The sequence below is a fragment of the Sphingomonas faeni genome (assembly GCF_040407505.1).
GTDB classification, from domain to species: domain Bacteria; phylum Pseudomonadota; class Alphaproteobacteria; order Sphingomonadales; family Sphingomonadaceae; genus Sphingomonas; species Sphingomonas faeni_E.
Genome location: NZ_JAPZPQ010000002.1, coordinates 398,372 through 859,744, shown reverse-complemented (window position 1 = coordinate 859,744; position 461,373 = coordinate 398,372). Strand labels below are relative to the sequence as shown.

The 461,373-nt window shown below is 65.9% G+C and carries 400 protein-coding genes, 2 tRNA genes and 2 riboswitches (1 of these 404 running past the window's edge); of the genes, 203 read left to right on the top strand and 199 right to left on the bottom strand.

Annotation, left to right across the window (positions count from 1 at the left end; all coding sequences use genetic code 11):
* From O6X71_RS10430 to O6X71_RS10380, 11 genes are all read left to right on the top strand, one after another.
* Positions 1–1,323: the 3' portion of a TonB-dependent receptor gene (locus O6X71_RS10430; protein WP_353465787.1), read on the top strand. The gene continues 1,713 nt to the left of window position 1, outside the view; only the last 1,323 of its 3,036 coding nucleotides appear in the window; its start codon lies off the left edge, out of view; the stop codon is at positions 1,321–1,323.
* A gap of 332 nt (positions 1,324–1,655) precedes the next feature.
* Complete coding sequence (gene uxuA / locus O6X71_RS10425) at positions 1,656–2,837, top strand: mannonate dehydratase (protein WP_353465892.1); 1,182 nt, start codon at positions 1,656–1,658, stop codon at positions 2,835–2,837.
* On the top strand, positions 2,834–4,246 hold the full coding sequence (gene uxaC / locus O6X71_RS10420; protein WP_353465786.1) for a glucuronate isomerase: 1,413 nt from the start codon (positions 2,834–2,836) through the stop codon (positions 4,244–4,246). The genes uxuA (O6X71_RS10425) and uxaC (O6X71_RS10420) overlap by 4 nt, the downstream gene beginning before the upstream one ends.
* On the top strand, positions 4,243–5,634 hold the full coding sequence (locus O6X71_RS10415) for a mannitol dehydrogenase family protein (RefSeq protein WP_353465785.1): 1,392 nt from the start codon (positions 4,243–4,245) through the stop codon (positions 5,632–5,634). The genes uxaC (O6X71_RS10420) and O6X71_RS10415 overlap by 4 nt, the downstream gene beginning before the upstream one ends.
* A gap of 31 nt (positions 5,635–5,665) precedes the next feature.
* On the top strand, positions 5,666–6,958 hold the full coding sequence (locus tag O6X71_RS10410) for an MFS transporter (RefSeq protein WP_353465784.1): 1,293 nt from the start codon (positions 5,666–5,668) through the stop codon (positions 6,956–6,958).
* 75 nt (positions 6,959–7,033) lie between these two features.
* On the top strand, positions 7,034–7,477 hold the full coding sequence (locus O6X71_RS10405) for a VOC family protein (protein WP_353465783.1): 444 nt from the start codon (positions 7,034–7,036) through the stop codon (positions 7,475–7,477).
* A gap of 35 nt (positions 7,478–7,512) precedes the next feature.
* The gene (locus O6X71_RS10400) at positions 7,513–7,941 is read left to right on the top strand and encodes a barstar family protein (protein ID WP_353465782.1); all 429 of its coding nucleotides are present in this window, start codon (positions 7,513–7,515) and stop codon (positions 7,939–7,941) included.
* A gap of 618 nt (positions 7,942–8,559) precedes the next feature.
* Entirely contained in the window at positions 8,560–9,543 is a 984-nt protein-coding gene (locus O6X71_RS10395; RefSeq protein WP_353465781.1) for a LacI family DNA-binding transcriptional regulator, read from the top strand.
* 99 nt (positions 9,544–9,642) lie between these two features.
* Positions 9,643–12,153 (top strand): TonB-dependent receptor domain-containing protein, encoded by a 2,511-nt coding sequence (locus tag O6X71_RS10390; RefSeq protein WP_353465780.1) that lies wholly within the window; start codon positions 9,643–9,645, stop codon positions 12,151–12,153.
* Positions 12,154–12,167: 14 nt separating this feature from the next.
* Complete coding sequence (locus O6X71_RS10385) at positions 12,168–13,970, top strand: alpha-amylase family glycosyl hydrolase (protein ID WP_353465779.1); 1,803 nt, start codon at positions 12,168–12,170, stop codon at positions 13,968–13,970.
* Between the two features lie 184 nt (positions 13,971–14,154).
* Positions 14,155–15,480, top strand: a complete 1,326-nt coding sequence (locus O6X71_RS10380; RefSeq protein WP_353465778.1) for an MFS transporter — start codon at positions 14,155–14,157, stop codon at positions 15,478–15,480.
* 346 nt (positions 15,481–15,826) lie between these two features.
* On the opposite strand, the gene O6X71_RS10375 is transcribed toward O6X71_RS10380, so the two are convergent.
* Positions 15,827–18,838 carry a TonB-dependent receptor domain-containing protein gene (locus tag O6X71_RS10375; RefSeq protein ID WP_353465777.1) on the bottom strand — a complete coding sequence of 1,004 codons (3,012 nt, stop codon included), beginning with the start codon at positions 18,836–18,838 and terminating at the stop codon, positions 15,827–15,829.
* A gap of 305 nt (positions 18,839–19,143) precedes the next feature.
* On the opposite strand from O6X71_RS10375, the gene O6X71_RS10370 reads away from it, so the two are divergent.
* On the top strand, positions 19,144–20,907 hold the full coding sequence (locus O6X71_RS10370; RefSeq protein WP_353465776.1) for an aspartyl protease family protein: 1,764 nt from the start codon (positions 19,144–19,146) through the stop codon (positions 20,905–20,907).
* A gap of 49 nt (positions 20,908–20,956) precedes the next feature.
* On the opposite strand, the gene O6X71_RS10365 is transcribed toward O6X71_RS10370, so the two are convergent.
* The 9 genes from O6X71_RS10365 to O6X71_RS10325 are packed head-to-tail and all read right to left on the bottom strand — an operon-like array spanning position 20,957 to position 29,677.
* Positions 20,957–22,633 (bottom strand): GMC family oxidoreductase, encoded by a 1,677-nt coding sequence (locus O6X71_RS10365; RefSeq protein WP_353465775.1) that lies wholly within the window; start codon positions 22,631–22,633, stop codon positions 20,957–20,959.
* 47 nt (positions 22,634–22,680) lie between these two features.
* Positions 22,681–23,514: a sugar phosphate isomerase/epimerase family protein gene (locus tag O6X71_RS10360; protein ID WP_353465774.1), complete on the bottom strand. Its 834-nt coding sequence runs from the start codon at positions 23,512–23,514 to the stop codon at positions 22,681–22,683.
* Entirely contained in the window at positions 23,511–24,092 is a 582-nt protein-coding gene (locus O6X71_RS10355; protein ID WP_353465773.1) for a gluconate 2-dehydrogenase subunit 3 family protein, read from the bottom strand. Before O6X71_RS10355 ends, O6X71_RS10360 begins: the two co-directional genes overlap by 4 nt.
* Positions 24,089–24,919 carry a 3-keto-disaccharide hydrolase gene (locus O6X71_RS10350; protein ID WP_353465772.1) on the bottom strand — a complete coding sequence of 277 codons (831 nt, stop codon included), beginning with the start codon at positions 24,917–24,919 and terminating at the stop codon, positions 24,089–24,091. Before O6X71_RS10350 ends, O6X71_RS10355 begins: the two co-directional genes overlap by 4 nt.
* Positions 24,916–25,839 (bottom strand): hydroxypyruvate isomerase family protein, encoded by a 924-nt coding sequence (locus tag O6X71_RS10345; RefSeq protein ID WP_353465771.1) that lies wholly within the window; start codon positions 25,837–25,839, stop codon positions 24,916–24,918. The genes O6X71_RS10350 and O6X71_RS10345 overlap by 4 nt, the downstream gene beginning before the upstream one ends.
* A gap of 13 nt (positions 25,840–25,852) precedes the next feature.
* The gene (locus tag O6X71_RS10340) at positions 25,853–26,239 is read right to left on the bottom strand and encodes a c-type cytochrome (protein ID WP_353465770.1); all 387 of its coding nucleotides are present in this window, start codon (positions 26,237–26,239) and stop codon (positions 25,853–25,855) included.
* Positions 26,236–27,360 carry a Gfo/Idh/MocA family protein gene (locus tag O6X71_RS10335; protein ID WP_353465891.1) on the bottom strand — a complete coding sequence of 375 codons (1,125 nt, stop codon included), beginning with the start codon at positions 27,358–27,360 and terminating at the stop codon, positions 26,236–26,238. The genes O6X71_RS10340 and O6X71_RS10335 overlap by 4 nt, the downstream gene beginning before the upstream one ends.
* 17 nt (positions 27,361–27,377) lie before the next feature.
* A complete protein-coding gene (locus O6X71_RS10330; protein WP_353465769.1) occupies positions 27,378–28,442 on the bottom strand; it encodes a sugar phosphate isomerase/epimerase family protein in 1,065 nt (354 codons plus the stop codon).
* Positions 28,439–29,677 (bottom strand): MFS transporter, encoded by a 1,239-nt coding sequence (locus tag O6X71_RS10325; protein ID WP_353465768.1) that lies wholly within the window; start codon positions 29,675–29,677, stop codon positions 28,439–28,441. Before O6X71_RS10325 ends, O6X71_RS10330 begins: the two co-directional genes overlap by 4 nt.
* A gap of 114 nt (positions 29,678–29,791) precedes the next feature.
* On the opposite strand from O6X71_RS10325, the gene O6X71_RS10320 reads away from it, so the two are divergent.
* Together O6X71_RS10320 and O6X71_RS10315 are read left to right on the top strand one after the other, a co-directional pair.
* Positions 29,792–30,826 carry a LacI family DNA-binding transcriptional regulator gene (locus O6X71_RS10320; RefSeq protein WP_353465767.1) on the top strand — a complete coding sequence of 345 codons (1,035 nt, stop codon included), beginning with the start codon at positions 29,792–29,794 and terminating at the stop codon, positions 30,824–30,826.
* Between the two features lie 175 nt (positions 30,827–31,001).
* Positions 31,002–33,401, top strand: a complete 2,400-nt coding sequence (locus O6X71_RS10315; RefSeq protein WP_353465766.1) for a GH92 family glycosyl hydrolase — start codon at positions 31,002–31,004, stop codon at positions 33,399–33,401.
* 83 nt (positions 33,402–33,484) lie between these two features.
* Here the strand turns inward: O6X71_RS10315 and O6X71_RS10310 are convergent, their stop codons facing one another.
* From O6X71_RS10310 to O6X71_RS10285, 6 genes are all read right to left on the bottom strand, one after another.
* Positions 33,485–35,827 (bottom strand): GH92 family glycosyl hydrolase, encoded by a 2,343-nt coding sequence (locus O6X71_RS10310; RefSeq protein WP_353465765.1) that lies wholly within the window; start codon positions 35,825–35,827, stop codon positions 33,485–33,487.
* A 21-nt stretch (positions 35,828–35,848) separates the two neighbouring features.
* Complete coding sequence (locus tag O6X71_RS10305; RefSeq protein ID WP_353465764.1) at positions 35,849–37,291, bottom strand: glycoside hydrolase family 125 protein; 1,443 nt, start codon at positions 37,289–37,291, stop codon at positions 35,849–35,851.
* 14 nt (positions 37,292–37,305) lie between these two features.
* A complete protein-coding gene (locus O6X71_RS10300; RefSeq protein ID WP_435368474.1) occupies positions 37,306–39,567 on the bottom strand; it encodes a GH92 family glycosyl hydrolase in 2,262 nt (753 codons plus the stop codon).
* A 122-nt stretch (positions 39,568–39,689) separates the two neighbouring features.
* Positions 39,690–40,784: a glycoside hydrolase family 43 protein gene (locus O6X71_RS10295; protein ID WP_353465762.1), complete on the bottom strand. Its 1,095-nt coding sequence runs from the start codon at positions 40,782–40,784 to the stop codon at positions 39,690–39,692.
* Between the two features lie 83 nt (positions 40,785–40,867).
* The gene (locus O6X71_RS10290) at positions 40,868–43,939 is read right to left on the bottom strand and encodes a TonB-dependent receptor (RefSeq protein ID WP_353465761.1); all 3,072 of its coding nucleotides are present in this window, start codon (positions 43,937–43,939) and stop codon (positions 40,868–40,870) included.
* 370 nt (positions 43,940–44,309) lie between these two features.
* Positions 44,310–45,509, bottom strand: a complete 1,200-nt coding sequence (locus O6X71_RS10285) for an ROK family transcriptional regulator (protein ID WP_353465760.1) — start codon at positions 45,507–45,509, stop codon at positions 44,310–44,312.
* A 361-nt stretch (positions 45,510–45,870) separates the two neighbouring features.
* Here O6X71_RS10285 and O6X71_RS10280 point away from each other — a divergent pair, with 361 nt between their 5' ends.
* The 10 genes from O6X71_RS10280 to O6X71_RS10235 all read left to right on the top strand — a co-directional run bounded on the left by O6X71_RS10280 (position 45,871) and on the right by O6X71_RS10235 (position 56,164).
* A complete protein-coding gene (locus tag O6X71_RS10280) occupies positions 45,871–48,216 on the top strand; it encodes a GH92 family glycosyl hydrolase (RefSeq protein WP_353465759.1) in 2,346 nt (781 codons plus the stop codon).
* 73 nt (positions 48,217–48,289) lie between these two features.
* A complete protein-coding gene (locus O6X71_RS10275) occupies positions 48,290–50,215 on the top strand; it encodes a CocE/NonD family hydrolase (RefSeq protein WP_353465758.1) in 1,926 nt (641 codons plus the stop codon).
* A gap of 175 nt (positions 50,216–50,390) precedes the next feature.
* Positions 50,391–50,564, top strand: a complete 174-nt coding sequence (locus tag O6X71_RS10270) for a hypothetical protein (protein ID WP_165895503.1) — start codon at positions 50,391–50,393, stop codon at positions 50,562–50,564.
* A 95-nt stretch (positions 50,565–50,659) separates the two neighbouring features.
* On the top strand, positions 50,660–51,016 hold the full coding sequence (locus O6X71_RS10265; RefSeq protein WP_353465757.1) for a hypothetical protein: 357 nt from the start codon (positions 50,660–50,662) through the stop codon (positions 51,014–51,016).
* Positions 51,017–51,058: 42 nt separating this feature from the next.
* Positions 51,059–51,424 (top strand): CsbD family protein, encoded by a 366-nt coding sequence (locus tag O6X71_RS10260; protein ID WP_353465756.1) that lies wholly within the window; start codon positions 51,059–51,061, stop codon positions 51,422–51,424.
* Between the two features lie 4 nt (positions 51,425–51,428).
* A complete protein-coding gene (locus tag O6X71_RS10255; protein ID WP_353465755.1) occupies positions 51,429–52,961 on the top strand; it encodes a PAS domain S-box protein in 1,533 nt (510 codons plus the stop codon).
* Positions 52,958–53,209 carry a hypothetical protein gene (locus O6X71_RS10250; protein WP_353465754.1) on the top strand — a complete coding sequence of 84 codons (252 nt, stop codon included), beginning with the start codon at positions 52,958–52,960 and terminating at the stop codon, positions 53,207–53,209. The genes O6X71_RS10255 and O6X71_RS10250 overlap by 4 nt, the downstream gene beginning before the upstream one ends.
* A gap of 38 nt (positions 53,210–53,247) precedes the next feature.
* Entirely contained in the window at positions 53,248–54,141 is an 894-nt protein-coding gene (locus O6X71_RS10245; protein WP_353465753.1) for a hypothetical protein, read from the top strand.
* 171 nt (positions 54,142–54,312) lie between these two features.
* On the top strand, positions 54,313–54,456 hold the full coding sequence (locus O6X71_RS10240; protein WP_156362369.1) for a hypothetical protein: 144 nt from the start codon (positions 54,313–54,315) through the stop codon (positions 54,454–54,456).
* Between the two features lie 124 nt (positions 54,457–54,580).
* Positions 54,581–56,164, top strand: coding sequence for a phospholipase D-like domain-containing protein (locus O6X71_RS10235; RefSeq protein ID WP_353465752.1), 1,584 nt, complete (start codon positions 54,581–54,583; stop codon positions 56,162–56,164).
* Positions 56,165–56,195: 31 nt separating this feature from the next.
* Here the strand turns inward: O6X71_RS10235 and O6X71_RS10230 are convergent, their stop codons facing one another.
* The gene (locus tag O6X71_RS10230; protein WP_353465751.1) at positions 56,196–56,798 is read right to left on the bottom strand and encodes a TMEM175 family protein; all 603 of its coding nucleotides are present in this window, start codon (positions 56,796–56,798) and stop codon (positions 56,196–56,198) included.
* A 308-nt stretch (positions 56,799–57,106) separates the two neighbouring features.
* On the opposite strand from O6X71_RS10230, the gene O6X71_RS10225 reads away from it, so the two are divergent.
* Entirely contained in the window at positions 57,107–57,949 is an 843-nt protein-coding gene (locus O6X71_RS10225; RefSeq protein ID WP_353465750.1) for an alpha/beta fold hydrolase, read from the top strand.
* Positions 57,950–58,017: 68 nt separating this feature from the next.
* Here the strand turns inward: O6X71_RS10225 and O6X71_RS10220 are convergent, their stop codons facing one another.
* Complete coding sequence (locus O6X71_RS10220; protein WP_353465749.1) at positions 58,018–59,367, bottom strand: DUF3999 family protein; 1,350 nt, start codon at positions 59,365–59,367, stop codon at positions 58,018–58,020.
* Positions 59,364–62,285 carry a DUF2339 domain-containing protein gene (locus tag O6X71_RS10215; protein ID WP_353465748.1) on the bottom strand — a complete coding sequence of 974 codons (2,922 nt, stop codon included), beginning with the start codon at positions 62,283–62,285 and terminating at the stop codon, positions 59,364–59,366. The genes O6X71_RS10220 and O6X71_RS10215 overlap by 4 nt, the downstream gene beginning before the upstream one ends.
* A gap of 229 nt (positions 62,286–62,514) precedes the next feature.
* Here O6X71_RS10215 and O6X71_RS10210 point away from each other — a divergent pair, with 229 nt between their 5' ends.
* The 6 genes from O6X71_RS10210 (at position 62,515) to O6X71_RS10185 (ending at position 71,976) form a co-directional block, all read left to right on the top strand.
* Positions 62,515–63,705 carry a glycosyltransferase family 4 protein gene (locus O6X71_RS10210; protein ID WP_353465747.1) on the top strand — a complete coding sequence of 397 codons (1,191 nt, stop codon included), beginning with the start codon at positions 62,515–62,517 and terminating at the stop codon, positions 63,703–63,705.
* Positions 63,706–63,885: 180 nt separating this feature from the next.
* Positions 63,886–66,087 carry a UDP-galactopyranose mutase gene (gene glf, locus O6X71_RS10205; protein ID WP_435368473.1) on the top strand — a complete coding sequence of 734 codons (2,202 nt, stop codon included), beginning with the start codon at positions 63,886–63,888 and terminating at the stop codon, positions 66,085–66,087.
* Positions 66,084–68,147 carry a glycosyltransferase gene (locus tag O6X71_RS10200; RefSeq protein ID WP_353465745.1) on the top strand — a complete coding sequence of 688 codons (2,064 nt, stop codon included), beginning with the start codon at positions 66,084–66,086 and terminating at the stop codon, positions 68,145–68,147. The genes glf and O6X71_RS10200 overlap by 4 nt, the downstream gene beginning before the upstream one ends.
* Positions 68,140–69,240, top strand: coding sequence for a zinc-dependent alcohol dehydrogenase (locus O6X71_RS10195; protein WP_353465744.1), 1,101 nt, complete (start codon positions 68,140–68,142; stop codon positions 69,238–69,240). Before O6X71_RS10200 ends, O6X71_RS10195 begins: the two co-directional genes overlap by 8 nt.
* The gene (locus O6X71_RS10190; RefSeq protein WP_353465743.1) at positions 69,237–71,495 is read left to right on the top strand and encodes a glycosyltransferase family 4 protein; all 2,259 of its coding nucleotides are present in this window, start codon (positions 69,237–69,239) and stop codon (positions 71,493–71,495) included. Before O6X71_RS10195 ends, O6X71_RS10190 begins: the two co-directional genes overlap by 4 nt.
* A gap of 100 nt (positions 71,496–71,595) precedes the next feature.
* Positions 71,596–71,976, top strand: a complete 381-nt coding sequence (locus O6X71_RS10185) for a hypothetical protein (protein WP_235524733.1) — start codon at positions 71,596–71,598, stop codon at positions 71,974–71,976.
* Positions 71,977–72,038: 62 nt separating this feature from the next.
* Here O6X71_RS10185 and O6X71_RS10180 read toward each other — a convergent pair whose 3' ends face one another.
* From O6X71_RS10180 to O6X71_RS10170, 3 genes are all read right to left on the bottom strand, one after another.
* A complete protein-coding gene (locus O6X71_RS10180) occupies positions 72,039–72,554 on the bottom strand; it encodes a ferritin-like domain-containing protein (protein ID WP_056489424.1) in 516 nt (171 codons plus the stop codon).
* Between the two features lie 110 nt (positions 72,555–72,664).
* Positions 72,665–73,267 carry an NAD(P)H:quinone oxidoreductase gene (wrbA, locus tag O6X71_RS10175; RefSeq protein ID WP_056064956.1) on the bottom strand — a complete coding sequence of 201 codons (603 nt, stop codon included), beginning with the start codon at positions 73,265–73,267 and terminating at the stop codon, positions 72,665–72,667.
* 117 nt (positions 73,268–73,384) lie between these two features.
* Positions 73,385–74,104 carry a pirin family protein gene (locus O6X71_RS10170; RefSeq protein ID WP_353465742.1) on the bottom strand — a complete coding sequence of 240 codons (720 nt, stop codon included), beginning with the start codon at positions 74,102–74,104 and terminating at the stop codon, positions 73,385–73,387.
* A gap of 243 nt (positions 74,105–74,347) precedes the next feature.
* Here O6X71_RS10170 and O6X71_RS10165 point away from each other — a divergent pair, with 243 nt between their 5' ends.
* From O6X71_RS10165 to ctrA, 4 genes are all read left to right on the top strand, one after another.
* Positions 74,348–75,253 (top strand): LysR family transcriptional regulator, encoded by a 906-nt coding sequence (locus O6X71_RS10165; protein ID WP_093398906.1) that lies wholly within the window; start codon positions 74,348–74,350, stop codon positions 75,251–75,253.
* A 250-nt stretch (positions 75,254–75,503) separates the two neighbouring features.
* Entirely contained in the window at positions 75,504–77,222 is a 1,719-nt protein-coding gene (gene mqo / locus O6X71_RS10160) for a malate dehydrogenase (quinone) (RefSeq protein WP_353465741.1), read from the top strand.
* A gap of 365 nt (positions 77,223–77,587) precedes the next feature.
* Positions 77,588–78,679, top strand: a complete 1,092-nt coding sequence (locus O6X71_RS10155; protein WP_353465740.1) for an AI-2E family transporter — start codon at positions 77,588–77,590, stop codon at positions 78,677–78,679.
* Positions 78,680–78,831: 152 nt separating this feature from the next.
* A complete protein-coding gene (gene ctrA / locus O6X71_RS10150; RefSeq protein WP_056064964.1) occupies positions 78,832–79,533 on the top strand; it encodes a response regulator transcription factor CtrA in 702 nt (233 codons plus the stop codon).
* Positions 79,534–79,725: 192 nt separating this feature from the next.
* Here ctrA and O6X71_RS10145 read toward each other — a convergent pair whose 3' ends face one another.
* Positions 79,726–81,165, bottom strand: a complete 1,440-nt coding sequence (locus O6X71_RS10145; protein WP_353465739.1) for a phospholipase D-like domain-containing protein — start codon at positions 81,163–81,165, stop codon at positions 79,726–79,728.
* A 100-nt stretch (positions 81,166–81,265) separates the two neighbouring features.
* On the opposite strand from O6X71_RS10145, the gene dinB reads away from it, so the two are divergent.
* The gene (gene dinB / locus O6X71_RS10140; RefSeq protein WP_353465738.1) at positions 81,266–82,351 is read left to right on the top strand and encodes a DNA polymerase IV; all 1,086 of its coding nucleotides are present in this window, start codon (positions 81,266–81,268) and stop codon (positions 82,349–82,351) included.
* Between the two features lie 2 nt (positions 82,352–82,353).
* Here the strand turns inward: dinB and O6X71_RS10135 are convergent, their stop codons facing one another.
* The 3 genes from O6X71_RS10135 to O6X71_RS10125 all read right to left on the bottom strand — a co-directional run bounded on the left by O6X71_RS10135 (position 82,354) and on the right by O6X71_RS10125 (position 87,116).
* Complete coding sequence (locus O6X71_RS10135) at positions 82,354–84,204, bottom strand: sensor histidine kinase (protein WP_353465737.1); 1,851 nt, start codon at positions 84,202–84,204, stop codon at positions 82,354–82,356.
* Complete coding sequence (locus tag O6X71_RS10130) at positions 84,204–86,114, bottom strand: putative bifunctional diguanylate cyclase/phosphodiesterase (protein ID WP_353465736.1); 1,911 nt, start codon at positions 86,112–86,114, stop codon at positions 84,204–84,206. The genes O6X71_RS10135 and O6X71_RS10130 overlap by 1 nt, the downstream gene beginning before the upstream one ends.
* A gap of 87 nt (positions 86,115–86,201) precedes the next feature.
* The gene (locus tag O6X71_RS10125) at positions 86,202–87,116 is read right to left on the bottom strand and encodes an ROK family protein (protein WP_353465735.1); all 915 of its coding nucleotides are present in this window, start codon (positions 87,114–87,116) and stop codon (positions 86,202–86,204) included.
* Between the two features lie 165 nt (positions 87,117–87,281).
* On the opposite strand from O6X71_RS10125, the gene O6X71_RS10120 reads away from it, so the two are divergent.
* A complete protein-coding gene (locus O6X71_RS10120) occupies positions 87,282–87,890 on the top strand; it encodes a Dps family protein (protein ID WP_353465734.1) in 609 nt (202 codons plus the stop codon).
* An 81-nt stretch (positions 87,891–87,971) separates the two neighbouring features.
* On the opposite strand, the gene O6X71_RS10115 is transcribed toward O6X71_RS10120, so the two are convergent.
* Positions 87,972–88,574 (bottom strand): hypothetical protein, encoded by a 603-nt coding sequence (locus O6X71_RS10115; protein WP_435368472.1) that lies wholly within the window; start codon positions 88,572–88,574, stop codon positions 87,972–87,974.
* Positions 88,575–88,731: 157 nt separating this feature from the next.
* On the opposite strand from O6X71_RS10115, the gene ispH reads away from it, so the two are divergent.
* Genes ispH through rnhA form a run of 3 tightly spaced genes read left to right on the top strand, consistent with a single transcriptional unit; the run spans position 88,732 to position 91,101 of the window.
* Positions 88,732–89,688 (top strand): 4-hydroxy-3-methylbut-2-enyl diphosphate reductase, encoded by a 957-nt coding sequence (gene ispH, locus O6X71_RS10110; RefSeq protein ID WP_056064973.1) that lies wholly within the window; start codon positions 88,732–88,734, stop codon positions 89,686–89,688.
* Position 89,689: 1 nt separating this feature from the next.
* Positions 89,690–90,640, top strand: coding sequence for a homoserine kinase (gene thrB / locus O6X71_RS10105; RefSeq protein ID WP_353465732.1), 951 nt, complete (start codon positions 89,690–89,692; stop codon positions 90,638–90,640).
* On the top strand, positions 90,637–91,101 hold the full coding sequence (gene rnhA / locus O6X71_RS10100) for a ribonuclease HI (RefSeq protein ID WP_056064977.1): 465 nt from the start codon (positions 90,637–90,639) through the stop codon (positions 91,099–91,101). The genes thrB and rnhA overlap by 4 nt, the downstream gene beginning before the upstream one ends.
* 2 nt (positions 91,102–91,103) lie before the next feature.
* Here rnhA and O6X71_RS10095 read toward each other — a convergent pair whose 3' ends face one another.
* Together O6X71_RS10095 and O6X71_RS10090 are read right to left on the bottom strand one after the other, a co-directional pair.
* Positions 91,104–92,189 carry an NAD(P)/FAD-dependent oxidoreductase gene (locus tag O6X71_RS10095; RefSeq protein WP_353465731.1) on the bottom strand — a complete coding sequence of 362 codons (1,086 nt, stop codon included), beginning with the start codon at positions 92,187–92,189 and terminating at the stop codon, positions 91,104–91,106.
* Positions 92,186–93,139 (bottom strand): alpha/beta hydrolase, encoded by a 954-nt coding sequence (locus O6X71_RS10090; RefSeq protein WP_353465730.1) that lies wholly within the window; start codon positions 93,137–93,139, stop codon positions 92,186–92,188. The genes O6X71_RS10095 and O6X71_RS10090 overlap by 4 nt, the downstream gene beginning before the upstream one ends.
* 78 nt (positions 93,140–93,217) lie before the next feature.
* Between O6X71_RS10090 and O6X71_RS10085 the strand changes: the two genes are divergently transcribed.
* The 8 genes from O6X71_RS10085 (at position 93,218) to O6X71_RS10050 (ending at position 100,839) form a co-directional block, all read left to right on the top strand.
* Positions 93,218–93,691: an A24 family peptidase gene (locus tag O6X71_RS10085; protein ID WP_353465729.1), complete on the top strand. Its 474-nt coding sequence runs from the start codon at positions 93,218–93,220 to the stop codon at positions 93,689–93,691.
* A gap of 49 nt (positions 93,692–93,740) precedes the next feature.
* Positions 93,741–94,781: a Flp pilus assembly protein CpaB gene (cpaB, locus tag O6X71_RS10080; protein WP_353465728.1), complete on the top strand. Its 1,041-nt coding sequence runs from the start codon at positions 93,741–93,743 to the stop codon at positions 94,779–94,781.
* Between the two features lies 1 nt (position 94,782).
* Positions 94,783–96,381 carry a type II and III secretion system protein family protein gene (locus O6X71_RS10075; protein ID WP_353465727.1) on the top strand — a complete coding sequence of 533 codons (1,599 nt, stop codon included), beginning with the start codon at positions 94,783–94,785 and terminating at the stop codon, positions 96,379–96,381.
* Positions 96,382–96,428: 47 nt separating this feature from the next.
* The gene (locus O6X71_RS10070) at positions 96,429–97,064 is read left to right on the top strand and encodes a CpaD family pilus assembly protein (protein ID WP_353465726.1); all 636 of its coding nucleotides are present in this window, start codon (positions 96,429–96,431) and stop codon (positions 97,062–97,064) included.
* Positions 97,061–98,350, top strand: a complete 1,290-nt coding sequence (locus O6X71_RS10065; RefSeq protein ID WP_353465725.1) for an AAA family ATPase — start codon at positions 97,061–97,063, stop codon at positions 98,348–98,350. The genes O6X71_RS10070 and O6X71_RS10065 overlap by 4 nt, the downstream gene beginning before the upstream one ends.
* Positions 98,351–98,414: 64 nt before the next feature.
* Complete coding sequence (locus tag O6X71_RS10060; protein WP_435368465.1) at positions 98,415–99,389, top strand: type II secretion system F family protein; 975 nt, start codon at positions 98,415–98,417, stop codon at positions 99,387–99,389.
* Between the two features lie 10 nt (positions 99,390–99,399).
* On the top strand, positions 99,400–100,392 hold the full coding sequence (locus O6X71_RS10055; RefSeq protein ID WP_353465724.1) for a type II secretion system F family protein: 993 nt from the start codon (positions 99,400–99,402) through the stop codon (positions 100,390–100,392).
* Between the two features lie 54 nt (positions 100,393–100,446).
* Complete coding sequence (locus O6X71_RS10050) at positions 100,447–100,839, top strand: hypothetical protein (protein WP_353465723.1); 393 nt, start codon at positions 100,447–100,449, stop codon at positions 100,837–100,839.
* Positions 100,840–100,886: 47 nt separating this feature from the next.
* Here O6X71_RS10050 and O6X71_RS10045 read toward each other — a convergent pair whose 3' ends face one another.
* The 5 genes from O6X71_RS10045 to O6X71_RS10025 all read right to left on the bottom strand — a co-directional run bounded on the left by O6X71_RS10045 (position 100,887) and on the right by O6X71_RS10025 (position 106,062).
* Positions 100,887–101,243, bottom strand: coding sequence for a hypothetical protein (locus O6X71_RS10045; RefSeq protein WP_353465722.1), 357 nt, complete (start codon positions 101,241–101,243; stop codon positions 100,887–100,889).
* Between the two features lie 22 nt (positions 101,244–101,265).
* Positions 101,266–101,823, bottom strand: coding sequence for a nicotinamide riboside transporter PnuC (gene pnuC / locus O6X71_RS10040; RefSeq protein ID WP_353465721.1), 558 nt, complete (start codon positions 101,821–101,823; stop codon positions 101,266–101,268).
* Complete coding sequence (locus O6X71_RS10035; RefSeq protein ID WP_353465720.1) at positions 101,820–102,953, bottom strand: phosphotransferase enzyme family protein; 1,134 nt, start codon at positions 102,951–102,953, stop codon at positions 101,820–101,822. Before O6X71_RS10035 ends, pnuC begins: the two co-directional genes overlap by 4 nt.
* A gap of 1 nt (position 102,954) precedes the next feature.
* Positions 102,955–105,264, bottom strand: a complete 2,310-nt coding sequence (locus O6X71_RS10030; RefSeq protein ID WP_353465719.1) for a TonB-dependent receptor — start codon at positions 105,262–105,264, stop codon at positions 102,955–102,957.
* A gap of 53 nt (positions 105,265–105,317) precedes the next feature.
* A riboswitch (TPP riboswitch) is annotated at positions 105,318–105,427 on the bottom strand.
* Positions 105,428–105,726: 299 nt separating this feature from the next.
* Positions 105,727–106,062 (bottom strand): hypothetical protein, encoded by a 336-nt coding sequence (locus O6X71_RS10025; RefSeq protein WP_353465718.1) that lies wholly within the window; start codon positions 106,060–106,062, stop codon positions 105,727–105,729.
* A gap of 185 nt (positions 106,063–106,247) precedes the next feature.
* Here O6X71_RS10025 and O6X71_RS10020 point away from each other — a divergent pair, with 185 nt between their 5' ends.
* The 4 genes from O6X71_RS10020 (at position 106,248) to O6X71_RS10005 (ending at position 109,760) form a co-directional block, all read left to right on the top strand.
* Positions 106,248–106,649, top strand: coding sequence for a GNAT family N-acetyltransferase (locus O6X71_RS10020; RefSeq protein WP_353465717.1), 402 nt, complete (start codon positions 106,248–106,250; stop codon positions 106,647–106,649).
* A 138-nt stretch (positions 106,650–106,787) separates the two neighbouring features.
* Positions 106,788–106,919 carry a hypothetical protein gene (locus O6X71_RS10015; protein WP_353465716.1) on the top strand — a complete coding sequence of 44 codons (132 nt, stop codon included), beginning with the start codon at positions 106,788–106,790 and terminating at the stop codon, positions 106,917–106,919.
* A 110-nt stretch (positions 106,920–107,029) separates the two neighbouring features.
* Complete coding sequence (locus tag O6X71_RS10010; protein WP_353465715.1) at positions 107,030–108,457, top strand: deoxyribodipyrimidine photo-lyase; 1,428 nt, start codon at positions 107,030–107,032, stop codon at positions 108,455–108,457.
* 97 nt (positions 108,458–108,554) lie between these two features.
* Positions 108,555–109,760 (top strand): MFS transporter, encoded by a 1,206-nt coding sequence (locus O6X71_RS10005; protein ID WP_353465714.1) that lies wholly within the window; start codon positions 108,555–108,557, stop codon positions 109,758–109,760.
* Positions 109,761–109,777: 17 nt separating this feature from the next.
* Here O6X71_RS10005 and O6X71_RS10000 read toward each other — a convergent pair whose 3' ends face one another.
* On the bottom strand, positions 109,778–112,792 hold the full coding sequence (locus O6X71_RS10000; protein WP_353465713.1) for a glycosyl hydrolase family 28-related protein: 3,015 nt from the start codon (positions 112,790–112,792) through the stop codon (positions 109,778–109,780).
* 224 nt (positions 112,793–113,016) lie between these two features.
* On the bottom strand, positions 113,017–113,274 hold the full coding sequence (locus O6X71_RS09995) for a helix-turn-helix domain-containing protein (RefSeq protein WP_353465712.1): 258 nt from the start codon (positions 113,272–113,274) through the stop codon (positions 113,017–113,019).
* A gap of 285 nt (positions 113,275–113,559) precedes the next feature.
* Here O6X71_RS09995 and O6X71_RS09990 point away from each other — a divergent pair, with 285 nt between their 5' ends.
* From O6X71_RS09990 to O6X71_RS09980, 3 genes are all read left to right on the top strand, one after another.
* Positions 113,560–114,906: a GntP family permease gene (locus O6X71_RS09990; RefSeq protein WP_435368471.1), complete on the top strand. Its 1,347-nt coding sequence runs from the start codon at positions 113,560–113,562 to the stop codon at positions 114,904–114,906.
* Entirely contained in the window at positions 114,896–115,609 is a 714-nt protein-coding gene (locus O6X71_RS09985; protein WP_353465710.1) for a FadR/GntR family transcriptional regulator, read from the top strand. Before O6X71_RS09990 ends, O6X71_RS09985 begins: the two co-directional genes overlap by 11 nt.
* A gap of 132 nt (positions 115,610–115,741) precedes the next feature.
* The gene (locus O6X71_RS09980; protein ID WP_353465709.1) at positions 115,742–118,771 is read left to right on the top strand and encodes a TonB-dependent receptor plug domain-containing protein; all 3,030 of its coding nucleotides are present in this window, start codon (positions 115,742–115,744) and stop codon (positions 118,769–118,771) included.
* Positions 118,772–118,910: 139 nt separating this feature from the next.
* On the opposite strand, the gene O6X71_RS09975 is transcribed toward O6X71_RS09980, so the two are convergent.
* The 9 genes from O6X71_RS09975 to O6X71_RS09935 all read right to left on the bottom strand — a co-directional run bounded on the left by O6X71_RS09975 (position 118,911) and on the right by O6X71_RS09935 (position 133,364).
* Complete coding sequence (locus O6X71_RS09975; protein WP_353465708.1) at positions 118,911–119,954, bottom strand: SMP-30/gluconolactonase/LRE family protein; 1,044 nt, start codon at positions 119,952–119,954, stop codon at positions 118,911–118,913.
* A complete protein-coding gene (locus tag O6X71_RS09970; protein WP_353465707.1) occupies positions 119,947–121,437 on the bottom strand; it encodes a tryptophan halogenase family protein in 1,491 nt (496 codons plus the stop codon). The genes O6X71_RS09975 and O6X71_RS09970 overlap by 8 nt, the downstream gene beginning before the upstream one ends.
* 7 nt (positions 121,438–121,444) lie before the next feature.
* Positions 121,445–122,482 (bottom strand): cupin-like domain-containing protein, encoded by a 1,038-nt coding sequence (locus O6X71_RS09965; protein ID WP_435368463.1) that lies wholly within the window; start codon positions 122,480–122,482, stop codon positions 121,445–121,447.
* The gene (locus tag O6X71_RS09960) at positions 122,479–123,213 is read right to left on the bottom strand and encodes a SapC family protein (protein ID WP_353465706.1); all 735 of its coding nucleotides are present in this window, start codon (positions 123,211–123,213) and stop codon (positions 122,479–122,481) included. The genes O6X71_RS09965 and O6X71_RS09960 overlap by 4 nt, the downstream gene beginning before the upstream one ends.
* Before the next feature lie 313 nt (positions 123,214–123,526).
* Positions 123,527–126,721 (bottom strand): TonB-dependent receptor, encoded by a 3,195-nt coding sequence (locus O6X71_RS09955; protein WP_353465705.1) that lies wholly within the window; start codon positions 126,719–126,721, stop codon positions 123,527–123,529.
* Between the two features lie 359 nt (positions 126,722–127,080).
* A complete protein-coding gene (gene uxaC / locus O6X71_RS09950) occupies positions 127,081–128,493 on the bottom strand; it encodes a glucuronate isomerase (protein ID WP_353465704.1) in 1,413 nt (470 codons plus the stop codon).
* Entirely contained in the window at positions 128,490–129,779 is a 1,290-nt protein-coding gene (locus tag O6X71_RS09945) for an MFS transporter (RefSeq protein WP_353465888.1), read from the bottom strand. The genes uxaC (O6X71_RS09950) and O6X71_RS09945 overlap by 4 nt, the downstream gene beginning before the upstream one ends.
* On the bottom strand, positions 129,773–130,984 hold the full coding sequence (manD, locus tag O6X71_RS09940) for a D-mannonate dehydratase ManD (protein ID WP_353465703.1): 1,212 nt from the start codon (positions 130,982–130,984) through the stop codon (positions 129,773–129,775). The genes O6X71_RS09945 and manD overlap by 7 nt, the downstream gene beginning before the upstream one ends.
* 10 nt (positions 130,985–130,994) lie before the next feature.
* Positions 130,995–133,364: a glycoside hydrolase family 3 N-terminal domain-containing protein gene (locus tag O6X71_RS09935; RefSeq protein WP_353465887.1), complete on the bottom strand. Its 2,370-nt coding sequence runs from the start codon at positions 133,362–133,364 to the stop codon at positions 130,995–130,997.
* A 154-nt stretch (positions 133,365–133,518) separates the two neighbouring features.
* On the opposite strand from O6X71_RS09935, the gene O6X71_RS09930 reads away from it, so the two are divergent.
* Together O6X71_RS09930 and O6X71_RS09925 are read left to right on the top strand one after the other, a co-directional pair.
* On the top strand, positions 133,519–135,642 hold the full coding sequence (locus O6X71_RS09930) for an alpha-glucuronidase family glycosyl hydrolase (RefSeq protein WP_353465702.1): 2,124 nt from the start codon (positions 133,519–133,521) through the stop codon (positions 135,640–135,642).
* 39 nt (positions 135,643–135,681) lie between these two features.
* Positions 135,682–137,823 (top strand): GDSL-type esterase/lipase family protein, encoded by a 2,142-nt coding sequence (locus O6X71_RS09925; protein WP_353465701.1) that lies wholly within the window; start codon positions 135,682–135,684, stop codon positions 137,821–137,823.
* Positions 137,824–137,865: 42 nt separating this feature from the next.
* On the opposite strand, the gene ppdK is transcribed toward O6X71_RS09925, so the two are convergent.
* The 3 genes from ppdK to O6X71_RS09910 form a co-directional block, all read right to left on the bottom strand.
* Positions 137,866–140,529, bottom strand: a complete 2,664-nt coding sequence (ppdK, locus tag O6X71_RS09920) for a pyruvate, phosphate dikinase (protein ID WP_353465700.1) — start codon at positions 140,527–140,529, stop codon at positions 137,866–137,868.
* 92 nt (positions 140,530–140,621) lie between these two features.
* Positions 140,622–143,066 (bottom strand): glycine--tRNA ligase subunit beta, encoded by a 2,445-nt coding sequence (glyS, locus tag O6X71_RS09915; RefSeq protein ID WP_353465699.1) that lies wholly within the window; start codon positions 143,064–143,066, stop codon positions 140,622–140,624.
* 226 nt (positions 143,067–143,292) lie between these two features.
* Positions 143,293–144,132 carry a glycine--tRNA ligase subunit alpha gene (locus tag O6X71_RS09910; protein ID WP_093398883.1) on the bottom strand — a complete coding sequence of 280 codons (840 nt, stop codon included), beginning with the start codon at positions 144,130–144,132 and terminating at the stop codon, positions 143,293–143,295.
* Positions 144,133–144,320: 188 nt separating this feature from the next.
* Here O6X71_RS09910 and O6X71_RS09905 point away from each other — a divergent pair, with 188 nt between their 5' ends.
* The 4 genes from O6X71_RS09905 (at position 144,321) to O6X71_RS09890 (ending at position 147,546) form a co-directional block, all read left to right on the top strand.
* Positions 144,321–145,187: a TraB/GumN family protein gene (locus O6X71_RS09905; RefSeq protein WP_353465886.1), complete on the top strand. Its 867-nt coding sequence runs from the start codon at positions 144,321–144,323 to the stop codon at positions 145,185–145,187.
* 271 nt (positions 145,188–145,458) lie between these two features.
* Positions 145,459–146,157: a 50S ribosomal protein L25/general stress protein Ctc gene (locus O6X71_RS09900; RefSeq protein WP_277983200.1), complete on the top strand. Its 699-nt coding sequence runs from the start codon at positions 145,459–145,461 to the stop codon at positions 146,155–146,157.
* A gap of 205 nt (positions 146,158–146,362) precedes the next feature.
* Positions 146,363–146,932: an aminoacyl-tRNA hydrolase gene (gene pth / locus O6X71_RS09895; protein WP_277983201.1), complete on the top strand. Its 570-nt coding sequence runs from the start codon at positions 146,363–146,365 to the stop codon at positions 146,930–146,932.
* The gene (locus O6X71_RS09890) at positions 146,929–147,546 is read left to right on the top strand and encodes a TIGR02466 family protein (RefSeq protein WP_353465698.1); all 618 of its coding nucleotides are present in this window, start codon (positions 146,929–146,931) and stop codon (positions 147,544–147,546) included. The genes pth and O6X71_RS09890 overlap by 4 nt, the downstream gene beginning before the upstream one ends.
* 30 nt (positions 147,547–147,576) lie before the next feature.
* Here O6X71_RS09890 and O6X71_RS09885 read toward each other — a convergent pair whose 3' ends face one another.
* The gene (locus tag O6X71_RS09885; protein WP_353465697.1) at positions 147,577–148,572 is read right to left on the bottom strand and encodes a hypothetical protein; all 996 of its coding nucleotides are present in this window, start codon (positions 148,570–148,572) and stop codon (positions 147,577–147,579) included.
* A 200-nt stretch (positions 148,573–148,772) separates the two neighbouring features.
* Entirely contained in the window at positions 148,773–149,837 is a 1,065-nt protein-coding gene (locus O6X71_RS09880; protein WP_353465696.1) for an NAD(P)-dependent alcohol dehydrogenase, read from the bottom strand.
* Between the two features lie 339 nt (positions 149,838–150,176).
* On the opposite strand from O6X71_RS09880, the gene ychF reads away from it, so the two are divergent.
* A complete protein-coding gene (gene ychF, locus O6X71_RS09875) occupies positions 150,177–151,274 on the top strand; it encodes a redox-regulated ATPase YchF (protein ID WP_056047251.1) in 1,098 nt (365 codons plus the stop codon).
* Positions 151,275–151,295: 21 nt separating this feature from the next.
* Here the strand turns inward: ychF and O6X71_RS09870 are convergent, their stop codons facing one another.
* From O6X71_RS09870 to O6X71_RS09860, 3 genes are all read right to left on the bottom strand, one after another.
* Positions 151,296–151,697, bottom strand: a complete 402-nt coding sequence (locus tag O6X71_RS09870; RefSeq protein WP_353465695.1) for an excalibur calcium-binding domain-containing protein — start codon at positions 151,695–151,697, stop codon at positions 151,296–151,298.
* Between the two features lie 148 nt (positions 151,698–151,845).
* Entirely contained in the window at positions 151,846–152,244 is a 399-nt protein-coding gene (locus O6X71_RS09865) for a hypothetical protein (RefSeq protein WP_353465694.1), read from the bottom strand.
* A 73-nt stretch (positions 152,245–152,317) separates the two neighbouring features.
* Positions 152,318–152,557: a hypothetical protein gene (locus O6X71_RS09860; protein ID WP_353465693.1), complete on the bottom strand. Its 240-nt coding sequence runs from the start codon at positions 152,555–152,557 to the stop codon at positions 152,318–152,320.
* 124 nt (positions 152,558–152,681) lie between these two features.
* Here O6X71_RS09860 and O6X71_RS09855 point away from each other — a divergent pair, with 124 nt between their 5' ends.
* The 4 genes from O6X71_RS09855 (at position 152,682) to O6X71_RS09840 (ending at position 156,700) form a co-directional block, all read left to right on the top strand.
* Positions 152,682–153,035, top strand: coding sequence for a hypothetical protein (locus O6X71_RS09855; protein WP_353465692.1), 354 nt, complete (start codon positions 152,682–152,684; stop codon positions 153,033–153,035).
* 51 nt (positions 153,036–153,086) lie between these two features.
* Positions 153,087–154,736 (top strand): hypothetical protein, encoded by a 1,650-nt coding sequence (locus O6X71_RS09850; protein ID WP_353465691.1) that lies wholly within the window; start codon positions 153,087–153,089, stop codon positions 154,734–154,736.
* Positions 154,737–154,916: 180 nt separating this feature from the next.
* Complete coding sequence (locus tag O6X71_RS09845; protein ID WP_435368462.1) at positions 154,917–156,227, top strand: ectonucleotide pyrophosphatase/phosphodiesterase; 1,311 nt, start codon at positions 154,917–154,919, stop codon at positions 156,225–156,227.
* A gap of 11 nt (positions 156,228–156,238) precedes the next feature.
* A complete protein-coding gene (locus tag O6X71_RS09840) occupies positions 156,239–156,700 on the top strand; it encodes a MaoC family dehydratase (RefSeq protein WP_056488626.1) in 462 nt (153 codons plus the stop codon).
* A gap of 274 nt (positions 156,701–156,974) precedes the next feature.
* Here the strand turns inward: O6X71_RS09840 and O6X71_RS09835 are convergent, their stop codons facing one another.
* From O6X71_RS09835 to petA, 5 genes are all read right to left on the bottom strand, one after another.
* On the bottom strand, positions 156,975–157,694 hold the full coding sequence (locus O6X71_RS09835) for a hypothetical protein (protein ID WP_353465690.1): 720 nt from the start codon (positions 157,692–157,694) through the stop codon (positions 156,975–156,977).
* A 345-nt stretch (positions 157,695–158,039) separates the two neighbouring features.
* Positions 158,040–158,588 carry an adenine phosphoribosyltransferase gene (locus O6X71_RS09830; protein ID WP_353465689.1) on the bottom strand — a complete coding sequence of 183 codons (549 nt, stop codon included), beginning with the start codon at positions 158,586–158,588 and terminating at the stop codon, positions 158,040–158,042.
* Between the two features lie 139 nt (positions 158,589–158,727).
* Positions 158,728–159,570: a cytochrome c1 gene (locus tag O6X71_RS09825; protein WP_107954459.1), complete on the bottom strand. Its 843-nt coding sequence runs from the start codon at positions 159,568–159,570 to the stop codon at positions 158,728–158,730.
* 21 nt (positions 159,571–159,591) lie between these two features.
* Complete coding sequence (locus O6X71_RS09820) at positions 159,592–160,923, bottom strand: cytochrome b (protein WP_353465688.1); 1,332 nt, start codon at positions 160,921–160,923, stop codon at positions 159,592–159,594.
* 10 nt (positions 160,924–160,933) lie between these two features.
* Complete coding sequence (gene petA, locus O6X71_RS09815; RefSeq protein ID WP_056489394.1) at positions 160,934–161,500, bottom strand: ubiquinol-cytochrome c reductase iron-sulfur subunit; 567 nt, start codon at positions 161,498–161,500, stop codon at positions 160,934–160,936.
* 193 nt (positions 161,501–161,693) lie between these two features.
* Here petA and O6X71_RS09810 point away from each other — a divergent pair, with 193 nt between their 5' ends.
* From O6X71_RS09810 to O6X71_RS09800, 3 genes are all read left to right on the top strand, one after another.
* Entirely contained in the window at positions 161,694–162,143 is a 450-nt protein-coding gene (locus tag O6X71_RS09810; protein WP_353465687.1) for a tRNA (cytidine(34)-2'-O)-methyltransferase, read from the top strand.
* Between the two features lie 188 nt (positions 162,144–162,331).
* Positions 162,332–163,174: an oxygen-dependent coproporphyrinogen oxidase gene (gene hemF, locus O6X71_RS09805; RefSeq protein WP_353465686.1), complete on the top strand. Its 843-nt coding sequence runs from the start codon at positions 162,332–162,334 to the stop codon at positions 163,172–163,174.
* 4 nt (positions 163,175–163,178) lie between these two features.
* The gene (locus tag O6X71_RS09800; protein WP_353465685.1) at positions 163,179–163,772 is read left to right on the top strand and encodes a GNAT family N-acetyltransferase; all 594 of its coding nucleotides are present in this window, start codon (positions 163,179–163,181) and stop codon (positions 163,770–163,772) included.
* A 126-nt stretch (positions 163,773–163,898) separates the two neighbouring features.
* Here O6X71_RS09800 and O6X71_RS09795 read toward each other — a convergent pair whose 3' ends face one another.
* Both O6X71_RS09795 and O6X71_RS09790 read right to left on the bottom strand, forming a co-directional pair.
* The gene (locus O6X71_RS09795; protein WP_353465684.1) at positions 163,899–164,639 is read right to left on the bottom strand and encodes a hypothetical protein; all 741 of its coding nucleotides are present in this window, start codon (positions 164,637–164,639) and stop codon (positions 163,899–163,901) included.
* 8 nt (positions 164,640–164,647) lie between these two features.
* Positions 164,648–165,469 carry a glycerophosphoryl diester phosphodiesterase membrane domain-containing protein gene (locus O6X71_RS09790; RefSeq protein WP_353465683.1) on the bottom strand — a complete coding sequence of 274 codons (822 nt, stop codon included), beginning with the start codon at positions 165,467–165,469 and terminating at the stop codon, positions 164,648–164,650.
* A 118-nt stretch (positions 165,470–165,587) separates the two neighbouring features.
* On the opposite strand from O6X71_RS09790, the gene lipB reads away from it, so the two are divergent.
* The 3 genes from lipB (at position 165,588) to O6X71_RS09775 (ending at position 167,611) form a co-directional block, all read left to right on the top strand.
* A complete protein-coding gene (gene lipB, locus O6X71_RS09785; RefSeq protein WP_353465682.1) occupies positions 165,588–166,241 on the top strand; it encodes a lipoyl(octanoyl) transferase LipB in 654 nt (217 codons plus the stop codon).
* Positions 166,242–166,344: 103 nt separating this feature from the next.
* A complete protein-coding gene (locus tag O6X71_RS09780) occupies positions 166,345–166,626 on the top strand; it encodes a hypothetical protein (RefSeq protein WP_353465681.1) in 282 nt (93 codons plus the stop codon).
* 274 nt (positions 166,627–166,900) lie between these two features.
* Positions 166,901–167,611, top strand: coding sequence for a hypothetical protein (locus O6X71_RS09775; RefSeq protein WP_353465680.1), 711 nt, complete (start codon positions 166,901–166,903; stop codon positions 167,609–167,611).
* 156 nt (positions 167,612–167,767) lie between these two features.
* Here O6X71_RS09775 and queE read toward each other — a convergent pair whose 3' ends face one another.
* The 5 genes from queE to O6X71_RS09750 form a co-directional block, all read right to left on the bottom strand.
* Entirely contained in the window at positions 167,768–168,400 is a 633-nt protein-coding gene (gene queE, locus O6X71_RS09770) for a 7-carboxy-7-deazaguanine synthase (RefSeq protein WP_353465679.1), read from the bottom strand.
* Between the two features lies 1 nt (position 168,401).
* Positions 168,402–169,106, bottom strand: a complete 705-nt coding sequence (gene queC, locus O6X71_RS09765; protein ID WP_353465678.1) for a 7-cyano-7-deazaguanine synthase QueC — start codon at positions 169,104–169,106, stop codon at positions 168,402–168,404.
* 305 nt (positions 169,107–169,411) lie between these two features.
* Positions 169,412–170,329 carry an Hsp33 family molecular chaperone HslO gene (locus tag O6X71_RS09760; protein ID WP_353465677.1) on the bottom strand — a complete coding sequence of 306 codons (918 nt, stop codon included), beginning with the start codon at positions 170,327–170,329 and terminating at the stop codon, positions 169,412–169,414.
* A gap of 32 nt (positions 170,330–170,361) precedes the next feature.
* The gene (gene argF, locus O6X71_RS09755) at positions 170,362–171,282 is read right to left on the bottom strand and encodes an ornithine carbamoyltransferase (protein ID WP_353465676.1); all 921 of its coding nucleotides are present in this window, start codon (positions 171,280–171,282) and stop codon (positions 170,362–170,364) included.
* A 140-nt stretch (positions 171,283–171,422) separates the two neighbouring features.
* Positions 171,423–172,613, bottom strand: a complete 1,191-nt coding sequence (locus O6X71_RS09750; protein ID WP_192145613.1) for an acetylornithine transaminase — start codon at positions 172,611–172,613, stop codon at positions 171,423–171,425.
* A gap of 265 nt (positions 172,614–172,878) precedes the next feature.
* Here O6X71_RS09750 and O6X71_RS09745 point away from each other — a divergent pair, with 265 nt between their 5' ends.
* Positions 172,879–173,667 carry a hypothetical protein gene (locus tag O6X71_RS09745; protein ID WP_353465675.1) on the top strand — a complete coding sequence of 263 codons (789 nt, stop codon included), beginning with the start codon at positions 172,879–172,881 and terminating at the stop codon, positions 173,665–173,667.
* Positions 173,668–173,851: 184 nt separating this feature from the next.
* Here O6X71_RS09745 and parE read toward each other — a convergent pair whose 3' ends face one another.
* Positions 173,852–175,861 carry a DNA topoisomerase IV subunit B gene (gene parE, locus O6X71_RS09740; RefSeq protein ID WP_353465674.1) on the bottom strand — a complete coding sequence of 670 codons (2,010 nt, stop codon included), beginning with the start codon at positions 175,859–175,861 and terminating at the stop codon, positions 173,852–173,854.
* Between the two features lie 159 nt (positions 175,862–176,020).
* On the opposite strand from parE, the gene O6X71_RS09735 reads away from it, so the two are divergent.
* Complete coding sequence (locus O6X71_RS09735; protein WP_353465673.1) at positions 176,021–176,878, top strand: outer membrane protein; 858 nt, start codon at positions 176,021–176,023, stop codon at positions 176,876–176,878.
* A gap of 541 nt (positions 176,879–177,419) precedes the next feature.
* On the opposite strand, the gene O6X71_RS09730 is transcribed toward O6X71_RS09735, so the two are convergent.
* A complete protein-coding gene (locus O6X71_RS09730) occupies positions 177,420–178,178 on the bottom strand; it encodes a GcrA family cell cycle regulator (RefSeq protein ID WP_353465672.1) in 759 nt (252 codons plus the stop codon).
* Between the two features lie 65 nt (positions 178,179–178,243).
* On the opposite strand from O6X71_RS09730, the gene O6X71_RS09725 reads away from it, so the two are divergent.
* Together O6X71_RS09725 and O6X71_RS09720 are read left to right on the top strand one after the other, a co-directional pair.
* The gene (locus tag O6X71_RS09725) at positions 178,244–179,098 is read left to right on the top strand and encodes an ABC transporter permease (RefSeq protein ID WP_353465671.1); all 855 of its coding nucleotides are present in this window, start codon (positions 178,244–178,246) and stop codon (positions 179,096–179,098) included.
* Positions 179,098–180,369, top strand: a complete 1,272-nt coding sequence (locus tag O6X71_RS09720; RefSeq protein WP_353465670.1) for a serine hydrolase — start codon at positions 179,098–179,100, stop codon at positions 180,367–180,369. Before O6X71_RS09725 ends, O6X71_RS09720 begins: the two co-directional genes overlap by 1 nt.
* 155 nt (positions 180,370–180,524) lie before the next feature.
* On the opposite strand, the gene O6X71_RS09715 is transcribed toward O6X71_RS09720, so the two are convergent.
* From O6X71_RS09715 to O6X71_RS09625, 19 genes are all read right to left on the bottom strand, one after another.
* Positions 180,525–181,052 carry a GNAT family N-acetyltransferase gene (locus O6X71_RS09715; protein ID WP_353465669.1) on the bottom strand — a complete coding sequence of 176 codons (528 nt, stop codon included), beginning with the start codon at positions 181,050–181,052 and terminating at the stop codon, positions 180,525–180,527.
* A gap of 41 nt (positions 181,053–181,093) precedes the next feature.
* A complete protein-coding gene (locus O6X71_RS09710; protein WP_056055436.1) occupies positions 181,094–181,876 on the bottom strand; it encodes a LysR family transcriptional regulator in 783 nt (260 codons plus the stop codon).
* The gene (gene apaG / locus O6X71_RS09705; RefSeq protein ID WP_056488567.1) at positions 181,873–182,271 is read right to left on the bottom strand and encodes a Co2+/Mg2+ efflux protein ApaG; all 399 of its coding nucleotides are present in this window, start codon (positions 182,269–182,271) and stop codon (positions 181,873–181,875) included. Before apaG ends, O6X71_RS09710 begins: the two co-directional genes overlap by 4 nt.
* Positions 182,268–183,473 (bottom strand): trans-sulfuration enzyme family protein, encoded by a 1,206-nt coding sequence (locus O6X71_RS09700; protein ID WP_060527159.1) that lies wholly within the window; start codon positions 183,471–183,473, stop codon positions 182,268–182,270. Before O6X71_RS09700 ends, apaG begins: the two co-directional genes overlap by 4 nt.
* A 75-nt stretch (positions 183,474–183,548) precedes the next feature.
* A complete protein-coding gene (locus O6X71_RS09695) occupies positions 183,549–184,682 on the bottom strand; it encodes a glycosyltransferase family 2 protein (RefSeq protein ID WP_353465668.1) in 1,134 nt (377 codons plus the stop codon).
* Positions 184,657–185,703 carry a 3-isopropylmalate dehydrogenase gene (gene leuB, locus O6X71_RS09690; RefSeq protein ID WP_353465667.1) on the bottom strand — a complete coding sequence of 349 codons (1,047 nt, stop codon included), beginning with the start codon at positions 185,701–185,703 and terminating at the stop codon, positions 184,657–184,659. The genes O6X71_RS09695 and leuB overlap by 26 nt, the downstream gene beginning before the upstream one ends.
* A gap of 40 nt (positions 185,704–185,743) precedes the next feature.
* The gene (gene recO / locus O6X71_RS09685) at positions 185,744–186,475 is read right to left on the bottom strand and encodes a DNA repair protein RecO (RefSeq protein WP_136190996.1); all 732 of its coding nucleotides are present in this window, start codon (positions 186,473–186,475) and stop codon (positions 185,744–185,746) included.
* A gap of 111 nt (positions 186,476–186,586) precedes the next feature.
* A complete protein-coding gene (locus O6X71_RS09680; RefSeq protein WP_353465666.1) occupies positions 186,587–187,564 on the bottom strand; it encodes a polysaccharide deacetylase in 978 nt (325 codons plus the stop codon).
* Between the two features lie 115 nt (positions 187,565–187,679).
* On the bottom strand, positions 187,680–189,605 hold the full coding sequence (gene uvrC / locus O6X71_RS09675; RefSeq protein ID WP_353465665.1) for an excinuclease ABC subunit UvrC: 1,926 nt from the start codon (positions 189,603–189,605) through the stop codon (positions 187,680–187,682).
* 313 nt (positions 189,606–189,918) lie between these two features.
* The gene (locus O6X71_RS09670; protein WP_056488555.1) at positions 189,919–190,239 is read right to left on the bottom strand and encodes a DMT family transporter; all 321 of its coding nucleotides are present in this window, start codon (positions 190,237–190,239) and stop codon (positions 189,919–189,921) included.
* A gap of 203 nt (positions 190,240–190,442) precedes the next feature.
* On the bottom strand, positions 190,443–191,015 hold the full coding sequence (locus O6X71_RS09665) for a F0F1 ATP synthase subunit B family protein (protein ID WP_353465884.1): 573 nt from the start codon (positions 191,013–191,015) through the stop codon (positions 190,443–190,445).
* A gap of 37 nt (positions 191,016–191,052) precedes the next feature.
* Positions 191,053–191,547, bottom strand: coding sequence for a F0F1 ATP synthase subunit B family protein (locus tag O6X71_RS09660; RefSeq protein WP_353465664.1), 495 nt, complete (start codon positions 191,545–191,547; stop codon positions 191,053–191,055).
* A gap of 54 nt (positions 191,548–191,601) precedes the next feature.
* A complete protein-coding gene (locus tag O6X71_RS09655; RefSeq protein WP_055873230.1) occupies positions 191,602–191,829 on the bottom strand; it encodes a F0F1 ATP synthase subunit C in 228 nt (75 codons plus the stop codon).
* A gap of 39 nt (positions 191,830–191,868) precedes the next feature.
* Positions 191,869–192,627, bottom strand: a complete 759-nt coding sequence (locus tag O6X71_RS09650) for a F0F1 ATP synthase subunit A (RefSeq protein ID WP_056056028.1) — start codon at positions 192,625–192,627, stop codon at positions 191,869–191,871.
* Positions 192,628–192,697: 70 nt separating this feature from the next.
* On the bottom strand, positions 192,698–193,018 hold the full coding sequence (locus O6X71_RS09645; protein ID WP_056488546.1) for an AtpZ/AtpI family protein: 321 nt from the start codon (positions 193,016–193,018) through the stop codon (positions 192,698–192,700).
* Positions 193,019–193,470: 452 nt separating this feature from the next.
* Positions 193,471–193,848 carry a YdbL family protein gene (locus O6X71_RS09640; RefSeq protein ID WP_353465663.1) on the bottom strand — a complete coding sequence of 126 codons (378 nt, stop codon included), beginning with the start codon at positions 193,846–193,848 and terminating at the stop codon, positions 193,471–193,473.
* A gap of 1 nt (position 193,849) precedes the next feature.
* On the bottom strand, positions 193,850–194,026 hold the full coding sequence (locus tag O6X71_RS09635; protein WP_132738250.1) for a YnbE family lipoprotein: 177 nt from the start codon (positions 194,024–194,026) through the stop codon (positions 193,850–193,852).
* A 47-nt stretch (positions 194,027–194,073) separates the two neighbouring features.
* Positions 194,074–197,253, bottom strand: coding sequence for a YdbH domain-containing protein (locus O6X71_RS09630; protein ID WP_353465661.1), 3,180 nt, complete (start codon positions 197,251–197,253; stop codon positions 194,074–194,076).
* Between the two features lie 50 nt (positions 197,254–197,303).
* Positions 197,304–197,450: a hypothetical protein gene (locus tag O6X71_RS09625; protein ID WP_353465660.1), complete on the bottom strand. Its 147-nt coding sequence runs from the start codon at positions 197,448–197,450 to the stop codon at positions 197,304–197,306.
* On the opposite strand from O6X71_RS09625, the gene radC reads away from it, so the two are divergent.
* The 3 genes from radC to O6X71_RS09610 all read left to right on the top strand — a co-directional run bounded on the left by radC (position 197,382) and on the right by O6X71_RS09610 (position 198,791).
* Positions 197,382–198,044: a RadC family protein gene (gene radC, locus O6X71_RS09620; protein ID WP_353465883.1), complete on the top strand. Its 663-nt coding sequence runs from the start codon at positions 197,382–197,384 to the stop codon at positions 198,042–198,044. The genes O6X71_RS09625 and radC overlap by 69 nt on opposite strands.
* Positions 198,045–198,126: 82 nt before the next feature.
* Complete coding sequence (locus tag O6X71_RS09615) at positions 198,127–198,336, top strand: hypothetical protein (protein WP_244186988.1); 210 nt, start codon at positions 198,127–198,129, stop codon at positions 198,334–198,336.
* A gap of 65 nt (positions 198,337–198,401) precedes the next feature.
* On the top strand, positions 198,402–198,791 hold the full coding sequence (locus O6X71_RS09610; protein ID WP_353465659.1) for a BLUF domain-containing protein: 390 nt from the start codon (positions 198,402–198,404) through the stop codon (positions 198,789–198,791).
* An 87-nt stretch (positions 198,792–198,878) separates the two neighbouring features.
* Here the strand turns inward: O6X71_RS09610 and O6X71_RS09605 are convergent, their stop codons facing one another.
* Positions 198,879–199,307, bottom strand: coding sequence for an EF-hand domain-containing protein (locus tag O6X71_RS09605; RefSeq protein ID WP_353465658.1), 429 nt, complete (start codon positions 199,305–199,307; stop codon positions 198,879–198,881).
* Between the two features lie 231 nt (positions 199,308–199,538).
* Between O6X71_RS09605 and purB the strand changes: the two genes are divergently transcribed.
* The gene (gene purB / locus O6X71_RS09600) at positions 199,539–200,837 is read left to right on the top strand and encodes an adenylosuccinate lyase (RefSeq protein WP_353465657.1); all 1,299 of its coding nucleotides are present in this window, start codon (positions 199,539–199,541) and stop codon (positions 200,835–200,837) included.
* A 460-nt stretch (positions 200,838–201,297) separates the two neighbouring features.
* Complete coding sequence (locus tag O6X71_RS09595; protein WP_353465656.1) at positions 201,298–201,561, top strand: PepSY domain-containing protein; 264 nt, start codon at positions 201,298–201,300, stop codon at positions 201,559–201,561.
* Between the two features lie 182 nt (positions 201,562–201,743).
* Here the strand turns inward: O6X71_RS09595 and O6X71_RS09590 are convergent, their stop codons facing one another.
* The 4 genes from O6X71_RS09590 to dnaK form a co-directional block, all read right to left on the bottom strand.
* The gene (locus O6X71_RS09590; RefSeq protein ID WP_353465655.1) at positions 201,744–202,196 is read right to left on the bottom strand and encodes a TM2 domain-containing protein; all 453 of its coding nucleotides are present in this window, start codon (positions 202,194–202,196) and stop codon (positions 201,744–201,746) included.
* Between the two features lie 72 nt (positions 202,197–202,268).
* Entirely contained in the window at positions 202,269–202,697 is a 429-nt protein-coding gene (locus tag O6X71_RS09585) for a hypothetical protein (RefSeq protein ID WP_353465654.1), read from the bottom strand.
* A 75-nt stretch (positions 202,698–202,772) separates the two neighbouring features.
* Positions 202,773–203,906: a molecular chaperone DnaJ gene (gene dnaJ / locus O6X71_RS09580; RefSeq protein WP_056055383.1), complete on the bottom strand. Its 1,134-nt coding sequence runs from the start codon at positions 203,904–203,906 to the stop codon at positions 202,773–202,775.
* A 121-nt stretch (positions 203,907–204,027) separates the two neighbouring features.
* Entirely contained in the window at positions 204,028–205,935 is a 1,908-nt protein-coding gene (dnaK, locus tag O6X71_RS09575) for a molecular chaperone DnaK (RefSeq protein WP_056055380.1), read from the bottom strand.
* A gap of 168 nt (positions 205,936–206,103) precedes the next feature.
* Between dnaK and O6X71_RS09570 the strand changes: the two genes are divergently transcribed.
* Together O6X71_RS09570 and O6X71_RS09565 are read left to right on the top strand one after the other, a co-directional pair.
* On the top strand, positions 206,104–206,541 hold the full coding sequence (locus tag O6X71_RS09570; RefSeq protein WP_353465653.1) for a copper chaperone PCu(A)C: 438 nt from the start codon (positions 206,104–206,106) through the stop codon (positions 206,539–206,541).
* Positions 206,538–207,041 carry a vgr related protein gene (locus O6X71_RS09565; protein WP_353465652.1) on the top strand — a complete coding sequence of 168 codons (504 nt, stop codon included), beginning with the start codon at positions 206,538–206,540 and terminating at the stop codon, positions 207,039–207,041. Before O6X71_RS09570 ends, O6X71_RS09565 begins: the two co-directional genes overlap by 4 nt.
* An 83-nt stretch (positions 207,042–207,124) precedes the next feature.
* On the opposite strand, the gene O6X71_RS09560 is transcribed toward O6X71_RS09565, so the two are convergent.
* From O6X71_RS09560 to hrcA, 4 genes are all read right to left on the bottom strand, one after another.
* Positions 207,125–207,364: a hypothetical protein gene (locus tag O6X71_RS09560; RefSeq protein WP_353465651.1), complete on the bottom strand. Its 240-nt coding sequence runs from the start codon at positions 207,362–207,364 to the stop codon at positions 207,125–207,127.
* 137 nt (positions 207,365–207,501) lie between these two features.
* Positions 207,502–208,695 carry a threonine synthase gene (locus O6X71_RS09555; RefSeq protein ID WP_353465650.1) on the bottom strand — a complete coding sequence of 398 codons (1,194 nt, stop codon included), beginning with the start codon at positions 208,693–208,695 and terminating at the stop codon, positions 207,502–207,504.
* Positions 208,696–208,872: 177 nt separating this feature from the next.
* A complete protein-coding gene (gene grpE, locus O6X71_RS09550) occupies positions 208,873–209,412 on the bottom strand; it encodes a nucleotide exchange factor GrpE (protein WP_353465649.1) in 540 nt (179 codons plus the stop codon).
* 25 nt (positions 209,413–209,437) lie between these two features.
* Entirely contained in the window at positions 209,438–210,481 is a 1,044-nt protein-coding gene (hrcA, locus tag O6X71_RS09545; protein ID WP_093399755.1) for a heat-inducible transcriptional repressor HrcA, read from the bottom strand.
* 246 nt (positions 210,482–210,727) lie between these two features.
* Here hrcA and rph point away from each other — a divergent pair, with 246 nt between their 5' ends.
* On the top strand, positions 210,728–211,444 hold the full coding sequence (gene rph / locus O6X71_RS09540; protein WP_056055360.1) for a ribonuclease PH: 717 nt from the start codon (positions 210,728–210,730) through the stop codon (positions 211,442–211,444).
* Positions 211,441–212,076: an RdgB/HAM1 family non-canonical purine NTP pyrophosphatase gene (rdgB, locus tag O6X71_RS09535; protein ID WP_353465648.1), complete on the top strand. Its 636-nt coding sequence runs from the start codon at positions 211,441–211,443 to the stop codon at positions 212,074–212,076. The genes rph and rdgB overlap by 4 nt, the downstream gene beginning before the upstream one ends.
* 165 nt (positions 212,077–212,241) lie before the next feature.
* Here rdgB and O6X71_RS09530 read toward each other — a convergent pair whose 3' ends face one another.
* Both O6X71_RS09530 and O6X71_RS09525 read right to left on the bottom strand, forming a co-directional pair.
* Positions 212,242–212,952: an EAL domain-containing protein gene (locus tag O6X71_RS09530; RefSeq protein WP_353465882.1), complete on the bottom strand. Its 711-nt coding sequence runs from the start codon at positions 212,950–212,952 to the stop codon at positions 212,242–212,244.
* Between the two features lie 154 nt (positions 212,953–213,106).
* Positions 213,107–213,664, bottom strand: coding sequence for a CAP domain-containing protein (locus tag O6X71_RS09525; RefSeq protein WP_353465647.1), 558 nt, complete (start codon positions 213,662–213,664; stop codon positions 213,107–213,109).
* 43 nt (positions 213,665–213,707) lie between these two features.
* On the opposite strand from O6X71_RS09525, the gene hemW reads away from it, so the two are divergent.
* Positions 213,708–214,868, top strand: coding sequence for a radical SAM family heme chaperone HemW (gene hemW / locus O6X71_RS09520; RefSeq protein WP_353465646.1), 1,161 nt, complete (start codon positions 213,708–213,710; stop codon positions 214,866–214,868).
* 35 nt (positions 214,869–214,903) lie between these two features.
* On the opposite strand, the gene O6X71_RS09515 is transcribed toward hemW, so the two are convergent.
* Positions 214,904–216,103, bottom strand: a complete 1,200-nt coding sequence (locus O6X71_RS09515) for a penicillin-binding protein activator (protein WP_353465645.1) — start codon at positions 216,101–216,103, stop codon at positions 214,904–214,906.
* A gap of 10 nt (positions 216,104–216,113) precedes the next feature.
* Here O6X71_RS09515 and rsmI point away from each other — a divergent pair, with 10 nt between their 5' ends.
* The 5 genes from rsmI to O6X71_RS09490 all read left to right on the top strand — a co-directional run bounded on the left by rsmI (position 216,114) and on the right by O6X71_RS09490 (position 219,358).
* Positions 216,114–216,959, top strand: a complete 846-nt coding sequence (rsmI, locus tag O6X71_RS09510; RefSeq protein WP_353465644.1) for a 16S rRNA (cytidine(1402)-2'-O)-methyltransferase — start codon at positions 216,114–216,116, stop codon at positions 216,957–216,959.
* Between the two features lie 99 nt (positions 216,960–217,058).
* Positions 217,059–217,400: a YraN family protein gene (locus tag O6X71_RS09505; protein ID WP_353465881.1), complete on the top strand. Its 342-nt coding sequence runs from the start codon at positions 217,059–217,061 to the stop codon at positions 217,398–217,400.
* Positions 217,401–217,416: 16 nt separating this feature from the next.
* The gene (locus tag O6X71_RS09500; RefSeq protein ID WP_353465643.1) at positions 217,417–217,611 is read left to right on the top strand and encodes a hypothetical protein; all 195 of its coding nucleotides are present in this window, start codon (positions 217,417–217,419) and stop codon (positions 217,609–217,611) included.
* Positions 217,608–218,561, top strand: a complete 954-nt coding sequence (gene gshB / locus O6X71_RS09495; RefSeq protein ID WP_353465642.1) for a glutathione synthase — start codon at positions 217,608–217,610, stop codon at positions 218,559–218,561. The genes O6X71_RS09500 and gshB overlap by 4 nt, the downstream gene beginning before the upstream one ends.
* A 197-nt stretch (positions 218,562–218,758) precedes the next feature.
* Positions 218,759–219,358: a DedA family protein gene (locus O6X71_RS09490; RefSeq protein WP_093399762.1), complete on the top strand. Its 600-nt coding sequence runs from the start codon at positions 218,759–218,761 to the stop codon at positions 219,356–219,358.
* Here the strand turns inward: O6X71_RS09490 and O6X71_RS09485 are convergent.
* Positions 219,355–220,230, bottom strand: a complete 876-nt coding sequence (locus O6X71_RS09485; protein WP_435368470.1) for a tyrosine recombinase XerC — start codon at positions 220,228–220,230, stop codon at positions 219,355–219,357. The genes O6X71_RS09490 and O6X71_RS09485 overlap by 4 nt on opposite strands.
* A gap of 158 nt (positions 220,231–220,388) precedes the next feature.
* Here O6X71_RS09485 and O6X71_RS09480 point away from each other — a divergent pair, with 158 nt between their 5' ends.
* The 3 genes from O6X71_RS09480 (at position 220,389) to O6X71_RS09470 (ending at position 225,660) form a co-directional block, all read left to right on the top strand.
* On the top strand, positions 220,389–221,795 hold the full coding sequence (locus tag O6X71_RS09480; protein ID WP_353465640.1) for a sensor domain-containing diguanylate cyclase: 1,407 nt from the start codon (positions 220,389–220,391) through the stop codon (positions 221,793–221,795).
* A gap of 66 nt (positions 221,796–221,861) precedes the next feature.
* Positions 221,862–224,033 carry a primosomal protein N' gene (locus tag O6X71_RS09475; protein ID WP_353465639.1) on the top strand — a complete coding sequence of 724 codons (2,172 nt, stop codon included), beginning with the start codon at positions 221,862–221,864 and terminating at the stop codon, positions 224,031–224,033.
* Between the two features lie 61 nt (positions 224,034–224,094).
* Positions 224,095–225,660 carry a hypothetical protein gene (locus O6X71_RS09470; protein ID WP_353465638.1) on the top strand — a complete coding sequence of 522 codons (1,566 nt, stop codon included), beginning with the start codon at positions 224,095–224,097 and terminating at the stop codon, positions 225,658–225,660.
* Positions 225,661–225,701: 41 nt separating this feature from the next.
* Here O6X71_RS09470 and O6X71_RS09465 read toward each other — a convergent pair whose 3' ends face one another.
* The 5 genes from O6X71_RS09465 to O6X71_RS09445 form a co-directional block, all read right to left on the bottom strand.
* The gene (locus O6X71_RS09465) at positions 225,702–225,956 is read right to left on the bottom strand and encodes an ATP synthase F1 subunit epsilon (protein ID WP_353465637.1); all 255 of its coding nucleotides are present in this window, start codon (positions 225,954–225,956) and stop codon (positions 225,702–225,704) included.
* 126 nt (positions 225,957–226,082) lie between these two features.
* Positions 226,083–227,564 carry a F0F1 ATP synthase subunit beta gene (atpD, locus tag O6X71_RS09460; RefSeq protein ID WP_056065176.1) on the bottom strand — a complete coding sequence of 494 codons (1,482 nt, stop codon included), beginning with the start codon at positions 227,562–227,564 and terminating at the stop codon, positions 226,083–226,085.
* Positions 227,565–227,581: 17 nt separating this feature from the next.
* Positions 227,582–228,475, bottom strand: a complete 894-nt coding sequence (locus tag O6X71_RS09455) for a F0F1 ATP synthase subunit gamma (RefSeq protein WP_353465636.1) — start codon at positions 228,473–228,475, stop codon at positions 227,582–227,584.
* Positions 228,476–228,599: 124 nt separating this feature from the next.
* Positions 228,600–230,129, bottom strand: a complete 1,530-nt coding sequence (atpA, locus tag O6X71_RS09450) for a F0F1 ATP synthase subunit alpha (RefSeq protein WP_055873607.1) — start codon at positions 230,127–230,129, stop codon at positions 228,600–228,602.
* A 4-nt stretch (positions 230,130–230,133) separates the two neighbouring features.
* Positions 230,134–230,703, bottom strand: a complete 570-nt coding sequence (locus O6X71_RS09445) for a F0F1 ATP synthase subunit delta (RefSeq protein WP_353465635.1) — start codon at positions 230,701–230,703, stop codon at positions 230,134–230,136.
* Between the two features lie 334 nt (positions 230,704–231,037).
* Here O6X71_RS09445 and O6X71_RS09440 point away from each other — a divergent pair, with 334 nt between their 5' ends.
* Complete coding sequence (locus tag O6X71_RS09440) at positions 231,038–231,715, top strand: dienelactone hydrolase family protein (RefSeq protein ID WP_353465634.1); 678 nt, start codon at positions 231,038–231,040, stop codon at positions 231,713–231,715.
* 265 nt (positions 231,716–231,980) lie between these two features.
* On the opposite strand, the gene O6X71_RS09435 is transcribed toward O6X71_RS09440, so the two are convergent.
* On the bottom strand, positions 231,981–232,826 hold the full coding sequence (locus O6X71_RS09435) for an oxidoreductase (RefSeq protein ID WP_353465633.1): 846 nt from the start codon (positions 232,824–232,826) through the stop codon (positions 231,981–231,983).
* A gap of 114 nt (positions 232,827–232,940) precedes the next feature.
* On the opposite strand from O6X71_RS09435, the gene ada reads away from it, so the two are divergent.
* Positions 232,941–233,987 (top strand): bifunctional DNA-binding transcriptional regulator/O6-methylguanine-DNA methyltransferase Ada, encoded by a 1,047-nt coding sequence (gene ada, locus O6X71_RS09430; RefSeq protein WP_353465632.1) that lies wholly within the window; start codon positions 232,941–232,943, stop codon positions 233,985–233,987.
* On the opposite strand, the gene O6X71_RS09425 is transcribed toward ada, so the two are convergent.
* Positions 233,963–235,465: a S1C family serine protease gene (locus O6X71_RS09425; RefSeq protein WP_353465880.1), complete on the bottom strand. Its 1,503-nt coding sequence runs from the start codon at positions 235,463–235,465 to the stop codon at positions 233,963–233,965. The two genes, ada and O6X71_RS09425, sit on opposite strands and share 25 nt — an antisense overlap.
* Before the next feature lie 144 nt (positions 235,466–235,609).
* Between O6X71_RS09425 and O6X71_RS09420 the strand changes: the two genes are divergently transcribed.
* The gene (locus tag O6X71_RS09420; protein WP_353465631.1) at positions 235,610–237,145 is read left to right on the top strand and encodes a CpaF family protein; all 1,536 of its coding nucleotides are present in this window, start codon (positions 235,610–235,612) and stop codon (positions 237,143–237,145) included.
* 537 nt (positions 237,146–237,682) lie between these two features.
* Positions 237,683–238,903, top strand: coding sequence for a hypothetical protein (locus O6X71_RS09415; RefSeq protein WP_353465630.1), 1,221 nt, complete (start codon positions 237,683–237,685; stop codon positions 238,901–238,903).
* A 72-nt stretch (positions 238,904–238,975) separates the two neighbouring features.
* Here O6X71_RS09415 and O6X71_RS09410 read toward each other — a convergent pair whose 3' ends face one another.
* Positions 238,976–239,152: a hypothetical protein gene (locus O6X71_RS09410; protein WP_353465629.1), complete on the bottom strand. Its 177-nt coding sequence runs from the start codon at positions 239,150–239,152 to the stop codon at positions 238,976–238,978.
* A 24-nt stretch (positions 239,153–239,176) separates the two neighbouring features.
* Positions 239,177–239,719 carry a polyhydroxyalkanoate synthesis repressor PhaR gene (gene phaR, locus O6X71_RS09405; protein WP_353465628.1) on the bottom strand — a complete coding sequence of 181 codons (543 nt, stop codon included), beginning with the start codon at positions 239,717–239,719 and terminating at the stop codon, positions 239,177–239,179.
* A gap of 125 nt (positions 239,720–239,844) precedes the next feature.
* On the opposite strand from phaR, the gene O6X71_RS09400 reads away from it, so the two are divergent.
* Positions 239,845–240,792, top strand: coding sequence for an alpha/beta fold hydrolase (locus O6X71_RS09400; protein WP_353465627.1), 948 nt, complete (start codon positions 239,845–239,847; stop codon positions 240,790–240,792).
* Between the two features lie 33 nt (positions 240,793–240,825).
* Positions 240,826–242,013, top strand: a complete 1,188-nt coding sequence (locus tag O6X71_RS09395; protein ID WP_353465626.1) for an acetyl-CoA C-acetyltransferase — start codon at positions 240,826–240,828, stop codon at positions 242,011–242,013.
* A gap of 60 nt (positions 242,014–242,073) precedes the next feature.
* Here the strand turns inward: O6X71_RS09395 and O6X71_RS09390 are convergent, their stop codons facing one another.
* The 8 genes from O6X71_RS09390 to O6X71_RS09355 all read right to left on the bottom strand — a co-directional run bounded on the left by O6X71_RS09390 (position 242,074) and on the right by O6X71_RS09355 (position 254,346).
* Complete coding sequence (locus O6X71_RS09390; protein WP_353465625.1) at positions 242,074–245,238, bottom strand: TonB-dependent receptor domain-containing protein; 3,165 nt, start codon at positions 245,236–245,238, stop codon at positions 242,074–242,076.
* Between the two features lie 185 nt (positions 245,239–245,423).
* A complete protein-coding gene (gene alr, locus O6X71_RS09385; protein WP_353465879.1) occupies positions 245,424–246,449 on the bottom strand; it encodes an alanine racemase in 1,026 nt (341 codons plus the stop codon).
* A gap of 49 nt (positions 246,450–246,498) precedes the next feature.
* Entirely contained in the window at positions 246,499–247,278 is a 780-nt protein-coding gene (locus tag O6X71_RS09380) for an ABC transporter ATP-binding protein (protein WP_353465624.1), read from the bottom strand.
* Complete coding sequence (locus O6X71_RS09375) at positions 247,269–248,237, bottom strand: FecCD family ABC transporter permease (protein WP_353465623.1); 969 nt, start codon at positions 248,235–248,237, stop codon at positions 247,269–247,271. Before O6X71_RS09375 ends, O6X71_RS09380 begins: the two co-directional genes overlap by 10 nt.
* Before the next feature lie 157 nt (positions 248,238–248,394).
* Entirely contained in the window at positions 248,395–249,207 is an 813-nt protein-coding gene (locus O6X71_RS09370; protein ID WP_353465622.1) for an ABC transporter substrate-binding protein, read from the bottom strand.
* A complete protein-coding gene (locus O6X71_RS09365; RefSeq protein ID WP_353465621.1) occupies positions 249,204–251,102 on the bottom strand; it encodes a TonB-dependent receptor plug domain-containing protein in 1,899 nt (632 codons plus the stop codon). Before O6X71_RS09365 ends, O6X71_RS09370 begins: the two co-directional genes overlap by 4 nt.
* Before the next feature lie 116 nt (positions 251,103–251,218).
* Positions 251,219–251,435, bottom strand: a riboswitch (cobalamin riboswitch).
* A gap of 322 nt (positions 251,436–251,757) precedes the next feature.
* Positions 251,758–253,833, bottom strand: a complete 2,076-nt coding sequence (locus tag O6X71_RS09360) for a TonB-dependent receptor (RefSeq protein ID WP_353465620.1) — start codon at positions 253,831–253,833, stop codon at positions 251,758–251,760.
* A 48-nt stretch (positions 253,834–253,881) separates the two neighbouring features.
* Positions 253,882–254,346 (bottom strand): DUF4126 family protein, encoded by a 465-nt coding sequence (locus tag O6X71_RS09355; RefSeq protein ID WP_353465619.1) that lies wholly within the window; start codon positions 254,344–254,346, stop codon positions 253,882–253,884.
* A gap of 160 nt (positions 254,347–254,506) precedes the next feature.
* Between O6X71_RS09355 and O6X71_RS09350 the strand changes: the two genes are divergently transcribed.
* Positions 254,507–255,268, top strand: a complete 762-nt coding sequence (locus tag O6X71_RS09350; protein WP_353465618.1) for an SDR family NAD(P)-dependent oxidoreductase — start codon at positions 254,507–254,509, stop codon at positions 255,266–255,268.
* Positions 255,269–255,284: 16 nt separating this feature from the next.
* Complete coding sequence (gene msrB / locus O6X71_RS09345; RefSeq protein WP_056065219.1) at positions 255,285–255,734, top strand: peptide-methionine (R)-S-oxide reductase MsrB; 450 nt, start codon at positions 255,285–255,287, stop codon at positions 255,732–255,734.
* A 57-nt stretch (positions 255,735–255,791) separates the two neighbouring features.
* Here msrB (O6X71_RS09345) and O6X71_RS09340 read toward each other — a convergent pair whose 3' ends face one another.
* Complete coding sequence (locus O6X71_RS09340; RefSeq protein WP_353465617.1) at positions 255,792–256,253, bottom strand: hypothetical protein; 462 nt, start codon at positions 256,251–256,253, stop codon at positions 255,792–255,794.
* Positions 256,254–256,463: 210 nt separating this feature from the next.
* On the opposite strand from O6X71_RS09340, the gene O6X71_RS09335 reads away from it, so the two are divergent.
* Both O6X71_RS09335 and O6X71_RS09330 read left to right on the top strand, forming a co-directional pair.
* Complete coding sequence (locus O6X71_RS09335) at positions 256,464–258,503, top strand: L-dopachrome tautomerase-related protein (protein ID WP_353465616.1); 2,040 nt, start codon at positions 256,464–256,466, stop codon at positions 258,501–258,503.
* An 8-nt stretch (positions 258,504–258,511) separates the two neighbouring features.
* Positions 258,512–259,594: a catalase family protein gene (locus tag O6X71_RS09330; protein ID WP_353465615.1), complete on the top strand. Its 1,083-nt coding sequence runs from the start codon at positions 258,512–258,514 to the stop codon at positions 259,592–259,594.
* An 81-nt stretch (positions 259,595–259,675) separates the two neighbouring features.
* Here the strand turns inward: O6X71_RS09330 and O6X71_RS09325 are convergent.
* A tRNA-Val gene (locus tag O6X71_RS09325) sits at positions 259,676–259,750 on the bottom strand.
* 44 nt (positions 259,751–259,794) lie between these two features.
* A complete protein-coding gene (cpdR, locus tag O6X71_RS09320) occupies positions 259,795–260,172 on the bottom strand; it encodes a cell cycle two-component system response regulator CpdR (protein ID WP_056065257.1) in 378 nt (125 codons plus the stop codon).
* A 110-nt stretch (positions 260,173–260,282) separates the two neighbouring features.
* On the opposite strand from cpdR, the gene O6X71_RS09315 reads away from it, so the two are divergent.
* On the top strand, positions 260,283–261,128 hold the full coding sequence (locus tag O6X71_RS09315; protein ID WP_353465614.1) for an N-formylglutamate amidohydrolase: 846 nt from the start codon (positions 260,283–260,285) through the stop codon (positions 261,126–261,128).
* A gap of 10 nt (positions 261,129–261,138) precedes the next feature.
* On the opposite strand, the gene O6X71_RS09310 is transcribed toward O6X71_RS09315, so the two are convergent.
* Complete coding sequence (locus O6X71_RS09310) at positions 261,139–264,324, bottom strand: TRCF domain-containing protein (protein WP_353465613.1); 3,186 nt, start codon at positions 264,322–264,324, stop codon at positions 261,139–261,141.
* Positions 264,325–264,502: 178 nt separating this feature from the next.
* Positions 264,503–265,228: a FadR/GntR family transcriptional regulator gene (locus O6X71_RS09305; RefSeq protein ID WP_353465612.1), complete on the bottom strand. Its 726-nt coding sequence runs from the start codon at positions 265,226–265,228 to the stop codon at positions 264,503–264,505.
* A gap of 157 nt (positions 265,229–265,385) precedes the next feature.
* Between O6X71_RS09305 and O6X71_RS09300 the strand changes: the two genes are divergently transcribed.
* The 9 genes from O6X71_RS09300 (at position 265,386) to O6X71_RS09260 (ending at position 273,600) form a co-directional block, all read left to right on the top strand.
* Positions 265,386–266,249 carry a 2-dehydro-3-deoxygalactonokinase gene (locus tag O6X71_RS09300; RefSeq protein ID WP_353465611.1) on the top strand — a complete coding sequence of 288 codons (864 nt, stop codon included), beginning with the start codon at positions 265,386–265,388 and terminating at the stop codon, positions 266,247–266,249.
* Complete coding sequence (locus tag O6X71_RS09295) at positions 266,246–266,878, top strand: 2-dehydro-3-deoxy-6-phosphogalactonate aldolase (RefSeq protein WP_353465610.1); 633 nt, start codon at positions 266,246–266,248, stop codon at positions 266,876–266,878. The genes O6X71_RS09300 and O6X71_RS09295 overlap by 4 nt, the downstream gene beginning before the upstream one ends.
* Positions 266,879–266,934: 56 nt before the next feature.
* Positions 266,935–268,056, top strand: a complete 1,122-nt coding sequence (locus tag O6X71_RS09290) for an 8-amino-7-oxononanoate synthase (RefSeq protein ID WP_353465609.1) — start codon at positions 266,935–266,937, stop codon at positions 268,054–268,056.
* Positions 268,053–268,670, top strand: coding sequence for a dethiobiotin synthase (gene bioD, locus O6X71_RS09285; RefSeq protein WP_353465608.1), 618 nt, complete (start codon positions 268,053–268,055; stop codon positions 268,668–268,670). The genes O6X71_RS09290 and bioD overlap by 4 nt, the downstream gene beginning before the upstream one ends.
* On the top strand, positions 268,667–269,920 hold the full coding sequence (locus O6X71_RS09280) for an adenosylmethionine--8-amino-7-oxononanoate transaminase (RefSeq protein ID WP_353465607.1): 1,254 nt from the start codon (positions 268,667–268,669) through the stop codon (positions 269,918–269,920). Before bioD ends, O6X71_RS09280 begins: the two co-directional genes overlap by 4 nt.
* Positions 269,921–270,018: 98 nt before the next feature.
* Positions 270,019–271,137 (top strand): extracellular catalytic domain type 1 short-chain-length polyhydroxyalkanoate depolymerase, encoded by a 1,119-nt coding sequence (locus O6X71_RS09275; protein WP_353465606.1) that lies wholly within the window; start codon positions 270,019–270,021, stop codon positions 271,135–271,137.
* A 353-nt stretch (positions 271,138–271,490) separates the two neighbouring features.
* Positions 271,491–272,864, top strand: coding sequence for an MATE family efflux transporter (locus O6X71_RS09270; RefSeq protein WP_353465605.1), 1,374 nt, complete (start codon positions 271,491–271,493; stop codon positions 272,862–272,864).
* Positions 272,865–272,949: 85 nt separating this feature from the next.
* The gene (locus O6X71_RS09265) at positions 272,950–273,168 is read left to right on the top strand and encodes a hypothetical protein (protein ID WP_353465604.1); all 219 of its coding nucleotides are present in this window, start codon (positions 272,950–272,952) and stop codon (positions 273,166–273,168) included.
* A 36-nt stretch (positions 273,169–273,204) separates the two neighbouring features.
* Positions 273,205–273,600: an MAPEG family protein gene (locus O6X71_RS09260; RefSeq protein WP_353465603.1), complete on the top strand. Its 396-nt coding sequence runs from the start codon at positions 273,205–273,207 to the stop codon at positions 273,598–273,600.
* Positions 273,601–273,603: 3 nt separating this feature from the next.
* On the opposite strand, the gene mmsB is transcribed toward O6X71_RS09260, so the two are convergent.
* The 4 genes from mmsB to O6X71_RS09240 form a co-directional block, all read right to left on the bottom strand.
* The gene (gene mmsB, locus O6X71_RS09255) at positions 273,604–274,479 is read right to left on the bottom strand and encodes a 3-hydroxyisobutyrate dehydrogenase (protein WP_353465602.1); all 876 of its coding nucleotides are present in this window, start codon (positions 274,477–274,479) and stop codon (positions 273,604–273,606) included.
* A 130-nt stretch (positions 274,480–274,609) separates the two neighbouring features.
* Entirely contained in the window at positions 274,610–275,383 is a 774-nt protein-coding gene (locus O6X71_RS09250) for an enoyl-CoA hydratase (RefSeq protein ID WP_353465601.1), read from the bottom strand.
* A 77-nt stretch (positions 275,384–275,460) separates the two neighbouring features.
* Complete coding sequence (locus tag O6X71_RS09245; protein WP_353465600.1) at positions 275,461–276,504, bottom strand: enoyl-CoA hydratase/isomerase family protein; 1,044 nt, start codon at positions 276,502–276,504, stop codon at positions 275,461–275,463.
* Between the two features lie 68 nt (positions 276,505–276,572).
* Positions 276,573–277,718: an acyl-CoA dehydrogenase family protein gene (locus tag O6X71_RS09240; RefSeq protein WP_353465599.1), complete on the bottom strand. Its 1,146-nt coding sequence runs from the start codon at positions 277,716–277,718 to the stop codon at positions 276,573–276,575.
* 110 nt (positions 277,719–277,828) lie between these two features.
* Here O6X71_RS09240 and O6X71_RS09235 point away from each other — a divergent pair, with 110 nt between their 5' ends.
* Positions 277,829–278,152, top strand: a complete 324-nt coding sequence (locus tag O6X71_RS09235; RefSeq protein WP_353465598.1) for a GIY-YIG nuclease family protein — start codon at positions 277,829–277,831, stop codon at positions 278,150–278,152.
* A 92-nt stretch (positions 278,153–278,244) separates the two neighbouring features.
* On the opposite strand, the gene O6X71_RS09230 is transcribed toward O6X71_RS09235, so the two are convergent.
* Complete coding sequence (locus O6X71_RS09230; RefSeq protein ID WP_353465597.1) at positions 278,245–279,771, bottom strand: CoA-acylating methylmalonate-semialdehyde dehydrogenase; 1,527 nt, start codon at positions 279,769–279,771, stop codon at positions 278,245–278,247.
* Positions 279,772–279,878: 107 nt separating this feature from the next.
* Between O6X71_RS09230 and O6X71_RS09225 the strand changes: the two genes are divergently transcribed.
* Complete coding sequence (locus O6X71_RS09225; RefSeq protein WP_353465878.1) at positions 279,879–280,796, top strand: LysR family transcriptional regulator; 918 nt, start codon at positions 279,879–279,881, stop codon at positions 280,794–280,796.
* A 53-nt stretch (positions 280,797–280,849) separates the two neighbouring features.
* On the top strand, positions 280,850–281,218 hold the full coding sequence (locus tag O6X71_RS09220; RefSeq protein WP_353465596.1) for a hypothetical protein: 369 nt from the start codon (positions 280,850–280,852) through the stop codon (positions 281,216–281,218).
* A gap of 291 nt (positions 281,219–281,509) precedes the next feature.
* Here O6X71_RS09220 and O6X71_RS09215 read toward each other — a convergent pair whose 3' ends face one another.
* The 4 genes from O6X71_RS09215 to O6X71_RS09200 all read right to left on the bottom strand — a co-directional run bounded on the left by O6X71_RS09215 (position 281,510) and on the right by O6X71_RS09200 (position 286,948).
* Positions 281,510–282,592 carry an acyl-CoA dehydrogenase family protein gene (locus O6X71_RS09215; protein ID WP_353465595.1) on the bottom strand — a complete coding sequence of 361 codons (1,083 nt, stop codon included), beginning with the start codon at positions 282,590–282,592 and terminating at the stop codon, positions 281,510–281,512.
* Between the two features lie 4 nt (positions 282,593–282,596).
* Complete coding sequence (locus O6X71_RS09210) at positions 282,597–283,793, bottom strand: acyl-CoA dehydrogenase family protein (RefSeq protein WP_353465877.1); 1,197 nt, start codon at positions 283,791–283,793, stop codon at positions 282,597–282,599.
* Between the two features lie 221 nt (positions 283,794–284,014).
* Complete coding sequence (locus tag O6X71_RS09205; RefSeq protein WP_353465594.1) at positions 284,015–285,553, bottom strand: alginate export family protein; 1,539 nt, start codon at positions 285,551–285,553, stop codon at positions 284,015–284,017.
* A 51-nt stretch (positions 285,554–285,604) separates the two neighbouring features.
* Positions 285,605–286,948: a dicarboxylate/amino acid:cation symporter gene (locus O6X71_RS09200; protein ID WP_435368461.1), complete on the bottom strand. Its 1,344-nt coding sequence runs from the start codon at positions 286,946–286,948 to the stop codon at positions 285,605–285,607.
* 203 nt (positions 286,949–287,151) lie between these two features.
* On the opposite strand from O6X71_RS09200, the gene O6X71_RS09195 reads away from it, so the two are divergent.
* Together O6X71_RS09195 and O6X71_RS09190 are read left to right on the top strand one after the other, a co-directional pair.
* On the top strand, positions 287,152–288,936 hold the full coding sequence (locus tag O6X71_RS09195; RefSeq protein ID WP_353465592.1) for a sensor histidine kinase: 1,785 nt from the start codon (positions 287,152–287,154) through the stop codon (positions 288,934–288,936).
* Positions 288,933–290,258, top strand: coding sequence for a sigma-54-dependent transcriptional regulator (locus tag O6X71_RS09190; protein WP_107954365.1), 1,326 nt, complete (start codon positions 288,933–288,935; stop codon positions 290,256–290,258). The genes O6X71_RS09195 and O6X71_RS09190 overlap by 4 nt, the downstream gene beginning before the upstream one ends.
* A gap of 170 nt (positions 290,259–290,428) precedes the next feature.
* Here O6X71_RS09190 and O6X71_RS09185 read toward each other — a convergent pair whose 3' ends face one another.
* From O6X71_RS09185 to rpiA, 14 genes are all read right to left on the bottom strand, one after another.
* Complete coding sequence (locus tag O6X71_RS09185; protein WP_353465591.1) at positions 290,429–291,487, bottom strand: AbrB family transcriptional regulator; 1,059 nt, start codon at positions 291,485–291,487, stop codon at positions 290,429–290,431.
* The gene (locus tag O6X71_RS09180) at positions 291,484–292,146 is read right to left on the bottom strand and encodes a spermidine synthase (RefSeq protein WP_353465590.1); all 663 of its coding nucleotides are present in this window, start codon (positions 292,144–292,146) and stop codon (positions 291,484–291,486) included. Before O6X71_RS09180 ends, O6X71_RS09185 begins: the two co-directional genes overlap by 4 nt.
* The gene (locus tag O6X71_RS09175; RefSeq protein ID WP_353465589.1) at positions 292,143–293,441 is read right to left on the bottom strand and encodes an Hsp70 family protein; all 1,299 of its coding nucleotides are present in this window, start codon (positions 293,439–293,441) and stop codon (positions 292,143–292,145) included. Before O6X71_RS09175 ends, O6X71_RS09180 begins: the two co-directional genes overlap by 4 nt.
* A gap of 90 nt (positions 293,442–293,531) precedes the next feature.
* Complete coding sequence (locus O6X71_RS09170) at positions 293,532–294,002, bottom strand: YaiI/YqxD family protein (protein ID WP_353465588.1); 471 nt, start codon at positions 294,000–294,002, stop codon at positions 293,532–293,534.
* Between the two features lie 221 nt (positions 294,003–294,223).
* Positions 294,224–295,996 (bottom strand): DEAD/DEAH box helicase, encoded by a 1,773-nt coding sequence (locus tag O6X71_RS09165; RefSeq protein ID WP_353465587.1) that lies wholly within the window; start codon positions 295,994–295,996, stop codon positions 294,224–294,226.
* Positions 295,997–296,052: 56 nt separating this feature from the next.
* Positions 296,053–297,225, bottom strand: a complete 1,173-nt coding sequence (locus tag O6X71_RS09160) for an NAD(P)/FAD-dependent oxidoreductase (protein ID WP_353465876.1) — start codon at positions 297,223–297,225, stop codon at positions 296,053–296,055.
* Positions 297,226–297,682: 457 nt separating this feature from the next.
* Positions 297,683–297,865, bottom strand: coding sequence for a hypothetical protein (locus O6X71_RS09155; RefSeq protein WP_055881387.1), 183 nt, complete (start codon positions 297,863–297,865; stop codon positions 297,683–297,685).
* The gene (locus O6X71_RS09150) at positions 297,865–298,332 is read right to left on the bottom strand and encodes a GreA/GreB family elongation factor (RefSeq protein WP_353465586.1); all 468 of its coding nucleotides are present in this window, start codon (positions 298,330–298,332) and stop codon (positions 297,865–297,867) included. Before O6X71_RS09150 ends, O6X71_RS09155 begins: the two co-directional genes overlap by 1 nt.
* Positions 298,333–298,336: 4 nt before the next feature.
* Positions 298,337–299,080, bottom strand: a complete 744-nt coding sequence (locus tag O6X71_RS09145; RefSeq protein ID WP_353465585.1) for an HAD-IIB family hydrolase — start codon at positions 299,078–299,080, stop codon at positions 298,337–298,339.
* A complete protein-coding gene (locus O6X71_RS09140; RefSeq protein WP_353465584.1) occupies positions 299,077–299,889 on the bottom strand; it encodes an HAD family hydrolase in 813 nt (270 codons plus the stop codon). The genes O6X71_RS09145 and O6X71_RS09140 overlap by 4 nt, the downstream gene beginning before the upstream one ends.
* A gap of 8 nt (positions 299,890–299,897) precedes the next feature.
* On the bottom strand, positions 299,898–300,881 hold the full coding sequence (gene gnd, locus O6X71_RS09135) for a phosphogluconate dehydrogenase (NAD(+)-dependent, decarboxylating) (protein ID WP_056060803.1): 984 nt from the start codon (positions 300,879–300,881) through the stop codon (positions 299,898–299,900).
* A 51-nt stretch (positions 300,882–300,932) separates the two neighbouring features.
* On the bottom strand, positions 300,933–302,057 hold the full coding sequence (tal, locus tag O6X71_RS09130; protein WP_353465583.1) for a transaldolase: 1,125 nt from the start codon (positions 302,055–302,057) through the stop codon (positions 300,933–300,935).
* On the bottom strand, positions 302,057–304,147 hold the full coding sequence (gene tkt, locus O6X71_RS09125) for a transketolase (RefSeq protein WP_353465582.1): 2,091 nt from the start codon (positions 304,145–304,147) through the stop codon (positions 302,057–302,059). The genes tal and tkt overlap by 1 nt, the downstream gene beginning before the upstream one ends.
* A gap of 69 nt (positions 304,148–304,216) precedes the next feature.
* Entirely contained in the window at positions 304,217–304,897 is a 681-nt protein-coding gene (gene rpiA, locus O6X71_RS09120) for a ribose-5-phosphate isomerase RpiA (protein WP_353465581.1), read from the bottom strand.
* 494 nt (positions 304,898–305,391) lie between these two features.
* Here rpiA and O6X71_RS09115 point away from each other — a divergent pair, with 494 nt between their 5' ends.
* The 7 genes from O6X71_RS09115 to O6X71_RS09085 all read left to right on the top strand — a co-directional run bounded on the left by O6X71_RS09115 (position 305,392) and on the right by O6X71_RS09085 (position 320,158).
* A complete protein-coding gene (locus O6X71_RS09115) occupies positions 305,392–306,618 on the top strand; it encodes an efflux RND transporter periplasmic adaptor subunit (protein WP_353465580.1) in 1,227 nt (408 codons plus the stop codon).
* Between the two features lie 6 nt (positions 306,619–306,624).
* Positions 306,625–309,909, top strand: a complete 3,285-nt coding sequence (locus O6X71_RS09110) for a multidrug efflux RND transporter permease subunit (RefSeq protein WP_353465579.1) — start codon at positions 306,625–306,627, stop codon at positions 309,907–309,909.
* Complete coding sequence (locus O6X71_RS09105) at positions 309,906–311,504, top strand: efflux transporter outer membrane subunit (protein WP_353465578.1); 1,599 nt, start codon at positions 309,906–309,908, stop codon at positions 311,502–311,504. Before O6X71_RS09110 ends, O6X71_RS09105 begins: the two co-directional genes overlap by 4 nt.
* Positions 311,505–311,635: 131 nt before the next feature.
* Positions 311,636–314,290 carry a putative bifunctional diguanylate cyclase/phosphodiesterase gene (locus tag O6X71_RS09100; RefSeq protein WP_353465577.1) on the top strand — a complete coding sequence of 885 codons (2,655 nt, stop codon included), beginning with the start codon at positions 311,636–311,638 and terminating at the stop codon, positions 314,288–314,290.
* Between the two features lie 283 nt (positions 314,291–314,573).
* A complete protein-coding gene (locus tag O6X71_RS09095; RefSeq protein WP_353465576.1) occupies positions 314,574–315,299 on the top strand; it encodes a haloacid dehalogenase type II in 726 nt (241 codons plus the stop codon).
* A 118-nt stretch (positions 315,300–315,417) separates the two neighbouring features.
* Positions 315,418–317,520, top strand: coding sequence for a hybrid sensor histidine kinase/response regulator (locus O6X71_RS09090; protein ID WP_353465575.1), 2,103 nt, complete (start codon positions 315,418–315,420; stop codon positions 317,518–317,520).
* Positions 317,521–318,238: 718 nt separating this feature from the next.
* Positions 318,239–320,158, top strand: coding sequence for a ribonucleoside-diphosphate reductase subunit alpha (locus O6X71_RS09085; RefSeq protein ID WP_353465574.1), 1,920 nt, complete (start codon positions 318,239–318,241; stop codon positions 320,156–320,158).
* Between the two features lie 139 nt (positions 320,159–320,297).
* Here the strand turns inward: O6X71_RS09085 and O6X71_RS09080 are convergent, their stop codons facing one another.
* The gene (locus tag O6X71_RS09080; protein WP_056055125.1) at positions 320,298–320,558 is read right to left on the bottom strand and encodes a DUF2171 domain-containing protein; all 261 of its coding nucleotides are present in this window, start codon (positions 320,556–320,558) and stop codon (positions 320,298–320,300) included.
* Positions 320,559–320,635: 77 nt separating this feature from the next.
* On the opposite strand from O6X71_RS09080, the gene O6X71_RS09075 reads away from it, so the two are divergent.
* The 6 genes from O6X71_RS09075 (at position 320,636) to O6X71_RS09050 (ending at position 323,509) form a co-directional block, all read left to right on the top strand.
* Entirely contained in the window at positions 320,636–320,818 is a 183-nt protein-coding gene (locus tag O6X71_RS09075; protein WP_353465573.1) for a hypothetical protein, read from the top strand.
* Positions 320,819–320,906: 88 nt separating this feature from the next.
* Complete coding sequence (locus tag O6X71_RS09070) at positions 320,907–321,101, top strand: hypothetical protein (protein ID WP_353441031.1); 195 nt, start codon at positions 320,907–320,909, stop codon at positions 321,099–321,101.
* Positions 321,102–321,118: 17 nt separating this feature from the next.
* Positions 321,119–322,171 (top strand): ribonucleotide-diphosphate reductase subunit beta, encoded by a 1,053-nt coding sequence (locus O6X71_RS09065; RefSeq protein ID WP_056060836.1) that lies wholly within the window; start codon positions 321,119–321,121, stop codon positions 322,169–322,171.
* 224 nt (positions 322,172–322,395) lie between these two features.
* Positions 322,396–322,566 carry a hypothetical protein gene (locus O6X71_RS09060; protein ID WP_353465572.1) on the top strand — a complete coding sequence of 57 codons (171 nt, stop codon included), beginning with the start codon at positions 322,396–322,398 and terminating at the stop codon, positions 322,564–322,566.
* 24 nt (positions 322,567–322,590) lie between these two features.
* Entirely contained in the window at positions 322,591–323,244 is a 654-nt protein-coding gene (locus O6X71_RS09055) for a hypothetical protein (RefSeq protein WP_353465571.1), read from the top strand.
* Positions 323,245–323,275: 31 nt separating this feature from the next.
* On the top strand, positions 323,276–323,509 hold the full coding sequence (locus O6X71_RS09050; RefSeq protein WP_353465570.1) for a DUF2442 domain-containing protein: 234 nt from the start codon (positions 323,276–323,278) through the stop codon (positions 323,507–323,509).
* An 18-nt stretch (positions 323,510–323,527) separates the two neighbouring features.
* Here the strand turns inward: O6X71_RS09050 and O6X71_RS09045 are convergent, their stop codons facing one another.
* The 4 genes from O6X71_RS09045 to O6X71_RS09030 form a co-directional block, all read right to left on the bottom strand.
* Positions 323,528–323,674: a hypothetical protein gene (locus O6X71_RS09045; protein WP_353465569.1), complete on the bottom strand. Its 147-nt coding sequence runs from the start codon at positions 323,672–323,674 to the stop codon at positions 323,528–323,530.
* On the bottom strand, positions 323,658–323,948 hold the full coding sequence (locus tag O6X71_RS09040) for a type II toxin-antitoxin system RelE/ParE family toxin (RefSeq protein ID WP_353465568.1): 291 nt from the start codon (positions 323,946–323,948) through the stop codon (positions 323,658–323,660). Before O6X71_RS09040 ends, O6X71_RS09045 begins: the two co-directional genes overlap by 17 nt.
* Before the next feature lie 220 nt (positions 323,949–324,168).
* Positions 324,169–324,960: a thermonuclease family protein gene (locus tag O6X71_RS09035; RefSeq protein WP_353465567.1), complete on the bottom strand. Its 792-nt coding sequence runs from the start codon at positions 324,958–324,960 to the stop codon at positions 324,169–324,171.
* A 670-nt stretch (positions 324,961–325,630) separates the two neighbouring features.
* Positions 325,631–326,296 (bottom strand): outer membrane protein, encoded by a 666-nt coding sequence (locus O6X71_RS09030; RefSeq protein ID WP_353465566.1) that lies wholly within the window; start codon positions 326,294–326,296, stop codon positions 325,631–325,633.
* A 308-nt stretch (positions 326,297–326,604) separates the two neighbouring features.
* Here O6X71_RS09030 and O6X71_RS09025 point away from each other — a divergent pair, with 308 nt between their 5' ends.
* Entirely contained in the window at positions 326,605–326,811 is a 207-nt protein-coding gene (locus tag O6X71_RS09025) for a hypothetical protein (protein ID WP_353465565.1), read from the top strand.
* 36 nt (positions 326,812–326,847) lie between these two features.
* Here the strand turns inward: O6X71_RS09025 and O6X71_RS09020 are convergent, their stop codons facing one another.
* Complete coding sequence (locus tag O6X71_RS09020) at positions 326,848–327,192, bottom strand: hypothetical protein (RefSeq protein ID WP_056065779.1); 345 nt, start codon at positions 327,190–327,192, stop codon at positions 326,848–326,850.
* Between the two features lie 79 nt (positions 327,193–327,271).
* On the bottom strand, positions 327,272–328,531 hold the full coding sequence (locus O6X71_RS09015) for a multidrug effflux MFS transporter (RefSeq protein ID WP_353465564.1): 1,260 nt from the start codon (positions 328,529–328,531) through the stop codon (positions 327,272–327,274).
* Positions 328,532–328,659: 128 nt separating this feature from the next.
* Here O6X71_RS09015 and O6X71_RS09010 point away from each other — a divergent pair, with 128 nt between their 5' ends.
* The 4 genes from O6X71_RS09010 (at position 328,660) to O6X71_RS08995 (ending at position 334,950) form a co-directional block, all read left to right on the top strand.
* Entirely contained in the window at positions 328,660–329,157 is a 498-nt protein-coding gene (locus tag O6X71_RS09010) for a hypothetical protein (protein WP_353465562.1), read from the top strand.
* 115 nt (positions 329,158–329,272) lie between these two features.
* A complete protein-coding gene (locus O6X71_RS09005; RefSeq protein WP_353465560.1) occupies positions 329,273–330,229 on the top strand; it encodes an isopenicillin N synthase family dioxygenase in 957 nt (318 codons plus the stop codon).
* 310 nt (positions 330,230–330,539) lie between these two features.
* Positions 330,540–333,314, top strand: a complete 2,775-nt coding sequence (gene polA, locus O6X71_RS09000) for a DNA polymerase I (protein WP_353465558.1) — start codon at positions 330,540–330,542, stop codon at positions 333,312–333,314.
* Between the two features lie 118 nt (positions 333,315–333,432).
* The gene (locus O6X71_RS08995) at positions 333,433–334,950 is read left to right on the top strand and encodes a lipopolysaccharide biosynthesis protein (RefSeq protein WP_353465556.1); all 1,518 of its coding nucleotides are present in this window, start codon (positions 333,433–333,435) and stop codon (positions 334,948–334,950) included.
* A 5-nt stretch (positions 334,951–334,955) separates the two neighbouring features.
* On the opposite strand, the gene O6X71_RS08990 is transcribed toward O6X71_RS08995, so the two are convergent.
* Positions 334,956–335,984, bottom strand: a complete 1,029-nt coding sequence (locus O6X71_RS08990) for a polyprenyl synthetase family protein (RefSeq protein WP_353465555.1) — start codon at positions 335,982–335,984, stop codon at positions 334,956–334,958.
* A gap of 149 nt (positions 335,985–336,133) precedes the next feature.
* Here O6X71_RS08990 and O6X71_RS08985 point away from each other — a divergent pair, with 149 nt between their 5' ends.
* The 13 genes from O6X71_RS08985 (at position 336,134) to O6X71_RS08925 (ending at position 351,166) form a co-directional block, all read left to right on the top strand.
* A complete protein-coding gene (locus O6X71_RS08985) occupies positions 336,134–336,421 on the top strand; it encodes a chorismate mutase (RefSeq protein WP_107954710.1) in 288 nt (95 codons plus the stop codon).
* Positions 336,422–336,538: 117 nt separating this feature from the next.
* A complete protein-coding gene (locus tag O6X71_RS08980) occupies positions 336,539–337,240 on the top strand; it encodes an AcvB/VirJ family lysyl-phosphatidylglycerol hydrolase (protein ID WP_353465553.1) in 702 nt (233 codons plus the stop codon).
* A gap of 10 nt (positions 337,241–337,250) precedes the next feature.
* On the top strand, positions 337,251–337,637 hold the full coding sequence (locus O6X71_RS08975) for a DUF2147 domain-containing protein (RefSeq protein WP_120301320.1): 387 nt from the start codon (positions 337,251–337,253) through the stop codon (positions 337,635–337,637).
* Between the two features lie 4 nt (positions 337,638–337,641).
* Entirely contained in the window at positions 337,642–340,188 is a 2,547-nt protein-coding gene (gene mprF, locus O6X71_RS08970; RefSeq protein WP_353465551.1) for a bifunctional lysylphosphatidylglycerol flippase/synthetase MprF, read from the top strand.
* 19 nt (positions 340,189–340,207) lie between these two features.
* The gene (locus tag O6X71_RS08965) at positions 340,208–340,867 is read left to right on the top strand and encodes a dTMP kinase (RefSeq protein ID WP_353465549.1); all 660 of its coding nucleotides are present in this window, start codon (positions 340,208–340,210) and stop codon (positions 340,865–340,867) included.
* A gap of 211 nt (positions 340,868–341,078) precedes the next feature.
* Entirely contained in the window at positions 341,079–343,523 is a 2,445-nt protein-coding gene (locus O6X71_RS08960) for a TonB-dependent receptor (RefSeq protein WP_353465548.1), read from the top strand.
* Positions 343,524–343,536: 13 nt separating this feature from the next.
* Complete coding sequence (locus O6X71_RS08955) at positions 343,537–344,334, top strand: TOBE domain-containing protein (RefSeq protein WP_353465546.1); 798 nt, start codon at positions 343,537–343,539, stop codon at positions 344,332–344,334.
* A gap of 178 nt (positions 344,335–344,512) precedes the next feature.
* Positions 344,513–344,965, top strand: a complete 453-nt coding sequence (locus O6X71_RS08950) for a MarR family winged helix-turn-helix transcriptional regulator (protein ID WP_353465544.1) — start codon at positions 344,513–344,515, stop codon at positions 344,963–344,965.
* Entirely contained in the window at positions 344,934–347,033 is a 2,100-nt protein-coding gene (locus O6X71_RS08945; protein ID WP_435368460.1) for an FUSC family protein, read from the top strand. Before O6X71_RS08950 ends, O6X71_RS08945 begins: the two co-directional genes overlap by 32 nt.
* A complete protein-coding gene (locus tag O6X71_RS08940; protein ID WP_353465542.1) occupies positions 347,030–347,236 on the top strand; it encodes a DUF1656 domain-containing protein in 207 nt (68 codons plus the stop codon). Before O6X71_RS08945 ends, O6X71_RS08940 begins: the two co-directional genes overlap by 4 nt.
* On the top strand, positions 347,233–348,132 hold the full coding sequence (locus O6X71_RS08935; protein ID WP_353465540.1) for an efflux RND transporter periplasmic adaptor subunit: 900 nt from the start codon (positions 347,233–347,235) through the stop codon (positions 348,130–348,132). The genes O6X71_RS08940 and O6X71_RS08935 overlap by 4 nt, the downstream gene beginning before the upstream one ends.
* 146 nt (positions 348,133–348,278) lie before the next feature.
* Positions 348,279–349,670 carry an efflux transporter outer membrane subunit gene (locus O6X71_RS08930; protein ID WP_353465874.1) on the top strand — a complete coding sequence of 464 codons (1,392 nt, stop codon included), beginning with the start codon at positions 348,279–348,281 and terminating at the stop codon, positions 349,668–349,670.
* Positions 349,667–351,166 carry a DHA2 family efflux MFS transporter permease subunit gene (locus O6X71_RS08925; RefSeq protein ID WP_353465538.1) on the top strand — a complete coding sequence of 500 codons (1,500 nt, stop codon included), beginning with the start codon at positions 349,667–349,669 and terminating at the stop codon, positions 351,164–351,166. The genes O6X71_RS08930 and O6X71_RS08925 overlap by 4 nt, the downstream gene beginning before the upstream one ends.
* A 77-nt stretch (positions 351,167–351,243) precedes the next feature.
* Here O6X71_RS08925 and mdoH read toward each other — a convergent pair whose 3' ends face one another.
* From mdoH to O6X71_RS08850, 15 genes are all read right to left on the bottom strand, one after another.
* On the bottom strand, positions 351,244–353,067 hold the full coding sequence (mdoH, locus tag O6X71_RS08920) for a glucans biosynthesis glucosyltransferase MdoH (RefSeq protein WP_353465537.1): 1,824 nt from the start codon (positions 353,065–353,067) through the stop codon (positions 351,244–351,246).
* Positions 353,067–354,560, bottom strand: coding sequence for a glucan biosynthesis protein (locus O6X71_RS08915; RefSeq protein ID WP_353465535.1), 1,494 nt, complete (start codon positions 354,558–354,560; stop codon positions 353,067–353,069). The genes mdoH and O6X71_RS08915 overlap by 1 nt, the downstream gene beginning before the upstream one ends.
* 90 nt (positions 354,561–354,650) lie before the next feature.
* Entirely contained in the window at positions 354,651–354,896 is a 246-nt protein-coding gene (locus O6X71_RS08910; RefSeq protein WP_353465533.1) for a hypothetical protein, read from the bottom strand.
* 271 nt (positions 354,897–355,167) lie between these two features.
* Entirely contained in the window at positions 355,168–355,857 is a 690-nt protein-coding gene (locus tag O6X71_RS08905; protein ID WP_093399865.1) for a response regulator transcription factor, read from the bottom strand.
* A complete protein-coding gene (locus O6X71_RS08900; RefSeq protein WP_353465532.1) occupies positions 355,854–358,514 on the bottom strand; it encodes a sensor histidine kinase KdpD in 2,661 nt (886 codons plus the stop codon). The genes O6X71_RS08905 and O6X71_RS08900 overlap by 4 nt, the downstream gene beginning before the upstream one ends.
* On the bottom strand, positions 358,511–359,101 hold the full coding sequence (gene kdpC / locus O6X71_RS08895) for a potassium-transporting ATPase subunit KdpC (RefSeq protein ID WP_353465531.1): 591 nt from the start codon (positions 359,099–359,101) through the stop codon (positions 358,511–358,513). The genes O6X71_RS08900 and kdpC overlap by 4 nt, the downstream gene beginning before the upstream one ends.
* A 325-nt stretch (positions 359,102–359,426) precedes the next feature.
* Positions 359,427–361,457 (bottom strand): potassium-transporting ATPase subunit KdpB, encoded by a 2,031-nt coding sequence (kdpB, locus tag O6X71_RS08890; protein WP_353465530.1) that lies wholly within the window; start codon positions 361,455–361,457, stop codon positions 359,427–359,429.
* A 14-nt stretch (positions 361,458–361,471) separates the two neighbouring features.
* Complete coding sequence (gene kdpA / locus O6X71_RS08885; RefSeq protein WP_353465528.1) at positions 361,472–363,175, bottom strand: potassium-transporting ATPase subunit KdpA; 1,704 nt, start codon at positions 363,173–363,175, stop codon at positions 361,472–361,474.
* 12 nt (positions 363,176–363,187) lie between these two features.
* Positions 363,188–363,277 (bottom strand): K(+)-transporting ATPase subunit F, encoded by a 90-nt coding sequence (kdpF, locus tag O6X71_RS08880; RefSeq protein ID WP_055875324.1) that lies wholly within the window; start codon positions 363,275–363,277, stop codon positions 363,188–363,190.
* Between the two features lie 115 nt (positions 363,278–363,392).
* The gene (locus tag O6X71_RS08875) at positions 363,393–364,241 is read right to left on the bottom strand and encodes a TorF family putative porin (protein ID WP_353465526.1); all 849 of its coding nucleotides are present in this window, start codon (positions 364,239–364,241) and stop codon (positions 363,393–363,395) included.
* Positions 364,242–364,506: 265 nt separating this feature from the next.
* Entirely contained in the window at positions 364,507–365,658 is a 1,152-nt protein-coding gene (gene nhaA / locus O6X71_RS08870) for a Na+/H+ antiporter NhaA (protein ID WP_353465525.1), read from the bottom strand.
* Entirely contained in the window at positions 365,655–367,049 is a 1,395-nt protein-coding gene (locus O6X71_RS08865; protein WP_353465523.1) for an FAD/NAD(P)-binding protein, read from the bottom strand. Before O6X71_RS08865 ends, nhaA begins: the two co-directional genes overlap by 4 nt.
* Positions 367,050–367,620: 571 nt before the next feature.
* Positions 367,621–368,022 (bottom strand): transcriptional regulator, encoded by a 402-nt coding sequence (locus O6X71_RS08860; protein WP_353465522.1) that lies wholly within the window; start codon positions 368,020–368,022, stop codon positions 367,621–367,623.
* 19 nt (positions 368,023–368,041) lie between these two features.
* Entirely contained in the window at positions 368,042–368,485 is a 444-nt protein-coding gene (locus tag O6X71_RS08855; RefSeq protein WP_353465520.1) for a hypothetical protein, read from the bottom strand.
* 46 nt (positions 368,486–368,531) lie between these two features.
* Positions 368,532–369,524: a sigma factor-like helix-turn-helix DNA-binding protein gene (locus tag O6X71_RS08850; RefSeq protein WP_353465518.1), complete on the bottom strand. Its 993-nt coding sequence runs from the start codon at positions 369,522–369,524 to the stop codon at positions 368,532–368,534.
* Positions 369,525–369,669: 145 nt separating this feature from the next.
* Between O6X71_RS08850 and O6X71_RS08845 the strand changes: the two genes are divergently transcribed.
* Positions 369,670–370,542 carry an alpha/beta hydrolase gene (locus O6X71_RS08845; protein WP_353465517.1) on the top strand — a complete coding sequence of 291 codons (873 nt, stop codon included), beginning with the start codon at positions 369,670–369,672 and terminating at the stop codon, positions 370,540–370,542.
* Between the two features lie 4 nt (positions 370,543–370,546).
* Here the strand turns inward: O6X71_RS08845 and O6X71_RS08840 are convergent, their stop codons facing one another.
* The 3 genes from O6X71_RS08840 to groES form a co-directional block, all read right to left on the bottom strand.
* Positions 370,547–371,110 carry a Uma2 family endonuclease gene (locus O6X71_RS08840; protein ID WP_353465516.1) on the bottom strand — a complete coding sequence of 188 codons (564 nt, stop codon included), beginning with the start codon at positions 371,108–371,110 and terminating at the stop codon, positions 370,547–370,549.
* A gap of 200 nt (positions 371,111–371,310) precedes the next feature.
* Positions 371,311–372,954: a chaperonin GroEL gene (groL, locus tag O6X71_RS08835; protein WP_056065680.1), complete on the bottom strand. Its 1,644-nt coding sequence runs from the start codon at positions 372,952–372,954 to the stop codon at positions 371,311–371,313.
* Between the two features lie 66 nt (positions 372,955–373,020).
* Positions 373,021–373,308: a co-chaperone GroES gene (groES, locus tag O6X71_RS08830; protein ID WP_056052039.1), complete on the bottom strand. Its 288-nt coding sequence runs from the start codon at positions 373,306–373,308 to the stop codon at positions 373,021–373,023.
* 468 nt (positions 373,309–373,776) lie between these two features.
* Here groES and sppA point away from each other — a divergent pair, with 468 nt between their 5' ends.
* Complete coding sequence (gene sppA / locus O6X71_RS08825; protein ID WP_353465514.1) at positions 373,777–375,720, top strand: signal peptide peptidase SppA; 1,944 nt, start codon at positions 373,777–373,779, stop codon at positions 375,718–375,720.
* Positions 375,720–376,307, top strand: a complete 588-nt coding sequence (locus O6X71_RS08820) for a GNAT family N-acetyltransferase (RefSeq protein ID WP_353465513.1) — start codon at positions 375,720–375,722, stop codon at positions 376,305–376,307. Before sppA ends, O6X71_RS08820 begins: the two co-directional genes overlap by 1 nt.
* 315 nt (positions 376,308–376,622) lie before the next feature.
* Here O6X71_RS08820 and O6X71_RS08815 read toward each other — a convergent pair whose 3' ends face one another.
* Positions 376,623–377,261: a trimeric intracellular cation channel family protein gene (locus O6X71_RS08815; RefSeq protein ID WP_353465873.1), complete on the bottom strand. Its 639-nt coding sequence runs from the start codon at positions 377,259–377,261 to the stop codon at positions 376,623–376,625.
* Between the two features lie 196 nt (positions 377,262–377,457).
* On the opposite strand from O6X71_RS08815, the gene O6X71_RS08810 reads away from it, so the two are divergent.
* Positions 377,458–377,763 carry a glycine zipper 2TM domain-containing protein gene (locus tag O6X71_RS08810; protein ID WP_056489725.1) on the top strand — a complete coding sequence of 102 codons (306 nt, stop codon included), beginning with the start codon at positions 377,458–377,460 and terminating at the stop codon, positions 377,761–377,763.
* Positions 377,764–377,869: 106 nt separating this feature from the next.
* Positions 377,870–378,298: an OsmC family protein gene (locus tag O6X71_RS08805; RefSeq protein WP_353465511.1), complete on the top strand. Its 429-nt coding sequence runs from the start codon at positions 377,870–377,872 to the stop codon at positions 378,296–378,298.
* 56 nt (positions 378,299–378,354) lie between these two features.
* Here O6X71_RS08805 and O6X71_RS08800 read toward each other — a convergent pair whose 3' ends face one another.
* Positions 378,355–378,576: a hypothetical protein gene (locus O6X71_RS08800; protein ID WP_056052052.1), complete on the bottom strand. Its 222-nt coding sequence runs from the start codon at positions 378,574–378,576 to the stop codon at positions 378,355–378,357.
* A gap of 111 nt (positions 378,577–378,687) precedes the next feature.
* On the opposite strand from O6X71_RS08800, the gene O6X71_RS08795 reads away from it, so the two are divergent.
* The 3 genes from O6X71_RS08795 to O6X71_RS08785 all read left to right on the top strand — a co-directional run bounded on the left by O6X71_RS08795 (position 378,688) and on the right by O6X71_RS08785 (position 381,432).
* Complete coding sequence (locus O6X71_RS08795) at positions 378,688–379,419, top strand: hypothetical protein (protein WP_353465510.1); 732 nt, start codon at positions 378,688–378,690, stop codon at positions 379,417–379,419.
* 346 nt (positions 379,420–379,765) lie between these two features.
* On the top strand, positions 379,766–380,140 hold the full coding sequence (gene crcB, locus O6X71_RS08790) for a fluoride efflux transporter CrcB (RefSeq protein ID WP_056489728.1): 375 nt from the start codon (positions 379,766–379,768) through the stop codon (positions 380,138–380,140).
* Positions 380,137–381,432, top strand: a complete 1,296-nt coding sequence (locus O6X71_RS08785) for an RluA family pseudouridine synthase (RefSeq protein ID WP_192145881.1) — start codon at positions 380,137–380,139, stop codon at positions 381,430–381,432. Before crcB ends, O6X71_RS08785 begins: the two co-directional genes overlap by 4 nt.
* Before the next feature lie 343 nt (positions 381,433–381,775).
* Here O6X71_RS08785 and O6X71_RS08780 read toward each other — a convergent pair whose 3' ends face one another.
* Complete coding sequence (locus tag O6X71_RS08780; protein ID WP_353465507.1) at positions 381,776–382,270, bottom strand: DUF1440 domain-containing protein; 495 nt, start codon at positions 382,268–382,270, stop codon at positions 381,776–381,778.
* A 114-nt stretch (positions 382,271–382,384) separates the two neighbouring features.
* On the opposite strand from O6X71_RS08780, the gene O6X71_RS08775 reads away from it, so the two are divergent.
* The 3 genes from O6X71_RS08775 to O6X71_RS08765 are packed head-to-tail and all read left to right on the top strand — an operon-like array spanning position 382,385 to position 383,936.
* Positions 382,385–383,044, top strand: coding sequence for an HAD-IA family hydrolase (locus tag O6X71_RS08775; RefSeq protein ID WP_353465505.1), 660 nt, complete (start codon positions 382,385–382,387; stop codon positions 383,042–383,044).
* A complete protein-coding gene (locus tag O6X71_RS08770; RefSeq protein ID WP_353465503.1) occupies positions 383,041–383,259 on the top strand; it encodes a hypothetical protein in 219 nt (72 codons plus the stop codon). Before O6X71_RS08775 ends, O6X71_RS08770 begins: the two co-directional genes overlap by 4 nt.
* Positions 383,256–383,936: an ATP12 family chaperone protein gene (locus O6X71_RS08765; protein ID WP_353465502.1), complete on the top strand. Its 681-nt coding sequence runs from the start codon at positions 383,256–383,258 to the stop codon at positions 383,934–383,936. Before O6X71_RS08770 ends, O6X71_RS08765 begins: the two co-directional genes overlap by 4 nt.
* A 139-nt stretch (positions 383,937–384,075) precedes the next feature.
* Here O6X71_RS08765 and gmk read toward each other — a convergent pair whose 3' ends face one another.
* The 5 genes from gmk to O6X71_RS08740 form a co-directional block, all read right to left on the bottom strand.
* Positions 384,076–384,726, bottom strand: a complete 651-nt coding sequence (gene gmk, locus O6X71_RS08760) for a guanylate kinase (RefSeq protein WP_056489738.1) — start codon at positions 384,724–384,726, stop codon at positions 384,076–384,078.
* A 72-nt stretch (positions 384,727–384,798) separates the two neighbouring features.
* Positions 384,799–384,999 carry a hypothetical protein gene (locus O6X71_RS08755; RefSeq protein ID WP_056052077.1) on the bottom strand — a complete coding sequence of 67 codons (201 nt, stop codon included), beginning with the start codon at positions 384,997–384,999 and terminating at the stop codon, positions 384,799–384,801.
* Positions 384,996–385,208, bottom strand: coding sequence for a hypothetical protein (locus O6X71_RS08750; protein WP_056489740.1), 213 nt, complete (start codon positions 385,206–385,208; stop codon positions 384,996–384,998). Before O6X71_RS08750 ends, O6X71_RS08755 begins: the two co-directional genes overlap by 4 nt.
* 168 nt (positions 385,209–385,376) lie before the next feature.
* Complete coding sequence (fumC, locus tag O6X71_RS08745; protein ID WP_353465500.1) at positions 385,377–386,765, bottom strand: class II fumarate hydratase; 1,389 nt, start codon at positions 386,763–386,765, stop codon at positions 385,377–385,379.
* A gap of 190 nt (positions 386,766–386,955) precedes the next feature.
* On the bottom strand, positions 386,956–387,441 hold the full coding sequence (locus tag O6X71_RS08740) for an SspB family protein (protein WP_353465499.1): 486 nt from the start codon (positions 387,439–387,441) through the stop codon (positions 386,956–386,958).
* A gap of 71 nt (positions 387,442–387,512) precedes the next feature.
* Between O6X71_RS08740 and hisB the strand changes: the two genes are divergently transcribed.
* From hisB to O6X71_RS08700, 8 genes are all read left to right on the top strand, one after another.
* Positions 387,513–388,100: an imidazoleglycerol-phosphate dehydratase HisB gene (gene hisB / locus O6X71_RS08735; RefSeq protein ID WP_056052090.1), complete on the top strand. Its 588-nt coding sequence runs from the start codon at positions 387,513–387,515 to the stop codon at positions 388,098–388,100.
* Positions 388,101–388,209: 109 nt separating this feature from the next.
* Positions 388,210–388,815 carry an imidazole glycerol phosphate synthase subunit HisH gene (gene hisH / locus O6X71_RS08730; protein WP_353465497.1) on the top strand — a complete coding sequence of 202 codons (606 nt, stop codon included), beginning with the start codon at positions 388,210–388,212 and terminating at the stop codon, positions 388,813–388,815.
* Positions 388,812–389,546, top strand: a complete 735-nt coding sequence (gene hisA / locus O6X71_RS08725) for a 1-(5-phosphoribosyl)-5-[(5-phosphoribosylamino)methylideneamino]imidazole-4-carboxamide isomerase (RefSeq protein ID WP_353465496.1) — start codon at positions 388,812–388,814, stop codon at positions 389,544–389,546. Before hisH ends, hisA begins: the two co-directional genes overlap by 4 nt.
* Before the next feature lie 256 nt (positions 389,547–389,802).
* Positions 389,803–390,576 carry an imidazole glycerol phosphate synthase subunit HisF gene (gene hisF / locus O6X71_RS08720; protein ID WP_353465495.1) on the top strand — a complete coding sequence of 258 codons (774 nt, stop codon included), beginning with the start codon at positions 389,803–389,805 and terminating at the stop codon, positions 390,574–390,576.
* Between the two features lie 4 nt (positions 390,577–390,580).
* Positions 390,581–390,757, top strand: coding sequence for a hypothetical protein (locus O6X71_RS08715; protein WP_353465494.1), 177 nt, complete (start codon positions 390,581–390,583; stop codon positions 390,755–390,757).
* 32 nt (positions 390,758–390,789) lie between these two features.
* On the top strand, positions 390,790–391,107 hold the full coding sequence (locus O6X71_RS08710; RefSeq protein ID WP_353465493.1) for a phosphoribosyl-ATP diphosphatase: 318 nt from the start codon (positions 390,790–390,792) through the stop codon (positions 391,105–391,107).
* A 115-nt stretch (positions 391,108–391,222) separates the two neighbouring features.
* A complete protein-coding gene (locus O6X71_RS08705) occupies positions 391,223–391,600 on the top strand; it encodes a histidine triad nucleotide-binding protein (protein ID WP_353465491.1) in 378 nt (125 codons plus the stop codon).
* Positions 391,601–391,712: 112 nt separating this feature from the next.
* Complete coding sequence (locus O6X71_RS08700) at positions 391,713–393,323, top strand: amino acid permease (protein WP_353465490.1); 1,611 nt, start codon at positions 391,713–391,715, stop codon at positions 393,321–393,323.
* Between the two features lie 128 nt (positions 393,324–393,451).
* Here the strand turns inward: O6X71_RS08700 and O6X71_RS08695 are convergent, their stop codons facing one another.
* Complete coding sequence (locus O6X71_RS08695; RefSeq protein ID WP_353465488.1) at positions 393,452–394,450, bottom strand: adenosine kinase; 999 nt, start codon at positions 394,448–394,450, stop codon at positions 393,452–393,454.
* 483 nt (positions 394,451–394,933) lie between these two features.
* Here O6X71_RS08695 and O6X71_RS08690 point away from each other — a divergent pair, with 483 nt between their 5' ends.
* The 3 genes from O6X71_RS08690 to O6X71_RS08680 all read left to right on the top strand — a co-directional run bounded on the left by O6X71_RS08690 (position 394,934) and on the right by O6X71_RS08680 (position 396,663).
* Entirely contained in the window at positions 394,934–395,623 is a 690-nt protein-coding gene (locus O6X71_RS08690) for an EI24 domain-containing protein (RefSeq protein ID WP_353465486.1), read from the top strand.
* A complete protein-coding gene (locus O6X71_RS08685; protein WP_353465485.1) occupies positions 395,620–395,991 on the top strand; it encodes a hypothetical protein in 372 nt (123 codons plus the stop codon). Before O6X71_RS08690 ends, O6X71_RS08685 begins: the two co-directional genes overlap by 4 nt.
* Before the next feature lie 198 nt (positions 395,992–396,189).
* A complete protein-coding gene (locus O6X71_RS08680; RefSeq protein WP_353465484.1) occupies positions 396,190–396,663 on the top strand; it encodes an Hsp20 family protein in 474 nt (157 codons plus the stop codon).
* On the opposite strand, the gene queG is transcribed toward O6X71_RS08680, so the two are convergent.
* A complete protein-coding gene (gene queG / locus O6X71_RS08675; RefSeq protein ID WP_353465483.1) occupies positions 396,660–397,880 on the bottom strand; it encodes a tRNA epoxyqueuosine(34) reductase QueG in 1,221 nt (406 codons plus the stop codon). The two genes, O6X71_RS08680 and queG, sit on opposite strands and share 4 nt — an antisense overlap.
* 44 nt (positions 397,881–397,924) lie before the next feature.
* Between queG and O6X71_RS08670 the strand changes: the two genes are divergently transcribed.
* From O6X71_RS08670 to msrB (O6X71_RS08655), 4 genes are all read left to right on the top strand, one after another.
* Complete coding sequence (locus O6X71_RS08670) at positions 397,925–398,851, top strand: ABC transporter ATP-binding protein (protein ID WP_353465482.1); 927 nt, start codon at positions 397,925–397,927, stop codon at positions 398,849–398,851.
* Positions 398,848–400,083: an ABC transporter permease gene (locus O6X71_RS08665; RefSeq protein WP_353465481.1), complete on the top strand. Its 1,236-nt coding sequence runs from the start codon at positions 398,848–398,850 to the stop codon at positions 400,081–400,083. The genes O6X71_RS08670 and O6X71_RS08665 overlap by 4 nt, the downstream gene beginning before the upstream one ends.
* Before the next feature lie 141 nt (positions 400,084–400,224).
* A complete protein-coding gene (locus O6X71_RS08660) occupies positions 400,225–401,463 on the top strand; it encodes a cytochrome P450 (RefSeq protein ID WP_353465480.1) in 1,239 nt (412 codons plus the stop codon).
* A gap of 49 nt (positions 401,464–401,512) precedes the next feature.
* Entirely contained in the window at positions 401,513–402,013 is a 501-nt protein-coding gene (gene msrB, locus O6X71_RS08655; RefSeq protein ID WP_247599598.1) for a peptide-methionine (R)-S-oxide reductase MsrB, read from the top strand.
* 358 nt (positions 402,014–402,371) lie between these two features.
* Here the strand turns inward: msrB (O6X71_RS08655) and O6X71_RS08650 are convergent, their stop codons facing one another.
* From O6X71_RS08650 to O6X71_RS08635, 4 genes are all read right to left on the bottom strand, one after another.
* Positions 402,372–402,995 carry a CHAP domain-containing protein gene (locus O6X71_RS08650; protein WP_353465478.1) on the bottom strand — a complete coding sequence of 208 codons (624 nt, stop codon included), beginning with the start codon at positions 402,993–402,995 and terminating at the stop codon, positions 402,372–402,374.
* Positions 402,996–403,132: 137 nt separating this feature from the next.
* Positions 403,133–405,010, bottom strand: a complete 1,878-nt coding sequence (locus O6X71_RS08645; protein ID WP_353465477.1) for a M1 family metallopeptidase — start codon at positions 405,008–405,010, stop codon at positions 403,133–403,135.
* 237 nt (positions 405,011–405,247) lie between these two features.
* The gene (locus O6X71_RS08640; protein WP_353465476.1) at positions 405,248–406,681 is read right to left on the bottom strand and encodes an MFS transporter; all 1,434 of its coding nucleotides are present in this window, start codon (positions 406,679–406,681) and stop codon (positions 405,248–405,250) included.
* A complete protein-coding gene (locus O6X71_RS08635) occupies positions 406,678–407,505 on the bottom strand; it encodes an SDR family NAD(P)-dependent oxidoreductase (protein ID WP_353465474.1) in 828 nt (275 codons plus the stop codon). The genes O6X71_RS08640 and O6X71_RS08635 overlap by 4 nt, the downstream gene beginning before the upstream one ends.
* Before the next feature lie 131 nt (positions 407,506–407,636).
* Here O6X71_RS08635 and O6X71_RS08630 point away from each other — a divergent pair, with 131 nt between their 5' ends.
* Positions 407,637–408,425, top strand: a complete 789-nt coding sequence (locus O6X71_RS08630) for an SDR family oxidoreductase (protein WP_107963835.1) — start codon at positions 407,637–407,639, stop codon at positions 408,423–408,425.
* Positions 408,426–408,584: 159 nt separating this feature from the next.
* Here the strand turns inward: O6X71_RS08630 and O6X71_RS08625 are convergent, their stop codons facing one another.
* The gene (locus O6X71_RS08625) at positions 408,585–410,840 is read right to left on the bottom strand and encodes an NADP-dependent malic enzyme (protein WP_353465473.1); all 2,256 of its coding nucleotides are present in this window, start codon (positions 410,838–410,840) and stop codon (positions 408,585–408,587) included.
* Between the two features lie 427 nt (positions 410,841–411,267).
* On the opposite strand from O6X71_RS08625, the gene mutS reads away from it, so the two are divergent.
* From mutS to O6X71_RS08610, 3 genes are all read left to right on the top strand, one after another.
* Positions 411,268–413,847: a DNA mismatch repair protein MutS gene (gene mutS / locus O6X71_RS08620; protein ID WP_353465872.1), complete on the top strand. Its 2,580-nt coding sequence runs from the start codon at positions 411,268–411,270 to the stop codon at positions 413,845–413,847.
* 343 nt (positions 413,848–414,190) lie between these two features.
* Positions 414,191–415,162, top strand: a complete 972-nt coding sequence (locus tag O6X71_RS08615; RefSeq protein ID WP_353465471.1) for a cation diffusion facilitator family transporter — start codon at positions 414,191–414,193, stop codon at positions 415,160–415,162.
* A 77-nt stretch (positions 415,163–415,239) separates the two neighbouring features.
* A complete protein-coding gene (locus O6X71_RS08610; protein WP_056061027.1) occupies positions 415,240–415,686 on the top strand; it encodes a hypothetical protein in 447 nt (148 codons plus the stop codon).
* A gap of 62 nt (positions 415,687–415,748) precedes the next feature.
* On the opposite strand, the gene O6X71_RS08605 is transcribed toward O6X71_RS08610, so the two are convergent.
* The gene (locus O6X71_RS08605; protein ID WP_353465470.1) at positions 415,749–417,065 is read right to left on the bottom strand and encodes an Nramp family divalent metal transporter; all 1,317 of its coding nucleotides are present in this window, start codon (positions 417,063–417,065) and stop codon (positions 415,749–415,751) included.
* 317 nt (positions 417,066–417,382) lie between these two features.
* Positions 417,383–418,006: a DNA-3-methyladenine glycosylase family protein gene (locus O6X71_RS08600; RefSeq protein WP_056055074.1), complete on the bottom strand. Its 624-nt coding sequence runs from the start codon at positions 418,004–418,006 to the stop codon at positions 417,383–417,385.
* Positions 418,007–418,066: 60 nt separating this feature from the next.
* Here O6X71_RS08600 and O6X71_RS08595 point away from each other — a divergent pair, with 60 nt between their 5' ends.
* Positions 418,067–418,384 carry a 2Fe-2S iron-sulfur cluster-binding protein gene (locus O6X71_RS08595; protein ID WP_136189259.1) on the top strand — a complete coding sequence of 106 codons (318 nt, stop codon included), beginning with the start codon at positions 418,067–418,069 and terminating at the stop codon, positions 418,382–418,384.
* 156 nt (positions 418,385–418,540) lie between these two features.
* Here the strand turns inward: O6X71_RS08595 and rlmB are convergent, their stop codons facing one another.
* Complete coding sequence (gene rlmB / locus O6X71_RS08590) at positions 418,541–419,284, bottom strand: 23S rRNA (guanosine(2251)-2'-O)-methyltransferase RlmB (protein WP_056055070.1); 744 nt, start codon at positions 419,282–419,284, stop codon at positions 418,541–418,543.
* Positions 419,285–419,445: 161 nt separating this feature from the next.
* On the opposite strand from rlmB, the gene O6X71_RS08585 reads away from it, so the two are divergent.
* From O6X71_RS08585 to O6X71_RS08550, 8 genes are all read left to right on the top strand, one after another.
* Positions 419,446–419,532: transfer RNA gene (locus tag O6X71_RS08585), tRNA-Tyr, on the top strand.
* Between the two features lie 185 nt (positions 419,533–419,717).
* Positions 419,718–422,114 (top strand): glycogen/starch/alpha-glucan phosphorylase, encoded by a 2,397-nt coding sequence (locus tag O6X71_RS08580; protein ID WP_353465871.1) that lies wholly within the window; start codon positions 419,718–419,720, stop codon positions 422,112–422,114.
* Positions 422,111–424,273, top strand: a complete 2,163-nt coding sequence (glgB, locus tag O6X71_RS08575) for a 1,4-alpha-glucan branching protein GlgB (protein WP_353465469.1) — start codon at positions 422,111–422,113, stop codon at positions 424,271–424,273. Before O6X71_RS08580 ends, glgB begins: the two co-directional genes overlap by 4 nt.
* A 90-nt stretch (positions 424,274–424,363) precedes the next feature.
* Positions 424,364–425,623, top strand: a complete 1,260-nt coding sequence (gene glgC, locus O6X71_RS08570; RefSeq protein ID WP_435368469.1) for a glucose-1-phosphate adenylyltransferase — start codon at positions 424,364–424,366, stop codon at positions 425,621–425,623.
* A gap of 169 nt (positions 425,624–425,792) precedes the next feature.
* The gene (glgA, locus tag O6X71_RS08565; protein WP_353465468.1) at positions 425,793–427,238 is read left to right on the top strand and encodes a glycogen synthase GlgA; all 1,446 of its coding nucleotides are present in this window, start codon (positions 425,793–425,795) and stop codon (positions 427,236–427,238) included.
* Entirely contained in the window at positions 427,235–428,854 is a 1,620-nt protein-coding gene (locus O6X71_RS08560; protein WP_353465467.1) for an alpha-D-glucose phosphate-specific phosphoglucomutase, read from the top strand. Before glgA ends, O6X71_RS08560 begins: the two co-directional genes overlap by 4 nt.
* An 18-nt stretch (positions 428,855–428,872) precedes the next feature.
* A complete protein-coding gene (locus O6X71_RS08555; protein ID WP_353465466.1) occupies positions 428,873–429,709 on the top strand; it encodes an HpcH/HpaI aldolase/citrate lyase family protein in 837 nt (278 codons plus the stop codon).
* A 208-nt stretch (positions 429,710–429,917) separates the two neighbouring features.
* Positions 429,918–430,724, top strand: coding sequence for a FadR/GntR family transcriptional regulator (locus O6X71_RS08550; RefSeq protein WP_353465465.1), 807 nt, complete (start codon positions 429,918–429,920; stop codon positions 430,722–430,724).
* 9 nt (positions 430,725–430,733) lie between these two features.
* Here O6X71_RS08550 and uxuA (O6X71_RS08545) read toward each other — a convergent pair whose 3' ends face one another.
* From uxuA (O6X71_RS08545) to O6X71_RS08530, 4 genes are all read right to left on the bottom strand, one after another.
* Complete coding sequence (uxuA, locus tag O6X71_RS08545; RefSeq protein WP_353465463.1) at positions 430,734–431,906, bottom strand: mannonate dehydratase; 1,173 nt, start codon at positions 431,904–431,906, stop codon at positions 430,734–430,736.
* Between the two features lie 103 nt (positions 431,907–432,009).
* Positions 432,010–432,807 (bottom strand): FadR/GntR family transcriptional regulator, encoded by a 798-nt coding sequence (locus tag O6X71_RS08540; protein ID WP_353465462.1) that lies wholly within the window; start codon positions 432,805–432,807, stop codon positions 432,010–432,012.
* Between the two features lie 105 nt (positions 432,808–432,912).
* Complete coding sequence (locus O6X71_RS08535) at positions 432,913–435,531, bottom strand: glycosyl hydrolase 115 family protein (protein WP_353465461.1); 2,619 nt, start codon at positions 435,529–435,531, stop codon at positions 432,913–432,915.
* A 260-nt stretch (positions 435,532–435,791) separates the two neighbouring features.
* Positions 435,792–438,959 (bottom strand): TonB-dependent receptor, encoded by a 3,168-nt coding sequence (locus O6X71_RS08530; protein ID WP_353465460.1) that lies wholly within the window; start codon positions 438,957–438,959, stop codon positions 435,792–435,794.
* A 706-nt stretch (positions 438,960–439,665) separates the two neighbouring features.
* On the opposite strand from O6X71_RS08530, the gene O6X71_RS08525 reads away from it, so the two are divergent.
* The 10 genes from O6X71_RS08525 to O6X71_RS08480 all read left to right on the top strand — a co-directional run bounded on the left by O6X71_RS08525 (position 439,666) and on the right by O6X71_RS08480 (position 450,018).
* Positions 439,666–439,965 (top strand): hypothetical protein, encoded by a 300-nt coding sequence (locus O6X71_RS08525; protein WP_353465457.1) that lies wholly within the window; start codon positions 439,666–439,668, stop codon positions 439,963–439,965.
* Between the two features lie 21 nt (positions 439,966–439,986).
* Entirely contained in the window at positions 439,987–440,790 is an 804-nt protein-coding gene (locus O6X71_RS08520; protein WP_353465456.1) for a hypothetical protein, read from the top strand.
* A 24-nt stretch (positions 440,791–440,814) separates the two neighbouring features.
* On the top strand, positions 440,815–441,141 hold the full coding sequence (locus tag O6X71_RS08515) for a Rap1a/Tai family immunity protein (protein WP_353465455.1): 327 nt from the start codon (positions 440,815–440,817) through the stop codon (positions 441,139–441,141).
* Between the two features lie 99 nt (positions 441,142–441,240).
* Complete coding sequence (locus tag O6X71_RS08510; protein WP_353465454.1) at positions 441,241–442,734, top strand: carboxylesterase/lipase family protein; 1,494 nt, start codon at positions 441,241–441,243, stop codon at positions 442,732–442,734.
* 13 nt (positions 442,735–442,747) lie between these two features.
* Positions 442,748–443,509 (top strand): SDR family NAD(P)-dependent oxidoreductase, encoded by a 762-nt coding sequence (locus tag O6X71_RS08505; protein ID WP_353465452.1) that lies wholly within the window; start codon positions 442,748–442,750, stop codon positions 443,507–443,509.
* Between the two features lie 128 nt (positions 443,510–443,637).
* On the top strand, positions 443,638–445,818 hold the full coding sequence (locus O6X71_RS08500) for a TonB-dependent receptor (RefSeq protein ID WP_353465451.1): 2,181 nt from the start codon (positions 443,638–443,640) through the stop codon (positions 445,816–445,818).
* Between the two features lie 4 nt (positions 445,819–445,822).
* Positions 445,823–447,223, top strand: coding sequence for an FAD-binding oxidoreductase (locus O6X71_RS08495; protein ID WP_353465450.1), 1,401 nt, complete (start codon positions 445,823–445,825; stop codon positions 447,221–447,223).
* Positions 447,220–448,512: an MFS transporter gene (locus tag O6X71_RS08490; RefSeq protein WP_353465449.1), complete on the top strand. Its 1,293-nt coding sequence runs from the start codon at positions 447,220–447,222 to the stop codon at positions 448,510–448,512. The genes O6X71_RS08495 and O6X71_RS08490 overlap by 4 nt, the downstream gene beginning before the upstream one ends.
* A gap of 67 nt (positions 448,513–448,579) precedes the next feature.
* Positions 448,580–449,329: a helix-turn-helix domain-containing protein gene (locus tag O6X71_RS08485; protein ID WP_353465448.1), complete on the top strand. Its 750-nt coding sequence runs from the start codon at positions 448,580–448,582 to the stop codon at positions 449,327–449,329.
* Positions 449,326–450,018: a FadR/GntR family transcriptional regulator gene (locus O6X71_RS08480; protein WP_353465447.1), complete on the top strand. Its 693-nt coding sequence runs from the start codon at positions 449,326–449,328 to the stop codon at positions 450,016–450,018. The genes O6X71_RS08485 and O6X71_RS08480 overlap by 4 nt, the downstream gene beginning before the upstream one ends.
* A gap of 20 nt (positions 450,019–450,038) precedes the next feature.
* Here O6X71_RS08480 and egtD read toward each other — a convergent pair whose 3' ends face one another.
* The 4 genes from egtD to O6X71_RS08460 form a co-directional block, all read right to left on the bottom strand.
* On the bottom strand, positions 450,039–451,016 hold the full coding sequence (gene egtD, locus O6X71_RS08475; RefSeq protein ID WP_353465446.1) for an L-histidine N(alpha)-methyltransferase: 978 nt from the start codon (positions 451,014–451,016) through the stop codon (positions 450,039–450,041).
* Positions 451,016–452,284, bottom strand: coding sequence for an ergothioneine biosynthesis protein EgtB (gene egtB, locus O6X71_RS08470; RefSeq protein ID WP_353465444.1), 1,269 nt, complete (start codon positions 452,282–452,284; stop codon positions 451,016–451,018). Before egtB ends, egtD begins: the two co-directional genes overlap by 1 nt.
* Before the next feature lie 48 nt (positions 452,285–452,332).
* Positions 452,333–452,917: a cob(I)yrinic acid a,c-diamide adenosyltransferase gene (locus O6X71_RS08465; protein ID WP_353465443.1), complete on the bottom strand. Its 585-nt coding sequence runs from the start codon at positions 452,915–452,917 to the stop codon at positions 452,333–452,335.
* Positions 452,918–453,065: 148 nt separating this feature from the next.
* Entirely contained in the window at positions 453,066–453,296 is a 231-nt protein-coding gene (locus tag O6X71_RS08460) for a twin transmembrane helix small protein (RefSeq protein WP_056052241.1), read from the bottom strand.
* A gap of 83 nt (positions 453,297–453,379) precedes the next feature.
* Here O6X71_RS08460 and O6X71_RS08455 point away from each other — a divergent pair, with 83 nt between their 5' ends.
* Positions 453,380–453,730, top strand: coding sequence for a DUF3147 family protein (locus tag O6X71_RS08455; protein ID WP_353465442.1), 351 nt, complete (start codon positions 453,380–453,382; stop codon positions 453,728–453,730).
* A 310-nt stretch (positions 453,731–454,040) separates the two neighbouring features.
* Here the strand turns inward: O6X71_RS08455 and gluQRS are convergent, their stop codons facing one another.
* Positions 454,041–454,874: a tRNA glutamyl-Q(34) synthetase GluQRS gene (gene gluQRS, locus O6X71_RS08450; RefSeq protein WP_353465441.1), complete on the bottom strand. Its 834-nt coding sequence runs from the start codon at positions 454,872–454,874 to the stop codon at positions 454,041–454,043.
* A gap of 89 nt (positions 454,875–454,963) precedes the next feature.
* On the opposite strand from gluQRS, the gene O6X71_RS08445 reads away from it, so the two are divergent.
* The 3 genes from O6X71_RS08445 (at position 454,964) to ppc (ending at position 458,710) form a co-directional block, all read left to right on the top strand.
* Positions 454,964–455,530: an HNH endonuclease gene (locus tag O6X71_RS08445; RefSeq protein ID WP_056052248.1), complete on the top strand. Its 567-nt coding sequence runs from the start codon at positions 454,964–454,966 to the stop codon at positions 455,528–455,530.
* A 25-nt stretch (positions 455,531–455,555) separates the two neighbouring features.
* Positions 455,556–455,930 carry an EF-hand domain-containing protein gene (locus O6X71_RS08440; protein ID WP_333929088.1) on the top strand — a complete coding sequence of 125 codons (375 nt, stop codon included), beginning with the start codon at positions 455,556–455,558 and terminating at the stop codon, positions 455,928–455,930.
* Between the two features lie 104 nt (positions 455,931–456,034).
* Positions 456,035–458,710: a phosphoenolpyruvate carboxylase gene (ppc, locus tag O6X71_RS08435; protein ID WP_353465439.1), complete on the top strand. Its 2,676-nt coding sequence runs from the start codon at positions 456,035–456,037 to the stop codon at positions 458,708–458,710.
* Between the two features lie 148 nt (positions 458,711–458,858).
* Here ppc and O6X71_RS08430 read toward each other — a convergent pair whose 3' ends face one another.
* Entirely contained in the window at positions 458,859–459,251 is a 393-nt protein-coding gene (locus tag O6X71_RS08430; protein ID WP_093398525.1) for an acyl-CoA thioesterase, read from the bottom strand.
* Positions 459,248–461,302: a S9 family peptidase gene (locus tag O6X71_RS08425; RefSeq protein ID WP_353465438.1), complete on the bottom strand. Its 2,055-nt coding sequence runs from the start codon at positions 461,300–461,302 to the stop codon at positions 459,248–459,250. The genes O6X71_RS08430 and O6X71_RS08425 overlap by 4 nt, the downstream gene beginning before the upstream one ends.
* Positions 461,303–461,373: the final 71 nt, after the last annotated feature.

The window sequence follows — 461,373 nt, the reverse complement described above, 5'->3', positions numbered from 1 at the left end:
CTTCAGGTCGGCGGCCAGTACCGCACCAATAAATACACGGCGCGTGAGCGGCAGCTTGCCACCAACACACCGCTCGCCTTGCCAACGGGCGTGACGCTCGCGAGCCTGACCACCGTGACGAAGGGTGTGGGCAACAACCTGGACAGCTTGTTGCAGGATTTCGTCTCGATCGATCCGGATAAGTTCCGCGATGCGGTGGGCCTCGACAGCTACGTCTATTGCAGCATCGAGTGCGCGAAGGGCACGTTTGGCGGTGTCTCCGAGAAATACGGCTCGGGCTACGCAATGGTGAAATTCAACACCGCCGACACCCTGCCCTTCGCACTGCGCGGCGATGCCGGCGTACGCTACGTCCATACCCGCCTCGATACCTATGGTCCGATCACGTCGGCGGCCCCCGCCGGGTCACTCTATCCCTCGCGTTTCGTGATATCGGAGGTCGGCCGCAGCTATGAAGACTGGCTGCCATCCGCGAACCTCGCGCTGGATATCACGCCGGATCTGATCGCCCGCGCTTCGGTGGCGCGCGTCATGTCACGACCGGCGTACGGCCAGTTGATCCCCGCAGGCTCGGCGAACCTCGTCATCCAGACCGCTTCGTTCAGCAATCCGTTCCTAGAACCGATCCGCGCCAACACGTTCGACGCGGCGCTCGAATGGTATTTCGCCAAGGGTTCGCTGATTTCGGTCGCCTATTTCTACAAGAATATCGAGAGCTACATCCAGACGACGAGCCAGGCGGTCGCGTTCCAGGACATCGGCCTGCCGCTGACTCTGCTCAACGGTACGCAGCTTCGCCCGACCGACGTGTTCACGGTCCAGCGGAGCAACAATACCGAGGGCGGACCGCTGCGCGGGTTCGAGGTGAACGTCCAGTTGCCCTTCACCTTCCTGCCCGGCGTGTTGCGCAATTTCGGCGCACTGGGCAATTTCACGCGCGTCCGTTCGAACATCAACTACGTCATATCGCCGACGCTCTCACGCACGGCGCCGCTGGTCGGCCTGTCGCCGGAAACGGCAAGCGGAACGCTGTATTACGAAGACGACAAGTTCAGCATTCGCTCGACGGTGAACTACCGTGCGGCGTTCCTGACGGCGGTTCCCAGCGGCTCGGTCGACGCGGATTCGACATCGAACGCGAGTTCGATTTTCGTCGACGCATCGGCCTCGTACAACCTCAACGAGCATATCAAGTTGATCGCCGAAGTATCGAACGTCACCAACGAGACCAATCGCCTGACCGTCGACACCGTGCGCAAGGATCCGCTCTACACCTCGTATTTCGGTCGCACCTACGCGCTGGCAGTCAATTTCCAGTTCTGAATTTCTGCTTCCCCCCATCGACATCGGCGCCCCCCTGCCGATGTCGACCAACTAAGGGTGCGCCGCACGGTGTCGCGGCGCACCCGATTTTCTATTCGAGCGTGACCCAGCGGCGATATCGCGGGTGCCGAAGCAGCAGTTTTGCCGCCATTGCGACCCTCCGAACGACCTGCATCGGCGATCGCCACCCTTTCACAACCACCAACTATCACCCGACAAAATGGCCTGACCACTTTATTGCTTCTGGCCTAATAGGTACGTGATCGCTAAACTGGGATGAAACGCAGCGAGCCCATAAGGGCCGCGCAATCGAGAGAGGATGCTAGGTGCCGATGATCGAAACGCCGATGATCGAGACGATGCGCTGGTTCGGCCCCTCCGATCCGGTAACGTTGCGCGATATTCGCCAAGCCGGCGCAACCGGCATCGTGACGGCGCTGCACGAGATCGCGAATGGCGACGTCTGGCCGCAGGCTGCGATCGCCGCACGGCAAGCCGAGATCGAGGCGGCCGGGCTCGTCTGGTCGGTGGTCGAGAGCCTGCCGGTGCACGAGGCGATCAAGACGCGCGGCGCCGACCGGGACATGCTGATCGAGAATTATCGACAGAGCCTGACCAACCTGGCCGCATGCGGCATCCGCACGATCACCTACAACTTCATGCCGGTCATCGACTGGACCCGCACTGACCTGGCCTGGACGATGCCAGACGGCGCGCGGGCGCTTCGCTTCGAACTCGAGGCGGCTGCGGTCTTCGACATCCACATTTTGCGACGCTCGGGCGCCGAACAGGATTATTCCCCCGCGCTGGTCGAAAGCGCCGGACGCCGGTTCGCGGCCATGGATACGGACGCGCGTCGTCTGCTCGAGAAGACCATCATCGCAGGGCTCCCCGGCAGCGAAGAGACCTTTACCGCCGATCGGTTCCGCGACGCGCTGGCGCAGTATGACGCGATCGATGCTGAGGGACTTCGTGCCAATCACATCGCGTTCCTGGAGGCGGTCTGTCCACTGGCCGACGCACTCGACATGCGACTGGTGGTGCATCCCGACGACCCGCCCTTCGCGTTGTTCGGCCTGCCCCGCGTGGTCAGTACCGAGGCCGACGTGACGACGCTGTTCGCGCGGGTGCCCAACCCCTCCAACGGGTTGTGTTTCTGCGCCGGTTCGTTCGGCGCCCGTGCCGACAACGACCTGCCCGGGATGATCGAGCGGCTGGGCGACCGGATCGGCTTCCTTCACCTGCGATCGGTCCAGCGCGAGCCGAACGGCGCCTTCCACGAGGCCGCGCATCTCGCGGGTGACGCCGACATGGTCGCGCTGGTCGCCGCCATTCACGCCTTGCAGACGCGAGAGGGACGATCGATCCCGATGCGCCCCGATCATGGCCACCAGATGCTGGATGACCTCTCGAAACAGACGCTGCCCGGCTATTCGCTGCTCGGGCGGATGCGCGGCCTCGCCGAACTGCGCGGTCTCGAGCGCGGGATCGCTTATATGGCGGCAAGAGCGTGAGCCGCCCGCTTCGCCTTTCGCCCGATCGGCTATTCTCCAGCGACCCGGACCAGCGGTCGATCGCGCGCGCGCTGTACGCCGAGATCGCCACGCTGCCGATCGTCTCGCCACATGGCCATACCGATCCGCGCTGGTTCGCGACCAACGAACCGTGGCGCGATGCGACCAGCCTGTTGCTGGCGCCCGATCATTATCTGTTCCGGATGCTCTACAGCCAAGGCATCGCGCTCGATCGGCTCGGGGTACCGTCACGGGAAGGCGTGCCAGATACCGACCCGCGCGAAGCCTGGCGCACGCTCGCCGGCCATTACCATCTGTTTCGCGGGACACCGTCACAGGCGTGGCTCGATCACGTCTTTGCCGAGGTGCTCGGGTTCGACGTGGCGCTGGATGCCTCGACAAGCGACCTGTATTTCGACGGCATCGCCGAGCGGCTTGCGACCGAGGCGTTTCGCCCGCGGGCGCTGTTCGAGCGGTTCGGGATCGAATTCCTCGCGACCACCGAGGGCGCCGACGACCCACTCGACGCGCACCGTGCGATCCGCGACTCCGGCTGGGCGGGCCGCGTCGTGACGACCTATCGTCCCGACGGCGTCATCGACGTCGAGCACGAGGCGTTCCGGCCGACGATGGAGCGGTTCGCCGCGTTGACCGGGGAGGATGTCTGGACGTGGCCCGGCTATCTCGCCGCGCACCGCAAGCGCCGTGCCGACTTCCGCGCCGCGGGGGCGACCGCGACCGATCACGGCCATCCGACCGCGCAGACCGCGAACCTCGATCCGGGCGCCGCAGCAGCCTTGTTCACCCGCGTCATCGGCCCGTACCCGAGCCCTGCCGATGCCGAACTGTTTCGCGCGCAGATGCTGACCGAGATGGCGCGCATGTCGATCGAGGACGGCATGGTCATGCAGATCCATCCCGGCAGCGTGCGCAATCACAACGCCCGCCTGTTCGCCAGCCACGGACGCGACCGCGGCGCCGATATCCCCGCTCGCGCCGATTTCGTGAACGGCCTGCGCCCGATGCTCGACGAGGTCGGCAACGATCCGATCCTCACCATCATCCTCTTCACGCTCGACGAGTCGACCTATGCCCGCGAACTGGCGCCACTCGCCGGCCATTATCCGTGCCTGCGCCTCGGCCCCGCCTGGTGGTTCCATGATTCCCCCGAAGGCATGCGTCGTTTCCGCGAGATGACGACAGAGACGGCGGGCTTCTACAATACTGTCGGGTTCAACGACGACACCCGGGCGTTCCTGTCGATCCCCGCGCGCCACGACGTCGCGCGTCGCGTCGATTGCGCATTTCTAGCGCGCCTCGTCGCCGAACACCGGCTGGCGGATTGGGAGGCGGCCGACCTCGCGCACGAGCTGACCGTCGGGCTCGCGCGCAGGGCATACCGCCTGTGAGACTGTCCGCCGCCACGGTCGACCGGCTGCCGGCGAAGGTCGCGCGGCCCGGCTACGACCACTTGAGCCAGCGTATCGGCATCGTCCATCTCGGCATCGGCGCCTTCATGCGCGCGCATCAGGCGGTCTTCACGGATCGCGCAATGGCGGCGGGCGACCGGGACTGGGGTATCGTCGGCGCATCGCTGCGTTCGCCTGCCGTCCGCGACACGCTGGCCCCGCAGGACGGGCTGTTCACGGTGACCGAGAACGGCGCGGATGGCGCGAACATGCGGCTGATCGGTTCGGTCCGCGACGTGGTCGTCGCATCTGCCCCGAACGACGATCTCCACCATGCGCTCGTGTCGCCCGACACGGCGATCGTGACCCTGACGGTAACCGAGAAAGGCTATCATCGTCGCGCCGACGGATCGCTCGACTTTGCGGCCGTGGAGCAGGCTGGCGGCACGATCTACCACCACCTCGCGCGGGCATTCGCCGGTCGCCGCGATGCCGGGATCAGCGGACTGAGCCTGGTGTCGTGCGACAACCTGGCCGACAATGGCGGCGTACTCGCGGCCTCGCTCGGCGCGTGGCTCGATCATGTCGATCCCACGCTCGGAAGCTGGTTTGCACGCGAATGTACCTGCCCGTCGACGATGGTCGACCGCATCGTGCCCGCCGTCACGCCCGCCGATATCGATGCGGTCGAGGCCGTGCTCGGCGTCCGCGACGAAGCCGCCGTCCTGACCGAGCCCTTTGCCCAATGGGTGATCGAAGACGATTTCGCGGGCCGCCGTCCGCGCTGGGACGCGGTCGGCGCACAGATCGTCACCGACGTCGCGCCCTACGAGACGGCCAAGCTGCGGATGCTCAACGGTGCGCATTCCGCGCTCGCGTATCTTGGGCTGCAAGCTGGCCTTAGCTACGTCCACGAAGCGATCGCCGATCCGGTAATCGGCCCGAGCGTGAAGCGGCTCATGCGCGATGAGGCGGCGGCAAGCCTCGATCCTGCGCCGGGGCAGGACCTCACCGCTTATGCCGACGCGTTGCTTATCCGCTTCGCCAATCCGACTCTGCGCCATGCCTTGCGGCAGATCGCCAGCGACGGATCGCAGAAGATCCCCCAGCGCTGGCTCGCGTCGCTGGAGGCCAATCGCGCGCGTGGGCGGACCTGTCCGGAAACGCTGTCGGCGCTGGCCGCCTGGATGCTGCACGTTCGTGGCGATGACGGCCCCATCGACGACCCGCGCGCGACGGAACTGGCAGCAGCGTGGGCATCGGCGGGGCGCGACGGCATCGTCGATGCGGTGGTCGGCGAACGCGGTCTTCTGGCCGGCATCTGGCGTCCGCGCGTGCAGGACCGCGCGATCCTGGCCGACACACTGACGATATTCGACGGACGATAACAGGCGGGCAAACCGCGAGGGGAGAGCGAGCGTGGACGGTTCAACACAGGCGACGGATCCCGGCCCACAAAAGGCCGGCGGCAATGTCCGCTGGGTCATCTGCGCGTTGCTGTTCTTCGCGACGACGATCAATTATATAGACCGCCAGGTCATCGGCATCCTCAAGCCCACGCTGCAGGGCGAACTGGGCTGGACCGAGGTCGACTACGGCATGATCGTGTTCTGGTTCCAGGCGGCCTATGCGGTCGGCCTGCTCGCCTGCGGGCCGATCATCGACAAGATCGGCTCAAAGATGGGCTATGCCGCGGCGATCACGGTATGGAGCCTGGCTGCGCTGTTCCATGCCTTCGTTCGCAGCCCCGGCGGTTTCTCGGTCGCCCGCTTCGCGCTGGGGCTCGGCGAGTCCGCGAACTTCCCAGCCGCAATCAAGTCGGTCGCGGAATGGTTTCCGAAGAAGGAACGCGCGCTCGCGGCCGGCATCCTGAACGCCGGCGCGAATGTCGGCGCGATCGCCACCCCGATCGTCGTACCGATCATCACGCTCGCCTATGGCTGGCGCGCGGCGTTCATCGTGACGGGCATGCTCGGGTTCGTCTGGCTCGCGGCGTGGCTGATGTTCTACCGCGCGCCCGAACATCACCCGCGGGTCTCGGCGCAGGAGCTGGCCTATATCCGCGCCGAACAGGACAATGACGCGGGCACCGCGCCGATCCCGTGGCGTCGCCTGTTCCGCTATCGTGGTACCTGGGCCTTCGTCGTCGCGAAGTTCCTGACCGATCCGGTCTGGTACCTCTTCCTGTTCTGGCTGCCAGATTTCTTCGCCAAGCGCCACGGCCTGGACCTCAAGACCTTTGGTCCGCCGCTGATCGCGGTCTATTTGCTCGCCGACGTCGGCAGCATCGGCGGCGGCTGGTTGTCGTCGGCGCTGATCAAGCGCGGGTACAGCGTCAATGCCGGCCGCAAGCTGGCGCTGCTCGCCTCTGCCATACTGGTACTGCCGATCATGCTCGCCAGTACCGTCTCGAGCCTGTTCGCCGCAGTCGCGATCATCGGCGTCGCTGCCGCCGCGCACCAGGGCTGGTCGTCGAACCTGTACACGATGGTCTCCGACACCTTTCCCAAGAGTTCGGTCGCGTCCGTCATGGGGATCGGCGGCGCCGCGGGGGCCGTGGGCGGGATGATCATGGCGCGCTATGTCGGGCACGTGCTCGAAACGGTCGGCAGCTACGTCCCGGTGTTCATCTGGGCCGGCATCGCCTATTTCGTCGCACTCGCCATCGTCCATCTTCTGCTGCCAAACCTGGAGGATGCGAAACCGAACTGACGTCTTGCAATAGCCGATGACGATCATTCGGAGATCGGCCCTTACCACTCCTACTTGTTTCGAGGATCACCGCTCATGATCGTGCAGTCCGTTCTGCTCATACTGGCAGCACCGCAGGCGGCGGTCGCGCCTCCGGCGAAAGCCGAGCATGTCGCGATCCAGGCGGCGGACATCGACCGCAGCGCGACCTTCTACCATGAGGCGTTCGGTTTGCGGATCATCCCCACCCCGCTCAAGAACCGCCGCTGGCTCGACCTGGGCAACGGGCTGGCGCTGCATATCCTCGACGGACGCACTGCGCCAAAACCGTCGAACCGAAACGAGCATCTTGCGCTGCACGTCGACGATCTCGCCACCGTCACCGCTTGGTTGGACAGACACGGCCTCGTCTGGACCGACCTCGCGGGCAAGCCGCGCACGATGCAGGTCCGGTTCGACGGCGTCCGCCAGATCTATGCGCAGGATCCCGATGGCTATTGGCTGGAAATCGGGGATGCGCGCGGTACGCCGGCGCGATGACCTGGATGGTCCCGTAGCTCGTTTTTCAACGGGCCTTGTTGCAGGCTGTCACAGGCATGAGTTTATGGGCGATGACGAAAACGCTCAGCATTATCGGCCAAAACATCCAAGACATCCTGAGCTTCTATGCCGAGATCAACCGGGTCTTCATGGCCGGAGCAGAGTTTCGCCTCGGCGACAGCCTCGATGCGTTGAACGACATGCTGTACGGCGGCTACGGTACGATCAACGGACGAGAGCCGGTGCGGATCGTCTGGCATGACATTGACGCAAGCAGGTCGGCACTCGGTATGGAGACAACGCGTGCGTTTCTAGCCGAGAAACTCCAACGCCCGGACCTGTTCAACGTGGCGCTGATCGGCGAGCAACTGGACGCGCTCGAACGCGGCACCGGACAAACCTATTTCGAGATCATTCTCGAGATCATTGCCGATCACCCGAACATCGAGCTTGTGGCGGCGTGACGCGACGGGACCACACCCGCCGCGTCGCCGCCGGCCGATGCGCTCGTCTGCACCGAACGCGTCATGTCCGCGGCAGGGCATAGGCCAGCGTATAGTTGCCATACCGTGTCCCAAGCGCGCCATGCCCACCGGCGGTAATCACGACATACTGGCGTCCATCGGCACCGCGGTATGTCATCGGCGTGGCCTGCGCGCCGCAGGTAGATGCGCTTTCCAGACAACCTGCCGGTCCTCAGGTCGAACGCGCGCAGATACGGGTCGGTTGTCGCGGCAATGGAGGCGAGTCCGCCTGCCGTGACGATCGGCCTGCCCAGGTTCGCCATTCGCGATCATCGCGATCCGGTGACGAGATAATAGGGCGACCCGTGGAGCCCGTACGAGTTACAGCACATCGTCTGCTCCCGCCGCCAAAGGGGTGTTAATCCATGATAATAGAACCCGCTGCTTCATGACGACGTTTTCATGATACTCCTGCCGTAGTCAGGGCATGTCGTGTCGGCATCGGGTTGGTGATGATCCAGACCTCCGATGCGACGTTCCCAACGCCATCACAATTGCAGCCACGCAATGCTGCTCGTACGCCCTGCCCATCACCGTCCCGACGAGGATCCCCCAGCCATGAAACTTGCCGATCTGGCCGAGCTTGCAGGCGTTTCGACCGCAACGGTATCGCGTGCGCTGGCAGGGCATCCGTCCGTCAACGCGCAGACACGGGAGCGGATTCGCGTGCTGGCGCGCGAGCACGATGTCCGCCCGAACCAGCTGGCCCGTAATCTCCGCCTGAAGAGCACGGGGGCGATCGGCCTTGTGCTGCCGCTGGGCCATGCACGGACGCAGCACCTGACGGACCCGTTCTTCCTGTCGCTGCTCGGGTTCCTGGCCGACCTGCTGGTCGAGCGCGGCTACGACATCCTGTTGTCGCGGGTCATTCCCGATGCCGACGACTGGCTCGAGCGGGTTGTCGACAGCGGACGGATCGACGGGCTGTTGCTGGTCGGGCAATCGGACCAGTTCGGCGTGATCGAGCGCGTCGCCCAACGCTATCGCCCGCTGGTGGTGTGGGGCGCGCACCGGGACGGGCAGCATCACCTGACGATCGGATCCGACAATCTTGCGGGCGGCGGGATGGCGGCGCGGCACATGATCGCGCGGGGACGCAAACGGCTGCTGTTCGTCGGCGATCCTGCCCCGCCCGAGTTCGCGGACCGGCTAGCTGGGTTCGCGGCCGCGGCCGACGAAGCGGGCCTTCCGTGCGAGGTATTGGCGACGCCGATGACGCCCGAAGTGGTGCATGCCGCGGTCGCCGCGCGACTCAACGCCGGCGCAATCCCCGACGCAATCTTCGCGGCGTCCGACGTCGCGGCGATGAGCGTGCTGCGCGCGCTGACCGAGGCCGGGATCGATATTCCCGGCACGACTGCGGTGATCGGCTACGACGACGTGACGCTCGCCGCGCATACCTCGCCTTCGCTGACGACGATCCGCCAGGACCTTGAGATCGGGACCGAATTGATGGTCGACAGGCTGCTCAAGCGTATCGCCGGCAAGCCTGCAGAGTCCGCGATCGTACCGCCTGTGCTGATTACGAGACAGTCAGCCTGATTTTCGCAATCGATTGCAAAAACTCCGTTGCAATCGATTGTGAAGTGCGTAGGAGGCGGCCTTGGGCTTCTCAGAAAGCCGTCGCGCAGGGAGAGTCGCATGAAAATTCGTCACGCATTGCTGGCTGGCATCGCCGCCGCATCGTTCGCCACCGCAGGTGCCGCACAGACCACACCGCAGGCTGATCAGGCTGCAACGCCGGCCGATACCGCCGCCACTCCCGCTGCCGACGTCCCGCAGGACGACATCGTCGTGACGGCGGTCGCGCGCGGCACGAACAAGCTCAACACCTCTATCACGACCAGCTCGATCAGCTCGGATGCGCTCATCCAGCTCGCGCCGCGCACCTCGGGCGAACTGCTCCGCAACCTCCCCGGCATCCGGGTCGAGGCATCGGGCGGCGACGGCAACGCGAACATCTCGGTCCGCGGCCTGCCGGTCGCATCGGGCGGCTCGAAGTTCCTTCAGCTGCAGGAAGACGGCCTGCCGATCCTCGAATTCGGCGACATCACGTTCGGCAATGCCGACATCTTCCTGCGCGCCGATTTCAACGTCCGGACGGTCGAGTCGGTCCGTGGTGGCTCGGCGTCGACCTTCGCGTCGAATTCGCCCGGCGGCGTGATCAACTTCATCTCGAAGACCGGCGAGCAGGAAGGTGGCGCATTCCAGCTCAGCAGCGGGCTCGACTACCGCGAGTTCCGCGTCGATTTCGACCAGGGCGGCAAGCTGTCCGACACGCTGACCTATCATTTCGGCGGCTTCTACCGGATCGGTGACGGCCAGCGCGAAGTAGGCTTCGACGGCGTCAAGGGCGGCCAGTTCAAGGCGAACATCACCAAGTCGTTCGGCAATGGCGGCTATGTCCGCCTGTACGGCAAGTATCTCGACGACCGCGCGATCGGCTACCTCCCGAACCCGGTGCAGGTGACCGGCACGAACAGCGACCCGACCTACAGCAACATCACCAATTTCTCGATCAACAACGGCACGCTGCACAGCGCCGATATCCGCACCGTGCAGACGCTCGACGGCAACAACCAGCTCGTCACGCGCTCGATCCGCGACGGCCAGCACCCCGTCGTCTATTCGGCGGGTCTCGAGACGCAGATCCCGGTCGCGGACGGCTGGAACATCGTCGAGCGGTTCCGCTACTCGGATATCTCGGGCGGCTTCACCTCGCCGTTCCCGTCCGCCGTCGGTTCGGCGCAGTCGATCGCCAACGGCATCGGTGGCGCCGGCGCGCAGCTGTTCTACGCGAGCGGACCGCAGAACGGTCAGCGGATCGCCAACCCCGCGTCGCTCAACGGCAATGGCCTGCTGGCGAACGTCGTACTGTTCGACGTCGACCTGAAGAGCCTCAACAACATCACCAACGACATCCGCCTCAACGGCTCGGCGCCGGTGGGTTCGGGAACGCTGGCGATCACCGGCGGCTTCTACGCCTCGCGCCAGGACATCAAGAGCGACTGGCTGTGGAACTCGTTCGTCCAGACCGTCGCCGATGACGGCCGCTCGCAGCTGGTCGACGTCCGCACCGCGGCGGGCGTTCCGGTCACGCAGAACGGCACGCCGGGGTATTCGGCATTCGGCTTCGGCAATTGCTGCCGCCGGTCGTACGATCTCGACTACACGACCTACGCGCCGTTCGCGCAGCTCGGTCTGGAGATCGGCCGCTTCAACATCGACGGCTCGTTGCGCTACGATTTCGGTCGGGCCCGCGGCAGCGTCGCCGGCGCCGATCTTGGGGCAGGCTTCGGCAGCGGCATCACGACTTTCGACATCAACGGCAATGGCGTGATCTCGGCGCCCGAGCGTCAGGTCGCGATCATCCCGACGCGCCGCTCGCCGCTCAACTACAACTATGATTACCTGTCGTATTCGGGCGGCGCGAACTATCGCCTGACCGACAGCACCGCGGTGTTCGCCCGCTACAGCCGCGGCGGTCGCGCCAATGCTGATCGCCTGTTGTTCGGCCCCTCGATCAACACGACCACGGGCGGGCTGACCGACGAAGGCGCAGCGGTCGATTTCGTTCGCCAGCTCGAAGGTGGTTTCAAGTTCCGCCAGAACGGTCTCTCGCTCTACGCCACGGGCTTCTGGGCGCGCACCGAGGAGCAGAATTTCGAGGCGACGACGCAGCGCTTCTTCAACCGCGAATATGAAGCGAAGGGCGTCGAGCTCGAGGGTCGGATCGCACGCGGACCGTTCTCGCTGTCGGCGGGCGGCACCTACACCGATGCGGAGATCACCAAGGACGTGCTCAACCCGGCGGTCGAGGGCAACCGCCCGCGTCGCCAGGCCAAGTTCATCTTCCAGGCGACCCCACAGGTCGATGTCGGCCGTCTGACCGTCGGCGCAAACGTGATCGGCACCACCGACAGCTACGCGCAGGACAATAACGGGCTGAAGATGCCAGGCTATACTCAGGTCAATGCGTTCGTGTCGGTACGTCCGGCGGAGAACGTGACGCTGTCGGTCAACGGCAACAATCTGTTCGACGTGAAGGGCATCACCGAAGCCGAGGAAGGCGCGATCCCGACCAACGGCATCGTCCGCGCGCGATCGATCACTGGCCGGACGATCTCCGCCGCGGTCCGCGTCGGCTTCTGATCGGGCGGGTGAGCGTGACTTTCTCCTCCACCGAGCGCCGTCTCGACGCGCTTACCCCCCTGCTCAAACGCCAGCTCGAACGGCTGTACGGCACCGATCGTTTGGCGACACTCTGGCCGCGGATGGAGACGATCCTCCGCGACCGGGCGGCCGAACGGCCACCGGCGATGGTCGCGCTCGACGAAGCGCGGCTGAGCGATCCCGACTGGTTCGTTTCGCCCGACATGCTGGGCTATTCGACCTATGTCGACCGGTTCGCGGGCACGGTCGAGGGATTGATCGACCGTGTCGACCACCTCGAATCGCTCGGCGTCCGCTACCTCCATTTGCTCGCGCTGTTGAAGGCACGCGAGGGCGACAGCGATGGCGGCTTCGCGGTCGCGGACTATCTCGCGATCGAACCCCGGCTGGGGACGATGGCCGATGTCGAACGCCTCGCCGCACGGCTGCGCGACGGGCGGATCAGCTTGTGCGTCGACCTTGCACTCAACCACACTGCGGACGATCACGCCTGGGCGAAGGCTGCGCTCGCGGGCGATCCGCGCTATCGTGCCTTTTATCATGTTCTGGGCGAGGACGAGGCTCAGACTTACGAAGCCGACCTTCCCCAGGTGTTCCCGACTACCGCGCCGGGCAACTTCACCAATGTGCCGGCGATGGGCGGACAAGTCTGGACGACCTTCTATCCGTTCCAGTGGGATTTGAACTGGTCCAATCCTGAGGTCATGCTCGCGATCGTCGACACGATGCTGCGGCTGGCGAACCACGGCTTCGAAGCGTTCCGGCTCGACTCGATCGCGTTCCTCTGGAAGCAGATCGGCACCGACTGCCGCAACCGTCCGGAAGCGCACTTCATCGTCCGGGCCTTGCGTGCAGCGCTAGACATCGTCGCCCCCGCGACGCTGCTGAAGGCCGAAGCAATCGTCCCGACCGCGCTCGTACCGCCCTATTTCGGCGCGGACGAAGGTTCTGACTGGGACGGCGGGTTTGAGCCCGAATGCCATCTCGTCTACAACAATTCTTTGATGGTAGCCGGCTGGGTCGCTTTGGCAGAGCAATCCGCCACCCTCCCCCACGCGATCGTCGAGGCGAGCGGTGGCCTGCCGCGTGGTGCCAACTGGCTGAGTTATGCGCGTTGTCACGATGATATCGGCTGGGGCGCGGTGATCGGCGACCTCGCCGGGATCGATCCGGACCCGGTCGCGCGGCTGAAGACGGCGGCGCGGTTCCTCGAAGGCGGCGATGGCAGCTGGGCACGCGGCGCGCCGTTCCAGTCGGACGGTTCGGTGCTGCATGGCTCGAACGGCACGATGGCGTCGCTCGCCGGGCTCGAAGCGGCAACGGACGAAGATGCGCGCGAAATGGCGTTTCGGCGGATCGCGCTGCTCAATGCGCTGTCGATCGCGAGTGGTGGTCTGGCGACGACGTACATGGGCGACGAGGCTGGGCTGCTGAACGACACGAGCTATCTGAGCGATCCTGAGCGGGCGCATGAAGGGCGCTGGTTGCACCGGCCGGAGATGGATTGGACGGCGCTCGACGGCCCCGCCGCACGACGGATCAGCGGCGACCTGGAAGCACTGCGCGCGGCACGGATTGCGAGCGGCGGGGCTGGTTCGCCCTTGGCGATCGCGACGGGCTCCCCCGCACTGCTCGGGATCGGTTGCAGCAGCGACCGCGTCTTCCTCAACTTCTCCGACAAGCCCGTCTCGATCGAAGGGTTGGCGGGCTGGCAGGATCGGTTGTCCGAACAGCCGTGCGGTGCCACCCTCGCCGTCGAACCCTGGGGCGTCATTTGGGCGGGCCCGGCGGCATGAACATCCGGCGGATTTACAATCCTCCCCCGCAAGGGGGAGGTGGCTGGCTCTTGCCAGACGGAGGGGGAGGCATGCGAAACGCAGGTTCCGTGTCCTCCCCCTCCGTCACCTTCGGCGCCACCTCCCCCTGGCGGGGGAGGATCGATAGATCCTCGCCTGGCCAGCTCGCACAAGAGGCATGACAATGAACCTCGGCCTCATGATCAAGCCCCGCCTCTCGCTGATGCGTCTCATCGAGATGAACCTCGGGTTCCTCGGGCTGCAATTCTCGTTCGGTCTGCAACAGGCCAACATGGCGCCGATCTATGGCTATCTCGGCGCGGACGAGGCGAGCCTGCCGCTGCTGTGGCTCGCCGGACCGATGACCGGGCTGCTGATCCAGCCGCTGATCGGCGCGATGAGCGACCGGACCTCGACCCGGATCGGCCGCCGCACCCCCTATTTCCTGGTCGGCGCAATTCTTTGCAGCCTGTGCCTGCTCGCGATGCCGTACAGCCCGACGCTGTGGGTCGCGGCCAGCCTGTTATGGGTGCTCGACGCGGCCAACAACGTGACGATGGAACCCTACCGCGCCTATGTCGGCGATCGCCTGCCCGACGATCAGCGCGCCGCGGGCTTCCTGACGCAGTCGGCGTTCACCGGCCTCGCGCAGACGCTATCGTATCTGGCGCCGTCTCTCCTGGTGTGGATCGGCTTCAACAAGGACGCCGTGGATGGCAACGGCATTCCCGACATCACCCGCATCGCGTTCCTGATCGGCGCGGTGCTGTCGCTGGCGACGATCGTCTGGTCGGTCGTCCGCGTGCCCGAACTGCCGCTACCGGCCGAGGAGAAGGCGCGCCTGGCGAAGGAGCCGCTGACGCTCGGCGGCACGCTCCGCGATCTCAGGACTGCGCTCGTGGAGATGCCCAAGCCGATGCGACAACTGGCGTTGGCGATGCTGTGCCAATGGTATGCGATGTTCGCGTATTGGCAATTCATCACCTTCGCGGTCGCGCGGTCGCTGCACGGCACGTCAGATGCCAAGAGCGAAGCCTTCCGCGACACCGTGCTGACCGTCGGCCAGCTCGGCGCGTTCTACAACGCCGTTGCGTTCGTCGCGGCGATCGCGCTGGTCCCGCTCGCCCGCCGCTGGGGCGCCAAGAGCGCGCATGCCGCGTGCCTGCTCGCGTCGGGCGTGGCGATGCTGGCGATCCCTGGCCTGCGCACCGAACCTGCGCTGTTCGTGGCGATGCTCGGCATCGGCATCGGTTGGGCAAGCATGATGGGCAATCCGTACATCATGCTGATCGACATGATCCCGCCCGAGCGCAATGGCGTCTACATGGGCATCTTCAACATGTTCATCGTCATCCCGATGATCATCGAGAGCCTGACCGTGCCGCTGTTTTACCACTCGCTGATGGGGGGCGAACCGCGCAACATCCTGTATCTCGGCGGCGCACTGATGGTGCTGGGCGCGATCGCTACGACCCGCGTCACCATGCGCGAGCCGTCGCCCGCCGCCTGAAACTCCGGCTTGGAAGAGCCAGGCTGACCTGTGCCGAAACCCGGCGCTACGGTCCATCCGTGACTGACAGGTATCGATCGGACGCATCGGCTGGTGGTGGCGCTCCGGGTCGGTCAGCGTAAAGTCGCGCGATCCGCATCTCCACATCACCTTGGCGGACGAACATTACCCGGGAATGCGAGCACGGCATCGCGCCGTCCCGCACGGGTCGGTTTGGACGCCCTCGGTGTAACGCCTTCGAGTGCAGACGGGCTCGGTTGTCGCGGGCTCTCATGCGACCCGACACGATACGAAAAAGGGGCAGCTTCTCGCGAAGCCGCCCCCTTTCAGTCGCGATGGTTAGCTATCAGAACTTAAAGTTCGCACCTGCGCGGAACGTCCGACCGATCAGACCGGCATAATGCCACGTGGTCAGATAGTTCGGCGAGCTGGCGTAGGACGCCGGTGCGATCGGTGCGCGTGCACCGAGGATGTTGCCGACGTTACCGAAGAACGAGAAGTCATCATTCACCGCGACCGTCGCATTCAGGTCGACGTTGATGAAGCTGTTGACGTAGCAGAACCGATCGACGGGCACGCCGGCCTGCGACGACTTGTAAAGGCTGTTGGCACACGACGTGTCGAGGCTGCCCTGATCGGTTGCGACCGCCTTGATCTTGCCGACATAATAGGCGGTTGCGGTCAGCGAGAACTTGCCGGCTGCGATCGTGTTCTGCCAGTTGCCACGCCAGTTCGGCGTGCCGTTGCCCGACGACAGATCATACGGGCCCATCGTGCCAGCGAACTTCTGGACGCCCTGCGCCGTGTGACGATCATACTGGATGATATAGGTCGCCTCGACCCGGCTGGTGAAGCGGATGCCCTCACCAAGCGGGATCCGCGCGGTCCCCGAGAAGTCGAGGCCCGACGTCTTGTCGAAGTTCACGTTCACGAACGGCGCGTTGATGATCAGCAGGCGGGGCAGCGCGTTCGGGAAGGCCGGATCGACGCCGTCGACCGTGTTGACCGAATAGCCCTGCCCAACCGCTGCCACCGCGGCGGTTGCTGCAGCCAGGTTCGACTGCCGGTAGTAGGCGACGATCGCATCGCCCGCGAGCGGACCGTTGGCGATCAGGTTCGACTTCTTGACGTTGTAATAGTCGACCGTCGCGCTGAACCACGATGTCGGCTCGACGATGATACCGCCGGTGAAGCTGCGCGACGTTTCTGGCTTCAGATCTGGATTGCCGACGAAACCGCGACCAACCGAATAGTTGAGGTTGTACGGGTTTCCGCCCGTGACGCAGGTGTTGGTCGCCGTCGCCGAGCCGCCATGTGCCGCACAGAAATTGCCCGGAGGCTGCGTGTTGACGAAGCCGGCATATTGCGACCGCGGACCGGACTCGGCGAACGTCGGTGCACGGAAGCCCTGCGAATAGGTCCCGCGAACCGCGAACTGGCGGATCGGCGTGAACTTGAAGCCGACCTTGGGCGAGAAGCGGCCAAAGCCTTCCGAATAGTGATCGTAGCGACCCGAGCCGTTGATCTCGAGGATGTCGAGCACGGGCGCCTGGATTTCGAAATAGCCCGCCGAGACGGTGTGCTTTCCGAAGGCCGACGAGGTCGTGAGACCGTAGGTGTCGAGCAAGGCATTCTGGTTGTTGTTGACCAGCGATTCACGCCGCACCTGGCCGCCGACCGCGACCATCAGCGGGCCGCCGGGAAGGTCGAACAGCTTCTTGGTGATCGCCGCATCGAGCGAGTACATCTCGGAATTCGACGGCGTGATCTTGTCTGGCGAAACGAAGTCGCGGACCGCCTGCGAGTTCAGCGTTGGATTGACGAAGTTATACGCACCGGTGTTGATCGCGTTGAGCGTGTTGGCGATGTTCAGATAGCCACGCTGGACGATCTCCAGATTGTCGCGGGCGTAAACGCCGTCGACCTTCCAGGTCCAGTCGTCGCCGACCGTGCCATGCAGACCACCGGCGAAGCGGTACACTTCGTTGGTACGGTCGCTGCCGGCGTCGATGTCGCCGAACGAGTAATAGATGCGTGCTGCGCCTGCTGCAGGCGTGTTGGCGAATGCCGTGGCGTACGGGTTGTTGGGGTTGAGCTGGCGGCCCGGCGCGCCGGGAACCGCGCAATTGATGCCCGCCGTACAGATATAGACCGGCAGAACGATGCCGGGATTGCTCGATGCGAGCGACGGCGCGCCGCCGTAAGGCTGGGTGTTGCGCAGCGCGCGGGGCGCGTTGTTGATGCTGACATAGCTGTTCGAATAGCTGCCGGTCAGGTAGCCCTCGACGTTGTCAGCCAGACGCACGCTGATGCGCCCGTTGATCGAATATTTGCGCTGGAATGGCGCGAGCTGAAAATATTCGTCTTCGATATTATGCTTGCAGCCGACGCCGTTGGCGACACCGGTCTGGGTGAAAGTACCGCGTGCACAGTTACCGAGATTGAGCGTCGTGTAGTTGGCGTTGGCGATCGCCGTACCGCCGCTCAGCGGATTGTTGAGATCGGTTTGTGTCGTACGCACCACGACCGCATTCGGCGTCGCGGTGGTCAGCGAGTTGTCGGCACCGTTATTGTCGTTGCCGCCGATCGAGGTCAGATCGCGGTTGTTGTACGGGAAGCCACGGCTGTGGTTGCTGACGCGACCATCCTGCTGGAATTCGCCGTTCAGATAAACGTTGAAGCCCTTGTCCGCGTAATCGCCGTAGCCGATCGTCAGGTTGGCGCGCTGGCGCTCCGCGTCGCCGCGGCTGCTGGCACCGGCTTCGACCGTGCCGGCGATGCCGGTGAACTGCTTCTTAAGGATCAAATTGACCACGCCGCCGATCGCGTCGGCACCATAGGTCGACGAAGCGCCGTCCTTCAGGACTTCGACGCGCTCGATCAGGCTGAACGGGATCGAGTTGAGATCGACGTAGGAATTATGGCCATCGTCGTTGATCGGGAAGTTGGCCGAGCGGAGGCCGTCGACCAGCACCAGCGTCGACGAGACACCGAGGCCGCGGAGCGATACCGCGACACCGCCAGCCGAAAAGCCGCTCTGGAAGCCGACGCCGATCGAACCGCCGCTATCGGCCGAAACCGAGCGGATCGCTTCGGCGGCCGTCGTGATACCAGCCTTGGCCAGGCTGTCCGCGGTCAGCACCGTGACGGGCGACGGCGTCTCGGTATTGGTCCGGCGGAACAGCGAACCGGTGACGACGATGTCCTGCGCAGGCTCCTCCGCCTGGTCGGTCGTTGCCGCGACGGTACCGGCCGGCGTGGTCTGTGCGAACGCCGGATTGCTCAAGCTCAGCAGAATGGCGAGCGGCGCGGCGCCGGAGCACAGACGGGTCGCGGCGGTGCGATTGAACGAACGCATGAAGTATATCCCCCAGGTAACAAGATCGTGGCTAACTGCAGCGGCACGCATCGGGCACCCCCCGGTGCCTTTGTGCCGCCTACGTGTCGAATGCCGAAAGCATTGTAAATTACCCTGCAACTTGGTAGTAATTTTATTACGTTATGTTGCCTTTTCGCAACAATCTACGCCCCCAGAATTCGCAGCCCCCCCTTCTGCACAAGGAGTGGGCCGTTTCGGTTATCCCCGCCCGTCGCCCCTTGCATGCCGCTCAGGTTTGGATAGCCTCCAACGAAGGGACCTAGATTCGAAGACCGGAGACTTGCATGCGCGGATGGGCACGGGTTCGATTGAGTGCTTTCGCCGTGCTAAGTCTGGCGACGGCAGGTCCGGCGATTGCCGCGTGCAAGGTCGCCAGGATCGCCGAACTTCCCGTAACCCTGATCGGTCGACGCGCGATGGTCGACGCCAAGTTCGGCACGCATGATACGCGGTTCATCGTCGATAGCGGCGCGTTCTACAGCACGGTGTCGCGCGCGTCGGCGGCAGAGTTTGGGCTGAAGAGCGACCCCGCCCCCGCCTGGTTCCGGTTGCGCGGCGTCAACGGCGACACATCCGCGTCGGTCGCGAGTGCGAAGGATTTCTCGCTCGCCGGCCTGCCGATCCCGCGGGTCAGCTTCATCGTCGGCGGCAGCGATACGGGCACCGCCGGGCTGCTTGGCCAGAACATCCTCGGCCTCGCCGATGTCGAATACGACCTGCCGCATAGTGCGGTGCGGCTGATGCGCGTCGAAGGATGCAGCAATGTCGGCCTCGCCTATTGGGCCGCGGGAAAACCGTTTTCGACAATTCCGCTCGAACGCGGCACCAGCGGACCGTTCAAGCCGCACACGGTCGGCACGGTGCTGGTCAACGGCGTCAAGATGCGCGCGGTGTTCGATTCAGGCGCGCAGACCACCGTCATGACGCTCGCCGCAGCCAAGCGCGCGGGCATCACGCCAACCAGCCCCGGCGTGACCGCGGTCGGATTGAATTCCGGCATCGGCTCGAAACAGCTCGCGACCTGGCGGGCATCGTTCGACACGATCGATCTGGGCGGAGAGACCGTGCCGCACCCGAAATTCCAGATCGCCGACATCGGGATCGACGGCGACATGCTGATCGGGTTCGATTTCTTCCTGACGCACCGCATCTTCGTGTCGAACGCGAACCACCTGCTCTACATGACCTATGAAGGCGGACCCGTCTTCGGGCTGACGCCGAGCGGCGCGCGCACCACTGCGGGTGAGAAGCTCGACCTGACCGATACCGCCGCCGTGCCGACCGATGCCGAGGGGTTCAGCCGGCGCGCCGCGGTGTTCCTGTCGAAGCGCCGGACCGTCGAGGGCCTTGCCGATCTCGACAAAGCGGTGGCGATGGCGCCTACGGAAGGCCGCTATGTCTATCTGCGCGCGCAGGCGCGGCTTGCACACGGCCAGCTCCTGCTCGCCGCGGCAGATCTCGACAAGGCTTTGTCGCTGATGCCACAAGACAGCGACGCCCGCATGCTGCGCGCGCGCCTCCGCCTGATGAGTCGCGATCCCGACGGCGCCAGCGAGGACGCGAAGGCCGCCGATAGCGCACTGCCCGCCGGGTCGGATCGACGGCTGCAACTCGCCGGACTGTACGACGCGCTCGATCGCCCGGATGCGGCGATCGTCAATTACGATGCCTGGTTGAAGATGCACGCCGAGGATGCGGATCGAGCGACCGCGTATAACGGCCGATGCTGGGCTCGCGCCTTGCTCAACCGCGAGCTCGATCGCGCCATGGCCGATTGCAACACCGCCCTGAAGCTACGCCCCGGCTATGCGGCCTTTCTGGACAGCCGCGCGCTCGTGAACCTGCGCCTCGGCAAGCTCGATGCCGCACTCGTCGACTATGACGCCGCCGTCAAAGCCAACCCGCACAACGCCTGGTCACTTTATACCCGCGCGATCGCCGAGCGGCGCGCGGGCAAGATCGATGCGGCGGATGCCGATCGCAAGGCCGCGCTCGCGATCAACCCGAACGTCGCAAAACGGGCGGCGCGCTACGGACTGGACGGCTGATCGCACGTCAAGCGTGGGCGGGTCCTTGCAGCACCCGCCCCGCCTAGTGTTACGCCTTCCTCAGCGACTTCACCGCGTGATCCGCAGCGCGCGCAGTCAGCGCCATGAATGTCAGCGACGGGTTCACGCACGAGATCGACGCCATCTGCGCACCGTCGGTGACGTAGAGGTTCGAGGCGGCGTGCGCCTGGCTCCACTCGTTGAGCACCGACGTGCGCGGGTCGCGGCCCATGCGCGCGCCACCCATCTCGTGGATGGCGTCGCCGGGGACGTGCTCCTTCTCGCTGCTCGTCACGTTGGTCAGGCCCGCACCCTTCAGCATCGCCTCGCCCTGCGCCCTAGCGTCGGTCATCATCTTCAACTCGTTGTCGCGGAAGCGGACGTCGAAGCGAACCAGCGGCACCCCGAACCGGTCGACCTTGCTCGTGTGCAGCGACACGCGGTTGTCGGCATAGGGCAGGCACTCGCCGAACGCGCCCATGCTGAATTTCCACGGCGCGTATTTGCGCATGCCCTGCTTCATCGACGCTCCGAAACCGACCGGCGCGGCAGGGTTGCGATAGGCGCTGCCCTGATAGCCATAACCACGCTTGAAGCCGACGCCCTCGTCGCCGCCGATATTGCGGAAGCGCGGGATGTAGACACCACCCGGACGGCGACCGAATTCGATGAACTCCTCCATGCCGGGGATGTCGCCTTCGATCCCGACGCGGAAGATGTGGTCCATCACATAGCGGCCGAGCGTGCCGCTCTCGTCAAAATAGCTGCGGTCGCTGCCCGGTGCGCGCGAGTTCAGCATGATCTGCGTCGAGGCGATCGCCGACGCGCAGAGAAAGACGAGATCGGCGTTAACGGTTTCCGCCTTGCCGGTCTTCGCATCGATATAGTGGACGCCGGTGACCTTCTTCTGCGCTGCGTCGTAGACCAGATTGGTGACGACCGAGTCCGATTTCAGCGTCAACCGTCCCGTTGCGCGCGCGGCCGGCAAGGTGACGGCCTGGGTCGAGAAATACGCGCCGAACGAGCAGCCATTCCCGCACTGGTTGCGGAACTGGCATTTGGTGCGGTTCTGGTCGGGCTTGTCTTCGGTCATGTTCGACAGCCGCGTATTGATCAGCTTCCGGCCCGGGAACTTGGTTTCAAGACCCTGCTTCAACCACTTCTCGGCGACATTCATTGGCATCGGCGGCTGGAATTCGCTGTCGGGCAAATAGTCGAGGTTCTCGCGCGAGCCTGACACGCCGATGTATTTCTCGACATAGCTGTACCACGGCGCAACGTCGGCATAGCGGATCGGCCAGTCGCCATCGATGCCGTCGCGCTTGTTCGCCTCGAAATCGGCGGGGCTCCAGCGGAAGCACCAGCGGCCCCAGATCAGCGACTTGCCACCGACCGCGCCGGGCCGGATCCAGTAGAATTTGCTGCCCTCGTCATAGGCGTACGGGTTCAGCCGGTCATCATTGTGGAACTCGCGGTTGCTGGGCTGGACATAGCCGTGCTTGCCGATGAAATAATCGCTCTCCATCAGCGCCTTGGGCATGATATTGCGCGCGGGAACCTCGTAGGCGGGCTTGCCGTCATAGGTGTAGCCCTCGCCGTGCTCGACCATCTTGCCGCGGTCGAGCATCAGGACGCGCAGGCCCTTCTCGGTCAACTCCTTCGCAGCGAAACCGCCGCTGACGCCCGAACCAATTACGATCGCGTCGAACCTGTTGGTCTCAGCCATGATCTTCCTCTCCTAATACTCGTATTACCTGGTCAGAAACGCACCCGTTAGAATCGAAGCGCGCGCAGTGTCCGGAAACTTGTGGTGATGTCAGGCAGATAGGGCGTAGGGGCCTGATCGTTCTCGACGTAGAAATGCCGCACGCCGGCGCTGCCCTTCAGCTTGAACAGCGCACCGAAATCGACCGTGCCCGCGCCGACCGCCGCCATGCTGCGATCGGGCCGCATGTCCTTGACGTGGAAGGCGTAGAGGCGCTGCGACAGCCGCTCGATCAGCGTCGTCAGATTCTCGCCGGCATGCAACGCCCAGTAGAGATCGAGTTCGAGCTTCACGAGCGCCGGGTCGGTCTCCTTCAGCAGCCGTTCGTACAGGCTGACGCCGCCCGGCTTGGTGGTGAACTCGAAATCGTGATTGTGGTACGCAAAGCCCAGCCCGGCCTTTTTCAGATCGGTGGCAAACCGGTTGAAGTTCGGCAGTGCCGCGGTCCAGCCCGCTTCGCTGCGATGCTCGTCGGTCATGTACGGCAGCACGACCGTGGTGGCACCGAGCGTCTTGGCCATCGTCACCGACTGGTCAAACCGCTGGAGCAACGCATCGTAGCCGATGTGCACGGACGGCGCGGTCAGACCGAGCTTGTCCATCGTCTTGCGCAGCTGCGCGTGGTCCATGCCTTCATAGCCGCCACCGCCGAATTCGACTTCGCGGTAGCCGATCTTGGCAACCTGCCCGAGCGTACCGAACGGATCCTTCGAGAAGATGTCGCGGATCGTGTAGAGTTGCAGGCCGATCGCCTTCAACTGCGCGGCGGAGGCTGTCGGGACAAACGCGAGGGCTGCGACCGCGCCGGAGCCAGCGAGCAGGGTTCTACGGCTGAGGATCATGCGGAATACACCTTGTTGACCTGAGAATAGGGAAACTGGCCGTTATATTCGCCCGGCACCGGCAGATATTCGCGCTCCTGAGTCATGCCGATTTCCGACGTGTAATAGCCGGTGACGACGAGCTGGCGGAACGCCTCGAAGAAGACGCCGCCGGACGGGATCTGGTCGTTCATCGCCAGCGTGAGCAATGCATCCTGCTGTGCCGCGGTCGCCTTTGCGCCAGCGACCTTGTAGTCCTTCAGACTGCGCGCTTCGATCGCGTCGAGCCCGGCGAGGATCGGCACGCGGTCGGCCGGTGCAGCCCAGTCGGCGAGCAGCTTTTCGATATAGGCGGGCACGCCCGCGGCGATCGCGCCGGGCGTATCGGTGGTCGGCAGCACGCGTTCGCTAAGCGCGGTCATCAGCGCGCGCTGGGAAGCGGTGAAGACCGCGACGCTTGGCGGGCCTTCGCTGATGACAGGGATCCCCGCCGCCGCGCCGGGTGCCTGTCCAACACCGGCAGCGCGCGCGATCGGCGCGAAGAGTGCCGTCCCGAACATGCCGACGACACCGGCTAATGCTGTTCTGCGGTCGATCATTTACCGTCCTTTCCAAGGTCCTGCGCGATCGCCGCTTCGGTCAGCGGACGGATCCAGATGTTGCGAAACGATACCGGCGAATCGTGATCCTGAAGCTGGATCGGCGCGGCATCGGCATGTGCCGTATAGCTGGCGACCTTGCGCCAGATGGTCGTGCCCAGCATCGCCTGATGGTTCTGAACGAGCACGCCATTCAGTAACGCGGTGACGTAGGCCGGCCGGAGCAGGCTGCCATCAGCGGCAAAACGGGGCCGCTCGAACACGATGTCGTAGGTCTGCCACTCGCCGGGACGACGCGCGGCGTTCACCAGCGGCGGCTTCCAGCCATAAACCGCTCCAACCGTGCCATCGGCATAGGTCGGGTTCTGCGAGCCATCGAGGATCTGCAGTTCATAGCGCTGCATGAACCAGATACCGCTGTTACCGCGATCCTGCGAACTCTTGGTTGGCGGATTGGGCGAGCGGAATTCGAGATGCATCTGCACGTCGCCGAAGCTCTGTTTCGAGACTAGGTTGTTCTCTCCGCCACTCTTCGCGCGCGACGGGATCGTCAGGACACCGTCCGCAATCGGCCACGCGATACGATCCGGTTTCCAGGCATCGAGCGAGCGCCCACCGAACAGCACGACCGCATCGGCGGGGGCGCCGCCGGGATTGCTCGCCGGCGCGACGACGATCGGTGCAGGTCGATCGGCATCATGCACACGCCACTGTCCGCCGGGCAGTTTTGGCGTGTCCTTGAACCCGGGCTTCTCTTCAGCCGATACCGCCCCCGATGCGACGGTCATGGCGATGAAGCTCGCCAGCAAACGCGCCCCCACCCTCATGCCGCGTCAATCTCGCGATAGGCGGCGATCAAGCGATCCTCGCCCGCACGCCCGGCGATCGAATTCCCGTGCTCCATGCCGATCACACCGGTGTAGCGTTTCGTCTTCAGCCACTTCACGATCGACGCGAAGTTGATCTCGCCGGTCGACGGCTCGTTACGGCCGGGATTGTCGCCGAACTGGATATAGCCGATCTCGTCCCAGCAGGTGTCGAGCGTCGGGATCAGGTTCCCCGACTGGATCTGCTCGTGATACAGGTCGGCGAGGATTTTCACTGCCGGGCTGTTGGCACCGCGCGCAACCGCATAGCCCTGCGAAATCGTCTGCATATAGACGCCGGGATGGTTGGTCCGCGTGTTAAGCGGCTCCATCACCATCGCCGTGCCCGAGGACGCAACGATATCGCCCGCGCGGCGCATCACGTCGATCACGCGGGCGGTCTGGATATCGACGGGCACCTTCGGATCCATGAACCCCGTGACGACGGTCATCCGCTTTGCATTCAGCCGCTTGGCGACGTCGAGCGACGCGCGGATATCGGCGAGGAACGCCTCGCGCTCGGCGCCATCGATCGCGCCGAGCAACGGCCTGGACTTCGCCCATTTCGGCATGCTGGCGACGAACACGCCCATCGTCATACCGCGTTGCGCGAGCGCCTTGGCCATCTGCTCCTGCTCGGCGACCGAGCGCGTTGCCGCCTCGTTATCCTCCCAGGCGGTGAAGCCCTGGTCGGCGGCGTAGGCGATCTGCTCGATCCGCCCGCCGCGGCTGGCGAAACTACCCTCGTGCGGCGCATAGCCGAGCGAGAAGCGCGCAGCATTGCTGCTGCGGCGTTGCCCCCCGGCCATGCCCGGCACCAGCGACGCGGCGGCGCTGGCCGCGAGCCCCCCCGCGAGCAGGTTTCTGCGGGAAAACGTCATGCGGCCAGTGCCATCATTTCGAGCCCTCGGCCTTGAGATACGCGATGATCGCCGCGCGCTTGGCGGCATCGGGGGTCGCGATCGGCATGCGCGTGCCCGGGACCTTCTTCTGGGGTGCGGCCAGATATTCGTTGAGCGTCTTCTCGTCCCAGCGCAGCTTCGACGCCTTCATCGCAGGGGAGTAGTTGAAGCCCGGCGCCGCCGCTGCAGCACGACCAACCACGCCGTACAGGTTCGGGCCGATACCGTTGCGGCCGCCCTTCACGACGGTGTGGCAGGCGCGGCAGGCGGCGAACGCCGGCGGCGAGGCCGCAGTCGACTGTGCGGTGGTCGGTGCGGACACCGTGACTGCCGCAACCGCGGCGATACTTCCCGCGACCAGAGCCATGAGCAACTTCATTTCGTGTCTCCCGAATCCATTGATGTCCACTTCCGGTCCGAGCCCGCGTTGTCGATCACCGCCTCGATGAAGCGCATCGTCCGCAGTCCGTCGACCACGCCCGGAAACCAGCGGTCGTCGCCATTCCCGCGGATCGCGGAGGCGAACGCGCGGTAAAGGTTGGCGAATGCCTCGATATACCCCTCGGGATGACCCGCCGGTGTACGCACCAGCATGGCGGTCGCGTCGAGCATCCCCGGGCCGCCGGTTCGCACGATCTCGGCCGGGTGGTCGAGCCAGCGGAGCGTCAGCGTGTTGGGCTCCATCTGTGACCAGTCGATGCCGCCGCGTTCGCCGTGGATACGCAGTCGCAACCCGTTCTCTTCGCCCGCCGCGACCTGACTCGCCTTAAGCACGCCGCGCGCGCCGCCCTCGAACCGGAGCAGCGCGCTGACGTCGTCGTCGAGTCGACGGCCCTCGACATGCGTTGTGAGATCTGCCGAGACCGATTGCACGGACAGGCCGGAGACATGCTCGGCAAGCTGGAACGCGTGCGTGCCGATGTCGCCGAGACAGCCGCCGAGTCCCGCGCGGGCGGGATCGGTGCGCCATTCGGCCTGCTTGTTGCCGTCGGTGTCGATTGGTTGGCTGAGCCAGCCTTGTAGATATTCCACCTGCACCAACCGGATCGCGCCGAAATCGCGGCGTTCGACACGTGCGCGCGCCTCTTCAATCATCGGGTAGCCGCTATAGGTGAACGCCAGCGCAAAGTGGCGGCCGCTGGCCTTGGCGGCTGCGGCGATCGCCTCGGCCTCGACGACGCTCATCGCCATCGGCTTTTCGCAGAAGACGTGGAAGCCGGCGTTCAGCGCGGCGATCGCCATCGGCGCGTGGAGGTGGTTCGGCGTAACGATCGCTAGCGCTTCGATGCGCTGGTCCGCGGGCAATGTGCATTCGTGCGCGATAAGTGCTTCAAGCGACGGGTAGACGCGCTGCTGATCGAGACCGAGCAGCTCGCCGGTGCGCGTATTGCGCCCGCCATCGGTACTGAACGCACCCGCCACCAGGTCCCAATCGCCGTCGAGCGCCGCCGCCCTCCGGTGGACGGCGCCGATAAAGGCCCCCTCCCCGCCGCCGGCCATGCCGAGACGAAGCCGGCTCACGGCCGCTCCTCCGATAGCCCAAGCAGCTTGCGGATCGCAGAGCGATCGATCCCGCTGGCGGCGAAATCGTCGAAAGAGCGCTCGGTCTTGCGAATGATGTGATCGCGGATGAACGGCGCACCTTCGCGGGCGCCGTCATCGGACCGTTTCAGCGCGCACTCCCATTCGAGCACTGCCCAGCCGTCATAGCCGTACTGCGCCATCTTGCTAAAGATGGACGAGAAATCGACCTGCCCGTCGCCGAGCGAACGGAACCGGCCGGCGCGGTCGACCCAGTTCTCGTAGCCGCCATAGACGCCGGTCCGCCCGTTCGGGTTGAACTCGGCATCCTTGACGTGGAAGCACGAAATCCGGTCGTGATAGCGGTCGATGAAGTCGAGATAATCGAGCTGCTGCAACACGAAGTGCGACGGATCGAACAGGAGGCGCGCACGGGGGTGGTTGTCGACTGCCGCCAGGAACCGCTCCCAGGTCGCGCCGTCATGGACGTCCTCGCCGGGATGCACCTCAAATGCGCAGTCGACGCCGGCCTCCTCGAACACGTCGAGGATCGGAGTCCAGCGACGCGCGAGTTCGGCAAAAGCTTCCTCGATCAGCCCGTCGGGACGTTGCGGCCAGGGATAGACGTACGGCCAAGCCAGTGCGCCAGAGAAGGTGGCATGCGCGGATAGGCCCAGATTGGCGCTTGCGCGCGCGGCGAGCTTGACCTGTTCGACCGCCCAAAGCTGGCGCTCGGCAGGTTTGCCGTGAACCTCGGGGGGCGCGAAGCCGTCGAACAGCGTGTCGTACGCCGGATGCACCGCGACGAGCTGGCCTTGCAGATGCGTTGACAGTTCGGTGACTTCGATGCCGTGCTTTGCCAAACCACCGCGAAGATCGTCGCAATAGGTCTTGCTCTCGGCGGCGAGCTTCAGGTCGATCAACTGCGCGTTGCAGGGGATCTGGACGCCGACATAGCCGAGCCCCGCCGCCCATTCCGCCAGACCGTCGAGCGTGTCGAACGGCGCTTCGTCGCCAAGGAACTGGGCGAGGAATATCCCGGGGCCCTTCATACCGGTCATGCTGCGATCTTCCTGATGTCGTCGCGGAACGTGAACTGGAACAGCAGCGCGATCACTGCGGCGGCGATGGCGGGATACCACCACATATGCTGCCAGTCGGCGATGGTCGGCGATGCGGGCAGCTGCGCGTACAGCAGCGCGCCGATCTGCGAGCCGAGCAGCATGCCGACGCCGTAGGTGAACAGCGTCAGCATGCCCTGCGCCTGCGCGTTCACACCCTTTGGCGTGGCAATCGTGCCGGTGTAGATCGCGCCGGCGACGAAGAAGAAATCATAGCACACGCCGTGCAGCGCGACGCCGAGATACACTGCCCAGATCGACGATCCACCATCGCCGATCGCGAACAAAGCATAACGCAACGCCCATGCGGCCATGCCGACCAGCAGCAGCGGCTTCACGCCGAACCGGCGGTACAGCCACGGCATCGAGAACATGAAGACGAGCTCGGACATCTGCCCGATCGCGAGCGTGCCGCCCACGTTGCTGATGCCCGTCGCACCGACATAGGGCGAGGCATAGGCATAATACATCGCGAGCGGGATCGAGATCAGCGTCGCGCAGGTCATGAAGATCAGGAACGAGCGCTGCTTGAGCAACCCGAACGCCTCGACGCAGAACACCTGCCGGAGCACGCTCTCGTCACGCGGCGCATCCGCCGTGACGTTCGGCAGCGTGAAGCTGTAGAGGCCGAGCACGATCGACACCACGCCTGCGACGCGGAAAATCTCCGGGCTAGCGGACAGGCCCGCCCAGCCGATGAGGAGGCCAGCGGTGATCCAGCCGAGTGTGCCGAACGCACGGACGAACGGGAATTTGTCGGTCCGCTCGCCAAAGCTCTTCAGCGCGATCGTGTTCGCAAGGCCCACCGTCGGCATGTAAAGGATCATGTAGCAGAGCAGCAGCCAGACGAAGGTCCGGCCATTCTCGGGTGTGACCAGCGCCGGGAGCAGGAACAGCAGCACGCCGCCGATCAGGTGCAGGATCACCATCAGCATCCGCGGGGCGACGTAGCGCGCCGCCGCCATGCCGAGCAGGAACGAGCCGACGATCGACGCGATCGGGCCGACCGAAAAGGCGTTGCCGATGAGGTTGCCGATGCCGACGGTCTGCATGACGAGGCCGAGGGTTACGGTCCAGGCGCCCCAGACGAAGAACTGCATGAACATCATGGCGCTGAGGCGGCCCGTCAGAACGCCGCCGGTCGTGGCCTGAGACCCTGTATCTGCAACCGCCATTCGCCACCTCTCCGATCGCAGTTTGCCTGCTTGTCGACCGCAAAGCTACGGAGCCGCGATCCGAATGTAAAGGATTACATCGGATATATATCGACAGTGCCGACGACGGCATCCATGACGGTCCTCATGCCGACGATCATCGAAGTGGCCGCGCTCGCGGGTGTCTCTACCGCAACCGTGTCACGCGTGTTGAGCCGGCCCGAACAGGTGTCCGAGGATACCCGCCTGCGGGTGCTCGCGGTCGTCCGCGAAACGGGGTACGCGCCCAACGTCGCCGCGCGGAGTCTGCGGACCTTGCGCGCCGCCAAGATCCTTCTGACCGTCCCCGATATCTCGAACGCGTTCTTCGCCAGCGTCATCCGCGGCGCCGAGGAGGCCGCGCGGGATGCCGGGTATTCGGTCGTGGTCGGCGACACCCGGCATGATCCCGAGGTCGAGGATCAATATGCCGACATGCTCTCGCGCCGCGAGGTCGACGGGCTGATCTTCCTCGGCCATCGCCTGCCTGCCAGCCTCGCCCCGCTGATGGCACGCAGGGGAATCGCCGCGCCGATCGTCAACGGCTGCGAATACAGCCCCGACCTCGGTGTCCCCAGCGTCCATATCGACAACGCCGCGGCGAGCGCCGACGCGATCGGGCATCTGATCGGCCTCGGCCACCGCAGGATCGGCGTCGTCACCGGCCCCGAGATCAGCCCGATCAGCCGCGACCGCCTTGCCGGGGCGATCGATGCCGCGACCCGCGCCGGCCTGCGCGATGGCCTGCACATCCGCGTCGGCGACTATTCCGCCGGCCCCGCGGTCGTTCACACCCGCGACCTGCTCGCGCAGGACGTGACCGCGATCTTCTGCTTCAGCGACGAGATGGCGATGGGCGCACTCAGCGCGATCGGCGACGCGGGGCTGTCCTGCCCGAACGACGTTTCGGTGATCGGCTTCGACGACCTTCCGCTCGCGCGCTATTTCCAGCCGCCGCTGACGACGATCGCCCAGCCCAAGGCCATGATCGGCCGCCGCACCGTCGAGCTGCTGGTCGATATTTTGCGCGGCGTCGACAGCCCGTCGCGACAGGTCACGCTGGATCACGAACTGATCGTCCGCAGCAGCACCGCCGCTCCAGCGCGCGCCCCTGCTAGGCGCCGCCGCTAGCGCGACCTGAGCCCGCAGCCGCGATCGAGCCGCCGAGCCCCTCGCCACCCCCCTCGCCGAATTGGCAACTTGCAGCAGGCTTGCTGTCCTTATTGACAATCAAATTAGTTTAATAAAGTATCGGGGTGCAGCACGCGGTTCGTACAGAGACCCGGCGGCGGAGGAGGATTGCCCCGTGACGGATACAAGACGCCCTGCCCCGCTCTCGCGTGTCGCGCGCAGCCTGTCGGTTGCACGGCGGACCACGGCGATCGCCACGATCCTGGTGCTGACGCCCCTGGGCGGGGTGAACGGCCAGCATTCCAGCGGATCGGACAAATCGCCGGTCGAGGAAGCCAACCCCCTGGTCGGTACCGCGCCGCTCGACCGTCCCGAACTGATCGGCAACGCGCCGCCGCCCGGCGAACCGGTCTATTCGGGGATCACCTCGCCCGGCGCGCGACTGCCCAACAGCTCGGTCGAGGCAGCGCCGGTCAACGTCAACGTCGAGGCGACCTATCCGACCGGGGTCGCCACGCCCTATCATTATCCAAGCCCGACGATGATCGGCTTCACCGGTGGCGGCGGGCCATCCTATGGCGCGCGCGCGCAACCGATCATCATGCCGGTCGTCGGCGACTGGACGGTGCCGCCCGCCTATACCCAGGCCTATTACGACAAGGCGAAGGAAGTCGCGCGGCCGGGCTATTATTCGGTCTATCTCGACACCTTCCGGACGCGCGCCGAACTGACCGCGACGCAGTGGACCAGCCTGATGCGGTTCACCTTTCCGGCCAGCGAGCGATCGCACCTGATCCTTAACCTGCCCGGCCGCGGCGGCGAGGTCGAGGTCGTCGGCAACACCCAGGTGCGGGGTATCGCCGCCGAGCGCGGCGACGACGATGCGCGCGACGGCCGCTATTTCGTCGCGCAATTCTCCAAGCCGTTCAGCGGCTATGGCACGTTCCGCAAGTCGCCGGGCACCAGCCGCGGCTACGGCATCGGCGACAAGGACGTCGTCCCCGCATCGCGCACGATCACCGGCAGCTTCGCCGGCACCTATCTGAACTTCACCACCAAGCAGGACGAAACGGTGCTGGTGAAGATCGCACACGGCCAGAGCTTTGCCGACGCCGAACGACGCCTGCGACAGGAACAACCGGGGTGGAATTTCGAGGGCGTCCACCAGGCCGCGGCGAACACATGGGCCGCGTTGCTGAACCGCGTACAGGTGAAGGGCGGTACGCCGAAACAGCGAATGCTGTTCTACTCGACGCTGTTCCAGTCCTTCGCCAGCCCGCGCCTGCTGGCGCACAAGGGCGAGCGCTTTACCGACACCAACGGCAAGATCCAGACCGCGACCTATGACCGGTACGGGCCGGTGCCGTTCTGGGATACCGGGCGCAACCAGATCGTGCTGCTGGAGCTGATGGAGCCCGAGCTGGTCCAGAACGTGATGCGCTCCGAACTCGATATGGCGCGCGAGCGGGGGTATATGAACACCTCGTTCCACGGCGACAACGCGGTATTCCTGTATCTCGGCGCGTGGAAGCGCGGCATCGCGTTCGATTATGCTGCGGCGTATGCGTTCCTCCGCCGCAACGCGGTCGATCCGAAGGGCCCGCGCGGGTATCTGGCGGAATATCAGCGCAACGGCTGGATCGCGGACGAGATTCCGCCGGGCAATCCGAGCCCGCCCTATGCCGGTGGCAAGGCCGGCGCGGCGACGACGCTGGAATATGCGTGGGACGACCATGCGATGGCGGACTTCGCCGAGCGGCTTGGCAAGACCGACGACGCCAAGCTGTTCCGCGCGCGCGCGTCCAACTGGCGCAACGTCTTCGATCCGTCGATCGGCTTCGTCCGGGGCCGCACTGCGGATGGCAAGTGGATCGCGCCGTTCGATCCGCAGGAGCCGTATTACAACTACATGATGAAGGAGGCGTCGGGCTGGTCGACCCTGTGGCTGGTTCCGCACGACGTGCAGGGGCTGGCCGCTGCGTTGGGCGGACGCGCAAAGTTCAACGCGAAGCTCGATCGGTTCTTCGCGACGCCCTACACGCCGACCGGTATCTGCCGCGATTGCACCGGGATGATTGGCCAGTACGTGCAGGGCAACCAGCCCGACCAGCACGCAGCGTATCTCTACGCCTGGAGCGGCCAGCCGTGGAAGACGCAGGCGCTGATGCGGCGTATCCTCGACACGCTCTATGGCAGCGACGCTTCCGGCTATGGCTATCCCGGGATGGACGATCAGGGCGCGACGTCGTCCTGGTATGCGTTGAGCGCGATGGGCTTCTATCCGGTCGATCCGTCGAGCGACGTCTATGTGCTGGGCAGTCCGGTGTTCGACGAGGTCGCGCTCCGTCTCGGCAACGGCCGGACGTTGGAGATCGTCGCCCGCGGCAACTCGCCGACCAACATCTACATCCAGTCGGCGACGCTGAACGGCAAGCCGTGGACGAAGCCCTGGTTCAGCCACGCCGACGTCAAGGATGGCGCCCGGCTGGAGCTGATCATGGGAGCCAGACCCAATCCGAATTGGGGGAGCGCCGTTGCGGATGCACCCCCGTCCTTGTCCCCACCCGCGTCTTAGCGAGGGGGTGTTCGTCGGCTCCCCCCCCTTGTCGGCGAACGGTTCAGCGCCTCGGGAACGTCGTTCCCGAGGCGTCTTTTTATCTATCGCGGCCTAGGTTGAAATGACGGCGGTTGGAACGACGGAGGACGGTCCGCCTTGGCAGTACCGAACGACGACGGCTTCGGTCCCATCGTGAACTCCAGTTCGCCACCGCGCGCGATGTCGGCGTGGGCGATCCAGTTCCGTGACCAGGGCTTGCCGTTCCAGCGGACCGACTGGACATAGGGGCTGGCCGGCGCATTGCCCTTCGCGACGACGCGCAACGTGCGTGCCTGGCCGAGATCGACCTGCGCCGCGTCGAACAGCGGCGAGCCGAAGACATACACGCCGCTGACCGGGTCGACCGGATAGAAGCCGAGCGCCGACAGGATGAACCACGCGCTCATCTGGCCGCAATCGTCGTTGCCGATGACGCCGTCGGGCTCGGCCTTGTACATTTCGGTCAGCAGGCGACGCACCATCGCCTGCGTCTTCCACGGCGCGCCCGCATAGGCGTAGAGATAGGCGGCGTGCTGGTCCGGCTCGTTGCCGTGCGCATATTGGCCGACCAGCCCGGTGATGTCGGGCGGCGCATTCTTCGGCAGCGTCGACGGCGCGGTGAACAGCGCGTCGAGCTTCGTCACGAACCCCGCATCGCTGCCGAACAGCGCGATCAGGCCGTAAACGTCGTGCTGGTTGAGGAACGTCGCCTGCCATCCGTTCGCCTCGGTATAATCGCGCTGTTTCTCCGGATTGTGGCCAAGCTGGATCGGATCGTAATCGGCCCACCAACTGCCATCGGCGAAGCGCGGCCGGGCGAAGCCGATCCTGGGATCGATGACGTTGCGGTAGTTGAGGCTGCGCTTGCGCAGTGCGGCGGCGTCGGCCTTCGCGCCCGCCGCGTCGGCGAGCACCGCCATCGCCCAGTCGTCATAGGCGTATTCCTGCGTGCGGCTGACCGACTCCCAGGTCTTGTCCGCGGGCACGAAACCGAGGTCGTAATAGAAGCCGCGGCCGAGCGTGCTGTCGATGTCGGGGAAATTGCGATCGAAGGCGCGGCTGCGGATCTGCGGCCACGCGGCGGCGTAATCCGCCTTGATTCCTTTGGCGCAGGCTTCGGCGAGCACCGACACCGAATGCCAGCCGATCATGCACGCGGTCTCGACGCCCTGCAGCGGCCAGACCGGCGATCCGGTCGGGCTCTGCACCGTCTGGCGGACGAGATCGCGGGTGAACTGCGCCGCCTTGTCGGGCTGGACGAGGGTCAGCAGCGGATGCAGCGCGCGGTAGGTGTCCCACATCGAATAGGTGCTGAAGGCGGGCTCGGCGGCGGTCGTCTGGTGCACCTTGCGGTCGAGCCCGACATAGCGGCCGTCGCGGTCGGTGAAGAGCGTCGGCGACAGGAACGCGTGGTACAGCGCGCTCGCCATGATCGTGCGCTGTTCGGGCGTACCGCCATCGACGCGGACGCGGTCGAGTTCGGCCTGCCACGTGCGCGCCGCCGAGCGCCGCACCGCGTCGAACTGCCAGCCTGTAGCTTCGCCGTGCAGCGCGGCCTTGGCACCGGCGACGTCGACGGCGGAGATGCCGGTCTTGATGAGGATCGGCGCGCCGCCCGCCTGGTCGAAGAACAACGCGACCTTCAGGCGGTTGCCGGTGACGCCCTTCGCGCCCGCCGGTGCAGGCGTGTCGTCGTCACCGAAGAACTGGACGCGGTCGGGTTTGCGCGACAGCTGCATCGCGAAGTGGATGCGCCTACCTTTCGCCCAGCGGTGAACGCGGCGGCTGCCCGTCAGCATCCCGTCAGCGGACAGCGCCAGCGAGGCCTCGTCGATCAGCGTGCCCTTGTCCCAGACGTCGAGGATCATGTGCGCGAAGTCGACCAGGATGTGGCCGGGCCCCTGCGGGAAGCTGTAGCGGTGGTGGCCGGTCCGCTCGGTCACGGTAAGTTCGGCGAGCACGCCCGATTCGAGCTTCACGCGGTAATAGCCGGGCTCGGCGAGTTCGTCGGTGAAACGCTGGCGATACCCCTGTTCGGGTTTGCCGAGCGCGCCGGGTTTCAGCTGCAATGGCCCGCGCGTCGGCACGACCAGCACGTCGAGCATGTCGCCGATCCCGGTGCCCGACAAATGCGTGTGACTGAAGCCCATGATCGAGCCATCGTCCTGGTGATAGCCCGAGCACGCGTCCCAGCGACTATTGTCGGTGTCGGGGCCGAGCTGGACCATCCCGAACGGCAGCGATGGGCCGGGATAGGTATGGCCGTGCCCGCCGGTGCCGACGAACAGATCGGGCTTGCCCGCGACAGGCGCCTGCGCGGCCGCGGCGTTGGTGATGGGCAACGCGGCGGCTAGGCTTGCGAGACCGGTGCCGGCGAGCACCTCGCGGCGGTTGGCGGTGGTCATGCGTATCTCCCGGAATTCATATCAGTAGCGGGCGGCCAGCAAGGCGGGCTTGCGGCGCTCGAGGTCGAGGATCAGCTCGCCGAACAATCCATTGGCCCAGGCGAACCAACTGCGCGTGAACTTGGCCGGATCGTCCTTGTTGAAGGATTCGTGCATGAAGCCGGTGCCGCCGTGCGTGGTCTTGAGCCAGGCGAGACACTGGCGGATCACGGCGTCGTCGTCGCTGTTCATCGCGTGCGTGATGATCGACATCGGCCAGATCATGTCGAGCCCGATATGCGGGCCGCCGATCCCGCGCGCGGCGCTGCCGGTGAAGAAATACGGGTTGCGATCGCTCCACGCGAGCGCGGCGGTGCGGCGGAACAGCGGGTCGGTGCGATCCGCCGCGCCGAGCAGCGTCAGGCCCGACAGGCTCGGCACGTTGGCGTCGTCCATGAAGATCGCGTTGCCGAAGCCGTCGACCTCGTACGCCCAGACCTCGCCGCCCTGCCCGTCCGGCATCCGGCCATGCTTGCGCAACGCCGCCTCGACCTCGGTCGCCAGCGCTTCGCTGTCGGTCGCGCCCGCCATATCGCCGCGCGCTTCGCGCTGGACCGTGGCCAGCATGCGCAGCGCCGACACCGCGAACAGGTTCGACGGGATCAGGAACGGATAGAGGCACGCATCGTCCGACGGGCGGAACATCGAATGGATCAGCCCGACCTTCCGCGTCGGGGCGCCGTAACCCTCGAACATCAGCGTCTCGGTCGGCGAGACGTTCAAGCGCTGGAAATGATACGGGCCCTTGCCGTCCTTGCGCTGCTGTTCGCGGAAGGTCGCGACCGCGCGGCGCATCGCCTTCGCCCAGAGATCGTCGAACGGCGTCTTGTCGCGCGTCGCGGTCCAATAGCCGTGCGCGAGACGCATCGGATAGCAGAGCGAGTCGATCTCCCACTTCCGCTCGGCGACGCCCGGCTTCATGTCGGTCTGGTCGGTCCGCGCGCCGAGGTTCGATTTGGCGGTCGGATCCTCCATGAACGCATTGGCATAAGGGTCGATCAGGATGCAACGCGCCTGCCGCGCGATCAGCCCGGTGAAGACACGGCGCAGGCCGGCATCTTTGAGCGCGAGGTGCACATAGGTCTGCATCTGCGCCGAACTGTCGCGCAGCCACAGCGCCTCGATATCGCCGGTGATGACGAACGCATCGGGCTTGCCGTCCACAGTGCCGACCTTGACCGTGGTGTCGAGCGTGTTGGGATAGCAATTCTCGAACAGCCAGGCGAGTTCGGGGTCGGCGATCTTCGCCTTCACGCGCGCGATCTCGGCCTCGACCGCGGGGCTGACGAAGCGGCGCTGGCCGCGTGGCGGTCGCTTGCTCACGCGTGGCGCGGCGGCAGCGGCGGCGGAGGCAGCGCGCGGGAGGCTGGCGGTGACGGCCAGCGCGGCGGCGCCCGTCATGACGTCGCGTCGACGAAGGCGCATTCCGGTCTCCATGGTCAACGTCCCGCCACCGGTGCGCTCATCGAGAACGGCGCATCGGCCTTTGCCGCGCCCCAGGCGGTGTTCGGCGTCGGCCCCATCACGAACCGCAGCGTGCCCCCCTGCTGCAACGCCGCGCGCGTCAGCCAGGGCTTGTCGTGCGGAGTGCCGTTGAAGCTCGCCGACTGGATGTAGACATTGCCGGGGCCGTTGTTCGCCGCCTCGATCGTCAGCGTCTTGCCGCCCGGCATCGTCAGCTTCACGGTCTGGAACAGCGGGCTGCCGATCGCATATTGCCCGACCGCAGGCGTGACCGGGTAGAAGCCGAGCGCGGAGAACACGTACCATGCCGAGGTCTGGCCGTTGTCCTCGTCACCCGGATAGCCGTCGGGCGCGGGCGAGTAGAGCTTCTTCATCACGTCGCGGACGTGATATTGCGTCTTCCACGGTGCGCCGGCCCAGTCGTAGAGATAGGTCATGTGCTGGATCGGCTGGTTGCCGTGCGCATATTGCCCCATGTCGACGATCTGCATCTCGCGGATCTCGTGGATGGTCTGCCCGTAATAGCTGTCGTCGAAGATCGGCGGCGTGGTGAAGATCGAGTCGAGCCGCTTCACGAACGCCTCGCGCCCACCCATCAGGTCGGCCAGCCCCTGCACGTCCTGCATCACCGACCAGCTGTAATGCAGCGCATTGCCCTCGGTGAACGCGTCGCCCCATTTGTACGGGCTGAACGGCGTCGACCAGCTGCCGTCCTTGTTGCGACCGCGCATCCAGCCACTCTGCGCATCGTAGAGCTTGCGGTAATTCTGCGCGCGCGTGGCGTAGAGCTTCGCATCCTCGGTCTTGCCCAGTGCCGTCGCGAGCCGCGAGATCGAGAAGTCCGCGGTGGCGTATTCGAGCGTGCGCGCGGCATTCTCGTTGATGCCGACGTCATAGGGCACATAGCCGAGCCGGTTATAATATTCGACGCCCTCGCGCCCGACCGCGCCGACGACCTTGCCCTTCTTGTCGACCGGGCGGCCTTGCGACGTCGTCGCGTTCTTGACCATCGCCTCATACAAGGTCGCGACGTCGAACCCACGCACGCCGTTCAGATACGCGTCGGCGATCAGGTTCGCCGAGTTCGATCCGATCATCACGTCGCGGTGGCCGGGACTGGCCCATTCGGGCAGCCAGCCGGACTCCTTGTAGGTGTTGACCAGCCCCTGCATGATCTCGCTGTCGCGCTCGGGATACATCAGCGCGAAGAACGGGAAGACCGCGCGCCACGTGTCCCAGAAACCGTTGTCGGTATAGAGGAAGCCCGGGTGCACCTTGCCGTCATACGGGCTGTAGTGGACGGTCTGGCCCTTGGCATCGACCTCGTGGAACATCCGCGGGAACTGCAGCATGCGGTACAGTGCCGAGTAGAAGATGCGGCGGTTGTCTAAATTGGGATCGGTGACCTGGACGCGGTCGAACTCGCGCTGCCAGATCGCCTTCGCCTTCGTCTTGGTTTGCTCGAACCCGTCGCCGCCGATCTCGCCGCGCAGGTTTCGCTCGGCCTGTTCCAGGCTGATGAACGACGAGGCGACCTTGACGCCGACCTGCTCGCCCTTGCGCGTCTTGAAGCTGACGATCGCGCCGACATGATCGCCCTCGCGCGTCGGCGTCGCGGTGACCTGGCCCTTGCCGTCCCAAGTCTGGCTGACGGTGAAGTCGTGGTCGAATTCGGCGACGAAGTAGTTGTGGAAATTGTCGGGCACGCCGCCGTGATTGTTGCGGACATAGCCGGTGATGCGGCGCTTGGCCTTGTCGATCGAGACCATCGAGCCGCCGGCATAGCCGTCGAGGATGATGTGCGCGTCGTTGCTCTGCGGGAAGGTGAAGCGGAACTGTGCGGCGCGGTTGGTCGGCGCGACCTCCGCGGTCACGTCGTAATCGGCGAGATAGACCTTGTAGCTGTACGGCCGGCTGTCCTCCGCCTTGTGGCTGTACCAGGACGCGCGTTCGTCCTCCTTCACCTTCAGCGCGCCGGTCGTCGCCATCAGCGAGAACGCGGCGTAGTCGTTCATCCACGGACTGGGCTGGTGCGTCTGCTTGATGCCGTTGATCTTGTTCGCGTCGTAGGTGTAGCCCCAGCCGCTGTTGGTCTTGCCGGTGACCGGCGTCCAGAAGTTCATCCCCCACGGCACCGCCACCGCGGGATAGGTATTGCCGTAGGACAAGGTGTAGTCGGAATCGGTCCCCATCAGCGGGTTGACCAGATCGACCGAGGGCTGATCCTGCGGCTGCATCGCGCCGTTGCCCGACGCGGCGGCCGCAGCCTTGGTCTGGGCCAGTATCGGCGCCGGCGCGACGAGGGCAAGCGACGCGACCGCCGCTACCGTGCCGCGCAAATTGGCGATCGCCCTGTTTCTCACATCGCTCTCCCTGAATTTCGTGTCGGCTTCTGCACGCCGATCGGTCGCGGCTTAACGCCCGCATCGGTCATCACCACCGGCTCGATCCGACCATCGGCGGCAAAGACCATCCTGTCGATCGCGATCTGCCGGTGTTCGCCGCGATCGGTGTCGAGCGGGCGGCGGTGATACGCGATGTACCAGTCGTCGGTGCCGGGCACGTTGACGACCGAGTGATGCCCCGCCCCGCGCGCGATGCGCAGGTCCTGCGACAGGATCTTGCCGCGCGGCGTGAACGGACCGGTCGGTCCCGGCCCGGTCGCATAGGCGACGCTATAGTCCGGACCGGTCCAGCCGCCCTCCGACCACATCAGGTAATAGACGCCCTTGCGCTCGATCATGAACGAGCCCTCGACATAGCCGGGCGGCGTCACTTCCTTATAGGTCGAGCCATCGGCGAACGGCAGGATGCGCTTGAGGTCGGGGCTGAGCCGGACGACGTTGCAATGCTTCCAGCCGCCGTAGAACAGATAGACCTGGCCATCGTGATCGCGAAACGCGAACGGGTCGATTGGTTGCGCGCCGTTGTGGAACGCGCCTACCAGTGGCTTGCCGATCGCGTCCTTGAACGGTCCACCGGGCCGGTCGCTGACCGCGAGGCCGATCCCGCCAAGCTCCGCATCGCTCTGGATGTCGTTCGCGCTGAAGAACATGTAATAGCGACCGTTCGCCTGGATCACCGACGGCGCCCAGATCGCATAGGCCGCCCAGGCGGCGTTCCGCACGTCGAACACGTGCTCGTGCTTGGTCCAGTGCACCAGGTCGGGTGACGAGAACGCGTTGAAAAAGGTCTGCATGCCGTAGGACGGACGCACCGTCTTGCGTTGCCGCGCGAGCGTCTGCGCGGCCGAGAAGCGGCTGGTGACGTCGGGCTTGCCATAGTGATCCGAATAGGTCGGATAGATCCAGTAACGACCGGCGAACACGCGGATCTCGGGGTCGGCATACCAGCCGGGAACGATCGGGTTCGACGCACTCGCCAGCCCGCACATCATCAGCGCCGACGCGGTCAGCGCGAACCGAACCCCGCGCCGCCCGCGCGATTCGCCCACATGCTGTGACGCGACGCTGCGAGAAAAGGGAGGGTAGCGCCGCGAAGGCGCCACCCGAGAGACAAGCCGATCAAACCAGGTCATCAGAAATTGAACGACACGCCCACATAGGCCCGCCGCCCGAAGTAATTCCGATAGGTGAAGCGGTCCTTCGTGTCGTTGCCGAGATGGCGGCTTTCCTCGGCCTTGGTGAGGTTGATCACCGAGGCTGTGAGGTTCAGCCGGTCGGTCAGCGCATAGGCCGCATTGAGATCGACCTGTGCATACGGATCGGTGTATTCGTTCAGGCCCGACTGCAACCCGCCGACGACTTCGCCGCGCCGGTTGTACGATGCGCGCAGCAACACCTTGCCGTGTTCGTAGAAGACCGACGCATTGACCTGCGTCTTGGCGCTGCCGACCAAGGCGGACGAACCGACCTTCTGCCCGTCGAGCGTGACGTCAGCCACCGAGGTGTCGTTATAGGTGAAGTTGACCTGCGCGCCGAGACCGAACGACAGCGTGTGCTGCGCGTACAGTTCGACACCCTGCGACCGCGCATTCGAACCGTTCGCGACGGTCGAGTAAGGCTGGATCAGCTGCTGCGTTCCGTTGACGTCGCGGGTGACGTTGAGCACCAACGGCACCACGAAGTCCGACACGTCCTTGCGGAAGAAGGTCGCGCCGAGCACCGAACCGCGGTGGAAATACCATTCGATGCCAAGGTCGTATTGCCATGCCGAGAATGGGTTCAGGTCCGAATTGCCGCCGCTGCCCGACCAGCCGGCGAACTCGCCGAACTGGCCGCGATCGAACGCATAGGCATTCGAGCGGAAGGTGAGCGACCGCTGCGACCCCAGATTCTCGAACGACGGCCGCGCGATCACCTTCGCGACGGCGCCGCGGACGAGGAGATCAGGCGTGACCTCGTACGACACGTTGAAGCTCGGCAGCCAGTCCGTGTAGGTCTTCGATTGGTCGGCACGCGTGTTGACGATCGTCTCGCGCACGCTGAGCGGCAGCACCTGGCAGTTGCCATCGGGGCCGAGCGGACGGTTGGGATCGGCCGCCCCGCCGGGGCCGTTGACGCAATAGTCGTTGAGATATTGCAGGCGGTCGGAGGTATTGCCCGACTGTTTCGTGTTCGCCATGCGGAGGCCGACGTTACCGCGAAGACCACCGGTCCCGAAGTTCACCTGCGCATAGCCAGCGAAGACCCGCTCCCCCAGCGCGTAGACGAAGTCGGGTTCGTACACCCGCACCGCCTGGCCGTAGGTCGCATTCAGATACTTCAGATATTCATCGAAATTGATGCCCGGCACGACGTTGGCGTTGAAGCCGCCGTTGATGTTGCCGATCTGGTTCGCGTAGAAGAATTCAGGCCGCGCGACGGCACCGGCGGCGGTATCCTGGTAGCGAAGCAACGTCGCCGGATCGGCATACCAGTCGTTGCGACCGGTCTCGCGGCCGATCTTCAGGTCGCGCCATTTGCCGCCGACCTGCACCGATTTCAGGAACCCGTCGAACCGCCTTGTCAGGTCGAGCTGCGCATAGCGCTGGCCAAGGTCGCTGTTGACGAAGCTCGAGTTGGTCGAGCCCACGTCGATCTGCGCGATCCCGTTGCGGATGTTGTTCTGCAGCTCGGGCGAGAACTCGAAATTGGCGATGCCGTCCGAGATATCCCAGTTGCTGACCAGATTGCCGTTCTGCTCCCGGCCGGGCGTCGTCAGGCGGGGCTTGGCGGCAACGCTGAAGCGCACCGACGGGCCACCGCTCGACTTGGTCTTGCCCAGTTTCAGGACGGCGTCGAAACGGTCCTGGCTATATTTGACCTCGGTCTCGAAGGTGTTCGAAACCTGCTTCTCGCGGCTGTACGTGCCGGCGATCTGCGGCGTCTCCATCGTGCACGGGGTCGGGCGCGCGAGGCAGCCCGTCCCCGCCGCCGGCACCGCGAAGTTCGCCGACTGGAAGATCGTCCCGCTCTTGTCGAACGTCGCACCGGTGAAGAAATTGTCGTAGCCCCATTCCGGGATCTTCAGCACGTTCGAGGTAAAGTTGCTGCTATAGCCGAACCGGAAATAGTTCGCGGTGACCGTGACCGACTCGAACGGCTTGAACTGTGCGGTCGCCTGGATCCCGTACCGCTCGCGCTCCTGGTCGAAGACTTCGGCGTTGACCGACTGCGGCGCCCAATAGCCCGAATAATGCGTGCCATCGCGCGCAGTCGTGCCCTGCCCCGGCCAGTAGGAGATCGCGTCGTTGTTCGCGAAGGTCTTGCCGTCGACGTCGGTCGCGGGCTTCAGGACGTTGCCCTGTGCGTCGCGATCGCTCCACCACAGCCAGCTCTCGGACGAGCTGCGCAACTCGCGGTTGGTGCGCTTCTGCCAGACGCCGCCGACCAGCAGGCCGAACGTCTCCTCCTTGTTCTTCCACGACACCTGCCCGCCAAGCTGCGGTTCGTATTTCTCGGTCGTGTCCGAATACGTCCCCTCGGCGGAGACGAAGCCCGACCACGCCGGCACGTCGAACGGCCGCCGCGTGTTGAGGATGATCGTGCCACCGACGCCGCCTTCTTCGAGCCGCGCTTCGGGCGACTTATAGACCTCGGTGCTGGCGATGAAGGTCGACGGCAGCAGGACGTAGTTGAACGATCGCTGCGGCTCGCCGCTGTCGGCGCCGGCAAGGAAATTGCCGTTGAGCAAGGTGAGCGTCAGGCCCGACTGAAGGCCGCGGATACTGACCCGGCTACCTTCGCCGCCGTCGCGGGTGATGACCACGCCCGGCACGCGCTGCAACGCATCGGCGACGTTCTTGTCGGGGAACTTGCCGACGTCTTCGGCGGTGATAACGTCGACGAACGCGTTCGCCTCGCGCTTCTGAGTGAGGCTCTTCTCGATCGAACGCCGATACCCGGTAACGACGATGTCGCCGGTGTCCTGCGCCGACCCATCCGGCTGTGTCGTGCCGGCGGCTTGACCGGACTCCGCCGTAGCGGTCGAGGCGGGCTGCGCCTGGTTGGACGGCGTCGCGCTCTGGGGAGGCGCAGGGGAAGGCGCGGCCTGTTGAGCCTGCGCCGCACCGGCCAACGCAGCAGTAAGACTGACCGTGGCCAACAGGAACGACAACGGACGATGGCGACGCGCCACGATCGAGCACGATTCTATGCTTGCGGTCATCAGACTTTCCTCTTCCTCGTGAGGATGCCTGCGCCCCCTCACTTACCCCTGCGAATAGCGCGCCTGCCCACCGTTTTCGGTTGGGCTGTCCGATTGAATCGGATCCTGTCGGCGTGCAGTCTCGACCCGTCTATTTGCCAATTGTAAAAGCAAATTGTCAAATAGATTGTTGCGCTAGTTTTGGACCGTTGCGGACGTAACTCGGCGAATACCCTTTGATGCGCCGATAGTCTGGAGGAAGACACCGCGAGGATTCACGCCTGCCGTCCCGTATTCGTACGTAAACGAAGACAACAGCCCGCACTCCGGAACGCCAAGCGCACAGAGGCCTCACATGCCAAGGTAGCGGTACCGAAACCGATTACCGGCGTCAGTCGGCTGCCGCGCCGGAATCCTTCCAGAGCGCAGCGGCCTTGGGCAGCAGGAAATGACTGAACGGCAGGATCGCCGCACCGACCGCCGGCGCATCCTCCGACAACGCGGCACGGCGGACCGGCGCGATCGCGGGCGCATCGGTCGCGTCCCGGATCAACGCGTTGACGCGCTCCGCGACCCGTTCAACCAACCGGCTCGGCAGGCGCCCGCCGATCAGGATTACCGCCGGATCGATCAGGCAGTTGATCGCGTCGAGGGGCGTGCAGAGCGTGTGCGCCGCCCTCTCGACCCATTCCTCCAGACAAAGCTCGACGTCCGGCGCCCAATCGGCCTGATGCAGAACCTGCCCGATGTCGAAACCTGAATTCGCCAGATGCTCGGCGAGTCCGGATAGCGATACCAGTTTCTGCACGGTCTCGCGTCCCCGCTTGCCGCCGCCGGCCGCCATGAACCCTAGCTCGCCGCTGCGCCCGTGCGTGCCGCGAACATACGCGCCATCCGCAACGAAGCCGCCGCCCAGCCCCGACGACACGAGGATGTAGAAGAAACTGCTGTAATTCTGTCCGAAGCCTAGCTGCATCTCGCCCATCGCGGCGGCGGCGGCATCGTTCTCGACGAACACGGGCAGCGACAGCGGTTTGTCGAACAGCGTCGCCATGTCGATCCCGTCCCACGCCGCATAGGCGGCCGGACGGCCCGGCATCGCGACCAGCGCGAGGTCGTCGGGTCGCGCCACGCCGATGCCGACCAGCTTGGCGGGATCGACCTTCGCGCTTTTCAGCATCTGGCGTACCGAGCGCCGATAGAGATCGCGGACGTCGTCGGGCAGCGCGAAGCTGATCTCGATCGACTTGCGCGCGAGGATCTGGGCGAGGAAATCGACCAGCACGATCGTGATATGGTCGCGGTCGATATTGACGCCGATCGAATAGCACGCGTCGGCCCGGACGACGAGTTTGGTCGGCGGCTGGCCGCGCCCGCCGCGGCGCTGCCCCGCCTCCTCGATCATCCCTTCCTGCAACAGCCTCCGCGTGATGTTGGCGATCGCCGGCCCGGTCAGCCCGGTGATCCGTGCGAGGTCGATCCGTGTCAGCGATCCGCCGAGGCGAATGGCATGCAGCGTCACGCGCTGGTTGTGGTCGGCGGCGCGCTCGAGGTTGGTCCCCGACAGACGCGGCGGCGTTTGAAGAGTCATGCGGACCGATCATCCAGGCTGGAGAACAGAAGACGAAGCCGCTCTGCACTGCAATGCAGCGGTTTCAGCGTTGGCGACGAAGTGATCCCGCGATTGCGAAGGCTTGGCAAGCGCACACTACTGGCGTTCAGTGAACGCGCGGCATATCGACCCGGCCTGAAGACCATCTTCTGCATCCCCCCGCTTTCAAACTGTTCGTTTGAATTATCCAATTTGATGTTCTAATCCACTTCTGCGGTTGCGCAAGAGCTGGCGATGAAGCCAGTCTGGCGACCGAACGAATAGAGGGGATGTGCGCGACATGGTTCACCTGGCACCCGGCAAGCTCCCCCGCCTATTTCCCTCCGAACGGGTGACCTCGATGTCCATCTTCACGCGATCGTGCCTCGTGGGTGCGCTGTTCACAACGATCCTCGCCGGCCCCGCCTTCGCGCAGGATGCCGCCAAACCGAGCGATGCGGTCGATCCGTTTATTGGCACCGGCGGCGAAGGCCATACCTTCCCCGGCGCGGTCGCTCCGTTCGGCATGGTCCAGTTGTCGCCGGACACCGATACCTCGTGCGTCATCCGCACCTGCTACGGCCATGCCGCCGGCTATCGCTACGACGATCCGACGATCGAGGGGTTCAGCCACACGCATTTCTCGGGCGCGGGGCATTCCGATCTCGGCGATATCCTCGTCACGCCGGTGTCGGGCGACACGGTGCCGATGGACCCCGGCACGCCCGCCGCACCCGGCTATCGCTCAAGCTTTTCGCACGCCAGTGAAGTCGCCAAGCCCGGCTATTACGCCGTCACGCTCGACGGGCCTGGCGTACGCGCGGAAATGACGGCGGGGACGCGGATCGGCGTGCACCGCTACAGCTTCCCCAAGGGCAAGGCCGCGCACCTCGTCGTCGATCTCCGCTCCTCGCTCTATAATTACCCCGGCAAGATCCTGTGGTCGGGGCTGCACCTGCGCGACGACGGCGTGCTCACCGGCTTCCGCGAGACGCGCGGCTGGGCGCCCGGGCGCAAGCTCTACTTCGCGATGCGGTTCTCCGCGCCGCTGGTCGGCCACGCGCTGGTCAACCGCGAGAAGGACATCCCGTACAAAGGGTTCCAGGGCCCAGGTCGCGGTAGCGATGCGCTGGCGGAGAAGCTCGGTCAGGCACTGGAAGCACGGCTCGACTTCGGCCCGCTCGACGCTCCGCTGGAGGTGAAGGTCGGGATATCGGGGGTCGACGAGGCCGGAGCGCTCGCCAATCTGGACAGCGAGCCCGGCGGCTTCGACGCGGTCCGCACCAAGACGCAGGGTGACTGGGATACGGCTCTGGGCGCGGTCAAGTTCGAGGCGGCCCCGCCGATGCGCCGCATCTTCGCGACCGCGCTCTACCACAGCCTGCTCGCCCCCAGCGTGTGGAGCGACAGCGACGGGCGCTACCGCGGCCCCGACGACCAAGTCCATCGGGCCGATGGCTTCACCGTCCGCTCGACCTTTTCCCTCTGGGATACGTTCCGCGCCGAACACCCGCTGCTGACGCTGATCCAGCCGGAGAAGACCAATTCCGACATCGTCCGCTCGCTGATCGCCGGCCAGCAGCAAAGCCCCGACGGCATCCTCCCGGTCTGGCAATTCGCCGGACGGGAGACGTGGACTATGATTGGTTATCATGCGGTCCCCGTTATCGCCGACGCGTATCTGAAGGGCATCGGCGGCTTCGACGCGGACGCTGCGTTGCAGGCGATGGTCGCGAGCGCCGACCACGCATCGTACGGCGGGCTCGGCGAGTATATCCAGCGCGGCTACGTCCCGATCGACAAGGAGCCGGAGGCCGCGTCGAAGACCGTCGAATATGCCTATGACGACTGGACCATCGCGCGAATGGCGCGGCGGATGGGCAAGACCGACATCGCCGAGCGGTTCGAGAAGCGCGCGGGCAATTGGCGCAACAGCTTCGACGCGAAGTCCGGCTGGCTGCGCGCGAGGCTCGCGAACGGGGCGTTCCGCACGCCTTTCGATCCGACCGCGATCAATTACGGCTCCGATTATACCGAGGGCAATGCGTGGCAATATAGCTGGTTCGTGCCGCAGGATCAGGCGGGACTGTTCCGACTGCTCGGCGGCGATGCGAAGACCGTCAGGAAGCTCGACGCGATGTTCGACTTCGACAATTCGAAGGTCGATTATAGCCATGCGGAGGATATCGCCGGGCTGATCGGCCAGTATATCCACGGCAACGAGCCGAGCCATCACGTCGCCTATCTCTACAGTTACGCCGGCGCGCCGTGGCGGACACAAGAGCGGCTCGGCCAGATCGTACGGAGCCAATATGGCGCCAAGCCCGAGGGGCTCAGCGGCAACGACGATCTTGGCCAGATGTCCGCATGGCTCGTCTTCACCGCACTCGGCTTCTACCCGGTCGCGCCCGGATCGAACGAATACGTCATCGGCCGCCCGTTCCTGTCGCAGGCGACGCTCGCGCTGCCCGGCGGCAAGCAGTTCGCGATCCGCACGGACAATCTGTCGGATTCCAACCCGTATATCCGGTCGGTCACGCTCAACGGCAAACCCCTCGCCCGCAGCTATCTGCGCGACGACGAGATTCGCCAGGGCGGCGAACTCCGCTTCGTGATGGGCGCGAAACCGAACAAGCTCTGGGGCAAGGGCGCGAAGGCCCGCCCGTTCTCGTCCTCGACCACGCCATCAACGATGCCGGGCAACTAAAGACTGTCAGACCGATTGCCCCCGCGCCCCGGTTGCGCCTAGCTTCGCCCCAACGCTTCCGGAGCCCTTCGCCATGTCCGTCAAATTCGTCCTGCTCGCCTCGATCGCCCTCGCAACCACCGCAATCGCGCAGGACAAGACCGCGCCCGTCGGCGGCGACATCCCCGCCAAGTTCGTCCCACCGACCGCCGCGCAGGATTACGTGAAGCGCGAGGTGATGATCCCGATGCGCGACGGGACCAAGCTCTACACGGTCATCGTCTATCCCAAGGGCGTCGCGAACGCGCCGATCGTCCTCACCCGCACGCCCTACAACGCCAAGGGTCGCGCGAACCGCTCCGACAGTGCGAGCATCCTCGCCACGCTGCCGCTCGCCGACGAGATGTTCGTCAAGGCAGGCTATATCCGCGTCTACCAGGACATCCGCGGCAAATACGGGTCCGAAGGCGAATACGTCGTCACACGCCCCGTCATCGGCCCGCTCAACCCGACCAAGGTCGATCACGTCACCGACGCGTACGACACCATCGACTGGCTGGTGAACAAGGCGAACCTCCCCGAGAGCAACGGCCGCGTCGGCATGATCGGCTCGTCATACGAAGGCTTCACGGTCGCGATGGCGCTGCTCGCCCCGCATCCCGCGCTGAAGGTCGCCGCGCCCGAGAGCCCGATGATCGACGGCTGGATGGGCGACGACTGGTTCCATTACGGCGCCTTCCGCCTCGCCAACATCGCGTGGCTCGGCAGCCAGACCGGCTACAAGGGCGCGGGCAAGGCACCCCCCACCGGCGGCTATGACGATTACGAGAACTTCCGCGAGGTCGGCTCGGCCGGCGAGTGGGCGAAGAAGTCCGGCTACGACCAGCTTCCCTATTGGCAGCGGATGGTGTCGCACCCCGCCTATGACGGCTTCTGGCAGGGTCAGGCGCTCGACAAGCTGCTCGCCGCCAACCCGTCGAACGTGCCGACGATCTGGGAACAGGGGCTGTGGGACCAGGAGGACATGTACGGCGCGATCACCGCGTGGGAAGCGCTCAAGGCCAAGGGCAAGCTCGGCAACAACCACCTCGTGATGGGTCCGTGGCGCCATAGCCAGATCAACCGCGAAGGCCGCAGCCTCGGGCCGTTCCAGTGGAATGGCGACACCGCGCAGCAATTCCGCGAGGACATGCTGCTCCCCTATTTCAACCAGTATCTGAAGGATGGCGCGCCCGTCACGCTGCCCGCCGCCGCGATCTACAACACCGGTGAGAACCACTGGGACAAGTTCGCGACATGGCCACTCGCGTGCGAGACGGGATGCGCCGCGCCGCTCAAGCCGATCTACCTGCAGGAGGGCGGCGCGCTCGGCTTCGGCAAGGCGACGACCGGTGGTGACAGCTATGTCTCCGATCCGTCGAAGCCCGTGCCGCATTTGCCGCGCCCGGTGAACTTCGGCGACGGCCGCTGGGGCGACTGGCTGGTCAGCGACCAGCGCGGCGTTGACGGGCGCCCCGACGTGATGACCTACACCACCGAAGCGCTGACCGCGCCGGTGCGCGTATCGGGTGCGCCGATCGCCGACATCTTCGCTAAGACGACCGGCACCGACGGCGATTTCGTCGTCAAGGTGATCGACGTCTACCCGGCGGAGAACGCGACCGATCCGAAGATGGGCGGATACGAACTGCCGATCAGCCTCGACATCTTCCGCGGCCGCTATCGCCAGAGCTTCGCCAAGCCGACCGCGATTCCCGCGGGCAAGGTGCAGGAATACAAGTTCCGCCTGCCGACCGTGAACCACGTGTTCCAACCGGGCCACAAGATCATGATCCAGGTCCAGTCGAGCCTGTTCCCGCTCTACGATCGCAACCCGCAGACGTTCGTCCCCAACATCTTCCTCGCAAAGAAAGCGGACTATAAGCCGGCGACGGTCACCATCGTCCGCGGCGGCGCATCGGCGAGCGCGGTCTGGTTGCCGGTCGTCCCGCTCGACCAGTCCGCGGCAATGGCCAAGTAATCGATCGAACCAAGCCGACATAAAGACGGCATCGTCGCCCGGCCAACTCGGCCGCGGCGGCGTCCCCACAGCCTCACGCCAGACTGATCATACTACCGCATTGCCTAGTCGTTTCCGATCACGCGCGGGCGCCTGCAATTTCGTACTGAAGGCGCAGGTTACCAAGGGCAATGCGATGACGAAGGTTCAAGACGACAGCCACTTTCCCGCCGACGACAACGACGATTCGACCTATTTTCAGCGTCGAGCCGAGTGGCATGAAGGCCGCGCCGAGGTCGCCGAGGATTCGAGCACACGGTCGCTGCATCTGCGGTTCGCGCGGCTCTATGCGGCGCGCGCGACGTCCTGATATGGTACATTACAGCTAGTAGTTCTACACAAAACTACCAGGAACCAAGAGGTTACCGGTAGGTTTATGCGTCCAGTCCCGTCGCGATACCCCGCGTGCGGCAAGATACTGGAGCTGCTCACATGAAGCGCATGACGTCCGCCACCGGGGCCCTGGCCCTGCTGGCGTCCATTGCCGGTTGCGCCGCGCCCGCGACGCGTATCTCGTCTGGGCTCCAGCGCTACGGGCTCGATCAGTCGCGCTCCGATTGCGTCGGCGGTCGGCTCCAGGCGAACCTCTCGCTCGGCCAGCTGCAGCGCCTGGGCAAGGCCGCCGCGGCGTACCGCCAGGGCGACACCACGCCCGGCGTGCTGACCCCGTCCGATCTCATCCGCGTCGCCTCCGAACTCCGCGATCCGAAGATCGCGCTCGAAGTCGGCAAGGCCGCCGCCGGCTGCGGCGTGCTGCCGTAACGCGGGGCCTTTCCCACCCAATTCCAAACGTAAGGATCTGACATGAACAAGGACGAATTCCAGGGCGGCGCCCGCTATGTCGGCGGCAAGGTCGAGAAGGCCGTTGGCGACACCGTAAACAGCCGCAACTGGCAGGTCGACGGCGTCGTCGACCAGGTCGCTGGCGGCGCACAGAACCTGTACGGTCGCGCCAAGTCGGCGATCGAGGACGCTGTCGACGGTGCCCCCGAACTCGCCGACAAGATCGGCAGCGAAGCGCGCGAAGCCGGCGATCGTGCCGCCGACGCCGCTCGTCGTGCGGCCTCGACCGCGCAGGCATCGGCCAAGGACGCCCCTGTCCTCTGGGCGCTCGGGGCCGCCGCCATCGGCTACGGCGTCGCCTGGCTCGTCCACGGCCAGCGCGACTGATCGCATGACCGTGGCGCCGCCCCTCAAGTCGCTTCGTGACTCCCCCGATCTGCGTCATCTGCGCCAGATCATCGCGGGGCTGGACGAAGGCGTCATCCTCGTCGATCCCGATCAGGACATCCTGTGGGCCAATACGGCCGCACTCGGGATGCACGGGGTCGACTCGGTCGAGGATCTCGGTGCCACGGTCGACGATTATCGCCAGCGTTTCCAGCTGCGCTATCGCAACAACCACAAGCTCAACGACGCCGATTACCCGATCGAGCGCGTCGTGTCGGGGGAGGCCTTCTCGGAGGTCGTGGTCGAGGTCGCGGTCGCCGGCGAGGACGAACCCCGCTGGGTGCATCAGGTGCGCAGCCTCGTCCTGACCAACGACGACGACGAGCCCGAATGCCTCGTCATGATCATTCAGGACGTGTCTGCGCAATTCGAGGCCGAGGATCGCTTCGAACAATCGTTCAACGCGAACCCCGCGCCCGCGGTCATCTGTCGCCTGTGCGATCTTCGCTTCGTGAAGGTCAACCAGGGCTTCATCGACATGACCGGGCACGACCGCGACGCCGTCCTGTCGCGCACGGTCTACGATATCGACGTCCTCGAACGCGGCGAGAAGCGCGATCTCGGCAAGCAGCGCCTCGCCGAGGGTCGCACCATCCCGCAGATGGAGGCGGAGCTCAGCCTTCCCGACGGCGAGACCAAGCTTGTGATCGTCGCCGGCCAGCCGATCGACATGGGCGAGCAGCCGTGCATGCTATTCACCTTCGCCGACCTCGAACCGCGCCGCAAAGCCGAGACGCAGCTGCGCCATAGCGAGGAGCGCTTCATGCGGACTTTCTCGCTCGCCCCCATCGCGCTCGCGATCGGCGCGCGCGACGGCCACCGGCTGTGCGACGTCAACGAAGCCTTCACCAGCCTCACCGGCTATTCCTCGGCGGAGATCATCGGTCGTCCGCTCGGCGACGTCGACCTGTGGGAAACGCCCGCGCTACGCCACGCGATCGAGGCGGACATCGACGCGGGCCTCCCGATCCGCGACCGCGAAGTCCGCATCCGCGGCAAGGACGGTGACATCATCGACTGCATCGTGTCGACCGAGCCGATCCAGCTCGACGACGAAGCCTGCGTGCTGTGGGCAATGCGCGACATCAGCACCCGCAAAGCGTCCGAGCGCGAACTCGTCAACGCGATCGAGGCGGTGATGAAGGACACGAGCTGGCTCAGCCGGTCGATCATGGAAAAGCTTGCGCGGATCCGCACGCCGAACGCCGAGCCGGTCGGCGTCGGGCTCGACGAACTGACGCAGCGTGAGCGCGAGGTGCTGGCGCTGATCTGTCGCGGGCTCGACGACAAGTCGATCGCGCGCACGCTCGACGTCTCCAGCAACACCGTGCGCAACCACGTCGCGCGGATCTATTCGAAGATCGGCGTCAACCGCCGCAATGCCGCCGCCGCCTGGGCGCGCGCGCGCGGCTTCGACGGCGATTCCATCCCGCACGCGCTCCACCTCAAGGCGCCCTCGAAGGAGATCGCCGCATGACGCGCGACAAGGACAAGCCGGACCAGGACGACGCCCGCACCCGCCAGGCGAAGGGCTCGATCCAGGAGGCGATCGGCAAGATCATTGGCGACCCAGCGATCGAACAGCGCGGCTCGCAGGAAAGCGAAGCCGGCGCCCGCGAAGCCAAGGCCGACGAAGCCTCGAAGGCTGACAAAGGCTCGAAGGCTGGAACCGCGAAGGCCGACAAACAGATCGACACACCCATCGATAGGCACGGCAAAAACTGACGCCGTCCCTCGAATTTCGTGAATAACAGGAGTGAATTATGGCTAACCATGTAAATCCCGGCGTCCTGCCGACGGACGATTTCCGTCGCGTGAAGACCCCGACCCGCATCTCGTGGGGCGCAATCTTCGCCGGGGTCGTGATCGCGATCGCGATCCAGCTCGTACTCGGCATCCTCGGCACGGGCATCGGTCTGAGCCTGGTCGATCCGGTCGAGGGCACGACTCCCGGCGCGACCGGCTTTGGCATCGGCGCAGGGATCTACTGGATTATCACGACGGTCATCGCGCTGGGCGCAGGCGGTTATGCCGCGGCACGCGGTGCCGGCGTGCATGACCGGTTCGACGGCCTGATCCACGGCCTGGTCGTCTGGGGCGTCACCCTGATCCTCACCATGTACCTGCTCACCTCGGCCGTCGGCGGCATCATCGGCGGCGCATTCCGCACCGTCGGTTCGGTCGCATCGGCAGCAGGCACCGGCATCGGCGCAGCAGCCCCGAAGGTTGCCGACGTCGCCAATGTCGACGTCACCGACGTTCGCGCCGAAGCTGCTCAGTATCTGTCGGACGCACCGTCGAATCCCGCGCAGATGACGCCGGAGCAGGCGCAGAAGGAAATCGCGAAGGAGCTGCCAGCACTCGCAAAGGGTGGCCAGGACGGCGCACAGGCTGAAAGCCGCATCGTCGACATCGTCGCCGCCCAGCGCAAGATCAGCCGTCCGGAGGCTCAGGCCCAGGTGACGCGCGCCAAGGCCCAGTTCGTCCAGACCAAGAACAAGACGATCGAGACCGCCAAGTCGGCGACCGACACCGCCGCCGGTGCAGCCGCAGGCACGTCGTTCATGATCGTGATCGCGCTGCTCATCGGCGCTGCCGCAGCAGGCTTCGGTGCGACCACCGCCGCCCGCCGCCGCGTCTACACCGACGCCGTCTGATACGGCCGATCGGTTCGTGTAACGGGCGCCGTCCGCGTAACTGGACGGCATTCCATTCGGCGAACGGCCGCGCAATCGCGCGGCCGTTCGTTCGTCAAACAGGTTACATCGTCGCTGCCGACCGGGTAAGGAGCCGCGGCGAGGACCTGATAGAAATCCAAGGGTACCGGGATGACCACGTCGCAACAGGATCGCCGTTCGCTTCGCATTGCCATCGTCCGTGCGTTGCAACTTGCCGACGCCCAGGACGACCATCTCGTGGCGGCCTTGCTGGCGCAGGCGCTCGACGCAGCAGAGAACGAGCAGTCCGAATAAAGTACCGATGGTACGTGCGCGCCACGAACATTTTATAATGAATGCGGCCGATCGTTCGGCCATTGACGGTCAAAACCCGCCTCCGTGGGTTGGCTGATCGCGCCAAGCCTGCGATGGCAGCATCATGAATTCTCACGGAACACTGCTCGAGCCCGGTCGCAACTGCTGGCGAATCGAACCTGCCAAGCAGGCGACCGTCATCGTCGACGCCGACGATTATTTCAAAGCCGCCCGCGCGGTGATGATGAAGGCCAAGAAGCAGATCCTGCTCGTCGGCTGGGATTTCGATGCGCGCATCCGGTTCGGTGGCGGTGACAGCGGCGGGGACGACGACGATGGCGGCCCCGAGCGCGTCGGCGAATTCGTCACTTGGCTCGCGCGCCGCACGCCGGGGCTCAACATCCACATCCTCCGCTGGGATACCGGCGCGATCAAGACGCTGTTCCACGGCCAGACGCTGTTGCGCATCGCCAAGTGGATCCGCGACCCGCAGGTTCATCTGCGGCTCGACGGCCATCATCCCCCCGCCGGTTCGCATCACCAGAAGGTTGTCGTGATCGACGACGACGTCGCGTTCTGCGGCGGGATCGACATGACCGTCGACCGATGGGACACGCGTGCGCACGCCGACGACGAACCGCGCCGGCTGGAGCCAGACGGCTCGCCCTATGGTCCGTGGCACGACGCTACCACAATCCTGCAGGGCCCGGTCGCGCGCGCGCTGGGCGACATGTGCCGTGGCCGCTGGGAAGTGTCCGGCGGCGGCGCGCTGGAGCCGGTGACCGACGGCGCCGACTGCTGGCCCGATCACGTGAAGGCTGATTTCATCGACGTCGAAGTCGGCATCGCGCTCACGATTCCCGAAATGGCCGAGCAGGAGCCCCGCCATGACATCGAGGCGCTGTACGTCGACCTGATCGCGCGGACGAAGCGCTTCTTCTACGCCGAGAGCCAGTATTTCGCGTCGCGCAAGGTCGCCGAGGCGATCGGCAAGCGGTTGCGCGAACCCGATGGTCCCGAATTCGTCATCGTCCACCCGACCACGGCGGAGGGCTGGCTCGAACCGATCGCGATGGACTCTGCGCGCGCCCGGCTGGTCGAGGCCTTGCACGAACAGGATCCGCATAGCCGGCTGCGGCTCTATCACCCCTTCACCGCGGGCGGGCAGCCGATCTACGTCCACGCCAAGGTGACGGTGGTCGACGACGAAGTGCTCCGCGTCGGCTCGTCCAACTTCAACAACCGCTCGCTGCGGCTCGACAGCGAATGCGACGTCGTCATCGATGCCGCGCGCGATCGCAACGCCGGTGAGCGCGACACGATCGCCAGCATCCGCAACGGCCTGCTCGCCGAACATCTCGACACCGACGTGGCGACGATCGAGACGTCGATCGCCGAAACCGGCTCGCTGATCGAAACGATCGAACGGCTGCGCGGCGACGGCCGCTCGCTCCGCCCCTATGAGGTACCGGAACTCGATTCCGTGCGCGAGTGGCTGGCCGACAACAAGATCCTCGATCCCGAGGGTCCGGGCGAGATGTTCGAGGGACTGTCGGGCCGCAAGCCACTGCTCAAGAACCTGCGCCCGCACCTCCACCGTGCCGACGGCAGCATCTCGCCAGTCATGGCCGCAGTCGCGGTCGGCGGCACTGCGGCCGGACTCGCGCTAGTCGGGACGATGCTGTGGGGCCTCCGCACCAAAAAATGATGCTGGAATCCTCCCCCTCGAAGGGGAGGACTCAGCCTCGCAGCTCATCCTCGAACGCGCGCACGATCCGCCGGTCGGGGATCAGCCACAGCGCAACCACCGCCACGTACAGCGCGATCGCGAACCAGCGGCTGACGAACGCGAGCGGCACGCCGGTGAAATAGAGCGCGATACTGCCCCACCCCTTCCAGTCCGAACCGATCGCGCGCGCGACCGCCGACTCCTTGCCGTTGCAAGCGATGATCGCGCGTTCGGTCAGCGAATAGCCGATCGCCGCAAGCCCCAGGACGATACCATAGGCTGCCGTCGCCCCCGCCGCGAACGCGCTCTCGTCGAGCCAGCGGATCACGAACGGCACCAGGCTCAGCCAGAACAGCAGGAACAGGTTCGCCCACATCACGCGCCCGTCGACGCGCTCGACCGCGGAAAACATGTGATGGTGATTGTTCCAGAACAGCCCGACGTTCACGAAGCTCAACACATACGCCAGCAGCACCGGCGCGCTGCCGATCAACGCGTGCAGGTCGCCCGTTTCCGGTACCTTCAGTTCCAGCACCATGATCGTGATGATGATCGCGACCACGCCGTCGGTGAAGGCCTCGACTCTCCCCGGTCCCAGTCGTCGTCCGCTCATAGTCGCCCCCCGCCAAATATCACCGCGAATACGGCCTCAATTGAATCAAGAATTCAGTATCTTGCAAGAAACCGGCCCGGTTTCCGCCCTGCCGATGCTTTTCCTATATCCGATCGGCCGATCTATCCCAGTCCGATCCAGGCTTTTACATCACACGACGGCATGGCAATCATGCGCGAACGCGGTTTCTGTTTGCCATTCTCCAGACGCGATCGACGCGCGGCAGATCAGGAAAACCTGTGTTCGGAGAGGCTTGACCCTGGATCGCACGCTTCCTTGCACTTCCATGACAAGACGGAGTTACCGAAATGAGCAGCGGCTTCATCAAGACCGAAGACGGCGTCGACATCTTCTACAAGGATTGGGGACCGAAGGACGCGCAGCCGATCGTGTTCCACCACGGCTGGCCCTTGTCGTCGGACGACTGGGACACGCAGATGCTGTTCTTCCTCGCCGAGGGCTACCGCGTCGTCGCGCATGATCGTCGCGGGCATGGCCGCTCGTCGCAGGCCGAAACCGGCAACGACATGGATCATTATGCCGCCGACGCCTCCGCCGTCGCCGAGCATCTCGACCTGACCAATGCGGTGCATATCGGCCACTCGACCGGCGGTGGCGAAGTCGCGCGCTATGTCGCGCAGTTCGGCCAGCCCCAGGGTCGCGTCGCCAAGGCCGTCCTCGTCAGCGCGGTCCCGCCGCTGATGCTCAAGACCGACGCCAATCCCGGCGGCACGCCGATCGCGGTGTTCGACGGGTTCCGCAAGGCGCTCGCCCAGAACCGCGCGCAGTTCTTCCTCGATGTCGCATCAGGGCCGTTCTACGGCTTCAACCGCCCGAACGCCGTCGTCTCGGACGGCGTCGTCCGGAATTGGTGGCGGCAGGGCATGATGGGCAGCGCGCTCGCGCACTACGACGGCATCAAGGCGTTTTCGGAGACCGACCAGACCGCGGATCTGGAGGCGATCACCGTGCCGATGCTGGTGCTGCAAGGCGATGACGACCAGATCGTCCCCTATGAAGACGCCTCGCTCGTACAGGCTAAATTGCTTAAGAACGCCACGCTGAAGATCTACAACGGCTTTCCGCACGGCATGCTGACGACGCACGCCGAGGTCATCAACCCCGATCTGCTGGCGTTCGTGAAGAGCTGATCACCCGCCACGACCGGCCCGCAGCGTGATCTGAATCCCGCTGCGGGCCGATACCTTGGACCACGACCTCAGCTCGGATCGCGCGGCGCTTGCGTCGCTTGTTGCCGCCACAGCATCCACGCCACCCCGGCCAGCACTGCCGTCGCCGCAAGCAGCACCGCCCACAGCACGATATTCCGCGTCGGCGCCCCCGCATCGCCGAGCGCCGACAGTGTCACCGTCGCGGCCGGCACCGACACCAGGCGCGCTTCGCCCGGCCTGCCCTGCCCATCGGCAAGATCGGCAAGCGACAGGAACACGTCCTTCGCCGCAACGCGCCCGGCCGCCAGCGTGAACGGCGCGGTGCCGCTGGCGAGGAAGATCACGCCGCGGTCTGCAAAGCCGATCCGCAAGCGCGGCGCGACGGTGAACCCCGCACTGCGGGCATCGGCCTCGATCCGGATCGCTCGCGGCGCGTCGCCGGACAGCGTGATGTCGCGCCCGCCATCGCTGCGCGCGACGCCTTGCTCCAGCAGAGCCCAAGGCTGCTCACGATCATCCCGCCCCAATATGCGAACCGGAACGACGCCATCGCCCTCGACCGGTATCACCCGCAAGCTCGCCATCGGCGTCGCGAACGGCACCGAGAAATCGACGACGCGCGCATTCCCGGACGTCGGCGCGGGCGCCCGAGCCTCGACCGTTTCCGACGCCGCCGCACCGTCGGGCCGCACGTCGAGCACGGCACCACGGATCGCGACCGGTGCCAGCAACCGAGACCCCGCGCTCCACGTGATCCGCAGATACTCCCGCGCCACGGCGGCATCGTCCAGCGTGACGATCAACGACCGCACCGCCTCGCCCGCACGCCGATACACCGTCGCCTCGCCCAACCGCCGCCACTCGCGCAGGTCCGCACTGGCTTCGACCGTCAACGTCACCGGCTGGCCGACCGGCAAGTCCGCGGCAACCGCAACCCGCGCGACCGCGCCCGACACCTGCCGCGCATCGAGCAACACGCCCAGCCGCACGGGCGCGCCGCCAGCCGCGACCGGCTCGCCGCGCACTTCGGCGACCTGCGCCGCACCGCGCCCATCGAGCCTCAGCGACACGCCCGACACCTTCAGCGCATCGGGCGCACCCAGGATCGGCATCGGATCGAGCGACACATGACCGACCACCGCGGACGCCCCCGCACGAGCGATGGGCATCGCCCGCCCCTTCGCATCGAACACGCGCACGTCATGCCCGTCGCGAGTCTGCAATCCTGCCAACACCGCGGCCGGCAACGCCAGTCGCTGGACTTTCGCACCCGCCTCCACCGACAGCGGCAGGCGAAGTGCGTAGCCTTCCGGCTCGCCATCCGACCCCGCCGGGGCCGCAGCGACCAACAGCGCGGCACCGACTAGTGCGCCCAACCGCCATCGAACCCCGCTCATGCCTCTACTCCGCGTTCCGCATCGTCCGACACTACCTTAGGGGGCAGCGGCGCCAGATACCCAACCAGCAGCATCAGCATCCCGACCGCGATAAAGGCGATGATCCGCGCGCCGCCGCCGGTCGCGTACAGGTCGACCACCAGCAGCTTGACGACCGTCGCCCCCAACAGGCTCGCCCCCGCCAGCCACAGGCTGCGCGTCGCACGCCGATGCGCGACGACCATCAGCGTCAGCGCGATCACCGTCCACAGAATCGCCATCCCGGTCTCAACCAGCGCATTGCCGAGCAGCGTATCCGCCTCCCATGCGACGCCCGCCAGATGATGCGCCGTCCGCAACCACGCGCCGTTCGCCGCAACGAAACCAAGCACGGCGATCGGCAGCCAGATGCGCTTGCTCGCCAACAGCGCCGCGCCCGCCGGCACCGCATCCGCGGCCAGCACCGCCCGCCGCCACAGCAGCAGCACACCCGCCGCCAGCGCGACCATCACGTCGACCGGGTTGAGCACCGGCACGAACGGCAACGGCGCGGTATCGCCCGATGAAAACAGCGCGATCGCCGCCGCGCCACTGAAGATACCCAGCGCGATCGGCACCGCCGCCGTCCACGCATAGTCCACCGCATGGCGGTCGAGCGGCCACCGCGTTCCCGCCCGGTCGCCGCGCAACGCGGGTCCCGCCCACAAGGTGAGGCCCGCAAGCACCGCCACTGCGCCGGCCAGGAACGTCACCTCGTTCCACGCGGTCGACCACAGGGCCGCACGATCGATCCCGAACCACAGCATGTCGGCGAGCAGGACCACCGCCAGCCAGACGCCCGCGACATGGCTAGCCGACGCCACCGCTCGCGTGCCTGGCGTCGCGACGTCGTCACGGTCGCTGCGGAACAGCATCCAGCCATACACCGCGAGCGCGACGATCCACAGGAAACAGCCGGGCGACGACAGCACGGTCCCGCCCCGATCGGCCTGCCCCACGAAGCCGATCCACAACGCGCCCACACTCACGCGCGCCGGCCAAGCCGCGACCGGCCAGTCGCGACGCCGAGCGATCGTCTGGAACGCCGCTGCACTGACCAGATACGCCAGCATCGCCAACAGGATCTGCACGTTCGCCGAGAACACCGGCACAGGCGACAGCGATCGCTCGACCGCCGGATAAAGCCGCGTCGCCTCCATCAGCCAGCCGATCCACCACGCCGCAAACCCGGTCAAGAACGCCGGCGTCGCGATCACCGCCTCGCCCCGCGCATAGGTCCGCGCAAGTCGCGTCTCGCCGGGCGCGATCGGCTCCCATGCGAACCATGCCGTCGCGAACCACCCGAGCGCCACCAGGATCGCACCGACGAACGCCGGATTGGCGAACGGCAGCGCCGCGATATTGTCGTCGAGCGTGCCGAGATACAGCAAGGTCGCGAAGACCTGCAGCGCCAGCCCGAACAGCCGCGGCATCCAGCGTGCCTGCCGCATCCCGACCCAGAACGCGCCCGCGCCTTCCAGCGCCCACGCCGCCGAGGTCCAGCGCGCGCCCAGCGCAAGCGGGATCGCCATCGTGACGAAGCCGATGCCGATCGCCAGCATCGCCTCGTTCATCACGCGCAGCCCCTCTTGCTGTCCCCCACGCTGTCGACGCCGCGCCACCAGCGAGACACCCAGATACAATGCCGCAAAGCCCAATGCCGCAAACGCGCTGCCGAACGGCCGGTCGCCGATCAGCGCTACCTCGAGCCCGAACCCCGCCAGCGCCGGCCCGAACAACAGCGTCGTATCGACCGCGTTGCCGAACTTGCCCGGCGTCGCCCGCGTGTAAAGCACGGCGGTCACGACGTAGATCAGCACCGAGACGATCAGGAATATCTGCGCGATCAGGAAATGCTCGGGCCGATACGCGGTCGCGCCCCACAGGCTCGCGATCCCGAAGGTCGCGAAGAACCCGACCAGGTTCAGCACGCGCCATGTCCGCGCCCGTGCGATGAACAGGATCGCGAGGTTGAGGATCGTCCCGTACCCGAACAGGCCGAGCGCATTGCCGCCCTCCCCGCCCAGCAGCAACGGCACCGCGAACCCGCCTGCGAACGCCGTCACCGCCAGCGCTTGCGAACGCTGCAACAGCGCCAGCGCACAGCCGAGCGCGCAGACCGCGATCATCAGCACGAACGCCGCGGACAGCGGTACGAGATCGTAGAAGCGCGCCGCCCCGAACAGCGTCAGATAGATGATTGCGACACCGCCACCCTGCAACGCCAGCGCGAAATCCGGACGCTTGGTTCGCGTCCGGAAGCCGATGCCGAGCAGCGCGATGCCGAACAGGCCGACCACCGCGAGGCGGAACTCGATCGGGAACAGCCCCGCCGCCGCCGCATAGCTGGCGAGGAACGACAGCCCGACGAACAGGATGACGAGCCCGAGCCGGACGATCGTGTTGCCGCCGAACAGCCAGCCGCGCGCGGCCGCAACGCCGCTCGCCAACCAGCCCGGCTCGCGCGGTTCGGCGGGTGCGGTCACAGACGCAGCCGCACGATCACCCGAAGGCGGTGAGCGCCAGCGCCTGTCCGCTGCCGCCAGGCTGTCCGCCGGCGTATCGAAATCGGTCGGTGCTTCACGTTGCGATACGACCTCCGGCGCAACCGTCGCGGTTAGCGGCTCGGCCACCAACGGCTCGATCGCGCTCGGCGTAGTGCGGACCTCCACATCGGCGACACCGTCCGTGCGATAACGCGGCGCGTCCATGAGTTCGTTGACGTGGGCCCGCAACAAGGCGACCTCGGCGCTCAGTACCGCGGTCTCGCGCACGATCTCGATCCGCATCGCCCGCCGCAACGCCCAGCCGATGCACAAGCCAACCGCCCCGCCCAAGAATAAAGCGGTTTCTGAAAAGCTTCCGAGCACCCAGCCGAGCAAAGCGCCGACTATCGCCATCCAGATTAGCATCGTTCGCGCTGCCCTCGCCTAGTCATCGCCCACCTATTCATCGACGTCTTTGCACTAACATGGCGCAAGCCCCGCCGCCGGTCGAGCGCGATTACGAATAGGCGCGCCGACTAAATTTAAGCTGCATGATCCCGTTTCTCGATTTCGCCCGTTAAGTGCCTGCCCTGCAACGAAAGGGTGCAAGACCAGGGGAGATACCGATGCAGGGGATGCGTGCATGGTGGCGTTGAGCGAACGCCGATCGGTCGTCGTCATCAGCGACTGGGTCGACGGCTGGCCTCCCGCGGATCCCTCCACCGCATCGGCGCCTCGCGACGGATCGGCATGGCGCGCGCTCGATCCCGCGAGCCGACCCTGGACCGGTGCCGCCGGCCACCGCGAGCCCGTCGCCGGCGGGTATCTCGAACGCCTTCCGCTCGCGCTCGTCGCGGCCGGCATCGTCGAGCAGGCCGAGATCTGGCATCACTGGCGCGGCGAAGGCGACCCGCCATTCCGCCGCGACAGCCCGGTGCTCGCCCGCCGCGCCTTCCGCCTCGACCACGACCACGCACCGTTCGCCTCCTCCGAGATGATCGACTTCGTGCAGACCTTCGGCGCACCGCACATCCTGGTGGTGCTGGGTCTCGGCGTCGCGCCCGAACTCCTCGCGCTCTGTGCGAACAGCATCATCCTCTACAATTCGATCGACGCGCCCTCGTTGCGCGTGCCACCAGAGGTCAGCGAGCATTTCGATCTCGTCATCACCGGCGCGCAGTGGCAGTCGGACGAGGTCGAGGCGCGCCACCCCGGCATGCGCACCGCGATCCTGCCGGTCGGCCCCGAGTTCGCCGCGATCGACCAGTTTCGCCCGCTCGGTACGCCCAAGGACATCGACCTGATCTACGTCGCCGCCGCGCAGCCGTATAAACGCCACGACATCCTGTTCGACGCGCTCGCGCAACTGCCGCGCGACGTGCGCGCACTTTGCGTATTCGGATACGGCGAGGATGCCGACGCGCTCCGCCAACGCGCCCGCGACCAGAACCTCTCGATCGAGTTCGTCGGACCGCCGGGGGTGCCCATCGACGAGGTCAACCGCCTGATGAACCGCGCCAGGTTCGGCGTCGTCTGCGGCATCGACGATGGCGCCCCTGCGATCCTCACCGAATACATGCTCGCTGGCCTCCCCGTACTCGCCAACGCGGAATTACGCTGCGGATTGCAGTTCATCCTGCCCGAGACCGGTATGACCGCTTCGACGGCCGGGTTTGCCGATGCGATCCTTACAATGCGTGAAACCTACGCCCAATTCCGGCCCCGCGACGCCGTATTGGAGCGTTGGACTTGGCAGCATAGCGTTGTGCGTTTCGGTGCGATTATCCAGCAAATACATGATGCAAAGCAATTACATTTGCATAGTCAGGTCTGAGGCGTGGGCTTAGGTTCGATCAACAACGCGGATGACCGCGGATTCGCGGATTGGAAGAGCGTGCACGGTATCGGACCTACTCCCACCCTCGCCACGACAGACGATACGAGCCCCCCGCCGCCGCTGATCTGCTTCTCGCATCTCCGCTGGGATTTCGTCACGCAGCGCCCGCAGCATCTGATGAAACGGTTCGCGCAAGCCCAGAGCGTGTTCGTCTGGGAAGAACACATCCCCTGCGACCACCCGCTGCCCTTTCTCGAACACCATCCCTTCCCCGCCGACAACGTGATCGCGCTGCGCCCGCGCCTGCCGCATTGGTGGAATGCCGAACAGGTCGAGGCAGGCTTGCGGCAAATCCTCGACATGCTTGTTACGACGAGCATCCGCGCAAAGCCCGTCCTCTGGTTCTACACGCCGATGATGCTCCCGTTCGCCGAGCATCTCGACGCCGCCGCGGTTGTCTACGACTGCATGGACGAACTGTCCGCGTTCCGCTTCGCCGACCCCGCCCTGCTCGATCGCGAAGCCCGCTTACTCGCGCGCGCCGACCTCGTCTTCACCGGTGGCTACAGCCTCTACGAAGCCAAGCGCGGTCGTCACCGCGACGTCCACGCCTTCCCCTCGGCAGTCGACGTCGCTCACTTCGCTCAAGCCCGCACCGGCAACACCGAACCCGAGGACCAGCGCCAGATCCCCGGCCCGAAGCTCGGTTTCTTCGGCGTCATCGACGAGCGCATCGACCTCGCATTGCTCGACGCGGTCGCCGCTGAGCGGCCCGACTGGTCGTTCGTGATGATCGGCCCGGTCGTGAAGATCGACCCCGCGCACCTGCCACGCCGCGCCAACATCCACTGGCTCGGCGGACGCGGCTACAACGAACTCCCGGCCTATCTCTCCGGCTGGGACGTCGCGCTCATGCCCTTCGCGATCAACGCCGCGACACGCTTCATCAGCCCGACCAAGACGCCCGAATATCTCGCCGGTGGCCTGCCCGTCGTCTCGACGCCGATCGTCGACGTGATCCGCCATTACGGCGACGCAGCGGCCGTAGCGATTGCCGCCGACGCGCCGGCGTTCGTCGCTGCCTGCGAGGCCGCCTTAGCCCTCCCCCGCGAAGGCGCATGGCGCGACGAAGCCGACCGCCTGCTCGCCACGCAATCCTGGGACCGCACGCAAACCGCCATGGCCACCGAGATCGATCGCGTCCTCCACGCGAAACGCACCTTCCGCCCCGCCCCGAAGCGCGAACGCTACGACACGCTGATCGTCGGCGCAGGCTTTGCCGGCGCGGTCCTCGCCGAACGCCTGGCCAACGACAGTGGCCAGCGAGTCCTCGTCGTCGATCGCCGCCCGCACATCGGCGGCAACGCGTATGACGAGCATGACGCGGCGGGCGTGCTGATCCACCGCTACGGCCCGCACATCTTCCACACCAATTCCGCCGACGTGTTCGACTATTTGTCGCGCTTCACCGCATGGCGCCCGTACGAACACCGCGTGCTCGCCAGCGTCGACGACAAGCTCGTGCCGATGCCGATCAACCGCACCACGCTCAACGACCTCTACGGCCTGACGCTCAAGGACGACGCGGAAGCCGCAGCCTTCCTCGCCAGCCGCGCGGAATCGGTCGAGGACATCCGTACCTCCGAGGACGTCGTCGTCGCCGCGGTCGGCCGCGATCTCTACGAGACGTTCTTCCGCGGCTACACGCGGAAACAATGGGGCCTCGACCCGTCCGAACTCGACCGCGCCGTCACCGCGCGCGTCCCGACCCGCACCTCGACCGACGACCGCTATTTCACCGACACATTCCAGGCGATGCCGGCGAACGGCTACACCCGGATGTTCGAGGCGATGCTCGACCACCCCGGCATCACGCTCGACCTCGGCGTCGAATACCGCGACGTGATCGACCGGGTCGACGTCGACCACATCGTCTTCACCGGCCCGATCGACGAGTATTTCGACTTCCGCTTCGGCAAGCTGCCCTATCGCAGCCTCCAGTTCCGCCACGAAACGCACGACGTCGCGCAGTTCCAGCCGGTCGCGGTCGTCAACTACCCGGACGAAACCGTGCCGCAGACGCGCATCACCGAGTACAAGCACCTAACCGGCCAGCTTCACGCGAAGACCAGCATCAGCTACGAATTCCCGAGCGCGGAGGGCGATCCTTATTACCCGATCCCCCGCCCTGAGAACCAAGCCCTGTTCAAACGCTACGAGGCACTCGCCGATGCTGAGGAAGGCGTAACCTTCGTCGGCCGCCTCGCGACCTATCGATACTACAATATGGATCAGGTCGTCGGCCAAGCGCTCGCCACCTATCGCCGCATGGTCGCGAAATCCGCCGTCCTCGAAACCCCCGTGATGGCCGCCGAATGACCCGCATCTGCCTGCTGACCGACAGCCTCGCCCCGTCCGGCGTCGGCGCACACATGATGACGCTCGCCGAGGGATTGGGCGGAGACGAGATCGTCGTCGCCGCGCGTCCCGGCACCGGCCTGCTCGAACACGCCGCCGCCAGGGGTTATGCAGTCAAGGCGCTCGACGATGATGCCAACCTCGCCCGCTGGCTCGACCGCGCGGCGCCCGACATCGTCCACGTCCATGCCGGTATCGGCTGGGAAGGTCACGCCGCCGTCCGCGCTGCGCACGCGGCTGGCGTCCCTGTGATCCGAACCGAGCACCTCCCCTATCTCCTCACCGACCCCGCCCAACGCGACGAACACCGCAACACCTCCGCAACACTCGCGCGCCTGATCTGCGTGTCGGACGCAGTCGGCGGCAGCCACCGCGCAGCCGGCGTCGATCCGGCTCTTGTCGCAACGATCCACAACGGCGTCGGCGCGCACAAACCCTCGCGCTCGCGCGAAGCCCTTCGCGGCGAATGGGGCGTCGGCAATGCCCCCGTCCTCCTGATGGTCGCACGCTTTGCAGAGCAAAAAGGCCACGCGCTCCTGCTCGACTCGCTGCCAGCAATCCGCGCCGCGCACCCGGACCTGATCGTGCTGCTCGCCGGCGAAGGCCCCCTCCTGACGCAAACCGCACGCGCCATCGCCGCGAAGGGTCTCGCCGGCACAGTCCGCATGCTCGGCACCCGCAGCGACGTTGCCGACCTGATGACGCTTGCCGACCTGCTCGTATTGCCGTCGGCGTTCGAAGGCCTGCCGCTGGTCGCGCTCGAAGCGATGGCCGCCGGCCTCCCCGTCGTCGCCACCGTCGCACCCGGCAATGCCGAAGCGATCGAGGACGGCGTCACCGGTCGCCTGACCGCCGCGGACCCGGCAAGTTTCGCCGATGCGATCGTCACGTTGCTAGCCGACCGCGACGGCCTCAAGACAATGGCCGGTGCCGCGATCGAACGCCAGCAGGATCTCTTCTCGGCCGATCGCATGATCGCGGACACGCGCGCGGTCTACGCCGCCGTGCAAGACCAACATACAAAGGGAGACGGCGTGGAGCGGACACGGATCGGGTTCATCGGCGCAGGCGGCATCGCCAATCGCCATTTCGGCGTGCTGGAGCAGTTCGACGACGTCGCGATCGTCGCGGTCGCCGACGTCGACATGGCCCGCGCGACCGAAGCCGCCGCCCGCTTCGGCGCCCGCGCGTTCGACGATGCCGCCGCGATGCTGGGGGCCGTCGAGCTCGACGCGCTCTACATCTGCGTGCCGCCGTTCGCGCACGGCGAACCCGAACGCCTCGCGATCGAACATAAGCTCCCGTTCTTCGTCGAGAAGCCCGTCGCGCTAGACCTCGGCACCGCGGAGGACGTCGCTGCCGCAGTCGACCGGCTCGGCCTCGTCACCGCGGTCGGCTATCACTGGCGCTATCTCGACACCGTGGACGAGGTGAAGGCGCTGCTTTCGGCGACCCCCGCACGCCTCCTCTCCGGCTATTGGCTCGACTCCACGCCGCCGCCGCGCTGGTGGTGGAAGAAGGACGCGTCGGGCGGCCAGATGCTCGAACAGACGACGCATCTCGTCGATCTCGCGCGCTACCTCGTCGGCGACGTCGTCCGCGTCTACGGCCAGTCGGGCCATATCGACCGCGCCGCCTTCCCCGGTCTCGACGTCGCCACCACCAGCACCGCGATGCTCACCTTCGCCAGCGGCGCGATCGCCAATTTCGCGTCCACCTGCCTGCTCAACTGGAACCACCGCGTCGGCCTGCACCTCTTCGGCGAAGGCCTCGCGATCGAACTGACCGATCGCGACGTGATGATCGACATCGGCCGCGGCCGCCCGGTCCGCGGCACCGGCAGCGATCCGGTCGTGCTCGAGGATCGCGACTTTATCGACGCCGTGCGCGGCGGCGAGAACCGCATCCGCTGCCCCTACCCCGCCGCGCTCGAAACGCTCCGCCTCGCACTGGCGATCGAACGCTCCGCCGTCGAAGGCCGCGCGATCGACATCCGCGAGCGGGAGGTGGCGCATGTCTGAGTGGCGCCACGTCCGTTCGCTCGGCGTCGAACGCCCCGGCCAGGCCTATTTCTTCGGCTATGACGAGGCGCCTCCGGGTGACGGCCAGGTCCGGCTCGACCTGCTCTACACCGGATTTTCCGCCGGCACCGAGCTCACCTTCGTCAAGAACAGCAACCCGTATCTCCACTCGCGCTGGGATGCAGGTCGCGGCGTGTTCGTCCCCGGCGAACCGAGCGCGCACTATCCGGTGCCGTTTCTCGGCTACATGGAATGCGCACGCGTCAGCGACAGCCGGGTCGACGATTTCGCGAACGGCGACGTCGTCGGCACGGTGTTCGGCCACAAGACCGGCCACACCGCGGACCCGTTCAACGACTTGCTGACCAAGCTCCCGCCCGAGCTCGATCCGATCCTTGGCATCTATATCGGCCAGATGGGTCCGATCGCCGCCAACGGCATTCTCCACGCGGACGTCGAATTGCTGGGACCCAACGTGGTCAACCTCGGCGACGGCATCCGCGGCCGCCCCGCGCTGGTGATCGGCGCAGGCATCGTCGGCATGCTGACGGCCCTGTTCGCACAGGCCGCCGGCGCGAGCGAAGTCGTGATCGCAGACCCGTCCCCCTTCCGCCGCCTGCGCGCCGAATGCCTCGGTATCACCGCGATGACTGAGGACCAGGCCTGGGCGTATGCCAAGGCACGCTGGCTTCACGGCGGCGACGATCGGGGCGCGGACGTCGTGTTCCAGACCCGCGCCGACGCCGCCAGCCTCCACGCCGCGATGCGCGCGCTGAGACCGCAGGGCACGGTGATCGACCTCGCCTTTTATCAGGGCGGCGCGGATCGGCTCCGGCTCGGCGAGGAGTTCCACCACAACGGCCTCAACCTCCGCTGCGCCCAGATCAACCGCGTCCCGCGCGGGCTTGGCTTCCAATGGGACCGCCGCCGCCTCGCCAACGAGACGGTCAAGCTGCTGCTCGCCCGCGGCCCCGAGATCCGCGCGCAACTCATCACGCATGTCGTGCCGTACGACGAAGCCCCAGGGTTCATCGCGCGGCTGGTCGGCGAGCGGCCCGAATTCCTCCAGATCGTGTTCAAGGTCGGCGATTGACTACCGCACTCACTGCCGACGCCCGACCGATCCGCATCCTGTTCGTCTTCGCCTGGCTCGTCGTCGGCGGCGAGGAGACGGAGGTGCGCCTGCTCGCCCAGACGCTCGACCCGACGCGCTACCGGATCGAGGTCGTCGCCTGCTTCCGAAAAGACGGAATGCCCGAGCAGACGCACGCGCAGCTGGAAGCGATCGGCGTCCCCGTCGACCGCACGCCCTATACGCTCGGCTTCGACGAGACCGTCGCCTACCTCGCGAGCAAGCTGCCCGCATACGACGTCGTCGTCTCGTGCCAGAACGTCGCGGACATCTATCCCGCGCTCGAACGCATGCACCTCCGCCCGCCATTGATCGAACATGGCGGCCTCGTCTCCGAAGCGCTTGCCGGCCCCAAGCATTTCACCGCCCGCTATGTCGGCGTGTGCGCCTCGATCCGCGACGCCGCCGCCGGCCGCATGCCCGGCCGCGAACACCACGCGATCGAGATCCCATCGATGGTCGACACGCGCGCCTTCGATCCCACCCGGCGAGTCCCCGTCCGCGCGACGCTAGGGATCGCCGAAGACGTACCGCTGATCGGCTGGCTAGGCAGGCTCGACCCCAAGAAGCGCGTCGAAGACTTCATCGAAGCCGCCGCGCTTGTCCATGCCCGCCATCCCCGCGCACGCTTCGTCGTGATCGGTGGACCGGACGCCTTCATCCCCGAATATGCCGCGGCACTCCGAAGCCGCGCGCATGCGCTCGGCCTCGACACCGCCCTGACCTTCCTCGGCGACCGCGACGACGTGCCCGACCTGCTCGCCGCGCTCGACATCTTCGTCTGGCTCTCGCGCGGCGAAGGCATGCCGCACGTTATCGCTGAAGCCGGCGCCGCACGCCTCCCCGTCATAGCAACGCGCGACAACGGCTCCGAACAACAGGTCGTCGACGGGATCAGCGGCCTGTTCGTGCCCCACGAAGCCCCGCCCGCGGTCGCTACTGCGATCACGAAACTCATCGAAAACCCGGCACTGCGGACCCGCCTCGGCACTGCCCTCCGCGCCAAGGTCGACAGCGAGTACGTCGTCGCCGCCGTCGTCCCTCGCTGGGAAGACCTGTTTGCCGAAGTCCTGTCGGACCGGCCACCCCTACCCCGCCCGACCGGCCTGTTCCGCAGCTTCCTGCAAGGCGGCTTCGAATCCTCCACCCACCGCCGCGCACACGACCGCAAGCGCGTCGACGTCATCGCTGCCAGCCACCACGACGCCCTCGCCGCGCATGACTACAATGAACTCGCCAAGCTAGGCATCCTGACCGTCCGCGATGGCCTGCGCTGGCATCTGATCGAACGCGAACCCGGCCGCTACGACTGGTCCAGCCTCAACCGCCAGCTGGACGCCGCCAAGGCGATAGGCACCGAAGTTATCTGGGACCTGCTCCATTACGGCTGGCCCGACGACATCGACATCTGGACGCCCGCCTTCGTCACGCGCTTTGCCGCCTTCGCCGCCGCCGCCGCGCGCCATATCGGCCCGGCCCCAGCTGGAGAGACCCGCTTCTACGCCCCCGTCAACGAGATCTCGTTCTTCGCCTGGGGCGGCGGCGACGCAGCCTATCTCAACCCGTTCGCCCGTGGCCGCGGCTACGAACTCAAGGTCCAGCTCGCCCGCGCATCGATCGCCGCGATGGAAGCGATCCTCGCGGTCGACCCCGCCGCGCGCTTCGTCCACGCCGACCCGGTCATCAACGTCATCACCGACCCCGCCCGCCCCAACGACGCCCCCGCCGCCGAAGGCCACCGCCTTGCGCAATACCAGGCCTGGGACATGATCGCGGGGAAAGCGTGGCCGCAGATCGGCGGCCGCGCGCCATTGCTCGATATCGTCGGCGTCAATTTCTACCACAACAACCAGTGGATCCACGGCGGCCCCCCGCTAGCCTACGACCATCCCCTCAGCCGCCCGCTCCACGCGATCCTCGCCGACGCCTACGCGCGCTACGGCCGCCCGATCTTCATCGCCGAAACCGGCATCGAAGGCAGCGCGCGTCCCGCCTGGCTCCGCATGATCCTGCGCGAGGTGAAGATCGCCCAGTCGCTCGGCGTACCCGTCGAGGGCGTGTGCCTTTACCCGATCCTAGACCACCCCGGCTGGGACGACGATCGCTACTGCCCCAACGGTTTGCTCGCCTGCTCGCCGGTCCTCGCCGACCGCGTACCGAACGCCGCGCTCGCCGACGTCATCCGGCAGGCGGAGGGACCCGATATCCTGCGTTAACTTGGGCCCGGATACTGATCGAAGTCGATACGATCGAGGGGACATTTCCGCCGCCACGTCGCGTTGACAATTGCCACAAAGGCATGCGGAGAGAGATCACATGGCCATTAAATTTGCAGGAACGATGAACGCGATCAATCGCGGGCTCGACGCGACCAAGCCCACCAAGGGCGCCGACATGGTCGAGGATTGGGAAGCCGCATTGGCCGATACCGACGTCTCCGGCGCCAAGGGCATCCTTCGCGATCTCGGCTCGCTGCGCAAGCAGTTGGAGAAGGACACGCCCGACGCCGACCGCGTCCACGCGCTCCTCCACCGCCTCGGCACCGCGACGACCAAGATCGCCGACAAAGCCGACAAGTCGCAGGACAAGCTGAAGGCACTCGGCGAAGCACTGACCGAAGCCGGTGAGGACGCACCGGACGAGGAAGAGGACGTCGCCGCCGCCGCAGCACCCAAGCGCGCGCGCAAGAAGGCCTGAACGAAAATGGGCCGGCGATCGCATGATCGTCGGCCCGTTTTCTTAGTTACGATACGAAAGGCTCAGGCGGTAACCGCCTCGGCCTTCGGATTGACCTTCGACGTGGCCATGGCGGTCAGCTTGTCGTCGGTCGCATATTCCTCGTCGAGCGTTTCCTTAAGGATCGCCGCGATCTCGCTGCGACCAAGCTGGTTCGCCCACGCGATCAGCGTGCCGTAGCGCGTGATCTCGTAATGTTCGACCGCCTGCGCCGACGCGATCAGCGCCGCGTCGAGGACCGCCTTGTCGGCGATCTCGCCCGCGACTTCGTTCGCTTCCTTGATGATCCCGTCGATCGCCGGGCAGGTCACCGCCTTGGCCTTCTCGCCCAACAGCTCGAAAATCCGCTCCAAGCGAACGATCTGTCCCTCGGTCTCGCGCAGATGCGTTTCGAACCCGGCCTTCAGACCCGGCGCGGTCGCCTTGTCGGTCATCTTCGGCAGCGCCTTGGTGATCTGGTGCTCGGCATAATATACGTCCTGCAACTGGTGCAGGAACAGGTCTTCGAACGTCGCGATGTCCTTGGAAAACAAGCCCATGATCATATCCTCGCATAGCTGGTGCACGCGAAGCGAAATGCTCCGGTGGTGGGGAAACGCCCTTACCGCGGGGTAAGTTTCGTCTCCCCAACCACCGGAGCGTCGGGGGATCAGCCCTTCAGCTTGGCCGCCGTCTCGGCGATCCGCTTGCCCTGGTAGCGCGCGCCGTCGAGCTCGTCCTTGCTCGGCATGCGGCTGCCGTCGCCGTCCGAGATCGTCGTCGCGCCGTAGGGCGAGCCGCCCTTGACCGTGTCGACGCCCATCTGCGCCTGGAAGCCATAGTCGAGCCCGACGATCGTCATGCCGTGATGGATCAGGTTGGTGATGATCGAGAACAACGTCGTTTCCTGGCCGCCATGCTGGCTCGCGGTCGAGGTAAACGCACCGCCGACCTTGCCGATCAGCGCGCCCGAGAACCACTGGCCACCGGTCGTATCCCAGAACTGCGCCATCTGCGCCGGCATCCGGCCGAACCGGGTCGGCGCACCGACGATGATCGCGTCATACTGCTCGAGCGCGGCGGGGCCTTCGATCTCGGCATGCGCGGTGTCGGTCTTGAAGTGCGCGGCTTCGATCACCGCCTGCGGTGCGGTTTCGGCGACGCGGCGGATGTCCACCTCGGCTCCACCGGCACGCGCGCCCTCGGCAACGGCATCCGCCATCTGCTCGATATGGCCGTAGGACGAGTAATAGAGCACGAGAACCTTGGTCATGGGCGTTTCCTTTGAGTTCCCCTCCCGCGTGCGGGAGGGGTTAGGGGAGGGCAGTTCCGGGCGGGATCGCGGGAGGAAGCCCCTCCCCCGACCCCTCCCGCAAGCGGGAGGGGAGTCTTACTCCGAGTCTACCAGAACGATCTCGGCGTCCTCTTGAGCCGTGATCGTCACCGTCTGGCCGCCCAGCAGCGCCGCTCCGTCGCGCGCACCAAAGGCGTCGTCGCCGATCGTGATCGCACCGGTCGCCGGCACCAGGTACACATGGCGTCCCTCGGCGACCGCATAGTCGACGCTGTCGCCAGCCTTCAAAGTCGCCGCCAACACCCGCGCATTCGCCCGGATCGGCAACGCGTCGCCGTCACCCTCGAACCCGCTCGCCAGCGTCACGAACTGACCCGAGCGCTCGCCCTTCGGAAACGGCTTGGCACCCCAGCTCGGCGCGCCACCTTTGCGCGAAGGTTCGATCCAGATCTGGAAGATCGTCGTCGTCTCGGGCTCGAGATTATACTCGGCATGCCGCACGCCGGTACCCGCGCTCATCACCTGCACGTCGCCCGCCTCGGTGCGGCCTTTATTACCGAGCGAATCCTGGTGCGTGATCGCCCCGCTGCGGACATAGGTGATGATCTCCATGTCCTGATGCGGATGCGGTGGAAAGCCCGAGTTCGCAGCGATCTGGTCGTCGTTCCACACGCGGATCGCGCCCCAGCCCATCCGGGCCGGATCGTAATAGCTCGCGAACGAGAAATGATGCCGCGCATTCAGCCAGCCGTGATCGGCATGGCCGAGGCTCTCGAAGGGGCGGCGTTCGATTTTGGAAAGGGTCGTGGTCGTCATGATATGTCTCCACTGGTTGAACCCAAGATAGGCGCTGCGATTACGCCGTAAATAGAAACGCTGGAAACCGATCGTTTCGGTGGCTATCCCGTATCGGCCAATCGACCACCCCGGCGAAGGCCGGGGCCCAATTGGGGGACATCAATGACGACGCGCCGTCCGTCGTTACATTGGCCTTTCCAATTGGGCCCCGGCCTCCGCCGGGGTGATAAATCCAGTACGGCTCTAATATCGGAGACCCCCATGCGCCTGCCCGATCTCGAAGCCTGGGCGATCTTCGCCAGCGTCGTCGAGCACCGCTCGTTCAGCGCCGCCGCCGACGCGGTAGGGCTCAGCAAGGCCACCGTGTCGAAGGCGATCACCCGTCTCGAAGCGCATCTCGGCCAGTCGCTCTTCCACCGCACCTCGCGCCGCCTCGCGCTCACCGAAGCCGGCAAGCCGCTCGCCGAGCACGCCGCGCGTATCCTCGCCGAAGCCCGCGCCGCCGAGGAATCCGCGCACGACGCCGCCAGCGCGCATACCGGCCGCGTCCGCCTCGCCGCCCCGATGAGCTTCGGCGTCACCAACGTAGCCCCGATCCTCGCCGAGTTCCTCGTCGCGCACCCGGGTATCGAGGTTGATTTCCACTTGTCCGATGCGCGCGTCGACATCGTCGCCGAAGGCTTCGACGTCGCGCTGCGGATCGCCGAGCTGCCCGACAGTTCGCTCCGCGCCCGCCGCCTGTGCAGCATCCAGGCGCACACCGTCGCCGCACCCAGCTACCTCGCCAAGCACGGCACCCCGACGCACCCGGCCCAGCTCGGCGAGCACCAGCTGGTCGGCTATTCGAACGTCGTCGGCCCGTGGCGCTTCCACGGCCCCGGCGGCGCCGACGTCTCGGTCCGCCTGCAAGGCCAGCTCACCGCCAACAGCGGCGAGGCGATCGTCCCCGCGCTCATCGCCGGCCTTGGCATCGCGCGCCTGCCCGACTTCATCGTCGACCGGCATATCGCGTCCGGCGCACTCGTCATCATCCTCGAAGACTGGGCGCCCGCAAAGATCGGTCTCCACCTCCTGACCCCGCCAAGTCCCCTCCGCCCGGCCCGCGTCGAAGCACTCATAGACTTCCTCGCCGCACGCCTCCGGGATCCGAACGCAGGGCAAGCGTAAAGCGGCGACCTTGCGCAAAACCGGGCCGGATGCCATGTAAGAGGCTGGATAGACGCTCGAGTTTGCACCCCAGCGCGATCCCAACGAAACCCGATACCGGGATGAGGACTTTGAGCAGCGGCCGCGCTCAGTCGGTAGTTCATGTATCGATTTTACGTAATTTTCGCGTGGCTGACCCGATAATCCGGTCATGGATTTTCGTCGTCTTCGGCCTGTGTCGGGACAGCGGACCATGCCGAAACGTAAAGGCATGACCATGCGGCCAGACGCTAACGACACGATGTCCCCAGAAACCAAGACCGGCGTGACCCGCCGCAATCTGCTCGGCTCGGCGATCGTCGCCGGCGGTGCAGCGGCGTTGCCGATCGCGCACGCCGATGCCGCGACCACCGAGCGGACGGTCGACGTCCTGCTGATCGGCGGCGGCATCATGAGCGCGACGCTCGCCGTCCTTCTCCGCGAGCTCGAGCCGACCTGGACGATCGAGATGGTCGAACGTCTCGACAAGGTCGCCGACGAGAGCTCGAACGGCTGGAACAACGCCGGCACCGGCCACTCCGCGCTGTGCGAACTCAACTACACGCCGGTCAACGCGGCCGACGGCAAGGTCGAGATCGCCAAGGCAGTCGAGATCAACGAGCAGTTCCAGGTCACGCGCCAGTTCCTCAGCCACCAGGTCGATACCGGCATCCTCGCCAACCCGCGCTCATTCATCAATTCGACGCCGCACATGAATTTGGTGTGGGGCGATGCCAACGTCGCCTTCCTGCAAAAGCGCCATGCCGCGCTCCAGGCGAGCCCGCTCTTCTCGGGCATGGAATTCACCACCGACCCTAAGCAGATCTCGCAGTGGGTGCCGGTGATGATGGAGGGCCGCGCGCCCGGCACGAAGCTCGCCGCGACGCGCTCGCCGCTCGGCACCGATTGCGACTGGGGCGAGGTCACGCGCCAGTATATCGCCTCGCTCGCCAAGCAGGACAATTTCACGCTGACCACCGGCCATGAGGTCCGCTCGCTCGAACGCGAGACGATCGGCGGCAAGAAGGCGCGCTGGCGCGTCACCGCGCGCGACATGAAGACCGACGAGAAGCAGGTGATCAAGGCACGCTTCGTGTTCGCCGGCGCCGGCGGCGGCGCGCTGCCGATCCTCCAGAAGTCCGGCATCCCCGAGGCCGACGATTATGCCGGCTTCCCGGTCGGCGGCTCGTTCCTGGTCGCGGACAAGCCCGCAATCACCCACCGCCATCTCGCCAAGGTCTATGGCAAGGCGGCGGTCGGCTCGCCGCCGATGTCCGTGCCGCATCTCGACACGCGCTTCCTCGATGGCAAGCAGGCGCTGTTGTTCGGCCCGTTCGCGACCTTCTCGACCAAGTTCCTCAAGGAAGGCTCGTATTTCGATCTTCCGGCGTCGGTCACGCTCGACAATTTCCGGCCGATGCTCGCGGTCGGCTGGGACGATTTCGACCTCGTCGAATATCTCGCGGGCCAGCTCATCATGTCGGACAGCGACCGGATGGACGCACTGCGCGAGTATTTCCCGGGTGCGAAGGACGGCGACTGGCGCCTGTGGCAGGCGGGCCAGCGCGTCCAGATCATCAAGCGCGATCCGGAGAAGGGCGGCGTACTGCGGCTCGGCACCGAGATCGTCGCGTCGAAGGACGGCTCGATCGCTGCGCTGCTCGGCGCCTCGCCCGGTGCCTCGACCGCCCCGTCGATCATGCTCAACCTGCTGAAGAAGGTGTTCCCGAACCACCTCGCCACCGCCGGCTGGCAGGCGAAGATCCGCGAGATCGTGCCGACCTACGGCGTGATGCTCAACGAGACCCCGGACGTCCTCGCCGAGCATTGGGCCTCGACCGCCGACACGCTGCAACTCGCGATCCCCTCGCCCACGGTCGGCGTCGCAGCCGGCCCACGCCCCGCGGCCATGCGCGTAAAGCCAGACCGCAGCCCCGACCTCGCGCTGTAATCTATACCAAACGCCACCTCACGATCCTCCCCCGCCAGGGGGAGGTGTCGCCGAAGGTGACGGAGGGGGAGGACACGGAACGGCGGTCGTCGCCTGCCGCCCCCTCCGTCTGGCAAACGCCAGCCACCTCCCCCTGGCGGGGGAGGATCAGCGAGCGCTGTTTCCGGAACGTACCTTAAGTCCTTGGAACGGCTGTCCTACGCTGCGACGATCTGCCACGGTCGCAAGATGATCGCCCCGCCACCCTCGCAAAACCACCACCAATCCGGCCAAGGATCGGCTCCAAAAGCCGGAAGTGCACACTCCGCGCAAACCGCGCCAGCGTGTGCACTTTGTGAACTTCCAGCTTTTCGGCGGGCCGCAGCGTGAACCGCCTGGCCCCCGATGCAGACGATTCGCGCTTCATCCGCCGCGTCATCCTGACCATCGTGATCGTCGCGGTCGTCGCCGCACTCTACAAAGCCGGCGACCTGCTCATCCTCGCCTTCGGATCGATGCTCGGCGCGATCGTCATCCACGCGATCGCCGATCTCTACCGCGACCATCTCCGGATCCCGCGCAAGCCCGCGCTCGGCCTCGGCATCGCCACCGTGCTCGGCGTCATCGCGTTCCTGGTCTGGTTGTTCGGCGTGCAGTTCCGCAGCCAGGTCAACGTCCTGATCGCCCAGACGCCGGCGCTGCTCGACCAGCTCGCCGCGTATCTCTCGCAAAGCGCAGTCGGCGCGAAGCTCGTCGATGCCGTGCAGCAGGCCTATGCCGGGTCGAAGGTCGCGCAGGATGTCGGCGGACTCGTGACGGGCGCGGGCGAACTCGTGCTCAACTGCCTGTTGCTGTTGGTCGGCGCGCTGTTCTTCGCTGCCGACCCCAAGGTGTACGAACGTGGCTTCCTGCTGCTCATCCCGCGCTCGAAGCGGGCCGCGGTCGAGGATGCGCTGTTCGACGTCGGCTCGACGCTCCGGCTTTGGCTCGGCTCGTCGCTGATCCTGATGACGACGATGGGAATCCTGGTCGGCATCGGGCTCTGGTTGTCGGGCGTCCCCAGCGCCGCCGCGCTCGGCCTGCTCGCCGGATTGTCCGAGTTCATTCCCTATATCGGCCCGACCGCGGCGATGATCCCGGCGCTCGGGCTTGCCGCGACGCAGGGGACCTCGGCGATCGTCGGCACGCTCGTCACCTATGCGGTCGTACGGCTCGTCCAGACCAATTTCATCACGCCGTACGTGCAGAACCGCGTGATTTCGATCCCGCCCGCGATCACGGTTTTCGCCATCATCGGCATCGGTACGATCTTCGGCCTGTTCGGATTGTTCTTCTCCGCAGCCCTGTTGGTGGTCATCTTCACGCTCGTCCGCAGCCTGTATCTGCGCGAGGTTCTCGGCGAGGATATCCCGAAGACGGTCCACCGGACGTTGCTCGGCCCCGACCTGACGCCGAGCCCTCCGAGCGAAGATTTGTAAAGAATTCAACTGCTCGCTGGCGAACGGGCCGATTCGTCCCGTCAACCTTAGTTCGAAATTAACCTTTTGCCTTCAGATGTTGTGTGGTTAATGAATGGAAGTCGAGCTGCTGACATGGGGTGTCGGGCGGTCTCGCGAACAGGGGACGACGCATGCGAGTGCTGCTGATCGAGGACGAGCCGACGACGGCCAAGGCTATCGAGCTGATGCTGACGACCGAAGGGTTCAACGTCTACATCACCGATCTCGGGGAAGAAGGCCTCGATCTGGGCAAGCTGTATGATTACGACATCATCCTGCTCGACCTGAACCTGCCCGACATGCACGGTTATGACGTGCTCAAGCGCCTGCGCGTCGCCCGTGTCGCGACGCCGGTGCTGATCCTGTCGGGCGTCAACGAGATGGACTCGAAGGTACGGAGCTTCGGCTTCGGCGCCGACGACTATGTCACCAAGCCGTTCCACCGCGAGGAGCTGATCGCGCGCATCCACGCCGTCGTCCGCCGCTCGAAGGGGCACAGCCAGTCGGTCATCCGCACCGGCAAGCTGGCCGTCAATCTCGACGCGAAGACCGTCGAGGTTAACGGCAGCCGCGTTCACCTGACCGGCAAGGAATATGCGATGCTGGAGCTGCTTTCGCTCCGCAAGGGCACGACCTTGACCAAGGAGATGTTCCTCAACCACCTTTACGGCGGGATGGACGAACCCGAGCTGAAGATCATCGACGTCTTCATCTGCAAGCTCCGCAAGAAGCTCAGCCTCGCCTGCGACGGCGAGAATTACATCGAGACCGTCTGGGGTCGCGGCTACGTGCTGCGCGAACCCGACGAAGTGCTCGAATCCCAGGTTGCGTAACTCCCCAGTTTTCGGGAGCACGAAGGCCGCGGCATCGGGGGGTGCCGCGGCCTTTCCTATTTCTCGGGGTAGCCGCCCAATTTCGTCATCCTGACGAAAGTCAGGATCCAGGGTACAGAAGGCCGTCCTTGATTGCTCTGGATCCTGACTTTCGTGAGGATGACGGACTATTTTTTCGAAGGCAGCGCCCCGCTAGGCCTTCCGCCGCCACCGCCGGAACAGCCCTCGCTTGCTGAGCGACTCGAACATCTCCTGAGGGCCTTCCGGATCGAGCACCTCGTTATCCGCCAACCAAGCCTCGACCGCAGTCAGATCGGGCACCTCGTAACACCGCAACGTCTTGCTCACGCCGACCGAATCCTGCCGCAACCGCTCGATCGTCTCGATCAGCGACCCCGTCTCGGCGATCATCGCACTGACCACCTCCACCGCGACGCCGAGATGCTCCGCCATCAACCCGTCCCGGATCGCCGCAATCCCCTCCGCAGTCGCCGCATCGACGGCCCGAATCGCCAAATCACACTCCGTATCGAGCCGCAGCGACCGGTTGTTGACGTTCGACGATCCCAACCGGAACACGTCGTCGTCCGCGATCAGGATCTTCGCGTGGCAATAGATCGGCGCGCCGTCCCTCGTGTACGGATGATACATCCGCAGCCGCCGATGCGTGTCGCGCCGGTGCAGCGCCTCCATCAACCGCGCCCGCGCCGTGTCCATCGCCAGCGGCTCCAGCCACCCCTGCGCCACGGTCGGGTTGATGATGACGATCTCCGGCCCGTCCGCCTCGTCGAGCCGCCTCGCCACCGCCTCCGCCACTTTGCGCGACGCGAAATACTGGCTCTCGATATACAGATGCTTCTTCGTGCGAGCGATCTGCCCGAGGAACAGCGCCTCGCTCTCGTACACCGGCGCCTGGTCCGACATCTCCGGCTCCGTCCGCGCGATGCCGACGTCGACGTCGCGAAAATCCACCGCAAGGCCCTCAGGCCAGAACGTCCCGCCCGGCACGCCTGCCGCCATCGGCTTGCCCCCCGCCAGTCGCCAGCGACGACGGAACAGCTCGCCCAGCGCATGCGCAACGGGGCCCTGCACCGCGCTGATCGCGTCGTGCCACGGCTTGTACGGCTTGCCCGATGGCTGGACGCGGTGCGGATCGCCGTCGCGGTGCTCGCGCGTGTCCCACCGGTCGCCGGTCATGTCGATCCCGCCGCAGAACGCCAGCGCATCGTCGATGATGACGATCTTCTGGTGATGCGACGCCGCGGTCGGGTGATGCCCGTCGAGCTTGGTATGGATCCGCTTGTGCCGCATCCACTTGAGCATCGTGAACAGCGTCGATCCGCGGAACAGCGACTTGATCGCCCCGGTATCCCAGCGCAGCACGAAGATCTCGAGTTCGGGTTCGCGCTCGACTAGCCAGTGCATGAACGCGCCCAGCGTCTTGGGTTCGCCCGGCCGATCGACGCCAGGCTCGAGCGAAATACGCGCATCGAAATCCCAGCCGATCAGCAGGATGCGGCGTTTGGCCCCCAGCATCGCGACGCGCGCCGTCCGGAAATAGTCTGCCGCATCGACGATCACCGCCATCCGCTCGGCACGTTCGATCCGCCAGCACTCCGTCCCAACCTGCATCGGTATCCCTTCGTCCGTTGCCGGAAGATATGCGCGGCGCGCGGTTTGGTTGCGTAAACGCCCTGTATCGGCGCGTCCCGCCGCCCTATCTGGGATGACGATGGCCGCTCCTCCTACCCAGCCGCCGGCGCAGCGCAAGGTGATCCATGTCGACATGGATGCCTTCTATGCGTCGGTCGAACAGCGCGACGATCCCTCGCTGAAGGGCCGTCCGGTGGCGGTCGGCGGGTCGCGTGCGCGTGGCGTGGTGGCGGCTGCGAGCTACGAGGCGCGAGCGTTCGGTGTCCGCAGCGCGATGCCATCGGTCACCGCGATCCGGAAATGTCCCGACCTCGTATTCGTGCCCCCCCGGTTCGACGTATACCGCGAAGTCTCGAACCGGATCCGTGCGATATTCGCCGACTATACCGACCTGATCGAGCCGCTGTCGCTCGACGAGGCGTATCTCGACGTTACCGAGGACATCCGCGGGTTAGGCACGGCCGCCGCGATCGCGGAGGAAATCCGTGCACGCATCAAGGCCGATACCGGTCTCACCGCATCTGCCGGGGTCAGCTACAACAAGTTCATCGCCAAGCTCGCCTCGGACCAGAACAAGCCCGACGGGATCTGCATCATCACGCCGAAGCGCGGCGCGGCGTTCGTCCAGTCGCTGCCGGTCAAGCGCTTCCACGGTGTCGGCCCAGTGACCGCGCAGAAGATGGAGCGGCTCGGCATCCTCACCGGCGCGGACCTTTACGGTATGACGCTCGCGTTCCTCCAGGCGCATTTCGGCAGCTATGCGGACTATCTCTACGGTGCGGCACGCGGCATCGATCACCGCCCCGTACGCGTCAACCGGGCGGCAAAGTCGGTCGGCGCGGAACGGACGTTCGAGACGAACCTGACGACTGCTGAAGATCTCCGCGCGGCGCTGCACCGGGTGGCGGATGCGGCGTGGGTGAGGATCGAACGGCATGGTACCCGCGGTCGCACGGTCACGCTCAAGCTGCGCCACGCCGACTTCCGCACGATCACGCGTGCACGATCGTCACAGGCGCCGGTCACGGACAAGGCCGCATTCCTGGCTGCTGGCCTCGACCTGCTGATGGCACAACTACCCGTGCCGGACGGCGTGCGCCTGCTCGGGCTCACGTTGTCGGGCATTATGGGCGAGGACGACGAAGTGCAGCCAAGCCTGTTGTAGGTTCAACTGGCGTCGGCGCCCCCTGCATCGGGCGCCAGCAGCGTCAGGATCGCAACCGCGCCTTGTCCCGGCCCTTCGCTTTCCAGACGCAGCGAACCCTGCATCGTGTTCATCGAATTGGCGCACCAGTGCAGCCCCAGCCCGCCAGACTTATGCGCACGCGTCGAGAAGCCGCGGTGGAACAGCGTCGCCGCGACCTCGGGCGTGATCCCCTCGCCATCGTCACGAATCTCGATCGTCACACGGCCGTCGACCTGCTCGATAGCGGTAACGATCGATCCGCTACCGGTTCCCCGGGCGACGATAGACTCGGCTGCATTGGCGAACAGATTGCCGATCACTTGGCTCAGGATCAGTCGGTTCGCCATGACGAGATTGGGTCCCGCCGGAAATCCGAACGCGATCGAAGCGCCGTCCAGATAGCGGACGATCGTCGCGTTGCGCGCGATGATCGCGGTGACGTCGCATATCTCCAGCGCCGGACGTTCGTGCGCGCCCTGCTGCTGCTGGCCGATGATCTCCAGAACATGCCCCATCGCCTCCCGGCCGATGCTGAGTTCGTGGCGGGTGGATTCGCGGTTGGCGGCGTCCGCGTCGATTGCTGCGGTGACGAACGCGGCAAGTTTCTGGCGGCGTTCGTCGGAAACATCGCCTCGCGCGAGTTCTTCGATCGCCCGATCGAGCGTGGCGCGATCGATTGGCGGCACCTGCGCGATCTCGCGGCTGAGGATCGTGCTGATCGGGTTCAACGCGTTGCGGACGTTGTGCATCACCGCCACCGCACTTTCGCTCCGCCCGAGATCGAATGACTGCACGCCGATCTGTTCACGCAGATCCTTCAATTGCTGCAACATCGCGTTGAAGTTGCGTCCGAGCGAACCGATCTCGTCGCGCCGCTCATCCTCTTCGAGCAGGGTGAGAGATCCCGACGCGCGAACTCGGCGCATATGATTTTCGATGCGCAGCAACGGACGCAGCACGAGTTGCGCAATGAGACGACGCAGCACGATGAGCACGAACAGCAACAGCACGATCGATCCTGCGATCGCAAACACCAGCACGCGCCGGCCGAGCCGCGTTGCATCACTTGGCACGGCAAACCGAACCGTGGCCACGGCGCGTCCGTCGGCTCCGATCAGTGGCACGGCAATTGGCGCTCTCGACCCTCGATAGGTCGCCACCCCCGAACTGCTGGAACCGACGTCTAACGTCGCGTCGACACCCAAAGCTTCGGAAATCTGCTTGGCGGTTATCAGACGTGCGACCGCGATATAGCCCTGCCCGGTATCCGCGCCGCTCGCCGCCGCCATTCGCGCGACACCTACCGCTGCGACACTGTTCCCCAGCCGCGTATAGAACCGCGCCGACCGACGCCGGCCAAGCACGTGCGCAAAGTCCGTACGATCGAGCAAATCAATCCATTGTTGCGACGAGGTCGAACCCGGTGGTCCGTTCCAACTCGCGCGAGCAATGCGCCCGTTTGCTGCGATATCGGCAACGCCATCGGCAGGGAGTAACCGCGTCGATGGCTTGGCGCTCCTATCAGGCGCAAGTCGCGCCCCGGATAGCTTTGTTTCATCACGGCGGTCTCGCGCCTCCGCCTGGACCCCAGCAGCGTATTTCGACAGCACCGCACGCGTCCGTTCGACTTGCCCCGCAATCGCCGCGTCTTCCAGCTTGGTAAAGCTCGGCGTGATGATCGACGCCAGCAACACCGTGATCGCGACTGTTCCGCACAGCGCGACGCCCGTCATGATCAGCAGGAGTTTCGCACCGAGCGATGCAGGCCGCCGCATCTTGCCGAATTGCCGCCCCAGCGTCGCCGGAACGCGACCCATCCCGACCGTCGGCACTAGTTGAGCATTCCATTGCCCAATTGCCGCGGTGTCGTCGGTCCGTCGCCCGCAACATCGTCTTCGCCGCCGAGATAGCGCGCTTTAGCCATGTCGAGCGCAACATCCGCGGCAACCGGGCGCGAGTAGAAATACCCCTGGAAATGGCTCGCCCCAGCCAGCTTGAGCGCCTGGACCTGCGCGTCGGTCTCGACGCCTTCCGCAATCACGCCCAGCCCCAGCGCGCGACCGAGATGGATGATCGAATGCACGATCGCCGCGCTTTCGCGCTCCCGACCCATCCCATCGATGAACGAGCGGTCGATCTTCAGGCAATCGAGCGCGAACTTGCGGATGTTATAGAGGCTTGAATAGCCCGTCCCGAAATCGTCGAGCGCGATCCGGAACCCCATCTGGCGCAGCTTGTAGAGCGTCTCAGCCGCGCGTTCCGCATCGTCGAAGATCGCGGTTTCGGTAATCTCGATCTGCAATCGCGCAGGCTCGATCCCGGCGCGCTCGACGCTCTCCATGATATGCCCGACGAAATTATGCCGGCGGAACTGGCGCGGCGAGAAATTGACCGAGACATACTGGCCAGGCCATTGCTTCAGGACGTCGAGCGCTTCGCCCAGCACCCAGTCGCCCAGTTCGTGGATCAGGTTCGATTCCTCGGCGATCGGAATGAACGTGCTTGGGCTCATCGCGCCATATTCGTCGGTGTTCCAGCGGATGAGCGCCTCGAAACCGATCACCTCGACCGCGTCGCGCGACACGATCGGTTGATAGACCAAACTCAGTTCGCCCTTCGCAATCGCCTGGCTCAGCCCACCCTCGACCCGCCGGCGAAAGCGGATGCCTTCGTCCATGCTTTCGTCGAACAGACGGACGATCCCTCGCCCACCGCGCTTGGCGTCGTTGAGCGCGAGATCGGACCGCCGCATCACGTCGACCGGATCGCGGCCCTGCCCGCCCTCGCTGACGACCACGCCCGCCGACGCGCCGCCCTGCACCGAATTGCCGAACACCTGCAGGCTGACCGAACACGCCGCGACGACTCGCTCGCATGCCATGACACCCGCCGCCTCGCCGGACGTCTCGAACAAGATGCCGAACTCATCCCCGCCGAGCCGGGCCACCAATGCTCCCTCCGGCGCCGATCGCTGCAGGATCGCACAGATCTCACGGATCAGCGCGTCGCCTGCCAGATGGCCAAGCGTGTCGTTGACCAGCTTGAACCGATCCAGATCGACCATGACCGTCGCGAAAAGCCCCGCCGCGCGCGTTCGTTCGGCCAGCGCGCGCAGGAACGCGAGCCGGTTCGGCGCGTCGGTCAGCGAGTCATGCGTCGCCATATGCACCGCGCGACTCTCGTTCGCGGCAAGCTCGGCGCTCTGCTCTTCGAGTTGAACAACCTGCGCGGCCAGCGTGACACGGGCCGCCTTCAACTCGCGATCGATTTCCCACCGTTTCGCAAGCGCCGTCGCGGTCTGGGTGACCTCGGCGACCTCGAACGGCTTTGCGATGTAGAAGATCTTGTCGGCAGGTCCTGCAACCTTGCTGATCTCGATCGGCGAGAAATCGGAAAATCCGGTGACGATGACGAGGTTGATCTCCGGGTCGAGCGCCCGGATACGCTGCGCCGTCTCGCGCCCGTCGATACCGGGTGGCATGCGGATATCGATGAACGCGACCGCGAACGGTTCGCCGTCCGCCAACGCCCGCGCGACGTCCGCGACCGCGTCCAGCCCTTGATGCACATGCGTCAGCACGAAGCCGGCGATGTCCCCGCGGCGGAGCTCACTGGCGTTCCCGCCAAACAGGTCGGCCGCCATCGCGCCAAGCGCCTCGCCGCTCTCCGATCGCTGACCGGCGAAGCTGCGCCGGTAGCTGTCATGCATCGCTGGCTCGTCGTCCACGATCAGAATGCGCATCGATACAGTTCCTCACTGGCCACCGCATCCGTGCCTTGCGGTACGCCAAGTGCCTTCATCGTTACGAAGGATAGTAACCTAAAGCAGTTAAGGCGCTGTGAACGATGTTTGTAACTTATGTCCAAGTGCTTGAGCGCCCAGCACGATTGCGCCAAGCGGCCCGGCGTTGTTGCCTAACGCAGGCGGCACGATGAACGTATCGACGAGCGCGACCTCGGGTAGCGTGATGTATCCGCCGAGGCTCCGCGTCATCGCCGCGCGGACCCGCGGGAACAGATGCGATGCCCCCATCACGCCGCCGCCCATCACGATGCGGCGCGGGATGCCGGTGAGCACGAGCGTGTGGCAAAGCTGCCCCAGCGCGTCCGCGACGTTGTCCCAGACCGGATGCTCGGCGGGCGCTTCGTCCGCCGGAAAGCCGATCCGTGCCGCGATGGCGGGTCCCGCTACCAGTCCCTCGATGCACGCGCCGTGGAACGGGCAATTGCCGATCCAGTCGTCACCCTGGAACCGAGCGGGGCGGATATGGCCGAGTTCGGAGTGCGTGAGGCCATCGACCGGACGGTTGCCCGCGATCATGCCAGCGCCCACGCCCGTGCCGACCGTGACATAGGCGATGTCCGGCAGGCCCTTCGCCGCCCCCCAGAATGCCTCGGCCAACGCTGCGCCGACCACGTCGCTATGGAAGCCCGTGGGCACGCCGTAACGTCGGCTCAGCCGTCCCGCGATGTCGGTCCCGGCCCAGCCCGGCTTGGGCGTCGAGGTGATATGGCCGTAATCGCCCGAATGGCGATCGATCGAGACCGGGCCGAAGCTCGCGATACCGATCGCCACGAAGCCACTCCACCGGTCGAGCACCGCCTCGATCGCGGCCAGCGTTTCTTCGGGGCGGGTCGTCGGGATCCGCACGGTTTCCTCGATCTGGTCGGGTCCGCGCGCAAGAATGCAGATGCATTTGGTGCCGCCAAGTTCGATACCTGCGACCAGCGGTGCTTCCGTCATCCTCAACTCCCAACACGTTTGCCGCGCCCGCTTCCTTCGCCGACGCCGTCCAGTCAAGAGCAGGTCGGTTCTGACGATCACGCTGAACGAGGATTTGATCTGCTGTCGATCCGTCCGTTCGTGCGTTATGCCGGTCGAGTTCACCCGAACAGACAGGAATTCCGAATGGCAAAGAAACCCGCGAAGCTGATCAAGGCGGACACCGATGTATCGGTCGAGGCACAGCCACAGTACAAGGTCGAGTATCGCGAAATTCAGCCTTATGGGACGCTGAAGAAACTCCCGATCGCACTTGAGGACAATGCCCGCGCCCAGAGCGTCGCGACGCTGAACCAGGTGCTCGCGGACACGATGACGATCCGCGACATGTACAAGAAGCATCATTGGCAGATGTCGGGCGCAACGTTTTACCAACTGCATCTGCTGCTCGACAAGCATTACGAGGAGCAGGCAGCACTCGTTGATCTCGTCGCCGAACGCATCATGGCACTTGGCGGTATCTCGATCGCGATGTCGCACGACGTCGCGGAGATGACGACGATTCCCCGCCCGCCCAGGGGTCGCGAGGATGTCCCGACCCAGCTTGCGCGCCTGCTCGAAGCGCACGAGATCATCCTGCGTCAGGCCCATGAAGGCGCCGAAGCCGCCGACGAATCGGGCGACGACGGCACCAACGATCTGCTGGTGAGCAACATCATTCGCACGCATGAACCGCAAGTGTGGTTCCTGGCGGAACACCTCGCCGCGACCGAACTGGTCCGTAGCGACAAGTAAGATTACGGCCCCCCTCTTCATACGAAGAGGGGGGCCGTACTTCGTTCCGACAGTACCGTGGGCCACAGCCGCACGGTGTGTTTAGCGCGTGGCGTTATACTTCAACTGATCGTCGGTGAGCTGGAATCCGACCAGCGCCTCGAAGCTCGCGCGCAGCACGGCCTGGCGAACTTCCGGCGTGCTCAGCGGATCGACCGCGGCGTCCTGATCGCCCGCCTTGCGCCGGCGGGTCAGTTTCTCCCGAACGTCTTCCGGCAGGGTGGCCGCAGCGCGTGACACGGTTGCAGTCGTCGTGCCCGACGCCGAAGCCAGCGCTTGTCCGGCGGCGAAGTGCAACGCCACCCGGCCGATGCGCTTGGCGACGACCGCGCTGCCGCCCCGCACGACCGTGATGAAATACGGCAACGTCACGTCGCGCGCCGCATCAGTACGCGTGCGGCGGGCCCGGATGTCGAACGTCACGTTGGTCACGACCTGGTCGGTCGCATCGGCGCAGGTCGAGCGGACGTTGGTCATGAAGGCGACGACGTCGATCGCTGACTGGTCGCGGCTGGTGACCGGGTCGAACAGCGTGATGTCACCGGTCGCCGCTGGGATCGCCACGGGCGGGCAGACCGAGCGGACTGCGGAAATGCCGCCGGTCGCGTCGACTTCGCCCTTGCCGGCGCACCCGCTCAACAAGATCGCACACGCAGAAACGGCTAGGATAGGGGCTTTCACGGCGACGCTTACCTTCTCGAACGAGCGAAAGGGCCACCGCATGTCGCAAGCGGCCCCTGTCGCGGCGCACCATAGGAACCGGCTATCGTCCAGGCAAGCAATCGCGTAGAGGCGTGGCATCATGAGCCCAATCGACAAGCCGCCGCTCGAACTGTTGATCGCAGCACCCCGAGGCTTTTGCGCAGGCGTCGACCGCGCGATCCGGATCGTCGAACTGGCGATCGAGAAACACGGGGCGCCGGTCTATGTTCGCCACGAGATCGTCCACAACAAGTTCGTCGTCGACACGCTGAAGGCGCAGGGCGCGATCTTCGTCGAGGAACTGGACGAGGTGCCCGATGGCGCCCCGGTCGTGTTCTCCGCGCACGGCGTGCCCAAGTCGGTGCCGCTCGACGCGCAGAATCGCGGGCTCGAATATCTCGACGCGACCTGTCCTCTGGTGTCGAAGGTGCACCGTCAGGCCGAGCGTCTGGTCGCGCAGGGGCGGCATATCGTGTTCATCGGCCATGCCGGGCACCCCGAGGTGATCGGTACGTTCGGGCAAGTGCCGGCGGGCGCGATGTCGCTGATCGAGACGGTCGAGGACGCCGAGGTGTTCATGCCGATCGATCATACCAACCTCGCCTTCCTGACGCAGACGACGCTGTCGGTCGACGACACCGCCGCCGTCGTGGCGACGTTGCAGCGCCGCTTCCCGCAGATGCTGCCGCCGCGCGGTGAGGACATCTGCTACGCCACCTCGAACCGCCAGACTGCGGTCAAGGCGATCGCGCACAGCGTCGACGCGGTGCTGGTGATCGGTGCGCCGAACTCGTCCAACTCGGTGCGGCTGGTCGAGGTTGCCGAGCGCGAGGGGACGCCGGCGATGCTGATCCAGCGCGCGAGCGAACTGGACTGGGACTTCCTCGCCGGCGTCGGCACGCTGGGGATTACGGCGGGAGCGTCGGCGCCCGAACTGCTGGTCCGCGAACTGGTCGACCGGCTGTCGGAGCGTTTCACGGTGTCGGAGCGCGAGGTCGAGACGAACCGCGAGACGATCGCGTTCAAGCTGCCACGCGGACTGGAGGCGGCCGCCTAGCATGGCGGTCTACACGCAGGTGTCCGCGGAGGCGCTGAGCGCGTTCCTTGCGCGGTACGATCGGGGCGAACTCCTGTCCGCCAAGGGCATTGCGGAGGGCGTGCAGAACAGCAACTACCTCGTCGAGACGACGGCGGATCGCTTCATCCTGACGCTGTACGAGGAACGGACGTCGACCGACGATCTGCCGTTCTTCCTCGACATGCTCGACCACCTCGCCGACGACGGCAACCCGGTCCCGCGCGCGCTGCCCGACCGCAACGGCACGGCGATCCAGCAGCTCGCGGGACGATCGGCATGCCTGATCGAGTTCCTGACCGGCGTATCAGTATCGCATCCAACCGCGGCGCAGGCGTTTGCGGCGGGTGCGGCGATGGGGCAGATGCACACGAGCCTCGCCGGGTTCGACCAGGTCCGCCCCAACCCGCTCGGTGCGGATACGTGGCGACCGTTCCTGGAGCGCTGCGGTCGCGACATTGACACGATCGAGCCGGGGCTGTTCGACCGGACGGAGGCGGCGTTGACGGCGGTCCTGGCGGAATGGCCGCGCGACCTGCCGATGGCGGCGATCCATTCGGACCTGTTCCCCGACAACGTGCTGATGCTCGGCGACCGCGTGACCGGGGTGATCGACTTCTATTTCGCCTGCACCGACATCCGCGCCTATGATATGGCGGTGATGCACACGTCCTGGGCGTTCGACGCCAATGGCGAGAATTACGACCCGGCGATCGGCAAGGCGCTGATCGACGGCTATGCCAGCCGCTTCCCGCTGTCCGATGCGGAGCGCGCTGCGTTGCCGATTCTGGCGCGGGGGGCATGCCTGCGGTTCCTGCTGACGCGCGCGTGGGACTGGCTGAACACGCCGGCGGATGCGCTGGTGACGCGCAAGGATCCGCTGGCGTACTGGCGGCGGTTCGAGGCGTATCGCAAGGACGATCTTTTCGCATGACTGACGAAGCTCCCGTTTCCATCACCAAGGTCGAGATCTTCACCGACGGCGCGTGCAAGGGCAATCCCGGGCCCGGCGGCTGGGGCGCGGTGATCCGCATGGGCGCGCACGAAAAGGAATTGTCGGGCGGCGAGACGCCGACGACCAACAACCGGATGGAGATGACCGCGGCGATCGAAGCGCTCAACGCGCTGACCCGGCCGTGCGCGGTGACGCTGTACACCGACAGCAAATACGTGATGGACGGCCTCACAAAATGGGTGAAGGGCTGGCAGCGCAACGGCTGGAAGACCGCCGACAAGAAGCCGGTGAAGAACGCCGAACTGTGGCACGCGCTGCTGGCCGCGGTCGCCCGGCACAAGATCGAGTGGCAGTGGGTCAAGGGCCATGCGGGCCACCCGGAGAACGAGCGCGCGGACAAGCTGGCGAGCGATGCCGCCGTCGCGGCCGGACGCAAGTAGACCTAGAACCGCCCGGGCGAATAGCGTGCGGCGTCGATCGCTGCGACCGCAGGGTCGGGACTGACGCCGAGCAACAGGCTGGCGGCGAGCAACGCAGCCGCGGGGGCGGTCTGGATACCGAAGCCCCCCTGCCCCGCGCACCAGAAGAAGCAGGGCACGTCGCGGTCAAAACCATAGATCGGCAGGCGATCGGGTGCGAACGTGCGCAGGCCCGCCCAGCGGCGCTCGACACCTGCGACTCGCCAGTCGACGACCTGCTCGAACCGGTCGATCGCGATCGCGACGTCGATCTCCTCGGGCGCGGCGTCGCACGGGTCCGTCGGCGTTTCGTCATGCGGGCTCAGCCACAGCCGACCGCCGGGCTCGGGCTTGAAATAGAAACGGCCGCCGAGATCGGCGACGTGCGGCATCCCGTCAGGCGCGCCGGGATCGGTGCGGAGTTGCACCATCGTCCGACGATAGGCCTGCAGGCCTAACGGGCGCACGCCGGCACGCGTTGCGACTGTATCCGCCCAGGCCCCGGCAGCGTTGACGATCGTCCGCGCCCGGAACGCGCCGGCCTTCGTCTCGATCGTCCATATCCCGTCGGCACGGGCCGCCCCCGCAAACGCCGCATCGGTGACGAAGACCGCACCCGCGCGCCGGGCGGTGGCAATGCTTTCGACGTGGAGCGCGGCGACGTCGATATAGGCACAGGTCGCTTCCTGTACGCCGAGCGTCCATTCGGAACGCAGTCCGGGCACGAAAGCAGCAGGATCGACTTGGTCCAGACGCACCTCGCTATCGGCAAACTCGGCGAGGAACGTGTCCATCGCCGCTTCGTCCTCCGCGCGGCCTATGTGCAGCGAACCAAGCGGCGCGAGATGGCCGGCCGCACGCAGCAACGGGCCGGATGCCGTGGTCAGCGGCTGGATAGCTGGCCCTCCGTAAGTTTCCGACCAAAAGGCCGCCGAGCGACCCGTCGCGTGATAGCCTGGCGCATCCTCCGCTTCGAGAACGAGCACACGTGCCTGCGACCCGATAGCCGCGGCAAGGCTTGCACCCGCCATCCCCGCGCCGACGATCGCGATGTCGTACACACGCGTCATCGTCCGCCTCCGCACGCCGCCAGAAACGAATCGATCGCCGACAGCGCGCGGTTTCGTACCTCGTCGGCTTCACGCAGGATCTCATGCGCGGACTCGGGACCGAAGCGCACGACCTGCGCATTAGGCAGCCGCGCCGCGAGCCGGAGCGCAGCGCGCGGATCGACCAGCTTGTCGGCCTCCGCGATCAGCATCAGCACGGGTGTATCGATGGACTCGACTCGTGGATCGGCGACGAGCGCCGCTGCGCCCGCAAACCCCTCTGCAAGCCATGCCCAGCTCGGTGGCCCCAGCACGAGTTCGGGATGCTCCGTCTGCCACCATCCCTCGTCGCTGTAGCGATCGGCGTCATGCGTCAGCAGCGACTGGCGCGAGGCGACCGATCCCGGCCGCTCGTTGCTGCGCCATGCCGCGCGCGCGGGGTCACCGCGACCGGCAATCCACCGCGCAATCGTTGCGCTGAACGCCGCCCCGAACGGCGCTTTCAAACCGATCATCGGCGCGACCAGGATCGCCGCATCGGGCTGGATCGTGCGATCGGCAAGCGCACGCATCACCATCATCCCGCCCATCGAATGGCCGAGTATCACGCGCGGCAGGTCCCCGATTGCCTCCTCCCCGATCCAATCCGACCAGAACGCCGTGAGGTCGGCATCGAAGACGCGATAGTCGCTCGCGTGGCCGACATGCGGATCGCTCGACAAGCGCCCGGAACCGCCCTGCCCGCGCCAGTCGAATGCGGTCACCGACCAGCCCTGCGCATGCAGGTGCGCGAACGTCTCGAGATACTTCTCGACGATATCGCCACGCCCGGTCTGGAACAGAATCCGCCCTCGTGGCGCCTGCGCAGGCCAATCGAATCGGCGCAACTTCCAGCCGTCGGGCGCAGTCCAATAGCCGATGCGCGCCTCGTCCGGAATCGTCCGACGCACCGCCGCCGGATCGCTCGTCATGCGCAAACCCGTGCCACCATTCGAAATTCTCCAGGGACGGTTACTTTTTCGAAAGCCATGTCCGTTAGGACCTAGCCGATGGGGTGGAACATTGCTCTTCCAATTTTGATCTTCCTGCTCGGGGTACTCCTGGTCTCCGCGGGTATCGAGGACGCACGAACGCGTGAAATCGCAAACTGGAAGACCGCGACTGTCGCCCTGCTTGCGCCGGTCTGGTGGTATGCGAACGCCCTCGATCCGTGGCCCGGCATGGCGCTTCAGATCGGCGTGGCGCTCGTCGTCTTCGCGTTGTTCCTACTGGCCTTCCATTTCGGGATGATGGGTGGCGGCGATGTGAAGCTGATCGTCGCGCTCGCGTTGTGGCTGCCGTTTGCCGCGTTCCTGTCGATGCTGATGGTGATGTCGATCGCAGGCGGCCTCGTTACGCTCGTCATGATGATCGAGCATCACGCTAAGAAAAACTTGGGCCAGATCGAGGTCCCCTACGGCGTAGCAATAGCAATCGCCGGCCTTCTCGCGCTGCGCGAACCACTCCTTAACCAGTTTCAGTGATGATTAACGGCGAAATACATTCGCGGCGCCTGAAAGGCACGATCTAGTCATGGATACACGCAAGGTCATTTTGCTGGCGGGCGCGCTTATAGTCGCGGCTATTACAGCGTTCTTTGCCAGAACACTGATCGCCGGCAGTTCGGCGCCACAGGCTGGCGCCGTTGTTATTGCAGCGCCGGTTGTCGATGGTCCCGAAGTGCTGGTCGCGACTCGCTCGCTGCCGGTCGGCACGATCCTCGACGCGACCGCGCTGAAGTTCCAGCCCTGGCCGAAGGAGCTGGTCGACAACGCCTATTACCTCCGCGACAAGACCGACTTGAAATCGCTTCAGGGCACGGTGGTGCGCAGCATCATCACCGCCGGACAGCCGGTGACTCAGGGCGCGCTGGTGAAGCCCGGCGATCGCGGGTTCCTGGCTGCCGCGCTCGGCCCCGGCATGCGCGCGGTCACCGTTCCCGTTTCGGCGCAGGCCGCAGTCGCGGGCTTCGTGTTTCCCGGCGACCGGATTGACCTGGTCCTGACGCAGGAGGTCAAGGGCGGTGGCGACGGCGAACCGCTCAAGGTTTCGGAAACGATCTTGCGCAATATGCGCGTGCTCGCGACCGATCAGCGAACCGACAATCTGGTCGGTGCTGACGGCAAGACCGAGGTCAAGACGTTCTCGAACGTGACGATCGAGGCGACGCCGAAGATGGCCGAACAGGTTGCCCTCGCACAGACGGTCGGCTCGCTGTCGCTGTCGCTGCGCTCGATCGCGGACAATTCCGCCGAACTCGAGGAGGCGATCGCGTCGGGCGCGGTCAAGGTACCCGACGGCACCGATCCGAAGGCGGAGAAGGCGATGCTGATCCGCGTCGCCAGCCAGCCGATCTCCGGCGGATCCAGCTATCAGACCGGCGCCGACATTTCGCGGTATCAGCGCAGCACGGTGCCCGGCAGACCACCGGAAAGCGGCGGCGACAATCGTTCGGTGCAGGCCATGAACAGCCCGCAGTCCGGCGGCGGCGGTGCCGTCGTGATGCAGGGCCCGGCTGTCCGGATCGCCCGCGGCAACGCAGTGACCGTCGTTCCGGTCGGGGGGAAGAATTAAGATGCGTATCTCGATGACGCGCCGCACGCCCCGTCTCGGCTGGCCGCTCGCGGTGGCACTGGTGGCTGCCACGGCTGCGCCTTCCGTCCCTGCACTCGCCCAGCGTGGACAAGCCAAGGTGCAAGTCGCCCAATCTGGACTGCCCGTAGTGCAGGTCAACACGGGTCGCGGACGTCTCGTGACGCTGGCGCGACCGATGAGCGACCTGTTCGTCGCCGACGACACCATCGCCGACGTTCAGGTCCGTTCGCCGACCCAGCTCTACATCTTCGGCAAAAAGACCGGCGAGACGACGATTTCGGCAACCGCGCAGGGTGGCGCGGTCGTCTATGCGTCGACGATCCGGGTCGGCAACAACCTCGATTCGGTACAGCAGATGCTCGGGCTGGCGATGCCCGAAGCGCAGGTCGTCGCGACGCCGATGAACGGGTTGATCCTGCTCACCGGCACGGTTGCCGCACCCGAGGATGCGGCCGAAGCCGAGCGGCTGGTGCAGGCGTTCGTCGGCGACACGACGAAGGTCCTGTCGCGGCTGAAGACGGCGACTCCCCTGCAGGTGAACCTGCAGGTGCGTATTGCAGAAGTCAGCCGTTCGTTCGTGAAGAACATCGGGGTGAACATTCAGTCGTTCGATGGGACTGGCGGCTTCAAGTTCGGTTTGGGGCAAGGACGCGATGCCTCGCTGTATTCGCCTCGCGGTGGAATGTTCGTCGGGGGTGCGACACCGTCGGAAGGCAGCACTGGCGTAACCAAGGCCGCGATCGGTTCCACGTTCGGGCTCGCCGGCAAGTTGCTCGGCGTCGACCTGCTCGGCGCTATCGATCTTGGCGAAACGCTCGGCCAGGTGACGACGCTTGCCAACCCGAACCTGACCGCGCTCTCGGGCGAAACCGGCACGTTCCTAGCGGGCGGCGAAGTTCCCATTCCGCTGGCGCAGGCGCTCGGCACGATCTCGGTCGAGTACAAGCAATACGGCATCAGCCTCGCCTATACGCCGACGGTGTTGTCCGACGGTCGCATCTCGCTCCGGGTACGGCCGGAAGTCTCGCAGCTCGACTACAACAACGGCGTCACGCTCAGCGGCACGCGCGTACCCGGCATCACGACCCGTCGCACCGAAACGACGGTCGAACTCGGTTCAGGCCAGAGCATGATGATCAGCGGCCTGCTCTCGAACAGCCACAACAACAGCTACGACAAGACGCCGGGTCTCTCGAACCTGCCGATCATCGGCGCGCTGTTCCGCTCGAACGCGTTCCAGCGTAACGAGACCGAACTGGTGATCGTAATCACGCCGTATCTCGTCAAACCGGTCAACAACGCCAGCGACATCGCGCTACCGACCGACGGTGCGCGCGCGCCAAGCGATATCGACCGGGTGCTGCTGGGAACGCTGAGCGCCAGTGGCGGCGGCAAGCGACCGGTTCCGACCGTGGCGCGACCGTCCTATGTTCCGCCCTCGATCGGTGCTGCTGCCCCGGCGATGCCCGTGCCACGCAGCGACGCGCGCCGCAGCGAAGAGTCCACGGCCCCGGTATCCGCCGCCGGAAAAGCCAAGGGGAAGACGGCTGCCGTGCCCGCGCCGGGGTTCTCGAATTGAGCCGGCATTCCCTTCGCCGCTCGCGATCCACGCACCAAGGATATCCGATGATCACCAAATCGATCCTGCTCGCGTCCTTGGTCCCCGCGCTGTTGCTCGGCGGCTGTATGGGAACCGAGAACCGCGGTCTTGAATCAGTCCATCAGCCGGTCGTCAGCCGATCCGACTATGCGCTCGATCTGGGCGTATCCGGCGGTGCGCTGGCGCCGGGCGAGCGGCAGCGTCTCTCCGGCTGGATGAACGCGATGCGGCTAAGCTACGGCGACCGGGTCTCGATCGATGATCCGGCCGGGGACGGACCCACCGCGCGCGACGACATCGCGGCGGTGATCGGAGGATATGGCCTGCTGCTGAGCGACGATGCGCCGGTCACGCCTGCCGCAATCACGCCGGGCTCGATCCGCGTCATCGTCAGTCGGATGCGCGCGAGCGTGCCCCGCTGCCCGGACTGGTCGCGCGACGCCACCAACGAGTTCGAATCGAACACATCTTCCGACTATGGGTGCGCGATCAACAGCAACCTCGCGGCGATGATCGCCAATCCGGCGGATCTGGTTCGCGGCGCGGCGCGCACCGAAACCACCGATGCCGCCGTGTCGTACAAGGCGATCGACACCTATCGCAAGAAACCGCCGACCGGGACGGCCGAACTTGTCGCAGCCCCGACGGGAGCAAAACAGTGAACGCACCCTGGAAGCCCGCTGGTACCGCGCATCGCGATCCCTTCATGGCGTATGTCTGCGACGAGGCCACCGCGGAGGCGTTGCGCCCGATCGCGACCGAACTCGGCTGGTCGGTCGACAAGATCCACAAGGGTGGGCTGCGCAACGCGATCCAGTCGCTGTCGGTCTCTGCATCGCCGCAGATCCTGTTCGTCGATCTCGCCGAGTCGGGCGATCCGCTGAACGACATCCACGCACTCGCCGAAGTCTGCGAGCCCGGCACCGTCGTGATCGCGGCGGGCCAGGTCAACGACGTCCGCCTGTACCGCGACCTGGTCGCCAGCGGGATTCAGGATTACCTGCTCAAGCCGCTTCATCCCGACATGGTGCGCGAGGCGTTCGTCCATGCGCAGATGATGCTCAATGCGCCGAAGCCCGTCGACCTGTCGCCCGAGCGCCCGCATTGCTCGGTCGGAGTCGTCGGCACGCGCGGCGGGGTCGGCGCCTCGACGATCGCGACTTCGATCGCGTGGCTGCTCGCCGACAAGGAAAAGCGTTCTACCGCCCTGCTCGATCTCGACGTGCATTTCGGCACGGGCGCGCTCAGCCTCGATCTCGAGCCCGGCCGCGGCCTGACCGACGCGATCGAGAACCCGAGCCGAATCGATGGACTGTTCATCGAACGCGCGATGGTCAAGGCTACGGAGAACTTGTCGGTGCTCAGCGCCGAAGCCCCGATCAGCACGCCCGTGATCACCGATGGCTCCGCTTTTCACCAGTTGCAGGAAGAGATGCGCACGGCATTCGAATGCACCGTCGTCGATCTGCCGCGGGCGATGATGATCCAGCATCCGCATCTGATCAGCGACGTGAAGCTTGCGGTGATCGTCACCGACCTGACGCTGGCGGCGGCGCGTGATACGATCCGTATCCTGTCGTGGCTAAAGACGAACGCGCCGCAAATCGAGCTGTTCGTGGTCGCTAACCGCGTGCACACCGGCGGCAATCTCGAAATCAGCCGCAAGGATTTCGAAGGCTCGATCGAGCGCAAGATCGATTACCTCGTATCGTTCGACCAGAAGCTCGCTGCGCAGGCGGCAAAGCTCGGCAAGCCGATTGTTGAAGTCGGCAAGACCAGCAAGACGATCCAGCCGATCGTCGCGCTCGCCAGCGCGCTGTCCGCTGCGGTGGCGGACTGCGGTACCGACGGCGCAAAGGCATCGCGGGGCGGATCGCTGATGGGCAAGTTCGGTGAACTCCGGGGACTGATGACGAAGCGCGCGTCGAAGCCGGGAAAGGCGAAATGACGGTACGCGTTCGAACGCATGCACGAGCGAATGCCGCCTCGCTGTGCGCGGAATGCGGTCGCCGATGACCGACATGGCATCGCTCCTGATCGTTGTGATCGGCGCCAGCGTCGTGCTCGGCATGATCGTGTTCGCCTTTGCCGGGCCCTCGGCGAACCGCTCACAATCCCGTCGGCTCGGATCCGTACGCGACCGTCACGCCGACGCTATCTCGGCGGCCGACGCGCATATGCGCGGCATTTCGAACGTGCGCGATACCAAGATGGATCTGGCGTTCGGTCGCATCCTGCCAAACCCGGTACAGCTCGCCAAGCGACTCGCGATGACGGGGAAGGACTGGACGGTCGGCCAATACGGCATGGCGACCGCGGGGATCGCGTTGGTCGTCGCGGTGCTTATGCTGTTCAAGGGGATGCCGATCCTGCTGGCGTTGCTGTTCGGCCTGTTTGTCGGGATCGGCTTGCCGCATCTGGTTGTGGGCAAGACGATCAACCGGCGCATCGGCAAGTTCACCGCGAAGTTTCCCGACGCGATCGAACTGCTCGTCCGGGGCTTGCGCTCCGGCCTGCCGATCAGCGAGACGATCGGCGTCGTCGGCCACGAGCTCGACGGCCCGGTTGGCGAGGAATTCCGCTCGGTCAGTGACAAGATGAAGATCGGCCGGACGATGGACGCCGCGCTCCAGGAGACTGCGGACCGGCTCGGCACGCCCGAATTCCAGTTCTTTGTCATCACCATCGCGATCCAGCGCGAGACCGGTGGCAACCTTGCGGAGACCTTGGCCAATCTCGCCAACGTACTCCGCATGCGCGGCCAGATGAAACTCAAGATCAAGGCGATGTCGTCGGAATCGAAGGCGTCGGCGTACATCATCGGCGCTCTGCCGTTCATCGTGTTCGCGCTGATCTGGTTCATCAATGGCACCTACATGCAGCGGTTCTTCGTCGACGAGCGGCTGATGGCGATCGGCATGGGCGGCATGGTGTGGATGGCGATCGGCGCCTTCATCATGGCCAAGATGATCAACTTCGAGATCTGAGGGACTGACGATGGGCGAGACCGCCGGACCTACCCTGCTCGGGGTTGACGTACTCTGGGTCGCGACGATCCTGTCGGGGGTCGCCGCGTTTGCCGTAATGATCGCGATCTATGCGGTGACCACGGTGCGCGATCCGATGGCGAAGCGCGTCAAGGCGCTCAACGACCGGCGCGAACAGTTGAAGGCCGGCATCACCGCGTCGACCAAGCGCCGCGCGAAACTGGTCCAGCGCAACGACACCGCAGATCAGATGCGCGGCATCCTATCGTCGATGAAAATGCTGCAGGACAGCCAGGTCAAGGCGGTCCAAGTCAAGCTGATGCAGGCCGGTATCCGCTCGAAGGAATGGGCGCCCGCAGTGATCTTCGGCCGGCTGGTCCTGCCAATCGTGATCGGCGGGGCGATGCTCTACTGGGTCTATGGCACCGACGGTTTCGCGACCTGGGGTCCGCTCAAGAAATACGGGCTCGTCGCGATGAGCTTCATCCTGAGCTACAAGGCGCCGGACCTGTATCTCGACAACAAGATCAAGAAGCGCTCGGATGCGATCCGCAAGGGCCTTCCCGATGCGCTCGACCTGCTCGTGATCTGCGCCGAGGCTGGCCTGACCGTCGATGCCGCGTTCCACCGCGTCGCGCGCGAACTCGGCCGCGCCTATCCCGAACTGGGCGAGGAATTCACCCTGACCGCGATCGAGCTGGGCTTCCTGACCGACCGCCGCAGCGCCTTCGAGAACTTCGCGTTGCGCGTGAAGCTCGACGCGGTGAAGGGCGTCGTCACGACGATGATCCAGACCGAGAAATACGGCACGCCGCTCGCCTCCGCGCTTCGCGTCCTGTCGGGCGAGTTCCGCAACGAACGCATGATGCGCGCCGAGGAAAAGGCGGCCCGGCTGCCCGCGATCATGACCGTGCCGCTGATCATGTTCATCCTGCCGGTATTGTTCGTCGTCATTCTCGGCCCGGCCGCCTGCTCGATCTCCGATGCGCTGCTCAAGGGGTAAGGCAACCGCAACGCAACCGGATCGTTGAGCCCCCGTAACAGGAGGGTTTTTGAGATGCCGTTGTTTTCCACGCCTACGCAATTCGCCGCGCTTGCGCTGATCTTCGTCGCCGGCTGGCTGTTCGGATTGGCGAGCCACCCCGGCGGCAAGAAGTGGAAGGCGCGCTATCACGCCGAACGTGACGCGCACGCGGTCGCTAAGAAGGACGCCGACATCCGCGCCGCCGCCGCCGAAAAGCGTGCGGTCGAGGCCGAGCATGAGAATGCGCGCCTCGTAAAGGCTACGCCGGTGGCGCCGGTCGCCCCCGTGACGACGACCCGTGCGCCGGTCGAGGACCGCTCGATCTTCGTGTCGCCCGACACGCGTCCAGTAGCCGCGTCGTCGGCACGCCCGGCCTACAATACTGACGGTACCAAGCGCGGCTGGTTCGACTTCGACCGTCGCTAACCGCCAAGGGCGGCCCGCTCCCATCGAGCGGGCCGCCTCATCGATGCCTATTGATAATGTGCGACGTTCTCGAACCCGGTATTCGTCTTCGCCATCTTGACCAGCTTTCTGGCGTAGGACCGCACGTGTCGGTCGAAGCGCGTATCGTTGTAGACGCCGCGCCAGATATATTCGTCGCGGTCGAGTAATGCGGCAAGTGCTGCGCCGAAAGCGGCCTGGCTATCCGCCACGCCCTTCCGGCTCATCAGCGCACAGACCATCTCCTCGGCCGATGCCTTGTCGCAGTCGTCCTGCAGTTCACGGCCACCGCGCTCGGCGACGACCTGCTCGGAGCGTGCGGCAATCCCCCGTGCGTCCAGCCATTTGCGGACCGCGTCGCCGTCCCAGTCCTTTTTGTCCGCCAACGCTCGATCTCCGTTTCGCGCGCTAGCCGGTGGAGCGCGCCTGCCAGCGCCGATATCCGATCACGGCCAGCACGACCATCGCCGCGTACAGGCCGGCAGTGAGCATGAGCCCCTTATATGCGAACATCCCGACATACAGGACGTCGACCGCGATCCACAGCAGCCAGTTCGCTGCATGACGTCGCGCGACCCAATATTGCGCGACCAGACTGAAGCTGCTGAGCGTCGCGTCGGCCCATGGCAATGCCGCGTCGGTGTAACGGCTCATGAACCAGCCGATCACGAACGCCCCGACCGCGCCCGCGCCGAGACCGGCGAGCGCACGCGATGGCCGCAACGGTTCGACGACGACATCGCCGCTATCGTCCTTGCCGCGCACCCAGGCAAGCCAGCCATAGACGATCGCAATCGCGAACAACGCCTGGAGCACCATGTCCGCGTACAACCGCACGTCGAGGAACAGCTTGAAGTAGAGCGCACAGGCGACGAAATTGACCGGCCAGCACAGCATGTTGCGCTTCGCGGTCAGCCATATCCCAGCAAAACCGACGACGACCGCGATGATCTCGAGCGGCGTCATGACTGAGCGATCCGACGCAGGAAGTCCTGGCCCGGAGGCGAGAAGAACCACGCCGCATGGTCGATCAGATAATCATCCCAAGCCATGGCGGCGGACGCGGTGTCCGCCACGACGGCGGTGAAATAATCGGCCTCCGACAGCGCGAATTCGACATGGACCAGCGGCAACAGCGACACGATCGCGGCGATCTCCTCATGGCTCAGCGGTAAGACTTCGGCATAGCCCGCCATCAGCGCCAGCGCCGTCTCGGGATCGGCGATCGCATCGTCAGCCCCCTGCCCCAGATCCAGCCACCGCACCGCCGTCCGCTCGATCGCCGTCGCGATGTCGTGAACGGCGTTCGTGCGATCCGCCAACCCGAAGTCGAACACGGTCCGCACCGCGCCCGCTCGCGTCCAGAGAAGGTTAGAAGGATGCCAGTCGTTGTGCGTCCACAACGGCGTCTGTTTAGCGAGAAGCGACGACAGGTCGCTATTGGCCTGCTCGAACAATCGCGCGAGTTGCGCCTGCCACGGCCGGTCCGCGAGGAACGCGGCCAGCGCAGGGCGGGAGGCGACATACGCGCGCGCCGCGATCAGCGGATCGGCGGCAGGGAGTATCGTGAAACTCGAAACCAAGGGTTGTCGTCGTCGCGCTGGCGCATCGAACCCGCGCGCCGCGACGTGCAGTTCCGCCAGCGCCATGCCGGCGGCATGGGCATGGTCGAGCGATAGGAACGGCGTCCACGACAGCCGGTCGCGATACAGATCCTCCCCCGGCGCCTGGCGGTGCAGTTCGTACGACCACGGACCGATCGCGACGGCGCTCGCCCCTTGTGCGGTCGCCATCACTTCGGGCACCGACACGCCCGCACCCGCGAGATGCACGATGAACGCGTGTTCCTCGGCAAGCCCTTCGACCGTGCGGACTCGTTGATGGTGGCGCTTCAACAGGAACGCGCCGTTCGTCGTGTGCACCAGCGTCGCGGCGGAGAAGGGGCGCGGGGAATGCCAGTGTAGCCCGGTCATCCGCCCCGCCGCCGGAACATGCGCCAGCACCGCATCGGCCTCGTCCGCAGCGATGGCGGGCCAAGTCGGCGCCTCCAGTGTCGTGCCCATGCCGTGGACGAGATGCTTCAGCTGCGACGCCACGTCAGAACGCCCGCGAGATCGTCGCCATGACCGCCGCGCCGCTGCCGATATAATAAGCGGGCGGCGCGCCGGCGATGACCGTGCCGTTACGGCCGAGCGTGTCTCGCGCGTTGGTGCTGACCGACTGCACGCCGGCGAGGACATGCGGATCGGTGACATTGATCGCGTTGACGCGCAGGTCGGTTCGCTTGCCGTCGAGCCAGTCGGCGAGGTGCATGCCGACCGACAGGTCGAGCGTCGCATAGCCCTTGATGCGCTCGTCGTTCATGAAGCTCGCATATTGCCGGCCGATATATTTCGACGCGACGCTGCCGAAGAAACGCCCGTCGTCGTAGATCCCGCCTGCGCCGAACTGGACGGTGGGGCTGGATACCGCGTCCTTGCCCCTGGTCGGCAGGAAGTCCGCGCCGACCGGCAAGTCGTCGTCGATCCGCGCGTGCAGGTATTCGCCCGAGAGGTACAGGCTGACACCCGCGACCGGGCGGTAGTCGATCTCCGCATCGACACCGTACGAGGTCTGCCCGCCGGCGTTGAGCGTCGCGTTGACCTGCGCGCCGCCCTGGTCGAGCACGGTCGCGAGCTGGCGGTTGCGGAACTTGTAGTGGAAGCCGGTCACCGACGCGGAGAGCTGTTCACCGATGAAGCGGTAGCCGATCTCCTGCGACACCGAATATTCGTTCTTGAGCGCGTTCGTCCCCTGCACGACCACTTCGCCGCCGTAATAGCTGTTGTAGAGCGTGAACTCGTTCGGCGTGCGGAAGTTGGTGGTGATGTTGGCGAACAGCTGCTGGCGATCGTCGATCCGGTAGTGGATCGCGGCACGCGGCAAGGCGGCAAAGCTGTCGTTGCGCACCTTGTCCTGCGGTCCGGGCAGGTAATTGTGGCCATTGCGCAGGACGTTGACGCCCTTGAACCCGGCATCGATCGTCAGCCGCGGCGTCAGCGCGATGCTGTCGGCGACGAAGAAGCCCTTTGTCACGGTGACGGTGCGCTGGTTCTCATAGGCGAGCAGGCGGCCATCGGCGGTGCGGATCGCCTTCGAACGATAGCCCCAGCGGTCGAACGACTGCCCATCGGCGTCTATCGAGGTGTAGGACTGCGTGACGCGGTCGGTGCCGTAGTCGAACCAGAGCCCCGCCGTGAGCGTGTGGACGCCAGTCTTGAAGGTGAGCTTGCTGACGTTGCCGGTCCGCATCTGGTCGCCGGTGTAATTGCCAAGCACGGTCGCGACGCCGTCGACCGCACCGGGCAGCGCAATCGGCTGTGCCAGTTCCTCAGTGCCGAGGAAATTCCCTTCCGTGGTCAGCTGCGTCCCGTAGGGCGAGTTGCCGTAGCCGAACTGGAGATAGGTGGTGGTGTCGAGCGCCAGCCGATCGGTCAGCACTAGGTGCACCGGCGCGGAGGCGTAGAGATTGCGGAACGGCGCGCGGTACAGGCGCCAATAGTTAGTGTTCCCCGCCATGTAGCGCTTGTCGTAGTTGAAGTCGCGGCCCTGCGCGTTCCATTCGGCGAGCGTCGGACTCGGATAGCTCGACGAGTTCGCATCGTTGTACGACAACGCAAGGCTGGCGCGGTTGCCGGCGCCCCATTCGTTGAGCAGCTTGGCGTCGATATGCTGGCGCGTGTCGAAACCGGCACCTCGCCAATTGTCGGCGCGAGTGTTCGAATAGGACAGGAACGCCTTCAGCCCGGTGTTGCCGATCGTCCCGCTATCGACGCGGAAGAACCCACGCCGCGCCGCGTAGCTACCAAGCGACAGGTCGACGAGTGCACCGGGGCGAGCCTTGGGATCGTCGAGCGCCAGCGACAACAGCCCGCCCGCGCCGCCGAGCGTGGGTGAGTCGATATCAACCGAGCCCTGCGCGAGCGAGATACGCTTCAAATTCTCCGGGTCGGCGAACTGCGACGGATAGGCGTAGTAATAGCCGATGTCGTTCTGCGGCGCGCCTTCCATCAGCACGCCGATCTCGTCCTGGCCGAGACCGCGCAACGTGAGGCTCGAACTCGTCGACAGGCCGTACGGGTCGCTCGACGCGACGTTCGCGCCGGGCAGCAGCGTCACCAACTGAAACGCGTTGAGCGTGGGCGCCTGCTTGACGATGAAGTCGGCGGAGATCGCACTCTGCGCGCGCGGTACCTTCTGGTCCGGGAGCAAACCTGCCGGGTCCTGCTTGCCGACCACACGAATTTCCGTGGGTTCGACCGGCTCGGACACGACCTGCGCGCTTGCAGAGGATGCAGCAAGGCTCGCCGAAAGGGTCAGCGCTACCCGGAAAGCAGGGCGACCACGCGCTATAAACGGGCGCGTCACAACGAAAAACCAGCATTAAAAAACGTCACGTCCACTCCAATCGGAGGGACGACGGGCCAGCCGCAGACCCTCCCTACGCCGGTATAAGCCGGATCAGGTTCAGCGGGTCATGGGCTGTTGCCCACCTCTCAGCCGCACATCAGCGGCCCCCCGGGGATACTTGCCGCTTAGGCGGTTGGGCGGGCGGTGGAAAGCGCTATCGCGTTGATCTGGCTGGAGTGCCGCACGCCGCGCGCTGGCGAACGTCAGGCCCCTCCCCAAGAACGGCGCGCAGCGGCCGGCATACCCAGAAAACATGCTGTGAAAACAAGGTAGGCCGACCGCCTCGACAGCTCGATCAACGAGCACCGTCCGGGTCGACAAGGGAGCGCCAACGCCACAACGGTATGACAAATACGTTGCAGCGCGGCATTTAGACTCAACGCGCCGTGAAATGTCTCGGCGAACGGCGTCGTCGGACGGTCAGGCGCGCCCCTCGCGACGCTTGATCTCGCCCAGCAGCGCCTCAGCCACCGGGTTGCCGACCTCGCCACCCGACTGGTCGTACGCGCCGGCAAGCTCCGCGTCCGTCGCGCCCTGCAACAGCGCGTTCACCTCGGCGTTGAAGTCGTCGACCTCGCCCGCGGCGGCATCGGCGGCGTCCTCGCTCGTCACGGCCGGCTCCGCTCCAGCGGCCGGAGCGTGTGCCATTACGGCATCCTGCTTGAAGACGTCGAAGGCTTCGGCGGCCTCGTTGCGTTCCTCGATCGCGATTTCGAGGCGGGTGAACAGGTCGAGCTGCGGTGCGATGTTTTCCATAATGCCAGCTTATCCGCGCGAACACGGTCCAGGCAACTCGTTCGCGCACGGCCGACGCTCGGAGCAGGAACGTACCAGGAATCTCTATGATCTAGAGCAACTCGTGAGACTTCCTGCCGGAATGTCCGTTCTGCCCTTCAGGCCGCCGACCTGGACCCAGCGATCGGTTGCAGCAGGGAGAGAGCATGACCGCGATCCGAGCCGCCGAACCCTATGACCTGTCCCGGTTGATGGCGTTCGATTCCTTTCCCGGAGACCGGATCGCGGAGATCGTCGAGCGCCGCATGCTGGTCGCCGAAGTGGAGGGCGTCATCGCAGGCTATATCGCCTGGCAGACCGGCGGGTGCATCGGCAACGACTATGTCAACAAACTGGTCGTCGATCCCGACTATCGCCGCCACGGCATCGCCCAATCGTTGATAGCCGAACTGAATTCGATCTTGAACGGCCGGGTTTTTATTTCGACCGGTGCCGACAACAGCGCAGCGGTCGGGCTTCTGAGGCTTACCAACTGGCAACCGGCAGGGCAGATCGTCGGCTTACGCCCGGCAGACGAACCAGAGATCTTTTACTACCGCGATTTATGAGTCGAGAGACCGGCAGCAGCGTAGGGTAGCGATACTGCTTTAGGATTAGGGCCGAAACGTTACTTTTGCGGGACTAGTTGAAGAGACGACTTCTGTAGTCAAACGTTGCGGTCGGTATATTCGGATATGCCCCAACGGATGCTAAATCCCGATCAACGGCTTCGCGAGCACCTTGAAGATGCCTTGGTGGAGGCGGCCGCACTTGGCCAGACCGTCGTCGCCGCGCTGATCTCCGAAGCGCTCGATGCGATGGCATACTCACGACCTTAAGGGATCGTAGAGCGAAGCCTGCGTGTTGGGCGACAATGGTAACGCAGTTCCCGCAAGCTTCGAACGTCCCGTCGCTACAATCCTGGCCGGAGGCGCCTCGCGTTCGTCGGATGAACGCAGCCGAAGTCCGACCACGCGGGCGATACGTCCTCTGCTGGCTGCAACAGGCGTTGCGGGCGCGGGACAATCCGGTGATCGACGCGGCGATCCGTCTCGGCAACGATCTCGGCCTGCCGGTCCTCGTCTATCACGGGCTGCGCGAAGACTACCCCTACGCGTCCGATCGCCTGCACCGGTTCATTCTCGGCGCAAGCCGCGATCTGGCGCGAGACTGTCGCCAGCGCGGTCTTGCCTGCGTCCAGCATGTCGACCGCGACGACGCGCGCGAGAAGGGCCTCGTCTATCGTCTGGCCGCCGACAGCGCCGCGGTGTTCGTTGAGGACCAGCCGACCTTCGTCGCGCGCTGGCAGTCGGACCGTGTCGCCGCCCGCACCGAAGTCGCGATGTTCGCGGTCAACGCCGCATGCCTGGTACCCCCCGCGCTGCTCGGCGACGGCATCGGCTCGACCACCGCGTTTCGACGCAAGCACGAGGCGGTGCGTGCGGATTGGCTGGCGACCGACGACCCTCAGGCGGGCGTTGCCGCGTATGACGGCCCCCTGCCCTTCACATCGGATCGACTTGAGTCATGCAGCGATGCGGACCTTGACCGTCTGGTCGCTGGCGCAGCGATCGATCATTCGCTTGCGCTCAGTCCGGACTTCCCGTCCGGTCGCGACGGTGCGCTAAGCAAGCTCGAACGGCTGATGGACATTGTGCTGCCGACCTATGCGACGACCCGCAACGATGCGACCAAGCCGGTCGGTGCCAGCATGCTCTCGCCCTATCTGCATTTCGGCGTGATCGGCCCGCGCGAAGTCATGGCCACCGTCGAAGCCGCCGACGCACCCGCCGCCGCCAAGACCAAATTCGCCGACGAACTGCTGACATGGCGCGAGTGGTTCCACTACCAGGCTCGCGCGCTTCCCTCGCCCGAGCATTACGACCGCGTCTCGGAATGGGCCCGCGAAACGCTCGCAGCGCACGCTTCCGACCCGCGTCCGGAAGTGGAAACGCTTGCCGACCTGCTCAACGGAACCACCCGCGACGAGACCTGGAACGCGTGCCAGCGCCAGTTCCTGATCGACGGCTGGATGCACAACAACCTGCGCATGTACTGGGCCAAGCGGATCATCGCCCTGACGCCCGATCCCGAGACCGCGTGGGCGACCGCCTGTTACCTGAACGACCGGCTCAGTCTCGACGGGCGCGATCCGTCGACCTACGGCAACATGGCGGCGTCGTTCGGCGCAGGATCGCCCGGCCGGGACGGTCCGCCGATCTATGGCAAGGTGCCGACGCGGTCGGATGGCTCTACCCGGCACCGCGACGGTGGCCCCGAGTGGCTTCACGCCGCTGCGACGCGTACCGCGCCCGAACCTACGCTACCATCGAGCCTGCCGTCCGCACTTTACCTTACGGGCGAACTGCCCATCTAACCCGAGCGCGCGTCGCCGCCCGCTACCGACAGCCCGACCCTTTCACCTGCAAGCAAGGCGCGCCCGTCAGGCGCAGCGCCGTACACCGGAATTGACCATGACATCGACCGCGCAAGACCGCCCGGAACCTCGTACGACGGGCTATGTCCTGACCAGCAGCGTGACGTTCGCGATGGCCGCCGCTGCCGGCGTCGCGGTCGCCAACATCTATTACAACCAGCCGATGCTCGGCGTGATCGAGAGGGATCTGCCGGGCAAGGTGTCCACCCTGATCCCCACCGCGACGCAGTTGGGGTATGCCGCCGGGCTGTTCTTCCTCGTGCCGCTCGGCGACCTGATCGAGCGCAAGCGCCTGATCGTGATCCAGTTCGCGGTTCTCGCCGCCGCGCTGGTCGCCGCCGCGATCGCGCCCACCGCTGGACTCGTCGTGGCTGCCTCGCTTCTGGTCGGCATCGCCTCCACGGTCGCGCAGCAGATCGTCCCGCTAGCCGCCAACCTCGCCGCCCCGGACCGCCGCGGGGCGACCGTCGGCACGGTCATGTCGGGCCTGTTGTGCGGCATATTGCTGAGCCGGACACTCGCCGGCTTCGTCGCCACGCATGCCGGCTGGCGCGAGATGTTCTGGCTCGGCGTGCCGATGGCGCTCGCGGTCGGCCTCTGGATGGCGATCAAGCTGCCCCGCAGCCAGCCAGCCGCCACACTGTCCTATGGCGGCCTCCTCCGCTCGCTCGTCGGGCTATGGCGCGAGTTCGGCGCATTGCGGCTGGCGACCGTCACCCAGTCGCTGATCTTCGCCGCATTCACCGCGTTCTGGACGATCCTCGCGCTCCGACTTCAGGAGCCGCGCTATGCGCTGGGCGCCGACGTCGCGGGCCTGTTCGGCATCGTCGGCGCAGTCGGCATCTTCGCCGCACCGATCGCCGGGCGCTACGCGGATCGCAAGGGCCCGCACACGGTGATCGCGCTCGGCGCCGCGCTGACACTGGTATCGTGGATCCTGTTCGGCGTGTGGACGTCGATCACAGGCATGGTCGTCGGTGTCATCGTACTCGATTTCGCCGTCCAGAGCGCGCTCGTCTCCAACCAGCACATTGTCTACGCGTTGCGCCCCGAGGCACGGGCGCGGCTCAACACCATTTTCATGGGCGGCATGTTCCTGGGCGGCGCGGTCGGGTCCGCCGCGGCGACGCAGGCCTGGGCCGCGGCCGGCTGGTTCGGCGTGGCCATGCTCGGCATCGTGCTGACCGCGCTGGCGACGCTGATCCAGACGGTCAGCATGGTTCGGCGCAAGCGGGCGATCTGACCGATCGCCCGACGCGCTTACAGTCCGATAGAGTAGAGTGCGTGGTGCGCCAGGATGAACAGCGTACGATGATCGGCGCCACCGATGACGAGTTGCAGCGGACGTTCCGGGACGTCGATACGGCGTAACAGCGAGCCGTCCGGCCGATAGACGAACACCTGTCCATTGGCGACGTACAGGTTGCCGGCCGCATCACGCGTCGCGCTCTCGCCGCCGCGTGGTGCGACGACCTTGAGGTCCGTCACCCGGCCATTGTCGCCGACCAGACCGCTATACGTGCGGTTCTCCGACCCGTTGGTCAGCACTACTCGTTCGCCGGGGGGCGCCGTGACGAACCCATAGGAGTCGAGCGTATCGGACCAGCGCCAACCCTGATGATCGTCCGGCCCCTGGTTCCACACGCGGAACGCCGGCAGCACCAGCGAACCGTCGGGCGAGACATATTCCTGCGCCTTCGCCTCACCCATCTTGTTGGCGAAGAAATCGGCGAGCGGTGGATATTGGTACGTCGCGGGATCGATCCGATCCGCAAACTCGCCATTCGCCCAGACGTTGACGGGCAGCACCGTCGCCGCACCGCGCCGCGCCTTGGCTGGGGTCGGTGCGATGACCTTGACGTCAGCCGGCTTGGTCGGATCGATGCTGTAGACGGTCCCGTCTCGCCCGGCCGACGACAGCACCAGCAGATCGCCCGACTTGTCGACCACGAGGTTCACCGCGTCGAGCGGCGCTTCCGCGACGATCGACAGGCCTTCGGTCTTCGACCAGCCATGGATCCGCTGGAAGCGGCGATCGATGAAGTACAGCTTGCCGTGCGCATCGACCGCACCGCCGGCGATCGAATAGAAACCGTCGGCCAGCTTCTCGACGGCGGGCGTGAGCGGTATCGGGGTTCGGATTGCCGTCGCCGATGCGGCCGGCACGTCGAGCTTGGCGAATTCGAGTTCGCGCACTTCCTGCCCGCGCGTCATGTCCTTGATCGTGTTCTCGAACGGAAATTTGCTCGCGCGCAGATAGGTGCCGCAGCCCTTTGCGTCGCAGCTCGCGAACCCGCTTTCGGCGTTCACGTGGACGTTGCGGAAACGGATCTCGCCGGAATTGTAGAGCTTTACCGCCGCGTCCATCGGCTTGATCGACCGCGTCACGCGGTAGCTGTGGTAATTGGCGAACAGGATATTGCGCGAATTGCGAATCTCGGTGGAAATCGCGTCGACGCCGTCGCGCACTTCCTGCTCGGTCTGCGGCGCGAGGAATTCCCAGTTCTCGACGTTATCGAGGACGATCTCGGCGCGATAATGGTGCTCGGCCGACAGTTCGTAGACGTGGCCGGGGGTCTTGGTGTTCGAGACGTGGAAGCCCGCCGAGGCCAGCGTGTTCGGCGACCAGATCGCCGCAAACGTACCGCCGCCGCCATCGGTCACCCAGATGCTGGGATGCTGCCCATCGAAGCGCGCGCGCGGATCGCCGAATCCGATCGGGCTGCCCTTGGTCAACACGGTGCCGCCGCCGCCCTGGATCTTGACGTCGTTGACCATCGACCCCTCGCCGGCCTTCCAGAGAAGCGCGGTCGCGCGAGGGTTCACGCCGCCGGTCCACAGCCCGAGGCCGGAGACGATCGCGCTGCCGCCCTTCGCGCTCTCCACCAGCGCCTTTGGTCCGCCGACGCCCATGTACGCGGGCGTCTCGTCGGGGAGATAGAGATGCGTCAAGCTCGGGTGCAGCGAGATCAGCACGCTGTCGGGCCGCAGCTTCAGCGTGTCGGTGACGCGGTAGCGACCGACCGGGAGATACAGCACACGGTGCGTATCAATCGCGCGCTGCAATGCCACAGTATCGTCGGTGGTATCGTCACCTTTGACACCCAAATCATGCACGTTCGCCCATTCGCGCACGGCCGGCATGGCCCGGATCGCCGGCGCGCGTCGAGCGGGAAGGCGTGTCAGCGGCGCTATCGAGACGTCGGTCGCATATTCGCCGATCGTACCGAGTCCCGCCAGCTTCAGACCGTAGGAAAAGTCGGCGACCCGGTAAGTCGGCCCCGCCGCCGCGACGGTCTTACCGCTGTCGCGGAAGCGCGCAAAGGTCGGCGTGTTGCTCGCGACCGCATTGTCGAAACCGATCTGCGTGAAAACGCTGTTCTCCGCCGAGACGACGATGCCCGCCTGCGACACGTTCTCGAACCGGACGTCCTTGCCCCAGAATGAATCCGAATAACCGCGGTCGATCTCGATGCCGACCGGCGTATCGCGGATCGCGACGTTGACCAGGGTCAGGTCGACCTCATGCTCGCGGATCGCCGCGTCGCGCTGACCCTGGAACTCCGAATCGAGCAATGTGAACTGCCACGCGGGCGAGGTCTTCTCCGACATGATGCCGTAGCGACCGCCAAAGAAGCGCAGATTCTCGAACTCGTTGCCCGCCTGATAGACGCCGGCAAGACCCGAGCCGATGTGGAAGTCGATGTGCCGCAGATAGCCATGCTGCGCGACGCGGAAACGTACCGCGACCGCGCCGGCATTGCCGTCGCCGATCCGGAAATCGACGTTGGACAGCGTGGAATAGAAGGTGCTCGAGGTTGCGTCGAAGATCGCTGGGTCGAAGGGCACACTGGTACGCGGCGGTACGGGAGCCTTGCCGACGCGGTACTGATCCTCGCCGGTGAAGCTGACCATCGCCGCCACGCCGGACCCGAAGCCCGCGCTGTTGTCGGCGAGGACGATCTCGGGGCGAGTCGCGCCGACGCCGAAGACACGGACGGCGGACCGGATGAAGATCGTGCGGGTGATCCGGTAGCGTCCCGACGGCAGGAACACGACGCCGCCATGGCCACCAGCCGCCGCCGCGTCGATCGCCTGCTGGATCGCCGCGCTGTCGTCCGCGCGGCCGTCGCCGACGCCTTTGACGGTGATCGCGCGCGGATCATTGGGCTGGCTGAGATAGACCGAGATCGACCCGGCCGGCGCCACGGTCTTTGCGAAAGCCGGGCTAGCGACAAGAAGCGCCGTTCCGCAGAGCAGCCATTTCGCAACCATCGTCCGTCTCCCGTTATCAGGACAGCAGTCCTACCGTTCGTGGAGGCCCGCTTCATCTGCGACGAAGGTCGTATTCGGAGCCCTTGATCCTCCCCCGCAAGGGGGAGGTGGCTGGCTTTTGCCAGACGGAAGGGGAGGAAAGGGAAACCGATGTTCCGTGTCCTCCCCCTCCGTCGCCTTCGGCGCCACCTCCCCCTGGCGGGGGAGGATCGAAAGGGGGGGACTCAGATCGCCAGCGTCTGCGCGACGATCGCGGCCTGCGTCCGGTTTCGAACGTTCAGCTTGCGCATCAGGGCGGTCATGTGAACCTTCACGGTAGCCTCGGCGATGCCCAGATCGAAGGCGATCTGCTTGTTGAGCAGACCCGAATGGACCCCGCGAAGGACCCTGATCTGCGTCGGCGTCAGGCGCGGCGACGCGGCGCACGTCACGGCCGTGGTCGCGACCGAAGGTTGGTGCGTATCGTATCCGGGCCGTTCCATGGTCATCCCTCCCTGTGCGCCGGCCGAAGTCGTAGCGGCCGATGGGCGGCCGAGACGCGGTGGCTGTCGCTGTTGATCCAGTGATCCGTTACGCGGATTCGGTTGGACAGGTTTTGACTATGGGCCGTGCGATCGGACGCAATCAAGCCTTTTTTGTTGTCAGATCGAAAAGACCTGTCGTACAGATATACAATCAATTCGGCAGGCGAACGCGCCGCTGACTATCGGGAGGGGCGTGATGTCACCAGCACTGGACGAGCGCACGCGACTGTGGCCCGCGTGTCAATGATCAGCCCAGACATGCGGTTGGTGATCGCCGCACTCGCGGGGATATTCCTTGCCGTCCTGATGATCGTTCGCGGTCGACTCCACCCCTTTATCGGTCTGTTGTGCGGCGCGTTCACAGTCGGCCTGCTCGCCGGACTTCCCCTCCCCGACGTCGCCAAGGCGGTGCAGAAGGGGGTAGGCGACATCATCGGCGGCACGGGGCTGGTCGTTGCGCTCGGCCTGTCGTTGGGCGCGATGCTGCATCTGTCGGGCGCGGCTGCGTCGCTTGCCAAAGGCGCGTTGCAGTTGACCGGCAAGCAGGCCGCTCCATGGGCGACGCTCGGTATCGCGATCATCGTCGGGCTTCCGCTGTTCTTCGAGACCGGCCTCGTCCTGCTCCTGCCGATCGTCGTCGCGGCCGCCGAGGAAATGACCGGCAAGGACGGCGCAGAACGCGATGCGGCAAAGCTCCGGCTGATTATGCCGGCGCTGGCAGGGCTCGGCGTGGTCCATGCGCTGGTCCCCCCCCATCCCGGCCCCCTGCTCGCGGTTGAGGCATTGGGCGCCAACCTCGGCAAGACGATGCTGTACGGCATCGCGATCGCCATTCCGACGGCGATCATCTCCGGTCCGCTGCTCGCGAAGTTCACCACGCGCGGCGTGCGGTTGGAAGCGCCGGTGTTGCATGATCCAGGGCTCGGCATCGCCCCGCCGCCGCGGCTGTGGTCGCTGTTGATCGTGCTCCTGCCGGTGCTGATGATTGCGACCGGAGAGCTGGGACAGATGATCCCGGGCATGAAAGGAACCGCATGGCTCGTCGCCGCGAGCAACCCTGTGGTCGCGCTGTTGCTGACCAACCTGATCGCGCTCCCGCTGCTGTTCGGCCGGCGGCTTCGTGAGGCTGCGATCCAGAACGCGTTGTGGCACGAGACGATGGGGGCCGCGGGTGCGATCCTGCTCGCGATCGGCGCGGGCGGCGCGTTGAAGCAGGTGCTGGTGACCGCAGGCCTGTCCGATCTGCTCGCGCGCACGGTGCTGATGTATTCGATCTCGCCGCTGGTGCTCGGCTGGCTGGTCGCGGTCGGCATACGCCTTGCCGCCGGCTCCGCGACGGTCGCGACGATCACCGCGGTCGGCATCATGCCGGGCGTCGTCGCAAGTTCCGGCGTGTCCCCCGAACTCGTCGTGCTGGCGATCGGCGCGGGCTCCGTGTTCTTCAGCCACGTCAACGATCCCGGCTTCTGGCTCGTTAAAAGCTATGTCGGCACCAGCACCGCGGATACGTTCCGCACCTGGTCGATGCTGGAGACGTCGATCTCGGTGGTCGGCCTCGCGTTCGTCCTGGCGCTCAGCCATGTCGTCTGACGCCGCCGAACCCTTGAAACCGCTCCCGAACGGAATCCGCCTGGCGGACCGCGCCTATACCGCGATCGTCCAGATCATCCTCGACGAGAAGCTCGCGGTCGGCGACCGGCTTCCCGCCGAGGACAAGCTCGCCACGATGTTCGGCATGTCGCGCACGATCGTCCGCGAGGCGCTGGCGAGGCTCGCGTCCGACGGCATCACGCAGGCCAGGCGCGGCGCGGGATCCTACGTCAAGCGGCGCCCGTCGGAGCGGCTCGGGTCGCACATGCCGATGGCCGACATCGCGGCGACGCTAGGCACCTACGAAGTCCGCTTCGTACTGGAGGCGGAGGCGGCACGGCTCGCGGCACAACGCCGATCGCGCCACCAGATGGACGCGATAGAACACGCGCTGGAGGCCTTGCGGACCGCGTTGCTGTCGAACGCGCCGGCGCATGACGAGGACTGGGTGCTGCACCGCGCGATCGCCGAGGCGACCGCCAATGCCGCGTTCCTGCCGGTCTTCGATCATCTTCAGGATGCGGTGATGCGGATCTTGCGCGCGGGCGTGGACATATCGCGGTCGCGCGCACCCGAGGTGATTAAGGCGATGATGGACGAGCACGACGCGATCGTCGAGGCGATCCGCGCGCAGGATGCCGACGGCGCCGCGCTGGCGATGCGCTGGCACCTGTCGCAGGGGCGCAAGCGCCTTATGCCGTGACGGTGCTCGGGGCACCGCTTGCGACCATAGTCGTAGATGTTAACGCACCCAGACTATTGTAGAGTGTGCCCACAACGACACGTCGCCAAGCCGGACCACGGTATGCGCAACGTGCAAAATGGGGACGGACGGATGCACAAGGTCACGCGCGGTCGGCGATTAAGCAAGATCTCAAATGTTAACGTCACCAGCATGGTCGTGCTGGCGACTGCGTTGCTGTGTTCCCCCGTTACAGCTCAGACTGCGCGCACCCCGTCCGACATCCCCTCCTCGACCCAATCGGCCGATCCGGCAGCGCCGCCTCAGACGCTGACCCCGCAGACCGCCGCCGAAGATCAGGCCGCGCCGGACAGGGACATCGTCGTCACGGGGTCGCGCATCGTCTCGAGTGGCTACAACGCGCCGACGCCGACGACCGTGATCGGCGAGGACCAGATTCTCAAGAACGCGCAGCCCAACATCTTCAACGCGGTCGCGCAGTTGCCGTCGCTCCAGGGCTCGACCGGCGCCTCGACCGGCACGTTCAGCACGTCCAGCGGCACGCAGGGGCTGAGCTCCTTCTCGCTGCGTGGCCTCGGCCCGATCCGTACGCTGACACTGCTCGATGGCCAGCGCGTCGTCGGCGCCAACGTGTCAGGCGTGCCCGACATCAGCATGTTCCCGCAGTTGCTGGTCAAGCGCGTCGACGTCGTCACGGGTGGCGCATCGGCCTCCTACGGCTCGGACGCGGTCGGCGGCGTGGTCAACTTCATCACCGACACGCGCTTCAAGGGCTTCAAGGCGAACGTTCAGGGCGGCATCACCAATTATGGCGACGACAAGCAGGGCCTGGTCCAGGCGGCGTTCGGCACGTCGCTGTTCGGCGACAAGCTGCACCTGATCGTCAGCGGCGAATATGACGACGAGGACGGCGTCGGCCCGGGCGATTTCGGCACCGACCTCGCCAAGGGTCGCGACTGGTACCGTGCGACCACGCTCGTCAATACCGGACAGACCAACAACGGCCTGCCGCAGTTCAACTACCGCGACTATGCCCAGCCCTATCAATATGCGCGCTACGGCCTGATCAACAACGGCCCGTTGCAGGGCATCGCGTTCGACCAGAACGGCGCGCCGTATAATTTCAACTATGGCTCGAACGGTCGTCCGACCGGCACCGGCGGGGTCACCAACTGCTTCCCCGCCAACAGCTTCTGCGTCGGCGGCGACCTGTCTGGTGCGCCGGGTTCGGGCGCATCGCTCAAATCCTCGCTGGAACGGCTCAACGGCTTCGGGCGGATCGGCTTCGACTTTGCCGAGAACAACGAGGCCTATGTCACCGTCAACGTCGCGCAGGTAAAGACCAGCAACCAGCCGAGCCCGGGGTATAACCGCCCGAACCTGACCGTGCAGTGCGCCAACCCCTTCCTGCCGCAGTTGGTCCGCGATCGCTGCGCCACCGCCAACATCACGCAGTTCAACTTCGGTACCAGCAACGGCAACTTCCCCGATCCGCTGGTCCAGACGGATCGTCGCCAATACCGCTTCGTCGGCGGGCTGAAGGGCAAGTTCGACATCGGCGGCACGCCGTGGACCTACGATGCCTATTACGAGCACGGCATCACAAAGGCGGCGATCGATGTCGACAACACCGTGTTGCAGCCCCGCTATGTCGCTGCGACCAACGCGATCACGCTGAACGGCGCGATCGTCTGCGCCGATCCGGTCGCGCGGGCCGCCGGGTGCCAGCCTATCAACATCTTCGGCGGTGCGGTGCCATCGGCATCGGCGCTCGCCTATGTCACGCCTGCCAACGGCCCGCTCCAGCGCACCAAGCTGACGCAGGACGTGGCCAGCCTCAACTTCTCGGGCGAGCCGCTCAATCTGTGGGCCGGCCCGTTGTCGGTTGCCTTCGGTGGCGAGTATCGTCGCGAATTCTACCGCGTCCACGGCGACCCCTATGGTGCGGGCGTCACCGCACTCAGCCCGAACAGCACGGCCTATCCCGCCGATCCGCTGTTGAATTCCGCGCTGGGCAGCAACTGGGCGGCCGGCAACTACAAGAACGGCCGCGGCAAGTACGAGGTGTATGAGGGATTCCTCGAACTCAACCTGCCCTTGTTCAACAGCGAAGCCATCGGTCGCGCCAACCTCAACGGCGCGGGTCGCGTGACGCATTACAGCACGTCGGGTACGGTCTGGGCGTGGAAGGCCGGCGGCACCTGGGATACGCCGCTCGACGGCATCCGGTTGCGCGCCGTCACGTCACGCGACGTCCGTGCGCCGAACCTGTCCGAACTGTTCGCCGCACCGACCGTCACTACGTTGCCGAACTTTACCAATCCCTTTTCCGGCAGCGGTGTGCAGGCGTTCCAGAACACCGTCGGCAACCCCGATCTGAAGCCGGAAATCGCGCGCAATACCGAGGTTGGTATCGTCCTGTCGCACCCATCATGGGCACCGGGTCTCGGCCTGTCGTTCGACTATTACAAGATCAAGCTCGACGGCGTCGTCTCGACATTGTCGCCCGACCAGATCGTCCGCTTCTGCTTCGAGGGCAATCAGGCATTCTGCGGCGGCTTCGTACTGAACAGCCCGACCCAAGGCGGCAATTTCATCAACGTCCAGCCGTTCAATCTGGCATCGTGGAAGACCAGCGGGTTCGACATCGAGGCGAGCTATCAGTGGAAGAAGCCACTCGGCATCCCCGGCAACTTCACGCTCCGCGTGCTCGGGACGCACGTGAAGGAGTTCCTCGTCGACGCCGGGATCGCCGGCGTTGACGTGGTCGACCAGGCCGGGGCCAACAATGGCAACACGCCGGACTGGAAGTGGCTGGCGACGCAGAGCTACGACAACGACGTCTTCAGCATCAACCTGCAGGAACGCTGGTTCTCGGACGGGGTGTTCGGCAACCAATATGTCGTCTGCACCAGCGCTTGTCCGGTCTCGACCGCCAACCACCCGACCATCGACTATAATAAGATGAAGGGTGCCTTTTACATCGACCTCGGCGGATCGGTGAACGTGACCAAGCAGGCCAGCATGTTCTTCAAGGTCGACAATCTGTTCGATCACGATCCGGCGCCCGCCCCGCAGACCAATACCGGGCTCGACGTGAACCCGGCGCTGTACGACACGCTGGGCCGCATCTACCGCGTAGGCGTTCGCGCCCGGTTCTGATCGCTTATCCCCCGGCAGCGGCCGCTGCCGGGGGAGCGCACCGTTCCAAGACCATTTAAAATCGCGAATATTTAACTCGTGCCGGTCGTAAAACCCCGCACGGCGAAGGGCTGAACGGTCCGTGTCGAACGAAGATCGATCAGCCCTCGCCTTGCCAACCCGGACGTAGCGGCAGGCGCAGAACGCGGTCGTTGGCGGTCATGTACAGCGCCCGCCCCCGCTCGCCGAATGCGCAGTTGGCGATCGGCGCACCGGTCGTCACCAACGCGAGAGGCTCCGCACCGGGCGTCATGAACATCATCCCGCCGGGCACCGAGCAAACGAGCGTCCCGTCATGCGCAACCTTCATGCCGTCGGGCAGCCCTGCCCCGCCCCGCGCCTTCATCGCCGTGGCATCCAGCAGCACCCGCGCGTTGCGCACACCTTTCGCATCGAGGTCGTAGACCATGATCCGCGGCGCGGTTTCATCCGACACCGACACGTAAAGTCGCGTTTCGTCAGGCGATAGCGCGATGCCGTTCGGTCGGGTCAGGCCTCCCTCCAGCAGTTCGACCGTACCGCCGGGCCGCAGCCGATAGACGCCGTTCACCGCCAGTTCCTTCAGCGGCGACGTATCGCCTTCGGTCAGCCCGTACGGCGGATCGGTGAAGTAGAGCGTCCCATCACGCGCAACGTGCATGTCGTTCGGGCTGTTGAACCGCTTTCCCTGGTAGCGATCGACGACCGTCTCGCGCCGCCGCGTGACCAGGTTTACCCGGTCGATCGACCGACCGCCGCTGTTCGCGATCAACAACCGGCCCTCGCGGTCGAGCGTCAGTCCGTTCGCACCCGGCTCGCGGATAAGCTTCGGATCGGTGCCCCCTGCCCCCGACGGATCGAGGAACGCCACGGCGGGGCCACCCTTGCGCCAGCGACGAACGATGTTGGCGGGTGGGTCGGAGAACAGCAGATACTTTCCGGCCTCGACCCACACCGGGCCCTCCGCCCAGCGGATGCCAGTCGCGATCGTCTCGACCCGCGTGCCGGGCGCGACCATCCGGTCGAACGCGGGTGACATCCGCTGGATGCGCGGCTCGGCAGCGGGGCTCGCACCAAAAGCAGGCGCGGCGACCATAGCCGCCGCACCAAGCAGGATGTCGCGACGTCCCGGCCGGAACGCATCGTTGGCGATCCGCTCAAACATCGGCGGGGCAATAGCTATGCAGGAAGTCCTGATGCGTCGGCAGGACCGCGACTTGCTTGGCGATAGTCGTCTTCATGTCCCCCAGGACCTGTCGCAGGCGCGGCTCACCCATGATCCGGCCCATCCGGTGATGCTGGCGGGCAGACAGCCGCTGGCCGGTCATGACCTGCGCCCAGGAGGCGACGCGGAATATCTCCTCGCCGTCCTGATACGCCATACCGCTTTCGCGAAACAACGCGATCCGGTCGCTCAGCGTCTCGGGGATATCCATCGTCCGGCATGCATTCCAGAACGCGGTGTCGTCACGCTCGGTCAGTACGTAGTGGAGCACGATGAAGTCGCGGATCCGTTCGATATCGGCCGCTGCCTGTTCGTTGAAGCGTTTGGCCGTCGCCGCGTGATGGCCGCCGAACGGGAACACCTGGAGCAAGCGCGTTATGCCGATCATCGCGAGGTGGATCGCGGTGGATTCGAGCGGTTCGACGAACCCACCCGCTAGCCCCAATGCCACGCAATTGCCGCGCCATACGTCCTGGCGGCGGCCGGGCTGGAAGCGGATCAGGCGTGGATCGAACAGGACTTCGCCTTCGACTTCGGCGAGCAATTGCGCATGCGCCTCGTCCGCGGAGAGATGGCGGCTGTCATAGACGAGTCCGTTGCCGACGCGGTGCTGGAGCGGGATCTGCCAGCGCCACCCCGCACCGTGCGCGATCGCGCGCGTGTACGGCACCGCCGGGCCGACCGAGCGCGTCTGCGTGACGACCGCGCTGTCGGTCGGCAACCAGTGCCGCCAATTCTCGAACGGCGACCCGAGCGTCTGGCCGATCAGCATCGCGCGGAACCCGGTGCAGTCGATGAACAGGTCGCCCTCGATCCGCTCCCCCGAGCGCAGCACAAGCGCGGTTATGTCACCGCTCTCGCCATCCTGTTCGACGCGGTCGATGAACCCTTCGATGCGGCGCGCGCCTGCCCCCTCGGCGACGGTCCGCAGGTGTCGCGCATAGCGGCCCGCGTCGAGGTGATAGGCGTAGCTCAGCTCGGGCACGTTGCCGCCGATCGCGAACCGCTCCGCCTGCGCGGCCTGGAGTTCGAGGCAATAGTCGCCCAGGTCGCCGCCAAAACCGTCTTCGCGCGCCTGGAGCCAGAAATGGTGGAACGCGCCCATCCAGGTCGACTGGCCGGTCTCGCCGAACGCGTGGATGTAGCGATCGCCGATCCGCGCCCAGTTCTCGAACGATATGCCGAGTTTGAAGGTGGCGCCGGTCTCGGCCATGAAGTGCTGCTCGTCGATCCCGATCAGGCGGTGGAACGCGCGGGCCGTCGGGATGGTCGATTCGCCGACGCCGATCGTGCCGATCTCTTCGGATTCGACCAGCGTGACGTCGACTAGCGCGCAGAGTTGCTGCGCGATTGCGGCAGCGGCGAGCCAGCCGGTGGTGCCACCGCCCGCGATCACGACGCGGCTCCGCTGTGTGTCCGTCATGACCATCCTATCTGTTGAGGCGTTGCAGGACCTGCGCCCGCAATCGCCGTGCGGCGGTGTCGTCGAGCGGCGCGAGCGCACCGCGGGCATGCGGCGGCAGGTGTTCGCTCGCGCGCTCGGCGGGGCCGAAGACGTAATAGTCGAACAGTTCGCGCCACGCCTGCTTCTCGCCCTCGGAACGATCGCGCAGGCTAAGGATCGCGTGGAGCAGTGTCGTCATCGGCGTATCGACGAACGCCGGCACGTCGTTCCACCAATAATTGACCATGACGTTGAAGTCGTCGAGCGCCTCGACCCGGTGCCACCACAAGGCCGGGTAGACGAGGATATCGCCCGGATCGAGGTCGGCGACGCGAGCGGTACTCAGCGCGTCGCGAAAGCCCGGATGGCGGTCGAATTCGGGCGCGACGAAATCGACCATGCTGACGACCTGCCCGCCCGGCGTCGGTTCGAGTGGCCCCGGATACAGGTTCGCGACCTGATCGGGCGGGAACAGCGTGAAGCGACGCCGGCCGACCAGCGGGCACGCGATGTTGTTCGACATGTCCCAGTGCGCCGCCGCGGTCGTGCGGTTGCCGATCCAGAGGCTGGCAAGCGGCGTGCCTGAGCCGGGCAGGTCGCCCTCGGCCACGACGGGGTTCTCGGCGCGCAAACCGGGGAAGAACGTGTCGACGTCGGTCGAGCCGAGATACACCGATGGCGCCTCGTCTCCGGCGACACCCGCGCGGATCCAGTCGAGATAATCGGCCAGCGGCGCGCGGCTCGCCGCGTAGTTCATGCCGGTGACGTCGTCATTGTAGAAGAAGCGGCCGCCGATCTTCGGTTCGCCGACGAAGCCGACCACCGAACGTCCTGCATCGAACCGCAACAGATACGCCATCGCCGCGTCCGCGCCCTGTCGCCCGACCTCGACCAGCGGCAAATCGGTCGCCACCGCCTTCAGCACGACCGGTTCGCCAGCTTCGATCAGCGCGGCGAAGTCGATCTCGCCCCGTTTCGCCCCCTCGATCGTGCGAACGGCCGGCAAGGTATCGCGGTCGGTCACCGCGCCGCGAGCCGGCTGGTCTTGAGTTCGATCAGGCGCGAGACGGTCCCGAGCGACGCGATCGCGAAGAAGGCGAGTTGGAGAAATCCGGGGGCGTGGAGGCGCGCCAGGGCTTCGCCATCGAGCGCGGCAAGCCGTTCGGCCGAGATCGTGTAGAGATCGTCGAGCGTGTATTTGTTCGTCTCGTCGAGGAATATCTCGAGCGCGACCGGCTCTATCAGGCCTTCGACCTGGAAGGCGTCGAACATCGGGTCGTTCGCGATCACTCCGTCATGGATGCGGCCAAGCACGTCCGACACGGCATCGAGATACGGACTGTTGCCACCATGCGGCAGGAAGACGATCTGCCCGGGAACGCCCTCGCCCCCTGCGGTGATACGCGGTGAATCAAGGTCGACGTGGACCATTGGCTCGGCTTCGCTGCCGTCCTCGGCGCGGGTCAGGCCGATCGAGAAGGGCCCCCGCTGATGCAGCGCCGGGACATAGCGCGCGTGCCAGACGCCATCGCCGAGAAACAGATTCTCGTCCCGATCGAGCCCGACGAGTGCGACCGACTGGAACCGCCCCTCCTCCGAGCGTCGGAACAGGATCGGGTATTCACGTTGCAGATCCTGCCATTCGGTCGGGAAGACCAGCACCTGGTTCACCGCGTCGCCGAACTCGGGACCATGGCCCGTCGCGACCGTCAGATCCTGGTGATCGACGTTATTCAGAAGGACAATACGCGTCACGATGCGCCTTTCGATATCCATGTGCCCAACGCTAACCACGCCATCATGCAGAGCGTCGCAGCGGCATGCAATCCAATGCAGACAGTTGGACCTACGACACGCGAACGTTCTCGAGCGCGTTGCTCGGCCCAGACCAGACCTGCGTAGGGGTGGCGCGGACCTCGCAGCAAACTCGCAAGCCCTCCCATGGTGCCCCCATCAGGCAGGAACGACGGCGACGATCACGAAAGCGGCATCGGCGGCACCAACGGGGGAACGCCCTCCCCCCGAAGGGAGGGAGGGTCATATTGCCGCCCCCGGTTCGCACCATCCTTTAGAAGCGGAAGCGACCGCCAAGTAGGAAGCGACGCCGCAGTTCCTGGCCGAACCAGAGTTCGCTCTCGTCGCGGCCATAGGTGCGGAGCTTGGTCTCGGTCAGGTTGATGCCTTCGATCGACACCGCGAACATAGGCGTGATGTCGTAGCTTATGTTCGCATCCAGCTGACCGAACGGCTTGGTGAACTCCGGATTTTTCGAATTGCCGCGATTGATCCCAGACAGGAATTTGTCGCGCCAATTATATGCGATCCGCGCCGAAAGGCCGTATTTGTCAAATATCAGCGTCGCGTTGAACGTATCCGACAAGCCGAGCAGCGCGAACTGGTTTTCCGTCGTCGGCGCCCCGATGTTGAACCCGACATCGCCGCGCACCAGCGTGTAGGCCGCGCTGACGCCAAACCCGGTCGATCCGAAGAAATGCTGCCCCGCCGCTTCGAAGCCGTAGATCTCGGCATCCTTGTTGTTGATCGGCTGGGTCAGCTGGAACTGGTAGAGGACGTCCGTTCCGTTGGCAATGACATCGCGGCTGCTGTTGATCTGCTTGACGAAATCGTCGTTCAGCGAACGAGTAGCGGCGTTGTAATTGGCCTGGAAGACCGTGGTCGCCGCACCGATCGAGCCGGTCTGGTCGAGCAATGCCGTCAGCGCAAACAGGTTCACGTCGCTCTGGTCGGCACCGAGAGCCTGCAACGCGGCCTTGGCCTGGCCCGAGCGTGTTCCCGCAGCACCCGAGCTCGGATCCCTCAGCCCGAACAACGTGGTCGAGGTCTGGCCGTTACCGATGAAGTTGCGGACACGCTTGTCGAAGACACCGAACGATAGATAGCTGTCCGGCTTATAGTACCATTCGAGCGACGCATCGAGATTGTCCGACTCCAGCGGGATCAATTTCGCGTTGCCCGACGATCCGGTGGCGAGACCGCCATTGGCGACCGGCCGCGATGGTGCACCGACGCTCGTCGACGTGAACAGGTTGCTATATTCTGGCCGGGCAATCGTCTTGCTGAACGACAGGCGACCGATCAGGTTGTTCTTCAGCTCGACCTGAAAATCCATTGAGGGCAGGAAGTTATTGTACGTCCCGCTGTCCGTCAGGAAGCTGTTCTGGTTCGAAATCACGATGGTATAATCGTTATCCGAAACCCAGTTGATCGCGGCGGGTACGGCCACCAGTGATGTCGAAGTGGACTTGGTGTGCTCGTAGCGCACGCCGGCGACGAGTACCGCAGGCAACGGCCCCAGATCGCCCTTCCACGTGACTTGGCCGTACGCCGACCAGATCTTCTCACGGACACGGTTGTCTTCGGTCGCCGTGGTGCCGACCGGATTACCGGCCTTGGCGTAGAACGGCGACAGTATCGAGTAGATGGCGGCCGCATCACCGCGGAACGCAGTCTGCGATTCCGGATCGTTGCCTGGATCGTAATGCTTGAACTTGCACACCAAGCAGAACGCCTGCAGCGCGCCGGGTGCCTGTTTCTCGACATCGCCAGGGTTGGTGATGCCCCAGTCGCCCAGAACCTGCTGCGTGGAAGTCCGCGTCTGGTGCATGTTCGTATCGCGCAGATTGCCGCCGAAGTCGAAGCGGCTGCCGCCGCCGAGATCCCAGCCGAAATCACCGCGCAATTCCTTCACGCGCTGATCCTGCGCGGACGCATAGGTACGGCCGATCTGCGAGCCCACCTGATTCACCGTCAGTGGACCGTTGAGCGTAACGTCCTGCACCGGGATGGCGCCGGTGTAATCGACCGAATGCGCGGTGACGACATTGGCGGCCATGCCGACCAGCGTCGAGCTGTTGCCGTTGGGATTGTCCGGACGGCTGGATGCCTTGCTGTAATGGCCATCCAAGTTGAACGTGAAGTTGTCGGTAATCTCCCATTTGCCGTTCAGGCCGAAATCCTGGATCCGGCTCTTCTGACCGCGGTTCTGCGCCTCGAACCCTTCGTCCTTGGCGCCGTTGATCGTCTCGTGCAGATAGTTTGCGGTGGCGACCACGGGGTTCGCGTCGAACCGCACTTCGTCGAACGGCCGGCTGAACCAGTTCGAGAGATCCGAGCGGATTTCCTTCTGCTTGTTTTGGGCGAACAGCGCGTCCGCGGTCAGCGTCAGTGTCTCGATCGGCTTGAACTGGACGACAGCCTGGCCGTTGATGCGTTCCCGACTGCCTTCCGCATAGTGATAGCGACTGTCGTTGGGGAACGCGACGAGCTGGTTCGGGTTGGTCGGCGCGCCCGTGATTTTTGTGCTGCCATCGCCTTTGACGAAACCACCCGCCAAGAAATCGGTGTACGACTGAACGTTCCAGTCGTTGGACGTCGCCGCGATCGAAGTGAAATTGCGCTTCTGGTAGCTGCCGAACAGCGAGACGCCGAACCGGTCGGTCGGATCGGCCCAGCTCAGCACGCCCGACAACTCGGGAGTTACCTTCGAGCCGCAATCCAGGCAGCCATTGGTGCTCGTGTCGTACACGCCCTTCACACCGATGCTGCCCGTCAGGCCGCCCTTGCCGTCGAGCGGGCGACGGGTGACGACGTTGATCGTCGCACCGATGCCGCCGGTCGGGACGGACGCGCGACCGGTCTTGTAGACCTCCAGCGTACGGACGCCTTCAGAGGCGAGGTTCGAGAAGTCGAACGAACGGCTTGCACCCTGCGCGCTGTCGGAATTCTGATCGCCGCCGACGACCTGCACGTTCGCGGTCGCGAGCTGACGGCCGTTCAAGGTGACGAGGTTGTAGCTCGGGCCGAACCCGCGAACGGTGACGAGCGCGCCCTCGCCATTGGTACGGTTGATCGAGACGCCGGTGATCCGCTGCAGCGACTCGGCGAGGTTCGTGTCGGGGAACTTGCCGATGTCCTCCGCGGAAATCGCATCGACGATACCGGTCGAATTGCGCTTTATCGCGATCGACCGCTCAAGGCTGGCGCGGACACCGGTGACGACGATCTCGTTATCGACCGCCGGCAGTGCGGATTCGGACGATGGTGCGGTCTGTGGCTGGGTCAACTGACCCGCCGCTGCCGCAGGATCGGCGGTCGTGCCCGGTGCCGTCGTCGGCTGCGCATTCGTGGCTTCGGCGCCCGTCTGGGTTTGCGCAAATGCCGTCCCCGACACTGCGAGGCAGCTAGCCACTGCTAAAACGGATACCGAGCGCGCGAGCGCCGACGAAAGACTATCAGCCTTCATGTTCATCCCCCCTTGATCGCGGACCCTGATGTCCGCGGAAAACGCACGTCGGTCGTCGCCGACTGTGCGAGCGCTAACATATTCTCTTAAGGGACGTTGGCAAGTATCTTGGGGTAGTAGAGGCGCGGTATCGCGGTCGCATTGAAACCCGCCAAAACGACCGCTGGCGTTAGTCGGAATGACACCAATGCCTTGGAGCGGCGATCAAAAATAGCGCGAACGGAACTCCCAGGGCGTTGTGCTATTTCTGCTACACCGCCGCAAAATCGAAATCATAACGGGTTTAGGTATCGGCCGCCCGTTCGGTATCGGATCGTCGACGAATCACTAGTAACGCCAAGGCCCGGCGCTCAGATGCTTCACAGTCGATAGGCGTGCTTGACCAAGTCATACGAAAGCGCACGGGCGACCTCATGCGCCTCGTCCTCTTCGAGCCGGTGTTCGGCGACGAGCTTGGCGAGGAACGCGCAGTCCATCCGGCGCGCGACGTCGTGGCGCGCGGGGATCGAGAGGAAGGCGCGGGTGTCGTCGTTGAAGCCGACCGTGTTGTAGAAACCGGCGGTCTCGGTCGCGCGTTCGCGGAAGCGGCGCATGCCCTCCGGACTGTCATGGAACCACCAAGGCGGTCCGAGTCGCAGCGACGGATAATGGCCGGCGAGCGGGGCGAGTTCGCGCGAATACGTATCCTCATCCAGCGTGAACAGGATCAGCGTCAGGCGGGGATCGTTGCCGAACCGGTCGAGCAGCGGTTTCAGCGCACGGACGAACTCGCCGGGCAGCGGGATGTCCCCGCCCTTGTCGTGACCGAAGCGTGCCAGCACCGATGCGTTGTGGCTACGCGACACAGCGGGATGAAGCTGCATCACCATGCCGTCCTCGACGCTCATCGCCGCCATCTCTGTCAGCATCTGCGCGCGAAAGAGTTCGGCGTCCGCGGCGGTCGGCTGGGCCATGACGCGGGCGTAGAGCGCTTCCGCTTCGGCAGGCGTCAGGTCCGCGGTCGCCGCCGACGGGTGGCCGTGATCAGTCGAGGTCGCGCCAGCATCGCGGAAGCGCGCGCGGTGGAAGCGGTGCGCCGCGAGATAGCCCGCGTAGCTGCCGACATCTTCGTTCGCGGTCTCGCCGAAGTGGCGAACGTTGGCGGCGAAGCCCGGCGTCTCGGGATCGACGACCGGGTCGGGACGATAGGCGGTGACGACGCGGCCGTTCCAGTCGCTCGCACGGATCGCGGCGTGGTGGTCGAGCGGGTCGAGCGGGCTTTCGGTGGTCGCGATCAGTTCGATGCCGAACCGGTCGAATAGCGCGCGCGGGCGGAACTCGGGGGTCTTCAGCACGGCATCGATCGTGTCGAAATACAGGTCCGCGGTCGCGGGTTCGAGGCGGACGTCGATGCCGAACGCCTCGGCGAACACCCAGTCGAGCCACATCCGCGACGGCGTGCCGCGGAACAGATGGTAGTTCGCCGCGAAGATTTTCCAGATCGCGCGCGGATCGGTTGCGGTCGCGCTGCCATCGACAGTTAGCACACCGAGCGCATCGAGCGGCACGCCTTGGCTGTAGAGCATCCGGAACACGTAGTGATCGGGCACGATCAGCAGCGAGGCGGGATCGCTGAACGCCTCGTTCCTTGCGAACCAAGCCGGATCGGTATGGCCGTGCGGACTGACGATCGGCAGGTCCTTCACGTCCGCATGGAGCGCGCGCGCGATGTCGCGAGTACGGCCGTCGCTGGGAAACAGGCGGTCGGGGTGCAGGCGTAGCGGATGGGTCATGCGAGGTGTTCCGGATCGACGGGTGTGTAGTGCGGTACGAGCAGATGGATAACCAGCAACGCGACGAAATAGGCGCATCCGGCGACCACGAAGATCGGACCATAGCTGCCGACGCCGGCGAGGATCGTGCCCGCGAACTTGGCCATCAGCATGCCGCCGAACGCTCCCGCCAGTCCGCCGAGACCGATCACCGATCCGCCCATGCCGCGCGGAAACAGGTCGCCGGGGATCGCGTAGACATTGGCGGAGAAGCCCTGGTGACACGCGCACGCAAGGCCGATCGCCGCGACCGCCCACCAGAGGCCGGGTGCCTGCGCGGCAAAGATGATCGGCAGGGCGAACAGCGCGCAGGCGAACAATGCGGTCTTCCGTGCGCGGTTCGGCGTCTGGCCGCGTGCCAGCAGCCGCGACGAGAACCAGCCGCCCGCGACCGATCCGACATCGGCCAGCACGTACACAGCGACCAGCGGCGGACCGAAATCGAGCATCTTCACGCCGTATTGCCGGTTGAAGAAGTCGGGTAGCCAGAACAGGAACGTCCACCACACCGGATCGATCAGGAAACGACCGAGCATATACGCCCACGTCTGGCGCAACCGCAGCAGCGTGCGCCAGCGGACCGGCTTGGCAGCGGGCACGGGATCGGCCTCGATCCAGGCCAGTTCCTCGGGCGTGACGCGTCGGTGCTTGCGCGGCGATCGGTAGAAAGCGAGCCAAGCCACCAGCCAGATCACGGTCAGCGCGCCGGTCGCGATGAACGCCATCCGCCAGCCGAACGTCACCGCGATCACCGGCACGATCAACGGCGTGAGGATCGCCCCGACGTTCGAGCCGGCGTTGAAGATGCCGATCGCCAGCGCACGCTCGCGTTGCGGAAACCATTCGTTCGCAGCCGCTAGCGCGGCGGGAAACGCACCAGCCTCGCCGATCGCGAGCGGGATTCGCGCGAAGATCATCATCCCCGCGCTGGTGAACAGCGCGTGCGCGACATGACCGATCGTCCACAAACTCACCGCGACCGCATAGCCGATCTTCGCGCCGACCCGGTCGACGAACCGCCCGAACAGCACATAGGCGATGCCGTACGCCGCCTGGAACGCGATCGCGAGATCGGCATAGCCCTGCTCGCTCCAGTTATAGCGCGCCTGCAATTCGGGCTTGAGCACCGGCAGCACGAGCCGGTCGATATAGCTGAGCGCGACGGCGGCGAAGAGCAGCGCGCAGACGATCCACCGCACTTTACCGCGCGGCTTCTCGCTGACGGGAGCGGCGGGCTCGTTCACCAGTTGCACAGCGTGCCATCCTCGAGACGCGCGACCGGGAGATACGCGCGCTTATAGTCGTAGGTCGCAGCAAGCTCCTCGTCGATGTCGACGCCCAACCCCGGCGCCTCGCCCGGATGCATCATGCCGTCGTCGAAGCTGTATGCATGCGGGAAGACCGCATCGGTCTCGTCGGTGTGTGGCATATGCTCCTGCACGCCAAAATTGGGCACCGACAGCCCGAAATGCAGCGCCGCCGCCATCGCCACCGGCGACAGGTCGGTCGCGCCGTGACAGCCGGTCCGCACTTGGTACAGGTCGGCGAGCGACGCGATCCGGCGCAGGTGCGTGATGCCGCCGGCATGCACGACGGTCGCGCGGATATAGTCGATCAGCTGGTTCTGGATCAGGTCCTTCGCGTCCCAGATCGAATTGAACACCTCACCCACCGCGATCGGCGTCGTCGTATGGTGGCGGATCAGCTTGAACGCCTCCTGGTTCTCGGCCGGCGTCGGGTCCTCGATCCAGAAGAGGTTATACGGCTCGAGCGCCTTGCCGAGCCGCCCCGCCTCGATCGGCGTCAGCCGGTGGTGGATATCGTGCAACAGATGCACGTCCCAGCCCATCGCCTCACGCGCCGCCTTGAACAATTCGGGGACGACGCGCAGGTATTTCTCGGTCGACCACACGCTCTCGCTCGGCAGGTCGGCATCGGCGGGTTCGTAGCGCGCGCCGTGCTTGGCCACGCCGTAGGTAGAGGCCAGCCCCGGTACGCCGCATTGCAGCCGGATCGCCTTGTATCCCTTGGCCTGCTCGGCCTTGGCGACCTCGATCGTGTCCTCGATCGTCGTGCCGTTGGCGTGCGCGTAGACCATGCACGCATCGCGCGCCGCGCCGCCGAGCAACTGGTACACCGGCAACCCCGCGAGCTTGCCCTTGATGTCCCAGAGCGCGGTGTCGACCGCAGCGATCGCCGCCATCGTCACCGGGCCGCGGCGCCAATATGCGCCCTTGTAGAGATACTGCCAGACGTCCTCGATCCGGTGCGCGTCGCGGCCGATCAGGCACGGCACGACGTGGTCGGTCAGGTAGCTCGCGACGCTCAACTCGCGGCCGTTGAGCGTGGCGTCGCCCAGCCCGGTAGTGCCGTCGTCGCACTCGATCTTCAGCGTGACGAAATTGCGTCCCGGACAGGTGACGATGACTCGGGCGGAAACGATCTTGGGCATCGAAGGTCCTTCAGGCGATTTCGAGGATGGCGGTTTTCAGCTGTGCCGAACTCGGCCCAGCCATGATCGTGAACAGGCCAGGCTCGACGACCTCGCGCATGTCGACGTCCCACAGAGCGAAGGCGTCGGGGCCGAGCGTGAAGTGCAGCGTCCGCCGCTCGCCGGGCGCAAGCGTCACGCGTTCGAACCCCTTCAGCTCCATCACCGGTCGCGCGACCGACGAAACCTGGTCGCGCACATACAGCTGCACGACCTCGTCGCCGGCGCGTTGCCCGATATTGGCGACGTCGACCTCCACACCGACGCTGCCGGCGATCCCGATCTTCGCCGCCGACAGCCGCGGCGCGCCGACGTCGAAGCGCGTGTAGCTGAGCCCGTGCCCGAACGGGAACAGCGGCGCGGTCTCCGCGAACAGATAACCGCGCTGGGTCGAGGGCTTGCGGTTGTAATAGAGCGGTACCTGCCCGACTTCGCGCACCACCGTCACGGGCAGCTTGGCGCCCGGGTTGATCCGCCCGAACAGCGCCTCGGCCATCGCGGTGCCGCCCTCCTGCCCCGGATACCAGCATTCGAGCACCGCGTTCGCGTTTGCGATCACGCCCGGCCAGCTCGGCGGACGACCGTTGATCGCGGCGATGACGATCGGCTTGCCCAGCGCATGGAGCGCGTCGAACAGCGCGTTCTGCTCGCCCAGCAAGTCGAGCGTGGTGCGGTCGCCGAGATGGTTCTTCGAAAACCCCTCGCGGCTGGTCTGCTCGGTATCGCCGATCGCGAGGATGATCGTGTCCGCGCCCCGCGCGACCTCGACCGCCTCGGCGATCAGCGCGCGGTTCTTGGCGGGATCGGCGAGCAGCACCGCGTCCTGCGACCGGTCCTCGCTCTGCGTGATGAACACGCCTTGCGCATGGACGATCGTCGCTGCGTTCCCCACGAGCGCACGCACGCCGTCGAGCAGCGACACTGTCTGGCGCGGCGGCGCGGAATAGCCGCCGAGCCGTGCGATCGCTGCATTGGGCCCGATCACCGCGATCTTGCCCTTGGGCGCGAGCGGCAGCGTACCGTCGTTGGTCAGCAGGCACATCGATTTGCGGGCGGCCTCGAGCGCGACGCCGCGCGCTTCCGCGTTACCGGTCAGGCGAGCGGCGGCGCGGGGATCGACCAGCGGCTCCTCGAACAAGCCGGCGCGGAACTTCAATGCCAGCATCCGCGCGCAGGCGGCGTCGACCTGCGCGATCGGTACCGTCCCCGCGCGCACCTGGGCGGGGAGCGTGCGGTAGGCCAGTCCGTCGGGCAGCGCGCTGTCGACGCCGGCCGCCAGCGCGAGTTTCGCCGCCCCGTTCAGGTCACGCGCGACGTGGTGGATCGTGTCGAGTTCCTCGATCGCGCCATAATCGCTGACGATCCCGCCCGAAAATCCCCATTCGCCGCGCAGCACGTCGCCGAGCAGCCAGTGGTTCGCATGACTCGGGACGCCATCGATCTCGTTATACGATGGCATCACCGCGCCGATCCCGGTCCGCGTCACGACCGCGCGAAACGGCGGGAAGAAGCTCTCGCGCAGTTCGCGCTCGCCGATCGGTGCGGGGCCGATATTGTTGCCCGCCTGGGGCTGGCCGTGGCCGGTCATATGCTTCAGCGTCGCGAAAACCTTGCCCGGCGCCAGCGTCGTGCTGTCGCCCTGCAGGCCCTCGACCGCGGCGACCCCCATCTCGCCGCACAGATACGGGTCCTCGCCGAACGTCTCCTCGATCCGGCCCCAGCGCGGGTCGCGCGCGATATCGACGACCGGCGACAGCGAGAGGTGGCTGCCGTGCGCGCGTACTTCGCGACCAATGATCGTCTGCGCGCGCCGCACTAGGTCGCGATCGAAGCTGCCGGCCATGCCGATCGCCTGCGGGAACATCGTCGCGTCGGGCGCCATGTAGCCGTGCAGCGATTCCTCGTGGAAGATCACCGGGATGCCGAGCCGCGTGCCGCGCGCCCAACGCTGGACCGCGTTGACGAACGCGATCGTCGAAGCTGTCCCCCGCCACGCGGCCCCGGTGCCGCCGGCCGTTACCGCGACCGAAGGGCCGCCGCGCTTGTCGGACGGTCGCGTGACCTGACCGAACCCCGCCGGATACGCCGCGGTCGCGCGCGCCGGATCGAAATCAAGCCCACCCGGCACCATCACGTCGGCCTTGGTCGCCCACAGGGAAATGGTCTGGCCAACTTTCTCCTCCAGCGTCATCCGTGCCATCAGGTCGCGGACCCGAAGATCGACCGGCGCGCGGGGATCGCGGTAGGTTGGTGACGCGGTCGCGGCGTACGCAACGCCGGGAATGAGCCCTGTAATGGAGACCGAGCCGAGCAGGCCGAAAAGGTCACGCCGGGTCGGCATCATGGTCGGCGCGTTCCCTGCTGTCTTCGTACCGGCCAAGATTATCTCCTAATATGAAACGCGGCATTGCTGTCGAAGCCGTCGTCGTGATAGCGATAACATGGCTGATCATCCGCGATCCTGTCAATGTGGTGCGGAACGGCGGGAGAGGATTATGACGATATTCGGCCGATGGATCGGTAAGTTCGCGCTTCTGTTCGGAGCGATAATTGGTTTGACCGGACCGGCGCAAGCTGAGGATGGCTATGATCTCTGGCTCCGATATCCGGCTTCGGCGACGACAGGCGCGCGCGGCGCACCCACGATCGAAGCGCGCGGCGATACGCCTACGCTCAAGGCAGCAGCAGCAGAACTGCGTCGCGGCGTGAGTCTGTTCGGCACGAGCACGCCCACAATCCTGCTGGCCACCACCAACGATCCCGACGTCGCCGCACTCCGCCTTCCCCTGGCAGCGCTCGGCGATGAGGGGTACCGCGTTGGACAAGTCACGCTCGGGTCCCGCCGTGTCCTGCTCGTCACCGCCAACACCGATCGCGGCGTACTCTATGGTAGCTTCGCGTTGCTGCGACATATCCAGACTGGGGGCAGCCTCGACCGGATCGACCTGACATCCACACCTCGCGTGAAGCTGCGCGTGCTCAACCATTGGGACAATCTGGATGGCGTGGTCGAGCGTGGTTATGCCGGCGCGTCGCTGTGGGACTGGTGGACACTCCCCGATTTCCGCGACCCGCGCTACACCGATTACGCGCGCGCCAACGCGTCGATCGGGATCAACGGTACCGTCCTCAACAACGTCAACGCGAAGGCGGAAAGCCTGACCGCGCCGTATATCGCCAAGGCTGCTGCGCTTGCCGAAGTATTCCGGCCGTACGGCATAAAGGTATATCTGTCGGCACGGTTCTCAGCGCCGATCGAACTCGGCGGTTTGAAGACCGCCGATCCGCTCGATCCGCAGGTCGCTGCGTGGTGGAAGGCAAAGACCGACGAGATCTATCGCAGCATTCCCGATTTCGGCGGCTTTCTGGTCAAGGCGAACAGCGAGGGTCAGCCTGGCCCGCGCGATTACCACCGCAGCCACGCGGACGGCGCCAACATGCTCGCCGTTGCGGTCGCGCCGCATGGCGGGATCGTGATGTGGCGCGCGTTCGTCTACGCCGAGACCGACCCCGACGACCGCGCGAAACAGGCGTATACCGAGTTTAAGCCGCTCGACGGCAAGTTCGCCAAGAACGTCATCGTCCAGGTCAAGAACGGCGCGATCGACTTCCAGCCGCGCGAGCCGTTCCACCCGCTGTTCGGGGCGATGCCCAAGACGCCGCTGATGATCGAATTCCAGATCACCAAGGAGTATCTCGGCTTCGCGACGCACCTCGCCTATCTTGGGCCGCTGTTCGCCGAAACGCTGGCGAGCGAAACGATGCGGACGCCCGGCGAAACCGTGGCGAAGGTCGTCGATGGCTCGGTCGAAGGCCATAGACTTACCGGGATGGCGGGCGTGGCGAATATCGGCCGCGACCGCGACTGGGCGGGCTCCACCTTCAACCAGGCGAACTGGTACGCGTTCGGTCGGATGGCGTGGGATCCGACGCTAGGCGCCGCACCCGTGGCGCGCGAATGGGCGGCAATGACCTTCGCCCCCTCCCCCGCCGTCGTCGATCCGGTGGTCGCGATGATGATGGGATCGCGCGAGGCGGTAGTCGACTACATGACACCGCTCGGCCTCGCGCACGTCATGGCGACGGGTCACCATTACGGCCCCGGCCCGTGGGTGGCCGACCTCAAGCGCCCCGAATGGAACCCGGTCTATTACCACCGCGCCGACAAGGGCGGGATCGGCTTCGACCGGACCAAGACCGGGAGCAACGCGGTTGCGCAATACGCGCCCGAGCTTGCCCGCAAGCTGGCCGATCCTGCGACTACCCCCGAGCGCGACCTGTTGTGGTTCCACCATGTGCCGTGGACGTATCGGACGACATCCGGGCGCTCGGTCTGGGCGGAGATGGTCCATGATTACGATGCGGGCGTGGGCTACGTGGCCGGCATGCGTCGGCAGTGGGACGGTGTGAAGACCAAGGTCGATGCCGAGCGCTGGGCAAAGACCGCGACGTATCTCGCGGTCCAGGAGCGCGAGGCACGCTGGTGGCGCGATGCGAGCCTTGCCTATTGGATGTCGGTCAACGGCCTGCCGCTACCGGCGGGCGCCGCGGCACCCGCACATGACTTGGCATGGTACAAGGCACAGCGCTTTCCGTACGCGCCCGGCAACCCGCAATAGCTGCACGCTGACACTGGATAAGAAGATGAGGACGCGATGATGAGACGGTGGCCGGTAGCGCTGATGTTGGGCGCGCTGATCGTGACGGGCGCAGGCGCGCGGGACACTACGCCCGCTCGGGGCGCGCATTGGATTGCAACCTGGGGGTCGGCGCAGATGATCGCCGAGGGGGACAATGCGCTCCCGGCCGATCGGGCCGGCGCGATCACGCTGCGCCAAGTGGTGCGGGTGTCGGCCGGCGGTGAACGCGTACGCATTCGGCTTTCCAACGCGTTCGGCACGCGCCCGCTCGCGATCGGCGGTGCGCACCTCGCCCGGTCAGCCTTCCCCGGCACGCCGCGAATCGAAGGCGGTGCTCGGCTCACCTTCTCGGGGCGGAGCGACGCAATGATCCCGGCCGGCGCGGAGGTCTACAGCGACCCTGTTGCGTTCCCCGTCGCGGCCGGTGCCGATCTCGCCATCAGCCTGTATCTGCCGGACGCCGCCAGCCCGCAGACCGGCCACCCCGGCTCCCGCTCGACGAGTTTCACGGTGGCCGGCAACGTGGTGGCGGACGGGACGCTGGCGGGCGCGATGCCGACCACGCATTGGTATGCACTCGCGGATGTCGAGGTCGGGGGTGGCCCGGTTGCGGGTACGGTCGTGGCGATCGGCGATTCGATCACCGACGGCTATGGCGTGAAGCCCGAGCACAACACGCGCTGGCCCGATGTGTTGGCGCAAAGACTTCGCGGAACGACGGCAACGCGAGCGATCGGCGTCGTCAACGCGGGGATCGGCGGCAATCGCGTGTTGCTGGACGGGCTCGGCCCCAATCTGCTCGCGCGCTTCGATCGCGACGTCATCGCGCGCAGCGGCGTGCGCTGGACGATCGTGCTGGAGGGCATCAACGACCTTGGCGTCCTGACGCGCGAAGCACCCGCCACGCCTGCGCAACATGCCGCGATCGTCGCGCAGATCACTGCCGGCTTCTCGCAGGTCGTAGCGCGGGCGCATGCTCACGGGATCAAGGTGATCGGGGGGACGGTGATGCCGTTCGGCGGCAACACCTATTATCATCCGACCGCGGAGAACGAGGCAGATCGGCAGGCCGTCAACAGCTTCATCCGCACGTCCGGAGTGTTCGACGCCGTCATCGATTTCGACCGGTTGATGCGCGACCCGGCACATCCCGATCGGCTGTCTCCCGCGTATGATTCGGGGGATCACCTGCACCCGTCGGAGGCTGGCTATAAGACGATGGGTGAAGCCGTACCGCTGAGTCTGTTTGGCGGCGCACGCGCGTCGACCCGGTCGCGATCGGTGATTGGCGCTACGGCTCCGGTGCCGGTCGGTCCTTCCGAGCGCGGCGTGGCCAAGAGGCCTGCCATCGCGATCACCTTCGACGATATTCCTGCTCATGGTCCGCTCGTGCCGGGGCAGACTCGGGTGGATGTGATCCGGGCGATTACCGGGGCGCTTGCCGCTGCGAGGGCGCCGGCGTTCGGGTTTCTGAACGCGGGTTTCGGGCTGGATGCGCCGGACGATGCTGCTGGGGCGATCGCGACTTGGCGTGCTGCCGGACTACCACTTGGCAACCACACTTATTCGCATGCCAATCTCGACAAGGTGGGCGCAGCTGCGTTTTCCGCCGATGTGGTGCGGAACGAAGCGCCGCTTGCTGCTACCGCCAAGGGAACCGATTGGCACTGGTTTCGGTATCCGTTCCTTTCTGAGGGTAGCACATCGGCAGTTCGCGACGCGGCTCGTGCTGACCTTAGGGCTCGCGGGTATCGGGTTGCGGCGGTGACTATGAGCTTCAACGATTTCAGCTGGAACCCGGTTTATGCTGCTTGCTCGGTCAAGCGGGATGTGGGTGCGATCGCCGCGCTGGAGGCCAGCTTTCTGGGCGAAGCGCGCGCTGCCGCATTGGCGGCACGGGCGCGGGCCAAGGCTCAGGTTGGGCGGGATATTCCCTATGTCCTGCTGATGCATGTCGGCGCGTTCGATGCGCGGATGCTGCCTAAGCTACTCGCGCTGTACCGCGAGATGGGGTTCCGTTTCGTGACACTGCCCGAGGCGGAAGCCGATCCGTATTATGCTCGGGCCATCGACCTTTCGCTGCCGGGACCGACACCGTCGCTCGCCGGCCCGCCTGCCCTGCCTGCACTGGTGGGTCCGCCGGCGGGCCTTTGTAGCTGATTACCGCCCCTCTCCCGAGGCTCGGGAGAGAGGGGTTTCACGTCACTTCTTGTTGAGCGCCGCCTGTGCTGCCGCCAGACGCGCGATCGGGACGCGGTAGGGGCTGGCCGAGACGTAATCGAGGCCGACCTTTTCGCAGAACGCGATGCTTGCCGGGTCCCCGCCGTGTTCGCCGCAGATGCCGAGCTTGATGCCGGCGCGCGTCTTGCGCCCACGTTCCGCTGCGATTTCGATCAGTTCGCCGACGCCTTCTACGTCGATGCTGACGAACGGGTCCTTCGCGTAGATGCCCTGCTCGACATAGGCGCCGAGAAAGCGCGAGGCGTCGTCTCGGCTGACGCCCAGCGTGGTCTGCGTCAGGTCGTTGGTGCCGAACGAGAAGAACTCGCCGACTTCCGCGATCTCGCCGGCGCGGAGGGCTGCGCGGGGGAGCTCGATCATCGTGCCGACGAGATACTCGATCGTGCGGCCCTTTTCGGCGAACACGGCCTGCGCGGCCTTGTCGACGACGGCCTTCATCAGCTCCAGCTCGCGGCGGGTGGCGACGAGCGGGATCATGACTTCGGGGATCGGGGCCGCGCCGGACTTCTCGGCGACGTCGACCGCCGCCTCGAAGATCGCACGCGCCTGCATCTCGTAGATTTCGGGATAGGTCACGCCGAGACGGCAGCCACGGTGGCCGAGCATCGGGTTGAACTCGTGCAACTCGGCCGCGCGGCGCTTGAGGGTGTCGACGTCGACGCCCGCCGCGGTGGCGACTTCGGCGAACTCGGATTCCTCGTGGGGGAGGAATTCGTGGAGCGGCGGATCGAGCAGGCGGATCGTCACCGGGAGCCCCGCCATCACCTCGAGGATTTCGGTGAAGTCCCTGCGCTGTTCGGGGAGCAGCTTCTCGAGTGCGACGCGGCGGCCCTTCTCGTCGCTCGCCAGGATCATCTGGCGGACGTTGGTGATGCGGCTGCTCTCGAAGAACATATGCTCGGTGCGGCACAGGCCGACGCCCTCGGCGCCGAACTCGCGCGCGACGCGGCAATCTTCCGGCGTCTCGGCGTTGGCGCGGACTTTCAGGCGACGGACCTCGTCGGCCCACACCATCAGCGTCGCGAAATCGCCCGACAGCTCGGGCTGAACCGTGGCCACCGCGCCGATCATCACTTCGCCGGTAGTGCCGTCGATGGTGAGCAGGTCGCCCTCCTTCACCTCGCGGCCGCCGCAACGCATGATCTTCGCCTTGGCGTCGATGGAGAGCGTGCCGGCGCCCGAGACGCAGGGGCGCCCCATGCCGCGTGCGACGACGGCGGCGTGCGACGTCATCCCGCCGCGCGCAGTGAGGATGCCCTTGGCCGCGTGCATGCCGTGGATGTCGTCGGGCGAGGTCTCGGTGCGGACCAGGATGACCGCCACGCCATCGGCGGCCTTCTTCTCGGCGGCATCGGCGTCGAACACGACCGCACCCGAGGCCGCACCCGGCGATGCGGGGAGGCCCTTGGTGAGCACGTCGCGCGTCGCCTTGGGATCGAGCGTCGGGTGGAGCAGCTGGTCGAGCGCCATCGGCTCGATGCGCAGGATTGCCTCCTCGCGGGTGATGAGGCCTTCGTTCGCCATGTCGACGGCGATCTTCAGCGCGGCCTTGGCGGTGCGCTTGCCGGCGCGCGTCTGCAGCATCCAGAGCTTGGTCTTCTCGACCGTGAACTCGATGTCCTGCATGTCGCGGTAGTGGTTCTCGAGCGTGTCGAACACGTCGGCGAGTTGGGTGTAGACCTCGGGCATCGCCTCTTCCATCGAGGCGGGCTTGGCGCCGGCGTCTTCGCGCGCGGTCTTGGTCAGGTATTGCGGGGTGCGGATGCCGGCGACGACGTCCTCGCCCTGCGCATTGATCAGGAATTCGCCGTAATAGGCGCGGTCGCCCTTCGATGGGTCGCGCGTGAACGCGACGCCGGTGGCCGAGGTGTCGCCCATGTTGCCGAACACCATCGCCTGGATGTTGACCGCGGTCCCCCAGCCGCCGGGGATGTCGTTGAGGCGGCGATAGACTTTCGCCCGCTCGGACTGCCACGAACCGAACACCGCGCCGACCGCACCCCAGAGCTGGTCGTGGACGTCCTGCGGGAAGGGCTTGCCCCAGAGCTTCTCGACGAGGGCCTTATATTCGGCGACGAGCTTGCGCAGGTCGTCGGCGGAGAGTTCGGTGTCGAGCGTGAAGCCCTGGTCTTCCTTGGCGATCTCCAGCGCTTCCTCGAACGCGCCGTGATCCAGTTCGAGGACGACGTCGGCGTACATCTGGATGAAGCGGCGATAGCTGTCCCACGCGAAGCGCGCGTCCTCGGACTTCGCCGCGAGGCCTTCGACGGTCTCGTCGTTGAGGCCGAGATTGAGGACGGTGTCCATCATCCCCGGCATCGAGGCGCGGGCGCCGGAGCGGACGGAAACGAGCAGCGGGTCGGCGGGGTCGCCGAACGTCTTGCCGGTGACGCCCTCGATGTGCGCGAGGCCGGTGGCGACTTCATCGCGCAGGCCTTGCGGGAACTGGCCGCCTTCGTCGTAATAGACCGCGCAGAAATCGGTCGAGATCGTGAAGCCCGGCGGGACCGGCAGGCCGATCGACGCCATCTCGGCGAGGTTCGCGCCCTTGCCGCCGAGCAGGTTCTTGTCGCCCTTGCCGCCATCCGAAACACCGCCGCCGAAGCGATACACATATTGGGTCATGGTCGGTCCTCTAAGTGCTTGTTTTCATTAGCAGGGCAAAAGTGAAGTATAGGAAGTGCAGACGCTGGGAGCCATCTGCACTTCGCCTCCAATCAGCCCTCGATCTTCGAAAAATCTGCGACATTGTGCACTGCGGCACGGACTCGCTCAAGTAGCGCGAGACGGGCGGAGCGCTTGGCGGGGTCGGAATCGTTGACGATAACGCTATCAAAAAACGCGTCGATCGGCGCGCGGAGCGAGGCGAGCGCGGCCATCGCGGCGGCGAAATCCTCGCGCGCGATCGCAGCGGTGGCGCGGGGTTCGGCGGAGTCGAGCGCGGTCATCAGCGCCGTCTCTGCGGGTTCGGGGGTGTAGGACAGCATTTCCTGCTCCTGCTCCCTCTCCCCTGCGGGGAGAGGGTCGGGGTGAGGGGCAGTACCGGGCGCTGCACTGCTTGGCAGCCCCTCACCCCTACCCTCTCCCCGAGGGGGAGAGGGAGCAGAAGGTGCTTCCTTCTTCAGGATGTTAGCGGCGCGCTTATAGCCGGCGAGCAGGTTCGCACCGTCCTCGGTGGTCACGAACGCCTGGAGCGCGTGGACGCGCGCGAGCAGGCGGACGAGATCGTCCTCGCCACCGAGCGCGAATACCGCGTCGATCAGGTCGTGCCGGACGCCGGCTTCGCGTTGTTGGACTTTTAGGCGGTCGGCGAAGAAGTCGAGCAAAGCCGGATAAGTCCGCTCATAAAGCGCGACCACAATCTCTTCGGCCTCGTAACCCGTTTCTTTGCTCTCAATTGAAGAGCGCAGTGAAGCCATTAGCGCAGTTTTTTCGGCGCCCGTTACTTCGGGTTGTAGGCGATCAATCCCCTCTGCGACATTGGCAACCTGAATGCCGAAAGCATCAACTTTCGTCGTGCGATCAATTTCGAGAATGGAATGACTGACGGCTTCGCTAATCGGCAGTCGCAATTTGTTACTTACGATCAAAGCAATAACGCCCAGCGCTGACCGACGTAGGGCAAACGGGTCCTTCGAACCCGACGGTTTTAAGTCCGCGCTGAAGAAGCTGACAATCGTATCAAGCTTGTCCGCCAAGCTCACCGCGACCGTTACCGGGTCGGTGGGGACGTCGTCGCCTTGGCCGACCGGCTTGTAGTGGTCGCGGATGGCGGTGGCGACGGACGGGTGCTCGCCCTGCGCGGCGGCGTAGTAGCCGCCCATCAGGCCTTGCAGCTCGGGGAACTCGCCGACCATGCCGGTGACGAGGTCTGCCTTTGCGAGGCGGGCTGCGCGTTCTGCTAGGTCTGCCAATTCCTCCCCTGCAAGGGGAGGGGGACCGTCAGCCGCAGGCTGAGGGTGGAGGGGGTTCTCCGCGGGCGCTGCGCTTCGTGGCGCCCCCCCTCCACCAGCTTCGCTGGTCCCCCTCCCCGTTCCGGGGAGGATTATTCCCTCTTCTACCAGCCAGCGGGCGAGCTTCGCGAGGCGGTCGACCTTGTCGGCTACGGTGCCGAGCTTTTCGTGGAAGACGATCTTCGACAGCTTCTCGGCCTGCTCTTCGAGCGGGACCTTCAGGTCGGTGTCGTAGAAGAACTTGGCGTCCGACAAGCGCGCGGCGAGGACCTTGCGGTTGCCCTCAACGATCTTCGCGCCGCCGTCTTTCGCGTCGATGTTAGCGGTACAGACGAACGCGTTCGCCAATTTTCCGTCAGCGTCGCGGCAGACGAAATATTTCTGGTTCACGCGTGCCGTGAGCTGGATCACCTCGGGCGGGACGTCGAGAAACGCGGGGTCGAACTGGCCTAGCAGGGGAATCGGCCATTCGGTGAGGCCGGCATTCTCTGCGACGAGACCCTCGTCCTCGATCAGTTCGAGACCGGCTTGCATCGCGGCTTCGCGGGCGTGGTCGCGGATCAGCGTGGCGCGTTCGTCGTGGTCGACGATGACGTGGCAGGCGCGCAGTTTCTCGACATAGTCGTGCGCGCCGCCGATCGTGATCTGGTACGGGTGGTGAAAGCGGTGGCCGAGCGTTGCGGCGCCGCTTGCGATGCCGGCGATCTCGAACGGCACGATCTCTTCGCCGAGCAACGCGACGATGCCTTGCAGCGGGCGGACCCACCGGAGCGATTCAGTGCTGGCCGACGCATCCCCCCAGCGCATAGACTTCGGCCACGGGAACGCGCGGACGATCGCGGGGATCGCCTCGGCCAAAACGGCGGCGGTGGCGCGGCCGGGTTTCTCGGTGACCGCGAAGAGCGTGCCGTTGCGGTCTATGAGTTGCTCGCGCGTAAGGCCGGTTTTGCGGAGGAACCCTTCGAGCGCCTGGGGTGGCGCCGAGGTCTTGGGACCCTTGGTTTCCTCGGAGACGGCGGCGGTCTCGAGCGGCAGGTCGCGCGCGATCAGCGTCAGGCGGCGGGGCGTCGCGTAGGTGACGATAGCGCTGGTGGCGATGCCGGCCTTGGCGAGCTCGGCGGTGAACAGCCTGGCGAGATCTTCACGCGCCTTGGACTGCATCCGGGCGGGGATTTCTTCGGAGCGGAGTTCTAGGAGGAAGTCGGTCATTTGGGTTCGCACGCGAAGAAGAAGGAGTTGGGTTCACGCGGAGACGCGGAGACGCGGAGTAGAAGGGGAGAAGATAGGTTCGGGGCGCTGCGCGCGGCTGCTCGACGCCGCAGGCGTCTCGCATCATGCTGGACGCCGGGACCAAGAACGCGGAAATGCGACACCTTGCATACCTTCTGCTCCGCGTCTCCGCGTCTCCGCGTGAACACACCTTCTAACGAGCGCATCATGCTGCCCATCCGTGCTTGTCCATCCAGGCGGCGCAGGCGCCTTTGGCGAGGTCGCGGACGCGGCCCATATAGGCTTGGCGTTCGGCTACGGAGATTACGCCGCGGGCCTGGAGCAGGTTGAAGATGTGGCTGGCTTTGATCGCTTGCTCGTAGGCGGGGATCGGAAGCTTCGCGGCCAGTGAGTTCTCGCATTCCGCTACGTGCTTGCGGAACTGGTCGAAGAGCGAGTCCGTGTCGGCGATCTCGAAGTTCCACTTCGACATCTCCTGCTCGTTCTCCAGGAACACGTCGCCGTAGGTCACCCCGGCATCGTTAAACGCGAGATCGTAAACCGAGTCCTTGTCCTGGATGTACATCGCGAGGCGCTCCAACCCGTAGGTGAGTTCGCCGGCGACGGGCTTCATGTCGAAGCCGCCCATCTGCTGGAAATAGGTGAACTGCGTCACCTCCATGCCGTCGCACCAGACTTCCCAGCCGAGCCCCCAGGCGCCGAGCGTGGGGCTTTCCCAATCGTCTTCGACGAAGCGGATGTCGTGCTTCAGCATGTCGATGCCGATCGCGGCCAGGCTGCCGAGGTAGAGTTCCTGGAGGTTGGCGGGGCTCGGCTTCAGGATGACCTGATACTGGTAGTAATGCTGGAGCCGGTTGGGGTTCTCGCCGTAGCGGCCGTCGGTCGGGCGGCGGCAGGGCTGGACGAACGCGGCGTTCCACGGTTTCGGTCCGAGCGCGCGGAGCGTCGTGGCGGTGTGGAAGGTGCCCGCGCCCATTTCCATGTCGTAGGGCTGCAGGATCAGGCATCCGTGTTCGCTCCAGTAATCGTGGAGCGTGAGGATCATGCGCTGGAAGCTAAGAGGCTTTATCACGGGCTGGGTCACGCGCGGGCTTTGGCGGATGGGGGTGCGGGAGGCAAGTGGTGCGTTGCGGTCGGGCGTCCTACATGGGCTGCACCAACGATAAGGATGTCGTCACCTTGAAGCTGTTTTCGAAGATCGTTTCGTTCCGATCCGCGCTCTCTGCCATCGCCATGGCGTTCGCCCTGCCCGCCTGTGCGCAGGTCGCGCAGAAGCCTGTGCAAGCCGCGAACGATGCCGATCCGGCGCTTTGGGTGGTGAAGGACAAAGACACGACGATCTACCTGTTCGGGACGATCCATGTGTTGAAGCCCGGCATGACGTGGTTCGACGAGGCGGTGAAGACCGCGTTCGATCGGTCGAACCAGGTGGTGCTGGAGCTGGTGATGCCCGATCCGGCGAAGATGCAGTCGCTGGTGATGGCGACGGGGGTGTCGAAGGACGGTCCGACGCTGACCGAGCAGCTGCCCGCGGACAAGCGTGCGGCGTATGCGAAGGCGGTGACCGATCTGGGACTGCCGGCGAATGCGTTCGATCGGTTCAAGCCGTGGCTGGCGGCGACCAACCTGTCGATCGCGCCGCTGTCCAAGATGGGGTACGACTCGGCGAACGGGCCTGAGCAGGTGATCACGGCGGCGGCGAAGGCTGCGGGCAAACCGGTGATCGGGCTCGAGACGGCGGAGCAGCAGCTCGGGTATTTCGGCGGGTTGTCTCAGACGGCGCAGATCCAGTTTCTGGGGAGCACGATCGACGAGTTGCCTAAGCTGGAGAGCACGATGGCGACGATGGTCGACGAGTGGGCGAAGGGGGATCCCGAGGCGCTCGCCAAAGAGATGAACGAAAGTTTGAAGGACTCGCCGGAGGTGGCGAAGGTGCTGCTGGTGGACCGTAATGCGCGGTGGGCGGAGTGGGTCGCGAACCGGATGAAGTCGCCGGGGACGGTGTTTATCGCGGTCGGTGCCGGGCATCTGGCGGGTAAGGACAGCGTTCAGGCGCAATTGGCCAAGCTTGGCGTGAAGGCGGAACGCGTCAGGTATTGAGCTACCCGAGTCCCTCTCCCCTCGGGGAGAGGGAGGGAGGAGCACTTGCGACGGAAGGGTGAGGGGGAGTTGGCGCGAACGTCTCGAGCCTCACTGCCCCTCACCCTCCCACGTGCAAGCGCACGCGGGCCCCTCCCTCTCCCCGGAGGGGCGAGGGTACAGGTTTAGTTGATTCTAACGCTGCTTTCCGCTATGCGCCCGCGCTTCCGGTCCATGGTCATCCCTGGAGGCGTGGGCGGGAAGGACAACAAACGAGTTTCGGAGAATACAGATGAGCGACCAGTTGACGCTCGCAGCCGAGACGCGTGACCGGGTTGGCAAGGGAGCCTCCCGGGCGCTGCGTCGTGATGGCCGCGTGCCTGCCGTGATCTACGGCCTGAACCAGGAACCAACCTCGGTTCACCTCGAGGAAAAGGCGCTGATGAAGGCGCTGATGACCGGCCACTTCATGAATTCCGTCGTGATGGTCAACGGCGTGCGCACGCTGCCGAAGGACGTCTCGTTCCACCCGGTTTCGGATCGTCCGATCCATGTCGACTTCCTGCGCATCGGCGAGCATTCGACCGTCACCGTCGCGGTGCCGATCGCGTTCACCGACGAGGACGACGCGCCGGGCATCAAGAAGGGCAAGGGCGTCCTCAACATCACGCGTCACGAGATCGAGCTGGTCGTCGACGCTTCGGACATCCCGAGCGAGATCACGATTTCGCTCGCCGGTCTGGAGATCGGTGATTCGATTCACATCAGCGACGTGAAGCTGCCCAAGGGCGCGACGCCCGCGATCGACGACCGCGACTTCGCGATCGCCACGATCGTGCCGCCGACCGTGCCGACCGTCGAGGACGAAGAGCTTGAGGCCGAAGTCGCCGAAGCACAGGCTGCCGAGGCTGCTGCCGAGGAAGAACCGGTCGTTGAGCCTAACGACGATGACAACGACGACGACAAGATCACGCCGCAGAAAAAGGACTGAGGGTTCAGCCCTTCGTCTTAGGATGATCTGGCGGGCGGGAAAGCTAGGGCTTTCCCGCCCGTTTCGTTTTATGGGGCTTGCGCTTCTGTTCCCTCGCGAACGCGGGGGGCCAGGATCACGCAGCGCCGCCGCCCGTTACCCTGGGCTCCTGCGTTCGCAGGAGAACACGGTTACGTGGCCGACGCGGTCTTTTGGAGAATCACACGTGCAGATCTGGGCGGGACTCGGCAATCCGGGGGCGCAATATGCGATGCACCGGCACAATGTCGGGTTCATGGTCGCCGACGCGATCGCCGAGGTGCACGGCTTCGGCGCGGTCAAGAAGCAGTTCCAGGGCTGGACGCAGGAGGGGCGGATCGGCTCCGAGAAGATCCTGCTGCTGAAGCCAGCCACCTTCATGAACGAAAGCGGCCGCGCGATCGGCGAGGCGCTGCGGTTCTACAAGCTCGGCGTCGAGGCGCTGACGGTGTTCCACGACGAACTCGACATCGCGCCCTTCCGCGTGAAGGTGAAGACCGGCGGCGGGACCGCGGGGCATAACGGGCTGCGCTCGACAGACCAGCATCTGGGACCGGAGTTTCGCCGCGTGCGGCTGGGGATCGGGCATCCGGGGCACAAGGATCGCGTCACCGGCTATGTGCTCGGCAATTATGCGAAGGCCGAGATCGAGCCGCTGTCCGACATGCTCGGCGCGGTCGCGGCGGAGGCCAAGTGGCTGGCGGAAGGCGACGACGTCCGCTTCATGAACGATGTCGCGTTGAGGATGCAGCCATGACCACCCGTTCCCTGTTTGCCACGCGGTTCTACGAGGCCGATCTCGGCGACGACGATCTGGTCGAGGAACTCGAGGACGCCGCGCTCGAACTGGCGAAGGCCGATCGCGCGGGCGTCGCGTGGTCGAAGGCGCATGGGTATCGCGGGTATACGTCGTACGCGTCGCTGAACGACCTGCCGCTGCGCGATCCACGGTTCGGGGATCTGGTTCGGCTGCTGAACAAGCATGTCGCGCAGTTCGCGAAGGACTGTGCGTTTGATCTCGGCGGGCGGAAGTTGAAGCTCGACAGTCTTTGGGTGAACGTCCTGAAGCCGGGCGGCGCGCATTCGGGGCATATCCATCCGCATAGCGTCGTTTCCGGGACGATGTACGTGGCGATTCCGGAGGGGGCTGGGGCGCTGAAGCTGGAGGATCCGCGGTTGCCGATGATGATGGCGGCGCCGACGCGGCTGGAGGATGCTGCGGAGGATCTGCGGACGTTCGTCTATGCGGAGCCTAAGCCGGGCAGTGTGTTTCTGTGGGAGAGCTGGTTGCGGCATGAGGTCGTGACGAATGCGGGCCCCAAAAAGATGGACGGCGAACGGATCAGTATCAGTTTCAATTATCGGTGGTGATCAATGCTCGAACACCGGTGCCCGCGTTTCTCAGTGAAGCTCGCTGCCCGGTCGAGCTTGGGGTCTGAATACAATATGGCGACACTGGTCGTCTCGAACTGTAACTCGTCCTGCAATTTCAGATGCAGTCAGTTTCGGGTCCATAGGTTCCATATCGGTGTTGATCTGCAGCCGCTTGCAGGCCGTGCGAGCAATATGCATGATCGCGTCGAAACTGCTGACGCTGACGGTTTTCCCTAGCTCCGTTCCCTTCGCCTCGTCTGGGCTGGAGAAGAGGTCATCGTGCGACAACCCCATACACTCCACGGCATCCCAAACGGTCGAATGTTCCTGCGCCTCGATCGCGTCTTTAGACGCAAGCGCTGTGTTGGCACCCAATGTGTTAATTGGCTGACCCGATTTCGGCTTGCACGTCGTCATGTTCGCCGCCACCACTTCCATGCCGGTGCGATAGACACCTGTGGCACGGTGCAATCCGCCGGCGGCTTCCGAGACAGCCCTGATCGCGTTCAATCCAGCCGACAAGACATTGCCCTTCGCCGAATCCTGCAAAAACGATCGAACGCGCTCCTCAGGTAGAGCGGCCAGCATCAACCTTGATATCCGCGCCTCCATCATAGGCACGTCGCTTTCGAACAAGCTGTAATACCCGCCAGTGCACGCGACATAGTTCGCAGGCGGTAGCGTCGGAAGCCCATCGACCGGAGAGATATATGGGTTCGCGCCCTTGACCTTGCAGGGCAATTGCCCACCGACCGGATAGAGACTTGCGCCTGCATAGTTAATCTCGTCCGCCGCAGCGGCGAGATAATCGACGAAGGCGTCCGCATCCTTCCCGTCACGAATGGTGGCGGTGCCCATGCGGGCCGCCATCGCCATGATCAGCGCCGCCCTGAACAGCTGCAACTGCTTCGATCTCGACGCGTCGAATGTTCGCTTGTCGAGCAGGTATCCGGGATACCCTCCTGGGTGACGGACATCTCGCAATATCGGCCCGCATCCCGTTGTCATTGCGATGATAAGCAAGCTTGCACTTATTCTTTTACGCATTGCAACGCCCCCCGAACATCCGAGGTAATACACTACACTAATCTATGACTTGTGCTGAAAAGCTGATCGATTACCGATCATTATTATAGCTATACTTGAAAACCAGACCGATAATAACCGGGTTCCGGTACATGATGGTGGTGCCGGCCCCTCCGCTTGGACGGGCCGGCCTCCGATCAGGCCGTCTTCATCGACGCCATGTCGATGACGAAGCGGTACTTCACGTCGCTCTTCACCATGCGCTGATACGAGGGTTCGATCTCGTCCATGCGGATCATCTCGATGTCCGACACCAGGCCGTGTCGCCCACAGAAATCGAGCATCTCCTGCGTCTCGGCGATGCCGCCGATCAGCGAGCCGGCGATCGCGCGGCGCTTGAAGATGAGGTTGCCGACCGAAGGCGACGGATGCGCGTGCTCGGGGACGCCGACCAGCGTCATCGTGCCGTCGCGCTTGAGCAACACTGTGAACGTGTCGAGGTTGTGGCTCGCCGCGACGGTGTTCAGGATGAAGTCGAAGCTGTTGGCGTGCTCTGCCATCGCGGCTTCGTCCTTCGACACGATCAGGTCCTTCGCGCCGAGACGCTTGGCGTCGTCGCGCTTGTTCGGCGAGGTCGAGAAGACATAGACTTCGGCGCCCATCGCGTTGGCGATCTTGACGCCCATGTGGCCGAGACCGCCGAGGCCGACGATGCCGACCTTCTGGCCGGGGCCGACCTTCCAGTGCTTGAGCGGCGAATAGGTGGTGATGCCGGCGCAGAGCAGCGGCGCGACCGCGGCGAGGTCGGCTTCGGGATGCGAGACCTTCAGCACGAAGCCTTGGTCGACGACGATCTTGTCCGAATAGCCGCCGAAGGTGTGGCCGCCGAGCACGGGATCGGGGCCGTTATACGTGCCGACGAAGCCGGTGGTCTCGCAATATTGCTCCTCGCCGTCCTTGCACGACGGGCATTCGCCGCAGCTGTCGACCATGCAGCCGACACCGACGACGTCGCCGACCTTGAACTTGGTGACGTCGCTGCCGACGGCGGTGACGTGGCCGACGATCTCGTGGCCGGGGACGCAGGGGTAGAGCGTGCCTTCCCACTCGCCCTTGGCGGTGTGGAGGTCGGAATGGCAGACGCCGCAGAACGCGATGTCGATTGCGACGTCGGTCTTGCCGGGCTCGCGGCGCTCGAAGCTAAAGGGGGCGAGCGGCGTTTCGGGGGATTGCGCGGCGTAGCCGTTGGCGGTCGTGGTCATGGAATTCCTGATCTATCTCAAGCTGAGATCGGGATATAAGTGTCGACCATATGATAACTACCGACCGGTATGATTATTTTGCTGCACTGCGGCAATCGAGGGGGTCGATCACGCCCGGCATCGAGCGTGCCCACCACCCCGGCGGAGGCCGGGGCCCAATTGGAAAGATGGCAATAACGGGGTGCCGACCATCGTTAGCAACGTCCCCCAATTGGGCCCCGGCCTTCGCCGGGGTGGTCGAGAAGGGTGTGGCGCCAACGATGCGCGCCTGCGTCCTTGCTGGCCTTCCGGACCGCCCTGCCCTAAAGCGCCCTCACATTCTTATACCAAGGGCATATCATGGGTTTTCGCTGCGGCATCGTGGGGCTGCCGAACGTCGGCAAGTCCACTCTCTTCAACGCGCTGACCGAGACGGCCGCGGCGCAGGCGGCGAACTATCCGTTCTGCACGATCGAGCCGAACGTCGGTAACGTCGGCGTGCCCGACAAGCGGCTCGACGCGCTGGCCAAGATCGCCGGATCGCAGAAGATCATCGAGACTCAGCTCGGCTTCGTCGACATCGCCGGGCTCGTGCGCGGCGCGTCGAAGGGCGAAGGGCTCGGCAACCAGTTCCTCGGCAACATCCGCGAGGTCGACGCGATCGTCCACGTGCTGCGCTGCTTCGAAGACGGCGACGTGACGCATGTCGACAACAAGGTCGACCCGATCGCCGATGCCGAGACGGTCGACACCGAGCTGATGCTGAGCGACCTCGAAAGCCTCGAGAAGCGCGTGCCGAACCTCGCAAAGAAGGGCATGCAGGGCGACAAGGAGGCCAAGATCGGTGCCGCCGTGCTCGGCCAGGCGCTCGAACTGCTCCGCGAAGGCAAGCCTGCGCGACTGACCGTGCCGAAGGACGAGGACGAGGCGCGCGTGTTCGCGCAGGCGCAGCTGCTGACCGCGAAGCCCGTGCTGTACGTGTGCAACGTCGACGAGGGCGATGCGGCAAACGGCAATGCGCTGTCGGCGCGGGTGTTCGAGAAGGCGAAGGCCGAGGGCGCCGAGGCGGTCGTCGTCTCTGCGGCGATCGAGGCGGAAATCGCGACGATGCCCGCCGAGGATCGGGGCGAGTTTCTCGGCGAACTCGGGCTGGAGGAGACCGGCCTCGCTCGCGTCATCACCGCCGGGTACAAACTGCTGCACCTGCTGACGTTCTTCACGGTCGGCCCGAAGGAAGCGCGTGCCTGGACCGTCCACGAGGGCGCGACCGCACCGCAGGCGGCGGGCGAGATTCACGGCGATTTCGAAAAGGGCTTCATCCGCGCCGAGACAATCGCGTTCGACGACTTCATCGCGCTCGGTGGCGAATCGAAGGCGCGCGAGGCAGGCAAGCTGCGCGCGGAAGGCAAGGCGTACGTCGTCCACGACGGCGACGTGATGCACTTCCTGCATAGCTGAGGACTTGGCGGCGGCGGCGGGTTAGCGATAGTTTTCGCAGGCTATCCCGTCGCCATCGCCGTCCATGCCGGCACGATAACCCGGCTGACCGCGGTAGAGCGGCGAGGCCCCTGCCGCCCGCACTTCGCGACATCCGCTGTAGAAGACCGAGCTTTCCGATCCGGAGTTGGTTGAGCGACGGGCCGGGGTCGATGATCCGTATGCCGGCCGAACGACGTTGTAGGGCTCGGCATCTGCTACGCGTCGTGCAGGCGCGACGGCGTGTCGCCGCACCATCGGCGGCGCGGCAATCGCCATATCGGGGACCGCCTTGGTATCGACGATAGCCGGGGCAGGAATCGGCTGCGGCTCAGTGGCTTTCCAGACACCAGCAAACATCAATGTCGAGGCGATCGCCGTGACCGCGATAAAGGAACGCTCCATGACGCCACCATACGGGCGTACTGGTTGACGAATATTTATCGGTAGCTGCTGCCTCAGGGCGAGACAGCAAAGACGCGATGTCTGCTATGGAGAGGAAAGCAGCCATACAGCAATACCTTCCTGCTTAAATGTTAACCTTCCTTTTGTACTAAGTTTTGCTAGTAGCTAGATTTGGTACATAGCTACATAGAGGACGCGGGCTTAGATATGCATTTTGGAATGCAACACGATCACCAACTTCAATCATCATATCATAGGGTATAAGAATGGTTTTTGACGTTCCATCTTCTGCTCTAACGATTGCTCTAACGTTATTGACATAAGCCGCGTCGATCGGACGACCAACAATATTCTGCGTTTTTGAGAGCAACGCCATCGCTTCGCTTTGGGATAGAATTTTTATAACGATGCCTTTTCCGGCGGGGTGCGGTCTATCCGCCAAGTGTATTGTAGGGCAACTAACAAGCGCAGCGGTCGATGGGCGTTCATTTGAACATGCGGTTATAAGCGTGAACGCAGAAATGACGCAGACCGTTGCTAATTTCATAGTTGAGCGCTCCTCTTGGGCTTGGACAGGCTTACGATCATTGTGATTGCTCGCCAATGATCGCAACTGGGCGTTAGCCGCCGGTCTTGGTATGATCAGGCAATGCCAGCGGCTGTTTTGCGGACTTGCGGCCTGCCGCGGCGACTATGACTGCGCTGGACAGGAGGATGCTAGACACGAGGGCGCCGACCGACAGCAGGCCGGCGGTGGTCATTGACGCGTCGAGGGTCGTGCGCTTGCCGATCCGGATCGAGACTTTGGCGGCGGGGGCTTGGCGGGTTTCGGTTCGGTCGAGGTGCGTTGGGGTCTTCATGGGCCGAGGCTGAACCTTTCGCGGCTTTCGGGCAAGTCGGCGATTTGATGCGGCTGTGGCTCTGCCGGGTTTGAGGAAAGACTGCGAGGTTGTCGCGGGTCGTGCGGGGGGGTAGACCGGCGGCATGCTCGCGCGCCTGATCCTGGCTTTGCTCCTTGCAGCGTTTGCGTTTCCTGCGGTGGCGCCGGCGGCGTGTCATGACGCGTCTGCTTCGCGCGGGCATGGCGTCGTCACGGAAATGGCGGCGATGGGCGGGACGCATGAGGCGATATCGGGCCATCGGCCGGATCACGAGGCGCCCGACCGGAAGGCTACGCCGCTGCATGGGTGCATCGGGTGCGTGCCGCCGTCGAACTGGAATGCCGCCCGGGTGCTCGGCGTGGCGTTGCGGGAGCCGGCTATGGTGACCGAGCGGGTGGCGGTGCTGGATCTTGGGGCTGGCGTAGCGCCGGCTTTGCGGCCTCCGCGAGAGGCTTGATCGTCGGGGGCTGAGGCACCGCGATTTTCAGGCTTTTCCAAGGATATATTCATGACTCGATCGAGGTTGCTCGCGGCTAGTGCCGTGAGGGCGATGGCGCTTGCTGGCGGTGTCGTGACGGCGGTGCTGCCAGTTGGCGCGGTGGCACAACATGCCATGTCCATGCCGGGCATGACGATGCCGGATGCGGCTCCCAAGAAGACGGCAAAGAGGGTCCAGTCGCGGCCGGCGGCTAAGCGTTCGGGTGTGCGTTCGGCTGCTCCGTCGGCTCACACGACGCAGCCTGGGCGTACCGTCGATCATTCGACGATGGACCATTCGGCGATGGGCCATCCTGCGCCGGTCGCTCCTCCGATCCCAGCTCCGCCGTCTGCTATGCCTGACGCTATGCCCGGCATAAATCATGCGCAGATGGACCACTCGGCGATGCCTGGGATGGCGATGGATCATGGTGCGATGGGGCATGCGATGATCGCCGACCCGGCGTACCGCGCAGCGTCGGATACCGCACTGGCGAAGATGCCGGCGGGGTCCGCGATGGCGGGAATGGCGATGGGGACGTCGGCCGGGTTCTACAGCCAGGGTAGCGGGACGTCGCGGCTGCCGGCGGCCGAGGGGCCGATGCGCGGATACATGGCGCAGGTCGGCGAGTGGATGCTGATGGCGCATGGCTATGCGTGGGGCGTCGCGACCGACCAGGGGGGGCCGCGCGGGAAGAGCGAGGCGTTCGTGCAGTCGATGGCGATGCTGATGGCGGATCGCGACCTGGGCGACCGCTTCCATATCCAGCTGCGGACGATGAACAGCTTGGAGCCGCTGATGGGCGCGCGCGGCTACACCAATCTGTTCGCAACCGGGGAGCTAGCGAACGACCGGCCGCTGGTCGATCGGCAGCATCCGCACGACCTGTTCATGGAGCTTGCCGCGAAGGTCGATTATCGGCTTGGGAATGGCGCGAGCGTGTTCCTGTATGGCGGACCGGTCGGGGAGCCGGCGCTGGGGCCGAGCGCGTTCATGCACCGCGGGTCGGCGCGGTATCAGCCGATGTCGCCGATCACGCATCACTGGTTCGATTCGACGCATATCACCTACGGCGTGGTGACGGTTGGGTATGCGACGCCTGCGTTCCAGCTGGAGGCGTCCGCGTTCAAGGGGCGCGAGCCGGACGAGCATCGCTGGAATATCGAAACGCCGCGGCTCGATTCGTGGAGCGTGCGGGGGACGTGGACGCCGTCGCCGTTCTGGGCGGTGCAGGTGAGCCACGGGCGGCTGAAGGAGCCCGAGGCGCAGCATCCGGGCGAGGACGAGAACCGCTCGACGGCCAGCGTGCAATATGCGCGGGGCGGGCTGGCGACGACGTTCGCGTATAGCCTCAAGGACCGGGTGCCGGGGGAGAAGCTGAGCGCGTTCCTGGCGGAGGCTACGTATGAGCTTTCGGCGCGGCATGCGGTGTTTGGTCGGGTCGAGAATGTGGCGAACGACGAGCTTTTTCCGGACGAGGGCGATCCGCTGCATGATCGAAAGTTCCGGGTGACGAAGGCGGAGGTCGGGTATGCGTACCGGGTGCCGATCGTGGGGCCGCTTGGGTTGGCGCTTGGCGGGACCGTCGCTGCGTACGCGAAGCCGGCGGCGCTGGAGACGGCGTATGGGAAGACGCCGGTGAGTTGGACTGTGTTCAGCAAGCTGGCGGTGGGGTTGTAGGCTGCATAACATCGGACAGCACCTCTTGTTCTCCCGCGAAGGCGGGAGCCCAGTCTGGGTCCCCGCCTTCGCGGGGAAACAAGTGGGGATAAGTTCGCCCCGCACGGATCGCTTTCTCTCATCGGTCGTGCCGAGTAAGGACCGCGCGAAGTCGCCACTTGGTCGGGACGAACGGTTATGATGAAGAACGCGCTGGCTCTCCTCGGTTCTGCACTCGGGCTGACGCTCGCCGGGTGCGCCTATCCGTATACGCCCCCTGCCCTTGCGCCGATTAGTGCACCTGCTCGGACCACGATCGCGGCCGCGGCGATGCCGGGCGAGACTCGGGCGCCGGTTACGATCCTCGTGTCGATCGATGGCTTCCGGCCGGATTATCTTGATCGTGGCGTCACGCCCAACCTCAACCGGCTGCGCGCTGGCGGCGTGTTCGCGAGCATGCGGCCGTCGTTTCCGAGCATTACCTTTCCCAATCACTGGACGCTCGTGACCGGGCTGCGGCCCGATCGCAGCGGGATCGTCGGGAACAAGATGGAGGATCCCGCGCGGCCGGGCGAGACGTTCACGATGGCGACCGACGATCCGTTCTGGTGGAGCGAGAGTTCGCCGATCTGGGTCGATGCGGAGGAGGCCGGGATACGGACGGCGACGATGTTCTGGCCGGGCGCGAACGTCGCCGTCGGGGGCAAGGTCAAGCCCGACAGCCACGGGGCGATCGAGGGCGGGACGCGGCCGGAGGACTGGCAGCAGTTCAACCAGCAGGTGTCGGGTACGCAGCGGGTCAACGCGGTGCTCGACTGGATGCGGCGGCCGGCCGCGATCCGGCCTAAGCTGGTGACGCTGTATTTCGATACGGTCGACAGCGCGGGTCATGCGGGTGGGCCGGACAGCGCTGGCGTGACGCAGGCGGTGGCGGATGTCGATGCGAGCATTGGCGCGCTGGTCGATGGGCTTACCGCGCTGGGGCAGCGGGCGAACCTGGTGATCGTCGCCGATCACGGCATGGCGGCGACGAGCAGCACGCGCGTCGTGGCGCTCGACGCGATCGCGGACAAGGCGGACTATCGTACCGTCGAAACCGGGCCGTACGCGACTCTGTTCGCGGTGCCGGGGCATGAGGCCGCGCTGGAGGCGCGGTTGCTGAAGCCTCACGATCATCTGCAATGCTGGCGCAAGGGGGAGATCCCGGCGCGGTTCCATTATGGGCGCAATCCGCGCGTCCCGAGCTATCTGTGCCTTGCCGATGTCGGCTGGCGGGTCGATCCGAGCGCGCCGACCAGGGCTTCGGTCGGCGGGATGCACGGCTATGACAACATGGCGCCGGAAATGCGCGCGCTGTTCATCGCCAACGGGCCGGCGTTCGTGGCGGGCAAGACGATTGCGAGCTTCGACAACGTGGCGATCGAGCCTCTGTTGCGCGACCTGATCGGGTTGCCGGCCGAAGCGGGGCTGGACGGCACCGACGCACCCTTCCAGAAGGTGCTGCAACGATAAGAGGAGAGGTTGTGCAGTATTTCGAGGATATCGAGGTCGGTCGGACCGCGTCGTTCGGTTCCTACGCGGTCACGCGCGAGGAGGTGATGGACTTCGCCGCGAAATACGATCCGCAGCCGTTTCATCTGTCCGACGAGGCCGCCGCGCAGACGCATTTCGGGCGGTTGTCGGCGAGCGGCTGGCATACGTGCGCGATGGTGATGTCGATGGTGGTCGCGAATTTGAAGGAGAACCAGCAGGCCGGGCTCGGGTCGCCTGGGATCGACGAGTTGAAGTGGGTGAAGCCGGTGTATCCGGGGGACACGCTGCGCTGCGAGACCGAGATCCTGGAGAAGCGAGTGTCGGCGAGCCGGCCGGAGATGGGGATCTTCAAGAGCCGGATGCGGGTGTTCAATCAGGACGACGTGATGGTGATGACGTTCGTGTCTAATGGGTTAGTAGCTACCCGCCCTGCTGGCACGCCGACCGGTTGATTGGCGGTCGATCGCCCCTCACGTAATCCGGCTCTTCGTCTGACGTTGGTGTTTTTCACGCGAAGGCGCGAAGGCGCTAAGAGAAGATTTGTTCACGCGGAGACGCGAAGGCGCGGAGAGATTTAGGATGGCAGAGCTTCGTCGTGGGGTTCCCTGTCGCGAAGAGTGGACCGTGCCGTTCCTGAGCTACTCTCCGCGTCTCCGCGTCTCCGCGTGAAAAACTAATCCTTCTCTTCGCGCCTTCGTGCCTTCGCGTGAACCAAACCTGCTCTACTTATTGCGCCGGACGACCACCGCCGCGGTTGCCACCGCCCTGACGTCCGCCACCGAAGCGCTGTCCACCGCCGAAACGCTGGCCACCGCCGCCGCGATTGCCTCGGAATGCGCCGTCGCCACGATTGCCGCGGAAGCCGCCTTGAGCTTGGGGCTGCTGTGGGTTGGCTACCTGGCCGGGCTGCGCGGGCTGGCCTGGTTGACCGAATTGGCCGCGACCGGGACCACGGCCGCGATCGTCGCCGCGGCCGGGACGGCCGTTGCCGAACTGGCCTTGACCGGGCGTGCCGGGATTATTCTGATAGCCCGGACGGTTGCCGCGCCAGCCGCCGTCCCGGCCACCATTGCCTCGGTTGCCGAAACCGCCCCAGTTGCCGCGGCCGCCATCGTTGCGGTTGCCGCGATATTGCTGGCGGCCCTGCCAGTAGCGTTGCTGGTTGCCGTTCCAGCGGTGCGGGCGGCGATAGCGATCGTAGACGTAGACGCCCGAGCCGGGATAATAATAATCGCCGCTCCAGCCGTAATAGGAGTTCAGGCCGCCATAGGCTGCGAAGCCATCATAGCCCGCGCCGTAATAGCCGTCGCCATAGCCACCGCCGTAATAGGGGTCGCTGGCATAGCCGACACCCGCGCCGCCATAGCCGTACCCGTCGGTGCAGCCCGCCACGCCTAGTCCGAGACCCAGGGCTAGGCCGATAATGCCGAAGCGCTTCATAAACATCGAGGTTCTCCCGTACGTGGAGAGCGGACACAACGCGCCGCCATTCATCGCACAACGGAGTCCTTATGTCGCAAGTTCCATGAATGGGGTCTGACGAGGTTTCGTCTAGTGGTGGAGCGCGATCTGCTAAACCTAACTCGGCATCGCATTCGCCGCGATCAGGCCATGAAGCAAACCGCTACCTTACTACCTCCCCGGCGAAGGCCGGGGTCCAATAGCGATAAAAGAGGTAACCGCGTGCAGTCATCCGTTGGCAACGTTTCCCAATTGGGCCCCGGCCTACGCCGGGGTGGTGCCGTATTGGGGTACGCGTGCCCTATACTAGGCAGTGAGTATCGGCGGCGGTCAGTGTCCGGGGAAGTGAATCAGCGCGGTCGCGTCGATGCCATCCGAGCGGAGCGCGTCTGCTCCGCCGAGGTCGGGGAGGTCGACCAGAAACTGCGCTTGCGTGACCACCGCGCCCGCCTTGTGGAGCAGGCGGACGGCGGCGCGGGCGGTGCCGCCGGTGGCGATCAGGTCGTCGATCAGCAGGACGCGGGCGCCGGGGGCGAAGGCGTCGGCGTGGATCGCGATGCGGTCCGTGCCGTATTCGAGCGCGTAGTCCTCGGCGATGGTGGCGTCGGGGAGCTTGCCGTCCTTGCGGATCAGCAGGACGCCCGCCCTGAGCGGTGCGGCAAGCGCGGCGGCGAACAGGAAGCCACGGGCTTCGATGCCGGCGACCAGATCGACGGGGCCGGAGACTGCCGGGACCATCCGCTCGATCGCGGTCGCCCAGCCGTTCGGGTCGAGCAGCAAGGTGGTGATGTCGCGGAACTGGATGCCGGGCTTGGGAAAATCCGGGATGGTGCGGATCAGCGCCTTCAGGTCGGCGTTGCGCTCGTTGGTATCGGCCATTGACGTTCCCTTCTTCGCACGAAGCGGCGGCCGTATCGCGGCGCCGCGCGACGGCCAAAACGAAAGCGGCGGATCAGGCTGTTCGCCCGTCCGCCGCTCCCTCTATCCGTGCGCCCTTACCGCGGGAGCCGGGCCGTCATCAATGCTTAACGTCGCGCCAGACGTTCTGGTACGCGCCCCAGGCGAGGCCGCAGAAGATCAGGATGAAGATGATCGACGCGAACCCGGCGGCATGGCGTGCCTCGAGGTTCGGCTCGGCGGTCCAGGTCAGGAACGCGGCGACGTCGGTCGACATCTGCTCCTTGGTGGCCTTCGTCCCGTCCGCATAGCCGACCTGGCCATCGGAGGTCAGCGGTGGCGGCATCGCGATGTTGAGGTTCGCGAAATACGGATTGTAGTGCAGACCCTCGGGCGTCTTGATGTCCGGGAATTCCTTCAACATCTTCGCCGACTGCGACTGGTAGCCGGTCAGCAGCGAATGGATGTACGCCCCGCCATCGTGACGCGCCTTGGTCATCAGCGACAGGTCGGGCGGCAACGCGTTGTTGTTGGCGGCGCGGGCGGCGACGTCGTTGGCGAACGGCAGCGGAAAATGATCCGATGGGATGTTCTTCCGCGTGGCCGCTTCGCCCGTCTCCGGGTTGATCGACGGCTGCTCGATCACCCACTGGTTGGCGATCGCCTTAACCTCGGGCTCCGAATAGCCGATCTTCTGCAGGTCGCGGAATGCCACCAGGCGCAGCGAGTGACAGGCCGCGCAGACTTCCTTGTACACCTGGAAACCGCGCTGGAGCTGGCGACGGTCGAACTTGCCGAACACGCCGTTCGAGGCGAGGTCCAGCTCCTTCGGATGGAGATGATACTCGCTCTCGGCGGTCGGTGCGACGGGGTCGGTGATGGCCCCGTAGACGCTGCCGAACAGCGCGATGCCGAGCACCAGCACGAAGGCGGCGCCGACCAGGGATGCGATGAGACGAACCATGTGTGTGTCCTCTAGTTCGTATCAGTGCGCGGTGCGCGGCGCAGAGGGCACTGCGTGCGGCGCAGAGGCTGTGGACAGCGCGGTCTGGGCCGGGCTCGTGCCACCGTGATTGGCCAGGACGGCCTCGGTGATCGAGTTGGGCAGCGGCCGCGGACGCTCGGAGCGCGAGATCAGCGGCAGGATGATCAGGAAATGCGCGAAGTAATAGGCCGCGCAGATCTGGCTCAGGATCACGTAGGTCGCCGTTGCCGGTGCACCGCCGCAATAGCCGAGGATCAGGATGTCGGCGACCAGCACCCAGAACGCGATCCGCGCCTTGGGACGATAGTTCATCGAACGAACCGGCGAGCTGTCCAGCCAGGGCAGGAAGAACAGCAGCAGGATCGAGCCGAACATCGCCAGCACGCCCCAGAGCTTGGCCGGCAGGATGAAGTCCGCGGTGAAGGCGCGCAGGATCGCGTAGAACGGCCAGAAATACCATTCGGGGACGATGTGCGCGGGCGTCGAAAGCGGGTTCGCCGGGATGTAGTTGTCCGGGTGGCCGAGATAGTTCGGAAAGAAGAACAGCAGGCCGGCGAAGATCAGCATGAAGATGCCGAGCCCGAAGCCGTCCTTCGCCGTGTAATACGGGTGGAACGGGACGGTGTCCTGCTCACCCTTCACGTCGACGCCGGTCGGGTTGTTCGAGCCGGGGATGTGCAGCGCCCAGATGTGCAGGATGATGACGCCCGCGATGACGAACGGCAGCAGGTAATGCAGCGAGAAGAAGCGGTTGAGCGCGGCATTGTCCGGCGCGAATCCGCCGAGCAGCCAGATGCGGATGGTGTCGCCGACCAGCGGGATCGCCGAGAAGAACCCGGTGATGACCTGTGCGCCCCAGAAGCTCATCTGCCCCCAGGGAAGCACGTAGCCCATGAACGCGGTCGCCATCATCAGCAGGAAGATGACCACGCCGAGCAGCCACACCATCTCGCGCGGCGCCTTGTACGAGCCGTAATAGAGCCCGCGGAAGATGTGCGTGTAGACGACGATGAAGAACATCGAGGCGCCGTTCGCGTGCGCATACCGCAGGAACCAGCCGGCGTTGACGTCGCGCATGATGCTCTCGACCGAGTCGAACGCGACCAGACCGTTAGCTGCGTAGTGCATCGCGAGGACGATGCCGGTGACGATCTGGATCGCCAGTGCGGCGCCGGCGAGGACGCCGAAGTTCCAGAAGTAATTGAGGTTGCGCGGGACGGGATAGCCGCCGCCGAGTGAATTGTAGACGAGCCGGGGAACGGGAAGCCGCTCATCCAGCCACCGCGTCAGCGGCAGCTTCGGTTCGTATTGCTTGGCCCAGGGAAAGCTCATGTCGTTTTCCTCAGCCTACCGTGACGACGGTGTCGGAGTTGAAGGCATAGTCCGGAACGTGGAGGTTCGACGGAGCGGGGCCTTTGCGGATGCGCGCGGCGGTGTCGTAGGCCGAGCCGTGGCACGGGCAGAAATAGCCACCGAACGGGCCTTTGTTCTCGCCCTCGCCCGCGCCGAGCGGGACGCAGCCGAGATGCGTGCAGACGCCCAGCGTGATCAGCCAGTTCTTCTTGCCGGCCTTGGTGCGCTGTTCCAGCGTCTGCGGATCACGCAGCGTCGAGATATCGACCGCGTCGGCTTCCGAGATTTCCTTCGGCGTCAGGTTGCGCACGAAGAGCGGCTGCTTGCGGAACGAGGTCTTGATCGCCTGGCCGGGGAGGATCTTCGACAAGTCGATCTCGGTGGTCGACTGTGCGAGCACGTCGGCGCTCGGGTTCATCTGGTTGATGAGCGGCAGGACGATCGCGACCGCGCCTACCCCTGCGAAGGAGACCGCGGCGATATTGATGAAATCACGGCGGCGAGGATCATGGGCCTCTTCGTGAAACGGCTCTGGCGATTCGCCGGGGGGAACCATGTCGTCGACTGTCGCCATTCATCTCGCCCTTGCACGTTATTTTTTTCGTGACGGGCTGGGCTTTCGGTTTCGCGAAACCATATCCCCAATCCGTCCGACCGTCCCCCACGGAGGCTGCGCTTTGATAGACGGCGGGGCGCGGGTTTGCCAACTGCAATTTGCTTTGGGTTACCGCCTTGCTAGGGGATCGGGCATGAGAATTGCCCTTTATCAGCCCGATATCGCCGGAAATGTCGGCGCGATCTTGCGCACCGCCGCATGCATGGGGATCGGCGTAGACCTGATCGAACCGATGGGATTCACCTGGAGCGAGAAGGCCGTGGCGCGCTCGGGGATGGATTATGTCGGCGCAGTCGACGTGGTGCGGCATGTCGATTGGGACGCGTTCCTGGCGCAGGTGCAGGGGCGGATCGTGTTGCTGACGACGAAGGGCGCGGTGCGGCTGGATGTGGCCGAGTTTCGTAGCGACGACGTGTTGTTGATGGGGAGCGAGGGGACTGGGGTTCCTGAGGACGTGCACGGGCGCGCCGATGTTCGGGTGCTGATCCCGATGCGGCCTGGGCTGCGGTCGATGAATATCTCCGTGGCGACCGGGATCGTCGCGGCGGAGGCGTTGCGGCAGACGGGTGGCTGGCCGGGTTAACGATAGCGCGTGGTGCTTCCTCACATACGCCGTCATCCTGACGAAAGTCAGGATCCAGAGCCGCACAGAGCGACGCTTGGTACTCTGGATCCTGACTTTCGTCAGGATGACTGAAATTCGGGAACGGTCGCGCTTCCTGGCGGACTGCCCCCTCCCCGTTCCGGGGAGGATTTGGTAGAGACCCGTGCATGATCGAACTCGACCCCCAGCAAGCCGCCGCCCGAACCTGGTTCGAATCCCTGCGCGACCGCATCTGCGCGGAGTTCGAGGCGATCGAGCGGGAGGCGGGCTCCGACGCGTCGTTCGAGTACACGCCGTGGGACCGGATCGATCCGTCGGGCGACCCGGGCGGCGGCGGTGTCCGCGGCGTGATGAAGGGCAAGGTGTTCGAGAAGGTCGGCGTCAACGTCTCGACCGTCGGCGGCACGTTCGAGGGCGACTTCGCCAAGTCGATCCACGGTGCGGGCGACGACCCGCGGTTCTTCGCGACGGGGATCAGCCTGGTCGCGCACATGACCAACCCGCACGTGCCGGCGGTGCACATGAACTGCCGCTTCCTCAACACCACCAAGCGCTGGTTCGGCGGCGGCGGCGATCTCAACCCGCCGTTGCCGATCGAGGAGGACACGGCCGACTTTCATGCGACGATGAAGGCGGCGTGCGACGCGCATGATCCGGCGCACTACGAGCGGTTCAGGGAGTGGGCGGAGACCTATTTCTACATCCCGCACCGGAAGGTCAGTCGCGGCGTCGGCGGGATTTTCTTCGACCATCTCGACGGCGATTTCGACGCGAACTTCGCGTTCACGCGCGATGTCGGCGAGGCGTTTCTGGATGCCTATCCGCGGATCGTGCGGCGGCGGATGGATACGCCGTTCGATGCGGCCGACGAAGCGCGGATGCTCGAATGGCGCGGGCGGTATGCCGAGTTCAACCTCGTCTATGACCGGGGGACGCTGTTCGGGCTCAAGACCGGCGGCAATATCGACGCGATCCTGATGAGCCTGCCGCCTCGCGCGACGTGGTCCTAACCGGGTGGCGCTGATCCCGGTTGCCGACGACGTCCTCGCGACGATCGTCACGACGCTGGAGATGCGCAAGCGGCCACCGCTGCGGCCGAGCCCAGGATCGCGGTTGCGGCTGGTGAAGTGGGATCGGCCGGCGCTCGAGAAATACCGTGCGCTGTTCCGGCGGGTGGGGAGCCCGTGGCTGTGGTTCTCGCGGCTGGTGATGGCGGACGATGCGCTGGCGGCGATCGTCCACGATCCGGGGATCGCGGTGTATGCGGTGCTCGATCCGGCGGGGATCGAGGTGGGGATGCTCGAACTCGACTTCCGCGAGGCGGGCGCGTGCGAGATCTCGTATTTCGGGTTGATCCCGGAACTGGCCGGGCAAGGTCATGGCCGGTGGCTGATGGCCGAGGCGTGCGCGCGGGCCTGGGCGAAGGGGGTGGAGCGGGTGTGGCTGCACACCTGCACACTCGATCATCCTAGCGCGCTGGGGTTTTACCAGGCGCAGGGTTTCGTGGCGGTGAAGCGGACCATCGAGACGTTTCCCGACCCGCGGGCTTCCGGGTTGCTGCCACCGGAGACGGCGCCCCAGATTCCGTATTTGGCTAAGCGGGGCTAGGTAGAAAAACACGTTTCCCCGCGAAGGCGGGGATCCAGACTGGGCTCCCGCCTTCGCGGGAGAACAAGGAGGCGGTAGGAGCAGGTGTGATGCTTCTTGCCTCGGACTAGCTTTGAGGCTCGCCCCTTACCGCGCCAGCCGCCGATAAGCCGAGATCGCGATCAGGGCCATCGCGATGCCCGCCGCCATCGCCGCCACCGCGGCGCCGGCATCGACGATCGCCAGCGCGACCGGGTTGGCCTGCCCGCCTTCGCGGAGGGCTCGGTCGAGCATCATGAACGGCGCACCGACAAGCCAGCCGCTGATGTAGCTGAACGCCGCCAGACCCATCAACGGCAACCCCGAACCACGGCTGAGCGTGAAGCTGCGGCGGATCGCGCCCAATGCGCCAAGCGGGGCTTCGGCGAACATCGCCGGGCCGGTCAACATCGTCCGCCCGAGGATATACAGACCCGGGATCGCATACAGCAACAGCCCTGCCCCGGCCGGCAGCGACACGATCACCATCGCCAGCAGGAAACGCGGGAAGATCCGCAGGCAGCGCGTCAACGCCTGCCGCAGGTCGAGATGCTCGCGATCGAGATACAGCGCGTAGAACAAGGACGTGCCGAAGAAGCTCATCACATAGGCGAGCAGGTACCAGCCGCCATGCGCCGCCGCCCAGGTCTGCACTGCATCGGCCCAGACCAGCGCCTGCGCCTCGTTGTTGCCTGCCGCGGCATCGGGCATCGGCGGATCGGGGACGACCAGCGCGAGCGCGAACGCGGGGAGGAACAGGAACGGCGCGGCGATCCGCAGCAACAGGTCGCGGTCGCGCTTGAACAGCGTCCAGGCGTCGGTGAGGACGGTCGCGAAATCGAGCTTCATCGGGGATTTCATTCCTGGGGAAGTTTCTCTCTGACCGCGACGTAGAGCTGCGCGGTGAAGACCGCGGCGAGCGCGGTGAAGACGGTGGTGACGATCGTGGCGACGACGCCCGACAGGAACGTCGCGGTCGCAATGCCCTTTGCGCCGAGCGCGAGGCGGAAGATGATCCCGGTCACCGACTGCGCGGCCCAGGTGGACACGAGCATGACGATCGCGAACAGGATCAGCACGCCGATGATCCGCCACGTCAGCCCCTTGGTCAGCTGGAAGGAGCGGCGGATCGCACCGACCCCGCGGCGTTCGTTGAGGATGACCGGGTTCAGCAGCACAAGCCGCGCGCCGATCCAGATCGCGACCAGCAGATAGGCCAGACCGTAAAGCGCGGTGAACCCGGCCGCGCTGGCGCTGGGCGGCGTCATCTGCACGCTCGATCCACTCGCGGCCGCGGCGAAATTGAAGCCCGACTGCATCAGCACGATGACCGGCGGTATGACGAGGAGCACCGCAACGAGCGTGATCAGCACCGTGATGCCGAACGCCGGCAACACGCGCGCGCCAGCCTGGCGGCGTGCGGATGCGGCGTCGGTGGCGGGATCGGTCGCGATCGCGACGATCGCGAGCTGCGACCAGAGCATCGCGACCAGCGTCCCGATCGCCAGCACGCTGCCGACCAGGGCAAAGCTGATCGTCCCCGGCGTCGAGAACGCGACATAGCCGTCGCGGATCACGCTGGGCACGACCATGCCGAGCAGCGCGATCGGCGCGATCATGCCGGTGCGCCCGTTGAGCACTTCGACCGTGCGATCCCAGACCGTACCCATCTTCACCATGCGTCTTGCTCCCCCGCTGATCTCGGCTCGCGGGTTAGCCCAAGCCCCTGCACTTGACCACATGGTTGCGACACGTGCCGGAGTTGCAACTTGGCGCGCGGGTGCGCAATTGGGATCGGTGACCACCCCCCTCCCCTCCGATATCGAATGGCGGACCAGCGCCGGCCTGACGCCCTATGCCGACGCGCTAGCCGAGATGGAGGCGCGCGCGGAGGCGGTCGGCACCGGCAAGGCGCGCGAACTGCTGTGGATGCTCGAACATCCGCCGGTCTACACCGCGGGCACCAGCGCCGAGCCGGGCGACCTGATCGACGCACGCTTTCCGGTGATCCCGACCGGGCGAGGCGGGAAATACACCTATCATGGGCCGGGCCAACGGATCGGCTATGTCGTGCTCGACCTGACCAAGCGCGGGCGCGACGTGCGCTGTTACGTCCACGCGCTCGAATCCTGGGTGATCGCGGCGCTCGGCGAGCTCGGCGTCGAGGCGTTCGCGGTCGATGGCCGGGTCGGCATCTGGACGCTTGATCGGGGTCGCGAGGCCAAGATCGGGGCGATCGGCGTCCGAGTGAAGCGCTGGGTGACGCTGCACGGCTTCTCGGTCAACGTCGACTCGGACCTGTCGCACTTCGGTGGTATCGTGCCCTGCGGCCTGCCCGAGTACGGCGTTACCAGCCTGCAATCGCTCGGCATTCCGGCCGACCTTGCAACTTTCGACGCAGCCCTGGCGTTGACGGCCGATGCTTTCCTTGAAACAGTTTCTTGTCCTTGAGAAAACGAGGCTTGAGGGCAAAGCGTTATCGGATTAATGTCCACTACGATTTGGGTATTAAGGGCGAGCAGCCAGCCAAATCCTCTATCTAGGGAGCTTCCACATGCGTGCACTCATTTCCAAGGTCCTGACCGGTTCGCTGATCGCCAGCGCAGCACTCGCCGTTTCGGCTTGCGGTCCGAAGACCGAGACGACGACCGACAACACGATGGTCACCGACATGAACGCCACTGAAGGCATGGACACCATGACCGACAACATGACCGCAGTCGACGGCGCGTCGAACGGTGGCATGATGGCCAATGACACCATGATGGCGAACGACACGATGATGTCGAACGACACCATGATGACGAACAACGCGATGACCACCAACGCAATGTAATTTCCGCAAGGAAACTACGACGTTGTGGAGGGCCGCGCGGGCAACCGGGCGGCCCTTTTCGTTATTGGTGGTGCGCGATGGGTTTCGGCGATCGAAGCGCGTGCGGCGGCAATCCTGCAGCTCCTCTGTCGAGTGATCGTTTCGATGCCGACGGATTTCTGACGTTCGCACCCGACAATGGCGTCGGACGACCGGTCGGAAAGGTTAAAATCGCTTGGGGGTTTCATGGAAACGCTTTAGATTCGATCACTTGGAATGCCCTGGGGAGGTTGGAATGAAGGTGTTGCGTACCGCGCTCGCGCTTTGCGTGGCGTCGAGCGGGCTCGCTGTGGCGCAGTCGGCGTCGGCGCAGTTCTTTTTACAGTCGCGCGATTTCTCGGGCGCAGCCGTCACCGGCGAAGAATCCGACCTTGGTCAGCCCCTGCCCGGCGCGACGTCGGCGGAAATGCGCGCGGCGTTGGTCTGGCACATGCGGGCGGCACTCAACGTCGCGGCGTTGCAGTGCCAGTTCGAACCGACCCTGCTGACCGTGCCGAACTATAATTCGATCCTGGCCGATCACGGCGAGGAGCTGAAGGGGGCGTTCGACACGCTCACCAAATACTTCCTGCGCGTGAACAAGGCGGCGGGGCCCAGGGCAGGTCAGGGCGCGCTCGACCAGTTCGGGACGCGGACCTATTCGAGCTTCGCCACCGTGGCGGCGCAGTACGGTTTTTGCCAGACCGCAGGGTCGATCGGGCGCGATGCGGTGTTCGCACCGCGCGGGCATTTCGCCGACGTCGCGCTGGCGCGCTCGCGTGAGTTGCGCAACAGCCTGATCCCGTGGGGCGAGCAGCGCTTTCCGCGGTACATCGGTCGCGAGCGCTCGGCGCCGATGATGATCCGGCTCGATCCGATCTGCTGGAACAAGAAGGGCGAATGGGTCGTGAAGAAGTGCGGCGCGCAGAACTGGCCGCCGGCCGGCATGGGTATGGCGACCCGCTGAGTCAGCTGGCCGAGGGTTGAGTGATCTGGAAAGCACTTCCCAGTCCTCACCCCTCGCACCTGGCAACCGGCCGCCGGGCCTTCCCTTTGTTCAACATCCTGATCACCTAGTGTTACGCAATACCCAGCCGAGCTAGAGTGGTGCGTTAGGCTAGGGTTAGCGCAGACCGAGCAACTTGTGCGTCTGGAGCGACAGCCGCCACTGCGGGCGTTCCATGACTAGGTCCACGCACGCCTCTCGGTTCTCATCCGCCCGGGGATCGTCGAGCGGTTGAAGCAGGAAGTTTGCGAAGTCCCAAGTCTCGACCTCGTCGATGTCGCTGCCCGGTTGCGGCCAGACCAGCTTCAGTTCGTGACCCGCACGCTGGACGACGATGCTGCCGGCCTTGGGGCTGATGCAGATCCAGTCGATACCGGGATGCGCCGGGATCGTGCCGTTGCTCTCCATCGCGATGCGGAAGCCGTACGTATGCAGCGCATCGACGATAGCGTCGTCGATCTGCAGCATCGGCTCGCCGCCGGTCAGGACGACGAATCGATCGTGCACCCCTTCTCCCCAGAAGCCCGCTACCGCTGACGCCAAGGCTTGCGCATCGGCGAATTTACCGCCGCCCAGCCCGTCGGTGCCGACGAATTCGGTATCGCAGAACTTGCAGACCGCGGTCGCACGATCCTGTTCGCGGCCCGACCACAGGTTGCACCCGGCAAACCGGACGAACACCGCGCGGCGACCGGCGTTCACGCCCTCACCCTGCAACGTGAGGAACATTTCCTTGACGGCGTAGCTCATGTCAGGCCGGCTTTACTGCGTAGACGGTAGGATCAGCGATCCCGGCTTCGTCGAAGCCACGCGAACGCAGGCGGCAGCTGTCGCACTCGCCGCAATGCTCACCGGCGGGCGTTGGATCGTAGCACGACCAGCTCAAACCGAGGTCGAGGCCGAGACGCGTACCTTCGCGAACGATGTCCGCCTTGGTCATCATCTGGAGCGGCGCCTGGATGCGGAATGGTTCGCCTTCGACGCCGGCCTTGGTGGCGAGTTCGGCAAGGCCTTCGAACGCGGCGATGAACTCGGGGCGGCAATCGGGATAGCCGGAGTAATCGAGCGCGTTGACGCCGATATAGATGTCGCGCGCGCCCGCCGCCTCCGCCCAGCCGAGCGCGAGACTGAGGAAGATCGTGTTGCGCGCGGGGACGTAGGTGACGGGAATGCCGCCGCCGTCTTCGGTGCCCGCGCCGTCCTTCGGCACGTCGATATCGGCGGTCAGCGCGGAGCCGCCGAACGCGGACAGGTCCATCGGCAAGACGATGTGGCGCTCGGCACCGAGTGCGCTGGCGACGCGGCGCGCGGCGTCGAGTTCGATCCGGTGGCGCTGGTTATAATCGAACGACAGCGCGAGCACGCGCTGGCCGGCTTCGCGCGCGAGGGCGGCGGATACCATCGAGTCGAGCCCGCCCGACACGAGGGCGACCGCAAAGGGAGCAGGGGATGTCATGATGCGTGCTCGCTAGGCCAGCGAGCGCAAAAAAGAAAGGGGCCGCCCGGCGGAGCGGCCCCGAGTTTGGCGCGGACACGCGCCACAAGGGAGAAACGTGCTGAATAAGAGCACGTGACCAGTGGTAAGGGTGAGGCGTAAAATTGCGGTTAATGCTCGCCCCCTCTCCCCTCCGGGGAGAGGGAAGGAGGAGCCGTAGGCGACGGAAGGGTGAGGGGTGGTTGGGACTGGTGTACCAAGCCTCACGCCCCTCACCCTCCCACGCTTCGCGCGGGCCCCTCCCTCTCCCCTGCAGGGAGAGGGCTTTATCCCTCCACCGGCACCGGGAATTTCTTCGCGCAGAACGCGCAGTCGACGATGATGAAGCCAGACTCGTCCGCCATCGACTGGCGTTCCTCCAACGGAAATTTCGAGATCACGCCCCGGATATAATCCGGATCACAGCGGCACCCGCGCATGATGGGGATGTCCGCGAGGATGCGTACGTCTTCTTCCTCGTTGAACAGGCGCCAGACTAGCGTCTCCAACGGCAACGTCGCATCGGTGAGTTCATCGACGCCCATCGTGTTGCCGAGCGTGGCGACGTGCTCCCATTCCGGATGATCGAGCTTGGTATGCAACCGTTCGCGCCCGTCCTCGCCTTCCGGGAGGTGCTGGAGGAACAGCCCGCCGGAGATACAGCGGCCGTCGTGGCCCTTCGCCATGCCGGTGCGGATCATCGTCGGGATCTGCTCGGACTGCGTAAAATAGCTCTGCGCGGCCTGCGACAGCGTATCGCCGTCGAGTGGCACGATGCCCTGATAGCGTTCGTTGCTGGTCGCCATGTCGAACGTGATCGCGAGATAGCCGGCGCCGAACAGCGCGAACAGCGACGGCTCCGCGGGGGCCTCGCCGAGCTTGTCCGCGTCGAATTCGATATAGCCGCGCACTTCGCCGCCACGGTAATCGCAGACGAGCAATTGGACGACGCCGTTGTCGGTGCGCGTCTGCATGGTCAGCTGGCCGCTCGAGTCCTTGAGCGTCGAACCGATCAGCGCGGCGAGCGTGAGCGCCTCGGCGAGCAGCTTCTCGATCGCGGGCGGATAGGCATGCGCGGCAAGCACTTCGTCAAGCGCGGTGCCGAGCCGCACGATCCGGCCGCGGGCACTGCGCGTCGGGATCGCGAAAGCCAGCGCGCGGTCGAGGTCGGTCGTGTTGGGGTCGAATTTTGGCGTATCGTTCATCGTCCGCCAGATGGTGACCCTGCCCGTTCAGGTCAACCGATCTGACCGAAGCACCAGCGCAGGACCGACTTCTGCGCGTGGAGACGGTTCTCGGCCTCCTGCCAGATCAGCGACTGCGGACCGTCGATCACCCCTGGCGTGACCTCTTCGCCGCGGTGTGCGGGGAGGCAGTGGAGGAACTTCGCGTCGGGCTTGGCGAGCGACATCAACGCGGCGTCGACCTGGTACGGGGTCAGCGCCTTCAGCTTGGCCTCGGCGTGCGACTGCCCCATCGAGATCCAGGTATCGGTGACGACGATGTCAGCGCCCTCGACCGCCTCGCGCGGATCGGCCACGACGCGGGCGCGGCCCGATGCGCGGACGATCGCCTCTTCTTCCGGCTGGAATCCCTGCGGGCAGGCCGCGACGACGTCGAACTGCATCAGCCCCGCCGCCTCGACGATCGACGCGAGCACGTTGTTGCCGTCCCCAAGCCACGCGACTTTGAGGCCGGGCAGCGTCTTGCCACTCTCCATGATCGTCAGCAGGTCGGCCATGATCTGGCAGGGATGCGACGCGTCGGTCAGGCCATTGATGACCGGGACGGAGGCGTAGTGGGCCATCTCCTCGATCTTGGCGTGATCGTCGGTGCGGATCATGATCGCGTCGACATAACCCGACAGGATGCGCGCGGTGTCGGCGATCGACTCGCCGCGGCCGAGTTGCATCGAGCCGCCGTCGGACACGATCGAGGTGCCGCCGAGCTGGCGGATCGCCATGTCGAACGAGAACCGCGTGCGGGTGGAGCTCTTCTCGAAGACCATCGCGAGCGTGTGGCCGGCGAGCGGTGCATCGGTGTCGACGCGGCCCTTGGGGAAGCCGGCGCGCGCCGCCTTGCGGTCGAGTGCGTCGGACAGCATCGCGGCGATGCCGTCGGCTCCGGCGTCGGTGAGATTCAGGAAATGGCGGGTCATAATATCCTCCCCGGCACGGGGAGGGGGACCGTTCGCATGGCGAATGGTGGAGGGGGGCCTCCACGAACGCAACACTTTCGGGGCGATCCCCCTCCACCATGCTTCGCATGGTCCCCCTCCCCGTACCGGGGAGGATCAGTTCAATCGTCGGCGGCGGGCACGTAGACGCGGGCGGCGGTCGACAGCTTGTCGATGCACTCGGCGATATGGCTCTCGTCGATCACCAGCGGCGGCAGAATGCGGACGACGTTCTCACCCGCCGACACCAGCAGCAGATTGTGATTGTCGCGCGCGAACGCGACGAACGCACGGCTGTCGCTCTTGAGCTTCAGCCCGAGCATGAGCCCGGTGCCGCGGACGCTGTCGAACAAATGATCGTGGTTGGGGATCATCTGCTCGAGCCCCTGCCGCAACCGGTCGCCCATCGCGGTGACGTTGTCGAGGAAGCCGTCCTCCAGCATCACGTCGAGGATCGCCTCGCCGGCCGCCATCGCCAGCGGATTACCGCCATAGGTCGAGCCGTGCGTGCCGGCGACCATGCCCTTGGCTGCTTCCTCGGTCGCGAGGCAGGCGCCCAGCGGGAAGCCGCCGCCGATACCCTTGGCGACCGCCATGATGTCCGGCGTGATGCCGTACAGCTCGTGCGCGAAGAACTTGCCGGTCCGGCCGTAGCCGCACTGAACCTCGTCGAGCACCAGCAGCAGGCCGTGCTCGTCGCAGGCCTTGCGCAGACCGGTGAGGAACTCGTGGCTCGCCTGGCGGATACCGCCCTCGCCCTGGATCGGCTCGACTAGGAAGCCCGCGGTGTTGTCGTCGATCAGCGCCAGCGCGCCTTCGAGATCGTTGAACTTCGCATAGGCGAACCCGGGAAGCAGCGGCTCGAACCCGTCCCGCATCTTCGCCTGGTTGGTCGCCGAGATCGCGCCGAGCGTGCGTCCGTGGAACGCAGTGTCGAACGTGATCAGCGTGTGGCGCTGCGGGTTGCCGTTGGCGAAATGATAGCGCCGCGCGGTCTTGATCGCGCACTCGACCGCTTCCGCACCCGAATTGGTGAAGAACACGGTGTCGGCAAATGTGTTGTCGACGAGACGCTGCGCGAGATGCTCGCCCTGCGGCGATCCGTACAGGTTCGACACATGCATCAGCGTCGCGGCCTGCTCGGCGATCGCCTTGGTCAGATGCGGGTGGCCGTGGCCGAGCGCGTTGACCGCGATGCCGCTCGCAAAATCGAGATACTGCTGGCCGTCCTCGCCGAAGAGGTACGCGCCCTCGCCTCGGACCGGACGCACGCCACACCGCGGGTAGACGGGCATGAGCGGGGTGATGGTCACGACGGCAAGCTCCTTCAAACAGCGAGGGCGACCCTTAGCGGCCGCCCGAACCGCCTGATACGAGCGCGCGCCGCCGGGAGCAACAACCGCGTAGCATTGCGCAGTGAACGGCGCGGCGAACGGCGACCCGCCTGCGGCGTATGATTTCACCATAGCTCTTGCCGCACTTGGCAGAAGAGGCGCATGATCATCCGGACGTGGTGCCAGGATCCTGTGCGCTTTGATTCGATTCGAATCACCCCGCCGCACAATAGGGGAGATCACCATGTCTAGAACATTACAGTGTATCGCACTTCTGCTCGCCACGACGTCGCCCGCCTACGCCAAAGACGCCTTCACCGGAACTTGGAAGGGCGACATCAAGGAAAGCGCGCTCTCGACCAAACCTTCGGCTGCGCTGATCAACCAGGGGGTCTATACCTGCTCGAGCTGCATCCCCGTGGTCAAGATCGCCGCCGACGGTGCGCCGCATCCCGTCGCCGGCCACGCCTATTACGACGCGATGTCGGTGACCGTCGTCGATCCGGCCACCGTCAAATATACGACGAGCAAGGGCGGCAAGCCGATGAGCGACGCCACCGCAACGCTGTCCGCCGACAATGGTTCGATGACCACCGTGTTCAACGATACCAGCGCCGCCAACGGTACTGCCGTCACGGGCACGACGGTCAGCGAGCGTGTCACGGCAGGCCCGGTGGGATCGCATGCTGCGTCAGGATCGTGGCGCCAGACGAACCAGACCCAGGTTTCCGACAGCGGCCTCGTGTTCACCTTCGCCAAGACTGGCAAGGGCGTGACGTATTCGACGCCAACCGGCACATCGTACGTGGCGACGACGGGTGGACCTTCAGTCGCCGTCCTCGGCGATCCCGGCTGGACGACGGTGTCGCTCAAGCAGTCGGATCTCAACACGCTGCACGAGACCGACTATCTCGACGGCAAGGTGATCGGCAAATACGTCATGACGATCTCGCCCGATGGGAAGAAGATGACGATCGACGTCAACGACATCAAATACGGTCGGACATCGACGCTGGTGGCATACAAGCAGTAGGTGACCGCTTGAGAGCGATGCCAGTGCCCAGCTAGTTCGAACTCGCGCCAAGACGATAGTTCAGGCTGGGCACCCGCCTTCGATGGTGAACAATTGTCGGTAGCAGGCCGAACAAACTCCGGGCGCGATCATGTCGTCTCAGACGGGCGCGACATCGCCGTTCCCGGCACGCTGCACCGTTGCTTCACGCGTCGATCGCTTCCTCGTCCATGCGGCCGGCATTCTCCTGGATGAACGCGAAGCGGTGCGCCGGGTTATTGCCCATCAGGCGGTCGACCAAGTCCTTCACCTGCGCGCGCTCCTCGTACTCCTGCGGAAGCGTGATGCGAAGCATGCCGCGGGTGGCGGGGTCCATCGTGGTTTCGCGGAGCTGGCTCGGGTTCATCTCGCCGAGACCCTTGAAGCGGCCGACATCGACCTTCTTGCCCTTGAACACAGTGCGTTCGAGTTCGGCACGGTGCGCGTCGTCGCGTGCGTAGACGCTCTTGGTGCCGACGGTAAGGCGATAGAGCGGCGGCTGCGCGAGGTATAGGTGCCCGCGGCGGACGAGTTCGGGCATCTCCTGGAAGAAGAACGTCATCAGCAGCGTCGCGATGTGCGCGCCGTCGACGTCTGCGTCGGTCATGATGACGATGCGTTCGTAGCGGAGCGTATCCGGCGTGCAGTCTTTCCGCGTACCGCAGCCCAGCGCGAGCGTCAGGTCGGCGATTTCCTGGTTGGCGAAGATCTTGGCGCTGGTGGCCGACGCGACGTTGAGGATCTTCCCACGGATCGGGAGGATCGCCTGCGTCTTCCGATCACGCGCCTGTTTCGCCGAGCCACCTGCCGAGTCGCCCTCGACGATGAACAGCTCGGTGCCTTCGGGCGAGTTGGCCGAGCAATCGGTGAGCTTGCCGGGCAGGCGGAGCTTCCGCGCGGACGTCGCGGTCTTGCGCTTGACGTCGCGTTCCTGCTTGCGGCGCAGGCGTTCGTCCATCCGCTCGAGCACATAATTCAGCAGCGCCTTGCCGCGCTCCATGTTGTGGCTGAGGAAATGGTCGAAATGATCGCGTACCGCCTTCTCGACGAGACCGGCGGCCTCGGGGCTGGTGAGGCGATCCTTGGTCTGGCTCTGGAATTGCGGCTCGCGGATGAACACCGACAACATCAGTTCGCTGCCGATCATGACGTCGTCCGCGCTGATATCCTTCGTTTTCTTGTTCCCGACGAGATCGCCGAATGCACGCAAGCCCCGGACGAGCGCCTGGCGGAGACCCTGTTCGTGCGTGCCGCCGTCGGGGGTCGGGATGGTGTTGCAATACCAGCTGTACGAGCCGTCGCTCCACAGCGGCCATGCGACCGCCCATTCGACGCGGCCCTGCGTTTCGCCGTTCGCGCTCGGGAAATCCTGCGAGCCCGAGAAGAAGTCCGAGGTCGCGCATTCGCGGCCGGCGATCTGGTCGCGCAGGTGATCCGCGAGTCCGCCGGGGAACTGGAACACGGCCTGTGCGGGGGTATCGTCGCCGATCAGGTCGGGCGCACAGTGCCAGCGGATCTCGACGCCCGCGAACAGATACGCCTTCGAGCGGACGAGCTTGTAGAGGCGTTGCGGCTTGAAGTTCAGTTCGGTGCCGAAGATCTCGGTGTCGGGCGTGAACGCGACGCTGGTGCCGCGACGGTTGGGCGTTGGTCCGAGGTGCTCGATCGGACCGAGCGTCAGGCCCTTGGCGAAGCGCTGACGATACAACTGCCGATCGCGCGCGACTTCCACGACCGTGTCGGACGAGAGCGCGTTGACGACGCTGATGCCGACGCCGTGCAGGCCGCCCGATGTCGCATAGGCCTTGCCAGCGAACTTGCCGCCCGAGTGCAGCGTCGAGAGGATCACCTCCAGCGCGGACTTGTCAGGAAACTTCGGATGCGGGTCGACCGGGATGCCGCGACCGTTGTCGACGATCGTCAGGCGGTTGTTCGCCTCCAGCGTGACTTCGATCCGCGTCGCGTGGCCGGCGACCGCCTCGTCCATCGCGTTGTCGAGCACTTCGGCGGCGAGGTGATGCAGCGCGCGCTCGTCGGTGCCGCCGACGTACATACCGGGGCGGCGGCGTACGGGTTCGAGGCCTTCGAGCACCTCGATCGAGGACGCGTCATAGGTGTTGGCGGCGGTTTTGCCGGCGCCGGGCGTCGAGGGGGACGCGAACAGATCTTCAGCCATGGCGGGAACGTAGCCGCAGGCGTCGGACAAAGCCACAGGCTCTGTTTGTTCTCCCTGTGATGCAAAAGTCACATTGATATAGATTGTTGCTTTGGGGGGATAACTTTCGCGGAACGGGCCGTTTATGAAAAACCTGTCATGAAGTTTCCGGGAGTGAATATGACTAAGACGATGATGGTGGCGCTTGCCGGCGCCGCTACGCTGGGTTTTGCCGCAATGCCTGTCGCGGCGCAGGAGATCACCGAAGACGCACCGTTCAGCGGCATCTATTTCGGTGCAGCCGGTGGCTATGACGTGCAGCCGAACGACGAGGGTTCGTCGATCCTGTTCGATCGCAACCTCGATGGCCGCTTCGGTGATGCCGTCACGACCGCCGCTGGCGCCAACGCGTTCTCGCCCGGCTTCTGCAACGGCGCAGCGCGGAGCAGCACGGCTCCTGCCGTCGGTGGCCGTGGCTGCCGCAATGACAAGGACAACACCGCCTATTACGCCCGCGTCGGTATCGACCAGCAGCGTGGCAACATCGTCGTCGGCGTCGTCGGCGAGTTCGGCAAGTCGAACATCCGCGACAGCGTCACCGCCTTCTCGACCACGCCTGCCTTCTACACGATGACGCGCGACCTCGACTGGGAAGCCTCGATCCGTGGCCGTGTGGGCTATGCGGTCAACACGACGCTGTTCTACGGCACGTTCGGTGCGGGCTATGCGCGCATCAACCGCGATTTCTACTCGAGCAACACCGCGAATGCCTATGCGCAGAGCGGCAAGAAGAACCAGTTCGGCATCACCGGCGGCGGTGGCATCGAGCAGAAGCTCGGCAAGAACATCTCGGTCGGCATGGAATACATGTTCCATCAGTATCAGGACGACGACGCACGCATTCTCGTGACGCGCGGCACGCAGCCTGCGAACAACCCGTTCGTGCTGGCGCCGAACACGGCTGGCACCGCGTTCAAGCGTTCGGATGACAATTTCCGCTGGCACAGCCTGCGCGGAACGGTGGCGTTTAGGTTCTAAGGCGCAGGGCGGCCGCTGCCACACTGGCAGCGGACTCGCCCAAGCCCGGCCGGCGCGGCTCGCCGCGACCGACGACATGGGCTTTGCCCATGGCTAGCTGATGTAGAAAGGGCCGCTTCCACGCATGGGGAAGCGGCCCTTTTCCATTTCGCCGGTTGTGCAAGCGCGTCAGCTTTAGCTTTGCGCGCAAGTTTGTTTCCCCGCGAAGGCGGGGACCCAGTCTGGGCTCCCGCCTTCGCGGGAGAACAAGGAAGGGGCGGAAGACGCTGAGCTTATAGAGCACCACCCCGGCGGAGGCCGGGACCCAGTTGGGAAACGTTGCTAAACGCGCGCGGCGCTCAGTTGCCGAGACCTTTCCAACTGGGCCCCGGCCTTCGCCGGGGTGGTAGCGTTTGGAAAAAAAGCCGCTTCCTCACCCGAGGAAACGGCCTTTTCTACATCACGCTGGCCATGGGCAAAGCCCATGTCGTCGGCCGCAGCTAGCCGCGCCGGCCGGGCTTGGGCGAGTCCTGCGCCAAGTTGGCGCAGGCCGCCCTGCGCCTCACCTGGGCCGCGGACCACCGAACGGCAGCGGCGGGGTCGGACGACGATCGCGGCGCGGCAACTGCGCCTGGTAGGCATGGCCGCAATGGTCGACGCAATACGGGAAGCCGGGGTTCACCGCCTTGCCACAGAAATGGAAGTCGGGCTCGCCGGGATGGCCGAGCGGCCATTTGCAGATGCGGTCGTTGAGTTCGAGCAGGCTCGTCTTGTTCGCCATCTCGGCAGACGGCTTGGCAGGCACGAGCCGACGCGGCGGCGCGGGTGTGCTCGGAGGCTGCTGTTCGCCGGGCGCCTGACGGAGGAACCCGCCTGGGCCGACCGAGCGCAGGATCGGCTGCGGCGCGCGGACGGGCGCGGCGACGGCCGGAGCAGCCTCGTCCTCATCCTCGTCTTCGTCGTCCTCGGGCTCTTCGGCGACCGGCTCTGGTTCGACCGGTGCCGCAGGCTTGGCCGCTGCCACGACAGGCGGCGCGACCGGCGCGGGCTTGGGAGCCTCGACCTCGACCGGCTCCGGTGCCGCGACCGGCTCAGGGGCTGCCGCAGCAGCCGACGCTGTTGCCTCGGCCGCGGCAGCCGCCTTCGCCTCGGGATCGTTCGGCTTCACCGGCGACGGGCGCGCCTGTAGCTCGAGGCGGTGCGCCTTGCCGATGACGGCGTTGCGGCTGACGCCACCCAGGGCTTCGGCGATCTGGCTGGCGGTCTGGCCGGCCTCCCACATCGTCTTGAGCGTCGCGATGCGCTCGTCGGTCCAGGACATGTTCGTTCCTTAGTCTTGCTCAGCCGGGTTGCGGGCGGCAGCGGCAGCGATTACCCGCAACGCCTATGAGCAGCCAGCCCCCAATCGGTGAAATCCATTCGGCGGTGCACTCCGCCCCCGGCGTTCCCGTCATTAAGAGCGTGAACTGGGAGGGATTGCGAACCCTCTATATCAAGGAGGTGCGCCGGTTCTTCAAGGTGCAGCTTCAGACGGTGTGGGCGCCGGCGATCACGACGCTACTGTTTCTCATCGTATTCACCATCGCGACCGGCGCGAAAAGCCCGGTTCCGGTCGACGGCCAGATCGTCGCATTCGCCGATTTCATCGCGCCGGGACTGATCATCGCGCAGGGGATGATGGGGCCGGCGTTCGCCAATGCGAGCTTCTCGCTGCTCGTCGGCAAGATGCAGGGCACGATCGTCGATTACCTCCAGCCGCCCTTGTCGACGGGTGAGTTGCTGGCCGCGCTAGTCGGCGGTGCCGTGACACGCGCGGTGATCGTCGGGATCGTCGTGTGGGCGGCAATGGCGCTGTATCCGGGCGTGCACGTGACGCCGCACGCTCCGCTGGCGATCGTCTGGTTCGGGTTGCTGGGCGCGGTGTTCCTGGCACTGCTCGGCGTGCTGACGTCGATCTGGGCGGACAAGTTCGACCATGCCGCCGCGGTCACCAACTTCGTGATCGCGCCATTGTCGCTGCTGTCGGGGACGTTCTACTCGGTCGACAAGCTGGCGCCGGCGTTCCGCGCGTTCAGCCATGCGAACCCGTTCTTCTATATCATCTCGGGGTTCCGATATGGGTTCCTCGGGATCGCCGACTCGCCGGTGATGATCGGCGGGATCGTGATCCTGGTGATCGATCTGGTGCTGGCGACACTCTGCTATCGGTTGCTCAAGAGCGGTTGGAAGCTGAAGAACTGATGCACAGGCTCGCGCTCTGGCTGGTGGCGTTGGCGGTGGCTTTGCTGCCGGTCGGGGCGGTGGCGCAGGGTGCGGTGGCCGACCCGGCTTTGCGGGCGAAGGCGGATGCGCTGGTCGCGATCCTCGACGGGCGCGGAGCCTACGACACGTATTTTGCGGCGAGCTTCCGCGAGAAGGTGCCCAAGGCGCAGTTTTCGGTGATCGCCGAGAAGCTGAAGGCGACGCTGGGCGCGCCGCAGAAGATCGAGTCGCTGGCGGCGACGTCGGCGTGGTCCGCGGATCTGGTCGTTGGGTATGCGCGGGGGACGGCGAGCATTCGGCTGGTGATAGACCCCGCGGTGCCGCATGCTTCGACCGGGTTGCTGATCACGGGTACGGGGGCGCGGGACGATACTTTGGCGAAGGTCGGGGCGGAGTTTCGTGCGCTGCCGGGGGCTAGCGGGTTCGGGTTGTATGCGCTGGGTCAGGCCACACCTGAGCCGATCCTCGAATACCGTGCGGACGTTGCGGCGCCGCTCGGGTCGGCGTTCAAGCTCTGGGTGCTGGCGGAACTGGCGCGGCAGGTGGCGAGCGGCGAGCGGCATTGGAATGACGTCGTGAAGGTCGGGGCGCCGTCCCTGCCGTCAGGCGTGTTGCAGACCTGGCCCGCCGGGTCGCCGGTGACCGTGCAGACGCTGGCGACGATGATGATCTCGATCAGCGACAACACCGCGACGGATACGCTGCTGACAACGCTCGGACGCGCGAAGGTCGATGCGATGGCGGAGGCTGCTGGCGGCGGCGTGCCGGTAATGACCACGCGCGAGATGTTCGCGCTGAAGGGCGATCCGGCGCTGACGAAGGCCTGGGCGGCGGGATCGGTGGACGAGCGACGGGCGCTGCTGGTGGACAACGCGGTGAAGATTTCAACGGCCAAGCTGGATCCGACCGTGTTCGCGGGGAAGCCGGTGGCGATCGACAGCGTCGAATGGTTTGCGAGTCCTTCGGCGATGGCGGGGCTGCTGGATCGGTTGCGGGGGGCGGATGCTACAACTCGGGCGGTGCTGGCGGTGAATGCGGGGGTGGACCCGGCGATCGCCAAGCGGTTCGCGTATGTCGGTTTCAAGGGTGGTGGCGAGCCGGGGGTGCTGACGCTGAACTATCTGGTGCAGGCGAAGGACGGGCGTTGGTATGCGGCGACTGGGAACTGGCACCGGGCTGACGATGGCGTGAACGAGCTGCGGTTCGCGGGTCTGATGGGGCGGGCGCTGGCGTTATTGGCGGCGCGGTAGGTTTAAAGTCGCCATCCTCACTACCACCCCGGCGAAGGCCGGGGCCCAATTGGGGGACGTTGCTAACGGCGGGTAGCGCTTCGTTATTTCCACCTTCCCATTTGGGCCCCGGCCTTCGCCGGGGTGGTGCTATTGGTGGAAAAAGCGGCGGTGGCTCAGGCCCGCCCAGCCGCCTGCCAGCTATCCGCGCAGAGCCCGTAGATCAGGCTATCGCGCAACCCTAGATGCGTTTCCCATTCGTCGCGCAACAAGCGCTCGCGCCGGAACCCTAGGCGTTCCAACAACGTAATCGACGCAGTATTCTCGGTATCGGCATCCGCAAACACCCGGCTCCGCCCCTCAGCAAACAACCGGTCGATCACAGCCGACACAGCCTCCCGCGCGATCCCTAGCCCCCAAGCCTCCCGCGCGAGGATGAAACCAATCTCCGTCACCCCTGCCCCATCAGCCTCGCTCCCCGAGACCCAGCCGATCGCGCGGTCGTCGCCGGTGCGGGTGATCGCCCAGGTACGCTGGTTGCCCGGCGCGGCTTCCTCGGCGAGGTAGGTGCGGACGTCGTCGACCGAGCCCAAGGGGCCGTCCGCCGAATAGGCCATCAGTTCGGCATCGGCGAGCATCGGGTGCAACGCGGTCGCGTCGCCCTCGACGAGCGGCCGCAGGCGCAGCCGACGCGTCTTCAGCACCGGCGATACGCCAGCGCGCCGTGGTCTGCGTCCGGGTTGCCTCACGCGGTCAGGGCATCCACGAGCGCGCGGACTTTCTTCTGGCGCCACTGCGGGAGCGGGGCGACGAGCCAATAGCCCCCCTTCGAAGGCTGCGACTCGCCGATAAGCCGTACGCGGGCCTGCGCGAGATCGCGGCGAGCGAGCAGTTCGGGAACGGTCGCGCGGCCAAGACCCGCCGCCGCCGCATCGATCGCGAGCCCGGCGTCGGTGACGCGGACCAGCGCGACGCCGTCCTCACCGGACCATGCGATCGCGGCTTCGCTATCGGTGCCGGGCTTGGCGATCGTCACCATGCCCTCCGATTCCAGCGCCTCGCCCTCATGCTCGCCCGGACCATCGCCCCAACGGATCGCGAGGTCGAGATTGGCTTCGGTGAAGTCGACATTCTCGTCGGCGGTGATCAGCACGAAGCGGAGTTCTGGGTCCGCCTCGGCGATCTGCGCGAGCCGCGGCATGAGCCACTTCTCGGTCAGGTCGCGCGGCGCGGCGATCGTCAGCGATTTCGACGACTGCCCGGCCTGCATCGCGCGGACAGCTTCCTCGAACTGGAGGAACCCGCCGCGGAGCGCGCCGAGACCGGCTTCCGCCTCAGGCGTCAGTTCGAGCCCGCGCGTGGTACGGCGGAACAGAACGACGCCGAGCGTATCCTCCAGCGCGCGGATCTGCTGGCCGACCGCCGCCGGTGTCACCGCCAACTCGTCCGCAGCACGCGTGAACGACAGATGCCGCGCCGCCGCATCGAGCACGCGCAAGCCGTTGAGCGGGAGATGCGTACGCTTCAATTCAGCACCGCGGGGGCGAACAGCGAGAAGCGGGGAATCTCGACCGCGAACACCGCGCCGTCTTCACGGACCATCTGGTAGCTCCCCTGCATCGCGCCCGAGGGCGTCGCGAGCGGGCAGCCCGAGACATAATCGAAGCTAGCACCCGGTTCGATCACCGGCTGTTCGCCGACCACGCCTTCGCCCTCGACCGAATGCCGCGCGCCGCGACCGTCGGTGATCACCCAGTGGCGGGTGAGCAACTGGACGGTCTCGGTGCCCTCGTTCTCGAGGCGGATGTGATAGGCCCAGAACCAGCGGCCCCGCTCGGGCTCGGACTGTTCGGGCAGATAGCTGACCGACACGCGCACCGTCACCCCATCGGTCGTCGCTGCGTTGGGGAACAGCGCCTTCACAAGCCCGCCTGACGCAGCGCCTGATCGAGATCGTCGATAACGTCCTGCGCATCCTCGAGCCCGACGTTGATCCGCAACAGACCCTCGGTCACGCCCATCTCGATCTGCTTGTCGGGCGAGACGCTCGCGTGCGTGGTCGAGGCGGGATGCGTCATCAGCGAGCGCGAGTCGCCGATGTTGTTCGAGATATCGACCAGCTCCAGCGCGTCGAGCAACGCGTGTGCCTGTTCGCGCCCCTCGACCTCGAACGCGAAGATCGGCCCGCATGCGTCCATCTGGCGCTTTGCCAGTTCGTGCTGCGGATGGCTCGGCAGGAAGGGATGCAGCACGCGAGGCACGCGGCCTTCGAGGAATTCGCCGACCTTCATCGCGTTTTCGGACTGGCGGTGGATGCGCAGGTCGAGCGTTTCGAGGCCCTTGAGCACCACCCATGCGTTGAACGGCGACAGCGTCGGGCCGGTGTTGCGCGTGAACGGCAGCAGCGTGTTGGTGATGAAATCCTCGGTCCCGCAGACTGCACCGGCGAGCACGCGGCCCTGCCCGTCCATCATCTTGGTCGCGCTGTACGCGGTAACGTCCGCGCCGAACTCCATCGGCCGCTGCAAGGCAGGCGTCGCGAACGCGTTGTCGACCACGGTCGTGATGCCGCGTTCGCGCGCGATGTCGCAGATCGCCTTCAGGTCGGCGATGTCCATCGTCGGGTTGGCGGGCGTCTCGAAGAAGAACACCTTCGTCTCGGGACGCACCGCGTCGAGGAACGCCTGTGGATCGCGCGCGTCGACGATCGTGGTGGCGATCCCGAACTTCGGCAGCAGCGTATCCGTGAGCCAGCGGCACGAGCCGAACGCCGCGCGGCCGCCGACGAGATGGTCGCCGGTCTGGAGCTGGCACAGCAGCGACGCGGTCATCGCCGCCATGCCCGTGGCCATCGTCCGGCACGCCTCGGCGCCCTCCAGCAGCGCGATCCGTTCCTCGAGCATCTGCACGGTCGGGTTCTGGAGGCGGGAATAGGTCATCCCCTCCTGCTCGCCGGCAAAGCGCGCCGCGGCGTCGCCTGCCTTGTCGTAGCAATAGCCCGAGGTGAGGAACAACGCCTCCGACGTCTCGCCATATTCGCTGCGGGCGGTGCCGCCGCGGATGGCGCGCGTCGCGGGACGCCAATTCTGAGTGATCGAACGATCCTGGCCGGTCTTGCGCTTCATGCGCGCCGCTTTGCCGGGGGGGAGCCGTTATGACAACCCCGGGGACAAGCCTTGCGGGTGTGTGAGCGGCGGCCTCTAGTATCGTCCCCAGGTGAATTTTGACGACAGCGCGTAGTTCCACACCGCGCCGACCAGCACGCCGATCAGCGCGGAGGCAGCCCAGGCACCGTCCCGCATCTCGTATAGGAACGCGGCGATGCCGACGTTGGCGACCGCGCCGACCGAGCAGATCACCGCGAACGACACCCAGCCGTCGACCAGTTGCCGCCAGCCCTTCAGACGCCGATCGCGATAGGTCAGTGCGTTGTTGAGGAAGAAGTTGAAGGTCAGCGCCACGAAGGTCGCCAGTATCTCGCTCGCCAGGAACCGGGCGCCCAGGCCCATGAACAGCGCGGTCAACACCGCCATGTGGATGCCGACGCCGAGCAGTCCGATGACCGAGAACATCGCGAACCGCACGGGCACGATCCGCCCGAACATCCGGTCGTAGATCGCGATCAGATATTCCAGCGCGACGACATTATCGAGCTTGCTCTCGCCTTCCTCGCGAACACGGAAAACATAGGGCAGCTCGGCGATGCGCAGGGGGGTCGGCGAGGCGGTAAGCAGGTCGAGCAGGATCTTGAACCCGATCGCCGACAGCGACGGCGCGAGGCGGCGGACGATGTCGGTGCGGATCATGAAGAAGCCGCTCATCGGGTCGCTGAGATCAGCCTTCAACACGACGCGCGACAGCCTGGTGGCCAACGCCGACTTGGCGACCCGGTCGCTGTCCCACTCCCCGGTGCCGCCGCCATCGACGAAACGCGAGCCGATCACCACGTCAGTCTCGCCGCCCTGCAGACGATCGAGCATCGCCGGCAACAGCGTCTCGTCATGCTGGAGATCGCCGTCGATGACCGCGACGAACGGCGCAGCGGTCGCGCACATGCCCTCGATGCACGCCGAGGACAGCCCGCGGCGACCGATCCGCTGGATCACGCGGACCCGCGGATCGTGCCGTGCGATCGCGCGCGCGGCGCCTGCCGTATCGTCGGGACTGTCGTCGTCGACGAAGATCGCCTCCCAGTTACGCCCCGCCAGCGCGCGGTCGAGCCTGGCGATCAACGTCGCGACATTCGCCGACTCGTTGAACGTCGGGATGACGATCCCGAGTTCGAGCAGGCCGCCGATCACCGCGTGCTCAACCGAGCTTGGCCAGTACCGCATCACCCATCTCGCGGGTCGACAGCGTTCCGCCAAGATCGGGCGTCCGCGCGCCGTCGAGGATCGCCCCCGCGACCGCCGCCTCGATGCGGTCCGCCGCTTCGGGCAGGTCGAGCGAGTGGCGCAGCATCATCGCCGCGGACAGGATCGCCGCACACGGGTTGGCCTTGCCCTGTCCCGCGATGTCGGGCGCGCTGCCGTGGATCGGCTCGTACATGCCCTTGTTCGAGTCGTTGAGCGCAGCGGAGGGGAGCATGCCGATCGAGCCTGCGCACATCGACGCTTCGTCGGAGAGGATATCGCCGAACAAATTGCCGGTGACGATCACGTCGAACTGGCCGGGATTGCGCACCAGCTGCATCGCCGCGTTGTCGACGTACATGTGGCTGAGTGCGACGTCGGGATAGTCCGCCGACACCTCGATCACGACGTCGCGCCACAGCTGTGAGGTTTCGAGCACGTTGGCCTTGTCGACCGAGAGCAGCTTGCTCTTGCGGGTGCGCGCGGTCTCGAAGCCGACGCGGGCGATGCGCGCGATTTCGGTCTCGTCGTAGCGCATCTCGTCATGGCCTTCGCGCAGGCCCTCGGCGGTGGTGCGGATGCCCTTCGCGCCGAAATACACGTCGCCGGTGAGTTCGCGGACGATGACCATGTCGATCGACCGCGCGATTTCGGGACGGAGTGCCGACGCATCCTCGAGGCCGGCGAACAGCTTGGCCGGGCGCAGGTTCGCGAACAGGCCGAGCTCCTTGCGCAGGCCCAGAATGGCCTGCTCAGGGCGGAACTGGCGTTCGAGCGCATCGCAATCGGGATCGCCGACCGCACCGAACAGGATCGCATCCGCGCGGCGGGCAAGGTCTAGCGTCTCGGGCGGCAGCGGATGACCGACCGCCTTGTACGCGGCACCGCCGACGAGGCCCTCTTCGTAGGTGAGGTCGAGGCCGAGCGTATCGAGCACGCGACGCGCCTCCGCCGTGACTTCGGGTCCGATGCCGTCGCCGGCCAGTATCGCGATCAAGGGCATGTGCGTTCCTCCTGCGCGGCCCTTGCCGGGCGGTGCGCGCTCACGCAACCGCCCTTTTCAGGCGATCGACCAGCCGGTCGCGCGCTGCCAACGGATCGGCGCGACGGTCGACGAGGATGTCTCGGGCGAGGAAGTGGCCGGTCAACCGCAGGCCATCGAAGATGTCCGGCCATGCCGCTTCACCGCCTGCCAGCAGGAAGTCGGGTAATCGCAGGAGCTTGCCTTCATACCCGAACGCCGCCCCACGCGAGACGGCTGCGCCGCTTTTTGGCGACACGAAGCCGAGATCATCCTCCGCTCCGGTCGCGACGCAGCGGTCGAGATCGAGTCCGAACCCCAGTTCCGCCAGCACCAGTAATTCGTACCGCACCAGCGCCGCCGCCCAGCCGCGGGCGGACGGCGCGCTCTCGATTGCACCCAGCACGCCGTCGAGCGCGTCGTGAATCTGCGGATAGGGCTGCGCCTCGGGAAGAGCGGCGGCGGCCAGCGCAGTCGCCCATTCAAGCGCACCCGCGGCGAGCGGTTCGCCGTGCAGCGTCGCGCGGCTGTGGATCAACTCTGCAGTCAACGACGCGAGCTGCTCGCCGGTCCGCGCGCGCCACTCGCCCTGGATGACGTTCGCCTGCAGCAGCACCGGCCGCATCGCGCGTGACCGCCCACCACGGACGTAGCCAGGCTGGACGCCGTCATTCCGGGTCAGCGCGCGTACGATCGCGCCATGCTCGCCATGCTGGCGAACGGCGACGACGATGGCAGAGGCGCGAAGGTGCATGAGTATTCATCGAGCCTCGTTCGACCGGAAGCAACTCCTCAACGCATTCGCGACCCGAGCCAAGAGCGATCGGCGGTGTCATACCGAGTTCGCACTTGAGGCGCGCGCACGTCAGGTACGCCGCGACCGGGGGCGTTCCGAGATCCAGTTCGACCAGAGCTGCTCGGCCTGTCGCCACCGCGTCCGCACCGGGTCGGGGCCAAGCGGGACGTCGCCGCGGTCCAGTTCGAGCACGGGGCGATCTGTGAAATGCGTGGTCGGCAGCACGTCGCGCATCTCCGCGAGCATGGTGCACAATGCCTGGAAGCGGCGGACATGAACCGCGTTCGCGCGCGTGCCGCGGCGGTTGGCGAGTTCGAAACCGTGACTGACGATCGTCACCGCGGCATGATGCGACACCGCCGCGTGTTCGAGCGCATCGTAACTTTCGCCCGCCGACAAGGCGCAGAGCTGGAAGGTGCGTATCCGACCGCGGAGGTCCTCGATCACCGTCACTGGGACTTCGACGATGCCAGTGTCATCCCCACGCCGGACCGGGGCGATCTGGCGTGCGGGGAGCGAGATGCGGCTGGTGTGCGGCGCCTCCGATCCGTTGTGGCTGCTGTCATAGGCGAAGCCCAGGCCTTCGAGTGCGGTAAGCGTGTCATCGTTTGCGGCATAGCTGCCCGCGCGAAACGCGATCGGGTGCGGCGCGCCGGCCTCCACCAGCAGTTCGGTGGCGCGAACGAGGAGGTCGATCTGTTCATCGAGGCTGTAGGTGTAGAGCTGGAACCGGCCGTGCGCGACTCCGCGATCACCCGCCTGCGCGCTGGTCCAGTTGGGGTGGAGGTGGAGCTGGACCTCCTGCCCGGCGTCAAGGATCGTCTCGACCATGCGGCGGATGGGCGCGGGCCCAAACGTGATCGCCGGCATAGGGTCGACGAAGAAACACGCCTTCAAATCATTCCGCGCAAGTTCAGCGAGTTGATACCCTAGTCCGACTCCAGCCGGCTCCAGCGAACGCGCGTAGATCGCGTCGCAATCGAGACCGGCGGCATGGTGGCGCCAGGCGAACTCGGTATCGACGGTCAGAAAGACAGGGGTAGTCACGGGCTTGTTTGTAACAATCAGTGATGAAAATGGTGTTTCGTTTTTATCCAATTCAACCTGATTTGGATTAGTTTTTTACCTGGAGCGCTCGTGATTTATGCTGCGCCCCCACGCATTACCGCGAATGGTAGAAGTCATAGACCTGTTGCGCGACGCCCGCCGATACGCCGGGCGCCTGCTGGAGATCCTGCAAACTCGCGTTGCGCACCGCGCGGCCAGTGCCGAAGTGCATCAGCAACGCCTTCTTTCGCGCGGGGCCGATGCCGGGGACCTCGTCGAGTGGGCTGGCGCCGATCGCCTTGCTGCGCTTGTCGCGGTGGACGCCGATCGCGAACCGGTGGACCTCGTCGCGGAGCCGCTGGAGGTAGAAAAGGACCGGCGCGTTGATGGGGAGCTGGAACTCGCGACCGTCGAGCATGTGAAACACCTCACGGCCATCGCGACCGTGTTCGGGGCCCTTGGCGATCCCGACCAGGCACACGTCCTCGACGCCGATCTCCTCGAGCGCGGCTTTCACCGTGTTGAGCTGGCCCTTGCCGCCGTCGATCAAGACGAGATCCGGCCAGTCGCCCGAATCGCGATCGGGGTCCTCGGCCTGCGCACGCGAGAACCGGCGGGTGAAGACCTCACGCATCATCGCGAAATCGTCGCCCGGCGCGGTATCCTTGTTCTTGATGTTGAACTTTCGATACTGGCCTTTGCGGAAGCCCTCGGGCCCCGCGACGACCATCGCGCCGGTCGCGGCGGTGCCCTGGATGTGGCTGTTGTCGTAGATCTCGATGCGCTCGGGCGGCTCGGCGAGGTCGAACAGGTCGGCGACCTCGCGCAGCAGCTTGGCCTGCGTGGTCGATTCGGCCTGGCGCCGCTCGATCGCCTCGATCGCGTTGCGTTTTGCCTGATCCATCAGGCGACGACGATCGCCGCGCTGCGGGACCTGCAGCGTGATCTTGTAGCCGGCGCGTTCGCCTAGTGCCTCGGCCAGCAGTGCACCTTCCGTCAGTTCGCGGTCGAGCAGGATCTGCTTGGGCGGCGGGACTTCCTCGTAGAACTGGCCGAGGAAGCTGGTCAGCACCTCGTCCTCGGGGACGTCGTTGGTGTGCTGCGGGAAGAAGCTGCGATGGCCCCAGTTCTGGCCGCCGCGGATGAAGAACGCTTGGATGCCGATCAGCCCGTCCTTGCACGCCATCGCGAAGATGTCCGCGTCGCCCACGCCCTCCGCGTTGATCGCCTGCGTACCCTGGATGAAGGTGAGCGCGCGAAGACGATCGCGGAGCAGTGCCGCGAGTTCGAAGTCCATGTTCTCGGCAGCCGCCTGCATCTGCGCGCCGAGCTTGGCCTGCACGCCGGTCGATTTGCCGCCGAGGAACGCCTTCGCATCTTCGGTCAGTTCCCGGTACGCAGCCTTGTCGATCCGGCCCACGCACGGCGCGGAGCAGCGCTTGATCTGGTACAACAGGCAGGGCCGGTCGCGCGTCTTGAAGAAGCTGTCGGTGCAACTACGCAGGAGGAACAGCTTCTGGAGCGCGTTGAGCGTGTTGTTGACCGAGCCGGCGCTGGCGAACGGCCCGTAGTAATTGCCCTTCGCCCGGCGCGCGCCGCGGTGTTTCTGGACGCGCGGGAAGGCGTGGTCGTCGCGCAGCAGGATGAACGGGAAGCTCTTATCGTCGCGCAACAGCACGTTGTAGGCGGGGCGATAGCGCTTGATCAGCTGCGACTCGAGCAGCAGCGCCTCGGCTTCGTTGTTGGTCGTGACGATCGTCATCGACCGCGTCTGCGACACCATCCGCTGGAGGCGCTTGGTCAGCCGCTCGACCTGGACGTAGTTCGCAACGCGGTTCCGTAGCGCGCGCGCCTTGCCGACGTAGAGCACGTCACCGCGCGCGTCTTGCATGCGGTAGACGCCGGGGCGGATCGGCAGCGTGTCTAGCACGTTGCGGATCGCGGCTACGCCCGCCGCGAGGTCTGGCGCTTCACCACCACCGCGGACGGCGAACGTGGACTTGTCTTCGTTGAACCGGTCGGGGGAATTGGGAGATGACATCGCTTAGGAATCTAGGGAGTGCGAGGGGGTTATGCCAGCTTAAGGCAGTGATGTTCACGCGAAGGCGCTAAGGCGCGAAGAGAAGGGAGGAGTTGGTTCACGCGGAGACGCGGAGCCGCGGAGAGAAGATTCGAGCAGTGCAGCGGTCGCCCTCAAACTGCCGAAGGCTTGTATCGGCTTGAAGCTAGCCGGTCCGTCACCCCCGTGTCCAACACCTCCGCGTCTCCGCGTCTCCGCGTGAACCCACCCTCTCTTCGCGCCTTTGCGCCTTCGCGTGAATCAACCTTCTTCATGCCCTACGGGGCAACGAAAGTCAGGTTTGCGCGAAGACCTTGGTACCGACGATGCCGACAACGGTCAGGGCCATGAAGCAGGCCTGGATGCCGCTGACCTTGTCGCCGAACAGGATGACGCCGCCGATGATAACGCCGATCGCGCCGGCGCCGGTCCAGATCGCATAGGCTGTGCCCGCTGGGAGGCCGCGCATGGCGAGCGCGAGCAGGCCCATGTTGACGAAGCTGAGGATGATCGGGACGCTGGAGGCCTGCCACGTGGCGACGGTGGCCGCCCATTTCAGGCTGAGCGCCCAGCAAATTTCGGTGACGACGGCGACGGCGAGGATGAGCCAGGACATGAATGTTCTCCAACGGGCTCAGATTGGAGACTCGGCCGCCGGAAACCCGGGAAGAGACGGCCGTCTGTGCAAAACAGGAAAAGCGCCAAGCGAACGACCGTTCCCCCGCGGAGGCGGGAGTCCAGGGTTGCGGGCGCTGTCCTATGAGATCCTGGGCCCCCGCCTTTGCGGGGGAACGGCAGCGCTTCCAACGCTGCCCCCGGTTAGTTGAGGCGGGCTAGACCCGAAATCGAGCGGTCAACCATCATGCGGTCGGCGGCTGCGTCGTGGTGCTCGGCGATCAGGATACCAGCGGCCTTGCCCGCGGCATCGGCAGCCCGCGCACGGACTTCGGCAATCGCGGCGCGTTCGGCGGCGGCGATCTTATCCTCGGCCATCTTCGCGCGGCGGGTCATCAGGTCTTCGGCGCCAGCCTTGGCCTTGGCGATGATCGCCGCGGCTTCGTGGTGTGCGTGGGCCTTCATCGCTTCGGCTTCAACGTGCGCGGTCTTCGCCTTTGCCTCGTACTCAGTGCGGATCGCTTCGGCTTCGGCACGGAGCGCCTTGGCTTCGTCGAGCTGCGTGCGAATGCCGGCGATGCGCATGTCGAGCATCTTGCCGATCATCCCTGGAACCTTCTTCCAGATCATCAGCAGGATGACGACGATCATCGCCACCGCGACCCAGCCGGTCGAGGTCAGGCCGAGCGCGGTCGGATCGGCGACATGCTCGACGCCGCCGGGCGCGGCCGTGTGCCCCTGGAGGCCCTGGTTGTCGATCGCACCTTCGGGCGCCATGCCCTCTTCGTGGATGACCTTTGCGGCCGAATCTGGATTAGCCATGCGCCGTCGTCCTGCGTACCGCGTCGGTCGCCGCGTCCAGGCTGACCTGGAGACCAGCGACCTTGGCGGCCAATTGCTGTGCTGCTTCGGCGGCGACACCCTGCAAGTTCGACAGCGCCTCGGCCCTCGCGTTGGCTACCGCCAGATCGTGATGACCCAGACGCTCGGCGAGTTCGGCATCGGCCGCGTGGACCTGCTGCTCGAACGCGGTCGCCGCACGCTTGGCTGCTGCCGCGGTCTCGGCCTGCGCCGCAACGCGGGCCGCATCCATTTCGGCCTGCCAGTTCGCCTGGACCGTATCGGCCTGCGTACGGGCAGCGACCGCTGCCGCCAGATCGCTCGCGATTCGGCCTTCGCGCGAGTCCACGTTGGACACGATCTTTGGCACCATTCCCTTGCCGATCCCGAAATACAGGATGCCGAAGGTGAGGAGCAGCCAGAAGATCTGCGAGGCGTAGGTAGCGGCTATCTGGGAAATCTGGGGCATGTCGGTCCTTCGTGAAACGGCCGGGCGCGGTCGCCCGGCCAATTCAGCGAGTTGTTAGGCGACGAACACGAGGATGATCATCGTGACGAAGGCGAGCAGACCGAGAAGCTCGGCTGCTGCGAAACCGATGAACAGACGGCCCTGCTGGCTGTCGGCTGCGCCCGGATTACGGAGAGCGCCGGCGAGGAACTGTGCGAACACGTTGCCCACGCCGAGTGCCGCGAGGCCCATGCCGATCGCTGCGAGGCCGGCACCGATCATCTTTGCTGCTTGTGCGTCCATGGTAAATTCCCTTTGAAAATCAGTTAGGTAATGGAAAACTTAGTGGAGATTGACCGCGTCGTTCAGATAGACCGACGTCAGCAAAGCGAACACGTATGCCTGGATCGCGGCGACCAGCAGCTCGAGCAGCGTGATGCCGATCATCAGCAGCATGCTCGGCGCGCTCACCAGACCGATATACATCCCGCCGAGGTTCAGACCGTTGATCACGAAGGCGGCCAGCACCTTGAGCAGTATATGCCCAGCGGTCATCGCCACGAACAGTCGCAGACCGAGCGAGAACGGACGCACCAGAAACGACATCAGCTCGACCACGAAGATCAGCGGGATCATCAGTGCGGGCGTGCCGCTCGGCACGAACAGCGAGAAGAAGTGGAAGCCATGCTTGCCGAAGCCGACGAGCAGCACGATCGCGAAGCTGATCAGCGCCAACACGCCGGTGACGGTCATGTGGCTGGTCACGGTGAACGGGTGCACGCCGGGGACGATGCCGAATGGCAGGAGCCCGATGATGTTCGCGAACAGGATGAACATGAACAGCGAGAAGACGTAAGGCACGAAGCGCTTGCCGCCGGGGCCGACATTCTGCTCGAGCATGCCGGAGATGAAGCCGGTGAAGCCCTCGACCGCCATCTGCCAGCGACCGGGCACGAGCTCGCGCTTCATACCACCGATCATGAACGCCCAAAGCGCGACCAGCGTCACCACCATCCACAATGCGGAATTGGTGAACGACAGGTCATAGCCACCAACGATCCAGTGCGAGCCGAACGCCGGCTCGATCAGGAACTGGTGCATCGGATCGATCTTGCCGCCCTGTTCTGCCGCCACGTGGAATCCCTGCCGTCTTGATACGACAAACGCCCGGTTACTCCGGGCGTTCGCCTGAAATTCGAATGATCTGCCTGAACGCGACCGCTATCCCGAGGAACAGCAGCACGATCAGTCCCCAAGGGCCAGTGCCGAACCAATGGTCTATCAACCACCCGATCAGCGCACTGCCGACGAGACTCCCGATGAGAGCGGAAATGACGCGATTGCCTTGCGAGTAACCCCGCTCGGCATCCGCCCCCTTCTGCCCCTTTGCGAGCGTTTCCCGATGCTGCGCCTCTCGCAATCGCTCATCGAGCGCGGAAAGTCGCGGATCTTCAACACCCTGGGGGTCCTGTCCGGGTTCGATCTCCGCCACGCACGTTCCTCCACCTGATTTCGCATCGGGGAGGAAGCAAGCAGCGACGAGCGATCCCGCCAAGGCGCGGTCCGTTTAGAAAAGGGGGGGGTGCAAGTCAACCGGTGTGACAGGGGTGTCATCAATGGGGCCGCTCGATCCTCCCCCGCCAGGGGGAGAGGTCGCCGAAGGTGACGGAGGGGGGAGGACACGGAACCTACGTTTCGCATGCCTCCCCCTCCGTCTGGCAAGGGCCAGCCACCTCCCCCTGGCGGGCGAGGATTTTAGTGATGGGCGTCGGAACGGCCGCGCTCTTCGTCATCCCGGCAAAAGCCGGGACCTCGCGCCACGGGGGGAACGCCCCCTCCTTCTCCGTCACCCCGGACCTGTTCCGGGGTCCACCGTTCCGCACATTCACGGGTATCGAATTTGCGGAACCGTAGATGCCGGAACGAGCCCGGCATGATGGAAGGTCAAACGCAGCGCGAATCACGCTCGGGCGCGCCAGCGGTACGGGTCTTCCAGACACCGTTGGGAGTCTTGTACTTCTCGCCAGGGTTGGTCTGCATGATCAGGTTGCAGCCGCTGGTAAACGCGAGCTGCTCGACCGTCGCGCCGCTCGCCTGCGCCTTCTGCGTATACGCCGACTTGCGCTGGATATTGATGTTGTTGACCAGCGCACGCAAATCGCCACTCGCCGCACCGACCAGCCCTAGATACCCATCAGGCTGCTCGCCGACCTCGCCCCCGGCACGCGCCGCGGCATAGGCCGGATCGCGCTGCGCCGACGCCGCCACCGAAAGGCCGCCGAGAACCGCGGCTGCGGCAATCATGGCAATGACCTTCTTCATATCAAAATATCCCCGGATTCTGCTGGATCAACGATTTCGCCTCGCCATCGAGACGATAGACCACTTCCTGCGTGACGTTGATGTTGAGATTGATCTCGATCGGCTTGTCGGGCGCCGACACGTTGATGCAGCCCGGCAGGGCGGCCAACAGCCCGATAATCGCGATCGTCCTCGTCATCTTCTGCAAGATCGGCCTTTGCTCCAGCTTCTTCAATCCTGTTTCGGTCATGGCACGATCCTGCTTGCGGGAGGCTGAATGGTTGGGGGTTTCGGAGGAGGCGGCGCGGCCTGCTGCTGCAGCAACGCGGGGAGGTTGCGCTGGATCAGCCGCTTCGGATCGTAGAAGCTCTGCGCCGAATCGAGCAGACCGCGGAACGGCGCCTTGATCCGAATATTGAAGATGAACGGCAGCTTTTGCAGGCGACGGACGATGAAGTTCGCCTTTGCCCCCTCGCCTTGGCTGATCCCGGCGAACCGCACGTCGGTGACCATCTCGCCCGCGAGCGGCCCGTTCATGCCGACTCGCAACGACTGGTAGCGGAGCGACTTCAGCGCCTGGAACGCGATGTTCGCCCAGACGCCGAGATCCTTCTGGCTGAGATCGCCGACATAGGCGAGCGTCCCGCCGCCCGGCCGGACGCGCAGGTCGCCGCCCTCGATCCGGCCGCCGGTCTCGTCGAAGATCATCGGCAGCACGCCGTCGAAGATCCCGGTCGCATCGAGATTCTTGAAATCGAACTGTTGCAAGAACTGGTCGGCCGCCATGTTGGCGACGTGGAACGTCATCCGCCGCTCCGACTGCGCGGAGAAATCGAGCAGCGTCGGATCGAGCGTCAGCGATCCGCCCGCGAACGGCCACCGCCCGCCCTCGACGCGCACGCGCGCGCCCGGCAGCGTCTGGTAGCGGATGGTGCCATCGGTGACCGGGATGCCGGGGTTGAGCGTACGAATCGTCGCGACCTGCCCCGGCGCGCTCTGGAGGTTGAGCAGGTCGGTGAAGCGAATCTCGGTCGCGATTCCGGTGACCGGGCCGAACGCGGCGGCGAGGTCGGTGCTGGCGGTGCGGAACACGCCGGTGCTAGTCACGCCCTCGGGGCTCCAGGCGATATGCCCCTCGCCGCTGACCGATCCGTTGACGTCGGCGATCACGCCGAAGGTCAGCGGGGTCAGCGCGTCAGGTTGTAGCCTGTCCTTGGCGAAGGCGATCGCGGGCACGTTCAGGTCGGCCTTGCCTGCGCCGGCGCCGAGTGCGTGGGTCAGCGTGACGTCGGCGACCTTGGTGTTGGTGGTCGGCTCGAACAACGTGCCCGCCGCGGTGATCGCGCCGTTGACCAGCGCGAGCGTCACGGTGCGCGCGACGAGCGGCTTGAAACGCGGCGTCGGTGAGGCATCAGATACCCCCATCGCGCCGGTGAGGTTGAGCGCGCCTTTGACGAGCGTCCAGTCGCCGGCGGCTTCGCCGAGCAGCAGCGGCACGTTGGCGATCTGTCCCGAGCCACCCGTGAACGCGCCTGCCACGCCCTGCCCGGTCATGCGACCGGTGACGGTGCCGAAATCGAGTTTCGTGATGCGTTCGGGCGCGCCGATCCGGGTCTGCACGCCGTCGATCGCAAAGCCGCGATCCGCCAGCCGCACGGTCGCTCCCGCCGTCGCCAGCGTGATCGGGGTCGTGCCGAGTCGCCCACCCAGCTTGGCCGCGGCGATCTTCGCGCCGCCGCTGACCTGCGCGCCGTTGATCTGCACCAGCGCACCGTCGAGCGGGCACAAGGTCAGCCGCGACGGATCGAGCACGAGGCCGGAGATCGCAAAGCGCTGGACTGCCAAAGGCACGCAACCGGTGTTGACGACCAATCGCCCACGACCGTCCCAAAGCGCCGCAACCGGCATCGACAGACCATCGACCCGGTTGGCGGGACCGCCCGCACCGATCGGTCCCCCGAGCGTAACGCGCGTCGCGATCGAGGTTGCCCCGCCCGGCGTCGCGCTGAAGGTGACGGGGGTCAGCGCCAGGCTCGCGCCACCCGCCGCATAAGGAGCGATGGTGGCAACACCGCGAATCGCTGCGCCTGATTTCGCATGCACCAGCGACACGCGCGCCTCTGGCAAGCCGCCGCCGCGCATCGCAAGGACCGTGTCGAGCCGCACGCCACCGTTCGGCCAGCCGAACGCGACGCCGCTCCCGCCACCGAGCGCCACGCGCGCACCGCTGGCAGAGGCGAGCGCCAGACGCGACAGCACGGCCTTGCCGCGCCCGCCGTCGATCCGCACGCGAACGTCGGCGTCCGCGGCAAATCCGCGGCCGGTCTTCTGGACCGCCTGGGTCACCGCTTTAGCCAACGGCGCGACGGGCGTCCCGGCGCCCGCATCACCGATTCCCGCCAACCCGGCGAGTCGCTTCTGCGCCACTGCCGCCCCGCTCGCCTGGACGCGCCCGTCGAACGCGCTCTGCTGGCCGATCCGGTAGGTGCCCGCGAACGCAACCCGCCGCGCGCCGCCCTCGGTGGTGCGAAGCGTGTCGGCGGCGATGTCCGCCTCGCCGCCGGTCGCCGCCGCGGCGCCGGTAAAGTCGATCGTGCCCCCGACACTCGCCAAAGTCGCACCCGGCGTCCGTGCCGCGCCCGTCTTGAGCGTCGCCTTGCCCTGCCAGCGATCGAGCGCCGCGGAGAGTCCGACGTCCAGATCGGCCACGATCCGCTCCGCCTGCGTCGTCCCGCAGGCGAGCCGCGACACACGGACCGGCCCAGTGATCGTCGGTTTCGCCGCGTCGATCCGCAGCTTCACCGTCGCCGCGAGCCGATCAATCCCGCACCCGCCGACATCGAGCCGCTCGCTGATCGCCGCCAGCGATCCACGAAACCCGTCGTCGAGCTTGCCGGAGCCCGCCAGCTTCAATCCGACGATCCCCTGCGGGGTCTCCAGCCGCATCCGCCCATCGGCGACCGATACGTCGAGCGCCGGCAACGCGAACGGCTTCCCCGACGGCGCTGGCAGCAACCTGTCGATCGCGCCAAGCGAGACCTTGCCGTCGACCAGCCGCCCGCGCAGCCGGACCTTCCCGGCGCGTACGCCCTCCAGATACGGCCCGGACAAGCCGACGCCAGTCCGCGTCTCGACCCAGTCGGCGACCAGATCGGGATGCGCCGGATCGCCGATCACGACGTTGGTCAGTCGCTGGCCACCCAGGGCAAGGTCCGCGATGTCATAGCGCGCAGGCACGCCGGCCTTGGCAAGCTCGCGGTCGATAAACCCCTCGGCGATCGGCTTCCGCACCAGCCACAGCACGACCAGCGCGGCGATCAGGAGCAGCGCGATCCCCAGCGCAACGCGGCGAGCAGTCGCAGGACGGCGAGGGTCGGCCCCGGGGTCGGCCCCGGGGTCGGCCCCCGTCTCGCTCGTCTCGGTCACCCACTCACTCCGCTACGCTTTCGCGGCCTGCATAGGCGGGAGCGAGGGCGTCATGCAATTGCCCAGGGATGTGCTAGCATCGCAAAATAGCCGATCCGGACGAAGACGCTGACGTCCGGGGGGACGATCTGAAGGGCCATCGCGGTCGCCTTCGCAAACGCCTGTTCGAGGGCGGCAGCGACGCGCTGCTCGATCACGAACTCATCGAATATCTGCTCGCGATCGCTATCCCCCGCGGCGACACCAAGGCGCTCGCCAAGGCTCTGATGCGCGAGTTCGGCGGGATCGGCGGCGTGCTGACCGCGGATGCCGAGGCGCTCGGCCGGGTGAAGGGCATGGGCGAAATCTCGACCGCCGCGATCAAGATCGCGCACGCCGCCGCGATCCGCCTGCTGCAATCGCACGTCAGCGACCGCCCGGTGCTCGCCAATTGGCAGGCGCTGCTCGATTATCTCCGCGCCGACATGGCGCACCACGCGATCGAGCGCTTTCGCGTGCTGCATCTCAACACCAAGAACATGCTGATTCGCGACGAGGTGATGAGCAAGGGCTCGATCGACCAGGCCGCGGTGTATGTCCGCGAAGTCATCCGCCGCGCGATCGACCTCGGCTCCGCGTCGATCATCCTCGTCCACAACCATCCGAGCGGCGACCCCTCCCCCAGCCGCGCCGACATCGACATCACGCGGACGATTGCGGAGGCAGGCAAGCGGCTCGGCATCACCGTCCACGACCATATCGTGATGGGTACCGGCGGCCATGTCAGCCTGCGCGCGCAGGGGTTGATCTGACGCAATCAGATAAAGGAGAAACATCCGAAACTCCTCGTGCCTTTTCAGTCGTATCTTCGTTGTCAGGGCGAAGGAATTACATGTGGATAACAAGTTGCACGACGAAGCCTCGGAGGTAACCGCCGAGCATGGTCAGGTCATGGTCGACGGGCCAGACGGGGTCGCGGTATCATTGACGCCCGACGCCGCGGCCGAAACCTCGGATCGGCTGCTCAATGCCGCCGTCGAGGCGCAGGGGCAGATCCTGGCGGAGACCCGCATTGCGAAAGATCGGGTGCGCAAGGCCGACTGATCTATCGCAAGTCGCCCCTCTCCAATCTATAGTAGCGATATGCGCGACTATCGACCGGAGACGCGATGCGCCAAATTCTATACATGAGTTCGAGCACCATAGCCCGCGACAAGGCCGATCTCGTGGGGATATTGCAGCAATCCAGGCACAATAACGCCCTGCATGACATCACCGGGCTGTTGTGGTCGGACGGCACGCATTTCCTGCAGGTGATCGAAGGGCCGACCGCTTTCGTCGACGCGACGTTCGGCCGCATTACTAAGGACGATCGTCATTACGATCTGTCGCTCCAGCACAATATCTCGATCCATGAACGGCAGTTCGGTACCTGGACGATGGCACACAGGCGTGCGGACGATCCTGTCGATGCGTATGATGCGCGCATGCGGCGCCTGCTCAACGGCGCGTCGCAGCGGGTGCGCGATCCTTTCCTCGCGCTGATGGCGACGGGTTAGCTGGACGGCTGACGTAACGAAGACCGCCGGGCGCGAACCCGACGGCCTGGATCCGTGCGATGGCGCTTTACGTGCGTGCCGTGACCGTCAGCCCTGCGACAGGAAGCTGGTGACCTCGGTCTTGGTCAGCGACTTGCTCTTGTCGGTATCTGCTTGAGCAAAGGCGGCGGAGACCCATTTCTTGGTCTCGGGCGCGTCGGGCTTGGTCGACGGATCGGTCTTGCTCTTCAGCGCGACCATCCAGCCGCCGAATTCGGTCGCGCTGAGTTTGCCATCGCCGTTCTTGTCGTAGGTCGGGAACTCGGTGTCGACGACTTGTGCGACCTGACTGCCGGTCGCGGGCTGCTCGCGCGCGGCGGGTTGCATCGGCACCGCATCAGTTGGCGTACCAGATGGGGCGGCCTGCCCGACAGCAGCACCGCCCGGCGCCGAAGTCTGCGGGGATGTCGTGGTGGTCTGCGCCAATACGGGGGCAGCAACCAGTGCCGCGCCGGCCAGCATAGCATATTTCAACATTGCGTCTCTCCGGTAGTGTTCTACGCATTTACTAAGCGATTTTGTTACCATGCCCGATATATACTCGGCATAGAGAACCGCTTACCCACTCTATACGCGCTACATCGCCGGATTTATACCGCACGACTGGTGTTTGAACCTTCCCCTGCGTCCTGCTACCGCGTTTCGCATGCAACCGCGGGCCGAACGGCACGCGACGCGCCCTACCCTTCACGCTCCCGAGGAAACCCGATGGTCCCCCGCTATTCCCGCCCCGACATGGTCGCGATCTGGACGCCCGAAGCGCGCTTCAAGATCTGGTTCGAGATCGAGGCGCACGCCACCGACGCGCTCGCCGAACTGGGCGTGGTCCCCAAGGAAGCCGCCGCCGCGATCTGGGAAAAGGGCGCGTTCGAGGTCGACCGGATCGACGAGATCGAGCGCGAGACCAAGCACGACGTCATCGCCTTCCTGACCAACGTCGCCGAGCATGTCGGGCCGGAAGCGCGCTTCATGCACCAGGGCATGACCTCGTCCGACGTGCTCGACACCTGCCTCGCGGTGCAGCTGGCGAAGGCGAGCGACATCCTGATCGCCGATCTCGACGCGCTGCTGGTGGTGCTCGAACGCCGCGCGCGCGAGCACAGGATGACGCCGACGATCGGCCGCAGCCACGGCATCCACGCAGAACCGGTGACGTTCGGGCTGAAGCTCGCGCAGGCGCATGCCGAGTTCGCGCGCAACCGGGCGCGGCTGGTGGCGGCGCGCCAGGACGTCGCTACGTGTGCGATTTCGGGCGCAGTGGGGACGTTCGCGAACATCGATCCGTTCGTGGAAGAGTATGTCGCGGGCAAGCTCGGGCTGTCGGTCGAGCCGGTCTCGACGCAGGTGATTCCGCGTGATCGTCATGCGATGTTCTTTGCGACACTGGGCGTGATCGCCAGCTCGATCGAGCGGCTCGCAACCGAAGTGCGTCATCTGCAGCGCACTGAAGTGCTCGAGGCGGAAGAGTTCTTCTCGCCCGGCCAGAAGGGTTCGTCGGCGATGCCGCACAAGCGCAATCCTGTGCTGACCGAGAACCTGACTGGCCTCGCGCGGATGGTCCGCGGGTATGTGACGCCGGCGATGGAGAACGTCGCGCTGTGGCATGAGCGCGACATCTCGCACTCGTCGGTCGAGCGCTATATCGGGCCGGATGCGACGATCACGCTCGACTTCGCGCTCGCGCGGCTGACCGGGGTGATGGACAAGCTGGTCGTGTACCCCGAGCGGATGTTGAAGAACCTCAACAAGATGGGCGGTTTGGTCCATTCGCAGCGCGTGCTGCTGGCGTTGACGCAGGCCGGCGTGAGCCGCGAGGACGCGTATCGTCTCGTCCAGCGCAATGCGATGAAGGTGTGGGACTCGGACGGCGCGCTGTCGCTGCTTGAACTGCTGAAGGCGGATCCGGAAGTGACGCTGTCGGATGCGGAACTCGAGCACAAGTTCGACCTCGGCTATCATCTGAAGCACGTCGACACGATCTTCGCACGGGTATTCGGCGCGGCCTGATTCCCCTCGGCCTCCTGACGAAGGTCAGGATCCAGAGTAACCAAACGCTTTCCTGCTTGGCTCTGGATCCTGACTTTCGTCAGGATGACGGATGAAGCTGGACGGTGACCGATGACGAGATCGCGCCAAAGTGCACGCAACGCAATTGCGATTACGTGTTACAAAATTGCGACAACGCGCAACTAAGCCCATATCCCCCTTGCCGGATATTGTTCCGGCATCGGAGACCTACCCATGCGCATGTTCGAAACCGTGACCAGCACCATGCTGGCGATCGCGGCTCAAGCGCTGGTGGTTGGAGTGGTCATCACCGCCTTCTGATCATCGGCCCGCCCGCCCCCTTCCAAGGGGGCGCGGCTAGGGCCCGAGTTTTAGCGCGGTCTATCGGGCTGTGTAAGTATCTGACTTAGAACCAAATCGATCTCTCCGCGTTCAAAAAGCGCAACAAGGAGATCGCATCATGTCGAAACAAATTCTCATCGCGGCCGCGTTTGCCGTGACCGCAATGGCCAGCGCGCCCGCCTTTGCCGACGAACCGGGTCGTGGCTGGATCAGCAGCGCACGCGTCACGACGATGCTCGCCAGGCGCGGTTACAATGTCACCAAGATCGAGGCCGACGATGGCCATTGGGAAGGCGAAGCCGCGCGACGTGGCGCGAAGTACGAATTCCACGTCGACCCGCATAACGGCAAGGTCACGAAGCTGGAACGCGATCGCGACTGATCCGTCGTAAGTGAGCCTCCTGTTGTTTTTCCCCCGCCAGGGGAGGTGTCGCCGAAGGTGACGGAGGGGGAGGACACGGAGTCGGGGTTTGCGCGCGCCTCCCCCTCCGTCTGGCAAGAGCCAGCCACCTCCCCCTGGCGGGGGAGGATTGCACGAAGTTCAATTTACCAATTCGCCGGTCGTTATCGCTTGCGCGGGTAGCGCGCGGCGAACTCCTCGTCGGACATCATCAGATAGCGGATCATGTCGATCAGCGCCCAAGGTGCGCTGATGATCAAGCCGATCACGGTGATGCTCAGCACCAGCATGACGATCCCGGAGCCGGTCCGGCCGAGGTAGAAGCGGTGGATGCCGAGCGTGCCGATCACGAACGCCATGACCGCCGCGACGTATTTGTTGCGATCGTTGATTGGGAGAGCCTCGGGCGGCACGGCGCGACGGGGGCCCGGTGCGGTCGGCATCGGGAAGACGCTGAGCGCACGGTCGTTGGCGGCCTCGAAATCGACTTCCAGGCCGATCGCAGGTTCGCCGCGATGCGCCCAGTCCTCGCGGGCGAACCGGTAGCGCTGTCCGTCCTGCCCTGCGACGAGCCCTTCGCCCGTGCGGGGATCGACGCCTAAAACCTGTCCGCGCATATCATTCCTCGGTGTTCGAGCTTCATTCTGGCGGATGATGCGGGTGAGGCAAGCCCGAACTCATTCCCCACGTCAGGCTGCGAGCGCGGTTTGACGCCAATGTCTGTCGTCATCGTTGTCTGCATTCGTCGACCGCGTTTTCCGCGAGCGGATCGCACGCTTGTGCGCTTTTGCAGCCGGGCGGCGAGTGAAAACGCCGAGCCAGCGCGTCATGAAGCCCCGAACGCGCAGACTGGATGCCGCAGCGGCCAGCTCCATGAGAATGTCGACATAGGCTGAGACCTCGAACGTCGTGATCCAGATCGCGACATCGGGGGCGGCCAGAGTGAGTAGTCGAATGCCGTCGCCTTCTCCGACGAGCGTGACCATCGCCGCCGTCAGCATCAGCAGGAACATGACCGCGGCATCGCCTCGCGTGAACCGTGCCAATCGCGCGGCAGGCTTGTCGATCAGCGCTCGGCGCATCGCCTTGCCGATCGGCGTCCGGGGGGCGGTCGCCATGACCAGCCAACACGCTATCGCGGTGAAAAGACATGCCAGCATTTCGCCCCCCTTTGGTTCAGTATGTAGCCGGGTTTATTCCCCCGCGAACACGCCCTTCAGCTTGGCGAAGAAGCCCTGGCTCGCCGGACATTCGTCACCGGTCTCCGTCTCGCGGAACATCTCGAGCAGTTCCTTCTGGCGGTTGCTGAGACGCGTGGGGGTTTCGACGTCGATCTGGACGACGAGGTCGCCGTGGCCGCGGCCTTGCAGGACGGGCATGCCGGCGCCGCGCTGGCGTAGCTGCTTGCCCGACTGGATGCCGGCAGGGATCTTTACCTCGTGCGTGCGACCATCGAGGCCGGGGATCGAGAGCGAACCGCCGAGCGACGCGACCGTGAAGCTGATCGGTGCGCGCGCGAAGAGCGTGGTGCCTTCGCGCTCGAACAGATTGTGCTTGGTCACGTGGAGGAAGATGTAGAGGTCGCCGGACGGCGCGCCGCGGGCGCCCGCCTCGCCTTCGCCCGACATGCGGATGCGCGTGCCTTCGTCGACGCCGGGGGGGACGTTGATCGACAGCGTCTTGGTCTTCTCGACGCGACCTTCGCCGCGGCAATCGGGGCATGGATCGGCGATGACTTCGCCCGCGCCGTTGCAGACCGGGCAGGCGCGCTCGACCACGAAGAAGCCTTGCTGCGCGCGCACCTTGCCGTGGCCACCGCAATGTTGGCAGGTTTTCGCGCGCGTCCCGGCCTTCGCGCCCGAGCCGTCGCAGGTATCGCAGAGCGCGGAGACGTCGATCGTGATCTCGGTCGTCTTGCCGTGGAAGGCTTCCTCCAGGCTGACTTCCATGTCGTAGCGAAGGTCCGCGCCGCGCCGGGCCGCAGACCGGCCGCCGCCACGCTGTGCGCCGCCCATGAACTCGCCGAAGACGCTTTCGAAGATATCGCTGAAGCCGCCGAAATCCTGCGCGCCGCCACCGTGACCACCGCCACCGCCGTTCTGGAACGCGGCGTGGCCGAAGCGATCATAGGCCGCACGCTTCTGCGGGTCCTTGAGGCACTCGTACGCCTCGCTGACCGCCTTGAACTGCGCTTCGGAATCCTTGCAGCCGGCGTTCTTGTCCGGGTGATATTTCATCGCGAGCTTGCGGTAGGACGACTTTATCGTCCCCGCATCCGCGGTCCGCTCGCATTCGAGCAGTTCGTAATAATCTGTCTGGGTACTCATAGCGGCCCTCTTAGCCCTCTCCCCTCCGGGGAGAGGGTTGGGTGAGGGGCCATTCCACACGGCAGCGCGCGGAACTGCCCCTCACCCCGGCCCTCTCCCCGAGGGGGAGAGGGAGTTTCGGTTACGCCTTCGGGTTGTCGTCGACTTCCGAGAACTCGGCGTCGACGACGTCGTCGTCCTTCTTCGCCGCGTCGCCATCAGCCGACGGCGAAGCGTCCGCCTGGGCCTGCTTCTCGTAGATCGCCTGGCCGAGCTTCATCGCGACCTGGGCGAGCGCAGTGCTCTTCTCGGTCATCGCGTCCGCATCGCCGCTCTCGACCGCAGCCTTGGTCGCGTCGATCGCAGCCTGGATCTCGGTCTTCAGCGACTCGTCGACCTTGTCGCCATTGTCGGCAAGCTGACGCTCGGTGGTGTGGACCAGCGACTCGGCGTTGTTCTTCGCCTCGGCGCCCGCACGACGCTTCTTGTCCTCCTCGGCGAAGGTCTCGGCATCGCGGACCATCTGGTCGATGTCGTTGTCCGAAAGACCACCCGACGCCTGGATGCGGATCTGCTGCTCCTTGCCGGTGCCCTTGTCCTTGGCCGAAACGCTGACCAGACCGTTGGCATCGATGTCGAACGTGACTTCGATCTGCGGCACGCCGCGCGGTGCGGGCGGGATGCCGACGAGATCGAAATTGCCGAGCATCTTGTTGTCGGCCGCCATCTCGCGCTCGCCCTGGAACACGCGGATCGTCACCGCGCCCTGGTTGTCGTCGGCGGTCGAATAGGTCTGCGACTTCTTGGTCGGGATCGTCGTGTTGCGATCGATCATCCGGGTGAACACGCCACCCAGAGTTTCGATGCCGAGCGACAGCGGTGTCACGTCGAGCAGCAGCACGTCCTTGACGTCGCCCTGCAGCACGCCGGCCTGGATCGCGGCACCCATCGCGACGACCTCGTCCGGGTTGACGCCGGTGTGCGGCTCCTTGCCGAAGAACTGCTTCACGACTTCACGCACGCGCGGCATGCGCGTCATGCCGCCGACCAGCACGACTTCCGAGATGTCCTCGGGCTTCAGGCCGCCGTCGGCGAGCGCCTTGCGGCAAGGCTCGAGCGTGCGCTTGACCAGGTCCTCGACCATCCGCTCCAGGTCGGCGCGGGTGATCGACTTCACCAGATGCTTCGGGCCATTCTGGTCCGCGGTGATGAAGGGCAGGTTGACCTCGGTCGACTGCGCCGAGCTGAGCTCGATCTTCGCCTTCTCTGCCGCTTCCTTCAGACGCTGCAGCGCAAGCTTGTCCTTGGCGAGGTCGATGCCCTCGGCCTTCTTGAACTCGTCGGCGAGATACTGGACGATCTTGTTGTCGAAATCCTCACCGCCCAGGAACGTGTCGCCATTGGTGGCCTTCACCTCGAACACGCCGTCGCCGATTTCCAGCACCGAGATGTCGAACGTGCCGCCGCCGAGATCGTAGACCGCGATCGTCTTGCCGTCCTGCTTGTCGAGGCCGTAGGCCAGCGCCGCCGCGGTCGGCTCGTTGATGATGCGCAGCACTTCGAGGCCGGCGATCTGGCCGGCGTCCTTGGTCGCCTGGCGCTGTGCGTCGTTGAAGTACGCGGGAACGGTGATGACCGCCTGCGTGACCGTCTCGCCAAGATACGACTCAGCGGTTTCCTTCATCTTCTGCAGCGTGAACGCCGAGATCTGCGACGGCGAGTAATCCTTGCCACCCGCCGAGACCCATGCATCGCCGTTCGGCCCGCGTGAGATCTTGTACGGGACCAGCTCGGTGTCCTTCTTGGTGATCGGATCGTCGAAGCGACGGCCGATCAGGCGCTTCACCGCAAAGATGGTGTTGTCGCCGTTCGTCACTGCCTGGCGCTTGGCCGGCTGGCCGACCAGTCGCTCGCCGTCCTTGGCGAACGCGACGATCGACGGCGTGGTGCGCGCGCCCTCGGAATTCTCGATGACCTTGGGCTTGCCGCCTTCCATCACGGAAACGCAGCTGTTGGTCGTGCCGAGATCGATACCGATTACTTTAGCCATGAGTTCTGATTAGCCCCTCACTTGAAACGAAAATACGAAACCGGTTCCACCCCGTTACGGCAGTGGAACCTTTCTGATGATGGGCGCGATATAGGTGGCCTCGCGCTTGCCGCAAGATTGTACCGGTCATAGGATGCGCAAGTGGTCGGGCCCGGAGAAAAGTAACCTATGCGTATCGTTTTCGGACTGGGTGTTGCCGCGATGGCACTGGCGTCGTGCTCGCCGCCCAAGGAACTGTCCGTCGACGGCGCCTGGGTGCGGCTCGGCGCGGTGACCGGACGGCCTGCGGCGGCGTACTTCATTGTGCATGGCGGGCCTACGCCGACGACGCTGATCTCGGCCACTACCGACGTCGCGATCAGGTCTGAGATGCACGAGACGATGGACAAGGGCGGCATGTCGACGATGACGCCGCTCGCGAAGGTCGAGATCCCGGCGAATACGGACGTGGCGTTCGCACCGGGTGGGCGGCACGTGATGCTGTTCGACATGAATTCGGGGATCAAGCCCGCCGATCGCGTGACGCTCACGTTCGCGTTTGCCGATGGGACGCGGATTATAAACAACGCGACCGTGGTCGCGGCGGGGACCCCGGTAGGGAAGTGAAGCGCGGGCTTACCGAGGGGGAGACGGCGCTGGCGGCATCGGTGTTCGGGAGCGCGATCGAATACTTTCGAGTGAGCCTGGCACGCAGCAAATGGGCGTTCTTCCAGCCTCGCGATACGGTGATGGCGCCGCGCGGGTGCATTCACTTCCACCCCAAAGGCGACCTCTGGTGCGACGACTTCGCGCACGCCAATCTGACGTTGCAGGGGCTCTTCATCCACGAGATGACGCACATCTGGCAACACCAGCGCGGCGTGTTCCTGCCCTTGGCGCGGCATCCCTGGTGTCGGTACGACTATGCTTTTCGGCCGGGCGTGGCGCTGCACCGCTACGGGATCGAGCAACAGGGCGAAATCGTGCGGCACGCCTTCCTGCTGCGTGCGGGCGCGAAAGTGGCGGGCGCACCCCCGCTCGCACAATACGAAACGGTACTGCCGTTTACGCCTGCGCGTAACCTCAAACCCGCCCGTCATCCTGACGAAAGTCAGGATCCAGAGTAACTCAGCGCGACGGCTATGGCTCTGGATCCTGACTTACGTCAGGATGACGGAGTATTTGATGACGGGCCTGACGTTGCCTGACGTTACAGCCAGCTGCGACCATCCGGCCCGCTACACCCATACGGCGGCAACTGGCCCGGGAACCGCGCCTGCATCTTGTGGCAGCCCCAGGCGCGCATCGGCCCCGGTGCATAGCCGTTCAGCGCGATGCCGACCTCGTCATACGGGCTCGAACCGCGCGCGACGTACATGTACCAACGGCCGCCGAACATCACCGCCGCCGCGATGAGCACGACGCAAACGACCTGGACGATTTTCTGCATTGGGGACCCTTTTTGTGAAGAAGGGCGCCCCGTTGCAGCCAACATGGATCAATTTCAACCACCGATCTGGTAGATCGAGACCCACCCGATCGGCAGAAATCCGCGGTTTAGAGCGCGTCGAAATCGATAGGTCGTGTTCAATCAAGCGCTTGCGGTGCCTCGGGCATCGGATATTTCAACCCGGTCGCGCAGTTGAAAAGTACGACCCTGTCGTCCTCGTCGACCAGCCCGGTGTTCAGCGCCTGATGATAGGCGGCCAACGTCGCGCCACCCTCGGGGCACAGCAACAGCCCATCCTGCTTTGCCGCCGCGTCGACCGCCTTCAGGATCGCGGGATCGCCAACCGCGAGCGCCTGCCCGCCGCTCTCGCGTACCGCGCGAAGAATCAGGAAGTCACCGACCGCCTTCGGCACGCGAATGCCCGCCGCGACGGTGCTCGCATCTTCCCAACGTTCGGCATGCTCCTCGCCCGCCTCGAACGCGCGGACGATCGGCGCGCAGCCGCTCGCCTGCACCGCGAACATCTTCGGGCGCTCGGAGCCGATCCAGCCGAGCTTCTCGAGTTCGTCGAACGCCTTCCACATGCCGATCAGCCCGGTGCCGCCGCCAGTCGGGTAGAAGATCGCGTCGGGCAGTTTCCAGCCGAACTGCGCGGCGAGTTCGAGCCCCATCGTCTTCTTGCCCTCGATCCGATAGGGCTCCTTGAGCGTAGAGAAATCGAACCAGCGGCCCTCGGCGGCGCCCTTCCCCACGATCGCGCCGCAATCGTCGATCAGGCCGTTGACCCGCCAGACTCGCGCGCCCTGCATCGCGATCTCGCGGACGTTGATCTCGGGGGTGTCGTCCGGGCAGAACACGATCGTCTCGATCCCGCAGCGCGTCGCGTAGGCGGCCAAAGCCGCGCCCGCATTGCCGTTGGTAGGCATCGCGATCTTCTTGACGCCAAGCTCCTTCGCCATCGCGACAGCCATGACCAACCCGCGTGCCTTGAACGACCCGGTAGGAAGACGGCCTTCGTCCTTCACGAGAACGTTGGGGCCGCCGGACTTGGTGAGCGGCACCAGCGGCGTTTCGATTTCGCCAAGGCTGACGATGTTCGACGTATGGCGGACCGGGAGTAACTCGCGCCACCGCCACAGATCGGTCGGCCGCGCCTCGATCGTGTCGCGCGAGACCGCGGACCGCACCGCGTCGAGGTCGTAGCGGACGAGCAACGGCCGCCCGGCGCGCGAAAGCCCATGAAGCTGGTCCGCCTCATACCGCTCGCCGGTGATCGAGCATTCGAGATGCGTGACGAAGGTCTGGCGATCGGTCGTGAGGTTCTGATTCATGGACTGACTTTCAAATCCTCCCCTGCAAGGGGAGGGGGACCAGCGCAGCTGGTGGAGGGGGCGTGCCGCGGACGTCACGCTCGACGCAGCCCCCCGGCCGCAGATGGTACGCGGGAGGTGAGCCCCCTCCACCACCGACCAAGCGGTCGGCGGTTCCCCTCCCCGTTCCGGGGAGGATTAGCCGGCCTTGGCGACGCCGACCATGGCGGGACGCAGCAGGCGGTCCTTGATCATGTAACCCGCCTGCATCTCCTGGACGATCGTCCCGGCCGGCTGGTCGCTCGGCACTTCGAGCATCGCCTGGTGCTTGTTCGGATCGAGCATCTGGCCCTCCGCGACGATCTTGGTGATGCCGTGGCGCTGGAACACGCTCTCCAGCTCGCGACCGGTTGCCTCGAGCCCTGTGACGAGCCCCTTCATCTTGTCGTCCGCACGCAAGTCGGCCGGAATCGCCGACAGCCCCCGCGAGAGATTGTCCGCAACCGACAACACGTCGCGCGCGAACGCCGTCGCGGCATAGGCGCGCGCGTCCTGCGCTTCCTTCTCCGCGCGGCGTCGGACGTTCTGGATCTCGGCCTGTGCGTACAGGACGTTCTGCTTGGCTTCCGCCAGCTGGTTCTCGAGCTCGGCGACGCGGTCGTTCGAGGCCACCTCAGGCGCGGCTTCGGCGGTCTCTTCGCGCAGGTCTGCAGGCGTGTTCTGGTCGATGTCGGACATGGTTTTCCCTATAAATTGGGCCGGCTCAACCCATCAACCGGGCGAGCGTTGCAGCCGTGAAATCCACCATGGGCACGACGCGCGCATAGTTCAACCGCGTCGGGCCTATGACACCGACCACGCCAACCACCCGCCCGTCCAATCCGCGGAACGGTCGGGCGATCACCGAAGACCCTGACAACGCGAACAATTTGGTCTCCGCGCCGATGAAAATTCGCGTCGAATCACCGGCCCGCGCACTGTCCAGAAGCGATGCCACTTCCTGCTTTCCCTCGAGATCATCGAGCAGGTCGCGGACCCGGTCGAGATCGGCGGCGGCGGCGGCATCGATCAACCGCCCCTGCCCGCGCACGATCAACACCGGGCGACGATCCGCATCCTCGCTCCATACTGCGATCCCGCGCTCGACCAAGGTCCGCGCCGCGCCGTCGAGTGCCGCCTGCCCATCCGCCAGTTCGCGCTCGATCCGGGTCCGTGCATCTGCCAGCGTCAGGCCGCCGAGCGTCGCCGACATGTAGTTGCCCGCCTCGATCAGCGCGGACGGCGACATGCCCTTCGGCAGCGCGATCACGCGGTTCTCGACCGAGCCATCCTCACTGACCAGCACCGCCAGCGCCTGTTCCGGCGACAGCGCGACGAACGCGATCTGGCGCAGCTTCAGCTCGCGCTTCGGCACCATCACCAGCCCTGCGCACGCCGAGAGCCCGGACAGCGCGAGCGTGGTGGCGGCGAGCGCCTCCTCGACCGGACCACCGACGCCGGCGCGGGCCTCGATCGTCTGGCGCTCCTCGAACGACGGTTCCATCGCCTGCATCATGCCGTCGACGAACAGCCGCAGGCCGCGGTCAGTCGGCATGCGACCGGCGCTGGTATGCGGGCTGGCGAGCAGGCCGAGACCTTCCAGCTCGCCCATGACGCCGCGAATCGAGGCGGGCGAGAGGCTGAGGCCGGTAAGCTGCGCGATCGTCTTCGACCCGACCGGCGTGCCGCTGGCGAGATAGCTGTCGACCACCGCACGAAAAATGTCGCGCGCGCGATCGGTCAGTTCGGTGACGGGGGGCGTGGCCATCGCTTTGATCTAGGGCGGATCGCGCGTCCTACAAAGGGGCAATGCGCGCCGCCACCAGCCGTCCCACACGCCGTCATCCTGACGAAAGTCAGGATCCAGAGCCATGGAGGACAGCGCTCGGTTACTCTGGATCCTGACTTTCGTCAGGATGACGGGCTCTTTCGTCAGGATGACGGGGAAGGCTGGCGAGCGACCAAACGAAAGGCTAGGCAGCGGGCAACCACTCACTCCCGTTAGGATAAGACTATGCGCCCATCCGGCCGCGCCCCAGACCAGATGCGTGCGATCACGATCGAGCCGCGCTTCACCAAGCATGCCGAGGGCTCCGTCCTGATCGGCTTCGGCGACACCAAGGTGCTCGTCACCGCCAGCGTCGAGGAGAAGGTGCCGCCGTTCATGCGCGGCAAGGGCGAAGGCTGGGTGACCGCCGAATACGGCATGCTCCCGCGCGCCACCAACACGCGCAACAACCGCGAGGCCGCCAAGGGCAAGCAGTCGGGCCGCACGCAGGAAATCCAGCGGCTGATCGGGCGTTCGCTCCGCGCGGTCGTCGACCTGAAGCTGCTCGGCGAGCGCCAGATCGTGATCGACTGCGACGTGATCCAGGCCGATGGCGGCACGCGCACCGCGTCGATCTCTGGCGGCTGGGTCGCACTGCGGCTTGCGATCGACGGGTTGCTGGCGAGCGGCAAGCTGACCGCCGACCCGCTGACGCAGAAGGTCGCGGCGATCAGCTGCGGCATCTACCAGGGCAATCCGGTGCTCGACCTCGACTATATCGAGGATTCGGGTGCGGATGCGGATGCGAACTTCGTGCTGCTCGAAAACGGCAACATCGCCGAGGCACAGGCAACCGCCGAGGGCGCAACGTACGACGAGGAGGCGCTGCTCCGCCTGCTCCGCCTCGCGCGGATCGGCTGCACCGACATCTTCGCGGCGCAGGCGAAAGCCGTCGCCAAGTGAGCGGCGAGGGCAAGGAACCGCAGGCGATCCGCAAGCTTGCTCCCGGCAAGCTGGTCATCGCCAGCCACAACAAGGGCAAGGTTCGCGAGATCGCGGCGTTGTTGGAAGGCCGGGGGCTCGAAGTCGTCTCCGCCGCTGAACTCGACCTGCCGGAACCCGTCGAGACCGGCACAACCTTCTTCGCCAATGCCGAATTGAAGGCGCGTTCGGCCGCCGATCTGTCGGGCTACCCCGCGCTCGCCGACGATAGCGGGCTGTGCGTCGATGCGCTGAATGGCGATCCGGGCGTCTACACGGCGGATTGGGCTGAAACGCCGAACGGTCGCGACTGGATGATGGCGATGCAGAAGGTCGAGGACGCGGTCGTCGCCAAGGGGCCGGATGCGACGCGCGGCGCGCATTTCGTCAGCGTGTTGGCGCTGGCTTGGCCAGACGGTCATGTCGAATGGTTCGAGGGGCGTGCCGAGGGGACGCTCGTCTGGCCGCCGCGCGGCGATGTCGGGTTCGGGTACGATCCGGTGTTCGTGCCGCTGGGCTACGACCAGACCTATGCCGAACTCCCGCACGAGACGAAGAACGCGATCAGTCATCGGAACGAGGCGTTCAAGCTGCTCGAAGCCGCGGTGTTCTGATTTGCCCTAAGGGCGGAACGATTGACCCTCCCCCGCCAGGGGGAGGTGGCACCGTAGGTGACGGAGGGGGAGGACACGAAGCAGGCGTTTCCCTGTCCCCCCCTCCGTCTGGCAAGGGCCAGCCACCTCCCCCTGGCGGGGGAGGATCACAAATTTCTGGCCACTTCAGACGGCGATCAGTTGCCTCTCCGGCCACGTCACCACAGGCAGCGCCTCGAACGCCGGTTTCGCCAGCAGATACCCCTGGATGTACCGCACGCCGAGCCCCCGCAGTGCCTCGAACTCGCCAAGCGTTTCGACCCCCTCGGCAATCACCGAGATCCCCAATCCCGTGCACATCCGCAGCATTCCTTCGACGATCATCCGCCGCGGCAGGCTCGTATCGATGTCGCGGATCAGCTCCATGTCGAGCTTGATGATATCCGGCTGGAACCGCGCGAGCAGGTTCAATCCCGCATGCCCCGCGCCGAAATCGTCGAGCGCTGTGCCAAAACCCATCTTCTGATACGTCGCGATGATGTTCGCGACGTGCGCCGGATCCTGCATTTCCTCGTTCTCGGTGAACTCGAAGATCAGGCGATCGGTCGGCATGCCCACTGCCGCCGCGGTCTTCAGCGTCAACTGGATGCACGCAGCTGGCGAATAGACCGCGTTCGGGAGGAAGTTGATCGACAGCCGAGCGGGCGTATCGAGCAGCCCGGCCTTCACCGAAGCCTCGATCGCGCGCACCCGGCATTGCTGGTCGAACGCGTAGAGGTTCTCGCCGTCGACCTGAGAAAGGACGCTGGCCGCCGACTGGCCTTCGGGACCGCGAACCAGTGCTTCGTAGGCGAAGACCGTCTCGGTCTCGACGTCGACGATCGGCTGGAACGCCATCGAGAAGGCAAACGACAGGCCGGCGCCGTCTCGGCATCCGACGCAGCCACCGGGCCGCACGCCATCGGGTTTGGATACTGGTATCATTAAAGCAGGTTAGCCGACGATCGCTTAAGAAAGTACCACCGAGGTAGCAATACCTGCTTATCCCAGATCAATAAGCGCGCTCGCCGAAGACGTTGCCGGGGGGCGAGTAGCGGCACACCAGATAGTCGTCGGTCTTGTTGCTCGCCATCGCGCAGCCGACCTGCGTCGAGCCGCGCCAGACGATCTGCGTGTAGTGCGCGACGTCCTCGAACTTGCCGGTGCGGCTGAACCCGGGGGTCGGCTGGTTGATGAAATCGCTCTTCTCGGCGACCCAGTGCCCCATCATTTCGGTGTATGCATAGGCATAGCGCGTGCCGGTCCAGAGGTTCTCGCCTTCGCGCGACATGCCCTGGGGTTGCGGGGCGTGTGCAAATTTGCCGGTCCGCGCCAGTTCCTCGGCATAGGCGCGCGCGGTCGTTGCCAGCGTATCGCTCCAGGTGAGAGGCGCCACGCCGACGGCGGCGCGCGCGGCGTTGTGGCCGTCCATCATCGCGGTCTTGAGCAGGCTCGCGCCGCGCGGTGCCGGCGCCATGGTATCGCGCGGCTCGACGACACGCTCGGGCCCCTGTGCGCAGCCTGCCAGCAAAAGCGCCCCGGCGATCGCCAAACCCATCCGTGCCGTCATTGCGCTTCCTTCAGCCGCCCCGTGCGACCATATGCGCGAGATAATGCCCGTCTTCGAAACACCAAGCCCTTCGTCTGATCTCGCGCTTTACGTCCACTGGCCGTTCTGCGTGTCGAAATGTCCGTATTGCGACTTCAACAGCCACGTTCGCGAGGAGGTGGACCAGGCGGCTTGGCGGGATGCGCTGCTGACCGACCTCGCGCATGAGGCGGGCGTGTTGCCGGGACGGAAGTTGCAGTCGATCTTCTTCGGAGGGGGCACGCCGTCGCTGATGCCGCCCTCGACCGTGGCCGCCGTGCTGGATGCGGCGGAGAAGGCCTGGGGTTTCGCCGAGGGAATCGAGATCACGCTGGAGGCAAATCCGTCCTCGGTCGAGGCGGCGCGATTTGCGGATTTGGCGCGTGCTGGCGTGAACCGGGTGTCGCTCGGACTGCAATCGCTCGACGATACGGCGTTGAAGTTTCTGGGGCGCGCGCATGACGTGAACGAGGGACAGGCCGCGCTCGCCACCGCGCAGAGCGTCTTTCCCCGCGTGAGTTTCGACCTGATCTATGCGCTGCCCGGCCAGCGGCTCGACGATTGGCGCGCAGAACTGGCGCGCGCGTTGAGCCTTGGGACGGAACATCTCTCGCTGTACCAGTTGACGATCGAGGCCGGCACGCGGTTCGCGACCGAAGCGCTGGCGGGGCGGATCGTGATCCCCGACGGCGATTCGGCCGCCGACCTGTTCGAGGCAACGCGTTCCGATACCGCCGCGGCCGGGTTGCCAGCGTACGAAACGTCGAACCATGCCCGGCCGGGATCGGAGAGCCGCCACAATCTCGCATACTGGCGGTACCAGGATTACGCCGGGATCGGGCCGGGCGCGCATGGGCGTCGCGGCGGACTGGCGACGGTGCGGCGGAAAAAGCCGGAGAACTGGCTGGCGGCGATCGAGCGCAATGGCCACGGCATGGAGGTGGAGGATCCGCTTTCGCCGTCGACGCGGGCGACCGAGGCTTTGCTGATGGGGTTGCGGTTGGCGGAAGGCGTCGATCTGGACCGGATCACCGCACTGAACGCGGGCGTGGTGCCGGTCGATCTGGCGGCGGTGGCGCGGTTGGAGGCGCTCGGGCTGATCGTGCACTCGCCGGGTCGATTGCGCGTCACCGAAGCGGGTGCGCTCCTGCTCGACGCGATCCTGCCCGAGATCGTCACCGCCTAGAGGTGTTCACCCGCGAAGGCGGGTGAACATAGAGCTTACTTCCCGAACCCGCTCGGCGCGGGCGAGACCACCGTGGTCGTGCCGCCGCGGATCTCCTTAACCTCGAGAGCGCGCTCGGCGACGCTGTCCTTGCCGAAGCGGAACGCACCGTCGATGCCGGCGAAGCCATCGCCGTCGCGCAGGCGATTCACCGGGAACGGCGTGCCGGGCTTCCAGTCGCGCGCGATGCGGACCGTCAACAGGACCGAGTCGTAGCCGAGGCTCGACAAGCGGTATGGCCCTGCCCCGAACCGCGCGCGATATTTGGCGGCATATTGGCGGTACAGCGTGTCCGAAACGCTCGCATACCAGGCGCCGTTGAGTGCAGCCTTCGCGGCGATCGCGGTGTCCGAATTCCACAGTTCGGTGCCGAGGATACGCGTCGAAGCGCCGCTGCCGCGCTTAACCATCGCGGCCGCGGAGGCGGCGGTGGCGCCACCGTCGGCGATCAGGACCGCATCATAAGGCGCTTTCGCCGCAAGCCGCGTGACGGCGCCGGAAATGCCCCCGGGGCCGCGCGCGTAGGTCTGGAGCGAAACGACTTGGCCGCCCGCGCCTTCCACTGCGCGGAGGAACGCGGTGGACGCGCGCTCGCCGTACAGTCCGTTGGGGACGAGGCCGGCGAAGTTGCTGACGCCACGCTCCTTCGCGAAATCGACGACGCGCGCGATCGACTGGGTCGGTACATAGCCCATCAGGTACGCGCCGTTGCCCGCCACGCCGAGATCGTTGGAGAAGCTCAGCACCGGAATGTTCGCGGCGCGCGCGATCGGGGCGACCGCGCGAACGTCGTCGGCGAGCAGCGGCCCCAGGATCAACTGCGCGCCCTCGGCGATCGCGCGCTGCGCGGCGGCGGCGGCGCCGGTCGCGGTGTCGTAGTTGGTGATGCGAACGCGCTGGTTCTGCGTATCGAGCAGCGCCAGCATCGTCGCGTTGGCGATCGAGGTTCCGACGCCCGCGTTGCTACCCGACAGCGGCACGAGCAGCGCGACGCGATTGCGCTCGGCATCGCGCGGGATGCCGGTCTCGACGCCGATGTCGGGGCGATCGACGGGGCGCGTGGTCGGACGCTGCTGCGACGGCTCGACGGGACCACGCGGGACGATCGTCTGGCACGCGCCGAGCAGACATGCCGCCGTGAGCGCGGCCCACCGTAGGAATGCGCGTGGTTGCCGTATCGTCGTCGCGTCTGCCATGACCGTCCCCATGAACCCTGAAACTCTTCTCGATCCCGGCCTCTACATCGTCGCGACCCCGATCGGCAATCTTGGCGATCTGTCGCCGCGCGCCGCCGACATCCTCTGCCGCGCCGATGTGATCGCGGTCGAGGACAGCCGCGTCACCGCAGGTCTGCTCCGCCACATCGGCACGAAGACACCGATGGTGCCGTATCACGATCACAGCGCGGAGGGCGTGCGCCCGGCGCTGATCGCGCGGATGGCGACGCAGGCGGTGGCGCTGGTGTCGGACGCGGGGACGCCGCTGATCTCCGACCCCGGTTTCAAGCTGGTGCGCGACGCGCGCGCGGCCGGGCATCTGGTGGTGACGATTCCAGGGCCGTGTGCGGCGGTGGCAGCGCTGACGCTGGCGGGGTTGCCGACCGACCGGTTCCTGTTCGTCGGGTTCCTGCCGTCCAAGATGCATGCGCGGGCCGAAGCGATCGCGGAGGTGGCGACGATCCGCGCGACTCTCGTCATGTATGAATCGGGGCCGCGGCTGGGGGCGTGTCTGGCGGCGCTGTTCGAAGGTCTCGGCGACCGCGAGGCGGCGGTGACGCGCGAGATCAGCAAGAAGTTCGAGGAGGCGGTGACGGGGACGCTGTCGACCCTAGCGGCGCGCTACGCGGACGCGCCGCCACGAGGGGAGATCGTGATCGTCGTCGCACCGCCGGGTGAGGCGCCGCCGGCGAGTGCCGAGGATGGTGACGCGGCGCTGGTCGAGGCGTTAACGCGCCTGTCTACCGGGCAGGCCGCGAGCGAGGTGGCGAAGAAGCTCGGGCTCGACCGCAAGGCGCTGTATACTCGGGCGCTGGAACTGAAGCCGAAGGCCTGATCTCCCCTCCCGCTTGCGGGAGGGGTCGGGGGAGGGCATGCTATAGACGTGCCGCTCCCGCCCTCCCCTAGCCCCTCCCGCAAGCGGAAGGGGAACACGATTGACCGACAGGTTGCGGAAGCAACAGGGCGTCGCGGCGAGCGCCTGGCAGGGTGGTGGCTGCGGCTGAAGGGCTGGAGCATTCTCGATCGCCGCGTTCGTACCCCCGCTGGCGAAGTTGATCTCGTCGCGCGCAAAGGCAACCTGATCGCGTTCGTCGAGGTCAAGACGCGCGCCACCGCGGCCGAACTCGACTTCGCGATCGACGAGCGCCGCCTCGCCCGCGTCGCCGCAGCGGCCGAATACCTGATGCCACGCTATGCCGGACCGGGCGACGATATCCGCGTCGACGTCATCCTGCTCGCCCCCGGCACCCGCCCGCGCCATATCGAGAATGCCTAGATCGGGTGACGCCGCCATGCGGGGTTACGAGAGCCACAAGCTCTCCGTCATCCTGACGAAAGTCAGGATCCAGAGCCATGAAGCGATGCCCTTGATTATCCTGGATCCTGACTTTCGTCAGGATGACGGGGTTACGCGTGCCACGCCGCCCGGTGACTTCGCGCCCGCCCGCGCCTACATGCGCTCGACCGAACAGAAGGAAGACGCATGAGCCTCACCGTCGCCGTCCAGATGGACCCGCTCGACAGCATCAACATCGCCGGCGATTCGACCTTCGCGCTGATGTTGTCCGCGCAGGACCGCGGGCACACGCTCTTCCATTACTCGGCCGAGGACCTGAACTACCGTGACGGCCGCGTCTGGGCGAAGGCGCACCCGGTCACCGTGCAGCGCGTCGTCGGCGATCACTTCAGCGTCGGCGAGCCGGTGAACCTCGACCTCGGCGACGAGGCCGACGTCGTGCTGATGCGCCAGGATCCCCCGTTCGATCTCGGCTATATCACCGCGACGCATCTGCTCGAGCGGATCGCCGACAAGACGCTGGTAGTGAACGACCCTGCACAAGTGCGGAATGCGCCTGAGAAGGTGTTCGTGCTCGACTATCCGCAGTTCATGCCGCCGACGCTCGTCACCCGCTCGCTCGACGAGGCGCGGAAGTTTCTCGCGGAGCACGGTGCGATCGTGATCAAGCCGCTGCACGGCAATGGCGGCAAGGCGATCTTCAAGGTCGAGTCGGATGGCGCGAACCTGTCGGCGCTGATGGAAGTCTTCAACATGACCTGGCGCGAGCCACACATGGTGCAGGCGTTCCTCCCCGACGTGGCGAAGGGCGACAAGCGGATCGTGCTGATCGACGGCGAAGTCGCGGGCGCGATCAACCGGTTGCCGGGCGAAGGCGAGATCCGTTCGAACCTCGCCGTCGGTGGATCGGCGGAGAAGTCGGTGCTGACCGACAAGGAGCGCGAGATCTGCGCGGTGCTCGGGCCGGAACTGAAGAAGCGCGGGCTGTTGTTCGTCGGGATCGACGTGATCGGCGGGACGTGGCTGACGGAGATCAACGTGACGTCGCCGACGGGTATCGTCGCGATCGAGAAGTTCGATGGGACCGATGTCGCGGGGATGATCTGGGATGCGATCGAGGCGAAGGTGACGGCGCGATAACCGTCCAAATCTGTTTGGCACTTACCCCCTGAAACAGGGGAAGCTTGTTTCCCCGCGAAGGCGGGGACCCAGACTGGGCTCCCGCCTTCGCGGGAGAACAAGGAAGTGCAAACGGTCATTCGAATATTGTCGATGATCGATCATGCGGAACGATGGATGCCGGAACACATCCGGCATCCCGGCAGTATGTGATACCCATGACCGAATTCATCCTCGATCTCATCGCCTGGGGCGGATATTTCGGTATCTTCCTGTTGATGGCGCTCGAGAATATCGTGCCGCCGGTACCGTCCGAAGTCATCATGGGCCTCGGCGGCATGGCCGTCGCGCGCGGCGACATGAGCGTCGTGCCGCTGATCGCCTGGGGCACCGCGGGCTCGGTCGTCGGCAACTACTTCTGGTATTATATCGGCCGCAACATCGGCTACGAACGCTTCCGCCCGTTCATCGAGCGCAACGGGCGCTGGCTGACGATGGAATGGTCCGACGTCGAGAAGATCCACCGCTTCTTTATGAAGCGCGGCGGCTGGGTGATCTTCGTGTTCCGGTTCATGCCGACTTTCCGCACCGTCATCTCGCTACCCGCGGGAATGACGCGCATGCCGATCTGGCAGTTCGTGATCTGGACTGCGGCGGGCAGCGCGATCTGGAACACCGTGCTCACCTATGCCGGCATCCTGCTCGGCTCGCATTTCGAGGAACTCGATCGCTATGTCGGCCCGGTCGCGGTGGCGACGTTCGTGGTCATCATCATCGGCTATGGATGGCGTGTGCTGACCTGGAAGCCGAAGGGCTAGACGCCGCCATGCGGGTGGGCGTTGCGATAGACGTCCATCAAATGCGCGGCATCGACCTGCGTATAGACCTGCGTCGAACTCAGGCTCGCATGGCCGAGCAACTCCTGTAGCGCGCGCAGGTCCGCCCCCCGCCCCAGCAGATGAGTCGCGAAACTATGGCGCAGAGCATGCGGCGTCGTCCGATCGCCCAGTCCCAGCCGCGCCCTCGCTGACTGCACCGCCCGGCGGATCATCACCGGCGACAACGCCCCGCCCTTCGCCCCGCGGAACAGCGGTTCGCCGCGCGTAACCGGCCACGGCGTCTGCGCGACATACGCCTCGATCGCCGTACGCACCTGCGGCAACAACGGCACCACACGCGTTTTCGCACGCTTGCCCGTCACCCGGATCGTCTCGCCGAGCGGCAGGATATCGCCCCGCAACGTCAACGCCTCGCCGATCCGCAACCCTGCGCCATACAGCAGTATCAACACCGCCCAGTCGCGCGCGCCGATCCACGGCTCGGCCGCATCGTCCGCCACCTCCTCCGCCAAAGCGACTGCCTCGGCCGGCGAGATCGGTCGCGGCACGCCCGCCTTCACGCGCGGCCCCCGCATCCGCGGTTGCTCGGCGCCTTCGTTGGCCCAGGCCAGGAACCCGCGCACCGCCGACAATTCGCGCGCCGCGGATGCATTGCCCAACCCCGCCTCGCGACGCTGCGCCAGATACGCCCGCAGGTCACTCGCCGTCACCCGCCCCAGCGTTCCGCGGGTGATCCGCTCGCCCCAATGCCCGACCAGGAACGCCGTCAGCCGTTCGGCCGACGCCCGATAAGCCCGGATCGTGTGGACCGAGCGTCGCCGATCACGCCCGAGATGCTCCGCCCAGAGCATCGACGGCGGCAGGATTTCGAGCGTCTGATCTTTATCGGTAGGCATATGTGGACAGTAACGCCCCGAACAGGCAAAGAAAATTAACCCGGCCGCTATATTCGAGTCTCATGTCGCCTGTCGATCTTATCACAGACAACTTTTCAGACGAAGCACGGCGCGTGGCGGCGCTTCAGGCCCTGGCGTTGCTCGATAGCGAACCCGAGCGCGAATTCGACGCATTGGTGGCGCTGGCCGCAGAAATGCTGGGCTGCCCTAACGCCCTGTTAACTCTGGTCGACAGCAATCGGCTCTGGATCAAGGCTGCAAGTGATGGCGAACGCGGTGAAATCTCTCGTGACGTCGGCATGTGCAACTATACGATCCGCGGCAAGGAACCGATGGTCATAGAAGACGTCGCGAACGATTTACGATTCGCGGCCAATCCCCTCACGCAATCGCCCGACGGCATTAGATTTTACGCCGGTGCGCCGGTCAATGCGAGAGACGCGAGCGGCGAACATTATGCGATCGGCTCGATCTGCGTCGTCGATACTGTACCGCGATCTCTGAACGACGCCGGGCGTCGGGCGCTGACCCATCTCGCAACGCTGGCCGAGGCGATGATCGCCGCGCGGTCCGCTGCACGCCAGGCCATCGCGATCGCCACGACTGCGGATCGCCAGGCGGCCGCGCTAGCCCGTCAGGACCGCGTTTTCCGGCAGGCGGAGCGGATGGCGGCGATCGGATCGTGGCGCGTGTCGCTGGCCGACGACAAGCTGCAATGGTCGGATGGCGTCTATCACATCCACGGCCTGCCGATCGGCGACCTGCCCGACATGCCGGTGGCGATGGAATTCTATCCGCCGCATGCCCGCGACGAGATGAACGCATCGCTCCGGCGAACGATCGAAACCGGCGCGCCGTTCGATATCGAAGTAGATTTCAAGAACGCGCAGGGCGAAATGCGCCGCGTCCGCGTCCTTGGAGAGTGCGAGACCGCGGACGGTCAGACCGTCGCGCTGGTCGGCGTCTTCCAGGACGTGACCGAACGCCATGCGCTCGAGGTCAATCTCCGACGCTCGGCAAATACCGACTCGCTGACCGGGATTGCCAATCGTGCGGCGTTCGATCGGGCGCTGGATACGGCGATGACGCGGTCGCATGCGGACGGCACGCCACTCTTGCTCGCGCTGGTCGATCTCGATGGCTTCAAGGCGATCAACGACACGCTGGGCCATACCGCAGGCGACGACGTGTTGCGCGGCGTCGGTCGGATCTTGAAATCTCCCTGGCTCAAGAACAGCTTTGCCGCGCGCGTCGGTGGCGACGAATTCGCGGTCCTGATCGAGGACCCCGGCATGGCCGCAAACCCTGGCCATATCTCAGCCCGGCTCGAAGAAGCGTTGCGTTTTCCGATCGCGCTGAACGGCCTCGCGATGGTCAGCGCAGGGACGGTTGGCATCACGGCCTTGGACCGTGATTGCCATTCGGTCCGCGATTTCATTCACCGCGCCGATACGATCCTGTACCAGGCGAAGCGCGCGCGTGTCGGCGAGCGACGCCGCCCGAACCGCGACGCCGCGTAAGGCTGCATCGACCGACCCGACGTAAGCGGTTCACGCGGAGTCGATCTGTCCCCATATACCGACACGATGTCGTCCCGCGCCCGTGTCCTGATCCTCAACGCCGCCCTCGGGCCGCTCGACTACCGCGTGCCCGCCGGCATGGAGGTCGGACCGGGCTCGATCGTGGTCGCCCCCCTCGGACCGCGGCAGTTGCTTGGCGTGGTGTGGGAAGCCGAACGGATGCCGTCCGACGCGGAGGTCGGCGACAACCGGTTGCGCAACCTGCTCGCGGTCGCCGACGTGCCGCCGCTAGGGGCGCCGTTGCGGCGGCTGGTCGAGTGGACCGCGGACTATTACCTCGCGCCGGCGGCGTCGGTGTTGCGGATGACGCTGGCGTCGACCTCGGCGCTGGAGGGGGCACGAACCGCTGTAGAATACCGTTCTACCGGGGTCGTGCCACCGCGGCTCACCCCCCAGCGCGAGCAGGCGCTGGAGCGGATCGGTGACCGCCAAGGCCTCATCCGCGAACTGGCAACGCTGGCGGAGGTCAGCGACGCGGTGATCCGCGGGTTGGTGAAGGTCGGCGCGATCGAGGCGGTCGAGGTCAGCATCGACGTCCCCTACCCCGTGCCCGATCCGCAGCATCATGAGCCGACCTTGTCAGAGGACCAGCGGGCAGCAGCCGATGTCCTGGTCGCTGGCGTGGCCGAGCACGAGTTCCATCCTACGTTGCTCGACGGCGTTACGGGCTCGGGGAAGACCGAGGTGTATTTCGAGGCGGTGGCCCAGGCGATCCGCGACGGCCGCCAGACGCTCGTCCTGCTCCCCGAAATCGCGCTGACCGAGCCGTTCCTGAAGCGCTTCCACGACCGCTTCGGCTGCGAGCCTATCGCGTGGCATTCGGGGCTTCGTTCGACCCAACGCCGACGCGCTTGGCGCGCGATCGCCAGCGGCGAGGCGCTAGTGACGGTCGGCGCGCGCTCGGCACTTTTCCTGCCCTACCGCGACCTCGGGCTGATCGTCGTCGACGAGGCGCACGAGACCAGCTTCAAGCAGGAAGAGGGCGTGCATTATCATGCGCGCGACGTCGCGGTGATGCGCGGCAAGTTCGAGGGGTGCCCGGTCATCCTCGCCTCCGCGACGCCGGCGATCGAGACTCGGCAACAGGTCGCGACCGGGCGCTACGCGGAGCTGAAGCTGCCCGGCCGGTTCGGGGCGGCGGAGATGCCGACGATCGAACCGATCGACCTGATCAAGGAACCGCCCGAACGGGGTCGCTGGCTCGCGCCAAGGCTCGTGAAGGCGATTCAAGCGACGTTGGAGCGGCGCGAGCAATCCTTGCTGTTCCTTAACCGCCGTGGCTACGCGCCACTGACATTGTGCCGGACATGCGGGCATCGGTTCCAGTGCCCGAACTGCACCGCATGGATGGTCGAGCACCGCCTGACGCGCCGGCTGGCGTGTCACCATTGCGGCCATGCCGAACCGACGCCGCGCGTGTGTCCCGAGTGCAAGGGCGAGGACACGCTGGTCGCCTGCGGGCCCGGCGTGGAACGCATCGCCGACGAGGTGATCGCCCTGTTCCCCGAGGCAAAGACCGCCGTCGTGACCTCCGACACGATCTGGTCCCCCGCCAAAGCCGCGGAATTTGTAGGCCGAATGGAGGCCAACGAAATAGACATCGTCATAGGCACGCAGTTAGTGACCAAGGGCTATCACTTTCCGAACCTTACCCTAGTCGGCGTGGTCGATGCGGATCTAGGCCTCGACGGCGGCGATCTGCGGGCTGCGGAGCGCACGTTCCAGCAGATCCGGCAGGTGTCGGGCCGCGCCGGGCGTGGCGAGAAGCCGGGCCACGTGTTCATCCAGACGCATAGCCCCGGCGCACAGGTGATGCAGGCGCTCATCACCGGCGATGCCGACGCGTTCTACGCTGCGGAGACGGACGCGCGGAAGGACGCGGGCGCGCCGCCGTTCGGGCGCTATGCCGCGATCGTGGTGTCGTCGGAGGACCAGTCCTGCGCGCACGAGACCGCCAAGCTCGTCGGCCGTAGTGCGCCCGAAGTCGACGGCATGCACGTCTACGGCCCCGCCCCCGCCCCGCTGGCAATGCTGCGCGGCCGGCATCGCTACCGACTGCTCGTCCACGCGCGGCGCGCGCTGGACGTGCAGGACGTCATACGGGACTGGCTGGGGAAGCTGGAATGGCCATCCAAGGCGCGGGTGACGGTGGACGTCGACCCGTATAATTTTCTTTAGATAGCCCGATTGACCAGGTCGGCGGCGTTGCTAGCATCGGCTCAAGTTAGGGGTCAGCATAGTGCGCAAAATACTAGGTGCCATCGTCGGAATATTGTGCTCATCAGCGGCGCAGGCTGAATGGTATGAAGCGACCTCGAAGCATTTCGTCGTGTACCTGGACGGCGACCCCGCCAAGATCAAAGCGTACACCACGCGGCTTGAACGTTATGATGCTGCCGTCAAGGCGTTGTGGAACGTGCCTGATAACAATCGCGGTCCATCGGCCCGAGTAACAGTCTTTCAGGTCAACGATATCGAAACCGTTCAACGCCTTTCCAACCAACCGGGCGGCAATGTCGCCGGATTCTACAGTCCGCGCGCATCGGGCCCGGTAGCCTTTGTACCTCGCCAGTCCAGCGGGCACGACGAATCGTGGCAAATCAAGTCGGAGCGCGTGCTGCTTCATGAATATGGCCATCATTTTATGTATGCCGACTGGCCTGGCGCTATTTTCCCGCAATGGTTCTCCGAAGGGTTTGCCGAATATCTTTCAACCGCGATCTTCAATGCCGATGGCAGTGTGACGTTCGGCGCGCCGCCGACCGATCGTGCGTGGGGCGTTGCCATGATCAATCAGATGCCGCTGTCGAAGATGCTTCAGCCGGAACTCGGCAATCTGACCGACAATGAAACCTACGCCTTATACAGCCGCGGTTGGCTGTTCACGCATTTCCTGCTCAACGATCCGCAACGCCGTCAGCAGCTTGCGAGCTATCTCGGCGCTGTCAACGACGGTAAATCTGTCGAGGAGGCGACGAAGGTCTTCGGCCCCTTGAAAGCGCTCGACTTCAAGCTGTTGTCCTACGCACAGCGGCCGAACTTTGCTTCACTGGTCATACCGTCGTCGGCGTTGAAGATCGGTCCGGTGGATATCCGGAAATTGACACCGGGCGAAGTCGCTACGATGCCCGTACGACTCCGCACGACAGCGGGTGTGCCTGAAAAGTTGGCTCCCCAGATCGCTGCCCAGGCGCGGCAGGCCGCCGCGAGTTATCCTGATGACGCAAGCGTCCAAAACGAACTCGCCGAAGCTGAGTATGATGCCAAAGCGTATCCCTCGGCGATTACCGCGGCAGACCGGGCGATTGCTGCCGACCCGAAATCGGTCCACGCGATCCTCTACAAGGGAATGGCACTTCAGGCCGTCGCGGAAGCGGCCAAATCCACCGATCCCAAGCAGTGGCAGGAGGTTCGCCGCTGGTATGTCGCAGGCAACAAGCTTGCGCTCGAAGATCCTGAACCGCTCGTACTCTTTTACCGGAGCTTCAAACCCGCCGGTCAGAAGCCGTCCAAGGCTGCAGACTCCGGATTGCTGTATGCGTCCGCACTCGCGCCGTTCGATTTAGGACTGCGGACGGAGGCTGCACGGGTGTACATGCAACAGGGCGACGCATCCAAAGCCCGTACCGCGTTGCAGCCGGTGGCCTATAGTCCCCACGGCGGTAAAGATGCGGTCAAGCTGAGGCCGATCCTGACGACACTCGAAACTGCGGGTACGCAAGCTGCGCTCCAGCAGCTCGATGCTGTGATGGCAGAGACCGAGGCTAAAGCGAAAAAGGACGGCAAGGCGGACAGCAGCGACTGATATCGCTTCAGGCCGCCACAGCCGCTACTGGAATTGGTGCTTTACTCGCCGGCGTGTTCGGCGAGGATGGTCAGGCCCTTGGCGTTGACCTCGGCGAAACCGCCCTTGATCGCGATGACCTCGGGGGTGCCGTTCTGCGTGCGGAAGATCTGCACGCCGCCGTCGCGGACCGTCGACATGAACGGCGCGTGGCCTTCGAGGACGCCGAAATCGCCTTCGGTGCCGGGGACGACGACCATGTAGACCTCCTCCGAGCGGACGAGCTTTTCTGGCGTGACGAGTTCGAAATGCAGCATCTTGTTCGCCTTCTCCCTCTCCCCTGCGGGGAGAGGGTCGGGGTGAGGGGCAGTACCGGGCGAAGGCGCTTGTGGCGGCCCCTCACCCCAACCCCCTCCCCGGAGGGGAGAGGGAGCTAGAAAGGCTTAAGCTTCCGCAGCCATCTTCTCGGCCTTGGCGACGGCTTCGTCGATGCCGCCGACCATGTAGAACGCCGCCTCGGGTAAGTGATCATACTCGCCCTCGACCACGGCCTTGAACGACCGGACCGTGTCCTCGAGCTGGACGAACTTGCCGCTGATGCCGGTGAAGACCTCGGCGACGTGGAACGGCTGGCTCAGGAACTTCTGGATCTTCCGCGCACGCTGGACGGTCAGCTTATCCTCTTCCGACAGCTCGTCCATGCCGAGGATCGCGATGATGTCCTGCAGCGACTTGTACTTCTGCAGCGTCGACTGCACCGCACGCGCCGTATCGTAATGCTCCTGGCCGACGACACGTGGCTCGAGCAGACGCGAAGTCGAGTCGAGCGGATCGACCGCCGGGTAGATGCCCAGCTCCGAGATCGCACGGTTGAGGTTGGTCGTCGCATCGAGATGCGCGAACGACGTTGCCGGTGCCGGATCGGTAAGATCGTCTGCGGGAACGTACACGGCCTGCACCGAGGTGATCGAGCCCTTGTTGGTCGACGTGATGCGCTCCTGCAGCGCGCCCATGTCGGTCGACAGCGTCGGCTGATAGCCCACTGCCGACGGGATACGACCGAGCAGGGCCGAAACCTCGGCTCCCGCCTGCGTAAAGCGGAAGATGTTGTCGACGAAGAACAGCACGTCCTGGCCTTCGACGTCGCGGAAGTATTCAGCGATCGTCAGGCCCGACAGCGCGACGCGGGCACGCGCGCCTGGCGGCTCGTTCATCTGGCCGAATACGAGCGCGACCTTCGAGCCCTCCGACTGCGGATTGCCGTCGGCATCCTTGGCAATGACGCCCGCGTCGAGGAACTCGTGGTACAGATCGTTACCCTCGCGGGTACGCTCGCCGACGCCGGCGAAGACCGAGGTGCCACCATGGCCCTTGGCAATGTTGTTGATCAGCTCCTGGATCAGCACGGTCTTGCCGACGCCGGCGCCGCCGAACAGGCCGATCTTGCCGCCCTTCGCATACGGTGCGAGCAGATCGATGACCTTGATGCCGGTGACCAGGATCGCGCTCTCGGTCGACTGGTCGACGAACAGCGGCGCCGAGGCGTGGATCGGAGCGGTCGTCTCTGCGCCGACCGGACCGCGCTCGTCGATCGGCTCGCCGATGACGTTGAGGATTCGGCCGAGCGTCTTCGGGCCGACCGGAACGCGGATCTGCGAGCCGGTATCGGTGACGGTCTGGCCGCGGGTCAGACCCTCGGTGGCGTCCATCGCGATCGTGCGAACGGTGTTCTCGCCGAGATGCTGCGCGACCTCGAGGACGAGCCGGTTGCCATTATTGTCGGTTTCGAGCGCCGACAGAATGGCGGGCAAATTGTCGGGGAAATGCACGTCGACGACCGCACCGATGACCTGCGAGATGCGGCCGGTGTTGTTGGTGGCCTTGGGGGCGAGCGTGGTTCCGAGGGTCTCTGGGGCGGTTGCCATTGTCTGCTTCCTTGGACTTACTTGAGCGCTTCGGCGCCCGAGATGATTTCGACCAGCTCGGTCGTGATCGCGGCTTGGCGGGTACGGTTATACTGGATCGAGAGACGCGTGATCATATCGCCGGCATTGCGCGTGGCGTTGTCCATCGCGTTCATGCGCGAGCCCTGCTCCGACGCTGCGTTTTCGAGCAGCGCACGGAAAATCTGGATCGCGACGTTGCGCGGCAGGAGATCGGCGAGGATCGCTTCCTCGTCGGGCTCGTACTCGACCACGGCTTCGGCGGGTGCACCCGGCTTGGCTTCCGCACCGGGGATCGTCGACAGCGGGATCGGGATGATCTGGATGCCGGTCGGGACCTGCACCAGTGCCGAGACAAACTTCGCGTAGAACAGGTGTGCGACGTCGAACTGGCCTTCACCGAAGCGCTTGATCAGGTCTTCGGAGATTTCCTGCGCATCGCTGAACGCGAGCCGCTTGATCTGGCCCATCTCGTGATCGGCGAGGATGTCGTTCGGGAAGAAGCGCTTGATCACGCGCCCCTTCTTGCCGGCGACGTAGAACTTGACGGTCTTGCCGGCTGCGACCAGTTCCTCGGCCTTGCGACGAGCCGCCCGGACGATGTTGGTGTTGAACGCACCCGCGAGGCCACGCTCCGACGTCGCGATGACGATCAGGTGAACCTGATCCTTGCCGGTGCCCGCGAGTAGCGGCGAGGCGCCCGGCGCGATGCCGACACGCCCCGCGAGGCTCGCCATCACCGCTTCGAGGCGCTCGGCATACGGACGCCCGGCGACCGCCGCGTCCTGCGCACGGCGCAGCTTCGCGGCGGCGACCATCTTCATCGCCTTGGTGATCTTCTGCGTCGACTTCACCGAGCCGATGCGGATCTTAAGGGCCTTAAGTGATGCCATCTTCTCTTCCTGCTCCCTCGCCCCTCCGGGGAGAGGGTTGGGGTGAGGGGCTGCCACGGGAGCGGCACCTCGCGGTACTACCCCTCACCCCGACCCTCTCCCCAGCGGGGAGAGGGAGTTTTACTTAAGCGAAAGTCTTCGCGAACGCTTCGAGCGCTGCCTTGAGCTTGTCCTTCGCCTCGTTACCCAAATCGCGGGTATCGCGGATCAGCTTCAGCACGTCGGCGTGGTTCGCGCGCATGTCGGCTAGCAGCGCCTGCTCGTAGCGGGTCACGTCGGCGACCGGCACCTTGTCGAGATAGCCGCTGGTGCCGGCGAAGATCGACACGGTCTGCTCTTCGAACGGCAGCGGCGAGAACTGCGCCTGCTTCAGCAGCTCGGTCAGACGCGCGCCGCGGTTCAGCAGCTTCTGCGTCGATGCATCGAGATCCGACCCGAACTGCGCGAACGCCGCCATCTCGCGGTACTGCGCCAGCTCGAGCTTGATCGAGCCCGACACCTTCTTCATCGCCTTGGTCTGTGCGGCCGAACCGACGCGGCTCACCGACAGGCCGACGTTGATCGCGGGACGGACGCCCGAGAAGAACAGGTCGGTTTCGAGGAAGATCTGGCCGTCGGTGATCGAGATCACGTTGGTCGGGATGTACGCCGAAACGTCGCCCGCCTGCGTCTCGATGATCGGCAGCGCGGTCAGCGAGCCGCCGCCATTCGCGTCCGACATCTTCGCCGCACGCTCGAGCAGGCGGCTATGCAGATAGAACACGTCGCCCGGATAGGCTTCACGGCCCGGAGGACGACGCAGCAGCAGCGACATCTGGCGATACGCGACCGCCTGCTTGGACAGATCGTCGTAGCAGATCAGTGCGTGCATGCCGCGATCGCGGAAATACTCGCCCATCGCGACGCCGGTGTAGGGCGCGAGATACTGGAGAGGTGCGGGGTCCGACGCGGTCGCGGCGATGACGATGGTGTATTCCATCGCGCCGTTCTCTTCGAGCGTCTTGACCAGCTGAGCGACGGTCGAGCGCTTCTGGCCGATCGCGACATAGACGCAATACAGCTTCTTCGACTCGTCGTCGCCGGCGTTGGCGATCTTCTGGTTGATGAACGCGTCGATCGCGACGGCGGACTTGCCGGTCTGGCGATCGCCGATGATCAGCTCGCGCTGGCCACGGCCGACGGGGACGAGTGCGTCGATCGCCTTGAGCCCGGTCTGGACCGGCTCGCTGACCGACTGGCGCGGGATGATGCCCGGTGCCTTCACTTCGACGCGGCTGCGCTCGGTGGTGTGGATCGGGCCCTTGCCGTCGATCGGGTTGCCGAGGCCATCGACCACGCGGCCGAGCAGCTCCTTGCCGATCGGCACGTCGACGATCGTGCCGGTGCGCTTGACGATGTCGCCTTCCTTGATCTCGGAATCGCTCCCGAAGATCACGACGCCGACGTTATCGGCCTCGAGGTTGAGCGCCATGCCCTGCACGCCGTTCGAGAATTCGACCATCTCGCCGGCCTGGACGTTGTCGAGGCCGAAGATGCGCGCGATGCCGTCGCCGACGCTCAGCACCTGGCCGGTCTCGCTGACCTGGGCCTCGGTGCCGAAATTGGCGATCTGATCCTTGATGATCTTCGAGATTTCTGCGGCGCGGATATCCATTAGCTTAGCCCTTCATCGCGTGCGCGAGAGTGTTGAGACGCGTCTTGATCGACGAATCGATCATCTGGCTGCCGACGCGGACGACAAGTCCACCCAGCAACGATGGGTCGACGCTGAGGTCGACGGAAACTTCACGGCCGACCCGCTGGCGGAGCTGATGCTTCAGCTCGATCACCTGCTCGTCGGTCAGCGGATGCGCGGACGTCACCTCGGCCGCGATCTCGCCGCGATACTGCGCGGCAAGTGTCCGGAATGCCTTGATGATCTTCGGCAGAGCGCCGAGCCGGTGGTTCTCGGCGAGGACGCCGAGGAAGCTCTTGGTGGTCGCGTCGACACCGAGCTCGTCGGCGACCGCGGAGACCGCCTTCACGGCGGCACCACGCGACACCATCGGGCTGGACGTCAGCGTGCGGAAGTCCTCCGACTGCGCGAGCGCGTCGCGCACGTTCGCCAGGCTCGACTCGACCGCGTCGATCGTCTTGGCGTCACGGGCGAGTTCGAACAGAGCCAGCGCATAACGCCCGCCCAAGCTCGCCTGAATAGCGCCGCCGACATTACCGGGGGATGTCTCCACGGACCTTTGAATCCTCGCCTGAAACCGAAAATAGTGCCGCCCCATGGGGGAAGAGGGCGCGAAAGCACCTCTCATGGGACGCGGCGCGGGTAGCATCGGGTTCGCGGATTGGCAACCCGGCCGGAGGGCCGTGGCGGCGGGTTTGTGACTGTTTTGTCATTGATCGGGGGTTGGAAGGTCCCGATTTCGCCCCTCCCCGTCATCTCCGCGCAGGCGGGGATCGATATCCTCCGGACCCGGCGCTTTCACCGCACGGCCTACCACTATGGAGTCCCGCCTCCGCGGGAATGTCGGTATTGGACAGACGTTACGACCAATCGACGAGGACGAGAGAATGACCGGCACGATGGAAACGATGACGATGTCCGACGGCGCGACCGTCGCGGTCTATCACGCGCAGCCAACCGGCGAGCGTCGCGGCGGCCTCGTACTGGTGCAGGAGATCTTCGGCGTGACCGACCACATCCGCGACCTGTGCGACGAGTACGCCGCCGACGGCTACGAAGTCCTGGCCCCCGCGCTGTTCGACCGCGAACACCCAGGCTTCGAGGCGGACTATTCGGGCGAAGGCCTCGCGCGCGGCGTCGAACTCGCACGGCAACTCCACCCGTTCGAGCTATCGCTGAAGGACGTCCAGACCTGCATCGACACGCTCGCCCCCGCCGGCCCGGTGTTCGTGGTCGGCTATTGCTATGGCGGCTCGGTCGCGTGGTTCGCTTCGACTAAGCTCACCGGCGTCGCGGCGGCGAGCGGCTATTACGGCAGCATGATCCCGGCGGCGGCGGACGAGGAACCGAAGGTGCCGGTGATCCTGCACTTCGGTCGCCACGACCACGGTATCCCAATAGAGGGGGTCGAACAGGTCATCGCCAAGGATTGGCCGAATGCGACGGTGTATGTCTACGAGGCCGGCCACGGGTTTAATTCGGACCGGCGGAAGGATTACCACGAGACTAGTGCGGATTTGGCGAAGCAGCGCACGCTGGAGTTGTTCCGCGCCAACGGGGGCTGAGCCCACCTTATCCTTTAGCACCACCCCGGCGAAGGCCGGGGCCCAATTGGAAAGGTGGCAATAATTGGAGGACGCGCTCAGTTAGCAACGTCCCCCAATTGGACCCCGGCCGTCGCCGGGGTGGTGGCTCGGGCAGAACGTCTCGGCGCAGGCTGGCGCTACAGATGTGAAGGCAGCCCCTACGTCCTTGTTCTCCCGCGAAGGCGGGAGCCCAGACTGGGTCCCCGCCTTCGCGGGGAAACAACCTACCATAACTGCTCCTACATCACTCCCCCGGGAAATCAGCCCCAAGGCTATCCGCCTTATGCGCCTCGATCTCCTTCAACCGCTCGACCAGTTTCTTCGTCACAGCATCATACCCCCAGGCCCCCAGCACCAAGTGCCGCGGCGGGTGCGCAGCCTCGGTCAGCGCGATCATAGCCTGGCCAGCCCGCACCGGATCGCCCGCCTGAGCCCCGCTCCCCTCGCGCGTACCATCCAGCCGCTTCCCCGCCGTATCCGCATAGTCCGCGATCTTCACTGGCGTCTGCTTCAACGACCGTCCGGCCCAATCCGTCCGGAACGGCCCCGGCTCGACGCACGTCACGTCGATCCCAAGCGGCTTCACCTCGGCGAGCAGCGCATCGGACCAACCCTCGACCGCATGCTTCGATGCAGCATAATAGCCCGACCCCGGAAACCCAACCTGACCAGCGACCGACGTAATGTTGATGATATGGCCGCTCTTCTGCCCCCGCATGATCGGCAGCACCGCGCGAGTCAGCGCAAACAACCCGAACACGTTCGCATCGAACTGCGCGCGGATCTCGGACTCGACGCCCTCCTCGACCGACGCCTGATAGCCGTAGCCCGCGTTGTTCACGAGCACGTCGATCCGCCCGAACTTGGCCTTGGCCTGCGCCACGGCATCGTCGATCTGCGCCTGCTCCGTCACGTCGAGCGACAGCGCGAGCGCACGATCCTCGGCGCCTTCCGCCAGATCGGCGACGCGATCCGCATCGCGCGCGGTCACCACCGCACGCCAACCGCGCGCGAGCACGAGCTTGGCGAGTTCGCGACCGAAACCGGTCGAGCAGCCGGAAATGAACCAGACGGGCGTGTCGGAGGCCATGAGACATCTTTCGTTATGGGGTATGCCCCGAGAGAACGGCCGGACCACCGATTGGCTCCGCTTTGACCGCAAGCCACGGGATGCGCGCGCCGCGCGACCGGCTATACCGATCCAATGAGCATCGCCCCCGACACCGAAACCGCCTGGACCGCGTTCGAAGCGCGCGATCGCGCTTGGGACGGCCGGTTCGTCGTCGGCGTGAAGTCCACCGGCATCTACTGCAAGCCAAGCTGCCCCGCGCGCCACCCCAAGCGCGAGAACGTCACCTTCCACCCCGACGCAACCAGCGCCCGCGCCGCCGGCTTCCGCGCATGCCTACGCTGCACCCCCGATGAAGTCGGCCGCGACCGCATCGCCGCCGCCGCCGCGGTCGCGCTGCTCGAAACGGCCGAAGACCGCCTCTCGCTAGACGAGGTCGCCGCCAGGGTCGGCTACGCCCCGCACCATTTCCACCGCCTGTTCAAGCGCGCCACAGGCGTCACTCCCGCCGCCTATGCCCGCGCGCTACGCACCGGCCGCGCCGCCAACGCTTTATCGGAGGACTCGACCGTGACCGAAGCAATCTACGAAGCCGGCTATTCCGCCCCCAGCCGCTTCTATGAGGCCGACGCCAAGCGGCTAGGCATGGCCCCCAGCGCCTGGGCACGCGGCGGCGAAGGCGTCACGATCCGCTGGACCGCCGCCGACACGAGCCTCGGCTCGCTGTTCGTTGCCGCCACCGATCAGGGCCTGTGCCGCGTGTCGTTTGACGAGGACGCCGACGAACTCCGCCGCCGCTTCCCCAACGCCAGGATCGAACCAGGCGACGCAGCGCTCGCCAACCTAGCAGCGCAGGTGGTTGCCGCCGTCGAATCCCCCGAGCGCGACCAGAACCTCCCGCTCGACGTCCGAGGCACCGCCTTTCAGGAAGCGATCTGGCAAGCCCTACGCACCATCCCGATCGGCGAAACCCGCACCTACAGCGAACTCGCCGCGCTAGCTGGCCGCCCCGCCGCAGTCCGCGCCGCCGGCACCGCATGCGGACAGAACCCGGTCTCGATCGTCATCCCCTGCCACCGTGCGCAACGCATCGGCGGCGCGCTCGGCGGCTATGCGTACGGGCTGGACCGCAAGCGCGCTCTTCTAGCCGCGGAAGCTCAGCGCGCCGACTTACAGGAGTAGACGAGCTTTTCGTTCGGCAACGGCGGCAACACAGCGCGCACCGCCGCCTGCTGGCCCGCGAGACGACCCAACGCCGCCTCATCCATGTTGCACACGTTCGGCACGACGCCGCGCGCGGTCCGCGCCGCCTCCATGCCCGCCGCCGACATAAGATAGCGCGTGTTCGAATAGACGCGCGTCGCCGGATCGAACGACAGCACGGACACGGTCTGCTCGGCATCGGGCACCAGCACGCGGTCCCATCGACCATTCGCGCCGACATATTGCGTCTTGCCGTTCACACACCCCTTCGCACCCCAGTCGATCGGCACGTCCTCGCTCGACGAAATCGTGATCCGGCTGCGCTCAGGGATCAGCGTGCACATCAGCTTGCCGAGAGCGGCATCGGGCGTCGAAATCCGCGTCTTGGGCAGCGCCGACAACGGCACGTCGCCCTCACCGGAAGGCCGCAGCACGAACACCACGATCGCGACCAGCACGCTCAGCCCGCCGATCCCCAGCGCCCACACCGACTGCCGCCGCTGGCCACGCGATTCGAGCAGCCCCGCACTCCCGATCACCAGCGCCCCCGCCACCAGCAACAGCCCGGCAAGCGCCATGACGTTCTCGCGAGCCCGACCGGCCTCGGTCCGCGCCTTCTCCAGCGCGACCTCGCGAGTCATCGCATCCTGCGTCGCGGCGTCGCGCTTGGCGGACGCCGCATCGGCGGTCGCCTTCGCATCCGCGTCGGCGTCCTGCCGCAGGCGATCCTCGATCGACGTACATCCCGTCCCGATCGACGCATAAGGCTGTTTCGCATCGCGCAGGAAGCCCGCCAGCTCGGTATCCGCAATCGCGAACCCGAACGTCGAATCGCCCTCCTCGCCGCGCGTGATCGCCGAGTTCACCCCGATCACCCGCCCGCAGCGATCGAGCAAAGGCCCACCCGAATTTCCGCGCGCAATACTCGCGGTGTGCAACAGCACCTCGACACTGCTCAGCACGCGGCGCCCGGAGAGCACGCCCTCCGACCGCACCGGCGTCATCGGCCGGATATAATCCGCCGCCGACCGAGCCGTCGCCAGATCGACGTTCCCCGGGAAGCCGAGCGACACCACCGGATCGCCCTCGGTCATCGGCCCGGTATACAGCGCGCTCGGCGGCAGGCGTGCGCCGGTGAACTCGATCAGCGCCAGATCGCGCTGCGAATCATACGCGATCACCTTGCCCTGGTAGGATTTGCTGCCCTCGGTCGGGACGATGCCGACGACGACGTTGTCGGGATAGCGCTCGGCGAGATCGACGACGTGCGCGTTGGTGACGATCCGATTGGGCGCGATCGCGAAGCCGCTGCCGTGGCCGAAGCCGACCACCTGGTCGTCGACCACCGCGATCGTCACGACGCGCACGACGCCGCGCCCGGTGGCGGCGATGTCGTCCGCAGATGCGGAGCTCGCCAACCCGAAGGTGAGCGCGAGAAGAAGCAACAGGCGGATCATGTGCCTGCCTTCGGGGAGTTCGCGGCGGCGATCAACCCTGACCATCGCACCGCGCGACAGCGGCGCTTTCACGCGCCTGTTTTGGTTAGCAAATTATCAAGCCTTCACGCCTAACCCGGTCGACATTCATCCAGGGACACAGGCATGAGCGCATTCGGGCGTCGTAACGGCATCAGCGGGGGGCAAGCGGCCCGGCCCGCATTCGGCGTCGCGCGCCCGATGCAGGGCGGTGGCCCTGCGCCGCGGTCGGAACCCGAGGGCGGTTCGCAGTTTCCGCCCATCGATTCGCTGCCAATGCCCGGCGAGACCGATGGCTTTGGCCCCGGCATGATGCCCGCCGGACAGCTGGACGCGATGCAGCGCCTCTCCGATCGCCAGAACGCGAGCGGCGAGGCCGGTAACAGCAAGGTCGAGGGCTTCGAGCAGTCGATCCACAAGATCAAGGAACAGGTCCTTCCCCGCCTGCTCGAGCGCGTCGATCCGGAGGCGGCGGCGACGCTCGGCAAGGACGAACTCGCGGAAGAATTCCGCCCGATCATCGGCGAAGTACTCGCCGAGCTGAAGCTGACGCTCAACCGCCGCGAACAGTTCGCGCTGGAGAAGGTGCTGGTCGACGAGCTGCTCGGGCTCGGGCCGCTCGAGGAATTACTGGCTGATCCGAACATCACCGACATCATGGTGAACGGCCCCGACCAGACCTATGTCGAGCGCAAGGGCAAGCTCGAGCTCGCGCCGATCCAGTTCCGTGACGAGGAGCATCTGTTCCAGATCGCGCAACGCATCGTCAATTCGGTGGGCCGTCGCGTCGACCAGACCTCGCCGCTCGCCGATGCGCGTTTGAAGGACGGCTCCCGCGTCAACGTGATCGTCCCGCCGCTGTCGCTTCGTGGCACTGCGATCTCGATTCGTAAATTCTCCGCGAAACCGATCACGCTCGACATGATGGCCGGGTTCGGCTCGATGTCGCCGAAGATGGCCACCGCGCTGAAGATTGCAGGGGCCTCGCGGTTCAACGTCGTCATCTCGGGCGGTACCGGTTCGGGCAAGACGACGATGCTCAACGCACTGTCGAAGATGATCGACCCCGGCGAGCGCGTGCTGACGATCGAGGATGCCGCCGAGCTTCGCCTGCAACAGCCGCACTGGCTCCCGCTCGAAACGCGCCCTGCCAATCTCGAGGGCCAGGGCGAGATCTCGATCCGCGACCTCGTCAAGAACGCGCTGCGTATGCGTCCCGACCGGATCATCCTCGGCGAAATTCGTGGCTCGGAGTGTTTCGACATGCTCGCGGCGATGAACACCGGTCACGACGGCTCGATGTGCACGCTCCACGCCAACTCCCCGCGCGAGGCGCTCGCGCGTATGGAGAACATGGTGATGATGTCGGACATCAAGGTGCCGAAGGAAGCCATCTCGCGCCAGATCGCGGACTCGGTCGAGCTGATTATCCAGGTGAAGCGCCTGCGAGACGGCTCTCGCCGCGTGACCAACATCACCGAGGTGATCGGCATGGAAGGCCCGGTGATCGTCACGCAGGAGCTGTTCAAGTTCGAATACATGGACGAGTCGGCGGACGGGAAGATCCTGGGCGAGTACCGCTCGATGGGGTTGCGGCCCTATACGCTGGAAAAGGCCAAGCAGTTCGGGTTCGACCAGGCGTATCTAGAGGCGTGCCTGTAGGAACGTCGCTGATCGCGCCAACCTCCCGGCTGTTACCGTCCCGGTAAAGCCGATCACCCGGGCGTCGGCCACCACCTCGGCGGAGGCCGGGGACCAGTTGGAAAGGTGGCAATGACAGAGCGCGGTCCGCCGTCATCACCGTCCCCCAGCTGGGCCCCGGCCTCCGCCGGGGTGGCGGCCGTTGCGAGCGTTGCGCCCATCCCACACTGTTCGCTAGGCTGGTCTCGGCGCGCTAGTTCGCCGGGCTGATTGCAAGACTGGCTCAAGCAACGAACGCCCCTTCTACCGTCCCCTCGCAAACGCGGGGGCCCAGGAGCTACGAACGCCCGCGCCTGTCACTCTCAATGCCCACGTTCGCGACAGAACAAATATCGTTGCGCCGAAACAGTCTTACCTGGATTAAGATAAAGAGCGCCCTGCCAAGCGGATACGACCCGGCAGGCCTGTGTTCCGCATTGATCCCCACCCCGCCTCCACCCCGCCCCGGCAAAGCCCCCGCTTGTACCCGTCCCCCGACCCGGTAGGGGACAGCGCCAAATGCGTCGCGCCCTGCTCACCCTCGTCCCGCTAATCGCGGTCCTCTTCGTCTCGGCGCGCGAGCCCTCGAAATCCGCTCCGGCAACCGCGACCTCCCCCGCCGCACGCGACCGCGGCGTGTACCATCTCGCGGCGGACGCCGAAGCCCGCTGGATCCCGTTCGACCTCACCCCCGGCAACCAGATCCGCTTCAAGATGCAGCTCGACGGCCGCGACGTGACCGCGATCCTCGACACCGGCGTCAGCTACACGCTGCTCGCCAAGGCCTCCCCCGCGGTCGATGTCGCGAAACTCGTCGCCGGTGGCAGCGCGCAGGCGATCGGCGGATCGGTCGAGCTCGCCTGGATGCCGACCCGCACCCTTGCGATCGGCGGCCTCGCAAGAACCGGCGGCGGCGTCACCGTAACCGACCTCCCCGCGCTCGCGACCGGCAGCGTATCGGCGGTCGATCTGCTCGTCGGCGCTGACTTGCTGGCGGGGCATGCGCTCGACATCGATTACGCCGCGCATCGCTTTCGCCTGATCCGCTCGGGCCGCCTGCCGTTCAAGGGTGCGACGGCCCCCTTGCGCCTCTCGTCCGAGCGCAGCGTGTACGAAAGCGCCGCCACGCTCGGCGACCGGCGACTGGCGCCGATGATCGTCGACACCGGCGATGGCTCCTCGATCACCGTCACCAAGGCTGGCTGGAAGGCCGCCGCGATGGGAGTGCCATCGACCTCGGCGATCGCGTTCGGGCTCGCAGGCGCAGCAGTCAGTGGCCTCGCGATCGTCCCGGATCTCCACGTCGGCGCGATGACCGCACGCTCGGTCGAGGTTCGGATCGAGCCCGCCGGCGGTTTCTCGCAGTCGATCGGTGCCGCCGGCCGGATCGGCTCGGGCTTCCTGCAGAACTACCGCGTCCTGCTCGATCCCGGTGCGCGCCGGATGGTGCTCGACCCGGGCCCCAAAGCCGATCGGCCGCCTCTCCGGTCGACCAGCGGATTGCTCCTCGGCATCGAGAAGGATCGGCTGAAGATCCTCCACGTCATGCGCGGCGGCCCAGCGGCCGCAGCGGGCTGGAAGGACGGCGACCTGATCTGCACGATCGACGGCACGCCCGTCACCAGCGAATATGCGTCGAACCCGATCGCGTCATGGTCTGCAGGCACGCCCGGCCGCGTCGTTTCGCTCGGCCTGTGCGACGGCACGACACGGACACTTACCCTGCGACGCTTCTACTGAACCCATCCGCCGGTTTAACACTGGTCGCATCATGGTATCGGGTGGCCGACTAGCAAGGCGTCCGGGCAAGCCTCAACTCTTGATTGCCAGCCCGACCGTGACCGCGAGTCCGATCAGCGCCAGCATCTGGACGGTCGGCCAGTCGACCCAGCCCACCGAATCCGGATCGCGCCGCCGTCGCCTGCGGCGCTCACCGAGCCCGGCAATGACCGCCAACACGGCAAACCCGCCGCTCGCACTCCACAACACTCGCGCCATCCCCGCCCCAATCACTCAGCCGAGCTTCTCGACCTTTTCCTGCAACTTGGCGAGTTCGTCACGCAGCGCCGCGATCTCGTCGTCCTTGCTCGCCGCCGGCGCGGGTGCGGTCGCGGCGGGCGTCATCGCCTGCGCGGCGACGTCGAACATCGCCAGGTTGCGCTTGGCAATGTCAGCAAAGGGCGAATTCGCGAACGCGCCCTCGACCGCAGACTTGAACTGGTCGTGGTTGCGACGGAAGCTGTCCATTGACGCCTCCAGATAGCCGGGCACCATCGTCTGCATCGAATCGCCGTACATCGAGATCAGCTGGCGCAGGAAGTTCACCGGCATCATCGTCTCGCCGCGGCTCTCCTCCTCCATGATGATCTGCGTCAGGACGTTGTGCGTGATGTCCTCGTCGGTCTTCGCATCGACCACCTTAAAGTCGCGCCCCTCGCGAGTCATCGTCGCGAGATGATCGAGCGTGATGTAGGATGACGACTCGGTGTTATAGAGCCGCCGGTTGGCGTACTTCTTGATGATGACGATTCCGTCGGCAGCCTTTTGCTTCTTCATGGATCCCCCGTCTTATGTTTGAAACGGAGGCTACAGTCTTTGATGACGCACCGCAACAAGGTCCGAGGCCCTTACCCTTGTTCCTTTCCGTGCTGCGCAACGAGACTGCAGCATCGCCGGAACGCATGGCCCGCGCGCTAGCGGGATTGCGCGCATATCAGGGCGCACCGCGAGAGGAACGCCCCGTTCCGCGGCCTGCGATCCACCGCACTGGCCGGGTCGCGTTGCGCGATTATGGCGGCGAAGGGCGTCCCGTCGTGTTCATCCCATCGTTGATAAACCCACCCGACATCCTCGATCATTCGCCCGAGTCTTCGCTGGTGCAATGGATCGCCAAGCAAGGATTCCACGTTTGGCTGGTCGACTGGGGATCACCCGGCGACGCCGACCGCGACCTCGATCTGGCGGCGCATGTCGAGCGGTTGCTCGTCCCGCTGCTCCAGGCACTCCCCGAGCCGCCGGTGCTGGTCGGCTATTGCCTCGGCGGCACGCTCGCGCTGGGCGCCGCTGCGATCACGCCCACCGCCGGTGTCGCGACGATCGCTGCCCCCTGGCACTTCGCGGGTTATGGCGAGGGCCGCCCCGCGCTCGCCGCGACCTGGGCTGCGGTCCAGCCCGCCGCGGCGATGCTCGGCCTGCTTCCGATGGAAGTGCTCCAAGCTGGCTTCTGGCAACTCGACCCGACACGCACGATCGCCAAATACGAAGCCTTCGCGGACCTCGCTCCCGACAGCGACGCGGCCCGCGCATTCGTCCGGCTCGAGGACTGGGCCAACGCAGGCGCCCCCCTACCCTACGCCGCCGCCGCCTCTCTGTTCGAGGATTGCATCGCCAACGACCTGCCCGGCAAAGGCCGCTGGGACATCGCCGGCACCCCGGTAAATCCGGCCGCGCTCGCCTGCCCCACGGTCGAGTTCGTCTCGCTCAGCGACCGCATCGTCCCCGCCGCTACCGCGATCGGCCTCGCCGACCGCCGCGATCTCGGCGCGGGGCATGTCGGCATGATCGTCGGCCGCTCCGCACGCTCGCGCCTGTGGGAACCGCTCGCCAACTGGATCGCCGCGCTCGACTGACCTACATGAGGTCCAAGCATAGAGGATCCCGCCATGACCGACCTGAACCCCCACGACGTCGTCATCACCGCCGCCAAGCGCACCCCCGTCGGCAGCTTCCTCGGCGCGTTTGCGAGCGTACCCGCGCACGAACTCGGCCGCATCGCGATCGAAGCCGCGCTCGAACAGGCCGGCGTGGCCGGCGAAGACGTCTCCGAAGTGATCCTCGGCCAAGTCCTCACCGCAGCCCAAGGCCAAAACCCCGCCCGCCAGGCCTCGATGGCGGCCGGCGTACCGAAGGAAATCCCCGCCTGGGGCGTCAACCAGGTCTGCGGCTCCGGCCTCCGCGCGGTCGCACTTGCCGCCCAGGCGATCCAGACCGGCGACGCGAGCATTGTTGTTGCGGGGGGGCAGGAATCCATGTCGATGTCCGCTCATGCGCAGTCAATCCGGGGCGGCCAGAAGATGGGCAATCTTAGTCTTGTCGACACGATGGTCAGCGACGGCCTGACCGACGCCTTCAACGGTTATCACATGGGTAACACAGCCGAGAACCTCGCCGAGCAATACCAGGTCACGCGCGGCGAGCAGGACGCGTTCTCGGTCGCCTCGCAGAACAAGGCCGAGGCCGCGCGTGGCTCAGGCCGCTTCAAGGACGAGATCGCGCCGGTCACGATCAAGGGCCGCAAGGGCGACACGATCGTCGCCGACGACGAATATATCAGAGCCGGCGCGACTATCGAGAGCGTCTCGGGCGTGAAGCCCGCGTTCAAGAAGGACGGCACGGTAACGGCGGCGAACGCCAGCGGCCTCAACGACGGCGCCGCAGCCCTCGTGATGATGCGTCGCGACGAAGCCGAACGCCGCGGCTCGACGATCCTCGCGACGATCAAGAGCTGGGCCTCGGCGGGCGTCGACCCCTCGATCATGGGAATCGGCCCCGTCCCCGCCACCCGGCGCGCCTTGGAAAAGGCCGGCTGGACGCTTGCCGACCTCGATCTGATCGAAGCCAACGAAGCCTTCGCCGCTCAGGCGCTGTCGGTCGGCAAGGAACTCGGCTGGGACGCGAGCAAGGTCAACGTCAACGGTGGCGCGATCGCGATCGGCCACCCGATCGGCGCGAGCGGCGCGCGCGTCCTGACCACGCTGATCTACGAGATGCAGAAGCGCGACGCGAAGAAAGGCTTGGCAACGCTGTGCATCGGTGGCGGCATGGGAATTGCCATGTGCCTGGAAAGGTAGGGCTTCAAACCCTAACGGGACCGCTCCGGAATTGGAGCGGTCCCTCCGAACCGCCGCGAGTTAGAAGGTCGCGCGGGCAGCGATCGTGAAGCGGCGACCGGTCAGCAGCGTCGTCGTATCGAAGTTCAGGTAGCTGGCCGGAATGTAATAGCCGTAATATTTCTGGCCGTGCCGGTTGAACAGGTTCGACACCGACATGGTCAGGCGGAACTGCTTGTCGACGTTAAAATACATGCTCGGATTGACCAGCACATAATCGTCGATCTCGTCGATTTCCCGGATGTCCGGACCGCGAGTCACGCGTGATACGGTCGTGTTGAGCTGCTCGCCAGTATACTGGAAGGAGCTCGATACGCCGAACTGCTCACCCACATACCGAAGCGTCAACTGGCCCTGGAACGTGGGATCGCCGAGGATTCCGTCGATGCGTGCCGGTGCGATACCCGTGACGTCGTTCGTACGATGACGAACATACTGCATGCGTCCTTGGATGCCGACCGAACCTGGTATTCCCAAGCCCGACAGGGGTCGATAATAATCGAGTTCGGCCTGAATACCGTCGAACTTGTACTGGTTGCCGTTCGTGTAGGCCAGGTTGATGCCAGGATTTGCCGGGTCGTTGACGATCTGGCCGGCGATCGACTGGCCATTCGCCGCCGTACCAGCGCTGCCCGTCGGATAGCGTTGCAGCAATGAGCAGAAAGCGTTTCCATTCGCTGGATCGGCCGCGTTGAAGTCTGCGTTATCGAAGCAAGCCGAACCGATTTGCGCCACCGTAAGGCTGGCGATCGGCTTCGAGATCTTGATGTTGGTGTAGTCCACCGTGATCGTCAGGCCAGGGATAAAACGCGGCTCCAGAAGCACGCCGTAGGTGAAACTCCGCGCGACTTCGTTGTCCAAACCGGGATTGCCCCCAGACCGGCCAGGTACGGTCGAAAACGAGGCGTCGAGCGGCGTCGCGTTCGGGAACGTCGCCAGAAAGGCGCCGCAGTTTCGCGCCCGGTTGGCTGGTGCTGGCCCAGCGTTGATATTGGCAGCATTACAATAATCAGTGACGGTGTAGAATGCATTGGATGCCGGGAGGAACAGTTCCGTAATCGCGGGTGCGCGGAACGACTTCGTATAGTTGCCCCGGAACGTGATGTCCTTGATGGGGGCAATGCGACCACCAGCCGACCACGCGAAGAAGCCTCCGTTGACGGTATTGTCTACATACCGGCCGCTTCCGTTCAGTTCGAGGCTGTTCAGGAATTTCAGGTCATTGTTTGGCGTAACCAGCGGAACGATAACCTCGCCAAATGCTTCGTCGACGTTGTAGCGACCGGATATCGGCGCGATGGCAACCGACCGGCCAAGACCGGCGCGCTGGAAGGCGCTTGGGTTAAAGCTGCCCTCTTCCTGACGATGCTCGTAGCCGAGGTTGAAACCGACCGGATTGCCGAACAGATCAAACGGACTACCGCCGAAATTGGCGTTGAGCACCGACTGCTGGAGGCGGCTTCGCGTTACGTTCGTCTGGATGACATAGGCCCGGGCGGCTGGGTCCGAGAGCCCTTCACCAAGCAGGTTGAGTGGAACGCAGGCCGCGTCAGCCACAGGCAGCAGGCCGCCAGGCGCCGCGTTTGTCGCAGCGGTGACCGCCGTATTGCAGACGACCTGCCCGGCAGCGTTGCGCGTGACATTCACTGCGTTGACGAAGCGCTGCTGGTTCAAATCCTGGTTGGAGTCGACGATATCCGCGCGTCCGTAGTTGGCGCTGATCTCGTAATTGAAGTTTCGGCTGCCGAGCTTCAGATCGCCCCGTACGCCGTAGACCAGACGATAGACATCGTTGGTCGAGAAGCCCGTGGGATCCGACAGATCGAGGGAGGCGCGCGAAACCGAGAAGCGATTGACACCGAGTGCCTGCAACTGCGTTCGCGCCTGATCCGTCAGGAACGGCGTATTGACGTTGAACGTCAGTGCGCCACTTGCACCACCGAACAGGCTAGAGTTGAACGTCGGCTGCTGGACCAGTTCATCGCCACGGCTGTGCACGTACCAGCCCTCGGCGAACAGCTTCACGGCCGGGCTGACTTCGTAGTTGCCGAACAATGTACCGATATCGCGGCCAAGCTGGCTCGTGATCTGCGAATAATCGTTGAAGCGGAAACCATCGCCCCCGCTTGCTTCCTGGACACTGACGAACCGCGTACCGCGATTGAACGCAACGAGGTTACCGCTCGGATTGAACTGGAAATTCTGTACTGCGCCTGGAACGGAGGCGTTGGCCGCATTGAACGCAGCCGTGATGACGCCGCCGCCATTGAGCAACGGGATGGTGCGATTGCGGACCAGGACCGAACCGGGAATGCCGTCCGTCGCAGAATCATTATATCCGATGTTCGGGTTCAGGCGTCCATCATTGGCAAACGTCGTCCCCGCCGGGCGGCCAAGCGCCGTGGACTGCGCGGTTGTTGGATTGGTTGCATTGCCGACGTTGTCCCGCAGGAAGCCACGGGCATTGTACAGAATGCCGTCCTGACGATCACGCGTATACGAAGCGGTGATGTTGCCACGCCCGTCCGCAAAATCGAACCCGCCGACTGCGGCGAAATTATAACGGTAGCCGTCGCCCTGTTCGGTTACGCTGCTCGTTCCGCTGACCTGAAGTCCGGTAAAGTCGGTACGAAGCTTGAAGTTGACCGTTCCTGCAATCGCGTCCGATCCATAGATCGTAGCGCCGCCGATCGTGACGTTCTCCACGCTCTCGATAAGTGCGGTGGGGATATTGTTGATATCCACCTGCGTGCCCGAGGACCCTTGCCCGAACAATGTCGGAACGTTCGAAGACACGAAGCGTCGGCCGTTGACCAGCGTCAGCGTGCGGTTCGACCCGAGGCCAAAACCGTTGATGAAGTTCACGCCCTGCCCAAAGCTGCCCTGCGCGCCATTCGGCGTCACGCTGCCACGAATACCGGGCAATTCGTTCAGCGCATCAGCAGCGTTGGTGAACCCCCGCTCTTCGATGAAGCGCCGACTGACGGTTGCCGTCGGTTGCAGGTTGGTGATGTTTGGCAGTCGAATACGCGAGCCGGTAACGGTGATCTCTTCCGCCGGTGCTGCGCTTCGATCCGTACCGTCGGCGTTAAGCGTGCTGTTTGGCTGGGTCGGATTGTTAGTATCAGGGGCGGTCGTCACCGCCGGATCGGCCGGAGTCGTCTGCGCCTGGACGCTTGCCGACATGCCGGCCGCAAAAATTGCGAAAGCTGAAGCTCGAACGAGTAAAGTGCACCGCATCGCGTTGATTCCCCTTTGTTTCTCGATTTTGTAAGGTCGAGTTCAGGGAAGAGCGATGGCAATATGACAATGCTGTCATTTTTCAGCAAGCCGTTGTAATCAAGCAACATCGTCGGAATAATATAACAGCGCTATATCCATTTTCGATCAAATCTGTCGCTAAGAGCCGTAACCAGTTCATATTGCGACATTCTCGATGCCGCCGAAGCCAGCAGCAAGTTGTGCTCAAAGCCGATCCAGTCGCCCTCCGTCAGCGATGGCATCGTAGCGACGGAGATCGCCACGAGATCCATCGAAACGCGCCCGATGACCCGCATACACACGTCCTTGGCCCACGCGGTGCCGCGGTCGGAAAAGCCGCGAAAATACCCATCAGCATAGCCGAGGTTCACGATCGCCACGTCGGTGTCCACGTCTGCGGTCCAGGTTGCGTTGTAGCCCACGGTCTCTCCTGCCAAGACGCGACGACGTTGCAGTATCTGCGCTTCGATCGTCACCACAGGTTGGATCGTATTGGCGAGATCGTCTCGGGGGATCCCGCCGTACAATGCCAACCCTGGCCGCGTGAGATCAAAGGCATAGCCGTCGAGCGCGATGCCCGCGGAATTGGCGAGGCTCATCCGCTTCGCGTTCGTCGCGCCCGCCAGCGCAGCGAACCGGTCCCGCTGGACCGCGTTCATCGGTACGTCCTCGTCGGCGCAGGCCAAGTGGCTCATCAGCGTTTCGATCCGGAGGCCGTCGAGCAGGCCGCTTGCGATGTCGTCCGCCGACACGCCGAGGCGGTTGATGCCGGTGTCGGCCATGACGTCGCACGCGCCGCCGCCGGCTGCTTTCCAGCGCGCGACTTGGGCGGGGGTGTTGAGGACCGGGCGGGCGAAGCCGGCGGCTGCGGCGGGCATGTCTTCCTCGCGGACGCCGTGGAGGACGGAAACCGTCAGGCCCAGCGGTGCGAGTTCGGCGGCTTCCTGCCAGTTCGACACGAAGAAGTCGCGGCAACCGGCGTCGGCCAGGCGGCGTGCGACTTCGATCGCGCCGAGGCCGTAGCCGTTCGCCTTTACCGCGGCGCCACATGCGGCGGTGCCGCTCATGCGGTCGAGCGTGCGCCAGTTCTGGACGAGGGCGTCGCCGTCTAGGCGCAGGCGGAGGGGAGCGGGAATGTCGATCACCCGGCGCGGAATAGTGCCGCGGGCGCGGCGCGTCGACTGTCTATGCTGCGTCGATGCGCCCGACCGGGACTAGCAGGCGGCGGCCATCGTCTTCGAGCGGCGCCACTCGGACGCCGAACACCCGCGCGAGCGTTTCCGCGGTCATGACCTGGGCCACGGGACCAAACGCGACGACGCGACCATCGGCGAGCAGCAACGCATCGTCGGCCGCGCGCTGTGCCTGGACAAGGTCGTGGAGGACGATCGCGACCCCTGCTCCGCCGAGCGCATAGCCGCGCAGGCGGGCGAGAAGGTCGATCTGGTGCGACGGGTCCAGGCTTGCGAGCGGTTCGTCGGCGAGCAGCCAACGTGGCTCGCCCGCCAGCACGCGGGCCAGCAGGACACGCGCCCGTTCGCCGCCGGAGAGTTCGCCGACCGGGCGATCCGCGAGATGAATCGTCTCGGTATCGTGCATCGCGCGGTCGACGGCGGCGTAATCTTCGAGCGATGGGGCAGCATGCGCGCCGAGGTGCGGCAGGCGGCCGAGCGCGACGACATCGCGCGCGACGATGTTCCAGTGGACCGTCGCGTCCTGCGGGAGATAGCCGATCGCGCGGGCTCGGGCGCGCGGGTCCATGCTGGCGACGTCCTGCGCATCGAGGCGGACGTAGCCGGTGCTGCGATCGACGAGCGCGGCGGCGGCCTTGACGAGCGTGCTCTTGCCGGCGCCGTTGGGGCCGAGGATCGCGGTGACGCGGCCGGGACGCAGGTGCGCGGACACGTCGCTGAGGACGATGCGCTTGCCTAGCTTCACGCCTAGCGCGTCGATGATCAGATCCATGCGCGACCTCGTTCCCTGACCAGCAACCCGAGGAAAAACGGCGCGCCGATCAGCGCCATCGCGACGCCCAGCCGGACTTCGCCAGCACCGGGGGCGAGGCGGACGAGGCTGTCTGCGGCGAGCACGAGCGCTGCGCCACCGAGTGCCGAGGGCAGCAGCAACGCGCTCGGGCGGTGGCCGAAGATCGGTCGCAGCAGATGCGGGACGACAAGCCCGACGAAGCCGATCACGCCGGTCACTGCGACTCCTGCGCCGACGACCAGGCCGGTGCCGAGCACGACCAGCAACCGGACGCGGCCCATCCGAACGCCGAGCGACCGCGCCGCCGTCTCACCCAGCGACAATGCGTCGAGCGAGCGCCCGGTGAGCATCAGCAGGGCGCCGCCAAGCAGCATCGGCGGCAGTGCGAGCTTCAGGTCGTCCCCGCCGCGATCGGTCAGCGCGCCCATGATCCAGTCGATCACCTCGGCGACGGCATAGGGGTTCGGCGCGATCGAGATCAGGAACGCGGTCAGCGCGCCCGCAAGGCTCGACAGCACCGTGCCCGCGAGGATGAAGGTGATCGCGCTCGGCGACCGCCATGTCAGCGCGGCGAGCAACGCGACCGCGCCGCCTGCGCCCAGCATCGCGGCGACGAAGATCGCGGGGCCGGAGCCGAGCCCGAACACGATCGCCGCGACCGCGGCCAGCGCTGCGACCGACGACACGCCGACGACGGCCGGGTCGGCGAGCGGGTTGCGGAGATAGCCTTGCAGCACCGCGCCCGACAGGCCGAGCGTGGCGCCGAGCGCGAGGCCCAGCACCGCACGTGGCAGACGTAGCTCGAGGATGATCCACCAGCGCGGGTCGGTCGAGAACCAAGCAGAGGCCGGCACCCAGACTTTTCCGCAACCGAGCGACAGGCCGAACAGAAGGATCACGAGCAGGCCGAGAGCGATGAGTTTAGGCGTGCGTGTCATAAGAACGCCTCCTCGCCCATCCCGACCACCGCCACCACCCCGGCGGAGGCCGGGGCCCAATTGGGAGACGGTCGTGACAGCGCGCGGCACTCCGTTACTTCGGCCATTCCAATTGGGCCCCGGCCTTCGCCGGGGTGGTTTTGGTATGCGTGTCGCATCACAGCCCCGCCCGGATCGTGGCGAGACGTTCGAGCGCAGGCGGGATGGTCGGCCCGCCGCAATTGATCAGCACGCGCGGGAAGACGGCTTGCGGCGTGTTCGGCAACAGGCGGTGGCGCAGGGCGGTGCCGCGGCTTTCGCGTTCGGAAGCGATCACGACGGCGGGCGGCTGCGTCACGATCGTCTCGGCGGAGAGGGTGCCGGTATGCGTCAGGCCGTAGGTCGCGGCGGCGTTTCGGAAGCCGACGCGCGTCATCATGTCGTTCAGCAACGTGCTCCCCCCGGTCGCGAGATCGCCGCTGATATAGAGCAACGCGCTCGGCGGCATGTCATCCTTTGGCCCATCCTTGCTGCTCCAGCGCGCCACCGCGCGGTCGATCTCGGCATTGATCCGCGCGCCGCCCATCGGTGCGCCGGCAGCCTCGGCGATCTGCGTGACCTGCGCCTGGCTCTCGGCGATCGAGTCTGGGATGCCGACCAGCAGCGTCTTCAGACCGGCGCGCGCGTACGCCGCCTGAGTCGCGGGCGGCGTGTAGGTGCTGGCGATGACCAGATCGGGGTGGAGCGCGATCACCTCCTCCGCGGTCCCGGCGATCCCGCTAAACCGGCGCGCGACGGCGATTGGAATCGAAGTCGCGGAGGGGTCCTGCGAATAATGGCTGATCGCAGCGATCCTTGCGGGCGGCAGGATGCGGACCAGCACCGAATCCACGCACGGATTGGTGGAGACGATCCCCCCGCCTACTCCCGCACCGGGTGGTTTTGCGCAGCCCCCGATCAGGAGCGCGAGGAGGATCGCCCGGCGCCTCACTTCAGGCGCAACCGCACGCCGCCATAGGCCGCGCGGCCGTAATTGCCGTAGCCCGCGATCGTTTCGTACCGCGAGTCGGTCAGGTTATCGACGCGGCCATAGACCGCGAACCGCTCGCCGATCGGCAGTTCCGCACGCACGCCGGCCAGCGCATAGCCGTCGAGACGCGTGGTATTGCTCGCCTCGTCGAAGCTGTCGCCGACCATCGTCACGGTGCCGCCGACGGACAGCCCGAACGCGAACCGGTAATCGGCGTCGACGCTCGCGGTCTGCCTGGGCCGGCGCGCAAGGTCATTGCCGAAATTGTCCCCGATCGAGCGGTTCTCGGTGTCGATATAGCTGTAGTTCGCCGTCATGGTCAGCGCGTCGACTGGGCGCAGCGCGAGCGTAAATTCAACGCCGTCCGCTTCGGCCCGCGCGACGTTGTCGTAGACGCCGAACGGGCGGTTGGCGCAGATCGAATTGAGCGTCGTCACCTCGGTCGGGCTACAATTGCGGAAGTCGATCTGGTTGCGCGTGCGACGATTGAAATAGGTGACGCCGACGCGGGCGCGATTACCGAGAAACGCCTGTTCGGCGCCGATATCGAAGTTGCGCGCGGTCTCTGGAGCGAGGAAGCCGTTCCCGTATTCGGAGAAGAGCTGGTACAAGGTCGGTGCCTTGAAGCCCTCACCATAGCTCGCCCGGACGGTGGTGCCAGTGCGCAACGCCAGCGCGGCATTCGCCCCGAACGTCGTGCGGCTGCCGAAATCGTCGTGATCGTCGTTGCGGATGCCGCCGGTGACCGTGAGGACCTCGAGCGGCTTGACGATCAGCTGACCGTAGACGCTGGTGATGCCGGTATCCGCGAAGGTGACGCCGTCGTTGAAGCGGCTGTTCTCACGCTCGACGCCTGCGACGACGCGGACCTGGTCGAGCGGACGGAAGTCGCCCTGATACTCATAGCGCTCGCTGCGGCCGCGACCGATGAACGACGGATCGCTGCCGAAGCTCGGGTCGTAATTGTCGCGGTTGATGTCGGCGATCGTGAAGGCCACGCGGTTGTTGAACCGACCGTCGGCGAAGTTCGCATGGAGCCCCGCGTAACCATAGGCTTCGCGCGTCTTCGAATATTCGGCGGTGTCGGCGAGCACGTAATCAGGGGCCGGGAAGCCGTCGATCGCGACGCGACTGTCGGCGAAATAGCCGCGCAGGTCGAGGCCGATGCCCGGCGCGAACTCGACGCCGACCCGCCCGGTCGCGCCATATTGGCGATAGCCGTCGCGCTCGGTGCCGCTGGCCGCCGATGAGATGCCGTCGGTGCGCAGATATCCGCCGGTCAGCGAGCCCGACACCGGACCCGACTTGCCCGACACGCCCGCGCTCGCGAACACGCTGTCGGCATAGCCATATTCAGCGTTGGCGCGGGCTTGGACGCCTTCGGTCGGCGCGGCGGTGATGATGTTGATGACGCCGCCGATCGCCTGGCTGCCCCATGGCACCGAGTTCGGGCCGCGCAAGATTTCGATGCGCTCGACCGAGCTCGACAGGAGGTTGCCAAAGTTGAAGCCGCCGCCGGTCGACGACGGATCGTTGACGCGCACGCCGTCGATCACGACGAGCGTCTGGTCCGCCTCGGCACCGCGGATGCGGACGCTGGTCAGCGCGCCGACCGTGCCGTTGCGCGTCACCGTAACGCCCGGAGTGGTCGCGAGCAGATCGGACACCACAGTGGTCTGGCGGCGCTCGATCTCGGCGCGGTCGATCACGGTCACGGCCTGGCCGATCTCGCTCAGCGGTTGTGCGGCGCGGGTTGCGGTGACGACGACTTCGGGAGCGTCGGGGTCGGGAATGTCCTGCGCGTAGGCGGGCGATGCGATCGCCGCGGCGCTCAGGAGAAGAAAGAATTTCGTCATCGGCTGCGTCCTAAACGGAACCGCCAGCGACCATTCGCCGGGCGGCCAGACGTCTCTCGCTCGAGGAAACCCGGCATGACCGGAGCACTCGTCCGCGCCGGACACCCGCCCGCGCAGTGGATCGACCGTGAGAGGCAGGTCTCCTGGCTTCCGGGTCGCCGCGCCCACCCCGCCTTCCCAGGTCGAGACCCAGTGGCATATTCGGGGTGGCCGCTATCCGGTCACAGTTGCGGGTACAGCGCCGGTCTTGCGGATTTGGATCGTGCCGACCCGGCCCGCGCACCGGCTTCCCTTTTGATCCCGTTGCCGGGAACCCTTCACGTAGGCGGCATTAGTCGCGCGTAGTGCACGGGTCAACGCGGGGGATAAGGAGCATCGACCCGCGATAACGCGCGCTGAGGTAGGGTTGGCACAGCCCATCGCACCTCCCCGGCGGAGGCCGGGGCCCAGTTGGGAAACGTCGCTAACTGCGCGTGGTCCGTCGTTACTGCGACCTCGCCAACTGGGCCCCGGCCTCCGCCGGGGTGGTGGCGTGTTAGTCGGGACGTCGCTTTCCCTCCCTTGTTCTCCCGCGAAGGCGGGAGTCCAGTCTGGGTCCCCGCCTTCGCGGCGAAACATGCTGTCTTCGTTTGTCGCAGCGGGAGCGGACTAAGGCTCATCGCCCGCCGTAGCGCAGCCCGACCCAGATCGTTCGCGGCGTAGCGCGCTCGACGATGTTCGCACCGCTGATCCCCGCCTCGACCCGCTCGTTGAACAGATTTTCCCCGCGCAGTTCAGCAACCAGCGACCGCATGATCGGCAACGCCGCATACGCATCCAGCGTCGTCGCAGCCCCAAGCACCCGCGTGTTCTGGTCGTCATCGAACTGCTGCCCGATATGCCGCACCGTCAGCGACAGCGCCGCCGCATCGTGTCGCCAGTCGACCGTCCCCGACACCTGGTCGCGCGGCGTCTGCGCCGGTCGCAAGCCGTCCAGCGCGGCGGTGATCCCCGAACCTTCGACCTTCGAGTTCGTGTGCGACCACGACGCCTGCACGCCAAACGGACTATTTCCGGCACTGGGCCGATACGACGCATCCAGCTCGAACCCATGCGCGCGGATCGCGTCGAGGTTCTGGCGAACGCGGTAGGTGGCGACACCCGGCAACACCTGCGGCGGATTGGTCGTCGTGACGTTCGCCACGGCATCCTTAAGCCGGTTGTAGAAATACGTCGCGGCGATGTTCACGCCCGGCGCAGGCGTCAGCGTCACCCCACCCTCGACCCCGGTCAGCCGCTCCGGCGCCAACAGCGCATTCGCCGCGGTCGCATCGTTGCCGACGCGGAACGGGCGATACAGTTCGTTGAGCGTCGGCAGTCGCCACCCGCGATACCCGGCCACCCGTAGCGTGATCGCCTCGACCGGCTGATACGCCACGCCCGCCCGGCCGGTCGTCTCGCTGCCGTCGCGGTCCGCATAGCGCAGATTGGTCAACGCCGCGCCGCCCGCCAGCGGCCGTTCGGACAGATAGCCACCATCGATCGACCACCAGTCGACCCGGCCACCCAAGCTGAACGTGAAGTCGCCCGCGACAAGGCTCCCATCCGCGAACACGCCGGTCGTCGTCGTGCTCCCGCCGGCCTCGCGCCGCCGCGTCGGCACGGTATTGACGAACGTATACAGCTCCTGCGTCTTGCCGCTCACGTCGCGAACATCCGCGCCCAGCCGAAGCGTGATGCTCTCGCCCAGCGGCGGAGCGATCTCGATCCGCCCGCCGAGGCCGGTCGCCGGCGTATTATACTGGTTCAGCGACTGGATCGCGGTCGTCCGCGCGGCATTGATGCTGTTGAAGCTGCTCGCGAACGCGCGCGTCTGCAGATACGCCAGTGCCGAATACCCCCAGCGACCGCGCCCGACCAGCCGGACGCTCGCATCCGCGCCTTTGCTCTTGTTGTCGGTAAAGTCGCTCCCCCGGTCGCGCCGATCGATGAACGCGCTCGCGTTCATCTGCAATTCGGTCTTCGCACCGATCCCGACGACGGTCCGCAGCGCGCCCGACGCCTGCTCGTACGGCGCGGCGCGATCGACGATCCCCCGGCTCTCCTCGACGGTCGGCGTGAAGCCGTCCCCCCGCGCGTAAGCTCCGGACAGGGTCGCAAACCCCGATCCGCGCACCAGTGCCGCAGAGCCCTGCGCATCGACCGAATCCCGGCTGCCATACGCAACGCTGCCCTGGAATGGCGCCGCCTGATCCGGCGTCGCACTCTCGAGCTCGACCGTCCCCGCCAGCGCCCCTGGCCCCTGATACCCGCTCCCGCCACCACGCGTCACGCGGATGCGTCCAAGCCGCCCCGTCGCATAGGCGGGAAACGCGACCCAGCCGCCGAACGGATCCGCCTGCGGCACGCCGTCGAAGATCAGCAGCGCGCGGCTCGACGCATTGCCGCCGATCCCGCGCAACGAAATCCCCTGGCTAGTCGGGTTGGCACTACGCGAGTCCGACCGGCGAAACTGCTGGAGCCCCGCGACGTCGGACAGCACGCTCTCCAGCCGGTTGCTCGCATTCGCCTGGATCCGGTCGCGGTCGATCGTGACGATGTCGTACGCACGATCACCGGGTGCATCGGCAAGCCCGCGCCCGGTGACGACGATGTCAGCCGGCTGGTCGGCAGGCGCGACCATCGTCTGCGCGACCGCGCCACCGGACGAAATCAACACGAAGGCGAGCGTAGAGAGCGAGATACGGATCATCACCGCCGCATGGCAGCTTTTCCGCCCGCCCGGAATACGCCTCCGACGTCAGGCCGCGCCGAGCTTCGCCGCGTTGCGCACAATCGCCGCCGCGCCGCCAAGAACCACCGCATCCTCGACGAACCCCGTCGGCGTCTGGCCGTACTGCGACATCGCCGCCATCCGCGCACGCCAGCCCGGATAGGACGCCGCGACCGCGGTCAGTCCGCCAACCGCTGCACCGATCCACCGTTGCCGCCGCGGAACGAGCGATGCCCCCGCGATCGCCGACGTGACAAACCGCGCAGCCAGACCGATCGCGACGATCCGGTCGGGCGCGGTCTTCTGCTTGTCCCCTGCCATCTCGCCGATCGCGAGCGCGAGTGCACCCGCCGCGACGACGGGGTGCGACAGCAGCTTCGGCGCACCATTGTCGGCGGGCAGCTCGTCGCGAGCGGCGGCGATGGCGACCGCGGCGAGCGGCGTCATCGCGCGCTGGCCACCGACGAGGCCCATCAGGAAGGATGCAAGCATGATGATCTCCGAAAACAGATTCGAGTGCATCAACGCGCGCAGGCTCAACCGGGGTCCGCCATTGGGGCTAGTGGACGATCTCCTTGATTCAGCGAAGGAAACCGCGACGCGCATCAGTCGTTCATCGCGGTATATCCCCAAAGCTTCAGGACACAGATCGATGAGATTCGATGACAAGATCGTGGTGATCACCGGTGCCGCCTCCGGCATCGGCGAAGGCGCCGTGCGTCGTTTCGCCGCGGAGGGCGCGACGCTGGTACTCGGCGACAAGGACGCGGACGGCCTCGCGAAGGTCGCCGCCAGCCTCGACGGCACGACCGTCGAAACGCTCGAAACCGACGTGTCCGACATGGCCGCCTGCGAGGCGCTGGTGGCGCACGCAGTCGACAAGTTCGGCCGCATCGACGTGCTCGTCAACGATGCCGGCGTCGACCATCTCGGCAAGCTCGACGAGGGCGACCTCTCCGAATTCACCAAGGTCATCGAAACCGACCTCTACGGCGTCGTCCACATGAGCCGCGCCGCGATCGCCACATTGCGCGCGAACAAGGGCTGCATCGTCAACGTCTCGTCGGTGTCGGGCCTCGGCGGCGACTGGAACCACAGCTTCTACTGCGCCGCCAAGGGCGCGGTGACCAACTTCACCCGCGCGCTCGCGATGGACGAGGCGAAGCACGGCGTCCGTGTCAACGCGGTCAACCCGTCGCTGACCTACACCGCGCTGACCGCGGGCATGAAGGACCAGCCCGACCTGATCGCGAAGTTCGAGGAGCGCATCCCGATGGCACGCGGCGCACAGCCCGAAGACATCGCCGGCGCCATCGCGTTTTTGGCTAGCGCCGACGCGCACTATATAACCGGGGTCAACCTGCCGGTCGACGGCGGCCTGTCCGCCTCGAACGGCCAACCGGCGCTCTCCTGAGCGCGAGAGGATCAGCATGACCGACTATAAGAAAACCGACGAAGCGATCGCCAAGCTCACCCCCGAGCAGTTCCACGTCACGCAGCAGAGCGGCACCGAGCGGCCGGGCACCGGCGAGTATCTCAACACGCGCGAGCCCGGTCTCTACGTCGACATCGTCTCGGGCGAGCCACTGTTCGCGTCCGCCGACAAGTTCGATTCGCATTGCGGGTGGCCGAGCTTCACCAAGCCGATCATGCCCGAGCACGTCGCCGAACTGCACGATCGCAGCCACGGCATGGTCCGCACCGAGATCCGTTCGGCGGGTGCCGACAGCCACCTCGGCCATGTGTTCGAGGATGGCCCGCAGGACAAGGGCGGCCTGCGCTACTGCATCAACTCGGCGTCGCTGCGCTTCGTCCCGCGCGCCGAGATGGAAGCCAATGGGTACGCCGCTTATTTGCCGCAGGTCGACGCGGCAGGCTGACGATGACGCGTGACGGTGTGCCGCACAGGCACACCGTCACGTCTTACCGATACTCGATCACCTACGGGTCGCGAGCTTCGCGCCCAGCGCCGTGACCAGCCCGAACACGGCATGGTTCACGCTGTGCATGCCGATCGTCTTCGCATCGGCCTGCCACTCCGGCGGCTTCACGCCGAGTAACGGCCCCGTGATCCAGTGCATCGCCGCATAGAACGCCGCGCCGAATACGAGACCCGAGCCGATGACCGACGCTTCCTCGTCGATGGTTGCGGCATAGACCGCACCCGCCGCCGCAGACAGCAACAGGTGACCACCCTGCGTGACCGCCTGCTCGCGCGACGACGGCAAGGCATCGGCAGCCGGCGTATCGATGCCGAGCTTCTCCGCGGTCTTGCGTTCGAGCGTGACGATCTCGGACGGTTCGCCGCTCTTGCGCTCGCCCGCCATCAGCAGGGCCGTGATGCCCAGCCCGGCTACCAGGCCACCTGCGACCGCGCCGGCCATACGTCGTGAATCCATCGTCGTGCTCCTGAAGTTCTGCCGTCCACAACGCGCGGATCGCAAATCGGCCCACCACGTCGTGACGCCCGATCACCTTTGCAAATCATTGGCTTAGCCGCCGGAACAGCAGCCTCCCGAGACTGTTTCGCTACCAGGACCCTTCGCGTCGGCCCGCTCCACCATGAGCGTCAACCACGAGCCCGACGCCCCGATCCGACGAGGACCATCATGCCGATCCAGACCACCGACGATCTCGCAATCACCTATGCCGATACCGGGCCGCGCGACGGCCAGCCGGTTCTGCTGATCCACGGCTGGCCCGACGACGCATCGACTTGGGACGACGTCGTCCCCGCGCTCAATGCGGCCGGGTTGCGGACCATCGTGCCGACCTTGCGCGGCTTCGGCGAAACCCGGTTCGTCGGGAATGCACCGCGCACCGGCAACAGCGCGATCCTGGCGATGGATATGATCGCACTGATGGATGGGCTAGGGATCGGGCGGTTCATGGTCGCCGGGCACGACTGGGGCTCGAACACCGCGGAGGCACTCGCAGTCGGCTGGCCCGACCGCGTCGAGCGGATGGCGATGCTCGCGACGCCGCCCCGTCTCGGCGGTATGCCGACGCCGCCGTTCGAGCAGGCGCAGCGCCAATGGTATCACTGGTTCATGGCCACCGCGCGCGGTGCGCAGGCCGTTCGCGACGATCACAAGGGCTTCGCGCACATCCACTGGGTCAACTGGTCACCCCCCGGCTGGTTCGACGAGACAACCTTCGCCCGCGTCGCACGATCGTTCGAGAACCCCGACTGGGCCGACGTCACGCTGCACAGCTACCGCGCACGCTGGAACGAGGCCGAGCCCGATCCGCGCAGCCAGTGGCTCGAGGACAAGGTGAAGGCGACCAAGACGCTCTCCTTGCCGACGATGTATTTCCAGGGCGCGGTCGACGGCGTGAACCCGCCATCGGCGAGCATCTCGGTACCGGCCAAGTTCACCGGGCCGTTCGCGTTCGTGACGCTCAACGGCGTCGGCCATTTCATCCAGCGCGAAGCCCCCGACGCGGTCGCGCGCCATCTCATCCAGCTTTTCACCGGCGATCCCGCCGACCTGTCCGACACCACCGACCGGAGCCTTATCATGTCCAAGACCAAGCCCTTCCTCGCTGGCGCTGCCGCGATCGCCGTCGTCGCCGCCGCGGCGATCGGCGTCGCCAGCGCGCAGACCGCATCGCAGACCAGCGGCCGTCCGCTCACCCAGGTCGCGCAGTTCGATCACCAGGCGACCGGCGTCGCCGTCACCGCCGACGGCCGCCGCTTCGTCAACTTCCCGCGCTGGACCGACGACGCGCCGATCTCCGTCGCCGAAGTGATGAAGGACGGCTCGCTCAAGGCCTATCCGGACGCCAAGTGGAACAGCTGGCGCAACGCGAAGTCCGCCGAGATGCCGGTCGGCGATTATTTCGTCTGCGTGCAGTCGATCGTCCCCGACGGTCACGGCAACCTCTGGGTGCTCGATCCCGGCGCGCCCGGTAACGAGAAGATTCTCGAAGGCGCACCCAAGCTGGTGAAGGTTGACCTCGCCACCAACCGCGTGACCAAGGTCATTAAGGTGCCGCTCGACGTCGCGTTGCAGGGCACCTACCTCAACGACATCCGCTTCTCGCCCGACGGCAAGACCGGCTACATCACCGATTCCGGGACGCGTGGCGCGATCATCGTCATCGATCTCGAAACCGGCAAGGGCTTCCGCGCGCTCGACGGCCATGGCTCGACGCAGATCGACAAGACCGTGAAGGTGATGACCGACGGCAAGCCGCTCGTCCGCCCCGACGGTCGTCAGCCCGCCTTCGCCGCGGACGGCATCGCGATCTCCAACGACGGCACGACGCTCTATTATCAAGCACTCACCGGCAAGACGCTCTACTCGATCGACACCACGCTGCTGCGTAACGGCGTCAGCGAGGCGACGCGGGCCGCGGGCGTGAAGACGGTCGCGCAGACCCACGTCGCCGACGGCCTGTGGATGAGCAAGGCCGGCACGCTCTACCTGACGTCGCCGGTGAACAACGGCATCACCCGGCTGGTCGGCGATCATGTCGAGCCGGTGCTGACCGACGCCCGCCTGCGCTGGCCCGACACCTTCTCGGAAGGTCCGGACGGCCGCATCTACGTCACCGCCAGCCACATCCAGGACACCAACTGGTTCAAGCCCGGTGCGCCCGCGTCGCTCAAGACCGAGCTGTTCTCGTTCGCCCCCGCAAAGTGAGGCCCGACATGACCTATCTCCGCTACAGCGACGACATCGAGACGATTCAGCCGGACGAGCAGGAATCGATCGACGGCATCATTCAGGGCATGTCGCAGCAGACCGAAACCGTCGAGAAGCGCGAGGGCCATGCGGTCCGCGCGAGCCACGCGAAGAGTTCGGCGTGCGTGATCGGCGAACTGACGATCGCGCCCGGCCTGCCGCCCGAACTCGCGCAGGGCGTGTTCGCGACGCCCGGCACGCACCCCGTCGCGATCCGCTTTGCGCAAGGGCCGGGCGAGACGCTCGGCGACCGCGTCTCGACGCACCGCGGCATGGCGATCAAGATCTTCGACGTACCCGGCGACAAGCTGTCGGGACACGATGCCGACACGCAGGATTTTGTGTTCGCGACGGGCACGACCTTTCCGTCCGGCACCGCGCAGGGCTTCCTGAGCGATGCCAAGAAGATCGGTGCGGCAGTACCCTTGCCGGAGGGCTTCAAGAGCGCGGTGTCGAGCCTTGCGCGCAACGTGAACAAGGCACTGCACGCGGTCGGCACCGAGAGCCCCAAAGCGGACTTTTTCGGCCATCCCTTCAGCCATCCGCTTGCCGAACCGTATTTCAGCCAATGCCCGATCCGCTACGGCGATTACGTCGCCAAGCTTGGCGCCTTCCCCGCCTCGCCCGAACAGGCCGCACTGAAGGACTGGGAACTCGACGCAAAGACAGACGAAAACGGCTTTCGCCACGCCGCCGTCCGCTATTTCGGCGAACACGACGCGGTCTTCGAACTGCGCGTACAGCTTTGGGCGAACGCAGAGGCGCAGCCGATCGAGGATACGTCGGTCGACTGGCCCGAGGAGGACAGCCGCTACCTGACGGTCGGAACGATCCGCATCCCCCGGCAGGAAGCCTATAGCGCCGCGCGCGTCCGGTATTTCGACGATGTGATGACGTTCCGCCCCGCGCACGCACTCGCGGCGCATCGCCCGCTGGGTTCGGTGATGCGCGCCCGTTTGCAGGTCTATCACGCGCTGTCGAAGCTGCGGCACGGCGAGAACGGCATCAAGGCCGAAAACACCGCGAAAATCGATCAGATACCCGCCTGAGAGGAGAGTCCCTTCGGGGACCCCGCTTGCACTCCGGGCAAATAAAAACCCCGCTAGTCATGGGACTAGCGGGGTTTTCAATGGTGGGCGTGGCAAGGATTGAACTTGCGACCCCTGCGATGTCAACACAGTGCTCTACCACTGAGCTACACGCCCGCCGGAGGGCTCCACTAGCCGCGCTCTTCGCGGCGTGCAAGCCCTCAATGCATGCCCGTCACATTATCCATCTCGAACAGCCGATCGACCTCGGCGACCAGGTCGCGCAGGTGGAACGGCTTGGACAGGACGCGGGCCTGCGGCATCGCCCGCCCGGCCTTCAACGTGACCGCCGCAAAGCCGGTGATGAACATCACGCGCAGGTCCGCGCACATCTCGCCGGCCTTCTGCGCCAGTTCGATGCCGTCCATCTCGGGCATGACGATGTCGGTCAGCAACAGGTCGAACGTCTCGGTCTCGAGCAGCGGAATCGCCGCCGTGCCCCGGTCGACTGCGGTCACCGCATAGCCCGAGCGTTCGAGCGCCCGAGTCAGATACTCGCGCATGACCTGATCGTCCTCGGCCAGCAGAATTCGCAACATCGATCTAAAGTCCCGTTTTCACACGTACATTCTGGTGCCGCCCTACCCTGAAATTGGTTAACATATCCAGGTCGATTGCTCGCGCCCGGTGCTGGGCCTAGCGTGGTGCCATGCAGTCTTCTTCCTTCGAGCGCCTGGGCGCAATGCCGCCCGTGAGCCCGGTGGTGGTGTCCGTCCCGCACGCAGGCCGGGACTATCCGCTCGCGCTCAAGACGGCGTTGCGCGTGCCGCTTGCCGGGCTGCTGCCGCTTGAGGACAGGCTCGTCGATGCGGTCGCGCGCGCGGCACGGACCGACCAGACGACGATCGTCCAGACCCGCGCGCGTGCCTGGATCGATCTCAACCGGCGCGAGGACGAGCGCGATCCGCTGCTCGACGAGGGTGCGCCGTCGATGCCGCTCGCCCAGCAATCCGCCAAGCTGCGCAGTGGGCTCGGTCTCGTCCCACGCCGCGCATCGGGGGCGGGCGATCTCTGGGCGCGGCGGTTCACCGATGCCGACGTCACCGCGCGGATCGCCAACGATCACCGCCCTTACCATGCGGCGCTCGCGTCGGCGTTGAAGGCGGCGCACGACCGGTTCGGCGTGGCGGTGTTGCTCGACGTGCATTCGATGCCGCCGCTCGGCCCGGGTGGATCGCGAATCGTGATCGGCGACCGGTTCGGCCATTCCGCCGAGCCGCGCTTCGTCGCGCGGATCGAAGCCGAGTGCGTCGCGCGCGGCTTCTCGACCGCGATCAATGCACCCTATGCGGGCGGCCATATCCTCGAACGCCACGCGCGTCCGGCGGCGAACATCCATGCGGTCCAGTTCGAGCTGGATCGCACGCTGTATCTCGATCGCAAACTCCACGCGCCCGGCGCTGGCTTCGCGCGCGTGGTCGACCTGGTGCGCGCGATCCTGGCGGCACTCACCGACGAGGCCTTGCCCGTCCCGCTCGCCGCGGCCGCCGAATGACCGAACGCGCCTAGCCGATCAGCGCGTCCAGCAGCTCCTCGATCCGCCCTGCCCGCGCGATCGGGTCGGCAATGCCCTCGGCGGCGATCCAGCGCCCGTTCTTCTCGACCAGGTCGTCGAGCGGTTTTGCGGCAGTCCGGTCGTGCGGCGTGAACGCGATCGCCGCGGGACCGGCGTCGATCTGTCGGATGCCCGCCTCACGCGCCATCATCCGGATACGCGCCACCTGCAACAGTCGCAGCGCCGCCTCGGGCGCCTTGCCGAACCGGTCGTCGAGCTCCGCCTCGAACAGGTCGAGCGCCGAGACGTCCTCCAGCCGTGCAAGCCGGCCATAAAGCGACATCCGCACCTCCAGCTCGGGGATCCACGCTTCGGGAAGGCTGCCGCCGAGTTCGAGATGGAGCTCGGGAATCCAATCGTCGATCGGCGCACCGCCCTCACGGTCGATCCGCGCCAGCCGCAACGCGCGACCGAACAGATGCTGGTAGAGGTCAATACCGATCAGCTTCATGTGACCAGCCTGTGCCTCGCCGACCAGATCGCCCGCGCCCCGCAGATCGAGGTCACGCGCGCTGATCGCAAAGCCGGCCCCCAAGCGGTCGAACGCCTGGAGCGTGCGCAACCGCTTCAGGGTCGCCTCCGCAATCGTCGCCTCGCCGTCGGTCAGCAGCATCACCTGCCCCCGCCGTCCGCTGCGACCGACGCGGCCGCGAAGCTGATGCAGCTGCGACAACCCGAACCGGTCCGCGTGATGGACGATCATCGTGTTCGCGCGCGGCACGTCGAGCCCGGCCTCGATGATGTTGGTCGCCAGCAGCACGTCGCCGTCGCCCGCCGCGAACGCGACCATCGCCTCGTCGATCTCCCCCGCCGGCATTTTCCCGTGCGCCTGCACCAGCCCGAGTTCGGGCACGAGCTTGGCCAGCTTGGCGGCAAGCGGCGCCATGTCGTCGATCCGCGGCACCACGACGAAGCTCTGCCCGCCGCGCGCCCGCTCGCGACGCAGCGCCGCGCGCACCGTCGCGTCGTCGAACTGCGCGACCGATGTGCGGATCGGCTGGCGACGTGCCGGCGGAGTGGCGATGACCGACAAGCCCTGCAGCCCGATCATCGCGGATTGCAGCGTGCGCGGAATCGGCGTCGCGCTCAGCGTCAGGACGTGCCCCGCCCCGAGCGCATGCATCTTGGCCTTGTCGGCCGCGCCGAACCTTTGCTCCTCATCGATCACGACGAGCGCGAGATCCTTGTACGCGACGCCCTTGCCCGCAATCGCCCCCGTGCCGATCACGACGCCGATCGATCCGTCCGCAAGCCCCGCCCGAACCCGTGCCTTCTCCGCAGTGCTCGACAGCCGCGACAGGCCGGAGACGGCCACGCCGGTCCCCTCGAAGCGCTTCGAGAACGTCTCGATATGCTGGCGGACCAGCACCGTCGTCGGCGCGGCAATCGCAACCTGGCGCCCGGCCAGCGCAACGGCAGCCGCGGCACGCAACGCGACTTCAGTCTTGCCGTAGCCGACATCGCCGATGATCAGCCGGTCCATCGGCTTGCCGCTCGCAAGGTCCGCCAGCGTCGTCGCGATCGCCTTTGCCTGATCAGGCGTCTCGGTGAACGCGAAGCCGGCGGCGAATTTCTCGTAGCGGGCGCGGTCGGGCTCGATCGGATCGGTCGTCCGTGCGTCGCGCTCGGCGGCGATCGCGGCGAGGTCCCGCGCGCTTTCGGCGATCGCGGCATCGATAGCGCCACGCCGCTTCTGCCACGACGCGCCGTCGAGCGAATCGAGCGTGACCGCGTCGATCTCCGCGCCATACCGCCAGATCCGGTCGGCCTCGCGCACCGGCACCAGGCGGCGGCCTTCCTTCGCATATTCCAGGACGATCGCGTCGCCGTCAGTCCCCGGCAGCATCTCGAGCCCGCGGACGACGCCGATCCCGAACTCCTCGTGGACGATCACGTCGCCGCATCGCAGCTCGCTCGTCAATCCCGGCAACATGCCGGCGCTGCCGCCCGCGATCTCGTCCCCACGCGCGCGCCCACCGAGCAGGTCCGCGCCGGCAACGACAGCGGTCCCGCTCGCGACGAAGCCGCGATCGATCGGAGCAACCAGCAGCATCGCGGTGCTGGGCCTGGCCGACACGACGTCCGTCCAGCGATCGACCGACGTAAAGGTGATCTTCGCCGCCCGCTCGAGCCTGGGCTGGAGGAACCGCAGGTCGCGCGGCGATCCCACGACGAGCAGACGCCCATCCGCAAGCGCGTCCTTCGCGAACCGGGCGAACGCGCGCGCCGGATCGCGCCGTTCGATGAACCGGGGGGGCACATCGTCGCAAACGTCGATCGCGGCCGTTTCACGATTCGCGATTTCGGTTGCCCAGACTTTGTCGAGGACCAGATCGGCAGATGCACGACGCCGGGGCAGGCCATCCGCGGCGATGGCAAGAAACCGATCGCGCCGCTTTTCCGCATCCCGGTCGAACGCGATCGCCGCGTCCGGTAGGTGCGCGAGGATCGACACGCCCTTCTCGACCACAGGCTCGGTCGCGCGGCCGATCTCGACGACGTCGACATCGCCCAAGCCGAGTTGCGACACCGGATCATAGTCGCGCAGGCCGGTAATGCGGCCATCGGCAAACTCGATGCGGACCGGGGTTTCGCGATCGGCGGGGAACACGTCGATCACGCCACCGCGTACCGCGATCTCGCCGGGTTCGTCGATCCGATCATCGGTCAGGTAGCCCACCTCCTCGGCGATCGCGGCAAACGCCTCGATATCGATCGGATCGCCGACCTGGAGCCGCGGTGGCGCCACGTCGAACATCGGCGGCGGTGGATAGCGTACCGCAGTCGCCTCGGCGGTCGTCACCACCAGGATCGGTGCCGTCTTACTCTCGTACCCCGCGCGCAGCCGCCGCAACGCCGCCACGCGACGTCCGACATTGGCAGGAGATGCCGGCGCGTCGTCGCCCGGCAGCGCATCGCTCGACGGCACATAAACGACCAGCGCATCGGGCGCGAGCGCCGCCGCGATGGTCGCGATCTCCGTCGCACGCTGATCGTCCGCCGCGACGTAGACGAGGTTCCCGTCAGACAAGCGCTCGACGATAGCTGACGCCAGCGGCGCCACCGCCGCGCTAGGCTTCGCCGCTATCGCTGGCGCGACATCCATATTCTCGACGTCTTGACTGACCTGAAGCACCGACACGCATCCTTCTTTCGAGGATGAACGTGATGTCGGCAGCGTGCGTTCCGGCGATACTATCCTCGATCAGGGTATTCGTTCACCACGCGAAGGCGGGAACGATCGTGCGCCGTCCGACCAGAATGCGTCCGGATGGCGCGCCTGTCCGCTCGGTCCGCGACCAGCTGGCCAGAATTTATTCTTCGCCGATCAGCGTCAGCACGTCGCCGATGATGCGCGTCATCGCGATCCGCGCGGCAGCGGGATCACGCGCGACGATCGCGTCCGCCACCGCAGCATGATCGGCGATGTTGGCAGAACGCCCCTTGATACGGTTGGTAAAGCGGATCGACGTCCGCAATGCGGTCGAGACCACCGACTGGAACTGTGCGTAGAACGGGTTCTTCGACGCCCGCAGGATCGCCATGTGGAACGCAATATCGGCCTCGAGCGGATCGCCGGTCCCGGCTTCGCCCGCCTCCATCTGTGCCAGTCCCGTACGGATCGCCACCTCGTCCGCGGCATCCGCAAAACGCGCCGCCAACGCCGCCGCTTCCGGCTCGATCGCGATCCGCAACTGGTTGAAATGTCGCAGGAGTTCTACCGAGAACTTGCGCTCCAGCGTCCATCGCAGCACGTCGGTATCAAACAGGTTCCAGGCGCTTGCCGGTTGCACTACCGTCCCCTGCCTGGGCCGAGCACTGACCAAGCCCTTGGCGGTCAGCATCTTGACCGCCTCGCGCGTCACCGAGCGGCTGACGCCGTGCGTCTTGGCGATCTCTGCTTCGGTCGGAAACGGTCGATTTTCGTAGCGTCCGGTGACGATCGCTCGCCCAAGCGTGTCGAGCATCCCATGCGTGAGGTTACGCCCCACAGTCGCGGTGGTCGGAAGAACGTCGCCGTCTGTCATATCGATCGCCATCGGCCGGGTTTTGGCGCAACGCGCTGCTGGTGTCACGCGTCTTGCACCACGCCCCGACGATATCCGGTGGAAGCTGCCGGTCGTTTATCGTACAATTGGCAATCGGTCAGCTGATCGGCACGGACCGTGTTGCGCGCGACGACCTCGAGGTAGAATAATGGTGGCATTCATTGCAGTCGATTGGGGCACGACCAACCGGCGTGCGTTCCGCATCGAGGATGGTAAAGTTGCCGCGACCGAGCGCGACGATCGCGGCGCAGCGAACGTCGCATCCGGCGTGTACGAGACAGAGGTCGCGGGCATCCGGGCGCGGCTGGGCGACTTGCCGATACTGCTCGCGGGGATGGTCGGGTCGAACATCGGCTGGCGCAGCGTGCCCTATGTCGCCGCGCCCGCCGGACTTGCCGAAGTCGCCGCCGCGCTCGACCGGATCGACGACCGTACTGCGATCGTGCCGGGACTGTCGTACCGCGATGGGGTGCACGCCGACGTGATGCGCGGCGAGGAAGTGCAATTGCTCGGCGCGGTCGCCGCCGGGCTGGTGCCGCCCGACGCATTGCTCTGCCAGCCGGGCACGCATTGCAAATGGGCCACCTTGGACAAGGGGCGGATCACGCAGTTCACCACGGCAATGACTGGCGAGCTGTTCGCCCTGCTTCGCGCGCACGGTGTCCTGTCGCGTCAACTCGGCCACCCGGTCGAGCCGGGCGCCGCCTTCCTCGAAGGCGTCGCGGAGGGCGCGCGGCGCGATCTCGCCGCCAGCCTGTTCGCGATCCGCGCGCGCGGCGTGCTGGGACTTGCCCACGACGCCCAGGCCGCCTCGTTCGCTAGCGGGCTGCTGATCGGTGCGGACACCGCCGCGCGGATCGAGGCTGGCGTGACCGTCCACATCCTCGCCGATCCCGCCCTCGGCGCACTCTATGCCAGCGCGATCGATGCGCTCGGCGGCACGTCGCACCATATAGACAGTCAGGCCGCGTTCGTGGCCGGCATCACCCGCATCCAGGATCTCGCCGCATGACCAACCGCCAAGCCTTTGACGACGCCTTCGCGAAATGCCCGCTGATCGCGATCCTCCGCGGGGTGAAGCCCGACGAGGTCGAGGCGATCGGCGAGGCCTTGGTCGAGGCGGGCTTCACGATCCTCGAAGTGCCGATGAACTCGCCCGATCCACTCGACAGCATCGCCCGACTGGCGCGCCGGTTCGAGGGCCGTGCGGTCGTCGGTGCGGGCACGGTGTTGCGCGTCGAAGACGTCGAGGCGGTCGGTGCTGCGGGCGGCACGCTGATCATCGCCCCCAACGCGAACGTACGCGTGATCGCCGCAGCGGCGGACAAGGGCTATGTCGCGTTGCCCGGCATCGCCACCCCGACCGAGGCATTCGCCGCGCTCGACGCAGGGGCCGCCGCGCTGAAGCTGTTTCCCGCCGAAGCCGCCGGCCCCACGGTGTTGAAGGCGATGCGCGCGATCCTCCCCAAGGATGCGCGCGTGCTGCCGGTCGGCGGGATCGTGCCGGAGGCGATGGCGGATTGGCGCAAGGCCGGCGCGGCTGGCTTCGGGCTTGGCTCGGCCCTGTTTGCGCCAGGCATGACCGCCGCGGACGTCGGCACACGCGCGAAGACGTTCATCGAGACGTGGAACGCTGGTTAGACCCTAGACTGGAAGCAGGGATCGTCTTCGCGGCGCGCAGGGTTTAGGGCGGCGCGATGATGTTTGCCGAACAGGAACGAGACCTCGCCAGACTGACGGCCGTCGACCGGTACCGATCGCTCAGGCCGCGTACAGGCGTCGACTTCGCCTCGAACGACTATCTCGGACTCGCCGGATCGGACCGGCTGCGTAGCGCGATGACCGACGCGTTGCAGCGCGGCGTGCCGGTCGGGTCGGGCGGGTCTCGATTGCTGCGCGGCAATGCGCCCGAGCACGAGGCGCTGGAGGCGGACGCCGCGCGGTTCTTCGGAACCGAGGCGGCGCTGTTCTTCGCGAGCGGCTATGTCGCCAACACCATCCTGTTCGCGACGCTGCCACAACGCGGCGACCTGATCGTCCACGACGCGCTGATCCACGCCAGCGCTCACGAGGGCATGCGTCTCACGCGAGCGAGCTGCGTCGCCGCCACGCATAACGATGCCGATGCGGTCGAGGACGCGATCGTCGCATGGCGCGCGTCGGGCGGCACGGGTCGCGTGTGGATCGCGGTCGAGAGCCTTTACAGCATGGACGGCGACCAAGCTCCGCTCGCAGCTTTAGCCGAAATTGCGGACCGCCACGACGCCGTCATGCTGATCGACGAGGCGCACGCAACAGGCGTGTTCGGTACCGACGGTCGCGGACTGGCCGAAGCGCTCGACGGGCGCGAGAACGTCATCACCCTGCGCACCTGCGGCAAGGCGCTTGGCTGCGAGGGAGCGCTGTTGTGCGGACCCGCAGTCATGCGCGAGTTCATCGTCAATCGCGGGCGCGGGTTCATCTTCTCGACCGCACCGTCGCCGCTGATGGCGCTGGCGGTCGGCGAAGCTCTGCGCATCATCGCCGACGAACCGGCACGGCGGGAAAGGCTCTGGGCGTCGGTCGCCACGGCGGAGCGCGTGCTCGCACCCTACGGCGTCACGGCGACGGGATCGCAGATCCTCCCGCTGGTGCTGGGGGACGCCGCACGGACGATGCAGGTCGCCGGCGCGATCCAGGCTGCGGGTTTCGACGTGCGCGGGATACGGCCGCCAACCGTGCCCGAGGGCGGATCGCGGCTGCGGATTTCGTTGACGCTCAACGCGACGGTGGCGGATATCAAGGCTTTGGCCAACGTCATGGGAGAGGCACTGCAATGACGATCGTCGTTACCGGGACGGACACCGATATCGGCAAGACCGTGTTCGCCGCCGGGCTCACCGCGGCACTCGGCGCGCGGTATTGGAAGCCCGTGCAGGCAGGCCTCGCAGACGGCAGCGACGCAGCCTCGGTCGTAACACTCGGCGTGCCCACAGACCGCGTCCTGCCCGAGGCGTACCGGCTGACGACGCCGTGCTCGCCGCATCTCGCCGCCGAGATCGACGGTGTGACGATCGATCCGGACCGGCTTGCGCTACCCGAAGTCGATGGCCCCCTGATCGTCGAAGGCGCGGGCGGCGTGATGGTCCCCGTGACACGCGACCTGATCTTCGCAGACCTGTTCGCGCGGTGGAACACGCCGGTCGTACTCGTCGCGCGCACCGGGCTCGGCACGATCAACCACAGCCTGCTCTCGATCGAGGCACTGCGCAGCCGCGGCGTTCCGATTCTCGGTATCGCCTTCGTCGGCGACGCGATCGAGGATAGCGAGGCGACGATCGCCGCACTCGGCAAAGTCCGCCGGCTCGGCCGCCTGCCCCGCCTCGATCCGCTCAACGCCGCCACCTTAGCCGAGGCGTTCAACGCAAACTTCGACCTGAAGGCGTTCCGATGAGCGACTCCCCCGTCTGGCACCCCTTCACGCAACACGGCCTGCGCGAGCCGATCCCGCTCGTCACGCATGCCGAGGGCGCCGCGCTCTATACGTCCGACGGACGGCGGATCGTCGATGCGATCTCGTCCTGGTGGGTGACGACGCATGGCCACGCCAACCCGAAGATCATGGCCGCGATCGCCGAACAGGCGGGCAAGCTCGACCAGATCATCTTCGCCGGGTGGACGCATCAGCCCGCCGAGGACCTCGCACGTGGCCTGACCGCGATCATGCCGCCCGAGCTTACGCGAGTCTTTTTCTCGGACTCAGGGTCGACCAGCGTCGAGTGCGCGCTGAAGATGGCGCTCGGTTACTGGCTCGATCGCGGCGAGGATCGCCACCGTATCCTGGTGGTCGAACACGGCTATCACGGCGACACGATCGGCGCGATGTCGGTCGGCGCGCGCGGCGTCTACAACCGCGCCTACGCGCCGTTGCTGTTCGACGTCGGCACGATCCCCTTCCCCGCCGCCGGGCTTGAGCAAGCGACTCTCGACGCGCTGGAGAAAGCCTGCGCCGCCCACCCCGCCGCGTTCATCGTCGAGCCGTTGCTGCTCGGCGCCGGCGGGATGCACATCTATTCCGCGCACATCCTTGCCGAGATGCGGCGGATCTGCACGCGCCACGACGTCCTGTTCATCGCCGACGAGGTGATGACCGGCTGGGGCCGCACCGGCACGTTGCTCGCCTGCGAACAGGCCGGCGTCGTGCCCGACATCCTCTGCCTGTCGAAGGGCCTGACCGGCGGCGCGATCCCGCTCGCAGTGACGATGGCGACCGAGGCAATCTACCAGGCGCACTACGGCACCGACCGCGCGCGCATGTTCTTCCACTCCTCAAGCTACACCGCCAACCCGATCGCCTGCGCCGCCGCCAATGCGAACCTCGCGATCTGGCGCGACGAACCCGTGCGCGAGCGGGTCGCGGACCTTGCCGCACGCCAAGCCGCGCGGCTGGAGGTCCTCGCCCGGCATCCTCGTATCGCGAACCCGCGCCAGATCGGCACCATCACCGCGGTCGAACTCCGCGGCGAGGACGGCTATCTGTCACAGATCGGCCCGCGCCTGCTCGCGTTCTTCGGTGAGCACGACCTGCTGCTCCGCCCGCTCGGCAACACGGTGTACGTCATGCCGCCCTATTGCATCGACGATGCCGATCTAGATCGAATCTACGCGGCGATCGCCGAAGCATGCAACACGATCCGGCATTGATCCTGACGTTCTTGCTGCACTGCAGCAACAAATGATGTACGTGCGACGTTGAGATAAGATCGCGGCCGAGTACGCTGGCGACGAAAGGCTCGATTGACGTGAGAAACATCGCCGACACCCTCGCCCGCATGGCGCGCGCCGGAGCGCCGACCCCGCGCGACACCGCGCCCGGCCGCCTGACGCCGCTGACCGAGTTCGGGACTAATCCAGGTGCGCTGCTCGGCTTCAGCTACGTTCCCGCCAACCTGCCACCGGGCGCGCCACTGGTCGTCGTCCTGCACGGCTGCACGCAGACCGCGGCGGGGTATGACCACGGTGCAGGCTGGTCGAAGCTCGCCGATCGCGTCGGTTTCGCGCTGGTCTTCCCCGAGCAGACGCGCGCGAACAATCCAAACCGCTGCTTCAACTGGTTCGCGTCGGAGGACACTGCGCAAGCGGGCGGCGAGGCGGAATCGATCGCGCAGATGACCGAAACGATGATTGCGCGCCACGGCCTCGATCGCAGCCGCGTGTACGTTACCGGCCTGTCGGCGGGCGGCGCGATGACGATGGCGATGCTCGCGACGCGGCCTGACCTCTTCGCGGGCGGCGCAGTGATCGGCGGGCTAGCCTACGGCACCGCGACCGGCGTGTCGCAGGCGCTCGACCGGATGCGCGGGCACGGCGACACCAGCGACACCGCACTGGTCGACGCGGTCCGTAGCGGCGCTCGTGGCCACGACGGACGCTGGCCGACGCTCGCGATCTGGCACGGCGGCGCGGACGCGACGGTGAGCGTAGCGAACGCGGACACGATCGCGCGGCAATGGCGCGGGATCCACGGCGTCGACGCCAAGGCGATGCGCACGGAGCAGCTAGGCACCGCCGTCCACCGGACCTGGTCCGACGCGCAAGGCCGCGATGTCGTCGAGGACTGGACCGTGCCGGGCATGGGTCACGGCACGCCGATCGATCCTTTGCGCGGCGAGCGCTTGGGCGCCGCGGGGCCGTTAATGCTGGATGTCGGGATTTCGAGTACGGCGGTGATCGCGAAGTCCTGGGGGTTGGTTGCGGCGGCAAAGGCGGAGACCGCGGCCAAGCCGGCCGCGGTCGAACGCGTCGCCAAGATCGCTATCCCCGTGCCGCCGAAACCTGCGGCAAAGCCCCGCACTGAAGCCCCCGCCGGTATCCAGGCGACGATCGAGAACGCCCTCCGCGCAGCCGGGTTAATGCGATAGAATAGGCATCGGCTAGCGGTTGGGTGCACTCCCGCCAACCCCCACCCGTCATCCTGACGAAAGCCAGGATCCAGAGCCAGACAGGGCACCGTTCGTTACCCTGGATCCTGACTTTCGTCAGGATGACGGGGTTGTGAGGCGTTTCGCGATCGTTCCAGCGCCCGGCGGACGGGAAGACTTTGCGCCAACCCTCCCCCGCCAGGGGGAGGTGGCAGGCACTTCGCCTGACGGAGGGGGCGGCATGGACAACCACAGTTGCGCGTTTTCACCCTCCGTCACCTGACGCGCCTGCCTAACAAGCGAGGATCGACGGGAGCGATCGACAAGCCGCGCAACCCGGCTAAACCCAGCGCATGACGTCCACCCCGCCCCGCCCCTGGCGCACCGAGTTCGCCGCCACGCTGAAACTCGCCTGGCCACTGGTCGCGACCAATCTCGCGCAGGCGCTGGTCGGCGCGACCGACGTGGCGATGCTGGGGCGACTCGGCTCCGACACGCTGGCGGCGGCGACGCTCGGCCTCAACCTCTACCTCGTCTTCCTGATCTTCGGCATGGGCCTCACCACCGCCGCCGTCCCGATGATCGCGCGCGAGCGCGGCGCGCGGCCGCATGCGGTGCGCGATATCCGGCGGACCGTGCGCCAGACGATCTGGGTCGCCGCAACGCTCTGCCTGCCCTCGTGGATCATCCTGTGGAACGCCGAACCGATCCTAGTCCACCTGCTCGACCAGGACCCGGTGCTAGCACACGAGGCGGCACGCTTCGTCCGCGCGGTGATGTGGGGAATGCTGCCCAGCCTCTGCTTCCTCGTGCTCCGAGCGTTCGTCGCCGCACTCGAGAAACCCGCCTGGTCGCTGGTGGTGATGGTCGGGCTGCTGGTCGTCAACGCGGGGCTCAACTGGCTGCTGATCTTCGGCCACGCCGGCCTCCCCGCGCTCGGCCTGCTCGGTTCGGGGATGGCGAGCAGCATCGCCAACGGCCTCAGCTTCGTCGCGATGGCCGCCGTCATCGTCTATGCCAGGCCGTTCCGTCGCTATCGCCTGCTCGGCCGGTTCTGGCGTGCCGACTGGCCACGATACCGCGCGGTCTGGAAGCTTGGCCTGCCGATCGCGATCACGCTGGGGTTCGAATCCACCGTGTTTATCGCTGCGGTGTTCCTCATGGGGCTGCTCGGCACCGTGCCGCTCGCCGCGCACGCCATCGCGATCCAGATCGCCAGCGTCACCTTCATGGTCCCGCTCGGCATCGCGCAGGCGGCGACGATCCGCGTCGGCCTGGCGTCAGGGCGTGGCGACCGTGCTGGCATAGGGCGCGCAGGTTGGGCGGCGTTCGCGATCGGCGAGAGCTTCATGGTGCTGACCGCCGCGCTGCTGATCCTCGCCCCACAGTTGCTGATCGGCATCATCCTCGACGTCGATGCGCCTGCCAACGCGCCGGTCGTCGCGCTCGCGATCTCGCTGCTCGCGGTCGCCGCGGTGTTCCAAGTGGTCGACGGCGCGCAGGTGATCGGCGCAGGCATGTTGCGCGGGCTGGGCGATACCAAGGTGCCAATGCTGTTCGCCGCGATCGGTTATTGGGGCATAGGAATCGGCGTGGGTGCGTGGCTCGCGTTCGGCCGCGACTGGGGCGGGGTCGGCATCTGGACAGGGCTCGCGACCGGATTGGCAGTCGTATCGGTTCTGATGATCGCCCGTTGGCAGGCGCGCGAACGGCTTGGCCTCGGCTAAGGCTCGCTTGGTCTCTTTGTCCGACAAGAATGATACATAACCGCTCCAGTGTGTTAACGTGTGTTACACAACCGGAGCCTGACATATGCCTGATCAAGACCGCATCGTCGCGATCGGTTTGCTCACGCAGCGCGACGTTTTTGCGCTCGGCCATGACCTGTCGCGCGTTTATCCGATCGACGAGATGCCGTGCTTCGGCGCGTTGCTCGGCGCGATCGACGAAGCAGACCGGGCGTTCCACCGTGCCCGCGATGCCCAGCAGGTGGCTATTCCTCTGCAACAGGGCGTAACCTTGAGCGCGTAGCGGCGTTCGAGATCCGCTGCCCTGCGGAGATCAATCATGACGCTGCCTACTGAAATGCTTCTTCTAGGCTGGTCGACAGTCTTGCTGTTCGCGTACGTCATGATCCAGGGGCAGACCGCGACGCGCGACCGCGGGCTCGACTGGAACGCGGGTCCGCGCGACGGCGAGCAGAAGCCCTTGGGCGAGATGGCCGGCCGCGCCGAACGCGCGCTCAAGAACTTCCAGGAAACCTATCCCGTCTTCATCGCACTCGCGCTGGGGCTGGCGGTCACCAATCGCACTGGCGGGCTTGGTGCGATCGGCGCATGGCTCTGGTTCGGCGCGCGGATCGCCTACATTCCGCTGTACCTGTTCGGCATCAAATATGTCCGCAGCCTGTGTTGGACGGTGTCGATCCTCGGCCTGCTGCTGATGCTGATCCGCTTCCTCTAAGGCCTAGTTGCGCAGCGTGCGAATGATCGCCGAGAAGTCGAGCCCACCCTGCCCGGCCTCGGCGAACGCCTCGTAACGCTCGGCAGCTTTAGCGCCCATCGGCGTATCGGCACCGGTGTCCTTTGCCGAGGCCATCGCAAGCCGCAGGTCCTTGAGCATAAGCGCCGCCGCGAAACCGCCCTGATAGTCATGATCGGCGGGCGTATCGGGGCCGATGCCGGGGAGCGGTGCATAGGTGGTCATCGACCAGCTCTGCCCCGACGACACGCTGGCGATGTCGTAGAACGCCTGCGCATCGAGCCCGAGCTTCTCCGCCAGCACGAACGCCTCGCAAGTCGCGATCATCGTCGCGCCGAGGATCATGTTGTTGCAGATCTTCGCCGCCTGCCCCGCGCCGTTCGCGCCGGCGTGGATCACCGCCTTGCCCATGTCGGCGAGGATGACGCGCGCCCGGTCGAACGCTTCGGCAGAGCCGCCAACCATGAAGGTGAGCGTCCCCGCGTTCGCCGCGCCGATCCCGCCCGACACCGGCGCGTCGACCGCGACCACCCCCTTGGCCTGCGCGGCGGCGGCGACTTCCTTGGCGGTGGCGACGTCGATCGTCGAGCAGTCGATCAGGATCGCGGACGGCGACGCGACGCCGAACAACCCGTCATAGACCTCGGCGACATGCTTGCCGGCGGGGAGCATCGTCACGATCGCCTCGGCACCGTCTGCAGCTTCGGCAGCGGACGCGACCGGCAGGCAGCCTGCGGCCTTCGCCTTGTCCAGCGCGTCGACGCTCAGATCGAACGCGCGGACGTCGTGGCCCTTCTTCGCGAGGTTCGCCGCCATCCCGCCGCCCATGTTGCCGAGCCCGATGAAACCGATCCGTGCCATTGCCTGCTCCTGTCTCCCCTCCCGTATGCGGGAGGGGCCGGGGGTGGGCGCCCGGCCTGTTATGTTGCACCACGTCGCCGACCGGGAGCCCACCCCCCGGCCCCCTCCCGCGCGCGGGAGGGGGAGCAGATCATTTCCCCGTCCAGGTCCCGGCGCGCTTCTCGACGAACGCGGCCATGCCCTCGCTCTGGTCCGCGGTCCCGAACAGCCCGTGGAACAGCCGCCGCTCGAACTGGACGCCCATCGCGAGCCCGGTCTCGAACGCCGCGTTGACCATTTCCTTGTTCGCCAGCACCGCCAGCGGCGCCATCGCGGCGATCGTGGTCGCGGTCTTCACCGCCTCCTCGACCAGCTCGTCCGCCGGCACGATCCGCGAGACCAGCCCCGCGCGCTCCGCTTCCTCGGCATCCATCATCCGCCCGGTCAGGCACATCTCCATCGCCTTGGCCTTGCCGACCGCGCGCGTGAGCCGCTGCGATCCGCCCATCCCCGGCGACACCGCCAGCTTGATCTCCGGCTGGCCGAACTTGGCGGTATCCGCGGCGAGGATGAAGTCGCACATCATCGCCAGCTCGCACCCGCCCCCGAGCGCATAGCCAGCAACCGCCGCGATGATCGGTTTCCGCGTCCGTGTGAAATGCTCCCACCCGGCGAAGAAGTTGCTCGCGTACATCTCGGCAAAGCCCTGCGACTGCATCTCCTTAATATCCGCCCCCGCCGCGAACGCCTTGGCCGAGCCGGTCAGCACCGCGCACCCCTGCGACGCATCCGCATCGAACACGGCGAACGCGGCGATCAGGTCGGCGAGCACCTGTGAATTGAGCGCGTTCAGCGCCTGCGGGCGGTTCAGCGTGACGAGCGTGACGCCACCGCGCTGCTCGACCAGGATCGTTTCGTAGGTCATTCACTTACTCCTTGTATCCCCGCGACGGCGGGGACCCAGTCTGGGCTCCCGCCTTCGCGGGAGAACATTTAGGCGGATCAGTCCGGCGTCCACGCCTCGTCCTCCGGCAACGGCGCGAAGATCTGGTCGATCACATGATCGGTCACATCCTCGGGCGTCGCCGGATCCCAGCGCGGCGCATTGTCCTTGTCGACGATCACCGCCCGCACGCCCTCGATAAAGTCATGCCGCTGCACGACATGCGCGCCGACCGCATATTCCTGCCGCATCTCGTCCGCAAAACTCGCCATCGCCGCACCCTCGTGGAGCAGGCGGAGCGACACCTTCATCGTCTGCGGCGACTTGGTCTTCAACGTCGCGAGCATCTGAGTCGCCCACTCCCCACCATCGGCGTCGAGCGCGTCATAGATCTCCTCCAGCACGTCCGACGCGAACAGCCGGTCGATCTCGTCTTTGCGAGCCAAGATTTTCGCGTCGGGGGCCGCCGTCGCCAACGCGTCCAGAACGCCAGCGACATCCTGCGGGGTCTCCGCAATCCGCGCTTTGGCCGTATCAAGCGTATCGCTCGCGAGAAAATGCGTCGCCAACCCGAGCGCGAGGCACTCCGCGCCGTCGAGCCGGTGCCCGGTCAGCGCCAGATACTGCCCGATCCGCCCCGGCAATCGCGACAGATACCAGCCACCGCCGACATCCGGGAACAACCCGATCCCCGTCTCCGGCATCGCGAACTTGGTGTTCTCCGTCGCGACTCGGAACCGGCACGGCAGTGCAAGGCCGACGCCGCCACCCATCGTGATCCCGTCCATGAACGCGACGATCGGTTTGGTATAGGTGAACAGCCGATGGTTCATCCGGTACTCGGCATGAAAGAACGCCCGCGCCTCGACGCCATCGGTCGCGCCCGAGGCTGCAAGCATGCGGATATCCCCGCCCGCGCAAAAACCACGCCCTTCGGCATGATCGACCACGATCGCCTCAACCGCCGCATCGCCACGCCAAGCTTCCAGTGCCTCGAGCACGCCTTCGCACATCGCCAGATTCAACGCGTGCAATGCCTTCGGGCGGTTGAGCCGTATCCGGCCAATCGGGCCCTCAACGGTGGTTATCAGGTCTTCGGTCATTCGCTCTTCCTTGTTCTCCCGCGAAGGCGGGAGCCCAGACTGGACTCCCGCCTTCGCGGGAGAACATGCTATTGCCGCGTCAACTCGCGACCGACGATCATCCGCATCACTTGGTTCGTGCCCTCCAGGATCGAATGCACGCGCAGATCACGCCAGAAACGTTCGATCGGATAGTCCTGCAGATACCCGTACCCGCCATGCAGTTGCAGCGCGCGATCGACCACCGACGAGCCGGTATCCGTCGCCAGCCGCTTCGCCATCGCCGCGAACTTGGTCTTGTCGGGCGCGTTCGCCGTCACCTTCGCCGCCGCGATGTAGAGCAGCGCGCGCGCGGCCTCCAATTCGGTCGCCATGTCGGCCAGCATGAACTGCGTGTTCTGGAAGTCCGCGATCGCCTTGCCGAACTGTTTCCGGTCCTTGGTATAAGCAATCGCCTCGTCGAGACACCGCTGCGCGCCCCCCAGCGAGCACGCACCGATGTTCAGCCGTCCACCGTCGAGCCCCATCATCGCGATCCGAAAGCCCTCGCCCTCGCCGCCGACCATGTTCGCCGCCGGCACGCGAACGCTGTCGAAGATCACCTGCCGCGTCGGCTGCGAATGCCAGCCGAGCTTCTTCTCGTTCGCGCCGAACGACACGCCCGGCATGTCCTTCTCGATCACCAGACACGAGATGCCCTTCGGCCCGTCCTCACCGGTGCGGACCATCGTCACATACACCTCGTTCTCGCCCGCACCCGAGATGAACTGCTTCGAGCCCGTCACGATCCAGTCGTCACCGTCGCGAACCGCGCGCGTCTTCAGAGCCGCCGCGTCGGAACCCGACCCAGGCTCGGTCAGGCAATAGCTGCCCAGCCGGTCCATCGTCACCATGCTGGGGAGGTACTTGTCCTTCACCGCAGCCGATCCGAACCGGTCGATCATCCACGCAGCCATGTTGTGGATACTGATGAACGCCGACGTCGACGGGCAGCCGTACGACATCGCCTCCATGATCAGCGCCGCCTCGAGCCGCCCGAGCGCGATCCCGCCGCTCTCCTCGCTGACGTAGATCGCCGCAAAGCCGAGCTCGGCCGCGGCCTTGATCGTCTCACGCGGAAAGATGTGCTTCTCGTCCCACTCGGCCGCATGCGGGGTGATCCGGTCGGCGGTGAACCGGCGCGCGAGTTCCTGGATTTCGCGCTGGTCGTCGGTGAGGTCGAACTGGTTGGTCATAGGTCTCTCTTCCATCATGCTGGGCTCGACCCAGCATCCAGAGCCAGGAACGCCGAAACTGGTGGCTCTGGATCCTGACTTTCGTCAGGATGACGACTTGGGGGGATGATGTGGCTAGGCAACCCGCGGTCTATATCATGGCGAGCTGGCGCAACGGAACGCTCTACATCGGCGTGACGTCCGACCTGATGGCGCGGATCGTTCAGCATCGCGAGGGCGCATTCGATGGCTTCTCAAAACGATACGCGGTCAACCGGCTGGTGTGGTTCGCGATGGCGGACACGATGGAGGCGGCGATCACGCGCGAGAAACAGCTCAAGGTCTGGAAGCGCTCGTGGAAAATCGAATTGATTGAAACGGATAACCCGACGTGGCGCGACCTGGCAGAGGATTGGGGCTTCGACCCCTTACCCAACCACCGCCCGTCATCCTGACGAAAGTCAGGATCCAGAGCAAAGAGCGTCGCGCTTCGTAACTCTGGATCCTGGATCAAGTCCAGGATGACGGGATGAGAGGGCAGCATCCCTCACCCCATCGTCGGAATGACGAACGCATCGTTATTCCGCGCAGGCCCACCATCCTCGGCCATCGCCGGCAGCGCGGAGCCGTCCGGCCAGCGCTGCGTGATCGTCTTGACCTTGGTCCAGAACTTCACGCCCTCCATGCCGTGCTGGTTGGTATCGCCGAACGCCGAGCGCTTCCATCCGCCGAACGTATGATACGCGACCGGCACCGGGATCGGCACGTTGATGCCCACCATCCCGACGTTCACCCGCGCCGCGAACTCGCGCGCCGCGTGGCCGTTGCGCGTGAAGATCGCGACGCCGTTGCCGTATTGATGCTCGCTCGGCAGGCGCACCGCCTCCTCGAAATCGGCGGCGCGGACGATCTGGAGGACGGGGCCGAAGATCTCCTCCTTGTACGCCGACATCTCCGTCGTCACGTGATCGAACAGCGACGGCCCGATGAAGAAGCCCTTCTCATGACCCTGCAACGCAAACCCCCGGCCATCGACCACCAGTTCCGCGCCCTCGTCGACGCCGGTCTGGATCCAGCTCTCGATTCGGCTGCGGTGGGCCGCATTCACTACCGGGCCGTAATGCGCGTCGTTGTCGGTCGACACGCCGACGCGCAGTGCAGCGATCGCCGGGATCAGCTTCTCGCGCAGGGCGATGGCGGTCTTCTCGCCAACCGGCACCACCACCGGCAGCGCCATGCAACGCTCGCCCGCCGAGCCGAATGCCGCGCCCGACAGGTCGGCCACGACCTGGTCGAGGTCCGCGTCGGGCATGACGATGCCGTGGTTCTTCGCGCCGCCCATCGCCTGGACGCGCTTGCCCGCTTCGACGCCGCGACGGTACACGTAATGCGCGATGTCGGACGACCCGACGAAGCTCACCGCCGAGATCGCCGGGTGATCGAGGATCGCGTCGACCATTTCCTTGTCGCCGTGGACGACCTGGAAGATGCCCTCGGGCAGCCCCGCCTCGACGAACAATTCGCCGAGCCGCACCGGCACCGACGGATCGCGCTCGCTAGGCTTGAGGATGAACGCGTTACCCGTGGCGATCGCGACGCCAGACATCCACAGCGGGATCATCGCCGGGAAATTGAACGGCGTGATACCCGCACCGATACCGAGCGGCTGGCGCATCGAATAGACGTCGATCCCCGGCCCGGCGCCCTGCGTGTACTCGCCCTTGAGGATGTGCGGGATCCCGCAGCAGAACTCGATCACCTCGAGCCCGCGCTGGATATCGCCCTTCGAATCCGCGATCACCTTGCCGTGCTCGGACGACAGCAGCCGCGCCAGTTCGTCCATGTTCGCCTCGACGAGCCGCTTGAACTCGAACATCACGCGGGCGCGACGCTGCGGGTTGGTCGCAGCCCAGCCCGGCTGCGCCTTCTGCGCCGCGGCGACCGCACGGTCCAGATCGGTCGCGCCCGACAGCCGCACGCGCGCCTGCACCTCGCCCGAATTCGGGTTGAACACGTCGCCGAAGCGCTCGGCCGTGCTGGCCGCACCGCTCACGAAATTCTCGATCGTCCGCATGGGCATCCTCTTCTAGTTGGCCGCATCGTCCGCCATAAGCGTTTCGCAGCCAAGTGGGGCTGTTTGCAGATACGCTCTGCAAATGTGCAGCATGGGGTGAGGCGTTCATGGATTGGGACGACGTCCGGTATTTCCTCGCTTTGGCGCGCACGCACCGGCTTGGGCCTGCCGCAAAACTGCTGGGACAGGACGCGACGACGGTCTCGCGGCGGCTGCAACGGCTCGAGCGGCGACTCCAGACGACGTTGTTCGAACAGACCGTGGCCGGCTACGCGCTGACCGAGCGCGGCGCGGCATTGCTCGACCATGCCGAGACGATGGAGGCGTCCGCGCTCGGCATCCAGGAAGTCGTCGGCAATGACGCGGGCGTGCTCGCGGGGCCGATCCGGTTGAGCGTCTCGGAAGGCTTCGGCAGCCGCATCCTCGCGCCGCGCCTCGCGTCGTTCACCAACCAGCATCCGCGGATCGCGATAGACCTGATCGCGTCGACCGGTTTCCTAAACCCCTCACGGCGAGAGGCGGATATCGCGGTGATGCTAGCGCGTCCGAAGAGTGGGCCGTTGGTCGCGCGAAAGCTGACGGACTATCACCTCGGCCTCTACGCGCATTCGGATCACCTCGCGCGGACGGGACCGATCGCGACGACCGCAGACCTGATGCGGCACCGGCTTATCGGGTACGTGCCGGACATGATCTACGCGCCGGAACTCCGCTATCTCGCGGAGATCGACGGTCGGCTCGACGCGTCGATCCGCAGTTCGAGCATCGTCGCGCAGGCCGAGCTGATCGCCGCGGGCGCGGGCTGCGGAATACTCCCGTGCTTCATTGGTGACCGCGTACCGGGGCTAGTGCGCGTGTTGCCCCAGGCGGTCGACATCCAGCGCTCGTTCTGGCTGGTCGTCCACCGCGACGTCCGCCGGATCGCGCGGATCGACCGGTTCATCGCTTGGCTGGACTCGACCATCGGCGACCTGAAGCCGCTGATGATGGGCGTGTCGTCCCCACCAATTGCCGCCCCCGAGTGACGCCCGTATAGATCGATGTTGCATGGCAGCATCGCCGGGCCTGGAGCAGCGCGTTGATCCCCAAACTCTATCACCAGATGATCGACGCGATCGGCGATGGCACCGGCCTCCCCGATATCATCCTCCACATCCACGCCGGCATGGCGCTGCTGATGATCGCGCGACTGATCACGCGGCGTTCGTTCGGGACGTTCATTCCTTGGTACGTCGTCGCGGCAGGCGAGGCGTTCAACGAGATCATGGACCGGCTGAACTTCGGCTCGTGGCGGTGGGAGGATACCTCGCTGGATATCGTCAACACGCTGTTGTGGCCGACGGTGATCTGCCTTGGGGTACGCTTGCGGCCGATGATCCGGTCGCGCACGACGATCGAGCGGGATTTCGCGGAGCGAGATTTAACCGAAACCGAGACCCAGCCCTGACGCACTCCTCTTGCTGGAAGGGGGGATGAGCGGCCAAGACCGGGTCGGCTCATGTTGTCCCGGTAGAAAGCGAACCGACCGGGAGCAGCACGAACCTCCCCCCTCCCTGGATGGGAGGGGTTGGGGGTGGGTCGGCCGGTTGGCTGGCGCCGAGTATCCCAAGCAGCCTACCCACCCCTAGCCCCTCCCTTTCAGGGAGGGGAACGCGGTGTAGTCGGAGCCGACCTTAGCTCAACCAACCTAGGTCAGCTGATATAGCCCACCTGCGGCTTGGCCACGCTTCGAACCCGCTCAGCCCAAAGCCACATACCGTTGCAGGTGATAGTCCTCATCGCCCAGCTGGTGATCGATCATCACCAGCCGCTTGGCGTAGTGCGACACCGCGTATTCCCACGTCATGCCGATCCCGCCGTGAAGCTGGATCGTCTCTTCCGCGACCAGCGCGCCAGTCCGCCCGATCGTGTATTTCGCCGCAGACAACGCCCGCTCGCGCGCCTTCGCATCGTCGCCGTCGAACGCCGACGCCGCGTTGATCACCGCGGAGTGCGCCTGCTCGATCTCGAGCAACACCGTCGCCATGCGGTGCTGGAGCGCCTGGAACTTGCCGATCGGCACGCCGAACTGCTTGCGGTCGCGGAGGTAGCCGAGCGTCGCTTCCTTGACGAACTCCATCGCGCCGACCGCCTCGGCCGACAGCGCGAGCAACCCGGCCCCGACCGCCGCATCGACGATCGCCTGCCCCTGCCCCTCGCCGCCGACACGCGCGTCGGCGCCGAGGGTCACGTTGTCGAACGTCACGTCACCAGCAGCGCCGCCCTCGACGACATTGAAGCTGCGGACCGACACCCCGGCCGTATCCGCCGGCACGAGCAGCACGAGCGGGTCGCCATCCTGCTCCACCGTCACGACGAACACGGATGCCGCACCCGCCTGCGAAACGACAGCCTTCGTCCCACTGAGCGTCCAGCCATCGCCGCTCTTCGTCGCGGTCACCGGCGTCGCGCCGTCATCATGCGCGAACGCGGCGATCGTTTCGCCCGACACGATCCCGGCAAGCGTTTCGTCATGCCCCCCAGCCTTCGCCAGCGCACGCCCTGCCATCAGCGCGCCCAGGAACGGCTCGACCACGAGTGCGCGGCCGAGCGCCTCGAACACCACCATGATGTCGAACCCGCTGCCGCCGAAACCGCCCGCCGCCTCGTCGAACAGCGCGGACACGATACCGAGTTCGCTCAACTGCTGCCAGACCGCCGGGTCATACCCCGCCTCGCCGTACGCACCCGCGTTGCGCGTCTCGATCGGATAGCCGTCGCGCAACGCCCGCACGAGCGTGTCGGCGAGCATGCGGCGGTCGTCGGTGTGTTCGAAATTCATGGTATCACAGACCCAGGATGGCTTTGGAGATGATGTTCTTCTGGATCTCGTTCGACCCGCCGAAGATCGACAGTTTGCGGTTGTTGAAATAGCTCGGCGCCGCCATCGCGGCGTCCTCCGGGCCTACATCCTCGCCGTTCCAGCCGGCCTCCAGAGCTTCGGGTATGTAGGGTGCCGCGTACGAACCATAGGCGCGACGCGTCAGCGAGGTGATCTCCTGACGGATCTCGGTACCCTTGATCTTGAGCATCGAACTCTCCGCACCGGGCGCACCGCCACCCGCGACCGCCGCCAGCACGCGAAGGTTGGTCGTCTGCATGTTGGCCAGATCGATCTCGACCCGCGCCATCCTTGCCGCGAACAGCGGATCGTCCGCCAGCGAGCGCCCGCCCTTCTTCTGCATCTGCGCGACTTCCTTCAGCCGCTCGAACGACGCGATCGAGAAACCGACGCCGGCGATGTTGGTCCGCTCGTAGGTCAGCAGGTACTTGGCGTAGGTCCAGCCCATATTCTCTTCACCGACGAGGTTCGCCACCGGCACCTCGACGTCGGTGAAGAACACCTCGTTCACCTCCTGCTCGCCGTCGATCAGCGTGATCGGGCGCACCTCGATGCCGGGCGACTTCATGTCGATCAGCAGGAACGAGATGCCCTCCTGCTTCTTTGCGGTCGCGTCGGTGCGGACGAGGCAGAAGATCATGTCGGCATGCTGGCCGAGCGTCGTCCAGGTCTTCTGGCCGTTGACGACATAGACGTCGCCCTTCCTGACGGCGGTGGTCTTGAGACCGGCGAGATCGGACCCCGCGCCCGGCTCCGAATACCCCTGGCACCACCAGTCGGAGCCGTCGAGGATCCGCGGCAACCACTGCTTCTTCTGCTCTTCGGAGCCGTATTTGATCAGCACAGGACCGAGCATGTTGACGCCGAACGGGACCACGCGGGGCGCGTGCGCAAGCGCGGATTCATTGTCGAAAATAAAGCGCTGGATCACGCTCCAGCCGGGGCCGCCCCATTGCTCGGGCCAGTGGTTCGCCAGCCAGCCGCGCTCGTTGAGGATCGCGTGCCATTCCTCCATGTCCGACTTGCGCAGCCGCTTGCCCTCGCGGACCAGCGTCGAGAGGCGGGCGGGCAGTTTGGCGCGGAAGAATGCGCGGACTTCGTCGCGAAAGGCTTCTTCCTCGGGCGTGAAGCTGAGATCCATGGCCATGTGACTCCTGATGTTGGAGCCTGTGTGCCACAGTCGATCTTGGAATTGAAGGACCGGTATGGTGGAAAACGAAGAAAACGCGGTGCTGAACGACGCAGGTTAATCTGGGCGGTATCGCCGCCCACTCGTCATCCTGACGAAAGTCAGGACCCAGGGTAACAGGCGCTAACGGTCCTGGCTCTGGATCCTGACTTTCGTCAGGATGACGGAACGGATCAGAACCGGTAGCTGATCCAGCCGGCGAGGAAGTCGGAGTTCTTATACCCCGCATTCGTCAGCGCAGGCCCCGCGATCAGATGTTCGTACCGCCCGGTGAACGACAGCCGCGAGGTGAACGGGTACACCGCCTGGAACCGCAGCGTATCGGCGATCTTCTTGCCCCCGAAATTCTGCGTGCCGGCAAACGCCGTGCCGTTCGCACGGTACACCGCATCGCTCGTCGTATCGCGCCACGAGCGCTGATACTCGGCCGTCATGCGCAGCTTGCCGAACGGCGTAAAGGTCACGTTGGGCGCCAGCGCGAGCAGGTTGGTCGGCGTCGCGAACAGCTGATAGCTGTAATAAATGTTGTTGCCGAACGGCGCCAACGAGTTGCGCAGCGTGCCGTTACCGTACGCGCCGCCGCCGCTCGCATAGTCCGCGTGGAAACCGACGCGCGGCGCGGTCTTGCTGTCACCGATCTTGTAAGTCTGGGCGAGCAGCAGGAGCCACGCCTTGATCGAGCGGTTGTCGTAGGACCCGCCCTGGTAATTGATCGTCCAGTCGAGATTGACCGGCCCCGCATCGCCCCAGACGTGGAGCCCATAGAAGTTGCGGACTTCGCGCGCATTGTCCGTGCCCCATACCGCCGCGCGGTTGCGCAGACGCCAGAGGAACGGATCGACGTACAGCTTCGAGCCCCCGAACAGCGTCTCCGGCACGACGATGCCCGTCGAGATGCCCGAGAAGCGCCGCGCGCTCTCCGCATTGTCATCCTGAGTACCGCCATTGCCATACGCAGTCGGCTTGAAGTCGAACACGTCGGCACGGACACCAGCGGTGCGCGCCCAGGCGCGGAAGCCGTTAAATCCGAAGAACAGCGTATTGTTGTCGCGCGGCACGACCAACAGGTTCGGACCGTCCGCAAACGTCTGGCGGCCATAGCGCACGCCGACATCGACATCGGCGACCGTCCCGGTCAGGTCGACGAACGCCTGCTGCACCGCCAGCTTATTGCGCAGGTTCGGCAATGCGGTGCCGAGATTCTGCCCCTCCAGCGTGCCATGCGCTAGTTCGCCGTAGAAGCGAAGGTGCTCACCGACATGCAGATCGGCGCCCCCGAACAGGCGGAGGATGTCCTGCCGCTGTGCCTCGGCATCGCGCAGATTGGGGTTGGTCGTCTCGTTGACGCGGAACCGCGCCTCGCCCGACAGCGTCAGATAGACGTCGCCATCACCCGCGATCGAGATGAACTTCAGCTGGTCGACGATGTCCTTGCGCTTCTTCGGATCGCGCAGCTTCGACCAGTCCTCTGCCCAACGCGACTGGTTGTAGCCGCCCGCCGTCACGCCGTCGCCGATCGCGGCGTTGGGATAGCTTTCGGCGATCGGCGAGGCCTCGGCAGTGCTCGACACGTCCTTGGCGCCGGCATTCGCCTGTCGCGAGGGCGGCGCTTCGGCCTGCGCCATCGCCACGCTCGAAAAGGCCAGGGTCGAAAGCGCGGACGCGGCAAAGCCGGCCGCATATGCCATGCGGCGGATCGTCATCGAGGTCATAAGCAAATATCCGGTACAGGACGCGGGACCGGCGAACCGGCCCCGTACGCGTCAGTGGGCAGGAACGGCTGCGATTGGAGCAGGCACGAGATCAGGAAGTTTGCCCGACAGCGCCGCGTTCAGCTTGTCGCGGTCGAGGGCACCCTCCCAACGGGCGACGACGATCGTCGCGACCGCGTTGCCGATGAAGTTGGTGAGGCTGCGGCACTCGCTCATAAACCGATCGACACCGAGGATAAGCGCCATGCCCGCGATCGGTACCGTCGGCACGATCGACAGCGTTGCGGCCAAGGTGATGAAGCCCGCGCCGGTAACGCCCGCCGCACCCTTCGAAGAGATCATCGCCACGACGAGCAGCAACAGTTCCTGGCCGAGCGTCAGATGCGTATTCGTCGCCTGCGCGATGAACAGCGCCGCCAGCGTCATGTAGATGTTGGTGCCGTCGAGGTTGAACGAATAACCGGTCGGCACGACCAGCCCGACCACCGACTTCTCGCAGCCCGCCGCTTCCATCTTCTGGATCAGGTTCGGCAGCGCGGCTTCCGACGACGACGTCCCGAGGACCAGCAGCAGTTCGGCCTTCAGATACTTGATCAGCTTGAAGATCGAGAAGCCCGTGAGCCGAGCGACGGTGCCAAGGATGACGATCACGAACAGCGCCGCGGTCAGATAGAAGGTCGCGACCAGCGCACCGAGATTGGCAAGGCTGCCGATCCCGTATTTGCCGATCGTGAACGCGATCGCACCGAATGCGCCGAGCGGCGCCGCGCGCATCAGGATGCCGACCAGCTTGAACACGATCAGGCTGAGGCGCTCGAGGAAGTTCAGCACCGGCTTGGCAGGCTCGCCGACCAGGCTCAGCGAGATGCCGAACAGGATCGCGACGAGCAGGATCTGGAGGATGTTGCCCTCGGTGAACGCGCTGACCATCGTGTCCGGGATGATGCTCATCAGGAACCCGGTGATCGTCGTCTCATGCGCCTTCACGGTGTAGTCGGCGATGCCCTTGGTATCGAGCGTGGCGGCGTCGATGTTCATCCCCGCGCCCGGCTGGACGACGTTGGCGACGATCAACCCGACGATCAGCGCGAGCGTCGAGAAGAACAGGAAGTAGGCGAACGCCTTGCCCGCGACGCGGCCGACCGAGCCGAGTTCCTTCATCCCGGCGATACCGGTAACGAGCGTCAGGAAGATCACCGGTGCGATGATCATCTTCACCAGCTTGATGAACGCATCGCCGAGCGGCTTCAGCGCCGCGCCGTACGCCGGATAGAAATGCCCGAGCGCCGCGCCGAGCGCGATCGCGATCAGGACCTGGATATAGAGCTGGCCGCTCCAGCGCTTCCGCGCGGGCGTTTCCGCGACGCCATATGTCTGGGTGGGTAGGGTCAACATCGCCTCCTGCTATCCTCGTCCACTAACGCGGGACGTTATGTGCGACGGTAATGCCGGGCCGAACCCGGGACTACAAGAGCAGCCCCTTCAGCACGTAGAACGTTGGTTTTTAGCCATTTATCAGCATACCCATTGTTCGGACGTGTGGAAATCGCCGCATTTCACCAATGGCGTGGCCAGTGCGTGTGTGATAATCCGCACAAATGACGCGACTCCGATCTTCCCTTTTCGTCACGGCGTTGACGGTGCTGATCGCGTTCGCGGCGCTTGGCGTGATCGTCGCGGGGGTCGCCTCGATCTACGGCCAACGCGCCGCCGAGGACGCGCGCGCGGGCGTGCGGATGCGCGCGGTCCAGCAGACGCGGAGCAACCTTCGCCTGCTCGAAGCGGAGCTGCAGACCTATCGCCTGTTGCCGATCATGCTCGGCGAATACCCCGACGTCCGCGCGGCACTCGCGTCGGGCAAGGTCGACCCGGCGCTCAACACCAAGCTCGCGCTGCTGGCCGAGCGCACCGGCGCCCCGGTGATCTACGCACTCGACACGCAGGGCATGGCGATCGCCGCCTCGAACGCCGGGCGCCCCGACAGCTTCCTCGGCCACGACTACCGCTTCCGCGACTATTTCACCAAGGCGATGGCGTCGGGCGCGACCGAGTTCTTCGCACTCGGCAGCGTCAGCGGGCGGCCCGGCCTGTATCTCTCGCGCCGGATCGACCGCGCCGGTCGCCCGCTCGGCGTGGTCGTGGTCAAGGTCGAGTTCGAGAAGATCGCGCGCGCGTGGATCCAGGACCGGATGGCGACCTTCGTCACCGATCCCGACGGCATCATCCTGATCTCCAGCGATCCGAAGCTCGAATTTAGGACCACCCGCCCGCTCTCGCCCTCGCGTCGCGCCGAGCTGGTCGAGACGCGCCAGTTCGGGACGTCGCCGCTGGCCCCCGCCCCACTGACGCCTGCCGAGGGGGTGTCACGGCTGCCCGACGGATCGCCTGCGATTACGGTGTCGCTGCCTGTACCGATCTCGGGCTGGCGGCTGGTGCATATGGAGCCGCTCGACGCCGCCCTGCGCACCGCCGCTGCGCGCACACGCTGGGCCACCGCGATCGCCGCGATGCTGACGATCGCCGCGATGCTCGGCGCATGGTGGCTGTACGAGCGCCGCAAGCGCAATGCCGGCGCCCGCGCGGAACTGGAAGCGGAGGTCGCACGCCGCACCGCCGAACTCCGCGCCACCGCCGATCGCCTCCAGATCGAGGTCGAACAGCGCGAGGCCTCCGACCAGCGTTTCCGCCAGGCGCGCGAGGAACTGGCGCACGCCAACCGCGTCGGCTCGATCGGCACGATCACCGCGAGCGTCGCGCACGAGATCAACCAGCCCGTCGCCGCGATCCGCACCTTCGCCGACAATGCCGCCGCCTTCCTAGACCGCGGGGAACCTGCGCGCGCGGCAACCAATCTCCAGTCGATCGTCGACCTCACCAGCCGGATCGGCACGATCACCGCCGGGCTCAGGCGCTATGCCCGGCGCGGCGCAGGCTCGATCGGCCCGGTGGCGCTCGACGAGGCAATCGACGGCGTCCGCCTGCTGATCGGCGACCGCTTCCGCGCGAAGGGCGTGACGCTCGACCTGCCGACCGGCCCCGAAGCACGCCTGACCGTCATCGCCGGCCGCGTCCGCCTGGAGCAAGTCCTCGTCAACCTCCTCCAGAACGCGCTCGACGCGGTCGCCGACCGCCGCGATGCCCGCGTCAGCGTCACGGTCGGGCGGAAAGGCCGCGACGTCGTGCTGACCGTCGCCGACAACGGTCCCGGCATCGAAGCCGACATCGCCGACCACCTCTTCACCCCGTTCGCGACGAGCAAGAAGGACGGCCTCGGCCTCGGCCTCGGCATCGCGCGCGACATCATGACCGAGTTCGGCGGCACGCTCGACCTCGTCCCCGCTCCAGAAGGCGCCATCTTCCGTATGATCCTGGTGAAGGCATGAGCGAGCAAGCGGTGTTGCTCGTCGACGACGACGACGTCCTCCGCGGCGCGCTGGAGCAGTCGTTCGAACTCGCCGGCATCGCCGTGATCGCCGAGCGCGACCCGACCGTCGCGCTCGCCCGCGTGACCGCAGGGTTCGACGGCGCGGTGGTGTCCGACATCCGCATGCCGAAGATGGACGGGCTCGAACTCTTCCGCCGCATCGCCGCGATCGACCACGAGATCCCCGTGCTGCTGATGACCGGACACGGCGATGTCGCGATGGCGGTGGCCGCGCTCAAGAACGGCGCGTTCGACTTCATCCCGAAGCCCTTCGCGACGGACCATTTGATCGCTGGCGCGCGCCGGGCGCTCGAAATGCGCCGCCTCGTCCTCGACAACCGCCGTCTCCGCGCCGCCGCCGAGGAAACGATCGGCGCCGAACCGCTGATCGGCGAGACTCCGGTGATGGTCCGCCTCCGCGAAACGATGCGCCAGATCGCGCAAGCCGACATCGACGTGCTGGTCGAAGGCGAGACCGGCACCGGCAAGGAACTTGTCGCTGTACTGCTCCACCGCTGGAGCAACCGCCGCTCGCGTCCGTTCGTCGCGGTCAACTGCGCCGCGTTGCCCGAGGCGGTCGCGGAGATCGAGCTGTTCGGCCATGACGGCGACTCCCGCCTGCCGCGCACCGGCCGGATCGAGGCCTCGAACCGCGGCACGCTGTTCCTCGACGAGATCGAGAGCACGCTGCCGGCGTTTCAAGCAAAACTGCTCCGTGTGCTCGAGGAGCGCGAAGTGATGCCCGTCGGTGGCGACCTGCCACGTGCGCTCGACCTGCGCGTGATCGCTGCCGCGAAACCGGGGTTAGAGCAGGCGGTCGAGGAAGGCCGCTTCCGCGCCGACCTGCTGTTCCGGCTAGACGCGGTCCGCCTGCGCATCCCGCCGCTCCGAGAACGCCGCGACGACATACCGCTGCTGTTCGGCCATTTGCTCCATCAGGCGGCAGAGCGGTTCGGGCGCGAGGTGCCGACGATCGATACAGCGACGCTAGCGTACCTTGGCCAGCACGACTGGCCCGGCAACGTCCGCGAACTCGACAACCTCGCCAAGCGCCTCGTCCTCCGCGTCGAGGCGGAAGAGGCAGTCGACGAAGACAGCGACATCCCCCTCCCCGCCCGAGTAGACAAGTTTGAGGAAGCGACGATCCGCGCCGTGCTCCAACAGGTCAGCGGCGACGTGCGGTCTGCGCTGGCCGCACTCGGCATCCCGCGCAAGACGTTCTACGATAAGCTGAAGCGCCACGAGATCGACGTCGAAGCCTACCGCCCGACCAAGGGCTGACGCCCCGCTGCTGGTGGAACCGGGGTTCGATGCCCCACCCGTTCGCCCCAAGGGAGGTCGCCCCCCCACAACCGTTCGTGCTGAGCGAAGTCGAAGCACCTGCGCGCGGTACCCACCCTTCGACTTCGCTCAGGGCGAACGGAGTTGGGGCTGGGCTGTCTCGGTTGGTCCTAAGTCGGAATAACCGGCGGCGGCACACCGCCCTGCCGCGTCGCCACGAACTTCGCCAGCGGCGGCCCGATCAACAACACGCCCAGGAACCGCAACACCTGCAACGCCATCACGAACGGCACATCCACCGGACTCGACGCGGCGATGATCGCCACCGAGTCCATCCCACCGGGGCTGGTCGCCAGATACGCGGTAACCGGATCGATCCCCCACCAGCGCGTCAACGCCGCCGCGATTCCCCCGCAGAAAGCGATCAGCAACGCCACCGACAACAGGATCCGCGGCATCGCCTTGCCCGCCACCCGCAACGTATCGCGCGTGAACGACAGCCCGATGCGCCACCCGACCACCGCATAGCTGATCGCGAGCAGCCACTGCGGCAACACCGGCTGCGCAACGCCAGTGACGTTGAGCGCCGCCCCCGCCACCAGCGACCCGAGCAGCGCGCCGGCGGGAAGCTTCAGCACGACGCCAACGCTCGCGCCAACACCGGCAATCGCGATCGTCCGCAGCACGACCGGGGGGTCCACGGAGGCGAACCACGTGGCTGCGACATGATGCCCGCTCCCGCCACCGACCATCACCGCCGCCAGCACCGACGCGACCACCGCCACGCTCACGACCCGCGTGTACGTCATCACCGCGACCAGCCGCGAGTCCGCGCCATACGCCTGCGCCATCAACACCATCGCGCTCGCCGCGCCCGGCGTCGATCCCCACACCGCGACGGTCCCCGGCAACACCTGCCACCGGCTCAGCAAATACCCGAGCACGCTGCTCGCCGCGAGCGTGACGAAATTGACCATCAGGAACACCGGCCAGTGATCCGCCACCGTCGCGACGATCCCCGTGGTGATCGACCCCGCAATCAGCGTTCCGACCGCCGCCTGCGCCCCGCGAAACGCCGAAGTCGGCACGCTCAAAGACCATCCCCGCACCGCCAGCACGACCGCGGCGACCATTGGCCCGAGCAGCAACCCCGCAGGCAGCCCGACGACTTCGAGCAGCGCGGCGATCACCGCCGACAGCGCGGTCAAGACGGCCCACCGCCAGATCATGGCTTGGTGGCGAACCAGATCGTGTGCCGCGCGCCGCCCTTGCGCGTCGCCCGCGCGATCACTTCGTCGACCGCAAAACCGGCTTCAGCAAGGCGTGTGGCGAACGGCTTGCTCGGCGCTGACGACCACACGGCGAGCACCCCGCCCGGCCGCAAAGCCGCCCGCGCCAGAGACAACCCACGCGCGCCGTAAAGCCGATCGTTACCCGGCCGCGAAATCCCGTCAGGCCCATTATCGACGTCGAGCAGGATCGCGTCCCAATCACCCTCCGCGATCGCCGCGGCGACGTCGCCCTCAAAAATCCGCGTCCGCGGATCGGTCAGGCTGTCCCCGTGCACCGCCGCCATAGGCCCGCGCGCCCATTCGATCACCGCCGGCACGATCTCCGCAACCGCCACCTCCGCATCAGCACCAAGCCGTGCCAGCGCCGCGCGGAGGGTAAACCCCATCCCAAGCCCGCCAATCAGCATCCGAACACCCGGCCGCCCACCGATCCGGTCGCCCGCCTGCTCCGCCAGCGCCTCTTCCGACCCGCTCAACCGGCTGTTCATCAGCTCGTTCGCGCCGAGCATGATCGAGAACTCGGCACCCCGCTGGAGCAGACGAAGCTCACCCCCACCCGGCACCTGCGCCGTCCCGAGAAGCACGCGAGGGATCATGACGACCAAGCCGCGATATCGTCCTGCTCGCCGATCAAGGCCAACCCGTGCGCGATCGAAGTCAGCTCGCCACCGCTCATGATCGCCGCCTCGCCGAACCGCTCGACGAAGATCCGGCGGATACGCGGAATCAGCGACGACCCGCCGGTCAAAAACACCCGGTCGATCTCGCCGCCACCGACGTTCGCCACCTCCAAGGCCCGGTCGACCGCCGCCTCGATCCGCACCACGTCATCGGCGATCCACCCCTCGAACTGCGCCCGCGTCACGTCCGCCTCGATCTCGAGCCCTGCGCCCGCAAAGTGGAAATGCGCATCCTCGCCACTCGACAGCGCACGCTTGAGCGACCCGACCGCATCGTACAGCGGATAGCCCAGTTCGTTCTCGATCACCGCGATCATCCGCCCGATCGCGTCGGGGTCGACCGCGGTCTTCTGCAACCGCTCCAGCTCGGTCATCGTCTTGCGGTTGCGCATCAGCGCCAGCCTGGACCAGTCCGCGAAATCGGCGAAGTACGCGCGCGGAATCTCAAGTTCCTTGCCGAACGACTTGTACGCGCCGCCCTTCCCCAGCATCGGCAGCACCAGCCGGTCGAGGATCCGGTAATCGAACCGATCCCCGGCGATCCCAACGCCAGCATGCCCAAGCGGCGTACAGCGTCGCGCAGCCCCCGGCTCGGCGACGCGCACCACCGAAAAGTCGCTCGTACCGCCGCCGAAATCCGCCACGAGGATCGTCGCCGGCTCGGTCAGCCGCGTCGCATAGCTATACGCCGCGCCGAGCGGCTCATAGACGTAATGGATCTCCGCGCCGAAGCCCCTGAACATCGCATCGTACCGCGTCCGCGCCAGCGCCTCGTCAGGCCGCGCACCGGCATATTCGACCGGCCGGCCGACCACGACCCGGTGCGGCCGCGTGTCGAGCTTGCCGCCTGCGTGCGAGATCAGCTTTTCGAGAAACAGCTGGCCCATCTCCTCGAAGCGATAGCGCTTGTCGAACACGGAGGCCTGCTCAAACGTCTTCATCGCCGCGACCGATTTGAACGACTGGATGAACCGGCTGTCCAGCGGGTATTCCATATATTCGGCGATCGCCCACGGCCCCGCATCCGACACGAGCCCCTTGCCGCTGTCGTCCTGCCAGAAACACAACGCCGAGCGGAATACCGGGCTCGTCTCGGCGGGGGCGGCGAAATTCACGAGTTCGGGCGTCCCGCCGCGCGTCCCCAGCGCCACGACGCTGTTGGTCGTGCCGAAATCCAGCCCCAAAGCGGGGCCGCCAGCGTCCGTCTGCATCGCGTCATCCTTCAATGAACGCGCGCCTATGCCGATGCGAAGCGTGGGATGGCAACCGGTAAAGTCGGTTTCAGGGCAGGCAGCGCGAGCTTAGCGGCGCTTCAGCCGGACAAGCGCGGCATCGAGCGCGGACAGGAAGCTCGATCGGTCGGCCTTGGAGAACGGTGCGGGGCCGCCGATGATGTCGCCGCCCGCACGCAGGTCGGCCATGATCGCGCGGGTGGCGATCGCGCCGCCGATCGAGCTGGTGGTGAAGGGCTTGCCGGTGTTGGCGAGCACCGTCGCACCGGCTTTCACGCAGCGGTCGGCGAGCAGGATGTCGGCGGTGATCACGACGCACTTCGCATCGGCCTGTTCGGCGATCCAGTCGTCGGCCGCGTCGAACCCATCGCTGACGACAACGCGCGAGATCAGCGGGTGGACGGGGATGCGGAAATGGCTGTTCGCGACGATCGTCACGGGGACTTCGTGGCGCCACGCGACCTTGTAGATCTCGTCTTTGACGGGGCATGCGTCGGCGTCGACGAGGATGCGGATCGCGCCGGAAGATTCGTTCGTCATCGTACACATCCCGAACTGCCCCACTCATTCCTGTCATCCTGACGAAAGTCAGGATCCAGGATCAAGCAGGGCAGCGTTCGTTACTCTGGATCCTGACTTTCGTCAGGATGACGGAACTGGAGGCAATCGATCCATCACCCGTTCGCCCTCAGCGAGGTCGAAGGGTGTGCCCCAAACGGGGATGCTTCGACTTCGCTCAGCACGAACGGAAGGCAGGTCGCTCAGCTACGCTCGCGATTACCGCGGTACGGGGGCTTGCGCGCAGGAGCCGGGCCGCCACGGGGAGCCGCACGGTGCAGCGTCGAGCGCGGACCGCTCGCATTGCTGCGACCGCCACCGCCGCCGCCATCATGCCGAGCGCCGCTCTCGGGCGCGCCCTGCATCGCCTCGATCGCCACGCCGCTCTCTTCCTCACCAGCCTGTGCCGTCCGCTGGATCGCCGCCGAGAACCGCGAGGCCACAGCGCGCGGAATCTCGAACGCCGTCTCGTTCGGCCCAATCCGGATCGCACCGATCTCGGACTTGGTGATGTGCCCACGACGGCAGATCAGCGGCAGGATCCAGCGCGGATCGGCGTTCTGGCGACGACCGATATCCATCCGGAACCAGACGGTGTCCTCGAACCCCGCGCGCGGCCCCTGCGAACGCTCGTCCTGCGTCGGCTGCTTGCTCTGGTCGATCAGATCCTCGGCCTGCGGCATCGTCGCGCGGTGCATGTGCACCAGCGCCGCGGCGATATCCTCCGGCGTCTTTTCGGCCATCAGGCGGACGGCGAGTGCGCGATCCTCCTCCTCGACCTCGACCGGCTGCAACAGCATGCCGATCAGCCGCTCGTGATCGTTCTTGCGGATGTCCTCGGCGGTCGGCGCGTTGACCCACTCCGCGTTGATCTTCGCACCACGGAGCATCATCTCGACGCGACGGCGACGCGGGAACGGCACGATCAGGACAGCGGTGCCCTTCTTGCCCGCGCGACCGGTACGACCCGAGCGATGCTGGAGCGTCTCGGCATCGCGCGGCAGTTCGACGTGCACGACCAGCGACAGCGTCGGCAGATCGATGCCGCGAGCCGCAACGTCGGTCGCAACGCAGACGCGTGCGCGACGGTCACGCAGCGCCTGAAGCGCAGCGTTACGCTCGTTCTGCGAATGCTCGCCCGACAGCGCGACGGCGGCAAAGCCACGCTCGACTAGGCTCGCATGCAGATGGCGCACATTGTCACGCGTGGCGCAGAACAGCATCGCCGTCTCCGCCTCATGGAAGCGCAGCAGGTTGATCACCGCATGCTCGATCTCGGACGGCGAGACCGTGACGGCCTGGTACGAGATATCGCCATGACCGCGATCCTCGCCGACGGTCGAAATGCGCAGCGCATCCTTCTGGTAGCGCTTGGCGAGCGCGACGATCGGCCGCGGCATCGTCGCCGAAAACAGCAGCGTGCGGCGTGCTTCAGGCGACGCATCGAGGATCTGCTCGAGGTCCTCGCGGAAGCCCATGTCGAGCATCTCGTCGGCTTCGTCGAGCACGGCGACCTTGAGGGCCGACAGGTCGAGCGCGCCACGCTCGAGGTGATCGCGCAGACGGCCTGGCGTGCCGACGACGATATGCGCACCATGTGCGAGCGAACGACGCTCCTTCGAGGCGTCCATCCCGCCGACGCAGGTCGAGATGCGCGCGCCGGCCTTGGCATAGAGCCACATCAGCTCGCGGCTGACCTGGAGCGCGAGCTCGCGAGTCGGCGCGATGCAGAGGACGAGCGGCTTGTGCGGCGCGGGCAGGCGCTGGACGCCGTCCTCGCCGGCTTCACCGAGCAGTTCGCCGGCCATCGCCAGGCCGAACGCGACGGTCTTGCCCGAGCCGGTCTGCGCCGACACGACGAGATCGCGACCGATCGCATTGTCCTCGATCACATGAGCCTGGACGGGGGTGAGCGCGGTATAGCCGCGCGCTTCGAGCGCCTCGGAGAGAAGCGACGGAATATTTGTAAAAGGCATGTACGTCCTAATTGGTGGCCGGCTTACGCAACGGCAAGGCACTGGCGTGGTGGTCCCTACAGGACTTGACCCGCGGCCCACCCGCTCGCCCATGCCCATTGGAAGTTGTAGCCGCCGAGCCACCCTGTGACATCGACCGCTTCGCCGACTGCATACAGCATTGGTACGCGTTTGGCTTGCATTGTTTGCGAAGAGAGTTCCGCGGTGCTGATTCCGCCCGCCGTGACCTCGGCCTTGGCATAGCCTTCGGAGCCATTTGGCGTGAATTGCCAATGGCTTAGCGCGCGTTCGGCATCCTGGAGTTTCCGGTCGGTGAGCGTGGAAATCTCTCCGCCCATGGCCAATCGCTCGCTCAAAGTCTCCGCGAGTCGGTCCGGGAGCGTGTTTCCAAGTAGTTTTCGGAGAGTCGCTCGCGGCGTGGTACGCTTGGCGGCGGGGAGCCAGCCGGACTCGCGATCAGGGAGGAAATCGATCCCGACGGGCTGGCCGTTGCGCCAATAGGACGACACTTGCAGGATCGCGGGGCCGGACAGGCCACGGTGCGTGAACAGCGCGGCCTCACGGAAAGCGGTCTTGCCGGCGGTGGCGACGACTTCGGCAGCGACTCCGGAGAGTTCGCGGAACAGCGTTTCATCGCCGCCCAGCGTCAGCGGGACCAGTGCGGGGCGTGGCTCGACGACCTTCAACCCGAACTGCCGCGCGAGATCATAGGCGAACCCGGTCGCGCCCATCTTGGGGATCGACGGGCCTCCGGTGGCGATGACGAGCGCAGGCGCGGTGACGGTGCGGCCGTCGAGCGATACGCGGTAGCGGCCGTCGGCGTGGTCGACTCCGGTGACCGCGCGGCCGAGCGACAGGTCGACGCGGCCCTTGTCGCATTCGTCGAGCAGCATCTCGACGATCTGGCGCGCCGAGCCGTCGCAGAAGAGTTGGCCGAGCGTCTTTTCGTGCCACGTGATGCCGTAGGATTCGACGAGCGCGAGGAAATCCTGTGCGGTGTAGCGGCCGAGTGCGGACTTGGCGAAATGCGGGTTGGCGGAGATGTAGCGGTCGGCGGCGGTGTGGACGTTGGTGAAATTACACCGCCCGCCACCGGAGATCAGGATCTTCTTGCCGGCCTGGTCGGCGTGATCGACGAGCAGAATCTTCCGCCCGCGCTGGCCTGCGACGGCGGCGCACATGAGGCCGGCGGCGCCTGCCCCGAGGATTATGGCGTCGTATTCGGACAGATGTAGCTCCGTGCGGCTTCGGTCAGCAGCCGCTAATTAAGAGTGTTTCCTCGCGAAGGCGGGGACCCAGACTGGGCTCCCGCCTTCGCGGGAGAACAAGGGGTGGCCGGTGTAGCGTGTTCGGGGTGCGCCACATAGGTGGTGATCTGCAGTCAGCGAAACATCCTGATCCGCTGGCTAGCACCACCCCGGCGAAGGCCGGGGCCCAATTGGGGGACGGCAACGACGAAGGTTGCGCGCAGTTACTCCGACCTTTCCAATTGGGCCCCGGCCTTCGCCGGGGTGGTGCCATATGGTGGCCGAATTCTCCGACGATATGGCGAAGCACGATAACGCCCCTTCTGCTCCCTCTCCCCTTCGGGGAGAGGGTCGGGGTGAGGGGTAGCCAAGCAGTGCACCACCCGGAACAGCCCCTCACCCAACCCTCTCCCCGGAGGGGAGAGGGCTTTTCGTAACTTCACCGCAGCTTGGCGATATTCAGCGAGTCTTCCTTCGCCCGAACCTTCACCGACTCCTCGCTCCGGGTCAGCGCCTTGGCGATCGCCTTCAACGCCATGCCCTTCTTCGCAAGCGTGTGCAGCTTCTGGATCTCGTCCTGCGTCCAAGCCTGGCGGTGCCGTTCGAATTTTGCCTCAGCCATCAGCCGTCATCCTTGTCGATCGCCAGAACCTCGATCGCGTCCGGCTTGTCCGCAAACGCGACCGTCTCGCCAACCGCCGCGCCCATCAGTGCACGCGCCAACGGTGCCGAGAACGCCAGCCGGTCCTCGCCAGGCTCGGCCTCGTCACCACCGACGATCGCGATAACCCGCTCAACCCCGTTCATCCGAACCCGAACGCGCGACCCGATCCCGACCTCGTCCTCTTCCGGCGAAGGCGCGAGTTCGGCCGTCGTCTGGCGCGTGTGCCAATAGCGCAGGTCGCGCAGCAGCAGCTTGCGCGCCTCCTCATCCGTCTCCGCCGCAACAGCCGCTTCGATCTCGGTCACCCGCTCACCCAGCAACCGCAACCCCCGCGCCGTGACCAGATTGGGCCCCGGTGCGATCGGCTGTTCGAACTTGGGTTCGAGATGTTCCTCGTCACTCTCGCGACGAAACGCGACGCTCACGCCCTTACTTCAGGCACGCGACGATCCCGGCGATCGCCGCCAGCGTGCCATCGACGTTCTTCACCTTCACGACGTCCAGCCCAAGCTGCTCCGCCGGATAGTCGTTCCCGCCCGGGAAGATCGCGTCGCCGATGAACATCATCTTGTCGAGCGCGATGCCGCTCGCCTCATTGAGCTTCTTCAGGCCGTAAGCCTTGTCGACACCCTCACGCGTGATGTCGATCGAGGTCGCGCCGCCCATGTTGATCGACAGCCCCGGCAGGCGCTTCTGCAAATCCGCGTGGATGACCTTCCGCTTGGCGAAGTCGGGATCCCAGCTGTGCTTGGCATCGATCGGCGCTTCCTGGCCGAGTGCGGAGAACGTGATCTGGCTGCCACGATCCTCGATCCGCTCGCCCCAGGTCTTTTCCGGCACGAATCCGGTAGCCTCGAGCGACTCGTCGAACGCCTTGAGGATCTTCTGCTTCTCGTCGTCCTCGAACAGCTCGGCATACACCGCGCGCCATTCGCCATCGAACCGGTACAGCTTGGTCCCTGTCGTCGGCATCAGCCACAGCTTGGTGCGATCGGCGCGCTCGGGCAGGCGCGACGCGACCTGCTTTTCGAACTGCGGCCAATCGCCGCCCGAGATCACCGCGACATGCGCGACGTCGAGCAGGTTCGCCAACGCCTCGCCCATCGGCTCCTGCAAGGGCTGCTTGCTCTCGGCCAGCGTTCCGTCGAGGTCGAAGGCAACCAACTCTTTCATGCGGAAACTCCAGTAAGGATAAAGGTGTCGATCGCGTGCGCGACGCCATCGGCATCGTTCGCGCTGGTAATCTCGTGCGCGACGTCACGGACGGTCTGTGGCGCATTGCCCATCGCGATCGCCAACTTGGCGCGCTTGAGCATCGCGATGTCATTGGCCTGATCGCCGATCGCCGCGGTCTGCGTCAAGCTGATGCCGAATGCGTCCGCCAGTTCCTCGATACCGCTGCCCTTGTTGCCGGCCACTGGCGTGATGTCGAGATAATAGGTCTGGCTCTGGACGATCGTCGCCTGCGTATCGAACTTCGCCGCGACCTTCGCATGCAGGTCGCGCAACAGGTCTTCGTCGTCGCTGACGAACGTGACTTTGTCGGCCTTGGCGAGCAGGTCGGTGAAGTCGGAGACGATCACCGGGTCCTGCGCGGAGGCCTTCTTTTCGCTGCCGACATGGCCGCCCTGGTCGGTGCTGGCATACCAGACGTCATCCGCGAAGAACCACGTGTCGACCGGCGCGTCACCGATGATCTCCATCGCGCCGCGGACGACGTCGACGTCGATCATGTGGTGCTCGATCACGGTGCCGTCGCGCTTGAACACGATCCCACCGTTGAACGCGCCCATCGGCTCGTCGATGCCGAGCAGGTCCGCGATCGGCATCATCCCTGAGCGCGGCCGCGCGCTGATGATCGTGAAGCCGAGGCCCGCCGCCTTCAGCCGCTTGACCGCGTCGACGGTCGCGGGCGTAACCTTCTTCTCCTTGTCGACTAGCGTGCCGTCGACATCGGAGACCAGCAGTTTGATACCGCTCATGCCACCGCTCACTGGGGCATCTCGACATGCCCGCCAAAGCCATAGCGCATCGCCGACAACAGCTTGTCGCCGAACGTGTGGTCCACGCGGCTGCGATAGCGTGCATACAGCGCCGCGCTCAGCACGTTGGCCGGCACCTTCTCTTCCATTGCCGCGTCGATCGTCCACTGGCCCTCGCCCGAATCCGCAACGCTGCCGCTGAAGCCTTCGAGCGTGCCGTCCTTAGCCAGCGCGATCGCCGACAGGTCGAGCAGCCACGACGAGATCACGCTGCCGCGACGCCAGACTTCGGCGACGTCGGTCAGGTTGATGTCGAAGCGCTCCTCCTCGACGACATGCTCGCCGGACTTGCCCTTGAGGATGTCGAAGCCCTCGGCATAGGCCTGCATCAGGCCGTATTCGATGCCGTTATGGACCATCTTGACGAAGTGCCCGGCACCCGAGGGGCCTGCATGGATATAGCCCTTCTCGGCGCGCGGATCGGCTTGACCCTCGACGCGGCCCGGCGTGCGGACGATCGTGCCCATGCCCGGCGCGAGCGTCTCGAAGATCGGATCGAGCAGGTCGACCGTTTCCTTGTCGCCGCCGATCATCATGCAATAGCCGCGCTCGAGGCCCCACACGCCGCCCGACGTGCCGACGTCGACATAGTGGATGCCCTTCTCGGCCAGTTCCTTCGCGCGGCGGACGTCGTCCTTGTAGAAGCTGTTGCCGCCGTCGATGATGATGTCGCCCGAATTCGACTTTGCGGCGATCGCCTGGACGGTGCTCTCGGTCGGCTCGCCTGCGGGAACCATGACCCACCAGATCGCCGGGGTATCGAGCTTGGCATGCATGTCGTCGAGCGAGTCCGCCCCGATCGCGCCGTCGGCGGCGAGCTTCTTGACGGCTTCGGCGTCGCGGTCGAACGCGACGACTTCGTGGCCGTTCTTCATCAACCGGCGCGCGATGTTGCCGCCCATCCGGCCGAGGCCGATCAGTCCGATCTTCATGATAAAATCCTTGTCTTCTCCCTCTCCCCTCCGGGGAGAGGGAGCAGTTTGTTACGCCGTTGCGGGCTGCTTCTTGGCGATCGAGCCGAGCAGGTCGTCGAACGCCTTGACGAACGAGGCGACGCCCTCCTCGACCAGCTTGCCGGTCACGCCGTTGAGGTCGAGACCCAGACGCTCGGCTTCGGCGAGCGTGTGCTTCGCGCCGTCGACGTCCTGCGTGATCGTCTCCGCCGCGGTGCCGTGGTCGCGGAATGCATCCATCGTCTTCGGCGGCATCGTGTTGACGGTGTCCTTGCCGATCAGCGTGTCGATGTAGAGCGTATCCGGGTAGCTCGGGTCCTTCACCCCGGTCGACGCCCACAGCAGACGCTGCGGTTGCGCACCCTTGGCGGCCAGCGCCTGCCAGCGATCCGACTTCAGGAAGTCGAGATACCATTGATACGCCATCTTCGCGTTGGCGATCGCGACCTTGCCGCGGACCGCCTTCAGCGCATCGGCCTCGGCATCGCCCTTTTCCAGACGCGCATCGATCTCCTTGTCGATCGACGAATCGATCCGGCTGACGAAGAAGCTCGCGACGCTGGCGATCTTGTCGATCGGCTGCCCCTGCTTGACGCGCTCCTCAAGCCCTGCGGCATACGCCTCGGCAACGCGGATGTAGGCGTCGAGCGCAAACAGCAGCGTGACGTTGACGTTGATCCCGCTCGCGATCGTCGACGAGATCGCCGGACCACCCGCGAGCGTCCCCGGAATCTTGATCATCAGGTTCGGCCGGTCGACCATCCCCCACAGCTTCTTCGCCTCGGCGATCGTTGCATCGGTGTCGTCGGAAATGTACGGTGACACCTCGAGGCTGACATAGCCGTCCTTCGCGTCGAGCTTGTCGTAGACCGGCTTCAGCGTCTCCGCCGCCGCCTTGATGTCCTGGATCGCGAGATGCTCGTAGCGGTCGATCGTCGCCGCGCCGGCATGCTGCTTGTCGTACTCGGCCAGCGTCGAGTCATAGGCATCGCCGTGACCCATCGCCTTTTCGAAGATCGACGGGTTGGACGTGACGCCGGTCAGGCCGTCCTCGTCGACCAGCTTCTGGAGACCATCGGCCTCCAAGAACTTCCGGTCGACGAAATCGAGCCATACCGCCTGGCCGAAGCCTTCGAGATCGTTGAGCGCACCCATCACTTGGTCTCCATCACTTGGCGGGCGACCTTGACGACATTGTCGACGGTGAACCCGAACTTGTCCTGCAGCTTGGCGAGCGGTGCCGAAGCCCCGAAGGTCGACATCGTCACGGTCGCGCCGTCGAGCCCGACATAGCGGTCCCAACCGACCGAACCGGCCATCTCGACCGCAACGCGCGCGCGCACTTCGCGCGGCAGCACGCTTTCCTTGTACGCGGCGTCCTGCAGTTCGTAGCGATACCAGCTCGGCATCGACACGACCCGGCTCTTCACGCCGTCCGCGGTCAGCTTCTCGTGCGCGTCGACGACCAGCGACACTTCGCTGCCGGTCGCGATCAGGATCACGTCGGGCGTGCCGTCGCTATCCGCGAGGACATAGCCGCCCTTCTCGAGCCCGTCTGCGCTTGCGTACTTGGTCCGGTCGAGCGTCGGCAGAGCCTGGCGCGACATGATCAGCGCGGCGGGCGTGCTGGCGTCCTTGAGAACCGCCTTCCAGGCTGCGACGACTTCGTTCGCGTCGCTCGGACGGATCGTGTCGAGACCGGGGATCGCGCGCAGCGTGGCGAGATGCTCGATCGGCTGGTGCGTCGGGCCATCCTCGCCGACCCCGATCGAATCGTGCGTAAACACCCAGATCGCGCCGACCTCCATGATCGCCGACAGGCGCACCGGCGCGCGCATGTAGTCGGCGAACACCAGGAAGGTGGAGCCGTACGAACGCAGATGCGACAGCGCCATGCCGTTGACGATCGCGCCCATGCCGTGTTCGCGGATGCCGAAGTGGAAGTTCCGGCCGGCGTAATTCTCCGCCTCGAACGAGGGCTGGCCCTTTATGTCGGTCTTGGTCGACGGCGCGAGATCGGCGGACCCACCGATCAGCCACGGCACCTTGGCGGCGATCGCGTTGAGCACCTTGCCGCCCGAGTCACGGCTGGCGACACCCTTGGCATCCGCCTCGAACGTCGGGATGTCGGCATCCCAGCCCTCGGGCAGTTCGTCCTTGAGCAGCAAATCGAGCTCGGCGGACAGCTCGGGGTAGGCGCCGCGATACTTGTCGGTCAGCGCGACCCATTCGTCACGCAGCTTCGCGCCACGCTCCGCGATCGCACCGTTGAAATGCTCGATCACGCCGTCGGGCACGTAGAACGACTTGTCCTCGGGCCAGCCATACGCCTGCTTGGTGATGCGGATATTCTCCTCGCCGAGCGGCTCGCCGTGGGCCTTCTCGCTGCCTGCCTTGGGGCTGCCGTAGCCGATCACCGAATGCACGACGATGAAGGTCGGCTTGTCGTTGGTCGCCTTGAACGCCTCGATCGCGCGGCTCAGTGCGGCGGTGTCGTTCGCGTCGTCGATGTGGATGACGTTCCAGCCATAGGCGTCGAAGCGCAGGCCGACGTCCTCGTCGAACGCGAGATCGGTCGCGCCCTCGATCGAGATGTGGTTGCTGTCGTAGATCCAGCAGAGGTTGCTGAGCTTGAGGTGGCCGGCAAGGCTTGCCGCCTCGGCCGAGACGCCCTCCATCATGTCGCCATCGCCACAAATCGTGTAGACGTCGTGGTCGAACAGCGTGAAGCCATCCTTGTTGTAGCGCGCCGCGAGCCAGCGCTCGGCAATCGCCATGCCGACCGAGTTGCCGCAACCCTGGCCGAGCGGACCCGTGGTGGTCTCGACGCCGGTGGTATGGCGATACTCGGGGTGGCCGGGGGTCTTCGACGACAGCTGGCGGAACTGCTCGATATCCTCAAGGCTGACGGCTTCCTTGCCGGTCTTGTTACCCTCGGCGTCGATCTCTTCGATCTTGGCGAGGTGGATCAGCGAATAGAGCAGCATCGACGCATGGCCGACCGACAGCACGAAGCGATCGCGGTTGGGCCAGTCGGCGTGCTTGGGATCATAGCGCAGGAACTTCGACCAGAGCGTGTAGCCGACCGGCGCGAGCGCCATCGGCGTGCCGGGATGGCCCGAATTGGCCTTCTGCACCGCGTCCATCGACAGCGTGCGGATGGTATCGATCGCCAGACGCTCGGGTGAGCCGTCCTCGTGCAGCTTGGGGTCCGCCTTGGTGGGGGCGGTTGCGGTATCGGTCATGGAAGAAGCCTCGCTCTAGACGGTGACCGAACGCCGCGCATCCGATCTGGTTGCCAACATAGGATGCCTTTAGTCGGATGCACCCGTCCGTTCCAGTCGCGTAACGACGCCATCGGTAGCAATATACGCGGCATCGACCTCGTCGAGGAACAGGCCGTGGCCGAGAATGCCGGGGATCGCGGCAAGCGTGGCCGCGGTCGCGCGGGGGTCGTCGAGGGTGGCGAAGTGGCAGTCGATGACGAGATTGCCTTGGTCCGTCCGATAGTTGTCGCGGATCTTTGGGGCGGCGGCCATGTCTGTCAGCACACGCATTACATAGGCGATGGCGAACGGTAGCACCTCGACCGGCAGCTTGGCGGCGCCGATCCGGTCGACGCGCTTGGAACCGTCGGCGATCACGACCATCCGTGCCGAGCTTGCGGCGACGATCTTCTCGCGCAACATCGCCCCGCCTGCGCCCTTGATGGCGAAACACCGCGAGTCGATCTCGTCCGCGCCGTCGATCGTTAGGTCTACGTGGGCGATGGTGGCGAAGTCGAGGATCTCGATGCCGAGTTCGCGGGCGAGTTTGCCTGAGGCGTCCGAGGTGACGACGGCGCGGATCTGCAGCCCCAGGGCGATCCGCTCGCCAAGCGCTCGGATCGCGAACGCCGCAGTCGAGCCAGTCCCCAGCCCAACCAGCATCCCGTCCCGAACTTCCGCCACGGCAGCAACCGCCGCGGCCTTCTTGTCATCATCGATCAAAGCCATCAGCCCACCCCATCCGTCATGCCGGGCTCGTTCCGGCATCCACCGCTCAACGCACCCGCGAGATTTTGGTTTGAAGGACTCGCACAACAAGCACCACCCCGGCGAAGGCCGGGGCCCAATTGGGGGACGTTGCTAACGAAGCGCAGTCCCTCGTTACCACGACCTTTCCAATTGGGCCCCGGCCTCCGCCGGGGTGGTGCAGTGGCTCTGGGGTGGTGCTGTGGTTGCATGGCCGTGCGTTTGCATACGGGAGTGCGCCCCCTCCTTGTTCTCCCGCGAAGGCGGGAGCCCAGTCTGGATCCCCGCCTTCGCGGGGAAACAATTCTTGGGACGTTCGCGGGCCTTACGTCGCACAAAACATCCCCTCGACAATCAAACAGGTTACTCTTTCTTCCCTATTTCTCACCTCCGCTTTTCAACTGACATACTTCTGGTACATCCTCGTGGTTTAGCCCGACCAACAGCTGCCAACACCTGATCGCGGATTACCAAACTTGATAGCCACACGAATTTCTGCGCGGCAGTGCGCCATCCTGCTGGTGCCCGCATTGGCACTCGCCGCCTGCTCCGGCGGCGACGACAAGGCCCAGGGCAAGGCAGGCCGCGGTGGCCAGCCCGGCCAGGGCACGCCGACCGTCGGCTATGTCGTCGTCCAGCCGACCAGCGTCGCGATGACCACCGAGCTTAGCGGCCGCACCACCGCATTCGAAAGCTCGGACGTCCGTCCCCAGGTCACCGGCATCATCCGCCGGCGGTTCTTCACCGAGGGCACGCTCGTCAAGAAGGGCCAGCCGCTCTACGAGATCGACCCGCGCCTCTACCGCGCTGCCGCCAACGAGGCGCAGGCCAACCTCCAGAGCGCACGCGCCAACCAGCAGGCGCAGACCATCCTCGCACAGCGCTACAAGCCGCTCGCCGAGATGGAAGCGATCAGCAAGCAGGATTACACCAACGCGGTCGCCACCTCGCGCCAGGCCACCGCCTCGGTCGCGCAGACCCGCGCCGCGCTCGAAACCGCGCAGATCAACCTCAAGTTCACGACCGTCCCCGCCCCGATCACCGGCCGCATCGGCCGCTCGCTGTTCACCGTCGGCGCGCTCGTCTCGGCGACGCAGACTGATCCGCTCGCGCAGATCCAGCGACTCGACCCGATGTTCGTCGACATCCAGCAATCCTCCGGCGACCTGCTCGCGCTGCGCCGTTCGCTCGGCCAGAACGGCATCGTCGCGACCCGCGCCGAAGTCCGCCTCACGCTTGAGGACGGCAGCGAATATGGCGCAACCGGCTCGGTCGAGTTCGCCGAAGCGCTGGTCAACACCGAGACCGGCACCGTGACGCTGCGCGCGCGCTTCCCCAATCCGCAGGGGCTGTTGCTGCCCGGCATGTTCGTCCAGGCCAAGTTTGCGCAGGCGATCAACCAGCGCGCGTTCCTTGTGCCGCAGGCGGGCGTGTCGCGCGACGCGAAGGGCAATGCGACGGTCTATGTCGTCGATGCGAACAACAAGGCGGTGCAGAAGAAGATCAAGGCCGACCGCACGCAAGGCGCGTTCTGGGTCGTCACCAGCGGGCTCAACCCCGGCGACAGGATCATCACGCAAGGCCTGTCGAAGATCGCCCCGAACCAGGGCGTGAAGCCGGTGCCTGAAAACACCGCGCAAAAGATCGAAGCGCCCAAGAATGACTCCTCGGGTGGCGACTCCAGCCAGAAAAAGGCCGGCTAAGCCCTTATGTTATCCCGTGTCTTCATCGATCGCCCGATCTTCGCCTGGGTGCTCGCGATCATCGTGATGCTCGGCGGCATCGGCGCGATCATGAGCCTGCCGATCGCGCAGTACCCCGACGTCGCACCGCCGCAGGTGACCGTTCGCGCGACTTTCCCGGGTGCCAACGCCCAGACCATCCAGAACAGCGTGACACAGGTCGTCGAGCAGTCGCTGACCGGCATCGACGGGCTGATCTATTTCAGCTCGTCCTCGTCGTCGCGCGGCTCGGTGACGATCACCGTGACGTTCGAGAAGGGCACCGATCCCGACATCGCGCAGGTCCAGGTCCAGAACCAGGTCCAGCAGACGCTGTCCCGCTTGCCGCAACAGGTCCAGCAGCAGGGATTGGTCGTCCGCAAATCGAACCCGGACAACCTCCTGATCGTCGGCGTCTATGACGAGACTGACAAGCTGACCAACCAGGACGTCTCGGACTATCTCGTCTCGAACCTCCAGGACCCGCTCGGCCGTATTCCGGGCATTGGCGACAGCAACGTGTTCGGCGCGCAGTACGCGATGCGGATCTGGCTGAACCCGAACAAGCTCGCGAGCTTTCAGCTGATCCCGAGCGACGTGACGACCGCGATCCAGGCGCAGAACACCGAAGTCGCCGCCGGCGAGCTCGGCGGGCAACCCCAGCCCGACACGCAGATGCTCAACGCGACCGTCACCGCACAGTCGCGGCTCCAGACCCCCGAGCAGTTCGCCAACATCATCCTGAAGACCACCAACGACAGCGCCGTGGTCAAGCTGCGCGACGTCGCCCGGATCGAACTGGGCGCGGAGAACTACAACGCGCGCAGCCGCGTCAACGCGCATCCCGGCGCCGGCATCGCGGTGCTGCTCGCGCCGGGCGCCGACGCGCTCAAGACCGCCGAGCTGGTCAAGGCGTTCGTCGCCAAGTCCGCCAAGAGCTTCCCGCCCGGTCTGAAATTCGCCTACGCCAACGACACTACCGACTTCATTAAGCTGTCGATCGACGAGGTCGTGAAGACGCTGATCGAAGCCGTCATCCTCGTCGTCATCGTCATGTTCGTGTTCCTGCAAAGCTGGCGCGCGACGCTGATCCCGACGATCGCGGTCCCAGTCGTGCTGCTCGGCACGTTCGGCGTGTTCTATCTCGCCGGCTTCTCGATCAACACGTTGACGCTGTTCGGGCTCGTGCTCGCGATCGGCCTGCTGGTCGACGACGCGATCGTCGTGGTCGAGAATGTCGAGCGCCTGATGGAGGAAAATCCCGAGATGACGCCTCGGGAGGCGACGATCGAGTCGATGAACGAGATCACCGTCGCGCTGGTCGCGATCGCGCTCGTGCTGTCGGCGGTGTTCCTGCCGATGGCGTTCTTCGGCGGATCGACCGGCGTGATCTACCGCCAGTTCTCGCTGACGATGGTGTCCGCGATGGTCCTGTCGGTGCTCGTCGCGCTGATCCTCTCCCCTGCCCTAACTGCGACGCTGCTTAAGCAGAAGCAGAAGGACGCCGACGGCAACACGGAGAAGAGCTGGGGTGAACGCAAATTCCCCAAGGTCGCGCATTTCTTCACGCGCGCGGGCGACAAGTTCAACGACGGGTTCGAGAAGGGCACGCAGAAATATACCAGTGCGGTGCAGTCGGTCATCGACCGCAAGTGGCTATTCCTGCTCATTTATGCGGTGATCGTCGCGGTGCTCGCGGTGCTGTTCCTGCGGCTGCCGACGGGCTTCCTGCCGACCGAGGACCAGGGCTCGGGCATCGTCCAGTTCCAGCTCCCCGCAGGCGCCACGCAAGGCCGCACCTTCGCGCTGCAGAAGCAGATCGAGCAATATTACTACACCAACGAGAAGGCCAACGTCCGCACGATGTTCACCGTCAGCGGTGGCGGCGGTGGCGGCGCGAGCGGCCAGAACACGGGGCAAGGCTTCATCGCGTTCGCGCCGTGGGATGATCGCAAGGGCAAGGAAAACACTGCCGAAGCGATCACCGGTCGCGCATCGAAGGCGTTCGCCGGCTTCCGCGACGCGCAGGTCTATTCGCTGGTGCCACCGGCAGTCCGCGGTCTCGGCTCGTCGAACGGCTTCACGATGGAGTTGCAGAACGCCGGCGGGCTCAGCCAGGTCGAGTTCAACGCCGCGCGCGACAAGCTGCTCGCGCTCGCCCGCGCCGACTCGTCGCTGACCGCGATCCGCCTGACCGAACTGCCCGACGTCGCCACGTTGCGCGTCGATGCCGACCAGCAGAAGCTCTCCACGCTCGGCCTCACGCAGGCCAACGTGAACTCGACGCTGTCGACCGCCTGGGGTGGCCAGTACGTCAACGACTTCATCGACCGCGGCCGCGTCAAGCGCGTCTATGTCCAGGGCGACGCGCAGTTCCGCGCTCAGCCGTCCGACCTGAGCCAATGGTTCGTGCGCGGCTCGAACGGCCAGATGGCGCCATTCTCGTCGTTCGCGAAAACCAGCTGGGGTCAGGCACCGACGACGCTGTCGCGCTTCAACGGCATCGCCTCGTACGAGATCCAGGGCTCGGGCGCGACCGGCGTCAGCTCGGGCGATGCGATGAACCGGATCGCCGAGCTTGCCGGCCAGATCCCCGGCACGTCGGTCGCATGGTCGGGCCTCTCGTATCAGGAACGCCTGTCCTCGGGTCAGGCACCGATCCTCTACGGGCTGTCGCTGCTGGTCGTGTTCCTGTGCCTAGCCGCGCTGTACGAGAGCTGGTCGATCCCGATCGCGGTGCTGCTCGTGATTCCGCTCGGTCTGGTCGGCGCGATCCTCGCCGTCACGCTGCGTGGCCTGATCAACGACGTGTATCTCCAGATCGGCCTGCTGACGACGATGGGCCTGGCCGCGAAGAACGCGATCCTGATGATCGAGTTCGCCGAGCAGGAAGAGAAGAAGGGCAAGCGCGTCATCGAGGCGGCGCTGTCCGCGGCGAAGATCCGGTTGCGCCCGATCCTGATGACCTCGTTCGCGTTCATCCTCGGCGTGTTGCCGCTGGCCCTCTCGACCGGCGCCGGCGCGAACAGCCGCATCGCGATCGGGACGGCTGTGGTCGGCGGCATGCTGACCGCGACGATCCTGGCCATTTTCTACATCCCGCTGTTCTTCGTCCTCGTCCGCCGCGGCGCGCGTGATGGCATCGCCAAGCTGCGGGGCAAGCCGACCGGTCATCAGGGTGGGCATCACGATAGCGATGGTCATGGCGGCGATCACAACGAACCATTGGGCCCACCCGAACCACAGGGCCCTCACCGGCCGGAGCCCGCATGATGCGCTCGCTAGTCCTGATCCTCGCCGCCTCGACCGCGCTCGCTGGCTGCTCGCTCGCGCCGAAATACGCGCGAACCGAACTCCCCGTGCCGCCCTCGCTCCCGGTCGGCGACGCGTACCTCCGCCAGTCGGAGGCGGCCTTGCCCGCGATCACCTATCGCGACGTCTTCAAGGATCCGCGGCTCCAGCAGATCATCGTCCAGGCGCTCGCCAACAACCGCGATCTCCGCGTCGCCGCCGCCAACATCGCATCCACCCGCGCGCAATACCGCATCCAGCGCGCCGACCTGTTGCCACAGGTCGATGCGAGCGGCCGCTACGCCTACTCGGGTGGTGGCAACGGCACCCGCAACACCGTTACGAGTGGTGGAACTGGCGGTAATAGCGGGACCGGAACGGGGACCGGCAATACTGGAACCGGGACTGGCACCGGTACCGGTGGTACTGGGACGGGCACAGGAACCGGCACCGGCACCGGATCGGTGGTCAGCTCGTCGAGCTCGAACAGCGCCTTCTCGGTCGACCTCGGCACCACCGCGTTCGAGCTCGACCTGTTCGGCCGCATCCGCTCACTCACCAGCGCCGCGCTCGATCGCTATTTCGCGACCGAAGCCGCCGCGCGCGCGACCCGCCTGACACTCGTCGGCGACATCGCCGATGCGTGGCTCACCTACGCGTCGGACCAGAGCCTGCTCAAGATCGCGCAGGACACCGTCACGAGTTCGCAGCGCAGCGTCACGCTCACCAACGCGCGCCTGCGCGGCGGTGTCGCCCCGCGCACCGATCTTCGTCAGGCGCAGCAAATTCTGTTCACCGCACAGTCAGACCTCGCACAACAGCGCACCGCGCTCGCACAGGACGTCAACGCGCTGCAACTGCTCGTCGGCGCACCGGTCGATGCGGCACTCCTGCCCGCCTCGATCGAACAGGCCCTGCCGACCGTCGCCACGCTGCCCGCGGGTCTCGACAGCAGCATCCTCCTGCGCCGCCCCGACGTCGTCGAATCCGAATACCAGCTCCGCGCCACGAACGCCGAGATCGGCGCAGCGCGCGCGGAACTGTTCCCGAAGATCTCGCTGACCGGCATCCTCGGGTTCGCCAGCACGTCGCTCACCTCGCTGTTCAGCGGCGGCGCGTTCAACTATTCGGTCGCGCCCTCGGTCAGCTACCCGATCTTCCGCGCCGGCGCCGGGATCGCCGGCGTCGCCTATTCGAAGGCGCAACGCGACGCCGCACTCGCGACCTATGAGAAGACGATCCAGACCGCGTTCCAGGAAACCGCCGACGCGCTGGCCCGCCAGGGCACGATCGCCGACCAGCTCAAGGCGAACCAGAACTTCTCCGAAGCGGCGCTGGACACGTATCGCCTGTCCGACGCGCGCTATCGCGGCGGGATCGACACCTTCCTCAACTCGCTCGACGCGCAACGTTCGCTCTACACCGCACAACGCAACCTCGTCGCGACGCAGCTCGTCGGCGCGAGCAACCGCGTGACGCTCTACCGTGTACTGGGCGGAGACTCGACGCTCGAAGCCACCGCGGGCGGGCCACAACCGGTGACCATGAGCGGCGCACCGCGGCAGGAAACGGACTGACGCATCGGAGGGAATGGAAGCACCAGACGCAACTCCCTTCCCTCTGCCTTTATAACGCACTGACGGACGAAGTTTTTTCGCGTCCCGCCAATCTTACCGTCTCAGCAAGATATTCCAGTCAGAACGGTTGGATGTATGCCCCCCTCCCCGTCGCGGATCGCCGCGCGCGCGATCGATCGCCAGCCCCCGCCGTGTTCGGGCTTGGCGAGGATCCGCGCGAACAGGTCGCCGAACTGCTCGATCGCAAACTCGCGCAGGTCGCGGAAACCTGGCCGATCGCGGTTGCCACGCAGATGGTCGCCTGCGCCCTCCTCGTGGTACTTGCGCTGATCGCACTGCCCACCGCCGGTCTTGGCACCATCGTCCCGTCGATCGGCATCCATGCCGCGATCCTGGCGGCGCTGTCCGCAGGCGTGTTCGGTGTGCTGCGCCTGCCGGCACTGCGCAAATGGCCTGCCTATAAGCGCAACCGCGCGCTTACCGTCGGGGTCGCGGGGGTCGCCGCGCTGTCGCTGTCACTGCTCTGGACCGTCGCGCGCGCGCCGTCGGGGTCGCTGCAACTCGCCTGCTGCGTCGCGGTGCTGGGGATGATCGCGGTTACGGCGGTTAGCGTCCATGCGGTCCGCGCCGCGACGCTCGGGCTCGGCGTCGGGATCGTCGTGATGCTCGCGGTCTGCGCGGGAATCGGCGCGCCGCTGCTGGTCGCGATCGTGTTCCTCGGCTGTCTGGGGATCGTCGCGCACCGCCTCGCGCGGATCGACGTCGCGCAGGAACTGCACCGTGCCGAGAACGCGAACGAAGGCCGCCTCGCGATCCGGATGGTCGCCGAATTCGAGGACCAAGGTACCGGCTGGTTCTGGGAAGCCGACCGCCAAGGCCGCCTGACCTACCTGTCCGCCAAGGTCACCGACGAACTCGGCCTTGCCGACGACGCGGTCGGGCAACCGCTTACCGACCTGTTCCGCATGGACAACGACGCGCCCGGCACCGAGCGGACGCTCGCCTTCCACATCGCCTCGCGCACGTCGTTCTCGGACTATTCGGTGTGCGCCGCGACCTCGCCCGATTGCGAACGCTGGTGGTCGATCTCGGGGAGGCCGGTGGTCGACGACCTCGGGCGCTTCCAGGGCTTCATCGGCTCGGGCCGCGACCTGACCGAACAACGCAAGTCAGAAGCCGAGATCACGCGGCTGGCGCTGTTCGACGGGCTCACCGGGCTGGCGAACCGCCAGCGGATGCGCTCGTCGCTCGACAAGACGCTCGCGCAGAAGACCGGGCCTTACCGCGCGACGTCGCTGTTCCTGATGGATCTCGATCGGTTCAAGGCGGTCAACGATACGCTGGGCCACCAGGCGGGCGACACGCTGTTGAAACAGGTCGCGCAACGGCTCCAGCGTGGCATCGCCGATGCGGGGCTGGTCGGGCGGCTGGGCGGCGACGAGTTCCAGGTCGTGCTGCCCGGCATCGCCGACCGCGATACGCTTGCCGCGCTGTCCCGCGAAGTGATCGCCTCGCTGTCCGAACCCTATTTCATCAGCGGGACGTCGGTCACGATCGGCTGCTCGATCGGCATCGCGATCGCACCCGACGACGGCGACGATGCCGAGACGCTCGTCCGCAACGCCGATCTCGCGCTGTACGCGGCCAAGGCCGACGGCCGCGGCGTCCACCGCTTCTATTCGGACGACATGCTGACCGGCGCGCGCACCCGGAAACTGCTCGAGGACGATCTGCGCGCGGCGATCTCGGATGGTGCGTTCCACCTCTGCTACCAGCCGATCGTCAGCACGAAATCGGCGCAGATCGTCGGCTACGAAGCGCTGATCCGCTGGAATCACCCGACGCGGGGACTCGTCTCGCCTGCCGACTTCATCCCGGTCGCGGAGGAATGCGGGCTGATCGAGGCGATCGGCGAATGGGTGCTGCGGACCGCGTGCCTGGAGGCAGCGCGCTGGCCCGGCTCGGTCCGCGTCGCGGTCAACGTCTCGCCGATCCAGTTCGCCAACCCCGCTCTGCCCGCGCTCGTCACCAGCGCGCTCGCGCAGGCTGGGATCGCCGCGGGACGGCTCGAACTGGAGATTACCGAGGGCGTGTTTCTGGACGAAACACGGTCGTCCGAACAGATGTTCAGGGCGTTGAAGGGAATCGGGGTCCGGCTGGCGCTCGACGATTTCGGCACCGGCTATTCGTCGTTAGGCTATCTACGCAACGCGCCGTTCGACAAGATCAAGATCGACCAGTCGTTCGTGCGTGGCGCCGCCGAGCCGGGCAACCGCAACGCCGCGATCATCAAGGCGATCGTCACGCTCGCCGACACGCTGGGCATGGAGACGACCGCCGAGGGGGTCGAGGTGCAGGACGAGATCGACCTGATCCGCGACCTCGGGTGCAGCCATATCCAGGGCTATGTCTATGGCCGCCCGGTCCGCGCGGACGAGGCTTTGCGGCAATTGGGGGTCGAGAACGGCACCGCCGCCGCAAGCGGCTTCAAGGTGACTCGCGCGACGCGTCACAAGATGCTGCGCTCCGCCCGGATTTTGATCGACGGGGTCCCGGGTGACGTCCGCATCCGCGACATCTCGACCTCGGGCGCGATGCTCGACGGGCTCCGGATCGCCGGCAATCCCGACGGCGTCGAACTGGAGATCGAACTGGTCGAGCACCAGATGTTCGGCGCCCGCATCCGCTGGGCCCGCGCCGGCAAGGCGGGAATCGAGTTCCACGAGGCGTTCAACCTGGAACGACTGAACCAGGGCCACTCCGCGCGTCTTCGCCGGGCGGGGTGAGTTAGGCGGGCCGAGCCGGCGATCGGTCCGACTTTGCGGAAGACCGGTAAAAGGCCACCACCCCGGCGGAGGCCGGGGCCCAATTGGAGAGGTCGTCGTAACAGCGGACGGCGTTCGCCAATCCATGTTTCCCAATTGGGCCCCGGCCTCCGCCGGGGTGGTGTGTAATCTCCTAGGATGGTGGGATAAATTGCCGAGTCCCCCGCTCAACGACGGCCTGCGCAAGAGCCCGGAAGTCCCTCATTCCCGGGAACCAACCGCCGCCTCCCACCGTCTCACCCTCATGGTACATCGCGCCCAGATCAAAGCCGTCGCGTTCGACGTGTTCGGCACCGTAGTCGACTGGCGCTCGGGCATCGCCTGCGATGCCGCACCGATCCTCGCGCGCCTAGGTCGCACCGATATCGACCCGCACCGCTTCGCCGACGGCTGGCGCAAACGCTATCAGCCGGCGCTCGAGGAGGTCCGCAGCGGAAGGCGGCCGTTCGTCATTCTCGACACGCTCCACCGCGAGGCACTCGAAGACCTGCTCCGTCACCACGGCATCGACCCCGCCGCGCTGGACGAAGATACGCTCACCGACCTGACCGGCGCCTGGCACCGGCTCGATCCCTGGCCCGACTCGGTCGAGGGCCTCACCCGCCTTAAGACCCGGTACCCGGTCGTCACGCTCAGCAACGGCAACATCGCGCTGATGCTGGAGATGGCCCGCCGCGCCCACCTCCCCTGGGATGCGATCCTCGGCGCCGAAGTCAGCCGCGTCTACAAGCCGCTTCCCGAATCCTACCTCGCCACCGCGCGGTTTCTCGGAATTGCGCCCGGCGAACTCTGCCTCGTCGCCGCGCATCACAGCGACCTTGCCGCGGCGCGCGCCGCCGGCCTGCAGACCGCCTATGTCGACCGCCCGAACGAATATGGCGGCCGCCCCGCGCCCGACGCGGATGCCGCGCAGGATTGGGACCATAGCGTCGACAGCCTGACGCGATTGGCGGACGAACTGTGCCGATGACCCGGCGACCTGCCCGCGAACCGGTGGAAACGCGCGACGCGTCCCCGTATCGATCGGCCGTATCGAACGCGCACCGGCGTAAAATTCGGCCCGGCGTGCGACCCGGCAGGAATTTGAGATGACCACACAGACGGCCGAGGCCGATTTCCTGACCGGTGGCGGCGAGATGGCCGCGATGATCCGCGCGCATGACTGGTCGTCGCCACTCGGGCCGATCGAGCACTGGCCGCAGTCGCTCCGCTCGATCGTCTCGCTCATGCTGGCATCCAAGTTCGCGATGTGCCTCGCCTGGGGCCCCGAGCTCGGCTTCCTGTACAACGACCATTATGCGCGGATCCTGCACGACAAGCATCCCGCGGCACTCGGCGACCGGCTGCCCGACATCTGGGCCGAACTCTGGCCCGACATCAGTCCGCTCGTCGACAAGGCGCTGGCCGGTGAAGCCTCGTTCTTCGAGAATCTTCCGCTCGTTACCAACCGCAAAGGCTATGACGAGCGCACTTGGTTCACCTTCTCCTACTCGCCAGTCCGCGACGAAAGCGGCGCGATCGCTGGCATGTTCTGCTCGACCTATGAGAGCACCGATCAGGTCCAGACCGAACGCGCGCTGCGTGACGAGCGCGAGCGGATGAGCCAGATGTTCGCGCAGGCGCCGACCTTCATGGCGATGTTGCGCGGGCCCGAACACCGGGTCGAGTTGACCAACCCGGGCTACGACAAGCTGATCGGCCACCGCGAGGTGCTCGGCCGCACCGTTGCGGAGGCGTTGCCCGACGCGGTCGAACAGGGGTTTGTCGACCTGCTCGATCGTGTGTTCGCGAGCGGCGATGCGTTCACCGCGAGCGGGATGCTGTATGCGGTCCAGGCGGAGCCTGGCGGCGCGGTCCACGATCGCTACGTCGATTTCGTCTTCCAGCCGATCCGAGACGCAACCGGGACGGTGGTCGGCATTTTCGTCGAGGGCGCCGACGTTACCGATCGCAAGCGGCTCGAACGCGATCTGCAATCGCTCAACGCCGACCTCGAACAGCGCGTCCGCGATCGCACGCAGGAGCTGGTCGAGGCGCAGGAGGCGTTGCGCCAGGCGCAGAAGATGGAGGCGGTCGGGCAACTCACCGGCGGCATCGCACATGACTTCAACAATCTGCTCCAGGGCATCACCGGCAGCCTGGAGATCGTCCAGCGCCGCGTTGCGCAGGGGCGTGTCGGCGAGCTTGATCGCTTCATCACCGGTGCGACAACCGCCGCCAACCGCGCCGCCTCGCTGACCCACCGCTTGCTCGCGTTCTCGCGCCGCCAGCCGCTCGATCCGCGCTTGGTGAAGGTCAATCCGCTGGTCGCCTCGCTCGAAGACCTGCTCCGCCGCACTACCGGCGAGCAGATCGAACTCGAGATGGTGCTCGCCGGTGGTCTGTGGACGACGCTGTGCGATCCCAACCAGCTCGAGAACTCGTTGCTCAACCTCGTCATCAACGCGCGCGACGCGATGCCGCACGGGGGCAAGCTCACGATCGAGACGTGCAACGCGCACCTCGACGATCATTTCGCCGCCAGCCAGCGCGACGTCCGGCCGGGCCATTACGTCTGCATCTGCGTGTCCGACACCGGCACCGGCATGTCCGCCGACACGATCGCCAAGGCATTCGAGCCGTTCTTCACCACCAAGCCGATCGGCCAGGGGACCGGGCTCGGCCTGTCGATGATCTACGGCTTCGCGCGCCAGTCGGAGGGCTATGCGCAGATCTATAGCGAGCTCGGTCAGGGCACGACGATCAAGCTGTATTTGCCGCGTCACTACGGCGAAGCGGAGCAGGACGAAGCGCTTCCCGGCCTGACGCAGGAGCATGTCACCGATGCCGGCGAAATCGTGCTGGTGGTCGAGGACGATTCGGTCGTTCGCGCGCTGATCGTCGAGGTATTGGGCGAATTGGGCTATCAAGCGATCGAGGCGCATGATGGCCCGGCGGGTCTGGAGCGCCTGCGGACGATGGAGCGGGTCGACCTGCTCGTCACCGACATCGGCCTGCCCGGCCTGAACGGTCGCCAGGTCGCCGACGCCGGCCGTGCCCTGCGTCCGGACCTGCGCGTGCTGTTCATGACCGGCTATGCGGAAAATGCCGCGCTGGCGTCGGGCTTCCTGGAGCCTGGGATGTCGATGATCACCAAGCCGTTCGCGATGGAGGCGCTAGCGACGCAGATCCGGACGATGATCGAGGGCTGAGGCAGGCCGGGCGCGCCCGTCCAATTGCTACCACCCCGGCGGAGGCTGGGGCCCAAGTGGAAAGGTCGCAGTAACGACGCACATCGCTCAGTTGGCAATGTCCCCCACTTGGGCCCCGGCCTTCGCCGGGGTGGTGAGGTTTTGGCGGGGTGGTGAGGTCCTGACGGGGTGGTGCTCTCGTTTTAGAAGAGGAAGAACGCCCCATCCCGTTCCCCCGCGAAGGCGGGGGTCCAGGAATCAAGGAGGTCGACGTTCGTGGCGCCTGGGCCCCCGCGTTCGCGGGGGAACTAGAGCGGCCCCCCCATGTCCAGTGCCTACTCCCACCCGCTCCCCCCGAAGCAACATTTGCCATCTTCCGCCCTTAAATAATTTTTCGTTCCCGCTTCGCCCCCTTGCGCTTCACGAACCCCGCAGAAGTCCACGCGTCGCGAATATGCCGCTCGGCCAACCCGCATGCGAACGCGACGAACCGAGCCCCCGACCACCTCTTCACCCCCTTGCGTCTCTTCGCGCTTTGGCACAATCTCTTGGGGTTGCGTTCGGGGGCGGACCCAATCGCTGGTAGAACAACCCTCGCATAGCCATATGCGATATGACCGTAAGCGCGCCTTCCACCGCCGCGATGGTCACTTTTTGTTCTCCCGTTAGGGGCCGTCCGATGGTAGCATGGCGACATGACGCCGATTCGAACGAATACAGAACACTAGGAGCGGTTTCGATGGATTTCAGAGACAGCAGCCGGGATAGCGACATGACCACAGACACGATCGAACAGACCACCGAAACCGCCGCCGCCGAGGCCCCCAAGGCCCCGCGTCAGGCGCAGGACAGCCACTCCGTGCGCGCGCAGATCTACCCGGTCGAGGTCGATCACAGCCGCGACGCGCTGCTGACCGAATTCGGCAAGGACACGCTCAAGGATCGCTATTTGCTCCCGGGGGAGAGCTATCAGGACCTGTTCGTCCGCGTCGCCTCCGCGTACGCAGACGACGCCGGCCACGCACAGCGCCTCTACGACGCGATCTCGAAGCTCTGGTTCATGCCCGCTACCCCCGTTCTCTCGAACGGCGGCACTGGTCGCGGCCTGCCGATATCGTGCTACCTCAACTCGGTCCCCGACAGCCTCGGCGGGATCGTCGACACCTGGAACGAGAATGTCTGGCTCGCCTCGCGCGGCGGCGGCATCGGCACCTATTGGGGCAACGTCCGCGGCATCGGCGAGCCGGTCGGCCTCAACGGCAAGACCAGCGGCATCATCCCGTTCGTTCGCGTCATGGATTCGCTGACGCTCGCGATCAGCCAGGGCTCGCTGCGCCGCGGTTCGGCCGCCGTGTACCTCGACGTCTCGCACCCCGAGATTGAGGAATTCCTCGAAATCCGCAAACCCTCGGGCGATTTCAACCGCAAGGCGCTGAACCTCCACCACGGCGTGCTCATCACCGACGCCTTCATGGAAGCCGTCCGCAACGGCGACGAATGGCACCTCCGCTCGCCAAAGGACCAGGCGATCCGCGCCACCGTCGACGCGCGCTCGCTGTTCCAGAAGCTCGTCGAGACGCGTCTCCAGACCGGCGAGCCGTACATCGTCTTCGCCGACCACGTGAACAAGGCGATGCCCAAGCATCACCGCGAGCTCGGCCTCAAGGTCTCGACCTCGAACCTGTGCTCGGAGATCACGCTGCCGACCGGCAAGGATCACCTCGGCAACGAGCGCACGGCCGTGTGCTGCCTGTCGTCGCTGAACCTCGAGACATGGGATCAGTGGAAGGACGAGAAGGGCCTGATCGAGGACGTCATGCGCTTCCTCGACAACGTCCTGCAGGATTACATCGACCGCCACGAACCCGGCATGGAACGCGCCGCCTACTCCGCGGGCCGCGAGCGCTCGGTCGGGCTCGGCGTCATGGGCTTCCACTCGTTCCTCCAGGCACGCGGCATCCCGTTCGAGGGCGCGATGGCGAAGTCGTGGAACCTGCGCATGTTCAAGCACATCAGCAGCCAGGCGAACGAAGCCTCGATGCAGCTCGCGATCGAGCGCGGCCCCTGCCCCGATGCCGCCGATGTCGGCGCGATGGAGCGGTTCAGCTGCAAGATGGCGATCGCCCCCACCGCGTCGATCTCGATCATCTGCGGCGGCACGTCGGCGTGCATCGAGCCGATCCCCGCGAACATCTACACGCACAAGACGCTGTCGGGCAGCTTCTCGATCAAGAACCCGTATCTCGAAAAGATGCTGAGCGAGAAGTCGAAGAACAGCGACGCGGTGTGGAACTCGATCCTCGAACAGGGCGGCTCGGTCCAGCATCTCGACTTCCTCTCGGTCGAGGAAAAGGACTGCTACAAGACGAGCTTCGAGATCGACCAGCGCTGGCTGCTCGAACTCGCCGCAGATCGCACGCCCTACATCGACCAGGCGCAGTCGCTGAACCTGTTCATCCCGGCCGACGTCGAGAAGTGGGACCTGCTGATGCTCCACTTCCGCGCATGGGAGCTCGGCATCAAGTCGCTCTATTACCTGCGTTCGAAGTCGGTCCAGCGCGCGGGCTTCGCCGGCGGCGTCGAGGCGGACAACACGATCGACCTGCGCCAGATCGACGTCGAGTCGAAGGATTACGATGAGTGCCTTGCCTGCCAGTAAGGCCTCTCGGCGTTCAAGCGTGACCCCGGCCCGTGACACACGGACCGGGGAGCGCCTGACGCAAAAAACCCCGGCCCGCGCGAAGCGGACCGGGGTTCGGGCAGGCTATGCGGCGCGTGTCGAACGCACCGCCAGCGCGTTATGCCTCTTCTTCGAACGTCACCGCCACGTCGGCGTTGGCGGAAAGCCGGACCTTGCCGTCCTCGATATCCGCAACCAGCCCGAGCGAGATGAAGTGATGATGCCCTTCATGGCTGCCCGTGCCCTCGACGACCTGCGCGCCCGAGTCCTTCTTGGTCAGCTTGATGCGGTTGCCTTCGACCTTGTCGACGGTGCCGACATGGACGCCGTCCGCGCCGATGACTTCGGCATGTTCCTGGATCTTGGTTGCATCGACCATGGTCGTTCTCCTGTGTTGGGTTCGGGTGCTGAACGCGCGCCGGGCGAGTTGGTCGCATGACGTATGGTTCAGCTATCATGTTCGTGGTCGCAGGCGTGCTCGGAATCGTCGGCACCGCGATGCTGCTCCGTTTGCGCAGCCCGAGCATCACCGAGCAACAGACCTACGCGTTCCGCATGATCGGCATCATGCTCACCTCGGGCGCGATCGTCCTCGCGATGTCTGCCGCCGCGATGTGGCAGTGGAGCACGGAAACATGACCGCGTTCGTCGATTGTCCGTCACGCCGCCGCGGCCATCCCGCGCGCCTTCACGAGGAAGCCCCGACATGGAAAGCATAGCAAGGCTTATGATGGGCATCGGCGGCACGATCGCCCTGCTCGGCGGCGTGGCGATCCTCGTCTTCGGCGACCGGATGCGTGAACGCGACGCGCAGGCCGGGCGCGTCAACGCCGCCTACCCCACGCGCGAAAGCCAGCGCCGCACCGCCTTCATCATCGCCGCCATCGGCGCGATCGCTCTTATCCTTCTCTTCGTTTTTTAGTCCGAAAGGCTTACCCCATGTCCCTCCTCCACGCCTCCAAGCAGTACAAGCCGTTCGAATACCCCTGGGCGTTCGAGTTCTGGAAGCGCCAGCAGCAACTCCACTGGCTCCCCGAGGAAGTGCCCCTGGGCGAGGATTGCCGCGATTGGGCGCAGAAGCTCAGCGATCACGAGCGCAACCTGCTCACGCAGATCTTCCGCTTCTTCACGCAGGCCGATGTCGAGGTGCAGGATTGCTACCACGAAAAATACGGCCGCGTGTTCAAGCCGACCGAGATCAAGATGATGCTGACCTCGTTCAGCAACATGGAGACGGTCCACATCGCCGCCTACAGCCATCTGCTCGACACCATCGGCATGCCCGAGAGCGAGTACGGCGCCTTCCTCGAATATGCCGAGATGAAGGAAAAGCATGACTACATGCAGCAGTTCACCGTCGACAATGACGAGGACATCGCGCGAACGCTGGCCATGTTCGGCGGCTTCACCGAGGGCGTTCAGCTGTTCGCCTCGTTCGCGATGCTGATGAACTTCCCGCGCTTCAACAAGATGAAGGGCATGGGCCAGATCGTCACCTGGTCGATCCGCGACGAGAGCCTCCACTGCGAGGGCATCATCAAGATGTTCCACACCTTCTGTCAGGAGCGCCAGTGCCTGACCAAGGCGGTCAAGGACGACATCGCCGACGTCTGCCAGACGACGATCCGCCTCGAGGACAATTTCATCGACCTCGCGTTCGAGATGGGCCCGGTCAACGGCATGACCCCCAAGGAGATCAAGAAGTACATCCGCTTCATCGCCGACTGGCGCATGACTCAGCTTGGCCTGAAGCCGATCTACATGATCGACGAGCACCCGCTGCCCTGGCTCGCGCCGATGCTCAACGGCGTCGAGCACGCCAACTTCTTCGAACAGCGCGCCACCGAGTATTCGAAGGCCGCGACCAAGGGCCAGTGGAACGACGTTTGGGACTCGTTCGACAAGCGCCAGACCGCGAAGAAGGGGCCGGCGGCGAATGTGGACCTGAGCGAAGTTCGGGACATGTTCAGCGATTCGGTTGCTGCTGAATAGGACTTAATTGCAATTGAGGGGAATAAGATGACATGGCCGTAGCTAGAAAACACCTAGTCAATTTTACCGAAAACACGGCATCTCGTGCCGACACAGACCATTATGATCTTAGGCCCCTGTTTGATGGCGGAAGAATAGACTGAAAAGGCGGTCAGACTCTTACAAGCCTCGTACAAATGTATCTTACGATCAAGCGAGATAGCTGATATCTAAAGGCTCCTAATATGACCTACGAGGTTATTAAGGGCCGCGATGGTGTTTGGCGGTGGGAAATTATTGACGAGACCGGCGGTACATATCTGCGGTCCAATCGTTGTTTTGCTGAAGCCGGCTTAGCAACGGAGGATTTACAGGCCTCCAGTCACTTGATTAGTTTTCACCTCAAGCACCGCTGATGCGGTTCGGGGAGGATTGGCAAATTGCCGATCCTCCTTGGCGCCAATCAAAGGCGATATAGTGCCTTTTTTGAGGGGATATCTGTGCCGGTAATAATGCACTTCTCAACGTTTTTGAAATTTCTCACGTTGGATACCGGCGATAAGATTCGACACTTAGAGAGTTATGCGACGCCGGGCGGCTTTGATTATTACCGGTCATCTCGGGATGGAGTTTTGCAACATTCGGCCCACGGTCGAGATCGCAAAAGCGTCGCTCAGGACATCGCAAAAACTGCAGCGCAAAATGCGGCTGCACATAATGTCGAGATTTTCGAAAAGAGTGCTGATTGGCTTGCAAAACAGTCGGGAGTACGGGTCGTGCCATCGAGGGGAGTATGGCCGTCGCCAGAACGATGTTTCTCGGTTCATATCGAGCCAGAAATCGGTTTGGAGCAGGCAGGAAAAAGACGTGTACTTGCCGTTTATCCACGCCGGGAGCCTCGATTAAATCGCGATAAGGCGGGAGCGGGTGTCGTACTCCTCCAACGAGCATATAAAGGCACAGGCATTGAGGAGTTTGGAATTCTCGACGCTTATGGCAATAAAGCGTATTGGGTGCCAACAAACGTCTCAGCCGCGTTGCTAGATCGAGAGATCGCGACAATAGACGCTGAATTGAAGCGAATTATGGGGTAGTTATCGGAATGGTCGACCTCTGCGAGCAGCGATGATCAACCTGGTCCGCCTCGCCGTCGTCGGTGACGACGCCCTGCAACTCACATTCTCGGACGGAGCTGCGGCACTCTGGTCCGCTACCGATCTCATTGGACGCGACACCGTCATGACCCGCCCTCTAGCCGACCCAACCTACTTCGCGCGCGCCTTCATTGAAGGCGGCGCGCTCGCTTGGCCGAATGGGTTCGAACTTTCAGCCGACAGTCTTCATCGCTGGCTGGCCTGAACATTGTACCCTGCACATTCATATCGCTAATTCGCGCAATACCTGTTCGATCGGGATCATCATTGATCGGTCGCGTGCTTGCGCCATCCCGCGTTCGATCTTGGCCCGCTTCCAATCATCATAGTCGCGCTGAGCCGGTTGCTCTGACTCATTCGGTTCGATCATCTTCTGCCTCCTCGTCCCGCGCCCCATGCCTGACGCGCAAAATGACCACGCAGTCGCCCATCACGCGGTAGCGAAGAATATACGGCCATACCGTCGTCCGTTCACGCCGTCCGTCACCTACGTCGCGACCTCGATCTGGAAAACTCGCGAGGCTGTCTGCCACCGCGATAAGCCGCGCGCCCAATGCATTGGCAGCGACGCGATTGAACGCGGAGACATAGGTAACGATCGCCTCTAGATTGGCGACGGCATCGTCCGTCCAGACAATGCGCAACTAATCGCCGACGCGGGGTCGGGGTAAAAGCTCGGGCGACCCCCATGACACGAGCCAGCGCTTCACTGCATCGTGACTGATCAACCGTCCGTTTTGCACGTCTGCATCTGCACGCGCATCGGCCTTAGCCTCCGCAGCGGCATCGCTCGTATCGAACAGGGCATCATCGCGGGCCATTGTCGAGGGATACACCCCGACGGCAATCACGACCAGCGGCAACTCACCCCCACCCGCACCAAGGCGATCGCTTGCCGCCACCATATTGCCGCGCGAGGCCGTGGCGGACCAGTATCGCCCCCAGCGACTCCCCGCCCCTCTCGACGATGCGCAGCTTCCGCCCATAGCGGTCGACGTCGCGCTTGATCGGGGTCAGCGTGAAGGGGCCGGCGTTGAGCAACGCCTGCATCTTCAGCGTCGCTGCCTGCCCCAGCCGTGCTTCGCGGGCGCAGCGCGGCGGATGGGTCTCCGGCGTGTCGATGTCGGCGATGCGGATCTTGGTGCCCGCCATCCAGAACGTGTCGCCGTCGACCATGCAATCGATCCGTTTGGCGTGGCCGCAGATCGTGAAGCGCGCGGAGACCGGCTTGCCGCCCGACAGCGCGGATGCCCCCGCCACCACGGTCGTCGCCGCACTGGCGACACCCGCCGCGGTCGCCAGCGCACCGGTCACAGTGGTGGCAGCACCGGTCGTGGTCGCCGCTCCGGCAGCAGCAACGGATGCGGCCTCCGTTTTGGCCGCGTCCGCACCCCATCCCCAGCCACCCGGCACGCGCAGATGCCCCGCAGGCCAGGCAATGCCGAACCCGGTCGGCCATTCGATCTTCAAGCCGGGCGGCACCAGCGCCGCCCAGTCGATCTGGCGGATCACCGGCATCATCAGCCCGAGCAGCACGCCGTAGAACACCAGGCGGAGCTGCAGCAGGACTCCCGGCCTGGTACCGCGCACCGAGCCCCCGCGACCACGCGTGGCGCCAGCGCGGTCGCCGCCGAGCAACCGCATGAAATCAAACACATACTCCATCATCGCTCGCGCCTACGCGCGCGCGCGCGGAAGTCACCTTGGCGCGCCCCGGTCTTGCGGCGAGCGGAGTCGGAAACGAGGCGAACGCATCGTGAACATCGCGCATGTCAGGTCCTGGATGAATCGGACCAGCAATGCACCCGCTCGCGAACGCGCCAGATTTCGCTGTCCTACACGGGGCCAACATGCCCAGTTTGACGCATGCCAGCCCTCACTCCAGTCCAGCGCGACGTGCACGCACCCCGTCGTGCGTCCGGCATCCGCCCTCCCGCGACGATCGTGCGAGCGTCTACACTTCCTATACTTCACTCTCCCAACACGCTGGAAACGCCGGACACGCAGAGGGCGGAAAGTGCCGCCACTCCCCGCCCCCGCGTGCCCTGCGCACCCTCCCGCGATCATCGCGCGAGCGTCTGCACTTTCTATACTTCACTCGCCAACCCACTGGAAACGCCAGACACGCGAAGGGCGGAAAGTGTCGCCACTTCCCGCCCCCGCGCGCCCTGCGCACCCTCCCGCGATCGCCGCGCGAGCGTCTGCACTTTCTATACTTCACTCGCCAACCCACTGGAAACGCCAAACACACGAAGGGCGGGAAATGGCCCTAGCCACTCCCCGCCCCCGTTACGCGTCCAGCTTGAACCTCTTGCGAGGCAAGGGCTTAGAAGTGCGTGATGATACCGAGCATCGGACGGAAGCTCTGCGCGTCGCCGAAGGTGTTGACCTCGGCGCGGATGCGGAAGCCTGCGTTGCCGGTGATGCCCTTCAGGCCAATGCTCTGCGGACCGACTTCTGCGCCGATGCCGTACGTGATCGCGCTGTAGTCACGACCGGTGTCGCCACCGTTGGTCGAGCGTGCCGAGAAATGGTCGAAGTTGACCCACTGGTAGCCGACCTTGCCGTAGATCAGGCCGCTGTCGCCAGCGCGGAAGCCGAAACGGCCTGCTGCGCCGTATTCCCAATCGATGTTGCCATCGATGCCCTTGATCACGTTGCCTTCTGCGCCGACGAAGACCGGGCCGAGCGGCACGTTCACGCCGAGCACGCCCTGGACCAACGAGCCCGATGGCTTGTAGCCGCGACGGATCGAGTTGTCAGCGTTCAGCGCCTGCGGGATGCCGTGGCCGCGCTCGTTGTCGAACTGCTCCCAGCCGCCCATCACGCCAAAGTACGGCTCGATGCCGAATGCCTTCGAGCCGTCGGGAGCTGCTGCTTCACCGGGCTGTGCGCTGTTGTCAACGGGTGCCGGTGCCGACATGTCCTGCGCGAAGGCGGGAACTGCGACCGTTGCGGCGGCGAGGGCGATTGCCAGGGAAAGCTTACGCATGAGTTTGACCTTATACCGTGTTGTTGCGTGGATCGCCGACTGCACGGTGCGTCGGTTCGGTCCAGGCAAGCCAAACCGGTCGGCGAGCACATGGTTGCACAAAAAACGTCACATTCAGGGAACTGCCAGGGAACTGTTCGCCTGTGTTGCGTTACAGCAACGGTTCCTGTCATTTGGATGAACGAACCATGGCTGTCCCGCGGCGGACTAGGCAGAAATACAGCGGAAAAGCGGCAAAAAGCAGCCGGGCCTAGTATTAACGCTGTCTGTTCACCGTCTGGTGATAACCGGTGTGCGACGCAGCATGGATGGGGTTTTCACGCCTGTTCCGCAGCCGCTGGGCGGCGCTCTTTTGGTCGGCAGGGATCGTGTGGACGGCCTATGACGTCGCTAGCGACGCGCCGGAACCAGCCACGACGAACGCGACGTCAGCTGTCGCGGCACAACCGACCGACGCCGTCGGGGCCGCGTTCAATGCGGACGATCTCGCGATACTCGCCAACGCCGCAGGCTGATCGCGACGCGCCCGGTTCAGGCGCGCCGAGGATCGTTCAGGGCTTCAACGCAACGTCGTCGGCGTCCTTCAGGTCTTCGTCGTCGTCGATCGTGTCGTCGTCGAGTTCGTCCTGGACGTCGTCCTCGTCCATGTCGGCTTCGTCCATCGTCACCGACGAGTCCGTCTCGCCCACCTCTTCGGAATCCATCTTGGTCTCGTCGATCGACTCGTCGTCGGTGTCGTCTTCGCCCAGATCGGGTTCGAGGTCGGTCAGGATGATGCCGTCGCTCGGCCCGTTGCGCGTGGCCTCGAGGATCTCGGCGCGCTGGCTCTCGTCATAGCCCTCTTCGTCGTAGCCGTCGTCGCCCGATCCGGCACTCGGCACCTGATGTCCGCCCATGGTCACACTCCCTCGTTCCAGGACGCCCGCACGTTGCGGGCCTACCAGATGCGAACGGTGGACGTGCGCGGTGGTTCCTTCAAGCGCGGACCGGCGCCGTCGACGCCGGCCGGAACAGGCGACCGCGTTCGGTGATCAAAATGGCAACGAGCGCTGCCAGACCTGCGAGCAAGAACCCGCCGACCAGCGGCACGGTGGTACCATTGAAGGCCTGCCCGATCAGCGCGCCGAACACCGCGCCGACGGTGACGCTCAGGAAGCCCTGCACGCTCGATGCGGTACCGGCGATCCGCCCCATATTCTCCATCGCCATCGCCGAGAAGTTCGACGTCGCCAGCCCGAAACAGCCCAGCGTCAACGCCTGGAAGACCGCGAAACTGACCAATGTCTCGAAGCCGATCTCGATCGCGAACAGGTGGACCAACGACACCAGGATCAGCACCGACAGCGCCCCGTGACTGATGAGACGCGTCCCCAGCCGCATCACGATCCGCGAGTTGAGCAGGTTGCACGCCGCCATCGTCACCGACGTCGTCGCAAAGATCAGCGCGAGCAGCGTCGGCTTGTGGAACACGTCCGCCATGATCTGCTGGATCGAATTGAGATAGCCGTACAGCGCGCCCATCAATGCGGTCGACGCGAGCGTATAGCCGAGCGAATTGCGATCGCTCAGCGTCATCCGCCAGTCGCTGAGGATCCGCCCCGGCGTGATCGGCAGGACGTTCTCGGGCGCCAGCGTCTCGGGCATCCGCAGGTAGAACCAGACCAGCACGCCCAGCGTCAGCACCGCGACCGTCCAGAAGATCGCACGCCAGTCGCCGAACTGGAGCACCGTCCAGCCGAACGTCGGCGCCAGGATCGGCACGATCATGAACACCATGAACGCGATCGACATGACCCGCGCCATCGCCCGCCCATGATAGCAATCGCGGACCAAAGCGATCGTCGCGACGCGGGCGGCGGCGATCACAGCGCCGCCGAATGCCCGACCGGCCAGCAACAGCGTGAAGCTTCCCGCGGTCGCGCAGGCGACGTTGGCGATGATGTACAGGACGAGCGACCACAGCAGCACCGTCCGCCGCCCGAACCGATCCGCGAGCGGCCCGTGGACGAGTTGCGCCACACCGAAACCGATCACGAACGCGGTCACGACGAACTGCCGGCCGTTCTCGGTCGCGACACCAAGCGAGTCGCCGATCGCCGGCAGTGCTGGCAGCATCGAGTCGATGCCGAGCGCGGTCAGCGACATCAACGAGGCGACGAGCGCGACGAACTCGACGAAACCGATCGGCGCGCCGCGCGTCGCTGGCGCGTCGGATTGGGGATCCTGGGTCTGCATGATGCGTGGCCCTGTACCTGCTCGGGCGGTCGCGCGGAACCCGCTAACCGGCGCAGCTACGCGACGATTGCGCAGTGCGCCGACGACCCCTATCTGTATTGCCAGAACAACACACTTCGGAGATGACCATGATCCGCCCGTATTTGCTCGCCGCTGTCGGTCTCACCAGCGTGCTTGCCCTGTCCGCCTGCGATCGCTCGAACGAAGGCGCATCGGTCTCGATCAACGCCGATGGCGGCAATGTGCTAGGCGCGATCAACGGCGAGACCGGCGAGATGAAGATCGACGTGCCCGGCTTCCAGGGCTCGGTGAAGCTGCCGAAGATCAAGATCGACACGAGCAATTTCGATCTCAACGGCGTGCGCCTGTATCCGGGGTCGTCGATCAAGACGCTCAACATCGTCGGCGACGATAAGGCCGGCGGGTTGCGCGTCGCCTTCGCCAGCCCGGCAACACCCACTATCGTCCGCGACTGGTTCGCACAGCGGCTCGGCAAGGTCGGCTACCAGGTCCATCCCGAAGGCACGAACCTGATCGGCACCACCGACGAGAACAAACCCTTCCGCCTCGAGCTCGCCCCCGACGGCAAGGACAAGGCGACCGGCACGATCATCATCAGCGGATAGTCTACAATCGCCCCCCAAGGGGAGGATTAAAATCTCGCCCAACCCTAACCCAGACATTTGGCACGCCACCCCCGATCGCCTATATCGGGCATCCCCCAAACCGGACACGCACCCCATGCTCGATACCCCCGCCGCCCAGGTTCCGACGCTCAGCCTCGCCACGCAGGATACCGACCCCGACGGTTTCGCCGCCGCGTTCGGCGAATCGTTCGAGCGGTACGGCTTTGCGATCGTCGCCGATCACGGCATCCCCGCCGACCTGATCGAGCGCGCCTGGGCCGAGACCAAGCTGTTGTTCGACCTCCCCGAGGACGAAAAGCGCGGCTATCACATCCCCGGCGGCGGCGGCGCACGCGGCTATACGCCGTTCAAAACCGAGATCGCCAAGGACGCCAAGGTCGTCGACCTCAAGGAATTCTGGCACGTTGGCCGCGAGCTCCCCGAGGGGCATCGCTATGCAGACACGATGGCCCCCAACGTCTGGCCGACGCGGCCCGAGGGCTTCGAGCCGGTCTTCCTAGAACTCTTTGCAGCGTTCGACCGCGCCGGCGACAAGCTGCTCTCGGCGATCGCCCGCCACCTGAAACTCAAGCCCGACTGGTTCGATCCCGCGGTGAAGGACGGCAACAGCATCCTTCGCCTGCTCCACTACCCGCCGATCCCCGCCGATGCGGAAGGCGTCCGCGCCGGCGCGCATGAGGACATCAACCTCATCACATTGCTGCTCGGTGCCGAGGAAGCCGGCCTCGAACTGCTCGACCGCGCGAATGGCCGCTGGCTGTCGATCAAGCCACCCGAGGGCGCGATGGTCGTCAACGTCGGCGACATGCTCCAGCGGCTGACCAACAACGTGCTGCCGTCGACCACGCACCGCGTCGTCAACCCGCCACCCGAGCGCCGCGGACATTCGCGCTATTCGATGCCGTTCTTCCTGCACCCCGCGCCCGACTTCCTGATCGAAACGCTGCCCGGCACGATCACGCCGGATAACGCGAACCGCTATCCGAACCCGATCACCGCGCATGATTACCTGTACGAGCGACTGGTCGAGATCGGGCTCATCAAGAAGTAGAGGCAGCATGTTTCCCCGCGAAGGCGGGGATCCAGACTGGGCTCCCGCCTTCGCGGGAGAACAAGGAACGCTGGCACTGACCACTGCACCACCCCGGCGAAGGCCGGGGCCCAGTTGGAAAGGTGGTCGTAACGACGCGCACCGCTCTGTTATCGCCGTCTCCCAACTGGGCCCCGGCCTCCGCCGGGGTGGCGCATCTCTCGGGAAGGCTAAAGCTCGCAAACACCCCACCGCTTTTCTCCCCACCTGATACCCAACAACCACGCTTCGCCCATTGGTGCGGGCCCCCGCATCCGCTAGACCGCGCGCGATGCCCCATCTCTATCTCGTCGACGGCTCCGGCTATATCTTCCGCGCCTATCACCGGCTGCCGCCGCTCACCAACAAGCATGGCGAGCCCGTCGGCGCGGTGTATGGCTACACGACGATGCTGTGGAAGCTCGCCGACGAGGTCAACGCGGCCGACGGCCCGACCCACATGGCGGTCATCCTCGACAAGTCGTCGAAGACTTTCCGCAACGATCTCTACGACAAGTACAAGGCGCAGCGCCCTCCCCCACCCGAGGATCTCGTCCCCCAGTTCCCGATGATCCGCGACGCCACGCGTGCGTTCTCACTGCCGTGCATCGAGACCGAAGGCCTCGAAGCCGACGACATCATCGCCTGCTATGCAAAGGCCGCGCTAGCCCAAGGCTGGGAAGTCACGATCGTGTCGTCCGACAAGGATCTGATGCAGCTGATCGAGCCCGGTCTCGACATGTACGACACGATGAACAACCGCCGGCTCGGCGCGGAGCATGTCGCGGAGAAATTCCACGGCGTCTCGCCTGCGCAGCTCGGCGACGTGCTCGCGCTGATGGGCGACAGCGTCGACAACGTCCCCGGCGTCCCCGGCGTCGGCCCGAAGACCGCGGCGAAGCTGATCCTAGAACACGGCGATCTGGAAGCCGTGCTCGCCGCCGCCGACGGCATGAAGACGGGCAAGCTCCGCGACAACCTGATCGAGCATGCCGAGATGGCGCGGCTGTCGAAGGTGCTCGTCACGCTCAAATGCGACGTTGCGCTGCCCGAGCCGCTCGAAGATCTCGAACTCAAGGGTATCCCCGACGCGCCCTTGCGTGCGTTCCTCGAACATCACGGCTTCAAGTCGCTGATCGCCAAGCTCTCTGCGGTCGCCGAAGCCCCCGTCGCCGAGCCCGCGAGCACGGCCGAGTTTGACGAGGACGAGCCCTGCAAGCACGACGACTATGAAACCGTCGTCGACGAAGCCGCGCTCGACCGCTGGATCACGGTGGCGAAACACCAGGGCTGGATCGCGATCGACACCGAGACCACCGGCATCGACGCGACGCGCGCGGACCTTGTCGGGGTGAGCATGGCGCTGCATCCGAACCTCGCCTGCTACGTACCTATCGCGCATGGCGGCACCGATTTGCTTGCGGAAAACCCGGTCCAGCTCGATCGCGCGCTCGTGCTAGAGAAGCTGAAGCCGTTGCTGGAGGATCCGAGCGTCCTGAAGATCGGCCACAACCTCAAATACGACATGATCGTCCTCGGCCGCGCCTATGCGTCGACCGGCGGCGTGCAGATCGCGCCATTCGACGACACGATCGTGATGAGCTTCGATCTCGACGCCGGGCTGCACGGCCACGGCATGGACGAACTCGCCGCGACGCACCTCTCGCACAGCTGCATCGCGTTCAAGGACGTCGTCGGCACCGGCAAGACGCAGCGGACCTTCAACGAAATCGACCTGAAGGCCGCGACCCGATATGCGGCCGAGGACGCCGACGTGACGCTCCGCCTTTGGCGCCGGTTCAAGCGCCGCCTGCCCGCGGAGGGCTCGACGCGCGTGTACGAGATGGTCGACCGCCCGCTCGTCCCCGTCATCGCCCAGATGGAGATGCACGGGATCAAGGTCGATGCCGCCAAACTGTCGAAGCTCTCGACCGAGTTCGCCGGCCAGATGGCGAGCCTCGAAACCGAAATCCACGCGCTCGCCGGCGCGCCGTTCACGATCGGCAGCCCCAAGCAATTGGGCGACGTGCTGTTCGAGAAGATGGGCATCAAGGGCGGCCGCAAGGGCAAGTCCGGCGTCTATTCGACCGACGTCAACGAACTCGAGCGGATCGCGGCGGACAAGGATTCGCCCGGCGCCGTTATCGCGCGGAAAGTGCTCGACTGGCGGCAATTGTCGAAGCTGAAATCCACCTACACCGACGCATTGCAGGCGCAGATCAACCCGGCGACGGGCCGCGTCCACACGTCCTACTCGCTGACCGGCGCGCAGACCGGCCGGCTGTCGTCGACCGATCCCAACCTCCAGAACATCCCGATCCGCACCGAGATCGGCCGCCAGATCCGCGACGCGTTCGTGGCGGAACCGGGCAACGTAATCCTCGCGGCCGATTACTCGCAGATAGAGCTGAGGCTGGCCGCGCACATGGCGAACGTCCCCGCGCTGAAAGCGGCGTTCGCAAACGGCGACGACATCCACTCGCTGACCGCACAGGAACTGTTCGGCGAGGTCAACCGCGACACCCGCGGCCGCGCGAAGACGATCAACTTCGCGATCCTCTACGGCATCTCGCGCTGGGGCCTCGCCGGTCGCCTCGACGTTTCGGCGGACGAGGCTCAAGCGATGATCGACCGCTATTTCGACCGCTTCCCCGGCATCTCGAACTACATCGTCGAGACGACTGAGAGCGTCCGCGCGAGCGGCTACACCACCACGCTGTTCGGGAGAAAAACCCACTTCCCGAGAATTCGCTCGAAGATCCAGCACGAACGCCAAGGCGCCGAACGCGCCGCGATCAACGCGCCGATCCAGGGGACGAGCGCCGACATCATCAAGCGCGCGATGGTGCGGATGGGGCCGGCGCTGCTCGAGGCGGGCCTCACGAATGTCCGCATGCTCCTCCAGGTCCACGACGAACTCGTGTTCGAATTACCGGAAGGTGACGTCGCCGCGGCCAAGCCCGTGATCGAGCAGGTCATGGCCAATGCGGCGCTCCCTGCGGTAACGCTCGACGTCCCACTCGGCATCGAAATTGGCACCGGCCTTAGCTGGGGAGCGGCACATTGAACGCGCAGGGCGGCAGCCGGCCACGCCCGGCTGACTCGCACAAGCGCGGCCGGCGGAGCCTTTGCTCCGACCGACGACGCGTCTTTGCCGCGGCGCGACCCGCGAACGGCGCGGCATCGTGACCGAGGCCACGCAGGATATCGACACGCTCGCCAAGGGCGGCCGCACCAATATCGCCGGCTTCGTCCTCCGCCTTGCCGCGCGTATCCCGTTCCTGTTCATCGCCGGCCGCATCTACGGCCCTGACCTCGTCGGCCGCTTCGCGATCGCGGTCGTGGTGGTCGAACTCGCCGCGCTTCTCGCCACACTCGGCCTGAAACGCGGTCTCGCGCAGGCGCTCAGCAGCGCGGATCGCCCGCACGCCAACGTCGTGTGGGACGCGATGGCCGTGGCGTTTGTCGCCTCCCTCATCGCCAGCGCCGTGCTCTGCACCTTCCCGCAGATCATGTATCCGAACAGCGCGATCACCGGGCTCGACCGGTTCCTGCCGCTGATCATCGTCGCGATCGCCTGGTCCGACGTCAGCCTCGCCGCGCTCGCCTACCGCCTCAACGTCAAGGCCGCCGTCACCGCCCGCGCGGTCGTCGAGCCCTGGACGATCTCGATCGCCGCCTGGGCGTTCTCGTATTTCACGATCCGCGACGGCCTCGTGCTGAGCTACGTCGCATCGATGACCGCGGCGCTGATCGCCAGCCTCGTGCCGTTCCTACGTAGCTACGGCGTGCCGCGGGGTTGGAAACCCCAGCTCCGCCCGCTCTACGCGCTCGCCCGCGCCAACGTGCCGCTCGCCGGCGCGGACATCCTCGAATGGGGCAGCCGCAACGTCGACCGCTTCATTCTCGGCGTGATGTTCGAGCCCAAGGTCGTCGGTATCTATTACATGGCACAGCAGGTCGCGAGCCTGCCGCAGAAGCTCAAGACGAGCTTCGACCCGATCCTCGGCCCCGTCATCACGCACAGCCTGGCGATCAACGACCGTGCCGCGATCGCCAACCAGGTCCGCCAGGTCGCGTTCTGGATCATGGCCGCGCAAGGCGGGCTCGCGCTGATGGGCTCGATCCCCGGCGAAGCGGTGATGGGCGTGGTCGGCCCGCAGTTCGTCGCCGGCACCGCAGCGCTCGCGTTCCTGCTCACCGCCGAAGTGCTCGCGTCGACCGGCGCGGTCAGCGAATCCGCGCTCGTCTACATCGCCCGCCACCGGAACCTGATGATCTCGGCGGCAATGCTCGCGTTCCAGATCGGGCTCAGTTTCGCGTTGATCTTCACGATCCGCAAGCTCGGCTACCCGGTCAATTACCAGGCTGCAGGTCCGGCGATCGCGCTGATGCTGTCGGTCGGGGTGACGTCGATCATCAAGTCGAAGCTGCTCGGGCACCTGCTCGGCGCCAACGTATCGCCGTGGCGCTGGCCGCTGATCTGGGCGGCGCTCGCCGCGATCGTGGTCGGTGGCGCGTTCACCGCGCTACCCAAGCGTTACGAGTGGGTCGAGCTCGCGATCGGCGAACCCGCGATCGCGGCCACCTATCTCTACATCCTGTGGAAATACGCATTCGGCCCCGCGGACCGCGCCCTGTTCGGCAAATCGACGCCGGTCGGCGAGGCGACGTTGCCGAATGCCGGATCACCGATCCGCTAACGCGATCAGTATGCGCGGGCGACCGCGAACTCGACGGCTTCGATCATGGCGTCCTTGGCTTCGCCGTTGGGGAAGCCGCCGATCGAGTCGATCGCACGCTGGCCGTAATGACGTGCCCTGGCGAAGGTGTCGTCGATTGCACGGGTCGATCGGATCAGTCGGATCGCATGCTGAAGGTCGGCCTCGCTGTCACGACGACCTTCGACCGCATCCTTCCAGAACGCACGGTCCTCGGCCGAGCCACGCGCATAGGCGAGGATCACCGGAAGAGTCATCTTGCCCTCGCGGAAGTCGTCGCCCGCGTCCTTGCCCATGGTGTCCGCGTCCGAGACGTAATCGATCGCGTCGTCGACCAGCTGGAACGCGATGCCCAGGTTACGACCATAGGCGTCGAGCGCAGCCTCCTCGGCCTCGGGACGATCGGCGACGACCGCCGAGATCCGGCACGCGGCTGCGAACAGCGCCGCGGTCTTTGCGCCGATGATATCGAGATAGCGCTCCTCGCCCAGATCGACGCGGCGCGCGGCGGTGAGCTGATTGACCTCGCCCTCAGCGATGACCGCGCTGGTCGAGGACAGGATCTTCAGAGCCTTGAGGCTGCCCGCCTCGACCATCAGTTCGAAGCTACGGCTGAACAGGAAATCGCCGACCAGCACGCTGGCCGGGTTGCCCCAGATGATATTCGCGGTGCGCTTGCCCCGGCGCAGATCCGAGCCATCGACGACATCGTCGTGGAGCAGCGTTGCAGTATGGATGAACTCGACCGCAGCCGCGAGCAGGTGATGCTGCGTACCGGTATAATTGATCAGTTGCGCGCTCGCGAGCGTCAGCATCGGCCGCATCCGCTTGCCCCCGCCCGCGATCAGGTGACCGGCGAGTTCGGGGATCAGCGGGATCTCGGACTCCATCCGGCCGCGGATCACCGCGTTGACCTGGTCCATGTCGCCACGGACAAGCTTGACCATCGGGTCCAGCGAGGGCTGGGACTCGGGCGTGGGACGAAGGGTGTCGAGGCGGTGGACGGTGGCGCTCATCTTCCCGAGCCTCTGACGCCTATGCCCCTGCAAAGCAACCCTTGCCGGGCGTCGACCTGCCCCGGCTCGCCCCGATCTGCTGTGCAACGCCTTGCCGATCCGGCCACGTCGCCGCAAAAGGCGCGTCGAACCAACGAAAGGGTATTTTGGTGGCTGACGACCTGTTGACCGGATACCGCCAGAGCATCGACAACATCGATGCGGCACTGATCCACATGCTCGCGGAGCGCTTCAAGGTGACGCAGGCGGTGGGTCGGCACAAGGCGACGCACGGCCTTCCCGCCGCGGATCCGGGCCGTGAGGAACGCCAGATCGCCCGATTGCGGCATCTGGCGGCGGAAGCGCAGCTCGATCCCGAGTTTTCGGAAAAATTCCTGCGCTTCATCATCGACGAGGTGATCCGTCACCATGAGCGGTTGGCGCACGATCCGGTTTGAGCGCGACAAGACGATCCTTTTCCCGCCCCCTCCCTGGAAAGGAGGGGAGTAGTGCATGACGAAAACGTCATCCTTGTTCCACGTGCCGATCACCCGCCCCGGTGCAATCGGTTGCGGATGACGTGGCTCTACCGATCCCTGCTCGCGCTGGTCCTGGCCGCTATCGCCGCAGCTGGCTTCATGGGCTGGCTCGGCTATTTCGGTGGGCCGTTGTTCACCGATGTCCATCCTACCAAACCGGAGCGGCCGTTCGCCGTCGTGCTTCTCACCGGCGATCTCGGCTACAAGATCGGCATGGCGCCGCAGATCGCGCGGCGGCTGGCGGCCGACGGCGTGCCGGTGGTTGCGGTCAACACGCTGACCTATCTGCGCACCGCGCGGACGCCGGCCAACATAACGACGCTGATCGCGCGCGCCGAACAGCGCGCGCTTCGGCTCGGGCACACCGAGCGGGTCGTGATGATCGGCCAGTCGTTCGGCGCGGACATGTTGCATGTCGGGCTGATCGACCTTGCCCCCGAACTGCGCGCGAAGATCGCCAAGGTCGCGCTGATCGTGCCCGAGGACAACGTCCAGTTCCGCGCGTCGCCGAGCGAGGTCTTCGATCTCTGGACCCCGACCGTCGACGCGATGCCGACCGCGCGCCAGCTGACCTGGGCACCCCTGCTGTGCGTGCAGGGCGTCGAGGAAGTCGGCAGCCTGTGCCCGTTGCTGACCCAGGCCAATGCGACGCGGATCGCGTTGCCGGGCGGACACCCGCTTCACCGCGACGCCGATGCGCTCTACGAGGTGCTGGCGCGGTTCGTTTTCGCGGATTGAGGATCGACCGATGATTCCTGTGATGATGGCGCTCGCGATGGCCGTGGGCAGCCCGGCCCCTGCTTCCCCCGTGGAAGGCACCTGGCACAATCCGAAGAACAGCGTGGCCGTGAAGACCGGCGCCTGCGGGGACAGGCTGTGCGGATGGGTGGTGCGGGCCAGCGATGAGGCGCAGGCCGACGCCCGCGATGGGGGCACGCCGAAACTGATCGGCACCGCCTTGCTTCGCGAATATCGCCCTAGCGGCCGCAGGAAATGGTCGGGCCAGATCTTCGTCCCCGACATGGGCCGCACCTTCGGGTCGACGCTGACGCTGGTCGACGCGAATACGATCGACGTGAAAGGCTGCCTGATCGGCGGGTTCCTGTGCAAGACGCAGACCTGGCACCGCGGTTGACCCGATGACGACTCGTCCGTTGGTCATCCGGACCCGCGACTGGATCGCGCATCGCCGGGGCACGCTAATCGCGCTGGCGGTGCTCATCGTCGCGGTGCTTGGCTTCGCGGCGATCCACAAGCTGACCGCCGAAATCCGTCTGTCCGAAGTGCGCGCCGCGTTTTCCGCGCTCGGCTGGTCGCAGCTCTCGGTGGCGATCGCGCTGACCGTTGTCAGCTATATCGCGCTAACCTTCTACGATTCGATCGCGCTGAAAGTGATTGGCCACCCGCTGCCGTGGCAGACGGCGGCGGTCGCGTCGTTCACCAGCTACACTATCAGCCACAATCTCGGGCTCGCCATGCTGACCGGCGGCTCGGCGCGCTACCGCGTCTACAGCCGGGCTGGCCTCGACGAAGCCGCCGTGGCGCGCGTCGTACTGATAGCTGGCGTGACGTTCTGGGCGGGGGTCATCACGGTCGCGTGCCTGTCGATGGCGATCCATCCGGGGACGCTGCCGATCGTGAAGTGGACGATGCCGCCTCTGCTCGAGCGCAGCGTCGGCATCGTCATCCCGATCATTATGCTGGGAATCGTCCTGCGTCACCGCCATGGCGGATCGATCGGGCTGCTCGGCTGGCGGCTGCCGTTGCCGAACTGGCGGCAGGCGCTCGCGCTCCTGCTGGTCTCGACGGTCGATCTCGCGGCAGCGAGTGCGGCGTTGTTCGTGCTACTCCCCAATGCCTCGCCCGAACTCTATCCGGTGCTGTTCCTCGGCTACGCAGTCGCGATCGTCGTTGCGTTGATCAGCCATGTGCCAGGCGGGCTCGGCGTGTTCGAGGCGGTGATCATCGCGACGATGCCGCAGGACAATGCGACGGTCCTCGCCGCTCTGCTCGCCTACCGGATCATTTATTACGTCGCGCCACTGATCCTGGCCGCGGTACTGATGGCGTTCCACGAGGGTCGTCAGTGGCGCGGTCGGGGCACCGATCCGCTCGCGATCGCACTGCCGCTAGCGCCGCTGTTGCTGGGTGTGCTGGTGTTTCTAAGCGGCGCCATGCTGCTCGTATCGGGCGCACTGCCCGCGGCCCCCGGTCGCATGGACACGCTAGCGACGATCCTGCCGCTGCCGATCAGCGAGATGGCGCACGTCGCGGCGAGCCTCGTCGGCGTGATGCTGCTGCTGGTCGCGCTTGGCCTGTACCGGCGGCTCGACGGCGCGTTCTGGGCGGCGCGGACGTTGCTCGTCGCTGGCGCGCTGTTGTCGATCGCCAAGGGCCTCGATTACGAGGAGGCGACGATCCTGATGCTCACCGCCGCCGCGCTGCAATGGACGCGCGCGGCGTTCTATCGGCGGACGCGACTGACTGCGGAGCCGTTGTCGCCCGAATGGCTGGTTGGCGTCGGTGCCGCGATCGGGCTGTCGGTGTTGATCGGCTTCTTCGCCTATCGCCGAGTCGGCTATTCGAGCGACCTGTGGTGGCAGTTCGAGACCAACGCTAACGCCTCGCGCTTCCTCCGCACCAGCCTAGCGGTCGGGCTGTTACTGATCGGTGCGGCGATCTGGCGATTGTTCGCCGCGGCCCCCGTGCCGATGGTCCACGACATGCTGCCCGACGACGTCGCGACCGCCGCACTCGCGCATGCAGACCGGACCGACGCGATGCTCGCCTTCACCGGCGACAAGCGCTTCCTGGTCTCGGACAGCGGCGACGCGTTCCTGATGTACCAGGTCAAGGGCGCGAGCTGGATCGTGCTCGGTGATCCGGTCGGACCGAGCGAGGCGTGGTCCGAGCTGTTATGGGCGATCCGCGCCCGCGCCGATGCCGCGCAGGGGCGGTTGCTGCTGTATCAGATCGGCCTCCGGATCGTGCCGATCGCGATTGAGATGGGGCTGAAGTTGGTCAAATACGGCGAGGAGGCGACGGTCGAGCTCGACGGCTTCACGCTGGAGACGCCCGAGATGCGCAGCGTCCGGAAGGCAAGCCGCGTCGCCGAGCGAGCGGGTGCACAGTTCGAAGTCGTGCCAGCCGCTGCGATGTCCGCGATCATCCCCGAACTCCAGGCGATCTCCGACTGGTGGCTGGCCGACAAGGATCACGCCGAGAAGAGCTTCAGCGTCGGTCGGTTCGAGCCGGGATACATGGCCAAATTCGACTGCGCGGTGGTGCGGATCGAGGGCAGGATCGTCGCCTTCGCCAACGTCTGGGGCACGCCGAACAGGCAGGAACTGTCGGTCGACCTGATGCGCCACGCCGAGGACATGCCGCAGGGTGGCATGGATTTTCTGTTCACGCGGCTGATGCTGTGGGGCCACGAGCAGGGCTACCGCAATTTCTCGCTCGGGATGGCGCCGCTTTCAGGAATCGAGGCGCGGCGCCTGTCGCCGACCTGGTCTAAGGTTGCCGCCTTCCTGTTCCGCCACGGCGAGAGGTTCTACGGGTTCGCTGGCCTGCGCGCGTACAAGGAGAAGTTCCGCCCGAACTGGACGCCGCGCTACATCGCCTCGCCGGGCGGCACGTCCCTGCTGCGCGGGCTGATCGATTTGCGGGCTTTGGTGAGTCGGTAAGGCTTGCTAGGGCGCTCCAATGAGCTTCCTCCTGGCAATCGAAGGCGCCGATGGCGCGGGCAAGGCCACCGCCTCGGCACTGGTGGTCGAGCAGTTGCGCGCCGCGGGCCGCACCGCGGACGTCGTGTCGTTCCCGCGCTATACCGAGACGGTCGGCGGCTGGGCACTCGGCGCCATGCTCGCCGGCACGCTCCCGCGGGGCACGTCGCCCAAGGCAGCGGCGGTGCTATATGCGCTCGACCGGATGGAGTCGCGCGAGCATCTGCTGGCGACGATGGCGGCGAACGACGTCGTGGTGTTCGACCGCTATATCGCCTCGAACATGGCGTATCAGGCGGCGCAGGTGCCTGCGGACGAGGCTGACGCGATGATGGCGTGGATCGCCGATTTGGAAACGGGCTCGTTCGCGCTGCCGAAGCCTGATCTCTCGGTGTATCTCGACACGCCGGCCGACATCGCGCGTGGACTGATCCTGAAGAAGCGGAAGCGGTCCTACACCGATGACGCATTCGATGCGTACGAGGCGGATACCGGGCTGCAGGACCGGGTGCGGACGAATTACGCGGCGATGGCCAAGGCTGGGTTGCTGGGGCGCTGGGCTACGGTGTCGACGGTGGCGGACGGCGCGTCGCGCTTGCCGGCCGAGATCGCGGCGGAGATCGTCGCCCTTCTCGCTTAACGCCGCTGGCACCACCCCGGCGAAGGCCGGGGCCCAAGTGGAAAAGTTGAAGTAACAGCATGCAACGCCCGCCAAGCGTCTTCCCCCAATTGGGCACCGGCCCTCGCCGGGGTGGTCTGTGTCGGCGCGTGCGTGCGCGTCCGGAAATCCCCCTATCCGTTTCGAAACTTACCGTTATGTAGCTCGACTATATAACGAAGGGGTGACGACAATGCGGGGACATGATTTCACGCGGCTGAGTGCTGTGCTGCTGGCGACGACGTGCCTGCCGATGATGGCAAACGCGCAGACCAGCGCCGCCAATCCGGAACAGACACGCACCGAGGGCAACGTCGCGCAGCCGAGCGCCGACCCCGACACCTCGATGGAAGTGATCGTCACTGCCCGCCGCCGCGCGGAGAATGCGCAGAAGATCCCCGGCTCGCTATCCGTCGTAAGCGGCGCGCTTCTCGACCGCTCCTATACCGTGAACACGCAACAGCTCGCACAGCTCGTCCCCGCGCTGAACTACAGCTCGGCCAATCCCCGCAACACCGCGTTCACGATCCGCGGGCTCGGCAGCAGCGTCGTCGCGGTCAGCCAGGCCAATGACGGTTTGGAACCCGGCGTCGGCTATTATGTCGACCAGGTCTATCACGCGCGCCCCGCCACCGCCGCGTTCGACTTCAGCGACATCGAGCAGGTCGAGGTGCTGCGCGGCCCGCAGGGGACGCTGTTCGGCAAGAACTCAACCGCCGGCGCGATCAACATCACCACGCGAGCTCCGACCTTCACAACCGAAGGCGAGGCCGAGATCAGCTATGCGAGCTACAACTTCCTTCAGGTGAAGGGCGCCGTCTCGGGCCCGATCATCGGCGACACGCTCGCCGGTCGCGTGTCGGTGGTCAGCACGCGCCGCGACGGCGTCATCGACAACGTCCGCACCGGCCGCGACCAGAACACCATCGGCAACCAGGCGATCCGCGGCCAATTGCTGTTCCGACCTTCGGAAGTGTTCCAGGTGAAGGTCAGCGCCGACTTCACCAACTTCCAGAGCAATTGTTGCACGCAGGTCTATTACAACGTCGCCACCCGGCCCGGCAGTGGCACCGACGGCCGCCTGTTCCGCACCGCCACGCGCCAGTTCGGCGGCCCGACCGGCCTTGCCGCACAGTTCAACTACGCGCCGCCCAGCACCAATCCGTACGACCGCAAGACCGACATCGACGCGGCGCTCGGCGTCGACACCAACGAAGGCGGCGTCGGCGTAATCGCCGACTGGAACCTCGGGGCCGCGACGCTCACTTCGGTCAGCGCGTGGCGCTTCTGGAACTGGGATGCCGACAACGATCGCGATTATACCGGCATCCCGATCCAGACCGAACAGCACATCCCCTCGCGACAGGACCAGTATAGCCAGGAACTCCGTTTAGCCTCGAACGGCGACCGCAAGTTGAGCTACGTTGGCGGGCTGTATTTCTTCCGCCAGCGCGTCATCGGCCGCCCGATCTCGATCTACGGCCCCGCCGCCGCACGCTATCTGATCGGCACGACGACGGGCACGCCGGCGGTCGCCGTGCCAAGTAACCTGCTCGACGGCTACGGCACCGACGGCCGCACCGATTTCCGCTCGGACAGCTATGCCGCGTTCGGCGAGGTGAACTGGAAGCCAGTCGATCGCCTCACCCTGACCGGCGGGCTTCGGTATACCTATGAGGAGAAGGAGGGCACGTACGACACCTTCACCTTCGGCGGCCTCCAGACGGCCAACGCCGCGCTCAATGCGGCCAAGCTGTCGATCCTGCGACGCCAGAACTACGCCGCCAGCGACAAGGACGGCGCGCTGACCGGGCGCGCCAACATCGCGTACCAGGCGACCGACGGCATCCTCGCTTATGCCAGCTACGCGCGTGGCGAGAAGTCCGGCGGTATCAATATGTCGGGCCTGCCGCTCAACGACCAGAACCAGCCGGCGATCGGCACAGCCGTCGTCCGCCCGGAGAAGAACACCGCGTACGAGATCGGCCTGAAGACGCAGCTGTTCGACAATCGCCTGATCTTCAACGTCGACGGCTATTACACGCGCGTCACCGATTTCCAGGCGAACGTCACCGACACGCGCGCCGCGGCCGCGCTCCGCACCTACCTCGCCAACATCCCGAAGGTCACCGTCCGCGGCTTCGAGGCGGACGCAACCGCGCTCGTCACCCGCAACCTGTCGCTGCGCGGGAGCGTCGCCTACGCGGATGGCAAGTTCAATTCCTACCCGGCGGCGCCCTGCCCGATCGAGCGGATCTTCAACACCGCGGCGTTCTGCGATCTCAGCGGCCAGCGGCTGTCGAGCCTGCCCCGCTGGTCGTACACGCTCGGCGCGGATTACAACCAGCCGATCGCCGACATCGGCAGCGGCTTCGTCCACGTCGACTCGAACACGCGCACGCGGCAGTTCGGCGATCCCTCGGGCTCGGCGTTCACGGTCATCAACGGCTATACGATCGTCAACGGCAGCATCGGCTTCCGCTCGAAGCAAGGCTGGGAACTCGCCGTGTTCTCGCGCAACCTGCTGAACAAGGACTACATCCAGAACGTGACGATCCAGGCGGGCAATTCCGGCCTGATCCTCGCCACGCCGAGCGACCCGCGCACGATCGGACTTACCTTCCGCATCAAGCAGTGAGTATGAGGAGGGGATGACGGACCCCGCCCTCCACGCCACGATCCTGCTCGCCAAGGACCAGACCGGCCGCGTCGGCGCCGATCGGATCGCGCTGCTCCGCGCGATCCGCGACGGCGGCTCGATCACCAGCGCGGCGAAGGTCGTCGGGCTCAGCTACAAGGCGGCGTGGGACGCGGTGCAGGTGATGAACAACCTGTTCGACCGGCCGCTCGTGCTCCCTGCGGCGGGCGGCAAGGACGGTGGCGCGAGCCCCATAACCGAGGCGGGCGTGGCGGTGCTCGACGGCTATGCGGTCGCCGAGGCCGAACTCGCCAGCGCGATGGCGCGGATCGAGGCGAGCGTGTCGAACGGGCTGTCGCTGAAGCCTTTGCTATGGGGAATCGGAATGAAGACGAGCGCGCGCAACGTGTTGCGCGGCACCGTGTCGCGCGTGACGCCGGGGACGATCGATGCCGAAGTGACGCTGGCGGTCGCGGACGGCGTCGAGATCGTCGCGACGATCACGCGCGGCAGTGCCGAGGATCTCGGGCTGGTGCCGGGGGCGACGGCGCTGGCGTTGATCAAGTCGAGCTTCGTGATCCTCGCACGCGGTGACGAGACCCTGCGGACGTCGGCACGCAACACGCTGGCGGGGACCGTTATCGCGCGCGAGGACGGCGCGATTTCGAGCGAGGTGACGCTGGAACTGACGCTCGGCAAGACGCTGACGGCGACGTTGACCAGGGAGAGTGCGGAGGCGCTCGACCTGCAGATCTGCACGCGCGCGCTGGCGTTGATCAAGGCCAGCCATGTGATCCTGGCGGTGGAGTAGGCTCTCCTTCTGTTCCCTCGCGAACGCGGGGGCCCAGGACCACGAACGCGACGCTGCTTGGTTCCTGGGTTCCCGCTTTCGCGGGAAAACGACCCATTAGCGGCACCCAATCCTAACATTTCCGTCACAAACCGATTCCGCATTGCAGCATCGGGAATCGGCATTACTTAGCACGCTAATGACTTCCCACCGTGCCATTCTCGAATCATCCTACGCCCGCACTCTCCTGCCGCTCGCGAAGATGTGGCGACGGGCAGCCGATCGGGCGCTCAGCGACATGGCCGTATCGGCGTCGATCGGGTGGACGTTGGTGCAGGTAGGACGGCTCGGCGACGACGTGCGCCAGACCGATCTCGCGAACGAACTCGACGTGACGCAAGCCTCGCTGGTCCGCTCGATCGACCAGATGTCAGCCGCCAACCTCGTCGAGCGTCGCCGCGACCCCGCCGACGCACGCGTCAGCCGTATTCGCCTGACCGATCACGGCCGTGCGCTCGTCACTACAATCGAGGCGAAGTTCGCCAGCCTGCGCGCGGGGATGCTCGACGACGTGTCCGACGGCGATCTCGCGACCGCGTTGCGCGTCGCGGAGCGGCTCGGTGCGCGGTTCACCGCAGATCACGCCCGATGAGCCCGGCACGATGAACCTCACCCGGTTCGGCGGGAAGGAAGCGCTCTTCTCGGTCAAGTGCCTGATCGCGGCGTTCCTGGCCTATTACATCGCGCTCAGGATCGGGCTGACGCGTCCCTATTGGGCAGTGACGACGTCGTACATCGTCGCGCAGCCGCTGGCCGGCGCGGTGCTGTCGAAGGCGGTGTTCCGCGTCGCCGGCACCGTGCTTGGCGCGGCCGCCGCGGTGGTGCTCGTGCCGAACCTGGTCAACGCGCCCGAGCTTCTCTCGCTCGGCCTCGCGCTATGGCTCGGGCTGTGCCTGTACATCTCGCTGCTCGATCGGACGCCGCGCGCGTACCTGTTCCTGCTGGCGGGCTATACGGCCAGCATCATCGGGTTTCCGTCGGTCACGACGCCGGGTGCGGTGTTCACGATCGCCGCGTTGCGCGTCCAGGAGATCACGATCGGGATTCTCTGCGGGAGCCTGATCCACGGCTTCGTCTTCCCACAGACCGTGACCGCGACGCTGCTCGCGCGGATCGATGCGATCCTGGCGGATGCCGAACGCTGGTCGCGCGATTCGCTGGCGGGCGCATCCGATGCCGCGCTCGACCGCGATCGCCGGCGCCTCGCGCTCGACATCAACGAGCTTCATCAACTGTCGATCCACTTGCCGTTCGACACCGCCCGGCTGCTGCCCCGCACGCGGACGCTCCGCGCGTTGCAGGCGGAATTGTCGATGCTGCTCCCCTTGGCCAGCGCCGTCGACGACCGCATCGTCGAGCTGAAGCGCGGCGCCGACGCGCCCCGCCCCGAAGCGCTTGCGCTAATCGAGGACGTCCGCGAGTGGCTGCGCGAACCACCCGACGTCTCGCACCGCGAGGCGACCGCGGACGCGCTGATCGAACGTGCCCGCGCGCTCGAACCGCCGGTCGGTGAGACGCTGATCTGGCGCGACGCGTTGCGGCTCAGCCTACTCGCGCGGTTGGCCGAACTGGTCGACGCGCACCGCAACGCACGCGACCTGCGCGACCAGATGCGCTCGCCGTCGCGCGCGCCGGTCACGCCCGCGGTCGCCCGCCTGCTCGCCCGGATCGCCAGGCGACCGCTGCACCGCGACCGTGGCATCGCGCTTCGCGCCGCCGCGGGCACCGTCGCGACCATCCTGCTGGGCTGCGTCTTCTGGATCGGTACAGGCTGGGCGGACGGCGCCGGTGCCGTACTGATCGCGGGCGTGTGCTGCGCGCTGTTCGGGAACAGCGACGATCCCGCGCCGGCGATCAAGGCGTTCTTCTACGGCACGATCATCGGCTTGGTCATATCTGCCGTCTACGCATTCGCCATCCTGCCGCGCGTGACCGATTTCGTGACGCTCGCGGCCGTGCTCGCGCCACCGATGCTGATCGGCGGCATGTATCTCGCGCGCCCGGCGACGTTGCTCGTGACGCTCGGCGCGCTGCTCGGCGCGTTGAACACGGTGGGCCTCAACGACCGGTTCGGCGGCAGTTTCGACGCGTTCCTCAATGGCGGGATCGCGCAGTTGATCGGCACGCTGTTCGCGGTCGTCACGGTCGGCCTGTTCCAGACGATCGGCGCGGATACCAGCGCGCGGCGGCTGATCCGCGCAGGCTGGCGCGAACTGGCGGCGCGCAGCGACTCGATGAGCCGCCCCGATGCGGCGGGCTGGATCGCGCGGATGCTCGACCGGATCGGCCTGCTCGCGCCCCGGCTTGCTTTGCAGGGCGAGAATCCGGGCAAGCCGCTGCTCGACGCGCTGACCGATCTGCGCGTCGGCGTCGCGGTCGGCGAACTCAAGCAGTTGCGGCTCGACGGTACGCCCGACGAGGCCGCGACGATCACGCCGGTGCTGCGCGGCATCGGCGCACATTACCGCGCCCTGCGCCCCAACGAGCCTGCGCCCCCCGAGCCCGATCTGCTCGCCGGGATCGACACCGCGATGACGGCGATGGCTACATCGACGCCCGATCGCCACCGCACGAGCGTACTCGCGCTGACCTCGCTGCGTCGCAACCTGTTCCCGTCGGCGCCCCCTTATCTGGCCCCAGCGTACGGAGTGGCCGCATGACCGGTGAAATCTCGATCGGCGGCGTCTATCTGCCGAGCATCCTGCTGCTCGCGGTTGCCGCCGTCATCCTGACTGGGATCGCCACGCGGCTACTCGCGTTCGCCGGATTCTACCGCGCGGTGACGTATCGACCGCTCGTCGATCTCGCGCTGTTCTTCCTCATCCTCGGGCTGCTCGCCCTGCTCACCGGACCTTCCGCATGAATACCCGCCTGAAATCGCTGCTCGCCCCACTCGGCCGTTCCGCCGTCACGCTGATCATCGTCGCGCTTGCGGTGCTGGTCGCGCTGTGGCTGTGGAAGCGGTACGAGACCGATCCGTGGACGCGCGACGGGCACATCCGCGCCGATATCGTCCGCGTGACGCCCGACGTCGCCGGCCTCGTCACGCAGGTGGCCGTGCATGACAATCAGGCGGTGAAGCCTGGCGACGTGCTGTTCGTGGTCGATCGCCCGCGCTTCCAGCTGACGCTGGCGCAGTCCGACGCATCGATCGCGAGCGCCCGCGCGACGCTGTTGCAGGCCGGGCGCGAGGCGCAGCGCGATCTGGCGCTCGGCGATTTGGTGGCGAAGGAAACGCACGAGCAGAACGTCGCCCGCGTCGCCACGGCGTCGGCCGCACTCGCGCAGGCGCAGAGCGCGCGGTCGACCGCGGCGCTCAACCTCGCCCGCACCACGGTCCGCGCGACGGTGCACGGCATCGTCACCAACCTCGATCTCCACCCCGGCGATTATATCGCGACGGGCGCGCAGGCGATGGCGCTGGTCGACACCGACTCGCTCCGCGTCGAAGGCTATTTCGAGGAGACCAAGCTCGGCAGCATCCGGGTCGGCGATCCGGTGATCGTCCACCTGATGGGCGAGCCACAGGCGCTGCACGGCCGGGTCGACAGCATCGCGGCGGGAATCAACGACAGCGAGCGGACCAACACGACGAACCTGCTGCCGAACGTGAACCCGACGTTCAACTGGGTGCGACTGGCACAGCGTATCCCGGTGCGGGTGAAGCTGACCAGCGTGCCGAAGGGAACGCAGCTGATCGTCGGCCGCACCGCAACGGTGACGGTCCAACCACGCGTCGCACCGGGGACGACGGCATGATGCTCGTCTCCCTCCGCCCCACCCCCAGCCGTCATCCTGACGAAAGTCAGGATCCAAGGTTACAAGCGATGTCCTGCGTGGCTCTGGATCCTGACTTTCGTCAGGATGACGGTGTGGGGCCAACCGGGCGAACAGGTCGCCGCGGTATCGCCGCAAGTATCCTCGCGCTCGCGCTCGCGGCCTGCACGACCGCCGGCCCGAATTACGCCCTCCCCGAGTCCGCGGCCGTCAACCGCCCCTCCGCTCAAGGCACATTCGACAGCGGCCATGAGAAGGCGTTCGCCGACACCCCGCTCCCCGATCATTGGTGGCAGCTCTACGGCGACCCCCGCCTCGACGGCTTCGTCACCGAAGCGCTCGCCGCCAACACGGACTTGCGCGCGGCCGACGCCAACCTGCGCCGCGCCGATGCGGTCGTCGCCGAAGTCGCCGCGGGCCGAACGCTGTCGACCGTGCTCGGCGGCGGCACCTCGCTCGACCGCCCGTACACAACCGGCGGCAATCTGCCCGGCACGCTCGACTATAACCTCGGCATCACGCTAGCCTATCCGCTCGACCTCTCCGGCCGCATCCGCCGCGGGATCGAAGCGGCACAAGGCGATGCCGAGGCGGTCGCCGCCGCACGCGACAATGTCCGCGTGACGGTGGCTGCCGAAACCGCGCGGAGCTATGCCGCCGCCTGCACCGCTAATTCGGTGCTCGCCGCAAACAACCGCATCCTCGCGCTACAACGCCAGACTCTCAACGTGACGCAGCGGCTGCAGCGCGGCGGTCGTGGCACTGCGTTCGACGTGACGCGCGCCCGCACCGCGGTCGACCAGACCGAGGCGCTGATCCCCGCACAGGTCGCGACCCGCACCGCCGCGCTGTACCGGCTGGCCACACTGATGGGTCGAGCGCCCGCCGACTATCCGCGCGACGTGGCGACCTGCGCCGCGCCGCCCGCGCTCACCCGTCCGCTGCCGATCGGCGACGGCAGTGCGCTGATCCGCCGCCGCCCCGATATCCGCGGCGCCGAACGCACGCTCGCCGCCGCCACCGCGCGGATCGGCGTCGCGACCGCGAACCTCTATCCGCAGGTCAGCCTCGGTGGTTCGGCAGGCTTCACCGGGCCGGTGTCGTCGCTAGGCTCGACCAACGCATTCCATCTCGGGCTCGGACCGTTGATCAGCTGGAGCTTCCCCAACCGCCCGGTCGTTCGCGCGCAGATCGCCCAAGCCGGCGCCACCGCAGACCAGGCACTCGCGCAGTTCGATTCGACCACGCTCGAAGCCCTCCGCCAGACCGAAACCGCGCTGTCCGCCTATGCGCGCGAAGGCGACCGCAACGCAGCGCTCCGCCGCGCTCAGTCCAGCGCCGCGCGCGCCGCGGATCAGGCCGGCACGCTCTACCGCTTCGGCCGCACCGACTTCCTGTCGCTGTTGACTGCGCAGGCCGCGCTAACCACCGCGCAGGCGAATCTCGCGGCATCCGACGCGCTGCTGGTCGATCGCCAGGTCGACGTCTTCAAGGCGCTCGGCGGGGGGTGGCAGGCATGAGGCTCCGCCGGCGCGGGCTGGCGTCGATCAATAGCGAAATCCGCGACGGCATCATGCCCGCCGCCGACACCATCGCGCGCGTCGCCAGGGACCCGAACGCGCTGCCGCATACGCCAAGCAACTACCGCGTCACCGCGCTGATCATCGCCTGCGCGCTGTTCATGGAGCAGATGGACTCGACCGTGCTCGCGACCGCGCTGCCGACGATGGCGCGCGATTTCGGCGTACCCGCGACCAGCATGAGTTCGGCGTTGACCTCCTACCTGCTGGCGCTCGCGATCTTCATCCCCGCCAGCGGGCGCCTCGCGGACCGGTTCGGCTCGCGCACAATCTTTCGCGCCGCAATCCTGATCTTCGTCGGCGGGTCGATGCTGTGCGGCCAGGCAACCAGCCTGCCGTTCATGATGTTCGCGCGTTTCCTGCAAGGGCTCGGCGGCGCGATGATGATCCCGATCGGCCGCCTCGTCCTGCTCCGCAGCATCGCCAAGGAGGACATGGTCCAGGCGATGTCGTGGCTGATCATGCCCGCGCTGATCGGCCCGATCCTGGGTCCCCCGGTCGGCGGCGCGATCGTGACGTATCTCGACTGGCGCTGGATCTTCTACCTCAACGTGCCGATCGGCCTGCTCGGGGTGGTGCTGGTGACGCGCTTTATCGGCGAGGTGCGCGAGGACCGGCCGGCGAAGTTCGACGTCCCCGGCTTCATCTTGTCGGGCGTGTCGCTCGGCTGCCTGTTGTTCGGGTTCGAGATGACCAGCCGCACCGGCGAATTGTCGCGCGCCGTCGTGCTGATCGCGGTCGGGCTGGTCGCGGGCGTGGCGTATATCCGCCACGCGAAACACCGCAGCGATCCGATCCTCGATCTGTCGCTGATGCGGATCCCGACCTTCCGGCTGTCGGTGATCGGCGGATCGCTGACCCGCATCACGCAGGGCGCGCAGCCGTTCCTGTTGCCGATGATGCTCCAATTGGGCTTCGGGATGACCGCCGCGGCGAGCGGTGCGATCACGATTGCCGGCGCGATCGGCTCGCTGGGCATGAAGGGGCTCGCCCCGCGCATCCTGCGCCGTTTCGGATTCCGCAACAGCCTGATCGTCGGCGGACTCTGCGCGAGTTCGGGCTACGCAGTCGCCGGCCTCTTCCGCCCCGACTGGCCGATCCCGGTGATCTTCGGCGTGCTGATGATCTCGGGCTTCTTCATGTCGTTCCAGTTCTCGGCGTACAACACGATCGCGTATGACGAGATCCCGTCGTCGCGGATGAGCAGCGCGACCAGCTTCTACGCGACGTTCCAGCAGCTTATGCTGTCGCTCGGCATCTGCGTCGGGGCGGCGTCGCTGCACGTCGGGATGCTCGGGACGGGCGCGACGCGGCCCGCTCTGGCGGATTTCACGCTGGCGTTCCTGGTGGTGACCGCGGTGTCCGCCTCGGCGACGATCTGGAACCGCCGGTTCGCGGTGGATGCGGGAGCCGAACTGAGCGGGCACAGGTCGTAACGCGCCGTCATCCTGACGAAAGTCAGGATCCAGAGCCAAGACGGAGGACGCTCAGTTACCCTGGGTCCTGACTTTCGTCAGGATGATGGGAGTTCGCTGGTGTGCGCGGGTAACGAAGGCCGCGAGAGCACCGAAACATGCTCGCCCGGCTCGACGAACATCCCGTGCGACAAGGCCCACCGCCCCGCCTTTTCGCTCGCGGTCAGCATCGTCAGGAACGGACTGAGCAACAACCCGAGCGTCACCGGCGCGAGCCACGCCGCGGTGACCGGCGCGAACGGCGTCACGAGCAACAACGCCACCCCCACCCCGACATGCCAGCGATACCGCGGCATCACGTCCGCCAGCGACAACTCATGCGCATCGCGGTTCTGCGGCGCCCAACCGGACTTTCGCCCCATCAATATCCCCGCGAGGTCCATCGTCTGGGTCAGCGCGATCACCGGCGCGGACAGCATCGAGAACGGCACGTCGACCAACACCGACCGGACGATCCCCCGCCGTCCGCCGAACCCCTCGCGACGCTCCGCATTCGAGAACGCCCAGATCACGCTCAACAGCTTCGGCCCGAACAGCAGCAACAGCGTGACGAACAGCACCTGCAGCGACGTCTGCGCCTCGACGATGTTGCGCTCGCCGATCAGCGCCTGCACCACGCTGGTCGCGATCATCAGCAGCCACACCGGCGAGGTGATGAACGCCGACGCGCCCATCAGCAATTGAAGGCGGCTGATCCAGTGGAACCCCGATGAGGTCAGCAGGCTGAGATGCTGGATATTACCCTGCGCCCAGCGCCGATCACGCACCGCCGCGTCGATCAGCGTCGGCGGATATTCCTCGAACGTCTCCTCGGTCATCAGCATGTGCACACGCCAGCCGCGCCTGCGCAGCAGCGCGGCCTCGACCATGTCATGGCTCATGATGACGCCGCCGAACGGCGCGCGGCCGGGAAGGTCCGGAAGCCCGCAACTCGAAGCGAACGCCTCGATCCTGATCAGCGCATTATGCCCCCAGAAGGTCGCCTCCGAGCCCGACCACCAGACCAGCCCGGCGGTGGAAACCGGACCGTACAACCGGCTGGCGAACTGCATCCAGCGCTGGAAGAACGTCACGCCGTTGATCACCGCCGGCACGGTCTGGAGCAGCGCCACCGCAGGCCGCCGTTCGAGCACCTGCGCCATGCCGATGATCGTGTTGCCGCCCATCAAACTGTCCGCATCGAGCATCAGCATGTAGCGATAACCGCCGCCGAACCGCCGGATCCACTCGGCGACGTTGCCGGGTTTGCGCCCGACGTTCACGGTCCGGCGACGGTAATAGAGCGCGCAGTCGAGCGTCGGCGCGAGCCTTTGCCACGCGGCCACCTCGGCCTCCTCCGCTGCTTCGCCCGAGTCGCTCAGGATGAAGATGTCGAACCGGTCGGCGACACCGCCGGCGGCGATCGCGCGCGCCATCCACGCGATCCGCTCGAACACCGCATCGATGTCCTCGTTGTGGACCGGCATCAGGATCGCGGTGCGGCCCTCGAGCGGTTCCGACTGGCGCGGTGTCGGGACGAACCCCGGATGCCCGCCGGTCATCAACAGCACGAAGCCGATCGCCGCATTCATGAAGCCGAACGCGATCCACGCGAACAGCGGGAAGAACAGCGCGAGCAACGCCGCGTCCCAAAAGCTCAGTCCGTCCGCGAGCAGCGATTCCTGCACCGCCGACGACGCTGCGGTGGCCAGCAGCCCGGTCATCAGCACGAGGAGGATGCGGCGCGCGAGCATGTCGTCGGAGGATACGACCATGCCGGGGCCGGGCTCGGGTGCGGACCAGGGCGGCGGCGGGCCGTCGAAACGCTGCGGGGGCATCTCGATCGGCGTTTCGCCCGGCATCATTGCGGGAAGCGCGGGCATCAGAAGATTGGGGTCAGGACGGTTTCGCTGAGCGCGCGGCCGCCACGCGTGAGGAACAGCCTGACGTCGGCGGGCCCTTGCGCATCGGGGGCCACGTCGGCGGTGACGCGCCAGCGGTTCTTCTGGCCGACGACGGGATAGGCCGCGTTGGCGAGCATCTTGCCGCGGACGACGTCGATCTTGGCGGTCACGCCGCTCTGCCGGTCGAGCCCGGCAAGACCCTCACCGATGAAATCGACCACGAGCTTTCGCGCGCCCTTTACCGGCTCGGCACCCGGTCGACCGGCGACGCCCTGCCAGCAATCGACGACGTGCGCGGTTGCGGCGACGGCGGTCGGATCGGTCGATTTCCACGACAGCGAGTAATCGAACTGCAACCGCTGCCCCGCCTTCGCAGGCGCTGCCGGGGTCCAGAACGAGACGACATTGTCGACCGTCTCGCTGTTGGTCGGGAAGGCATAGAGCATCACTGCGCCCTTACCCCAGTCACCCTGCGGCTGGACCCACAGGTTCGGCCGGCGATCATAGAACGCGCCGTCGTCCTGGTAATGATCGAAGTTCCGGTCGCGCTGGATCAGCCCGAAACCCTTGGGCGCCTGGTCCGCGAAACTGTCCAGCGTATCGTGCGGCGGGTTGTTAAGCGGCCGCCAGATGCGTTCGCCGGCGCCGGTGAGGAGCGCGAGACCGTCGGAGTCGTGAATCTCGGGACGCCAGTCGACCGCGGCGGCGCGGTTGCCTTCGCCGTACCAGAACATGCTGGTCGCCGGCGCGACGCCGAGCCGCTCGATGTCTCGGCGGACGTTGAGCACGGACGACACCTGCTGCTCGACGCCCGCGCCGGCGACGTGGCGCGACTGGATGCGGTAGGCACCGGTGACGCTGGTGCCGTCCATCAGCGCATAGATAGTGTACGCGTCCGCGCCGGTCCGCTCGATCCAGAATTCAGTGAAGTCGGGAAATTCCTCGCGGCCGGGCAACCCCGTGTTGATCGCGAGCCCGCGCGCGGACAGGCCATATTGATCCTGCGCGCCGGCGGTGCGGAAATAGGATGCGCCCTGGAACGCCATCCAGTCGCTGGTCCCGCCCGGTGCCATCGCGCGGAACCCGGCGATGCCCAGCGCGGCGGCGTGGCCCTCTTCGGCCTCGAACAGGTCGCGCGAGAACTCGATGCGACGCGCCTGCCCGTTCTCGACGACGTTGATCGTGACCGTCATCGGCGCATAGCGGCCGAGCGGGAACAGACGGATGCCACCGGCCAGCGTCTTGTCGGCGCGGAAGCGGATGCTGCCGACCTTGTCATAATCGATCGCGGCGGCGGCGGCGACCTTGGCAGGGGCACTGTATGGCTTCGTGGCAAGCGTCGCGGCGCGCTGCTGGAGCGCGTCCCAAGAGAACGGCTCGGTTTTGCCAGGCGCTGCACGCATCGCGGCGGCGGCGTGCGGAAGGACCCCCAACAGACCCAGCGCGGTAATCACTTCGCGTCGACCGATCATGCAGAGCGCTCCCTTGTCGTCATCATGCTGCAACGCGGTAGCATAGTGACGTCGTGTGCGCGCGTCGACAGGTCCCGCCGCGGGTGCGCCCTATCGCGCGGCGCGTTGCCACCGGGCGCTGATACTGACCGGGTCGTGGATATGGCCGCCGACAACCACCAGCATCGCGCCGGCACTCGCGCAGACGAAGCCGATCGTGGCGAGCAGAAACGCGAACGGGCCGGCTGCCGAGTGAAGGCGAGCGAGCGCGTGGACCGCGGTAATGGCAATCGCAAGCGACAGAACACCACTGGCGCGGAGGCTGAGATCGGTGCGGAGGCGGTGGGCGTCGGTCATGCGACACTCCAGCTATCGCCTGCCGCATATGCGTTCGAGATCGATAACAGGGGGAGCCATAGTGTTCACATAGTGCGCAACCCCGTCATCACGGCGAAAGCCGGGACCTCGCGCGGCAGGGGCGACGCGTGGCTGGAAACCTTAGCATTTGCTGGAGTGATGGTTGGCTGCGTGCATTTACCAGCGAGCCGCCTGCTTCCTTGTTCTCCCGCGAAGGCGGGAGCCCAGTCTGGGTCCCCGCCTTCGCGGGGAAACAGGCTAGTTTCTCAGCTCAGGCGTCGACAAGCAGCCGGTACCCAATGCCGAGTTCGTTCGCGATGACCGTGCCGACGCCCCCCGTCCCCTCCAGCTTTTGCCGTAAGTTGCGCACGACGATGCGGAGATATTCGATCCGCCGGTCGTGATCGGTCGGCCATGCCGCCTCCAGTATCCGCTGGTGCGTCACGACTCGCCCCGGATGCGCCGCAAGCGCCGACAGCACGTCGAACTCCTTCCGCGTCAGATGCGCTTCTTCGTTCCCACGCCGGACGAGGCGGTGTTCGAAATCGATCTCCACCCCATGCGCGCGCAGGACCGTCGGCCGCGACGTCGCCTCGCCGCGCCCGCGAAGAGCGACCCGCAACCGTGCGAGCAACTCCTCCGTATCGAACGGCTTGGTCACATAATCCTCGGCCCCGAGATCCAGCGCCGCCACCTTCTGGTCGGTCGCCTCGCGCGCGGAGACGACGAGGATGATCGGATCGCCGAGCTTCTTCAGCAGCGGCACCAGTTCCAGCCCGTCGCGATCAGGCAGCCCCAGGTCGAGCAGCACCGCGGTCAACGGCCGGCTCCCCGCGATCCGCAGCGCCTCGCGAGCGTCGACCGCCTCCTCGACACCGTACCCCGCGCGCTCCAGCGTGTTCTTCAACAACCGCCGGATATGCAGTTCGTCGTCCACTATCAGGACCGTTTGCGCGCTCATAGGTTCGCTCCATCGGTGTCGCGGACGAGCAGGGCCACGGGGAAGCACAGGCTGAACCGTGCGCCGGTCAGGTCCTCGCGGTTGCTGGCTTCTACGGTCATGCCCATCGCTTCGGCGAACGCCTTGACGATCGCAAGCCCCAGCCCGGTGCCCCCTACCGCACGGTCGGAGCCTTCGAGGCGGCGGAACGTCTCGAACACCTCCTTTTCGCGGCCGGGTGGTAGGCCCGGTCCCTGGTCTATCACCGACAGGCGGAGCATCCCGAACCGGTGCTCCGCGCGGACCACGATCGGCGTGCCGGGGTTGGCATAGCGCCCGGCATTGTCGAGCAGGTTGAGCAGGCAATGGTGCAGCAGTTGCGGATCGACGCGGACCAGCGGCAGGTTCGGCGCGACGTCGAGCTCGATCGCGTGGCCCTCCAGCACGCGCTTCGTGTCGTGCACCGCGCCCGCCACCGCGTCTGTGAGGTCGGTCGGTTCGAGCCGCAACCGGAGCGCCCCCGCCTCGACCCGCGCCATGTCGAGCAGATTGCCGACGAAGCGATTGAGCCGCGCCGCCTCGGTCTCGATCGTGTCGATCAGCTCGGGCGTGACGCCGCGGTGCAATTCCGCTGCCGCTGCCATCACCGAGGTCAACGGCGTGCGCAAATCGTGGCTGACCGACGACAGCAACGCCTGCCGCAACCGATCACGCTCGCGCACCGCATCGACATCGCGCATCTCCACCTCGAGCCGCGCGCGTTCGAGCACCAGCGACGCCTGGTCGACCAGGCTCATCAGCAGCGGCAACTGGTCCGACCGCACCGGATCGCCACCCGCCTCGCGAGCCAGCCCAAGCACCGCCAGCGTCCGCTCGCCCGAGCGCAACGGCTGGAAAAACCACTCCGACGCCGCCAGCGTGCTCGACCCGCGGCCCGCCGGCGCGCCGGTATCATACGCCCATTGCGCGGCCGCCATCTCCATCGTCTCAAGCCGGTAGTCGACGCCGTTCGCCGCCTGCACCGCAAGACCAGGGTCCTCTGCGACGAGGATCACCGCGCGTACGCCGAACAGCCGGCCGATCTCCTCGCAGATTGCGCGGGCGAGCGCGACGGGCTCGTTGAGCGAGGTCAGTTGGCGAAGGAACCCGGCGAGCGCGGCGTTGGTGCGGGCGCTGGCGGCGGCGATGTCGGCCTGTGCGCGGACGCGCGACGTGAGTTGGCTCGTCACGAAGGCAATGCCAAGCAGGACCAGGATCGAGATCACGTTCTCGGGATTGTTGATCGTCAGCGTGCCGGTCGGCGGCAGGAAGAAGAAGTTGTACGCGATCGACGAAACCACGCCTGCGAACAGCCCGGTACGCAGGCCGAACAGGCTCGCCGCGGCCATCACCGGCAGCAGGTACAGCAGCGCGACGTTGCCGAGGTTGAGGATATGGAACAGCGCGCTCGCCACGCCGGTGACACCCGCGACCATCGCCGTCGTCCAGGCGTACCCCGCCTTGCTGCCCCATCCGCCGGTCCGCACGCGCGTGCCACGAGGCGCGGTGGGCGGGTCCATTGGCAGGACATGGACGGCGATCCCCGGCGATTCGCGCACCATCTGGTCGACGACCGAGCCGTGGCGGAGTTCGAACCAGCGCGAGCGGGTCGACTTGCCGACCACCAGCTGCGTCGCGCGCGCCTCGGTGGTGAAGGTCTTCAGGCCGTCGACGACCGACGTCGCGGGGACGGTCGCCACATCGCCGCCGAGTTGCGTCGCCAGGTTAAAAACCGCGGCGAGCTGGCGGTGCTCGGGCTCGCCGAATGTCTGCGCGCGCGGCGTCTCGATGTATACCGCGGTCCAGGGTGCGTGCATCGCGTCGGCGATCCGCTTGGTCGCGCGGACGAGGCCCATTGCGCCGGGCAGTTCGCTGATCGCAACGACGATCCGCTCGCCGCCTGCCCAAGTGCCGCCGACGCCCAATGCGCGGACGTGTTCGAGCATCTGCGCATCGACGGCCTGCGCGGCGCGACGGAGCGCGAGTTCGCGCAGGGCCGACAGGTTCGACTTGGAGAAGAAGTGCACGAGTGCCCGCGTGGCTTCGTGGGGAAGGTAGACCTTGCCCGCCTTCAGCCGCTCGATCAGTTCGTCGGGCGGGATGTCGACGACTTCGATCTCGGCCATCTCGACGATGCTGTCGGGCACGGTCTCGCGCACCCTGACTCGCGTGAACGAGGCGACGACGTCGTTGAGGCTCTCGATGTGCTGGATGTTGATCGTCGAATAGACGTCGATGCCCGCCGCGAGCAGCTCCTCGACGTCCTGGTAGCGTTTCGGGTGGCGGCTGCCGGGCGCGTTGGTGTGGGCGAGTTCGTCGACGAGGACGAGCGTCGGCGCGCGCTCTAGGATAGCGTCGAGGTCCATCTCGTCGAGCGTGCGACCTTCGTAGGGGATCGCCTTGCGCGCGACGATCTCGTGGCCTCGCGTGAGCGCTTCGGTTTCGACGCGGCCGTGCGTCTCGACCACGCCGATGACGACGTCGACACCAGCGCGGCGACGTTCCGCACCTTCGGAAAGCATCTCGTACGTCTTGCCGACACCGGGGGCGGCGCCGAGGAAGATCTTCAGACGGCCGCGACCCTCCTGCGACGCCTGTCGCAGAAGGGCCTCGGGAGATGGTCGCGTGTCGTCGTTCAACGCCCCGCTTGCCGACCTAGGGCGTCGAGGGCGCGGTTGAGAGCGAAGACGTTCACGCGCGGCTCGCCGAGAATGCCGAGCAGCGGGCTGTCGACATTGGCGGTGACCAGCGCGCGGACCTTGTCGGCGGGCAGACCGCGGGTACGCGCGACGCGATCCACCTGCGCATAGGCCGAGGCCGGCGACAGATCGGGGTCGAGACCCGAACCCGAGGCGGTGGCGAGATCGGCCGGGAGTGGCCCGGTCACGAATTCCGCGCGACGCTTGGCGACGTCGGCCTTGGTGCGATCGACGAGCGCCTGGCTGGTCGGGCCGAAGTTCGAACCCGACGAAGCGAGACCGTCATAGCCCTTGCCGGCGGCCGAGGGGCGCGTCTGGAAATAGCGGTCGGTGGTGAAGGCCTGTCCGACGACGGTCGAGCCGATCGCCTTGCCGTTGGCCATGACGAGGCTGCCGTTGGCTTGCGCGGGGAAGATGGCCTGTCCGATCCCGGTCATCGCGAGGGGATAGACGATCCCGAGCAGCAGCGCGAACAGGATCGTCATGACGAACGCGGGGCGGAGGGCTGAGGTGAAATCGGAGGTCATTGGATGCTTCCTTCTGCCGTCACCCCAGCGAACGCTGGGGTATCGTGCCGCGTACGGCGCACTTCGGGGAGGGAGACCCCAGCTTTCGCTGGGGTGACGGGGTTGGGTTGGGTGGCGTTGGTAAGACCCCGCCTCGGGCATATCAAAACTTGCACCCTTCCCCTTACCACCACCCCGGCGGAGGCCGGGGTCCAATTGGGCAACGTCGCCAATTTGCGTTGCGCTTCGTTACCTCGACCTTTCCACTTGGGCCCCGGCCTTCGCCGGGGTGGTCTTGGAGGTCGGTGCGAGGGTGCATTTGCACGCCACGAGTTAGGCTCAGTCATCATGCCAGCCCCAGCGCACCGACAAGAAGGTCGATCAGCTTGATCCCCACGAACGGCGCGATCAGGCCCCCTAGCCCGTACACCGCCAAGTTCCGCGCGAGCAGCGGCCCCGCGGCCATCGGCTTGTACGCCACGCCCTTGAGCGCGAGTGGCACCAGCATCGGGATGATGATCGCGTTGAAGATGATCGCCGACAGGATCGCACTCTCCGGTGAGCCGAGCCGCATCACGTTGAGCACCCCCAACCCCGGATAGAGCACGACGAACATCGCCGGGATGATCGCGAAATACTTCGCCACGTCGTTCGCCACCGAGAAGGTCGTCAGCGCCCCGCGGGTCATCAGCAGTTGCTTCCCGAGGCCGACGATCTCGATCAGCTTGGTCGGATCGCTGTCGAGGTCGACCATGTTACCCGCCTCGCGCGCGGCCTGCGTCCCGGTGTTCATCGCCACGCCCACGTCGGCCTGTGCAAGCGCCGGTGCGTCGTTGGTGCCGTCGCCGCACATCGCGACCAGACGTCCGCCCTGCTGTTCCTTGCGGATCAGGTCGAGCTTGTCCTCCGGCGTCGCCTGCGCGAGGAAGTCGTCGACGCCCGCTTCGGCCGCGATCGCGGCGGCGGTGAGCGGGTTGTCGCCGGTGATCATCACCGTGCGGATGCCCATCGCGCGGAGTTCGCCGAACCGCTCGCGGATGCCGGCCTTCACGACGTCCTTGAGGAAGATCGCACCGAGCAACCGGCCGTCGCGGGCGACCGCCAGCGGCGTACCACCGGCGCGGGCGATCTCGTCGGTGATACGGCGCAATTCAGTCGCGGCGGCGGTTGCCCCTGCTCCCGGATTGGCCTTCAGGATCGAGTCGACCGCGCCCTTCTGGATCAGCGATCCGCCGACGATCACGCCCGAGATCCGCGTCTGCGCGGTGAACGGGATGACTTCCGCATCGCCCGGCAATTCGCTGGTCGTGACCCCGAACTTTTCGCGCGCGAGCACGACGATCGAGCGGCCCTCGGGCGTCTCGTCGGCAAGACTCGCTAGCAACGCCGCCTCGGCCAGATCCTCGTCGCGCGTGCCGCCGACCGAGCGGAATTCGCTCGCCTGGCGATCGCCGATCGTGATCGTGCCGGTCTTGTCGAGCAGCAGCACGTCGATATCGCCCGCCGCCTCGACCGCACGGCCGGACTTCGCCAGCACGTTGAAGCGCACCAGACGGTCCATCCCCGCGATGCCGATCGCGGACAACAGCGCCGCAATGGTCGTCGGGATCAGCGTAATCAGCAGTGCCGCCAGGATCGCGACCGGCACGCGGCCACCCGCATAGCTCGCGAAACCGGGTATCGTGCCGACCGCGATCAGGAAGATGATCGTCAGCCCGACGAGCAGCAACGTCAGTGCGATCTCGTTGGGCGTCTTCTGCCGCTCGGCGCCCTCGACCAACGCGATCATCCGGTCGAGAAAGCCTTCGCCAGGGTTGGCAGTGACCTTCACCCGGATCTCGTCGGAGATGACGCGCGTGCCCGCGGTCACCGCAGAGCGATCGCCGCCCGCCTCGCGGATCACAGGCGCGCTCTCGCCGGTGATCGCGGCTTCGTTGACCGAGGCGACGCCCCACACGACTTCGCCGTCCGCCGGGATCAGGTCGCCCATCGTCACCAGGACGATGTCGCCCGCGCGGAGCATGCTGGCGGGGACGGACTCGACCTGGTCCCCCTTCATGCGGCGTGCGGTCAGCTCGGCCTTGGTCGCGCGCAACGACGCGGCCTGCGCCTTGCCGCGGCCTTCGGCGAGCGCTTCGGCGAAGGTGCCGAACAGCACGGTCAGCCACAGCCAGATCACCAGCTGAATCTTGAAGCCGACCGACAGCCCGTCGCCGCCGACGTTGACGAGGATCGTCAACAGCGTGGCGACGACGGCGGTGACGAACATCACCGGGTTGCGGATCAGCTGCCTGGGGTCGAGTTTGCGGAAAGCGTCGCCGATCGCCGGTATGATCAAGTCGGCCGTAAACAGCGACTTGGTAGGGGTGCGTGCCATTTTGGCTTGTCCCGTCAGAAGGTTTTGCCGCTGATCATCGCGAGATGATCGGCGATGGGACCGAGCGCGAGGCTCGGCAGGAAGGTCAGGCCACCGATGATCAGGATGATCCCGACCAGCAGGCCGACCCACAGTGCGCCCGTCGTCGGGAACGAGCCCGAGCTCTCCGGCGTGTACTTCTTGGCCGCGAGACCACCGGCGATGGCGAGCATCGGCACGATGATGAAGAAGCGCCCGAGCCACATCGCGACCCCCAGCAAGCCGTTGTAATACGGCGTGTTGGCGGTGAGCCCGGCGAACGCCGACCCGTTGTTCCCAACCGCGCTGGTGAACGCGTAGAGGATCTCGCTGAACCCGTGCGGCCCCTTGTTGAGCGGCCCCGCGAGCCCGTCGGGCAGCACGGCGCTGAGCGCGGTGAAGCCAAGGATGACGAGCGGCAGGATGGCGATAGCCAGCACCGCCAGCTTCACTTCGCGCGCCTCGATCTTCTTGCCGACATATTCGGGCGTGCGGCCGACCATCAGGCCTGCGACGAACACCGCGAGGATGGCGAACAGCAGGAAGCCGTAGATGCCTGCCCCGACGCCGCCGATGACGACTTCGCCAAGCTGCATGTTGAGCAGCGGAATCATCCCACCGAGCGCGGTGAAGCTGTCGTGCATCGCGTTGACCGCGCCGCACGATGCCGCCGTGGTGACGACCGAGAACAGGGCGGACGCGGCGATCCCGAAGCGGACCTCCTTGCCTTCCATGTTGCCGCCCGCGACGCCGATGCTGTGGAGGATCGGGTTGCCCGCGGCCTCCTGGGCATAGGTGATGGTGACGCCGGCGAGGAACAGCACGAGCATCGCCGAGAGGATCGCCCAGCCTTGTTTCGTGTTGCCGACCGCCTTGCCGAACGTCCAGGTCAGGCCGAAGCCGATGACGAAGATCGATAGCATCTGCACGAGGTTGACGAGCGCGGTCGGGTTTTCGAACGGATGCGCCGAGTTCGCGTTGAAGAAGCCGCCACCATTGGTGCCGAGCATCTTGATCGCTTCCTGGCTCGCCACCGGCCCGAGCGTCAGCGTCTGCTTGAGCCCTTCGAGCGTGGTGATGTCGACCGTGCCGGCCAGCGTCTGCGGCACGCCGCTGGCGATGTAGAAGAGCGTCACGACGACGCAGATCGGCAGCAGCACGTAGAGCGTGACGCGCGTCATATCCGCCCAGAAATTGCCGATCGTCGCACTCGAGCGCCGCGCGAACCCGCGGAACAGTGCGAACGCCAGCGCGATGCCGGTGGCGGCCGACAGGAAGTTGTGGATCGTCAGCCCGAACATCTGGCTGAAGTTCGACATGGTCGATTCACCGGCATAGCTCTGCCAGTTGGTGTTAGCGGTGAAGCTGATCGCGGTGTTGAACGCGAGATGGGGACTGAGCCCCGCGAGGCCCTGCGGGTTACCCGGCAGCACGCCTTGCAAGCGCAGCACCGCGTAGGTCAGCGCCATCAGCACGGCGTTGAACACGATCATGTGTAGCGCGTAGCGGCGCCAGCCCTGCTCTTGTTTCGGATCGATGCCGCTGAGCTTGTAGAAGCCGGTCTCGACCGGGCCGAGGATTGCGTGGATCGGGGTGCGGCGGCCTTCGTACAAGGCGAACAGCCACAGGCCGACGGGTTTGGTCAACGCCAGCAGGATGCCGACGAAGCCCAGGATGAGGATCCATCCTTCGAATGTCATGAGGGCGCGCTCCTAAAAGCGTTCGGGGCGGATGAGCACCGCCACGAGGTAAAACAGCAGCCCGAGCGCGACGATCGCGGCGAGCCAGAGGTCGAGGGTCATGATGGTGTCCTCATTGGCTCAGGCGTTGTCGCACAGGCGGACATAGGCGAGCGTCGCCGCCACCAGTCCGACCATGATGGCTATCCAGATAAGGTCCTGCATGGCTGGGCTCCTTTCAGAAGGCTGCGGTGAGCGAGGCAACCACGGTGCCGTCGGCTATCGATCCGGTGCCGTCCTGGCCGCGACTGAAGCTAGGCTGGAGATACGCAGCACTGCGACGCGTGATGTCGGTGTCGACATAGCTCACGTTGAAGGTGAGGTTTCGATACGTAGTGTCCGCACCGAGCGACCAATCCCAATAGTCACCGGTCGGCGTGGCGCTGGTCGCGTTGGGGCCGAGCCCATCATTGCCCCAGCTATGGCCGATATGCGCCTTGGCGGTGACCGGCGTTCCGGCAATCGCGAACGCACCGTCGCCGGTCAGGTAAAGGTTGTCCTTCTTGTCGCCAGGATTGGTGTAGACGCCCGCCGCCGCATCGGCGCCGGTGCGATACCATTTGCCGAGCGCCTGCTGCTTCGGCGCGTAGAAGGCGCTTGCGGTCAGCGTTGCAGGGCCGGTGGTGCCGCTGAGCTTCACATAGGGCTCGGCATAGTCGGTCTTCGAGGCGCCGCCCGGATACATGTACCAGGTCAGGCCGACGTCGATCGTCGCGTTGTCCGCAAGCTTGTGCTTGTAGCCGCCGATCAGGTCGAGCTCCATGTTCGAGCCGCCGAACGTGCCCCAGCCGGACAGGTTCGAGCCCCATGCGCCGACGTAGAACCCGCTGTCGTGCGCGATCGTCAGCCCGCCCTGGATCGCGCCGTCCTTGTCCGACTGCGACACGCCGCGCAGGCGGTAGTCGGTCGCGAGCGTCACCGAACCGGAGACGGTTACCGGAGACGGCGGCGCGGTGTCCTGTGCGAACGCGGGCGTGGCGATACCGGCGAGAAGTCCGGCGGCGGCGGTGAAACGAAGAATGTGCATTGCGGTCCCCATGCGCGCGCCGCCGAAAGGATGGCGGTTCGCGAGGACTGGCAATTAGGCTCCGGCGACGTAGCAATTCGAGATCGATTGCCGGGCCGAAGCATATGTTTCGCGTAGTATTGTCGAATTATCGAAGGCTATCGTATGCGGACACATGCACCACCCCGGCGGAGGCCGGGGCCCAGCTGGAAAGGTCGCTGTGACAAAGCGCACCCGCCGACAGCATCGTTACCCAACTGGGCCTCGGCCTCCGCCGGGGTGGTGCCTACCCAGTGCCGGTCAGCATCACCGACCATGCGGTGCGGCGGAGCAGCATCAAGCCTGCAACGCCCGACAGGATAGAGCCCGCGAATACGCCGACCTTCACCGCGTCCATCGCGTGCGGTGCGCTGGCGAAGGCAAGCCCGCCGATGAACAGGCTCATCGTGAAGCCGATCCCGCACAGCACCGCCATGCCGTACACCTGCGTCCAGCTCGCGTTCTTGGGCGCCTCGGCCAGCCGGAACGTCACGAGTCCACGGATCGTCGCGAAGATGCCGATCTGCTTGCCGAGAAATAGTCCCAGCATAATCCCGACCGGCAGCGGCGCGATCACGTCCGCCGCCACCATCCCGCCGAACGCAATGCCCGCATTGGCGAACCCGAACGCCGGCACGATCAGGAAACTCGACCAGGGCTGGAGCGCGTGTTCGAGGCGTTTCAGCGGCGGTTGCCCCTCCCCCGTCCGCAGCGGGATCGTGAACGCGACCGCCACGCCGGCGAGCGTCGCATGGACGCCCGACAGCAAGACGCCATACCAGATCCCCACGCCGATCAGCAGATACGGCACCAGCGACCGCACGCCCGACAGGTTCAGGATTACGAGCACGCCGAGCCCTAAGCCCGCCGCAAGCAACGGCAGCAGCGCGATATGGCCGGTGTAGAACAGCGCGATGACGAGGATCGCGAGCAGATCGTCGATCACCGCGATCGCCGTCAGCAACACCTTCAACGAGGTCGGTACGCGCGACCCGAGCAGGGCCAGGATGCCGAGCGCGAACGCGATGTCGGTCGCCGCCGGGATCGCCCAGCCGCGAAGATTGGCGGGCGTACCCATGTTGACGAGCACGTAGAGGCCCGCCGGCACCGCCATGCCCGCGAGCGCCGCCGCACCGGGCATGATGCGCTCGCCCCAGGTCGAGAGATGTCCCGAGACGAACTCGCTTTTCACCTCCAGCCCGATCAGCAGGAAGAACAGCGCCATCGCGCCGTCGTCGATCCAGTGATGGACGCTCATCCCGCCGACTGCGTGGTGCAGTGTCGCGAAGTAGGTCGGCGCGAGCGGTGAGTTTGCGACGATCAGTGCCGCTATCGCCGCCGCGAGCAGCACGATGGCGCCTGCCGCATCACCCGAGAAAAAGCGCCGGATCGCGGTCAAAGACCTTCGCCGCCAACCCATTGCGCGTTGGACAGGCGGCGCGCGAGATCCCAGCTCTGGACGCGGATATCGGGCACCGCGACGACCTCCCACAGCCCCCCGCGGGTCATCGGCCCGATGCAGTGGATCCGGTCGTCGGGGGTCCCGTCGGCGCGGATCGCGCGCGACTGCGCATCGACGTCGACGCCCAGCCGCAACGGATCGGGTCGAATCGCACCGGCGGCTAGCAGGTGCTTCACGAGCGACTCCTCCGAGCGAAGCAGGTCACCCTGCGGCCCCGTGCAATTGACGATCCGCGCAGCGCGCGTGACAACCAGGTCGGTCTCGCCGCGTGGCCGCCATGTCAGCTTCGCCTGCGTCCCGTCGGCCTCGGCGGATACGATCTTTCCCGCTGCGAAGCTCAGCCGCCCGGTCGCGACGAGCGCGTCGACCCGGTCCGCAACGGCAGGCGCCAGTCGGTGGCGATGGACGTCCCAATACGGGCGTAGATGGCGGAGGAAGCGCCCCCGCACCTCCTGCGACGCCGCCGCCCAGAGCATCTGCGTCACAGGACGAAGCTCGTCCACCGCACAGCGCCAGCCAGCTTCGGCGGCACGCGCGCGGACATGACGGACGAGATCGGTCAGCCCACCCTGGGGCTTGTCCGAAACACCGCGGTGCGCCGGCGCGCCATCGACATGCCGTCGCGGCGACAACCCGCGTCGCGACATCGCCAGGATGTTTCCGGCGAACCCCTGCGCATCGAGCAGCAACGCCGCGTCGATCGCGGTCAGCCCGGTTCCGACCAGCACGACGGTATCGTCCGCGCCCAGCCCTTCGGAGAGGTTGGCCGCCCACGGGTCCGCGTAATAGACACCGGCCGGCAGCAGGTCCGGCTTCAGCCCCGGCGGGGTATGCGGTGGCAGGTTGCCAAGCGCGAGCACCGCGGTGTCGGCCGCGATCTTGCGCCCATCCGCCATCGTCAGCGTCACGCCGTCGGCTTCGATCGGGTCGATCGCGCAGACCTCGCCCTCGACATGCACCAGCCGGCCGTCCGATTCCGCGATCGCCGCATCGAGCAGTTCGCGCAGATACGCGCCATAGGTGGTGCGCGGGACGAAGGTCTTGCGGTCGCCCTTGCCGTGCGCCTCGAGCCAGCGGACGAAGTGGTCGGGATCGTCGGGCAGCGCGCTCATGTTGCCGGCACGGACGTTCAACAGGTGATCGGGATGCGCGGCACTATACGCGACGCCCCGCGCGAGCTGCCGGTCGCGCCGCTCGATCAACGTCACGCGCGGCCCCTCGTGCCGCATCAGGTTGACCGCGAACAGCGCGCCCGAAAACCCGCCCCCGACGACGACGACATGATCCTCGGGCCCCGCAATCCGCGGCATCGTAGCTCGGTCGTCCATCTGCTAGCTCACCTCGTTAGACGCGGACGCCATGCCTCATCGGCAGCGACTAGCCTACCCCCGAGCTACATCGCCGCCTTCCAACCGACCGCATTGCTCCTGTCCGGTTCGCGCATCCCGAGCCAATATACCACCACGCGATATCTGGCATTCCGACTGCAAGCTGAGCATGGTTGCGCATGAGCACGGCGCCTGCGCGGCCGGTGCTGACGCAAGATACGATCCTATGCCAACCCTCCCTTCTGCCGCGCTTCCTGTTGACGGGCACGTGCCTTACGTCGCCACTCACGATGCAGGCGAATGCCGATACGCGCACGACGCTCGATCGGAACGGAAGCCTCGTCGTACTCGATCCGTATGCGCCGGACATCGTCCGGACCACCATTTCGCTCGATCGCCCGCTGGCCGATGCGCCACCAGGCGAAAGCCCCGACACCAAGTCAACCGCGACCAACTGGGCGCACCGCACAGATCGTGACGCCACACCAGCCGGCGGCGGCACGTTAGGGCTCGACGAAGGGCAGGTTCGGTCTCTTTACAGGCGACCTGCCCTTCGCGTTTTCCTGCCCGGCTACGCGCCGATCAGGCGACCCAGCAGGTTTGTCATGCGCAATCTACCGAGCGCCGTGAGCTGGACGTGCGAGCGACGACCGTCACGCGCATCGCGAATGCGTTCGACAAGGTCGGCGTCCTGCAACATCGTCAGATAGCGTAGCGCGGTGGCCGACGGCGCGCGTGCGCCGATGCAGACTGCCGAGACGCTCAGTCGTCGCTGCTCGTGTTCCGAGATGAACAGGTCGAGCAGGATGTCCCAGGCAGGCTCCGAAAACAGCGCGTCGCCGAGCATCGCATCCCGGACTTTGCGGAGTTCGTACAGCCGCCGCGCCATATCGACCAGAACGGTGTCGGGTACGGCGAACGACGCAGAGCGCTTGGCGATGTTGATCGGCGTTACGGCAAGTGCGTAAGTCATAAACGTCTTCCGAATTCGCTTATCGGATCGTTTGGTCCTGGCGGCTCCAGTCGAGATCCCAGCCCCTGGCCTGGATCCGCCGCGAATGCCTGACCGTCCCGATCACGAGAAGCAGAACGATGGGATAGCTCCAGACGGCAGAGAGGACGGCGTAGACGAGGCGGATGACGTCGGGGCTGATCGCCTTGGCCAGATGGGCCCCCGTCCCCAATGCGTGGAGCGCGGTGACCCAGGCTGGCCAGAAGCGATCGGCGTGCAACGTGATCACGATCATCACGATGAGCAGGATCAGGTCGACGACCATGACACCGACCTCCATCCCGGCGAACAATACCGGGATGTCGCGCTGAATGACGCTGGTGGAGAGCGCCGCCAGCAAAAGGGCCAGGCCCGTCAACCGCTCCGGTGCCCCGCCCCGCAGGAGCGCGTAGCAGGACGCGGTCAACTGTATCGCGTAGAACACCCAGACCCGATCCAACTCTTACCTCCGCAGGACCGTAATCGGTCGTTCAGGCGACCGCGGCCAGATGGACCGGCGAACCCAAGTCGCCGGCAAGCCGCAGCGCGCCTTCGTTCGGCGGGCATTGTGCGGTGTCGCTGTAACCGTAGAACTGGCCAAGGCCGATCTCTGTGCGAACGTCGACCAGCGCGCGGTGCGCTTCGACGAAACGCTGACGGACGGCGACCATCTCGAACGACGCCTGTGAGACCATCTGCAACGCCGCGGCGCCGGTGCCGAACGGCAGGTTCGCGGCGAGGCGTTGCTGCATCAGCGTCGCCATGCACGAAGCGGTGAGCATCGCGGCCTTGTCGACCGCAGCCTCTGCTTCGAGAAAGTCATTGGCTACCCTGTCGGCAGCGCGGCGGCGTTCTTTCAACATCGAAATTCCTCCCCTGGGCACCGACGTTGCGGTGCCGTGTACGGGAGCGCTCTGGTCTCGGTTCGATCGTAACAGCGTCGTCAACGTCATCGCCATGTTGACGACCGCCATCGACGTGACGGCAATCAGGCCCATGAGTGCGAGCAGTCGAAATATCCTGTCGCCGATCGAAAACCGGTTGCGCGCCACCCCCGTCGATCCGCTGCCACCGGATAACCCGAGGAAGCGGCGAACAAACCCCCGCGGCTCGCTCTGATCACTGCTTGCAGGCTTGGGGGGGCCGGGGGGAACGTCGAGTGGTTCGGATGGTAGCCGTTCGTATGCGGCGGCCGGGTCGGAAGGTGATGCTGGCTCGGCACGGGCGTCGGGGTAGGAGGGAAGGCGGTCGCGAACGAGCAGGGCGTCGTCGGCCCCACCGCGCTCGTGCTTCTGTAGGCGACGCGCCGCCTCAAACCGCGTCCCGACGCCGAGGATCTGGATCGCACGCTCGATCCGCTTGTCGATCGCGGACGGCGACACGCCAACGATCAGCGCGATCTCCTTCGAGTTGTGATGTGTCAGTACGAGCCGGAGACAGGCGCGTTGGGCTTCGGTCAACTGATCGATGCGTCCTGCGGTCATGCCGCGATGGTAGCGTGAAGCAGGGCGCGTTGCACCCTTTGCGTGGGGTGCAAGCAAACTGAATTACAAACCGTTGAATTGGAAGGAAGTCCTGGTGCCCGGTCGGCGCGCCGCATCTACAATTCGCTTAAACAGGGAGGGTGCGATGATCGACGCTGCGGCGCGCGGCAGGCGAGGTCTGCGCGAACGGAAGATGTGGCGTCGCCGGCGTGGCCCATTCCCACTCGTCGCGGCGATCGTCATGTCTGCGGCGCTCGCCGGTTGCGTCAATCCGGTCGGCCGCTCGCTGTACCAGCCTGCGCCACTTGCAACGACACCGGCTTGGACCGGACGTACTCCTCTATCGGTCGAGGCGGTAGCGGCGGACGGCGCACGACTGAAGGGTTGGTTCTGGCCACCCGAGACCCCGACGGGGCCGGTACTGGTCTACTTGCCGGGTCGCGCCGGAAATCGTGATGTCGCCGCGAAGGCCGCGCAGGCCTTCGCCCGTGACGGCCGCGGCGTACTTGTCGCATCGTATCGCGGTTATGGCGACAATACCGGCGTTCCCGACGAACAGGGGCTGTACCAGGATGGTCGTGCGTTCGTCGACCTGGCGAAACGGCTGGTGCCTGACGGCAAGCGGTTCGTGTTCGGCGACGGACTAGGCGCCGCGGTGGCATTGCATGCGGCAGCGGAAGGCTCGGCCGGAGCAGGCATTGACGGGGTCGTGACGCTGGGCGCATTCGACTCTTTTGCGCGGTTCGTGCCGAGCGTTGCGCGGGGGTTGTATGCAGCGGCGTTCGACAATGTTGCGGCTATTCGTCGCGTGACGGTGCCGGTGCTGCTGATGCACGGTCGCAAGGACGAAGTCGTGCCGTTCGCGGCGGCGGAGCGGTTGCGCGCGGCGGCTGGTGGCAAGGCGTTGGTCGTGCCGATCGACGGTGAGGCATATCACAGCTTAGACTTGAGCCACATCGCGCCGGTGGTGTGGCGTGCGCTGGACCAGATTGCCGCAGACGGGGCAGCGACCAAGTAGCGAGTCAGTCTCGGGCGAAGATTTCGGTGTGGGGGATCGTCAGGTTTAGTGACGGCAAAACCACGTCGTGCGGCTGGGCGAACATGTCGTCGCGCCATGTCGTTGGTCCGAGACGCTGGACGACGCGGGTCAATTCGTTCTCGGGGTCGGCGAAGACGATCGTATCGACCGATAGGAGCTCGCGATATTCGGCGAGCTTTGCGCCTTGGTCTACCTTCGCGGTCGAGCCGGAGAGGACTTCAAAAATCACTTGGGGATCGTTGAATACGCGCTGTTCTTCGCGTTCGCGAGTTGCCGGATTCCCGCAAAAGACGCTGACGTCGGGGTAGCGCAGATCGGTGTCATTGACCCGCACACCCATGTCGGAGTTGTACGCTCGGCATCCCGTACCGCGGAGCTTCCCGGCTAGGAATACGAGGATGTTGGTAGCCACCCGGGAATGTGCGGGAGTGCCGCCGGTCATCATGCGGATGGCGCCGTCGACCAGCTCGAACTTGCGGTCCGTGCCGAAGTCGATTGCGAGGAACTCGTCGACCGTGATCTTCTTGTAGAGGGGATCGTGCCGCATCGGTGTGTTTTACCACTTGTCGGCGGACAAACAAAGGGCCGGGGATTGCTCCCCGGCCCTTTGCTTGGTCGTCTGTTCGGAACGGAGGACCGGCAAAGCCGGCCCTTTTCGTCGGACGGGACTGGGGGCTTGCGCCACCCAGCCCGCCGGCCGTTCTGATTTTCTGTCCGGGACCAGCTCTCGCTGGCCCCGGTCGAAAATCAGAAGTCCATGCCGCCCATGCCGCCCATGCCGCCGCCGCCCATGGGCATGGCGGGCTTGTCTTCGGCCATTTCGCTCACGGCCGCTTCGGTCGTGATCAGGAGGCCTGCGACCGATGCTGCGTTCTGCAGCGCGGTGCGGACGACCTTGGTCGGATCGATCACGCCGGCTTCCACCAGGTTCTCGTACGTGTCGGTCGCAGCGTTGAAGCCGATCGACGTGTCGTTGCCGTCGAGCAGCTTGCCCGAGACCACAGCACCGTCATGACCGGCGTTCTGCGCGATCTGGCGAACCAGAGCGGTCAGCGACTTGCGGACGATGTCGATACCGCGCGTCTGGTCGTCGTTCGCACCCTCGAGGCCATCAAGCGCCTTGGTTGCGTACAGCAGAGCCGTACCGCCGCCGGGGACGATGCCTTCTTCAACAGCTGCGCGGGTTGCGTGCAGCGCGTCGTCGACGCGGTCCTTGCGCTCCTTGACCTCAACCTCGGAAGACCCACCGACCTTGATCACGGCAACGCCACCGGCAAGCTTGGCGAGACGCTCCTGGAGCTTCTCCTTGTCGTAGTCGCTGGTCGTGTTCTCGATCTGCTGGCGGATCGCTTCGGTGCGGCCCTTGATCGTGTCGTGATCGCCGGCACCGTCGACGATGACGGTGTTGTCCTTGTCGATCGTGACGCGCTTGGCGGTGCCGAGCATGCCGAGCGTGACGGTCTCGAGCTTGATGCCGAGGTCTTCCGAGATCATCTCGCCCTTGGTCAGGATCGCGATGTCCTCGAGCATCGCCTTGCGACGATCGCCGAAGCCCGGTGCCTTGACCGCTGCGACCTTCAGGCCGCCGCGCAGCTTGTTGACGACGAGCGTGGCCAGAGCCTCACCCTCGATGTCCTCGGCGATGATCAGGAGCGGACGACCCGACTGGACGACGGCTTCCAGGATCGGGAGCATCGCCTGCAGGTTCGAGAGCTTCTTCTCGTGGATCAGGATGTAGGGATCCTGAAGCTCGACGGTCATCTTCTCGGGGTTGGTGATGAAGTACGGCGACAGATAGCCGCGGTCGAACTGCATGCCCTCGACGACGTCGAGCTCGAATTCGAGACCCTTCGCTTCCTCGACGGTGATCACGCCTTCCTTGCCGACCTTCTCCATGGCTTCGGCGATCTTCTCGCCGACTTCACGGTCGCCGTTTGCCGAGATGATGCCGACCTGCGCCACTTCCTTCGAACCCGAAACCGGCTTCGAACGCGCCTTGACGTCCTCGACGACCTTGATGACGGCGAGATCGATGCCGCGCTTCAGGTCCATCGGGTTCATGCCCGCTGCGACCGACTTCATGCCCTCGCGGACGATGGCCTGCGCCAGAACCGTCGCGGTGGTCGTGCCGTCACCGGCGATGTCGTTGGTCTTCGAGGCGACTTCGCGCAGCATCTGCGCACCCATGTTCTCGAACTTGTCCTTGAGCTCGATCTCCTTGGCGACGGTAACGCCGTCCTTGGTGATGCGCGGTGCGCCGAAGCTCTTGTCGATGACGACGTTGCGGCCCTTGGGGCCCAAGGTCACCTTGACCGCGTCGGCGAGGATGTCGACGCCGCGGAGGATGCGCTCACGCGCGTCACGACCGAATTTTACGTCCTTGGAAGCCATGTCAGCTGCCCTTTCGTATAAGTTGAAAAGTCACGATAAGGTTACACCAAGGTAACCCGGCAGAAGTCAGCCGACGATCCCGAGGATGTCAGATTCCTTCATGATCAGAAGGTCTTCGCCGTCGACCTTGACCTCGGTGCCCGACCATTTGCCGAACAGGATCTTGTCGCCGGTCTTGACGTCGAGCGGGGTGATCGTGCCGTTCTCGGCGCGAGTGCCGGTGCCGATGGCGACGACTTCGCCTTCCTGCGGCTTTTCCTTGGCGGTGTCGGGGATGATGATGCCGCCAGCCGTCTTCTCTTCGGCTTCGAGGCGCTTCACCAGCACGCGATCATGCAACGGACGAAAGTTCATGGGGTCCATGTCCTTTTGGATTGTGACAGATTTCTGGCACTCGAGGTTATCGAGTGCCAACGGACGGCATATGTGCCTCGGGGTGCGGCATGTCAAAGGTTCCGGGGGCGAATTTTTTCGGGCGGGCGTGGTATTCGGGCACCTGCACTCGTTTGCCCGAATCTCCACCCCGGCGGAGGCCGGGGCCCAGTTTGCAGGGCCGGAGTAACGAAACGCACCGCTCTGTTAGCGACGTTCCCCAACTGGGCCCCGGCCGCCGCCGGGGTGGTGGGATTGGAGTGCGCACTCGCCGACCGCTGCGTCACCCCGGGCTTGTTCCGGGGTCCACCGTGCCCCGTATTACCGGCCGCTGGGTTTGAGGGACCGTGGATGCCGGAACGAGCCCGGCATGACGGAGACAGTCAGTCTGTATTGGCACCGTAACACAGGGCATTTACCTCGGTCCGCGCATGCTCTAGCTCTCCTCCCATGACCGATACCGCTGCGCCGTCTTACGCCCCCTCCTATGTCGACCCCGCCCGCCCCCCTCGTCGCAAATCGCGGCTCGTGCGCGGTGTGTGGAAGTTCCTCGTGGCGATCAAGGATGCGCTCGTCCTGATCGCGATGTTGCTGTTCTTCGGGGTGATCTTCGCGGCGCTCAACGCACGGCAGAGCACCACGGCGATCAAGGATGGCGCGCTGGTGCTCGACCTCAACGGCTCGATCGTCGAGCAGCCCGAGGAGCAGGCCGCGTTCGCCGCACTTTCGGGGCAGAGCCGGGCTCGGCAGTTTCGCCTGCGCGACGTGGTGCGCTCGATCGACACCGCGCGGACCGATGCGCGCGTGAAGGTGGTCGTGCTCGATCTCGACAGCTTCGGTGGCGCCTATCCGGCGGCACTCGGCGAGGTCGGCGATGCGCTGGCGCGGGTGCGGGCGAGCGGCAAGCCGGTGCTCGCCTATGCGACCGCGTATACCGATGGCGGCTATCGCCTTGCGGCCAACGCCAGCGAGATCTGGGTCAACCCGCTGGGTGGCACGATCTTCATGGGGCCGGGCGGCAACCAGCTCTATTACAAGGGCCTGATCGACAAGCTCGGCGTCAACGCACACGTCTACCGCGTCGGCCGCTACAAGTCGTTCGTCGAGCCCTACACGCGCGCCGACCAGAGCGACGACGCGCGCGCCGCCAGCACCGCGCTGTACGGCACGTTGTTCGCGCAGTGGCGTGAGGCCGTCGCGAAAGCACGCCCCAAGGCACAGATCGCGCAGTTCATGACCGCGCCCGACAAGGTCATCCTCGCCTCGAACGGCAACATCGCCGAGGCGAATTTGCGCGCGGCCATCGTCGACAAGCTCGGCGATCGGACCAGCTTCGGACGGCGCGTGGCGGAATATGCCGGCAGCGACGCGAACAAGCCGGCGGGCAACTACACAGCGATCAAGTACGACGCGTGGGTGAAGGCCAACCCCCTCCCCACCGCGGGCGATTCGATCGGCGTGCTGACGATCGCCGGCGAGATCGTCGACGGCGAGAGCGGCCCCGGCAAGGCGGCTGGCAAGACGATCGAGAAGGCGGTGCTCGACGGGCTCGCCAAGAAGACGCTGAAGGCACTGGTGGTGCGCGTCGATTCGCCGGGTGGGTCGGTGATGGCGTCGGAGCAGATCCGGCTCGCGATCCTCGAAGCCAAGCGGCAGAAGCTGCCCGTCGTCGTGTCGATGGGCGGACTCGCGGCTAGCGGCGGATACTGGGTGTCGACGCCGGCCGACGTGATCTTTGCCGAGCCCGGCACGATCACCGGCTCGATCGGTATCTTCGGCGTGATCCCGACCTTCGAGAACGCGCTCGCCAAGATCGGCGTGACCAGCGACGGCGTGAAGACCACGCCGCTGTCGGGCCAGCCCGACATCACCGGCGGCACCACGCCGATGTTCGACGCGATCGCGCAGGCGGGCATCGAAAACGGCTATCGCCAGTTCGTCTCGCGCGTCGCCGCCTCGCGGAAGATGACGCCGGCGCGGGTCGACGAGATCGGCCAGGGCCGCGTCTGGGATGGCGGCACCGCGCGCCAGATCGGGCTGGTCGACCGGTTCGGGACGTTGCAGGACGCGATCGATGAGGCCGCCAAGCGCGCCAAGCTCGATCCCGCCAAGGTGCATGCCGAGTATCTGGAAAAGAAGCCGGGCTTCCTCGCGACGATCGCGCAGGATTTCGGCAATGATGGTGACGATGATGCGGGTGGCGGCGATGCCTTCGCGCACGTTGCGGCGGACCGGCGCCAGATGCTTGCGCGGGCGGTCGGTGACATGAAGCGGCTGGCGACGTCGGGTTCGATCCAGGCACGCTGCCTGGAGTGCGGCGGGATGGGGCCGACGACCGTGGGGATCGGCGATGCCAAGCTGCTCGACCTGCTGCTCGCGCGGATCGGGTTCTGATGGCGATCCCCGCAACTGGCAACGGGGGCGGGATCGTCATCCGGGCGGCGGTGCCCGAGGACGCTGCGTCGATCGCGGCGATCTATGCGCCGCACGTGCTGGTCGGGACGGTGTCGTTCGAGACCGAGGCGCCCGATGCGCGGCAGATGCGCGCGCGGATGGCGGCGTCGGACGGGCTGTACCCGTGGCTGGTCGCGACGATCGGCTCCGAGGGTGGCGTGCTGGCGTACGCCTATGCGTCGGCATTCCACAAGCGCGAGGCATACCGGTTCGCGTGCGAGACCACGGTGTATGTCGCGGATGCGGCGCAGCGCCAGGGTGCGGGGCGGCTGTTGTACGAGGCGCTGATCGATACGCTGCGGGCTCAGGGGTTTACGCAGGCGATCGGGGCGATTGCGCTGCCGAACGATTCGTCGATCAAGCTGCATGAGGCGGTCGGGTTTCGGCGCGCGGGGGTGTACCGCGAGGTGGGATACAAGAACGGGCAGTGGATCGATGTCGGGCATTGGCAGTGCGAACTGAACGAGCCTGCGGTGCCGCCGGTCGAGCCGAAGCGGTTTGCGGATGTCGGGGTGGTGCGGGGGTAAAGCTTCCCGCGCCTCATTATAGAAGGCTTGCGCGAACACTCACACCACCCCGGCGGAGGCCGGGGCCCAATTGGTGAGGCTGTAGTAACGCAGCGCGGCCCGTCGTCAGCAACGTCCCCCAATTGGGCCCCGGCATTCGCCGGGGTAGTGGGGAAGATGGAAGGTGCTTCTGCCGACCAGTAGAGATCAGTAATAACCGTCGGCTCAAGCCCAACCACCGGCCCACCCATCCTTGTTCTCCCGCGAAGGCGGGAGCCCAGACTGGGTCCCCGCCTTCGCGGGGACACAAGGTTATTGTGTGGTAAGGTTGGTGAGTTAGCGGCGGCCACCATACGCTGGCAGCGCTAGATGGAACCGGATCGCTGCCGCTCTCAGCGTGAATCCTGCACTCGCCGCGATCACCGCCGCCAAGGCAAGCGGCACACCCAGCAACACCAGCCCTACATAACTCGCCGCCGCCAGCGCCGCCGCGGTCACGTACAGCTCCGGCCGCATCAGGATCGACGGTTCGCCCGCCAGCACATCGCGGATGATGCCGCCGACGCACGCGGTCATTACGCCCATCAGCGCCGCCGGTACCGGTGGCACGCCGTACCCCAAAGCTTTCGCGGCGCCGTACACTGCGTACGCCGCGAGCCCGACCGCGTCGAACCAGCTGAGCGCTTCGTCCTTCCACCAGCGCTCGGGCGTCACCCAGATCAGCAGCGCTACGCCCAGGCACACGCTCGCGGCGCGCGCGTCGTGGACCCAGAACACCGGCGCGCCGATCAGTAGGTCGCGGACCGTACCGCCGCCGACGCCGGTGATCAGCCCGAAGAACACGAGCGTCACGAACGTCTGGCCGCGCTTGGCCGCCGCCAGCGCACCCGATGCGGCGAACACCGCTAGGCCTGCGAGGTCGAACCAAGGCGCGGCGACGGGGAGGATCTCGACGGGCAAGGGCACGGGCAACATCGCGGCGGCGTAACCGGCCTGCCATCCAGCGTAAAGCGCGACCACGGAATGATGCCCGTCGGCTGTTAAGAACAACGCCCCGATGCCGGTCGCGAAGATGAACGCCAGCATGAACGCGGTGTTGTTTTTGGTTCATGCAACTGGCGCTATAGCGGCTTCGTTATACCAGCAGATCAATTCACTAGGGAGTTACATGATGCGTAAGTTCGTTCTGGCCATGGGCCTCAGCGCAATGGTCCTGCCGACCGTCCTCGTTCCCGTGTCGGCCGCCGATGCGCGCGATCGTCGCGAATGGCGTGGTCGTGACGGCCGCGTCTATTGCAAGAAGAACAACGGCACGACCGGCACGATCATCGGCGGCGTCGGCGGCGCACTGCTCGGCCGCACGGTCGACACCCGCGGCGACCGTACGGTCGGCACGCTGGGCGGCGCGGTGCTCGGTGGCCTCGCCGGTCGCGCGATCGACAAGGGCACGAGCAACAACAACCGTCGTTGCCGCTGACACTCATCGGCTAAATCAATGCCGCTATTTCGATAGTTGCGCGTTGTGAAAGGGCGTCGTGGGAAACCGCGGCGCCTTTTTTCTTGTCCGATGAAGGATCAAAACGATGACCACACGCAGCGGTTCGGCAAAGTATGAAGGCCTCGGCAAGAGCGGCAAGGGCCATGTCTCGACGCAGTCGGGCGTGCTGTCCGACAGCCCGTACGGCTTCAACACGCGGTTCGAGAACGAGCCCGGCACCAATCCCGAGGAGCTGATCGCGGCCGCACATGCGTCGTGCTTCACGATGGCGCTGAGCTTCGCGCTCGCCGGCAAGGGTTATGAGGCGGGCACGCTCAAGACGTCCGCCAAGGTGACGCTCGACAAGGATGGCGACGGGTTCAAGATCACCAAGTCGGCGCTGACGCTGAACGCCAAGGTCGACGGCATCTCCAAGGAAGAGTTCGAGGCGATCGCCGCGGACGCCAAGGCAAACTGCCCGGTGTCGAAGGTGCTCAACGCCGAGATCACGCTGGAGCACAACCTCGCCGCATAAAGCGGTTGCGTGTTTGCGATTGGAGGGCCCGGTGGAAACGCCGGGCCCTTCTTGCGTCAGATGATCCCGCCGCCGAGGCTGAGGCGGAGCGCGAAGATGATGATCAGGACGATGTTGAGGTTGCGGCCGCCGCTGCTCGACGACAGCGCGCCGACCGCGGCCCCGACGATGCCGATCGGGATGACGAGCCAGTTCATCCAGCCGAGCAACGGGATGAACGCGACGAGGCCAAGCACCAGGGTGACGAGGCCGATGAGGATCGAGACGATGTTCAGCATGGGGTGAACATGGCGAGTCGCGGGGGTTCGGGCAAGATCGGCGTCACGCACCCGACCGGGGACATGCGGAAAACGCTTTCTTCACCGTCTTTCGCGCATAGGATGGCGGTGATGAGTTTCCCCCTGCGCCCCGCCCTGATCCTTTTGCCGCTTGCGCTGGCTGCGTGCGGACGGTCGTCGACCGACCAGCAGGATCTCAACAGCCTCGATGCCGAGCTGACCAATGGCGCGGTGCGCGATCCGGCGCTGACGTCGTCGCTGGGGGGGCAGATCATGGTCGATCCCCGGTTGGCGCAGTCGTCGAATACCGACGCGGTGCGACCGCCGCCCCGACCGGATAGTGGCGCGGTGCCGCCGGAAGGTCCTCTGAAGGCCGATCCGGTCGATCCGCGGACTCTCAAGCGCGCGCCGGGGGCGTCCAACGACTGTCCGGAGTGCAAGACGGCGAATGGTGCACTGACGCTGGGGGCGCTGGCGGAGCGGCAGAAGACGCCGGACGCTGCGGTCTGCGCGCAGAAGATCGGCTATTCGGCGGGGTGGGCGAACCGGTTGCCGGCGGACCTGCCGCTGTATCCGGCGGCGCGGCTGACCGAGGCTGCTGGGGCGGATCGGGACGGGTGTCGGTTGCGCGTGGTGAGTTTCGCGAGCGCCGCGCCGATGCAGAAGATGCTCGACTGGTATTTCACGAAGGTGAGCGCGGCGGGGTATTCGGCTGGGCATAGCACGGATGGGCGGCAGCATGTGCTGGGCGGGGTTCGGGGGAACGACGCTTATGTGGTCTATGTGACGGCGCGGGCTGGTGGCGGGAGCGACGTGGATCTGGTTTCCAACGCTGGGCGGTGAGGGCGAATTGGGAGCATTCCGCTAAGATGTACCTCCCCGGCGGAGGCCGGGGTCCAGTTGGGGGACGTCGCTAACTGAGCGCGGTCCTTCGTTATTGCCACCTTTCCAACTGGGCCCCGGCCTTCGCCGGGGTGGTAGTACGCGGGATGGCGTGTTGGGGTGGCGTCATCTCTTCCCTCCTTGTTCTCCCGCGAAGGCGGGAGCCCAGACTGGGTCCCCGCCTTCGCGGGGAAACAAGCTTTGGGACAGGACTAGCTCGGTGATCTCGAACTGCCCCGGATGAAGCGCACATCCCCTTCCCGCGGCGCACCTTTCCGTTTTGCCCGATTCACGCTAGGGCGCGAGAATGCTTCCCCTTCTCTATGTCATGGTCGGTGGTGCGGTCGGATCCGGCGCGCGCTATCTGACTGGCCGCGCGATGCTGTCGCTGCTGGGGCCTGACTATCCCTTTGGTACGCTTGCCGTGAATCTGATCGGTGGGTTGCTGATGGGGGTGCTGGTTGGCGTGCTTGCCCGCAATACCGCTTCGGAAACGTGGCGGCTGTTGCTCGGCGTGGGCGTATTGGGGGGATTCACGACGTTTTCGGCGTTCTCGCTGGACGTCGTCACGATGATCGAGCGAGGCGCGATCGGCGTCGCGTTCGGGTATGTTTTGGTGTCGGTGATCGGTTCGGTCGCCGCGTTGTTCGCGGGTCTTTCCGCAGTAAGGGCCGTCGCATGACTGCGGGCAAAAGCGATAGCGATACGGGTTTCCGCGAGTTCAACGTCGGGTTCGACGATGACGGCATTCGGCTGGACCGGTGGTTCAAGCGGCATCTGCCCGACACGAGCTTCACGACGGTGGCGATGTGGGCGCGCACCGGGCAGCTCCGTGTCGACGGCGCGCGTGCGACGCCGGGCGACCGGATCGCGGCAGGCCAGATGCTCCGCGTGCCGCCGCCCGAAGCCGACAAGGCCGCCGCCGACGTCGACAAGCCCAGGCGCGTCCGCGAACGCGTCATCCTGTCGGACGAGGAAACCGAGCTCGCGCAAGGCATGGTCATCCACAAGGATTTCCAGGCGTTCGTGCTGAACAAGCCGCCGGGCCTGGCCACGCAGGGCGGGACCAAGACGACGCAGCATGTCGACGGGCTGCTCGACGGGTTGCAGTACGACAATGAGGGTCGGCCGAAGCTGGTCCACCGGCTCGACAAGGATACGTCCGGCGCGCTGCTGGTGGCACGCACGTCGCGCGCGGCGGCGTTCTTTGCGAAGGCGTTTTCGGGGCGGACTGCGCGGAAAGTCTATTGGGCGCTGGTGGTCGACGTGCCGTCGATCGAGGACGGCATGATCGAGCTGCCGATCGCGAAACAGCCGGGTACCGGCGGCGAGAAGATGCACGTCGACGAGGCCGAGGGTGCGCCGGCGCGGACGCGCTACCGGGTGATCGAGCGTGCGGGCAACCGTGCGGCGTGGGTCGAGTTGCAGCCGTTTACCGGGCGGACACACCAGTTGCGCGTGCACATGGCGGCGATCGGTCATCCGATCGTCGGTGATGGCAAGTACGGCGGGGCTGCTGCGTTTTTGACCGGAGGGATCTCGCGGAAAATGCATCTGCACGCGCGGCGGATCAAGGTGGATCATCCGGATGGCGGGTCGATCGACGTGACCGCGGAACTGCCGACGCATTTCGCCGAGAGCCTCAAGCAATTGGGCTTCGAGGAGAAGCTGGGCGACGACCTGGTGCTCGATGAGAAGACCGCGCCTACGCGCGAGCAGATGAAGTCGCGGGCTAGGGCGCATGCAAAGTCGGTGCGGAAGGATCGTAAAGGTGAGCGGCGTGGGCGTGGGGTTGTCGAGGAGAAGGCGACGGGCAAGCCTGCGCCGAAGACGGGCGGACCTCGGACCGGGGCTGGGTCGAAGTTCGGAGCGCCGCGGAGTGGGCCTCGGGTTGAGGGGGCCAAGCCGGCTGGGCGCGGGCGTCCGGGTGGGGCTGGGAAGCCTGGACCTCGGAGTGGGCCTGGGACTCGGTAATTGATGCTCTTCGGCTGACGCGTGCCCTCACCTTTCCCACGGCCAAGCGGCCGCGGGCCCCTTCCCTCTTCCCCGGGGGGAGAGGGTGAGACGTCGGAGACGATCCTTACCTTTCACCCCACCCCGGCGAAGGCCGGGGCCCAATTGGAAAGGTTGAGGTAACGGAGCGATGACTTCCGTTAGCGACGTCGCCCAATTGGGCCCCGGCCTTCGCCGGGGTGGCGTGGTTTGTTTGGAGGCTTCCGCTAACTCTTGTTCCCCCGCGAAGGCGGGGGTCCAGGGCCACGATCGTAACGCTGCTTGATTCCTGGGCCCCCGCCTTCGCGGGGGAACTAGTCGCGCGCTACTTCAGCCAACCCAGCAGCAACCGCCGCACACCCTCCGTAACCGTCCCGAACACGATGTGCGACGCTGCACTGTAGAGATGCGTCGTCGGCGCAGTGTTCCACGGCGCATCGCCAAGCCCCACCGCCGGCACCGCCGCCTCGTCGAGCAACGCCGTCGTCGCCGCAGCAAACGCGGTACCATACCCTGCCGTCACCGAAGGCCGGTATTCCGCCGCCACCGCGTACGCTACCCCCAGCCCTGCCCCGAGCGCATAATGCACGGCCTGCCCGGCAAGCGGCTTGCGGTCATCGGGGATGTCGTGGCCGCCGACCATTTGCGACACCTTGTCCGCCGCCTTCTCCGTCGCCGGCTCGGCATCGCTATCCGACGAGGACAGCGCGGCGACTCCGGCCTGGAAGCGGTCCATCACGAACGAGGCGGCGAGGCCGGCTACCAAGCCCGCAGCGGCGGCGGCCCAGATGTTCGGAGTGTCGGTCTGTGCGTGCGCCATCGTTGAGTCTCCAGAGCTATCCGACACGAACCGTTCGCGGACGTGCCCGTTCCGGTTTGGCGTTCCCTCGCGTGCACGCGTGATCTACGAGGCGGCGATGCGTTGGAAAATCTCATGACCCGCCTTGCCGTGTTCGATTGCGACGGGACGCTCGTCGACAGCCAGGCGAATATCTGCGTCGCGTGCGAGCGCGCGTTCGAGGGCGCCGGACTGATCCCGCCACCGCGTGCGGATATTCGGCGGATCGTCGGCTTGAGTCTTGTCGAGGCGATGCAGGTACTGTTGCCTAAGGCGGACGAGGCGCTGCACCGGTCGCTTGCCACCGACTACAAGAACGCGTTCCATGCTATGCGGGCGAGTGGCGAGCTGGCCGACGAGCCGCTGTTCGAGGGGATTGCCGAGGTGATCAAGACACTCGCCGCAGACGGCTGGCTGCTCGGCGTGGCGACGGGGAAGTCGGACCGGGGTCTCGCGCATATCCTCGCGGCGCACGGGATCACCGATCGGTTCGTGACGCTGCAGACCGCGGACCGGCATCCGTCGAAGCCCGATCCGGCGATGCTGCTCGCGGCGATCGCCGAGGCAGGTGCTGCCGTGGAGACGACCGCGATGATCGGCGATACGAGCTTCGACATGGCGATGGCCCGCGCGGCCAATGTGCGCGCCGTCGGGGTCGCGTGGGGGTATCACGACGTGCACGAGCTTTCAGACGCGGGGGCGGATGTCGTTGCGGCGGCCGTGCCGGACCTGCTGCATATGGTGGCGCGGCCATGACCGATGCGGACAAGCTGGCGCAGCGACGATGGTTCGTGCTGGTCGTCGTCCGGCTGGCGGGGGTCGCGGGCGCGTTGCTCGGGCTAATCCTGATCGCGCGCGCGCATGATCTCGGGCCGAAGATCCTCGGGACGGCGATCGTGTTGTCGGCGATGGCGATGATCGCGATCGTGCCGCGCAGTCTGGCGCATCGCTGGCGGAGTCCTGACGCGTGAAGCGGTTCTGGAAAGACGTCGCGATCGATGCGGATCGGGTGGTGACGCTCGACGGCAAGCCCGTGCGGACGCCCGGGCGGCGGCCGCTGGCGTTGCCGAGCGATGCGCTGGCCGAGGCGGTCGCGGCGGAATGGCGCGCGGTCGGCGAGACGATCGATCCGCGGACGATGCCGCTGACCGGGCTCGCCAATGCGGCGACCGATCCGATCGCGAACGATCCTGCGCAGTTCGCCGCGCGGCTGGCGGCGTATGGCGAGAGCGACCTGCTTTGCTACCGTGCGGAGGGGCCGCCTCTGCTGGTCGAGCGGCAGGCGGCGGCGTGGGATCCGCTGCTGGCGTGGGCGCGGGGGCGGTATGACGTAACGTTCGCAGTCACCACCGGCGTGATGCACGTCGCGCAACCGGACGCGACGATCGCGCGGCTTCATGAGGCTGTGGCTGCGTATGACGATTTTAGGCTGGCGGGCTTGTCGCCGGTGGTGACGCTGACCGGGTCGCTGGTGATCGGGCTGGCGCTGATCGAGGGTGAGATCGATGCGGATGCGGCCTGGGCAGCAGCGGGGATCGACGAGGACTGGTCGGTCGAGATGTGGGGCGAGGACTGGCAGGCGACTCAGTTGCGCGAGCTGAAGCGCAAGGAGTTTGGGGTCGGGGTAGAGTTTCTGGGGCTGCTCTAGCTTTAGAAGCGTACCCACCCTCCCCCAAGTCCGTCACCCCAGCGAAAGCTGGGGTATCCCGGTTGGTGAGCGCTGCGATCCGGAACGGGGAGATCCCAGCTTTCGCTGGGATGACGGGTTAGGGGCGGCGTCCTCGCCCTCAGCGCGTCAGGCGGCGAATGAAACCGATCAGCCCGGTCTGGCGCGAGCGCTTCAACCGCTCCGCGGCCAGAATCGTCTTCACGCCGCGGATGCAGCTGTCGACGTCGTCGTTGACCAGCACGTAATCATAGCCGTCCCAGTGGCTGACCTCGTTCGCCGCGCGCGACATGCGGGCCTCGATCACTTCTTCCGAATCGGTGCCGCGGCTGGTGAGGCGGCGGTGCAGTTCCTCCATCGAGGGCGGGAATATGAACACACGGACGACGTCGCCACCGGCGATCTGGAACAGCTGTTGCGCGCCCTGCCAGTCGATGTCGAACAGCACGTCCTTGCCGGCCGCGAGCAGTTCCTCGACCTGCGCGCGCGGCGTGCCGTAGCGGTGGTTGAAGACGTGCGCCCATTCGAGGAACTCGTCCTTCGCGACCATGTCGCGGAAGCCCTCGAGATCGGTAAAATGATAGTCCTTGCCGTCGACTTCGCCGGGTCGCACCGACCGGGTCGTGACCGAGACCGACATTTCGAGTTCGTGCTCGTCCGCGAGCAATCTGCGCGCGATGGTCGACTTGCCGGCGCCGGACGGCGAGGACAGGACGAACAGGACTCCGCGACGACGGAAACCATGCGGGTCGGACGGAAGTGTGTGGGGCATGCGCGCCCTTGCCGCGGACCGCATATGGGCGTCAACCCATGCGCGGCCCGCGCGTGGTATTACGAAGGCGGATTAATAGCCTGCCTTGCGGGCCTTGTTGCGATCATAGGCCTTCTTGGCTGCATAACCGCCACCGAGGATCATGCCGAGCGGGCCCATGCGGCGCATCAGGCCCATCGCCACGACGCCCTTTACTGCACCCGATGCGCCGCCCGAACCATCGCGACGGCCCATCTCGCGGCCGACCAATGCACTGATAATACGTCCGATCATGCTTCTGACTCCCCGAAAACCTGGTCTTTGAGTTCCGCTGCACCGCGCAGCACTGCCCAGCCGATCGCGTAGGTCACGGCTAGCGGCACGACGACCTTGAGTACGTTGGCGGTGATCGCACCGATGATTGCGCCGTCCGCGTTGCCGTCGTCGCCGCTGAGCGAGTCGATGCCTGCGCCGATCAGCGCGCCTATGGTCGTTGCGCCCACGTAATTTCTCCTGTCCGTGTGGCGGGTTAGCGCGCGAGGGGCGTTTGGGTTCCCGACCTCACCAAACCCCGACCCGTCATCCTGACGAAAGTCAGGACCCAGGGTTACAGAGCGCAGCGCCTTTGGCTCTGGGTCCTGACTTTCGTCAGGATGACGGTGTGGGGGAGGTCAGCGGCCGAGCATCGATTCGGGTTTGACGACGCGGTCGAAGGTTTCGGCGTCGACGAGGCCTAGCGCGAGGCCGGCTTCCTTCAGCGTCAGGCCTTCGGCGTGGGCGTATTTGGCAATCTTGGCGGCCGCGTCGTAGCCGATCTCGGGGGCGAGCGCGGTGACCAGCATCAGCGAGCGGTCGAGCAGTTCGGCGATGCGGCCTTGGTTGGGTTCGATGCCGTCGACGCAGCGTTCCGCGAATCCTTCCATCGCGGTGGCGAGCAGGTCGATCGAGCGCAGCACGTTGGCGCCGATCAGTGGCTTGAAGACGTTCAGCTCGAGATGGCCCTGCATCCCGCCGACGGTGACCGCGACGTGGTTGCCCATCACCTGCCCCGCGACCATCGTGAGCATCTCGCACTGCGTGGGATTGACCTTGCCGGGCATGATCGAGCTGCCCGGCTCGTTGGCGGGGAGGTCGATCTCGCCGAACCCGCAGCGCGGGCCCGAGCCCAAGAGGCGGATATCGTTGGCTACCTTGGTGAGCGCGACCGCCAGCGTGTTGAGCGTGCCGGACAGGTGGACGAGCGGGTCGTTCGACGCGAGCGCCTCGAACTTGTTGCGCGCGCTGACGAACGGCAGGCCGGTGATCTCGGCCAGTTCGTGCGCGATCGCGTCGCCGAACCCGGCGGGGGCGTTGAGACCGGTGCCGACCGCGGTGCCGCCTTGCGCGAGGATGACCATGCCGTGGCTGATCGCGGGCTCGATCCGGTGACGGCAGCGGTAGAGCTGGTTCGCGTAGCCGGAAAATTCCTGGCCGAGCGTTAGCGGCGTCGCGTCCTGGAGGTGCGTGCGGCCAATCTTGACGATGTCGTCCCAGGCGTTGGCCTTCGCGTCGAGCGCGGCGTGGAGCTTGTCGAGCGCGGGGATCAGGCGGTGCGTGGTGGCGATCGCGGCGGCGATGTGGAGCGCGGTGGGGAAGCTGTCGTTGGACGACTGGCTCATGTTGACGTGGTCGTTGGGGTGGACGGGGGACTTGCCGCCGCGGGTGCCGGTGAGGACCTCGTTCGCGCGGCCGGCGATGACCTCGTTGGCGTTCATGTTCGACTGCGTGCCGCTGCCGGTCTGCCAGATGACCAGCGGGAACTGGTCGTCGAGCTTGCCGTCGATGACTTCCTGCGCGGCGGAGTCGATCGCGGTGGCGATTTTTTCGTCCAGGCCGTGGGTGCGATTTACGCGGGCGGCGGCTTGTTTGACGAGGGCGAGGGCGTGGACGATCTCGATCGGCATGCGTTCGCGGGTGGCGAAGGGGAAGTTCTCGATCGAGCGTTCGGTTTGGGCGCCCCAATAGGCGGCGGCGGGGACTTCGATCGGGCCGATCGTGTCGGTTTCTGTGCGGGTGGTCATGCTGGGTCAACCTTCCGGGGCGTGCGTGGGATCCCTCGCCCCTTCGGGGAGAGGGAGGGAGGAGCCGCAGGCGACGGAAGGGTGAGGGGTTTTGGAGCTTAGGACGCGTGTCCCAACGCCCCTCTCCCTTCCCACGGCAAGGGCCGCGGGCCCCTTCCCTCTCCCCGAAGGGGCGAGGGAGTTTAGGCGGTCACTTCTTCCGTTTGAAATCCACCGCGACGACGTTCGAGCCGTCCTCGATCGGCACTGCGGTCGGGCCGTCGTTTTCCGCTTCGTCGTGGTCGCCTAGCGTGTCTTCCGCCCCTTCCTGCGCCTGGAAGCGGAGTTCGAAGCTTACCGCCGGGTCCTGGAACGCGGTGATCGCCGAGTATGGGATTACCAGCTTCGACGGCACCTGGTTGAAGCTGAGCCCGATCGAGAAGCGCTCGTCGTCGACGATCAGGTCCCAGTAGCGGTTCTGCATGACGATCGTCATCTCGTCCGGGAAACGCTCGATCAGGCGCTTGGGGATGTCGACTCCCGGCGCCTGCGTCTTGAAGGTGATGTAGAAATGATGCTCGCCGGGAAGCCCCCCGGCCTCCGCGACCGAACCGAGCACGCGGCCGACCACGGCACGCAGGGCTTCTTGTACGATCTCATCGTACGGAATCAGGCTATCGGGCAGTCCATCGGTCATATCCCTTGGGTAGCGCCATTCGGATGCCGGTCAAGATTGCATGCGTCGTGGCGCACGTTATGGGAGGTGGCATGCGCACCGCCACGATCACCCGCTCCACCGCCGAGACGGCGATCGACGTCACCGTGAACCTCGATGGGACCGGCGTGTACGACGTCGAGACCGGGGTCGGTTTCTTCGATCACATGCTCGAACAATTGTCGCGCCACTCGCTGATCGACATCCGCGTGCGGACCAAGGGCGACCTGCACATCGACGAGCACCACACCGTCGAGGATACCGGGATCGCGATCGGGCAGGCGTTCGCGCAGGCGCTCGGCGATAAACGCGGCATCGCGCGGTACGGCGATGCGCTGTCGCCGATGGACGAGACGTTGACGCGGGTGGCTCTGGATATTTCCGGGCGGCCCTGGCTGGTGTGGAAGGACCTGTTCTCGCAGAAGCGGCTGGGCGGGATGGATACCGAGATGTTCGAGCATTTCTTCCACAGCTTCGCACAAGCGGCTGGGATCACGCTGCACGTCGAGACGCTGTACGGGACCAACAACCACCACATCGCCGAGGCGGCGTTCAAGGGTGTCGCGCGGGCGCTGCGCACCGCGATAGAGATCGATCCTCGCAAGGCCGACGCGATTCCCTCGACCAAGGGGATCCTCTGATGCTCCCCTCCCGCTCGCGGGAGGGGTCGGGGGAGGGCCTGGCCTCGATCGTCGGACTCGCGGCTATGTCACTCCCTCCCCTAACCCCTCCCGCAAGCGGGAGGGGAATTTGACGCTTGCCCTGATCGACTACGGTGCGGGGAATTTGCATTCGGTCGAAAACGCGTTGCGGACGGCTGGGTGTGACGATCTGATCGTGACTTCGGACGCGGATGTCGTTGCGAAGGCTGACCGGATCGTGCTGCCGGGTGTTGGCGCGTACGGCGCTTGTGCGGCGGCTTTGCGGGCGGTGCCGGGGATGGTCGAGGCGCTGGACCGGCGGGTTCGCGACGAGGGTGCGCCGTTTCTCGGCATTTGCGTCGGCATGCAGTTGATGGCCGATGCGGGCGAGGAGATGGGGACCCATGCCGGGCTCGGCTGGGTTTCGGGACGCGTGCGACGACTGGAGCCGGGGACTATGGAGGCGAAGGTGCCGCATATGGGGTGGAACGACGTCGTTCCCTCCGTGTCGCATCCGCTGATCGAGCCCGGCGAAGCGTATTTTCTGCATAGCTTCGCGTTCGACGGCGCTGATGTGCTCGCGACCACCGACCATGCTGGTGCAGTTACCGCGGCGATTGGTCGCGACACGATGATCGGTGTGCAGTTTCACCCTGAGAAGAGCCAGCGCTACGGCCTGGCCTTGCTCGAACGATTCCTGGAGTGGCGGCCGTGAGCCTGATTATCTTTCCTGCGATCGACCTCAAGGCGGGTCAGGTGGTGCGTCTCGCCGAGGGCGATATGGATCGGGCGACCGTCTATGGCGACGATCCTGCGGCGCAGGCGATGTTGTTCGCCGAGGCGGGGGCGGAGCATCTGCACGTGGTCGATCTCGATGGCGCGTTCGCGGGGGCTTCGGTCAATGGCGATGCGGTGCGGTCGATCGTCGCGCGGTTTCCGGGGCATGTGCAGCTTGGCGGCGGCATCCGGACGCGGGCAAGCGTCGAGGGCTGGTTCGACCTGGGCGTCTCCCGCGTCGTAATCGGGACTGCGGCACTGGAGGACCCCGAGTTCGTGCGTGGCGTGGCGAAGGATTTTCCCGGCGGGATCGTCGTCGCGGTCGACGCGAAGGACGGCATGGTCGCGACCAAGGGTTGGGCGGACGTGTCGACCACGAGCGCGGTCGATCTGGCGCGGCGGTTCGAGGATGCGGGGGTGGCGTCGTTGCTGTTCACCGATGTCGGGCGTGATGGGATGCTGAAGGGGTGCAACGTCGACGCGACGGTCGATCTGGCGCGGTCGGTGGACATTCCTGTGATCGCCAGCGGCGGGGTCAAGGGGATCGCCGAGATCCATGTTCTCGCACTGCATGTGCGGGACGGCGTCGAAGGCGTGATTACGGGGCGGGCTTTGTATGACGGTCGGCTCGATCTCGCTGCGGCATTGAGTGTGGCGAAGGCTGCATGATGGTTCACGCGGAGACGCGGAGACGCGGAGATAGTGTTTTCGCGCAGAGACGCGGAGGACGCAGAGCGACTTGTGGCGCCGCAGGCAGAGATTTGTTCACGCAAAGGCGCAAAGGCGCGAAGAGTGAGCAGAAGTCAGGCCTGCCTCACTCTCGTACTCTTTGCGCCTTTGCGCCTTCGCGTGAATCATTCTTAGCGGCTCCGCCGCGTCTCCGCGTCTCCGCGTCTCCGCGTGAACAAAACCTTCGGCGCAGCGCATGACGGTTCGCGCGCGTGTCATTCCGTGTCTCGACGTGGCCGATGGGCGCGTGGTGAAGGGCGTGAACTTCGTCGAACTGCGCGACGCCGGCGATCCGGTCGAGCAGGCGCGCGCCTATGATGCGGCCGGGGCGGATGAGCTGTGTTTCCTCGATATCGGTGCCTCCCATGAGGGTCGGGGGACGATCCTCGACGTAGTGCGGCGGACGGCAGCGGTGTGCTTCATGCCGCTGACAGTCGGCGGCGGGGTGCGGACGGCGGACGATGCGCGCGCGCTGTTGCTGGCGGGGGCGGACAAGGTTGCGGTCAATTCGGCGGCGGTCGAGCGGCCGGAGCTGGTCGCCGATATCGCCGAACGATTCGGCAGCCAGTGCTGCGTCGCCAGCGTCGATGCGCGAAGGTCGGGTGAAGGCTGGGAAGTGTTCACGCATGGTGGTCGGCGCGCGACCGGGATCGATGCGATCGCGCATGCCTGGAAGCTCGCCGAACTCGGAGCTGGCGAGTTGCTCGTCACGTCGATGGACCGCGACGGGACGCGGAGTGGTTACGACCTCGACCTGATCCGAGCGATTTCAGACCGGGTCAGAGTGCCGGTGGTCGCTAGCGGCGGCGTTGGCGGGCTCGACGATCTGGTGGCGGGCATCCGCGACGGGCATGCAAGCGCGGTGCTCGCGGCGTCGATCTTCCATTTTGGGCAGGCATCGATCGGCGATGCGCATGCTGCGCTGGCAGCGGCGGGGATTCCTGTGCGCTCGCCGGTTCGGTCAGCTTAATCCGATGATCGCGCTGCCCCTTCTCGCGGTGCAGTCGGGACATAGTGGTATCGTTCATCCCCGCACCGGGCCCGAACTGTCGGACATCGCACTCTTCGGGTTTGCAGCGATCGGAGTGTGGCTGGTGCGACGGGCGTTGCGGAAGCGGTTCGCGAAGACCGAACGACCCGCAGAGGATTGACCCGCCTGCGCACCTGCTCCAGCACGCCGCGCATGGACCCCGTATTCGACCGCCTCGAGGCGACCATCCGCGCGCGCCGCGATGCGCCCGCCGACACCTCGTACACCGCGAGCCTGTTCGCGAAAGGCCGCCCCAAGATCGCGCAGAAACTCGGCGAAGAAGCCGTCGAGACGGTGATCGCGGCGTGCTCGGGCGACGAAGCGAGCATTGTGCCGGAAGCGGCGGACCTGATGTTCCATCTAGCCTTGTTGCTGGCAGATGCAGGGCTTAGCCTAGACGACGTGCGAGCCGAGTTGGAGCGGCGCGAGGGTGTTGGCGGCTTGGTCGAGAAGGCCGGGCGGACGGGCTGACCTGCCCCCCTTCCGCTTGCGGGAGGGGTCGGGGGAGGGCATGACGCACATGCTCCGCCGGGATCGGGATGGCCAGCCCCTCCCCTAACCCCTCCCGCAAGCGGGAGGGGAATATATGCCGATCGACGCTACCCAGCCTTACGACGACCAGAACATCTTCGCGAAGATCCTGCGCGGCGAGATCCCGTCGAAGCGAGTGTACGACGACGACTTCGCGATCGCGTTCCACGACATCAATCCGCAGGCGCCGACGCACCTCCTCGTGATCCCCAAGGGTGCATACGTGTCCTGGGACGATTTTTCCGCGCGTGCACCCGATGCGGAGATTGCCGGGTTCGTCCGCGCGGTCGGTGAAGTCGCGCGGGCGGCGGGACTGGTCGAGCCGGGCTATCGCCTGCTCGCGAACATCGGTCAGGACGGACACCAGGAGGTGCCGCATCTGCATGTTCATGTCTTCGGCGGGCGCCCGCTCGGGCCGATGCTGGCGCGATAGGCCAGCTTTGCCGCACTAAAGGATTGCGCGTAATAAAATTGCCATTAGGCTCGGGCGCTTGAGCAAAGGGGGCCATTTGACCCGGCCCTCGCTATCCCCGGGGGACACCGCGTTGATTTTTGGTCGCGTAAAATCGCTGGATGCCATTCTGGCGACGGCAGAGAAAAAGGGTCTGGCGCGAACGCTCAGTGCGTTCCAGCTGACCTTGCTGGGTGTCGGCGCGGTCATCGGCACCGGTATCTTCGTGCTGACGTCCGAAGCCGCGCAGAAGGCCGGCCCAGGCATGTTGCTGAGCTTCGTCGTCGCCGGCTTCGTCTGCGCGGTAGCGGCGCTCTGCTATTCCGAGCTTGCGTCGATGGTGCCGGTGTCAGGCTCCGCCTACACCTACACCTATGCGGTCACCGGTGAGTTGCTCGCGTGGATGGTCGGCTGGGCGTTGATCCTCGAATATGCGGTCGGCGCGAGCGCGGTCGCGGTCGGGTGGTCGAACCATCTGGCCGGGCTGCTCGACGGGATCGGCTTCCACATCCCCAATGCTTTACGCAACGCCGACGCACTGATGGCGAACGTCCAGGTCGCATTCGGCGCGACGCCCAACGCCGATCTGCAGACCGCGATGACCGTTGGCGGCTTCATGAACCTGCCCGCAGTGATCGTCATCGCGCTCGTCACGTGGCTGCTGGTGGTCGGTACGACCGAGAGCGCGCGCGTCAACGCGGTGCTGGTGCTGATCAAGATCGCCGCGCTGACCGCGTTCATCGCGTTGACGATTCCGGTGCTCAAGGCCTATAATTTTCATCCGTTCCTGCCGTACGGCGTCGGCAACCCGCTAAGCTCGTCGGGCGTCGGCGTGCTGGGTGCGGCGGCGTCGATCTTCTTCGCCTATGTCGGCTTCGACGCGGTTTCGACGGCGGCGGAGGAGACCAAGAATCCGCAGCGCAACGTGCCGATCGGGCTGATCGCCAGCCTCGGCATTTGTACATTGTTCTATCTGCTGGTCGCGTCGGGCGCGATCGGTGCGATCGGTGCGAACCCGGTGACGACCGCCGATGGCGGCGTGCTGGCGCCGGGCTCGGCCGAGATGGCCGGGCGTTGCGCGGCGATCGTCGCAGGCGGCGCGATGGAGCCGCTGGTCTGCTCGAAGGAAGCGCTCGTCCACGTGCTCCAGGTCATCAACTGGCCGATCATGGGCCGGCTGGTCGGTCTCGCCGCGGTGCTGGCGCTGCCGTCGGTGGTGCTGATGATGATGTTCGGCCAGACCCGCGTGTTCTTCACGATGGCGCGTGACGGCCTGTTGCCCGCCAAGCTCGCGTCGATCCACCCGAAGTTCCGTACGCCACACGTCGTCACGGTCGTGACGGGTATCGCCGCGGCGATCGCAGCGGCGGTGTTGCCGGTCGGCAAGCTCGCCGATTATTCGAACGCGGGCACGCTGTTCGCGTTCATGATGGTCGCGATCTCGGTGATGGTGCTGCGCAAGACCGATCCGGCACGCAAGCGTCCGTTCCGCACGCCGGCGGTGTACATCGTCGCACCGCTTGCGATCATCGGTTGCGTTGGGCTGTACCTGTCGCTGCCGTTGACCGCCAAGCTGGTGCTGCCGGGCTGGGGTGCGATCGGGTTGGCGATCTACTTCCTGTATAGCCGTTCGCGCAGCCATGTCGGGCTGGGTCTCGACGATGGTGTAGCCGAGGATGACCGGACGCCTCCGGGCAGCCACTGATCGAGGACAAGAAAAAAGGGCCGCGGGAGGAAACTCCCGCGGCCCTTTTTGTGTCTTCGCACCCAAGCTTGTTCTCCCGCGAAGGCGGGAGCCCAGTCTGGGTCCCCGCCTCCGCGGGGAAACATGCCTCAGCCGATATGCTTGGCGGCTAGCGCCTTCATGTCGACCATTGGGCGAGCACCGACATGGCTGATGATCTCGGCCGCGCAGACTGCGCCGAGCTTGAGCGACGCGTTCAGGTCGTAGCCCTGCGCTTGGCCGTGGAGGAAGCCGGCCGCGAACAGGTCGCCGGCGCCGGTGGTGTCGACGACCTTGGCGATCGGCTCGGCCTTGACCTCGGCACGCGCACCGTTCTGGATTGCGCAGGCGCCGTGCTCGCCGCGGGTCACGACCAAAGTCGGGACCTGTGCAGAAATCTTGGCAACCGCTGCGTCGAAGTCGTCGGTCTCGGCGAGCGCGGCGAGTTCGCTCTCGTTGGCGAAGAGGATGTCGATCAGGCCGTCCGACAAGAGCTGGCGGAAATCGCCGCCGTGGCGTGAGATGCAGAACACGTCGCTGAGCGTGAAGGCGACCTTCCGCCCTGCCCCGCGTGCGCAATCGATCGCGGCGCGCATCGCGGCGCGCGGCTCTTCGGGATCCCAGAGATAGCCTTCGAGATACAGGATCGCGCTGTCGGCGATCATCGCGGTGTCGATCGCCGCGGCAGGCAGGAATTGCCCGGCGCCGAGGAAGGTGTTCATCGTGCGCTGGCCATCGGGGGTGACGAAGATCAGGCAGCGGCCGGTGGTCGGATCGCCGGCGCGGACGGGGGTCGCGAACTCGATGCCGATGCTGCGGACGTCATGCGCGAAGACCTGGCCGAGCTGGTCGTCGGCGACTTGACCGATGAACCCGCATTTGCCGCCCAGCGCGGCGATGCCGGCGACGGTGTTGGCCGCCGACCCGCCGGAGATTTCCATGCCCGGGCCCATCTTGGCGTAGAGCGCATCGGCTTCTTCCGACGAGAACATGAGCTGCATCGAGCCCTTGGCGACGCCGATCTCGGTGATGAACGCGTCGTCGGCGGTGCTGAGGATGTCGACGATGGCGTTGCCGATCGCGACGACGTCGTAAGTTGGTGTGCTCAAGGGGAAACTCCGGGGGTGCGGGAAAGCCCTGCCGTAAATCGCGGGGGGGATTGGTGCAACTGGCGTGGGGGGGGGCATTATTGGCCGTAACCAATGCAATGATCGAAGCGCCGATCGATAGCCGGGAAAGGACACCACCCCGGCGAAGGCCGGGGCCCAATTGGGGGACGGTGATAACGACGGGCTGCGCGTCATCACGACAACATTTCCAATTGGGCCCCGGCCTCCGCCGGGGTGGTGGCTTTAATTTGGGAGGGCCAAACTTCGGCGGCTCGGCGGTTTGGATAATCCGTGACACACCCCCGCCCTCTGCTGTTCCCTCGCGAACGCGGGGGGCCAGGGTCTCGGGCGGTGCTCGTGGTTTAGCTGGGCTCCCGCGTCCGCGGGAGAACGGGATAAGGTCGGGCTGCCGAAAAGCTAAAACGACGGAGATACGGCGGAAACGCGCGTTGACCTTCGCCTGCCCCCACGGCATCCCGAGCCATGCTCCGCGCCCTCATCCTCTCGCTTGGCCAGCTTACCGATCCGCCGGTCCTGCGCGTGTTCGTGAAGTCGATGGTCGTCACGCTGCTTGTCTTCGCGCTGCTCGGCGTCGGCACGTGGTGGGGTACGCAAGCCGCACTGGCCGCGTGGCTCGACTGGCATTCCGGCGGACTCGCGGCCGCGTTCGCGCTGTTCGTCACGATCCTGGCGCTGTGGCTGCTGTTCCGTGCCGTCGCGATCGCGGTCGTCGGGATCTTCGCGGATGAGGTCGTGGAGGCGGTCGAGGCTCGACATTATCCCGACGCGCTGATGACCGCCCGCCCCGTCGCGTTTGCTCGCAGCCTCGCGATGGGGCTCCGGTCCGCGGCGCGCGTGGTGCTCGTCAACCTGGTAATGCTGCCCGTCTACATCGCGCTGCTCGTCACCGGTGTCGGCACGGCAGCCGCGTTCTTCGTCGTCAACGGCTGGCTGCTCGGACGCGATCTCGGCGACATGGTGGCGGCGCGGCACATGGATGCGGCGGCGATGCGGGGCTGGCGTGCGACGACCAAGTCGGGGCGATTCGTGCTGGGGCTTGCGAACACCGGGCTGTTCGTGGTTCCGGTCCTCAACATCGCCGCGCCCGTGCTGGGGGCCGCGATGGCGACGCATTACTTCCACAGCCAGTATTCCCGCAAAGGCCGACCATGACGCGATTGACCACTATAGCCATCGCGCTGGCACTCGGTGGCGGACTGGCAGGCTGTGCCGCACCGGTAGCCAAGCCCGCGGTCGGACGCCCGGCGATACCGTACACGAGCGTCGGCCTTGAACGCGTCCTCGGCCAGGATGCGGCAGGCCTGACCAAACTGTTCGGCCAACCCGATGCCGACGTCCGCGAAGGCACCGCGCGAAAACTCCAATTCCAGAGCGGCATCTGCGTGCTGGACGCGTATCTATACCCCAAGGGTTCGGACGCCCCCCGCGTCACCTATCTCGACGCGCGCGAACCCGATGGCAGCACGATCGACCGGGCGAGTTGCGTCGCGGCGCTGACCCGGCGTGAGGGAGGCAAATAGTCGCTCTCCCCGCACGGTTTTCGGTCGATTGCAGGCCGCACGAACGGCCTTCGAAAAAATTCACAGCTCCTCTTGAACCCGGTCCAGGCAAAATTATTTTGCCGTCGCCGGGCGCATTTCGGTCCGGCGTCACCTGAGGGCACCGGCTCGGTTTCCGGTGTTCCTCGTGCTCAGATTGCTCATGAGGAGGATTTGGATATGAGGACCAACTTCGATTTCGCTCCCTATCGCCGGTCGACGGTCGGCTTCGACCGGCTGTTCGACCTGCTCGAAACCACCGCACGGACGGACGCCCCGGAAGGCTACCCGCCGTTCGATATCGAGCGCGAGAGCGAGGACAGCTACCAGATCACGCTGGCGGTCGCGGGCTTCCGTCCCGACGATATCGAGATCGTGGCCCAGAACAACCAACTGACCGTGACCGGGCGACGTCCGGACGACCGCGACGAGAGCCGGTTCCTGCACCGCGGCATCGCGACCCGCGCGTTCGAGCGCCGGTTCCAGTTGGCCGACTTCGTCCAGGTGCAGAACGCGCGCTTCGACAACGGGCTGCTCGTCATCGCCCTGAGGCGTGAAGTGCCCGAGGCGATGAAGCCGCGCCGGATCGAGATCTCGGGGGCTGCGGCGAACGACCGCATCGGTGCGCCCGAGGGCGACCGGGACGTCGCCTAAAACGGGAGGACGCTGTCGGCCGCGAGGTCGGCAGCGTCCTTCGCATCCGCAGGCGTCGACTGCTGCCGATCTGCCGGCATTACGTCGGCAGACGCCCATGCAGCACGAATGCCGTCGTCGGCTTCGTCCAGAACACGCCTGGGGCGTTCGTTCAGGAACCGCACGCGATCGAGCCGGGCCAGTGCCCAGATCGCGGAATCGCGAACGACCGAAGCGGGATCGTCCAACAGTCGCACGACCGGTTCGATCAGCACGGGATCGCCGCTGTTCCCCGCGGCGATCAGCGCATTGCGGATCATCTTGGCGCGGCCGATGCGCTTGATCGGGGAGCCCGCGAAGACGGTGCTGAAGCTTGCGTCGTCCAGCGCGAGGATGTCGGCGAGTTCGGGCGCGATGAGTTCCGCGCGGGGGTGGAAGGCTAGGTTCGTGTTGGCGGCGGCGGCGAACTTGTTCCAGGGGCACACCGCCAGGCAGTCGTCGCAGCCATAGATGCGGTTGCCGATCGCGGCGCGGAACTCGTGCGGGATCGGGCCGGCATGCTCGATCGTCAGGTAGGAGATGCAGCGGCGCGCATCGAGCTGGTACGGCCGCGGGAAGGCGTCGGTCGGGCACGCGGTCTGGCACGCATCGCAACTGCCGCAGGTGTCGACGCCGCCGCGGTCCGGTTCCAGATCGAGCGTCGTGTAGATCGCGCCCAGGAACAGCCAGCTGCCATGCTCGCGACTGACAAGATTGGTGTGCTTGCCCTGCCAGCCAAGCCCGGCTGCTTCGGCAAGCGGCTTCTCCATCACCGGCGCAGTGTCGACGAACACCTTCAGGTCGAACGGCGGCAAGTCGCGCCCCGCCTCCGCCGCCAGCCACCGGCCGAGCGCCTTCAACTGGCGCTTCACGACATCGTGATAATCCGGCCCCTGCGCATAGACCGAGATCCGCCCTACCCCGCCCTCGTCCGCCAGCCGGAGCGGATCGTCCTTCGGCGCATAGCTCATGCCGAGCGCGATGACGCTGCGCACCTCAGGCCAGAGGCCGGCGGGACTCTCGCGGTGGTGCTTGCGCTCCTCCATCCAGATCATGTCGCCGTGGCGCCCATCCGCCAGCCATTGGTGGAGCCGTTCGCCCGCGCGCGGCGCCGCCCCCGCATGCGCGATCCCGCACGCGACGAAGCCCAGTTCCGCCGCTTTGGCCTTCAGCCTGTGTTCCAGCTTGTCTTGCGCCACGTCCGCCCGCTACCACGACGCCACCCTCGGGAGGAAGATTGCGCGTGAACGATGAATGGGCGGTCACCGCGAACGGGATCGTGAAGCGGTTCGGCGACCGGCGCGTGGTCGACGGGGTGGACATGATGGTGCCACGCGGCTCGGTGTACGGCGTGCTCGGGCCCAACGGCGCGGGTAAGACGACGACGCTGCGCATGCTGCTCGGGATCATCGAGCCCGACGAGGGTAGCCGCACGCTGCTCGGCTACGACAATCCGCGCGATGCGAGCGACCGGGTCGGCTATCTTCCCGAGGAGCGCGGGCTGTATCCGGCGATGAAGGCGCGCGAGGCGATCGCATTCCTGGGGGCCTTGCGCGGGCTCGACTGGAAGACCGGCCGCGAGCGGGCGGTGGTGCTGATGGAAGCCGCCGGGCTCGGCCATGCGGTCGACGAGAAGATCCGGAAGCTGTCGAAGGGCATGGCGCAACTGGTGCAGCTGCTCGGCTCGGTCGTGCACCAGCCTGATCTTCTGGTGCTCGACGAGCCGTTTTCGGGGCTCGATCCGGTCAACCAAGAGCGGCTCGAGAAGCTGATCCTCAACGAGCGCGATCGCGGCGCGACGATCCTGTTCTCGACGCATATCATGAGCCACGCCGAACGGCTGTGCGACCGCCTCGCGATCATCGCCGGCGGGAAGCGGCGGTTCGAGGGCACGGTCGCGGACGCGCGAGGCATATTGCCGCAACACGTCCACTACACGCCGCACCGCCCCGATCCGGCGATCCGCGGCGTGCTGCCGGCGGATGCGGTAGCGGACGGGGACAGCTGGCGGTTCGAACTGCCGAACGAAGGAATCGAGAGCTTGCTCGTGAGACTGATCGACGCGGGATACGGGATTTCAGGGCTGTCGATCGAGCGGCCCGGCCTGCACGAAGCGTTCGTAAGGATCGTTGGGCAGCATGCCGACGTCGCGAAGGAGGACGCGGCATGAGCCGTTTCCGTCGCACCCTTCGCCAGACCTTCACGATCGCGCGCCGCGACTTCATCGCCACCGTGTTCACGCCGATCTTCCTGCTGTTCCTGTTCGCGCCCCTGATCATGGGATCGTTCGGCGCGATCGGCGGACTGGGCGCGGCGAGCGTTACTGATGGTGCCCAGGACAAGACGCGGATCATCGCGATCGTCCCCGCCACCACCGCGCGGCCGATCGACGAGGCTGACGAGCGCCTGCGCGGCATGTTCCGCAGCGACGAAGCGCCCCCCGAACTGTCGATCGTCGCGCCGAACGCGGATCCCGCGGCGCAGGCGCGCGCGGCGTTCGAGACCAAGGACGTCGACGCCTCCGCAGTGCTGTACGGCCCGCTCGACGCGCCGCAGATCCTGTACGGACCGCGCGGCAAACGCTCGGCCGATTACCTCGGGCTGCTTGCGCAGACGACGCTCGCCGCGCAGAAGCTCGGCGGCACGCTGCCGACGATCGCCGCGACCAAGACGCAGATCACGCGCTCGACCACTTCGGTCGGTGGCCAGCATCAATCCGCCTTCTTCGCGGTGTTCGGGATCTTCTTCCTGACGCTGTTCCTGTCGGGCCAGGTCGTGGGCACGATGGCCGAGGAGCGTAACAACAAGGTGATCGAGGTGCTTGCCGCCGCGGTGCCGCTAGAGTCGGTGTTCTTCGGCAAGCTGATCGGGATGTTCGGAGTCGCGGTGCTGTTCGTCGCGTTCTGGGGCACCGTCGTCACACAGATCACGTCGCTGATGCCCGCCGCCGCCGCGGTGGCGCTGGGCGACCTGACGCCCGCGGTCGGCGCGCCGATGTTCGCGCTGCTGTTCGCCGCGTATTTCAGCATGGCGTACCTGTTGCTCGGCTCGGTGTTCCTCGGCGTCGGCGCGCAGGCGACGACGATGCGCGAAATCCAGATGCTGTCGCTACCGATCACGATCCTGCAGGTCGCGATGTTCGGACTGTCCTCCGCGGCGGTCTCCCACCCCGGCAGCTGGCTCGCCACCGCCGCCGAACTGTTCCCCCTCTCCTCGCCATTCGCAATGGCCGGCCGCGCGGCAAACTCGCCCGAACTGTGGCCACACGTCGCCGCGCTTGCTTGGCAGGCCTTGTGGGTGACGATTTTTATAACGGTTGGGGCCCGCCTCTTCCGTCGCGGCGTGCTGCAATCGGGAACTGCTAGGCCGTTCTGGCGGCGCAAAGCCAAGGCAGTCGCTTAACCGTTCTCCTGCGAACGCAGGAGCCCAGGGTAACGAACGCCATCCCTCGCGGTCCTGGACTCCTGCGTTCGCAGGAGAACGGGGCCTATTGACATAAGTGTCAGCAAAGCCTCTCCTGCGGCAAAACAGGGGAGAGAAACGATGGCGACTCTGGTAAGAGACGTGGCGCAACAGACGGTCGATCCGCTCGACGTGAGCCGCGCCGAACTCTACCGCGACGACCTCTGGCAGGCGCCGTTCGCCAGGCTCCGCGCCGAGTCCCCCGTCCACTATGTCGAGCACTCCGACTACGGCCCCTATTGGTCCGTCTCCTCCTACAAGGGCATCGTCGAGGTCGAATCCCTCCCCGACCTATACTCCTCCGAAGCCGGCGGCATCACGATCGCCGATTTCGTCGCCGAGCGCGACGTCCGCATGCCGATGTTCATCGCGCGAGATCGCCCCGTGCATACCGGCCAACGCCGCACGGTCGCGCCCGCCTTCACCCCCAGCGAGATGACCCGGATGTCGGGCGATATCCGGCGGCGGACCGCCGACATGCTCGACAGCCTGCCATGGAACACGCCGTTCGACTGGGTCGACACGGTCGCGATAGAACTCACCACGCAGATGCTCGCGATCCTGTTCGACTTTCCCTGGGCGGACCGACGGAAGCTGACCCTATGGTCGGACTGGGCAGGCGATATCGAGATCGTCAAGAACGAGGAACTGCGCGGCCAGCGGCTCGCGCACATGTTCGAATGCGGATCGTATTTCAAAGGCTTGTGGGACGCGAAGATCGACAAGGATCCGACGCCCGACCTGATCTCGATGATGATCCATTCGGACGCGATGAGCCACATGGATCACAACGAGTTCATCGGGAATCTCATCCTGCTGATCGTCGGCGGCAACGACACGACGCGCAATTCGATGTCGGCGCTCGCCTATGGCCTCGACAAGTTTCCGGAGTCGCGTGCGAAGCTGGAGGCGGATGCGGGGTTGATCCCCAACGCGGTCAGCGAGATCCTGCGCTGGCAGACGCCGCTCGCGCACATGCGCCGCACCGCGACCGCCGACGCGGAATTGATGGGCCGGCAGATCAAGGCCGGCGACAAACTCGCGCTCTGGTATATCTCGGCGAACCGCGACGAGAGCGTGTTCGGCGACGATGCGGATGCGATCGTAGTCGACCGCTCGAACGCGCGGCGGCACCTGGCGTTCGGCCACGGCATCCATCGTTGCGTCGGCGCACGGCTAGCCGAAATGCAGATCGCGATCCTGCTGGAGGAAATGGCGACGCGGCGCATGCGGATCAACGTGCTCGCCGAACCGACGCGGGTCGCGGCGTGCTTCGTCCACGGCTATCGCACGCTGCCGGTGGAAATCAGCAAATACTGAGGCTCGGCGTAACCTTATCGGGTGGTTCGACCGTACCTATATCCGAACCATGGAGACGAACATGACCCAGGACCGCCGCGCTTTCCTCACGCTTGCCGGAGCAGGCGTTGCCGGCTTCGCGCTCTGGGGATGCACGTCGCAGCCCGCGCAGGCCGCCGAGCGGTTCGAAGTGACGCTGACCGACGCGCAGTGGCGCAAGAAACTGTCGCCCGACGCGTATAACGTGCTCCGCAAGGATGGTACCGAAGTCCCGTATTCGAGCCCGCTCAACGCGGAGCATCGCGCGGGTATCTTCTCGTGCGGCGGGTGCGCGCTGCCGAACTTCTCGTCGAAGACGAAGTTCGAAAGCGGGACGGGGTGGCCGAGCTTCTGGCAGCCCTTGCCGAACGCGGTGCGAACGCGGGTGGATTCGACGATGGGGATGGGGCGGACCGAGGTGCACTGCCGCCGGTGCGGCGGGCATCTCGGGCACGTGTTCGATGATGGACCTAAGCCGACGGGGAAGCGCTATTGCATGAACGGCGATGCGCTGACGTTCAAAGCTGCTTGAGGGCGTTCATTTGAACGTGTTCGGCGCGTATCGGAACTGAGCAGTTAGCGTGTTCCCCCGCGAAGGCGGGGATCCAGACTGGGCTCCCGCCTTCGCGGGAGAACAAGAAGTTTAGTCGAACAGTGATCGCCCTTAGAAGACACCCCCCCGGCGAAGGCCGGGGTCCAGTTGGGGGACGCCGCTAACAAAGGTGGCGGTCTGGCACTGCGACCTTTCCAACTGGGCCCCGGCCTTCGCCGGGGTGGTGTCGTTAGGATAAGGTTGGTGCACTGAACCGTCGAAGTGTGATCGGAAGCGAGACTTCGAGTGTAGAGCGTTGACTGTCGATAACGTCAGGCGACTGTCACAAAGACGAACCTCAGTTCGCCTCGTTCACCAGCGTGAAGATCCCGCGCGGATCGGTCGGGCCGTGCTGGATCGTCGCAAGCTGCGCAGCATTGGCGCGCTGCGTTGCAGACACGGTGTGGGTCGCACTCGCCATCTGGTACGAAGGCTGCGCCGGCGCATCGAGCGTATCGCCAGCAGGCGCGTGGCCCGAATAGATGAAGCCCTTGGTCGGATAGGCCGAGGTGCCGAGGTCGCCCTGCGGACCGTACCAGACCTTGACCATGCTCCAGTCACCCGCCGGCGAGACGTCGACCGCACGGACGTTGGTCTCGATCGCGCCGGGGCGTGACCAGTTGGCGTGGGTGAGGAGGACTTCGCGGTCGCTGACGACCCTTGAGACCATCGCGACATGGCCGACGCGCATCCGCGAGGTCGGCGAGAAGGCGAGGACCGAGCCGGCCTTCGGGGTGTGGCCACGCTCGTAGCGACCCTCGGCCTGGCTCCACCAGGTGTTCGCGTTGCCGCGGATTTCGATGCCCGAAACCGAGCGGGCGAACGTCACGCACTGCCAGAACTGGGCCGCAGCAGGGGTGGCCGTCATCAGGCCGCACGATACCACCAGCGCAAAACGCGCTGCTAACGCCTTGAAATTCATCGAGACCCCCCGGCCAAAACCCGTTTGTCGCATTCTGCGCTACGGGAGGTTCGATTTAATTGGAACCCGTGCGGGAACCATATCCGACGAAGCGTGTTACCGCGCCGACCAACGCCCGAAATGGCGTCCAGACAGGCTCAGTTCATGAGTTTCCAACCGGTTATGCGGTCCACGGTGACCTGCGTAACCGCGTGATAGCCCGGCCGCGCCTTGCCGTAGATCTCCATCGCCAGCTTGTGACCCCAGTCGCCCGAGTCCATCATCTGCTGGAACAACGGCGCGACGAATTTCCGGCGTCCCTGCGAGGTCAGGAACTGCTCGGCCGAGGCGTCGGCCGGCGCATAGTGGTTGGCGAGCGCGAGTTGCAGCCAGGCGAAGCGGATCTCGGCGTTGCCCGTCGTGTTCCAGCCGAACGCGGTATCGAGCGTCTTCAACCGCTCGGCCGGGAGTTTCCGCGGGAGCTGCGTGATGAACCGCGTGATCTCCTGCGTTGTAGCCTTGCCGGGCACGCCCGAGACGGGACCGCCAGCCGCATACGCCTTGGCCGCCGCGTCGACCGCGGGGAAAGCGGCGGACGTTACATGCACCGCGTTCGCTGGGATGCCGGGGCTATAGACCCAGGTGTCGACGCCGATCGTCCTGGCTTCGGCGGGAGTCAGCAGCTTCGACTTGAGGTCGGCGAGAAAGCCGGCGCTAGTCTGCGGCTGGAAGGCGTGGCGGTCGAAATAGCTGCGCAGATACGCATCCCACCGCGCACGGCCGACCTGCTTCTCGATCGTGCGGAGGAACGCGGCGCCCTTGTCGTAGGCGATCTGCGTCATGCCGTCGTCGGGATCGCGCGCCGCGTCGAGATCGAGATGGAGTTGCGTGTCCTTCGCGGCGGGACCACCGGCGTCCTTTACAGCGGCGAGCATGTCGGTCCAGGCGAGGTCGGCCTCCATGTCCGCGCGGCGCTTGCCGTAGAGCGCTTCCATGATCCGGTTCTCGAAATAGCTGGTGAAGCCTTCGTTGAGCCAGAAATCGTCCCACGTCGCGTTCGTCACGAGATTGCCCGACCAGCTGTGCGCAAGCTCGTGCGCGATCAGCGATACGAGGCTGCGGTCGCCGGCGATCGCGGTCGGCGTCGCGAAGGTGAGCGTCGGGTTCTCCATGCCGCCGAACGGGAACGACGGCGGCAGGACCAGCACGTCGTAGCGGCCCCAGCGATACGGGCCGTACAGCCCTTCGGCGGCGGCGACGAACTTCTCGAGTTCACCGAATTCATACGCGGCCTTGGGCAAGGTCGCGGGTTCGGCCCAGATCCCGGTGCGCGGGCCGGTCGACTTGAACGCGATGTCGCCGACCGCGAGCGCGATCAGGTACGGCGCGACGGGCTTGTCCATCTTGTACTGGAACGTGCAGCGATCCGCGACGCAGGCGGGCTTGCCGGTCGCGAGCCCGCTCATCACCGCGGTGAGTTGCTTGGGGACGGCGATCTTGGCCTCCCAGGTCTGGCGGATGCCGGGGGAGTCCTGCGTCGGGATCCAGCTGCGGTTGAGGATCGCCTCGCCCTGGCTGAACAGGAACGGCTGTTTCTTGCCCGCGGTCTGCGCAGGGGTGAGCCATTGCAGCGCCTTCGCGTCGGGGGACGAGGCGTAGGCGATGCGGATTTTCTTGGCACCGTTGAGGGCGACGGTGAGCGGTGCGCCGTGAATCTTGTCGACCGCGCCTACCGAGTAGGGGAGCGGCTTGCCGGCGGCGTCGGTGATGTTGACGATCTTGAGGCCGTTGTCGTCGAGGACAAGCTTGGCGCCCGGCTTTGCGAGGATGTCGAGGGTGGCGATGCCGCGGATGACGTGGGTGTCGAAGTCGGCGGCGAGATCCAGCGCGACGTGGGTGACGCGGGCTTCAGCGGGGCGGGCATAGCTGTGCGGGTCGTGCGCGTCGGGGGTGGTGAGGATCGGTGCGATCGTTTGCGCGGCGGCGGGGGATGCGAGGACGAGACCGAGGGCGGTGGCTATAGCGGGGATGCGCATGGGAACTCCGATGTCGCCGTTCCAAGGGGAAGGCCAAGCATCGGTCCTACCGCGCGGGTCCCGTTGCTGGAAGGGCGGGGTTAGCGCGTCCTCGCGATCCTCCCCCGCAAGGGGGAGGTGTCACCGAAGGTGACGGAGGGGGAGGACACGGAACGCACGTTTCGCATGCCTCCCCCTCCGTCTGGCAAGGGCCAGCCACCTCCCCCTGGCGGGGGAGGATCATACGAGGTGGCGTCGTTAGTCGTTGCGAACCGGTGTCGTTGCCAGTCTAGCCAGCCGTGCCTCGTGTTCGACGCGGCCGAAGGGGAAGCGCGAGAAGAAGAACGCCGAGACGCACGCCAGCACGATATAAAGGCCGGCATAGATCAGCGTCAGCCGGTCGATCGTCTCCACCGGCACGGTCCCCGGCGTTGCCTTGACGGGGAAGCCCGCCACCGCGAGGATCATCCCCGCGAAGAATATCCCGATCCCGCTCGTGCATTTCTGGACGAAGAACGAGCCGGCGAAGAACACGCCTTCCGACCGCCGGCCCGTCTTCGCCTCCGAATCCTCGACTACGTCGGCCATCATCGACGCGCCGAGGATGAACCCGGTGACGTTCGACGCGGTGCCGAGGATGAAGAGCCCGAACAGCATCGGCAGTAGCGTGGGCTCGCCGACCTCCGGAAACACGCCGAGCATCCGCAGCCAGTACGGCGACGTATTGAGCGCCGCGCCGAGCAGTACCGCGCCCATCGCCGCCTTCGGCTTGCTCCCCGTCCTGCCAAGCCGGGGCGCGGCGAGGAACGCGAGGAACACACCCGAGAACAGCGCAATCGTCAGATAGACGAACACCGGCCCCTTGAAGCCCCACACATAGGTGTAGAGGTAGTTCGACATCGCATAGCTGATGCCCTGAATCGTGTACGCGCAGACCCCCGCCGCCATCAGGATCGCGAAGGCGCGGTTTTTCACGGTCTGGCGCAGTTCGGCGAAGGACTCGCGGAGAGTCTGTTTGGCGATCGGCGGGTTCGGCAGATGCCTGATCTCGTGATGCGTGCCGAGCGCGGAAACGAGGATCGCGACGCCGATGAAGATCGCCCCCGCTAGCGCGAAGCCACTGTATCCGGCGCGGTTCAGCAGGCCGTTCGGGAATGCCGCGGTCGACGCGAGGAAATACTGGTACGCCGACAACAGCATCAGCAGCCCGCCGACCCAGCCGAACAGATAGCGATACGCCATGATCCGCGTCCGCTCGTCATAGCCCGACGTCAGCTCGGGGGTCAGCGCGACCGAGGGGACCTCGTAGCAACTCACCGCGCTGCGCACGAGCACCGCCATGACGAACAGCCAGACGAGCGTCTGCGGCTCCGACATTATCGCGGGCGGGTTCCACAGCAGCAGCCAGCCGATCATGATGGGGAGTGCGGAGGCGTACATCCACGGATGCCGCCTGCCCCATCTGGTCCGTGTCCGATCGGAAAAGAAGCCCACCGCCGGATCGACGAACGCATCGATCAGCAGCGCCATCATGATGACGAGCCCGACGGTGGCGGACGGGAGTCCCACCACCTGGTTGTAGAACAGCAGCAGGAACGTGCCGAACCCGGCGTCCTTCACCCCGTACGCGACCGCGCCGAAGCCGTAGCTCGCCATCGTGCCGGTCGAGAGGCGGCGGGCGGGTGCCGTCACTTCAATTTGTCGAGCATGGCGAACAGCGAGGGTTGCGCAGGGTCCCAGCTCGGCCGCGTGCCGATCGTCATGCCGCCATCCACGAGGATGTGCGTGCCGGTGATGAAACTCGCATCGTCGCTCGCGAGGAACGCGACCGCGGCGGCGATGTCCTCGCTGGTGCCGGGGCGGCGGATCGGCTGCGCGTCGGCGGCGATATGCGCGATCATCGCATCGGCCTGCGTCGTCTTGGCGGCGTCGAGTTCGAGCGTGCGCGTGAAGATGTTGGTGACGATGAAGCCGGGGACGACCGCGTTCACGCGGATCTTGTGCTGCGCGAGATCGGCGGCGGCCTGCTTGGTCAGGTGGAGCACGCCGGCCTTGGCGGTGGAATAGGCGGTCGGTGCATAGCCGGTGCCGAGCGCGGATACCGACGAGGTGTTGACGATCGCGCCGCCGCCGCGTTTCGCCATCAGCGGTGCGGCATAGCGGATGCCGAGCGCGACCGAGCGAAGGAGCAGCGCCTGCGTGCAGTCCCAATCCTCGGGGGAAATCTCGCCGATCGGGTCGCGCGAGCCGCCCGCGCCGGCATTGTTGAACAGGATGTCGAGCCCGCCCGCATCGTCGGCGGTCTGCATCAGCGCCTCGATGTCACCCGCTTGCAGCACGTCGGTACGCTGGAACAGGATCCGGCCACCGGATGCGTCGGCAAGCGCGTGGCCGCCGGCTTCGTCGATGTCGCCGATCAGCACGGTAGCGCCTTCGTCAGCGAGTCGCAGCGCGGTCGCCCGGCCGATGCCCGACGCGCCGCCGGTCACGACGGCACGCTTGCCTGAAAACCTCACACGCTCTCTCCTGCTCTTTTGGCGAGCATAGTACGGGCTTCGCACTCGTCAATGACGGCTGGTTCGAAAAACGGGTTTGCGGCGGGCGGCGCTCGGCGATACCAAGCAGCCAAACATTCGGAGGATGCGTGATGGATACGACCAACCTGTTCCGGCTCGACGGCCGCGTCGCGCTCATCACAGGCGGCAGCCGCGGAATCGGCAAGATGATCGCCGCCGGCTTCATCGCGCAGGGGGCAAAGGTGTATATCTCGTCACGCAAGGCCGACGTGTGCGAGGCGGCGGCCGCGGAACTCGGGCCGAACTGCATCGCATTGCCGCAGGACGTCTCGACGGTGGCGGGGTGCAAGGCGCTCGCCGCGCAGTTCGCCGAGCATGAGTCGCAGCTCGATATCCTCGTGAACAACGCGGGCGCGGCGTGGGGCGTGCCGTTCGAGGAGTTTTCGGAGGTCGGCTGGGACAAGGTCATGGACCTGAACGTGAAGTCGCCGTTCTTCCTCACGCAGGCGCTGCATGCGGCGCTGAAGGCGTCGGGCTCGCGCGAGAAGCCTGCGAAGGTGATCAACATCACCTCGATCGACGGACAGCGGCTGAACCCGTGGGAGACGTACAGCTATCATGCGTCGAAGTCGGCGCTGATCTACCTGACGAAGCGGATGGCGGCGCGGCTGGTGACGGATTCGATCAACGTCACCTCGATCGCGCCGGGCGCGTTTGCGAGCGACATGAACAAGGCCGCGCGGGATCACGGCGATGCGGTGGCACAGGGGATTCCGGCGAAGCGGGTTGGGGTGGACGAAGATATGGCGGGCGCGGCGATCTACCTGGCGAGCCGAGCTGGGGATTATGTGATTGGGGAGACTATCACGGTGGACGGTGGCCTGGTGCACGCGTCACTCGGCACAAGCATCGACGCCTGAGGTTCTGCGTCCCTCGCCCCTCCGGGGAGAGGGAGGGAGGAGCGCTTGCGACGGAAGGGAGAGGGGCTTTGGGACGAACCGTCCCGAGCCTCAAGCCCCTCTCCCTTCCCACGGCAAGCGCCGCGGGCCCCTTCCCTCTCCCCGTAGGGGCGAGGGAATTTAGCGGGCGATACCACCTGCCGCGAGCACCGCCAGCGTCACCAGTTCGCTTGCGGTCGAGGTCATCGGCGCAACCTGGACCGGCTTCTCCATCCCGATCAGCATCGGACCGATGACCGAGTCCCCGCCCAGTTCCCGCAACAACTTCGCCGAGATATGCGCTGACTGGAGCCCTGGCATGATCAGCACGTTCGCGGGCCCCGACAGCCGCGCAAACGGATAGTTCGCCAACTGCTTCGGGTTCAGCGCCACATCCGGCGCCATCTCGCCCTCGTACTCGAAGCCGACCTTCCGGCCGTCGAGTACCGTCACCGCATCGCGGATATTGTCGAGCCATTCGCCCTTCGGGTTGCCGAAGTTCGAATAGCTCAGGAACGCCACGCGCGGCTCATGCCCCATCCGCCGCGCGACCGCCGCGGTCTGCTCGGCGAAGTCGGCGAGCTGCTCGGCGGTCGGGCGTTCGTTCACCGTTGTATCGGCGATGAACACCGTATGGCTCTGCCCGACCAGCAGATGAATTCCGAACGGCGTCTTCCCCGCCGCCGGATCGATCACGCGATAAATCTGGCGCATCGTCTCGCCGTACGTCCGCGTGATGCCGGTGATCATCGCGTCGCCTTCGCCGAGCTGGAGCAGCAGCGCGCCGAAGATGTTGCGGTCCTGGTTGACCATCCGCTCGCAATCCCGGCGCAGATACCCGCGACGCTGGAGGCGCGAATAGAGAAAGTCGACCATCCGCGGCACGTGCGGCGAGACGCGGCTGTTGTGGAGTTCGAAGCTCTCGGGATCGGTGACGCCGAGCGCGCGCAACCGGTCGGGCACGTCGTCGCGACCGACCAGCACCGGCGTGCCGTAGCCGCCTTCCTTGAACGCGATTGCCGCGCGCAGGACGACTTCCTCCTCGCCCTCCGCGAAGATCACGCGCTTGGGATGCGCGCGCGCGCCTTCATAGGCCATCGACAGCACCGAGGTGGTCGGGTTGAGGCGGGCTCTCAAAGAATGGCGATACGCTTCGATGTCGAGGATAGGCTTGGTCGCGACGCCCGAGGCCATTGCCGCCTTGGCGACCGCGACGGGGACGACTTCCATCAGGCGTGGATCGAACGGCGCGGGGATGATATAGGCTGGGCCGAAGCTGTGGCTGACGCCGTATGCTGCGGCGACCTCCTCGGGCACGCGTTCGCGCGCGAGTTCGGCGATCGCGTTGGCGGCGGCGATCTTCATCGCGTCGTTGATGCCGGTCGCGCGGACGTCCAACGCACCGCGGAAGATGAACGGGAAGCCGAGTACGTTGTTGACCTGGTTCGGATAGTCCGAGCGGCCGGTCGCGACGATCGCATCGGGGCGCGCGGCCATCGCGAGTTCGGGGCGGATCTCCGGCTCGGGGTTGGCCATCGCGAAGATGATCGGCGCGGGGGCCATGTCCTTGACCATCTCCGGCGTCAGCGATCCCGCTGCCGAGAGGCCGAGAAACACGTCGGCGCCGACCAATGCCTCGGTCAAGGTGCGCGTTTCGGTCACCGCTGCATGGGCCGACTTCCACTGATCGACGCCCTCGCGACCCTGGTAGATCACGCCCTTGCGGTCGCAGAGGATGACGTTGTCGCCGCGCACGCCCATCGCCTTGACGAGCTCGGTGCAGGCGATCGCCGCGGCGCCGGCGCCGTTGACGACGATCTTGACCTCGGACAGCTTGCGCCCGGTGAGCAGGCACGCGTTGATCAGCCCGGCGGCGGTGATGATCGCGGTGCCGTGCTGGTCGTCATGGAAAACGGGGATGTTCATCCGCTCGCGCAACGCCTGCTCGATGATGAAGCATTCGGGCGCCTTGATATCCTCGAGGTTGATGCCGCCGAACGTCGGTTCCATCAGCTCGACCGCGTCGATGAAGCGGTTCACGTCCTCGGTCTTCAGCTCGATGTCGATCGCGTCGACGTCGGCGAAGCGCTTGAAGAGGACGGCCTTGCCTTCCATCACCGGCTTGCTGGCGAGCGGCCCGAGATTGCCCATCCCGAGGATCGCGGTACCGTTCGAGATCACCGCGACGAGGTTACCCTTCGCGGTGTAATCGTAGACGGTGGCGGGATCGTCGTAGATCGCCTGCACCGGCACCGCGACGCCGGGCGAATAGGCAAGCGCGAGATCGCGCTGCGTCGCCATCGGCTTCGACGCGATGATCTCGATCTTCCCCGGACGGCCTTCCGAATGGAAGAGCAAGGCTTCGCGTTCGGAGAATTGCAGCGTTTCGTCGGACATTGGCGGGCCTCGCACGGTCGTTAGGTTTGGAGAACCTTCTAGGCAGGTGGCCGCCGTTCGTCACCCCGGACACTTCGCCCTAGCGGATGGCCACCACCTACCGGCACCACCCCGGCGAAGGCCGGGGCCCAATTGGAAAGGCCGGCGTAACGACGGACCCCGCTTCGTTATTACCGTCCCCCAATTGGGCCCCGGCCTCCGCCGGGGTGGTGATGGTGCGGGGGCGGTAGAAACTCCTTCTCCCCCTCGGGGAGAAGGTGGCGCGCCTGCGCCGGATGAGGGGTGGTTGGGGTGCGCGCCCGAGCCTCACGCCCCCTCACCCTCCCACGCTATGCGCGGGCCCCTCCCTCTCCCCGAGGGGAGAGGGGTTTTATGGGGCGCGGCTTTTCGCTACCCGCCCCTGATGTCGCACCCCGCCCCTACCCCCATGATGACGCAGTATCTCGGCCTGAAGGCGGAGGCGCAGGATTGCCTGTTGTTCTACCGGATGGGCGATTTCTTCGAACTGTTCATGGACGATGCGCGGATCGCGGCGGGGGTGCTCGATATCGCGCTGACCGCGCGCGGCGAGCATGAGGGCAAGCCGATCCCGATGTGCGGCGTGCCCGTCCACGCGGCGACGGTGTACCTGCAACGACTGATCAAAGCCGGCCACCGCGTCGCAATCGCCGAGCAGGTCGAGAGCCCGGCGGAAGCCAAAGCGCGCGGCGGCTCGAAGGCGCTCGTCGCACGCGCGATCGTCCGCGTGGTTACCGCGGGGACGCTGACCGAGGAGGCGTTGCTCGACGCGCGCAGCGACAATTGGTGCGTGGCGATCGGCGAGGCCGGCGGGTCGGTCGCGATCGCGGCGGCGGACGTGTCGACCGGGCGGTTCGAGATCGTCGGGGTTGCGGGCGATGCTGTCGAGGCGGAACTTGCGCGGCTTGGCGCGGCCGAAGTCGTCGCATCGGAGGCGAGCCAGTTCGAGGAGGCGGCTACCACGCTACGGCCGAAGATCGACTTCGACAGCGGCACGGGCGAGGCTCGCTTGAAGCGGCTGTACGGCGTAGCGACGCTCGACGGGTTCGGACAGTTCGGGCGCGCGGGGCTCGCCGCAGCCGGAGGGCTGGTCGCGTATCTGGAGCATAATGCGAAGGGCACGATGCCCTTCCTCCGCCCCCCGCGGATCGGCCGGGCGGCGGAGACGATGGCGATCGATGCCGCCAGCCGCGAGAGCCTGGAACTGACCTGCACCACCGGCGGCGTGCGCAAAGGGAGCCTGCTCGATGCGGTCGACCGGACCGTGACGGGAGCCGGCGCGCGGTTGCTCGGCGCGGATCTCGGCGCGCCGTTGATGGACAGGGCGGCGATCGACGCGCGGCTCGACCTGGTGCGGCTGTTCCACGACGACCAGGCGGCGCGCGAGCGGTTGCGCTCGACCTTGCGCGCGCTGCCCGACATCGGCCGCGCGCTCGGGCGACTCGCGGCGGGGCGCGGCGGCCCGCGCGATCTCGGGCAGCTACGCGACGGGCTCGACGGCGCGTGGAGCCTTGGCGAGCGGATGGATGCGATCGTCGATCCGCCGGTGCTGCTCCGGGACATCGCGCCGAGGTTGCGCGGACATGGCGCGCTGATCGACCTGCTCAAGCGCGCGCTGGTGCCGTCGCCACCGATCGAGGCATCGGACGGCGGGTATATCGCGGCCGGCTATGACGCGGCGCTCGACGACCTGCGCGATGCCGGCGCTGGCGGGCGGCGGGCGATCGCCGCGCTGGAGGCGGAGTTCCGCACCGCGACCGGCGTCACCGCGTTGAAGATCCGCCACAACGGCGTGCTCGGCTATCATGTAGAGGTCCCCGCGCGCGCTGCGGACCCGTTGATGAAGCCCGAGAGCGGTTTCACGCATCGCCAAACGCTCGCGGGCGTGGTCCGATTCAATACCCCTGCGCTGCACGAAGTCGCGGCGAAGGTGTCGCAGGCCGGCGCACACGCGCTCGCGGCGGAGGCGGCGCATCTGGAAGAACTCACCGCGCAAGCGTTGGCGGGACGCGAGACGATCGCCGCGACGGCGGATGCGCTCGCGCGGCTCGACGTTGCCGCGGGGCTGGCGGAGCGTGCGGCAGAAGGCGCCTGGGCGCGGCCTTCGCTGGTCGATCACGCGTGTTTCGAGATCGAGGGCGGCCGGCATCCGGTGGTCGAGGCGGCGGTGGCCAAGTCGGGCGACCGGTTCGTCGCCAACGACTGCAATCTGTCGGAAAGTTCGCGGCTGTGGCTCGTCACCGGCCCGAACATGGGCGGTAAATCGACCTTCCTCCGCCAGAACGCGCTGATCGCAGTCCTCGCGCAGGCCGGGTCGTACGTGCCTGCGACCAAGGCGACACTAGGTCTGGTCGACCGGCTGTTCAGCCGCGTAGGTGCGTCGGACAACCTTGCGCGCGGACGGTCGACGTTCATGGTCGAGATGGTCGAGACCGCGGCGATCCTCGCGCAGGCGACGCCGCGCAGCTTCGTAATTCTCGACGAAGTCGGGCGCGGCACGTCGACCTATGACGGCCTCGCGATCGCCTGGGCGGTGGTCGAGGCGATCCACGAGGACAATCGCTGCCGCTGCCTGTTCGCGACGCATTATCACGAGCTGACGCGCCTGGCGGAGCGCTGCGAGGCGCTGTCGCTACACCACGTCCGCGCGCGAGAGTGGAAGGGCGAGCTGGTTCTGCTCCACGAACTCGCCGACGGCCCGGCGGATCGGAGTTACGGACTGGCGGTCGCGCGGCTGGCGGGGATGTCGCCGGTGACGGTGGCGCGCGCGAAGGCGGTGCTGGCGAAACTCGAAGCCGGACGCGCAAAGACCGGTGGGCTCGCGGCCGGGCTGGACGACCTGCCGTTGTTCGCGGCCGCTGCGCAGGTCGAGGAGGCGGCGTGCGACGTGCTGCGCGAGGATCTGGCGAAACTCGACATCGACGCGATGAGCCCGCGGGATGCGCTGGAGGCGCTGTACCGGTTGAAGGCGCTCGCGAACGAGGGCTGAGCGCTTCCCCCGTCATGCCGGACTCGTTCCGGCATCCACCGTTCCGCATGGTCGAGAGAATTGAGTGCGCGGGACGGTGGGCCCCGGCCTCCGCCGGGGTGACGGAGTGGGTTGGTGGCAGGGTAAACTCCTCCCCTCCCTGGAAGGGAGGGGTTGGGGGTGGGTCGGGTTCCGCATGTCCTTGCGGTTGCGACCTAAACCGGCCGACCCACCCCCCGCCCCTCCCTTTCCAGGGAGGGGGGACCGTTGCGTGATTGGCGACGTGCGAGAATGCTATCCCGCGTCCTAGTATCTCACGATACGTCGATGCTAGGCGGCGGCCGGATTTAGCGGAGCGCGGGCTTTGGGCGGACATCATCACGGACATGACCATTCGCATGGTCACTCGCATAGCCACGGAGGAGGCCACGGCCACTCGCACGGCGGCCATAGCCACGCCCCGGCCTCGTTCGATCGGGCGTTCGCGATCGGCATCGGCCTCAACATCGTCTTCGTCATCGTCGAGGCGATCGTCGGCCTGCGCATCGACTCGGTCGCGCTGCTCGCCGACGCGGGCCATAACCTGTGCGACGTGCTCGGCCTCGTCGTCGCCTGGGGCGGCACGATGCTCGCGCGCACCGCACCGACCAAGCGCTACACCTACGGGCTGAAGGGCTCGACGATCCTCGCCGCGCTCGCCAACGCCTTGCTGTTGCTGGTCGCGCTCGGCGCGATCGTGCTGGAGGCGTCGCAGCGCTTCTCGGATCCCGCCCCAACCGCCGGCCTCACCGTGTCGATGGTCGCCGGCATCGGCATCGCCGTCAACGCGTTCACGGCCTGGATGTTCGCACGCGGCCGCAAGGGCGACGTCAACATCCGCGGCGCGTACCTCCACATGGCCGCCGACGCGCTCGTCTCGGCCGGCGTGGTGATCGCCGGCTTCGTGATCTGGCGCACCGGCCTCACCTGGATCGATCCCGCGGTGAGCATCGTCATCGCGGTCCTGATCTTCTGGCAGACCTGGGGCCTGCTCCGCGAGACCGTCGAGATGTCGCTGTCCGCCGTCCCCCGCGGCATCGAGTTCGACCATGTCGACGAGGCGCTGTGCAGCCTGCCCGGCGTCACCGAGATCCACGATCTCCACATCTGGCCGATGAGCACCACCGAACCCGTCCTCACCGCGCATCTGGTAATCCCCGCCGGCCACCCCGGCGACCAATTCCTCAGCAACGCCAGGACGATGCTCCACGACAAATTCGGCATCGGCCACGCCACGTTGCAGGTCGAGACGGGCCACGGCCACGACTGCTCGATGGCGGATAAGGCTACTGTTTGAACTGGCGTCTGAACTTGACCGTTTGAACTTTTCCGGTGCGGCACGGGTTACCGTGTCACGCATCAGGAGATTATCCCATGAAGAAGCATCTTATCGCAGCGTTGATGTCGGTCGCCGTCGCAGCGCCGGCGATGCTGCCGACCGCCGCGACCGCGCAGCGTTACGACGATCGCCGCGACAATAATGACCGTCGCGATCGTGACGACCGCCGTTTCAACAACGACCGCCGCGGCAACGACCGCAACTGGCGTGGCGACGACCGCAACTGGGATCCGTCGAACAGCTACCGCGACGGCAAGTATCGCGAGCGCCGCCTTAGCCGCAACGACCGGATCTATCGTGGTCGCGACGGCCGCGCCTATTGCAAGCGCAACGACGGCACGACCGGCCTTGTGATCGGCGCTCTCGGCGGCGGCGCGCTGGCGAACCTGATCGGTGGCGGCACGCTCGGTACGCTGGCGGGTGCCGGTGGCGGCGCACTGCTCGGCCGTTCGGTCGACCGCGGCAACGTGAAGTGCCGCTGAGCTTCAGCCGAAGCTAGCGAACAAGGGAGCGGCGGCCGAGCGATCGGCCGCCGTTTTCGTATCTACAACATGCCGTACAGAAGCGTGCCGTTCAGCCCGATGATCACCGCGGCGATCACCCAGGCGAGGATCTTCAGCCACGCCGGGCTCACGAGGTCGCCCATGATCGTGCGGTCGCCGGTGAACTTGACGAGCGGCACGACGGCGAACGGAAGTTGCAGGCTCAGCACGACCTGGCTCAGCACTAGCAGCTTAGTCGCGCCAGCGTCGCCCGACGCGCCGACCACGAACACCGCGGGCACGATCGCGAGCAGCCGCGTCACCAGCCGCCGCGCCCAGACCGGCATGCGCAGGTTGAGGAACCCCTCCATCACGATCTGACCCGCGAGCGTGCCCGTTACCGTCGAGTTCTGTCCCGACGCCAGCAGCGCGACCGCGAACAACACGCTCGCCGCGCCCATCCCCAGCATCGGCGCAAGCAACTGGTACGCCTGGTCGATCTCGGCAACATCGGTGCGACCGGCAACGTGGAAGGTCGCCGCCGCCAGGATCAGGATCGCCGCGTTGATGAAGAACGCCAGCCCCAGCGCGACGGTGCCGTCGATCGTCGCCATCGTGATCGCGTCGCGCTTGCCCGCCACGTCCTTGGCGAACGCGCGGGTCTGGACGATCGACGAGTGGAGATACAGATTGTGCGGCATCACGGTCGCGCCGAGGATGCCGATCGCGATGTAGAGCATCGCCGGGTTGGTGACGATCTGCGTCGTCGGCACCAGCCCGCCGAGCACGCCCGCCCATTCGGGCTGCGCGAGGAACAGCTCGAAGATGAAGCAGCCGGCGATGATCACGAGCAGGGCGACGACGAACGCCTCCAGCTTGCGGAACCCGAAGCTTTGCAGCGCGAGGATCAGGAACACGTCGAGCGCGGTGAGCACGACGCCGTAGACCAAAGGCAGGCCGAACAGTAGCTTCAGCGCGATCGCGGTGCCGAGCACTTCGGCGAGGTCGCAGGCGATGATCGCGATTTCGCACAGGAACCAGAGCGCGACCGAGACCGGCTTCGAATAATGCGCGCGACATGCCTGCGCGAGGTCGAGCCCGGCGACGATTCCGAGGCGTGCGGAGAGCGCTTGCAGCACCATCGCCATCAGGTTCGACAGCAACACGACCGACAGCAACGTGTACCCGAACGCCGAACCACCAGCGATGTCGGTCGCCCAGTTGCCGGGGTCCATATAGCCGACTGCGACGAGATACCCTGGGCCGACGAACGCGAACAGCCGCCGCCAGAACGACGCCCCTTCGGGGACGACGACGGTGCGGTGGCTCTCGGCGAGCGAGTTGGCGAAGCCGGACGCGGGGAGATTGGGGGCTGACATCGGGGGCTGCTTTGCCGGAACGAGGGGAAGGGGACAAGGCGTGGCTAGCGAGTCGGGCGACAACGCGTTCACCTCCGTCCCGTCACTCCAGGGATAACTGGGGTATTCCGGTTGGCAGGTGTAGCCATTCGAATGGAGAGATGCCGGCTTTCGCCGAGCCGACGTGTGCGTGCGTACACAACGAATATATGGGAAGCGTCTCCCCTCCCTGAAAGGGAGGGGCTGGGGGTGGGTAGGCCCGCTCGAGCCACCACCGTCAAACCATGCGGAAACCGACCCACCCCCGCCCCCTCCCTTCCAGGGAGGGGAGTAGAAAGTCAGATGACCTTCATGTCCGCCTGGTAATGATGCCACGCGAAGATCGCCGCCGCGCCGCGATGCGGGCGCCAGGCCTCCGCCACCTCGCGCGTCAGTTTCTCGCTCGGGCGGGTTTCGTGTCCCAGGATCCGCCCGACCTCGATCTGGATCGCGAGGTCGCCCGCCGGCCAGATGTCCGTCCGCCCTTCCGCGAACAACAGGTAGATCTCCGCCGACCAGCGACCGATCCCCTTCACGCGGACCAAAGCGGCGATCGCCTCCTCGTCGTCCTCGGGCAGGTTGGTGAGGTCGAGCCGCCCGCTCGTCACCTCGTCGGCGAGGCTGCGGGCATAGCCGAGCTTCTGGCGCGACAGACCGGCGCTCTTCAGCAACTCGTCGCTGGCGGCGGCGATCTTCGCCGGATCGCCTGCGCCGCCGACCACCGCGTCGAGCTTGTTCCACACCGCCGCGGCCGATGCGACGCTCACCTGCTGCCCGACGATCGTCCGCAGCAACGTCGCGAAGCCGCGTTCGCTGATCCGCGGCGCAGGGTGGCCCGCATTGCCGACCGCGACCGCGAACGCCGGCTCGATTTCGCACAATGCCGCCATCGCGGTTTCGAGTTGCTCTGCGCTCAGGCCCATGATGCTTGATCCCTGGCTCGCGCAACGGCATGAACGCACGAAGATTTTTCGGAGAATGACATGCCCAAGCTTATCGTCGTGACGCGCGAAGGGGAAGAACGCGAGATCATCGGCGAGGCGGGCCTATCGGTGATGGAAGTCATCCGCGACGCTGGGATCGACGAGATCCTGGCGCTGTGCGGCGGCTGTTGCTCGTGCGCCACCTGCCACATCCATGTCGACCCGGACTTTGCGGCCAAACTAAAGCCGATGGGGCCGGACGAGGATGATTTGCTCGATTCGACGAGTGACCGTGACGAGTTTTCGCGCCTGTCGTGTCAGATCGAGCTGACCGAAGGACTCGATGGCCTGAAGGTAAAGATCGCAGCGGAGGACTGATTCCCTCGCCCCTCCGGGGAGAGGGAGGGAGGCGCGCTTGCGCCGGAAGGGAGAGGGGCTGTTGGGATCCAAGTCCCGAGCCTCACGCCCCTCTCCCTTCCCACCGCAAGGGCGGCGGGCCCCTTCCCTCTCCCCGTAGGGGCGAGGGAGTTCAGATTACCGCGTGGTGATGGCATACAGCGCGATCGCCGCGGCATTAGACACGTTGAGGCTCTCGACCTTCTCCGAGATCGGCAGTTTCGCCAGCTCGTCGCAATGCTGCTCGGTATTCTGGCGCATGCCCTCACCCTCGGCGCCGAGCACGATCGCGATCCGCTGCGTGCCCATCGCTTCCGACAGCGTCTGCGTCGCATGGCCAGTCAGCCCGATCCGCCAGAACCCCGCCGCCGCAATCTCTTCCAGAGCGCGCGCCAAGTTCACGACCCGAATCCAAGGCACCGACTCAAGCGCCCCGGACGCAGCCCGAGCGATCGTCCCCGACTCCGGCGGCGCGTTGCGATCCGGCGTGATGATCCCCAGCGCATCGAACGCCGCCGCCGAGCGCAGAATCGCGCCGACGTTATGCGGATCGGTCACGCCGTCGAGGATCACCAGCGGCCGGTTGTCGTCCTTGCCGTGCTCGAGCAGGTCGGCCAGCCACATGTCCTCGAGCGGCTCGACCTCGATCACCACGCCCTGATGCGGCGCGTCGCCCGGCACCAGCCGCGCCAGATCCATCGCCTCGGCATAGGTCACCGGCACGTCGGCCGGCAGGTCGAACCCGGCCAGCGCCTCGCGCGTGCCGAGAATTTTGCGCACCGTGCGCTCCGGATTGGCGAGCGCAGCGCCCACCGCGTGCTTGCCCCAGAAGCGGGGGCGGCCTGCCGGTGCCTTGCTCGGCCTGTGTCCCTTGCGTGCCATATTCGCTCTCTATCGTGTCTGTGTATGCCGCGTCCTTGTCGGCATTCCGCTCCCGCGGCAACTATGAACCACGAAACTTCGCAAAACCCGCGTTGACAGGCGGGGCGCGCTTCGCCATTGAGCCGCCTCGCTTGAAAGAGCGGCGCTTGCAAAAGCGGCCTGGACAGGTGGCCGAGTGGTTAAAGGCAGCAGACTGTAAATCTGCCGGAGTTTCTCCTACGTAGGTTCGAACCCTACCCTGTCCACCACCGCCCCAGCGCGGTGATGGATCATCCCAAATTCAAAGCATTGATCGGCAACCTTCTTTTCCGTCACGGGAAGGAAGTCCGCGTGACATCGGCTCGCGGAAGGCTAGGATCGCCGCGACCGTAACGATTTCGGAAACCGCGTGACCTCAGATCCTGCCGTACAGCCGCCCGTTCAAGCACCCGTCATCCAGGATCTGGCCGACTCGATCCTCGACACGCTGGTCCACCGCATCGGCAAGGACGCGCAGGCCGCTCGCCCCCACGACTGGCTCGCCGCGACGATCCTCACCGTCCGCAACGACATCGTCGAACGCTGGATGGCCTCGACCAAGGCGGCGCACGCGGCCGGCGCCAAGCGCGTCTATTATCTCAGCCTCGAATTCCTGATCGGCCGGCTGCTGCGCGACGCGGTGACCAACCTCCAGCGCAACGACGAGGTCACGCAGGCGCTGAAGCTCCACGGCGTCGATCTCGCCGAACTCGAAGAGATCGAGCCCGACGCGGCGCTCGGCAATGGCGGTCTCGGCCGGCTGGCGGCGTGCTTCATGGAGAGCATGGCAAGCCTTGCGCTGCCCGCCTACGGCTACGGCATCCGCTATGTGAACGGCATGTTCCGCCAGCGGATCGACGATGGCTGGCAGGTCGAGATGCCGGAGAACTGGCTCGCCCACGGCAACCCCTGGGAGTTCGAACGCCGCGAGAGCGCGTATTTCGTCGGCTTCGGCGGCGAAGTGACGGTCGCAGATAACGGTCAGGTCCACTGGAGCCCGTCCGAGGCGGTCGAGGCGACGGCCGTCGATACCCCTGTGGTCGGCTGGCGCGGAAAGCACGTCAACACGCTCCGCCTCTGGACTGCCAGCGCGTTCGATCCGATCAAGCTCGACCGCTTCAACGCCGGCGATTTCTCGGGCGCGCTTGCCGATCAGACGCGCGCCGAGACACTTACCCGCGTCCTCTACCCCAACGACTCCACCGCCGCCGGCCAGGAACTCCGCCTCCGCCAGGAGTATTTCTTCTCGTCCGCGTCGATCCAGGACATCGTCCGCCGTCATATCCAGTATTTCGGCGACATCCGCACGCTGCCCGACAAGGCCGCGATCCAGCTTAACGACACGCACCCCGCGGTGTCGGTCGCCGAACTCATGCGACTGCTGATCGACCACCACGAATTCGCGTTCGACGAGGCGTGGAAGATCACGCGCGCGACATTCGGCTACACCAACCACACGCTGCTGCCCGAAGCGCTGGAGAGTTGGCCGCTACCGCTGTTCGAGCGCCTGCTGCCGCGGCACATGCAGATCGTCTACGCGATCAACGCCAAGCTGCTGCGGGAGGCGCGCGGCACGGACGGCATTGACGACCGCGCGATCTCGGCGATCAGCCTGATCGACGAGGGCGGAGAGCGGCGCGTGCGGATGGCGAACCTCGCCTTTGCCGGCTCGCACAGCGTCAACGGCGTCGCCGCGCTCCATACGCAGCTGATGAAGAAGACGGTCTTCGCCGATCTCCACAAACTGTATCCGACGCGGATCAACAACAAGACCAACGGCATTACGCCGCGCCGCTGGCTCCAGCAGTGCAACCCCGGCCTCACCGCGCTGATCCGCGATGCGATCGGCGACGGCTTCCTCGACGATGCCGAAAAGCTCGTCGATCTGGATGTTTTCGCGGACGACTCCGGTTTCAGGGAGCGCTTTTCGAGCGTGAAGCGTTCGAACAAGGTGGCACTGGCTAATCACATCAAGGAGACGATGGGGCTCCGCGTCGATCCGGATGCGATGTTCGACGTCCAGATCAAGCGCATCCACGAGTATAAGCGCCAGCTGCTCAACATCATCGAGACGGTCGCGCTCTACGACCAGATCCGTAGCCATCCCGAGCGGGACTGGACGCCCCGCGTGAAGCTGTTCGCCGGCAAGGCGGCGTCGAGCTATCACAACGCGAAGCTCGTCATTAAACTGGCGAACGACGTCGCGCGCCGGATCAACGCCGATCCGTCGGTCGGTGGCCTGCTCAAGGTCGCGTTCCTGCCCAATTACAACGTGTCGCTGGCGGAGAAGATCATTCCCGCCGCCGATCTCAGCGAACAGATCTCGACCGCCGGCCTCGAAGCGTCGGGCACCGGCAACATGAAGTTCGCGATGAACGGCGCGCTGACGATCGGCACGCTCGACGGCGCGAACATCGAGATCAAGGACCGCGTCGGCGACGACAACATCTTCATCTTCGGCATGACCGCGGACGAAGTCGAGGCGAAGCGCGCCAACGGCTATGATCCGCGCAGCGTCATCGATGGCTCGAACGAACTCCGCCAGGCGGTCTCCGCGATCGCGTCCGGCGTGTTCTCGCCCGACGACAAGACGCGCTACGCCGGCTTGATGGGCGGGCTGTACGATGGCGACTGGTTCATGCTCGCCGCCGATTTCGACAGCTACGCCACCGCCCAGCGTGCCGTCGACACGCGCTGGAACGATCGCGACGCGTGGGTCGCCTCGACCGTCCGCAACGTCGCGCGCGTGGGGTGGTTCTCGTCCGACCGCACGATCCGCGAATATGCCCGCGAGATCTGGACGGTGATGTGAAGCCACCCGAAGGCGCTATCGTTGCCCTGCTGGAGGGCCGTCACGACGATCCGTTCTCGCTGCTCGGCGTGCACAGCGGCCCGACCGGCGTGTTCGCACGCGTCTGGCTGCCCGGCGCGGACACGGCGGAGGCGCACGCACTCGACGGCACCGCGCTCGGCACCCTTCCCCGCATCGACGATCGCGGCCTGTTCGAGGGTCCGATCGACGGCACGCAACAGCCGGTGAAATACCATGCGGAGGCGGGCGACACCTCGTGGTGGGTCACCGACCCCTACAGCTTTGGTCCCGTGCTCGGCCCGATCGACGACCTGCTCATGGCGGAGGGCACGCACCGCCGCCTCCACGACAAGATGGGCGCGCACCTCATCGAGCACGAAGGCGCGCACGGCGTCCACTTCGCGCTCTGGGCCCCGAATGCGCAGCGCGTCTCTGTGGTCGGCGACTTCAACGACTGGGACGGCCGCCGCCACGCGATGCGCAAGCGCGGAGACGTCGGCGTGTGGGAGATATTCATCCCCGACATCGCCGAATACCGCGCCTACAAGTTCGAGATCGTCGGCCCCGACGGTCAGTTGCAGCCGCTCAAGGCGGACCCGTTCGCGTTCGCGGCCGAACTCCGCCCCGCTAACGCCTCGATCACGCGGAAGCTCGCGCACGACTGGGCCGACACCGATCACCGGAAACACTGGGCCTCGGTCGATCCGCGTCGCGTGCCGATCAGCATCTACGAAGTCCATGCGGGTTCATGGGACCGCGACGCCGACGGCTGGTTCCTGACCTGGGACGCGCTTGCCGACCGACTGATCCCGTACGTGGTCGAGATGGGCTTCACGCACATCGAATTCCTGCCGATCAGCGAACATCCGTACGACCCGAGCTGGGGCTACCAGACCACCGGGCTCTACGCGCCGTCCGCGCGCTTCGGCGACGTCGATGGCTTCGCGCGGTTCGTCGATGGCGCGCATCTCGCCGGGATCGGCGTGCTGCTCGACTGGGTGCCCGCGCATTTCCCGACCGACGCGTTCGGGCTGGCGAAGTTCGACGGCACCGCGCTGTACGAGCACGAGGATCCGCGGCTCGGCTTCCACCCCGACTGGAACACCGCGATCTATAATTTCGGGCGGCGCGAAGTGACGTCGTTCCTCGTCAACAACGCGCTGTTCTGGGCCGAGCGCTATCATATCGACGGCCTACGCGTGGATGCGGTCGCGTCGATGCTGTACCGCGACTACTCGCGCAAGGCCGACGAATGGATCCCCAACGCAGACGGCGGCCGCGAGAACTGGGAGGCCGTCGCGTTCCTTCGTGACATGAACCGCGAGATCTACGGCCAGCACCCCGGCGTCTTCACGATCGCCGAGGAATCGACCTCGTGGCCCGGCGTCTCCGCACCCGTCAGCGACGACGGCAAGAGCGGTGGACTCGGGTTCGGGTTCAAGTGGAACATGGGCTTCATGCACGACACGCTCCAGTACATGGCGCGCGACCCGCTGCACCGGAAGCATCACCACGGCGAGATCAATTTCGGGCTGGTGTACGCGTTCAGCGAGAATTTCGTCCTGCCCCTGAGCCATGACGAGGTCGTCCACGGCAAGGGTTCGCTGCTGACCAAGATGCCCGGCGACGACTGGCAGCAATTCGCCAACCTGCGCGCCTATTATGCGTTCATGTGGGGCTATCCGGGCAAGAAGCTGCTCTTCATGGGGCAGGAATTCGCGCAGCGTCGCGAATGGTCGGAGGCGCGCGCGCTCGACTGGGACCTGCGCAATGCGCGCAGCCACGAGGGCATCCGCAACCTCGTCCGCGATCTGAACACGGTCTACCGCGAGAAGCCCGCACTCCACGCCCGCGATTGCGAGGCCGAGGGGTTCGAGTGGTTGATCGCCGACGACGCCGCCAATTCGGTGTTCGCCTGGCTGCGCAAGGCCCCCGGCGCGAAACCGATCGCGATCGTCGCCAACATGACGCCGATCGCCCGCGCGCCCTACCGCGTACCGCTGCCGCACGACGGCCGCTGGTGCGAGATCATCAACAGCGACGCGCATGACTATTGGGGCAGCGGGCTCGGCAATCTCGGTGGCGTCGTCGCGAAGGACGGCGCGGCCTGGGTCACGCTGCCGCCGCTGGCGACGATCATGCTCGAATACGAAGGCTGATCGAGTTCGAAGACCGATCCGGCGCAACGACGGAACAACCGGCGGGTGACGGCGCGTTATACTGCTGAATATTAGGGAGAGACGGACATGGTGGAACGGCGGGGACAGCCATTGGCGCGCGACGCGATGGCGTATGTGCTGGCCGGCGGCCGCGGCAGTCGCCTGATGGAGCTGACCGATACGCGCGCGAAACCCGCGGTGTATTTCGGCGGCAAGGCGCGCATCATCGATTTCGCGCTGTCCAACGCGATCAATTCGGGCATTCGCCGGATCGGCGTCGCGACGCAGTACAAGGCGCATTCGCTGATCCGCCATCTCCAGAGCGGCTGGAATTTCCTGCGCTCGGAACGCAACGAGAGCTTCGACATCCTGCCCGCCTCGCAGCGGATCAGCGAGTTCCAATGGTACGAGGGCACCGCCGACGCGGTCTACCAGAACATCGACATCATCGAGAGCCACGCGCCCGAATACATGGTCATCCTGGCCGGCGACCACATCTACAAGATGGATTACGAGCTGATCCTGCAACAGCATTGCGAGACCGGCGCGGACGTCACCATCGCCTGCCTCGAAGTGCCGCGGATGGAGGCGGTCGGCTTCGGCGTGATGGCCGTGGACGAGCACGACAACGTCACCGCGTTCGTCGAGAAGCCTGCCGACCCGCCCGCGATCCCCGGCAACCCGGACATCGCGCTGGCGTCGATGGGGATCTACGTCTTCACGACCAAGCTGCTGTTCGAGGAGCTTCGTCGCGACGCCGCAACCCCCGGATCGTCGCGCGACTTCGGCAAGGACATCATCCCGTACCTCGTGAAAAACGGCAAGGCGGTCGCGCATCGCTTCTCGGACAGCTGCGTCCGCTCGGGACTCGAGGTCGAGGCCTATTGGCGCGATGTCGGCACGGTCGACGCCTATTGGGAGGCGAATATCGACCTCACCGACGTAGTGCCCAAGCTCGACCTCTACGACCGCAGCTGGCCACTCTGGACCTATTCCGAGGTCACCCCGCCGGCGAAGTTCGTCCACGCTGACGACGGTCGCCGCGGCGAGGCGGTGTCGTCGCTGGTATCGGGCGATTGCATCATCTCCGGCTCCTCGATCCACCGCAGCCTGATCTTCACCGGCACGCGCGCGCACAGCTACTCGATGCTGGATCAGGCCGTGATCCTCCCGCACTGCGTGATCGGCCGCGGAGCACGCCTGTCCAAGGTGGTCGTTGATCGCGGCGTCGAAATCCCCGACGGCCTGATCGTAGGCGAGGACGCGGAATCGGACGCCCAGCGCTTCCGACGCACCGACAACGGCGTGGTGCTGGTAACCAAATCCATGATCGACCGGCTCACCGCGTGAAGACCAACGCTAATCCTCCCCGGCACGGGGAGGGGGACCGTTCGCCATCGGCGAAGGGTGGAGGGGGTTCACCGCAAGCGTACCGTCTGCGATCGAGGGCGTACCGTTTGCGGACCCCCCCCTCCACCATGCGATGCATGGTCCCCCTCCCCGTGCCGGGGAGGATCTGATGCGCGTCCTCTCCGTTGCCTCGGAAGCCTACCCCCTCATAAAAACCGGCGGTCTCGCAGACGTCGTCGGCGCGCTCCCGGCCGCGCTCGCGCCGCATAACGTCGCGCTGACCACCTTCCTCCCCGGCTACCCCGCGCTCGCCGCCGTCACCAAGCGCGCGAAGGTAATTCATCGCTACACAGACCTGCTCGGCACCGAAGCCCGCATCCTGAAGGCAAAAATCGGCGACCACCCGCTGCTGGTCCTCGACGCCCCCGCGCTGTTCGCCCGAGGCGGCGGCCCGTACGGTGACGCGACCGGCGCGGACTGGTCCGACAACTGGCGCCGTTTCGCCGCGTTCAGCCGCGCCGCCGCCGACCTCGCCTCTGGCGCAGTCCCCGGCTACGCGTTCGACATCCTCCACGCGCACGACTGGCAGGCGGCAATGGCCCCCGCCTATCTCCGCTACGCGCCAGGCCCCGGCGCCCCCGCCAAGACGGTCGTCACGATCCACAACATCGCGTTCCAGGGCCGCTACGGCCACGACATCTTCGCCGACCTCGCGCTCCCCGACAAAGCCTTCGCGCTCGACGGCGTCGAATATTACGGCGGCGTCGGCTTTCTCAAGGCCGGCCTCGAAGCCGCCGATGCGATCACCACCGTCAGCCCGACCTACGCCGCCGAGATCCGCCGCGGCGAATTCGGCATGGGCCTCGAAGGCCTCATCAACGACCGCGCCGGCCGGGTCACGGGGATCGTCAACGGTATCGACCCCGCCGTCTGGAACCCGGAGACCGATGCGTCCCTCCCCGCCCGCTACACCGCGCGCACGCTAACCCGCCGCCGCACCAACAAACGCGCGATCGAAACCCTGTTCGGCCTCGACGCCGGCGACGGCCCGATCTTCACCGTCATCAGCCGCCTGACCTGGCAGAAGGGCATGGACGTCCTCGCCGGTGCGCTCGACGAACTCGTCGCGCTCGGCGGCCGTCTCGCGCTGCTCGGCTCGGGCGACACCGAGCTCGAACTCGCCTTCCTAGCCGCCGCCGAACGCCATCCCGGCCGGATCGGCGTCCGCATCGGCTATGACGAGCCCGTCTCGCACCTGCTCCAGGGCGGTGCCGACGCGATCCTGATCCCGTCGCGGTTCGAACCCTGCGGCCTGACGCAACTCTACGGCCTCGCTTACGGCTGCATCCCCGTCGTCGCGCGGACCGGCGGGCTCGCCGATACCGTGATCGACGCCAACGAAGCCGCGATCGCCGCGGGCGTCGCCACTGGCGTCCAACACGACGGCGTCACGCCCGAAGCGCTCAGCCACGCGCTACGCCGAACGATGGCCCTCTATGCACGCCCCGATCGCTGGTCCATGTTGCAGCGCAACGCGATGCGCGCGGACTTCTCGTGGGACGAGAGCGGCCGCCGCTACGCAGACCTTTACGCAAGCCTGACGGGGACCGCATGATCCGCACCGTATCGACCACGCCGTACACCGACCAAAAGCCCGGCACGTCCGGCCTGCGCAAGAAGGTGAAGGTCTTTCAGCAGCCGAACTACGCCGAGAATTTCGTCCAGAGCGTTTTCGATGTCGTCACCGATAAGGCCGGCGCGACCCTGGTCATCGGCGGCGATGGTCGCTTCCTCAACCGCGAGGTCATCCAGGTCGCGATCCGCATGGCGGCTGCAAACGGTTTCGGCCGCGTCATCGTCGGCCGCGGCGGCATCCTCTCGACCCCCGCCGCGAGCCACATGATCCGCAAGCGTGGCGCGATCGGTGGCCTCGTCCTCTCGGCGAGCCATAACCCCGGCGGTCCCGACGAGGATTTCGGGATCAAGTACAACATCGCCAATGGCGGCCCCGCCCCTGAGTCTGTGACCGACGCGATCAACGCGCGCACGCTCGAGATCGACCGCTGGCTGACCGTCGACGCCGACGACATCGACCTCGACACCGATGGCGAGGTCACCGTTGGCGAGATGCCCGTCGAGGTCGTCGACCCGGTCAAGGATTACGCAGCGCTTATGGAGACGCTGTTCGATTTCGACGCGATCCGCGCGGCCAAGCTGACGATGGCGTTCGATGCGATGAGCGCGGTCACCGGGCCGTACGCCACCGAGATCCTCGAACGCCGCCTCGGCTTCGCGCCCGGCACCGTCCGCAACGGAGAACCCCTTCCCGACTTCGGCGGCCATCACCCCGATCCCAACCTCGTCCACGCGCACGAATTGTACGAGACGATGATGGCCCCCGACGCGCCCGATTTCGGCTCAGCGTCGGACGGCGACGGCGATCGCAACCTGATCATCGGCAAGCACCGCTTCGTCACCCCCTCGGACAGCCTCGCGATGCTGGCCGCCAACGCGCACCTCGCGCCCGGCTACGCAGGCGGCCTCAAGGGCATCGCCCGCTCGATGCCGACCAGCGCCGCCGCCGACCGCGTGGCGGAAGCGCTCGGCATCCCGGCCTACGAGACCCCGACCGGCTGGAAGTTCTTCGGCAATCTACTCGACGCCGGCATGGCGACGATCTGCGGCGAGGAAAGCGCCGGCACCGGCTCCGACCATGTCCGCGAGAAGGACGGCCTGTGGGCGGTTCTCCTGTGGCTCAACATCCTCGCCGTCCGGGGCGAGAGCGTCGACACGATCGCCCGCGATCATTGGGCGAAGTTCGGCCGCAACTACTATGCCCGCCACGATTACGAAGGCGTCGAGACCCCGCGCGCCGACGCGTTGATGGCCGCCCTGCGCGCCAGCCTCGCCACCCTCCCCGGCCAGCAATTCGGTGACCTCACCGTCGAGACCGCGGACGAGTTCGCCTATACCGACCCGACCGACGGCTCGATCAGCCGCAACCAGGGCGTCCGCATCCTGTTCGAGGGCGGCAGCCGCGTGGTGTTCCGCCTGTCAGGCACCGGCACCACCGGCGCGACGCTGCGTGTGTACCTCGAACGCTACGAGCCGGTCGGCGGCAACCTCGACCGCGACACTGGCGAGATGCTCGCCAGTGTCGTCGCCGCCGCGGAGTCGATAGCCGGCATCGCGCAGCACACCGGCCGCACCGCCCCCGACGTCGTCACCTGATCCGCAACGGCCGATAGCATGACGACCAGACGCCGCCGCAGCGCGCTCTACATGCCCGCCTCGAACGCCCGCGCGATCGCCAAGGCGCGGACGCTCGATTGCGACGTCGTCATCCTCGACCTGGAAGACGCGGTCGCCCCCGATGAAAAGGCCGCAGCACGGGATCGCGTGGTCGAGGCGGTCCGCGAAGGCGGCTTCGGCGAGCGCGAACTGGTAGTCAGAGTCAACGGCCTCGACACCCCCTGGTATGCCGACGACATCGCCGCGATCCGCGCGATCGGCGTGGACGCGGTGCTCGTCCCCAAGGTCTCGTCGGTCGCTGACCTGGTCGCGGTCCGCGCATCGCTCGGCGAAGACGGCCCCCCGATCTGGGCAATGATAGAGACCTGCGCCGCGATCCTTGCCCTACCCGCCCTATCCGCAGCAGCAGCCGAAACGCGCCTCACCGCGCTGGTCGCCGGCACCAACGACCTCGCCAAGGAGATGCGCTGCCGGCTCGACGCCGATCGCATGCCGCTGATCCCCGCGCTCACCGCAACGATCATGGCCGCCCGTGCTGCCGGGATTGTGGCGCTAGACGGCGTCTGCAACGCACTCGACGACCCGCACCGCTTCGCCGCCGAGTGCGCGCAAGGCGCGACGCTCGGGTTCGACGGCAAGACGCTGATCCACCCCTCTCAGATCGACGCCGCCAACGCAGGTTTTGGACCGACCGAAGAGGAATTGGCATGGGCACGTCAGATCGTTGCGGCATTCGCTGCCCCCGAAACCGCGGACAAAGGCGCTATTCGCTTGAACGGTCAGATGGTCGAACGCCTCCATCTGGCTGAAGCCGAAGCGATACTAGCCCTCTAACGCGTCACCCGTGTGCAGCATCGTCCACCACAGGGGCGTCCGCCGCACATACAAGCCGCTCCGAACATCACGACCGCCACGGGGCGCCACAGGTCGCCGTCGTGTACCGATTTAGGCCCGTATCGGCGCCTTCGATCGCCAAGACCGCAAATCTCCTGTCGTCTCGCGATTATGAGGCGGCTATCACCTTGACGATGGGAGCTTATCAATGACGAACATCAACCCCGACCAGACGAGCTCGTCACCGGATACGGATACGCCCAGCGTTTCCCTCGCTGCGACGCAGTCCGACGCCGCGCCGCCGCCTCGACTGCCGCGCGGCACGGGACGACGCTTGCATGGTGCGATCGCGCACAAGCTGGGCACCGCGATCCTGTCGGGGGAATATCTGCCGGGCGACACCTTGTCGGGCGAGGTCGCGTTTTCGGAAGCGCTGGACGTGTCGCGCAGCGCCTACCGCGAGGCGGTCCAGGTGCTGATGGCGAAGGGGCTGGTCGAGAGTCGACCGAAAACCGGCACGCGGGTGCTGCCGCGCAACCGCTGGAACCTGCTCGATCCCGACGTGCTTGCCTGGGCGTTTGCCGGCGAACCCGACATCGACTTCGTCCGCGGCCTGTTCGAGTTGCGCGCGATCGTCGAGCCCGCCGCTGCCGCGCTCGCGGCCGAGCGACGCGATCGTGCCGACCTTGCCGTGATGAAGGAGTCGCTCGCCGCGATGCGCCGCCACACGCTGGCCACCGAAGCCGGCCGCGCTGCCGACCGCGAGTTCCACAACGCGGTGTTGCAGGCGACCCGCAACGACGCGCTCGTCGTGCTCAGCGCCAGCATCGGCGCGGCGGTCAGCTGGACGACGCAGTTCAAGCAGCGCACCCGGTCGCTGCCGCGCAACCCGGTTCCCGATCACGTCCGCGTGTACGAGGCGATCGCCGCGAGCGATCCCGCCGCCGCCAACGCCGCGATGCGCAAGCTGGTGGACCTGGCGCTTGACGATACGCAGCTGGCGATGACGCGGTAGGCTTGGTTCCTACGCGGCGCCCCGGTCATGCGCGATACCCGTTTCCAGTCCGCGCAGTTCGGCCAGCCCGCGCAGTCGCCCGATCAGCGAATAGCCGGGGTTGGTCCGCTTGTTGAGATCGTCCACCATCTGGTGCCCGTGGTCGGGACGCATCGGCAGCGACCGCCCGGTGCGTGCTTGCAGCGCGACCAGTTCTGTCATGATCGCAGGCATGTTCGCATCACCCTCCAGATGCGCCGCCTCGTGAAACGCGCCACCGGGTTCACGCTGCACCGATCGCAGATGCACGAAGCCGATGCGTTCGCCGAGCCGACGAACCATCCCCGGCAGGTCGTTGTCCGCACGCACGCCGAACGACCCGCTGCAAAAGCACAGCCCGTTGGCGGCCGACGGCACCGCGGCGAACAGCGCGCCGACGTCCGCTTCGGTGCTCACTACGCGCGGCAGGCCGAAGATCGGGAACGGCGGATCGTCCGGGTGCACCACCAGCCGGATGCCCTCGGCTTCGGCGACCGGACACACCGCCTCCAGGAACGCGACATGGTTCGCACGCAGGCGCGCCGCATCGATGTCGGCATAGGTCTCGATCTGCTCGAGCAACTGCGGCGAACTGAAGCTCTCCTCGCTACCCGGCAGCCCGGCGATGATCGTCCGCTCCAGCGTCGCGCGCACAGCGTCGTCCATCGCCGCGAATCGCTCGGCGGCGATGGCGACGACATCGGCTGCGTAATCGCGCTCGGAGCCCGGGCGGCGCAGGATGTGGATGTCGTACACGGCCAGCGCATGCAGCTCGAACCTCAACGCGCGCGCACCGTCCGGCAACGCCCAGCTCAGGTCGGTCCGCGTCCAGTCGAGCAACGGCATGAAATTATAGGTTACGACCTCGATGCCCTGTCCCGCCAAATTCCGCAGGCTGGCGACATAGGCCTCGATCAGCCGATCCCAGTCGCCCGAACGCCGCTTCAGATCCTCGACGACGGGCAGGCTCTCGACCACTTTCCAGTCGAGTCCGGCGTCCTCGATCATTGCACGACGCGCGGCGATGGCGTCCGCGGTCCAGACATCGCCATTGGCGACCTCATGCAGTGCCGTGACGATCCCGGTCGCGCCGGCTTGGCGGATGGCGTTGAGCGGCACCGGGTCGTTCGGGCCAAACCAGCGCATGGTCTGGGTCATCATCATTCGCCGGCTTCCATCCTGTCTGTGTAGCGCGCCCACCGCGCGCGATTTGTCGGAGCAGCTATAGAATTGGTCTGACAGCTTGCAAGACCATTCGGCGTGTCCGCTACGATCCGTTTCCACCCCCATAGCGTTGCCGCGTCTCGGCAACCGCCAGTCGAGCCTCTTCCATCGCCTTGGCTTCGGTCTGGAACAGCAGATGATCCATCACCGACGCCAGATGCGCACGCATCGCCGCGCGCGCGCCGGCGGCATCGCGCGCGCGCAAAGCGTCGACGATCGCAGCATGTTCGGCCACGACAGGTCGCACCTTGGCATCGCGCGCCTTGGCATGCAGGAGCGCGCATTCGGGCGAGGTCGACCGCAGATGCCACAAATCCTCGATCGTTCGAACGACACCTGCGTTCCGCGTCGCCTGGGCAATCGCCGTATGAAAGTCGCGATCGGCGATTTCGGTCACCTCCGCGAGCAGGTTCTCGGACGCCATCGCCGCGACCAGGCCATCGAGCACATCCAGTTCCGTATCGGTGATCTGAGTCGCAGCGAGCGCCGCGGCCTCGCCCTCGAACATGATCCGCGCTTCGGTCAATTCGAACGCGGTGATCGCGAAACCCGGCTCTTCACCCTGCCCCGGTAACCGGCAGACATACGCTCCGGAGCCGACACGGACTTCGATAAAACCCTGTACTTCCAACGCGATGAGGGCTTCACGCACCGCCGGACGGCTAGCCCCGTAGTCGATGGCGAGTTCGCGTTCAGCCGGTAGGCGGTCACCGATCGCATAAGTGCCCGCGACGAGTTCCTCGAACAACCGCCGCGCCAGCCGTTGGTACAGGCGATCGTTCGCAGGCGTGTCGTATTTACCGACCGCGAAAAGCGCGTTCTGGGAGGCGGGCTTTGCCACTGGACTTACCAATCTAATGTCTGCGTAATGATGCTACTACGTCGCCCTTCCCAAGGAAACTGGCATCGTCCAATACCCTAAAGGGCAGCCGTGTGGCGTTGTCCGTCAGGCGACGGGACCCGCGCCGAGATAGGACATCGGTACCGGGATGGTCGCCAGTACCAGCTTCTGGAGCACCATGTTGTCGTCCAGCCGCCAGATCTTGATCGTGTGACGGCCGCGAGCGACGTCACCAAGGCCTACCGACAATCGTACGCCATTGTCGCGCACCGCATCCGCCCAGCGCGTCTTCGCGATATTGTCCGTATCGCCTCCGGTAGGCTCGAGCACCGCACGCAGGACCTGAACCGCACCGCCGTCGATCGACACGCCGATTCGCGATCCGTCATGACCGAATGTGTCGAGCGTCGGCACGAGGTACAGCGTCAGAGTCGCCGGTCCCGCCTTCGCCATGGTGACGTCGTATTCCAGGCAGACGCCGTCACTCGCCAGTGTTGCCGGTCGACCTTGCGGCATCGCGATCATCGCACCTGCCGTACGACCCAGATGCGGGATCGTCGTCCAGCGCAGCCCCTTGCCGTCGCGTGCGCGACTGAACGCGGGTGCTTCGAGGGCAACGATACCGGCCTGCGTCGCGGGCGTCGGAACGAAGACCGGCTGTTGCCGTCGCTTTGCCTCGGGCGTATCGGCACCGACCCGGACGATGCTCGGCATGGTCTGTTTGGTGGGATCGTTCCAGATGACATAGCTCATATGGACCTGCGCCATCATGCCGTCCCACTTGCCGCCGTTGATCGCGTGATACCGCTGCGTCAGTTCGCCGTCGCGCCGGAAAGCGGTTTCGACCTGATCGGCAAAATAATTGGCGCGGGCGTCGTTCTTCGACGCCAGCAGCCGGTTCCACGCGGTGCCGTAATACAACCGGTACAGGTTCGCGACGGCTGCCACGGGAAACTCGACCAACTGGTAATAGGCGTCACGCTGATCCGGCCGCAGCGTGGTGCGAACCGTGATCATCCGTGCCTCCAGCGCGTCCCACCCTTCAACCATCGCGCCGAACTCGCCGCCATCGAGGCCCTTGGGGGTGACTCTGCCTAGCGGGAAGCTGTCCTGATCGATCAACTCCGGCTTTCGGCGTGCGACATACTGGCTGTACTGCGTGACGATCTCGCCGATCGCCCGCGACTGGTCCGGGCCGAACGTCGCCGTCGCCCATGCGCGCGGATAGTCGGCAACCGCAGCCGGGGTCATCGCATCCGGGTTCCAGGCCTGCGCCAGGAAGAACCCCAGCGGATATTCCATCGGCTTGATATCGCCGACGTTGACGATCCAGATCTGCGTCGCACCACGCCGGTACGCCAGGTCCATCTGCTGCCAGGTCTTCTCGATCTGGTTGGTGTTGATCCACTTGTAGTTACGCGGACCGCCGACATAATCGAAGTGATAATAGATGCCGTACCCGCCTTTTCTCGGCGGTGCGGCGGGATCGGGCAGGCGGCGGATCTGGCCCCAATTATCGTCCGAGAACAACAACGTGACGTCGTCCGGCACCTTCATGCCGTGGTCGTAATAGTCCTGTACTTCCTTGTAGAGCGCCCAAACCTGCGGCGTGTCGCTCGCCGGTTTGCCGGTCACGTCGGCGATGATCTTGCGCTGGTCGGCGACGACGCGTTCGAGCAGCCCGGTCGCGGTGCCCTCGGCCATCGCCTCGTCGCCGTCACCGCGCATGCCGACGGTCACGACGGAGTCGTAATGCTGGCCGCCGCCCTTCGCCATCATCCGCTCGATCCCGCCGCGCCAGAATTTTCGCAGGTTGGCGCCGTTCCTGTCGTAATCCCATGCACCACCGGTCACGCCGCCATCTTCGTGACGATGCCATTCGGCCTGCGCGCGCAGCATCGGCTCGTGGTGCGAATTGCCCATCACGACGCCCATCGCGTCGGCCAGCACCATGCTCGCGGGGTCGTCGTCCGCGAACGCCTTGCCCCACATGGCGGGCCACAGATAATTGCCCTTCATCCGCAGCAGCAGTTCGAAGACGTGCACGTACATCGCCGCGTTCACGCCACCGAACGCCTTTTTCGCCCATCCGCTGAGGCAAGGATCCTCGTCGTTGATGAAGAACCCGCGATAGCGGACCTTGGGCTGGTCGTGCCTCGAGCCGGCAGGGATCAGCACGTCGCGCTGGCGACGGACGGGCACGTCGGCGAACCAGTGCCACGGCGAAACGCCGATCCGCTCGGATACGTCATAGGTACCGTACACCGCGCCGCGCCGGTCCGACCCGACGATCACCAGCGCACGCGACACGCCCGGCAGCGGATCGTCGACGACGATCTGCCGAAACGCTTCCCATTCGCCGTACAGGTCGGCGGCCGCGATCTTGCCCGACGCCACGAGACGATCGATGACGGCGCTGTGGCCTAGCACGCCAATGATAACCACCAGCCCCTGCGCAACGCCGCTCGCGCCATCGGTCAGGCGCGCAGCGGTGCCGCTGACCCTCTCCAAATCGGCGGCGAAATTGGTGGCGACATGCCGGACCGCGCTGTCGGCGTCGGCGTCGATCATGACTGCCGCCGGAATGCCCTTTTCGATCAAGGCAAACGCGGTCCGCGGATCGGGGGCTACATGCGCTTCGGCACCGAACAGGGGTAACGTCGCGAGCGCAGCGCCACATGCGGCACCGCCCATCAGCGTACGGCGTGATACGGCCCGTGACATCGTCGTCTCTCCTGTCGTGAGCAGGCGGACAGCCCCAGTTGAAACCCGCTGGCTGCGCTTGGCGGACCTCGCATCAGCTATCCGTAGCCCGATCGCGCCCCCGTCGGGTCTTCCCTGCGAAATCTCGCCGGCTGCACTAGTATCGTCGAACCGATCTTGCCGATCATCGGTCGGTATGTGCGATCGTAGACCCGGTCGCGACCACGTCTTGAGGTAAATACCGACGGTGCGGTCGCATCACGACCGCACCGTCCGGTCTACTAGAAGGTCCCGCGCAGACCGACCAGGAACTGACGGCCTGGCTTGTACTGCGTGAAGGTCGCATTCTCGAACTGGAAGTACGACCGCAGCGTCGCGTTGGTGAAGTTCGCGACGTTGACCGTCAGCTGGGGCGCCCCTGCAAAACCGAAGATCTTGTCGAGGTCGAACGACGAGGAGAAGTCGTAGGTCGTATAGTCCGTACCGAACAATGCCGCTGCCGGAATGCCGTTCTGCGCCGCACCACTGTTCTGCGAACCCTCGCGCGAGGTGGTCGACACGCGCAGCATCACGCCATGCTTTTCGTAATAGGCGGTGACGTTGTAGGTGAACGGGGCCACGCCGAACGCCTGTGCCGCGCCCTTGCTGGTCTGGTCGACGATCGTCGCATTGGCGTTGAAGCCGAACCCGGTGATGCCGATATTCTTGGTCAGGAAATCGAGCGGCTGGACCCACTGGAATTCGAGCCCGTTGATCGTCAGCTTGTCGGCCACGTTGACCTGCGACGTGACCTGGACCTGCGCCGTGCCGGGGCCGCCACGCGAGTTGATCGCGATCTGCTGCGTCGGGTTCAGCGTGTCGTACGTGATCCCGTATTGCGACAGGTTCGAGAACGGAACCGTGCTGATCGCGGTGTTCGTGAAGCCCTTGATCGACTTGCGGAACGCGTTGAAGCTGACCACGCCTTCACGACCGGTATAATATTCGAAACCCAGGTCGAGGTTCGTCGACATATACGGCTCGAGCGCCGGATTGCCGATCGACGCCTGATCCGCCGATGGGGCCCCGAAGTTCACGCCCGGCAACTGTGCCGACGGGTCCGGCCGCGTCATCGTGCGCGAACCGGCAACGCGGACCACCGCATGCTCGCCGACGTCATACGCGAACGTCGCGGCCGGCAGCCACTTTGCATAGACGTTACGCGTCGACACGATGCTGACGAGGTTCGGATACCGGCTACCGTCCGGCAGCGCGGCGCCGGACGCCGTCGTGTTGCGGGGATCCGGCAACGAGACGCGACCCGTAATCGTCTGGATCGTGTTGACGTAGCGCACGCCGACGTTGAACCGCAGCATGTTGCCGCCCAGGTCCTGCGCACCGTTGACCGTGGCGAACGCGGACTTCACCACTTCGCGGATACCGCCACCGCTTGCACCGGTGGTCGACGCGCCGCTCTCCGGCGAATTGTCGTGGTAGAAGTCATAGTTGGTTGCGGCTGCGAACTTCGGCCAGTCGACCGTCACGAAACCGGCCGGCCCTGGCGTTAGGTAGCTGGGTGCCGCCGAGTTGGGAACGAGCGAGCCACCATAGGTTACCGGGCCGGTCATGCCCGCGGTCGATCCGGTGCCGAAGCCCGGATAGGTCGGATAGCCTGCGAGGATAACGCCCGGCGCGTTCCGGCCTTCGCAGGGCGGCTGCGAGTTGGGCGAGGCGATGAAGGCGCTGGGATTGTTGCCGCAGACTGCGTTCTGGTACGCCTGACTGTTGTCGTTGCTGCTGATCCGGCGCGACACGTCGTCGAACGCGCCGCCGATCTTCAGGTTGAGCGCCGTATCACCCCAGGTCAGGTCGCCGCGTGCGCCCTTGCTCTTGTTCAGGCGACGCTCGTCGGAGATGTTGACGCGGCTGCCGGGGTTCCAGCCGAAGTTCGCCGGATCGTTGAGATCCAGGGCGCTCTGGATCGTCGGAATGCCGCTGCCGTCGTTGGAGTAGGTCACGGTATTGCCGACGCCCAGCGGCGTCGTCAGGCCGACCGACGGGTTCTCGCGGTGGAAGGTCGAACGCGCGTAATTGCCTTGCAGGTTCAGCTTGAGCTTGTCGGAGATCGCCCAGTCGCCGCCCGGATTGACGCTGAACAGCTTCGTCGTCTCGGTATAGGGGCGGAATTCGTTGAAGAACTGCGCGTTGGCGAACGTCCCGCCGGTGACGACGCAGCCGATCGTGCAATCCGCCTTGTCGAACGTCAGGTTGGTCGGGATGACCGCGCCATTGCGGACGATCCACGCCATGTTCTCGCGCGTCAGGTCGTTCTTCTTGTAGCCATACAGGCCATCAACGTAGAAGTGCAGCGTATCGGACGGCTGCCATTCCGCACTGACGATCGCGTTGATACGGTCGCGCGGACCGCGGATGCTGGTCGACCGGCCAAGCCGAGGCAGCAGCGCATTGTCGATCTGCTGGATCGTCGCACCGGGGTTGTTCGCGAGCAGGAACGCGCTGGTGATCGGCGTACCGGCTACCAGCCCCGCACCGGCGCCGACAGGCACCACGGCCGGGATCGTCCAGTTGCCGCCACCCGTCGTGTTGCAGCCCGAAGCAGCGCCGCACTGCGCCGCCGTCAGCGCCGGATTGGTATAGCCAATCGTCTCGAACCCGCGCGTGTCGGTGAACAGGCGCTGGGCGGACACACCGGCCAGAATACCGACCTTGTCTCCGCGCCAGCTGCCGATCACCGAGCCGCGGGCACCGATCCGATCTTCTGGCGACTGCTTCGTACCCTGCACGTTATACGCCAGGAACGAGGTCGAGCGATCGAACGGGCGGGCCGACCGGAGGTCGATGTTACCGGCCGCGCCACCTTCGAGCAGGTCGGCGGTATAGCTCTTGTTGACCGTCAGCTTGGTGAACAGGTCGGTCGGGAAGAAGCTGAGGTCGACCGAACGATCGGTTCCCTGTGCGTCGGTCGCGCCCGACGACGCAACCGCGATCGTCGCGCCGTTGAGCGTCACGTTCGTGAAGTTCGATCCGAGACCACGGATCGCGACGTTCGTGCCTTCGCCGGTCACGTCGCGTGTGATCGTGATGCCGGGGATGCGGTTGAAGGATTCGGCGATGTTCGTATCGGGGAACTTGCCGATGTCTTCCGCGAAGATCGAATCGGTAAAGCCGGTCGAGGCGCGCTTGGCGTTGGTCGACTTGGCGAGGCTCGAACGATAGCCGGTCACGACGATGTCTTCGCCCGTGGAGCCCTGCGTATCACCGACTTCGAGCGGCGTCTGTGCGGCCGGCGGCGGCGTTGCCGGGCCATTGTCCTGGCCATCGGCGGGCGTCTGATCTTGTGGTGGCGGAGCGTTCTGCGCCGCAGCGGCCGTTGCACATAAGGCGCCAAGGGTCGTCGCGCACAACAGAACGGCGCGTGTCAGGCGAGGTGCCATCTTAAATGGTGTCATGATCAGGATCCTCCTTGGAACCTCGCTGTCCGACTGGCGGCACGAAGCATCTCATTGTTGTTATATTTGAAGCTGGAAAATTCAGGCGCTGGGCGTTGCGCGGCGCAATTCACAGGCTCGACCAGATGGCCGGCAAGCGTGCGACATCAATAGCGGTTCAAGCCATCCCCATTCCCCGTCACGCCCGTCTGATGCAGGTCGATTGATAGCGCTATCTTGCTGGTATTGGTCAACGAGTCAAGCGCGTTCGGTTAGGCCAATATCTGCTCGAATGGCTGGCAAACCGATATTGCGCGGTGGCCAGCGGTGCTCTCCACGACCCTGAGCACCCGGTGGATGTTGGGCGCGTCTGGATCCGTGGCCTCCAGCACCCTTGAAGTATATTTTGGTCCCGGTAGCGCAAACCTTAATCAGTTCGGAATCTTGGCAGGGGTCCGATCGAACACGCCGCTGTGCATAAGATGCTGTGAGTCAAGATAACCGTCGCTATTGATATGACGGCGGCTCGCCTTCTCACGAAAATGTGCAGCCCGCTTCATGCAAACACTCGGCCAGTGATGCAGCAAACTTCCCGATAGCCCGGTGCATTTTGCGAGATACAGCACTGAGACCTCGCCGCATAAGCCGCACGCCTTGCCTAAAATCGATTGTGGTCCCCGCCGAGCATGGGATGAGTGCTGCGATCCACGTTCGGAGAGGTGAGTACATGCGTTCCAATCTTCCTAAATATTACACGGCAGCCATCATCCTCGTTGGCGCGACGACGCTTGGCGGATGCGCGACGAAGGGCTTCGTCCGGGAGCAGATCGCAACCGTCAACACCCGCATCGACGGCATGGACGGCCGCCTCCGCACGGTCGAAGGCACGTCGGGCCAAGCGCTCGCTCAGGCTCAGGCTGCTGCCGGCCAGGCTCAGCAGAACGGCCAGCGCATCGATCAGATCAATGGTCGCGTCGACGGCATGGAACAGCAGTTGCAGCAGCGGCAGCGCAAGCCCCGCGGTTAAGCGCAACATCGCACACATCGATTGCCCGGCCGGACTATTCTGCTGACCATCACCGCGATCCTCGATGGGCCGTGCCACCGCGTCTTGCGCGTTGGCACGGCTATGATGCTGGCGATCGCGTTGCTTGCACCGCAGCTTAGTCTGGCCGCGCCTTCCAATACGAACGCGCGTGCCGCTGCGCCCGTGCGCAAGCGCAAGCCGCCCGCGGTGAAAACGGTGTCCCCGCCAATCGTTTTGGCGGAGGAGACCGCGCAAACCGTGCGATCGGAGGCGGCGAGCCGCATGATCGCTTGGGTCGCGGCCGCGCACGACAACGGCAAGCTGCCCTATGTCGTCATCGACAAACAGGCGGCGACGCTGTTCCTCTTCAGCGCGAAGGGCGACTTTCTCGGAGAGGCACCGGTGCTTCTCGGCATCGGCATCGGCGACGACTCGTCTCCGGGCGTCGGGGCCAAGAGCCTGGAAGAGATCGGTCCTGCCGAGCGGACCACGCCGGCGGGTCGGTTCATCGCCAAGTTCGGTCGCGCGTTAGGTCGCCAGCGCGTCTTGTGGGTCGATTATACCAACTCGGTCGCACTCCACGCGGTGATCACCACGCACAAGGCCGAGCACCGGGTCGAGCGACTGCTGTCCCCCACACCGGACGACAACCGGATCAGTTTCGGCTGCATCAACGTCGGCACCAGTTTCTACAGCAAGAAGCTGCGCCCGCTATTCCAGCGGAAAGGCGGCATGGTCTATATCCTGCCCGACACCAAATCGCTCGACGAGGTATTCCCGCGCGTGCGCCTGTTGCCGTATCTCGACACGGTCGCGAGCAGATAGGCCATAGCGCCGAGGGGCAAAGTTATGACGATATTGATGGCAGCCCTGCTGGCCGCAGCCGACCGACCGGTCGTGGTGAGTTCCGTCACGACCGCGCAACTCCTCGAGTTTTGCCGCGGCAAGGACACCGATCCTACGTCGAATTTCTGCACCGGCTACATCATCGCGGCGTTCGACACCTTGTCGCTGTCCCGCCAGATCTGCCCATCACAGACCCGTTCGTCGAATATCGAGGTCGTCGCTACGACACGCAAATATCTGCGCAAACACGCCAAGGCGACGGGCACTGGCGCGCCCTCGTTCGTCGTGCGTGAGGCGTTGCAGGAAGCATTTCCCTGCAAGCGTAGATAGCTGCGTCAAGCCCGCTACGATCGCCATGCATGGCATTCGTACCGCGGAGCATAGCGGCACGACTTCCCGATCGCGTCCAAAGCGCGGCATGATGCGCGCATGGTTTCCACACGCAACGCCATCGTCAGCCTCCCCGCGGGCGATATTCAGGGTCGATCCGAACACGGCATCTCAATCTACCGCGCGGTCCCCTACGCGACCGCGCCGGTGGGTGAGCAGCGTTTCGCGCACCCCCAGCCCGTCGCCGAATGGACCGGCGTCCGCCCTGCCCTGAATGCAGGCGCCAACGCTCCGCAACGTACGCGGCAGGTGCCTGCGCTAAATGCCGAACCGCTGATCGGCACGGGATGGTCGAAGGGCGACGACTATCTGGCGCTCGACGTCCTGCGCCCCGACGATCAGCGCACCGCCCTGCCCGTCATGGTGTTCATCCACGGCGGCGGGTTCGTCGTCGGCAGCAAGGACGCGTCGGTCCAGGACGGGCGGACGTTCGCACGCGACGGCATCGTCTATGTCGCGCTCAACTACCGGATGGGGATCGACGGCTTCCTGCCGATCCCCGGCGTGCCGACCAATCTCGGCCTACGCGACATGATAGCGGGGCTCGGCTGGGTGCAGGCGAACATCGCGGCGTTCGGCGGCGATCCCGGCAACGTCACGGTGTTCGGCGAAAGCGCGGGCGCGATGGCGGTCGCCGATCTCGTCACGTCGCCGCTCGCCAAGGGCCTGTTCCGCCGCGCGATCGTGCAGAGCGGCCATGGCGGTATGACCCGCGACATCGGCGTGGCGCAACGACTGGTGCGCAAGCTCGCAAAACTGCTGCGTATCACGCCCGATCGAGCGGGATTCGCAAGCCTCCAGCCCGGCGAAGCGATGCTGGATGCGGTCGAGAAAGTCTCGCTTCCGACGACACGGCTCGACCTGCGTGGTGCCGACGGACGCGAGCCGGTGTTCGGGATCAGTCGCTTCGTCCCCGTCCACGGCGATGAGATACTCCCGACCGAGCCGCTCGAAGCGCTCAAGCAAGGCGCCGGTGCCGAGGTCGAGCTGCTGATCGGCAGCAACGCCGAGGAGATGAACCTCTACCTCATCCCCAGCGGCGTGCGCGACAAGGTCGGCAAGCTGCTCGCCTGGTTTATCCTGCGCAAATCCCAGCCGCGTGCATGGGCGGTGCTCAAGGCGTACGGCATGGGCACAAGCAAGGCACCGGGGCAGGCACTGACCGATGCGATGAACGACCTCGTCTTCCGCTGGCCCGCGCGCCGGTTCGCCGAGGAACATCGCGGGCGCACGCATATGTATGAATTCGAATGGCGCTCGCCGCGCTTCGGCGGAGAGCTCGGCGCGTCGCACGGCATGGAACTGCCGTTCGTGTTCGACAGCCTCGCGACGTGCACCGGCGAGGAAGGCCTGTGCGGCACCAACCCGCCGCAAGAACTGGCGACCCGTATCCACAGCATCTGGGTAAATTTCGCGCGCGATGGATCGCTGCCCTGGGCGCCTTTCGAGCGCGATACGCGATTGGTCTACAAGCTTGCCGCGGGCGAAGCACAGTTCGAGCCGCCGATGTCCGCCGCGCCTTTCCTGCCCTGACCGGAGCATTTGCATGTATCTCGACCGTCTCCGCCTCGACGGCCGGACCGCCCTAGTCACGGGTGGCGCACAGGGCATCGGCTATTGCTGCGTTGACGCGCTCGCGGAGGCCGGCGCACGCGTCACCATCGCGGACCGTGACGCAGACGCGATCGGCGCAGCGATGGAGTCACTCCGCGCAAAAGGTCATATCGTCGAAGGCGTCGTCCTCGACGTGACCGACCCGGCGCGCGTGACGCAGGTCGCCGATCAGGCCGGCGTAATCGACATCCTCGTCAACAATGCCGGCATCGCGCGCAGCGAGACCGCCGCCGAAGACGTCACCGACGAACACTGGCGCAACGTCCTCGACGTGAATCTCAACGGCACCTTCTGGTGTGCACGCGCCTTCGGCCGGCACATGCTCGCCGCCGGAAAGGGCAGCATCGTCAATGTCGGATCGATGTCCGGCTTCATCGTCAACCGGCCCCAGCCGCAAAGCTATTACAACGCGTCGAAGGCGGCGGTGCACCAGTTGACCAAAAGCCTCGCCGCGGAATGGGCGCCACGCGGCGTTCGCGTCAATGCGGTCGCGCCGACCTATATCGCGACCCCGCTCAACGCCTTCGCCGACAAGGCAGGCGCGATGTACAAGCGCTGGATCGACGGCACCCCGCAAGGTCGTCTCGGCGAGCCCGAAGAGGTCGCCTCGGTCGTCCATTTCCTCGCAAGCGATGCGGCAAGCCTGATGACCGGCAGCATCGTGCTCGCCGACGGTGGTTATACCTGCTGGTAAAACGAGTCTCGACCGGCCAAGTCTCGATTCCGATCGGCATAGCCATTATCCTTTCCGATAGGTCGGACCGAGCGCACAACCTTTCAGACAGGTGAGCAAAGACTCGCCAGCCGTAGAGAGGATTATCGATGCGCTTTCGCACCCTGCTTGCTGCCACCACTGCTCTTGCCTTCGCGTTGCCCGCGACCGGCTGGGCTCAGGTCGCCAATACCCCCGACGCGACCGCTACGACGCCACCCGGGCAAGCCGCCTCCGTGGCACCGCAGACCGGCGACCAGGACATCGTCGTCACCGCCCGCAAGCGCGCCGAGACCTTGCTCGACGTGCCGATCGCGGCGACCGCGATCAGCGGCAACACGCTGACCGAACGCGGCATCAATTCGGTGCGCGAGGCCGCAGCGTTGACCCCCGGCCTGAACATCACCAGCGACGGTGCGGGTCGCGCGTTCGTCTCGATCCGCGGCGTCGGCGTCACGCTCGTGCAAACGGTCCAGCCCGGCGTCGGCCTGTTCATCAACGGCATCTACCAGCCGAACACGTCGTATCTGAACAACCCGCTGCTCGACATCGACCGGATCGAGGTGCTCCGCGGGCCGCAGGGCACGCTGTACGGCAAAAACACGCTGGGCGGCGCGATCAACGTCATCACCCGCCAGCCTTCGAACCTGGTCGAGGCGCGCGGCAATCTGAGTTTCGCCGGTCCCGACGACAGCATCCTCGCCTCCGCCTCGGTCAGCGGCCCGATCATCAAGGACAAGCTGCAGGTCCGCATCGCCGCCGGCCACCGTCAGCAGGATGGCTTCCTGCGCAACCCTCTGCTCGGCACCGATGCCAGCCCGTTCAAGACGGACTCGCTCAACGGCACGATCCGTTTCGCGCCGGTCGACGACGTCGTGCTGACGGTGAACGGCTATTACGACTGGGTGAACGGCGCGAACACGCCCTATTCGCGCGTCACCGGCCCGACCGATTATTCGCGCATCGTCCAGTTCAACGCGCTGTCACGCGTCGAATACCGTTACCGCGGGGTCAGCGCCCGGCTCGAGACGCCGATCGACGCGATCAATTCGAAGTTCACGCTGCTCGGATCGTACGACGCGCGCAACGGCTTCTCGCCCGACACTGACGCCGACTTCGGCCCCGCCAACATCGCCCGCTCGACAACCACTGATAAGCTCCGCACCAAGACCGTCGAAGCGCGGCTCGATACCGAGCTCAGCAGCAATTTCAGCTCGCTGGTCGGCCTGTTCTACAGCCGCGAGACCACCGGCGCGACCGACACGACGCGGATCGTTCCGGCCAACCTCACCCGCCTGACCAACAACGCGACCAAGGCCGACACCTATGCCGCGTTCGGCACGTTGTTCTGGAAGCCAAGCGCGGCGTGGGAGGTGGCGCTCGGCCTGCGCTACGATCACGAGGATCGCAGCGCCGAGGGCAACGTCGCGATCTCGGTCGGGCCGGCCAACCTGCCCGTCACCGTCACCAACGCGAAGCTGAAATCCGACCAGGTCGAGCCGCGCCTGTCGATCACGCGCCACTGGACCAGCCAGTTGATGACCTACGCCTCGGTCGCGCGCGGCTATCGTGGTGGCGGCTTCAACGCCCCGACCGCGCCGATCCGCACCTACAAGGGCGACTCCGCCTGGACCTATGAGGTCGGCTCGAAATACGTCTCGCCGGACCGCGTCTTCAGCCTGTCGGGCGATGTCTTCTACAACGACTATTCCAACTATATCGGCCTCAACTCGATCGCACCGGCGGCGGGTGGCGGATTGGTCACGGTCGACCTCAACAGCGGCGACGTCGAAAGCTACGGCGCCGAACTCGAGGCGACGGTGCGTCCGGTCCGGAACTGGTCGATCAACGGCAGCGTCACCTACCTCCACGCACGCCTCACGGACTCCTCGCCCTACACCGCGGTCACCGGTCGCCTGCTGTCGTCCGATCGGCTGACGTTCCAGCCCGACTTCAGCGGCAACATCTACAGCGACTACACTATTCCGCTCGGCGGCACCGAATCGGTGACGCTGACCGGCGGCGTCGTCGCCAAGGGCCGTCGCCTTGCGGGCACGCTCAACCAGACCACGCCGACGTTCCTGAAGGGGTATGCGCTGGTCAACACTGCGATCACCTATCGTACCGGGCCGCTCGAAGTCGCGGTGTTCGCCAACAACCTGCTGCAGAAGAACTATTTCGACGCTTATATCGAAAAGACGACGTTGCAGCTTGCCGGACTCCCCGCCTCCGATCTTGGCATCATCGGCGAGCGCCGCCGCATCGGCGTCCGCCTCGGCTTCAGGTTCTGATCCCATGCTTCTCGATACCGCCTTCGTTCGAGCCGAGCTCGATCCCGCCTTCCTCGACCGGTTGCGAGACCGGTTCGGGACCAGCCTTCACCTGACCGACGCGATGCTGCGCCAGCACGGCTCGAACGAAGCGCATTTCGATGTCGTCCTGCCCGACGCGGTCGTCTTCGCACGCTCGACGCAGGACGTGGTCGATCTCGTCAATCTGTGCGTCGCCGCCGACGTGCCGATCGTGCCGTTCGGCGCGGGCACCTCGATCGAGGGCAACGCGGTACCGGTGCGCGGCGGGGTCAGCGTCAATCTGGGCGAGATGAACCAGATCGTCGCGGTCAACACCGACGACTTCGACTGCACCGTACAGGCCGGGTGCCGCCGCGAGCAACTGAACGAACATCTTCGCGATACCGGGCTGTTCTTCCCGATCGATCCGGGCGCGAACGCGACGATCGGCGGTATGGCCTCGACGCGGGCGAGCGGCACCAACGCGGTCCGCTACGGCACGATGCGAGAGGCGGTGCTGAGCCTCAAGGTCGTGACCCCCGACGGGAAGGTCATCACGACGTCCCGCCGCGCGCGGAAATCCGCGGCTGGCTACGACCTGACGCGGCTCTATGTCGGCAGCGAAGGCACGCTCGGCATCATCACCGAGGTCACGCTACGCCTCCATCCGATCCCCGAGATGATCTCGTCCGCGGTGTGCGGCTTCGAAAGCCTCGAGGGGGCGATCACCACCGTCGTCCAGGCGATCCAGGTCGGCGTGCCCCTCGCCCGCGTCGAAATCCTCGACGACATGCAGATCAGGGCGGTCAATGCCTGGTCGAAGCTCGCCCTGCCCGAGGTGACGACGTTGTTCTTCGAATTCCACGGCTCGCCCGGCGGCGTCGCCGAGCAGGTTGAGATGGTCAGCGCACTCGCGGCCGAGAACGGCGGTGGCGATTTCGTTTGGTCCAACTTGCCTGAGGAACGTGCCAAGCTCTGGAAGGCGCGGCACGAGGCCTATTACGCCGCCGTCGCGCTCCGGCCCGGCGCGGTCGGCTGGACCACCGACGTGTGCGTACCGATCAGCCGCCTGCCCGAGTGCATCACCGCGACCAAGCACGACCTTGCGAGCGCGAGCATGCCTGCGACCATTCTCGGGCATGTCGGCGACGGCAATTTCCACGTCATCTTCGCGATGGACCCGAGCTCGCAGGACGAACTGCGCGAGGTGAAGGCGATCAACGACCGGCTTGTCGCGCGCGCGCTGGAGATGGACGGCACCTGTACCGGTGAACACGGCATCGGTCTCGGCAAGCAGGACTGGCTGGTCAAGGAACTCGGCGACGCGGTCGACGTGATGCGCGTGCTGAAGCGCGCGCTCGATCCGAAGAACCTGTTCAACCCCGGCAAGATCTTCAGCCTGTGAGTGCGGCAACGCCCCCGTTCGCCCGTTCGCTCGCGCCGCTGTTCGCACTGGCGCTGGCGATGATGCTCGGCTTTGCGCTGATGGGCTCGTTCGGTACCGTGCAGGAAGGCGCGAAGGCCGAACTGCATCTGAGCGACTACAGCCTCAGCCTGATCCAGGGATTGAGCGCCGCCTTGCCGCTCGCGCTGTTCTCGATCCCGATCGGCATATTGGTCGATCGGCACAACCGCGTCCGGATCATGTTCGCCCTCGTCGCGACGGTGGTCGTGGGCACGGTGCTGACCGCGTTCGCGAACAGCGTCCTGCTCTTGTTCGTCGCGCGGATGCTGACCGGCATCGGCGCGACCGGTGCGCTGACCGCCGCGCTGTCGCTGTGTGCAGACCTGTGCGCGCCGACCCAGCGTGGCCGGGCGCTGCTCATCATCAATCTCGGCAAGTCGCTTGGCCAGGCGATGGCGTTCGGGCTGACCGGCATATTGTTCGGCATGATCGCGCATGGCGGCGCGCCCGACTGGTTCTGGCACGCGGCACCGTGGCGCAGCGCGCACCTCATGCTCGGCATCCTCGCCGCCGTCCTGATGATACCGCTGTTCCTGTTACACGAACCTGCCCGCCAGGAGGTCGCCGCCAGTACGCACGCCCCGTTCCGCATCGTCGCAAGCGAACTTTGGGCGCGCCGGACGTTCCTGCTGCCGTTGTTCGTTGGCCAGGTCGGCGTCGTCATGGCCGATGCCGCCGCGGCAATCTGGGCCGCACCAGTCCTCTCGCGCAGCTTCCACCTGCAACCCGATCAGGTCGCGTATTGGATGGGACCACTGATCTTCTTCGCCGGGTTGCTCGGCGCGATCTTTGGCGGGCTTTCGGCGGACTGGGGCCAGAAGAGCGGACGGCGTGGTGGTCTCCTAATCGGCGCGGTAATCGCGGCGGCCGTCGGTATCCCCGCCGCATTGTTCCCGATCGCGCCGTCCGTGCCGGTCTTCGCCGCAGCGCTCGGCACGTTGCTGCTCTGCGGCGCGGCGACCGGTGTGGTGACGTCGGTTGCGCTGACCGTATTGATCCCCAACGAGCTTCGCGGGCTGTGCATCGGCGCGTTCATCGCCATCGCCGGGCTGATCGGCTTCGGCGTCGCACCCACGTTGGTCGCCGCCGCGAGCAGCCTTTACGGCGGCGAAAGCCATCTCGATCAGGGTCTGGCGACGATCGGCATCCTCACCAGCCTGCTGTCGACGATCGCCTTCTTCATCGCAATGCGACGCGCCCCCGTATCGGCAACGACCGAACCTATCTGAAAGCCCTTGCACCAGCTATCCGATAGGTTATAACTGGTCATCTACTTGGAAAACAGGAGCGAGAGGCATGATGAAAACACGGATCGACGTATCGCCAGAAATGATCGCCTTCATCGGCGACGGCATGGTCCCGTGCGAGGACTGGCCCGATACGTCCGTTGGTTTCAGCTACCTCTTCTCCCCGGCGATCTGTGCGTTCCACACGGATACCGATGCCTGCGACGACCTCACAGCGGCGGATATCGTGTTCGTCGTGAAGCGTGAGGCCTGCACGCGCACGTTCGGCATGCTGCCTGACGCGCCCGCGACGTGGCACATGCCGAACGAAATGCGGAGTATCGCGCTGGCGGTCCGCGACTGTCGCCTCGCCGGGCTCGCCGCGGCGACCTTACGCGTCGCGAAAAGCATCGAGCTCCTCTGCGTCACCTTTGAACAGCTTGGCGACGGCAGCATGATCCCGGCAGACGGCACCGGCGTGCTGACCGCGTCCGAGGCACGCCGCATCGCCGCAGCTCGCGACCTGATCGACAAGCGATGGAACGAGAAACTGACGCTGGAGACGATTTCGCGCGCGTGCGGGATCAATCGCGCGCAACTGACCCGTGGGTTCCGGTCGATGTTCGCGATGAGCGTCGCCGATGCGATTGCCGATCGCCGGCTGGGCGGCGCACGACAGATGTTGCTGGCGACGGACCTGCCCGTCTCGGCGATTGGCTACAAATGCGGCTATCTCAACAATGCGAGTTTCACGCGCGCCTTCTCACGCCGCTTTGGCCAGGCGCCGACCCAGCTTCGCAACACCCGGCTTGCGGCATGAGCGTTTCGCTGGTCGATCAGGCAGTCAGCCGTGTCCGCGCGCACATCCGCGACCATGACCTGAAAGTCGGCGACACCCTGCCCGGCGAAGGCCATTTCGCAACTGAGCTGAGCGTCAGCCGTGCGGTCATGCGCGAAGCGTTCGGTGCCCTCGCCGCGCTCCGCCTGATCGACGTCGGCAACGGTCGAAAGGCGCGGGTCGGCGCGATCGACGGGTCTGTGATGGCCGCTTCGATCGATCATGCCGTTGCTACTGCGCAGATCACGACGACCGAAGTCTGGGACGTCCGTAGAACGCTGGAACTACGTACCGCCGCGTTGGCGGCGGACAATCGCAGCGACGACGACGCGAGAACGATCATCGATCATGCGCGGCAAATGGCGTTTCACGCGAACGATCTGGATCGGCTGATCGGTCATGACATCGCCTTCCATCAGGCGATCGCCCACGCTGGCGGCAACGCGCTGTTCCATCAGATCGTCCGCTCGTTCGAACAGCTGATGCGTATAGCCGTCCCGACCGCGTGGGATACGCGGGAAACGGATACGGAGCGCGCTACGGTCTTCCGCGTTCATGAAGACATTGCCGAGGCGATTGCGGACCGTGCCCCGAAAGCCGCCACCTTACTGATGGAGGCGCATTTCGATAATTCGATCAGTGCGATATTATCATCATCGACGGCCGCGTAACCTCCGCATGCCGGCAACCATTACGGCGCCGGCCGCTCCACCTGAGCCTCGGCGAGATACACGCCGAACAAGCCCTCGGGATCGGTCCACGCCGCCACGGGCGTCCACCCGCCTGACCGAAGCAGGATCCGGGCATCGCGCGCGCCGTATTTGTGGCTGTTCTCGGTGTGGATCGTCTCGCCAGCCACAAGTTCGAACGACCGCCCATCGACGGTAAACGCCACGTCGCGCACCGCCTCCAGATGCATCTCGATCCGCGCGCGATCGTCGTTCCACACCGCCTTGTGCCGGAATGCGTCGACCGGGATGTCGCCGTCCAGTTCGCGGTTGATCCGCTCTAGCAGGTTGAGGTTGAACGCCGCCGTCACGCCCTGCGCATCGTCATACGCCGGCACCAGCACGTCCTCGCCCTTGATCCGGTCCATCCCGATCAACAGCATCGCGCCGACGCCGAGCGACGCCCGCATCGCGCGCAGCAGATCGACCGCCATCAGCGGGATCATGTTGCCGATCGTCGACCCCGGGAAAAACCCGAGCTTGGGCGTGTCCGCAATCGTCTTCGGCAAGCTCAACGGCCGCATGAAGTCCGCCTCGAACGGTAGTACCAGCAGATCCGGAAACTGCTCGCCCAGCACCTTCGACGACTCCCGCAAGAAATCGCCCGAGATGTCGATCGGTACATAGACCGACGGCGCCACGGCCTCGAGCAGGATCGGCGTCTTGGTCGACGACCCCGAGCCGAACTCGACGACCGCCCGCCCCGCGCCCGCAAGCGTCGCGACTTCAGGACACGCCGTCTCCAGGATCGAACGCTCGGTCCTCGTCGGATAATATTCGGGGAGGTCGGTGATCTTCTCGAACAGCTCCGACCCACGCCGGTCATAGAACCACCGCGCCGGGATCGCCCGCGGGCGTCGCGCAAGCCCGTCTAGCACATCGGCACGGAACTGCGGATCGGCGAGCGTCTGCTGGCCGTCCTCGATCTCAGGCTTCAACATCAGATATCTTTCGCGAGACGCACGCCGGTGAACTGCCACCGTTGGTGCGGATAGAAGAAATTGCGGTAGCTCGCGCGCATATGGCCACGCGGCGTGGCACAGCTGCCACCGCGCAGGATGAACTGCGAGCTCATGAACTTGCCGTTGTATTCGCCGACGGCGCCGGCCGCGGTCACGAAACCGGGATACGGGCGGTACGCGCTGCCGGTCCACTCCCAGACATCGCCGAAAAACGCCGGACCATTCGCCGCAGGCCGAGGCTCGACCGGCCCTGCCACGTCCATCTGGTTGCCGCCGTTCGCGTCGTGCGACGCCGCCGCCGCCTCCCATTCGAACTCGGTCGGCAATCGTGCGCCAGCCCAGCTCGCATACGCATCCGCCTCGAAGAAGCTCACATGCGTCACCGGCGCCGCTGGATCGATCGCGCGCCGGCCGTCGAGCCCGAACCGTGTCCAGCCCGCCTCGCCCTGCTCCCAATAGAGCGGCGCGACGATGCCCTCGGCCTTCACCCACGCCCAGCCATCCGCCAGCCAATGCCGCGCTTCGGTATAGCCGCCATCGGCGATGAACGCCGCCCATTCGCCGTTCGTCACGGTGCGGTCGGCGATCGCATGCGGCACCAGCAAGGCGGCGTGACGCGGTCCCTCGCAATCGAACGCGAACCCGCCGCCGTCATGCCCGACCTCGACGATCCCGCTCTCGCGCGCGATCCAGCCGATCGGCCCCGGCATCTCGACGGGCACCTTCCGCGGCGCCGGCCATATCGCAGGCTCCAGCGGGTTCTCGGAAAACATGTGGAGGATGTCCGTCACCAGCAATTCCTGGTGCTGCTCCTCGTGATGACACCCGAGCGCAACCAACGCCTGCGCATCCGCCGACAACCGCGGCAGCGCATCGAGCAGCGCCGCATCGACATGCGCGCGGTAAGCCCTCACCTCGTCGAGCGACGGCCGCGTCACCATCCCGCGCCGATCGCGCGCATGGCGCCGCCCCTCGGCCTCGTAATAGCTGTTGAACAGGAACGGGAACCGCTCGTCGTGCAGCGCATAACCATCGACATGATCGCGCAATACGAAGGTCTCGAAGAACCACGTCGTATGCGCCAGATGCCACTTTGTCGGCGACGCATCGTCCATCGACTGCACCGTCGCGTCCGCATCCGACAGCGGCGCAGCGAGCGCCAGCGACAGCGCTCGTACCGTCGAGAAGCGTTCGCTCAAATCCGACGAATGAGCGGGGGTGAGATCGGGACGAATAGGCTGCGGCATCGGTTATCCTTCAATGCGTCGCCCAGTACCGCAACGCGCGAACGCCGATCACGCCTGCGCGCGCGTAGCCCCCGGTCGCCATAGAACGTCGCCGGCCCCGTTTTGGTTCACTGCGCGCGACGCCACGAACAGGAAATCAGATAGCCGGTTAACATACGCTAATGCCGCCGGATTCAGCGGCATATCATGCGTCGCCGAGACCGCGGATCGCTCCGCCCGCCGCGAAATCGCGCGCGCCAGATGCAGTGCGGCGGCCTGCGGCGATCCGCCCGGGAGGATGAAGCTCCGCAACGGCGCGAGGTGCACGTTCATCGCATCGATCTCGCGCTCCAGTCGCTCGACCTGCGCCGGCACGATCCGCAACACCATCTCGGAAGGCGCGAATCCATCGTCACAGGCGGGGGTCGCAAGGTCGGCACCAAGATCGAACAGGTCGTTCTGGATCCGCTCCAGCGCCACGGCGAGCGGATCGTCGCTGAGCGCCACTACCGCCAAACCGATGGCGGAGTTCGCCTCGTCGACATCGCCGATCGCCTGCATCAGCGCGCTAGCCTTCGACACCCGCGACCCGTCGACCAGCCCCGTCGTGCCGTCGTCACCGGTTCGCGTGTAGATCTTGTTGAGCTTGACCATCGGTCGATTCCTTCTGTCCGACCATGCTGTGCCACAAGTCCGTCACCCCAGCGAAAGCTGGGGTATCCCTCGTGGCTCGCGACATCCGCCTAACGTCGAGATCCCAGCTTGCGCTGGGATGACGGTGGTTAGGAAAGCGCGTTAGACCCTAGTTCCGCCCCGCAGCGAACAGGATCACGACAACGATCAGGATCGCCAGCGCCTGGAAAAAGATCCGCTGCTGCATCATCCGATTCGATTTGAGCGACGCCGCGCTCGGGCCGTTGCCGTCGCGAACCTGCGCCGTCCCCTCCTGCAGGAACGACACGACGCCCCGCACCAGGGCCACGACGGTCGCGATCATCGCCGCGATCAGGAGGATGACGAGGAATGTGTTCATAAACGGAATGTAAGCGCACCGGCTGTCGCTAGCAATGGCTTGAACAGTGTTGCGGATCGCCTGGTGATGCGCGCAAATGCTGCATGTTATACTTGACGCTGAAAGCTCTGATCTCGGGCATTCTTATCGCCGCCGCCTCGGAGATCGCCAAACGCTACCCCGGCTTCGGCGCGTTGGTCGCGTCGCTGCCGCTGGTGTCGGTGCTCGGCATGATCTGGCTCTGGCACGACAAGCCCGACCCTCGGACGATGGCCGCGCACGCCGGCGCGACCTTCTGGTACGTCCTGCCATCCCTGCCGATGTTCCTGCTGATCCCGGCACTGCTCCGCCACGGCGTGCCGTTCTGGGTGTCGCTGGTGGCGGGGTGCGTCCTGACGATCGCGCTGTACGCAGCGATGACCTGGGCCGCGCCGAAGCTGGGGATCGAGCTTTAGCGGCAGCGCCAAAGGCGAGATGAACGCCACCCAGCAGATGCCCCCACCCCGGCGGAGGCCGGGGCCTAGTTGGAAAGGTCGCAGTAACGAAGCGCAGCGCTCAGTTGGCAACGTCTCCCAACTGGGCCCCGGCCTCCGCCGGGGTGGTGCGAGATTACGGATGTCCCACTCTCCTCATTGTTTCCCCGCGAAGGCGGGGACCCAGTCTGGGCTCCCGCCTTCGCGGGAGAACAAGGAGGCACGGGCTACGATCCGTCTCCGGCCATACCCTGCTCGGATCACCACGCTAATGATCGACAGCGCGGATCGGTCACCCCCCACTCCGCACCCGAGCCGCCAACGCCACCCCATCCTCACCACCATCCCGCATCTCAGCCAGCGACAAAGCCCCGTCCCGTTTAGCCAACCGCCGCCCCGCCGCATCCACCACCAGCGGATGATGATGATAGCGCGGCACCGGCAACCCCAGCAAAGCCTGCAACACCCGGTGCACGTCCGTCGCCGCGAACAGGTCCACCCCGCGCACCACGTCCGTCACCCCCTGCGCCGCATCATCCAGGGTAACCGCCAAATGATAGCTCGCAGGCGCATCCTTCCGCGCCAGCACGACATCCCCCTGCGCCAGCGGATCGGCCACAACCGTCCCCGCAATCGCATCATGCCACGCAAGCACGCCGGTAATCGCCCCAGCCTTCGCCATGTCGAGCCGCCAGCAATGCGCCAGATGCGCCCGCGCCGCGGCCTCGTCCGCACTCAGACCCCGACAAATTCCCGGATAGACCGGCCCGACATCCCCCTGCGGCGCCGACGCGCTCGCCGCGATCTCCGCCCGCGTACAGAAACAGGGGTAAACCAGCCCGCGTGCCTTCAACTGCTCCAGCGCAACATCATACGTCGCCAACCGCTCCGACTGGAACACCAGCGAGTCCCACCGAAGCCCAAGCCACGCCAGATCCTCCAAGATCCCCGCGACGAATTCAGGCCGACTCCGCGTCGCGTCGATATCCTCGATCCGCAGCAGGAATTGCCCGTCCCGCTCCCGCGCATAGTCGTGCGCGCGGATCGCCGACACCGCGTGGCCCAGATGCAACCGCCCCGTCGGGCTCGGCGCGAACCGCGTTACGACCGGTCCGTCGCTCAGCATGCTTGACCGACCGCCACGCGGCGTGCTGTCATGGCGGTGTCATCGCTGTCGTCCATAGGGCGCTCTGCGAAGCCTGAGTGGGAGGAGCCGTGTTTCACCCCGATCTGATGCGTCATCCGGATGGTTGTCCGGCGCTTGTGCTCAATGCCGATTACACGCCGCTTTCCTACTATCCGCTCAGCGTCTGGCCGTGGCAGACCGCGGTCAAGGCTGTCTTCCTCGACCGCGTCGACATCGTCGCCACCTATGAACGCGAAGTGCGCAGCGCCAATTTCGCGCTGAAGCTGCCCTCGGTGATCGCGCTCAAGCAGTTCGTCCGACCGTCGCAATTTCCCGCCTTCACCCGGTTCAACCTGTTCCTGCGCGACAAGTTCACCTGCCAATATTGCGGCAAGCTGCGCGATCTCACCTTCGACCATGTCGTCCCCCGCGCGCAAGGCGGTCGTACCACATGGGAGAACGTCGTCACCGCCTGCTCGCCCTGCAACCTCAAAAAGGGCGGTCGCACGCCGAAACAGGCGGCGATGCCGCTCCACATCGAGGCGATCCGCCCGACCAATTGGCATCTCCAGGAACACGGCCGCAGCTTCCCGCCCAACTACCTGCACGACACGTGGCACGACTGGCTCTATTGGGACATCGAACTCGAGGCCTGACGGCATCGATACGACGGGAGATTCTATGCAGGTGAAACTGGTAGCGGCGCTCGCCGCGACGGGAATTCTGGTGTCCGCGTGCGGCAACAAGGACGAGCAGCGCGCACAGGCCGACGCCAACGCGGTCGGCTTCGTGCCGCCATCTGTGACGTCACGGCTCGATTTCGGGGCCAGCATGGAACGGCGTTTCCGCACGCTCGACCGCAACGGCGACGATCGGGTGACCAAGGACGAACTCCCCTCGCCCAACGCCCGCATCAAGGCGTTCGACCGCAACAAGGACGGCGTGATCACCGCGATCGAGTGGAGCGAAGGCACGCTCGCCTGGTTCGACAAGATGGACCTGAACCACGACGGCACGGTCACGTCGGAAGAGCGCGCGGAGTCGCGTAAGCGCTGATTTGTGCAATAATCTGTCGCCCGAAGCACTAAATAAGCGACTATTTACGCGTGTCGCACGGTGTTCGTTGTTGACCTGATCCCTGCCGCAGCGCAGCAGGGATCATGGCAAGCCTCCCCGCAATCGCGAACAATTCCGACATCCGCTTCCTTGGCAAACTGCTCGGCGACGTGATCCGCGCCTATGGCGGCGAGCGTCTGTTCGCAGCCACCGAGACCATTCGGAAAGCCTCCGTCGAGCGCCACCGCGACGCCTCCGAAGGCAAGCCCGGCGACGATCGCGCGGTCGATCTCAGCCTCGAAAAGCTCAACCTCGACGAGACGCTCGATTTCGTCCGCGGCTTCATGCTGTTCTCGATGCTCGCCAACCTCGCCGAGGACCGCCAGGGCATCGCCGCGGAAGACGGCGCCGACCTTGCCTCCGCGATCGCGCAGCTCGAATCCGAAGGCATCGACCGAGCCCAGATCCGTACGCTGCTCGATCACGCGCTGATCGCTCCCGTGCTCACCGCGCATCCGACCGAAGTGCGGCGCAAGAGCATGATCGACCACCGCAACCGCATCGCCGAGCTGATGGGCCTGCGCGATCTCGGCCGCGACACCACGCCGGATGGCGACAGCGTCGACGACGCGATCCTCCGCCAGATCGCGCTGCTCTGGCAAACCCGCGTCCTCCGCCGCGACCGCCTCTACGTCACCGACGAGGTCGACACCGCGCTCAGCTATCTCCGCGATGTGTTCCTCCCCGCGCTCCCCGCGCTCTACCAGCGCTGGGACCGCGCGCTCGGCGAACGCACGCCTAGTTTCTTGCGCCCCGGCAGCTGGATCGGCGGCGACCGCGACGGCAACCCGTACGTCACGGCGGACTCGCTCAGGACCGCACTGTCGAAAGCGAGCGAGGCCGTGCTCGGCTACTACTGCGACGCGGTCCACGCACTCGGCGCCGAACTTTCGATCTCGACCGAGCACGCTCCCGCCGACGCCGCGGTGCAGGCGCTTGCCGACGCCAGCGGCGACGATGCCGCCAGCCGCAGCGACGAGCCCTATCGCCGCGCGCTCTCCGGCATCTACGCCCGGCTGTCCGCCACGCACGACGCACTCACGGGCAAGCACGCCCCCCGCCCCGGCCGCCTCGTCGGCGAACCCTATGCGAACCCCGCCGACTTCCGTGCCGACCTCGTCACGCTCGCGCACGGCCTCGGCATCGCGCTCAAGACCGGCGGCGCGCTCGGTCGGCTGATCCGCGCGGTCGAGACGTTCGGCTTCCACCTCGCCACCTTGGACCTCCGCCAGAACAGCGCCGTCCACGAACGCGTCGTCGCCGAACTGCTCAAGGTGGCGGGGGTCGAAGACGATTACCTCACGCTCGACGAGGACGCCCGCGTCGCGCTGCTCCGCCGCGAACTCGCCAACGCCCGCCCCCTTACCTCGCGCTTCGCCGAATATTCGGAGGAAACCGCCGGCGAACTCGCGATCGTCCAGGCCGCCGCCGACGCGCACGCCGCCTACGGCCCCGCCTGCATCACCAACTACATCGTCTCGATGGCGCAGTCGGTCAGCGACCTGCTCGAAGTGAATTTGCTCCTGAAGGAAGTAGGCCTCTACCGCCCCGGCGAAACACCGACCGCCGCGATCATGGCGGTCCCCCTGTTCGAGACGATCGGCGATCTCGAAGCCGCCCCCGCCGTCATGACCGCGTGGTTCGCGCTCCCCGAGATCGCGACCATCTCGAAGGCGCGCGGCCATCAGGAAGTGATGATCGGCTATTCCGACAGCAACAAGGACGGCGGCTACCTCACCTCAACCTGGCAGCTCTCGAAAGCCTCGACCGCGTTGAAGCCCGTCTTCGCCGCCGCCGGCGTCGGCATGCAGCTGTTCCACGGTCGCGGCGGCGCAGTCGGGCGCGGCGGCGGCTCGGCGTTCCGCGCGATCCGCGCGCAGCCCTCGGGCACCGTCCAGGGCCGCATCCGCATCACGGAACAAGGCGAAGTCATCGCCGCCAAATACGGTACGCGCGACGCCGCGATGACCAACCTCGAGGCGATCGCCTCGGCCACGTTGCTCGCAAGCCTCGAACCCGAACGCCTTTCCAATGCCGACAACGCAAGCTTCTCTGCGGCAATGGACAAGCTCAGCGACACTGCGTTCCACAGCTATCGCGACCTCGTCTACGGTACCGAAGGCTTTCGCACCTTCTTCCGCCAGATGACGCCGATCGCCGAGATCGCCGGCCTCAAAATCGGCAGCCGCCCCGCCAGCCGCACCAAGTCCGACCGCATCGAAGACCTCCGCGCGATCCCCTGGGTGTTCAGCTGGGCGCAAGCGCGTGTCATGCTCCCCGGCTGGTACGGGGTAGGACGCGCGATCGCCGATTTCGAGGACAAGGCGCTGTTGAAGGACATGGCACAAGGCTGGCCGCTGTTCGCCTCCGCACTGGCCAATCTGGAGATGGTGCTCGCCAAGTCCGACATCGGCATCGCCGAACGCTATGCCGGGCTAGTCGAGGACGACAAACTCCGCGAGATCTTCACCACGATCCGCGACGGCTGGCACCAGACCCACGACGGGCTTCTGCAAGTCACCGGCCAGTCGCGCCTGCTCGAAAAGCACCCCGCGCTGGACGCCTCGATCCGCCTCCGCCTCCCCTATATCGAGCCCCTCAACCTCCTCCAGATCGAACTGATCAAGCGCCGCCGAGCAGGCGAGGACGACCCGCGGATAGGCGAAGGCATCCTCCTATCCATCAACGCAATCGCCACAGCCCTGCGAAACAGCGGCTAAACTCCCTCGCCCCTCCGGGGAGAGGGAAGGGGCCCGCCGCACTTGCGGTGGGAAGGGAGAGGGGCGTTGGGATGGACGTCCCGAGCCTCACGCCCCTCACCCTTCCGCTCCTACGTCGCTCCCTCCCTCTCCCCGGAGGGGAGAGGGATTACGAGTAAAACGGCGCAGCGACATCCTCGCGCACCCGCATCAACCGCCCGGTCGCACGATCCAGCAAAGCCCAGGTCGTCACCGCCTCCAGCTTCACCCGCCCATCGTCCCCGACAAACCGAACATGCCGATCGAACCGAGCCCCCTTAGGCGCCCCCTCGACCCAAGTCTCCCCGACAACCGTCTCCCCCGAGACCACACTCCCGCGGTAATCGATCTCATGCCGCGTCACGACCCACACATAGGCCAGCTTATGCTCAGCAGGCGCCACCGCCTCCCAATGTGCAGTCGCGATGGCCTGGATCCACTGCACCCAGACCGCATTGTTCACATGCCCAAGCTCGTCGATATCCGCGTCCTGCGCCGTGATCGAGAGCGTGAACCGGCTCACCCCGAGACGCCCAGCTGCCACAGCACGAACGCGTGCTCCTCTGCGCCCTCACGCAGCGACTCGAACCGCCCCGACTTGCCGCCATGCCCCGCGCCCATGTTGGTCTTGAGCAACAGCACGTTGTCGTCGGTCTTCATCAACCGCAGCTTGGCCGCCCACTTCGCCGGCTCCCAATAGGTCACGCGCGGATCGTTCAGCCCGCCGCTGATGAACATCGGCGGATAAGCCTGCGCCTTCACGTTGTCATACGGCGAATACGACCGGATCAGCTCGAACGCAGCCTCGTCCTCGATCGGGTTCCCCCACTCCGGCCACTCGCCCGGCGTCAGCGGCAGGCTCTCGTCGAGCATCGTGTTCAGCACGTCGACGAACGGCACGTCCGCGATCACCGCACCCCACAACTCGGGATCCGAATTGACCACCGCCCCCATCAGCTCGCCGCCAGCAGACCGCCCCGCGATCGCGATCTTCCCCGCCGACGTCCACTGCGCGTCGACCAGCGCCTTCGCCACATCGACGAAATCGTTGAACGTGTTCGCGCGCTTCTCGAGCTTGCCATCCAGATACCATTGCTGGCCCAAATCATCGCCGCCGCGGATATGCGCGATCGCATAGGCGAACCCGCGATCAAGCAGGCTCATGCGGCCCGTCGAGAAGCCCGGCGGGATCGCATAGCCGTACGCGCCATACGCATAGAGAAACAACGGCGCAGACCCGTCGCGCACGAACCCCGCCGGATACACGATCGAGACCGGTATCTCGGTCCCGTCCCGCGCGGCGATCTTGAGCCGCTCGGTCGCATATTTCGCGGCGTCGTAGCCGCTCGGGATTTCCTGCACCTTGAGCATCGTCCGCTCACCGGTATCGACGTCGTAATCATACACGGTGCCAGGCGTGACCATCGACTCATACCCAAGCCGCAGCACGGTCATGTCGTATTCGGGATTGTCCCCCAGCCCGGCGACATAGCTCGCCTCGGGGAAGTCGATCCGCTTGCCCTCGGTCGGCGTCTCGTATCGGTGGATCGCGATCTGATCGAGACCGTCCTCGCGCCCATCGACGACGAAGAAGTCCTGATAGCACTCGACCCCGGTCATGTAGAAATGCGGCGAGGCCGGAATCAGCTCGCTCCAGGCATCCGGCTCCTCGACCAGCGCGGTGCAAAGCCGGAAATTCGGATCGACGTCGTTGGTATGGATGAACAGCGTCCCGTCATGCTCGTCCACATCATATTCGCGGCCCACCTTCCGCGCCGAAACGAGGATCGGCACGGCCAGAGGTTCGTGCGCCGGCAGCAGATACAGTTCGCTGGTCACATGGTCGCTGGTCGCGATCACGATCCACTTCCGCGAACTCGTCTCGCCGACCCCGACGCGGAAACCCTCGTCTTCCTCGTGGAACAGCACGACGTCCTCGGAGATCGGCGTCCCCAACCGGTGGAACCGCGCATTGTCCGTCCGCCACTGCTCGTTCGCCAGACCGTACAGGAAGCCCGCATCGTCCGCGGTCCAGACGATCTCGCTGAGCATCCCCGGGATCACGTCGGGCAGATGCTCGCCGGTATCCAGGTCCTTGACCCGAACCTCGAACCGCTCGCTCCCATTGTCGTCGATCGCATAGGCGAGATAGCGCCCGTCATTGCTGATAGAGAACGCCCCGAGCCGGAAATACTCATGCCCCTCCGCCAGCGCCGGCTCGTCGAGCAACAGCTCGTCGTCACCGCCGGCCACTGGCTTGCGCCACCATTTCTTGTACTGCCCGCCGGTCTCGTACGCGGTCCAGTAGAGCCAATCGCCGTCCTTCTGCGGCACCGAGGATTCGTCCTCCTTGATACGCGCCTTCATCTCTTCGTAGATCGTGTCGGTAAGCGCTTCGTGCGGCGCCATCTGCTCTTCGAAATACGCATTCTCGGCAGCGAGATACGCGAGCACGTCGGCGTCATCGACCTCCGGATAGTTCGGATCCTTCAGCCACGCATAGAGATCCTCGATCGTCACGCCATGCGTGGTGAAGCTGTGCGGGCGCTGTTCGGCGATGGGGGGCGTGGTCATGCCGGTGTGTTAGCCGTGCAGGGTGTGGATGCCAAACGCTGTGGCGTTTGCGAGCGATCGATAGAAACCGC

What these genes read in the sequence shown, in the direction of transcription:
- uxuA (WP_353465892.1), top strand. Translation starts at nt 1,656, where the DNA reads ATGATCGAAACGCCGATGATCGAGACGATGCGCTGGTTCGGCCCCTCC.
- O6X71_RS10405 (WP_353465783.1), top strand. Translation starts at nt 7,034, where the DNA reads ATGATCGTGCAGTCCGTTCTGCTCATACTGGCAGCACCGCAGGCGGCG.
- O6X71_RS10395 (WP_353465781.1), top strand. Translation starts at nt 8,560, where the DNA reads ATGAAACTTGCCGATCTGGCCGAGCTTGCAGGCGTTTCGACCGCAACG.
- O6X71_RS10390 (WP_353465780.1), top strand. Translation starts at nt 9,643, where the DNA reads ATGAAAATTCGTCACGCATTGCTGGCTGGCATCGCCGCCGCATCGTTC.
- O6X71_RS10380 (WP_353465778.1), top strand. Translation starts at nt 14,155, where the DNA reads ATGAACCTCGGCCTCATGATCAAGCCCCGCCTCTCGCTGATGCGTCTC.
- O6X71_RS10375 (WP_353465777.1), bottom strand. Translation starts at nt 18,838, where the DNA reads ATGCGTTCGTTCAATCGCACCGCCGCGACCCGTCTGTGCTCCGGCGCC.
- O6X71_RS10370 (WP_353465776.1), top strand. Translation starts at nt 19,144, where the DNA reads ATGCGCGGATGGGCACGGGTTCGATTGAGTGCTTTCGCCGTGCTAAGT.
- O6X71_RS10365 (WP_353465775.1), bottom strand. Translation starts at nt 22,633, where the DNA reads ATGGCTGAGACCAACAGGTTCGACGCGATCGTAATTGGTTCGGGCGTC.
- O6X71_RS10360 (WP_353465774.1), bottom strand. Translation starts at nt 23,514, where the DNA reads ATGATCCTCAGCCGTAGAACCCTGCTCGCTGGCTCCGGCGCGGTCGCA.
- O6X71_RS10355 (WP_353465773.1), bottom strand. Translation starts at nt 24,092, where the DNA reads ATGATCGACCGCAGAACAGCATTAGCCGGTGTCGTCGGCATGTTCGGG.
- O6X71_RS10350 (WP_353465772.1), bottom strand. Translation starts at nt 24,919, where the DNA reads ATGAGGGTGGGGGCGCGTTTGCTGGCGAGCTTCATCGCCATGACCGTC.
- O6X71_RS10345 (WP_353465771.1), bottom strand. Translation starts at nt 25,839, where the DNA reads ATGACGTTTTCCCGCAGAAACCTGCTCGCGGGGGGGCTCGCGGCCAGC.
- O6X71_RS10340 (WP_353465770.1), bottom strand. Translation starts at nt 26,239, where the DNA reads ATGAAGTTGCTCATGGCTCTGGTCGCGGGAAGTATCGCCGCGGTTGCG.
- O6X71_RS10335 (WP_353465891.1), bottom strand. Translation starts at nt 27,360, where the DNA reads ATGGCCGGCGGCGGGGAGGGGGCCTTTATCGGCGCCGTCCACCGGAGG.
- O6X71_RS10330 (WP_353465769.1), bottom strand. Translation starts at nt 28,442, where the DNA reads ATGACCGGTATGAAGGGCCCCGGGATATTCCTCGCCCAGTTCCTTGGC.
- O6X71_RS10325 (WP_353465768.1), bottom strand. Translation starts at nt 29,677, where the DNA reads ATGGCGGTTGCAGATACAGGGTCTCAGGCCACGACCGGCGGCGTTCTG.
- O6X71_RS10320 (WP_353465767.1), top strand. Translation starts at nt 29,792, where the DNA reads ATGACGGTCCTCATGCCGACGATCATCGAAGTGGCCGCGCTCGCGGGT.
- O6X71_RS10310 (WP_353465765.1), bottom strand. Translation starts at nt 35,827, where the DNA reads ATGACCACCGCCAACCGCCGCGAGGTGCTCGCCGGCACCGGTCTCGCA.
- O6X71_RS10305 (WP_353465764.1), bottom strand. Translation starts at nt 37,291, where the DNA reads ATGCGCCTTCGTCGACGCGACGTCATGACGGGCGCCGCCGCGCTGGCC.
- O6X71_RS10300 (WP_435368474.1), bottom strand. Translation starts at nt 39,567, where the DNA reads ATGCAGCCGCAGGATCAGCCCTCGGTCGATCTGGTCAACCCGCTGATG.
- O6X71_RS10290 (WP_353465761.1), bottom strand. Translation starts at nt 43,939, where the DNA reads ATGACCGCAAGCATAGAATCGTGCTCGATCGTGGCGCGTCGCCATCGT.
- O6X71_RS10285 (WP_353465760.1), bottom strand. Translation starts at nt 45,509, where the DNA reads ATGACTCTTCAAACGCCGCCGCGTCTGTCGGGGACCAACCTCGAGCGC.
- O6X71_RS10280 (WP_353465759.1), top strand. Translation starts at nt 45,871, where the DNA reads ATGTCCATCTTCACGCGATCGTGCCTCGTGGGTGCGCTGTTCACAACG.
- O6X71_RS10275 (WP_353465758.1), top strand. Translation starts at nt 48,290, where the DNA reads ATGTCCGTCAAATTCGTCCTGCTCGCCTCGATCGCCCTCGCAACCACC.
- O6X71_RS10270 (WP_165895503.1), top strand. Translation starts at nt 50,391, where the DNA reads ATGACGAAGGTTCAAGACGACAGCCACTTTCCCGCCGACGACAACGAC.
- O6X71_RS10260 (WP_353465756.1), top strand. Translation starts at nt 51,059, where the DNA reads ATGAACAAGGACGAATTCCAGGGCGGCGCCCGCTATGTCGGCGGCAAG.
- O6X71_RS10255 (WP_353465755.1), top strand. Translation starts at nt 51,429, where the DNA reads ATGACCGTGGCGCCGCCCCTCAAGTCGCTTCGTGACTCCCCCGATCTG.
- O6X71_RS10250 (WP_353465754.1), top strand. Translation starts at nt 52,958, where the DNA reads ATGACGCGCGACAAGGACAAGCCGGACCAGGACGACGCCCGCACCCGC.
- O6X71_RS10245 (WP_353465753.1), top strand. Translation starts at nt 53,248, where the DNA reads ATGGCTAACCATGTAAATCCCGGCGTCCTGCCGACGGACGATTTCCGT.
- O6X71_RS10240 (WP_156362369.1), top strand. Translation starts at nt 54,313, where the DNA reads ATGACCACGTCGCAACAGGATCGCCGTTCGCTTCGCATTGCCATCGTC.
- O6X71_RS10235 (WP_353465752.1), top strand. Translation starts at nt 54,581, where the DNA reads ATGAATTCTCACGGAACACTGCTCGAGCCCGGTCGCAACTGCTGGCGA.
- O6X71_RS10230 (WP_353465751.1), bottom strand. Translation starts at nt 56,798, where the DNA reads ATGAGCGGACGACGACTGGGACCGGGGAGAGTCGAGGCCTTCACCGAC.
- O6X71_RS10225 (WP_353465750.1), top strand. Translation starts at nt 57,107, where the DNA reads ATGAGCAGCGGCTTCATCAAGACCGAAGACGGCGTCGACATCTTCTAC.
- O6X71_RS10220 (WP_353465749.1), bottom strand. Translation starts at nt 59,367, where the DNA reads ATGAGCGGGGTTCGATGGCGGTTGGGCGCACTAGTCGGTGCCGCGCTG.
- O6X71_RS10215 (WP_353465748.1), bottom strand. Translation starts at nt 62,285, where the DNA reads ATGGCGATAGTCGGCGCTTTGCTCGGCTGGGTGCTCGGAAGCTTTTCA.
- O6X71_RS10210 (WP_353465747.1), top strand. Translation starts at nt 62,515, where the DNA reads ATGGTGGCGTTGAGCGAACGCCGATCGGTCGTCGTCATCAGCGACTGG.
- glf (WP_435368473.1), top strand. Translation starts at nt 63,886, where the DNA reads ATGAAACGGTTCGCGCAAGCCCAGAGCGTGTTCGTCTGGGAAGAACAC.
- O6X71_RS10200 (WP_353465745.1), top strand. Translation starts at nt 66,084, where the DNA reads ATGACCCGCATCTGCCTGCTGACCGACAGCCTCGCCCCGTCCGGCGTC.
- O6X71_RS10195 (WP_353465744.1), top strand. Translation starts at nt 68,140, where the DNA reads ATGTCTGAGTGGCGCCACGTCCGTTCGCTCGGCGTCGAACGCCCCGGC.
- O6X71_RS10185 (WP_235524733.1), top strand. Translation starts at nt 71,596, where the DNA reads ATGGCCATTAAATTTGCAGGAACGATGAACGCGATCAATCGCGGGCTC.
- O6X71_RS10180 (WP_056489424.1), bottom strand. Translation starts at nt 72,554, where the DNA reads ATGGGCTTGTTTTCCAAGGACATCGCGACGTTCGAAGACCTGTTCCTG.
- wrbA (WP_056064956.1), bottom strand. Translation starts at nt 73,267, where the DNA reads ATGACCAAGGTTCTCGTGCTCTATTACTCGTCCTACGGCCATATCGAG.
- O6X71_RS10170 (WP_353465742.1), bottom strand. Translation starts at nt 74,104, where the DNA reads ATGACGACCACGACCCTTTCCAAAATCGAACGCCGCCCCTTCGAGAGC.
- O6X71_RS10165 (WP_093398906.1), top strand. Translation starts at nt 74,348, where the DNA reads ATGCGCCTGCCCGATCTCGAAGCCTGGGCGATCTTCGCCAGCGTCGTC.
- mqo (WP_353465741.1), top strand. Translation starts at nt 75,504, where the DNA reads ATGACCATGCGGCCAGACGCTAACGACACGATGTCCCCAGAAACCAAG.
- ctrA (WP_056064964.1), top strand. Translation starts at nt 78,832, where the DNA reads ATGCGAGTGCTGCTGATCGAGGACGAGCCGACGACGGCCAAGGCTATC.
- O6X71_RS10145 (WP_353465739.1), bottom strand. Translation starts at nt 81,165, where the DNA reads ATGCAGGTTGGGACGGAGTGCTGGCGGATCGAACGTGCCGAGCGGATG.
- dinB (WP_353465738.1), top strand. Translation starts at nt 81,266, where the DNA reads ATGGCCGCTCCTCCTACCCAGCCGCCGGCGCAGCGCAAGGTGATCCAT.
- O6X71_RS10130 (WP_353465736.1), bottom strand. Translation starts at nt 86,114, where the DNA reads ATGCGCATTCTGATCGTGGACGACGAGCCAGCGATGCATGACAGCTAC.
- O6X71_RS10125 (WP_353465735.1), bottom strand. Translation starts at nt 87,116, where the DNA reads ATGACGGAAGCACCGCTGGTCGCAGGTATCGAACTTGGCGGCACCAAA.
- O6X71_RS10120 (WP_353465734.1), top strand. Translation starts at nt 87,282, where the DNA reads ATGGCAAAGAAACCCGCGAAGCTGATCAAGGCGGACACCGATGTATCG.
- ispH (WP_056064973.1), top strand. Translation starts at nt 88,732, where the DNA reads ATGAGCCCAATCGACAAGCCGCCGCTCGAACTGTTGATCGCAGCACCC.
- thrB (WP_353465732.1), top strand. Translation starts at nt 89,690, where the DNA reads ATGGCGGTCTACACGCAGGTGTCCGCGGAGGCGCTGAGCGCGTTCCTT.
- rnhA (WP_056064977.1), top strand. Translation starts at nt 90,637, where the DNA reads ATGACTGACGAAGCTCCCGTTTCCATCACCAAGGTCGAGATCTTCACC.
- O6X71_RS10095 (WP_353465731.1), bottom strand. Translation starts at nt 92,189, where the DNA reads ATGACGCGTGTGTACGACATCGCGATCGTCGGCGCGGGGATGGCGGGT.
- O6X71_RS10090 (WP_353465730.1), bottom strand. Translation starts at nt 93,139, where the DNA reads ATGACGAGCGATCCGGCGGCGGTGCGTCGGACGATTCCGGACGAGGCG.
- O6X71_RS10085 (WP_353465729.1), top strand. Translation starts at nt 93,218, where the DNA reads ATGGGGTGGAACATTGCTCTTCCAATTTTGATCTTCCTGCTCGGGGTA.
- cpaB (WP_353465728.1), top strand. Translation starts at nt 93,741, where the DNA reads ATGGATACACGCAAGGTCATTTTGCTGGCGGGCGCGCTTATAGTCGCG.
- O6X71_RS10075 (WP_353465727.1), top strand. Translation starts at nt 94,783, where the DNA reads ATGCGTATCTCGATGACGCGCCGCACGCCCCGTCTCGGCTGGCCGCTC.
- O6X71_RS10070 (WP_353465726.1), top strand. Translation starts at nt 96,429, where the DNA reads ATGATCACCAAATCGATCCTGCTCGCGTCCTTGGTCCCCGCGCTGTTG.
- O6X71_RS10060 (WP_435368465.1), top strand. Translation starts at nt 98,415, where the DNA reads ATGACCGACATGGCATCGCTCCTGATCGTTGTGATCGGCGCCAGCGTC.
- O6X71_RS10055 (WP_353465724.1), top strand. Translation starts at nt 99,400, where the DNA reads ATGGGCGAGACCGCCGGACCTACCCTGCTCGGGGTTGACGTACTCTGG.
- O6X71_RS10050 (WP_353465723.1), top strand. Translation starts at nt 100,447, where the DNA reads ATGCCGTTGTTTTCCACGCCTACGCAATTCGCCGCGCTTGCGCTGATC.
- pnuC (WP_353465721.1), bottom strand. Translation starts at nt 101,823, where the DNA reads ATGACGCCGCTCGAGATCATCGCGGTCGTCGTCGGTTTTGCTGGGATA.
- O6X71_RS10025 (WP_353465718.1), bottom strand. Translation starts at nt 106,062, where the DNA reads ATGGAAAACATCGCACCGCAGCTCGACCTGTTCACCCGCCTCGAAATC.
- O6X71_RS10020 (WP_353465717.1), top strand. Translation starts at nt 106,248, where the DNA reads ATGACCGCGATCCGAGCCGCCGAACCCTATGACCTGTCCCGGTTGATG.
- O6X71_RS10015 (WP_353465716.1), top strand. Translation starts at nt 106,788, where the DNA reads ATGCTAAATCCCGATCAACGGCTTCGCGAGCACCTTGAAGATGCCTTG.
- O6X71_RS10010 (WP_353465715.1), top strand. Translation starts at nt 107,030, where the DNA reads ATGAACGCAGCCGAAGTCCGACCACGCGGGCGATACGTCCTCTGCTGG.
- O6X71_RS10005 (WP_353465714.1), top strand. Translation starts at nt 108,555, where the DNA reads ATGACATCGACCGCGCAAGACCGCCCGGAACCTCGTACGACGGGCTAT.
- O6X71_RS10000 (WP_353465713.1), bottom strand. Translation starts at nt 112,792, where the DNA reads ATGGTTGCGAAATGGCTGCTCTGCGGAACGGCGCTTCTTGTCGCTAGC.
- O6X71_RS09995 (WP_353465712.1), bottom strand. Translation starts at nt 113,274, where the DNA reads ATGGAACGGCCCGGATACGATACGCACCAACCTTCGGTCGCGACCACG.
- O6X71_RS09990 (WP_435368471.1), top strand. Translation starts at nt 113,560, where the DNA reads ATGATCAGCCCAGACATGCGGTTGGTGATCGCCGCACTCGCGGGGATA.
- O6X71_RS09985 (WP_353465710.1), top strand. Translation starts at nt 114,896, where the DNA reads ATGTCGTCTGACGCCGCCGAACCCTTGAAACCGCTCCCGAACGGAATC.
- O6X71_RS09980 (WP_353465709.1), top strand. Translation starts at nt 115,742, where the DNA reads ATGCACAAGGTCACGCGCGGTCGGCGATTAAGCAAGATCTCAAATGTT.
- O6X71_RS09975 (WP_353465708.1), bottom strand. Translation starts at nt 119,954, where the DNA reads ATGTTTGAGCGGATCGCCAACGATGCGTTCCGGCCGGGACGTCGCGAC.
- O6X71_RS09970 (WP_353465707.1), bottom strand. Translation starts at nt 121,437, where the DNA reads ATGACGGACACACAGCGGAGCCGCGTCGTGATCGCGGGCGGTGGCACC.
- O6X71_RS09955 (WP_353465705.1), bottom strand. Translation starts at nt 126,721, where the DNA reads ATGAAGGCTGATAGTCTTTCGTCGGCGCTCGCGCGCTCGGTATCCGTT.
- uxaC (WP_353465704.1), bottom strand. Translation starts at nt 128,493, where the DNA reads ATGACCCATCCGCTACGCCTGCACCCCGACCGCCTGTTTCCCAGCGAC.
- manD (WP_353465703.1), bottom strand. Translation starts at nt 130,984, where the DNA reads ATGCCCAAGATCGTTTCCGCCCGAGTCATCGTCACCTGTCCGGGACGC.
- O6X71_RS09935 (WP_353465887.1), bottom strand. Translation starts at nt 133,364, where the DNA reads ATGCCGACCCGGCGTGACCTTTTCGGCCTGCTCGGCTCGGTCTCCATT.
- O6X71_RS09930 (WP_353465702.1), top strand. Translation starts at nt 133,519, where the DNA reads ATGACGATATTCGGCCGATGGATCGGTAAGTTCGCGCTTCTGTTCGGA.
- O6X71_RS09925 (WP_353465701.1), top strand. Translation starts at nt 135,682, where the DNA reads ATGAGACGGTGGCCGGTAGCGCTGATGTTGGGCGCGCTGATCGTGACG.
- ppdK (WP_353465700.1), bottom strand. Translation starts at nt 140,529, where the DNA reads ATGACCCAATATGTGTATCGCTTCGGCGGCGGTGTTTCGGATGGCGGC.
- glyS (WP_353465699.1), bottom strand. Translation starts at nt 143,066, where the DNA reads ATGACCGACTTCCTCCTAGAACTCCGCTCCGAAGAAATCCCCGCCCGG.
- O6X71_RS09910 (WP_093398883.1), bottom strand. Translation starts at nt 144,132, where the DNA reads ATGATCCTCACGCTCCACGATTACTGGAGCGAACACGGATGCCTGATC.
- O6X71_RS09905 (WP_353465886.1), top strand. Translation starts at nt 144,321, where the DNA reads ATGGCGTTCGCCCTGCCCGCCTGTGCGCAGGTCGCGCAGAAGCCTGTG.
- O6X71_RS09900 (WP_277983200.1), top strand. Translation starts at nt 145,459, where the DNA reads ATGAGCGACCAGTTGACGCTCGCAGCCGAGACGCGTGACCGGGTTGGC.
- O6X71_RS09890 (WP_353465698.1), top strand. Translation starts at nt 146,929, where the DNA reads ATGACCACCCGTTCCCTGTTTGCCACGCGGTTCTACGAGGCCGATCTC.
- O6X71_RS09880 (WP_353465696.1), bottom strand. Translation starts at nt 149,837, where the DNA reads ATGACCACGACCGCCAACGGCTACGCCGCGCAATCCCCCGAAACGCCG.
- ychF (WP_056047251.1), top strand. Translation starts at nt 150,177, where the DNA reads ATGGGTTTTCGCTGCGGCATCGTGGGGCTGCCGAACGTCGGCAAGTCC.
- O6X71_RS09870 (WP_353465695.1), bottom strand. Translation starts at nt 151,697, where the DNA reads ATGGAGCGTTCCTTTATCGCGGTCACGGCGATCGCCTCGACATTGATG.
- O6X71_RS09865 (WP_353465694.1), bottom strand. Translation starts at nt 152,244, where the DNA reads ATGAAATTAGCAACGGTCTGCGTCATTTCTGCGTTCACGCTTATAACC.
- O6X71_RS09860 (WP_353465693.1), bottom strand. Translation starts at nt 152,557, where the DNA reads ATGAAGACCCCAACGCACCTCGACCGAACCGAAACCCGCCAAGCCCCC.
- O6X71_RS09855 (WP_353465692.1), top strand. Translation starts at nt 152,682, where the DNA reads ATGCTCGCGCGCCTGATCCTGGCTTTGCTCCTTGCAGCGTTTGCGTTT.
- O6X71_RS09850 (WP_353465691.1), top strand. Translation starts at nt 153,087, where the DNA reads ATGACTCGATCGAGGTTGCTCGCGGCTAGTGCCGTGAGGGCGATGGCG.
- O6X71_RS09845 (WP_435368462.1), top strand. Translation starts at nt 154,917, where the DNA reads ATGAAGAACGCGCTGGCTCTCCTCGGTTCTGCACTCGGGCTGACGCTC.
- O6X71_RS09835 (WP_353465690.1), bottom strand. Translation starts at nt 157,694, where the DNA reads ATGTTTATGAAGCGCTTCGGCATTATCGGCCTAGCCCTGGGTCTCGGA.
- O6X71_RS09830 (WP_353465689.1), bottom strand. Translation starts at nt 158,588, where the DNA reads ATGGCCGATACCAACGAGCGCAACGCCGACCTGAAGGCGCTGATCCGC.
- O6X71_RS09825 (WP_107954459.1), bottom strand. Translation starts at nt 159,570, where the DNA reads ATGGTTCGTCTCATCGCATCCCTGGTCGGCGCCGCCTTCGTGCTGGTG.
- O6X71_RS09820 (WP_353465688.1), bottom strand. Translation starts at nt 160,923, where the DNA reads ATGAGCTTTCCCTGGGCCAAGCAATACGAACCGAAGCTGCCGCTGACG.
- petA (WP_056489394.1), bottom strand. Translation starts at nt 161,500, where the DNA reads ATGGTTCCCCCCGGCGAATCGCCAGAGCCGTTTCACGAAGAGGCCCAT.
- O6X71_RS09810 (WP_353465687.1), top strand. Translation starts at nt 161,694, where the DNA reads ATGAGAATTGCCCTTTATCAGCCCGATATCGCCGGAAATGTCGGCGCG.
- hemF (WP_353465686.1), top strand. Translation starts at nt 162,332, where the DNA reads ATGATCGAACTCGACCCCCAGCAAGCCGCCGCCCGAACCTGGTTCGAA.
- O6X71_RS09795 (WP_353465684.1), bottom strand. Translation starts at nt 164,639, where the DNA reads ATGAAGCTCGATTTCGCGACCGTCCTCACCGACGCCTGGACGCTGTTC.
- O6X71_RS09790 (WP_353465683.1), bottom strand. Translation starts at nt 165,469, where the DNA reads ATGGTGAAGATGGGTACGGTCTGGGATCGCACGGTCGAAGTGCTCAAC.
- O6X71_RS09780 (WP_353465681.1), top strand. Translation starts at nt 166,345, where the DNA reads ATGCGTGCACTCATTTCCAAGGTCCTGACCGGTTCGCTGATCGCCAGC.
- O6X71_RS09775 (WP_353465680.1), top strand. Translation starts at nt 166,901, where the DNA reads ATGAAGGTGTTGCGTACCGCGCTCGCGCTTTGCGTGGCGTCGAGCGGG.
- queE (WP_353465679.1), bottom strand. Translation starts at nt 168,400, where the DNA reads ATGAGCTACGCCGTCAAGGAAATGTTCCTCACGTTGCAGGGTGAGGGC.
- queC (WP_353465678.1), bottom strand. Translation starts at nt 169,106, where the DNA reads ATGACATCCCCTGCTCCCTTTGCGGTCGCCCTCGTGTCGGGCGGGCTC.
- O6X71_RS09760 (WP_353465677.1), bottom strand. Translation starts at nt 170,329, where the DNA reads ATGAACGATACGCCAAAATTCGACCCCAACACGACCGACCTCGACCGC.
- argF (WP_353465676.1), bottom strand. Translation starts at nt 171,282, where the DNA reads ATGACCCGCCATTTCCTGAATCTCACCGACGCCGGAGCCGACGGCATC.
- O6X71_RS09745 (WP_353465675.1), top strand. Translation starts at nt 172,879, where the DNA reads ATGTCTAGAACATTACAGTGTATCGCACTTCTGCTCGCCACGACGTCG.
- parE (WP_353465674.1), bottom strand. Translation starts at nt 175,861, where the DNA reads ATGGCTGAAGATCTGTTCGCGTCCCCCTCGACGCCCGGCGCCGGCAAA.
- O6X71_RS09735 (WP_353465673.1), top strand. Translation starts at nt 176,021, where the DNA reads ATGACTAAGACGATGATGGTGGCGCTTGCCGGCGCCGCTACGCTGGGT.
- O6X71_RS09730 (WP_353465672.1), bottom strand. Translation starts at nt 178,178, where the DNA reads ATGTCCTGGACCGACGAGCGCATCGCGACGCTCAAGACGATGTGGGAG.
- O6X71_RS09725 (WP_353465671.1), top strand. Translation starts at nt 178,244, where the DNA reads ATGAGCAGCCAGCCCCCAATCGGTGAAATCCATTCGGCGGTGCACTCC.
- O6X71_RS09720 (WP_353465670.1), top strand. Translation starts at nt 179,098, where the DNA reads ATGCACAGGCTCGCGCTCTGGCTGGTGGCGTTGGCGGTGGCTTTGCTG.
- O6X71_RS09700 (WP_060527159.1), bottom strand. Translation starts at nt 183,473, where the DNA reads ATGAAGCGCAAGACCGGCCAGGATCGTTCGATCACTCAGAATTGGCGT.
- O6X71_RS09695 (WP_353465668.1), bottom strand. Translation starts at nt 184,682, where the DNA reads ATGCGGTACTGGCCAAGCTCGGTTGAGCACGCGGTGATCGGCGGCCTG.
- leuB (WP_353465667.1), bottom strand. Translation starts at nt 185,703, where the DNA reads ATGCCCTTGATCGCGATACTGGCCGGCGACGGCATCGGACCCGAAGTC.
- recO (WP_136190996.1), bottom strand. Translation starts at nt 186,475, where the DNA reads ATGCACCTTCGCGCCTCTGCCATCGTCGTCGCCGTTCGCCAGCATGGC.
- uvrC (WP_353465665.1), bottom strand. Translation starts at nt 189,605, where the DNA reads ATGTCATCTCCCAATTCCCCCGACCGGTTCAACGAAGACAAGTCCACG.
- O6X71_RS09670 (WP_056488555.1), bottom strand. Translation starts at nt 190,239, where the DNA reads ATGTCCTGGCTCATCCTCGCCGTCGCCGTCGTCACCGAAATTTGCTGG.
- O6X71_RS09665 (WP_353465884.1), bottom strand. Translation starts at nt 191,015, where the DNA reads ATGGCGCCCGAAGGTGCGATCGACAACCAGGGCCTCCAGGGGCACACG.
- O6X71_RS09660 (WP_353465664.1), bottom strand. Translation starts at nt 191,547, where the DNA reads ATGCCCCAGATTTCCCAGATAGCCGCTACCTACGCCTCGCAGATCTTC.
- O6X71_RS09655 (WP_055873230.1), bottom strand. Translation starts at nt 191,829, where the DNA reads ATGGACGCACAAGCAGCAAAGATGATCGGTGCCGGCCTCGCAGCGATC.
- O6X71_RS09650 (WP_056056028.1), bottom strand. Translation starts at nt 192,627, where the DNA reads ATGCACCAGTTCCTGATCGAGCCGGCGTTCGGCTCGCACTGGATCGTT.
- O6X71_RS09640 (WP_353465663.1), bottom strand. Translation starts at nt 193,848, where the DNA reads ATGAAGAAGGTCATTGCCATGATTGCCGCAGCCGCGGTTCTCGGCGGC.
- O6X71_RS09635 (WP_132738250.1), bottom strand. Translation starts at nt 194,026, where the DNA reads ATGACGAGGACGATCGCGATTATCGGGCTGTTGGCCGCCCTGCCGGGC.
- O6X71_RS09610 (WP_353465659.1), top strand. Translation starts at nt 198,402, where the DNA reads ATGCGCCAAATTCTATACATGAGTTCGAGCACCATAGCCCGCGACAAG.
- O6X71_RS09605 (WP_353465658.1), bottom strand. Translation starts at nt 199,307, where the DNA reads ATGTTGAAATATGCTATGCTGGCCGGCGCGGCACTGGTTGCTGCCCCC.
- purB (WP_353465657.1), top strand. Translation starts at nt 199,539, where the DNA reads ATGGTCCCCCGCTATTCCCGCCCCGACATGGTCGCGATCTGGACGCCC.
- O6X71_RS09595 (WP_353465656.1), top strand. Translation starts at nt 201,298, where the DNA reads ATGTCGAAACAAATTCTCATCGCGGCCGCGTTTGCCGTGACCGCAATG.
- O6X71_RS09590 (WP_353465655.1), bottom strand. Translation starts at nt 202,196, where the DNA reads ATGCGCGGACAGGTTTTAGGCGTCGATCCCCGCACGGGCGAAGGGCTC.
- O6X71_RS09585 (WP_353465654.1), bottom strand. Translation starts at nt 202,697, where the DNA reads ATGGCGACCGCCCCCCGGACGCCGATCGGCAAGGCGATGCGCCGAGCG.
- dnaJ (WP_056055383.1), bottom strand. Translation starts at nt 203,906, where the DNA reads ATGAGTACCCAGACAGATTATTACGAACTGCTCGAATGCGAGCGGACC.
- dnaK (WP_056055380.1), bottom strand. Translation starts at nt 205,935, where the DNA reads ATGGCTAAAGTAATCGGTATCGATCTCGGCACGACCAACAGCTGCGTT.
- O6X71_RS09570 (WP_353465653.1), top strand. Translation starts at nt 206,104, where the DNA reads ATGCGTATCGTTTTCGGACTGGGTGTTGCCGCGATGGCACTGGCGTCG.
- O6X71_RS09560 (WP_353465651.1), bottom strand. Translation starts at nt 207,364, where the DNA reads ATGCAGAAAATCGTCCAGGTCGTTTGCGTCGTGCTCATCGCGGCGGCG.
- O6X71_RS09555 (WP_353465650.1), bottom strand. Translation starts at nt 208,695, where the DNA reads ATGAATCAGAACCTCACGACCGATCGCCAGACCTTCGTCACGCATCTC.
- grpE (WP_353465649.1), bottom strand. Translation starts at nt 209,412, where the DNA reads ATGTCCGACATCGACCAGAACACGCCTGCAGACCTGCGCGAAGAGACC.
- hrcA (WP_093399755.1), bottom strand. Translation starts at nt 210,481, where the DNA reads ATGGCCACGCCCCCCGTCACCGAACTGACCGATCGCGCGCGCGACATT.
- rph (WP_056055360.1), top strand. Translation starts at nt 210,728, where the DNA reads ATGCGCCCATCCGGCCGCGCCCCAGACCAGATGCGTGCGATCACGATC.
- O6X71_RS09530 (WP_353465882.1), bottom strand. Translation starts at nt 212,952, where the DNA reads ATGGCGTTCCAGCCGATCGTCGACGTCGAGACCGAGACGGTCTTCGCC.
- O6X71_RS09525 (WP_353465647.1), bottom strand. Translation starts at nt 213,664, where the DNA reads ATGACGGCACGGATGGGTTTGGCGATCGCCGGGGCGCTTTTGCTGGCA.
- hemW (WP_353465646.1), top strand. Translation starts at nt 213,708, where the DNA reads ATGCCCGTCTTCGAAACACCAAGCCCTTCGTCTGATCTCGCGCTTTAC.
- O6X71_RS09515 (WP_353465645.1), bottom strand. Translation starts at nt 216,103, where the DNA reads ATGGCAGACGCGACGACGATACGGCAACCACGCGCATTCCTACGGTGG.
- rsmI (WP_353465644.1), top strand. Translation starts at nt 216,114, where the DNA reads ATGAACCCTGAAACTCTTCTCGATCCCGGCCTCTACATCGTCGCGACC.
- O6X71_RS09500 (WP_353465643.1), top strand. Translation starts at nt 217,417, where the DNA reads ATGCGGGGTTACGAGAGCCACAAGCTCTCCGTCATCCTGACGAAAGTC.
- gshB (WP_353465642.1), top strand. Translation starts at nt 217,608, where the DNA reads ATGAGCCTCACCGTCGCCGTCCAGATGGACCCGCTCGACAGCATCAAC.
- O6X71_RS09490 (WP_093399762.1), top strand. Translation starts at nt 218,759, where the DNA reads ATGACCGAATTCATCCTCGATCTCATCGCCTGGGGCGGATATTTCGGT.
- O6X71_RS09485 (WP_435368470.1), bottom strand. Translation starts at nt 220,230, where the DNA reads ATGCTCTGGGCGGAGCATCTCGGGCGTGATCGGCGACGCTCGGTCCAC.
- O6X71_RS09475 (WP_353465639.1), top strand. Translation starts at nt 221,862, where the DNA reads ATGTCGTCCCGCGCCCGTGTCCTGATCCTCAACGCCGCCCTCGGGCCG.
- O6X71_RS09465 (WP_353465637.1), bottom strand. Translation starts at nt 225,956, where the DNA reads ATGCTGCATTTCGAACTCGTCACGCCAGAAAAGCTCGTCCGCTCGGAG.
- atpD (WP_056065176.1), bottom strand. Translation starts at nt 227,564, where the DNA reads ATGGCAACCGCCCCAGAGACCCTCGGAACCACGCTCGCCCCCAAGGCC.
- O6X71_RS09455 (WP_353465636.1), bottom strand. Translation starts at nt 228,475, where the DNA reads ATGGCATCACTTAAGGCCCTTAAGATCCGCATCGGCTCGGTGAAGTCG.
- atpA (WP_055873607.1), bottom strand. Translation starts at nt 230,129, where the DNA reads ATGGATATCCGCGCCGCAGAAATCTCGAAGATCATCAAGGATCAGATC.
- O6X71_RS09440 (WP_353465634.1), top strand. Translation starts at nt 231,038, where the DNA reads ATGACCGGCACGATGGAAACGATGACGATGTCCGACGGCGCGACCGTC.
- O6X71_RS09435 (WP_353465633.1), bottom strand. Translation starts at nt 232,826, where the DNA reads ATGGCCTCCGACACGCCCGTCTGGTTCATTTCCGGCTGCTCGACCGGT.
- ada (WP_353465632.1), top strand. Translation starts at nt 232,941, where the DNA reads ATGAGCATCGCCCCCGACACCGAAACCGCCTGGACCGCGTTCGAAGCG.
- O6X71_RS09425 (WP_353465880.1), bottom strand. Translation starts at nt 235,465, where the DNA reads ATGATCCGCCTGTTGCTTCTTCTCGCGCTCACCTTCGGGTTGGCGAGC.
- O6X71_RS09420 (WP_353465631.1), top strand. Translation starts at nt 235,610, where the DNA reads ATGAGCGCATTCGGGCGTCGTAACGGCATCAGCGGGGGGCAAGCGGCC.
- O6X71_RS09415 (WP_353465630.1), top strand. Translation starts at nt 237,683, where the DNA reads ATGCGTCGCGCCCTGCTCACCCTCGTCCCGCTAATCGCGGTCCTCTTC.
- phaR (WP_353465628.1), bottom strand. Translation starts at nt 239,719, where the DNA reads ATGAAGAAGCAAAAGGCTGCCGACGGAATCGTCATCATCAAGAAGTAC.
- O6X71_RS09400 (WP_353465627.1), top strand. Translation starts at nt 239,845, where the DNA reads ATGGCCCGCGCGCTAGCGGGATTGCGCGCATATCAGGGCGCACCGCGA.
- O6X71_RS09395 (WP_353465626.1), top strand. Translation starts at nt 240,826, where the DNA reads ATGACCGACCTGAACCCCCACGACGTCGTCATCACCGCCGCCAAGCGC.
- O6X71_RS09390 (WP_353465625.1), bottom strand. Translation starts at nt 245,238, where the DNA reads ATGTCGGCAAGCGTCCAGGCGCAGACGACTCCGGCCGATCCGGCGGTG.
- O6X71_RS09380 (WP_353465624.1), bottom strand. Translation starts at nt 247,278, where the DNA reads ATGGATCTGATCATCGACGCGCTAGGCGTGAAGCTAGGCAAGCGCATC.
- O6X71_RS09375 (WP_353465623.1), bottom strand. Translation starts at nt 248,237, where the DNA reads ATGACACGCACGCCTAAACTCATCGCTCTCGGCCTGCTCGTGATCCTT.
- O6X71_RS09365 (WP_353465621.1), bottom strand. Translation starts at nt 251,102, where the DNA reads ATGACGAAATTCTTTCTTCTCCTGAGCGCCGCGGCGATCGCATCGCCC.
- O6X71_RS09360 (WP_353465620.1), bottom strand. Translation starts at nt 253,833, where the DNA reads ATGATCCGTATCTCGCTCTCTACGCTCGCCTTCGTGTTGATTTCGTCC.
- O6X71_RS09355 (WP_353465619.1), bottom strand. Translation starts at nt 254,346, where the DNA reads ATGCTTGCATCCTTCCTGATGGGCCTCGTCGGTGGCCAGCGCGCGATG.
- O6X71_RS09350 (WP_353465618.1), top strand. Translation starts at nt 254,507, where the DNA reads ATGAGATTCGATGACAAGATCGTGGTGATCACCGGTGCCGCCTCCGGC.
- msrB (WP_056065219.1), top strand. Translation starts at nt 255,285, where the DNA reads ATGACCGACTATAAGAAAACCGACGAAGCGATCGCCAAGCTCACCCCC.
- O6X71_RS09340 (WP_353465617.1), bottom strand. Translation starts at nt 256,253, where the DNA reads ATGGATTCACGACGTATGGCCGGCGCGGTCGCAGGTGGCCTGGTAGCC.
- O6X71_RS09335 (WP_353465616.1), top strand. Translation starts at nt 256,464, where the DNA reads ATGCCGATCCAGACCACCGACGATCTCGCAATCACCTATGCCGATACC.
- O6X71_RS09330 (WP_353465615.1), top strand. Translation starts at nt 258,512, where the DNA reads ATGACCTATCTCCGCTACAGCGACGACATCGAGACGATTCAGCCGGAC.
- cpdR (WP_056065257.1), bottom strand. Translation starts at nt 260,172, where the DNA reads ATGTTGCGAATTCTGCTGGCCGAGGACGATCAGGTCATGCGCGAGTAT.
- O6X71_RS09315 (WP_353465614.1), top strand. Translation starts at nt 260,283, where the DNA reads ATGCAGTCTTCTTCCTTCGAGCGCCTGGGCGCAATGCCGCCCGTGAGC.
- O6X71_RS09305 (WP_353465612.1), bottom strand. Translation starts at nt 265,228, where the DNA reads ATGGCGATCGATATGACAGACGGCGACGTTCTTCCGACCACCGCGACT.
- O6X71_RS09300 (WP_353465611.1), top strand. Translation starts at nt 265,386, where the DNA reads ATGGTGGCATTCATTGCAGTCGATTGGGGCACGACCAACCGGCGTGCG.
- O6X71_RS09295 (WP_353465610.1), top strand. Translation starts at nt 266,246, where the DNA reads ATGACCAACCGCCAAGCCTTTGACGACGCCTTCGCGAAATGCCCGCTG.
- O6X71_RS09290 (WP_353465609.1), top strand. Translation starts at nt 266,935, where the DNA reads ATGATGTTTGCCGAACAGGAACGAGACCTCGCCAGACTGACGGCCGTC.
- bioD (WP_353465608.1), top strand. Translation starts at nt 268,053, where the DNA reads ATGACGATCGTCGTTACCGGGACGGACACCGATATCGGCAAGACCGTG.
- O6X71_RS09280 (WP_353465607.1), top strand. Translation starts at nt 268,667, where the DNA reads ATGAGCGACTCCCCCGTCTGGCACCCCTTCACGCAACACGGCCTGCGC.
- O6X71_RS09270 (WP_353465605.1), top strand. Translation starts at nt 271,491, where the DNA reads ATGACGTCCACCCCGCCCCGCCCCTGGCGCACCGAGTTCGCCGCCACG.
- O6X71_RS09265 (WP_353465604.1), top strand. Translation starts at nt 272,950, where the DNA reads ATGCCTGATCAAGACCGCATCGTCGCGATCGGTTTGCTCACGCAGCGC.
- O6X71_RS09260 (WP_353465603.1), top strand. Translation starts at nt 273,205, where the DNA reads ATGACGCTGCCTACTGAAATGCTTCTTCTAGGCTGGTCGACAGTCTTG.
- mmsB (WP_353465602.1), bottom strand. Translation starts at nt 274,479, where the DNA reads ATGGCACGGATCGGTTTCATCGGGCTCGGCAACATGGGCGGCGGGATG.
- O6X71_RS09250 (WP_353465601.1), bottom strand. Translation starts at nt 275,383, where the DNA reads ATGACCTACGAAACGATCCTGGTCGAGCAGCGCGGTGGCGTCACGCTC.
- O6X71_RS09245 (WP_353465600.1), bottom strand. Translation starts at nt 276,504, where the DNA reads ATGACCGAAGACCTGATAACCACCGTTGAGGGCCCGATTGGCCGGATA.
- O6X71_RS09240 (WP_353465599.1), bottom strand. Translation starts at nt 277,718, where the DNA reads ATGACCAACCAGTTCGACCTCACCGACGACCAGCGCGAAATCCAGGAA.
- O6X71_RS09230 (WP_353465597.1), bottom strand. Translation starts at nt 279,771, where the DNA reads ATGCGGACGATCGAGAATTTCGTGAGCGGTGCGGCCAGCACGGCCGAG.
- O6X71_RS09225 (WP_353465878.1), top strand. Translation starts at nt 279,879, where the DNA reads ATGGATTGGGACGACGTCCGGTATTTCCTCGCTTTGGCGCGCACGCAC.
- O6X71_RS09215 (WP_353465595.1), bottom strand. Translation starts at nt 282,592, where the DNA reads ATGAATTTCGAACACACCGACGACCGCCGCATGCTCGCCGACACGCTC.
- O6X71_RS09210 (WP_353465877.1), bottom strand. Translation starts at nt 283,793, where the DNA reads ATGGATCTCAGCTTCACGCCCGAGGAAGAAGCCTTTCGCGACGAAGTC.
- O6X71_RS09205 (WP_353465594.1), bottom strand. Translation starts at nt 285,553, where the DNA reads ATGACCTCGATGACGATCCGCCGCATGGCATATGCGGCCGGCTTTGCC.
- O6X71_RS09200 (WP_435368461.1), bottom strand. Translation starts at nt 286,948, where the DNA reads ATGTTGACCCTACCCACCCAGACATATGGCGTCGCGGAAACGCCCGCG.
- O6X71_RS09195 (WP_353465592.1), top strand. Translation starts at nt 287,152, where the DNA reads ATGACGCGACTCCGATCTTCCCTTTTCGTCACGGCGTTGACGGTGCTG.
- O6X71_RS09190 (WP_107954365.1), top strand. Translation starts at nt 288,933, where the DNA reads ATGAGCGAGCAAGCGGTGTTGCTCGTCGACGACGACGACGTCCTCCGC.
- O6X71_RS09185 (WP_353465591.1), bottom strand. Translation starts at nt 291,487, where the DNA reads ATGATCTGGCGGTGGGCCGTCTTGACCGCGCTGTCGGCGGTGATCGCC.
- O6X71_RS09180 (WP_353465590.1), bottom strand. Translation starts at nt 292,146, where the DNA reads ATGATCCCTCGCGTGCTTCTCGGGACGGCGCAGGTGCCGGGTGGGGGT.
- O6X71_RS09175 (WP_353465589.1), bottom strand. Translation starts at nt 293,441, where the DNA reads ATGCAGACGGACGCTGGCGGCCCCGCTTTGGGGCTGGATTTCGGCACG.
- O6X71_RS09170 (WP_353465588.1), bottom strand. Translation starts at nt 294,002, where the DNA reads ATGACGAACGAATCTTCCGGCGCGATCCGCATCCTCGTCGACGCCGAC.
- O6X71_RS09165 (WP_353465587.1), bottom strand. Translation starts at nt 295,996, where the DNA reads ATGCCTTTTACAAATATTCCGTCGCTTCTCTCCGAGGCGCTCGAAGCG.
- O6X71_RS09155 (WP_055881387.1), bottom strand. Translation starts at nt 297,865, where the DNA reads ATGGCTGAGGCAAAATTCGAACGGCACCGCCAGGCTTGGACGCAGGAC.
- O6X71_RS09145 (WP_353465585.1), bottom strand. Translation starts at nt 299,080, where the DNA reads ATGAAAGAGTTGGTTGCCTTCGACCTCGACGGAACGCTGGCCGAGAGC.
- O6X71_RS09140 (WP_353465584.1), bottom strand. Translation starts at nt 299,889, where the DNA reads ATGAGCGGTATCAAACTGCTGGTCTCCGATGTCGACGGCACGCTAGTC.
- gnd (WP_056060803.1), bottom strand. Translation starts at nt 300,881, where the DNA reads ATGAAGATCGGACTGATCGGCCTCGGCCGGATGGGCGGCAACATCGCG.
- tal (WP_353465583.1), bottom strand. Translation starts at nt 302,057, where the DNA reads ATGGGTGCGCTCAACGATCTCGAAGGCTTCGGCCAGGCGGTATGGCTC.
- tkt (WP_353465582.1), bottom strand. Translation starts at nt 304,147, where the DNA reads ATGACCGATACCGCAACCGCCCCCACCAAGGCGGACCCCAAGCTGCAC.
- rpiA (WP_353465581.1), bottom strand. Translation starts at nt 304,897, where the DNA reads ATGGCTTTGATCGATGATGACAAGAAGGCCGCGGCGGTTGCTGCCGTG.
- O6X71_RS09110 (WP_353465579.1), top strand. Translation starts at nt 306,625, where the DNA reads ATGTTATCCCGTGTCTTCATCGATCGCCCGATCTTCGCCTGGGTGCTC.
- O6X71_RS09105 (WP_353465578.1), top strand. Translation starts at nt 309,906, where the DNA reads ATGATGCGCTCGCTAGTCCTGATCCTCGCCGCCTCGACCGCGCTCGCT.
- O6X71_RS09100 (WP_353465577.1), top strand. Translation starts at nt 311,636, where the DNA reads ATGTATGCCCCCCTCCCCGTCGCGGATCGCCGCGCGCGCGATCGATCG.
- O6X71_RS09095 (WP_353465576.1), top strand. Translation starts at nt 314,574, where the DNA reads ATGGTACATCGCGCCCAGATCAAAGCCGTCGCGTTCGACGTGTTCGGC.
- O6X71_RS09090 (WP_353465575.1), top strand. Translation starts at nt 315,418, where the DNA reads ATGACCACACAGACGGCCGAGGCCGATTTCCTGACCGGTGGCGGCGAG.
- O6X71_RS09085 (WP_353465574.1), top strand. Translation starts at nt 318,239, where the DNA reads ATGGATTTCAGAGACAGCAGCCGGGATAGCGACATGACCACAGACACG.
- O6X71_RS09080 (WP_056055125.1), bottom strand. Translation starts at nt 320,558, where the DNA reads ATGGTCGATGCAACCAAGATCCAGGAACATGCCGAAGTCATCGGCGCG.
- O6X71_RS09075 (WP_353465573.1), top strand. Translation starts at nt 320,636, where the DNA reads ATGTTCGTGGTCGCAGGCGTGCTCGGAATCGTCGGCACCGCGATGCTG.
- O6X71_RS09070 (WP_353441031.1), top strand. Translation starts at nt 320,907, where the DNA reads ATGATGGGCATCGGCGGCACGATCGCCCTGCTCGGCGGCGTGGCGATC.
- O6X71_RS09065 (WP_056060836.1), top strand. Translation starts at nt 321,119, where the DNA reads ATGTCCCTCCTCCACGCCTCCAAGCAGTACAAGCCGTTCGAATACCCC.
- O6X71_RS09060 (WP_353465572.1), top strand. Translation starts at nt 322,396, where the DNA reads ATGACCTACGAGGTTATTAAGGGCCGCGATGGTGTTTGGCGGTGGGAA.
- O6X71_RS09050 (WP_353465570.1), top strand. Translation starts at nt 323,276, where the DNA reads ATGATCAACCTGGTCCGCCTCGCCGTCGTCGGTGACGACGCCCTGCAA.
- O6X71_RS09045 (WP_353465569.1), bottom strand. Translation starts at nt 323,674, where the DNA reads ATGATCGAACCGAATGAGTCAGAGCAACCGGCTCAGCGCGACTATGAT.
- O6X71_RS09030 (WP_353465566.1), bottom strand. Translation starts at nt 326,296, where the DNA reads ATGCGTAAGCTTTCCCTGGCAATCGCCCTCGCCGCCGCAACGGTCGCA.
- O6X71_RS09025 (WP_353465565.1), top strand. Translation starts at nt 326,605, where the DNA reads ATGGGGTTTTCACGCCTGTTCCGCAGCCGCTGGGCGGCGCTCTTTTGG.
- O6X71_RS09020 (WP_056065779.1), bottom strand. Translation starts at nt 327,192, where the DNA reads ATGGGCGGACATCAGGTGCCGAGTGCCGGATCGGGCGACGACGGCTAC.
- O6X71_RS09015 (WP_353465564.1), bottom strand. Translation starts at nt 328,531, where the DNA reads ATGCAGACCCAGGATCCCCAATCCGACGCGCCAGCGACGCGCGGCGCG.
- O6X71_RS09010 (WP_353465562.1), top strand. Translation starts at nt 328,660, where the DNA reads ATGATCCGCCCGTATTTGCTCGCCGCTGTCGGTCTCACCAGCGTGCTT.
- O6X71_RS09005 (WP_353465560.1), top strand. Translation starts at nt 329,273, where the DNA reads ATGCTCGATACCCCCGCCGCCCAGGTTCCGACGCTCAGCCTCGCCACG.
- polA (WP_353465558.1), top strand. Translation starts at nt 330,540, where the DNA reads ATGCCCCATCTCTATCTCGTCGACGGCTCCGGCTATATCTTCCGCGCC.
- O6X71_RS08990 (WP_353465555.1), bottom strand. Translation starts at nt 335,984, where the DNA reads ATGAGCGCCACCGTCCACCGCCTCGACACCCTTCGTCCCACGCCCGAG.
- O6X71_RS08980 (WP_353465553.1), top strand. Translation starts at nt 336,539, where the DNA reads ATGACGTGGCTCTACCGATCCCTGCTCGCGCTGGTCCTGGCCGCTATC.
- O6X71_RS08975 (WP_120301320.1), top strand. Translation starts at nt 337,251, where the DNA reads ATGATTCCTGTGATGATGGCGCTCGCGATGGCCGTGGGCAGCCCGGCC.
- mprF (WP_353465551.1), top strand. Translation starts at nt 337,642, where the DNA reads ATGACGACTCGTCCGTTGGTCATCCGGACCCGCGACTGGATCGCGCAT.
- O6X71_RS08965 (WP_353465549.1), top strand. Translation starts at nt 340,208, where the DNA reads ATGAGCTTCCTCCTGGCAATCGAAGGCGCCGATGGCGCGGGCAAGGCC.
- O6X71_RS08960 (WP_353465548.1), top strand. Translation starts at nt 341,079, where the DNA reads ATGCGGGGACATGATTTCACGCGGCTGAGTGCTGTGCTGCTGGCGACG.
- O6X71_RS08955 (WP_353465546.1), top strand. Translation starts at nt 343,537, where the DNA reads ATGACGGACCCCGCCCTCCACGCCACGATCCTGCTCGCCAAGGACCAG.
- O6X71_RS08950 (WP_353465544.1), top strand. Translation starts at nt 344,513, where the DNA reads ATGACTTCCCACCGTGCCATTCTCGAATCATCCTACGCCCGCACTCTC.
- O6X71_RS08940 (WP_353465542.1), top strand. Translation starts at nt 347,030, where the DNA reads ATGACCGGTGAAATCTCGATCGGCGGCGTCTATCTGCCGAGCATCCTG.
- O6X71_RS08935 (WP_353465540.1), top strand. Translation starts at nt 347,233, where the DNA reads ATGAATACCCGCCTGAAATCGCTGCTCGCCCCACTCGGCCGTTCCGCC.
- O6X71_RS08925 (WP_353465538.1), top strand. Translation starts at nt 349,667, where the DNA reads ATGAGGCTCCGCCGGCGCGGGCTGGCGTCGATCAATAGCGAAATCCGC.
- mdoH (WP_353465537.1), bottom strand. Translation starts at nt 353,067, where the DNA reads ATGCCCGCGCTTCCCGCAATGATGCCGGGCGAAACGCCGATCGAGATG.
- O6X71_RS08915 (WP_353465535.1), bottom strand. Translation starts at nt 354,560, where the DNA reads ATGATCGGTCGACGCGAAGTGATTACCGCGCTGGGTCTGTTGGGGGTC.
- O6X71_RS08910 (WP_353465533.1), bottom strand. Translation starts at nt 354,896, where the DNA reads ATGACCGACGCCCACCGCCTCCGCACCGATCTCAGCCTCCGCGCCAGT.
- O6X71_RS08905 (WP_093399865.1), bottom strand. Translation starts at nt 355,857, where the DNA reads ATGAGCGCGCAAACGGTCCTGATAGTGGACGACGAACTGCATATCCGG.
- kdpC (WP_353465531.1), bottom strand. Translation starts at nt 359,101, where the DNA reads ATGACCTCCGATTTCACCTCAGCCCTCCGCCCCGCGTTCGTCATGACG.
- kdpB (WP_353465530.1), bottom strand. Translation starts at nt 361,457, where the DNA reads ATGGCACGCACCCCTACCAAGTCGCTGTTTACGGCCGACTTGATCATA.
- kdpA (WP_353465528.1), bottom strand. Translation starts at nt 363,175, where the DNA reads ATGACATTCGAAGGATGGATCCTCATCCTGGGCTTCGTCGGCATCCTG.
- kdpF (WP_055875324.1), bottom strand. Translation starts at nt 363,277, where the DNA reads ATGACCCTCGACCTCTGGCTCGCCGCGATCGTCGCGCTCGGGCTGCTG.
- O6X71_RS08875 (WP_353465526.1), bottom strand. Translation starts at nt 364,241, where the DNA reads ATGCACATTCTTCGTTTCACCGCCGCCGCCGGACTTCTCGCCGGTATC.
- O6X71_RS08865 (WP_353465523.1), bottom strand. Translation starts at nt 367,049, where the DNA reads ATGGACGACCGAGCTACGATGCCGCGGATTGCGGGGCCCGAGGATCAT.
- O6X71_RS08860 (WP_353465522.1), bottom strand. Translation starts at nt 368,022, where the DNA reads ATGACTTACGCACTTGCCGTAACGCCGATCAACATCGCCAAGCGCTCT.
- O6X71_RS08850 (WP_353465518.1), bottom strand. Translation starts at nt 369,524, where the DNA reads ATGACCGCAGGACGCATCGATCAGTTGACCGAAGCCCAACGCGCCTGT.
- O6X71_RS08845 (WP_353465517.1), top strand. Translation starts at nt 369,670, where the DNA reads ATGATCGACGCTGCGGCGCGCGGCAGGCGAGGTCTGCGCGAACGGAAG.
- O6X71_RS08840 (WP_353465516.1), bottom strand. Translation starts at nt 371,110, where the DNA reads ATGCGGCACGATCCCCTCTACAAGAAGATCACGGTCGACGAGTTCCTC.
- groL (WP_056065680.1), bottom strand. Translation starts at nt 372,954, where the DNA reads ATGGCTTCCAAGGACGTAAAATTCGGTCGTGACGCGCGTGAGCGCATC.
- groES (WP_056052039.1), bottom strand. Translation starts at nt 373,308, where the DNA reads ATGAACTTTCGTCCGTTGCATGATCGCGTGCTGGTGAAGCGCCTCGAA.
- sppA (WP_353465514.1), top strand. Translation starts at nt 373,777, where the DNA reads ATGACCGATACCGCTGCGCCGTCTTACGCCCCCTCCTATGTCGACCCC.
- O6X71_RS08820 (WP_353465513.1), top strand. Translation starts at nt 375,720, where the DNA reads ATGGCGATCCCCGCAACTGGCAACGGGGGCGGGATCGTCATCCGGGCG.
- O6X71_RS08815 (WP_353465873.1), bottom strand. Translation starts at nt 377,261, where the DNA reads ATGTTGCCCGTGCCCTTGCCCGTCGAGATCCTCCCCGTCGCCGCGCCT.
- O6X71_RS08810 (WP_056489725.1), top strand. Translation starts at nt 377,458, where the DNA reads ATGCGTAAGTTCGTTCTGGCCATGGGCCTCAGCGCAATGGTCCTGCCG.
- O6X71_RS08805 (WP_353465511.1), top strand. Translation starts at nt 377,870, where the DNA reads ATGACCACACGCAGCGGTTCGGCAAAGTATGAAGGCCTCGGCAAGAGC.
- O6X71_RS08800 (WP_056052052.1), bottom strand. Translation starts at nt 378,576, where the DNA reads ATGCTGAACATCGTCTCGATCCTCATCGGCCTCGTCACCCTGGTGCTT.
- O6X71_RS08795 (WP_353465510.1), top strand. Translation starts at nt 378,688, where the DNA reads ATGAGTTTCCCCCTGCGCCCCGCCCTGATCCTTTTGCCGCTTGCGCTG.
- crcB (WP_056489728.1), top strand. Translation starts at nt 379,766, where the DNA reads ATGCTTCCCCTTCTCTATGTCATGGTCGGTGGTGCGGTCGGATCCGGC.
- O6X71_RS08785 (WP_192145881.1), top strand. Translation starts at nt 380,137, where the DNA reads ATGACTGCGGGCAAAAGCGATAGCGATACGGGTTTCCGCGAGTTCAAC.
- O6X71_RS08780 (WP_353465507.1), bottom strand. Translation starts at nt 382,270, where the DNA reads ATGGCGCACGCACAGACCGACACTCCGAACATCTGGGCCGCCGCCGCT.
- O6X71_RS08775 (WP_353465505.1), top strand. Translation starts at nt 382,385, where the DNA reads ATGACCCGCCTTGCCGTGTTCGATTGCGACGGGACGCTCGTCGACAGC.
- O6X71_RS08770 (WP_353465503.1), top strand. Translation starts at nt 383,041, where the DNA reads ATGACCGATGCGGACAAGCTGGCGCAGCGACGATGGTTCGTGCTGGTC.
- gmk (WP_056489738.1), bottom strand. Translation starts at nt 384,726, where the DNA reads ATGCCCCACACACTTCCGTCCGACCCGCATGGTTTCCGTCGTCGCGGA.
- O6X71_RS08755 (WP_056052077.1), bottom strand. Translation starts at nt 384,999, where the DNA reads ATGATCGGACGTATTATCAGTGCATTGGTCGGCCGCGAGATGGGCCGT.
- fumC (WP_353465500.1), bottom strand. Translation starts at nt 386,765, where the DNA reads ATGACCACCCGCACAGAAACCGACACGATCGGCCCGATCGAAGTCCCC.
- O6X71_RS08740 (WP_353465499.1), bottom strand. Translation starts at nt 387,441, where the DNA reads ATGACCGATGGACTGCCCGATAGCCTGATTCCGTACGATGAGATCGTA.
- hisB (WP_056052090.1), top strand. Translation starts at nt 387,513, where the DNA reads ATGCGCACCGCCACGATCACCCGCTCCACCGCCGAGACGGCGATCGAC.
- hisF (WP_353465495.1), top strand. Translation starts at nt 389,803, where the DNA reads ATGACGGTTCGCGCGCGTGTCATTCCGTGTCTCGACGTGGCCGATGGG.
- O6X71_RS08715 (WP_353465494.1), top strand. Translation starts at nt 390,581, where the DNA reads ATGATCGCGCTGCCCCTTCTCGCGGTGCAGTCGGGACATAGTGGTATC.
- O6X71_RS08710 (WP_353465493.1), top strand. Translation starts at nt 390,790, where the DNA reads ATGGACCCCGTATTCGACCGCCTCGAGGCGACCATCCGCGCGCGCCGC.
- O6X71_RS08705 (WP_353465491.1), top strand. Translation starts at nt 391,223, where the DNA reads ATGCCGATCGACGCTACCCAGCCTTACGACGACCAGAACATCTTCGCG.
- O6X71_RS08690 (WP_353465486.1), top strand. Translation starts at nt 394,934, where the DNA reads ATGCTCCGCGCCCTCATCCTCTCGCTTGGCCAGCTTACCGATCCGCCG.
- O6X71_RS08685 (WP_353465485.1), top strand. Translation starts at nt 395,620, where the DNA reads ATGACGCGATTGACCACTATAGCCATCGCGCTGGCACTCGGTGGCGGA.
- O6X71_RS08680 (WP_353465484.1), top strand. Translation starts at nt 396,190, where the DNA reads ATGAGGACCAACTTCGATTTCGCTCCCTATCGCCGGTCGACGGTCGGC.
- O6X71_RS08665 (WP_353465481.1), top strand. Translation starts at nt 398,848, where the DNA reads ATGAGCCGTTTCCGTCGCACCCTTCGCCAGACCTTCACGATCGCGCGC.
- O6X71_RS08660 (WP_353465480.1), top strand. Translation starts at nt 400,225, where the DNA reads ATGGCGACTCTGGTAAGAGACGTGGCGCAACAGACGGTCGATCCGCTC.
- msrB (WP_247599598.1), top strand. Translation starts at nt 401,513, where the DNA reads ATGGAGACGAACATGACCCAGGACCGCCGCGCTTTCCTCACGCTTGCC.
- O6X71_RS08650 (WP_353465478.1), bottom strand. Translation starts at nt 402,995, where the DNA reads ATGAATTTCAAGGCGTTAGCAGCGCGTTTTGCGCTGGTGGTATCGTGC.
- O6X71_RS08645 (WP_353465477.1), bottom strand. Translation starts at nt 405,010, where the DNA reads ATGCGCATCCCCGCTATAGCCACCGCCCTCGGTCTCGTCCTCGCATCC.
- O6X71_RS08630 (WP_107963835.1), top strand. Translation starts at nt 407,637, where the DNA reads ATGGATACGACCAACCTGTTCCGGCTCGACGGCCGCGTCGCGCTCATC.
- O6X71_RS08625 (WP_353465473.1), bottom strand. Translation starts at nt 410,840, where the DNA reads ATGTCCGACGAAACGCTGCAATTCTCCGAACGCGAAGCCTTGCTCTTC.
- mutS (WP_353465872.1), top strand. Translation starts at nt 411,268, where the DNA reads ATGATGACGCAGTATCTCGGCCTGAAGGCGGAGGCGCAGGATTGCCTG.
- O6X71_RS08610 (WP_056061027.1), top strand. Translation starts at nt 415,240, where the DNA reads ATGAAGAAGCATCTTATCGCAGCGTTGATGTCGGTCGCCGTCGCAGCG.
- O6X71_RS08605 (WP_353465470.1), bottom strand. Translation starts at nt 417,065, where the DNA reads ATGTCAGCCCCCAATCTCCCCGCGTCCGGCTTCGCCAACTCGCTCGCC.
- O6X71_RS08600 (WP_056055074.1), bottom strand. Translation starts at nt 418,006, where the DNA reads ATGGGCCTGAGCGCAGAGCAACTCGAAACCGCGATGGCGGCATTGTGC.
- O6X71_RS08595 (WP_136189259.1), top strand. Translation starts at nt 418,067, where the DNA reads ATGCCCAAGCTTATCGTCGTGACGCGCGAAGGGGAAGAACGCGAGATC.
- rlmB (WP_056055070.1), bottom strand. Translation starts at nt 419,284, where the DNA reads ATGGCACGCAAGGGACACAGGCCGAGCAAGGCACCGGCAGGCCGCCCC.
- glgA (WP_353465468.1), top strand. Translation starts at nt 425,793, where the DNA reads ATGCGCGTCCTCTCCGTTGCCTCGGAAGCCTACCCCCTCATAAAAACC.
- O6X71_RS08560 (WP_353465467.1), top strand. Translation starts at nt 427,235, where the DNA reads ATGATCCGCACCGTATCGACCACGCCGTACACCGACCAAAAGCCCGGC.
- O6X71_RS08555 (WP_353465466.1), top strand. Translation starts at nt 428,873, where the DNA reads ATGACGACCAGACGCCGCCGCAGCGCGCTCTACATGCCCGCCTCGAAC.
- O6X71_RS08550 (WP_353465465.1), top strand. Translation starts at nt 429,918, where the DNA reads ATGACGAACATCAACCCCGACCAGACGAGCTCGTCACCGGATACGGAT.
- uxuA (WP_353465463.1), bottom strand. Translation starts at nt 431,906, where the DNA reads ATGATGATGACCCAGACCATGCGCTGGTTTGGCCCGAACGACCCGGTG.
- O6X71_RS08535 (WP_353465461.1), bottom strand. Translation starts at nt 435,531, where the DNA reads ATGTCACGGGCCGTATCACGCCGTACGCTGATGGGCGGTGCCGCATGT.
- O6X71_RS08530 (WP_353465460.1), bottom strand. Translation starts at nt 438,959, where the DNA reads ATGACACCATTTAAGATGGCACCTCGCCTGACACGCGCCGTTCTGTTG.
- O6X71_RS08525 (WP_353465457.1), top strand. Translation starts at nt 439,666, where the DNA reads ATGCGTTCCAATCTTCCTAAATATTACACGGCAGCCATCATCCTCGTT.
- O6X71_RS08515 (WP_353465455.1), top strand. Translation starts at nt 440,815, where the DNA reads ATGACGATATTGATGGCAGCCCTGCTGGCCGCAGCCGACCGACCGGTC.
- O6X71_RS08510 (WP_353465454.1), top strand. Translation starts at nt 441,241, where the DNA reads ATGGTTTCCACACGCAACGCCATCGTCAGCCTCCCCGCGGGCGATATT.
- O6X71_RS08505 (WP_353465452.1), top strand. Translation starts at nt 442,748, where the DNA reads ATGTATCTCGACCGTCTCCGCCTCGACGGCCGGACCGCCCTAGTCACG.
- O6X71_RS08500 (WP_353465451.1), top strand. Translation starts at nt 443,638, where the DNA reads ATGCGCTTTCGCACCCTGCTTGCTGCCACCACTGCTCTTGCCTTCGCG.
- O6X71_RS08495 (WP_353465450.1), top strand. Translation starts at nt 445,823, where the DNA reads ATGCTTCTCGATACCGCCTTCGTTCGAGCCGAGCTCGATCCCGCCTTC.
- O6X71_RS08485 (WP_353465448.1), top strand. Translation starts at nt 448,580, where the DNA reads ATGATGAAAACACGGATCGACGTATCGCCAGAAATGATCGCCTTCATC.
- O6X71_RS08480 (WP_353465447.1), top strand. Translation starts at nt 449,326, where the DNA reads ATGAGCGTTTCGCTGGTCGATCAGGCAGTCAGCCGTGTCCGCGCGCAC.
- egtD (WP_353465446.1), bottom strand. Translation starts at nt 451,016, where the DNA reads ATGTTGAAGCCTGAGATCGAGGACGGCCAGCAGACGCTCGCCGATCCG.
- egtB (WP_353465444.1), bottom strand. Translation starts at nt 452,284, where the DNA reads ATGCCGCAGCCTATTCGTCCCGATCTCACCCCCGCTCATTCGTCGGAT.
- O6X71_RS08465 (WP_353465443.1), bottom strand. Translation starts at nt 452,917, where the DNA reads ATGGTCAAGCTCAACAAGATCTACACGCGAACCGGTGACGACGGCACG.
- O6X71_RS08460 (WP_056052241.1), bottom strand. Translation starts at nt 453,296, where the DNA reads ATGAACACATTCCTCGTCATCCTCCTGATCGCGGCGATGATCGCGACC.
- O6X71_RS08455 (WP_353465442.1), top strand. Translation starts at nt 453,380, where the DNA reads ATGTTATACTTGACGCTGAAAGCTCTGATCTCGGGCATTCTTATCGCC.
- gluQRS (WP_353465441.1), bottom strand. Translation starts at nt 454,874, where the DNA reads ATGCTGAGCGACGGACCGGTCGTAACGCGGTTCGCGCCGAGCCCGACG.
- O6X71_RS08440 (WP_333929088.1), top strand. Translation starts at nt 455,556, where the DNA reads ATGCAGGTGAAACTGGTAGCGGCGCTCGCCGCGACGGGAATTCTGGTG.
- ppc (WP_353465439.1), top strand. Translation starts at nt 456,035, where the DNA reads ATGGCAAGCCTCCCCGCAATCGCGAACAATTCCGACATCCGCTTCCTT.
- O6X71_RS08425 (WP_353465438.1), bottom strand. Translation starts at nt 461,302, where the DNA reads ATGACCACGCCCCCCATCGCCGAACAGCGCCCGCACAGCTTCACCACG.